The sequence below is a fragment of the Arthrobacter sp. PAMC25284 genome, assembly GCF_019443425.1.
Taxonomy (GTDB): Bacteria; Actinomycetota; Actinomycetes; order Actinomycetales; family Micrococcaceae; genus Arthrobacter; species Arthrobacter oryzae_A.
Map to the genome: position 1 here is coordinate 2,525,815 of NZ_CP080382.1, position 461,373 is coordinate 2,987,187.

The window sequence follows — 461,373 nt, forward strand, 5'->3', positions numbered from 1 at the left end:
GCGCAACGCCAAGCCCCCCGCGGACGCCAAGGTAACTGCGGACCCCCGCGGTCGGCGTGTCCAGGCTCAGCGACTCGCCATCGAGCAACGCAAACGGGGCGCCCATTGCCGGGCGGAGCCGGAGGGTGCCGCTGGCGTCGCGGATCTCCAGGGCCACCGTGGCGCCCGCGACGGCCACCACGTGGTCACCGTGCGCCCGGACGGCGAGGCCGCCCAGGAGGTTTTCGACGACGGCGGCACCGGGTGCGTTGCCGACCAGCCGGTTGGCCTGCCGGGCAGATTGCGTGTCCGCGGCCCCGGCGGCGGACACGCCGAGATCTCCGAAGCCGGGGCGGCCGAGATCCTGCACGAGAGCCTGCAGCCCGGGAGCCGTGACCACGAGTGCGGACCGAAGCGGGGAAGCCTGGGAAGCGGCATCCACAACGGCTGGCCGCTTACCCTTGGGGGCTACGCCAATTACCTCGCGGACGGCCCGGTAGCGGACGGTATCGCCAGGGCGCACCAGCGCGGGCGACTCGCGCTCAAGGTCCCACAGCACCGCCGCCGTGCGCCCGATCAGCTGCCAGCCGCCAGGCGACTGCCGCGGATACACGGCAGAGAACGCTCCGCCCAGAGCCACCGCCCCGGCCGGGACGGCGGTCCGCGGCGACGTCCTGCGCGGCACTTCAAGGCGCTTGTCCTCTCCCACGAGGTAGGTGAAGCCCGGGGCGAAGCCGCCGAATGCGGCCGTCCACACCTGATCGGTATGCGCCGCCACGACGCCGTCGGCTCCAAGGCCGGTGAGCTGACCCACCTCGGCGAGGTCCTCGCCGTCGTACACCACCTCAATGGTGACTTCCCGCCCGTCCGTACGGTGCAGTCCGTCCAGCTCCAACTGCCCGACGGCGGTGTGCCCGGCCACAGCCTGCGCCCGGCTGTTGAACTTCACCAGCAGCGTGGCGGCGGCGGCGACGGCGTCCAGTTGCCCGGGGAAAGGTTCGGCGACCAGGCGCTGGTGCAGGGCCAGCACGGACGCCAGATCCGTCAGCTCCACGAGCCAGGGCCCGGGGGCCGGCCCAGCGGATGCCGGTGATGCTCATGCAAAGCTCCGGACGGTGACGCCGGCAGCTTCGAGGCCGGCGCGGACGGCGGCCGCCATGGCCACGGCGCCCGGGGTGTCCCCGTGCACGCAGATGGAGTCGGCCCGGATGTTCAGCACGGAACCGTCCCTGGCCACGATCTTTCCTTCGCTGGCGAGCCGGACCATGTTTTTGGTGATGAGCGCGGTGTCGTGCAGGACGGCGCCGTCTTCGCGGCGGGAGACCAGGGTGCCGTCGGGGTTGTAGGCGCGGTCGGCGAAGGCTTCGGACAGTACCCGCAGCCCCCTCGCTTCGGCCTTGTTCCCTGCTACGGCGCCGGGCAGGAGCAGCAGCGGCAGTCCCGGGCTGAAGGCGTGCACGGCATCCACCACGGCCTGCGCATGGACCTCATGATGGACGATGGCGTTATAGAGCGCGCCATGCGGCTTGACGTACTTGATCTCGGATCCGGCGGCGCCGGCCAAGGCCTGGAGGGCGCCGAGCTGGTACAGGACGTCATCGGCCAGTTCCGTCGCGGAGCAGTCGATGAAGCGGCGGCCAAAGCCGGCCAGGTCCCGGTAACCGACATGCGCGCCGATGGTCACACCGGCCGCCACGGCGTCGCGGCAGGTCTGGGCGATGGTGCTGGGGTCCCCGGCGTGGAACCCGCAGGCCACGTTGGCGCTGGAGACGTGGCGGAAGACGGCCGCGTCGTCACCCATGGTCCAGCTGCCGAAGGATTCCCCGACGTCGCTGTTCAAATCGATGATGGGCATGTGATCTCCGCCTCAAGTTGCATGATTTCCATCATGCCCCACAATCACCGATTGTTCAACAATTTATTGCGTATCGTCCGTTCAGTCCTGGTGCAGCTGGACATAGTTACCGCAGCCGTCGTCCAGCACCGCCGTGGTCCCGCCGGGGCCTGCGGACGGCTCCGCCTGGAATATCACGCCCTTGCCCGTCAACCGCTTGTACTCGGCCTGGACATCGGTCACTCCGAAGACAATCGCCGGGATTCCGGCGTCATGGAGCGCATTCATGTAAGCGGCCCCGATCGGGTTGTCGGTAGGCTCCAGCAACAGCCCGACAGTCCCACCGCCTACCCCCGCGGGGTCCTTGACAATGAAGAGGTTCTGCTCGGGCATCGCCATGAGGGTATCGAAGCCCAACGCCCCGGTGTAGAACTCGTGGGCTGAGGCCGGGTCCTTGACATGGATGCTGCACATTTTCAGTCGCATGGGCCCTAGGCTACGGCGATCACCTCAGCGTGTCATCAGCGGCTTCTTCGACCTGCCCCCAGCCTCGGAGCAGCCGGGGGCCGGTTAATTTCAGACGGGTGCTTCAGTGGCCGGCTGTCAGGTGGGAGCCGGCTGCCGGCCCGCGTTCAGCAGGGCTGCGGCGGGCACGTCCTGCTGGCAGGCGGCAGCCCCGTCCGATTCGGTAGTTCGTCAGCGTGCTTACTATGCTGGGCTGACAACTCCGCAAAGAAACGAGCATCGTATGACTCCGGCCGCTGCCAGGCGTTCCCTTCCGTATCCGCTGGGCGTCACGCTGAGGGACGGTGGCGCGAACGTGGCCATTTACTCCCAGAGCGCCGACGCCGTGGAAATCTGCACCTTCGACGGCGACGGTGCAGAGACCCGCACTGTGTTGCCGGAGCGGACCGGACACGTGTTCCACGGCATGATCCCCGGAATCGAAGTCGGCACCCGGTACGGCATCCGCGTCGACGGCGCCTGGAATCCCGACGCCGGGTTGCGGCACAACGTCAACAAGCTGCTGTTGGACCCCCACGCCACCGCGATCGAGGGCGGCTATGACTGGAGCCAGGCTGTCTTTGCCCACGATATGAATAACCCGGCCGAGTTCGACGCCACGGACTCCGCCGCTTCGACGCCCCGCTGCGTGGTCACGGACCCGTCCTTTGATTGGGACGCGGGTGCCCCCGACGTCGCGCCGCGCACCCCGCTCGCCGAGACTGTGGTCTACGAAGTCCACGTCAAGGGCTTCACGCAGCAGCACCCGGACGTCCCCGAGGACATCCGCGGAAGTTACGCCGGCCTGGCGCACCCCGCAGCCATCAAGCACCTCACAGACCTTGGCGTGACCGCCGTCGAACTGCTGCCGGTGCACCAGTTCGTACAGGACAGCCACCTGGAGGAAAAGGGCCTGCGCAACTACTGGGGCTACAACAGCATCGGCTTCTTCGCCCCGCACGGCGACTACAGCTCGGCCGGCGACGGCGGCGGCCAGGTCGCGGAGTTCAAAGCCATGGTCAAGGCTCTCCACGCGGCCGGGCTGGAAGTCATCCTCGACGTCGTTTACAACCACACCGCCGAGGGCAACCACATGGGCCCGATGCTGTCCTTCAAGGGCATCGACAATGCCGCCTACTACCGCCTGGTGGAGGGGGAGGAGTCCGCGTACTTCGATACGACCGGAACGGGCAACAGCCTCAACGTGGGCCACCCGGCGGCACTGGGACTCATCATGGACTCACTGCGCTACTGGGTCACGGAAATGCACGTGGATGGCTTCCGCTTCGACCTGGCCACCACACTGACCCGACAGGACGGCAGCGCCGAGCTGCACAGCGCCTTCCTCACCCTGATCCAGCAGGACCCGGTCCTTGCCCCGGTCAAGATGATCGCCGAGCCCTGGGACACCGCCGGCTACCAGGTGGGCGGGTTCCCGGCCGACTGGTCCGAGTGGAACGGCAAGTTCCGCGACGACACCCGCGAGTTCTGGCATGGCGGCGAGAACGTGCTCGGCGACTTCGCCCAGCGCTTCCTCGGCAGCCCGGACGTGTACGAAGGCAGCCGCCGCGCACCGGTGTCCAGCGTCAACTTCATCACCGCGCACGACGGTTTCACCTTGGCAGACCTCACTGCCTACGACGAGAAGCACAACGAAGCGAACGGTGAGGACAACAACGACGGCGAAAGCGACAACCGCTCGGCCAACCACGGCATTGAGGGCCCCTCCGATGATCCCGCCGTGACCGAGCTCCGCGACCGCCAACGCCGGAACTTCCTGGCGACCCTGCTCCTGTCCACCGGCGTGCCCATGATTCTGGGCGGCGACGAAATGGGTCGAACCCAGGGCGGGAACAACAACGCGTACTGCCAGGACGACGAGATTTCCTGGTTTGACTGGAGCAAGGTCGATGCCGGACTCCTGGAGTTCACCACGGAGCTGATCACGCTCCGGCGCGAGAACCCGGCACTTCGCCCGGACTGGTTCCGCCACGCACCGGAGGCCGGCAGCGCCGACTCCGTCCGGGTGCTCCGCGCCGACGCCGAGGGCTTCAGCGAAGAGGACTGGACGGCAGACCACCGCGCCATCGCGTTCGTTCTGGAGCACGACGGCGCCGACGCCTTCGCCGTGCTGCTCAACGCCGCCGAAAACGGCGTCGAATTCACCGTCCCGGCAGCCCCGCAGCAGGAGTGGCAGCTTGTGCTCTCGACCGACCCGGGACAGCAGGCGGAGACGCCGGTAAGCACCCTGATCGTGCGTGACCGCTCAGTAACTGTCCTGCGCTCCCGCGCATAGCGGTCGTCCCGTGGCGCGGCCGCAAGGCTGCGCCACGGCACTGGCCTCAACACCGTTCCACACTGCCAGTGCACTTGTCTCTTCCGTTTCCACTGTCACGTCCTCCAGGTCCGTGTGTGCGGCTCGCCGGACATCAGATTCGGCCAGTAACGGGCCCGGCCCTGCAGCTTATTCCGTGCCGTTGTCCCGTGCTTCAAGGTGTTTGTCCATGGCTTCAACGGCCTGGTTCCACCGTGCTGTCAGTGCCTGCCTGTTCAGCGGTTCGAACATGCTGCCCAGTACCTTTTCAATTGCATCGTATGCGGCGTCCTTGGCCCGTTCCTGCGCCGCCAGGCTGTAGTAGTTCATGCCCTTTATTCGATGCCGCAACCTAAAAAGATGCCCGGTGGCTCTTCGCATTTAGGCATGGTTAGGGGTTTTCTGCCGGTAGGGTCAGTGGGCGCAGGCGGCGGATAGGCATCTGAGCCGCCCCTGGCGCCGGGGGCAGGCGGCACCATCGGCATGCCCCTCGGATCTGCGCAGGACCGCTGCAGAGACAGTCCCACTCGTCAGGTGTGGCACACGTTCCTACAAACGTGCGGCAGGATGGGCGTCATGACCATTGCCAAATCGGTGCTGCTGTTCATCCTGGCCGCTGTCGCGGAAATTGGAGGGGCCTGGATGGTGTGGCAGGCCGTCCGGGAGGGCCGGGCGTGGTGGTGGGCCGGTATCGGGGTCATTGCCCTGGGCCTGTACGGTTTCGTGGCGACGCTGCAGCCCGACGCGCACTTCGGTCGGATCCTGGCCGCGTATGGTGGCGTGTTCGTCGCGGGGTCCTTGGCTTGGGGCATGGCCTTCGATGGGTTCCGGCCCGACCGCTGGGACGTTATTGGGTCCCTGATCTGCGTTGTGGGGGTAGCCGTGATCATGTTCGCTCCGCGTGGGCCGGTTTCCTAATGCAACTACAGGTGGGCTACTGCATCCCCGTGTGTCAGGCTGGGACGCTACCCGGGGTTCGCAGCAAGTCCGTTTGATCGCGTGGGGCGAGATTTAGGAATCCAGTAACCATGCCCAGTCCAGTCCCCCCGCCGCGGCCCGGTCCCTCAGCTCGCGTGCTTTCTCGGGGAAGAGTGCCTTCGTCCGTCCGCGGTAGACTCCGCGTGCCGTGGCCAGGGTGACCCTTCGCGCTGGCGTTCACCGATCCGGGCCCGGAGTTCATCCAGGTTCCGGGCGAGCAGGTCACGCAATCAAGCCCCCAGGAGCAGATTTGGGCCTTCCTGGTGTTGTTCGCGGGCCGCGGATGGCTGTGTCGGCCCGCCCAGGCCGTGGCCGCCCGGCGGTGCAAGCGGCCCCGAGTCAGCAGCCGGCGGCGAAGCCGACGGGTACGGCTGCGGCCTGCCAGACACTGCCGTCCCGGGCGCTGTCGATCGTGAACAAGACGGAGCCGCGGCCGCCGTGTTTCGTGAACCCAATTTCACCGGAGAACGGGCCCAGCTCCGGACCGCCACTGGCGGTGACGAATCCTTCACCGACTGGCTCATCCCATCCCCGTCCGTGAACCGTAACCCGCACGGTCCCCTCGAACGCACGGGCTTGGCCGGCGACCTGCACAGGTGAATCGACGTTGGCGCCCGGCCCGGGGACGGTGACCTCGATGTCAGAGGTCGTGGCTCCCAGCACGTACCACTGCTGGTCGCTCATCTGGCGCACCAATACGGTGGTCACGGGTCCGTTTTCCTCGGCCCGCACCGCGAACTCGCCCGAGCGGCTGTCGCCCTGCATGAAGTCGCTGATCAGCGGATCGGTGAACCCGACCAGATCCACCGCGAATGACCCGGCGAGATCCCGTGGATCATCAAATCGCACGCTGCCTCCCGGCTTCGGGTAGACGATAGTGGCTGCTTCGGCGTCGGAGACACCGTCCTCTCCGGTCAGCAGGCGCGTGTAGCAGCGGAGAGCGGCGGCGCGGACCTCGACGATCCGGGCTTCGGTTACCTGTCCGCTGATGTCCAAAAGCGAGCCCCAGTCAATGCTGCACCGCGGGGCAGCGGTTGCGGCTGGGGGCCCCATAAGTCCCAGCCCCGCCAGCATGACTAAACCAATGAGGAACGCATGAAGCTCCTTCACGGCGAACCGCCTTCTTTCTCAAGAGAAGTGATATCAACCACGATAGAGAGCCGCGTCATGAGTGAGACCGCCGAATCGTGACGGATCGAGATCGTTATGGGCGCGGTCCAAAGGTAAAGATTCAGCAGGTACAAACACCACGGAGGGCAGAGCTGCCCAACGATGGTCTCCTTGACTGGCCGCATACGTCCGGTTGCGGTATGCCCTAACCGGAAGGTCAGGCATGCTCCCCCGCGCCTGTTGAGCACCTCTCGTGCGGAACTCGAGGTTTGATCGCCTGAGCCGATTTATCCTCCTGGGCCGCGTTAGGCATGCCTGCGGCTCACCGCCAGCCATCGGGGCAGACTTGCCACTGAAGTCGAGAGCCGGGTTCAGCTGGCATCGATCGGGAACCGGTTATGCCACACCGGGGAAGCATTGACTGCCGAAGCAGGATGGATTCCAATGGAATAGAGGAACCTTGCCGAATGGCAGGGTCCCCGGAGGTGTTGGTAATGACAACTCTTTTTGATCTTGGACCGCTGGGACCGTTGCAGGTACTGGCCTTATTCGCCGTGGTCGTGATCGCCGCCGCCGGGGCCGTGTATTTCGCCCGCAAGCACCACCGGGACCCGCAACTGCCCGATGCGGTCTTCTGGGACGGGTTCGCCGGGGTGGCCATTGTGGCCCCCGCGGTCTTAGTCCCTGCCCTCGCCTCCCCCGGCATCGGGCTGCTGCTCGGTGGCGCTGCGGTCGGCGCGGCGGCAGTCAGCTACCGATGGGCCCCCGCAAGTGTTCCGCTGGCAGGCTGGCCGCACGGCGGCCCTTGAGGTGGCCGTCCTAAACGATGCCGCCGCGGTGCGTCACCGGAGTGCCCTTGACCGCTGGCAGCGCTATGAGCTCGACCCCGGCTACTGCATCGATTACCCGGCCATGAGCGATCCCGCCGAACCCCACACTGCCGAGCTCATCCGCGCCATGAGGTCGGCGGAACTGCTGCGCGGCGGGGCAGCGGCCGGCTGCACCGACGCCGCCTACAGCGGGGCGGTTGACCGGCTGGAGCAGGCCCTGGCCGCAGCCGAACGCGCCGCCGGCGTCCGGGAGAGTGTCCAGGAGGGCGTCCGGGAGCTGGCGTCACTGGACACCGCAAAGGACTGATCGCGTCGACCGGCACCCGGCCGCCGTCAGACTCCCCGAGACGTTGGCGGCGTTGACCTGATAATCGCGAAAGAAAGGGCGCCCCGGCCTGCCGGGACGCCCTGCCTACTCAAATGACTGCGCCTACAGCTCCACGGTGGCGCTCTCGCCCGCGCTCATCCGGCTTCCGGTCGCTTTCGACTTGACCCACTGCAGGACCGTAGCCGCTGTTCCGCCCGGGCTGGTCCAGTATTCCGCCGAGTCAGAGTCCACCCTGAGCAGCACGACGCCGGGGGTGTCCGGACCGTCCGGGAACCATGCCTCCACTGCCTGGTTCCACATCGCGTTAATCTTTGCGCGGTCCGTCACAAGCTCCGCGGTTCCGGCGACCGAGACCCATTCGGTGCGTTTGCCGAAGGAGACGTTGACCACCGGGTTCGCGCGGACATGGGCCACCTGCGAGGTTTCTTCAGACGTGAAAAACCACAGGTCGCCGTCGTCCTCGACATCCTGGACCGCCAGCGGCCGGCTGACCAGGGAGCCATTTTCGTTGATGGTCGTGAACATTCCAATGTGTGAATCGTTGATGATGTCCGTTACTTTGCCGATGCTTTCGCTGTCCGACATACCTCACCTCGCTCCTGGTCCGACGGAGGAAGGTCCTCCTCCGCCCAGCCTATTCATAAGTATGCTTAGGTTCAATGTCGGTGGGAGTCGGCCCCCCATTGGCCGCGGCTCAGAGGCCGCGGCCGATGACCTCGCCCTTGAAGAATTCCGGCCGCAGCCGGGCCATGACCAGCATCAGAACAACGCCGAGCAGGATCACTCCAATGCCGAGGACGAACACCAGGCCGACGCCGCCGAGGGAAGAACCCGAGCCGTAGGCGGGATCCATCGAGTCCATGGAGGTTTTGACGAACATCACCAAAAGCATCACGCCGCCCAGCAGCGGTGCGAGGAACTTGAAGAAGAAGGCGTGCGCGGAGCCGAACGCCTGGGACCGGAAGAACCACACGCAGGACAGCGCGGTGATGCCGTAGTAGAAGCAGATCATCATGCCCAGGGCCGTAATGGTGTCCCACAGCGCGTTCTCGGACAACGAGCGGGTAACGACGTAGAAACCGGCGGCAGCGACGGCGGAGGCGATGGTTGCGTAACTGGGCGACTTGTAGGTCGGGCTGACCCGGCCGAACTTCAGCGGCAGCGCCCTGTAGTGGCCCATGGACAGCAGTGTCCGGGCCGGGGAGACGAAGGTGGACTGCAGCGAGGCCGCGGAACTGCTCAGGATCGCCAGGGACATCAGGATGGCGAACGGGCCCATCACGGGACCGGCCAGGACGGCAAAGATGCTGCCCTGGTTCTCCGGGTTCCCGGCGCCAAGTCCGGTGTCGCCGACTCCGGCGAAGGACAGGGTGGACAGGCTGACTGTCATGTAAATCAGGACGATGACGACCACGGTGACGGTAGCGGCCCCGGCCCGGTGTCTTCTCCGGGTTCCTGGTCTCCTCGTTCATGGTCAGGGTCACGTCCCAGCCCCAGTAAACGAAGATGGACAGCGACACGCCAGCGGCGAACGCGGAGAAAGATTCGACGGCGAACGGGTTGAACCAGTCCGGTGCAATGGAGGTCGCGTCGAATGCGGTTCCGTTGGCGACGTGGCTGAAGGCAGCGACGGCGAACCAGCCCAGGACGAGCAGCTGGAATCCAACCAGGACGTACTGGACACTCTTCGTGGTCTCCATGCCGCGGTACGAAATCCAGCACGCCAGCGCGATGAAGGCCAGCGTGGTGGCGATGTTCAGCGGCAGGATCGTGGTGAGGTCCGCCAGTTCCGGGTTGCCGAAGATCTGCGCCAGCATGAGGTAGAAGAAGTCCACGGCCACCGCGGCGAGGTTCGAGAGCACGATGATGGTGGCCGCGATCAGGCCCCAGCCGCCCATCCAGCCGACCCACGGGCCGAAGGCCCGTGAAGCCCAGGTAAAGGACGTCCCGGCGTCGGGCATCGCGTTGTTCAGTTCGCGGTAACCGAACGCCACCAGCAGCATCGGAATAAACCCGACCAGGAAGATCGCCGGCAGGTGGACCCCGACCTCGGAGACGGTGGGACCGAGGGCGGCCGTGAGGGTATAGGCCGGGGCAATACAGGACACGCCGATCACGACAGCGCCGATCAGCCCTACCGAGCCGGCCTTGAGACCCTTTTCGCTTAGGCCTTTGCGGTCTGGACTTGACGTCGCCACGGACGTCTCTGGTTTGATGCTCATTTGTGTGCCTCTCCGAAAGGATCATTCGACGTTGAATGGGTTGGGCTGAGCGGAGCATCGCTGCGCTCATCTACACGGGGAACCGCGATCATCGCGACGACGGTGCCTGGTTCCGCGGCCGTGCCCTAGCGGGCCTCGACTGGCACCGCCGGACGTTCGGCGACGGCGACGATTCGCGCTGCTGTCTTCCGGCCCATCCGCACAGCACCATCAACGTGCTGGTATCCCTCGGCGGCAAGATCGGAGCAGGCCCAGTGGATGGGCCCGACCGGCGTGAGCTGGTCTTTTCCATAGCGGTGCAGACCGCCAAGGTCGTAGCTGGCCGCATACGCGCCACGGGTCCATTCCTCAGAACCCCAATCGGATTCGTAGTACACCTCGGGCTCGAGGGCCTTGTCGCCCAAGAAGCCGGCAATGGATTCCAGGATGGCGCGGCGGCGGTCCTCGGCGCTGAGTTCAAACATCGCGTCGGCCTTTTCGTCCGAGATGAAGCCCACCAGGGTGCCGCGTGGATCTTCGTAGTTGGTGTTGTCATAGACCTCCTGGACCAAGGCGTCGGCGCCGAAGCCGGTGCCGGAGAGGCCTTCCTCGCGCCAAAACGGCGAGCTGTAGACGGCGTGGACCTTGATGACAAGGCCCAGCGACTGGTGCTGGTGCATCTGGAGCTGGCGGCGCGGCAGCGGCGGGTTGAAGGAGACCCGGGAGTACAGGTTCGGCGGCACGGCCATGATCACAAAGCGTGCGTTCACAGTGACACGGTCGGACACGGCAGTGACGCGGTAGCCGCCAGCGGCTTCCGCCCAGTTGATGGTGCGGACCGGGCTGTCGAGGACGACGTCGCCGCCGAGTTCTGCTGCCTGCAGCACGGACACCTGCTGCATCCCGCCGACGACCCGCTTGTCCAGGATGAAGTCCTCGTCGGTCAGGTGGGTAAAGGACCCGGCGGACGCGGCCATCAGCACGGCCTGCAGCGCAGAGAAGGCGTGAGCCGGCTTGGTCAGCATGCCGCCGGCAATGAAGAGGCCGATGTTGTTGCAGGCTTCCTCGTCGGTGGAATTCTGCCGCAGCCAGTGATGGAAGGAGATGGTGTCCAGCTCGCGGGATTTCGGGTGTGCCCACGGCTCGGTGGGGCCGATTTCCGCGGCGAGCGAGTCCAGCAGGGCCGTGAGTTTGTCCATCTCGGCCGCGGTGGTGGAGTTAACCGGAAAAGTGTCTCCGGTATAGAGCGTGCGCTTCCCGTCCCCGCCGATGTAGACGGACGCGCCTGCCCGGTAGCGGGAGTAGGTTTGCAGGCCGAACTCGTCCAGGAGGGCCAGCAGTTCGGACTGGTCCGGCGAAACCCACTGTCCTCCAATTTCCAGCATGGCTCCGCCAATGGTGTCCGTCCAAGTGCGGCCACCAACCCGGTCGCGGGCTTCCAGAACGGCAACACTCAGCCCGGCTTTCTTCAATTCCCGGGCTGCGGTAAGTCCGGCGGGTCCGGCTCCGACGATAACGACGTCGCGGTCAAGTTCCAGCATGGTGTCCTCTCTCCATGGCCGCCTGGGTGATGCCGACCACTAAATGAATGATATTCATTTCTGAGAAACTATAGCGGTTCTTCGCAAGCCAGGGAAGACCCGTCGGGCGCAGAAGCGTCCACCGGCGGATTCGGCAGTGGAATAATCCTTGGAACACCCGCCTGAAAGGCAACAAATGCCGTCACCCAGCAGCACACCCGCAGAATCCCGCTCCACCGATGCCACGCCGCGGCGCAGGGCGGGCAGGCCGCCCGCGGCTGTTCTGGACCAGGACCGCATTATCGCCGCTTCCTTGAAGGTTGTTGGGAGCAGCGGCTACGAGGGCTTCACCATGGCAGCCTTGGCCAGGTCCCTGAACGTGGCACCGTCCGCCCTCTACAACCACGTTTCCTCCAAGCGCGACGTCCTGGTCCTTGTTCAGGACCACCTGACCTCGTTCGTGCAAGTGGCGGCGTTTAACTCCGAACCGTGGGACCGCGCCGTCCGGGACTGGGCCCTGGAGCTACCGGGACGTCTTTTCCCGGCACACGCCGCTGATTCCTGTGATCGCGGTGCTCCCGGTAGCCGATGCTCCGAAGACGCTGGCCATGTATGAGGCCGTGAGCGCCGGTTTTAGCCGGGCAGGGTTCCCGCAGGAGCGCATCGTAGCGGCCATCGTGGCCCTGGAGTCGTTTATCTTTGGGTCCGCCTACGATGTCACGGCTCCGGCGGACATCTTTGACTCGGGCAGCATGGCGGCATCGACGCCGAACTTCACCGGAGCGGTAGCGCGCCTGTCGGACGACGGGTACGGAAATCCGGCAGATGTCGCCTTCAGCCTGGGCCTTGAGGCGCTCATCGCCGGGTTCGGAGCGCTGCTGGTCTGACCGGGCTCTGTTGGGCGGCCCCACCGGTCCGGAACGTTAAACGAAAGAGCCCCGGTCCTAATGACCGGGGCTCTTTACAGTGCGTGCGCGAGGGGGGATTTGAACCCCCACGCCCTTTCGGACACTGGCACCTGAAGCCAGCGCGTCTGCCGTTCCGCCACTCGCGCGCAACTTCTTTAACCGGCAGATTGTCCGTTTCCGGAATCATCAACCTCGTCAAAGCAGCGAGATCAAGCATAACGGACAATTGCGGAAAAACGCTAATCGGCCTCCATTGCCCTGCCTCCCGGTGATCTTCGGGGCTGCAGGAACCCCCGTTTTGGGGCCGGCTCCGCCGGCCCGCAACGGCTGCGCAGCGGGCTGGCGGCGGAGATACCACCGCACGTCAGGGACCGTTCACTGTCGTTTTTCTGCACGCGGCGGCGGTGCTCATTAGGGCCATTCCCAGTCACGCCCAGTAGTATCTGATGTAGGAGTGCCCTTGCACGGCGCGCTTCTGGACGAGCTGGAAATCGAGTTCCGGAACGAACGCTGCCCCCGGCAGCTCTCAGGAAAGGAGAAGGACCATGGGATTGCTGGACAAAGTCGAGCGCGGCATCGAGAAGGCCGTCCGTGGAGTCTTCTCCACCGGTTCCCGCGCCCAGGTTGAGCCCGTCGAGATCGCCAGCCGACTCCGCCGCGACGTGGACAATAAGGCCATCACCATCGCCGCGGGCCGCACGCTGGCCCCGAATGTCTTCGACGTTCTTCTCAGTGACGACGACTTCCAGCGGGCCCAGGAATGGGGTACGCCCCTCGCGGAAGAGTTGTGCGACGTTGTCATTAACCACGTTCGCAGCCAGGGATACACACTCCAGGGTCCGGTCCGGATCAGCTTCCGCCGGGACGGGGAACTTCGCGTAGGGAATTTTGAAATCACCTCCCGGACGGAGTCGTCGTCGGCACCCACGGAGCCGGCGCACCCCAAAGCCCACAGCAATGTTCCGGCCGCACCCACCCGCCAGCCGGTCCGGCTGCAGCCGGTGCTGGATATCGACGGGCAGCGCTATTCCCTTAACGCCGCTTCGATCGTCCTTGGTCGGTCGTCGGAGGCCGACATCCTTATTGACGACACCGGCGTTTCGCGCCGCCACCTGGAAATCAGGACGGGGCCGGGCCTCGCCCAGGCCATCGACCTGGGCTCAACGAACGGCAGCTATGTCAACGGCCAAAAGATTGTGGGCAGTTCGGACCTCACGGACGGATCGACCATCACAATGGGACGGAGCAAAATTATTTTTCGCCTAATGCCTGCCCAGACAGGCGGCCGCGCATGAGCGAACTAACGATCGCTGTCCTGCGTTTTGGCTTCCTGCTCCTCCTGTGGGTCCTGATTTTCAGCATTGTTTCCACCATGCGCCGCGATCTGATGATCGGACGCAAGGCGGCGTCCGGCGCCCCTACGGCCCGTCAGGTGCGCAAGAACCCTGCACTGGCCGAACCTTCCCCGGCCCCGGTGAAACAGCAGGCACACCAGCTGGTGGTGACCGAGGGACCGCTCCAGGGCACAACGATCACACTCGCCGCCAGTCCCATCCTGCTGGGCCGGGCACAGGAGGCGACTCTGGTACTTGAGGATGACTATGCCTCCGGCCGGCATGCCCGACTCTTTCCGCAAGGCAGCCGCTGGTTCATCGAAGATCTCGGCTCCACGAACGGCACATATCTGGCAGACCAGCAATTGACCCGGGCCCTGCCCGTCGATCTGGGTGTACCCGTGCGAATCGGCAAGACGGTCATCGAATTGAGGCCGTAGCCATGGCCGCTCCGGACTTCTCCGCAGAGCAGGCCTCGGCCTCCCGGCGGCCTCTGATCATGCGCTATGCCGCACGTTCCGACGTCGGACGTGTGCGCGCCAAGAATGACGACTCCGCCTACGTCGGTCGCCACCTTGCCGTCGTGGCGGACGGCATGGGTGGCCACGCCGGCGGCGATGTGGCCTCTGCTGCGACCATCCTGGACATGATCCATCTCGATCACGACCGCTACGAAGGCGATGCTGCCACGGTCCTCGCCGACGAGATCCAGACGGCGAATTCCCTGCTCTCCGAGCTGGTTCACATCAATCCCAAACTGGCCGGGATGGGCACCACCGTCACCGCCCTGTTGTTGGCCGAGGGCAAACTCCACATCGCCCATATCGGCGATTCCCGCGCCTATCGTCTGCGCAACGGAGAATTCGAGCAGGTCAGCGTGGACCATACCTTTGTCCAGCGGCTTATTGACGAAGGACGATTGCGTCCGGAAGAGGCGGAAACCCACCCGCACAAGAACGTTCTGATGCGCGTGCTCGGCGACGTGGACGCGAGCCCGGAACTGGACGTCGACACGCTCGATGTCCAGCCCGGTGAACGCTGGCTCCTGTGCTCCGACGGCCTGAACTACGTCGCCGGCCACGTCGTGGAGCGGATGGTGAGGGAGACGAAGGACCTCCGGGAGTGTGTTGAAATCCTCGTTGACCTCACCCTCGAAGCCGGCGCTCCCGACAACGTGACGATCGTAATGCTCGATATCGCCGAGCAAACGCCCGACGACGTGCGCACTGCGGCCGTCGACATCGTCCCCGCCCACGCCGCACCGGCCGCCCCCGCCGCACCGCAAACCACGGGGAGCACCTACTCCGCTCAGCCGGCGAGCAACGACGGGTCGCCGGCATCGGCGGTCACTGATCCGGCCGAAGACGCCGCCCGGACTCCGGTACCGGATGCCACCGCGGCCGGAGGCACTGAAGGTGACGAGCAGAAGTCCGCCAGCGCGGCCACTGATCCACATCTTGGCGAGCATCTCTCCGCCGCCGTTCTGCGCGAAGAGCTCTCAACGCGCCCGCACGAACTTGTCGGTGCAGCCGCCACCGCCGCGGAATCCGGATCCATTCCTGCCATCGCCGGTCGCACCGTGGCCCGCAGGGCCGCCACTGTCCTGACGCACAAGTCGGAGCAGGCCCGTGACGACGTCGAATACTACCGGCCGGCAGCCCGACCCCGGCGCTGGCTGACCGCGTCCGTGGCAGCCGCCCTGGTCGCGTTGCTGGGTCTTGGCCTGTGGCTCGGCTATGCCTGGACGCAGACCCGGTATTACATTGGCGAACAAGACCAGCGCGTCGCTATCTTCAACGGTGTTTCCCAGCGACTGGGTCCCATCCAGCTCTCCACCCTCGAAATGGTGACCGATATCCGGATGTCAGACCTGCCCGAATTTTCGCAGCAGCGCGTGCGCCAAACAGTTCCGGCCCGCGATCTCTATGACGCCCAGCGGATCGTGAAAAACCTCGAGGAGACCGGCACTACGGCCCCCGCCACGGCGTGTGTGACTTCCTCTCCTGCCGCCACGCCCACAGGATCACCGGCCAGCGCCGGCGCCACGGCCCCGCCCCAAGCGACGGCCGAGCCCGGAGCATCCGGCCCGGCACAGCCGACGGCCTCACCAGCCCCTTCCCCGACGTGTGAGGTGGCCAAGTGACAACTATTGAAACCGCACCCAAGCCCCGCCGGAATGTGGAGTTGGTGCTTCTGGTCCTGGCCCTCGCCGTCGGCATTGGCGCCAACGCCCTCGTCGGGGTTGACCGCCAGAAGGCCTTCGATACGGACTTCTGGTTCCAATCCAGCCTCCTGGCCGCCGCGGCGCTGGCCTTCCATGTGGTTCTCCGGATCCGCGCTAAATATGCCGATCCGGTAATACTTCCGATTGTGGTCGCGCTCAACGGCTTGGGGCTCGCCATGATCCACCGCCTTGACCGGGTCGGAGAAGACACGGGCAACAACCAGTTGCGGTGGACCGTCGTTGCCATGGCGGTGTCGATTGCAGTGATCTGGTTCCTCAAGGACCATCGCATGCTGCGCCGCTTCACTTACATTTCCCTGGCCGTCAGCGCGTTGCTGCTGGTGCTGCCGCTCGTTCCGGGCATCAGCGCCGGCGAAATCCTCGGTGCCAGCGTCTGGATCCGGGTCGGATCGATGACTTTCCAGCCGGGCGAAATCGCCAAGATTACGCTCGCGATATTTTTTGCCGGGTATTTGTCGTCGAACCGGGACCTGATTCTCCTGGCCGGACGCAAAATCGGCCCGCTCCAGTTCCCTCGGTTCAAAGATCTGGGCCCAATGATCACGGCATGGCTTGTGAGCATCGGCGTGCTGGTGTTCCAGCGTGACCTTGGCTCCTCCATCCTGTTCTTCGGCTTGTTCCTCGTGATGATCTACGTGGCTACGAGCCGAATCAGCTGGGTCATCATCGGCGTGGTGCTGATGGCCGGCGGTGGTTTTGTGGCGTCGAGGGTTTTCTCCCACGTCGCCCTCCGGATCGACGGCTGGGTCAATGCCTTCACCGAGGAGGTCTACGGCCGCGCCTACGGCGGCAGCCTCCAAATCGTGGAGGGCCTGTTCGGGATGGCGAACGGGGGGCTGGTTGGCACCGGCCTCGGCCAGGGCAGACCCAACCTGGTTCCTTTCGCCAACAGCGACATGATCATCGCCTCCTTCGGCGAGGAACTCGGCCTGATCGGGCTCTTCGCTATTGTGCTGATGTACCTACTGCTGTTCACCCGCGGATTCCGCGCCGCACTGGGCACCCGGGACGCCTTCGGCAAACTGCTGGCAACAGGGCTCTCGTTCGCCATCGCGCTGCAGTGCTTTGTTGTGATCGGCGGTGTCACCCGCCTCATTCCGCTCACTGGACTTACAACCCCCTTCCTCGCAGCCGGCGGGTCCTCCCTGCTGGCCAACTGGATCATCGTCGGGTTGCTGCTCATGATCTCCCACACGGCACGCGGTCCGGTAGACACCACCCCGCTGGCGCCCGGTGAAATACCCGACGCCAAAGAAGCCATCCCGGAACCGCCGTCGCGGTCCACAGCGGCCGCCGGTGCCGGCCGCACCAGTCCAGACGCTCACACCGAGGCGGTAAGTCAACTGTGAACCAGGCCATCCGCAACGCATGGATCGCCGCGATCGCCATGTTCGCGCTTATTTTCGGTGCCCTCAGCTTTGTCCAGGTCATAGGGGCGGACGAACTACAGGCCAACGCCTGGAACAAGCGCGCGATCCTCCAGAATTACTGCAACGACCGCGGCGCAATCATCGTCGGCGGCACGCCCGTCGCCCAGTCCGTGGCCGGCTCGGAAACATGCAAATTCCAGCGCAGCTACACCCAGCCCGAGTTGTATGCCGGCATCACCGGCTACTTCTCCAAGAATTACGGACTAACGGGCCCTGGAGCGGTCAATGGATGGCCAGCTCGCAGGCAGCTCCGACCAGCTTTTTCTGGATCGGATCGGCCAGCTCTTCCTTGGAAAGCAGCCCAAGGGAGCATCCGTCGAGCTCACCATAGACCCGGCGATCCAGAAGCTCGCCTACGACCTCATCCCGGATGGCCAGCGCGGGTCTATCGTGGTGACCAATCCCAAGACCGGTGCCATCCTGGCAATGGTATCCAAACCGTCCTATGACCCGAACCTGATCGCTACGCAGGATCCCGAGGCCGAGGCCGCTAATTTCACCGAACTCAACCAGGTTCCCGGCATCAACCTCAATCAGTCGGTGAGCGGTCCGACCGGAGCGCTGCTGGCGCCCGGATCTGTGTTCAAGCTCGTCGACACCGCGGCCGCCCTCAGCTCAGGCAAGTACAACAAGGACAGCCAACTGCCCAACCCGGCACAAATGGCCTTCCCCGGTATCCAGTACACGTTGCCCAACTACGCCGGCGGCAATTGCTACACGCGTGACACGGCCAGTTTCGCCTTCTCGCTGCAGCAGTCGTGCAATACGCCGTTCGCCAGTATTGCCCTCGATCTCGGCGAGTCCGCCATTGCCGAGCAGGCGGCGAAGTTCGGCTTCGGCGAGGAAATTGGCGACCAGCTGAAGCTCGACTACGCCAAGAGCGTTTTCCCGACGGATCTGGACCAGGCCGGACTTGCGCAGTCCGCCATTGGCCAGCGCGATGTCCGGGCCACACCGCTGCAGATCAATCTCATGACGGCCGCCATCGCCAACGGCGGTGTGCAGATGCAGCCGAACCTGATCAAGACTGTGCGGTCCCCGGATCTGCGGACGCTCAGCGAGCCCAACCCGAAACCTCTGCGGACTTCCACCACCCCGGAGATCGCCAGCCAGATCACCGAGTGGATGACGAGCGTCGTCAGCGACGGAATCGCGCGCGGCGCAGCCGTCAGCGGCGTCCAGGTGGCCGGCAAGACCGGTACCGCGGAACTGGGCACCGGCCTGAACAACTCATGGTTTACCGGGTTTGCCCCGGCGAATGACCCGCAAGTGGCCGTCACCGTCGTCATTCAAGGCGTGGACATCACCACCGGCGCACAGCTAACCAGTCCGAACGCGAAGAAGATTTTTGAGGCGGTGTTGAATAAGTGAGGCCTACATCGGGAATCACCCTCGGCGGCAGATTCCAGTTGACCACGCGTATTGCGATCGGCGGAATGGGCGAAGTCTGGAAAGCCAAAGACCTCGTCCTTGGCCGGATTGTCGCCATCAAGGTCCTCAAGGAGGAGTACACCGGCGATCCGGGATTCCTCCAGCGGTTCCGGGCCGAGGCGCGGCACACGGCGCTCCTTAACCACGTCGGCATCGCTAACGTCTTCGACTACGGCGAAGAGGAAGGTTCCGCCTACCTCGTAATGGAGCTGGTCCCGGGCCAGCCCTTGAGCAGCATCATCGAACACGAACAGGTGCTCTCCCCGGACCGCACCCTTTCGATGATTGCGCAGACTGCACGGGCCCTCGCCGTCGCCCATGCCCAGGGTCTCGTACACCGCGACGTGAAACCCGGAAACCTGCTCATCACCCCTGACGGACGGGTCAAGGTCACCGACTTCGGCATCGCACGTCTGGCGAACCAGGTGCCCCTGACCCAGACCGGGCAGGTGATGGGCACGGCCCAGTACCTGGCCCCGGAGCAGGCCACCGGCCAGATGGCTACGGGCGCCTCGGATATCTACGCCCTCGGCGTCATTGGCTACGAGTGCCTTACCGGACACCGGCCATTCTCCGGCGAATCGCAGATCGCCATTGCCTTGGCCCAGGTCAACGATGCACCGCCTCCGCTGCCGGAGACCCTGCCCAAGCCCGTGCGCGCGCTGCTGATGTCGATGCTGTCCAAGGATCCGAAGAACCGTCCGGCCGACGCACTTAAGCTCTCCGAGGCCGCCGAAGCCATCCGCAACGGCGACATCGGCGCGGCCCACGCCGCTGTTCCCGGAATGCTTCTTTTCGAGGCGACAACCGGCCCCATTACGGCACCGGTTGATCTCCCCACTGCCGCCACGAGCGTCATCGGATCCAGCCCGGCAGAGGACCGGTCGACGTCGGCGACTTCGGCGCTGCCGGTCGTCGGTGCTGCCGGCGCCGCTGCTGCAGCCGCCGGGGCTGCCGCCTCGCGCGGCCATGGCGCACGTGACGCGCTCACCCGCGCCGATGCCCTGGCCGCCCAGCGGGAGTGGACCCAGACGGAGGAGGACTATGACGAACCGGTGGACGAACCGGCACGCCGCCAGCGCAGTCCCTGGACCTGGCCGCTGGTCGCCCTCATCCTGCTCGTGTTGTTTGCCCTGATCGGGGTGGTCTTGACCCAGGCCGGGATGTTGTTCCCGGCGCAGGCACCGGCCAGCACCAGTGCCACCGTCACGAGTGCGAAGCCGGCCAGTACCAGTGCGTCGCCCGTATCCACGACCCCCAGCCCCACCGCCACTTCCGCGACACCAACCCAGTCCACACCGGCGGCCATCAATCTGTTCCCTGATGCTTACCTCGGCCGGCCTTACGATGAGGTCCGCAGCGAACTGGCCACCATGAAGCTGAAAGTCGACGGGGCCGAAGTCTTCAACAACGCCCCGGCGGGGACCGTCGTGGACATCAACCCGGCCGGCCAGGTCCAGCCAGGTGACACCATCACGGTGTCCTATTCCAAGGGCCCGGAGATGGTTGTTGTTCCGTCGATTCAGGCCGGTGCCAGCGAGGCAGCGACCCAGCAGGCCATCGAGACGGCGGGACTGCGCTGGGCGAAGGGCGACGACGTCGATCCTGCCAAGAAGACCCAGGAGCCGGGAACCTTCGTGAGTTCGGATCCCGCACAGGGAATCAAGGTTCCAGCCGGCTCCGTCGTGACCTATTATTTGGCTAAAGTCTTGGCGACGCCGACCACGAAGGCACCTTAGGGAAGCCGTGTCTACTTCACCCCGCACACCGTCACACAGGGAGGACCGCGGCCCCGAGGCAACGCAACGCGTCCTCAGCGGACGCTATGAGCTGGGTGAACTGATCGGCCGCGGCGGAATGGCCGATGTTTTCCGGGGTATCGACACCCGGCTCGGCCGTACTGTGGCCGTGAAGCTGCTGCGTCCGGATCTGGCCAGGGACCCTCAGTTCCAGGCCCGGTTCAAGCGGGAGGCCCAGGCCGTGGCTGCGCTCAACCACCCGTCAATTGTGGCCGTCTACGACACCGGGGACCATGCTGTTCCCGGGGACCATCACGACACTGTGCGCGTGCCCTACATCGTGATGGAATTTGTTTCGGGCAAGACCATCCGTGACCTTATCCGGGCCAATGAAGTCACGATCGATGAGGCGATCGACTTCATGCTCGGGGTTCTTTCGGCCCTCGAGTACAGCCATAAAGCCGGGATCGTCCACCGGGACATCAAGCCCGCAAATGTGATGTTCTGTCCCGGCTCGGGCACCGTCAAGGTGATGGACTTCGGGATTGCCCGTGCCATCGCGGACTCGGCCGCGACCATGACCCAGACGCAGGCGGTCGTGGGCACCGCGCAGTATCTTTCCCCGGAACAGGCCCCGCGGCGAAACGGTTGATGCCCGCAGCGACCTCTACTCGGCCGGCTGCCTGCTCTACGAAATGCTGGCCGGCCGGCCCCCGTTCATCGGGGACAGCCCGGTGTCGGTGGCCTACCAGCACGTGCGCGAAATCCCGGAGCCGGCCGCCAGCCTGAATCCCGACGTGTCTCCGGCGCTGGACAGTGTCCTGACGAAGGCTCTCCAAAAGAACCGGGCTGACCGTTTCCAGGATGCCGCGGCCTTCCGCCGCGCCCTGCGGGCCGCGCGCAGCGGCGTCGGAGTGACGCCGGCGCCGGCCAGTGAGGCTCCCACCAACCCGACCAACACTGTCCACCGGTTCGACGACGCCGTGACCGCTGCTTTCTCGCTCACTGGGACCCGGTTCCTGGATGAGGCGCCCGCAGAACCGGTCCGGCCGGCCGCGGATAACGCCGCTGTCCCGGATGAAAGGCACGCCGATACGGCCCGTGATTCGGACCTGTTCGGCCGGACGGACGGGGACAGTTCGCCGCGGGCACTGGCGGCCGAGCGCGAACACAGCCGGCTGCAGCGGTCCCGGCGTCGGACCTGGATCGCCACGCTCTTCGTCCTCGCCACCCTGGTACTCGCCGGTGGCGGGTTGTGGCTGTACAACATGATGAATCAGGAGCCGCCGCCCGTCGCCCAGGTCCTTGTCCCGCCGGTGTCGTCGCTGACGGAGTCCGAGGCACTCCAGAAGCTCTATAACGCCGGCTTCAGACCGCAGATCCAGCGGCAGCAGCACGCCACCATAGCCAAGGGCAACGCGATCGGGACCGCCCCGGCGTCGGGAAGTTCCCTCGATCCCAGTTCCGAGGTCACGCTCAACATCTCCGATGGACCGGCCGCCGTAGCCATTCCCGCTGATTTGCCCGGCCGGACGGAGGCGGCCGCGCGTGACGTCCTGCGCCAGAAGGGACTGGTCGGCGCACCGGCCACCAGAATGGCGAACAGCCCGGGAGTGCCGGCCGGCGCCGTGATCACGACCAGTCCCGAGCCCGGCCAGAGCGTGGCTGTTGGCAGCACGGTGGAACTCATCGTCTCCACCGGCAAGGTTGCCGTGCCGCAACTTATCGGGCTTTTGCAGGCCGACGCGGAGGCTGCGCTAACGGACGTGGGGTTGTCTATCAGCGTGACGGAAGTCTCGAACTCCCAGGTTCAGCCGGGCAAAGTAACCGGGCAAAGCGACGCTGCGGAAGCCGCCGTCGAACAGGGGAAGACCATTTCGGTCACCGTTGCCAAAGCACCGGAACCTGCCCCGATCCCTACGCCGTCGGCCACGAAGCCGGACTCCGACAACTAAGCGGCCTGCAGAGCGTCAGTGCTTAATGAGCGGGCTCAGGTGCGCTGCCCGGGCCGCGGCCCCTGCCATTCCCAGCGATTCCAGCCAGTTTCCCAGCATTTGGTATCCACCTTCGGTAAGCACGGATTCAGGGTGGAACTGAACGCCGCAGAGCGGAGCGGTCCGATGCTGCAAACCCATCACCACTCCGCTGCCGGTGGCAGCGGTGATTTCGAGGGTCTCCGGGATGCTCTCCCGCACGGCCGCCAGCGAGTGGTAGCGCGTGGCAGTGAGGGGGGATCGCAGCCCGGCGAAAACACTCGTGCCATTGTGCTCGACCAAGGATGTCTTCCCGTGCATGAGTTCGGCGGCGTGGGTCACGGTCCCGCCGTAGGCCTCGGCCAGCGCCTGGTGGCCCAGACACACCCCGAGCATGGGTTTGCCGTGGCTGCCGCACCACTTGATCAGTTCAATACAGACTCCGGCTTCGGCTGGAGTCCCCGGGCCCGGCGAGACGAGGACACCGTCGCGGGCCGTCGCCATCTCTATTGCCTCAGCCAGGGTGACGTCGTCGTTCCGGACCACCGTAGTTTCGGCGCCAAGCTCCTGGAGATAGCCGACCAGCGTGTAGACAAAGCTGTCGTAGTTGTCTACGACAAGGATCTTGGTTGTACTCATGGGTGCCTTGGTGAACCAATCGTTGAATCTGTGAACGGGGTAAGTTGCGCCATTCAGGAAAAAGGAACTGAACCATCAATACCAGTACGCCGCCTGCCAACACCAGCGACGTCACGATCCTGAATCAAACGGGAACCCGGCGGCTGCCGAAAGCGGTGGCGACTGATCTCCAGCTAGAATTGGCAGCGAACAAGAAATCCAAGAATTGACCAAGAGCGCTTTGCCCGCCTGCGTTGTACTTCCCGCAGGATATCAAGCCAGTTGCCGCTCTCGTTCCACAACGCCAAGGAGGACCAGTGCCCGAGTCGAAGCCGCGAAAGAAGACAGCTGCCGTGGCGCCGCAGTCACCTGCCGCGCAGGCCTACAAGCCCAACGCCGTATGGTTCAAACCGGTGATGTTCGGCCTGATGATCATCGGCCTGCTATGGATCATCACCTTCTACATCAGCGAAGGGGCCCTCCCGGTCCAGGCATGGTCTTCGTGGAATATCGTCGCAGGCTTTGGAATCGCCATTCTGGGCTTCCTCATGACCACCCGCTGGCGCTCCTGAAACACTGTTGCACTGCGGAAGAACCCTGCGGGGCCGGTACACGGACTGTGTGCCGGCCCTGCCGTTTAAGCAAGGACGGCACATGAGCCCGACACTGAACGGCCCCATTACCGGCGATGACGGTCTGGGCCGGCCCCCCTGGGCGGCGACCAACCCAATGCTCCGTGACTACTACGACCATGAGTGGGGTCTGCCCGTCCGGGACGAGCAGGGACTCTTCGAGCGGATCAGCCTTGAGGCATTTCAGGCCGGTCTGTCCTGGGCGACCATTCTTCGCAAGCGGCCGGCGTTCCGCACGGCCTTTCAAGGGTTTCAGCCGGATGCGGTGGCCGACTTCACCGAGGCCGACGTCGAACGCCTGCTACAGGACGCCGGCATCGTCAGGAACCGGCTCAAGATCCGGGCGACCATCACCAACGCCCGCGCAACGCTCGCCCTAAGGGACGACGGCGGGCTGGTCGACTTCGTGTGGGGCTTCCAGCCTGCCTCAACGCCGGAGCCGGTGTTGACGGACCAAATCCCGACAACGTCGCCGGAGTCCATTGCGTTGTCCAAGGCGCTCCGGAAGAAGGGCTTTGCCTTTGTCGGGCCGACGACGATGTTCGCGCTGATGGAAGCTGTCGGGATGGTGGATACGCATCTTCTGGACAGTCACCGGCGGGGCAGCTCCGGCATCTGGCCTCGCTGAGCCGGCACTGGAGACGGGTTGTTCACACTTGTGCACAACTTTTCATTAAGTTATCCACAATGGGGATAACTTAGCGTGGGTTTTTCCGCCCTGCCCCGTATCGCGGCGCGGTGTGGGGTTCCACCGCGAAATTCCGTCCCGGCCGGAATGCTGAATAACAGCGGTGTTAGTTATTAACAATGTGGATCGTCTGTGGAAAACCGGAAGACCTCCCCGACTGAAGGCCGGTTTTATGCGGCCCTGCACGGTCGGCAGGCCTGGAGCGGAGCGACACGGTGTGGAAAACGTCAAAGTTTTCCACTTAATAACAACCCGGTACCCACAAGTTATCCACAACTGGGGATAACTGGTTTTCCCGCACCGTGGGGCGGGGCTCTGTGTCCCGCCGATCCGGTACCGCGGGCAACGGGGCCCGGGGAGCGTCGCGTTATTAACACTGTGCATAACCTGTTGAGATCAGGATCGGCGGCGAGCCATGTGGACAGGCAGGTGTGGCCGGAGAATCAGTCACTGATGCCCGGAGCCTCGCTGCAACCGCTCCTGCTTCTGCTTCTTCTTCTGCTTCTGCTTCTGGCGAATGGAACCCGCCGCGATGCCGCTCATGAGTCGCTGCAGGTAACGACGCGGGCTTCCGAGCCATTGCCGCGGAATGCGGAGTCATGCTCCTTCTCCTTGGCAACGGAGGCTGCGCGTTCTCGGTTCGGGTGCCGGTGCCGGTCCTGGTGCCAGTGCCGGGGGCCTGACGTTGTACTGCCCGTCGAATCATCCGAAAGTTGTCCACTTAACCACAGGACAACCCACAGGAGTTATCCACAATTGTGGACAACATGAAATACCAGGCGCTGCAGCGTGGAGAATCTGCCCGTTGTGGCCTTCAGATCAAGCAGCGCATTCTGAACTACATGGATGTAAGTTACTAACACTGTGGATAAACACTGTGGACAACTCCCGCAGACGGGGTCGCGCGGCACGATCAGGGTGGTTGATGCCGGGCGGGACGCCGTCCGGGCGAAGCGCTGCTGGGGCGGCGGGGCGCCCCAAGCGGAGCGCTGGGGCGGGCGCGGCAGTAGACCCGGTCGTTGAACCGGGGAAGGGGACTGAAGACCGCGGTGGGTCAGCCGCGCTGGGGGCCCGGTTGACCGCACGCCCGGCCGTGGGCGCGGGTCAGTCACGCCGCGGCTATGCGCCGGCGCCGGCCATCCGCAGGACGGAGACGACAATTACCAGGGCCAGGACGACGACGATCCCGCCGGCCTGCAGCAATCCACGGCGGGACCCTTTGGGTGCATAGGCGACGGCAGCGGCGCACAGGGCGCCGGTCACGAGACCGCCGAGGTGAGCCTGCCACGCTATCTGCGGGACCATAAAGCCGATCACACCGTTGATGGCGACGAGGACGAGAAGTTGACGGATATCCCCGCCGCGGTGGCGCTGGACCACCAGCATGGCCCCGAACAAGCCAAAGATGGCTCCGGAAGCCCCCACCACGCCCACCGGGCCGCTGGCCGGGTAGACGGGGGTCAGCAGCAGGAATCCCGCTGAGCCGCCAATAGCGGACACCACATAGATGGCGAAAAAACGGATGCGGCCCAGCAAAGGTTCCAGGACCTGGCCGAAAATCCAGAGCGTGTACATGTTCAGGACGATATGTAGCAGGAATCCCTGGGAGTGCAGGAAGGCCGAGGTGAGCATCCGCCACGGTTCGATGTCCGTGAATGCGGGGGCGTAGGCCAGTTCCTGGTATATCCCGTCGTTGGGAACGAGCCATTGCAAAACGTAGACCAGCACGCACAACCCGATGATGGCGAGCGTAACGACGGGCCCTGCCGCCCGCGGCGGCGCCCCCGTAAACGGTTTTGGTCCGGGGAAGGGCCCGGCTTGCTTCGTTAACACAGTCAACACACTGGAATCCGACGGCGGCCGCCCGCTGGCAGTCAGGACACGCGGGACGCCCACACCGCTGGCAGCGCACGTATGCGGGGCGGTCCGGGTGCCTCGGGCACACCGGGATCTGCGCGGACGGCTCGGCCGCCGGAATTCCGTAGCTCATGCGCTGGGACTAGAGCTGTTCAACGTCAATGCTGTTGATGACGACGTCCTCGACCGGACGGTCCGCCATTCCGGTGCGGACGGCCTCGATGGAGTCAACGACTTTCTTGGAATCCTCGTCGGCCACTTCGCCGAAGATGCTGTGCTTGCCCTGCAGCCAGCCCGTGGGGATCGTGGTGATAAAGAACTGGGAGCCGTTGGTACCGCGTCCCATCTGGACACCGGCATTCGCCATAGCCAGTTTGTAGGGCTCGGCGAAGGTCAGTTCGGGGTGGATTTCGTCGTCGAACTTGTAGCCCGGTCCGCCGGTGCCACGACCCAGGGGATCGCCGGCCTGGACCATAAAGTCCTTGATGATGCGGTGGAAGATGGTGCCGTCGTACAGCGGCGTACCGGTTTTGTCCTCACCCGTTTCGGGGTGGGTCCAGGCCTGCTCGCCGGTGGCCAGGCCGACGAAGTTCTTGACGGTCTTTGGCGCGTGGTTGCCGAAGAGGTTAACGGCAATGTCGCCGAGGCTCGTGTGGATGGTTGCTTTTGCAGTTGCGATGGCAGTCATACGGCTATTCTTCCATGGCGGGCCTCGGCGTACAGGACCCCGCCGTCAGTTCCGCGCTGGGTGAAATTGCCCCGAATTGAGCCGGAATAATGGCCGGTGCGATCCGGGACACGTAGGCTAACAACAGAACCGTCACATTAATCGGGAGGTAGTTGTGAAGAAAACGGATCGTATTGCCCGGGACCTGGAGCAGTCAGTCAATACCGGAGTAGAGAATGCCAAGGACTGGGCTGCCCCCCGGGTTGAAGCAGCCGTGCATTGGGCTGTTCCGCGCCTGCAGCAGGGGCTGGACATCGCCGCCCCCAAAATCCACGGGGGGATCAAATCCGCTGCCCACAATCTCGCGGATGGCGTCGCCACTGTTACGCCGAGGCTTCAGGATGGGCTGGCACAGTTGGCGCCGAGGATTCACGACGCCGTCGAGGGCGCCACTCCCCGTCTCCATGAGGCCCTGGATCGGGCCACGCCCGCGATCAGCCAGGCGCGTGACCGTGTCGTCGTTGAGTATCTTCCCAAGCTGTCAGGCCAGATTGGCGTCGCTTCCGACGCGGTCTACCGGACTCTGGAAAGCGCTCCTGTCCGGGTTGATGCCGTTGCCCAGAAGTTTGTCGATTCCGGTTTCGTCCGCAACATTCAGGACCAGGCCCAGGATGCCGGGGTGCAACTCAAGTCGGTCGCCAACGGGGCAGGTAAAGCCGTGGGCATTGAAGTTGCCCGGCCCCGGAAGCGTAAGCACCGGGGCTTGCTGATCTTTGGCGTCGTCGCGGCCGCCGCAGCCGCCGGTGTGGCAGCCTGGAAGGCCTCTAAGCCCGTCGAGGATCCGTGGAAGACCCCGTCACCGGTGACGCCTGCCCCGGTACCGGCAGCCACTGTGAACGAGGCCCAGGACGCCCTCGCAGATGCTGCCGAGAAGGCTGGAGACGTGGCCGTTTCCGCTGCTGACGCTGCTGCGGATTCGTCAGCCAAGGTCTCAGACACGGTGGCAGACGCGGCAGACGACGCTGCCGAAACAGCCCAGGCGACCGCCGAGGATGCCGCCGAGGCTGCGTCCAAGGTGGCCACAGACGCGAAGACAGCGGTGCGCAACATCGCAGCCAACATGTCCAGCGACGCGGACAAAAACGGCAAATAGCGGCCGCTGACCGCCGCCCGTCCAAGGGCACATAGAGGGAGGGATTCCGCCACGAAGCGGGGCCCTCCCTCGGTGTTTAACGATGTGCCGGGTTTGCCGGGTGTTCCCGGAGAGTTATACGACCGTGCCCGGCCTGGCTGACACATCCCGGGGTTGAGAGACACCGCAGGTGCTAGATTTATGGGGATGTCTGCCAATAGATCCCCCGAGGATTCCGTGTCCCCCACCGCCTTACCGGCGGTATCTATTGTCATTCCGGCATACAACGAGGAAAGTGTCATCCGGCAATGCCTCATCGCCGCCGTCTACCAGTCCGTCCCGGCCGAAGAAATCATCGTGGTGGACAACCTGTCAACTGACCGGACCGCCGATATTGTGCTGCAGATGCAAACGGAGTATCCGGAAAGCCGCATCATTTTGCTCAGCCAGAGCCAGACGCAGGGTCTTATCCCCACCCGCAACTTCGGCCTGGACCACGCCACGGGCGATATCCTCGGCCGGATCGATGCGGACTCGGTGCTCGAGCCGGATTGGGTGGAGCAGGTCCAGGCCGCTTTCAAGGACGAGTCCGTGCATGCCGCCACCGGGCCGGTGGTGTACTACGACATGCCGATGCGGCGCTTTGGGCTCAAGGCAGACGACAAGATGCGCCAACTGATGCTCAAACTCGCGAAGCATCAATATCACTTCCTGTTCGGATCCAATATGGCCCTGCGCCGCTCAGCCTGGGAAATCATCCGGGATGAGTCGTGCCGGGATGAGCGCGATGAAATGCACGAGGACATCGATCTTTCCCTGCATTTGGCCGACCATGATCTGAGAATCCAGTACTGGCCGCAGATGGTATCCGGCATGTCGGCACGGCGCCTTGAGGATTCACCGCGGGACTACCGCTACTACGTGACCCGTTTTGACCGGACGTATAAGGCGCACAATGTGAAGAAGATGGCGCTGAAGGCCCCCATGGTCGTCTTCTTCTCGGTGTATTTCCCGGCGAAGCTCCTCCGGGCCATCCACACGGTCAACACCGCCCAGTCGGTGCGCCGCGGCGGACAGTAGGCGTCCCGCCTGACGAATCGACCGGCAGCATCACACCTCCGGCTGCTGTTGTCCCTCCTGCTGTTATCCCTCCTGCTGTTATCCCGGCCGGGGATCCGCGGCTCTGCCCTAGTCGGTGCCCAGTTCCGCGAGCCGGGCCGGGAGGCGCCGTGGTGACCGGGACCTGCGTTGGCCCAGCACAACGACGGCGAGCCCCACCAGGATCAACGCCAATCCCGCGTAGGTCCCGGCCGGCAGCTTTTCGGCCAGGAACCCCGCGGCCAGAAGAGCGGCACCGGGAATCTCCAGCAGGATGATCATTGACACCAACAGCGGACTCATTGTTGCCAGAAGGTGGTTAAAGGCGGTGTGTCCCACCAGTTGGGCACATACGGTGATGGCCAGGATACCGAGCCAGCCCGCGGTCTCGAAGCCTGCGAGCGGCTGGCCTGAGACCAGTGCCATCACGGCCACGATGGCCGCGCACATGCCGTAGCAGAGCGTTGTGTAGACACCGGTACCCATCGTCTGGCGGGCCTTTCCGCCTGCCAGCGTGTAGATCCCGGCCAAGGCCCCGCCGGCGACGGCCAGCAGGTCACCAAGAAGAGCTCCGGAAGAGGATCCGAGATCGAATCCTGTGATGGCTACGACTCCGCCGAAGGCGATGCCCAGGCCTACCATGACAGGCCAGCGGTGCCTGACTCCACGAAACATCTGGAAAACCGCAATCCAGCCTGACTGCAGACAGACCAGGGCCGTAGCGGCGGCCACCGAGGTCAACTGCAGGGCCGTAATGAAGCAGGCAAAGTGCAAGGCCAGGGCAACAGCGGCCGCCAGTGACCACCGGAACTCGCTGCCTGTGACCCGGGCGAACTCCCGGGGTTCCCGGACCACAACGGGGCCGGACATAACGGCGGCTCCGATTGCGGTGCGCCAGAAGGCTATTGCGAGGGCGCTGACGGAGGTGGCGCCCAGGGTGGCGGCGATCAGCGGTCCTGAAGAAGCCACGCCGAGCACACCCACAGCGGCAAGGAAGAAGTTCACGGTCCAACAATAGTCGGACCGTCGGAGACCCCGTTACGCAAAAAGTCCCGGAACGCGTTTCCGCGATCCGGGACTCTTCCTTATGGTGGAGGCACGGGGACTCGAACCCCGAACCCCCTGCTTGCAAAGCAGGTGCGCTACCAATTGCGCCATGCCCCCATAAGAAGCAACCCAGTAATCATACCCCAGTTGCGAAACGCTTCGTTCAGCGTCTGCTTGGGTTATCCGAGCTAGTCAATCGAATCGGTTGACTGGCTCCAGACTGTTTTCCGGGCCTCAGATTCCTGCACTTTCCTGTAGAGCAGGACGCCTGCGATCGTAGCTGCGAGAACAAGCAACTTCTTCACATGCACCCCGTTCCGGTCCGGATATCTCCGCACCTTCACATCATTTCCACAAGAAACCTGTACAGGTTCCGTGGGCGTACCAGGACTTGAACCTGGGACCTCTTCGTTATCAGCGAAGCGCTCTAACCGCCTGAGCTATACGCCCCGATGCCTCTTCGGGCCGAGACATGACTTTACAGCACATCCCGGCCCGATCTCAAATCGAGGCATTTTTCCGCGGAAATCCGGGAAAAAATGGCTTCTAATCGTCGGTAAGGGTAACGCCGATGCCGCCAACGAGTGTTGCCGCGATGTTGTACAGCACCGCGGAGAGCATGGACAGTGCAGTGAGCAAAACCACATTAATCACGGCGATGATCGTGGCGAACGATGCCACCTGGCCCAGCGATGCAACCTTCTTCAGCTCGAAGCCGCCACCTTCCGAACCTGCAAGGGTCCCGAGGAGGCTGTCGACCTGGTCGAATATCCCCGTCAGGTCCAACACAGTCCAGAGCACGATGGCGGCCACGACGGTCACAATGCCCAGAGCCACCGAGAGCAGGAATGCCATTTTCAGCACCGACCACGGTTCCACCTTGCTGACCAGCAAGCGTGCGCGGCGGACTTTGGCTTTGGGGGCCGGCTTGATGAGGCCCGCTGATCCCTGGCCGGGGCGCTGGCTCGGCGCGTCGGGGCGCGGGGCCTGCATGGTGGGGCGCTGGCCCGGCGCTGAGGGGCGCTGAGGGGCACTTACCCTGGGGGCGGAGGCGGGCTGCCGCACGCCGCCGGGAACGCCGCTGCTCGGCTTGGGATATGAGTCGGAATTACTCACTCGTTACCTCCGGTGTTTTCTTCGTCCAGCTCGGCATTGCCCGGTGACTCTTCTGACGCCGGGCCCGGAGCTGATGCTGCATCTGCGGACCCCATGTTGGATCCGGTATCTCCTGCCAACGTTACGTCATCCGCTGCCGTTGCCTGATCTTCGGGGCCACCGACGGAGCCGCCGTCGCCGTCGGTTTCCTCGGTCTCAAGGCCGCGTTCACTGTTGCGTGCGACGGCGATGATGCGGTCGTTCTTGTCTGGCTTGGCAAAAATCACGCCCATGGTGTCCCTGCCCTTGGCGGGGACACCGGTGACCGAGGAGCGGACCACCTTCCCGCCCTCCATAACCACCAGGACTTCGTCTTCTTCCTGGACGATGAGGGCACCGACGAGATGCCCCCGTTCCTCCTGATACTTGCCGACCTTGATGCCGAGGCCGCCGCGGCCCTGGAGCCGGTATTCCTCAACGGCAGTGCGCTTCGCAAAGCCTCCCTCGGTGACAATAAAGACGTACGAGCCGTCCGTGACGACGTCGGCCGCCAGCAGTTCGTCATCCTCGCGGAACTTCATGCCCGTGACGCCGGAGGTGGCGCGGCCCATGGGACGCAAGGCCTCGTCCGTGGCCGTGAAGCGGATGGACTGGCCCATCCGGGACACCAGCATGAGGTCGTCGGTTTCTGAAACCAGTTGGGCGGAGACAAGTTCGTCCCCGTCACGGAGGTTGATGGCAATCACACCGGCCGACCGGTTGGTGTCGTAGTCCTCCAGCCGGGTCTTCTTGACGAGTCCGCGCTTGGTCGCGAGCACGAGATAGGGGGCGTGCTGGTAATCGCGCAGATCCAGGACCTGGGCGATGTGCTCGTCCGGCTGGAAGGCCAGCAGGTTCGCGACATGCTGGCCTTTGGCGTCACGTCCCGCCTCGGCGAGTTCGTAGGGCCTTGGCCCGGTAAACGCGTCCCAGGTTCGTGAAGAACAGGAGCCAGTGGTGGGTCGTAGTGACAAAGAAATGCTCGACGACGTCGTCCCCGCGGAGCTGGGCGCCCTTGATTCCCTTGCCGCCGCGCTGTTGGGAGCGGTAGTTGTCGCTGCGGGTGCGCTTGACGTAACCGCCGCGGGTGATGGTGATGACCATTTCCTCTTCGGGGATAAGGTCTTCCATCGACATGTCGCCGTCGTAGCCCATCAGGACCTTGGTGCGCCGGTCATCGCCGTGCTTGGCAACGATTTCGGCCAGTTCGGTGCTGATGATCTCGCGCTGGCGCTCTTCGGAGGCCAGGATCGAGTTGTACTCGGTAATCAGGGCCTCAAGTTCGGAATGGCGGTCCTGGATTTTCTGGCGCTCCAGGGCAGCGAGCCGGCGCAGCTGCATGTCAAGGATCGCGCGGGACTGGAGTTCGTCGATGTCCAGGAGCCGCATCAGCCCTTCGCGGGCCGCCTCGGTGGTGTTGGAGGCGCGGATCAGGGCAATGACCTCATCCAGCATGTCCAGCGCCTTGAGGAGGGCCCGCAGGATGTGTGCTTCCTCTTCTGCCTTGCGCAGTCGGTAGCGGGTACGCCGGGCAATAACGTCCATCTGGTGGGTTACCCAGTGGCGGATGAAGGCATCAAGGCTCAAGGTCCGCGGAACGCCGTCGACGATCGCGAGCATGTTGGCTGCGAAGTTGTCCTGCAGCTGCGTGTGCTTGTAAAGGTTGTTCAGCACCACCTTGGCAACGGCGTCACGCTTGAGCACGATCACGAGCCGCTGGCCGGTGCGGCCGGATGTCTCGTCCCGGAGATCGGCGATGCCGGAGATCTTGCCGTCCTTGACCAGTTCGGCGATCTTAATGGCCAGATTGTCCGGGTTCGCCTGGTAGGGCAACTCCGTCACCACCAGGCAGGTGCGGCCCTGCAGTTCCTCGACGCTGACGACGGCCCCGCATGGTGATGGAGCCGCGGCCGGTCCGGTACGCATCCTCGATGCCCTTGTGGCCCAGGATTGTTGCACCGGTCGGGAAATCCGGTCCCTTGATTCGCAGGAGCAGCTCTTCGAGCAGTTCCTCACGTGTGGCGCCCGGGTTGGCCAGATACCACTGGACGCCGTCGGCAACCTCCCGGAGATTGTGCGGCGGGATGTTCGTGGCCATGCCCACGGCGATACCCGAGGAGCCGTTGACGAGCAGGTTCGGGAAGCGCGCCGGCAGGATGGTGGGTTCCTGGTTCTTGCCGTCGTAGTTGTCCTGGAAATCGACGGTTTCCTCGTCGATGTCGCGGACCATTTCCATAGCGAGCGGCGCCATCTTGGTTTCGGTGTACCGCGGTGCCGCTGCGCCGTCGTTTCCGGGAGAGCCGAAGTTACCCTGGCCGAGGGCCAGCGGGTAGCGCATGGTCCAGTCCTGGATCAGACGGACCAGTGCATCGTAGATCGCGGTGTCGCCGTGTGGGTGGTACTGGCCCATGACTTCGCCGACCACGCGGGCGCACTTGTTAAAGGATCGCTCCGGGCGGTAGCCGCCGTCGAACATTGCGTACAGGACACGGCGGTGAACCGGCTTGAGTCCGTCGCGGACATCGGGGAGGGCACGGCCGACGATGACCGCCATGGCGTAGTCCAGATAGGACCGCTGCATTTCGGTCTGCAGGTCCACCTGCTCGACCCGGTCCGTCAGGACATCACCTTCAAGAATTTCTGCGGCACCGGCGGAACCGGCGGGAACCTCGGGGATTTCGTCACTCATAGTCTATATTTTCCGTTTCGGGTATATATCTGTCCAAGAATTCTTAGGGGTGCAGTGACCCTTAGATATCGAGGAACCGGACGTCCTTGGCGTTTTGCTGAATGAAGTTCCGGCGGGATTCAACGTCCTCGCCCATCAGGACGGAGAATATCTGGTCGGCGGCAAGGGCATCGTCCATGGTGACCTGCAGCAGCGTCCGGTGGTCCGGATCCATGGTGGTGTCCCAGAGTTCGGTGTAGTCCATCTCGCCGAGACCCTTATAGCGCTGGATGCCGTTATCCTTCGGGATCCGGCGGCCGGAGGCCTGACCCGAGAGCAGCTTGGCGTCGCGTTCCCGGTCGCTGTAGACGTAGTCATGGGGCGCATTGGACCACTTAATCCGGTACAGCGGCGGCTGGGCGAGATACACATAGCCGTTCTCGATCAGCGGGCGCATGTAGCGGAACAGCAATGTCATCAGCAACGTGGTGATGTGCTGGCCATCGACGTCGGCATCGGCCATCAACACAATCTTGTGATAACGGAGCTTGGCCAGATCGAAGTCCTCGCCGATGCCCGTGCCGAAGGCGGTGATCATGGACTGGACCTCGTTGTTGCCCAGCGCCTTATCCAGCCGTGCGCGTTCGACGTTGAGGATCTTTCCGCGCAGCGGCAGGATCGCCTGGGTTTCCGGGTTGCGGCCGCGCTTGGCGGAGCCGCCTGCGGAGTCACCCTCCACAATGTAGACCTCGCACTTTGCCGGGTCTTTCGAGGAGCAGTCAGAGAGTTTACCCGGCATGCCGAAGGACTCCAGCGGACTCTTGCGGCGGGCGTTATCGCGGGCCCTTACGGGCGGCCATGCGTGCCTGGGCCGCGGAAATCGCCTTGCGGATCACGTCACGGGCCGGTCCTGGGTTCCTTTCCAGCCAGTCGCCGAGCCCGTCGGTGACCACCCGCTGGACGAATCCCTTGACCTCGGAGTTGCCGAGCTTCGTCTTGGTCTGGCCTTCAAACTGCGGCTCCGCGAGCTTGACGGAAATAACGGCAGTCAGCCCTTCGCGGATGTCGTCGCCGGTGAGGTTGTCGTCTTTTTCCTTGATGATGCTCTTCTCCCGCGCGTAGCGGTTGATGAGCGAGGTCATCGCGGCGCGGAAGCCTTCTTCGTGGGTGCCGCCCTCGTGGGTGTTGATTGTATTGGCGTAGGTGTGGACGCTCTCGGAATACGAGCTGGTCCACTGCATCGCCATTTCGAGGGCGATATGCCGGTCCGTGTCTTCGGTTTCGAAAGCAATGACGTCCTCATGGACCACTTCGACTTTCTTGCCCGAATTCAGGTGCTTGACGTAGTCGAGCAGGCCGTTGTCGTACTGGTATACAACAGTGTGGAACTCGGCGGGGACTTCACCCTCCGTGGGGACGGTGTCCAGATCCAGGTCGTCAACTTCGGAGGGCTCTTCGGCGGCGCGGCGTTCGTCCGTCAGCGTGATGCGCAGTCCCTTGTTCAGGAAGGCCATCTGCTGGAAGCGGGCGCGCAGTGTCTCGAAGTCGAATTCGGTGGATTCAAAAATGCCGGCGTCGGGGTAGAACGTCTGGGTGGTGCCGGTTTCGGTGGCTTCCTCCCCCTTGACCAGGCTGCCCTGCGGCTTACCGCCGTCGGCGAAGGACATCCGCCAGACGTGGCCCTGCCTGCGGACCTCGGTATCAACCCTGCTGGAGAGCGCGTTGACCACCGAGATACCCACGCCGTGCAGGCCGCCGGAAACGGCGTAGCCGCCACCACCGAACTTTCCGCCGGCATGCAGGATCGTCATGACAACTTCCACCGTGGGTTTATGCTCGCTCGGGTGCATGTCGACCGGGATGCCGCGGCCGTTGTCCACGACTTTGACACCGCCGTCGGCCTGCAGAACAATTTCGATGTGAGTGCAGTACCCGGCCAGGGCCTCATCCACCGAGTTGTCCACCACTTCGTAGACCAAGTGGTGCAAACCTCGCGGTCCGGTCGAGCCGATGTACATACCCGGACGTTTCCGGACGGCTTCCAGGCCCTCAAGGACCGTGATATCGCTGGCACCGTAGCCGGGCCGGGTGTCGGCCTCTTGCGCAGCATCCGCCGTCAAGGCTTCTTCCTCCACTGCGTCCGCTGCCAGGATTTCTGCATTGTCGTTAGCCACAGGCGCTCTGGACTCCTCTATGTTCGTTGATGGCCGGCCATCGCACCTTCCGGGAAAGGGGCTTTTGCCAACAGGCACGTCACTGACGGCACCGGTTTGTCCGCTGACTCGAATAACCGCCTGCCGCACGCAAAAATACGCCGGAAACGGACCCAGTCAACGTTTCACCGACGCCCAGTTATCTACCACAATTCTAGCGTGTCGGTGACCGTATTCCTGCATTCCCGGGCCGTAAGCGGGGCGGGAATATGCCGCTGGGAGGCCGTTGATTTGCCCTGCAAGGCTTCAGCGGCCCGGCCCTAGGGTGCCTATACGCCACCGGGCCGGTGGGGCGGTCTACACGCCGTCCGTGGATTTTTCAAGAGTTTTCGCGGCAGCGCGTCAGAACCCGGGTGTTTGCGCGGCCCGCAGACTACCCGTAAGTGTCGCGGGGACCACGCCCGTTGACGGTCCGGAGGCCCTTGCGCCAGCTCGGCGCCGCCGGTCCAAGTACCTGAATGCTGGTCACCACGCCGTCGCCGAGTTCAGTCCGGAATTTCTCCAACAGGCTGATGCTCAGCAGCCGCAGTTGGGTAGCCCAGGCGGTGGAATCGCAGCGCACATGCAGAGTCGTGTCGGTGAAACTTTCGGGCGTGCAGTGAGCGGAGATTTCCGGTCCCACCAGGGTGGACCACTCAGCCATGACCGAGCCGACGGCCACGGGCGACGTCCAGCCGCGTTCGGCGACGAGGCGCCCGACGACCTTTCCCAGACCCAAGGGATCTCGGCCCGTACCGTGGAACTGCACGAAGCCGCGGGTGCCGCCGGTGCTGCGGCCGGGTTTCGCGGTGGTGCCACCGGCACGAGGGGCCTTCCGCCGAATTTCCCCGCGGGCCGCGGCTGCATCGCGCATCCGGTTCAGGGCCGCCTGGGCGGCATCGATGTCATCAGGGTCGCGGCCCGGTTGAAGCCCGCCGTCCTTATCCCTGTTCATCGGACTTCCTGGTCATTGGAATGTCCTGCTCATCGATTCCTCCCGGGACCACTTTCACCCGCCGCCCGGCCAATTCAACCGGGATGTCATCCTCGACGGCGGCAGTCACCAACACCTGCTCGGCACCGGATACTATTGCCGCCAGTTTACGCCGCCGCTGCACATCCAGCTCGGCGAAAACGTCGTCGAGAATCAGGATGGGCGCGGATCCGCCGGTGCGGGCGTCGTCCAGCATGACGTAGTACGAGGCCAACCGAAGGGACAAACACATCGACCACGTCTCGCCATGCGAGGCATAGCCCTTCGCCGGCGCCTGACCCAGGACCAACTCGAGTTCGTCCCGGTGCGGACCCACCAGCGAGACGCCCCGTTCAAGTTCCCTGCGCCGCGATGCTGCGAAGGCCTGAACATAACGCATCGTGAGCTCGTCCACCGTCAGCATCCGGAGATCGTCAGGACCACCCGAGGCCGGGACTGCGCCCAGCGGCACCCCGCCGTCGTCGTCCAGGGCCTCCTGCAGGGTGGAACGGTAGATGGCCCCGGCTTCCTTGGAACCGTCGGTGAGCTTTGTGTAGGCATTCCTCAAATGCGGGCGCAGGAGCTCCACCACTTCGAGCCGGGCGTAGAGAAGTTCGGCCCCGGCCCGTGCCATGTGCTGGTCCCAGACATCCAGGGTCGCCTCGTGCCCGGACGTGAATTTGCCGCCACGCCCGGATTTCAGCAGCGCGTTGCGTTGTTTGAGGACACGGTCGTAGTCGCTCCGGGTCGCAGCGTGCCGCGGCACGAGGCTGACCAGAAGTTCGTCCAGGAAACGCCGCCGGCTGGACGGATCGCCCTTGACCAGGGCCAGGTCTTCGGGGGCGAAAAGCACCGTCTGGCAGATGCCCAGAATGTCGCGGGGCCGAACAGGATTGCTGCGGTTGATGCGGGCGCGGTTGGCCCGGCCGGCATTAATTTCGAGTTCCAGCACCGTGGATTGTTCACCGCGGACCAGCCTGGCCCGGATCATCGCGCGTGCGGTACCGAAACGCAGCAGCGGCGCATCGGTGCTGACCCGGTGGGAGCTCAGTGTGGCAAGGTAGCCGATGGCCTCCATCAGGTTCGTCTTGCCAACGCCGTTGGATCCCACCATGACGGTGACTCCGGGCTGCAGGCTCAAATCAACCTGGTTATAGCTGCGGAAATCGGTGAGGGAAAGCTGCTCTAGGTACACGCCGGTTTCAGGACTTCAGCGAGGAATTACTTGGCCGGCCGGGTCGCATGTCCGCCGAACTGATTCCGCAGCGCCGAAACCATCTTCATGGCCGGAGAATTGTCCTCACGGGACGAGAACCGGGCAAAAAGCGCCGCCGTAATGGCGGGCGCCGGTACGGCGTTCGCAATCGCCTCTTCGACGGTCCAGCGCCCTTCGCCCGAATCCTCCACATAATCGTCGATTGAGGCCAGCCCGGGGTCCTCGTCCAAGGCTTTAACCATCAGATCCAGGAGCCACGAGCGCACCACGGTGCCCTTCTGCCAGGCCCGGAATGTTCCCGGAAGATCGGTGATGATGTCCTTCGCAGCAAGCAGTTCGTAGCCCTCTGCGTAGGCCTGCATCAGACCGTATTCAATTCCGTTATGCACCATCTTGGCGTAGTGTCCGGCGCCGACCGCGCCGACGTGGACGAAGCTGTCCGCACGGTCACCTTCGGGGCGGAGGGCATCAAAGACGGGAAGGGCACGTTCGATGTCCCCGGCTTCGCCGCCCGCCATCAGGCCGTAGCCGTTCTTCAGTCCCCAGACACCGCCGGAAACACCGCAGTCCACGAACCGGATTCCCTTGTCCGCCAGCGCGGCGGCATGTTTTTGGTCTTCGGTGAACCTCGAGTTCCCGCCGTCAATGACAAGATCGCCGGCGTCGAGTTTGCTCCCGAGCTCGGTGATCACAGACTCCGTAATGTCGCCCGACGGGACCATCACCCAGATCAGCCGCGGAGTCGGAACGGCTGCAATAAGCTCGTCCATGCCCGCCACGTCGGTGACGTCCGGATTGCGGTCCAGACCGGTCACCTCGATCCCGGCGTTGCGCAGGCGTTCGCGCATGTTGAAGCCCATTTTTCCGAGGCCGATCAGTCCGATATGCACGGTAGGGGCTCTTTTCTGCGCTGGTGACGGGCATCGGGACGGGGAATCGGTGCAGTGCCCGATTCCTGGTTGCGTCGGCGGTGTCGCCAGTCCGGAAACCTGGCCAGCGCCGCCTGGGGCTAGTTGGGGAGCCTGACCGGCATGACCAAGTAGCGGTAGTCGCCCTGGTCTTCGCCCTCGGCGTCCTGCTGGGCTGTGATCATGGCCGGTTTAGGGGCGCTCGTGAAGGAGAACCTGACGTATTTGGATTCGATCACGCTGAGGCCTTCCACGAGATAGTGCGGGTTGAACGCAACCGTGATGTCTTCACCGCTCAGCAGGGCCTCGAGCTCTTCTGAGGCCTGGGCGTCCTCGCCCGTTCCTGCATCCAGATGCAGCTGGCCTTGGGTGAAGGCCAGCCGGACGGGGGTATTGCGTTCCGCCACGAGGGAGACGCGACGGACGGCCTCGACGAGTTCCTGGGTCTGTACGGTGGCATGGATGGGGGTCGAATCCGGAAAGAGCGAGCGGATTTTCGGATAGTCCCCGTCGACCAGGAGCGAAGTGGTGGTCCGGCCGCCACTTTCGAAACCAATAAGCCGGCTGTCGTCGTCGGCGAGGGCAAGATGAATATCCCCACTGCCGCCAAGGGTCTTCGCCACTTCGTTAAGGGTTTTTGCCTTGACCAGTGCACTTGTGGAAATACCGGGGGTTACTGGTTTCCACGGGACTTCACGCATGGCCAGCCGGTAGCGGTCGGTCGCGAGCAAGGTGATCAGATCGTCCTCGATCTCCATCCGGACGCCGGTGAGGATCGGCAGGGTGTCGTCCTTGCTGGCCGCGATAATCACCTGTGAGACGGCCTGGGCGAAAGAGTCGCCCGGAACCGTGCCGCTGATCGGCGGCAAAGCCGGCAGCGGCGGATATTCCGCCTCCGGCATGGTGGCCAGATGGAAGCTGCTGCGGCGGCAGGTGAGCGTGACTTTGTTGCCGTCGGTTTCAACATCGACGGGTGCAGAGGGCAGGCTTCGGCAGATATCGGCGAGCAGGCGGCCGGAGACCAGAATGGTCCCTTCGGTTGCGACGTCAGCAGCGATTTCGAGCCTGGCAGAGGTCTCATAGTCGAAGCTTGAGAGGCTCACGGTACCGGCTTCAGCCTTGAGGAGCAGGCCTGAAAGCACGGGAACTGGCGGCCGCGGAGACAACGACCGGGCGGTCCATGTCACGGCTTCTGCCAGGACGTCCCGGTCGACTCTGAACTTCACGGAAGGGTGCCGCCTTTCATTGCTGCTGTCACGCAAAAAGTACTTCGAACGATGCCGGAAGGCTGATGCTGCTGTCCGGTTCCGCCAAAAATGGGAAGTGCACGCCGGCCCAGTTTCCTGCAGTGCACACGCTGAACCACAGAGCGGCGAACTACAAGAAGTGCCCGGACGGACGCACTGCAGACAGCTTAGCCCCAAGAAGGGGGTTCTCTCATCCCCGGCTTGGATCTTTGTGGTTCCGATGGGCTTCGCGGCCGCCGGGCCCGAAGGGGTCCGGGGTCTGCGTGGGGGGTCGGATCGAAACTGTTGTTTGAGGGAATTTCATTTTCTTGGGATTAGTAGTGTTAATAACTGCTGTGGAAACTGTGGATAACCTTGTTTCGCGGCAGGATTCCGCGGTTAAGCCCTGTTCACGGATTGTGGGTGGAACGAGTTTTAAACAGGGTGTGGATGGGGACAACTTTTTCGGCCGATTCCGTGATCCACAGATGCCTTAAGGGTTTTAAGCCCATTAACGGCGGTTGTCCCCTTAAGTATCCACAGGGTTGTCCACAGGTGCCTGTTAATAAGGTAGAGGCGTCAGGCCGCGCCGGTCAGGAATTGCGCTGCTGCTGCTTGATCCGGTTGGTCAGTTCAGTCACTTGGTTGTAGATGACGCGTCGTTCGGCCATCAGTTCCCGGATCTTCCGATCGGCGTGGATGACGGTGGTGTGATCGCGCCCGCCGAGCTCCTGCCCGATCTTGGGCAACGACATGTCCGTCAGTTCCCGGCACAGGTACATCGCAATCTGCCGTGCGGTCACGAGGGTTCGTGTTCGCGACTTACTGCAGAGCTCTTCCATGCTGAGCTTGAAGTAGTCGGCCGTCTGGGTCAGGATCTGGCCGGAAGTGATTTCCTGGGCGCCGTCATCGGTGATGAGGTCCTTGAGGACCATTTCGGCCAGGGCAACATCCACAGGCTGCCGGTTCAGGCTGGCGAAGGCCGTCACCCGGATAAGGGCACCCTCAAGTTCGCGGATGTTGCTGGAAATCTTGGAAGCGATGTACTCAAGCGCGTCGTCCGGCGCGGAGAGACCTTCGCTGAGCGCCTTCTTCCGGAGGATAGCGATCCGGGTTTCAAGCTCGGGAGGCTGAATGTCCGTCAGCAGGCCCCCACTCGAAGCGCGACTTCATCCGGTCCTCGAATCCGGCGAGCAGCTTGGGCGGCTGGTCGGAGGTGATAACAACCTGTTTGTTGTTATTGTGCAGGGCGTTGAACGTGTGGAAGAACTCCTCGAGCGTCCGGTCTTTGCCCGCCAGGAACTGGATGTCATCGATCAGCAACACATCGACGTTGCGGTATGTGGTCTTGAAGCTGGTGCCTTCATCGTCACGGATGGAGTTGATGAAGTCGTTGGTGAATTCCTCGGAGTTCACATACCGGACCCGGATCCCGCTGTAGAGACGGCGGGCGTAGTGTCCGATCGCGTGGAGCAGGTGGGTTTTGCCCAACCCGGAGTCACCGTAGATGAACAGCGGGTTGTAGGCCTTTGCGGGCGCCTCGGCCACGGCCACTGCCGCTGCGTGGGCGAACCGGTTGGACGAGCCGATGACGAAGGTGTCGAAGACATACTTCGGGTTGAGGCGGCCGAATTCATGGGAAGTGCTCGGCAGCATTGGCTGCGGCTTGAGTTCCACCGTCGGATCGGCGGCGAGGGCAAGCTCGACGGCGGGTTCAGGTTCCGTGTGCAGTGGCACCAGATCCGTGTCGACGTCGATCGCGCAGCGGATCTCATCGGAGAAAACATTCCGTAGGGCGTCGTCGAGAGCTTCCTTGACCTGGGTCTGCAGGACTTCACGCGTGAGTTCGTTGGGGACCGCCACAAGCAGGGTCGAACCGATCAGGCCCTGGGCCTGGGCCAGGATGACGAAGCCGCGCTGCCGGGGTGAGACACGGTGGTCGTTCTCCAGCAGACTGACAACCCGCCGCCAGGAACTCCCGACAGTATTGGCTTGGTTGGCTTCGTCTACTGTCATGAATCAGTTCCTCAAACTTGCTTTGTGTGTATTACGAGCCTCCGGGCGGGCCGGACCGGGGGTCCTGGGCCCCGCACAATCCACAGGGTTATGCACAGTCCGTGGATAACGGGCTACTGAGCCACTGTAGGGGATGAATTCGCCAGAAGATAGCTGGGATCTTCCTGTGGATAATTACATCCGTGTGGTTCGCTTGCGGAGTCCGTGAAGGGATTCATCCACAGGCCGCAGGAGGAGTTAGCCACAGCTGGGGATAGCCTGCGGCGCGACCCCCAGTTTGACTCTGGAGGGCGGCAAGCCCTAACGTTGTGAAGTCCCATGTGTGCGCTTTACGCCTTGTCTGAATCTTTCCCGACGCCCTGCGTCTTGCGAGTTGGGGGAAGCGGCACATACAAAACTTAGCGTCGACCAGTTCTTCCCCTTGATCGGGTGGGCGCACCTTTGATCCACTGGAGTAACTAACGTGAGCAAGCGGACTTTTCAGCCGAATAACCGCCGTCGAGCCAAGAAGCACGGCTTCCGCCTTCGTATGCGTACCCGTGCCGGCCGTGCCATTCTGGCAGCCCGTCGTGGCAAGGGCCGCATCGAACTGTCGGCCTAAATAACTGACTCGTCGGTCCACATCCCTGTGCGAGTTTAACGGTGCTAGCCACCCGAAACCGTCTGCGGACATCAACCGATTTTTCAACAACCGTACGTTCCGGTGTCCGCAATGGACGCCGGAACGTAGTGTTATATACGGCAGCCCTCGCTGCCGATCAACCGAGCCGGATCGGATTCATCGTTTCCAAGAGTGTTGGGAACGCTGTGGTCAGGAACCTCGTTAAGAGGAGACTGAGGGAAGCCGGTGCTTTGTCGTTGCAGAAATACGGCAGTGGGTTCTCCATCGTAGTGCGGGCGCTGCCCGCCGCGGCGGGTGCCAGCTGGGAACAACTGCTCGCAGACTATGACGCCGCTTTGGAGACAACCATCAAACGGCTCGGTAACCGCGTTTTGGCTTCATCGCTTTCTAACGAGACAACACAGGAAGGGACCCCGCGTGCGTAAGTCAACTGCCGCCGTCGTCCCCCACTTGAAAGCGGGTGCAGCCTGGACCGCCACGGCGATTTGGAACCTGCCCCGCAATATTCTGATTGTGCTGCTCGTTGTATACCGCAAGCTGGTATCGCCGCTCTACGGACAGGTGTGCCGCTTTTTCCCCAGCTGCTCGGCCTATGCCCTTGAATCAGTCACCGTCCATGGTGCAATTAAAGGAAGCTGGCTTGCAGTCAGGCGCCTCGGGCGCTGCCATCCCTGGAACGCCGGCGGTGTGGACCATGTCCCCGCCGGGCACCGCGAGTGGCCTGAAGGCCACACCCCCACAATTGTTGTGCTGAACAATCCGGACCAGTACCTGAGTGCTCAGACTGATGGACAAGGCCGCAATGCGGCCTGACGAATAGGGATATCGTATGGACTTCTTTGAAACAATCATGTTTCCGTTCAAGTGGCTGGTCTCGATCATTATGGTCGGCTTCCACGAGGGGCCTGACTGCCATTGGATTGCCTGAAGCTTCCGGCTGGACATGGACGCTGTCCATCATCGGGCTGGTGCTGGTGATCCGTGCCGCCCTGATCCCTGTCTTCGTCAAGCAGATCAAGGCCCAGCGCGGCATGCAGCTGCTGCAGCCGGACCTGAAGAAGCTCCAGGACAAGTACAAGGGCAAGACCGACCAGCTCTCCCGCCAGGCCATGGCGCAGGAACAGATGGCCATGTACAAGAAGCACGGCACCAACCCGTTCTCGGCCTGCCTGCCCATGCTGATCCAGATGCCGTTCTTCTTTGCCCTGTTCCAGGTGCTCTCCGGGATCAGCACCAATGCCCGCGAAGGTGAAGGTGTGGGGGCGATGAGCCCCGAGCAGGTAGTTCAGTTTGATCAGTCCAGTATCTTTGGCGCCCCGCTGTCCGCGACTCTGCTTCACGGTACGCCTCCGGGCGGCAACGTAGTAGCCGTCTGGATCCTCTCGATCGTGATGATCCTGGCCATGACGGCCTCACAATTCATTACGCAGAAGCAGATCATGGCCAAGAACATGTCTGCAGAGGCCATGGCCAGCCCATTCATGCGGCAGCAGAAGATGATGCTCTACATCCTGCCGATCGTGTTTGGCATCGGCGGTATTAACTTCCCCATCGGCGTCCTGATCTACTGGACCACCACCAACCTTTGGACCATGGCGCAGCAGTTCTTCGTGATACGCCGGATGCCGACGCCGGGCTCCCCCGCCGCCAAGGCGCTGGCCGAGCGCCGTGCAGCCAAGGGTCTTGCGCCCGCGCCCCTGACCGGCGCGCAGAAGGCCGACGCCGAGGCCGCTGAAGCCGCCGCGGCGGCGGCAGCCGCAGCCAAGTCCCAGCGCGTTCAGCCGCAACGTAAGAACAGGAAGAAGAAGTAATGTCCGCCGAGAGCACCGAGCACACTATTTCTGTTGACACCGACCCGGAACGCGACGGTTCCCTCGACGGAGCCGTATCCGCCGGCCAGGATGTCGAGGAAACTGCGGCTTCGACCGACGACGCGGATGGCACAACCGGCAGGAATGTCTCGGTCGGACGCCTGGAAGAGGAAGGCGACGTAGCCGCCGATTACCTCGAGGAGTTGCTGGACATCGCGGACATCGATGGCGATATCGACATCGAGGTCCGTAACGGACGAACCTACATTTCGATCGTGACCGAAGAAGAAACCGCCGGACTTGAGAGCCTTGTCGGCCGAGATGGCGAGGTCCTGGAAGCCCTCCAGGAACTGACCCGGCTGGCCGTTCTGTCGGCGACGGAGAACCGCTCGCGTCTCGTGTTGGACATCAACGGCTATCGCGCCGAGCGTGCCGGCGATCTGCACAAGATCGCGGAAGACGCCGTCGCAGCTGTCAAGGAATCAGGCGCGACCGTGGCACTGGCTCCAATGAGCGCCTACGAACGCAAGATCGTTCACGATGCCGTGGCCGAGCTCGGATTCGTCAGCGAATCCGAAGGCGAAGGTGCCGACCGGCACATCGTTATTTCCGCGGACTGACCCATCGATGAGTTTGATGATTGATATAACGTCAGCCGAGCTGAAGGCAGCAGAGACCATTTTCGGCGACCGCCTGGATTTGGCGAAACGCTATGTGGAGCACCTGGCCACCTCGGGAACCGAACGAGGACTGATCGGTCCGCGCGAAATCCCGCGATTGTGGAGCCGGCATGTGCTCAACTGCGCAGTCATTGAGAACCAGATTGCCCACGGCAGCCACGTGGCGGATGTCGGCAGCGGCGCGGGACTGCCAGGCCTATGCCTGGCCATCGCCCGGTCGGATCTCGAACTGACGCTGATTGAACCCTTGGAACGCCGAGTGATCTGGCTCCAGGAAGTGGTCGATGATCTGGGCCTAACAAACGTCACGATCATGCGTACCCGCGCCGAACTTGCGGTAGGAATGGTGGACGCCGACGTCGTCACGGCCCGCGCCGTCTCCGCGATGACCAATCTGGCCGGCCTGACAATCCCGCTGCTGGCGGGCAAGGGTGAAGTTGTGGCTATCAAGGGCCGCAGCGCAGGCGAGGAAATCGCCAAGGCTGCCAAAGTGATCCGCAAACTGGGCGGTGTCAGCACCTCGGTGGTGCTGGTGGGTGAGGACCTCCTGGAGGAGCCCACTACCGTAGTCCGCATCGTAGTGAACAAGCCTCAAAAGACCGCCTGACAGCGGGCCCGGCGCCCCCGGAGTCTCCGGGGAAGAGGTTAGGCTAGTAACCGGCAGTAAGAGCCGAATGAGAGTGAGCGTAACATCGTGAGCAGTAGCGAAGCCTCCGCACAACGGATACCTCCGTTTGTGTCCCTGGGGTCAGCCCGGGCCTTCAGCGTGCCCGCAGCCGCTCATGACTTCTCCGGAAAGCAAACGGGTTCGGTTTCACGTGGTGCCACAATAGCGAGTGTTTCACGTGAAACGTCCGTTTCGCCGATCGGCAACGTCTTGGATTCCATCGACGATTCCAGTCCCATTGCCCGGGAGCTTGCCCACGAGAACCGGCGCCGCGAACGGTTACTCGGCCGTGAACTGCCCAAACCGGAGCACACCCGGATCTTTACCGTGTCCAACCAGAAGGGCGGGGTCGGCAAGACCACCACGACGGTGAACATTGCCGCCGCCCTGGCCGCCGCCGGGCTCAACGTCCTGGTCATTGACATTGATCCGCAGGGAAATGCATCCACCGCACTGGGGATCGAACACCATGCTGATGTCGACAGTATCTACGACGTTCTTATCAACGACCTTCCGCTGAAGGACGTTGTGGCCCCATGCCCCGATATTGCGAACCTGATCTGCGCGCCGGCCACGATTCATTTGGCCGGCGCGGAAATTGAACTGGTGAGCCTGGTCGCCCGGGAACAGCGACTGCGGCGGGCCATTGATGTCTATTCCAAGGAACGCGTGAAGAACGGCGAGGAACGCCTCGACTACATCTTCATTGACTGCCCGCCCAGCCTAGGGCTGCTGACAGTCAATGCGTTCTGCGCCGCCAACGAAGTTCTTATCCCGATTCAGTGTGAGTACTACGCACTCGAAGGCCTCAGTCAACTGTTGAATAACATCGAAATGATCCAGAAGCACCTGAATGCTGATCTGGTAGTCTCCACTATTCTTTTGACCATGTATGACGGTCGCACCAACCTTGCCGCCCAAGTAGCGGCGGAGGTGCGTCAGCATTTCCCGGAAAAGGTTCTTGGGGCTGTCGTGCCGCGTTCGGTGCGCATCTCGGAAGCGCCGAGTTACCAACAGACCGTAATGACCTACGATCCATCCTCCAGCGGCGCTCTCTCCTATTTGGAAGCCGCATCTGAAATCGCTGAACGTTAGACTCGTCCTTAAATTGCACTAGCCAGAGCCGGGTGATGCCGGGCTCTTCCACCGGAGGGATTTATCCATGAGCGATAAGCGACGCGGCCTCGGCCGTGGACTTGGCGCACTCATTCCAAGTTCCGCCGCGGCTAGCGCCTCCGGAACTGGGTCGGCACCTCCCCGGCCGGTGGATCTCTTTTTCCCCGAGGGCCCGCTCGAGAATCTCCGATTTAAAAGATACTGCCGAGACGCTGCTGTCTCCCGAGGAGGAGACTGCCGAAGGCCAGCGTAATGCGCTTCCGGCTTCAGGCACCTCGGAGTCCGCGTCGTCCCGGAAGGCTTCGGCGATTACGCCGCACGCCGACAACGATGTGGCACGTGAGGAGAACCGGGGAACCGACTCCGGATCCGGCGTCGAGCTCATTGCGGTTCCCGGTGTTCGTTTCGCCGAACTAGCAGTCACCGACATCCATCCCAACCGTAAGCAGCCACGTTCTGTCTTCGATGAGGACGACATGGCGGAGCTCGTTCACTCGGTCAGGGAAATTGGCGTCCTCCAGCCAATTGTGGTCCGTACATCAACGGAAAAGGGTGGCGAACCCTACGAACTGGTCATGGGTGAGCGTCGTTGGCGGGCCGTACAGGCGGCCGGCATGGACACCATCCCGGCGATCGTCCGTGACACCACTGATGATGACCTCCTGCGTGACGCATTGCTGGAAAACCTCCACCGCAGCCAGCTGAACCCGCTCGAAGAGGCAGCGGCATACCAGCAGCTTCTGGAGGATTTCGGCACAACTCACGAACAGCTTGCGGACCGGATTGGCCGCTCCCGGCCCCAGGTCTCCAACACCCTCCGGTTGCTGAAACTGCCTCCGCTGGTGCAACGCAGAGTGGCAGCCAGTGTAATTTCTGCCGGGCATGCGCGTGCGCTCCTGGCGCTTCCTGACGCCGCAGCAATGGAGCGGATGGCACAGAAGATTATCGCGGAGGGTATGTCCGTTCGCGCCACCGAAGAGGCCGTGACGTTGTACCAGGGTCCTGCGGCGCCGACGAAGAACAACATTCCCCGGCCAGGTGCACGGCACGAGCGCCTCGATTACCTGGCATCGTCGCTGTCCGACCGCCTGGACACCAATGTCAAGATCTCGCTCGGCGCGCGTAAGGGCCGGGTCAGCATCGAGTTCGCGAGCGTCGAGGATTTGAACCGGATTATGGATGTCCTGTCACCCGGAGCTTCGGGCTAGTTCGTTGTTTTTTGCGCCAAACGCAAAGAGGGGCCTGTTTCACGTGAAACAGGCCCTCTTTGCGTTTGGCGCAGTTGTCTCTGCGAAGCGGAGGACTACCAATGGAGTGCTGCGGCGGTGGCCATGGGACCTTGACGGTAATGATCCGGAGGACTCGCGCTTTGGCCCAAGGCTCTTCATTCGGCACGGCGGGGATGCCCTCAGTGTCGGTGAGCTCCTGGATGAGTTGGGAAAGAGTCTGGATGAGCTGGAGCTGAAGGGACGAAAAATGACCGCAACGACGAAGTCCTGGCCGGTGACGGATATATCCTTCCGGAGAGGGATTTCTTCAGCCGGTCCTCGTTCCGCCGTGCCAGCCGGGGCAAACCGTCCGACCCAGCTTGTTTCCGACCGCGCGCTGCAGTGGTGCCAGCCTCGAGAGGGCGAATTCCAGGTCCGGTTCGGCAGCGACGAGTACCGGGTCTTGCCAGCTGACCGGAGCCAGCTGCTGGAGACAGCGTTTCGAGGGAAGGGATCGTCAGTATCACATGTTTTGTCGGAACACGTCAGGTCCGGAGGCTCGTGTTTTCGACCGGGCAACGATCGTTATTCGGAAGGCTGCCCCGGGATCGAAGACCGGGGCACCTGGCGCACGGGGCTATCAGACATGGCTGCCGCTCTGGATGAACTCACCTTCCATGGACTACGGCACAGTGAGACACCGGCACTCTAGCGGCTACGTTGAATGCGTTTGAGTGAGCTTCACCGGCGCCGTGGCACTGTTCGAAGACACCCATCCGGGCGAGGCCACAGGCGTCCGTGTCCGGGCTGGCCTGGCAACCCTTTTGATGACAGAGGGCCTTGGCCAGAACAGGTGACGACATCCCTCGGGGACCGGTCCGAAATGCCAACTGCACAAACATTTACCAACCCCAGGTGACAACTGCGCCCCAACCCGAAAACCGTTGAATGACTCTCGCCAAAGTCGCTGAATAACATATTGACGGCTGGCACCCGACCCATAGGAAATTATCTGAGGGGGCAAGACCGTGACTCGCAACAGTGAGGGTTCGACACCGGCCGCTTTGATTCACTCGTTCAGTCTCGGAACCCTCGGTCATCGCGTGGTAAAGGGTCGGGCGACGGGCGATCTCCTGGTCGTGATCAGTGCTTTTGCAGCCGCTATTTGCTGGTGGATCGGGGTGACGGGACTCGTAGCTATCGGAGGTATGGCGGGCGGTACCGCTGGATTTGTTGTATTCCTGGCCATTCCCGTCCTTGTCACAGTCACGACGTATCGGGTGGTCCGCCGTCGCAGGAGCCCCACCTCCCCGTGATCGGGAGAGCACCGGGGCTGGACGAGGCGGATATCCCGGTGCGGTTTCCCTGCTGCAAGCCTCGCCCTGACGGTCTGGATCGTAGGGATCATCGCAACATGCGGGCATATTGGGAGGTGCATCAGCTTCGGAACGACTCGATAGCTGAAACCAAGCGCTGCGGGAGAGGCTGCGGAGCGGTCAGGGATCCGGTCATCAAACGGATTCGAAGTTTCTTGGCCATGACCTCAGCAGTACCCAATTCCGGACGCCAGTTCCCTCTTGAGCGAGAACCCAGCGCCCCGGAGGGCACGCGTGACACTCAAGGGCATGCGCTAAAGGTACTGCGTTCTGTCGTGGAATCAGGCGCTTGCGATCGCTGGCCACCACCCAGTCCGGCCTGGATCTACCGGCCGTGAGGCGTGCGTGGCTGTTGTGAGTGTCGGTCTGCACTGACCGCGGCCGTGACGTCGTCAGCCCTGAAGCGTCGCACCACTGCCGACGGAACTCGCACGTCAGTCAGCGTGGCCAGCGTACGGCCTGGGTGGCTCCCTAAGGCCCTCAGGCGGTCTGCGCCTGCCGGGAGCCCACTTAGGGCGGTTGGCGTGCCTATAGCCTCTCCTCCGTTCCACCCCTGGTTCCCGGGCCGGTGTCGGGCGCCTGCACTGGCACGCGCATCCGGATCATTATGCCCGGGATCGGACCGGTTCAGATTAACGTCGAGCGGTGCGCGCTGTGGCGTTCGAGTGGCTATGAGCAGATTAAGGCAGCATTGGTTGACGGGGCCGTGGTGTCGCTGAGCGCGAAGGGGGTCACAACGGGGGGAAATCGCGGCCCAACCAAACTGGTTCTTGGGGCCAGTGCGTGACTATCCTGATTCCCAAGTGCACCGTAAAAGGTCACCGCTGGGGTGTCAGAGTGGCATAGCCAGCCCCCTGGACCCACCGCCGGCAGGGAAATCCTTTCGCATCTTCAGGCGCCAGATAGGCGTTGGTGGTTCGGGAATGGGGTGTATCTTGTCGCGGACTTGCCGGCTCCCCCAGCGACGTGCTCGTCCTGGTCGGCAGACCGGCCAGGCAGCTGCCCCGCGTGCTGATGTGTCCATCCGTAGACCCATTGTTCGTTGGGACCGAAGTCCTATGAAGCTTCTATATCTCGTCAACCCCCAATTTCGCTGCCGGCGGCGGTGTTGAGGTCTCGGTAGAGGCGTCGGGCGAGGTAACGCTTGATGCAGCGGCGGATCTCGCGGTCTGTCTTGCCTTCTGCGCGGAGTTTGTCGGCGTAAGCGCGGGTTGGGGGGTGTCCCTATGTTTTTTGTCAAGCGCTCGGACGGGTTTTTCGAAAAATGATGTGACTGTTTTCGGGCAGGGATGAGCGGCTGGCGGCGCGTGTCCGCGAGCTGGTAGCCCTCTGTGTTTAGGCGGTTTTCGGGCTTGGCGCCTCGTAGAAGGTGCCGTCGCGGAGCATCGCGAAGAGGACGTCGCAGCGGCGTCGTGCCAGGGCGATCAGGGCCTGGTTGTGCCGTTTACCCTCTGCCCGTTTCCGGTCGTAGTACTCCCGGGAGACCGGGTCTTTCAAGGACGCGAACGCCGAGAGGAAGAACGCCCGTTTGAGGATCTTGTTGCCCTTCTTGGAGGAGTGGTCTCCGCGGATTGAGGTTCCGGAGCGCCACGTCACCGGTGCGAGCCCGGAGTAGGAGCCCAGGTGCCCGGCGGTCTTGAATTCCTTGCCGACAACCTCGGTAATGATCCGGGCTGCCGTCCTGACGCCGACCGCCGGTAGGGACGTCAGGAGCTGGTGAAGAGGGTGGGCCTCCACGAGTTTTTCAACCTGTGCCAGGACCTCTGCCCGGGAGGCGCGCAGCTGGGCAAGCTGCGCCGCCAGCTGGGGCAGCACGACGCCGGCGGCAGTGGTGCCGGCCACGACCACGGTCTGCTCGGACAGGGCGGTGAAGATCCCCGCGGCCCAGCCTTTACCGGCCCGCGGAGCGGACCTGGCCATGAACGCGGCGACCCGGCTCTGGCCGGCCCTGCGCAGCGCCTCAGGCGTGGGGTATTTTTGCAGCAGCTCGGCCATAACGGGGTGGTCCAGATGTGGGCCGATGGCCCGTTCCAGTGCGGGATGGATCTGGGTGAGGAGCCCGCGGATCCGGTTCGAGGCGGCCGTGGCCTGCTTGGCCAGGTCATCGTCGAAGCCGCAGAGCATCGACAGTTCGGCGGCCTGCTCGTCGGTGACGGCGATCGAGCGCAGGGTGTGCGGCATGGTCCGGGCGGCCTCGGCGATTATGTAGGCGTCTCGGGCGTCGGTCTTGGCCTCGCCCGGGTGCAGGTCCGCGATGCGGCGCATCGCCAGGCCCGGCAGGTAACCGACCAGAATGCCGGCAGCCTGGGCCACGGCGACCGGCAGGGCGCCGATGGTGGCGGGCTGGTCCACGACCAGCAGCAGGGTCCCGTGCTTTGCGAGGCTGTCGATGATCGCCCGCAGTTTCGCCTCGTCCTGGGGCAGGGCCTTGTCGAGCAGTTTCTTGCCGTTCCTGTCCAAGGCCACCGCGTGGTGGTTGGTTTTGCCGACGTCGACGCCAATGAAGACATCAACGGAATCGTGGTCCTTGATCACGCATACCTCCAGCATTCCGGTCCGATCTGACAGCTGGCATGTCCTGCGGCCCCAGAGCTCGGCATCCACGTTACGGCCGGCCTCCCGCGATAAAGTCTGCAGCTGGTCTGGTCCCCATCAGCGATCCCCTGGCGCCTATCGCACCCGGGTGACAACACCCCCCGGATCATGATCGACTGGGGGACTAAATCATGCCGGGGCCGACAGGCCAGCAACCCCGATTCTTGCTCGTTTAGGGGCTATAAGAAAGGTAACGGGTGGTGGACCATCCTGACCATGGCGATGACGTTCAGTGCGCGGTTGAGGCGTCTGTCACCGCCGAGGTTGAGCCGGTGCCGGGTGGTGTTACCGGAAGAGACCGGGATGGGGTTGACGCCGGCGAGGGCAGCTAACGCGGATCCCTCGTCCATCCGCGGGGTGCGCAGCTGCTCTTCGTCGAGGGGAAGTACGGCCGCGGCGATACGCCGGGCGTCGATTGGGTCGGACTTGCCGATCCCGCAGCGGCCGGCGCGGCCCATCCGGGCCGCTTCGACTGCCCGGTAGCCAGCCAGCCCCGACTGGCGGGCGAGCTGGGCCCCCGTAGCTGCCGATGCCCTTGACCCACAGGACGCCAAGGTCTCCGTTCGTGCGCCATGCGGCCCAGGTGATCGCGCGGGCCCTGCCTGCATGGTGTTGGTGAAGGCCTCGGTGCTGAGGTGTTCGCCGTTGGCTGCGAGCACGGCTGTGTTTCGTCAACTTTAAGTAGGCCATTTCAGCGCTAAGAATCAGGCCACCTCGGCACGTTTCCAGGCCATTTCAGCGTTTTGGTTATTTCATCAGGGCATTTTTGACCCGGTAGGACTCACCACGGAACTGCAGGAGCCGTCCGTGGTGCACCAGCCGGTCGATGACGGCCGCGGCCATGTTGTCGTCCCCGAACACCGTTCCCCAGCGGGAGAACTCGAGGTTGGTGGTGATGATGAGGCTGCGTTTCTCGTAGCCGTCCGCGATGACTTGGAACAGGAGCCTGGCCCCTTCGGTATCGATCGGGAGGTAGCCCAGTTCATCGATGGCCAGGAGCTGGTTTTTGGCCAGGGAGGCGAGCTCCTTGTCCAGCCGGTCCTCGTCCTTGGCGCGGCGCAGCATCATGACCAGGGCTGAGGTGGTGAAGAACCTGGCCGGGATGCCTTGTCGGCAGGCGGCTGCGACCAGGGCGGTGGCCATGTGGGTTTTGCCGGTGCCGACATCCCCGTAGAGGACCAGGTCCTGGGCCCGGTTGATGAACTCCAGGGATTCGAGGGGTTCGCGGCCGTAGTCCTCGGGGAACCTGACACTGGTGTAGTCGAATCCCGTGAGTGTTTTCAGGGCAGGGAGCCTCGCGGATTTCAGCAATCGTTGGCGGCGTGATTCCTGCCGGGATTCGTGTTCGGCCAGCAGGACCCCGTGGAGGTATTCGCGTTGTTTCGGGGTGCCTTTCTCGGCCCATTCGGTCAACACGCTGCCGGTCAGTGAGGCATGTTTGCCCGCTTCGAGGATGTCTTGGACGGTGATCGGGTTCATGCGACTTCTCCGGTGTTCGTGTTCAGGGTGGTGAAGGTGTCATAGACGCTTAAGTCCACGTTGGCGGCGGCCGGTTCGGTGCCGTGGGCTAACCGGCGGGCGAGCATTCCCAGGGCTGCCATGTCCGGTTGGTCCCCGCGCCGGATCAGCGTGTCGGCGGCGGCCATCGCGGCGTCGAAGCCGGCGGACCCGGTCGCGGCATCCACCGCGTTGAGCAGGCGGCGACGGTCCGTGGGTGCCGCGGCATCGATCCAGTCGCGGACCGGGTCGGTGACCAGGGCCCGTAACGGGGAATGGCTCCAGGCGCCGGGCTTGGTCACCAGCAGCGGGACCAGGGAGGCGGGGTCGAAGATCGTTGTCGCCTGCCGGCCGAACACCCGGTCAAAGGACCGGATCGGTTCGGAGTGCTCATCGAGGATTTGAACCACGTCGTGGCGGAGTCCCACGGTGAGCATCCGCCCATGGAAGGAGGACCCGGCGGCGTAGGTGTTCCCGTCAATGAGCAGGTTCCCGGTCTTGTCGGCCTTGCGCGATTCGTAGCGCACCGGGTCGAACCCGACCCCGGGCAACGCCAGGGATGAGGCAACGTCGTGGGTGAACAGCTCGCCCAGGGGCAGGCCCTTGCGGTAATGCGTGGTGGTGGCCAACGCGTCGCACCGGGCCATGAGCACCTCGTTCAAGGCCTGCAGGCTGGAGGCCACGGGTTCGGGAACCATGAGGTTACGGCGCAGGAACCCGACCGCGTTTTCCACGTTCCCTTTTTCATGCCCGGAGTACGGGTTGCAGTAGCGGGATTCGGAGCGGTAGTGAAGCTTGAACGCCCCGAACAGTTTCGTCTCCACGACCCTGGTGCCCACCCGGCGCCCGATGCCGGTGGCGTTATCAAAGACCAGGTGCCTCGGTGCGGCCCCGATGTGCTCGAACACCTTCCGCAGTCCGTGGCAGACGCATTCGGCGGTTTCGCCGCGGTATGCCTGGACGAAGCGCATGTTCGAGAACGGGAAGGTCACCACCAGGATGTGAAGGACCTGCCGGATCCCGGCGATGATCGCCTCGGCCTGCCCGAAGTCGACCTGCGCGGTCCCGGCCGGCCACACCAACTCGGTGAAACCTTCACCAGCGATCCTGTTGCGGGCCGTCCATTTCTTCACGGACCGCTGCACCGGGGAATACGTGCCGGTGAAACCATGCTCATCCACGAGCCGGTCAAAGACGCGTTTGGCCGTATGCCGTTGCTTGCGGTTCCGGCGCTGGTCCTCGGTGAGCCACGCTTCGATAATGTGCTCGAACCCGGTGAGCACCGAAGCCCCGTGCCGGGCCAGCGGCACCGGCGGTTCAGGGGAGTAGTTCTCCTGATCGGCGTATTTGGTCACCGAGGACCGGCTAACGCCGAGCCTGCGCGCGATCTCCCGGCCCGGGACTCCCTGGGAGTCCAGCCTTCTGATATTTTCTTGTACGGACATGGGTACCGTCATCTGCTTTCCAGCCCTTCCGGCGCATACGCTTCGCAATGGCAGCGCCGTAAGGAACCTATCTGGGGGTGGCGGGCCCATGTCCCTGACACTCTGGGAAGGGCGCCGGCCACCCGGTGATCTCTATCCAGGCAAGCCCCCGAAACCATGATTTCGGGAAAAACTGGCCTGATTCTTACCGCTCTTTTGGCCTGAAACGAGCCACCAACTTGGCTCAAATTCCTGGCTGAAACGGCCTACAGATAGTCGATCACACACAACGGCATAGGTGTGGGTCCTGGCGTGGGTGTCCACGCTGATGACGTATGGGTGGGTGTGGGCGACAATTGTGCTCATGCGATCGGGGTTCCTCTCCATCAAATGGGCAGTGTTTCCGGTCGCTGCGGACCGGTGCCGTGCCCGGGAGAGGTCACTTCGAGGCAGAACTGTGATGGGCCACGACCCCGGAGGGGGTCGGGCAGGCTTCTTATCGGGCCACCGAGGTGGGCCGGGCTGGCGCCGGCCGCCCGCCACGGTCGGACAGTTCATAGGCAAGGCACCCAAAGGGGCCAGTTTTGTCATGAGTCACAACCGCAGCGAGGCGACCAACACCAACCCTGCCAGCCGGTCCCTGACCAGCCACGTAAAGACTCACAGGTTTGTCAGTCACCATCTGTTTGGGGGCTCGGCTCCGAGCGCTACCGGCCGCATGCCGCTCGGGGCCTGCCCAATGTTTCACGTGAAACGACGTGCAATCCGGATGCCAAAGTTTTGGCCTAACTCTTCGCCAGTGATCTGCAGCCGGGCGGGATATCCGCGACCAGGGCTCGCGTTGACAATCGCGGCCATCCTCATCAGAGATGGGCATCGCTGTGGATCGATCGGGGGGCCGACTCTTGTTTCGTTCGACTTAACCACGCCACTCAGATGACCATTCTCGAAGTGGGATTCGGACGATCTGGAAGTCCTGGTATCGCTGCTTGTCGATGCGGGGAACCGTGCTGCAGACGTATCCGGACTGGAGACGGTCGCACCGGCTGCGTGGCCGGAACGGTAAACATGTAGTGGCAACAGTTGCTGAGGAGTGATTGTTATGGAGACTGCGTCTCCCCCAGCATTGGCCGCGGCAGGATCATTCGCCTTAGCTGTACTCCCTTGACGGGTGATGTAGCCGAGCGGGAAGACTGGTCGGGCTCGTTGCACGCAGGCCAATCGGACTTGTGGCAGTACACGTCCCCATCCGCGCTGGGATTGGCGTGGGCGAGCGTCAACAGTCTGCGGGCTGAAGTTAGTGCATCTGCGGAGCCCCTCTATGCCTTGTCGTCAGGGGCAGTGCTGCAGGCTGCCTGTGTCCGGTAGTGAATGATCTCAGCGGCCTCCGGAAATAGTGCAGTGGTGGATATCACTGTGGATATCTTTGTGGATAACTCTGTGGGTCATCTTCGATTTCGTCCTGCCTGGACGGTGCGCTTTTTGGTGCCGTATCGACATGGAAGGCCCCGGTGGGGGCGACGTTTCACGTGGAACATAAAGGATGTCCCTGCGCGAGAGTTTCGCTGTCCAGATATTCGATCACGTCCCTTTTGACAACAACATGGCTGAATCCTTGTGTTAACAGGGATTTTCGGCGGTCTGACGGACCAAGTTTGCGAGAGTGTCGTCGCAGGCAACAACTGCTAGCTGCCCCATGATGGCCGGGCTGACGGCTTGTCGTTCCCTTCGCGACTCCGATGATTTCATCACGCTTCACGGTTTTGTGGAGGAAGTCTGTCCGCGAAACCGCCTGTGGATAACGTTGTGAATAATGACCCAAAAAAGCGCCGCAGACATCTGTCGTAGGCCACTCTCGTCGGGCCCTCTGGAGCCGGGTAGTCATCGGTAAGCAGCGCTTTGTCGGGCCGTTGCGTGCATTTTCCAGCACGTCGTTGCAGTGTTCCGCCGCTGACGTGTTCTGGGTTTGTCGATCCAATCTTGGCTGCCGCTGCCGCTGCCGCTGCCGCTGCCGCTGCCGCTGCCGCTGCCGCTGCCGGCGGAGACGGTAGCGGGGGCTCCTGGCCATAATGTGGACGGGCGGCAATAGACCCAGCGACGACGAGGAGAGTGTCGGCATGTTTGCAGGGAACGGGCACGGGAACCAGGGCGAGAGGCAAGCCATGTTTCACGTGAAACCCTGGCAGTCGTGCTCTGGCTTTGTAATTGAAACGACGCAAGTTCCGGGCGGTTGGGACTGCGGCATAGCGGGCCGACGCAACCGTCCCTTCTTGGTTCGACTGTTTATTCCTGACGGTCACCAGCCTCTCAGTAGTGGCCACCTGCCCCGTAGCGGCCACACCTCAGTGTGGCGGCATCAACGCCCGCCCGACTCGCTTGAAGAGTCGTCGTTCCGCTGCAATTGACTGCCGCGGTTTAGGACGTGCGGCTCTGTCGGTTTGAACCTGTAAGGTGCGGCGGGCAACGGCAGGGGCGGACTGTCTCTTGGTTTGCATGGTGAAGGCGGCATTGGACGGATCGACCGCGGCTGGATCCAAGACACATTGGGCGCCGACTGGCCCTACTGCCACGATCAAAAAGGAAGTCATGTTTCACGTGAAACGCTCCCGGTCAGATCTACGACTTCTGCTGCTGCATCAAAATTTGCTCCAAAAATCCGCAATGCCGGATAGCGGTGCTATATCTGTGTCTTTGCGGAGTTCGCTTGTCCCTGGCTCGATCACCTCATGCTGGTCATCGGTGGCCACATTTCCCGCTGAACTCTGCCAAGCTCAGATCGCCAGTTCCGGGAGCCATGTTTCACGTGGAACGCTTTCCTTGGGTCTGACTTCTCCAGAGGTTGATCTGCCGAGTCAAGTTATTTGCCGTCTGTGGAGAATTAAGCGCGGCCTGAGTGCGTTCTGTCACCAAATTTAAGTTGCATCATCCAAAAAACGAAGCCACAGTTCGATTTATTGAGCGGCGTGGCGTTGCGTCGGGCAGGAAACTGCTGCGGGCGGAGGCTGCCTTCGCGACCATTAGACCATTGCGCGTCAACGGCTTACTTGTCCACCGGAAGCACAATATTCAAAGGGTCCGCTCGGAATCGGAACGCAGTGCGCTCAGTGGGGCGCGATGTTTCACGTGAAACCGCCGGGACCGTCCACGGCGTCGCCGTTCAATATACTGTTCTGGCGATGAATCCGGAATGCGTTGTGCTGGCAGTGTTGGCCTCTGGCCTTCGTTGTTCTCGGTATGGTACCCAGATCTCGGATGGGATCGGGCCTTCGGCCCCATAAGAACATAACGGAACGTTTCACGTGAAACATCCTTTATCAGCATGGCCTGCCGTGAACTGCCCCGGCAGCGTTATTGTCCTGGGGATCGAAGAACCGCTACCCCGAAATGATACACAGCGGGCAAACTGAGCGCCGCAGGGATCTGATCGGCCACTCCGGAGCCGTCAGGACGATTTTACAGGGATAAACAACCGTAAAAGTTTGGATATCACTATACGCGCGGAGTGGACTGGCGCGCCTGCACCCGGGGCAGCCCTCTGCATCCTCCCCTGCCACAGGAATTCCACCCCAGGTCCCACTGCAAGGGCCATCTACAACGAACGGTGGCCCCCGCTTCGAAGAAGCAGGGGCCACCGTTTCAAACCGGGGTCAGGCTGCGTTGGCGATCTCTAGGACCGGCCGCCGCTAGGACAGTACGTCGGCGAATTCCTTTTCGAAGTACTGCTTGGGCCTGGCGCCAATCACCGTGTTCTTGACCTCGCCGCCGAGGAACAGGTAGACGGCCGGGATGGAAGTGATGCCGTACTTGGCGGCGATCGCCGGGTTGTCATCGACGTTGACCTTGACGACGTTTACCTTGTCGCTGTACTCAACGGAGATTTCGTCGAGGATGGGGCCGAGTTTGCGGCAGGGGCCGCACCATTCGGCCCAGAAATCCACGATGACCGGCTTATCGGCAGCCAATACATCGGTGCTGAAGCTTGCGTCCGTTACGTCTTTTGCGTTGCTCATAATCCGCTCTCTCTCTTTCTTCGATGGGTTGGCTTGCGCCGATTAGGCGTGAATATCCGCAAGGTAGTGCTCGACGTCGAGTGCGGCCACGCACCCGGAACCCGAGGCGGTGATGGCCTGGCGGTAGGTCGGGTCGATGACGTCGCCAGCAGCAAAGACGCCCTTGACGCTGGTCTTGGACGTCCTGCCGTCCACGGCGATGGTTCCCTCCGGCGTAAGGTCCAGGATGCCCTTGACGAGCTCCGTACGGGGATCGTTGCCGATGGCTACGAACACGCCGGTGACGGCCAGGTCAGACTCGGTGCCGTCGAGCAGATTCTTCAGGCGCAGGCCGGTGACTTTCTCCTGGCCGAGGACATCTTCGACGCCGGTGTTCCACACAAAACTGATCTTTTCGTGGGCAAGTGCGCGGTCAGCCATGATTTTCGACGCCCTCAGGGTATCGCGGCGGTGCACGACGGTGACAGATTTGGCGAATTTGGTAAGGAACAGCGCCTCTTCCATGGCAGAATCGCCGCCACCAATCACGGCGATGTCCTGGTCCTTGAAGAAGAAACCATCGCAGGTTGCGCACCAGCTGACGCCGTGGCCGGAGAGCCGCTTTTCGTTCGGCAGGCCAAGTTCCCGGTAAGCGGATCCGGTGGAAAGGATGACGGCCCGCGCACGGAAGGTCTCCCCCGTGGCGATCGTGACCGTCTTGATATCGCGGGCGAGATCCAGTTCGGTGACATCCTCAAACTGAATTTCCGTGCCAAACCTGGCGGCCTGCTTTTCGAAGTTCTCCATCAAGTCCGGTCCCATGATGCCTTCCGGGAATCCCGGGTAATTCTCGACGTCGGTGGTGTTCATCAGTTCACCGCCGGCGGTTACCGATCCGGCCAGCATCAGCGGCTTCAGGTTGGCGCGCGCGGTATACACGGCAGCGGTGTAGCCGGCCGGACCGGAGCCGACGATGATGACATCACGTACGTCAGACGCGGTGTTTTCTGCGTTGCTCACTGGGCGGTGAACCTCTTCCTTTTTCGATGCGCCCGCCTCGATGGCCGGCCACATGGCACAACTAGCACTGGGGCTTGAATATTCCGGTCGGATACAGCGTCACGGCATGGCGCCACCATTCAGGGTACCGGTTAACCGGGCACGGCCCCCCGGGGAAGCGTGCTTGCGTTACAAGCCCGTCACTGCACTTTGATCTCGGCCAGACGAAGCCCGAAGCCGTAGCGGGTCTTGGGAGCTGCCAGCTTGGGCAGCGTTTTAATGGACACAATCACATACTGGGCAGTGACGGGTTCCTGGAGGGGGATCTTCAGTTCCGGCGACGTGAAGCTGTTGCTGCCGACCTGTTTGGCCCCGTCCAAGGACGGTTTGCTGTTGGTAAAGACGCTGATACTTCCACCGGAGGCACCGAGCTGGCTCAAGGTCACGGAGGAGACCTTGGACGTATCCTTGAGCTTCACGACGAGCGGAACCTCACTGGCAAGACCACCCCAGTTATCCGTAGCGAACTCCATGTCGGACCAGTAGCTGGCCCCGTTTCCGTCGAAGGTTTTCGACAGATCGCCGTCGTACGTGGCGGCGAAATCAAAATTTCCCAGCCGCGTGACTCCGTCGATAGCGGGCGGTCCCGCCGGTGCTGCGGTGGCGCTCGGTGATGCAGAGTCCTGAGTCGCTTCCGGTGTCGGCGTGTCAGCGGTGGAGGTCGGAACCGGATTGGACTGGGGGGTGCTCCGGAAGAGACTGCCCAGATTCGCGACGGCGAAAACGAGCCCGACCACCAGGACGGCGGCCAGCAAACCGCCGACGAGCCACCGCATGGACCGGGGCTCACGCGGGTCCTCGTCGGCCTCACCCTCATCGTCGCGGAACTCATCGTCCGCGGAAGACTGGGCGGTCCGGGCCGAGGCAGGGAAATTGACCGGGGCACGGTCCTCCGTGTCCAGCCCGCCGGGCACGGCCGCAGCTGAAGCGGTTGCCGGGACGTGTCCGGGCTGGGTCACCTGCTCACCCTCGCCGGTATCGACGTCGGCATAATCCTCAGCCGACCACAAAGAAACCTTGGGCTTCGCAGCCTCTGACACCGGCGCCGCTTCGGTGGACGGCGACTCAGGGCGTCGGGCCGTCCCGTTCTGGACCGGCTGGGGCGCCGTAGCGTGAGCGGTTGCATCCTGCGCTGCCGTGCCCGCACCCTGGGGTTCGATTCCCTGGGGTTTGGCGGCTCCGCCGGCCGGGCTGCCGGCTGGGGCCTTTTTCGCAGCCCCGTTAGCTGCAGCGCCCGAAGCAGCGGCCGCGGCTGCGGCCCCCGCGGCCCCCGCGGCGCCGGCGGTGGCTTCAGCGCGGGATGCGGGCGGCTTCGGCGGCACACCGGCCGGCCGGTCGGCACGGGCTGGGACCGGACGTGCGTCAGGTTTCGAGACAGGAGCCGGCCGGGGGGCTCCTGCCGGCCGGGCCTGCCCGTAGTCGATGTAGCCGGCTTCTACATCCTCGTCGTCGTAGAGGCCATCGTAAGTTTCGGGTTCGCTGGAGCGCGGCTGCCCGAAGATCTCGCTGCCGAGGGTGTCGGTGAAGAACGGCTCCACGTAGGGCGGGTTGGGCGGGACCACCAGATCCAGCAGATCGGCCGCCGACGTGTGGTTCGTGATCAGGTAGGTGGAAGTGTCGCTGACATGCAGGTCCAGGATCTGCACGCTGCCGGGCCGTTCACCCGTGGCGACTTCACGTGCACTGCGCGCCACTTGGTCTGCGTTGCCGGGACCGGCGACGAGGATGCTCACGGCACGGTTCAGTACCTGGTCCACACCGTCCAGCACCAGATCTTGGTCATGCGAGGTCAGTACGGCGGCAATGACCTTGTAGCGGCCGCCAAGTACTGATCCGACATCGATCGGGTGGGACACGGGCTCCTCCTAGACTGTCAGGAAATTGCCGGCCATGATCACTGCATGAGTGATCGCGCGTCCCCCGGAAAGCCGGTGAACCGCTGGTCTGCAACTCCCTTGTTAGCTTTCGATCCTAGCCGATTCAGTGTCTGCGCGGCGGGAGCGAGGCTGGCTGTGACCGCGCCTTCGTCACTTTTTCTTCTTTTTCCGGCCAAACGGAAAAGAAGGATTGTGGCCGGCCGGGCCCTGATAGGTTCTGCGGCCGGGTAGGGGAATCCCACTGCGCCCCGGACCGCCCTGGGCAGTCGAAGGAAGGTCTTCATCCGGCAGGTAGCCGCCTGGCGGTCCTGATGGGCGCCCGTAGAAGGAATCGCCGACGTCGGGACCTGCTCGGAAGGACGCTGAATCGAACTCCCCCGATATCCGCGGAATTAAGCCGGTATCTACAGATACGGTGGCCCGTTCCGGTGCCGTTCGGGCCACGGCGGCACCTGCGGTGGGCGTCTCCGCGGGGGCCGCGGCCGGGCCCCGCCCGAGCCTGCCCAGGAGCGGCTGCAGAAGATCCCGGAGTTCGGTCACGCGGAACAGCTTCAACAGGAGCAGATAAATGGCGAGCATCACGGGTCCGACGACGGCGATCGTCACCAGGGCGGCGATGCGGCTGCTCCAGGCGAATCCGTCCGCGGTGTAGCTGCCCAGCAGCCACAGGGCCAGGGCCCCTGCGAGGGCCGATCCCACAGCGGCATAGCCCATGCGGATGTAGGAGCTCATGACGCGCGGACCGTCCAGGTGTCCGAGGAGGCGCCGCAGGAAGATGGCGCTGACCAGTACCGAAAGGATGTTTCCGCCGGTGTACAGGATGGCGATGGCGAAAATGATCTGATCGAAGGGCAGGAACTGGATGGCGAAGGCGGACACCAGATTGACCAGGGCGAGGACCAGTTGGATAAAGAAGGGGGTTTTGGCGTCCTCGTTGGCGTAAAACACCCGGGACATCATGAAGTTGGCGCTCATGAACGGTGTGCTCAGCGCAAGGATCGTCAGCGTCTGGGCGAGCATGGCGCCGTCCTGCCGGTCTCCGCCGGAGAAGAACATACCCAGCGGCCCGGCGAGGGCAAAAAGCGCCAGTGCCCCGAAGACCGTGGCGACAGCCATGGTCCGCAAACCGTGGGACAGGGCGTTCCGGAGTTCGGCGTGGTTTCCGTCCTGCGAGGCCCGGGTCATCCGGTTGAACAGCACCGTGGCAAGCGAGAGCGCAATGATGGAGTGCGGCAGCAGATAGAGCTGGCTGGCGACTTCGAGTACCGCATTGCCCGGCAGCGTCTCCGCGGCCGGGTCACCGGAACGTTCCAGTCGGAGGCGCTCCGCGCCCGGGATGGTGGCGATGCGCATGACGTATAGGAACGCGAGCTGCCCGACGGCGGCGGTAGCCAGCGTCCAGACGCTCAGCCTGGCCGCCTGTCCCAGCCCGACACCGCGCCAGCCAAAGCGTGGCCGGAGACCGAGCCGGAGCCGGAATACCGGGATCAGCAGGATGGCGGTCTGGCTGATGACGCCGATGGTAGAGACTCCGGCCACCAGGAAAGTCTGGAAAGGTCCCCAGTTGTCCAGGGTGTGCGGGTTGGCAACATTCGCGCCCAGAATCGCGATGAACATGCCGAGCCCGGCGATTGCCACGATGTTGTTCAGGATCGGAGCCCACATGGCGGGTCCGAACGCGCCGTTGGCGTTCAGGACCTGGGTGAGCAGGGCATAGAGGCCGTAGAAGAAGATTTGCGGGAGGCACCAGAACGCAAAGGAGACTGCGAGCGATTTCTGCTGCGGCGAGTAGCCCTGGGTTGTGAGTTCGATGATCCACGGTGCCAACAGGGTCACCAGCAGGGTCAGCGTCAGCAGTACGAGTACGGCCAGCGTGAGGAGCCGGCTGATGTAGTCCGCTCCGCGGTCCGGGCCCTTGCTGGCTTTGATGATCTGCGGTACCAGGACGGCATTAAAAACACCGCCCGCCACCAGCAGGAAGATCAGGTTCGGCAGGTTGTTGGCGTTGATGAAGGTGTCGGTGACCGTTGACCCGAGGCCAAGCGCGGCACCGAGCATCCAGGTCTTGCCGAAGCCCAGAAAACGCGAGACCAGTGTTCCGGCCGCCATGATGGCGCTGGAGCGGGCTTCACCTGAGTGGACGGCCTTGGCTTCGGACGGGCCGGGGCCGGGGCTGGAACCAGGGCTGGCGGGAGTGGGATCGGCGGAAGACATCGTCTTCATAATCTCACCCAGGCACGGGTTCGTGCTTCACCCTCGCGCGAACGCGTCGGCGTGAGCGGCTCCCGGGGTCCCGTGGGCGGGTCCGGGAGCCCGTCAGCAGTCTTCGGGAAGGACTTCCCTCGCGAGGTCGGCAATGCGCCTCTCGTTCGGGAAGGAAAGCTTGCGGGCCAGTTCGCGGATGGGCACCCAGGCGACGTCGACGGCTTCCTGGTCCGGGTCATTTTCGATTGTGAGTTCGCCGCCGGTGGCCTGCAGGAGAAAGTGGTGGACCGTCTTGTGGACCCGGTGCCCGCTGACGGTGAACCAGTAGTCGATGCTTCCCAGCGGCGCCAGGATCTTGCCGTCGATGCCGGTTTCTTCGGCGATTTCACGGACGGCAGCTTCCTCATTGCTCTCCTGGCCCTCCGGATGGCCTTTCGGCAGGCACCATTCCAGGCGGCCACCGCGGTTGATGCGGGCAATGATCGCCACCCGGAGATCGGTGTCGGAGGTATCGACCACAACACCACCGGCGGAGACCTCTTCCACTGTCGGCAGGGAGGCGTGCCCCGTGTGCTGGGCGGGCGCGACGTTAGCACCGATTGCCGAGGGCAACGGTGCGTTCGTCCTCCTGCCGGGAGCGCTCGGTACGGGATGGGCCATGAAGTCCACTCTAACGACTCTTCCCGGGAGTTGATGACCTGAACATGGCCGGAAAGTGGACCGTCGGAAAAGTGGATTGCCGGTGCGGGCATCTCCGGTCTGCGTTCCACTCCGGTCGATCCCGGGATTCACGAGGCTTTCGGTGTGGTGCTGGCCGGGTTTTCTGACAAGCTTAAGAAACTATGGCGCACGCACATCACAAGATTGACACCCACACCGTTGATTTCCAGGTGGACCCGGTGGTTCTGGAGCTTGGTCGGCGGTTCGTCGACGCGGGCCACGAGCTGTCCCTGGTCGGCGGACCGGTGCGCGACCTCTTCCTGGGCCGGGCTTCCCCCGATTTGGACTTCACCACGGACGCCGCACCGGATCAGACGGTGAAATTGATTAAGAAGTGGGCGGACAACTACTGGGAGATCGGGCGCGCCTTCGGCACCATCGGAATGCGCAAAGCCGGCTTCCAGATCGAGATCACCACGTACCGCGCCGATGCCTATGACCCCGAATCGCGCAAACCGGTCGTGGCTTTTGGGAGTTCGCTGACGGATGATCTGCTCCGGCGGGACTTCACCATCAACGCCATGGCCCTGCGTCTGCCGACGCTGGAGCTGGTGGACCCGTTCGGCGGCGTCCGCGATCTCCATGACTCCGTCCTCGCAACGCCGGGACCGCCCGAAACATCCTTCTCCGACGATCCGCTGCGCATGATGCGCGCCGCCCGGTTCGCGGCCCAGCTGGGTGTCAGCCTGCGCGAGGATGTCCGCGAGGCGATGACCCGGATGGCTGAGCGGATCACGATCATCTCGGCCGAACGGGTGCGGGACGAACTGGTCAAGCTCATCTGCGCCGCCCACCCCCGGGTCGGCGTGGATTTGCTGGTGGACACCGGACTGGCGGAGTTTGTCCTGCCCGAGGTCTCCGCCCTCCGGCTGGAATCCGATGAGCATCACCGCCACAAGGACGTCTACCAGCATTCCCTGCAGGTGCTGGAGCAGGCCGCGGCCCTCGAGACCGGTGCTGACGGGTCCGTCCCCGGGCCGGACTTCGTGCTCCGGTTCGCGGCCCTCATGCACGACATCGGCAAACCGGCTACCCGCCGTTTCGAACCGGGCGGAGCCGTGAGTTTCCGGCACCACGACATGGTCGGCTCCAAGCTCACCTCGAAGCGGATGAAGACCCTGCGTTTCGACAACGACACGACCAAGGCGGTTGCCCGGCTCGTGGAGCTGCACATGCGCTTCTACGGCTACGGTGAAGCCGGCTGGAGCGACTCTGCCGTCCGCCGCTATGTCACCGACGCCGGCCCCCTCCTGGAACGGCTGCACCGGCTCACCCGGTCCGACGTGACCACCAGGAACCAGCGCAAGGCCGACCGCCTGTCCTTCGCCTACGACGATCTAGAGGCCCGGATCGCAGCAATCCGCGAGCAGGAATCCCTCGAGGCGGTGCGCCCGGACTTGGACGGCGGACAGATCATGGCACTGCTCGGGCTCACGCCGGGACCTGTGGTCGGCCGGGCCTACAAGTTCCTGTTGGAGGAGCGGATGGAGCACGGTCCGCTCGACCCGGCGGACGCCGAGTCCAAACTGCGCGCATGGTGGGCGGCGCAGCCCGAGGCGGCCACCCCCGCCGGCAGCCCGGCCCCGCCCGCAACCATTGCCCCCGCCGGATCCTCCGGCGTCGCCCTTTCCACCACCGAGGAGTCCTAAGTGATCACCCCCTTCAACGGTTCCCGTCCGCAACTGTGGATCCTGCGGCATGGCGAAACCGAATGGTCCAAGAGCGGGCAGTACACCGGGCTCACGGACATGCCGCTTACGGTTGAAGGTGAGCAGCAGGCCGTCGAGGCCCGGAAAGCGCTCGAAGCCGTCGACTTCGATCTCGTCCTGACCTCTCCCCTGCGGCGCGCACGGCGCACCGCGGAACTCGCGGGCTATCCTGACGCCGTCCAGGAACCGCTGGCGGTGGAATGGGACTATGGCGACTACGAAGGCATCAGCTCCGACCTGATCCGTAAGGACAACCCGGAATACCTGATCTGGACCCACGGTGTACCGAACGGCGAAGCACTCGACGACGTCGCCGCCCGCGCGGACAAGATTGTGGCCCGCGTGCTCGAATCCGGACTGGACAACGTCCTGATCGTCGCCCACGGACATTTCTCCCGGATTCTGACCGCCCGCTGGCTTGGACTGGACCCGCACGAGGGCCGGCACTTCGTGCTGGGGACGGCAAAGGTTTGCACCCTGGGGTGGGACAAGAAGACGCCGGCAATCGTCCGCTGGGGCCTCTAGGACGTCTTCCTCAGGCAACAGCCGCCTGGCACGTTGCCTCGGTACGTGGCCGGCACTTCGCCGGGCAGGCCAGAGGTGTCCGCCCGGTATGCTCAGGAGCATGCAGGAGACAAAGCCGGTGGAGCGCCGGGAACGGGCTCGACTTGTCATCCCGAGCCGCAGCGACCTGCTGCTGCGTAACTTCACGGAGCTGATCGGCGGTCCGATGGGCCGGCGCTCGGCCCCCGGAGTCATCGCGCCGGGCTTCTTTACCGTGGACCGGGTGCTGGTGCTGCTGACCGTCCTGGCGGCGCTGGCGGGAATCCTGGTCAAGAACCATTGCCGCGTCAACGGCTGGGACTCCCCCGGCCAGTTCTACGCCACGTGTTATTCGGACTTCCCGGAGCTGTTTCGCAACCGCGGACTGGGCTATGGCGCCTTCCCGTTCGTCACGCCGGGCAAGTTTTTTGAGTACCCGGTGCTGATGGGCTTCATTGCCGGGGCCACCGCCCTGCTGGTGCCCGGATCCGGGGTGGACGACTCCCGCATTCTGGCCTACTTCGACATCAATGCCACCCTGATCGCGGCGGTATGGATTGTCACGGTCCTGATCACGGCCCGGATGACGAGCCGGCGGCCCTGGGATGCGGCCATGGTGGCCCTCGCCCCCGGTATCGTCCTGGCCGGCGTGATCAACTGGGACATGTGGGCCGTGGGCCTGCTGGCCGTCGGCATGTACTTCTTTTCCCGCAACAAGCTCGTACTCGCCGGCATCTTTATCGGTCTCGGCACGGCTACGAAGCTTTACCCGCTCCTGATCCTCGGCGCCATCGTGCTGCTGGCCTTGCGGACAGGACGCATCCGGGGGTTCCTGGTGACGTCCGGCGCCGCAGTGGCTGCCTGGCTGGCGGTCAATGTTCCGGTGGCCATGCTGAACCCGGAAGGCTGGAAATACTTCTACCAGTTCACGGAGGACCGGCCGGCCGGCTACAGCTCGCCGTGGTTTGCCTACAACCTCGTGGCCGGGCGGGTGGGCTGGCAACCACTGCAGGCCGAAGCCATCAACGCCCTGGCACTGGACCTCTTTGTGCTCGCCTGCATTTTGATTGCGGTGCTCGCGCTCACGGCTCCCCGGCGCCCCCGCCTTGCGCAACTGGTGTTCCTGATCGTGGCAGCCTTTATCCTCACCAACAAGGTGTACTCGCCGCAGTTTGTCCTGTGGCTGATTCCCCTCGTCGCCCTCGCCCGGCCCCGCTGGCGGGATTTCCTGGTCTGGCAGGCCGTCGAGGGCCTGCACTGGGCCGCTATCTGGCTGTACCTGGGACAGGCCACCAGCGGCGGAGTGGCCCAGCACAACATTGACATGCCCTATTACGTCCTCGCCGTGGTCGGCCACATGGTCGCCACGGCGTACCTGATGGCCCGGGTGGTCTGGGATATCTGGGATCCCGGGTATGACGTTATCCGCCGCCACGGCATGGACGATCCCCACGGGGGCCCGTTCGACGGCGCCCCGGACCGATTGCGTCTGGATCTCCGGCAGCCGGCAGCTTCTGTCCTGCCCTGGCGCAAGGAACGCACCAATGCCTGACGTCGCCGTCGTCGGTGCCGGACCGAACGGACTTGCTGCCGCGGTGATCATGGCACGGGCAGGACTCAGCGTCCACGTCTACGAGGCGGCGCCGACACCAGGCGGCGGATTGCGAACTCTGGAACTGATCGAGCCCGGTCATGTTTACGATGTCTGCTCCGCGGTGCATCCTATGGTGCTGGCCTCGCCGTTCTTCCGGCAGTTCGAGTTGGCCCGTCGTATCCGGCTGGAGATTCCGGACATATCCTACGGTTCTCCGCTCGACGGCGGCCGTGCCGCGCTTGCCTATCGTTCGCTTGACCGGACCGCCGACGGACTGGGGCGCGACGGCGGAGCGTACCGGCGGCTGATGGCCCCCCTCGTGCGCCGGGTCGAAGGCATCACGGCGCTGACGCTCAACCAGTTGCTGAGGATCCCGGATGACCCCCTGGCCGCTGCCGTGTTCGGCTTCAGGACGCTGGAACAAGGCTCGCCGCTGTGGGGGCTGAGGTTCCGCGAAGAGCTCGCACCGGCCCTGCTCACGGGCGCTGCCGCGCATGCGGTATCGCCACTCCCGGCACTGGCGGCGGCCGGCGCCGGCCTGATGCTTGGCACGCTCGGGCATGTAGGCGGCTGGCCTATCCCCGTTGGCGGCTCTGCCGCGATTGCGGCGGCAATGGTTGCCGATATCCGCGCCCACGGCGGCGTGGTGGAAACCGGCACCCGCATCGGTTCGCTGGCGGAACTTCCGCCGGTCCGGGCGACGCTGCTCGACGTGGCCCCGCCCGGTCTGCTGCGGCTGGCGGCGGGACAGTTGCCATCGCGCTACCGGCGCACACTGGAGTCCTACCGCTTCGGGAACGCCGCCTGCAAGGTCGACTTCATTCTGTCCGGACCGGTGCCGTGGACGGCCCCGGAACTGGCCGACGCCGGCACCGTCCATGTCGGCGGGACGCGGGCCGAGACTGCCGAGGCTGAACATCTTGTGGCCACCGGCCGCCACCCCGAACGGCCCTATGTGCTGGTCTCGCAGCCGTCGCGCTTCGATGCCGGCCGCGCCCCGTCAGGACGGCATATCCTCTGGTCCTACTGCCACGTTCCGGCCGGATCCACCGTGGACATGGGCGAGGCAGTGATCGCGCAACTGGAACGGTTCGCCCCCGGTTTCCGGGACCTGGTGGTGAGTTTCAAGGTAACGACGGCGGCCGGGCTGGCGGAGTACAACGAGAACTATGTAGGCGGGGATTTCAGTGCCGGTCTGATGGATCTCCGCGGCATCCTGCAGCGGCCGGTACTCAGCCCCGTCCCCTGGCGCACGCCCGTGCCCGGCGTGTATCTGTGCTCCTCGTCCACTCCGCCCGGCCCCGGAGTTACAGGCATGCCGGGCCTGCACGCGGCAAAGAATGCCCTGAAAGACATATTCGGGCTGCCGCTCCCCGGCCTCGGCTGGCAGGCTTAAAAGCGGGATCCTGGCGGCCTCCGCCGGACGGCAGCAGGGGACCAAAACCGTACGACACCGACGTCGTCGGGGTGCGGTGCATAATGGCGCCATGGGGAAATCACAAAAACCTGCACTGGCACTCGTCTGTCTCTTGCTCGGCGTATCCCTGGTGGGATGCGACGACGGCCGTGCCGGCGCCGAGAACGCGGCGAAGCAACTTGCCTCTGCCATCGAGGCGCTGGACGTCGGATCCGTTGCCTTCGAGGGCAAGGACTCCGGAGCCGCCAATGAACAGCTCAAGGCTGTCTTCAAGGACCTGGAACCCGCCCGGCCATCGGTTGACGCCGGTGAGGTGAGACTGGAATCGGACCTCGCCACTGTCCCGCTCGACTACAGCTGGAAAATCGGCACCGGAGAGTGGAAGTACACGACCAGCGCCCAGTTGAAGAAAAGCGGGGACAAGTGGTTGACGGTGTGGAACCCCGCCACCTTGGCGCCCGGGCTGACCGAGGACGAGATCATTGGCGCCTCCACGCAGGCGCCGGCGCGGGCGGACATCCTCGGCGCAGGCGACGTTCCTCTGGTCACCTCACGGCTCGTCGTGAACGTGGGAATCGATAAGTCCCTGCTGAGCCCGGAGGACGTGGGGTCATCGGCCACGGCTCTTGCCCTCCTCGTCGGCGCCGACCCTGCGGCGTACGCCCAGCAGGTGCAGGCAGCCGGCGCTGAAGCCTTCATTACGGCCATCGTCCTGCGCCAGGACGGCCGGACCGTCACCGAGGGACAGATCGCGGCGATTCCTGGTGCCCGGGCCATCCCGGATTCAATGCCCCTCGCGCCGACCAGGACCTTCGCTCGCGCCCTGCTGGGCTCGGTCAGCGAAGCCAGCGCCGAACAGATCGAGGGATCCGGCGGCGCGTTGAAGCCCGGGGACAGCACCGGAACGGGCGGTCTGCAACAGCGCTACGACGCTCAACTGCGCGGCACCGACGGGGTTGAGGTCTTTGCCGAGACGCCGGGCCTGACGGTGGAAGAACGGGAAGCGCTGCCGAACGGTCCGCGCCGGCTCCTGTTTCAGGTGCCGGCCAGGGCGGGGACGCCGCTGAAGACGACCCTGGACCCGTCCCTGCAGTTACTGGCGGAGGGCGTTCTGGCCAAGATCGGACCCGCTTCGGCGATTGTGGCGCTCCGGCCCTCCACCGGGGCAGTGCTCGCTGCTGCATCCGGGCCCGGCAGCAACGGGTACGACACCGCATTGCTGGGCCAGTATGCCCCCGGTTCCATCTTTAAGATCGTGGATTCCCTGGCGATGATCCGCAATGGCATGACCCCTGATTCCATGGTGGACTGCCCGCCGACCCTTACCGTGGACGGCAGGACTTTCAAAAACGCGGAGGGTTACCCCGCATCCTCACTGGGGTCCGTGATCCTGCGCGATGCCTTCGCCCACTCTTGCAATACGGCCTTCATTAACGCCCGGGAAACAGTCGGCCAGCCCCAGTTGGAGTCCGCTGCCACCGCCCTGGGCATCGCGGTCCCGGCCCCCTCGCTGGGTGCTGCCGCCTTCCTCGGCTCCGTCCCGGGCACCGCCACTGGCACCGAACATGCAGCATCCATGATCGGCCAGGGCAAGGTACTGCTGTCCCCGCTGGCCGCTGCGGTTATGGCCGGCTCCGTCGCCAAGGGGGACGTCCTTTCGCCACAGCTGGTACTGAATCCGGATGCCGGTGTTGAAGCTCCGGCGCGCGGTTCGTCCGCGACGGCCTCCGTGCCAGCTGCGCCGCAAACCGCCACACCGTCGGGTTCTCCGACCGAAACAGGCGCCACGCCAACCTCGTCCGCGGACGCTCCGGCCACTGCCGCCGGGCCGCCCGTCACGGCGGCGGAAGCGGCAGCGCTGGCGGACATGATGCGTGCTGTCGTGACCTCAGGACATGCCGGCTTCCTGGCATCCGTCCCCGGCGCGCCGGTGGGCGCAAAGACCGGAACCGCGGAATTCGGCACGGACAATCCGCCCAAAACCCACGCCTGGATCGTGGCCGTTCACGGCGACCTGGCCGTCGCCGTGTTCGTGGAAGACGGCGGCTTTGGCGCCACCACCTCGGGTCCCCTGCTGGCAGAGTTCCTCACCGCGGCCGGCTGACGGCGGACCCTCCCGCACGTTTTGCAGGGCTGCGGCGGACCCTTCTGCGAGCTGAGGGAACTGCCGTCCTTCCCATGCGTCAGTAGGAAGAACACCTAGGCTGCGAAACCATCCGCAATGTCCAGAACCTCGTCCAGGATTGAGAGCCCGGCCCGGGCGTCCGCCACCAGGGTGTTGCAGGGCGGGACCACATGGATGCGGTTGAAGTTGGCGAACGGCAGGAGCCCTCGTGACTTGCAGGCCGCCACGAGCTGGTTCATTTCCGGGCTTGAGGTGCCATAGGCAGCCATCGGCTCGCGTGTCCCACGGTTCTTGACCAGCTCGATGGCCCAAAAGACCCCTGTTCCGCGCACCTCGCCGACAGAGGGGTGCCTGTCCGCGAAGCCGGAAAGCGCCGGGCCGATCACGGTTTCCCCGAGGAAGGCCGCGTGCTGCACGGTCTGTTCGTGCTCCATGGCTTTAATGGTGGCCACCGCGGCCGCGGTCGCCAGCGGGTGGCCCGAGTAGGTCAGGCCGCCCGGGTAGACACGCTGGCCGAATGTCGCCGCGATTTCGGGGCTGATGGCCACGCCACCGAGCGGAACGTAGCCTGAATTCACGCCTTTGGCGAACGTCAGCAGGTCCGGGACGACGTCGAAGTGCTCGACGGCGAACCACTTGCCCGTGCGGCCGAAGCCTGACATGACCTCGTCACAGATTAGGACGATGCCGTATCTGGTGCAGAGGTCCCTTACGCCCTGGAGATAGCCGGGCGGGGGCAGGTAGATGCCGGCTGTCCCCGGAATCGATTCGAGAATCAGCGCCGCGATGGTGGACGGACCCTCGAAACCGACCAGTTGCTCCAAGTGTTCGAGCGCCCGCTGACTTTCCTCCTCCTGCGTTGTGGAGTGGAACGCGGTGCGGTACAGGTACGGTGGAAAGAAGTGGATGGTCCCGGTGCTGGCATTGTCACTGGCCCAACGGCGCGGATCCCCGGTAAGGTTCACGGCCAGCTGGGTGCCGCCATGGTACGAGCGGTAAGCCGAGAGGACCTTATGGCGGCCGGTGTGGAGCCGGGCCATGCGGACCGCGTGTTCATTGGCATCCGCTCCGCCGTTGGTGAAGAAGATTTTGTCCAGTTCCCCCGGTGTCCGCTCCGCGATCAATCGGGCTGCCTCGGAGCGGGCGTCATTGACATAGCCCGGAGCGATGGTGCACAACTTTGCGGCCTGGGCTGCGATCGCGGACACGACGGCGGGGTGCTGGTGGCCGATGTTCGTGTTGACCAGCTGGGACGAGAAGTCCAGATACCTGTTCCCCTCCCCGTCCCATACATGGGAGCCCTCGGCCGCGATGATGACCATGGGGTCCAGGAGATCCTGGGCGGACCACGAGTGGAAGACATGCTTGCGGTCCAGTTCGTACGCCCGGCGGGCGCCTTCCGAATCGTGCTGGAGCGGCTGAATGCCGCTGTCAATAGTGGAGGTCACGTCGAGTCCCTTTCTGGTGGGGCGCCGGTTAGGCGTTCTGGGGGAAGCCGAGGTTGATGCCGCCGTGGCTGGGATCCAGCCAACGGGAGGTCACAGCCTTGCCCCTCGTGAAGAATCCGACGCCCTCCGTGCCGTGGGCGTGGGTGTCGCCGAACAGTGAATTCTTCCAGCCGCCGAAGGAGTAATAGGCCATGGGGACCGGCACAGGGACGTTGATGCCGACCATGCCTACTTCGACCTCGTTCTCGAAGCGGCGGGCCGCGCCGCCGTCGTTCGTGAAAATGGCGGTGCCGTTGCCGTAGGGGTTGGTGTTGATCAGCTCCAGCGCCTGCTCGTAGCTCTCAACCCGCACCACGGAGAGTACGGGTCCGAAAATCTCGTCCTGGTAGATGGACATGTCCGGAGTGACGTTGTCGAAGAGCGTCGGGCCGACGAAAAAGCCGTCACCTTCCGCGTCGGCGGCGACGTCGCGCCCGTCGACCACCAGCGTGGCACCGGAGACCTCCCCGGCGTCGACGTAGCCCGCGACCTTGTCGCGGTGAACGGCCGTTACAAGCGGGCCCATGTCGCAGCCGCGCAGGGCCGTCGCCGGTGCGGAGCGACCGTGTGCGCTCCGCGATTTTCGCCACGAGCTCATCCGCTATGCCGCCTACCGCGAGGAGCGCCGAGATGGCCATGCAACGCTCGCCCGCCGAGCCGAATCCGGCGTTGACCGCGGCGTCGGCCGCGAGGTCCAGGTCGGCGTCGGGCAAAACAATCATGTGGTTCTTGGCGCCGCCGAGGGCCTGCACGCGCTTCCCGTTGGCGGTTGCGGTCTGGTAGACGTATTTCGCGATCGGCGTGGATCCGACGAAGGAGACGGCCTTGATATCGGGGTGCGTGAGCAGGGCGTCGACGGCCACCTTGTCGCCGTGCAAAACATTGAAAACACCGTCCGGCAATCCGGCTTCCTTCCAGAGTTCGGCCATCCAGTTGGTGGCCGTTGGGTCCTTCTCGCTGGGCTTGATGACGACGGTGTTGCCGGCGGCGATGGCGAGTGGAAAGAACCACATGGGCACCATGGCCGGGAAATTGAATGGGCTGATGATCCCGACCGGCCCAAGAGCCTGCCGGATGGAGTGGACATCCACGTTGGTGGATGCGTTCTCCGTGTAGCTGCCCTTGAGCAGGTGCGGGATGCCGCAGGCGAACTCGACGACTTCCTGCCCCCGGGTCACTTCTCCGAGGGCGTCGTCCAAAACCTTGCCGTGCTCGGATGTGATGATGGCGGCGAGCTCGCCCTTGCGGGCATTGAGCAGTTCGCGAAAGGCGAAGAGCACCTGGGTGCGGCGGGCAATGGAGGTGTCCCGCCAGGCGGGGAACGCGGCCCTGGCCGCCGCGACTGCGGCCTCGCTCTCTTCCTGGCTGGCCAGGGAAACCTGGCCGGTGACCTTACCCGTCGCGGGGTTTGTCACGGGGGCCGTCCGGCTGCCGGCCGGAACGTAGCTGCCATTGATCCAGTGCTCGATGGTGTTCACGTAATTCTCCTCATGCGGGATGGGTTCTCTCTTGCGTCCAGTGTGTCCGGCACGGAGCCACACCATAAGAGCCAATATGTAAAGAAAAACGTGAAGGGCTTTACACTTTGTAAATGCAGCCCACTGTCCGATCCGTCCTTGGCCTTCCCGTGCTGCGGGAGGCCAACCCGCAGATCCTCGGTGGCGGGAAGGCCCTGGATAACCCCGTCCGCTGGGTCCATGTGAGCGAAGTACTCGACATTTCCGGGCTCCTGTCCGGCGGGGAGCTTGTTCTGACCACGGGGCTTGAGCTGGAAAAGGCACCCGGCCTCACGGCAACGTTTATCCGGTCGCTGGAGGAGGCGGGAGCCGCGGGCCTGGTCGTGGAAGTCATCGGCAACCGAATGCGGAGCATGGACGCCCTGCGCGCGGCCGCGCCCGGCGCGACGATGCCGGTGATCGTGGTGGAACGGCGGGTACGCTTCGTGCAGATTACGGAAATTGTGCACCGTTCGATCGTTGCCGAGCAGTTGGAACGCGTGGAACGTGCGCGGGATGTCCACGAAGCTTTCACAACGCTGAGCCTGGAAAGCGCGGGGACCCAGCAAGTCGTGGAGCAGGGCCTCAGCCATGATCGGTGCCCCGGTTGTCCTGGAGGACCTCTCGCACCTCGTCCTCGCATTTTCGGCCGGCCAACTCAATACCGCGGACCTGCTCGATGACTGGGAGCGGAGGTCGCGGACCACACCGTCAGCCTCGGAGACATCCCGGAGCGGCCCGGAAGCCTGGCTGCAAACGTCCGTAGGCGTGCACCGGCAGCTGTGGGGGCGGCTCGTGGTTCCCATGCCGCTCGACGACGACGAGGCGGCGGCCATGGTGCTGGAACGCGCGGCACAGACGCTGGCCATCAATCGGCTGGCCGAGCGGGACCGGCGGGAGCTGAGCCACCAGGCGCAGGCCGGGCTCCTTAATGCCCTCCGTCAGCCCCGCGGGCTGAGCGAGGGCGAAGCGCAGGCGCGTGCCGCCGCGCTGGGCCTCAGACGCTCGTCCTACTATGTGCCGGTGGTATTCCGGAGTGACGGAGCGTCCGCCGGGTCATCGCCCGACGACGCGGCGGCCGACGGTGATCCGCTCGCCGGCCAGCAGGAGGAGCGGGCACTGCTCGAGCAGCTCGCCCGGGCCCTCAAGTCCGGCTCGGGCACCGCACTGACAGCGAGTATCCGGTCAGGTTCGGTGGGTATGATCCTGGCGATTCCGGCGAAACAACTTGAGGATCCGATGCTCCAGCGCCTCGCCGATGCCCTTGCCAGTGCTAGGCCGCCGTCCGGTCCGTCCCTGGACGGAGGCCGTCCGCCCGGCCACCCGGAGGTGACGTGGAGCATCGGCGTCGGCCGCCTGCGCGGTTCCCTGCTGGAGGCGGCGGCGGGTATTGACGAGGCTGCCCACGTCGCCGAGACGGCCGCGACCCTGCCGGGTGGCCGCAAGCCGTTCTATCGGGCGACCGATGTTCGCCTGCGAGGGCTGCTGGCTCTGCTGCGCAAGGACCCCCGCGTGCAGCAGTTCGTCGAGTCCGAGCTGGAGGGCGTCCTGAACGCCGAAGCCCGGGGCGCGGAAGGGTACCTTGAGTTGCTCGGACAGTACCTTGAGTCCGGTGGCAACAAGGCCGCCATCGCCCGCAACGGCTACCTGAGCCGGCCGACGCTTTACGCCCGGCTGGCCCGGCTTGAGGCGCTCCTCGCCGTCGACCTGGACGACGCCGAATCCCGGACGTCGTTGCACGTGGCCCTCCTGCTGCACCGGCTGCGTACCCTGTGACCGTGCCGACCTACTCAGAATGCGCGCATTGAGGAATGGCGAAGCCTTTTATCTTGCCCCAGCTTCGGTACTTCGCGGTGATAGCCGAGCTCGAAAATATGACAGCCGCGGCCGAACGGCTGCTGATGACCCAGTCGACGCTCTCCACAGCGATGGCCCAGCTTGAAGCCAGCCTGACAACACAGCTGTTTGTGCGCCTGCGGGCGTCCAGATCGTGGGTCACCCGTTCGACGACGCGACGGTTTTCACGGTTGGCGCCGCTTGAAGCCATCCGGCCGTGGGCAGCACGCCGGCCGGATCTCCTGGTGATGAGCTAGCCGCCAGCCTCGTCTCCCACGGCCCGGCCGACCGGGCCGTGGGAGGATGGAAGCGTGGCTCATATTGACGTTTCCGGCATCGACTACTTCCTTTCCGACGGCACCCAGCTCCTCAACGGAGTGACCTTCAAGGTTCCGGACGGCACCAAAACGGCGCTGATCGGGCCGAACGGAACCGGGAAGACAACCCTGTTCCGCATCATCGCCGGCGACCTCGTCCCGGATGAAGGCGTGGTCGGGCGCTCCGGCAACATGGGCATCATGCGCCAGTTCGTCGGCCAGGTCAGGGACGAATCGACGGTCCGGGACCTGCTGGTGTCCGCCGCCCCGCCGGCGCTGGCCGCCGCGGCCCGCGCCGTGGACGAGGCCGAACTTGCCATGCTGGAGCACGACGACGAACCCACCCAGATGAACTACGCCCAGGCCATTGTGGACTGGGGCGATGCCGGCGGATACGACGTCGAAACCGTCTGGGACGAGATCTGCATGGCCGCGCTCGGCCTGCCGTTCGACCGCGCCCAGCACCGCCCGGCGTCGACCCTCTCCGGCGGCGAACAGAAGCGCCTGGTTTTGGAGGCGCTCTTCTCCGGCCCGGACGAGCTGCTCCTCCTGGACGAACCGGACAACTACCTCGACGTCCCGGGCAAGCGCTGGCTCGAAGCGAAACTCAACGAATCCAAGAAGACCGTCCTGTTCATCAGCCACGACCGGGAACTGCTGAACAACGCGGCGGGCCGGATCGTCACGCTCGAGCCCGGAATTAACGGCGCCGGCGCCTGGATCCATGGCGGCGGCTTCGGCTCCTACGTCGACGCCCGGGCCGACCGCAACGCCCGCTTTGAGGAACTCCGGAAGCGCTGGGATGAGGAGCATGTCAAGCTCAAGGAACTCGTCAATATGTACAAGAACAAGGCGGCGTTCCGCTCCGATATGGCCAACCGCTACCAGGCCGCGCAGACCCGGCTGGCGAAATTCCTCGAGGCTGGACCGCCCGAGGCCTTGCCGATAGAGCAGAACGTCCGGATGCGTCTCAAAGGCGGACGTACCGCCAAGCGGGCCGTCGTTGCCGAGAAGCTGGAACTCACCGGTCTGATGAAGCCGTTCTCCACCGAGGTCTGGTTCGGCGATCGCGTCGGCGTGCTGGGCTCCAACGGCTCCGGCAAGAGCCACTTCCTGCGCCTGCTTGCCACCGGCGGCACAGATCCCGAGCGGGAGCACCTGCCGGTGTCTGAGGTCGAGATCGCCGAGGTGCCGCACGAAGGCACCGTGAAGCTTGGCGCCCGGATCCGGCCCGGCTTTTTCGCCCAGACCCATATCCGCCCCGACCTGCTCGGCAAGACCCTGCTGGATATCCTGCACCGCGGCGACGAACACCGCTCCGGGTTGGGTCGCGAGGCGGCCGCCGGTGCCTTGGACGGCTACGGCCTGGCCGGGCAGTCGGAGCAGAAGTACGACTCCCTCTCCGGCGGCCAGCAGGCCCGCTTCCAGATCCTGCTGCTCCAGCTCTCGGGGGCCACCCTGCTGCTGCTCGATGAGCCCACCGACAACCTCGACCTGCACTCGGCCGAGGCTCTGGAACGGGCAATCGACCACTTTGAGGGAACCGTCCTCGCTGTCACCCATGACCGCTGGTTCGCCCGCACCTTCGACCGTTTCCTCGTCTTCGGCTCCGACGGGAAGGTCTACGAGTCTGCGGAACCCGTGTGGGATGAAAAACGGGTCGAACGCGCCCGCTAGAGCAACGACGCGGGGTCGGATAGCGCCCTTATTCCTTCGGTTTATAGGCGATATCTGACCCCGCGTTGTTTGGCCGGAGGCGGACGGAACTTGCGCAAATAATGATCAAATAATCAATGATAGGTATCATTTGATCATGAGGACTGATGAGCGACACCGCCTGATCGGCGACCTGCTGCGCGGCCGGGAGCGCGTGACCGTGGACGAACTGGCGGCCGCGTGCGGTGCCTCCGGTGCCACCATCCGACGCGACCTCGACGTTCTGGCCCGGCATGGCGTGCTGCGGAGGGTACACGGCGGGGCCAAGAGCCTGCTGTTCGGCGGCGAAAACCCGGAGTACGCGCAGAGGGAGCTGGAAGAGAATGCCGTCAAGAAACGGATTGCCGCCGGAGTTGCGGCGCTGCTCAAAGACCACAGCCACGTCTGGCTGGACAGCGGCTCCACAGCCACGGAAATCGCCCGCCAGCTGCAGCATCGCGAGATGACGATCATGCCCATGTCTCTGCGGGCGGTCAGTGTGCTGACCGCGGATTCCCAGGCCGGATGCCGCCCCGAGTTGTTGCTGCCAGGCGGAAGCCTGGTCCCCGGCGAGCAGTCCTTCCGCGGACCCATGACGGAAGCCAACATCCGCTCGCTGCGCTTCGATACCGCGGTGGTCACTCCCTGCGCGGTGACTCTTCAGGACGGACTGTTGGCCCACGACCTCGACGACGCCGCGGTGAAGCGCGCAGGACTTGAATCCGCGGGGCGGGTGATTGTTGCCTGCTCCGGCTCCAAATGGAACGCCAGTGCCGTGGCGCTCGTCGCGCCGCTCGATGCCGTCGACGCCGTTGTTACGGATTGGATGTTCAGCCCGGACGAACTTGCCCAACTTGACCGATACTCCGTGAAAGCAATGATCGTATGACACAAACCGCAACGCGGCCGCAGCTCAAGGCTGCGGCCGCCGCCACATTCCTGATCTTCGGTATCAACGGGCTCGTGTTCGCCAGTTGGGCCGCCCGCATCCCTGCGGTCACGGAGATCCTGCAGATCACCGCCGGACAGATGGGGACACTGCTGCTGTGCGTGGCGGTTGGTTCGCTGATCGCCCTGCCCACCGCCGGTCATGTGGTCGGCAGGATCGGGACGGCCAACACGGTTCGAGCCGCCGGGCTTCTGGTGGCCGCCGCCGGTGTGGGCATCGCGCTGTCACTCGCAGCCGGAGCCGTTTCGGGAACTGCAATCTCACTGTTCTTCTTCGGCATCGGCATCGGACTCTGGGATGTCTCCCAGAACATTGAAGGCGCCGACGTCGAACACAAACTCGGCCGCACAATTATGCCGCAGTTCCACGCCGCCTTTAGCGGCGGGGCCTTCGTCGGTGCCCTGATCGGCGCCGGGCTGTCCAACATCGGCATCGGGCTTCCGGCCCACCTGCTGGTGATCGCGGCCGTAGTTGCGGCCGCGGCCCTTGTAACACCGAAGTACTTCCTCGAACATGTGCCGGCCGCTCCACGGCCGGCCGGGGAAGCCAAGGAGCCACGGGCCGCCAGTGCCTGGCGGGATGGCCGCACCCTGCTGATAGGCGTCGTGGTGCTCGGCGCCACCCTTACCGAAGGCGCGGGAAACGACTGGATCGCCAAAGCAGCCGTGGACGGACTTGACGCCACACAGTCCACTGGCGCTCTGCTGTTTGCTGTCTTTGTCCTGGCCATGACTGCCGTGCGATTTTTCGGCGGCAGGGCGATCGATATCTACGGCCGGGTGGCATTGCTCCGGGCCAGCATGGCCGCAGCGGCCCTGGGGCTGGGACTCTTCGTCCTGGCCGGAAATATCTGGCTCGCCACAGCCGGTGCCGCGCTGTGGGGCGCCGGTGCGGCCCTCGCGTTCCCGATGGGCATGTCTGCCGCGGCAGACGATCCCAAGCACGCCGCCGCCCGGGTCTCGGTGGTTTCCACCGTGGGCTACATCGCTTTCCTCGCCGGCCCTCCGCTGTTGGGCTACCTCGGGGACCTAACCGGAATCCGGACCGCGCTGCTGGCGATCGGGGTTCCGATTCTGGGTGCACTCATGCTTGCCGGTGCCGCGAAGTCTTTGCGCGGCAAGTGAGCGGCCGCCGCGGGCCCGGGTGCTCTTGACCGGACTACGGCGCGCACGGTCCCGCGGCAGTAGGGTGGTCCAGTGCAGAGCATACTGAGGAAGGCGCGGGGGAGGGCGGACAGATTCGACCGGAAACTGGTCAGTGCCGTGTCAGCCTTCCCGGGCGGCGTACATGACGATTTTTTCCGGCAGCTCTCGGCCGCGGCCAACAAGGGAAAGCTGTGGTTCGGCATCGCCGCCGTGTTGGCCCTGTTTCCCGGCAGGACCCGGCGTGCCGCCCTGCACGGCCTGCTGGCGCAGGGCGTCGCGTCCAGCATCACCAACCTGGGCTTCAAGACACTGCTGCCGCGGGCCCGCCCCCACCCGGAACACCTCCCGGTGTTCCGGTTTGTCCATCCCCAGCCCACCAGTTCCTCCATGCCCTCGGGACACTCTGCCTCCGCCGCGGCATTCGCTGTCGGGGTGGGGCTGGTCCGCCCGGGGCTCGGCGCCGCGCTGGCCCCGGTTGCGGCGGGGGTGGCCTACTCCCGGGTCCATACCGGAGCCCACTGGCCCTCCGATGTGGCTTTCGGGTCGGCAATTGGCGCCGGAGCGGCCCTGCTGACGAGGAAATGGTGGCCTGTCCGTCCGCCCGTGCCCGACACCCGGCGCACCGCGGTTGTGGCGCCGCAACTGCCTGCCGGGCGGGGTCTGGGCATCGCCGTCAACACCCTGGGCGGCTCCTACGCGGCGGCGACCAAAACGGCCCTGGAAGAGATATTCCCGGAAGCGTATATAATTCTTCTCGCCGAAGACGCGGATGTGGCTGCGGAAATTGATGCCGTTGCGACCCGCCCTGGCATCGTCGCCCTCGGCGTCTGGGGCGGCGACGGGACGGTCGGCACTGCCGCGAACGCCGCCGTCGAGCATTCCCTCCCCCTGCTGGTATTGCCGGGAGGAACGCTCAACCATTTCGCCCGCGACACCGGGACGTCCACCATTGAGGCTGCAGCCGAGGCCGCCGCGTCGGGCACGGCGGCACGGTCCGACGTCGGCCGGGTGAGAGTGGAGCGCGGGCAGCCGGACAACCCTGAACGCCTCGAGCTGACCATGCTCAATACGGCAAGCATCGGACTCTATCCGGATCTGGTGCGCCGCCGGGAGCAGCTTCAGAAGAAGCTGGGGAAACCACTGGCAGGAGTGATCGCCATGTTCCGGACCTTCGCGGCGGGCTGCCCCACCACCCTGATCGTCGACGGCGTACGGCACCGGCTTTGGATCCTGTACATCGGCCGCGGCCGGTACTACCCCCGAGACCACGCGCCGCTGCTTCGGCCCGTGTTGGATGACGGTGTCCTTGACCTTCGGATGATCACGGCCGACGAAGCCCTTGCGCGCGTGCGACTGCTCTGGTCCGTCCTGACAGGAACGGTGGCAACGTCCGGCATCACGCACCTGAGCGAATCGAGCCGGATCCGGGTGGAATCCGGGGAATCATCCATGGTCCTGGCCGTCGATGGCGAGGTAATGGCCGGAGTTCGCACTGTCGACCTAACCGTCCGCCGCGATGCCCTGGTCTACTACTCCCCCGGGTCCTGACACGGCCGGACCACCCTGAACCGTCCCTGATTCATCCCTGAAACCGGCGGAAAACTGTAGGCGGTGTGGGTAGCGTGGGGTGTACGCCGTTTGCCGGTTCGCGGCGGACTGTTATTGCCCGCTCCCTACGCAAAGGAACGCTTCCATGATCGAAGCACGAAACCTGACGAAGGTCTACGGCGACAAGACCGCCGTCGCCGGCGTGAACTTCACCGTCGAGGCCGGGCGGATCACCGGCTTCCTGGGCCCCAACGGCGCAGGCAAATCCACCACCATGCGCATGATTATGGGACTTGACCGGCCAACGTCGGGCACCGCCACGGTTAATGGCGTCCCGTTTGACCGGCATGCCGCCCCGCTGCGTGAGATCGGCGCGCTGCTGGATGCCAAAGCCGTCCACACCGGCCGTTCCGCCTACAACCACCTGCTGGCGATGGCGGCCACGCACGGCATCCCCAGGAAGCGCGTGCACGATGTCATTGAAATGACCGGGCTGACCGAGGTGGCCAAGAAAAAGGTCAAGGGGTTCTCCCTCGGCATGGGCCAGCGGCTGGGCATCGCGGCCGCGCTGCTGGGCGACCCGCAGACCATTATTTTGGACGAACCCGTCAATGGCCTCGACCCGGAAGGCGTCGTCTGGGTCCGGACCCTGGCCAAGCACCTGGCATCGGAGGGCCGCACGGTGTTCCTCTCCAGCCACCTGATGAGCGAAATGGCCGTCACCGCGGACCACCTGATTGTGATTGGACGGGGACGGATCATCGCCGACGCCCCGATCCGGGACATCATTGCCGGCCAGGGCCTGAGCAGAACCCGCGTCCGCACCGACCAGCCGGATCAGCTTCAGCAATTGCTGGCCGGAACCGGCGTTACCGTGGCGCGGCAGGAAAACGAACTGCTGGAAGTCACGGGTCTGGATCCGCGGCAGATTGCGCGTGCTGCCCTGGACGGCCGGGTCATGATTTACGAACTCACCCCGCTCCAGGTCAGCCTCGAAGAGGCCTACATGGAACTGACCAAGGACGAAGTCGAATACCACTCACACATCACCGCGGGCGCAGCTCCCGTGCAGCCCGGAGGTAACTAGCCCATGAGCCATTCAGCCCTCGACACCACTGCTGCAGGCGGCGGCTCGCGCACTTCCAGTACCAGCAGCCCCGGGGTTCCCGACGTTGGAGCAGGCCCGTCCTTCCTGCGGGTGTTGAATTCCGAGTTCATCAAGTTCCGCACGCTGTTCTCCACGCTGATGCTGCTGGGAGCCACCATGCTGGTCCTGGTCGGTTTCGGTGCCCTTTCGGCCTGGGGAACCGGCACATTCTCCGAGGCCGCCGCGACAAATCCGCGGGCCGGGGCTGCTTTTGCCGACCAGGGGGCAGAGCTCGCCCTGGGCGCCCCAACCTCCGGCGTCCTCTTCGCGCAGCTGATCCTCGGCGCGCTGGGCGTGTTGTTAATGAGCTCAGAGTTCACGACCGGCATGGCCCGTTCCACCTTCGCCGCCGTACCGCGCCGGACGCCGGCCTTCGTCGCCAAACTGATCGTGGTCACGGTGACGGCCTTTGTACTCACCCTTGTGGGGGTATATATGGCGGGCCTGGTGGCTCTCCCAATCCTGGGTACCTACAACCTCCCGCTGGATCTGGCGAGCCCCCAGTCGATCAAACTGATGCTGGTCAACAGCCTGTACGTGGCGGCCGTCGCAGCGATCGGCATGGCCCTGGGCACGTTGATCCGCAACTCTGCCGGGGGCATCATGAGCCTGGTCGGGCTGTTCTTTGTGGCGCCGATTGCCTTCCAGCTGATTCCGGGAGACTTCTTCGTGGAGGCCCGGAAGTACCTGCCCGGCAATACGTTGGACCCGCTGACCGCAGTAGAACATGTCCCCGACACGCTGGAAGTGTGGCAGGCCGCCCTGGTTCTGGGCGCCTGGGTGGCGGTTCCGGTGCTGCTGGCCGGGATCCTGCTGAAGAAACGTGACGTCTAGCCCGGCCGGCCCGCGTCGGCCCTCTCGCCTCAGCCCACCGGCAACCACCGGACATGCCCTCCCCCGCGCCAGGGAATGGACATACTGCCGCTATGTCCATTCCTGGCGGATAGGGGAGGGCATGTCCCGTCCGGGACCGGCACCCCTCGGCCCCGCAGCGGCACACCAGGACGGAACGGACCGCATCCGGGGCAGCGCTAGACTCGGAGCCATGCCGACCCAGAGCACAGCCGCTGACCACATACGGGACCTCGGGGCGTATGTCACCGCGTCGCCGTCGAGTTTCCACGCCGCGCACGAGGCCGCCCGGCGGCTGGACTCGGCGGGCTTCACCGGACTGGATGAGTTGCAGCCGTGGCCTGTTGCCGGAACCCCGGGTGGGTCCGGTGCCGGAAAGTTCTACATCATCCGCGACGGTGCCCTGATCGCGTGGGTGGCACCGGCCGACGCTGGACCCACCACCGGATTCAACATCCTGGGAGCCCACACCGATTCGCCCTCATTCAAGCTCAAACCGAAGCCCACCACGGGCAAGCTCGGCTGGCTGCAGGCCGGCGTCGAAGTTTACGGCGGACCACTGCTGAACTCGTGGCTGGACCGCGAACTCCAGCTTGCCGGCCGTCTCGTGATGCTGGACGGCACCGAGCATCTCACCGCCACCGGCCCGCTGCTGCGCTTTCCCCAGCTCGCCATCCACCTGGACCGCTCCGTCAATGACGGGCTGACCCTGGACAAGCAGCAGCACATGAACCCGGTCTTCGGACTCGGGGATCCGGCCGATGCGGACCTGCTGGCGCTGCTCGCCGGGAAGGTTGCCGGAGCCAGCGTGGATCCCGCCCGGATCGGCGGGTACGACGTCGTCATCGCGGACACGCAGACGCCGGCCGTGTTCGGGGCCAAGGGCGAGTTCTTCGCCTCCGGCCGGCTCGACAACCTCTCGGCAACCCATGCCGGGCTCACGGCATTGATCGCGCACGCCGCATCGGCGCTTCCGGACGGCGCCCCGATCGCCGTACTGGCCGCCTTCGACCACGAGGAAATCGGTTCCGCGTCCCGTTCCGGCGCCAGCGGACCCATCCTTGAGGATGTGCTGGTGCGTATTTCCGACGGACTGGGCGCCTCGGCGAGCCAGCGGCGGCAGGCGTTTGCGGCCTCGTTCTGCGTCTCGGCCGACGCCGGCCATGCCGTCCACCCCAACTACCCGGAGCGCCACGATCCGGTCAACCGCCCGGTGCTCAACGGCGGCCCGCTGTTGAAGATCAACGCCAACCAGCGCTACGCGACCGACGCACATGGTGCCGCTCGCTGGGCACGGCTCTGCGGTGACGCGGGGATTCCGTATCAGGAGTTCGCCTCCAACAATGTGATGCCGTGCGGTTCGACGATCGGCCCGCTGACGGCCACCCGGCTGGGCATACGGACGGTCGACGTCGGCGTTCCCCTGCTCTCGATGCACTCGGCGCGTGAGCTGTGCGGCGTCGACGATCCGTACCGGCTGGCCGAGGTCACGGAGTTGTTCTTCCGCACGCCGGCATAGCCCGGCGCAGGCGGCAATCTGGACCACAACGTTCGCCGTGAAGGTCAGGATGAGGAACCCCCTGGCCTGATCATGGCCTGCCGGATGCACCGCCTGCCGGGTTTTCTACATGCCCGGCTGCGGGTGTTGATGCCTCGGCCCGGCTGCGCCTACCGTGGGGCATGGAATCGCCGAATCCAGCCCAGATGCCCTAAGATAGTGAAGTCTGTGCTGCGACCTGACACCGTTCCGGTGGAAGTCCAGCGCAAGACACCGCAAATGAACCTCCTGTTACGGAAATGCCGTAACCGCTTAGCCCAAAGGAGGTGGGTTCACATATGCGTCCTTACGAATTGATGGTAATCATCGACCCCGAGGTCGAAGAGCGCACCGTCGAGCCAACGCTTCAGAAGTTCCTGAGTGTCATCACCAACGATGGTGGAACCATCGAAAAGGTTGACATCTGGGGCCGCCGTCGCCTGGCATACGAAATCCAGAAGAAGACCGAAGGTATCTACGCCGTGGTGAACTTCACCGCCGAGCCGGCTACCTCCAAGGAACTTGACCGCCAGCTGAGTCTCAACGAGACCATCATGCGCACCAAGATCACCCGCCCCGAAGTACAGAAGGTTGTTGCTGAGTAATTTCAGCCCACGATTTTCCGCTTCACCCCCGCAGGAACGAACAAGGAGGCAGTAGATGGCAGGCGAAACCACTATTACGGTCATCGGTAATCTCACCAGTGACCCCGAACTGAGGTTCACACCGTCAGGTTCGGCCGTGGCAAACTTCACCATCGCTTCCACCCCGCGCACCTTTGATCGCCAGTCCAATGAGTGGAAGGACGGGGAAACCCTGTTCCTCCGCGCATCGGTTTGGCGTGAAGCAGCCGAAAACGTCGCCGAATCCCTGACAAAGGGTATGCGTGTGATTGTCAACGGCCGTTTGAAGAGCCGTTCCTACGAAACAAAAGAAGGCGAGAAGCGCACCGTTATCGAGCTCGAGGTCGATGAAATCGGCCCGAGCCTGCGCTACGCCAATGCCAAAGTCAACCGCACCCAGCGCTCCGGCGGTCAGGGTGGCCAGGGCGGCTTTGGTGGCGGCAACAGCGGCGGCGGCTCTGGTGGAAACCAGGGCGGCAACTCCGGTGGGACATGGGGCGGCAACCAGCCCGCAGCGCAGGAAGATCCTTGGGCCACGCCCGGGGTCAGCAATGCCGGCGGCTGGGGCAACGGCCCGGATTCCGAACCTCCCTTCTAAACAACATCTAGGGTCCGGCAACATCAGCCGCCGAGGCGCCGCGAGGCGCGCGGGGGCTCATGCCGCCGGACCACCACCATCCCGTGGATCAATATCCACGGGCTCCATCGAATAGGAGCTCCACGATGGCTAAGGCTGAACTCCGTAAGCCCAAACCAAAGTCCAACCCCTTGAAGGCCGCTGACATCACTGTCATCGACTACAAGGACGTAGCATTGCTGCGCAAGTTCATCTCCGACCGCGGAAAGATCCGCGCCCGTCGCGTCACTGGCGTCACGGTGCAGGAACAGCGCAAGATCGCCCAGGCAATCAAGAACGCCCGCGAAGTTGCTCTGCTGCCTTACTCCGGCGCTGGCCGCGGCTAAGGAAGGGATTAACTAACATGGCAAAGCTCATTCTGACCCACGAAGTAACCGGTCTCGGTGCTGCTGGCGATGTTGTCGAGGTCAAGGACGGTTACGCACGTAACTACCTGCTGCCCCGCAACTTCGCTCTGACCTGGTCCAAGGGCGGCGAGAAGCAGGTTCAGTCCATCAAGGCTGCCCGCGCTGCCCGCGAGCACGCTTCCCTGGAAGACGCTCAGAAGCAGGCCGCTGCACTCTCCGCCAAGCCGGTCAAGCTCGTTGTCAAGGCTGGCGAGACCGGACGTCTGTTCGGCACCGTCAAGCAGGGCGACGTGGCCGACGCTGTTGAGGCCGCTGGCCTTGGCCGCATCGACAAGCGCAAGGTTGAACTGCCAGCACACATCAAGTCGGTTGGCTCCTACCAGGCCAACGTTCGTCTGCACGACGACGTTGCCGCTGTGATCGAACTCGACGTAGTCGCAGGCAAGTAATCACTTCGACTACCGCCGTTTTGGCTAAGCAGTCCTGAACTGCTGAAAAGCCCCCGTCTTCGGTTCCTCCAGGAATTGAACACGGGGGCTTTTTCGTGCCCGGCCGCCCCACCGCGGGATCACTTTTGGTCCATAAAGGGCGCGGCAACGGGCCGGAAGTGGCACCGCGTTGCGGTCAGGACTGGTGCAGCACGGTGGTGATATGCCGGTAACCGGTTCGGATCAGTTCCCGGAGGACGGCTTCGTCCACGTCGGCGAGTTTATTCACATACAGGCAGCCGGCGCCGGTCTTGTGTTTGCCCAGGCGTTCGAGAAGTCCGGCGGCTTCCGGGCTGTACGTGGCGCCGTAGATCGACAGGCTGGCCTTCCGTGGTGAAAAGCCGACGGCGGCTGCATCCCCTTCGCGTCCGGTCTCGTATTTGTAGTGATACTGGCCGAAGCCCACAATCGTTGGTCCCCACATCCGGGGCTGCTCCCCGGTGATCTCCGCCATGAGGGCGAGGAGCCGGAGTCCGTCGGCGCGCCTGACGGGGTGCTCGACGGCGGCAAGGAAGTCCATAACGGAGGCATCGGTTGGGCGGGTTACATTCTCAGCCATTCCGCGATTGTGGCAGACAGAGCCGGCATTGTCAGCCGCGGAGGGGAATAAACACCGAAGGCTGCGACTTATCCCAGTAGATGCAAATGCATACAGTTACTTCGAATGGAGAACGCCGTGGAAGCGCGCCGCATAACTGTCCTTACCGCCGGGCTCGGCGTCCCGTCGTCGAGCCGCTTGCTGGCAGACCGATTGGCAGCCGCTGCCCAAAGCAGTCTCTCGGCCGCCGGGATCACCGCCACAGTCGAGGTGGTGGAGCTGCGCGAGCACGCCGTGGAAATTGCCAACAACTTCGTGACAGGCTTCGCCGCACCCCGCCTCGCGGAAATGATTGCCCGGGTCGAGGCCTCCGATGGCGTGATTGCCGTGAGCCCGGTGTTCAGTGCCTCGTACAGCGGACTGTTCAAATCGTTCATCGACATCCTGGCGCCCGGTTCACTGGAGGGCAAGGCCGTCCTTCTCGGTGCCACCGCCGGCACGGACCGGCACCAGATGGTGCTGGACTTCGCCATGCGGCCGCTCTTCACCTATCTCCGCGCGCGTATTGCGGCCACCGCGGTCTTCGCCGGACCACAGGACTGGGGGAACGGCGGCGACGGCGGTTCGCCGCTCTCCCGCCGGGTTGCCCGGGCCGCGGCGGAATTCGCCGGCCTGCTCCAGAGCACTGAACCCGGGCGGAAGCCTTCGCCGCCGGAGTCGCTGCCCTTTGAACAAATGCTGGCCGGTATCTCCGCGGGACACTGAACGGAGGCCCTCGCCAGCCGCAGCGTGCCGGAAAACAATGGGCGGGGACGTCAGTCGTCGAGGAGGGCGATGAACTCCCGGGCCCTGCTTCGTCGAGATGTCCGAATGGCGGGTGAGGGCCCTGACGGCGCCCTCGGTGTCGCCGCTTCTGGCCAGGGTGCGGATCCTGCCGTAGATCTCGTCGTTGAGCATGTTGCTGCTGACCTCACGGGTGACGTCGCCTTTGCTGGCAATGGCGCGGTAGCGGTACGGGAAGCGCTGCGGCTCGTCGTCGTCCTGGCCGTCTTCGCTGTCCAGCGGGGTCGCTGGCGGCTGGAACGGCTGCGGATGCGCCGCCAGGGCGCTGACGGCGTCACGGGACGCCCGCAGACCCTCCCCCGTGGCCTCGAGGTAGAGCTTGATGGCCGCCATTGCCTGTCCCTGCGCAATCAGGGCGTAGAGGAGGCGGTGCTGCTCCTGATCGAGTTTTGCAGCCGCCGAGCGTGCAAGCTCAGCGGGCTCCCTGCCCGGCTGCCCACCCGGCTGCCGGGCCGCGGATTCGGGCGGTACTGCCCCGGAGGGTGCTGTCCCGGACAGCGTTGATCCGGGTCCGCGATTGGCCTTACGGCCGGTCGACATGGCGCGAAATACCAGCAGGACGCCGGTTCCGACGAGCACCAGGATCACGAGGGGGATAAGCAGGGCTTCCATTTACTGCAGCCGATCTACATAGTTCTTTGCGGTGATGAGATCCGAGTGGGTGGCCTTGCGCAGCAGTCTGATCGCCTGGACCTTGTTGCCGCTTCGGGCAAGTGACTGCAGCTGAAGGGCAAATTGTGGATTCAACTGCCCGCCCGGCATGACCTGTGTGTCGTTGCCCGCGTGATCGGCAAACGAGGCGGATGCCGTCCGGGATCCCCGGTTCGCACGGGCATTGACCTCTTGCTGCGTCTGCTGTTGTTCGTTCTGGCTGGGGCGGGTTGCCGCGTCAATCCGCGCGCGGGCTGCTGTGGCGGCACGAACCTGTGCGGCGGCATGCTCTTCGGATTTCATGGCCAGTTCGAGTTGATAAAGTTCCGCGTCCGAGATGCCTGCGCCGCGCGGTTTCAGGGCCGTCGCGACGGCCCAGAGAACGGCTGCCAACACGAGGGCAGGGAAAATGACCAGCAATACGTCGCCCATAGCTAGAGCTTATGCCAGATCGCGGTTATCCACAGCATGTTGGGCCGGTCCGTACAGTGTGATCACAGACGGCGTCAATTCGGGGGCGCGAGTGAGGGTTGCGTCACGAAATGCGAAGATTTTCCGCTATTTGTGGGTGCGTTTCGGCCGGGTATCCCCAGCCTCCGGCCACAAGCTGTGGATGAAGGTTTTGCGAAAAACTTTCGTGTCCACAAGCGGTTCCTTGTATTTCCGCAGTTCAGGACCTGATTCCCGGGGGAACTATTTTTCTATCCACAGGTGTTCCCACAGGCTGTGCACAAGCAGCACGCGGTAGTGCACAGGTTATCCACAGGTGCGCGCCATGAGCGGGTTGGTCGTAGCCGGATGGGCGGATAACGTTGCTGGATATCAAGCTTTGGCTGCGAACGCTCCAGGACGCCGCCCGGATCGGAATCTCCCTCGGTCCGGCCGCGACTACGCAGACCGGCCCGGACTCACGCCCCAAACCCTGGCCAGAGGAAACGGTGTCGGTGCCAGCTGGTAGACAGGGATAAGAAACCGGCGCGCACACCGGATCAACGCCACCGGCCGGCACGGCACATGGCATACGCGCCCATGGCGGACATCTGGTCCGCCGCGGAAACACAATGAAGGACGGCAGTTTTGTCAGTTACGCATCTGGATTCCATCGAGGGCGCACGCGGGCCCCGAAGGCAGCCGCAAACCGCCACAGGACATCCCGGCCGAGCAGTCCGTGCTGGGTGGCATGATGCTCTCCAAGGACGCCATCGCCGACGTCGTGGAGATATTGCGGGGCCAGGACTTCTACCGTCCGGCCCACGAGACAATCTATGAAGCCATCATCGACCTCTATGGCCGCGGCGAACCGGCCGACGCCGTGACCGTATCGGATGAGCTGACCAAACGCGGTGAGATCAACAGGATCGGTGGCCCCGCGTACCTGCATGAGCTCATCCAGACTGTTCCCACCGCTGCCAATGCCGGCTACTACGCCGAGATCGTGGCCGAACGCGCGGTCCTCCGGCGACTGGTCAACGCCGGCACCAAGATTGTCCAGCTCGGCTACGGACAGGATGGCGAGGTCGAGGACCTGGTCAATCAGGCCCAGGCCGAGATCTATGCCGTGGCCGAACGCCGCACGGCGGAGGACTACGTGGTCCTCAAGGACGTCATGGAGTCCACCGTGGACGAGATCGAAGCGTCCGGCCACCGCGGCGAGGGAATGACCGGGGTCCCCACCGGATTCTACGAACTGGACGAACTGACCCACGGCCTGCACCCGGGACAGATGATCGTGATTGCGGCCCGCCCGGCCGTGGGTAAGTCCACCTTCGCGCTGGATTTTGCCCGCTCCGCGGCCATCAAGAATAACCTCGCCACCGTGATGTTCTCGCTCGAAATGGGCCGGAACGAGATCGCGATGCGCCTGCTGTCGGCCGAGGCTACCATCGGCCTGCAGGACCTCCGCAAGGGCACCATCAAGGACGAGCAATGGTCCAAGATCGCCACGACCATGGGCCGGATGAATGACGCCCCGCTGTTTATTGATGACAGCCCCAACATGTCGTTGATGGAAATCCGTGCCAAGTGCCGCCGGCTGAAGCAGCAGCACGACCTCAAGCTCGTGATCCTGGACTACCTGCAGCTCATGAGCTCCGGCAAAAAGGTCGAATCGCGCCAGCAGGAAGTCTCCGAGTTCTCCCGTGCCCTGAAGCTCCTGGCCAAGGAACTCCAGGTGCCCGTGATCGCCCTTTCGCAGCTGAACCGTGGCTCCGAGCAGCGCCAGGACAAGCGGCCCATGGTGTCCGACCTCCGCGAATCGGGCTCCATTGAGCAGGACGCGGACATGGTGATCCTGCTCCACCGCGAGGATGTTTACGACAAGGAATCCCCGCGGGCCGGTGAAGCGGATATCCTGATCGCCAAGCACCGTAACGGTCCTACCAAGGACATAGTGGTGGCCTTCCAGGGCCACTATTCACGGTTCGCGAATATGGCGGCCGACGCCGGGGGCGGCGGCGGCTTCTAGCCTGCCGCGTGCTCCGGACCGGCTTTCAGCAGGTGGTTGGGCAGCCGGTTCCCGGGTGCGCGGCCGCGGATTTCCAGGAGTTCCTGCGCGTGGGCGTGCAGCCGTTTGTCTTCTCCGGAAATCGGCACCCACTGCGGGATCGGGACCGAGTTCCCGTGCTCATCGCGTGCCACCATCACGGTCAGGCAATACGTGGTGAGGTTGAGCTCGCGCCCCTTGGGGTCGCCCGAGCGGACGTGGACAGCGATGTGCATGCCCTTGGTCCCGGTGTAAACCAGCCGGGCTTCGACCTCCACCACATGGCCGATCAACAACGGACGGTAGAACCGGACTCCGCCGGAAAACACGGCCACCGTGTCCCGCCCGCAGTACCGTGAGGCGCAGACGTAGGCGGCCTCGTCGATCCACTTCATCACAATGCCGCCGTGGACCTTTCCGCCCCAATTAACATCGGTCGGGGCAGCCATGAACCGCAGGACCACACGCTCTGCGGTGCCGGCGTCGGTGTACTCCTGGGAGCTCATGGCGGCGACAATGTCGTCGCGGACCTTGATCCGCGCCAGCGCATGGTCGCGCTCTTCGATTTCCGCGACGGTCACGGGCTCAAACTGCGCCACCGGTGCGGGTTTCCCGTCGTCGCCCACGGCCACGAAAATCACCATGCACTGGCTGCGCATGGTGGCCGGGCCGCCTTTGGGATCTCCCGAGGAGACCACGGTCCGGATGTGCATCGAGGATCGGCCGGTGTAAACGATGGTGGCTTCGACTTCGACCATGTCGCCGCTGTTGACGGGATCGGCAAAGTGGATGTTGCCCACGTAGGCCGTGACGCAATAGGACTTCGCCCAGCCGACGGCGGCCGCGTAGGCAGCCTTGTCCACCCATTCGAGCACGGTGCCGGCGTCGACGGAACCGCTGTGGCCGATGTCCATGGGTGCCGCCAGGAAGCGCAGGGTCACGGCGTTCGCCGCAGTTTCGTTCATGGTGTGAGTTTACTGACGGGCCAAGTGCCTGTCCGGCCGGGCGTCATAAACGGCGCCCTGTGGGACGGGAATTAGGCGAGGACCCGCAGCCGGGACGTGCTGCGGCCGAAAATCGCGCGGTCTGCGGACATGCGTCCCGCACCGACCAGTGCGACGGTCAGGGCGGCGGCGGCCAGAATCAGCACCAGCTCGAAGCCGCCGGCTTCGACGAAGATGCCGGACGGAGCATGCACCAGAAACAGTGCGCCGAGCATGTTCAGGGCAAGGAGGGCGGCGAACACGCGGGTGAGCACGCCGACGATCAGCGCGATACCGCCAACAAGTTCCAGCGTGGCGACGACCGGAGCCGCCACCTGAGCCGCCGGAACTCCCATCTGGGCGAAGGCGGCCTGGGTCCCGGCAATGGTGAATTCGTTGAATTTCTGCCAGCCATGGGCCGCGAAGAGAAAGCCGGTAATGACGCGGAGAATGATACGGGCCGAGGTGGTCAGGGCGGTCTGGTTCATGTGATGTGCCTTTCCGGGCAGGAGCGGGTGCCGCGCACGGCATCCTTGAAGTTGTAGATTCAACTATCTCCCCGCTTGGTTGAACAGTCAACTAAGTGACGCAGGGTGCCGCCCGGGACCACCACCCCAGCTAGGGTTGACCCGTGCCACCATCACGACCTGCCGCAGCCGGACTGTCAGTCCCAACCGGCCATCGCCGCGAAATCCTCCGCCTCGCCGTACCCGCCTTCGGGGCATTGGTCGCTGAACCCCTGTTCCTGCTCGCGGATTCGGCGATTGTCGGACACCTCGGCGTGGCGCAGCTCGCCGGCGTCGGACTCGCATCCGCGGTGCTCCACACGGCGGTGGGGCTGATGGTGTTCCTCGCCTACTCCACAACGCCCGCCGTCGCACGCGCCATCGGCGAGGGCAAGCTTCCGCGCGCACTCGCGGCCGGACGCGACGGCGTCTGGCTGGCTTTCCTGCTCGGACTCGTGCTGGCTGCCGCCGGGTTTTTGGCCGCCGAACCCCTCCTGGAACTGATGGGTGCCCGCGGTGACGTGCGGTCCTTTGCGGTGGACTATTTGCGCTGGTCCATGCCCGGGTTGGTCGCCATGCTGCTCATCTTTGCCGCGACAGGGGTGCTGCGGGGGATGCAGGACACCCGGACCCCGCTCGTCGTAGCCACGGCCGGATTCGCGCTGAACATCGTGCTGAACCTGGTCCTGGTCTACGGTCTTGACTGGTCCGTGACCGGTTCCGCCGTCGGCACCAGCATTGCCCAGTGGGCGATGGCCCTGGTGTACGTCGTGATGGTCCGGCGCAGCGCCCGGCATTATGGCGTGCCGCTACGGCCGGACTGGCACGGCATCCGGGCCATGACCAAGGTGGGCTCGTGGCTGATGCTGCGGACGCTCAGCCTGCGGATCGCGATCCTCGTGACGGTCGTCGTCGTGACTGCCCAAGGCTCCGTCAACCTGGCCGCCCATCAGCTGGCCATGACCATCTTCACGTTCCTGGCTTTCGCCCTGGATGCCCTCGCCATCGCGGCCCAGGCGCTGATCGGCAAGGAACTCGGAGCCGGACGTTCGGACGCTGCCCGTGCACTGACGCGCACCATGACGCGGTGGGGCCTCGGCTTCGGGGTCCTCACGGGAGCCCTGCTGGCCATGGCGGCGCCGTGGCTCGGGCCGCTTTTTACGTCCGACGCCGGCGTTACCTCAGCCCTCACGCTCGCCCTGCTCGTGCTCGCAGCCGGACAGCCACTCGCCGGGTACGTTTTTGTCCTCGACGGCGTCCTGATTGGCGCCGGCGACGCAAAATACCTGGCGGTGGCCGGCGTCATTAACCTGGCGGTCTACCTGCCGCTGTTGCTCGCCGTCCACCTGACCGGAGCCGACGGCGGTACGGGACTTCTGTGGGTGTGGGCCGCATTCTCGCTCGGCTACATGCTGGTTCGGGCACTCACGCTCGGCCTGCGGGCGCGCACGGACCGGTGGATGGTGCTCGGGGCCCGCGCGTGACCGGGGCGCACTAAACTGGTCAGGTGACTTTCCCCAAAACGCCCGATGCCACCACCGCCCGTCCTGCCTCGGCGGAACTCTGGAAGCCGGTCCTCTTCCGGGCCGCCGTAGCCTTGGCGTTTGGCGCCCTGACGGTGTTCTGGGCGTCGCCGTCGGACACGGGCATGGGACTGTCCGGCGGAATCTACCTGGCAGCCACCGGAGTGGTGCTGTTCTGGGGCATCAACAAGACCGGCCTCGTGGCGGGGACGCGGTCCGCCAAGGTCCTTTCCGCGGCAGGTTCCGTCCTGGTCGGCGCCGGCGCCGCCGTGATGCTGGTTCCCGGCGCCCTGGCATTCGGCACCGTGGCGGCCGCGGGGCTGGGTCTGGCGGGTGCCGCTGAACTGTATCTCGGTTTTGCCGGCCGCGGCCGGTCCGTCCTGGCACGCGACTGGATCGCCTCGGGCGTGATCGGACTCGGGACGGCGGCCGCACTGCCGTTCTTCATCGGTCTCGGCCCGCATGCCCTGCTCGGCGTCACCGGCGGCGGCGCCATCATCGCCGGGGTGCTGTGGATCCTGGCCGGCCTGACCCTGCGGCACGATGCGCGGGACGATTCCGCGAAGGCCGTAAACTAGTTCCGACAGGTTCTACCCTGCGTAGAACAATTGCGGCAACAAGTCAGCCCCGGCCCGCCGGGCGCCGGCTGCAGGAGGAAAGCATCTTGGCACAGCAGAAACCCGGAGAACCGCGCAGCCTGCGGACCTCGGTCAAAGGACCGCTTATGTTCTCCGCGTTCTGGGCAATCATCACCTTCTTCGGCGTGCTGATCTTCGCCTCGGGCGGCAGCGCTAAGGCGCCCCGGCTCGATTTGGCCCTGATCGGCGCCGGGATCGCCTTCATTGTGACCCTGGTGGTGGCCGCCATGCTCTCGATGAGCCACAAGGCCAACGAGGCCCACCTCGGCAAAGGCTCCGGCGTGAATCTGAGCTCCAAGCGGCCAGCCGCTGGCCACGGCTACCGTGCGGACGGTACGGACGGCGCCGGTGCGCCTGACGCGCCGCCCCGCGACAACGGCCACTGACGCCGCTGCGCGACAACGGCCACTGACGCCGCTGCGCGACAACGGCCACTGACGCCGCCGCTGCACCAGTTCCGGCCGGCGCCCTCAGGACGCGGCTTTGCGCGCCCGGTAAGCCGCGACGTGGGCGCGGTTCGCGCAGTTTCCCGTGTCGCAGTAGCGCTTGGAGCGGTTGCGGCTGAGGTCCAGCACTACGGCGTCGCAATCCTCGGCCGCACACACGAGCAGCCGGTCCCACTCCTTGCTGCGGATCACGTCCACCAGTGCCATGGCCGCCTCCGTGCTCATCCGGTCCGCCAGCGGAGCCTCCGGTGCGGTGGCGTGGAGATGCCAGTCCCAGTGGTCATGCCTGACCAGTTGGGGGAGTGCGCAGGCATCCCTGAGCAGCCGGTTCACGGTGTCTACGGCGGTGTCTTCATCCGCGAGCCACACCTCGGCCAGCCGGTCGCGGAGCCGGTGCACGCCGGCCAGTTCGGCTGCGTCGCGGGACCGCGACCCGGTGAAGCCTTCTGCCTCAAGGAACCGGTCGAGGTCGTCGAGCGCAGGGAGGTGCTCTTCGCCGTTGGTGCCGGTGTTGATGAGAGCGACCACCGACCGCAGGGCGGTTTCCGTGTCAGGGGCAAAAACCATCTTGACTCCTTACTAATTTGCGGCGTACTGTCAGGAGCATAACCCAACTTTACTCCTGACAGGAGGCAGCTGTGTCTGCCGCACGCAATCCCGCCGATGCCGCGATCACTGAAGCTCCCGGACGCCCGGCCTCCCGCCCCAACGGTTCCGGCGGCGCCGGCTCGGGGTTCATGGCCTCAGGCCTGGGTGTTGCCCTGTTCTCCTCGGCTGTGTTTGGCCTCTCCGGGTCGTTCGCGAAAGCCCTCATGGAGACTGGCTGGACGCCCGGCGCCGCGGTCACAGCGCGGCTCACCGGAGCTGCACTGATCCTCGTGGTCCCGGCCATCCCGGCCTTGCGCGGTCGCTGGCACCGGCTCAAGGACAACTGGATCACCATCGCGCTCTTCGGCTTCATTGGCATCGCGGCCTGCCAGCTGTTCTACTTCAACGCAGTGGCCCGGCTGTCGGTCGGCGTCGCGCTCCTTCTCGAGTACCTGGCACCGGTCCTGATCGTCCTGTGGCTGTGGGTTGCGAGCCGGAAACGGCCCCGGCCGCTGACCATCGCGGGCACCTTGCTCTCCCTTGGCGGCCTCGTCCTGGTCCTGGACCTTACCGGTGCGGTCAAAATCGATGTGATCGGCGTGATGTGGGGAGTCGCAGCGGCTGTGTGCCTCGCCATTTATTTCTTCATCACGGCCAAAGAGAACGATACGTTGCCGCCGATCGTGCTGGCCTCCGGCGGGCTCATGGTGGGCGCCGTCGTCATGTGGCTTGCGGCCGCGACCGGCCTGCTGCCCATGGCCTTCAGCACGGCAGACACGACGCTGGGGACATGGATCACGCCGTGGTGGGTCCCGCTGGCCGGACTCGTTGTCCTGGCGACCGTCCTCGCGTACGTCTCCGGAATTATGGCGGCCCGGGCGCTCGGATCCAAGGTGGCGTCCTTCGTCTCACTCACCGAGGTCCTCTTTGCAGTCATTTGGGCCTGGCTCTTGCTCGGCGAACTGCCCGGTCCCATCCAGTTGGTCGGTGGGATCCTGATCGTCGGCGGCGTCGTGCTGGTGCGCTTCGATGAACTCCGCAACGCGGCGGCGACGCCGGCCGCACTCGACCACGCGAACGACGTCGAACCGGTGCCCTGATTGTGCGGCACCGGCCCGGCGCGGCTACTTGCCGAAGCTGCGCAGCCTTAGTGAGTTGGCCACTACGAGGACCGAACTGGCGGCCATTGCGGCACCGGCGATCATCGGATTGAGCAGGCCCAGGGCCGCCACCGGAATGCCGACCGCGTTGTAGAAAAACGCCCAGAACAGATTCGTCTTGATGGTGCCCAGGGTCCGGCGGGACAGTTCGATGGCCTGGGCCACCTGCCCGAGGTCGTTTCCCATAACGGTCAGATCGGCGGCCTCGATGGCGACATCGGTGCCGGAGCCCATGGCGATCCCCAGGTCCGCCTGGGCCAGGGCCGCCGCGTCATTCACGCCGTCGCCGGCCATCGCCACTGTGGCGCCGCCTGCCTGGAGCTTGCGCACCGCCTCGACTTTGCCTGCGGGCAGCACACCGGCAAACACATCCCGGGGATCGATCCCGACGGCGGCGGCAACCTGCGCAGCAACGACGGCGTTGTCTCCGGTCAGCAGGATGGGCCGCAGCCCGAGCTGCCGGAACCTTGCGACCGCCGCTGCCGATCCCGGTTTGAGGGTGTCCCGAAGGCTGATGAGGCCCGAGGTTTCGCCGTCCACTGCGACCCAGATGACGGTGGCGCCGGACTCTTCTGCGGCCCGGAAGGCGTCCTGCTGTGCGCTGGCCGGAACAATGCCGTTTTCTTTCAGCCAGCCGGTGCGCCCGGCCGTAATCAGGCGCCCGGAGACTGTCCCCTGGACGCCGCCGCCCGGCGCCGAACGGAAGCCGGCGACGGCGGGGAGGCGTCCGGTTCCGCTCTCCAGGACTGCAGCCGGGCCGGCCGGGTCGGCTGCGGCGGCTGCGGCGGCCGCGATGGCGCGTGCGATGGGGTGCTCAGAGGCGGATTCGACGGCCCCGGCGAGGCGCAGAATGTCGGCGGGAGTGAAGGTGCCGAACGTTTCGGTCGCGTCGACGGCCAGGTGGCCGGTGGTGACGGTACCGGTCTTGTCGAGCAGGATAGTGTCCACGCCCCGGGTGTCCTCAAGGACCTCCGGTCCTTTGATCAGGATGCCCAGCTGGGCTCCGCGGCCCGTCCCGGTCAGCAGGCCCACGGGTGTGGCGAGTCCCAGTGCGCAAGGACACGCGATGACCAGAACGGCGACGGCGGCCGTGAAGGCAGCCCGCAGTTCGGCAGCGTCGACGGCGGGTCCGGCCACGATAAGCCACCCGGCGAACGTCACGGCGGCCACGCCAAACACGATGGGCACGAAGACGGCGCTGATGCGGTCCGCGAGCCGGGCAATGGGCGCCTTCCCGGTTTGCGCCTCGGCGACGAGGCGCGCCATTTGTGCCAGTGTGGTTTCAGTGCCCACACGGGTGGCTCGGACCAGGAGCCGGCCGGAGGTGTTTATGGTGGCCCCCGTGACGGGGCTGTCCGGGCCGACCTCCACGGGAACGGACTCGCCGGTGACCAGGGAGGCGTCCACGGCAGAGGTTCCTTCGATGACGACGCCGTCGGTGGCGATCTTCTCGCCGGGCCGGACCACGATCACATCACCCACCCCGAGCTGTTCCGCAGGAACATTGTGCTCGCTGCCGTCCCTGAGGACGGTCGCGTCTTTCGCTCCAAGGTTTAGGAGGGCCCTGAGTGCGTCTCCGGCCTTACGTTTGGCGTTGGCCTCAAGGTAGCGGCCCAGCAGCAGGAACGTGGTGACGACGGACGCGACCTCAAAGTAGAGCCCGCCGGCCTCCATCCCTTCGCCGTCCATTCCCTGGTGTGCGGTCAATGACGGATCCGCCAGGAGCTGCCAGGCCGAGAAGGCGTAGGCGGCGGTCACCCCGACGGACACAAGGGTGTCCATCGTGGAGGAAAAATGGCGCGCGTTGACGGCGGCGGCGCGGTGAAACGGCCACGCCGCCCAGCTCGCCACCGGGAGGGCGAGGGGCCCCGCGATCCAGCCCCAATTGGCGAACTGGAGTGCCGGGATCATCGAGATCAGGAAAACCGGCACGGTCAATACGGTGGCCACGATGAGCCGCGGCCGAAGTTCCGCCGCCACGCCACCGGCATTCTCCGGGCTTGCGGGGTGCTGTGGCCCGGCTTCGGGCAAATCCTCGTGGCCGGGAGACCGGACCGTTGCCGTGTACCCGGCGGCGGCTACGATGGCCATGATCTGCTCATCGGTGATACCCGGCGGAACTGCGACCCGGGCGGACTCCAAGGGCAGGTTGACGGAGGCTTCGACGCCCTCGAGTTTGCCGAGTTTTCGCTCGATGCGGCTGACGCAGGATGCGCAGGTCATGCCCTCGATGTCCAGCTCAATCGCCCGGCGGCCGGTCTGACTAAACACTTGCTCGCTGCTCGCGGTGCTACTCATGGAGATTCCTTTCGGTGGCATGCGGGCCGTGCCGGGCGTCGGTCTTAGGCTTCGTTGGCTACCACCAGATAGCCGGCTTCGGCGACCGCCTCGCCGATTTCTGCGGAGGACAGCTTGTCAGTGGACGTGATGGTCACCGTGGAGATGCCGCCGGCATTGAGGTCGACGTCGATCGTTTCAACGCCGGCCAACGACTCAAGTTCCTCGCTGACGGCAGAGACGCAATGGCCGCAGGTCATACCGGAAACGCTGACAACTGTGGAAACGGTACTCATCGTGAACTCCTTATCGTTGGGCCGGTGGGTGAACCGGCCACATCGTCATCAGTTGGCAGGTCCGCTAGCGCAGCAGGCGACCGATCGCGTCGGTGGCCTCTTTGACCTTGAGGTCGATGGCATCCGCGCGCAGAGCCGGATCTTGTTCCGAAGCGGCTCCGACCACGCAGTGCCCGATATGTTCCTCCACCAGGCCCAGGCTCACGGCGTGGAGGGCCTTGGTGACCGCCGCCACCTGGGTCAGGATGTCGATGCAGTATTTATCCTCATCGACCATCCGGGCAATGCCGCGCACCTGGCCTTCGATGCGCTTAAGCCGGCGCAGGTAGGCGTCCTTATTGCCGGCGTAGCCATGCTGTCGGTGTATGTCCGCGGCCGGTGAGACGGGAGAAACCTCGGGATCGTCCATAAACCAAACATATACCCCCTAGGGGTATATTTCAAGTCCGGGGAGAGGTGTCCTAAGAGAGACGGGGAATCCGGAAAGTGTCCGGACATTAAAGAGCTCCGGAGTGCGTTATTGGGGGATACGCACTCCGGAGCAACTTTGGGGTAGGCCTTCATGCCGCCTACGAATAAAAGTTTACCGGGGGGTTGAGGACGATTACCACCCCCGCGAATATCTACTTTCGCTTTAGTTTTCCGGACCCCTCAGCGGGTCCGCCGGGGCGGGAACGATGAGGATGGGACGGTCCTGGTGGTGGCTCAGCCACGCCGCGACGGAGCCGTTCAGGGCCGCGGCAAGACGGTGCCCGAGACCGCGCTCGGGGGTACCCACGATGATGATTTCGGCGCTTGAGTCCGCAGCCAGCCGGCCCAGGGCCCGGGCTGGATCTCCACCCAGGGTCCGCAATGTCCAGTCGATTCCCTGGTCGCCGCAGGCAGCCTGGATGGTGATCCGCAATTGCTGCGTGACGGCCTGAATCTCATCTTTGTCCGTGTCGGGGTGAAACGACAGCCGGTGCATGGAACGCGCCGGGTCCCAGTCCACCAAATAGCTGGCCTCGTCCACGTAGGCGCAAATAACCGGTGCGGCGAGACGCTTGGCCAGCGAGGCCGCGGTCTGGAGCACTTCGGGGTGCTGTCCCGGAAGCACCCCGACGAGCAATGGGTTTGGACCGCTGGTGCGCTCGGAAGACATACTCCATTGTTCCCCGGGAGGCGTCGGCCTGAACAGGGTCTTCCTGCACGACGATCCGGGGCATAACGTTGAAGCAGAAAGGAAGAGGTGACCGCCGTGGAGATTTTCATGTGGTGGCTGGATCTGGAACTGGCATCAAAGGAGTGGCTGCGGGAAAACCTGCGTGCCACCGAAGTTCCGCCGTTCGTGCTCAACCATATCGCCGCAGCCGGGGGGCCGGGGCCCGGCGCCGCAGCGGAAGTGCTGACTCCGGCCGACTGGGACTTCATCGAAACGCAGTCGGAATTTGTGGACTGAAACCCGGGCAGGCCCTGGACTGGCAGACACGTGAGCCCGCGCCGGAGCGCTGGCTGGCGCAACAAAAAGTCCTTGCGGCTGCCCGGCAGCGGTGATTTCATGGTGGGCATGGTGACCGCACATACTCACATTGTCGCGATTGGGACCAAAAAGGGGCTTTGGCTGGCCACGAGCCAGGACCGTAAAGACTGGACGCTGACCGGGCCGCATTTCCTGATGAGCGAGATCCCCAGCATCGGCATCGACACCCGAAGTGGGCGTACCCGCCTGCTGGTGGGAGTACGTTCGGAACACTGGGGGCCTACCGTTGTCCATTCGGACGACCTCGGGGCGACCTGGACCGAGCCTGAACAGGGCGCCATCCGCTTCCCGCAAAACACCGATGCCGCTTTGGAACGCATCTGGCAGATCCACCCGGACTCCGACTCCCGCCCCGACGTGGTGTGGGCCGGCTGCGAGCCGATATCGGTCTGGAAGTCGACCGACGGCGGGGAACACTTTGAGCTCAACCGGGGTCTCTGGGACCACCCGCACCGCAGCGAATGGGGTGCCGGGTATGGCGGAGCGGCTGCGCACTCCATCCTCGTTGATCACAGCGGGGAAAAGGTGCACGTCGCGATGAGCACCGGCGGCGTGTACTCCTCGCTCGACGGCGGAACCTCCTGGGTGCCCCGCAACGCCGGAATTTCCGCTTACTTCATGCCGGATCCGGACCCCGAGTTCGGCCAGTGCGTCCATAAGATCGCCGCGGACGCCGCCGTCGACGGCCGGTTGTACGCGCAAAACCACCACGGCGTTTACCGCAGCGACAACGACGCGGAGACGTGGACGTCAATCGCCGCCGGGCTGCCCGCCGACTTTGGTTTTGTGATGCTCACGCACCCGCGGAGGGCGGGCACCGCGTGGGTGATCCCATTGAAGGCAGACGGTGAAAGAATTCCGCCAGGCGGCCGGCTGGCCGTCCACCGGACCGACGACGCCGGCGAAACATGGACACAGCTGGACGCGGGGCTTCCGGACCGTGACTATAACTCGGTCCTGCGTGATGCCGCCTGCGTCGATTCGGTCGAACCCGCCGGCGTGTATTTCGGGACGCGCGGCGGCAGCGTTTTTGCCAGCGACGACGAGGGCGGGCACTTCTCGGAGATCGCCTCGCACCTTCCCGACGTGCTGTGCGTCCGCGCCGCCGCCTTCCCCGCTGCGGCGTCCGCTGTGAAGCCGTGACGGCACCTCATGCCCGCCCCCAATGACGTCATGAGGTCCCATGAAGGCAGCGCGGCTGCAAGTATCGTCAGCGTTGTGCTGCCCAGCGTCCTTCAACCGCTCGCTGGCGGGCAGTCCATCCTGACTGCGCCCGCACACGAGGCGGTGACGGTGGAATCAATGCTGGATTCGGTGACGGGAAGGTACCCCGCCCTCGCTCGGCGATTGCGGGACGAAACCGGAGCCGTGCGCCGTTATGTGAATATATACGTCAATGGGCAGGAGATCCGGCGTCTGCAGGGCCTGCAGACGGAGATTGCCCCTGGACGCGAAGTCCTGATCATCCAATCCGTCGCCGGCGGCTGACGGCTCAGGCGACGCGCCAAACCGAGCATTCATCGGCGTTGATGGCCTTGCGCATCCCGGACAGGCGGTCCAGGATCCAGACCACGCCGATTCCCGGGGCCGTTTCCTGCACGCTGCCACGGCGGATCACGACGTCGTCGTAGTTAGGTCCCACCCGCAGGCGGGCTTCAATTTCATCGCCGCGGTGGAGCTGATCCAGGGCTCGGATACGGGTTACATGGGCTTTGGATTCCTTCAACATGGCGGGGGCCCTCCTGGACGGGAGCGGTGCCTGCTCTTGCCGGTACTTCCAGTGTGCCGCGCCAATGTTGCCGCTGCGTTTCGTCCCGGTTAGCGTTGCGTAAGCGTTCCGGCGGGGGCGGTTGCCGCTTTGGCTAGACCAACTTCAGATTTTCCGGACGGTGGACGCGGAACCAGCGGTAGCCGTAGCGGTCCAGTTCGAACCGGACGTTGCCGTCGTCGTCGAAAGGAACGTCCTCGCCGCCCAAAAGATCCTCAAGATAGGCGCCCGCGAGACCCTGCTTCGCGGTTCCTGCCCCGGTCACAGACGCTGACACGGAGGTGCGTTCCGCTCCGAAATTGTGCGCCAGAACTACCGTCGAACCCGACCAGGTCGAGCGGTGCAGCAACACCTGCGCTGAGGGTTGTTTAAGGAGCTCAAAGTCACCCCAGCCGAGTTCGGGACTTTCACGGTAGCGCTGGATCAGGGTTGCCACGAAGTTCCACAGCGAGCCCGGCTCCCGCTTCGCCGACGCCACGTTGATGAACTCCGGCCCGAACGAACCGTCGACCGGCTGGGCCACCAGGTCCTTCGCCGGGGCCGTGGAGAAGCCCCCGTTCTCGGCACTGCTCCACTGCATCGGCGACCGTACCGCCGATCGGCCTTCCGCCCGGAGGTCCTCGCCCATTCCGATCTCCTCACCGTAGAAGAGAACCGGTGTCCCCGGCAGGGAGAACATCAGGGAGTAGACCATACGGATCCGGGCTGGGTCGCCGCTGAGCATGGTGGGCAGCCGGCGGCGCAGGCCGCGGCCGTACATCTGCATGTTCTCGTCCGGGCCGAAAGCGGCGAAGACCTCTTCGCGCTCGGTGTCACTGAGTTTATCCAAGGTCAGCTCATCGTGGTTGCGGACGAACATGGCCCATTGGTTGTCCGGGTGGATCTTTGGCCGGGATTTGAGGTTCGTGGCCAGTGGTCGGGCATCTTCACGCGCCAGGGACAAATACATCATCTGCATGGACAGGAAATCGAACTGCATGTTCAATTCGTTCCCTTCCGGTCCGCCGAAGTATTTCAACTGGTCCTTATACGGGAGATTGACCTCGCCCAGCAGCACCCCGCTGCCATTGCGGCGGTTAAGGAAGCTGCGGAGGGCGGCGAGATATTCGTGCGGGTCGATCCGTGCGGCCTTGTCTTCCGGTGCGCCGCGAAGCTCCAGGAAAAACGGTACGGCGTCCAGCCGGAAGCCGTCGATGCCCAGCTGCAGCCAGAATCCCATTGATTTCGCGATCTCGTCCCGGACCTTCGGGTTGGCCACGTTCAGGTCCGGCTGATGTTTGGCGAACATGTGCAGGTACCACTCCCCGGTGGGCTGGTCCCGGGTCCAGATCGACGACTCCTCGCCGGGAAATACAACCTCGTCGGAGGTGTCCGGAGGCGTGTCGTCCCGCCAGACGTAATAGTCCCGGTAGGGGTTGTCCAAGGATTTCCGCGACTCCACGAACCAAGGGTGCCGATCGGAAGTGTGGTTGACGACAAAGTCCGCGATGACGCGCATGCCGCGGTCTTTCGCGGTGCGGATGAACTCCACCACATCGCCCAGCGTGCCCAGCCGGCGGTCCACGCCGTACATATCGGTGACGTCGTAGCCATCGTCCCGGTCCGGCGTGGGATAAAACGGCATCAACCAGATGCAGGTCACGCCCAGGGCGGCAAGGTAGTCCACGCGCTGAATCAGACCGCTGAAGTCTCCGGTGCCGTCACCGTCGCCGTCGAAGAACGTTTCCGGATCGAGGCAGTAGATGACGGCGTTTTTCCACCATAGATCGGAAGTCTCGGCGATACTCATACGACCATCCCCTCCGGCAGCCCGGTGCTGCCCTGCCGCAGTTGCGGGAGGACCTGGCCGGAAAACGTCTCGATGAACGGGGCCTGCTTCTGCCCGACGAAGTGCAGATAGAGCTCCTCGAAGCCGAGATCAACGTAGTCAGCAAGCCACTGGGCGTGCCGGCCAGGATCCGCGGAAATGTTGACGCTCTGCCGCACCAGGTCTTCGCCGACGCCGGTGCTGACGCCGTCGAAATGGGCCGCCGTCGGAAGATCCCACGGGATCGGCGGAGGGAAAACGTTGGTGCGCCACTGGTCCATGGCAATGGCCAGGGCGTCCTGCTCCGTCGGGGCCCAGGACAAGGGCACCTGCAACACGGCTTTGCCCCGGCCGCCCGCGTCGCGGTACGCGGCCAGCATTTCTTTCAGCTTCGAAGCGGGCTGGTTAATGGTCACCAGTCCGTCCGCCCACGCTGCAGCGCGGCGTGCGGTCGCCACGCTGATGGCCGGAGCGATCAAAGGGGGCGTAATGGCGGGAGCGTCCCAGATCCTGGCCTGTTGAACGGTGATCAGACCGGCCCGGGTCACTTCCTTGCCGTCATGGAGTTCACGGATGATCTGCACGGACTCCTCGAGGCGTTGTTGCCTCGTCGCCTTGTCCGGCCATACCTCGCCGGTCACGTGCTCGTTCATGTACTCACCGCTTCCCGGCGCCAGCCAGAAACGGCCCGGGAACATGTCGGCCAGCGTGGCCGAGGCATGCGCGATGATGACGGGGTGGTAGCGCTGGCCGGGCGCTGTCACGACGCCGAAGCGCAGTTGTGTCGTGGCGAGGGCGGCACCCAGCCACGACCATGCGAAGCCGGAATGGCCCTGACGCTCCGACCACGGTTCAATGTGGTCCGAGCACATGGCCGCGTCGAACCCGGCCTGCTCTGCCAGCTGGACGTCCTTGAGGAGCTGGCCCGGACCGATCTGCTCGTGGGAGGCGTGAAACCCGAGGGTAGTCATCACCTATGTCTACCGTCGACCCGGACGCGTGTCGAGGAAAATCCCCGGCAGCGGCCTCAGCCCGCGCCGGGGGCGGTCGAGACCTTAATGACGACCCCTTCGACATCGTCAGTGATGGTAAGGCACAGGTCCTTGCCGACCAATGCCGCGTGGATGTCTTCGCTGTCTTCAGGTGCTAATTGTTCGGCCAGCCGCGTGACCGCCAGCGCCATGGCCCGGCCCCAATCATGGGGATCCATGCTGGATGCCTCGGCCTCGGCTGAGTAGTTTTCGGATTCGGTCATATAATCCCCGCTTTCGGCTTCTGGAGCGCGCACGGCGCGTGGCGCCCGGAAAGGTATCCGGACACCGGCCAGGAAAGGCCGGTATCTCCAGTACATAGGCATGGCCAGTCTAGTGAGCGGTTGGACGGAACGTCCATGCGTGCGGCCTAGTTGCTACCGTCTGTGGCTGACTGCCGCTAGGATTCAGCACGGACGACTTCCCGCCCCCACTGCCCGAAGGACGCTATGCCAGAGAACAGCGCCGCGCGATCCAAACGCGCCGCCATCGTCATCAACCCGATGAAGGCCCCCGAAGGGGACTTCAAGGCCGACGTACTCCAACTGTTTGAGGAGGCGGGGTGGGCGGAGCCCCTGTGGCTGGAGACGACAGTAGAGGACCCGGGCACAGGCCAGGCGCGTGAGGCACTCGAAGCCGGCGTCGACGTCGTCATCGCGGCCGGCGGCGACGGAACCGTCCGCTTCGCTGCGGATGTCCTTGCGGGCACCGGGACGCCGCTGGGGCTAATGCCGCTGGGCACCGGCAACCTGCTGGCACGCAACCTGGGGATCGACATCACCGACCCCCTGGCCGCCGGCCGAGGGGTGCTGACCGGTACGGCCAAAAAGGTCGACGTCATTTCCGCCGTCCTGGACCACGCAGAGGAGAGCCAACGGTTCCTTGTTATGGCCGGATTGGGCTTCGACGCCGCCATCATGGCGAACACCAATGAAGAACTCAAGGACAGGGTCGGCTGGCTTGCCTACGTTGACGCCGGGATCCGGAACCTGCCCGGCAGGCCCGTCAAGGCCACTGTCCGCATCGAAGGCCAGCCCGCAGTCCGGCGACGGATCCGCAGCGTAATGGTCGGAAACTGCGGCAAGATCATGGGCGGCGTCGAGATTTTTCCCGACGCCAAGATCGACGACGGCATTCTCGACGTCGTGGTCATGTCCCCCGCCGGCCGTTTCGGCTGGTTCACCGTCCTCGCCGGCGTGTTCAACCGAAACCGCAAGAACAGTTCGGTTGAGTTCTTTTCCGGGAAATCCGCGGAACTAGACCTGGAACAGGCGCAGGAATTCCAGCTCGACGGCGACACGCTCGGCAAGGCCAAGCATCTTAAGGTCACCGTGGAACCCGATGCCCTGACAATCTGGGTGACCGCCGCGGCCTGACGCAGGTCACCGGGAACGGATCAGCCAGGATCTGCCTGCGAGGCGGCGCGGTACGCCAGGATCTCGGCGATTTCCGCGAGCCGGTGTGCGCGCGCCGACTCGGCCGGAGTGAACGGCTCCCCGGGACGCGAGAACGTCAGTGGTCCATGCCAGGCCGTCGGAATCTTCAAGATGGTTCCGGCGGCCAGGTCTCCCGGACATCCGTCCATCGGAATCCGGGTTCCGGGGTCCCCCGAATCAGGTCCGTCGACAATCCGTGCCCGGAGCAGCTCGGCGACGGCCAAAGGCAGCTCCATCGGGTTGGCGGCAATCCTGGCTGCGAGGCTCAGGGCGCCGGTCTGGCCGTCAGCCATCGCCAGCGCCGTCGTCGGCCAGACATGCGGATCCGTGCCGCCGCCGGCCCGCAGGGCACGGAGAAGCTGGCCTTCGCTGAGCTTTCCCGGCGCCGCCAGCACAAACTCGTCCAGGACCCCTCCTGCTACCGGGTGGACATGGATCGTGAGGATATTCGTGTCCAGCTCAGCCAGGGCCAGTGTGAGCTTCTGAAGCGACCCGGGCCGGTCCTTTACCTTGGTCCGGGCCCGCCACAACGAAGGCGCCGCGACCAGTTTCCGCCGGTGGCGCAAGGCAGGGGCGTGCAGCCAGCTTCGCAGCATCCGCGCGGCCGACGGCTCCGCGACCCAGATCACTAGGATAGATGCGGTCAGGGTGAGGACCAGGACCTTGCCCACATAGGGGAGGTGGGTCTCCACCACCGCCGCGTGCACGAGCAGTTCGATCGGCAGCATCACAGCGATATTGGCCAGGGTCAGCCGGGTCTTGGAGGGTTCGGGCATCTGCCCGCAAGCGTCGCAACTCATCTCGGCAGCGGCAGCGGCAGGGGCCTGCACTGTGGGCATTATGTTCCCAGTGTGGCGGACCGCTGTTTCCGGGGCGTTGCCGAGGGTGACGGCTACGGAACAGCGCAGCCTGGTTTCAGGGCTAGCGGCGCCGCTCATCCAGCAGTTCACGCTGGTCCGCGGGATCGTCCGACCCTTCGTCCGAAGGCTCACCGGCGCCCCGCCGGGCACCGTCAGCGGGCCCGGCCTGCCGGGCCAGCAGATCACGGATCTCGGCCAGCAGCGCGGTGTCGGCCGGCAGCGGCTGTTCGTCCGGTTCTTCCGCCGCCAGGCGGTTCTTGACCATTCGATTTATCCGGTTCATTGGCGCCACGAAGAGGAAGTAAACGACGGCGGCCGTGATCAGGAAGGTGACGAAGGCGGTAATGACCGCGCCGATGTTGACGAAGGTCTTCGCGTTGCCTGGCCAGATGTAGAACCCCAGGCCATTGTTCTCGACGCCGCCGGCAGCCGCGATGACCGGGTTGACGATGTTCGCCGTGAAGGCGCCGACCAGCCCAGTGAAGGCGGTACCGACGACCACCGCAATCGATAATTCGATGACGTTGCCGCGCAGGATGAAATCCTTGAATCCTCTGAGCATGGGGGAACCTCCGGTGTGCCGTTGTTGTATTTCCGCTGGCTGATGCCAGGCCGGGCATCGGCGTCAATCAAACGTTAAACGCTACCATCTAGGTGCCGGCCGGATCCCGTTCGGTCGCATGATGCTGCGGCGGGCATGCCACCATCCCGGGCCCGGCAGGCGGGGATGCATAAGCATTTCCCATCGACAGGCGCATGCTCCGGGACTAGCCTTAAGCCGTCAAACTTGAATCGGCGGTGTGGACAAAGAGGTGTCCGAGATGGGAACAACAGAGAACGTTGACCTGGTCCGGAGGGGCTACGAGGCTTTCAACGCAGGGGATATGGCGACTCTCACCGAGATCTTCGCTGAGGACGCAGTCTGGCATGTTGCCGGCAACAACGTGCTGTCGGGGACCAAGCAGGGGCGGGACGCCGTGCTGGCCTACTTCGGCGAGCTGGGAGCCCGCTCGGCCGGGACCTTGAAAGTCGATATTCTGGACATCGTGGGCGGGGACAGACACACCGTGGGGATTCAGCACAACAGCGCCGAAAACAACGGGCGGAGCATGGACCTGGACGTCGCCATCGCCTTCGAAATCCGGGACGGCAGGATCACCGCGGGCCAGGAGTTCATTGAGGACACGGCTAAGAGCGATGAGTTCTGGGCCGCCTGAGTCCGGGGATCCGCGCGGCTAATCCTGCTGCAGAGTGTCGGTCAGGTGGTGCGTGGGAATCCGGTCCCGGTCATAGGTGATCTCGCTGTAGCCGTGGGGTTCCGGCGTTCCCGCCGGGCTGAGGTTCACGAAGACGATTTCCTCAATCGTGAGGATGCTCTGGCGCGTGATCATGTTCCGGACTTCGGCACGCATCGTCATGGACGTCCGGCCAAAGCGAGTCGCCCTAAGGCCCATCTCAATCAGGTCGCCTTGAACGGCGGAGCTGACAAAGTTGATCTCGGAGATGTACTTGGTCACGGCCCGGCCGTTTCCCAGCTGCAGGATCGCGTAGATCGCCGCTTCCTCGTCAATCCATTTCAGCAGGCTGCCGCCGAACAGTGTTCCGTTGGCATTGAGGTCCTCGGGGCGCACCCATTTACGGGTGCGGAAGGTGATGTCAGCCGATTCCATAGTGTGAGGCTAGCCGACGGCGCCGCAGCAGTCCGAGTATGACGGGAGCACGGCGTCAGGCCATCGCCGTGTGCGCGGCACTGTGCGAGTCGATGGGCTTGGAGTAACAGTACGAATGCTCCACACCGGCATAGGGGCCGAAGTTCGGCACGGGGCCGAAACCCGCGGCCTCGTAAAACTTCCTGCCGTCAGTCTGGGCAGAGCCTGCCTCGGCGGTGATTGTCCGGATGCCCAGGGCATAGGCCTGCGCTTCCAGGGCCGCCAGGACCGAACTCGCAACACCTGATCCCCGGGTATACGGCAGGACGTAAAGCCTCTTAATCTCGGCCGTGTGCTCGTTCAGGATCCGGAGCCCGCCGCATCCCACCGGCTGGCCAGACGCCTTGTCGTACGCGACCAGGAAGACCGCAACGTCGGCCTCCGACGGCGGCGGCCCGGGTTCGTGGTCGCTCGAGCCGAACCTGGCGTCGAGCTCGGCCTGCTGGGCGGCCCGAAGGTCCGCACCCACAGGGTTGGACCACGTGACCTGCCGGATATTGAGCCGGGGGTTGGTCTGCATGGCTGCCTCGATTCGCCGTAGGGTTATGCCACTTAAGGCTATGCAGCTCCGGTTTCGACCGTGTTACCTGTGCGTAAGCGTTCGAAGAACTCCGGGTTCGGCGGGGTCGGCTAGGCAGGGCCGCCGGTGGGGTCTTTCGCCGTCGGATCCGCCAGCGCCAGCCCGCCCACAGGGCTGTCATCCCAATGAATGAGCCGCCAGCCGGCATCGGGGTCGCCCTCGAGCGCGACGATGCCGGTATTGGCCAGCATGTGCCGGGCGGCGAAGCCGGGCTCGATATTGGCGGCCCTAAGACCCGTCCAGACCCGGATGGCGGCGCCGTGGCTGACAATGGCAACAGCGCCCGGATCACCGGATGCCGCAGCCGCCACCACGCTGGCAATTGAAGCGTCAAAGCGCGCAAAGAAGTCGTGGCCGTTGGGCCCCGCCGGCATCCTGCGGTCGAGGTCGCCGGCCGCCCAGGCAAACACAGTGCCGACGTAACGCATGTGGGACTCGCGGTCGGTGAGCTTCTCGAGCGACCCGGCCTCGATTTCGTGCAACCCTTCCAGAACCTCGACGGCGAGGCCCCCGCACGGTGGCCAGTGGCCTGGCCGTAATCTGGGTGCGGATCAGCGTGGAGGCATACAGCGAGCCGATCGGCTCATCCGCCAGCGACCGGGCCAGGGCGGCGGCCTGCCGCTCCCCGAGCTCGGTCAGCCCGGGGCCCGGATGGGCCGTATCCAGCTGACCGAGGACGTTCCCGGGCGTCTGGCCGTGGCGGATGAGCAGGAGCCTCATGCCAGGTGGTCCACCAGCTTGTCCGCGATGCCGATGTACGTGCCCGGGGTAAGCGTCAGCAGGCGGTCCCGGGCCTCGGCGGAGAGGCCCAGCTCCCCAACGAACTCCTGCATCCGGGCGGCGTTGACGCGCTGTCCGCGGGTCAGATCCTTCAGCCGCTCGTAGGGGTTTTCCATCCCGTCGACGCCGGCGATGGCCTCGGCGCGCATGACCATCTGGATCGCCTCGCCGAGGACTTCCCAGTTGGTGTCCAGATCGGCGGCCAGTACGTCCTCGGCGACCTTCAGGCGGTCCAGGCCCTTGGCCACGTTGGAGATGGCCAGCAGCGAGTGGCCGAAGGCGACACCGATGTTGCGCTGGGAGGAAGAATCAGTGAGGTCGCGCTGCCAGCGTGAGGTGACCAGGGTGGATCCCAGCACGTCCAGCAGGCCGGAGGAGATTTCCAGGTTGGCCTCGGCGTTTTCGAAGCGGATCGGGTTGACCTTGTGCGGCATGGTGGACGAACCGGTAGCGCCGGCGACCGGGATTTGCACGAAGTAGCCGATCGAGATGTAGCTCCAGATGTCCGTGCAGACGTTGTGCAGGATGCGGTTGAAGCGGGCGATGTCGGCGTAGAGCTCCGCCTGCCAGTCGTGGCTTTCGATCTGCGTGGTCAGCGGGTTCCAGGCCAGGCCCAGGCCCTCGACGAAGGTTTTCGCGACGAGTTCCCAGTCGGCGCCCGGAACGGAGGCGACGTGGGCGGCGTAGGTTCCGGTGGCGCCATTGATCTTGCCGAGGTATTCGGTGCGTGCGATCCGGTCCAGCTGGCGGTTGAGCCGGTGCGCCATCACGGCCAGTTCCTTGCCGAGCGTGGTAGGCGTGGCAGGCTGGCCGTGCGTGCGCGAGAGCATCGGCACGGCGCGGTTGTCTCCGGACATGGCGCTGATCTGCGCGACGAGGTCACGGGCGGCGGGCAGCCACACGTCCTCCACGGCGCCCTTGACGCCGAGGGCGTAGGAGAGGTTGTTGATGTCCTCCGAGGTGCAGCCAAAATGCACCATCGCAGTGAGGCCTTCGATGCCGATGCCGGGCAGGCGGCGGCCGATGTAGTACTCGACGGCCTTGACGTCGTGCACCGTCACGGCTTCAATGTCGGCCAGTTCCGTGACGGACTCGGCATCGAACTCGGTGACGACGGCGCGGAGCTGCTCCTGCTGGTCAGCTGTCAGCGGCCCGGCGCCGGGTAGGACGCTGTTGCTGGTCAGGTGGATGAGCCACTCAACTTCCACGGCAACCCGGTCGCGGTTCAAAGCAGCCTCGGACAGGTAGTCAACCAACGGCGCGACGGCGGGCTGGTAGCGGCCGTCCAGCGGGCCCAGCGCGATCTGGCGTGATGACGCGGCGAGGGCCAGGCGTCCGGAGGGCGTGCGGGTGGCGGCTGTAGCGGCAGATTCAGGCATGCCACGATTCTTTCACGAAGACCAGCCGGGCTCTAAGCGGGCCCGGACGTATGACAGCTGGCCGGTTGTCCACATAGCCGGCCGGGCAGCTTCGTCCCGCCCCGCTTGGACTCTAGCCTCCTTGTTATGACCATCGAATTGGCCGGTGCCGGCCTGGAATCCCTGACCGCCGATGCTGCCTCAGCCTGCTTGTCCAGGAGCGGCGAAGTGCAGGAACTGGCGTCCCGCGTTGCGGCCTGCGCTGAGAACGTGGACGCCGCGCTGGCGCAACTGGCCCGGCTGGAACTCCAGACCTGGCAGTCGCCCGCCGGGCGCGCCTACCGCACGGCCTTGTCGTTTCAGGCCGCCTCACTGCGCAGCAGCCGGAACGCGCTGCAGGACGCCGCCGCGGTGGTCCTGCGCCATGCGCGACATGTCGTGCTGTCGTCGGGTCGTCCGGGCTACTGATGTCGGAGTCGATGATTGCCGGGCCGGGACGCCCGTGGGGAGGGGATCCGGGCGGTGCCCCCCGGCCGTCCGCTCCGCCCGACGACGGTATGCTCCGGATCCGCGGCGGGGTGGGTGGACTGAGCTTTCAGTTCGAGGAATTGCTCGCCGGAGCCGCGGCCCTCGACGGCGTGGTCCGGCAGTTGGCAGCGGTCGAAGTAGAGGCCGAGGCACTGCGCCGCGCGCTTTTTCCTTTTCAGTTTGATTCCTACGCGAGTGGAAGCGACGCGATCACTGCTGTGGGGGAGGGCGGGCAGGCGGTTTTCCGCGTCCGGACCGAGCTTGAGCGACTCACCCGCGAGGTCAGGGCGAGCCACCGGGAATACGAGTTCACCGAAGCCGGCAACGCCCTGCTCTTTCGGATGGGACTGCCCGCCGTGCCGTCCGGAACGAATGGCATCGGTTGGGTGCCCTTGTTTGGGGCGTCGGCGGTTTCCGTGCGCGACGTGTTGGAGCGCGGAATCGCCGGCGCCCCGGTGCAGCTCGCCATGCTGCTGGGGATTCCTGCGCCGGTGGCCGGGGCTGTGGGGGCTCTCAACGGGCCCACCGACGTCCGCCGCATCGTTCGGGACGTGACGGCGACACCGGGTTTCGGCTATTTGCGACCCCGGCCGGTGGGTATCGCCGGGAGCGAGATGAAGGCCGGGAACGTGGATCTCACGCCCGCCGGACTGCTGCTGCGCGCCGGAGAGGTGGGACGGACGAACGGAGAGATCGAACTGCTCAGCGTGGGCACCGAGGACCAGCGGGCGTGGGTGGTCGTGATCCCCGGTACCCAGCCGGACGGCGCGCCTGAGGGTACCAACCCCTTTGATACCGGAGGCATCGTCGAAGGGCTGGGCTACGGCTCGGCGGAGACTTCGTCGGCCATCCGGCGTGCACTGCGGGAAGCCGGGGCGCAGACGGGCGACCCGGTAGCCGCCGTGGGTTACAGCCAGGGCGGCATCCACGCCATGAACCTGAGCCAGGACCCCGCGTTCACTGCCGACTTCGATCTCAAGTTCGTCCTCACCGCAGGTTCCCCGGTAGGTGCCATCGAGCCCACGGCAGGGGTCAGCAGCCTGCATCTTGAGCACGAGCATGACTGGGTACCGGGGGCGGACGGGCTGCCCAACGCCGACACCAGGGACAGGGTGACTGTGACGCTGACTAATCCGCTGGAGATGCCCCCGTGGCAGGACTTCGGCCTTGGCCCTGGGCACCAGCTGACGAACTATGCTGCCGGCGCCGCTGCTGTCGCTGCCAGCAGGGACCCGTCCCTCCAGGCATCCACCGCCGCTCTGGCAGCCGTGGTGGGTGCCGGGGGAGCCGCTACTGTGACCCGTTTCTCGCTCCGGCGCGAAGCGATGCCGCGTGCAGGTTCGACGCGCACGGCACCGGCAGCCCGGCGCAGTGCGCCTAGCGTGTCCGGGCGCCAGGCAGCCGGCTGACCACGAGGGAAATCACGGAAATAATGACGGAAGCCAGGACCGCGGTCCAGAAGAAGGAGTCGACGGTGAACTGCACCGGCGTGTAGCTGCTGAGCCACGCCGTCAGGGAGAGCATTGCGGCGTTAATGATGATCGTGAACAGTCCCAGGGTCAGGATCGTGAGCGGCAGCGAAAGGAGATTGACCAGGGGGCGCACAAAGGCGTTCACCACGCCGAAGATCAGCCCGATGAAGAGATACGCCAGAACGACCCCCAGGGTCTCCGTGCCCCGGGTGATCCCGCTGCCAACAACGGCCCCGGTGGTGGCCGCCGTCGAAATCTCCAGCCCCGGAAGGATCCAGCTTGCGATCCAGAGGGCCAGCCCATTGATGATGACCCGCACGGTGAAAGAGCGCATGGCTTTATGCTGTCATATCCTCCGGAGCCGGGACGGACCGGAGAAGTAGGCTAGGGTGCATGACTTCATCAGAGAACCCCGCCGGGGAAATCAGGCCGCGCCCGGTGGTGGACCGCCTCCCCCGGTATGCGGCCGGGAAACCACCGGCCCCCGTCGAAGGCCTCGTCAGTTACAAGCTGTCCTCCAACGAAAACCCATTGCCGCCGATCCCCGCAGTGCAGCAGGCGATTGCAGCCCAGACCGACTTCAACCGCTACCCGGATCCCCTCAGCAGCAGGCTGCGCACCGCCCTCGCGGGGTTCCTGGACGTTCCCGCGGACGACATCGTCACCGGTGCCGGCAGTCTCGGAGCCCTGAACCAGCTGCTGGTTACCTTTGCGGGCCAGAACGACGACGGCAAGGCAGACGAAGTAATCTACGCTTGGCGGTCCTTTGAGGCCTATCCCATCTGTGTTGGCCTCGCCGGGGCCGAAAGCGTCCGGATTCCGCTGACCAGCGACGGACGGCATGATCTGGATGCCATGGCAGCGGCAGTGTCGGCACGGACCAGACTGATCCTGCTGTGCACACCGAACAACCCCACCGGACCGGTCCTCACCACGGCCGAAACCGAACGCTTCATCAACGCCGTCCCGTCCGACGTCGTCGTCGTGATCGATGAGGCCTACCAGGAGTTCGTGCGTGACTCCGACGCCGTCGATGGGCTCGCGATGTACCGCAAATACCCCAACGTCGTGGTGCTGCGGACCTTCTCGAAGGCCCATGGACTCGCGGGCCTGCGGGTGGGCTACAGCGTCTCCGGCCCGGAACTGACCCAGCACCTGCGCGTCGCCGCCACCCCGTTTGCGGTGTCGCAAATTGCCGAAACCGCCGCCGTCACGTCCCTGGCACATTTCGACGAGGTTGTAGAAAGGGTACAAAGCCTGGTGAATGAACGTGACCGGGTCACGGCCGGGCTGCGTGAGCTGGGCTGGTTCGTTCCGGAGGCGCAGGGAAATTTCGTCTGGCTTGGCCTGGGCTCCGACAGCGCCGAGTTCGCGGCTCTGGCCGCTGAGCGCGCACTCTCCGTCCGGGCCTTCGGTGACGAGGGTATCCGGGTCAGCATCGGTGAAGCCGACGCCAACACCCGTTTTCTGGAATTGTGTGCAATCTACACAAAACTGCCGCGGCGATCCTAGTGCTTAACATGACGCCCTCGACCGGGCGGCTGCGGATAAAGTAAGGACCAGTAAGCCAAAATATATGCCGCCCCCAGATTGTATTACCGGGGCGGCATATATCCCAGCGATTGCAGCGCATTCGGATGCGGCAAGCAAGGAGACGGTATGGGCGCCACACATCTGCCCGCTACCGAGTTCGACGGAACCAGCACGGACGACCAGCGAGAGGCGGCCGCGGAAGCCCGCATGGGTGATCCCGGCACGCCCATGGTCCAGCTGCTCGGCCCTGATGGCACGCTCGGGACGGATCCGGTCTTCTCGGAATACGCCCAGCGGCTGGACGCGGAGAAACTGCGCGGATTCTACGCCGACATGGCAGCCATCCGGCGCTTCGACCAGGAAGCAACTGCCCTGCAACGGCAGGGTCAGCTGGCGCTCTGGGTGCCGCTGACCGGACAGGAAGCGGCCCAGATCGGCTCCGGCCGGGCCAGCCAGCCGCAGGACTACATTTTCCCCACGTACCGCGAACACGGCGTGGCGCTGACCCGCAACGTGGACCTGGCCGAGCTGCTGCGCCAGTTCCGCGGCGTGTCCAACGGCGGCTGGAATCCTAAGGAAACCAACTTCCACCTGTATACGCTCGTTCTTGCCGCGCAGACCCCGCACGCAGTCGGCTATGCGATGGGCATCCAGCGCGACCAGAAATTTGCGGCCGCCGCCGCGGACCAGAGCGCCGGCCAGGCGCCGGAACCGAAAGCAGCCGTTATGGTCTACTTCGGCGACGGGGCCAGCTCTGAAGGTGACGTCCATGAATCCATGGTGTTCGCCTCGTCCTATAACGCTCCGGTGGTGTTCTTCTGCCAGAACAACCACTGGGCTATTTCTGTGCCCACGTCGGTGCAGACCCGGATCCCGCTGTCCAACCGGGCCAAGGGTTACGGCTTCCCGGGCATCCGGGTGGACGGCAACGACGTGATCGCCGTCCACGCCGTCACCGAATGGGCGCTGGAACATGCCCGCGAGGGCAAGGGCCCGGTTCTGATCGAGGCCTTCACCTACCGCGTCGGAGCACACACCACGGCCGACGATCCCACGAAATACCGCGAATCTGCCGAAGAAGCCGCTTGGCGGGCCAAGGATCCGCTGGAGCGCCTGGCGAAATACCTCCGCGCAGAGGGACTCGCCGACGATGCGTTCTTCGCACAGGTTCAGACCGCCGGGGACGAACTCGCCGCGTACGTCCGCAAGACGACCTATGATCTCGAAACCCCTGACATCCGGACGGCCTTCGCCAACACTTACGTCGAAGCACACCCGCTGGTTGCCGAGGAACTCGCCTGGTTCGAGGAGTACAGCGCCGGATTCGCCGATCAGGCGACCGTCGACCAGGCAGAAACAGGGGCAGCCAACTGATGACCACCATGACTATTGCCAAGGCCATCAACGAAGGCCTGCGCGCAACCCTGACCAACAACCCGCGTTCCCTGCTGATGGGTGAGGATATCGGTCCGCTGGGCGGGGTCTACCGCGTCACAGACGGGCTGATCGACGAATTCGGCGCGGACCGCGTTGTGGACACTCCGCTGGCTGAATCGGGCATTATCGGCACCGCCATCGGGCTGTCCCTCGCCGGCTACCAGCCCGTCTGCGAGATTCAGTTCGACGGGTTCGTCTTCCCGGGTTTCAACCAGATCACCACGCAGCTGGCCAAAATGCATGCCCGCAGCAACGGCAACCTGACCGTTCCCGTCGTCATCCGGATTCCCTACGGTGGCGGCATCGGCTCGATCGAGCACCACTCGGAATCACCGGAGGCGCTGTTCGCTCATACGGCCGGGCTGCGCATCATTACGCCCTCCAACCCGCATGATGCCTACTGGATGATCCAGCAGGCCGTTGACTGCCAGGATCCCGTCATCGTCTTCGAACCCAAACGCCGTTACTGGCTCAAGGGGGACGTGGACACGGAATCGCCTGGCCTGTCCGCAGATCCGTTCAAGGCCCATGTGCTGCGCGAAGGCACCGACGCCACGGTTGTGGTCTACGGCCCGCTCGTGCCGGTTGCGCTGGCTGCGGCCAACGCCGCTGCCGAGGACGGGCACAGTGTTGAAGTGATCGACCTGCGCTCGATTTCCCCAATTGATTTCGACACCCTCACGGAGTCCGTCCGGAAGACCGGGCGCCTGATTGTTGCCCACGAGGCGCCCACCTTCGGCGGCATCGGCGGCGAGATCGCTGCCCGCATCAGCGAACGCGCCTTCCATTCGCTTGAGGCGCCCGTCATCCGCGTCGGGGGCTTCCATATGCCCTACCCGGTGGCCAAGGTCGAAGAAGACTACCTGCCCGACATCGACCGCATCCTTGAGGCCCTCGAACGTGCGCTTGCGTACTGACAACCGGCCCGCTGATCACGACGTTCGAAACCGAGGACACCATGACGCTTAACAAGTTTCCCCTCCCCGACGTCGGCGAAGGACTCACCGAGGCCGAGATCGTCTCCTGGAAGGTCAAAGCCGGCGACACCGTCGCCATCAACGACATCATCTGTGAAATCGAGACCGCCAAGTCGCTCGTCGAATTGCCCTCGCCGTTCGCCGGCACGGTCACGGAGTTGCTGGTTCCTGAGGGCGTGACGGTTGAGGTCGGGACGCCGATCATCAGCGTGACCGACGCGGCGGACGCCGGCCCGGCGGCGGCTCCCGGGGCGGCTGACCTTCCGCTGTACGGGAAGCTGGAGGTGCAAACTTCCGACGCCGGCGAGTTGGGCAGCGGCCCGCTCGTAGGCTCCGGGCCCAAGGCCGACGCCGTGAAGCGCCGCCAGCGGATTGCCGCCACGCCGGCGGCCGCAGCCGCGTCGAGCGTCACGCCTGCCGGACAACCGCCTGCCGGACCGCCGGCGGCCGTCGAGAGCCACGACATCTGGATCAGCTCGCCGGCCAGCGCCGCACGGGAGTCCCCGGCCGAAAACCAGGAGCGTCCCACCTTCGGCGGCGCCATCAGCGGACTCGTCAACAAGGTGCTGGCCAAACCGCCGGTGCGCAAGATCGCCCGCGACCTCGGCATCGACCTCGCAGACGTGATCCCCACGGGTGCCCGCGGCGAAGTCACCCGGGAGGACCTGGTGAGCTACCAGGCCCAGCGGGACGCCGAAGTCGACCAGGCGGACACGTTCTGGGGCAAGACCGGCCGCCCGCAGGAGCAGCGGATTGAAAGGATCCCGGTTAAGGGCGTCCGCAAAGCCACGGCCAAGGCCATGGTCGAGTCCGCTTTCGCCGCACCGCATGTGAGCATCTTCGTCGACGTCGACGCCAGCCGCACAATGGAGTTCGTCAAGCGGCTCAAGGTCTCGCGGGACTTCGACGGCATCAAGGTCTCGCCGCTGCTGATCCTTGCCAAGGCCGTTATTTGGGCTGCCGCCCGTAACCCGAGCGTCAATGCCACCTGGGTGGACAACCCGGACGGCAGTGACACCGCCGAGATCCACGTCAAGCACTTCATGAACCTGGGCATCGCCGCCGCCACACCGCGCGGCCTGATGGTCCCCAACATCAAGAATGCCCAGGACCTCTCGCTCAAGGAGCTGGCCCTGGCCCTCAACGACCTGGCCGTCACGGCCCGGGCAGGAAAGACGCAGCCGGCCCAAATGCAGGGCGGCACCCTGACGGTGACGAATATCGGTGCCCTCGGCATCGATACCGGCACCCCGATCATCAACCCGGGCGAGGTCGCAATCGTGGCCTTCGGCACGATTAAGCAAAAACCCTGGGTCCTCGACGGGGAGGTCATTCCCCGCTGGATCACGACGCTGGGCGGCTCCTTCGACCACCGCGTGGTGGACGGGGACCTGTCGGCCCGGTTCATGGCCGACGTCGCCGCGATCCTGGAGGAGCCCGCGCTCCTGCTGGACTGACAGGAGTCAATCCGGGCTGCCGGCGTCCTGTCCTGGCACGGACGCCGGCATCCGGGGATTCACTCAGGATCCGCCGGTGCTGTCCCGGCCGCCCGGCGGGAGGCTACAGTTGCACCAGCCCTGCCGGTCCGGCGGTCGCGGATCAAAGGAGATGTGCGTGTTCTCGAGCCCCTTCCCTGACGTCGATATTCCCGACGTCAGCATCTATGACTATCTTTTCAGGGGCCTTACCGGGGCAGAGTTGGACCGGACCGCCGTCGTGGACGGCGCCAGCGGCACGGCGACCACCTATCGGGAGCTGACCGCCCAAGTTGATGCTCTGGCCGGAGCCGTGGCGGCCCGTGGCCTGGGCGTCCACGGGGTTGCCGCGGTCCTGTGCCCGAACATCCCCGCCTTTCCGGTGGTCTTCCACGGCCTGTTACGAGCAGGCGCCACGATCACCACCATCAACTCGCTGTACACCGCGGATGAAATCGCGCATCAGCTCACCGACGCCGGAGCTGACTGGCTGTTCACCATCTCTGCGTTGCTGCCGGCCGCACGCGAGGCAGCCGAACGGACAGGTATCCCGGCCGAGCGGCTGGTGGTGCTGGATGGCGCCGACGGCCACCCGTCCTTGCAGGATTTCCTCGCTGCGGGAGCGCCGGCCCCGGAGGTGGCAATTGATGCTGCCACCCACATCGCGGTGATGCCGTATTCCTCCGGCACCACCGGCCGGCCTAAAGGCGTTTTGCTCAGCCACCGCAACCTGGTGGCAAACGTCGAGCAATCCCGCGGGTTATTGGACATTGGAGCCGAAGACCGTCTCCTGGCGCTCCTGCCGTTTTTCCACATTTACGGCATGACCGTGCTGTTGAATCTGGCCTTCCGGCAGCGGGCGCGGCTTGTCACCATGGCAAAATTCGAACTGCCGGAATTCCTGCGGATCGTCCAGGAACGCCGCTGCAGCTATCTCTTCATCGCCCCGCCGCTGGCCGTGGCCCTGTCCAAACATCCGATGGTCGATGAGTACGACCTCAGTTCCGTCCACACCACGCTCTCCGGCGCGGCGCCGCTGGACGGTGAGCTTGGGACGCTGCTGGCAGAACGCCTCGGCTGCCGGGTGCTGCAGGGCTACGGAATGACCGAGATGAGCCCGGTTTCGCATCTGATCCCGCGGAACGCCCCTGGCGTGCCCGTCAGCTCAGTCGGGTACACCGTGCCGAACATGGAGTGCAGGCTCGTGGATCCCGCCACGGGCGAGGACCTTGAAATTCCGGCGGTGGGCGAAAGCGCTGCCGGGCACCTGCTGTGCCGCGGGCCGAACGTGATGCTGGGCTACCTGAACCGCCCCGAAGAAACTGCCGATACCCTGGACTCGGACGGATACCTTCACACCGGCGATATTGCCACGGTGCGGGCCGACGGCGTCGTGACGATCGTGGACCGGCTCAAGGAACTCATCAAGTACAAGGGGTACCAGGTCGCCCCGGCTGAACTGGAGGCGCTGCTCCTGACCCATCCGGGCATCGCCGACGCCGCAGTGATCGGCACGAATGATGCCGACGGCCAGGAAGTGCCAAAGGCGTTTATCGTCCGGCAGGACGGACCTGTGGGCGAGGCGCTCGATGAGGGCGCCGTGACCGAGTTCGTGGCCGCCCGCGTTGCGCCGTTCAAAAAGGTCCATCACGTCGAATTTATCGATGCCGTGCCGAAGTCGGCCTCTGGCAAGATCCTGCGCCGGATCCTCAAAACCACCGACCGGACGTAGCGCCGGTGGCAAAATCCTGTGCCGGGTGCTCAAGATGGCCAGACGGCCGGAGAGCGCCCGGCACAGGATTTTGGCGCGCCGCCGGCTACTTGGCGGAGTCGGTCTTGGCGATGTAGACATCGCACGGGGCATTGTGGGCCACGCTGTTGGCAACGCTGCCCAGCACCCGGCCGATCCCCTGCATGCGCCGGTTGCCGACAACAATCATCAAAGCGTTGGTCCGCGCGGCTTCCGCGATCAGAGCCTCTGCCGGCTTTCCGCGGGCCGCGGAATAGGTGACAGGGGTTTCGGCCGTTCGCAGCGACGACGCGACGTTCTTTGCAATCTTCTCGGCATTCCCGGCATCGGAAACGATCCAGGTGTCGCTGCCGCTGCCAAAGACCTCGGTCCTGTCACTGTCGAATGCGCTGACTACGTGCAGAGTGGCCCCGAGGGAGGCCGCCATGCCCAATGCAGTGCGGGCCGCCTTCATTGCAGTCTCGCTGCCGTCGACGCCCACCACGATGATTCCGGTCATTATTTGCTCCTCAGGTTCTGCGAAAAATCTTCGGTCACACACCAGCGCTTGACTCAGGCTACAGCGCGGCGATGGCTTCCCGCAGGACCGGCGCGAGGCGCCGGACACCTTCGCGGATCGATTCCGGTGGCACGGCGCTGAACGCGAGCCGCAGCTTGTTTGACGGCTCGTCCGAAGGCGAAAAAGCGGCACCCGGGATAAAGATGACCCCCGCATCGATCGCGGTCCGGAGCAGCGGATAGCTGTCCACCCCTTCGGGCAGGGTGACCCAGATGAAGAAGCCGCCTTCCGGATTCGTCCAGCTCAGGCCCTCGGGCATAAATTCCGCCAAGGCGGCGAGCATCGCATCGCAACGTTCCTTGTACAGGCCCCGGTACGTGACGATCTGGTCGCGCCAGTCGTAATCGCGGAGGTAGGCGGACACCAGCATCTGGTTGAGCGTCGGAGGGCAGAGGGTCACTGCCTCAGCGGCCAGATAATAACGGCGCTGCAGGTGGGCCGGAACGAGGGCCCAACCGATCCGCAGTCCCGGGGCGAAGATCTTCGAGAAGGATCCCATGTAGATGACGTCGTCGGGGTTGCCGGCCCGCAGCGGCGTCAGCGGTTCCCCGTCAAAGCGGAGTAGCCCGTATGGGTTGTCCTCCAAAATTAGAATATTCGCTTCACGGCATATGTCGACCGTCCGCTGCCGGCGTTCCGCGGAGAGCGTGATGCCGGAGGGGTTGTTGAAGCTCGGGATCGTGTACAGGAACTTGATGGCCTTGCCTTCGGCCTGCAGCGTCGCGATCTTAGCCTCGAGCAACTCGGGAACGATGCCGTCCCCGTCCATGGGTACCGGCTCAACCTGCACCTGGTACGCCTCGAAGGTGTTGAGTGCACCAACATAGGTCGGGTCCTCGACGAGGATGACGTCGCCAGGATTGCAAAAGACCTTGGTGGCAACATCCTGCGCGGACTGCGAACCGGCGGTAATAACGACGTTGGCCGGGTCCGCATCGAGGATCCCCTCCGCGGCCATGACCTCGCAAATCTGGGTGCGCAGTTCCTCGGTGCCTTGTCCTCCGCCATACTGCAGGGCTGTCAGCCCCTCTTCGGCAATGATCGCCGCGGCCGTCTGTCCCAGCCGATCAAGCGGCAACGATTGGAGGTACGGACTTCCTCCGGCGAGCGAGACGAGCCCCGGGCGCAGTGAGATGTCAAAGACGTCCCGGACGGCTGACTGTTTGATATTCGCGGCGCGCTCCGAGAAGAGGGTCTCGTGGCGATGGGCGGCCGTGGCCGCGCGTTCAATTGCTTCCAGGGCCTCGGCCGGGAGGTGTCCGGCGGCCGTATCAAGTGTTTCGTGGGTCACATTTCCCAGCCTACAGCCAGTGTTGTCTTGAAGAAAACTTTTGTTGACTTTGACCTCCTGCGGGCCGCCGGATCCGCCGCCGGCCCGCAGGAAACTGCATAACGATCGGGCCCCCGACCCGTGGTGCGCGGCGTGAAACGTCCACAACTAAGTAGTGTGATAGTTTCCTCGGGAATGTGATCCGCAACATAGTCTGCACCAGGGCTTGGCCGGAAGGCATGCGGAGGGCCAGGAACCCGAATGGCCTAGAGCCCGGAGCAGCGGTGACCACCGCCTGCCAGGGGACGACGGAAGGACCGATGATTGTGAATAATGGAATCACCCCGGCGTACGGCCCGGCAGGTCCAGGCTGTCACGCGATGACGGGATCCGAACAGACAATGCCGATCCAGAACTAGTCCCAATGCTCCGCTACCTCACCAAACGTGCCCTCACCTACGTCGTGATGATTTTCCTCACCACGAGTGCCGGGTACCTGCTTGCCGTGACGACGTTGCAGCCCGCACTGCTCGAACAGGAGCGGATTCCGCGGCCCACCCCGGAGCAAGTGGTCAACTCCTTCCGGCTCAAGGGACTCGACCCCACCCTCAGCCCCGGGGAACGCTACGTTGACTGGCTGACGGCCGTTCTCACCCGTTGGGATTGGGGGCAGAGTCCCAACGGAGCCTTCATCAACGCCGAATTCGGCGACCGTGTACTGATCTCCACCCGCCTGTTCCTGGCATCCATCATCCTGACACTCATCATCGGCGTCGCCCTCGGTGTCTTCACCGCCGCCCGCCAGTACAAGGCCTCGGACCGGGTGATCACGTCCTACAGCTACCTTATGTACATCGTCCCGGCACCGATCGCCTACTTCCTGGTGCAGCTCGGCGCCATCAACATCAACGAGACCGTCGGTGAGCGGATCTTCTTCGTCACGGGCATCTCCACCCCCGGGTTGGAGGGCAACGGCTGGGTCCAATTCGTGGACATGCTGGCGCACTACGCGGTTCCGACGTTCGCCATCACCATCGTGGGCTGGGGCGCCTACCAGATTTCCCAGCGCCAGTACCTGCTGGACAACGTCAATGCCGACTTCGTCCGGACCGCCCGGGCCAAAGGACTGACCCGGAACCAGGCCATTACCCGGCACGCCCTGCGCGTATCCTTCATCCCGGTGGCGCAAAGTATCGCCTTCACGATCCCGGCCATTTTCGCCGGCGGCTTCTTCGCGGAAAAGATCTTCGCCTGGCATGGGGTGGGCTCCTGGTCGATTGATTCCATCGCCCTGCAGGACGTCAACGCCGCAACGGCGACGCTCGCCTACGGATCGGTGATCTTCGCCATCGGCGCGATCCTGGCCGACTTCGCCACCACACTCGTTGACCCGAGGGTAAGGGTTCAGTAGCCATGACCAACCTCAACGCCCTGGACCCGGCCGCCGTCGCCGAGGAAGCCGCCATCGAGCACGACGGCGTTGTCATCGCCAAGTCGCGGATCATCCTGCGCCGGTTCCTGCGCAACAAGACCGCCGTCGCCGGTCTGGTCATCTTCGTGGCCCTGACGCTCTTCTCCTTCGTCGGCGGCTACTTCACCAGCTGGGACAAGGAGACGATCGACCCCTTCAACATCGGCATGGGCCCCTCGGCGGAACACCTGCTGGGCACGTCGCAGGCGGGTATAGACCTGTATTCCCTGACGGTGGAGGGCACCCGGATCTCAATCCTGATCGGACTCGTGGTGGGCCTCGTGTCCGTCTTGATTGCCGCGGTCTACGGCTGCACCATGGCGTATTTCGGCGGCAAGGTGGACAAGGTGATGCTTTTCATCCTGGAAGCCCTCATCATGATGCCTGCCCTGCTGGTGGTTGCTGTCGCCACGAGCGGCGGCGGCAGCGGGCTGAAAAGCAATCTCCCCAGCTGGCTGCTGCTCATTATCGTTTTGTTGATCTTCAGCTGGATGGGCACAGCCCGCCTCATCCGTTCCCTGTCGATGTCCCTCATGCAGCGGGACTTCGTCAAGGCCGCCCAGTACATGGGGATCCCGCCGCGCCGCATCGTGTGGCGGCACCTCGTGCCCAACATTGGATCCCTCCTGGTCCTTGACGTCACCCGCGGCGTGACCGGTGCCATCCTCGCCGAAGTGGCCTTCTCCTTTATTGGCATCGGCATCAAGGTTCCTGATGTCAGCCTGGGCGTGCTGATCGGGCAGGCCACCTCGCAGGTCTCCACCTTCCCGTGGATGTTCTGGGTGCCGCTGACTGTGATGTTCCTGCTGACCGGGTCGCTCGCCATGATGAATGACGGCCTGCGGGACGCCTTCGACCCCCACTCGAGCTCCATTGGCAGCGCCGCCGGGCGCAAAGCAAAGAAATCCGCAAAGAAGAAGACCTCATGAGCAGCGACCTCACCGCCAGCACCGACGCCGTCCATCCCGTGGCAGAACGGCTCCACGTCGCCGGGCTGCACGCCCCCACGGACGCCGTACTGTCCGTCCGGGACCTGAACGTCCGCTTCAACACCGAAAACGGTGTGGTGCATGCCGTCCGCGGCATCGACTTCGATCTGCTGCCGGGGAAGACCCTCGGCATCGTGGGTGAATCCGGCTCCGGCAAGTCCGTCACGTCCATGGCCGTTATGGGCCTGCTCCCCACCACCGCGCAGGTCACGGGCTCGGTCCGGCTCCTGGGCCAGGAACTGCTGGGCCTGAGCGACAAAGCCATGTGCCGGCACCGCGGCAAAGAACTGGCCATGGTGTTTCAGGATCCGCTGTCCTCGCTGACGCCGGTCTACACCGTCGGCAGCCAGATCATCGAGGCGCTGACGGTCCACAATCCGGGTATGAGCACGCAGGCCAAGACGGCCCGCGCCGCGGAGCTCCTGGCCATGGTGGGGATTGCGAGCCCGCAGGCGCGGCTCAAGTCCTTCCCGCACGAATTCTCCGGCGGCATGCGGCAGCGGGTCATGATCGCCATCGCGATCGCCAACAACCCCAGGGTGCTCATAGCCGATGAGCCGACGACGGCGCTGGACGTCACCATTCAAGCCCAGGTGCTTGAGGTACTGCATAAAGCGCAGGAGGAGACCGGCGCCGCCGTCGTGATGATCACCCACGACCTCGGCGTGGTGGCCGGGATGGCTGACGACATTATGGTCATGTACGCTGGCAAACCCGTCGAGAACGGCACCGTGGATGACATCTACTACCGGCCGCGCATGCCGTACACCATGGGACTGCTCGGAGCCGTACCCCGGGTGGACGCGGCGGAAAAAACCTCCCTCGTGCCGATCGACGGCATCCCGCCGAACCTCGTCCACACGCCCACGGGTTGCTCGTTCGCCCCGCGCTGCCCGCTCGCCAGCGACGCCTGCCTGCACGGGGAGCCCGCACTGCGGCCGGTGCCGGGAAGCGACGGGCATAAAGCGGCCTGCATCAAAACAGATTCCCTCGGCGATGTGGATGTCCGCGAGGTCTTCGCCGCCCCGCCCGTGCCCGTGTCCCGGTTCGACGCGACCCCGCGGGACGAGCGCAAGACCGTGCTGGAGCTCCGGGACGTCAGGAAGCATTTCCCGCTCCTGAAAGGCTCCTTGATCAAGCGCCGGATCGGGACCGTCAAAGCCGTGGATGGACTGAGCTTCGACATCCGCGAAGGCGAGTGCTTCTCGATCGTCGGCGAATCCGGCTGCGGCAAGACCACCACACTGCTCGAAATCATGGAGTTCCACAAAGACCAGGATGGCGAGGTGGTGATCGGCGGGCTCAGCAACAAATCGGCCGTCGACTCCAATGCCAAGGCCGCCATGCGCCGGCAGTTGCAAATGGTCTTCCAGGACCCAACCGGAGCCCTGGACCCGCGGTTCACGGTGTACGAGGTCCTGGCCGAGCCGCTGGAAAACGCCGGCATGTCCAAGCCGGCGATCCGGACGCGAATCATGGAGCTGATGAAGCTCGTGGGTCTGCAGCCGGACCACGTGAACCGGTTCCCCAATCAGTTCTCCGGCGGACAACGCCAGCGCATCGGCATCGCCCGCGCCTTGGCGGTAAACCCCAAACTGGTAGTTCTCGATGAACCCGTGTCCGCCCTCGACGTCTCGGTCCAGGCCGGCGTCATCAACCTGCTGGACGAACTCCGGGCCGAACTGGGACTGAGCTACCTCATGGTTGCCCACGATCTGTCCGTCGTGCGCCACATCTCCAACCGGGTGGCCGTGATGTATCTGGGCAAGATTGTGGAGATCGGCGACGTCGACGCCATCTTCGACAATCCCCGCCATCCGTACACCAGGGCCTTGCTCTCCGCGATCCCGATCCCGGATCCCCGGCTGGAGCGCAGCCGCGAACGCATCATCCTCGACGGCGACCTGCCGTCGCCGCTGGACGCGCCGGCAGGCTGCAATTTCGCCTCCCGCTGCCCGGTGTTCGCCGCGCTTCCGGCTGACAGGCAGGAGAAGTGCCTCACGCTGGAGCCGCCGCTGGAGTCCGAAGCAAGCCTGGCTGCGGACCCCCCGGACCAGCAGTTCGCGTGTTTCTTTCCCGACGGACCGCTCGACGCGGATCTGCTCGTGGTCCACCAAACCGACTGACTTACCTGATATACAGAGCACCAGGTCTCGTACAAAACGAAGGGAACACCCATGAAGAATCTGACCAGGATCGGCGGCGTTACCGCCGCCGTGGCGGCACTGACGCTCACCGCGTGCGGCGGCGGCGGCGCGGCTTCCGGCCCCGAAGCCGGCAAAGGCCAGGATGCGGGAAGTGATCTCGCCCAGCTCGTCAGCATCAATGCCAAGGACGCCAAGGACCTTGAGCCCGGCGGCACCGTGACGCTTCCGCTGGGCAACATCGGACCGAACTTCAACGGGTTCTCCAACGACGGCAACAGCGCGGACAACACCGCCCTGCACCGCCCGATCGACGGCGCCGGCACCTGGGGCTGCTGGACCTACGACTTCGACGGTACGGCGAGCGTCAACAAGGACTTCTGCGAGGAGTTCACGAGCGACGTCAAGGACGGCAAGCAGACCATCACCATCAAGGTCAATGACAAGGCCTCGTATAACGATGGCACGCCGATCGATGTCAAGACCTTCGAAAACACCTGGAACATGCTCAAGGGTGAGAACCCGGACATCGACATCGTCAGCTCCGGCGCGTACGAGTTCGTCGATTCGGTCAAGGCTGGCGCCAACGACAAGGAAGTCGTCGTCACCACCAGTCAGCCGGTCTACCCGCTCGATGCCCTCTTCACGGGCCTCGTGCACCCCAAGGTCAACACCCCGGAGCTCTTCAACACCGGGTTCACCGGAGACATGCACCCGGAGTGGATGGCCGGCCCGTTCAAGCTGGACCAGTACGACTCCGCCGCCAAGACCGTTACCCTGGCCCCGAACGAAAAATGGTGGGGTACCAAGCCGGTCCTGGATAAGGTCATCTTCCGTCAGCTGGAAAGCAGCGCCGCGATCGCAGCGTTCAAGAACGGTGAAATTGACGGCGTCAGCGCCAACACGATCACCCCGTACAAGCAGCTGGACGGCACCAAGAACTCCGAGGTGCGCCGCGGCCAGCGGCTCTTCGCCGGCGGCCTGAACATCAACGCCCAGAAGGCTCCGCTGACCGACGTCGCCATCCGCAAGGCAATCTTCACCGCCGTCGACCGTGAGGCCCTGCGCAACGTCCGTTTCAACGGCCTGAACTGGGAAGAAACCAGCTCCGGATCGATGATGCTGCTGCCGTTCTCCAAGTACTACCAGGACAACTACCCCGTCACCGAGACCGGAGCGGACGCTGCCAAAAAGGTCCTCACCGACGCAGGCTACGCGCCGAACGCGGCCGGCTTTATGGAAAAGGACGGCGTTCCGGCGGCCTTCTCGATCACCAACTTCGGTGACGATCCCACCACCCTGGCCTTCACCCAGACGCTGCAGAAGCAGCTTCAGGCCGGCGGTATGGACGTTGGAATCGACCAGCGCGCCTCGGCCGACTTCGGCAAGGTCCTGGGCGGCCGCGACTTCTTCCTGAGCGTCTCCGGCTACACCGTCGGACCGGACGCCACCGAGGCCGTGAAGCAGTTCTATGACTCCACCACCAACGAGAACGAGCTCGGCGACGCGGAGCTCGACGCAGAAATCAAGAAGCTCACCACGATTTCCGACGACGCCGAACGCAACAAGGCGGCCATGGACGTCGAAAAGAAGCACATGGCTAAGTACTTCTCGATGGGCGTCGTGATGAACGGCCCGCAGATCTCCTTCGTCCGCACCGGTCTGGCCAACTACGGCCCGTCGCTGTTCAAGAGCCTGTCCCAGGTTCCGGACTGGACCACCCTCGGGTGGGAAAAGAAGTAACGCCTCCCGCCAAACGGCAGAAGGCCGGCTCCCCCGTACCGTGGGGGTGCCGGCCTTTGCCGTCCCCAGCGACGCGTCCCCACCTTTCGCGGGTTTCCCCCGGACCCTTCCCCACGTTTTGAAGTGTTGAGGGCGGTGCCCCCTCACATCCGGTGCGGAAGCGTTCAGGAAATAGCTGCAGGATGTGGGGAAGGATCGGTTCAAACCCTGCAGGATGTGGGGAAGGATCGGCTTTAGCCCTGCAGGATGTGGGGGAGGGTCGGTTTGCCAGGGTGGGTCCGGGGGTAGCGTAGGAGCCATGACTTCTGAATCCCGTGGTGCTATCCGGACCGCCGTCGCCGGTTTCGGCCTGTCCGGCAGCGTTTTTCATGCCCCGCTGCTGGCTGCGAACCCAGCGTATTCGTTCGATTTGGTTGCCACCTCTGATCCGACCCGAAAGTCCGCGGCCGCAACCCGGTATCCGGAGGCCCGGATCGTGGACACTCCGGCGGAGATCCTGGAGCGGGCCGATGAGGTGGACCTGCTGGTGTTGGGGACGCCGCCGGCTACCCACTATCCGCTCGCGAAGGCCGCGCTGGAAGCCGGTCTCGACGTCGTCGTGGACAAACCCTTCACGGTTCGCAGTGCCGAAGGCGAGGAGTTGATTGCTTTGGCTGCCCGGCTGGGACGCGTCCTGACGGTGTTCCAGAACCGGCGCTGGGACGGGGACTTCCGCACCGTGCAGTCCCTTCTCGCCTCCGCTGCACTGGGTACCGTGACACGGTTTGAATCGCGCTTCGAACGGTGGGCGCCAACAGTGGTCAAGGCCTGGAAAGCCAACGCGACCGTGCACGACGGCGGGGGCGTCCTCTTCGACCTGGGTACCCACCTGCTGGACCAGTCCCTCCAGCTTTTCGGCCCGGCCACGGTCACACACGCCGAACTGGACACGCGGCGGCCCGGGGCCAAAGTCGACGACGACGTGTTCCTGGCTTTGCGCCACGACTCAGGGGTGACCAGCCACCTCTGGATGAACATGCTCTGCGCCCAGCAGGGACCGCGCTACCGGTTGCTGGGCAGCGAGGGCGGATTCACCAAGCATGGCGTGGACCCGCAGGAGCCCTACATTGCCGCCGGGGGCAGCCCGCTGGACGCTGACTACGGTCTGGAGGACCCGGCCTGGGCAGGGCTTCTGGGCCGGGACGGCCATGGAGACCGGCTGCCCACCGAACGCGGCGCGTACCCGGAGTTCTACCGGATCCTCGCAGAGAAGATCAATGACGGTGGCGCCGGCTCGGGGCTGCCCGCCCCGGTGGACCCGGCGGGGCCGGTTGCTGTGCTGCGGCTGATCGAGCAGGCCAGGAAACTCGCGAATTAAACGGGCAACGGCAGCAATCCTCCGCGTGCTCGCTTGGCCGCACGCTTCCGGATAACTGCCGTTGCCCAAACCGCTGACGTCAGCCTGTCGACCAGCGGGTTTATCTTTGCTTAGGCCGGGACGAGCTCGTGCCAGTCCGCCACGAGCGGCAGGTCGTGCGCCTCGGAGACGGAGCGGTGGGCGACCTGGCCGGCAGCGATGTTGAGGCCGGCCGCGAGGGTGGCGTCGCGCTCGAAGGCCGCCTTGATACCCAGGTTGGCCAAGGCCACGGCGTAGCGCAGCGTGACGTTGGTCAGCGCGTAGGTCGAGGTGTTCGGGACCGCGCCGGGCATGTTGGCAACGCAGTAGAAGATCGTGTTGTGGACCCTGTACGTCGGCTCCTGGTGTGTGGTCGGGTGGGTGTCCTCGAAGCAGCCGCCCTGGTCCACCGCGATGTCCACCAGCACGGAACCGGGCTTCATCCGGGAGACGAGTTCGTTGGTGACCAGCTTCGGGGCCTTGGCGCCCGGAATCAGCACGGAACCGATCACAAGGTCGGCGTCGACCACGGACTTCTCGATCTCATAGGAGTTGGAGGCAACCGTCTTGAGCCGGCCCTGGTACTGCGCGTCGAGTTCGCGGAGGCGGTTGATGTTGATGTCCAGGATCGTGACGTCGGCGCCGAGGCCCAGGGCCATGGCAGCGGCGTTGGTTCCGGCGACCCCGGCGCCGAGCACCACGACCTTGGCCGGGCGGACGCCCGGGACGCCGCCGAGCAGAACGCCCTTGCCGCCGGCCGGGGCCATCAGGGAAGTCGCACCGACCTGGACGGACAACCGGCCGGCAACCTCGGACATCGGAGCCAGCAGCGGCAGAGTGCGGCCTTCCTGGACCGTCTCGTAGGCGATGGCGGTGACGCCGGCATTGATCAGTGCCCGGGTCAGTTCCGGCTCGGCAGCCAAGTGCAGGTAGGTGAAGAGGATCAGGCCCTTGCGGAAGCGGTGATATTCGGCCTTGATCGGTTCCTTGACCTTCATGACCATCTCGGCCCGGGCCCACACGTCGTCGGCGTCGGCCACAATCTCGGCACCGGCAATCGCGTATTCCTCGTCCGTGATCCCGGAGCCGAGGCCCGCGCCGCGTTCGACCAGCACGGTGTGCCCGTGAGTGCGGAATTCGTGGACTCCGGCGGCCGTAATGGCGACGCGGAATTCGTTGTTCTTGATCTCTTTGGGGATACCGATAATCATTTTTGACTCCAGTGGTGGCGGCCTCATGGGCCTGATCGGGCTGGCTTTTCTACTCTCCAGAATAGGTCCCGCTGTGACGGGGGCTACAGGATGCCTCGCTGGGCCCGCTCCCAAACTCTTGAGTTTCCGGGCTTTTTGTCAATTTAGGTTCGACATTTGTCGAGCCTGGAAGCGTCAAGTGTCGCCTGCTGTAGGTCTGCCCCGGGTTCGCGGGGCGGACGGCAGGGCAGAGTAGTCTGGCAACATGCACCAGCAGGACGTCGAACAGCTCGTGGAGCGCGTGGCACTCAGGCTCGGACGCGGCCTTTCACTCGAAGATCTCGACGGGCTTCTGCTCGCCTATAGCTCCAACCAGTCGCACGCGGACAGGGTGCGGGTGAATTTCCTGCTCAGCAAGCGGGTGCCGGCCGATGTCACTGCCTGGCAGTTGTCCCACGGGATCGGGACGGCGGTGCGTCCCGTCGTCGTCCCTGCCAACGACGAACTCGGGATGCTGGGGCGCGTCTGCGTGCCGCTGATGGTGCGGGGCTTCCGGGTGGGCTACCTGTGGGTTCAGCTCGACCTGGATGACCCCGGGGCGGCGCCGGTCCTCGCGGGACTGCCCGACGTCGCCAGCGAGCTGGAGCAGCTCTCGACCCTGCTGCTGGAGTCCAACACTGCGGAATCAGAGTTCCGCCGCCGCCGGGAGCAGGACTTTATGGCGGCCTGCGCCGGGGACATGAACGCGCTGGCTGCCGTGGCCGGCTGGAAGGAAATCCAGGGCCGCGGACCGTGGCTGCTCGTGACGGTCCTGGACGCCGACGGCTGGGCTGAAGGAGCAGACCCGTTAGCGGCCACCCTCATCCACCGCTCAGCCGCGCTCCAGGCGACCATCGGGGTGGATGCGGCCCTTTTCAGTGCCGGCACTGAAACCCACGCTGTTGTGCTCTTCCGCGAATCAACCGGCCGCGCCGACCATGCCCAGGTGCTGGTCCACTATCAGCTCGAACTGGCCAAACGCTCCGGCAGGCCGGTCCACCGGATCATTCTCGGCGCGAGCGAGGGTTTCGCCAAGCCCCGGGAGCTGGCCGAAGCCTACCGGCAGTCGCGCCAGGCCGCCCAGGGCCGCAGCGGTGGATCCACGCCTGGGCGAACTCGTCGATTGCCGCGCCACCGGCGTCTACCAGGTCCTGGCCTCGGCTGGCGGCGGTGCCGCGGCCTGGGCGGACTCGGGTTCCGTGTACTTCCGTGTCCTGGAGGACCACGATCGGAACAACGAGCTGCTCTCAGTGCTGGAACTGTTTTACGACAACGACGGTTCGGTCCAGGAAGTGGCAGCCCGGCTGCACCTGCACCGAAGCAGCATCTACAACCGGCTGGGGCGGATCCGCCAGTTGCTCGGCGTGGATCCGCTCAAGGGGACGGTGCGGCTTGAACTGCATGCTGCACTCAAGGCGCGCCGCTGGGCCGGGCGGCCGCGGATCTAGCCGGCGCGGCCTTCGCGTTTGGGCGACTCGGGGTCCAGGGAAAAATCCGGGTCCGTCGGGCTGGCCGCCTTGTCCGCCTTGGCCCGGGCCGCCTTTCGGCGCCGGCGGGCCAGTCGGCTGTCCGTCCACAGGGCCACGGCCACAAACGCCACGCAACTGGCCATAAACGTCGCCGTGTCGTTCAGCCCAAGCGTGGTCCCAAGGACACCGGCGAGAACCATGGCGGCAATGCCCGCCATGATGTGCCATCCCCTGAAATTACCCACAATTCAAGCCTAACGCCCGGCGCAGGCGCCTTTCCGTGCGCCACCGGGATCGTTGCTTGATCCTTATCACTGCTTCACGAAGGACCCGGAGCATCGTCATCCAGATGTGCCGCGGCGCTGCCCGCAGTATTGTTCTTCCTCTGCGTCGCCAGCCACGCCGTGATATCGGCGAGCCGGATCCGCCGGTGCGTTCCGCGGTATTCCACCGGGATCTCGCCCCGGTCGGTCAGGTTCCGCAGGTACGTGTGCGAGATACCGGCCAGCTCGGCTGCCTTGGAAGTGGTCAGCATTTCCTCGACGCTGCTGACCGTGACCGCTTCGCCCCGGCTGAAACGGCCCAGCAGATCGACGACGGCGTCCCTCGCCTGCGGCGGGAGCCGATGCACCGTGCCGTCGACGAAGACGGTGATGTCACTGCTGCCGCCGAGGGCATAGCGGAGCTTTTGCGCGTCGTCGGCGGGGAGGCCGGCCGTCACCCGGGGTGCTATGAGGGTCATGGGTGCATCCTAACGGAGAGCTGCCCCTGGGCCCGCGGTGAAGCGCACTGTCACAGGCCGAGTTCCTCGAGGACCGGAAGCTTTGCCCGCACGAGTGCGCGGGCTTCGGCGGCGCTGGGGGCGGAGAGCGCCAGCTTGGCCAGCTCCTGCGCTTCCTCAAGGGTCACGGTCTTCAGCACGGCGGCCACGGCCGCGATTGAACGGGCCGTCATGGACAGGGTGGTGACACCCAGGCCGGTGAGGACGACGGCGAGGGCCGGATCTGCGGCCGCCTCGCCGCAGACGCCCACCGGCTTGTTGTGACCTTCAGCTGCCGAGCCTTCAACGGTGAGGCCGACAAGACGGAGCACGGCCGGCTGCCAGGGGGAGTTCAGTGCCGCGAGGGGGCCGAGCTGGCGGTCTGCGGCCATGGCGTACTGGGTGAGGTCGTTGGTGCCGAGGCTGGCAAAACCGACTTCCCGCAGGATGGACTCAGCGGTCAGGGCGGCCGAGGGGACCTCGACCATCACGCCAGGAGTCTTGATCCCGGCCTCCGCGCACATCCCGGCGAAGCGGGCAGCCTCCTCCGCGGTGGAAATCATCGGTGCCATAACCCAGACGTCCGCCTCCGATGCCTGTTCGGCCTGGGCAATGGCCTGCAGTTGGCGCGCAAGCACGCCGGGCGTCGTGGTGTCCGTACGGTAACCGCGCACACCCAGGGCCGGGTTGGGCTCGGTGGCGTCGGTCAGGAAGGGCAGTGGTTTGTCAGCTCCGGCGTCGAGGGTGCGCAGTACCACTTTCTTCCCCGGAAAAGCGTCGAAAACTCCCTTGTACGCGGCGGCCTGTTCCTCCACCGTGGGCTCGGTCTCCCGCTCCAGGAAGCAGAACTCGGTCCGGAACAACCCGACGCCCTGGGCATTGAGCGCCGCGGCGGCAACGGCATCCTTGGCGCCGCCCACGTTGGAGAGGAGCGGAACGAGGTGGCCGTCCGCCGTCGCGCCGTTGCCATCGAATTCGGACAGCAGCGACGCGGTCGCGGCCCACTGGGCAGCGGCGGCGTGTTCGGACTCCCCGGGCCCAGCGATGATGCTGCCGGCGGCACCGTCGACGTAAACTTCGGTGCCATCGGCGAGTTCGTCGACGCCGGCCGCGGCCACCACGGCCGGCAGGCCCAGCGAGCGGGCGATGATGGCGGTGTGTGACTGCGGGCCGCCGCCGGCCGTGACAAGGGCGAGGATTTTTTCCGGGTCCAGGGTCGCGGTGTCCGCCGGGGCCAGGTCCTCGGCGACGAGGATGAACGGGGTGTCAGAGGCGGGGATGCCGGGGGCTGCAACGCCGCGCAGTGCCGCCACAATCCGGGCCCGCACATCCAGGACGTCCGTGGCGCGCTCGGCCATGTACCCGCCCAGATTGTGCAGCATTTCGGCGACGGATCCGCCGGCTTCCCAGATGGCACGCTGGCTGGACGTGCCGCGGCCGATCAGCTTGGCGGCCGCCTTCAGCAGCATGGTGTCGGTGGCCATGAGGGCCGTCGCCTCCAGCACGGCTTTTCCGTCGCCGCTGACCGTCTCGGACCGGGCCTTGAGCTCGTCGTGGACGGCTTTGGCGGCCACTTTCATCGCCGCGGTGGCCTCCTCGGCCGTAACGCCGTCAGGCAGGACCTCGCCGGCGGGAGGCTCGCTGATTGGTTTGGGCATCTGGCGAATGGTGCCGATGATCCGGCCGGGGCTGACGCCTACTCCTGGGAAATTCTGCACTGAAGGTCCTCATTTTCTGCCGGCTGCCGTGCCCATCGATACACGGGGCTGGGAGCAACTGCCTGGCGCTGGTAATGCTTCGATAATTTTGCGTTTCTAAAAAGTGTATGTGATCCACTTCATATAGCGCTGCTATAGGTGCTAGGCTAGCGGTTATGAGCGCGAATGGCGAGTTACCGGCAAAGACGCGGCTACTGCAGGCTGCTGCCGGATTACTCGCTGCATCGGCCGGCGGACCAATCTCCACCCGGCAGATAACACAGGCGGCGGGCGTCACGGCCCCGACCCTGTATCACCACTTCGGTGACAAAGAAGGGCTCTTTGACGCAGTCATTGCTGAAGGTTTCAGAGCCTATGTTGCGGGCGAACGTGATTTCGCCCCGTCCGGACGGCCTATGGAGGACATCCGGCGCATGTGGGACAACCATGTGCACTTCGGGCTCGCTAATCCCGAGCTCTACCTTGTTATGTTCGGCAACATCCGTCCTGAAAGCCGCCCCTCTGTCATCGCTGATGCCGAAGCGCTGATGGAAGAACTGCTGAACAAGGCCGCCGTTATTGGTCACTTGAATGTGCCACCGCGCGAAGCCGCCAGAAGCATTCTGGCCGCTACCGTGGGCGTCACGCTCATGCTGATATCCGAGCGGGCGGCCGAACGCAACCTTGAGTTGTCCGCGATGACGCGCGACGCCATGGTCCTGGCTGTCTCCACAGACAAGGCCAAGGCGTCGGGGGCAGAATCCTCCGGCGAGTCCTCCGTTGTAGTGGCCGCGATCGCCCTGAATGCGGCGCTCCAGTCCTCAGAATCGGACCAGCTCTCCAGCTCCGAACTTAAGCTCTTCCTCGAATGGCTCCACCGGATCTCCACCAGCACCAATAACTGATCCGCGCCACATACACCCATCCTGCGCTGGCGCAGGAGTGACGTTTAGGAAATCACATGGCAACAGATACAGTTGCAAAACCCCGCACGAGTGCACGCGTTCATGTGCAGAAATTCGGGACGTTCCTGTCCGGCATGATCATGCCCAACATCGGCGCGTTCATCGCCTGGGGCATCATCACAGCACTCTTTATTGAGAAGGGCTGGTTCCCGGTCGCGGCGCTGGGCGGCTTCGGCACCAACGACGCCGGAGATCCGAACGTCGGCCTCGTAGGCCCCATGATCATCTACTTGCTGCCCCTGTTGATCGGCTACACCGGCGGCAAGATGGTGTATGACGTCCGAGGTGGCGTTCTTGGTGCCATCGGCACCATGGGCGTGATTGTCGGAGCCGGCATCCCGATGTTCATCGGTGCCATGATCATGGGCCCGCTCGGCGGCTGGACCATGAAGAAGATCGACGCCATCTGGGACGGCAAGATCCGCCCCGGTTTCGAAATGCTGGTGAACAACTTCTCCGCCGGCATCTGGGGCTCACTGCTGGCAATGCTCGGCTTCTACGGCATCTCGCCGCTGGTCTCGGCTTTCAGCACGGGCGCCGGAAACGTGGTCCAGTTCCTCGTCAGCAACGGCCTCCTGCCGCTGACCAGCATCTTTATCGAACCGGCCAAGGTGCTCTTCCTGAACAACGCCATCAACCACGGCGTTCTCACCCCGCTGGGCGTCCAGCAGTCGCTGGAGCAGGGCAAGTCCATCCTGTTTCTCCTCGAGGCCAATCCCGGCCCGGGCCTGGGCATCCTGCTCGCCTACATGTTCTTCGGCCGTGGCATCGCCAAGGGTTCTGCCCCCGGTGCCGCCATCATCCACTTCTTCGGTGGCATCCACGAAATCTACTTCCCGTACGTACTGATGCGCCCGCTGCTGATCCTCGCGGCGATCGCGGGCGGTATGACTGGAGTCGCGACGCTGGCCGTCACCAACGCAGGCCTCGTGGCTCCGGCAGCTCCGGGATCCATCATTGCTGTACTCGCCCAGACCAGCCGGGACAGCTACCTCGGTGTCATCCTCTCCGTCCTGCTGGCAACAACCGTGTCCTTCCTGGTCGCGTCGGTGATCCTCAAGACGGGCAAGGTCTCGAGTGAGGACGAACTCCACGAGGCAACCGCCAAGATGGAAGGAATGAAGGGCAAGAAGAGCTCCGTTTCCTCCGCCCTGGTCGGCGGCGGCGGGGTGGCTGTTATGGCCGGCCCGATCCGCAACATTGTGTTTGCCTGCGACGCCGGCATGGGTTCCAGCGCCATGGGCGCAACGGTTCTGCGCAACAAGATCAAGGCGGCCGGATTCCCGGACGTCAAGGTCACCAACTCTGCGATCGCCAGCCTCACCGACACGTATGACGTTGTGATCACTCATCAGGATCTGACCGAAAGGGCCAAACCCCTGACGAGCCAGGCACTGCACTACTCGGTGGACAACTTCATGAGCAGCCCGCGCTACGACGAAGTGGTGGAGCTCGTCCAGCACAGCAACACCGCTGGTGCGCAAGAATCGGCTCCGGCCGCCGGCGCGGCGGCTGCGACTGAACCGGCAACCGGTGGCGCGCACGTGGCCCCGGCAGCTGACGCTGACGGCGGCCCCCGCCGGCATCCTCGTGGCCGAGAGCGTTGTCCTGAACGGCACCGCAACCACGCGGGACCAGGCGATCGATGAGGCCGGCCAGCTCCTGCTGGACCGCGGCGCCGTCGACTCCGGGTACCTGGACGCCATGCACGAGCGGGAGGAATCCGTGTCAACGTACATGGGCAGCTACCTCGCGATCCCGCACGGCACCAACGCGGCCAAGGACCACATCCTGAAGTCCGCAGTCTCCGTGATCCGTTACCCCCAGGGCATCGACTGGAACGGCAAGGAGGTCAAGTTCGTTGTTGGCGTCGCCGGCATCAACAACGAACACCTGCACATCCTGTCCTCCATCGCCAAGGTGTTCACCAGCAAGGAACAGGTCGCCCAGCTTGAGGCGGCAACCACCGTCGAGGAAGTCCTGGATCTCTTCGGAAAGGTGAATTCATAGTGAAGGCAGTCCACTTTGGGGCCGGAAACATCGGGCGTGGATTCGTGGGCCTGCTGCTGCACGAAGCTGGCTATGAGGTGGTGTTCGCCGACGTCGCGTCGGAGCTCATCGACCAGCTCGCCGCCGCGGACAGCTACCAGGTCCACGAGGTGGGCGAGCAGCCCGCCGTGCGCACGGTTGACAATTTCCGGGCCCTGAACTCCGGTAGCCAGGAGGCGGATGTCGTTGCGGAGATCGCGACGGCGGACATCGTCACCACCGCGGTCGGGCCGCACATCCTGAAGTTCGTGGCGCCCGTCATCGCCCGGGGCATCGCCGCCCGGGCGGCGGGTCTGCCGCCGCTGCAGGTGATGGCGTGTGAAAACGCCATCAACGCGACGGACCTCCTCAGGGCCGAAGTGGAGGGCCGTTGGGATACGGCCGTTGGTTCCCTTGCCGGGGCGGCCGTGTTTGCCAACACGGCAGTGGACCGGATTGTGCCCAACCAGGCGCCGGGACAGGGGCTCGACGTGACCGTGGAGACCTTCTATGAGTGGGTCATCGACCGCACTCCGTTCGCGGGCCATGCACCGGTTATCCCGGGCGCGACCTTCGTGGACGAGCTGGGGCCGTACATTGAGCGCAAGCTGTTCACGGTCAATACGGGGCACGCCTCGGCGGCCTACTTCGGTTTCGAGGCCGGGCTGGAGAAGATTTCCGATGCCATGGCCGATCAGGATGTCGCCGCCGATGTGCGCGCTGTCCTGGACGAAACCAAGGAACTGCTGGTCGCGAAGCATGGCTTCAACCGGGACGAGCAGGAAGCGTATGTGCAGAAGATCCTTGGCCGCTTCACGAATCCGCACCTGCCGGACACGGTGAACCGGGTGGGGCGCGCCCCGCTGCGCAAGCTGAGCCGGAACGAGCGGTTCATCGGCCCTGCCGCTGAGCTGGCTGAGCGGGGAATTGTCCCGGAGGCGCTGCTGGGCGCCATGGCCGCCGCGCTGCGCTTCAACGATCCGGCAGACGCAGAGGCCGTTGAGCTCGGCAAGATCCTGGCCGAATCCAGCGCGGAAGAGGCCACGGCGAAGATTACTGGCCTGGCGGCGGAACATCCGCTCTTCCCGGCCGTGCGGAGCCTGGTCCAGGAGCGGCAGACCGAATCCTGAGCTGACAACTGAACCACCACAAAGCCCGACGCCGGCAGTAACGGCGTCGGGTTTTTTGGTGCCTCCGCGACGGGATTGCCTCCATTGGCCGGGCCCGCCGGTGTGCCGTGCGACGCCGACGGCGTGTCCCGCCGTCGGCGTCGGAAGCCCTAGTGGGTCGGAACGGGCTCGGTGCCCGTCTGCTTTGCGGCTACCCTCGGGTCCGTGAGCTTCTTGTTCGGCAACGCGAAGCTGATCAGGAACGCGATGCCGGTGAGTACCGCCGCGGTGAGCATCACGGCGTCGATTGACTGGGCGAAACCCTCGATGATGGGGCGGGTCAGTACCGGGTTGGCCTGATGGAGCCAGCTGGTGTCGTTGAGGGAGTCATTGCTGGCACCATTGTTGAAGAACTCATACAGTTTGGCGTTCGCGGGATCGGAGGCCACCGCCGGGTCCTTGAGGACGCTGAGGTACTCGGCGCTGGACATGGCCGATTTTATGCCGTCGGCGATCTTGCTGGCCGCCAGGCTGAACAGCATGGAGATGAACACGGCCGTGCCCACCGCCCCGCCCATGGAACGGAAAAACGCGGCGGAGGATGTGCCGACGCCCATGTCCTTGGCCGGGACGGAGACCTGCATCGCCAAGGTCAGCGGCTGCATGCAAAAACCCAGGCCCATGCCGAAGAACACTGCGATGAGCCCTGGAACCCAGAGGGCGGTATCCGCGCCGAGCGAGAGGCCCATGGCGACGGCGGCGCCGGTCAGGAGGGCCGTTCCCATGATGGGGAAGATCCGGTACGTTCCCGACGCCGAGATGGTGCGCCCTGCGGTAATGGAGCCGGTGAGGATGCCCGCGGTGAAGGTGATCATCATCAGACCCGCTTCGGTGGGGGTGAGGCCCTTGACCAGCTGCAGGTACATCGGGAGCATCGCGATTGCGCCGAACATGCCGATGCCGATGATGAAGTTCAGGATTGAGGAGAGGCCGAACGTGATGTTCTGGAACAGGCGCAGCGGGATCAGCGCGTAATCCCCGGCTCGCTTTTCGGCCAGCAGGAACGCGATGATGCCTACGATGCCGAGACCGATGCAGGACAGGGTCGCCGGAGCGGTCCAGCCCCAGCTGCGGCCCTGCTCGGCGACGAGAAGCAGCGGCACGATTGCCAGAGTGATGGCCGCGGCACCCCAGTAGTCGATTTTCTGCTTCACGTGCTTCGCCGGCAGGTGAAGGTAGAGGAACACTACGGTCAGGGCGGCGAGGCCGATCGGCACGTTGATGAAAAAGACCCAGCGCCAGCCGTCGAAGCCGAGGATACTGGTGGAACCGGCGAAAGCGCCACCGATCACTGGGCCCAGGACAGAGGAGACGCCGAAGACGGACATGAAGTAGCCCTGGTACTTGGCCCGGTCCTTCAGTGCCACGATGTCGCCGATGATGGTCAGGGCGAGGGCCAGGAGGCCACCGGCGCCCATGCCCTGGATGCCGCGGGCGATGGCGAGCTCGGTCATCGAGTGGACCGAGCCTGCGTAGAGCGAACCGGCCAGGAAGATCAGGATCGCTGCCAGGTAGAGCGGGCGGCGGCCGAAGATGTCGCTGAGCTTGCCGTACAGCGGGGTGGTCACCGTGGAGGTGATGAGGTACGCCGTGGTGGCCCAGGCCTGCAGGGACAGCCCGTCAAGGTCGTTGGCAATGGTGTAGATCGAGGTGGAAACGATCGTCTGGTCCAGCGACGACAGGAACATGCCGAGCATAAGGCCCACCATGACAGTGATGGTCTGACGATGCGTCAAGACCTCTCCGGGGACTCGCGTGGCGGCGGTTTTGGACATGGCTGCTCCAGAAGGAAGAAGAGGGAAAAAAGCGAAGATAGTTGCTTTCAGTAACTATCTTAGTTGATCGTTTATTCCCGGCGCCAGATATTTCATTCGATTGCCGCCTGCCGGACGTCCCGGGCTTTCTCTAGCAGGGCTTCCACGACTTGCCGCCGGGAGCGTAGCATCGTGGCCCTGTGTATCCGGGGTAGGGGTTCGGCGCCGCAGGGGGCACGTAGGCAGGGGGCACGTAGGCGGGCGGCACGTACGCCGGCGGAACGTAAGGGGCAGGTACGGGCGGCAGGTTGCGGATACGTTCGGCCTCTGCGGCCGCGGCCGCTGCGGCAGTTGCCTGGCGGGCAGCTTCCTCGGCCTGGCGGGACGCCTCGGCTGCCGCTGCGTCCGCGAGTTCTTGTTTCTTCGCTGCTATGGCGTCCTGATGCCCCACACCTGACGAGGCTGCGGCGTCCAGCCGATCCACGAGCACAGCCAATTGCGCCGGTTTATAGGCTGCCCAGTGCGCCCGGTCCTTCGTTGTCGCCGCGGACTTGAGGGCACTGATCGTCGCCAGCGCAGCCACCAGGCCGGCGTGGCGCTGATCGAGGTCAGCGGCAGCATCGGACAGTGGCGCGGCCACGATCGCTTCGATGGCGTCCGCTGCCGAGCCTACCTGCTGCGCCGGAAGACACGGGATGTCGGCCGAGTTCAGGCCGGTGCCCGCGGTCCGGGACTCAGCAAAGGCTTCCTCCACCGGTGGATAGAACTTCTTGTTGGGCTCGATCAGCACCGGAACTCCGAGCCCGAGCCGGGCGACCTCTGCGTTGACGAGGGTTCCGTCCGGGCTGAAGACGCCAGCCAGGGTTCGGCCGTATTTGTCCAGTGGCTCGACGTCCAGCTCAAGCCTGACCTTCGAGCCGACAGGCAAGAGCCCTTCGAGGCCTTTCGTCGCTTCCGGGCCCAGGCACTCCACCGGCACCTGAGGATCCTTGGTTTCGGGTGAATCCACGTTAAGAAGGCGGATGGTTGTCGGTTCGCCATCGACGGCGGCTTCGAAGGTATCGCCGTCGATTACGCGAAGCACGGTGGCCAGGCCCGCATCCTTGTTCGTTGCACTCGGTCCACCGCCTGTTCCGTTGGCGGTACAGGCGGTGAGGGCGAAGGCGGCGACGATGACAAGGCTAATCGCCCGGGCGCGGGCAATGCGGGCTGGTGCGGGTGACAACAAGATGTATTCCCCCCAAGGAATGAATGAGTGCGGCGTGTTTGGTCCGGACGTTCACAGTAGACAGTACTGTGCCGCCGCAGCCCTGGAATTACTCCGCGGCCGGCCGGCCGCCTGACGTATAGTGGACTGGAATTGCCACCCGGAGTGCCGAGCAGGATTTCTCTTGGCCGCCCAGAAAAAACTACCCCCGGAACGCCGCTGATGAAAGAATTCCATTCAGACCTTCCACCGATGGCCCCCGCCCCCACCCTCCCCCGGCAGCGGCTGCGCTACCTGCGGATCCTCGAGGTTGCCGCGGGAGTCGCCCGCAAGGGGCTCGACTCAGTGGTGCTTTCTGAGGTGGCAGCCAAAGCGGATGTTCCGTTGGGTACCCTCTACCGGTATTTCCCGTCCGCACCCCAGCTCATGCTGGCCCTTTACCGCAAACAACTTGGGGACCTGCACGAAGGAAGTCTTTCCGCCGCGGGCAAGGCTCCGGCCCATGCGCTGACCGGCGTTGCCATGGAGATCTTCCATATGCGCCTCATGCAGCCGGCCGTAGAGCAGTGCCTGACCCGGGCCGTGTACATCAAGGATGCGGACACCACGAAGCTGCTCCGTGAGATTGATGCCGCGGCCGAGAAAGCCGTCACGGCGGCAAGCGGCGATGCCGCGGTGTCCCGCGTTGTGTTGCTGGCCGTCACCGGGCTGGTCCAGGCGGTCCGTTGCCGCCGGCTTTCCCTCTTCGAGGCGGAAGAGGACCTGAAGAGGGCCTGCTCATTACTGGCACGGACAGGCGGGACCGCGTAGCCGATCTGGGCCAGGGCGCCGGGCTTCCGGTCGCCGGTCCTAGACTGGGGTCATGAATTCCGAGACCGTCGTGACGGTGATTTGCGGCGTGGCCATTGTGGTGGGCGTGGCGGGGACCGTCATCCCCGTCCTCCCTGGCAGTATTCTGATCGGGCTGAGCCTGCTGGTCTGGGCGCTGTGGGGCGGTGCCGGAACAACCGGTTGGGTGGTGTTCGGGATTGGCCTGGTCTTCGTTCTCGCCGGAATGGCCGCCGGCGCGGTCCTGACCGGCCGAAAACTTAAGCAGCACAGCATCCCAGGCCGCTCCGTTCTGGCAGGGCTCGTCCTGGGGGTGGCCGGGATGTTTGTTCTCCCCGTCGTTGGACTGTTCGTGGGGTTTGCCGCAGGACTTCTGTTGAGCGAACTCTGGCGTACCCGCGCCGTGCGGAAGGCGCTGGCGTCCAGCTGGGCAGCGCTGAAAGCTACCGGGCTTGGCATAATCGCCGAATTCGGACTCGCCTGCCTCGCCGCCAGCACCTGGTTGATCGGACTGTGGGTGGCGGCGGCCACTTAGCCCGTCCGTCCCGGGCGTTCGGCCACTGTGCTCCATCAGCATCTAGCATGGATGGATGAGCGCCGGACCTCCATCCGTACCAAAACCCTCTGTCCCGTACCGCGACACCCGCGACCTGACGCCCTTCCGCAAGACCGTGGTGCGGACGCCGGTACGCGATGCCGCCGAAGGGGTGGGTGGACTGGTCTCGGAAATTCTGGGCGCGCGGATCCGCGGCACGCTCTTTGCGGAGGGCGGTCCGCCGAGGCTTGGGAAAGTGGCCGGGAGGACGCCGGGAAAGACTGCCAAAGCGGTGCATGCCGCCATCTTCGGCAGCACCGACCCGGACCGGCTGATCGCGCTGGCGCGGGCATCCCCGGGCTGGGCCGGCCTCTGCTACGTTATGGCCGGCCTGCTGGCCTACACGCACCAGGAGCACCTGCGCGCGTCCGTGCTGTTGCAGCGTGGCCTGTCTATCAGGAACGACGACGATGCCCACCGCTATGCCGCCGAGTACCTGTCCGGTGTTGTCACCCGGGTATGGGTGGCGGAGCGGATCGAGGTTCCCGTGCTGTTCGGAGACGAAGCCATATTTCTGGCGCTGGCTCACTCGTTGCGGGAGACCGGTCAGGCGGAGGCGGCCCTGACGACGCTGGCCGGACTGCCGCCGTCGTTGCCGATGGCTTTGTCGCGTTGTTCGATTGCAGCAGAGCTGGGGCGGGACGCCGAGGTGGTCGCCGACACCGAAGGCCTGCTCAACGGCGACGACCTCTCGGCGGCGCTTCTGCTCGTGCGGGTCCGTTCGCTGCGCCGGCTCGGGCGGCTCTATGCAGCGCGGGGGGCGCTGCAGGAAGTCCTGCGCCGCCGGAAAACTGATTTCTCGCTGCGCAGCGAAGCCCTGACAGAACGCACCCTGTTATTGCTGGACAGCGGACGGCAGACGCTGAACCCGAGGGACTGGCAGCACCGGAAACCGTCGCAACAGAAGACTGTCGAGAACATCCGTAAGGACGCGGAAATGCACGAGTTGTGGGACCGGGAATACGGACGGGCCGACGACGGCTGAGATCCCGGACCCGCCGTTCCCAGCTTCACCTGGCGAATACACGTAGCCGGTACCCTTGCGGGGTGCCGTGGGCGGGGGTAGAACCAAGGCATGAAGGATGCAGCGGTGCGCTGGATGCAGCACTACATCACGGCCTGGCGGTCTAATGATCCGGAAGATATCCGCTCCCTGTTCACGCCGGACGCCATGTATGCGACGAGCCCGAATGAGCCCGAACCGTGGCGCGGCCGGGAGCAGATCGTGGAGCACTGGCTGGCCGCGCGCGACGAGCCCGATGAGTGGACCTTCGAATGGAAGCTGCTGGGGGTGGACGGCGGAAGGGCCTTTGTGCAGGGTGTCACCCGCTACCGCGGCACAGGCCGAAGCTACGACAACCTGTGGGTCGTCCAGCTCACGGGCGACGGCAGGGCCTCATCATTCACCGAGTGGTTCATGCCCCGGAGTTAGCCCGCTGCCGGCCGGCGCCCGCCAGCGGTCACGGCTTCCCACCGTCGTACGTCAGCCGGCCGTCAAGGCCGCGATGTGTGAAACGGACGCGCCAAACGCAGGAATCAGTTGCTCCGAGAGGAGCACCGCGCCGAGCAGCAGCATGATGATGCCGCTGGCCAGCGTGACCCGGCGGGCGGCGCCGGGCCTGGAATGGAGCAGCTTCCGGGACAGCAGCGCCACGCAGCTGTAGATGACGGCCGCGAGCAGAACAAATGTCATACCCAGCAGCCCGGACTGGACCGGCACGGGAAGGGCAGCGTCGGCGCTGACGAACTGCGGCACCAGAGCCACGAAAAACAGCAGGCCCTTGGGATTAATCCCGCTGACACCCACGCCCTGCAGGAAGATCCGCGCTTGGCTCGCGGAAGCCGCGGCTGGCACTCCGCCCGTCCCCGCGCTGAAGCTGGCTCCACGCCAGGAGCGGACGGTGCTGAAGCCGAGCCACAGCAGGTAGACGGCGCCGGCCCGCGGTCAGCCAGCCCAGGACACCCGGTACGCCGGTAAGCAGTGCCGCCAGCCCGAGCACCATGAGTGCGGTGTGGATGACGTAGCCGCCGCACAGTCCGGCAACGGCGGGGGCGAAGCTGCATTGCCTCAGCCCGGCTGCGATCGAATAAGCCCAGTCGACACCCGGTGTGCAGGCCAGCGCGACGGCGACGACCAGGAAGGCGAGGTACAGCTGAGGGTTCACGGCGGGCTCCAGGGCTTCGGCGCCCCGAGTGGGCACAAAGAAGACTCTAGGCAAATAGGCCCCACAAGTGTTCCCTCATTTACTGCTGAAATGCTCAATGCCGGTAAGATTATTGCGTGATTGACCATATTGATAGAAGTATTTTGCGCCACCTGAAAACGGACGGACGAATGACTGCCACGGCGTTGGCCGCCAAGGTCGGGCTGACCGTTGCCCCCTGCCACCGCAGGCTGCGCGATTTGGAAGTTGCCGGGGTCATTCGGGGCTACCGGGCGGACATCGATCCCGCCGCCGTGGGCTTGGGCTTCGAGGCAATCGTCTTCGTCACGCTGCGGCAGGTGGACCGTTCCACTATGGAAATTTTTGAGAACCGGGTGGCGGACAATCCGAATATCGTGGAGGCCCAGCGGCTGTTCGGCTCGCCGGATTACCTGCTCAAAGTCATTGCCGAAGACCTTCCGGCCTACCAGCGCTTTTACGACAGCGAACTGACGTCGCTGCCGGGCGTCGAACGGCTGACATCGACGCTAGTGATGAAAAACCTGAAGTCCAACGCTGGCCCGCCGGTCTGAGGCGGGGGAGCCGGGGGCGCAGGCGCAGCGTCAGGCTCCCAGCAGCCCCGTGGTCCGGTAGCGGATGACCTCGCGCAGGAACATGCTGGTGGAGGTCCGCACGATCCCGGGGCACAGCCGGATTTCCTCGGACACGCGGTACAGATCGTCCGGGCTGCTGGCCACCACCCGGATCAGCAAATCCGTATCGCCCGCGGGGGCATGGCATTCGAGCACTTCCGGGATGTTCCGCAGGGCCTCGATGGCCTCGTTCAGGTGGCTTTGGTCCAGTTCTGCACTCACCGAGGCTGCCACGCCCCGGCCCAGGGCGGACGGCAGCACGCGGCTGCTGTTGGGGCGCAAGGCCCCCGACGCCGTCATTCGTTCCAGGCGCGACTGCACGGTACCGCGCGCAAGGCCCAGTTTCTGGGCCAGCACCATGATCGGCACCCGGGGGTCCTCGTCAAGCGCGACAAGGATCCTGCGGTCGGTCGCATCGAGTTGCTGCAATATGACCACTTCCTGTTCTTCATCACCGGTCGTATTGATCAGATTGACCACTGTAGCCGTAGTCCGTTGCACCAACTGTAGAAGTTCTGCTCAAATGATGACAACAAAGGAACGCAGGCTACCGCCGGATTCCATCAGGCTACAGGCAGACCGGAACACCACCCGGACCCTGGACCAGGCTCCCCGCAAGGAAGCTGCCGCAGATCGACACTTGTTCACACATCGTCTGTCCGCACACACGACAAGAGCCCCTGAGCCACCGACGCCGGATTTCCGAAGTCATCGGTAGCTGAGGGGCTCTTGTGCTGTCCGGACCGAACTTCCCGTCCGCACCAATCAGCGCGGGGTCAGATCCTGCCGGTCCCACGGGGCAACACGGGCAGGAAATGACCCCGCGTTGCTCTGGAACTGTTCCGCATAGGCTGGTGCCATGACTTCTGCCGGCCGTTTCGCCCCCAGCCCTTCCGGCGAACTGCATGTGGGCAACCTCAGGACGGCGATCCTGGCGTGGCTCTTCGCGCAGTCCACAGGACGCCGGTTCCTGATGCGGGTGGAAGACCTGGACCGGGGCCCGGGCCGGCGCCGAGGCCGGGCAGCTCCGCGATCTTGCGGCGGTCGGCGTGACCTGGGACGGCGGCGTCGTGCGCCAGACGGACCGGGAGCCGCTCTACAGGGAGGCGATCGAACGGCTGCGCGCCGCGGGACTGACCTACGAGTGCTTCTGCACCCGCCGCGAAATCCAGGACGCCCCGTCCGCGCCGCACGCTCCGCAGGGCGCTTACCCCGGCACGTGCCGGTCACTGACGGACGGTGAACGCGAGGCCAAACGCGCCGTCCGGCCGGCAGCAACCCGGCTCCGCTCAACGGTGGCCGAGGCAACGGTGCGCGACCTCCTGCACGGCAGCTTCACCGGCGTCGTGGATGACTTCGTGCTCCGCCGCAATGACGGCGTGAATGCCTACAACCTCGCCGTGGTGGTCGACGACGCGGCGCAGGGCGTTGACCAGGTGGTCCGCGGCGATGACCTGCTGCCCTCCACGCCCCGGCAGGCCTACCTCGCGTCACTGCTGGGGCTGCCCGCTCCGGAGTATGCGCATGTGCCGCTGGTAGTGAACCGCGACGGCGCGCGGCTGGCCAAGCGGGACGGCGCCGTCACGCTCGCGGACCTCGCGCTGGCCGGCGTTTCCGCGCCTGAGGTGCGGGACACGCTGCTGGCGTCACTCGGGCTGCCTGCCGGCCCGCTGGAGCACGCGGTGCCCTCCTTTGACCCCGCCCTGCTGCCGCGGGAACCCTGGGTGTGGCCGGGCATGGCCGGTGCCGGCGCGTAGGCTGGAGTCATGTCAGAACCCGCACTTCCCCAGCACCGTTTTACCGTCGAGACCGCCAAAGTCCTGGCCGAAGTGGCCCACAACCGCCAGAAGGATAAGCTCAAGCGCCCCTACCGCGAACACGTCCTCGCCGTCGGCGATGCCCTGGCGGATTTCGACGACGACATCCGGATCGCGGGATACCTGCATGACATTGCCGAAGATACGCCGATGACGCGTCAGGCGCTGCTGGATATGGGCGTCTCGGAGCGGGCCGCGGATATCATCGAACGCGTCACAAAGAGACTTCACGAGAACCCGGACGACTATCAGGCCGGCATCCGTTATATTGCCGAGGACCACGGCGCCACCCTGGTCAAGATCGCCGACAACGCCCACAATTCGCTGCCCGAACGGGTCAAGGCGCTGGCCGAGAAATGGCCGGACAAGCCCCCGGTGACGCGCTACGACGAGGCCCGCCCGGTCCTCTACGCGGCGGTTCCCGTAGAGGAAACGCGCATGATTCTGGCCCGCATCAACCCGTGGCTGCTCGAAGAACTCGACGACCTGCTGGACGAGGCGGACGACACCGACTACGAAAACCTCTCCTACGAGACCACGGAGTCTGACGAGGCCGCCGCGACCGCGGATGCGGCCGAGGATGTCGCGGGCGCCGGGGAAGCGGCCTCGGACACCCGGCAGTAGCAACGCGGGGTCGCCTCTTGCCGGTCCCGCCGCGCAACATGGGCCAGAGGTGGCCCCGCGTTCCAGTGGAAAGAGAAACTAGACACGGCCGAGCGCGTCGATGTCCTCCAGGAACTGCTGCTGGACCTCTTCGCTCACCGTCATGCGGGTGTCCCCGATGGCGTCGAGGTAATCCTGGGTCGCCGGACCCTTGCGGACGGCCTCGCGGACGGAAACGCTGCCGCCGGAGGCAAGTCCGCCGTCGTCGTACACCGCTTTTTCCAGAGCCCGCTGCGAGGCGCTCCGGGCTGCGTATTCGATGTCTGCCGGGGAGAAGCCCTCGGTGCGGTCCACGAGCTGCTCGACATCAACATCGTCCACCACCGTGGCCGGGATGAAGCGCTGCCACATGGCCTCGCGGGCCTGGCGGTCGGGCAGCCCGATGGGGATGACGTAATCGAACCGGCCGTGGCGCAGGAACGCCGAGTCAAGGGCGCGGATGAAGTTGGTGGCGCAGACCAGCAGCCGGCCGGGCTGGTCGCGGAAGGCCGGGATGATCTTCAGGAGTTCGTTGGTGACGCCCTGCAGCGGCGACGGCGGTTCGCCCGAGCGCTGGGCGGCGATTTCCTCCACCTCGTCGATAAAGACGACGGCGTGCTCGAGCTCGGCGATCTCCAGGAACGTCTCGCGCAGCGCCCCGGCCAGGCCCTGCGGATCGGCGGCGAGCCGGGAGGGGAAGACTTCCACGAAAGGCCATTCCAGCCGGGACGCGATGGCCTTGGCGAAGGTCGTCTTGCCGGTTCCGGGCGGGCCGAAGAGGACAACTGCGCGCGGCGGCACCACACCGTACTCGTCGGCGAGGTCCGCCTCCGCGAGCGGTAAGACGAGGCGGCGCTCCAGCAGCTCCTTCTCGCGGCGCATCCCGGCCACGTTTTCCCAAAGATTTCGGGCCAGGATACGGCCCCCGAGCAGGCTCAGGGGTTCGAGCTCCTGGCGCTGGACCGGGATTTTCCGCTCAAAGTAGCGCAGGTTCTTCTTCAGCAAGAACCCCCGGGTCACAAAAGCCTCCACCCGCGCCTCCGACTCCGGCATCAGCGCGGAAAGCTTGTTCAGCCCGTGCGGGGCCATCCGGTTCTCGACGGCGGCCAGCAGCGAGGCGCCGATCCCGCGGCCGCGGAATTCGGGCAGGGTGGCGAGGAAGACGATCCAGCCCTGGTCGTGAGCGGCACGTCCGACGGCGGCGCCGACCACCTGGTCGCCGAGGACGGCGACGACGGCATGGTCCTTCTCGCAGGACGCAAGGACCTCGGAGAGCGCGTAGACCGGCTCGACATTGGTGGCCTTGAGCGTTTCCCAAAGGTGCAGGATGCCGTCCAGATCGGCCGAGTGGAAATCCCTGATCCGCCAGTTGGTCATGAGGTTCTCTCCCAGGTGGTTCGTCATTGAGCCAGATTGAGCCAAGTTGAACTTGTCTCCTCGAGCATATGCGAACCGCCGGGGCCAGGAGTTGCGGGAACGTTGCGTTACGTCCCCGCAACCCTCGGGGTGCTAGTCCCGGTCGGCCGGGATGTTCCGCGTGGTCGGGCTGGCCGCGGGCGGGAAAGCCCCGGTGTAGCCGTCGCGGAGTGCCGCGATCTCCATCACGCGCTCCCGGCACAGGCGCCAGCCGAGCATCAGCGCCGGGATGACTACCACCAGGGAAGCGATGGTCCAGGTGCCGACGGGGGAGTCGAAGGCCATCAGGACCAGGACGGCCAGCAGGAACGCGAGCGTGACCCAGCCGGTGACCGGGGCGCCGGGCATCCGGAAGGCCGGGCGCAGCAGTTCACCGCGGGCGGCCAGCTGGGCCAGCCGCATCTGGCACAGGACGATCATGGCCCAGCTGCTGATGATGCCCACCGAGGCGATGTTCAGCACGATTTCGAACGCCTCGGCCGGAACCAGGGCGTTGAGGATCACGCCGAGTACGGCTACGGCGGCGGTCAGGGCGATGCCGCCGTAGGGGACGCCGGCCTTGTTCATCAGGCCGGCGAATTTCGGTGCGGAGCCGGCCAGCGACATCGAGCGCATGATGCGCCCGGTGGAGTAGAGACCCGCGTTGAGCGACGACAGTGCCGCGGTGAGGACGACGAGGTTCATGATGGCGTCCACGCCTTCGACCCCGATGGATCCGAAGAAGGTGACGAACGGGCTCTCACCGGCCTTGTAGGCGGTGTAGGGAAGCAGCAGGGAGAGCAGGATCAGTGAGCCGACGTAGAACACCGCGATGCGGACGATGACCGTGTTGATGGCCTTCGGCATGATCTTTTCCGGGTTTTCGGTTTCGCCCGCGGCGGTGCCGATGAGCTCGATCGAGGCGTAGGCGAAGACCACTCCCTGCATCACGACGACGGCGGGCAGCAGGCCGTTGGGGAACATGCCGCCATTGTCTGCGATCAGGGTGAAGCCGACCTCCTGGCCGTCCACCGGGGTGCCGAAGATGACAAAGTAGATGCCGACGACCAGGAACGTCACCAGGGCCACCACCTTGATGAGCGCGAACCAGAACTCCATCTCTCCGAACACCTTGACGGAGACCAGGTTCAGTCCGAGGACCAGGATCAGCGCACCCAGGGCCCAGGTCCACTGCGGCACCTCTGCGATCGGCGCCCAGTACTTCTTGAAGAAGTTCATGTAGAGCGCGACGGCGGTGATGTCCACGATCGCCGTCATCGCCCAGTTGAGCCAGTACAGCCAGCCGGTGACGAAGGCGGCCTTTTCTCCGAAGAATTCGCGGGCGTAGGAGACGAACGAACCGGAGGAGGGGCGGTGCATTACGAGTTCGCCGAGCGCGCGCAGGATCAGGAAAGCGAAGAAGCCGCAGACGGCGTAGCTGAGGATGAGTGCCGGGCCGGCGGCGGCAAGCCGTCCGCCGGCTCCCATGAAGAGCCCGGTGCCGATGGCGCCGCCAATGGCGATCATCTGGACCTGGCGGGGCTTGAGGCCCTTGTGGTAGCCCGCGTCTTCGACGTGGAGGGCGGCTTCGGAGGCCTTGGCATGCGCCGGAATGGTGTGGTCGCTGATGGCCAATGGCCGGCTGCCGGCCGGTTTTTGGGCAGCGGTTTGCTGGGAAGGTGTCATGGGATTCTGTAGGTTCCTGTTCGGAGGGTGCCGGTGTTTACTTGCTGAGGTTTGCCAGGCGTTGCGGGCTGAGGAGGTCCGTGAGCTGCTCGGCGGTGAGCAGCCCGTGTTCCAGAACGAGCTCGGCAACGCCCTTGCCGGTGGCCAGGGCTTCCTGGGCGATGGCCGTAGCTGTGGCGTAGCCAAGGTGCGGGTTGAGAGCCGTGACCAGTCCGATGGACTGTTCCACCGTGAGCCGGAGGTGTTCGGTGTTGGCCGTGATGCCCCGGACGCAGCGTGCCGTCAGGGTGCGGCAGGCTGCATCAAGGTGGGAGATGCTCTTGTGGAGGCTGTGGACGATGATCGGCTCGAAGGCGTTGAGCTGCAGCTGTCCGGCTTCGGCTGCCATGGTGATGGTGACGTCGTTGCCGACCACCTCGTAGGCGACCTGACTGACCACTTCCGGGATCACCGGGTTGATCTTGCCGGGCATGATGGATGAACCGGACTGGACGGCAGGGAGGTTGATCTCGCCGAACCCGGCACGCGGGCCGGAGGACAGCAAGCGGAGGTCGTTGCAGATCTTGGACAGCTTGACGGCCACGCGCTTGAGTACCCCGGAGAGGTGCACAAAGGCGCCGACATCCTGGGTGGCCTCGATCAGGTCGACTGCGGTCACCAGCGGCAGACCGGTGATCTCGGCCAGGTGCCGGCAGGCGGCCTCGGCGTAACCGGCGGGGGCGTTGAGGCCCGTGCCGATCGCGGTGGCGCCGAGGTTGATCTCGTGGATGAGCAGGTCGGCCTCGGCCAGTCGCAACCGGTCTTCGCCGATGGTCACGGCGTAGGTGCCGAATTCCTGGCCCAGGGTCATGGGGACGGCATCCTGCAGTTGGGTGCGTCCCATTTTCACGACGGTGCGGAACTCAGTGGCCTTGGCGGCGAAGGCCTCTTCAAGTTCGGTCAGGGCTGCCAGCAGTTCCCGGGCGGCGAAGATGGTGCCCAGTTTCACCGCGGTGGGGTACACGTCGTTGGTGGACTGGCTGAGGTTGACGTGATCGTTCGGGTGCAGCCGGGCGTAGTCACCCTTGGGGTGGCCCAGGATTTCCAGCGCCCGGTTGGCAATGACTTCGTTGGCGTTCATGTTCGAGGACGTGCCGGCGCCGCCCTGGATGACATCGACGACGAACTGCTCACTGAACTTGCCGTCCATGATGTCCGCGCAGGCACCCGCGATGGCATGGGCGCGCTCGTCGTTGAGGAGCCCGAGTTCGTGGTTGGTGCGCGCCGCGGCGAGTTTCACGGCGGCCAGCCCGCGGACCAGGTACATGTTCGAGGAAAGCGGCTGGCCGGTGATGGGGAAGTTTTCCACCGCGCGGAGGGTGTGGACGCCCCAGTACGCGTCGGCGGGGACGTCGCGGTCGCCCAGCAGGTCGTGCTCGGAGCGGAACGTGGCGGCAACGGGATCGGTCATGGCTGTCCTTGGAATGTTTCGGGGCGGAGGAGGAAGTCGGTGGCCTGCAGGAGGCCGACGGGACGGCCGCCGCCCAGGACGGCCTGGGTGGCGATGCCCGCCAGCGGTGCGGTGTCGACGTCGAGCGCCTTCAGCGCATGGACGGTGACAGGCATGCGGGCCCGGTCTCCGCCGTCGGAAATCTTCACGGCAAGTGCACGGCCGTCGGGAAACCCCACGAGCTGGACCCCTTCAAACCCGTCCTTGGCCAGGAGTCCCGGCGCCAGGCGCATGAGTGCGGTGACGTCGCGGCCTTCGCCGGCCACCATCTCGGGATGCTGGCGCATGGCGTGCGCGACGGCGGCTTCCGGGGTCCGGGCGGGGGAGTCTCCTTCAGCCATCCGGTCAGGCGCGCCGGCGGAAGCCAGGCGTCCAAAGGCGCGCGCCATGCCTCGCAAAGTCAGGGCGAACAGCGGGGTCCCGCAGCCATCGGTGCTGGCGCCGGCGGGTTTCTCGCCGGTGAGCTCCTGGACGGTGCCGGCCACGAGTTGCTGCAGCGGATGCCCGGTCTCCAGGTAGCCGCGCACTGGCCAGCCGTTGATGACGCACGTGGCGGCCATGGCGGCGTGCTTGCCCGAGCAGTTCTGGGCCAGTTGGGTGGGCTGCCCTCCGCCGCGGAGCCACTCTTCGCGCTCGGCAGTGCCATAGGGCAGATCGGTGCTGTTCTCAAGGTCTGCCGAGGTGAGCCCGTGTAGGTCCAGGATCCGGGCGGCGCCGGAGCGGTGCATGGCAGCGCCGGAGTGGCTGGCCGCCGTGAGTGCCAGGAGGTCGGTCGGGAGGTCCAGCCCGGCCCGGACCATGGCCACGGCCTGGAGTGGCTTGAGCGAGGACCGCGGGTAGAACGGAGCCAGCGGATCGCCGGCGGAGAAGAGGGTCCGGGTGCCGGCTGCGTCGCCGGCGACGGCGATCAGGGAGCCGTAGTGGATGCTTTCGACCAGTCCGTCGCGCGTCTGGGCGGCGAGCTGGACGTGCTTTGGAAGGCCGGTGTCGCCCGGGACGGGGACGCTGGCGGGGGCGGGGAACGGCATGGAGTCCTTGGGGTGTGGGGCTGCGGGAGGTGGAACTGTGAACAGAGGGGGGCTTACGCGCCGAGGATCGAGTCGAGAGCGGCTCCCACTGCCTTCAGGTGCGCGCCCATGGCGTCGCGGGCCGCCGGCGCATCGCCGGATTCGATGGCCTGCAGGATGTTCTGGTGTTCCCGATCCGAGGCGTGCTGGCGGGCGGCGACCATATTGAGGGTTTCCGACTGATGGGTCAGGGCGTCCCGGATGTCCGTCACGATGTTTGCAAACACCTTATTGCCGCTGGCGCGGGCGATGGCGGCGTGGAAGCTGGAGTCCAGGCCGACCCAGGCTTCGGGATCGTCCTCGGCGGTCATGGCAACGATGATGTCGCGCAAATGTTCCAGTTGCTCCGCGCTGCGGCGTTCCGCGGCGAGCCCGGCCGCCGGAACTTCGATGTGGGGCCGGGCTTCGTTAAGATCCCGGGCGGAGTAGTGGCCCAGGGCGAGGTCCTTGGCTATCTGGTTGGCAATCACAAAGGTGCCCTTGCCGGTCCGCGTGATGGTCAGCCCGAGGGCGGTACAGGACCGCAGCGCCTCCCGGACTACCGACCGGCTCACCCCGTAACGCTGGGCGAGCGTGGCTTCGGAGCTCAATTTCGCCCCCACGTCCACGGTTCCGGTCTCGATCTCGGAGCGGATGGCATTAAAGACAGCCTCGGCGGCGCTGAGCCGTGGAAGCGGGTCGCCGGCCGCGCTGGTGGACTCGTTTGCAGGCTGCCCTGCTGTCCGGCTGTCTGACAGGTTCACTTGAGAAATATGGCACGGCTCACAAGGGGATGTCAATTTGCGCCTTGGACCCCCAGTGCGACCAGGCTCTTTTGCAGCGTATCGGCTGAATGGTGCAGGGACGTGAGCTCCCCGTCATCCATCGGGGTGTCCAGCACCGCACTGACGCCGCCGTGGCCCACGATGCTGGGCAGCGACAACGCCACCCCGGAAATGCCGTACTGGCCATTGAGCACGGTGGAGACCGGAAGCACCGAGTTCTCGGCCCGAAGCAGGGCTTCCACGATGCGTGTCCCGGCGAGTCCGATCGCGTAGTTGGTGGCACCTTTGCCGGCGATGACCTTGTACGCGGCCATCGTGACTTCCCGGCCGGCCTGGGCGAGGTATTCGGGCGTGAAGACCTCCTCGCCGCCGCTCTTCCAGTGCCGGATGGGCACCGGTCCGATCGTGGCGCCGGACCAGATGGGGAACTCCGTGTCGCCGTGCTCCCCGATCATGCTCGCGTGCACACTTGTCAGCGCAACTCCGGCACGGCCTGCCAGCAGCCAGCGCAGCCGTGAGGTGTCCAGGACGGTGCCCGAGGAGAAGACGCGGTGCGCCGGCAGCCCGGAAATCTTCTGCGCCGCGACGGTCAGGACATCGCACGGGTTGGTGACCAGGACATAGACGGCGTCCGGAGCGTGTTGCAGCAGTTGCGGCATGAGGGTCTCGAGGATCCGGGCGTTGGTGCCGGCGAGGTCCAGGCGCGTCTGTCCCGGCGCCTGCTTGGCACCTGCCGTGATGACTACGACGTCGGCTCCGTCCACTGCGGTGATGTCCCCGCCGCCGGTGACGGTCGCGGACGCGGCTGCGAACTGCGTTCCGTGGGCCAGGTCCAGGACTTCGGCGTCCGCCTTCGTGGCGTTCACATCGTAAATGGCGACGTGACTGGCCGAGCCGCGGATCAGGGCCGCGTAGGCGAGCGAAGTGCCGACACTGCCTGCGCCGACGATTGCTAGTTTCGTGCCCGGATTCGCTGACATTGCGCTCCTGTGTGCGCCGCTGCTGGCGTGCTGCTAGTGATCGGTTGAATCATCGCGGGGCGGAATGGACGTCCCCGCCGTGTCGCCGCCGTCGATCACGAATTCCGCGCCTGTGACGAAGGACGACTCGTCCCCGGCCAAATACACCGCGAGGTCAGCCACCTCCCGGGGCTGGCCGATCCGGTGGACCGGCATCTCTGCGAAGTCGAAGGCCATGCCGGCCGTCATGGGGGTTTCGATGACGCCAGGGTGGATCGAATTGACGCGGATGCCCATGTCGCCGAGGTCCAGGGCGGCCGATTTGGTCAGACCGCGGACGCCAAACTTCGACGCCGTGTACCCGGCGATCTGGGCATAGCCGCGGAGCCCGGCAATGGAGGAGACATTGATGATGGATGCTGCGCCTGCGCGCGCCAGGGCCGGCACGGCGGCCTTAATTCCGTTGAAGACGCCGGTGAGGTTGACCTCGATGATCCGGGTCCATTCGTCGTGCGGGTATTCGTCGATCCGGCCGAAGGTCACGATCCCGGCGTTGTTGACCAGGATGCTGAGTCCGCCGAAAGAGTCTACTGCTTCCTGCACCGCCGCGTCCCAGTCCGTCGGCGTCGTCACGTCCAGGTGCACGTAGCGGGCTGCGTCTCCGAGGGCCGGCGGCGAGTTGCCCGCCGTCCTCGTCAAGGATGTCACCGATGACGACCCGTGCGCCCTCCTCTGTCATCCGTGCTGCCATGGCGGCCCCAATGCCCCGGGCCCCGCCGCTGATAAGTGCCACTTTCCCGTCCAGCCGTCCCATGCCTTTGTCCTTTCCGGATTGCTGTTCCGGCTGTGATCAGGGGTGGATTGCCACATACAGCCGGGGGTTCACTCCCAGCATTCCCGCGAATAGCCCCCGTGTGCAGGGCCGATGGACTCTAAGTCGAGCCATTTAGATAGCGGCACGAACGTGCCGCAGGAGCCCCTTTCGGCCGGCGTGCCGCGTCGCTAGACTCAAACCAGCAAGCAAAACGGCACGTCCGTGCCGCTTCGGATCGTCTCGGGAGGAACCTGTGACCGACGCATTTTCGGAACGGCTGGCCGGCGAGGTGCGCGCCCGGCGTCGGAGCCTCGGTCTCGCCCAACGGGACCTCGCCGGGCTCGCCGGACTATCCGAACGCTTCGTCCGGTCCGTGGAGCAGGGCAAGCCGAGCGTCCAGCTCGACTCCGTGCTGGCGCTCCTGGGCACGCTGGGGCTGGAGCTGCAGCTCATAACCCGGCCCAGCGCCGCGGCGCAGACCGGCGCGCAGCCGGCGGCGCAGACCGGCGCGCAGCCGGCCGCGCAGACCGGCGCGCAGCCGGACGCGCACCCCCGGACGCCACGGGAGGACCGGCCGTGACACATCGCATCGCGGACGTCTACAAGGCCGGTCTGTTGGCGGCCCGGCTGGAACGCTCCGGCGGCGGCACGAAGTTCAGCTACCTGCCCGCCTATCTTGCGGCGGGCGGCCCCGCCGTCGCCAGTTCCCTGCCGCTGTCCGCGGAGCCGGTGTTCTCCGGGGCCGGGGCTGCGCCGCCGTATTTCACCGGGCTGCTGCCGGAAGGGCGGCGGCTTAACGCCCTGCGCCGGTCGGTGAAGACCAGCGTGGACGATGAACTGTCCCTGCTGATCGCGGCTGGCGCCAACCCGGTGGGAGATGTGCAGATCGTGGGCCGCGGCGAACCGCTGGACCCGGACGAGCACGCGGTGGAGCTCGATCCAAAGTCACCCGCGGACTTCGACGCGCTCTTGGGGGATTCGGGGCTGATCGACCCGGTGGCGTTGGCCGGGGTGCAGGACAAGCTGTCCGCCGGGATGATTTCACTGCCGGTGGCGCGGGCGGACCGGCGCTACATCCTCAAACTCAACGCGCCCGAATTTCCGCATGTGGTGGAGAACGAGTTCGTCATGTACCGGCACGCGGCCCGGCTGCGCATCCCGCTGAGCCGGGTGCACCTGATTCGCGACGTCGCGGCCCGCCCGGGGCTCCTGGTGGAACGCTTCGATCGCATTCCCGCTGCGGATCATGAGTCAGGAGGTGCGCCGGACGCGGTGCGGCGGCTCGCCGTCGAAGACGGGGCCCAGGTGCTGGGGCTGTACCCGGCGGATAAATACAACGTCGGGTACGGGCAGGTCTGCCAGGCCCTCGCGGCCCACTGTGCGGCGCCGCTGCCGGCACTGCGGAACCTGGCCGTCCAGGCCACGTTCGCCTGGTTGAGCGGCAATGGGGACCTGCATGCCAAGAACGTATCCATGGTCCAGCAGCCCTCCGGGGAATGGTTTGTTGCCCCGGTGTACGACATCCCGTCCACCGTGGTCTACGCGGACAAGACGCTTGCCCTCACCCTGGGCGGCAAGCGGACCGGGATCTCGCGGAAGCACTTCCTGGGTTGGGCCGCCGGGCTGGGGCTGAGCCGGCGCGCTGCGGTGCAGGTGCTGGAGCTCGGGCTAAAGGCAACGGGGCCGCTGCTGGCGGATCTTGAGGCGGGCACGGCCTTCCGAGGCACGGCGCCGGGAGCCGACGACGGCGGAGCCGCACCATTTTCGGCCATGGTCACCCGCGACTGGATCAAGGAACTCAAACACCGGCGCCGGCTGCTGGAGGCCTAAGGCGCACAGCAGCATCGGTGGGCGCGGGGTTAGAGGTGCTGGATGCCGGCCCGCTGCATAGCGTCTTTGTAGACCTCAACGTTTTTGTTCAGGAGCTCTTCCTGCTTGGCGGCCGAGACGGCAAAGGCGCGGCCGCCAAGGGCCGTTGCCTTGTAGATCTTCACGCCATGGTTCTTCAGCGACGAGTGGTACGTCTTCTCGAACAGCGTCAGGAACGCGTTGGCGTCGGCGCCGTGGGCGATCACGGCCGACACACGCTTGTTGATCTTCAGGAACTGGCGGAAGGGGCGCAGCCCGTCCGTTTTCTCCTGGACGTTCAGTGCCGTGGGGAGGTCCGGGTCGCGGATCCACGGGTAGGCGTTCCAAGGCATTACGTAGCGCGGGTCAAGCTCCGCGGCCTCGTAGATGGAGGTCGCGCGGCGGCCTTGCTCGTCGTCGTTCAAGTGCGAAACGAAACCCGACTCAGTCCCCTTGCCGGGGCTGATGTGGAGGCTGATGATTCTGCACTCGTCCTCGTCATGGATGGGATCGATGTAGGGGACGACGGACCCCGGCTTCTTCTCCATGAGTTCGTCGCAAAGCTGCGTCACGGCCACGATGTTCGGTTCCTGCAGCAGGGCCTTTTTTTCGTCCCAGTCAATCGTCACGATTTCTCCCTCAGCACTTAGCGTCCAGAATCAGGCGTCTTGTTCTACTCTACGCGGTCGGCCGGGGCCGTGTTCCAGGACGGCCTCAAAAGGCCTCGCCGATGTCACCCCGGCAATCGCGCAGGTCCAGCGGCGGGTCCTGGTGCCGCCGGCGGTGGTCCTGACTGGCGACCGGTTTGCCACGGCTCACCGGATGCGGCAGACCGCGCGCATACTCATCACGTTGACAGGCGCAAAACTCCGAAATTCCGTGATTTGCCTAGCCACTCGACCGGGCTGGACGTAAAATTGAAACGCCTGCAGGTAACCATCTGAACTAGCCGGGTCGTTCGGGACAGTTAATGTCCGAGCCAGCTCCATAGCGAGATCGCGAAGGTGCCTGCAGGCTTCTGCGGCGCCACAGGTTTTGGGTTTTCCCGCCAGGCCGGCGCCAACTAGGTTCCCGCCTCCACCATGAATTCCGTGTGCCCGGAGCGGATGCCGTTGATTTGCAGTTCCAGGGCCAGCGCTCCCGGGTTGGCTTTTTTGACCAGGGTGCGCAGGCCGTGCCGCAACACCCAGGCCGTATTGGCGTCCGGTTCCGCCAGCCAGCCGGCCGCTGTCTCCAGCACGGCATCGGGCGCGTGGCGGGCAAGGTCGTTAAGATGGTTCGCGACTGAGCGCCGGACGTACTCGTGCGGGTCCCGATACAGGGCGTCGAGGAGAGGGATCGTTGCGGCCGGGCGGGCCCTGAGGGCCGGAACGCGGACAGCCCAGGGCAGGTAGGGGCGGGTCCCCTCACTGGCCAGCCGGCGGACATGCTCATCGGGATGGGCCGTCCACGTCCGAACGACGGCGAGGGCCCCGGTCCAGGTCGGCGGCCAGCAGCCGGCGGATGGCGAATCCGCCAGTCATCCGCGGCGGAAGGTGCGTGCCGCCGTCCTGTAGCCCGCGCGCGCGGCAGCCAGATCGGCGAGCAGTGCCTCGCTTACATGGTCTGTGCGCCCGCGCAGGCTGAGGTTATCCAGTGCTGCACGGGTGGCGGCCACCTGCGGCCAAACAATGTCCGGTGCGGCGCCTGCCAGCCCCCGGACCAGCGAGTCGACGGCGGCCCGGTCTATCAGTTCGTTCATGGCACCCACGGATTCAGGCTACCGGGACTTCTCCTAACCGGCCGTTCCGGAGGTCTCAGTGCTTTGCTGCCCGCCGCGCGTGCCTGTGCCGGTGCTGCCCTGGCGGGTCGCGACTCGATGCAGCCCGCTCCGGAACGACTCCGCTCCGGGAGACATCCGTGCTGAGATGATCCCCTGCTCAACGAGGGAATCAGCCCATTGCAGGACCAGGCCGTGGTGGAAGACGAATTCCTCCAGCGCTGTGGCCTGCGGCAGTGCAAGGCGGGCCGGTCCCGGCCCCGGCGGAAGCTGCCGGACCGCGGCCAGCAGCGATTCCAGCGTCCGGCGGATGGTTTCCGGGCCGCGGGTTTGTTCGGGAAGAAGTCCCAGGGCCTTGGCTGCGGCTATTTCGGCGCGGAGCGTGTCCAGGTATGCCGCCCAGGACCGCGCGTCATCGGGATTCACGTCCATCGACCCGTGGACATCGCGGCGCCGCGCCTCGTCGTAGATCATGAAGCGGCCGCGTCCGGAGTGCTTGGCCGCGTACATGGCCGTGTCAGCCTGGGACGCCAGGTCCTCCGGACGGTCCAGCCCGGTGCCGTGGGCCAGGCCCAGACTGGCGCTGAGGCTCAGTTCCGAGCCGTTCAAGCGGAACGGGGCCACGAGCGCATCCAGGATCCGCCGGGCCACGTCAGCCGCCGCCATGTGGTCCGCGCCGGGCAGCAGCAGGGTGAATTCGTCGCCCCCCGTGCGGGCCGCGGTATCACCGGGCCGCAGGCAGCCGCGCAACCGGCGTGCGCTTTCGACCAGCAGCGCATCGCCGGCTGCGTGTCCGAATGAATCGTTGACAGGTTTGAAACCGTCGAGGTCCACGGAAACGACGAGGATGGATTCCCCGGTGGCGCGGCAGGCCTCGGATGCCTGCCGCATCCGGTCGGCGAGCAGGGTCCGGTTGGCCAGCCCCGTCAGCGGGTCGTGCAGCGCCTGCCTTTCCAGGCGTCCCAGCCGGACCCGCTCGGCAACCCTGGACTGTGAAAGGACAGACATCGGAATCAAACTCGTGACGCACATCAAGGCAAACAATGATCCAAGGACCAGCGGATCGGTATGGGCCGACACCGGGACGGCGCCGGGACCGGAGGCATCCGAGAGCACGGTGCCGGGGATGCCGGAACGACCAACGACGATCAGGGACGCTACTGCCAGCGGGGCCCAGTCCTCATAGAGGGCAACGATGGGAACAAGGATAAACAACAAGAACTGCGACTCCACGGCGCCGGACAGTTGCACGGCGATGGCCGCGGCGACCATCAGGGCTGCGGAGTTTAAGGTTGCCCGCAGCCGCCGACCCACCGGGGCGAGCCAGCCCATGGCAGCCAGGACCACGGGTATGCCGCCGCAGAGGAGCGCGGACACCAGCGGGGCGCCGGAGAGTCCGGTGCCGACGGCGACGCTGAGGGACGCGGCGAGTGCCGTGGCCCCGACGCCCCGGTGCCGAATCGTCCAGTCAGTGTCCGGCAGGTGGCCTCCGCCCGGGACTGCACGGCGGGCCATGCCTAACCACTGTGCCATCACGGTCATGCCCCCCTCGTTGCAGACCGCATCCGGACATATCCCCCTAATTCATGGTTGGCTCACTGTATCTGCACCCGCGGGTCAGGTGCTGCGCGACTCGCACGTGGTAGGCCAAACCGATCAACGCCCCTATACCTGGGGGCGGTCCCGGGACCGCACGCAGCCCCGGCTGCCCGCGCCACCTTCTACTACCGGGCCGTGAGGATCTCCGTAGACTGGGTACCGCCCGCACCCTAGCCCGAGGAATCCATGACGATCACCAAACAAACCCTTAAATCCGAGGGTTTCGCGGGCTTCCGGAACATCGCCGCGCTGGACATCAACCGGATCCCGCAAAAGCCCGGGATCTTCGCGGTGCTCCGGCCCGAGGGATTCCAGCCGCAATTCCTGGCCAAAAGCACGGCGGGCATCTTCAAGAAGAAGGACCCCTCGCTGCCGGCCGTCGCCCTGGCCGCCGAGTGGGTGGACGACGCCGACGTCCTGTACGTCGGCAAGGCCGGTCCGGGCAGCAAGGGGAACCGCGGACTCCGCCGGCAGATCCAGGAGTTCGTCGACTTCGGCAAAGGCAAGCCGCCGGGTCACTGGGACGGCCGGCTGATCTGGCAGCTCGCCGCCGCCGGGTCCCTCATCATTGCCTGGCGGGAGCTCCCGACGGAACAATTGAACGCAGCCGAAGCCCGCTACCACGCCGATTTTCACGCCGGCCATGGCGGCCTGCCGTTCGCCAACCTCGTGCAGGCACGGGTCAAAGGACGCTAAGACCTGAGCCGGCGGACTGAGCCGTTGTGGACCTGAAAGAACCAGTCCGCTACTCCGGGCCCCGGAGCCGTTCCATCTCGCGCCGGTCCTTCTTGGTGGGACGCCCGGCGCCGCGGTCGCGTTGCGGCAGGCCAAGTGCCGGTGCCGCTGGGCGTGGCGGCGTGTGGTCGGTGAAGCAGTGCGATGCGGCCTCGGCGCCGACGCGTTTGACGATGAGCCTGCGGACCTCGAGGATCCTCTCATAGCCCGGCTGCCGGACCCGGATGGTGTCGCCGGGCACTACAGTCTGCGACGCCTTTGCCGGATTCCCATTGAGCCGCACATGGCCCGCGCGGCAGGCTGCGGTGGCGGCCGAGCGCGTTTTGTAGGCCCGGATTGCCCAGAGCCAGGCGTCGATGCGGGCAGTGGCCGGAGAGGAAGGGATGCTTGTCATGGCTGCGACCGAGTATAACCGGCGGACGCCCCAGCGACGGCGTACGTGAACCGCCCCGCCACCAGCGTCGCGGCCACCGGCATCGCGGCAAAAACCGACTCGGACGCCGACAGCGGATCGGCATCGAGCACGGCGATGTCGGCCCGGTCCCCAACCCGGATCCGGCCCCGTCCACGGGTTGAGGCCGTCAGGGCTTCTTGCCGGGTCAAGGCCTGCTCGGGGTGCCAGGGCGCACGACCGTCCTGGCGGGCCCGGGTGGTGGCCGCCGCCATTGCCGTCCAGGGATCCAGCGCCGCCACCGGCGCGTCGGAACCCAGTGCGAGGGTGGCCCCGGCAGCCAGCAGCGACCGCAAGGGGAAGGCCCGGTCCGTGCGCCCGGCCCAGTTGGAATCCGCGGCGTCGCGGTCATCGAGGGCGTGGGCCGGTTGGACACTGGCGGTCAGGCCCAGCGCGCTGAAGCGGGCGAAATCATCGTGCCGGACAAACTGGGCATGCTCAATGCGCCCGGGGATGCCGACGGCGGCGAACGCGTTCAGCGCCACCTCATTGGCGCCGTCGCCGATCGCGTGGACCGCCGGTCGGAAGCCTGCGTCCCGGGCCCTGACCAGGAGTGCGGTCAGTTCGGCCTCACCCACGGTGAGCAGGCCGTGACCGCCGTGCGGGTACGGATCGACGCAGTAGGCAGTCCGGGTGTTCAGCGAACCGTCAATCAGCACTTTCAGCGGGCCGACCGTCAGCAACCCGTGCGTGCCGGCCACGCCCTGGCCGGTCCGCAGTCCCTCAGCCACGGCGCGGTCAAGATCCTGCGGGTACACCGCGGCCTCCACCCGCAAGGCATCGAAGCCCGCAGTCATCCGGCGCAGCCACACGTCCCGGTTCCAGGTCATCTCAAAGTCCACGGCACCCACGACGCCGCGAGCGGCGGCAGCCCGGCCGGCCTCCCGCACCCACCCATCGACGACGTCGTCCGGCAGCCTGCCAAGCTCGCGGGTCAGCGCAAAAGCGGGATCTTCACGGAGCAGGCCCGACTCGTCCACGCTCACCCCGTACCTTTCCGCCGCCGCTCCGTTGAGCCAGACGCAGTGCAGATCATGGCTGATCAGTACCGCCGGCCGTCCGGCGGTGACGGCGTCGAGCAGTGCACGGCTGGGAGCGTCGGACCAGACTGCATCCCGGAACCCGACGCCCACCAGGGTCAGGCCGCACCCGGCCGCGTCAGTGCCGGCGTCAGCTCCGGCGACGGCAGAACGGACGACGTCGGCAGCCCCGCGTGCGGACATGGCGGCGGAGAGATCGACCCGGTTGGCGGCGAGGGCCCACTGGGTGAAGTGGACATGCTCATCCCACAGACCGGGAATGACGTAGCGCCCGCCGAAGTCCACCACCTGAACCCCGGCCGGAGGTGCTCCGGCGGGCATCACGGCCGAAACAACTCCGGCGCTGATCTGCACATCCGACAGCGAGTCGTCCCCCGGCTGCCGGACCGAAGCCAGGATGAGGTCGGGCAGGATCGCGGGACAGTGGGCTTTACGCATAGGCATCAGGCTATGGGCCGGAACGCCGCTGTACAACGCAGTCCCCCGCCAGATAAGGGCCTTTCGTCCCTTACCCCGGCATGGCAGATCCGGGAAGCTGGTTTTGGGGCGGTTCCCGTACAGATATTGGGGGAGGAACCGCTTGGAGGATACGCACGACGGGTCTCGTTCAGTTTCGAACCGGCAGCGGCATATTTGCCGTTGCCGGATTCAGCATGAACCGACAGGAGACCACGCACTATGGGCAGTTGCAGCGCACGACCTGCCTTCGCCGGAGTTCCGGCGAAGGCCCGGGAGGTCTGAGCGTCCCATGCACCACCATATTGGGGACCCGCGGTTAAGCGTCATCATCCGTATCGATGCCGAGGCGGGGTCGACGCGGATAGAGGTGCACGGCGTGGTCACCGCGGCCAACGTCAGAGCCCTCTATGTGGTCGCACGGCGGGTGGCGCACAAGTTACCGGACCATGAAATTGTGATCGACCTCGCCCACTCGCGCGTTTCGGAGCCGGCAATCGACGAACTCCGCGAACGTGCCCGGCTCTCATTGATTTATTCCGGGATCGACGCTTCCGAGACGCCATGCCGTCTGCGCCTCGTGGACCCCCTGGTGGTCCTCAAGGCCAGGGCGCACGTCTGACGCCCCGCGTCTGCGGCACTGACCCCGCGCCGCGGAATCGAAGGCGCTCCCGATAATAAGGAGCACGTGATCAGCGGCCGGGACGGCACCCGCCAAGCGGAAGGACTGCCATGAAGCCGGGCCGGATTGCCATGCTGGTACTGGGTACGCTGAGCGCCATAGCCGGACTCGGACTGCTGGCTGGTGCGGGAATCAGCGGATGGGCCAACTACCAGCAGCGCGAGGGCCGGTTTTACACGTCGACGGTGGAATATCTGTCCCACAACTCCCATGCCCTGACCTCGCCGGGTCTCGACCTTGCCTCCGGACAAAACGTGCCCGATGCCGCCCCGGCGGATCTTCCGGCCAGTATCATGTTGCGCGGGAAAGCCACCGACCCCGCGGGGGAAATCTTCCTCGGAATCGCGCCGCGCTCCGAGGTGGACGCGTACCTGGCCGGCGTCGAACATGCCGAGATCGCCGGCGTGAAGTTTGAGCCGTTCCTCGTGCAGTACCGTGAGTTCGCCGGTACCACGGCTCCGGCGCGGCCCGCAGACCAGGGTTTCTGGACGGCGTCCGCCTCGGGGCCAGGTCAGCAGGAACTCACATGGAACCTGAAGTCCGGGGATTGGGCCGTAGTTATCATGAATGCCGAGGCCGGCCGCCCTGTAGCTGTCGAGCTGCAGGCCGGGGCGCGGTCCGACCTGCTCTGGCCAATCTTCCTGGGGCTTCTCATCGGCGGCCTGATCCTGCTGGTGGTGGGAGTCCCGCTCGTCATCGCGGGCGCTGCCGGACTGGGCCGCGGCGGACCGCCGTCGTACCCGCCGTCGCCGTCGTATCCTCTGCCGCCCGGCGCAACGCAGCCGTATGCTGCGCCCGGCGCCGTTCCTTCCTACACCGCACCGGACCGTCCGCCGGTCCCCGGCGGACGGTCCTACCCTGCGCGGCTCAGCGGCTACCTGGACCCGAACCTGTCACGCTGGTTGTGGCTGGTGAAGTGGTTCCTGGCCATCCCGCACTACGTTGTCCTGGTTTTCCTGTGGTTCGCGTTCATCGTGACCACCATCGCTGCCTGGTTTGCGATCCTGTTCACCGGCCGCTACCCGCGCGCCCTGTTCAACTTCAACGTGGGGGTGATCCGCTGGAGCTGGCGGGTGGCCTTCTACGCGTACGGGGTGCTCGGCACGGACCGCTATCCGCCCTTCACCCTGGCACGCACGGACTACCCCGCGGACTTCGACGTCGACTACCCGGACAGGCTCTCCCGCGGCCTGGTGCTGGTGAAGTCCTGGCTGCTGGCCATCCCGCATCTGCTGATCATCGCGGTCGTGGCCGGCAGTGTGCGGGCCTGGGCGGTCCGCGACGGCAACTGGGTGCAGGAGGGAGCCGGCGTGTCCCTCCTGGGGCTGCTGGTCTTCATCGCGGGTGTCATTCTGCTTTTCACCGGCCGGTACCGGAGGGGTCTCTTCGATCTCCTGCTGGGTTTAAACCGCTGGATCTACCGCGTGCTTGCCTACGCCGCCCTGATGCGCGACGAGTATCCTCCGTTCCATCTGGACCAGGGTCCGGCCGATCCTGGCGACCCACAACCGGCGGATGACGGTGGTCATCCGCCGGGCGTCGTCGAAGCCACCCCTCCACGGGGCTAGTGGCTGCCGCCTCTTGCCACTGGCCGACGGCGGGAACATAGTGGAGGAAATTTACCACCCTGGCAGGAGGCGGACGACGTGCTGGATAACGGGAGGCCGGAAAGCGGGCTACTGCACGGCAAGACTGCGCTGATCTACGGAGGCGGCGGCTCGATAGGCGGGGCCGTGGCGCGGGCCTTCGCTGCCGAGGGTGCTGTGGTCCACCTTGCGGGACGGACTGAGGCCAGTCTGGAGAAAGTGGCACGGGACATCGAGGAGACCGGCGGCCGGGCCGAAATCGCTGTCGTTGACGCCCTCAACGAGGAGGAGGTTGATGCGTTCGTGGGTCGGGTGGCAAAAAAGAGCCGCAGGATCGACATCTCCTTCAACGTCATCTCCTTCGGTGATGTCCAGCAACCCTTGATGGAAATCGACGTGGACGATTTCACCCAGCCCATTCACCTGGCCACGCGGACACACTTCCTCACCACCCGCGCGGCAGCCACTCACATGATCAAGCAGGGCGCCGGCGTCGTGCTCATGTTCGGCGGGTCCGGACCGCAAACACTTTCCGGCCTCGGCGGATTCAAAGTAGCGCTGGACGCGATGGAGGGACTGCGCCGGCAATGGGCGCTTGAGCTGGGCAAAAACGGCGTCAGGGTGGTCACCATGGTCAGCGGAGGAATCATCGAGACCATCCCCTGGCAGGTTGAGGGACGCGAGGAGATCGTGCGGGAGATCGCGGCGACCGCGCACCTGAACCGCACCGCCACCCTGGAGGACGTCGGAAATGTCGCCTCGTTCATCGCCTCGGACAAGGCCGCAGCAATCACAGACGCCACCATCAACGTCTCCAGCGGTGCGATCGTGGACTACTGATTCCGGGAACATCTGGATCCGTGGACCCGCGGTGACTATTCGACAGTGACCCGGATCCGCTGCACCACGTTGTTGCCCATGCCCTGGTAGTTCCAGACCGTGGCCAGCGGCTGCACAGCTCCGCTGGCGTCTGCGGCACGGCAGGTCAGCTCGTGCTCACCCGGATCGGCCACCCAGGGCATCGACCAGGCGCACCAGGCGAACGGTCCGGCCGGGTGCTCCAGGTGCGCGGGCGCCCATTTTCCGTCGATCCCGACGTCGACTCGCGCAACCGCGGCCCGCCCGGACCAGGCCCGGCCGGTCAGCATCACGGGCCCTGCCGCCAGCACCCGGCGCCGGGTAAAGAAGTCCGGGACACCGGGTGGGAGCATCAGCGAACGGACCTTGATCCGGGTAACCGGTGCGCCGGCGTCGTCCGCATTCTGCTGGTAGCGGTAGGCAACCGCTTGCTGGTATCCCTCAAAGGGCTTTGTCACCACCTTGATGGCGGACAGCCACTTAACGCTGGCCATGCCGTACCAGCCTGGGACCACCAGCCGAAGCGGATAACCGTGCTGCGGCGGCAGGTCGGCGCCGTTCATCCGGTAGGCCAGCACAATGTCCCGGCGCAGCGCCTCGGCGACCGGCAAGCTGCGGGCGTACTGCTGGCGGACGCCTCCCTGGAGGCCCTCATCCGCACCGGTGAAGACCACTTCAACGGCGTTCTCGTTCACGCCGGCCTGCTCCAGGAGGTACGCCAGCGGGACGCCGGCCCAAGTGGCTGTGCCGACGGCCTCCAGCACCCAGGGTTGGCTGACGGGCCGCGGGCGCAGCAGGGACCGGCCGTTGCCGGCGCACTCAAGGGTCACCGGGACGCTGATGCTCGGGGCCCGGCGGAGCGCACGCAGGTTCAGCTCCAGTGAGCGCTGCACGGCACCGCTGACCCGCAAGTGCCAGTGGTCGGCATCGATAAACGGAATGTCGAAGTGGTTTAGCAGATAGTGCAGCCCGGGCGGTGTGGTGTCCTGCCGCAGGCCCTCCAGCGGCATCGAATGGTTCCGCGCAGCGAGCTGCAGTTCCTCGACCGTCAGTGGCCCGTCGCTCGGCTCGCCGGGATGGGCGCTGACCCCGGGCAACCGGCGGTGCAGGACTCCAGGGGTGTGTCTGGACATTTGTTTTGGCATGGAACTGATGTTTCTGTGCTGGTTTTCTGCTTCGGGCCGGTCCCGTCGTGGCCGGGGTAGCCTCTCTCACCGGTCTACGCCCGGTGCGGAACGCCGTCAATACCGGGCCCTTAAACCGGACCCCACGATCGCGTGGCTTAACCGGCGGCAGCATGGAAAGGTCCGCGCGTTCGTCCGCCGAATCAATAATTTGCGGAAACTGCTAAAAGGCTGTCCCCCGTGATTTAGTGACGCGGACCGAAAATTCCCGTTCGCTGGTGATATTTCCACGGCATTGGAGTGTTTAGCGGGCTGGCGCGGAGCGGTTTAGCGGGCGGTGATTGGCAGTGTGTCCGGAAAAAACTCGACGCGGTGCCGTGGGATGTCCGCTGCCGGGAATTGGGCTTTTCCGGGACCCTTGCAGGGCGCCGGGCGACGCCGTAAATCGAGCCGCGAGGCCGGGCTGGCATAAAAAATATTAATGTGTATGGTATGGGGTAGATGTGAATTCCAGAAAGGTGGTGATCTCGTTGTCAGGAAAGTCGCCTAGAAGTTTCAATGCCAAAAAAGCCGGAAAATCGATTCTCGAAAAAAGAATCGAAAAAAGGGCCAAAAGCGAAAATAGCGAAATTAATTTTGTGAAACCCCGTAAAAACCAGCGGTAAGACTGCGGGCAGTCGAATGCGAAACTCCTAGCCGCAAACGGCTGCCCGCCCTCGCCGAGGGTGCTTCGGCTGACGGTTCTTCGCTCCACCCTGCCGAGCCTGCCGGACCGGTGGACACCCTGTCCCGACCTACGCCTCGCGGGCGGCGGGCGATCTGGTCTGGGACGGGTCCCGTTCGGCCAGTGCGCCGATCACGGCGTCGATTTTGTTCATGATGGGCTGCTCCAGCTTGACGCCGGCGGCTGCGACATTGCCCGCGATCTGCTCGGGCCGGGATGCCCCCATAATGGCCGAGGCCACGTTTTTGTTCTGCAGCACCCACGCGATGCTCAGCTGGGGCAGGGTCAGGCCGGCCTCCTCGGCCACCGGTTTGAGCTGCTGAACGCCGGTCAGCACCTCAGGGGACATCCAGCGTTCGATCATCTTCGAGCCGCCCTTGTCGTCGGTGGCGCGGCTACCCTCGGGAGCCGGTTTTGCGGGATGATATTTGCCGCTCAGGACGCCCTGCGCCATCGGGGACCAGACGATCTGCGAGAGGCCCAGTTCCTCCGATGTCGGAACAACTTCTGCTTCGATGACTCGCCACAGCATCGAATACTGCGGCTGGTTCGAGATCAGCTGGAAGCCCAACTCCCTGGCCAGGGTGTGGCCGTCGCGGATCTGGTTGGCCGTCCACTCGCTGACTCCGATGTAAAGGGCCTTGCCCCGCCGGACGACGTCGGCGAATGCCTGCATCGTTTCTTCCAGCGGGGTTTCGTAGTCATACCGATGGGCCTGGTACAGGTCCACGTAGTCCGTCTGGAGCCGGACCAGGGAAGCGTCGATGGACTCCATGATGTGTTTGCGGGACAGGCCCACATCGTTGTGTCCCTTGGGTCCCGTGGGGCCGAATACTTTGGTGAAGATTTCCAGGGACTGCCGGCGTTCGCCCTTGAGGGCCGCGCCGAGGACGGTCTCTGCGGCAGTGTTGGCATACACATCAGCCGTGTCAAAGCTGCTGATGCCGGCATCGAGCGCGGCCCGGACGCATTGGGTGGCAACGTCGTTCTCGACCTGTGAGCCGTGTGTCAGCCAGTTGCCGAAGGTGATTTCCGAGATCTTGAAGCCGCTGTTCCCCAGGTATCTGAATTCCATGGGTTCACGCTAGCGGATTTGACCGGTCCGGGTAGGGTCTCAGCCGGCTCATCTGCCCTGTGCCTGTGCCTTGTTCTTTGTCTGCGACCTGAATGTCACTTGGGGTTTGCCCTCTGTCTGCGGTGTCCGCCCGGGCACGCAGGGACGTGATCCGGTATCCAGCACCGACGCCGCGGTGGGCATTGGGGACTCCCCGAAGGCCGCCGGAGCGGCGGCGGGCCTGCCGTTCCGGTCGGTGGCTGACGCCACAAGCGGTGACACTTCCTTGAGATCCCGGACCGGAGCCGCCGGGCTGGGGAGGTCGCGGACAGAGACGCTGACGGCGGGCGCGGTACGCTTGGCGGCTTTCGCCGCGGCCCGGTCATCGGCCAGGGCGACGGCGGCGGTCCAGTCCTGCGACAGTGCGGGATGCTTCCTGTCCGGGCGGGCCACCACGGCGGGCTTGGCCGGCCGGGGAGGCTGTTCCTCGCGCCACTCGGGGCTGTATCCGAAGAGCCCGACGATGGCCATCAGGACCATCGCCACGAGCCGGCCGATGCCGGCGAACACCAGCGTGGCGACAAAAACTAAAAAGAGACCGAGGAACATCACGAAGGCAACAGCCACGGTCCCGAAAAAAGTCAGGTGCAGAACCACTAACGTCGGATCTCCCACTTCACCTCTCCTCTCCAGCCTGCAGCGGGTCTCCGGCCGCACCCGCGCCGGGCAGGAGCCCCCTCTAACCATACGGACTTTTCGGCGCGGACAAGGGCCGGACCGGTGGCCCCGGGCAAGTTGTGTCAAAGCCGTTATGCCCGGCCGGCGTTCGGCGCCCTGCGTCTATAGTCGAAAGCAGCCGCGCCGTCGCCGTCCGCCCGGCCCGACGGAAGGAAACCTGTGACGAACCCCATTCCATCCGCTCATGGGCCGGGCCGCCGGCTGGACCCCGCAATGTTCGAGGGGAACTGTCCGTGCCTCTCCGGCGAGCAATACACAGGGTGTTGCGGCCGGTTCCACCGGGGCGCCGCGGAGGCGCCGACCGCCGAACAGCTGATGCGATCCCGGTACGCCGCGTTCGTGCTGCTGGACGCCGGCTATCTGATGCGGACCTGGCACCCGGACACGCGGCCGTCCGGCCTGGACTTTGATCCGGCGTTGCAGTGGCGCCGTCTCGACATCCTGTCCACGACCCGCGGCGGGCCGCTGGACAGGGAGGGGGTTGTCGAGTTTGCGGCGCATTTCCGCCACGACGGCGAACGCGGCGTCCAGCATGAAACGAGCCGGTTCGTGCGCGAGGACCGCCGCTGGTACTACGTGGACGGTATAAGCCCGGAGTAGGACCGGGAAGCCGGGATGCCGCACCTCTGCAGCCGCCCGGGTGCCGGTCAGCGGTACTTCCGGTGCAGGTTCTCCTTGACCGATGCCCGCGGGGCTGCGTCGGCGATCCACGGACCGGTCCCTTCGGACTGGTCCAGCACGCCTGCTTCCAGCCACTCGTAGTCGCCGGCCAGGACCTTCCGCGAGAGAACGCGGTCGGCGTCGTCGGTGTTCCGCCACAGCTGGTCGAAATACTCATCAACGCGGACGCGGGCTTGTTCGCAGTAAGCCTCGGCGAGCTCATAGGCAGAGGCAGCATGTTCCGGGGTGGTCCGCAGCAGCATCTCGGCCCTGGAGCAGCACGCGGCCATGGCAAACAGCTCCGCCCCGATGTCCACGATCCGGCCCAGGAACGCTTGCTTGTGTTCGAGCTGCGCCTGCCAGCGCCCCATGCCGTAGAAAGTCTGCCGGGCCAGCCGCCGCGAGGAACGCTCGACGAAGCGCAACTGCTTCGCGAGCCGGCCGAAGTCGCCGTAGGATCTGGGGTCCAGGCCCGCGCCGGCGACAAGCCTGGGCAGCCATTTCGCATAGAACCCGGAGGCGCCGACGGCGGCCCGCGCCTTGTCCTGCAGGCTCGCCTCCGCGGAGGCGAGGTCACCGGCCGCGGCCAGGTGCGCATCCACCGCCTCGCGCGCGATCAGCAGCTTCATGATTTCCGAGGACCCTTCGAAGATCCGGTTGATCCGGAGATCGCGGAGCTGCTGTTCGGCGGGGACCGCGCGTTCGCCGCGGGCTTCCAATGAATCCGCCGTTTCAAAGCCGCGTCCGCCGCGGATCTGCACCAGCTCATCGGCAATCCGGCAGCTGATTTCCGTGGCCCACAGCTTGGCTAGGGCCGCCTCGATCCGGATGTCTTTCTGTCCGGCGTCGGCCATTTCGGCGGTGAGCTCGAACACTGCGTCCAGGGCGAAGGTGCTGGCGGCGATGAACGCGATTTTCTTGCCGACGGCTTCGTGCTGGCCGACGGGGCGTCCCCACTGCGTGCGGGCATTGGACCATTCGCGCGCGATTTTCAGGCTCCACCGTCCGGAGGCGACGCACAGGGCGGGGAGCGCGAGCCGGCCGGTGTTGAGGGTGGTGAGGGCGATCTTCAATCCCTGGCCCTCGCGGCCGAGCCGGTTGGCGGCCGGGACCCTGACCTGGTGGAATCGGGTGAGCCCGTTCTCGATGCCGCGCAGGCCCATAAAGGCATTGCGGTTTTCGACCGTGATCCCGGGGGAGTCCATTTCGACGACGAAGGCGCTGATGCCGCCCTTGTGCGCGGTGCCGGCAGCATCGGTGCAGGGGGGGACGAGTGCCATCACAACGACGAGTTCGGCGATTACGCCGTTGGTCGTCCAGAGCTTCACACCGTCCAGGACATATGATTCCCCGTCGCTGGCGGGGACTGCGGTGCTGCCCATCCGGGCGGGGTCGCTGCCGACGTCGGGTTCGGTCAGCAGGAACGCCGTGATGGCTCCGGCGGCGCAGCGGGGCAGATATTCCTTTTTCTGGGCGGGGGTCCCGAACACCTTCACGGGCTCCGGGACGCCGATGGACTGGTGTGCGGACAGCAGCGCGCCAAGGCTCGGGTGGACGGAGCCGAGCAGGCCCAGCGCCCGGCCATAGTACACAAGGGAGAGGCCCAGGCCGCCGTAGTCACGGGGGATCTTCATGCCGAAGACGCCCAGCTCCGCCAGGGCCTTGAGGTAGTCGTCCGGAATCCGGGCATCGCGTTCAATGGTGCGCCCTGACATGCTGCCGCAAAGGACGGTGAGCTTGGCCATAAACGCTTCGCCGCGCTCGACGTCGTCAGCCGGAGCCTCCGGCCACGGATGGATCAGTGCCAGGTCGAAGTTGCCGAGATACAGCCCTTTGGCGAAACTGGGCCGGTCCCAGCTGGTGTCCCGGGCGGCCTCGGCGACGGCCCGCGCGTCGGCGGCAGTTGCGTTGTGGCCGATGTGCTCCGTGGCGGCGGGACCGGCGGTGGCAGGGTCTTCAATGGCGGAGCTCATCGGGCATCTCCTCAGGCCGGGGCGCCCGGCACGGGCCGTGGATCCGCCGGGGGTGGGGGACCCTTCAGCTGTCCCGCAATACTACCCGCGGGTAGGTGCCGGTACTAGGGGCCTGCTGCCCTGGAAATTCAGCGCTGAAGTCGCCGGTGAGGTCGACGTTCGCTGCGTGGTGGACCAGGCGGTCCCAGCCGCGGTTGATGCTATGGACCAGTGCCGGCAGAATCCCCGCCGCGGAAAGCCATACGAGCCGTCCGGCGCCCGCCAGGAGCAACGCTGCGAAGGCTGCCGCTGCCATCAGGAACGCGATCACCATGCCAAACACGAGGGTCCCCAGGAACACCATGGTCCCTGTTTCCACTGCGCTCAAGTCGAACTGCATACGTCCCCCGCATCATTGCCCCGGATCAGTAGCCCGAGCGTAGATGGCAGGAGACACGCACAACCAGCGTCCTGGGCCCCGGGCCGGTTCTTGTTGCGGGATCGGAACCCTACCCGCGCGTAGGTAACGGGGCGGTCGCGGAAACTTCAACGCGGGGTCACTTCACGCCCATAAAAGCCGGCCGGATCTGACCCCGCGTTGCGCCTAGTCGTCGTCGTATTCGGGGGCGCCCTGATACAGGACCTGGAAGTCGGGTCCCAGCAGCACCTCCACTTGGGTGCCGTTGTCCAGCCGCACTTCTACTTCGTAGGCGGCGCCGCCGTTTTCGCGTTCGATCTCGCTCACGCGACCCTGCCCGACCTGTGCCAGTGCGACGTTCGCCGCCCTGTCCTGGTCAGCGGCGCTCAGCGGCGGTGCCCCGAAATCGTCATCGTCGTCGTCCCACCCGATACTTGCGGGCATGGCCACGATGGGGCTGACGTTCGGGCCCGGGGCATTCCTCGATAACTGGTTTGCTGCCGCCGCCGCCACCGCTGCGCCGCCGAGCAACACCGCAGCCGCCGCCGCGCCCGCCAATAATGCTGTTTTCCTACCCATGGCACACTCCTCTCCAGTGATGTACACAGTGTGCTCTTGAACCCGGAACCATTCAACGACGAATGCAAACCGGGCGCTGCGTTAACCTTGTAGCTGGCAGTTTTCTTCATATCCGCTGCCCACCAACACCCCCAAACCCGCCGAAGGAGAGTGCATGTCCCGTTCCGCTGTGTCCCCGGCCGACGCCATCAGCGCCCGGCTCCGGGATTTGGAGCTCCTCACCAAAGGCCCGGCCTGGGCGTTGACCCGGTCGGCACCCTGGGTAATTGCCGTACTGCAGGCTTCCTTTACCCGGACGCGCGCCCAATTGCCGCTGGAAGAATTCCACGCCGACGTCGACGCCTTCCTCGAACAGCTCCGCAGGGAGGACCCGGCCCTGGGCGGTTCGGCCAACGGAAAGTCCTTCGGCGACGAGTGGACGCGCAAGAACTTCCTGACCCGGCGCAACCAGTCGGGGCAGATTGTCTACGAAGTCACCGAACCCGCCGCCCGCGTCCTCGCCTTCCTGGACAGTCTCTCCAGCGAACGGTCCACGCTGAACGGTTCCCGCCTCGGCACACTGCTCGGCGACGTCGAAAAACTCGCCAATGAGACGAACCCGGACCAGAGTGCGCGGCTCGAATCCCTTGAAGAGGAGATCGGCGAACGGCGCCAGCTGATCACGGACATCAGCTCAGGCGACTACGACGGCCTGCTCGACGACGACGAGGCCGTGGAAGCCGCCGGCAACATCCTGGACCTGGCAGCCAGCCTGCCCGCGGACTACAAGAAGATGCGTGACCGGATCGAGGAGCTTGTCGGGGAGCTCCGCAACCAGATCATCGAGGAATCCCTCAGCAAGGGTGCCACCATGGCCCAGGTGCTGGAGGCAGACAAGCGGCTCCGGCAAAGTCCCGAGGGCCGGACTTTCCGGTCTTTCACGGCGTTCCTTGAGGACCCGCAGCAGCAGCTCAGGTTCCGGTCCGCGATCGGCGAAGTGCTCAGCCGTCAGTTCGCCGACGACCTTCGCTCCGATGAACGCGAAACGCTGAAGAACCTCGTGGCCGAGCTGCGCACCCAGCACAGCCAGATCCAGCGGATCTACGGCAGACTCAGCGAGAGCCTTAACACCTACGTCCAGAGCGACGATTTCCGCCAGTCGGTCCGGTTGCGGAAAGTGCTGCGCGAGGCCGAGCAGGCCATCCGGTCCCTGCCGTACGAGCGGGAACGCCCCGGCCTGGTCCGCGGTCCCGTCCTGTTCAACGCCGGCTTTGAATCACTGGCCATGGTGAAGCTGTTCGACCCGGACGAGTTTGCGGCGCCGCCCAAGCTGGCGGACCCCATCGCCTTCTCCGACTCGGACCGGGGCCCGTTCGCCCCGGACCGGCAAGGCGAAGCCCGAGGCGATCCGGGCCGCGCTCGCCGGCGCCTTTTCGCTCACCGACGCCTGGGAACAGCTGCCGGCCGGGGAACGCCACATCAACTCCATCCGGGCACTGCTCGCCGAGGCACTCCACGGCGGCGCCGGCTTCGACCGCGATGCCTGGGGTCCGGTCGACTTCGACCAAATCGACGGCTCGACCCGCACCGCGTACCTGCCCGTCGTCACGCTCAAGAAGGACTGAAGATGACCGATCTTTCCCCCGACGCGCAGGTTGCGCCCGCCCCGGGCGCCGCAGCCGAAGCAGCCCGACCGGCGGAACCGGACGCCCGGCCCCAGCCCGAACACGTCCGCCCCGACCCGTTCACGATCACGCCGCGGGACACGTTCGTTGATGGCGCCGCGCTCTTCCCCGGGGACACCGGTGTGCTGCCGATGAAGGTCCGCCAGGCTCTCGTGAAGCTCCTGAAAGGCCCGTACATCGATGGCGGCCGCGACGAGAAGCTCTGGACCACGCTGCTGGACAACCAGCTGATTCTCCGCAGCCGCCTCTCCGAACTGTTCCTGACGCTGCAGCTGGACCACGACCGCAAGGTTGCCGTCCTGCGTCCGGTGGATCCCGAAGCGGTCGGCGCCGGCACCCGCGCCAGCATCCTGCGCCAGCAGCGCGCCCTGAGCCGGGTCGAAACGATCGTCCTGCTCCGCCTGCGCCTGCTGCTGGACCGCCACGTCACGGCCCAGACCGACCCCACCATTACCCGTGAGGAAATCGCCGAACTGGTGGCCCACTACCAGCCGGCCGGCCAGCAGGACGCCCTCCGGGACGCCGACGTTGTCAACCGCGCCATCACCAAGCTGCTGGCCAGGCAGCTCCTCCTCGCCACGGGCCTGGATGACGTCTACACCATCTCCAACGCCCTCCCGCTGGCCCTCCCGTTCGAAAACATCGGCGACATCCCGGCCCAGATCGAGGCCCTGGTCACGGCCAGCACGGACCCGGCCGGGACCGAACCGCTGATCGAGCTCGACGCCGGCTCGCCGGCCCCAGCGGACGACGACACTGAGGAAGCGGAGGCAGCCAAGTGAGCATCGCAACCATGCTGCCGATGGGCGAGCTCGCGAACCCGGGACAGATGCGTCTGGCCCTCGTCCAGGTGGTCAACTGGGGCACGTTCCACGGCGCCCACACGATGCACGTGGACCGCAGCGGAACCCTGCTGACCGGCAACTCCGGGGTCGGCAAGTCCACGCTGTTCGACGCGATGTTGCGGGTCTTCGACGCGCGGCCGCGCTCCAACGAAGCCGCCGCGCAGCGCGCCGGCGGCGCCGTGGAAGACCGGCGGACCACGTTTACGTACATGCGCGGCAAGGTGGGGGACAAAGCCGTCGGCGAAGGCTCCGCGAGTGCGTTCCAGCGCCCGGGTGCAACCTGGTCCGCCGTCGCCCTGACATTCGACAATGCCGCCGGCACCAAAGTGACCATTTCGGCCCTCTTCGACCTGCCCAAAAACGGCACCGAATCCAGCGTCGGCCGCTTCTACCTGATCGACAACAGGCCGCTGGACCTCGCCGCGCTGGAGGGTATCGCCGAGAAACGGTTCGGCAAGGCGGCACTGGACGCGATCTTCCCCGACGCTCAGGTTTTCGACGTCCACAAGGCCTTCGCCGAACGGTTCCGCCGGCTGCTGGGCATCAACTCGGACCAGGCCCTGCCGCTGCTGCGCGTGATCCAGGCCGGCAAGGGCCTCGGCGGCAGCGTCAACACCTTCTTCCGCGACCAGGTCCTGGACGCCCCGGCGACCCTGGCAGCCGCAGACGACGTGGTCGAGGAATTCAGCAACCTGATGTCCATCCGGCAGCGCCTCGAGGACGTCCGGCAGCAGCGCGACCAGCTGGCGCCCGTGCCCGGGCTGAATAAGGAGTACGCGCAGTCCCTGCTCGACTCGAACCGGCTGCGTGAGCTCGGCGGAGAGGAATTCGAGGCGTACAGGCAGCAGCTGGCCGTCACCGTGCACGGCAAAACCCTGGAACGCTACCGCGGACTTGCCCAGGTGAAGGCCAGGGAACTCGCAGCCGAACGCGGCGTCCGCGACGGCCTCGCCAAGGACCTGCGCGGGCTCGAAGCGGACTACAACAACCAGGGCGGCAACGCGATCTCCGCGATCGAGCAGTCACTCGAGAACGCCCGGGTGGGGCTCAAGCTTCGCCAGCAGGTGGAGGAAGCAACCCGCACGTCGCTGGCCGACGCCGGCCTGGAACTGGACTGGACGGCGGCCGGCTGGGCCCAGGCACACGAGCTTGCCGCCACACGGTCCGCCGAACTGCAGGACGGTTCCGAGGCGCTGAAGGAACTGCGCTTCGAGGCATTTGACGGCCACGCGACCAAGAAACGCGAACTGGCCGCGGCCCAGCAGGAACTCCTCTCGCTCAGGACGCGCAAGTCTTTGTTGCCGCCGTCGAGCATCGAAAACCGGGCTGCAATCGCCGCGGCCACCGGCATTGCCGAGGAGCGCATGCCCTTTGGCGGTGAGCTGATCGACCTCGCCGAAGGCCAGGAACGGTGGCGGCCCGCCGCCGAGCGTGCCCTGCGGAGCCTGGCCACGACGCTGCTGGTCCCGGGCGAACACTTCGCGGCAGTCACCCGCTACCTCAATGACCACTCCGTCCGCGGCTCGCTCCGCGCCGTGGATGTGTCCAAACCGCTGCCCGGCGGCGCACTCGCGGTGGAGGACGCGGCCGACGGCGATCTGCTGACCAAGCTGAGTTTCCTGACCGACGAGGGCCACCCCTCGTCCGCCGTTGCCGAGGCCAGCGCCTGGATCCGGGAACGGATCGCCCTCGATTTCGCCTACCCGTGCGTTGAGAACCCCGACGAACTGGCCGGCCTCGACAAGGGCCTGAGCCTGGGCGGCGTGGTCAAGCGCAACCGGCACACCGTGGAGAAGGATGACCGCTTCACCGGCCGGAAGGATTACGTGCTCGGATTCGACAACGCCGCCAAGCTTGACCTCGTCGCGGCCCAGGTCGCCGATTTTGAGCAGGAACTCGCCCGGGCCGCCGAACTCGCGCAGAACCGCGAGGAAACCCACCAGGGCATGACCCGCCAGCTTGAGGCGTTGCGCCGCGTCGCGGACGACCACCGACCCTGGGAACAGGTATCTGCCGCAGTCGCGGCGGATGAACTGGCCAGGATTGAACAACGGCTCAAAGACGCCCTCGCAGCGCAGGCGGACCTGGAACCCCTGCGGGCCAATATCGAAGGTGTCCGGCATAAGCACCAGTCCAGCACCGAAGCGGCGGCCGTGCTGCAAAGCGAGTACAGGGCCCTGGACGGACAACTCAGCGCCGCCAATGCGTTGCTGGAAGGAGCCCGCGCCCGCCTGGAGCAGACGCCGCCGTCGGACGCCACCGTCACCGCGCTGGAACCGTACTTCACTGGCTTCGACGGGGTGCAGGAGATGCATGAACTCGATAACCTCGCCAACGCCGTCCGGACCCGGCTCCTCGCCGAGCTGCATGCGGCCGAATCGCGCGGGCAGACGACGTCGGAGCGGCTGACCCGCATTTTCGAGGGCTTCGTCCGCGAATGGGGTACCGCAATTTCCGCCGACCACGGCACCTCGATCGGCGCCGCCGGTGAGTTCGAAGCCCGCTATCACGCGATTGTGAGCGACGGGCTTCCCGCCCAGGAGGCGGAATTCCGGCAGTTCTTCAACCAGCGCACACACGAGTCCTTCAGTACCCTGCTGCACTTGCTCGATGAGGAACGACGCACCATCACCAGCCGCATCCTCCCGCTCAACGGCATCCTGTCCGAGGTGAATTTCCACGAGGGGAGCTTCCTCGAACTGGATATCAAGCAGACCCTGCCCGCCACGGCCAAACAGTTCAAGGACGCCATCCAGAACGCCCTGAAAGTCCGGCACACGCGGCCGGGCAAGGCAGTGGTTCCGGCGACCGGGGCGGAAACGGACGACGATGTCGAGCTCACCGCCCGCTACAAATCGCTGGAAACGCTCGTGAAGCGGCTGGGTTCGCAGACCCCGGAGGACAGGCGCTGGCGCGCCGAGGTCCTCGATGTCCGCGGGCACCTGTTTATCCAGTGCAAGGAGCACCGTGAAGCGCCGGCGTCGAAGAAGGGCGCCCGAAAGACGGATGTCTTTATGCACGCGGACACCGGATCCATGTCCGGCGGCGAGCGGCAGCGCTTCACCGCCTTCATCATGGCCGCGGCGCTGAGCTACCAGCTGGGCATCGCCGAGCAGGGTTTCACCACATACGGCACCGTGATGATGGATGAGGCGTTTGTGCTGGCTTCGGAGGAGTTCGCCGGTGCCGGTATCAAGGCCCTGCATGAGTTCGGCTTCCAGCTGCTCCTGGCCGCTCCGGAAAACGTGATCGATCTGTCCCGCCACCTCGGCTCCGTCACGGAGATCCTGCGGGACAAACGCACCAACCGTTCCGGTGTCCTCACCTCGCCCGTCATCGGTCCGCGTCCCGGTTCCGAGGGGATATGGCGGTCCGAGGCCAACCCGGTGGACATCGTCCTCCGCTGACCCCGCGTTGCCGCCGGATTTTCCGTGTGTTAACCCCGCCGTTCCCCGCCCGCCGGATGACGCGGCTAGCGTGGGCGCGTGACTGGAAACTTTCTTAGTGCGGGCCAGGGCGGCCGGCGGCTGTTTGTTGCTCTCGGAGATTCCTTCACCGAAGGGGTCGGGGACCGCGACCCGCGGCTGCCCAACGGGGTAAGGGGCTGGGCAGACCGTGTCGCGGAAAGGCTGGCCAAGGCGGAGCCGGGCTGGGAATACGCCAACCTCGCCATCCGCAGCAAGAGGCTGCGGCACATCGTCGCCGAACAGCTGCAACCGGCCGTGGCCATGGAACCGTCGCTCGTTAGCCTGTACGCAGGCGGGAACGACATCCTGGACGCCGGCACCGATATCGACGCCCTGATGAGGGACTACGAGGTGCTCGTGGCCAAGCTGTCCGAGTCCGGGGCAACCCTGGTGCTCTTCACAGGCTTCGACGTCAAAGTGTCTGCGGTGCTGGAACCCCTTAAACGCCGCAATGCGATTTACAATCAACGCGTGCGTGAGATAGCGGCCCGGTATGAGGCCGTGCTGGTCGATTATTGGTGCTTTGACGCACTCCACGATCCGCGGATGTGGGATTCGGACCGTTTGCACATGTCCAAGGCCGGCCACAAGTATCTTGCTGGGCAAGTCCTGAACCAGCTCGGCGTGTCGCATTCGCTCAAGCCCGCGAACTGGCCCGAACCCGTCAAGACGGGCCTCCGGGGCAGGGCACGCCAACAATGGCGGTGGCTGCAGGACTGGGTGCTGCCCCTATGTGGCCGCAAGCTCCGCGGCGTCACTCTGGGGGATGACTTGGCTCCGCGCTGGCCCGCTCCCGTTGTGGTCCCGCGGAAGGGCGGACTCAAGAAACTGGCCGCCGGAGTGCGTGCGGGCTGACTGCAGCGCCCCGGCCGACGCACACGGGCCCCGGGCACGGGCCCGGCAGGAGAATCAGCTGTCCAGCAGGTTTTCGAAGCCCTCCGCGACCCGGCTGGCGTGGAATTCCATGACCTCAAATTCGGCCACGCCGTTGACGTAGAACGGGTCCTCCTCCAGCGAGGCATCCAGGGCGGCCCGGTCCGCGTTCGAAAGCAACAGGGCGCCCGTGCGGGGTATCTTGCGTCCGGCGACCAAAAAGACGCCGGCGTCGAAGGCCTCCTGCAGCCAGGCGACGTGTGCCGGCAGGTGGAAGTCAACGATCTCTTCGGGAACCTTATAGGTCAGGGAGACTACGTACATACGCGTAGCCTACCCGCAGCCGGCGGCAGACACCCGCGCTCAGCCGCAAATGCCAAACCTCCAGGTTGAACTGTCAAGCTTCGAGTCTCCTAGAATGTAGCCATGACCGAACCGCGCTGGCTCAATGCCGACGAACGCCGGGCCTGGCTGGCCCTGCTGAGCATCAACACCCTGTTGCCGGCTGCACTGGACACCCAGCTGCAAGCTGCGGGCAGGCTGTCGCTGTTCGACTACAGCGTGCTGGCGATGCTGTCCGAGGCCGAGGCACGGTTCCTGCCCATGAGTGAACTCGCCGCGCGCACCAGCGCCTCCCTGTCCCGGCTGTCCCATGTGGTCACCAAGCTGCAGAACCGCGGTTGGGTGGAACGCCGCCCCCACCCTGGCGACGCCCGCGTCACCACCGCACACCTGACGGACGAGGGCCTTGCCACCATCGTGGCGCTCGCCCCCGAGCACGTGGAGGCGGTCCGCTCGCTGTTCCTGGACGCCCTGGATGAGGCTGAAGTTGCCGATCTGGCGCGGATCGGCGGGAAGATCGTGGCTCGGCTGGACGCGTGCCACTGGATTCTGCGCGACGGGCAGTAAACGGTCCACGGCCCGTAAGGCACCCATGCACCGGTCGCCTAGTGTTGGTCCCATGGAATCGCCCATCGACAGTTACCTGCGCCGGATCCACAACGAGATCGCCAGGCTCAAGGACGGCGCGCCCTACAGCACGATTCCGGCGATGGCCCAGGTGGATCCGGACAGCTTCGGCATCGCGCTCGCCACCGTCGACGGCCAGGTCTACGAAATCGGCGATTCCCGCGAGGAATTCACCATCCAGTCCATATCGAAACCGTTCACCTATGGGCTCGCCCTCGAAGATCTCGGCTGCGAGGCGGTCGATGCAAAGGTGGATGTCGAACCCTCGGGTGATTCTTTCAACGAGATCTCCCTCGCTGAGGGGACCGGCCGACCGGCCAACGCCATGATTAATGCCGGAGCCCTCACCGCGACTTCGCTGATCAAAGGCTCCGGCGGACAATCAAGCTTCAAACGGATCCTTGGCACCTTCTCCGCGTTCGCCGGCCGGCAGCTGTCCGTCAACGAGAAAGTCTTCGAGTCCGAACTCAAGCACGGCCACCGCAATACAGCTCTGGCTTACCTGCTGCGGTCTTTCGACATCATCGAAGATGACCCTGCGCCTGTTCTGGAAGACTATTTCCGGCAGTGCTCGGTGCTGGTGAACTGCTTCGACCTCTCCATCATGGCGGCAACGCTGGCCAACAGCGGCCGCAACCCCCTGACCGGCAAGCAGGTCCTTGGTATCGGGTCCGTCGAGCGGGTGCTTTCGGTGATGATGACCTCGGGCATGTATGACGACGCCGGGGCCTGGATCAGCAGCGTCGGAATGCCGGGCAAGAGCGGTGTGGCCGGCGGCATCCTCGCCGTCCTGCCCGGGCAGGTGGGGCTCGCGGTCTACTCGCCGCCCCTCGACGACCACGGCACCAGTGTCCGCGGCCTCGCGACGGCCCAACGGATCTCGCGGGACATGGAACTGCACTTCGTCCGGGCCGCCCGCGCCGGACGCTCCGCCATCCTGACCGCCTACGACGTGACCGAAACGCCGTCGGGGATCCGCCGCAGCGTCGAGTCCGCGGACGTGCTGCGGGAAAACGGGCATCGGGCCCGGGTGATCGAGCTCAACGGCGACCTTCTCTTCGCTGGCGCTGAATCCGTGGCGCGGGAGCTGAGCGGCCTGCCCGATTCGGTGGAAGTGGCGGTCCTGGACCTGCGCAGGACGGAACAGCTAAGTGACGTGGCGTTGCGGCTGCTGACCGCGCTTCGGACGGCCCTGGCCGAGGCGGGATGCGAACTGGTGCTGGTGGAGGCGGACGGCTCAATCTCGGCGTCGCTCGCTGAGGACGGCGGGCCGGTGCCGTCCTTCTCGGCCCGCAGCGAAGCCGTTGAGTATTGCGAAAACCGTCTCCTGCAGCACTACGGCGGACAGGAGGTGCCGGACCACGTGCCCGTGACGGCGTCCCCCGCGCTCGCGCCGCTGGGCGAGGCTGACGCGCTGGCCCTGCAGTCCCGCATGACGGCCAGGACGTACGACGACGGCGAGGTCATCCGCCGCGTTGGGCTGCGGTTCGGCGGGGTCTACTTCATCACGTCCGGGAAAGTCAGCAGCAGCTCGCCCGGTCCAACGTCCGAACGGGTCAAGCTCAATACGCTCAGCGCGGGAATGACCTTCGGGGAGATGGCCCTCGGCAGCAGCATGCGGCAGGAGACGACGGTCCGGGCAGTAGGTCCGGTGGAGGTGATGCTGCTCGGCGAGGACGCCATCGCGGATCTTGAAGCCACGGAACCACGCCTTGCCCTGGCCCTGTGGAAAGCGCTCACCCGGGACGCCTACACCAGGGTGGAACAGTATCTGCGTGAATCCGCGGTCCGCATCCGCGAATAATCTTGCAAGCGGGGCATGTCCGGGACCCCCGCTCCCGCGCTCCGCTCCCGCACCCCGCTCCCGCACCCCGGCCCTGGGTCCCGGACATGCCCCGCGGCTGCGCCCGGCGCTTGGTTGCCCGCGGCAACTGCTGGCACACTGGGACCTATGGAATTCACGTCCCGCTATGTCGCACTGGGAGACTCCTTCACGGAAGGGGTCGGCGATGATGATCCTGCCCGCCCCAACGGAGTCCGCGGCTGGGCGGACCGCGTTGCCGAGCAGCTCGGCGCGGCCAACCCGTCCTTTGGCTACGCCAACCTCGCGATCCGTGGACGTAAACTCCGCCAGATCATGGCCGAACAGGTCGACGCCGCCATCGCCCTGAACCCCACGCTGGTGACCATCTATGCCGGCGCCAACGACATCATGCGGCCTAAGGTGGATATCGACAACCTGTTGGTGGACTACGACTCCGGCATCCGTAAGCTCAAGGCCACCGGCGCCACCGTGATGATGTTCACCGGCTTCGACGCCCGTGGATCCAAGGTCTTCAGCACCATGCGGGGCCGCACCGCGATCTACAACGAACTGGTCCGCGGCATTGCGGGGGACCACGGGGTGCTGCTGGTGGACTACTGGCGCTTCAGTGAGTACTACGACTGGGGCATGTGGGCTACGGACCGGATGCATATGTCCGCCGCGGGTCACGCGAACATGGCCAAGCGGGTACTCACTGTCCTGGAACACGACCACTCAATCGACATCCCGCCCATGACACCAGTCCCGGAGTTGAGCCGGACTGAGGCGATCCGTGCCAACGCCCGCTGGGTGCGCGAATTCGCGGGGCCCTGGGTTGTCCGGCGCGTCACGGGCAGGTCCTCCGGCGATGGCCTCCTGCCGCGCTACAGCGGGCTCACCCACCTCTGACGGAGTCGGCCCTACCGCCGGCCTTGACATCTGATGTGATGTCCCCCACTATGGATGTGAGAGCGCTCCCACACCATTCATTCCAGACGCAAACCGCGTTCGGAAGGGCGCAAAAAGGCCAAAGTTTGAGTGTGGGAGCGCTCCCATGCATCCGCCATGACGAAGGAGTCCCCCACGTGAAAAACCCCCGTAAGCTAGCCGCCCTCTCCGCCGCGGCAGCCTGCCTGGCCCTGACCCTCAGCGGCTGCGGAGCCGAGGCTCCGAAGGGATCCGGCGCCGCCGGTGAAACCGGCAAAGAACCCGTAACCCTGTCCATCGCGACGTTCAACGAATTCGGTTACGAGGACCTGCTCAAGGAATACGAAAACCTCAACCCCAACGTCACGATCCAGCACAAGAAGGCCGCCACCACCAACGAGGCGCGCGACAACCTCACCACGCGCCTGGCCGCCGGGTCCGGCCTATCCGACATCGAAGGCATCGAAGTGGACTGGCTGGCCGAACTCAAGGAGTTTCCGGAGCAATTCGCTGACCTGAAGGACCCCGCCGTCGAAGGCCGCTGGCTCGACTGGAAGACCGAAGCAGCCACCACTATGGACGGCAAGCTCATCGGCTACGGCACCGACTCCGGCCCCGAGGCGGTCTGCTACAACTCAGAACTGCTCAAAGCCGCCGGGCTGCCCGCGGACCGCGAGTCCGTCGCCAAGATGGTCGGCAGCACCTGGGACAGCTACTTCGACGCCGGCAGGAAGTTCGTCGCCGCCGGAACGGGCGCGGCCTGGTTCGACTCCGCCGGAGCCATCTACCAGGGCATGAGCAACCAGCTCGAGAAGGCCTACGAGAAAGAAGACGGCACCGTCATCGCCACGGAAAACCCCGCCGTGAAAGACGTCTACAACCAGGTCCTGGAAGCCTCCACCCAGGACAACCTCTCAGCCCACCTGACCCAGTGGAGCAGCGACTGGCAGGCCGGCTTCCAGTCCCAAAAGTTTGCCACCACGCTCTGCCCGGGCTGGATGCTCGGTGTCATTGAAGGCAATGCTGCCGGCGTTACGGGCTGGGACGTCGCCAACGTCTTCCCCGGCGGCGGCGGGAACTGGGGCGGTTCGTACCTGACCGTTCCTGAGCAGGGCAAGCACCAGGCAGAGGCCAAGAAGCTCGCCGCCTGGCTGACCGCACCGGAGCAGCAGGTCAAGGCCTTCACCGCAAAGGGCACCTTCCCGAGCCAGGTCGAGGCCCTGACCAGCGAGACCCTGCTCAGCCAGACCAACGCGTTCTTCAACGACGCACCCACGGGTGAAATCTTCGCCGAGCGCGCCAAGGCCGTGGGCGCCACCCCGTTCAAGGGATCGAAGTTCTTCCCCATCAATGACGCCATGCAGCAGGCCCTCACCCGCGTGGACGTGGACAAGTCTGACGACGCCGCTTCCTCCTGGGAGAAGTTCGTCACCGCAGTGAAGTCCCTGTAAGTCATGGCTGTAACGGACCGGGTCAGGCCACAAAGCCCAAATACTGACGAATCAAGCACTGACAAATCAAGCACTGACAGCAAGAAGATCCGGCGGATTGCGCTGTCTCAGCAGCTCTCGCGGTGGGACGTGAAGTTCTCGCCCTACCTTTACATCTCGCCGTTCTTTCTGCTGTTTGCCATCACTGGGCTGTTTCCGCTGCTCTACACGGGTTGGGTGTCCTTGCACAACTGGAACCTGATCGGTGGCCAGGGCAAGTTCATCGGAGTGGAAAACTTCGGCTTTGTGCTTTCGCAGCCGTACTTTTGGAACGCCGTCGGAAACACGCTGAGCATCTTCCTGCTCTCCTCCGTGCCACAGGTGGTGCTGGCCCTGCTGATTGCAGCGGTACTGGACGCCAACCTGCGCGCCAAGACCTTCTGGCGGATGGGCGTCCTGGTGCCGTTCGTCGTCGCTCCCGTGGCGGTGGGCTTGATTTTCAACAACATGTTTGCGGACCAGTTTGGTCTCGTCAATAACATGTTGGCCTTCGTCGGCATTGACCCGGTCCGGTGGCATTCCGACCAGCTGGCCAGCCACCTGGCGATTGCCACGATGGTGAACTTCCGCTGGACCGGCTACAACGCCCTCATTTTTCTCGCCGCGATGCAGGCCATCCCGCGGGATGTCTTCGAAGCGGCCACCATTGACGGCGCCGGCCGGCTCCGCCAGTTCCTCTCAGTGACGGTGCCGATGCTCCGTCCCACGGTGATCTTCGTGGCGATTACGTCCACGATCGGCGGCCTGCAGATCTTCGACGAGCCGCGAGTCTTCGACCAGTCCGGACTCGGCGGCGCCGACCGGCAGTGGCAGACGCTTACCATGTACATCTGGGAGCTCGGCTGGGGCCAGCGGAACTTCGGCAGGGCTTCCGCAGTGGCCTGGCTGTTGTTCCTGATGATTGTGCTGATCGCACTCGCCAACTTCCTTATCACCCGGCGCATTGCCAGCCAGGGAGGCCGCAAATGAGCTCCATCCCCATGATCCGACAGAGCGCCGGAAAGGGCGCAGCCCGTGCCGCCGCACGCCAGCCGGACCGGCCGGGTGGCCGGCCGCTTAAGAAGCGCGGCGGCATGGACGGCGGCATGCGCCGCCCCGGTGTGCTGACCTACGGCATCCTTGGTTCGGTCCTGCTCGGCGCGGTCTTCCCGCTCTATTGGTCCTTCCTCGTGGGCAGCCACGACAGCACCGCGCTGAGCCGGGGCATCCCGCTCCTGCCGGGTGGAAACTTCCTGGCCAACGCCGCGAAGGTCTTCGACAGCGTTCCGTTCTGGAAGGCGATGGGCAACAGTCTCATCGTCTCCACGGTCACCTCCGCCTCCGTCGTGATCTTTTCCACCCTCGCCGGGTTCGCGTTCGCGAAGCTGCGCTTCCGCGGGAGCAAATGGCTGTTGGTCTTCGTCATCGCCACGATGGCGGTGCCCACCCAGCTCGGCGTGGTCCCGCTGTTTATCCTGATGGCCAAGCTGGGCTGGACCGGCTCGTTGTGGGCCGTCATCATCCCCGGCGTTGTGACCGCCTTCGGCGTGTTCTGGATGACGCAGTACCTGCGCGATGCACTGCCCGATGAACTGATTGAAGCAGTGCGGATGGACGGCGCGTCCATGATCCAGGCCTTCTGGTACATCGGCTTCCCCGCGGCCCGGCCGGCAGCGTCGATGCTGGGGCTGTTCACCTTCGTCGCCACCTGGACCAACTTCTTCTGGCCGTTTATCGTCCTGGATCCCTCGAATCCCACATTGCCGGTAGCGCTGCAGCTGCTTCAGGCTGCACACTTTGTGGACTACTCGGTGGTCCTGGCCGGCGCGGTCCTGGCCACCATCCCGCTGCTGCTGCTTTTCATCGTGGCCGGCCGTCAACTCGTTTCAGGAATTATGCAAGGAGCAGTCAAAGGATGAGTACCACCCCGCTAGCCTTTCCCGAAGGATTCCTTTGGGGCGCAGCCACGGCCGCCTACCAGATCGAAGGCGCAGCCCACACCGGCGGCAGGAAGGATTCCATTTGGGACACCTTCGCCCGGGTTCCGGGCGCCGTGGCCGATGCGCACAACGGCGATGTGGCCTGCGACCACTACCACCGGTCGAGCCAGGACGTCGCCCTGATGAAGTCGATGAACCTCAAGGCCTACCGGTTCTCGACCTCGTGGGCCCGCTGCATGCCCGACGGCAGGACCCCGAACCCGGAAGGGATCGCTTTCTACTCCCAGCTGGTCGATGAACTGCTGGCCGCCGGCATCACGCCTTGGCTGACGCTCTACCACTGGGACCTGCCACAGGCGTTGGAGGACGAGGGAGGTTGGGCCAACCGCGAGACAGCCGAACTGTTCGCCGCCTACGCCGCTGTGATGCACGAGGCCCTCGGCGACCGGGTCCGGATCTGGACCACCCTGAATGAGCCCTGGTGCGCGGCATTCCTCGGCTACGCCGCCGGGATCCACGCCCCCGGCCGGCAGGAACCCGCAGCCGCCCTCGCGGCCGCGCACCACCTCCTGCTGGGACACGGACTCGCCGTCGCCGAACTGCGCCGCCGCGACCCGGAAGCAACCCTGGGCATCACCCTGAACCTCACCGTGCCGGACCCTGCGGACCTGGAATCCGAAGGCGACCGCGACGCCGCCCGCCGGATCGACGGCCAGTTCAACCGGATCTTCCTCGATCCGCTGTTCCGCGGCGCCTACCCGGCGGACCTGCTCGCGGACGTTGCCGGCTTGGGCCTCGACACGGTGGTTCACGACGGCGACCTGGCCGCGATCGCCGCGCCCCTGGACCTGCTGGGCGTGAACTACTATCACGGAGAGTCGCTGACCAAGGCCCCCGCGGCCGCTGAAGAAACGGCACAGCCGGAGACCGTGACGACGACGGCGCAGGCCGCCCACGATTCGGCCGGCCGGCCGGAGGCCTCACCGTTTGTCGCCGCCGACGGCGCACGGTCGCTGCCGCGCGGGTTGCCGGTGACCGGCATGGGCTGGGAAGTCCAGCCCGAGGGACTGCGCCGGCTGCTGAACCGGCTGCAGGACGAGTACACCGGCCCGGCCGGCATCCCGATCTACATCACGGAAAACGGAGCGGCCTACCCGGACGTCGCGGACGCCGACGGGTTTGTGGACGACCAGGACCGGCTCGGCTTCTTCGATGCGCACCTGCGCGCCGTCCGGGACGCGATCGACGACGGTGCCGACGTCCGCGGTTACCTCGCGTGGTCGCTGCTGGATAACTTCGAGTGGTCCTTCGGCTACCACCAGCGCTTTGGCCTGGTCCGGGTGAACTACGAGACCCAGGAACGCATCCCGAAGGCGAGCGGGCTGTGGTACGCCAAGGTAGCGGCGTCGAACGCCGTTCCCGGGCGAACAGCGGAACCTGCGGCCGGAGCAACCGGGGATGTCGTATTCTCGGTGTAATGAGCGAAAAGATCCACCGGTCCGTGCCTGTGCGGCCCAGCCCAACCCTTGAAGACCTCGCGACGGCGGCTGGAGTGTCACGCTCCACCGCCTCGCGGGCCATCAATGGTGGTTCCCGGGTGAGCCCGGAGGCCCAGGCGGCCGTCGATGCCGCCGTCGTGTCCTTGGGCTATACCCCAAACCGGGCAGCCCGCAGTCTCGTCACCCGGCGTACCTCCTCGATCGCGCTCGTGATCAACGAACCCGATGCCCGCGTCATGATGGACCCGTTTTTCGCAGCCGTCATTACCGGGGTGACCGAGGCATTGCGCGAGACTGAGATGCAGCTTGTCCTGCTGATGTCCCGGGCCGGCGGTGACGCCTCCCGGACAGTCCGCTATCTGCGCGGCGGGCACGTCGACGGGGCGATAGTAGTCTCCCACCACAAAGCGGACGGCTGGACCGAGGACCTGGCGGCCTCGGGGCTGCCGACGGTGTTCATCGGCCGGCCCTGGGACACCGGCCTCGGCATCCACTACGTGGACGTGGACAGCTTTGAGGGCGGCCGGCTTGCCGCGCTGCACCTTGCCGCAACAGGGCGGACCCGGCTCGGAACAGTGACCGGACCACTGGACATGACGGCCGCCGTCGACCGGCTCGCGGGCTGGAATACCGGCCTCCGGGAAGCCGGACTGCCGCCAGGACCAGTGGCTGAAGGCGACTTCACCACACCGGGCGGCGCCGAGGCAGCCGCGCTTTTGCTCGCCGAGGACGAAGGACTGGACGGCATCTTCGCTGCCTCCGACATCATGGCACGGGGCGTGATCATGGCCCTGCAGGCCAGCGGACGCTCGGTCCCGGAGGACGTCGGCGTCGTCGGCTTCGACAACCATCTGACGGCTCCCGGCGAACTGCCGCTGACCACCATCAACCAGCCGATGGTGGAAACGGCCACGAAAGCGGGACGGCTCCTCCTTGCTGATATCGAGGACACACGCTCCAATCGGGATCCGGTGATCTTCCCCGCACGGCTCGTTATGCGCGCCAGCACCGCGGTCTAACGCCTGGGTGGCGTTTGCCCTTTCCGCTCACGGGTGACCGGACTAGCGGAGCCGGGCCCGGAAACCGGGTGTCGCAAGCACTTCACCGTCGCTGCGGACGGCGAGGACATCGATATCCCACCCCTCGGCTGCAAGGTCCAGCATCGGCGACCCGCCGGCTACGATCGCCGTCGCCAGCACATCGGCCGTGACAATGTCCGCCGCCGCGACCGACACCTGGACGGACCGCAAACGTAGTCGTCGGCGTCAGCAACAGCCGGCACGTAGCTGGCCAGCCGGTGACCGGCACGGACGGCGCTCTCCGGAAGCCAGGTCCGGGCGCCCGGAGGGCGGGAGCCGGTCAGGTGGAAAAGAGTTGCACCGCGCTGCCGGCAGAGCTCCAGGATTTCCTCGCCCAGGTAGAGCTCGGAGTCGCTGTGACCGCGGAGGATGACGGTGGCATTGCCTGGCTGGAACGGCGTGCTTTCAAGCAGGGCCCGGACCGGGGTAATGCCAATTCCTGCGCCGATCATGACCACACGGCCGCGGCTGCGCGCGACCGTGCTGAACAGTCCGTCCGGACGCCCCGCCGTCGGCCAGCCACAACGCCACGGCACCGGCCAGGGACACCCAGAACAGGACCGCCAAGAGGTCGGTCCTTAGCATCCGGCGTCGATGTTGGCCATTGAAGAGATTCACGGCGCCGCGGGGCGGGCGGAAACCCTGGGGTGGGGCCGCGGAAAGCTGTGGATTCATGGTTCCAGAATCCGCCGTTCCTCTATTATTTTGCTGTGAACCGGCTGCGGCTTTGGTGTGACCTTCCGCCTGTCGATGGTTCGCCGCCAGGGCGACCCCTTATACACCGTTCCCGGCTTGATTCGCCTTTAATTCGTGGATCTCGTAGACTTGGGAGGCGCTAAGTGCGCGGAGCGTGCGCAATTGCTCCGGTGGCCTGGATTTTTGTCCGGGGAAGCCGGTAGTTAGGGGCTCAAGTTGCGCGATTCCACGCTCACTCCCATCACATCGGGTCGTTCTTAGCGCATGGTTCTGCAGCAAATTTGCGGGGTCATTACATTCAATTCATAGGAGAGTCGTCATGGCAGCACACTGCCAGGTGACCGGAGCCGAGCCGGGCTTTGGACACAGCATTTCGCACTCGCACCGTCGCAACAAGCGTCGGTTCGACCCGAATATTCAGAAGAAGCGCTACTGGGTTCCGTCCCTGCGCCGTAACGTCACGCTGCAGGTCTCTGCGCGTGGCATCAAGACCATCGACGTGCGTGGCATCGACGTAGTCGTAGCCGCCATCCTGGCACGAGGAGTGAAGCTCTAGTGGCAAAGGACAAGGACGTACGTCCGATCATCAAGCTCAAGTCGACCGCGGGCACGGGTTACACCTACGTGACGCGCAAGAACCGTCGTAACGACCCGGACCGCATGGTTCTGAAGAAGTACGATCCCAAAATCCGTCAGCACGTCGAATTCCGAGAGGAGCGCTAAACACATGGCTAAGAAGTCAATGATCGCTAAGAACGAACAGCGTAAAGTCATCGTTGAGCGTTACGCTGCAAAGCGCCTCGAGCTGAAGAAGGCTCTGGTTGACCCCAACTCCACAGATGAAGCACGCGAAGCCGCACGCCTCGGCCTGCAGAAGCTGCCCCGCAACGCCTCGCCGGTACGCCTGCGCAACCGCGACATCATCGATGGCCGCCCGCGCGGTACCTTCCAGAAGTTCGGTATCTCCCGTGTTCGCTTCCGCGACATGGCTCACCGCGGTGAGCTCCCGGGCATCACGAAGTCTTCCTGGTAATTCAGTACCCCTGAAACCAGCGGCTTAGGAAGGGCCGGCAACCAATGGTTGCCGGCCCTTCCTGCGTTTAAGTCGGATGCGGATAAGCCGGATGTGGTTAGGCGGGATGCGGTAGCCACCAGGACCGATGCAGTTGCAGAACTGAGGTGGCACACCCGGGGAAGCGCGCCGTCGGATCAAGGCGGACGGTGACGCACCACACAGCCAGTAAATTAGCGCCATTTCCCCGAAATGGCGAGCCCCAACGCGCTGCAGGCCCGCCGTTCCGGGGTTTTTGGGGTGGTGGGGGTGTGTGGGGGGTGGATTTGCGTTGGGGGGTGTGGGTGGGTAGAGTTGTTCGAGTCGCCGGGTCGGGGGCCTGCTGGAAAGCTGGTCACGGACGGTTGGCCACCCCCCTTTTTTTGATGAATGGCCTGGAATATGGTGCGCTTTGTGGCGTGCCGGTGTCCGGGTGGGGATCCTCCTGGTGTGGTGGTGGATTGGTGTGATGCCGGTTTGCTTAGTGTGCCGGGTTCGGGTAAGTTTGTCAGGTTGCTCCGGAGCGATCCACGGTTGAGGTTGTGGTGGTGCCGGGTGTGTCTGTTGTTTGAGAACTCAATAGTGTGCCAAGTTTGTTGATACCAATTTATTGTATTGAATTGGTTGAATGTGCTGGATCCGCCACCCCGTGGTGTGGTCTGGTGTTTTTGGCTGGTTTCAAATTTTGTGCAGCCGGCGTTCCCGTTTTCCCGGGGGCGTGTGGTTGTGTCTGTTTTTGTTTTACTTCAACGGAGAGTTTGATCCTGGCTCAGGATGAACGCTGGCGGCGTGCTTAACACATGCAAGTCGAACGATGATCTCCAGCTTGCTGGGGGGATTAGTGGCGAACGGGTGAGTAACACGTGAGTAACCTGCCCTTAACTCTGGGATAAGCCTGGGAAACTGGGTCTAATACCGGATATGACTCCTCATCGCATGGTGGGGGGTGGAAAGCTTTATTGTGGTTTTGGATGGACTCGCGGCCTATCAGCTTGTTGGTGAGGTAATGGCTCACCAAGGCGACGACGGGTAGCCGGCCTGAGAGGGTGACCGGCCACACTGGGACTGAGACACGGCCCAGACTCCTACGGGAGGCAGCAGTGGGGAATATTGCACAATGGGCGCAAGCCTGATGCAGCGACGCCGCGTGAGGGATGACGGCCTTCGGGTTGTAAACCTCTTTCAGTAGGGAAGAAGCGAAAGTGACGGTACCTGCAGAAGAAGCGCCGGCTAACTACGTGCCAGCAGCCGCGGTAATACGTAGGGCGCAAGCGTTATCCGGAATTATTGGGCGTAAAGAGCTCGTAGGCGGTTTGTCGCGTCTGCCGTGAAAGTCCGGGGCTCAACTCCGGATCTGCGGTGGGTACGGGCAGACTAGAGTGATGTAGGGGAGACTGGAATTCCTGGTGTAGCGGTGAAATGCGCAGATATCAGGAGGAACACCGATGGCGAAGGCAGGTCTCTGGGCATTAACTGACGCTGAGGAGCGAAAGCATGGGGAGCGAACAGGATTAGATACCCTGGTAGTCCATGCCGTAAACGTTGGGCACTAGGTGTGGGGGACATTCCACGTTTTCCGCGCCGTAGCTAACGCATTAAGTGCCCCGCCTGGGGAGTACGGCCGCAAGGCTAAAACTCAAAGGAATTGACGGGGGCCCGCACAAGCGGCGGAGCATGCGGATTAATTCGATGCAACGCGAAGAACCTTACCAAGGCTTGACATGGACCGGACCGGGCTGGAAACAGTCCTTCCCCTTTGGGGCCGGTTCACAGGTGGTGCATGGTTGTCGTCAGCTCGTGTCGTGAGATGTTGGGTTAAGTCCCGCAACGAGCGCAACCCTCGTTCCATGTTGCCAGCGCGTAATGGCGGGGACTCATGGGAGACTGCCGGGGTCAACTCGGAGGAAGGTGGGGACGACGTCAAATCATCATGCCCCTTATGTCTTGGGCTTCACGCATGCTACAATGGCCGGTACAAAGGGTTGCGATACTGTGAGGTGGAGCTAATCCCAAAAAGCCGGTCTCAGTTCGGATTGGGGTCTGCAACTCGACCCCATGAAGTCGGAGTCGCTAGTAATCGCAGATCAGCAACGCTGCGGTGAATACGTTCCCGGGCCTTGTACACACCGCCCGTCAAGTCACGAAAGTTGGTAACACCCGAAGCCGGTGGCCTAACCCCTTGTGGGAGGGAGCTGTCGAAGGTGGGACTGGCGATTGGGACTAAGTCGTAACAAGGTAGCCGTACCGGAAGGTGCGGCTGGATCACCTCCTTTCTAAGGAGCACCTACAATCACCGTGCCTCATGTATGTGGGTGTGGCGGGGTTGTCAGGAGTATATGCCCGTTGCGCAGACGCTAGTTCTGCGGCGGGTGCTCACGGGTGGAATATCAACAAGTAGCGGCCGCGTGTTTGTCTGCGGCACCCAGTACGGCGGGTCTCTTCCTTTGGGGAGGGTCCGGCCTGGAACGGTGCGGCTCATGGATGGGTGGTTTCGTGTTTGGCACACTGTTGGGTCCTGAGACAACAGGACCGGATGTTGTGGCGGGTGTGTTCTTTTCCTTCGGGGGAGGGGCGGGCCGGCTGCGGGGTCCGGGACTTGTGTTTCTGGTTTCCTGGCTGCACCGATGATGCACGTTTGTGTGTGTGGGGTGTGTGGTACGGGGTTGTTGTTTGAGAACTACATAGTGGACGCGAGCATCTTTTATAAGAAGCAATTTCCAAGAATATGAACCTGGATCTGTCCCGGGCGCCTTTCGGGGTGTTTGGGGTGGTTTTCGTGGTTCTCTCGAAAATAGCGTTTTATTGATCTTTTGTGGTCAAGTTTTTAAGAGCACACGGTGGATGCCTTGGCATTAGGAGCCGAAGAAGGACGTAGGAATCTGCGATAAGCCTGGGGGAGTCGATAACCGGACTGTGATCCCAGGGTGTCCGAATGGGGAAACCCCGCCAGGGACGCGAGTGATCTGGTGACCCGCATCTGAACACATAGGGTGCGTGGAGGGAACGCGGGGAAGTGAAACATCTCAGTACCCGCAGGAAGAGAAAACAATAGTGATTCCGTCAGTAGTGGCGAGCGAACGCGGATCAGGCTAAACCGTTCCATGTGTGATAGCCGGCGGGCGTTGCATGGTCGGGGTTGTGGGACTTTCCGTTCCAGCTCTGCCGGGCTGGGAAGGTGAGAGTGTGGACATAGGTGAACGGTCTTGAAAGGCCGGCCGTAGAGGGTGTGAGCCCCGTAACCGAAATGTTGTGCACCGCCTGGAGAGTATCCCAAGTAGCACGGGGCCCGAGAAATCCCGTGTGAATCTGTCAGGACCACCTGATAAGCCTAAATACTCCCTAATGACCGATAGCGGACCAGTACCGTGAGGGAAAGGTGAAAAGTACCCCGGGAGGGGAGTGAAACAGTACCTGAAACCGTGTGCTTACAATCCGTCGGAGCAGTCTTAGTTACTGTGACGGCGTGCCTTTTGAAGAATGAGCCTGCGAGTTAGTGTTACGTCGCGAGGTTAACCCGTGTGGGGAAGCCGTAGCGAAAGCGAGTCTGAATAGGGCGTTGCAGTGGCGTGATCTAGACCCGAAGCGAAGTGATCTACCCATGGCCAGGTTGAAGCGACGGTAAGACGTCGTGGAGGACCGAACCCACTTCAGTTGAAAATGGAGGGGATGAGCTGTGGGTAGGGGTGAAAGGCCAATCAAACTTCGTGATAGCTGGTTCTCCCCGAAATGCATTTAGGTGCAGCGTTGCGTGTTTCTTACCGGAGGTAGAGCTACTGGATGGCTAATGGGCCCCTACAAGGTTACTGACGTCAGCCAAACTCCGAATGCCGGTAAGTGAGAGCGCAGCAGTGAGACTGTGGGGGATAAGCTTCATAGTCGAGAGGGAAACAGCCCAGACCACCAACTAAGGCCCCTAAGCGTGTGCTAAGTGGGAAAGGATGTGGAGTTGCGAAGACAACCAGGAGGTTGGCTTAGAAGCAGCCATCCTTAAAAGAGTGCGTAATAGCTCACTGGTCAAGTGATTCCGCGCCGACAATGTAGCGGGGCTCAAGTACACCGCCGAAGTTGTGGATTTCAGATAATAGCCAAGCCGCTCCCTTGTGGGGTTGGTTCAGGCGTCTGGAGTGGTAGGGGAGCGTCGTGTGGGCAGTGAAGTCGCGGTGTAAACCAGCGGTGGAGCCTACACGAGTGAGAATGCAGGCATGAGTAGCGAAAGACGGGTGAGAAACCCGTCCGCCGAATGATCAAGGGTTCCAGGGTCAAGCTAATCTGCCCTGGGTAAGTCGGGACCTAAGGCGAGGCCGACAGGCGTAGTCGATGGACAACGGGTTGATATTCCCGTACCGGCGAAAAACCGCCCATGCTGAACAGGGGATACTAACCGCCCGAAACCTGCCCGATCGCCCTTGTGGTGTGAGGGTTTTGGCCGAGCGCGGGACCTGATCCTGGGAGGCAAGCGTATTAACAGGTGTGACGCAGGAAGGTAGCCGAGCCGGGCGATGGTTGTCCCGGTCTAAGGATGTAGGGCGAACGGTAGGCAAATCCGCCGTTCATGATGCCTGAGATCTGATGGGACTCCCGTAAGGGGGGATTCGGTGATCCTATGCTGCCAAGAAAAGCATCGACGCGAGGTTTTAGCCGCCCGTACCCCAAACCGACACAGGTGATCAGGTAGAGAATACTAAGGCGATCGAGAGAATTATGGTTAAGGAACTCGGCAAAATGCCCCCGTAACTTCGGGAGAAGGGGGGGCCCCCATCGTGATGGACACTAGCTGTCCGGAGCGTGCAGGGGCCGCAGAGACCAGGGGGAAGCGACTGTTTACTAAAAACACAGGTCCGTGCGAAGTCGCAAGACGATGTATACGGACTGACTCCTGCCCGGTGCTGGAAGGTTAAGAGGACCGGTTAGCCGCAAGGCGAAGCTGAGAATTTAAGCCCCAGTAAACGGCGGTGGTAACTATAACCATCCTAAGGTAGCGAAATTCCTTGTCGGGTAAGTTCCGACCTGCACGAATGGAGTAACGACTTCCCCGCTGTCTCAACCATAAACTCGGCGAAATTGCAGTACGAGTAAAGATGCTCGTTACGCGCAGCAGGACGGAAAGACCCCGAGACCTTTACTATAGTTTGGTATTGGTGTTCGGAGTGGCTTGTGTAGGATAGGTGGGAGACGTTGAAACCCGGACGCCAGTTCGGGTGGAGTCATCGTTGAAATACCACTCTGGTCACTTTGGACATCTAACTTCGGCCCGTAATCCGGGTCAGGGACAGTGCCTGATGGGTAGTTTAACTGGGGCGGTTGCCTCCTAAAAAGTAACGGAGGCGCCCAAAGGTTCCCTCAGCCTGGTTGGCAATCAGGTGTCGAGTGTAAGTGCACAAGGGAGCTTGACTGTGAGAGAGACATCTCAAGCAGGGACGAAAGTCGGGACTAGTGATCCGGCGGTACATTGTGGAATGGCCGTCGCTCAACGGATAAAAGGTACCTCGGGGATAACAGGCTGATCTTGCCCAAGAGTCCATATCGACGGCATGGTTTGGCACCTCGATGTCGGCTCGTCGCATCCTGGGGCTGGAGTAGGTCCCAAGGGTTGGGCTGTTCGCCCATTAAAGCGGTACGCGAGCTGGGTTTAGAACGTCGTGAGACAGTTCGGTCCCTATCCGCTGCGCGCGCAGGAAATTTGAGAAGGGCTGTCCTTAGTACGAGAGGACCGGGACGGACGAACCTCTGGTGTGTCAGTTGTACTGCCAAGTGCACCGCTGATTAGCTACGTTCGGATGGGATAACCGCTGAAAGCATCTAAGCGGGAAGCTCGCTTCGAGATGAGATTTCCATACACCTTGTGTGTGAGAGGCCCCCAGCCAGACCACTGGGTTGATAGGCCGGATGTGGAAGCGAGGACTAACGACTCGTGAAGCTGACCGGTACTAATAGGCCGATAACTTACACCACACACTCCTCCCCGTGAACGGATTCAAAAGACGTTCACACCACGGGAAGAGTAAAGAAACAAGATACGCTTGCGTCCACTATGTGGTTCCCAACCAACAAACCCGCCACGGGTTTCGTTGCCGGAACCAACAACAAAATAACAACACTACCCCCGCCCCAGGGCGGGAAAACATGTTGTAACCACACACTACCCACCCCCACCGCCACACACACGGCACGGGGGACGGGTGAAAAGGTTACGGCGGTCACAGCGTGGGGGAAACGCCCGGTCCCATCCCGAACCCGGAAGCTAAGACCCACAGCGCCGATGGTACTGCACCCGGGAGGGTGTGGGAGAGTAGGACGCCGCCGGACAACCATTAACAGGTCGAGAGCCTCCAACCACCACGTTGGAGGCTCTCCCTGTTTAACCCCCCAACCGCAGAAGCAACGGACACGACCAGAACGCGCAGCACCCACCCGCAGATCCCCGCACTCTGGCGTCTGCGTCACCCTCTAGACTTGCCAACTATGACGTCCCCTTCCGCGCCCAGGCCGAGTAAGCCGGCCACCATCCTGGACGTCGCGGCGGCAGCCGGAGTATCCAGGCAAACCGTGACGCGCGCCATGAACTCGATGCCGGGAATCAAGCCGGCGACGAGGGAGCGGATCCTGGGGCTGGCCAAGGACCTCGGCTATACACCCAGCCGGTTCGCCAAAGGCCTGGTCCAAGGTGCACGGACTTCCGTGGGGCTCGCAATTCCGGACCTGACAAACCCTTATTTCCCGGCGTTTGCTTCCAGTGTTGTTGAACTGGCCACCCAGCGGGGCTGGTATGTGGTTATGGACGACTACGGGCACGGCCGCGGCAGCGGGCTGGAGGCCGTTCGGAATCTCTCTCCCCACGTCGACGCTGTCATTGGCTACCTTGGCGGCGATGCCGGGCCCGCGCAGGCTCTCCTTGGCCGGCGACCCCTGATTGTGCTCGATCAGCCCGCGGGCACAGCCGCCGGCTGCATCTCCTTCGACTACGCACATGCGGCGAAACTTGCCCTGGATCATCTGGCGTCAGCGGGACGCCGCCAGATTGCTTACCTGGACGTCCGTCAGGCCGGTGAGGTGCCAACCGTACGCGGTGCTGCGTTTGCGGGATTGTTCGGCTCGGCCGGAACGGAGCTTACGTGCTTCAGCGCGGACGAATCGGCAGAGGCCGCCCGCCGGGCGGTGCGAAATCTCTTGGCCCGGAATCCGCAGACAGACGGCATCGTGGTATTCAATGACCTTATGGCCGCCGGCGCACTCAAGGCCCTCACGGACATGGGACGCAGTGCACCCGCAGACTGCGCGGTCATCGGGATGGACGGAATTCCTCTGGGCGAGCTCCTGACGCCCGAACTGACCACCCTTGCCTTGGACCTGCGCGACGTGGGCAGGGCCGCCGTCGATCTCCTGGAACAGCTGATGGGCGGGCTCGTCCCCGACGGGGTTCCGGCCCCCGAGCTGGTGCTCAGGCATCGGCTGGTACTGCGCCAATCCGCCTGAGCCTGCTTTCCGTCCCCGGCGAACTTGGTCCCCTTGAGCGCGCGGACCAGAACAGGTAGGAGCTTCGGGCAGTCTTCGCGGACACCCGGGCCTATCCACCACGCCGGAGCTGCCGTAAGATGGCTACAAATTCGTGAACGTTCACGATTTGCCGCGCAGGCAGCCGATTGCTCCGCAGGCGCCACGTCACGGAACCGCTCCGACTGAGGAACTCCATGCCCCACACACCACTGCCCGCAATGCCCCCGGCCGATCTTGGCGGCCCCCTGACGACGGACGAATCGCCTGCCGGCCGGGAGCTGGGCCTCGCCTCAGAGCAGGTAGCGGCCCTTGAATCGCCGCTGCCGTCCCAGGGCTCCCTGCCGCCCCGCTCCTACCTCACGAGTGATGCACCGTCGCTGCCGCTGGATGGGATTTGGAAGTTCCGCCTGCACGAAGGCACGCGCGCCGCTCTCACCGACGACTGGCAGCTGGGTCAGGACCTTCATGGCTTCGCCGAACTGCACGTGCCCTCGAACTGGTCGATGCACGGACACGGCCGCCCCGCCTACACCAATGTTCAGTACCCCTTCGCCCTGGAGCCGCCGCACGTACCTGACGCAAACCCCGTGGCGGACCACGTCCTGGAGTTCCAAGCCGGCCCGGAGTTCCAGACGTTTGCACTGCTGCGGTTCGACGGCATCGACTCCGCCGGAACTGTCTGGCTCAACGGAACCCGGCTGGGCACAACCCGAGGCAGCCGGCTGGCCCACGAGTTTGACGTGTCAGGCATCCTCGTTGAAGGCGCCAACGTTCTGGCGGTTCAGGTCGCGCAGTTTTCGGCCGCCAGCTACCTCGAGGACCAGGACATGTGGTGGCTGCCCGGCATCTTCCGCAGCGTTTCACTGCAGGCGCGCCCCGCCGACGGCATCGAGGACATCTTCGTCCACGCCGGATTCGACCACGTCACCGGCGAGGGCGTCCTTCGCGTGGGGGCAAGCCGGTCCGGCGAGCCGATTGACGCCGTCGTACGCATTCCCGAGCTTGGTGTGGAACTGCCGGCAGGGGGCGAGCACCGGCTCGCCGGTATCGACCCGTGGTCCGCCGAGGAGCCGCGCCTCTACAGTGCGACCGTCAGCGCCCCCGGGGAAACCGTCTCGGTCGAACTGGGGTTTCGGACCATCACCATCGAAGACGCGCAGTTCAAGATCAACGGCCGTCGGATCCTGCTGCGCGGCGTCAATCGCCACGAGCACGATCCCAAGCTCGGCCGCGTTGTGGTCCCGGAGCGGATGGAAGCCGAAATGCTGCTGATGAAGCAGCACAACATCAACGCCATCCGGACCTCGCACTACCCGCCGCACCCCGGCTTCCCCGCCCTGGCGGACCGGCTGGGTTTCTACGTCGTACTGGAATGCGACTTCGAGACGCACGGATTCTTCAATTCCGGCTGGACGCAAAACCCGAGCGATGATCCGCAGTGGCGCGAGGCATTGGTGGACCGGATGCGCCGGACCGTGGAACGGGATAAGAACCATGCCTCCGTGATCATGTGGTCGCTCGGAAACGAGGCAGGCACCGGTCAGAACCTCGCGGCGATGTCCACCTGGGCCAAGGACCGCGATCCCTCACGCCCCATCCATTACGAGGGTGACTGGTCCTGCCCCGACGTCGATGTGTACTCGCGGATGTACGCCGGCCACGCTGAAGTGGAACTCATCGGCCAGGGCAAGGAAGCGCCGCTGGAGAATGCCGCACTGGATGCGCGCCGCCGTGCGATGCCTTTTATGCAGTGTGAATACGTGCACGCCATGGGTAACGGCCCGGGCGGAATGAGCGAATACCAGGAGCTGTTCGAACGCTACCCGCGGCTGATGGGCGGCTTCGTCTGGGAATGGGTGGAGCATGGCATCACCGGGACCGGCACCGACGGTGCAGGAAACGACCTCTTCCTTTACGGCGGCGACTTCGGCGAGGAGGTCCATGACGGCAACTTCGTCACCGACGGCCTGGTCGACGCAAACCGCAAACCCAGGCCGGGGCTGCTGGACTTCAAGAAGGTCATCGAACCCCTGACCATCAAGGTCGCGGAGGACTGGTCGGGAGTGTCGCTGCGTAACGGCTTCGACTTCGCGGATACCTCCAACCTGCGCTTCCGTTACCGGCTGGAGTCCGACGGCGCCGTGCTGGCACGCGGCGACCTCGCCGCTCCAGCGCTTCCGGCGGGAGAGTCAACGCAAGTACCGCTGCCCGTTGATCTCGTGGAAAAGGCCGGACACTCGACGGCGGTACTCACCGTAAGAGCCGAGCTCGACGAAGATACCTTGTGGGCTCCGGCCGGCCACGAACTGGCATGGGGGCAGGCTGCGCTGAACCTGCCGGTGGCTCCCGGCGTCCCCGCCACCGCCATCGTGACCGAGAGCCCGGAAACCCTCACTCTCGGTCCGGCAGTCTTCGACCGTGTCACCGGCACACTGCTCCGGTTGGGTGGAGTGCCCGTCCACGGCGTCCGGCTCGCACTGTGGCGGCCGCCGACGGACAATGATCTCGGCGCCGAATGGAGCGACCCGGAATGGCAGCCCGTCGCGCGCTCCGATGCGCAGCGCTGGCATGACGCGGGGCTGAACCGGATGCATTACCGCCTGATCGGGATAACCGCTGCACCGGCGGCCGACGGTGGCGAAGAACTTGTGGTGCGGACTCGCATGGGTGCCGCCGACAAGCAGTTCGGAGTTTTCGTCGACTATGCCTGGTCCAGTGACGGACACAGCCTTAGTCTGCGCACCGCTGTCAGGCCGGATGGCGATTGGACCGACGCGTCCGGCCCCCCTGCCGTGGGCGCGTCTGGGATTGGAGGTCGTGCTCGGAGCCGAGACGCAGTCGGCGGAATGGTTTGGCCAGGGACCGCACCACAGCTACCCGGACACCGGGCAGGGGACCAAGCTGGGCTGGTATCAATTGCCGCTCGCGGAAATGGACGTCGACTACGTCCGGCCGCAGGAAGCGGGGGCCCGGCGGGGGACCCGCACTGCCGCATTGGAGCTCGACGCCGGCCGGCTCGCCATCAGCGGGGAACCGTTTGCTCTGACGGTTCGCCCGTACAGCGAAGCCGTGCTTGCCGCCGCGACGCACCGTCCGGACCTTATCCCGGACGGCCGGACCTATCTCTACCTGGACCACGCACAAAACGGAGTTGGCACGGCGGCCTGCGGCCCGGGCGTCCTCGACGCTTACCGCCTGATACCGCGGAAAGCCGAGTTCTCCCTGACGTTCCGGGTGGAGCCGGTCAACGCCGACACCTCGGGTGTGTGAGGTAGTGCACAGCTAGTTTTTCCGGGTCGGAACGCCCCTCGGAACGGTGGGGTCGCCGCTCCGAGGGGCGTTTTTACTTGATCTTCCGGGGTTTTTGGGGTGGTGGGGGTGTGTGGGGGGTGGATTTGCGTTGGGGGGTGTGGGTGGGTAGAGTTGTTCGAGTCGCCGGGTCGGGGGCCTGCTGGAAAGCTGGTCACGGACGGTTGGCCACCCCCCTTTTTTTGATGAATGGCCTGGAATATGGTGCGCTTTGTGGCGTGCCGGTGTCCGGGTGGGGATCCTCCTGGTGTGGTGGTGGATTGGTGTGATGCCGGTTTGCTTAGTGTGCCGGGTTCGGGTAAGTTTGTCAGGTTGCTCCGGAGCGATCCACGGTTGAGGTTGTGGTGGTGCCGGGTGTGTCTGTTGTTTGAGAACTCAATAGTGTGCCAAGTTTGTTGATACCAATTTATTGTATTGAATTGGTTGAATGTGCTGGATCCGCCACCCCGTGGTGTGGTCTGGTGTTTTTGGCTGGTTTCAAATTTTGTGCAGCCGGCGTTCCCGTTTTCCCGGGGGCGTGTGGTTGTGTCTGTTTTTGTTTTACTTCAACGGAGAGTTTGATCCTGGCTCAGGATGAACGCTGGCGGCGTGCTTAACACATGCAAGTCGAACGATGATCTCCAGCTTGCTGGGGGGATTAGTGGCGAACGGGTGAGTAACACGTGAGTAACCTGCCCTTAACTCTGGGATAAGCCTGGGAAACTGGGTCTAATACCGGATATGACTCCTCATCGCATGGTGGGGGGTGGAAAGCTTTATTGTGGTTTTGGATGGACTCGCGGCCTATCAGCTTGTTGGTGAGGTAATGGCTCACCAAGGCGACGACGGGTAGCCGGCCTGAGAGGGTGACCGGCCACACTGGGACTGAGACACGGCCCAGACTCCTACGGGAGGCAGCAGTGGGGAATATTGCACAATGGGCGCAAGCCTGATGCAGCGACGCCGCGTGAGGGATGACGGCCTTCGGGTTGTAAACCTCTTTCAGTAGGGAAGAAGCGAAAGTGACGGTACCTGCAGAAGAAGCGCCGGCTAACTACGTGCCAGCAGCCGCGGTAATACGTAGGGCGCAAGCGTTATCCGGAATTATTGGGCGTAAAGAGCTCGTAGGCGGTTTGTCGCGTCTGCCGTGAAAGTCCGGGGCTCAACTCCGGATCTGCGGTGGGTACGGGCAGACTAGAGTGATGTAGGGGAGACTGGAATTCCTGGTGTAGCGGTGAAATGCGCAGATATCAGGAGGAACACCGATGGCGAAGGCAGGTCTCTGGGCATTAACTGACGCTGAGGAGCGAAAGCATGGGGAGCGAACAGGATTAGATACCCTGGTAGTCCATGCCGTAAACGTTGGGCACTAGGTGTGGGGGACATTCCACGTTTTCCGCGCCGTAGCTAACGCATTAAGTGCCCCGCCTGGGGAGTACGGCCGCAAGGCTAAAACTCAAAGGAATTGACGGGGGGCCCGCACAAGCGGCGGAGCATGCGGATTAATTCGATGCAACGCGAAGAACCTTACCAAGGCTTGACATGGACCGGACCGGGCTGGAAACAGTCCTTCCCCTTTGGGGCCGGTTCACAGGTGGTGCATGGTTGTCGTCAGCTCGTGTCGTGAGATGTTGGGTTAAGTCCCGCAACGAGCGCAACCCTCGTTCCATGTTGCCAGCGCGTAATGGCGGGGACTCATGGGAGACTGCCGGGGTCAACTCGGAGGAAGGTGGGGACGACGTCAAATCATCATGCCCCTTATGTCTTGGGCTTCACGCATGCTACAATGGCCGGTACAAAGGGTTGCGATACTGTGAGGTGGAGCTAATCCCAAAAAGCCGGTCTCAGTTCGGATTGGGGTCTGCAACTCGACCCCATGAAGTCGGAGTCGCTAGTAATCGCAGATCAGCAACGCTGCGGTGAATACGTTCCCGGGCCTTGTACACACCGCCCGTCAAGTCACGAAAGTTGGTAACACCCGAAGCCGGTGGCCTAACCCCTTGTGGGAGGGAGCTGTCGAAGGTGGGACTGGCGATTGGGACTAAGTCGTAACAAGGTAGCCGTACCGGAAGGTGCGGCTGGATCACCTCCTTTCTAAGGAGCACCTACAATCACCGTGCCTCATGTATGTGGGTGTGGCGGGGTTGTCAGGAGTATATGCCCGTTGCGCAGACGCTAGTTCTGCGGCGGGTGCTCACGGGTGGAATATCAACAAGTAGCGGCCGCGTGTTTGTCTGCGGCACCCAGTACGGCGGGTCTCTTCCTTTGGGGAGGGTCCGGCCTGGAACGGTGCGGCTCATGGATGGGTGGTTTCGTGTTTGGCACACTGTTGGGTCCTGAGACAACAGGACCGGATGTTGTGGCGGGTGTGTTCTTTTCCTTCGGGGGAGGGGCGGGCCGGCTGCGGGGTCCGGGACTTGTGTTTCTGGTTTCCTGGCTGCACCGATGATGCACGTTTGTGTGTGTGGGGTGTGTGGTACGGGGTTGTTGTTTGAGAACTACATAGTGGACGCGAGCATCTTTTATAAGAAGCAATTTCCAAGAATATGAACCTGGATCTGTCCCGGGCGCCTTTCGGGGTGTTTGGGGTGGTTTTCGTGGTTCTCTCGAAAATAGCGTTTTATTGATCTTTTGTGGTCAAGTTTTTAAGAGCACACGGTGGATGCCTTGGCATTAGGAGCCGAAGAAGGACGTAGGAATCTGCGATAAGCCTGGGGGAGTCGATAACCGGACTGTGATCCCAGGGTGTCCGAATGGGGAAACCCCGCCAGACGCGCGAGTGATCTGGTGACCCGCATCTGAACACATAGGGTGCGTGGAGGGAACGCGGGGAAGTGAAACATCTCAGTACCCGCAGGAAGAGAAAACAATAGTGATTCCGTCAGTAGTGGCGAGCGAACGCGGATCAGGCTAAACCGTTCCATGTGTGATAGCCGGCGGGCGTTGCATGGTCGGGGTTGTGGGACTTTCCGTTCCAGCTCTGCCGGGCTGGGAAGGTGAGAGTGTGGACATAGGTGAACGGTCTTGAAAGGCCGGCCGTAGAGGGTGTGAGCCCCGTAACCGAAATGTTGTGCACCGCCTGGAGAGTATCCCAAGTAGCACGGGGCCCGAGAAATCCCGTGTGAATCTGTCAGGACCACCTGATAAGCCTAAATACTCCCTAATGACCGATAGCGGACCAGTACCGTGAGGGAAAGGTGAAAAGTACCCCGGGAGGGGAGTGAAACAGTACCTGAAACCGTGTGCTTACAATCCGTCGGAGCAGTCTTAGTTACTGTGACGGCGTGCCTTTTGAAGAATGAGCCTGCGAGTTAGTGTTACGTCGCGAGGTTAACCCGTGTGGGGAAGCCGTAGCGAAAGCGAGTCTGAATAGGGCGTTGCAGTGGCGTGATCTAGACCCGAAGCGAAGTGATCTACCCATGGCCAGGTTGAAGCGACGGTAAGACGTCGTGGAGGACCGAACCCACTTCAGTTGAAAATGGAGGGGATGAGCTGTGGGTAGGGGTGAAAGGCCAATCAAACTTCGTGATAGCTGGTTCTCCCCGAAATGCATTTAGGTGCAGCGTTGCGTGTTTCTTACCGGAGGTAGAGCTACTGGATGGCTAATGGGCCCCTACAAGGTTACTGACGTCAGCCAAACTCCGAATGCCGGTAAGTGAGAGCGCAGCAGTGAGACTGTGGGGGATAAGCTTCATAGTCGAGAGGGAAACAGCCCAGACCACCAACTAAGGCCCCTAAGCGTGTGCTAAGTGGGAAAGGATGTGGAGTTGCGAAGACAACCAGGAGGTTGGCTTAGAAGCAGCCATCCTTAAAAGAGTGCGTAATAGCTCACTGGTCAAGTGATTCCGCGCCGACAATGTAGCGGGGCTCAAGTACACCGCCGAAGTTGTGGATTTCAGATAATAGCCAAGCCGCTCCCTTGTGGGGTTGGTTCAGGCGTCTGGAGTGGTAGGGGAGCGTCGTGTGGGCAGTGAAGTCGCGGTGTAAACCAGCGGTGGAGCCTACACGAGTGAGAATGCAGGCATGAGTAGCGAAAGACGGGTGAGAAACCCGTCCGCCGAATGATCAAGGGTTCCAGGGTCAAGCTAATCTGCCCTGGGTAAGTCGGGACCTAAGGCGAGGCCGACAGGCGTAGTCGATGGACAACGGGTTGATATTCCCGTACCGGCGAAAAACCGCCCATGCTGAACAGGGGATACTAACCGCCCGAAACCTGCCCGATCGCCCTTGTGGTGTGAGGGTTTTGGTGGAGCGCGGGACCTGATCCTGGGAGGCAAGCGTATTAACAGGTGTGACGCAGGAAGGTAGCCGAGCCGGGCGATGGTTGTCCCGGTCTAAGGATGTAGGGCGAACGGTAGGCAAATCCGCCGTTCATGATGCCTGAGATCTGATGGGACTCCCGTAAGGGGGGATTCGGTGATCCTATGCTGCCAAGAAAAGCATCGACGCGAGGTTTTAGCCGCCCGTACCCCAAACCGACACAGGTGATCAGGTAGAGAATACTAAGGCGATCGAGAGAATTATGGTTAAGGAACTCGGCAAAATGCCCCCGTAACTTCGGGAGAAGGGGGGCCCCCATCGTGATGGACACTAGCTGTCCGGAGCGTGCAGGGGCCGCAGAGACCAGGGGGAAGCGACTGTTTACTAAAAACACAGGTCCGTGCGAAGTCGCAAGACGATGTATACGGACTGACTCCTGCCCGGTGCTGGAAGGTTAAGAGGACCGGTTAGCCGCAAGGCGAAGCTGAGAATTTAAGCCCCAGTAAACGGCGGTGGTAACTATAACCATCCTAAGGTAGCGAAATTCCTTGTCGGGTAAGTTCCGACCTGCACGAATGGAGTAACGACTTCCCCGCTGTCTCAACCATAAACTCGGCGAAATTGCAGTACGAGTAAAGATGCTCGTTACGCGCAGCAGGACGGAAAGACCCCGAGACCTTTACTATAGTTTGGTATTGGTGTTCGGAGTGGCTTGTGTAGGATAGGTGGGAGACGTTGAAACCCGGACGCCAGTTCGGGTGGAGTCATCGTTGAAATACCACTCTGGTCACTTTGGACATCTAACTTCGGCCCGTAATCCGGGTCAGGGACAGTGCCTGATGGGTAGTTTAACTGGGGCGGTTGCCTCCTAAAAAGTAACGGAGGCGCCCAAAGGTTCCCTCAGCCTGGTTGGCAATCAGGTGTCGAGTGTAAGTGCACAAGGGAGCTTGACTGTGAGAGAGACATCTCAAGCAGGGACGAAAGTCGGGACTAGTGATCCGGCGGTACATTGTGGAATGGCCGTCGCTCAACGGATAAAAGGTACCTCGGGGATAACAGGCTGATCTTGCCCAAGAGTCCATATCGACGGCATGGTTTGGCACCTCGATGTCGGCTCGTCGCATCCTGGGGCTGGAGTAGGTCCCAAGGGTTGGGCTGTTCGCCCATTAAAGCGGTACGCGAGCTGGGTTTAGAACGTCGTGAGACAGTTCGGTCCCTATCCGCTGCGCGCGCAGGAAATTTGAGAAGGGCTGTCCTTAGTACGAGAGGACCGGGACGGACGAACCTCTGGTGTGTCAGTTGTACTGCCAAGTGCACCGCTGATTAGCTACGTTCGGATGGGATAACCGCTGAAAGCATCTAAGCGGGAAGCTCGCTTCGAGATGAGATTTCCATACACCTTGTGTGTGAGAGGCCCCCAGCCAGACCACTGGGTTGATAGGCCGGATGTGGAAGCGAGGACTAACGACTCGTGAAGCTGACCGGTACTAATAGGCCGATAACTTACACCACACACTCCTCCCCGTGAACGGATTCAAAAGACGTTCACACCACGGGAAGAGTAAAGAAACAAGATACGCTTGCGTCCACTATGTGGTTCCCAACCAACAAACCCGCCACGGGTTTCGTTGCCTGGTGAACCAACAACAAAATAACAACACCACACCACCCCCACACACACAACGGGGGCGGACGTGGACAGGTTGTAACCACAACTTTCCCCACCCCGGCCATGCCAGGATGCGGGACATAAGGTTACGGCGGTCACAGCGTGGGGGAAACGCCCGGTCCCATCCCGAACCCGGAAGCTAAGACCCACAGCGCCGATGGTACTGCACCCGGGAGGGTGTGGGAGAGTAGGACGCCGCCGGACAACCATTAACAGGTCGAGAGCCTCCAACCACCACGTTGGAGGCTCTCCCTGTTTAACCCCCCAACCACAGAAGCAACGGACACGACCAGAACGCGCAGCACCCACCCGCAGTACGCCACCTCAGGCATTGCCGGAGCCTCCCCCCTGAACCCCCTTGAGGCGCAGGACGTGCGGAAGGGCTGCCCCGCACGCGGCAGAAGCTGCGGAAGCATCGCCACCCAGCTTGCAGCAGGTGAGGGAGGGCCGAGCCAAACGCTGCGGAACGTGAGGGAGCGTCCGCTGTCGGCGAAATTTGACCTTCAAAGCCGCGATTTCCCGTGATATTGGCCAAAAAAGGCTGAAAACACGCGGAATTTCCCGCCTCGCGGGCAGCAAGCTGGTAAGTTTTCGAACAGTGGTTTGCGCGCATGCCGTGTGTAGACTCCAGAAATCATGACCGTCCAGGAGGACATAAATGGCTAAGAACCGTAGTGAACTTGTTGCTGAGGTAGCCGGCAAGGCTGGCACCAGCCAGGCAGCAGTCAACTCCGTGCTCGACGCGTTGTTCGAGGTTTTCGAGACCTCCGTCGCCGCGGGCGAAAAGATCACCATCCCGGGCTGGCTCGCCGTCGAGCGTACCGACCGTGCAGCCCGCACCGGCCGCAACCCGCAGACCGGTGAGACCATCCAGATCGCCGCTGGCCACAGCGTCAAGCTGACCGCCGGCTCCAAGCTGAAGGCTGCAGTCTCCACGAAGAAGTAATTTACTTCGCAGACTTGAATGGAGCGCCGACCCTGGGGTCGGCGCTCCATTCGCTTTAAGTGCCGCGTTGCGTCCAGCCGATCCTGTGCACCGCAGGACGGCGCGCCCCGGTCCCGCGCAACGATTCGCCGCGCGGACGGGCGTAGCGGACAATGGTGGTGTGCCTCCTGCCGTGAACTCACAGCCCACCGCCCCTGCCCCCCGGAGGGCAGCCCGCGGTGCCGTCGGCCCGGGCGGAATTTCGGGACCGTGGCAAATCGCCGGCCTGGCCGCACTGTTCATCGGCCTGGCCGCCGCACTCATCTTCTCCGGGGCCGTAGCCGCCCGGGAGGTCTCCGACCCCGGCGCACTTGTCCGCTGGGGTCTTCCGGTCAGCAAGGCGCTTCACAACGTCTCCCTCGCCACAGTAATCGGCGGTCTCATTTTTGCCGTAGGAATCCTTCCCAGGAGCACGCACGGCTCGAGGTCCAGGGACCGGGACGCACCGGAGCATCCTGCGTTCACCCGGGCATTGACCATCGCCGCCGCGGCCGGTGCCGCATGGACTCTCTCCGCCATCGCCGTGCTGGTGCTCGGCTACGCCGATATCGCAGGGCAGGGCGTTTCCGGGGATGAGCAGTTCACCCGGTCCCTGCTGTACTACATGACGGGCCTTGAAGCGGGCCGGGCCTGGCTGGCCGTCGTCGTCATCGCCGCCGTGGTCACTACTGCTCTCTTCGGCGTCCGCTCCCTCGGCGCCCTCGCCGGCACCCTGCTCCTGGCGATGTCCGGGCTGGTGCCTGCTGCGCTGATCGGGCACTCGTCGAGTTCGAGCGACCACGAAGGGGCCATCAACTCGCTCGGCCTCCACCTCGTGGGAGTCTCGGCCTGGGTCGGCGGCATCATCATGCTGGCTCTGCTCTCCGGCATTCTCAGCGGTGCCCGCACCGGCGCAGGGCTGGCCGGCGCGAACCGCGTCGGGACCTCCGCCCCGGACATTACGGAGCCGACGCTTCGCCGCTTCTCCACCCTCGCAGGTTTTGCCTTCGCTCTGGTCTTCGCCTCCGGCGTTATCAACGCGAGCATCCGCATCACCAGCTGGGCAGACCTGTTCGGTTCGGTCTATGGCCAGCTGCTCCTGGCTAAGACCGCGGCGACCCTCGTGCTGGGGTGTATCGGCCTGATGCACCGCCAATGGATTATCCCGCAACTCGGCCACAGGGGCATGGGCAAGTCTGCCCGCCGGGTGCTCTGGCAGCTGGTGCTCGCGGAAGTGTTGATCATGGGCGTGACGTCGGGAATCGCCGTCGGACTGGGCCGCTCCGCCCCGCCGCAACCCGCCACCTTGGCCCCCGCCGCAACCCCCGCCTTCATTCTTTCGGGTTATGACCTTCCGCCCGAGCTCACACCGGAGCGCTGGCTTACGGAATGGCGGTTCGACTGGCTGTGGATCGCCGTCGCCGCCTTTGGCCTCGTGGCCTACGTCGCGGGCGTTCTGAAGCTGCGCCAGCGCGGCGACTCCTGGTCCTGGTTCCGGTTGGCCAACTGGGTGATCGGTTTGCTGGCCCTGATCTACATCACCTCAGGCGCACCCTCGGTCTATGGCCGGATCCTCTTCTCCGTACACATGATCGACCACATGGCGCTGACCATGGTGGCACCGATCTTCCTGGTCCTGGGGGCACCGGTCACGCTCGCGCTCCGGGCGCTGGCACCCCGCCGGGACAGCTCCCGTGGCCCCCGCGAATGGCTGCTCGTCTTTGTACATTCGAAGTTCTCGCAGCTCGTGACGCATCCGCTGTTCGCGGCCGCCAACTTCGCCGGTTCAATTGTGCTGTTCTACTACTCGGATGCCTTCGGCTTCGCCATGCGGGAGCACGTGGGCCACGAATTGATGAACCTGCACTTCGCACTGACCGGTTACATCTTTGTACTGACCATGATTGGAACCGATCCTCTGCCGCGGCGTGCGCCCTTCCCCATGCGGCTTCTCCTGCTGCTGGCCACAATGGGCTTCCATGCGTTCTTCGGCGTCGCCATTATGGGCGGCACGGGACTGCTGGCCGCCGACTACTTCGGCAATCTGGGCCGGACCTGGGGGGTTTCGGCCCTGCTGGACCAGCAAATGGGCGGCGCCGTGGCCTGGGGCATCGGCGAGGTGCCCACCTTGCTCGTGGCGATCGGTGTCGCCATCCAGTGGTCCCGCTCGGACGAACGCGAGTCCAAGCGCACCGACCGGGCGGCGGACCGGAATAACGACGCCGACCTCACTGCTTACAACGATATGTTTGCCAAGCTGGCCGAACGTGACGCCAAGTTGGCCGAACGCGACGCCAAGTTGGCGGAACGAAACTCACATCTGGAAGGACGCTGATGACTGAAACCGTGCGCACCCACCTACGGGTCCGGGCCTCCGAACTCGTCGGCCGGGGCTGGCTGAACACCGGCGGCAAAACCCTGGACCTGGAATCGCTGCGCGGCAAGATCGTGCTGCTGGACTTCTGGACGTTCTGCTGCATTAACTGCCTGCATGTCCTGGACGAACTCCGTCCGCTTGAGCAGCAGTATGCCGACGTCCTGGTGACTGTCGGCGTGCACTCGCCCAAGTTCGAGCACGAAGCTGACCCCGTCGCGCTGGCCGCGGCCGTGGAGCGTTACGAGATCCGCCATCCCGTCCTGGACGACCCGGAACTCGATACCTGGAAGGCCTATACGGCCCGCGCGTGGCCGACCCTCGTCGTCATCGATCCCGAGGGTTACATCGTGGCCCACCTGTCCGGTGAAGGGCACGCTGATGGCCTGGCCGTGCTTATCCCGGAACTGATCGCCGAACACGAGGCCAAGGGCACCCTGCACCGCGGCGATGGCCCCTACGTGGCACCGGAACCGACGTCGGGGACGCTGCGCTTCCCGGGCAAGGCCCTCTACCTCCCCGCCGGCCGGGGCGCCTCCGGAACGGACGCCGACGCCGGCACCTGGCTCGTCACAGACACCGGACATCACCGCCTGGTGGAGCTGGCCACCGACTTCGAGACGGTCCTGGGCACCTTCGGGTCAGGGGAGAAAGGTTATGCGGACGGCCCCGCCGATTCCGCCCGGCTCAACGAACCACAGGGCCTGGTCCTGCTTCCCGAAGATGTCGCCGCGAAAGCCGGGTACGACATCGTGATCGCCGACACCGTCAACCACCGGCTCCGCGGCCTCTCCCTGGCCGACCGAAGTCTCCGCACACTCGCCGGGAACGGCGTCCAGCGGCTGCTTGAAACCGGGCCGGCCCGCGTCGACGAGGAAGGCGCCGCCTTCGGGACGGCGCTGGAATCCGATCCGCTCACCGTCTCACTGAGTTCGCCCTGGGACGTGGTCTGGTCGGCCAGGCTCAATGCCGTGGTCGTGGCGATGGCGGGCGTGCACCAGATTTTCAGTTTCGATCCCATCACCGGGGCCGTGGCGATCATTGCCGGCAACGGCCTCGAAGGACTCCTGGACGGCCCTGCCTCCGAAGCCTGGTTCGCCCAGCCATCCGGTCTCGCCGAGGACGCGGACGGCAACATCTGGGTCGCCGACTCGGAAACCTCCGCGCTGCGTAAACTCGTGATCGACGCGGACGGCAGTATCGCCGTCGAATCCGCCGTCGGCAAGGGGCTCTTCGACTTCGGCTTCCGGGACGGTTCCGCCGCCGACGCCCGGCTGCAGCACCCGCTGGGCGTCACGGTCCTGCCCGACGGCTCGATCGCGATCGCGGACACGTACAACGGTGCGGTGCGCCGCTACGATCCGGCGACCGGCACGGTGTCCACACTCGCCCGGGGCCTGTCGGAGCCCTCCGACGTGATTGTGGACCACACCCGGGTGGCCGGGGCTGAGCCGCTGCTGGTGGTCGTTGAAGCCAACAAGCACCAGTTGGTCTACGTGCCCATCCCCAAGGAAGCGCAGCAGGTCGATGAGGGTGCGGCCCAGACCCAGCGGCCCAAGAGCCCGGTCGCCCCCGGGCTGCTGGAGCTGTCCGTGCGGTTCACGGCGCCGACCGGCCAGAAGCTTGATGACCGCTGGGGCGACCCCACCCAGCTCAAGATCTCCTCCACGCCCCCGGAGCTGCTGCTCTCCGGCGGCGGGACCTCCGTCGGCCTGCTCCGCACGCTGGAGCTCTCCGCGGACGTCCCCGAAGGAGTCCTGCACATTACCGCCCGGGCCGCAGCCTGTGACGGTCCCGAAGACGCCGACGGGGAAATCCCGGACCACGCGGCCTGCCACCTGTACCAGCAGGACTGGGGTATCCCGGTGCTGCTGGACGCCGACGGGGACACCGAACTCGTACTCGACCTGCGCGGGATGGACTAGGCGCGGCCGGGACAGGCCGGACCGGCATGTCCCGGACCAAAGGCTGCCACTGCTGACCGTGCCGTCAGCGGTGGCAGCCTTTTTCGTTTCCGTGGTCCCGGAAATTGGCTTCGGCGGACCCTGGCGGCCCGTCTGCCCAGCCGCGGCCCTGAAGCACCAGCGCCGGCAACGGGCTCAGAAGTTCAGAAGCGGGGTGACCTTGACGGTGTCGCCCGCGATGTCCAGGCGTGTGGTGAAACTGAATTCATGGACTTCATTGAGATCCGTAACGATTCCACTGAACAAGTCCACCTGCCGGGCCTGGATGCGGGCCTTTCCGTTCAGTGGAGCCACGACCCAGCGGCCGCCGAAGGGCTCGATGCTGACCGCCGGGTATTCGCTAATGCTCCAGTCAATGGTCCCGTCGACCACACGGTTGTAGGTGGCGTGATAAAACGGGCAGTCGGGCTGGAGCCGTTGTTGCTTATCTGCCTCATCCGCGCAGGAGTCCAGGAACTCCTGGACCTTGCCGCTTACGGCGTCCTTCAGCCCGTCCGTGGCGTAGGTCAGGAGGTTGAGCGCTGGCGGGGGAGTGTCCCGGCCGGACAATGTGGTCCGGGTGGGTGCGGCCGCAAAGTATTGTCCGTTCAGAGAGGCCTCGTATTCGCCGGGGTAGAAAACAGCAAAGGAGTTGCGGCCGCTGGGCATGTTCACCGGGACTCCGTTCAGCGAGGCCTCGTTGGAGTTCACGACGGTCACGTCCAGGACGGGGAGCGAGGCCGGGACGAATGACCACTTGCTGAAGAAGAGCCACCGGGTCCCGGTGCGTTCGAGCAAAAATTCGGTGTGCAGTTCGCTGCCGTTGATGGAGTAATCCATCGGAACCATAACCTGGTTCCCGCTGCGGTTCTCCGCATCGCCGAACCTGGCGTCCGTGATGTTTGAGGCAGCTGTCTGCAATGCGGTCCCGTCCAGCATTGACGCACTGCCCTGCGGCACCGAAGCGTTCAGCAGTCCGAGAGCCTTGGCCCCCTCGCCCTTCTGCAATGCCGCAACGTACTCGCGGACGGGCTGCTGCGGGCCGGCGACGGAAGTATTGACCAGATAAATTGAAAAGATGGCCGCGGCCACGGCAAGCATCAGGCCCAGCAGCCATATGGCCGCCAGCCTGATTAACCCCTGACTCATTTGCACTTACCTTACGTTACCTGCACGCTGCACAAAGCCGGGTGTTGCGGTGACGCTGGCACCATTGGGTGTGACCGCCCGGGCGGCCATCTCAAGGCCGCGGAGATGCGGTTAGCGGCGCCGGCGGCGCCGCGACGACGTACCGAAGACCCCGCGGAGCAACTCCCGGCCCAACTGGGTTCCGAGCGAACGCGCCATGCTTTTGAGTCCTCCGCCGAAGACTCCGCCAAGCACACCGTCGACGTCGCCCGCGGCGTTGGAGTCCGGCCGGGGCTGCCGGGGTGCGGGTGCTGCGCGGCCGGTTGACGGCGCGGGTGCCGGTGATGGCGCCGGGGCAGAACGGCGGCTGGGGCGGCCCAGGATCTCTTCCTCGATCCGCCGTGCCTCGGCATCCACGCTGCCAGGATCGACGACGTCACGGCTGCCGGCGTCATGACTGGCGGAGCGGCCACTGTCCCGGACCGTTCCGCTGTTTCCGGCGCCGCCGTCACCGGCCGCAGGGCCTTTGCCGAGCTTTTCAAACGCCGAGACGTTGTCCACCGCCGTGCCGTAGGCAGGGAGCAGGCCGGAAGCGGCCACGATGCTGGCGATCAAGGCATCCTCGCTGGGGCCCATGGCGGACTCCGGGGCGCGCATCCGGGTCAGGGCGACTGGCGTTGGCGCCCCGCGTTCATTCATCACAGTGATGACCGCTTCACCGATCCCGGCCGTGGTGAGCGTTTCCGCAAGGTCGTAGTCGCTGATCGGAAACGTGGAGACCGTGGCTTTGAGTGCCTTGGCGTCGTCCGGCGTGAAGGCGCGCAGGGCATGCTGGATCCGGTTGGCGAGCTGCCCCAGCACGTCGCCCGGGACATCCTTAGGGGTCTGGGTTACGAAGAAAATGCCGACGCCCTTGGACCGGATCAGCCGGACCGTCGTGGTGATGGCATCGAGGAAAGCCCTGGACGCGTCCTTGAACAGCAGGTGGGGCCTCGTCCAGGAAGAACACGAGTTTGGGTTTGTCCAGGTCGCCGACCTCCGGCAGGTCCTCGAAGAGATCCGCCAGCAGCCACATCAGGAACGTAGAGAACAGCAGGGGTTTGGTCTGCAGCGTCGGCAGTTCCAGGCAGCTGACGATGCCATGCCCGTCCGCGGTAGTGCGCAGCAGTTCGGCGGTGTTGAACTCCGGCTCGCCGAAGAATTTCTCCATGCCCTGCGCCTCAAGGGTGATGAGTTCGCGAAGGATGACTCCGGCGGTGGCCTTCGAGAGACCGCCCAGCTCCTCGAGTTTCTCTTTTCCCTCGTCGGAGGTAAGGAACTGGATGACCGCGCGCAGATCCTTAAGGTCGATAAGTTCCAGGTTGTTCTTGTCGGCGAAGTGGAAGATCAGCTGCAGACTGGATTCCTGGGTGTCGTTGAGCTCCATGATCCGGGAAAGCAGGATGGGCCCGAACGAGGTGATGGTGGCGCGGACCGGAATTCCGTGGCCGTCCCCGCCGAGGGCCAGGAATTCCACCGGGAACACCCTGCCGGACCACGGCTGGCCGATGCTCGCGGTCCGGGCCAGTAGCTTTTCGCTTCCCGTGGCGGCCGTGGCGAGCCCGGACAGGTCGCCCTTGATGTCGGCCAGAAAGACCGGGACCCCGGCGGCGGACAGCTGTTCGGCCATCATGTGCAGCGTGACGGTCTTGCCGGTCCCGGTGGCCCCCGCGACGAGACCGTGCCGGTTCATCATCGCCAGGGGGAGCCGGACCTTGGCATCCTTGTGCAGCTCGCCGTCGACGATCGCTGCGCCGAGTTCAATCGTGGGTCCGTCCAGGGTGTAGCCCTGCTGGATGGTGGCGACTTTGTCGGCAGTTGATTTGATGGCCATGCGGCCAGCATAGCCGGGTCCGGGAGCTCCGGACCCGGCTGCGGCAGCTCTTATTCGGCGAGGGCCTTGATGACTTCCTTGGCCACGTCCTCGCTGGACTGCGGGTTCTGGCCGCTGATCAGGTTCCCATCGCGGACCACATTGGAGCCCCAGGCGGCGCCGTTTTCGACGACGGCGCCGTTGTCCTTCAGGACCTCCTCGACGAACCACGGCGTGTTGGGCCCGGTACCGCCGTTGAGTTCTTCCTCGTCCGTGAAGACAGTCAGCCGGCGGCCCGCAAAAGCGTAGCTGCCGTCGCTGGCCTTGGCGCTCAGCAGGCCGGCGGGGCCGTGGCAGAACGGTGCAATGACCTTGCCGGCCTTGTCGGCGGCTACCAGCACGCGGCCGAGGTCCGCGTCCTGGAACAGGTCGGCCATGGGGCCGTGGCCACCGGGCATCACAACGGCATCGTAAGAGCCGGGATCGACGTCGGCCAGCACCAGTGGTGCGGACAGCTCGGCGTCGATGGCGTCAATGTAATTCCGGAAACCGTCCGCCCGCTCCTGGCCGCCAGCCGATTCGGCGGCGAGGCTGACCTGATCGACGGTGGGCTTGACGCCGGAGGGGGTGGCGATGTGAACGGTGTGGCCGGCGTTGACCAGCATCTGATGCGAGACGACCAGTTCCTCCGCCCAATAGCCGGTGGGGTGTTCGCTGCCGTCGCGCATGGTGAGGGAATCGGCGCCGGATACGACCATCAGAATATTAGCCATGGTGTTGCTCCTGTTCTGCCGGTGCCCGGGAGGACCGGCGAAGAGTGGATAGCGGGAGGCCGGATTGCAGCATCCGTGCAGTTGCGTCCAGCCGGATATGGCTGTTCGCGGATGCGGTGGGTTCTTGTGGCTCCCAGAGGCGGCAACTCCTTCGCGGCCGGGACTATTCCGCCCGGTGCCGCCTCCATGTATTCCGTTCGGGCCATGCCGAGGTTACCGGGGCTCCCTGCCGGGCGGAGATTGCCGCCCTAGACTGGGGGCATGCTCTCATCCATGGCACGGCTTGCACTCACGGTGACCACTGCCCTCGGCCTCGTCTTGGCGGGCGTCGGCCCGGTCTCTGCCGCACCGGAACGGTCCGCTGATGTGGTCGGCGTTGACGTGTCCTGGCCGCAGTGCGGCCAGGACCTGCCCCGGCAGTTGTCATTCGCCGTGGTCGGCGTCAACAACGGTCTCGCCAACACCACGAACCCCTGCCTGGCGGATCAACTTGCATGGGCGGGCACAGCAACGAAGAACGCGCCCAGTTCGGTGCAGCCGCGGGTGGCCCTCTACGTCAACACCGCCAATCCCGGGCTTCAGGGTTCATGGTGGCCCAAATCGAATACGTACAAGGGCAAACGGGTGAGCAACCCGTACGGCAACTGCGCGTTGCGCACGTTCAAGGCCTGCTCCTACATGTACGGCTACGCGAAGGCCTACGACGACGCCAAACTCCGCGGAGTCACGAATCCGGCGTCGTACTTGTGGTGGCTGGATGTGGAGACGGAAAACAGCTGGCAGCGAAACAAAGCAGCCAACGTTGCCGTCCTCGAGGGGATGGCTGTGTACTTCAAGAGCATTGGCGCCCCCGTGGGGATCTATTCGACCGGGTACCAGTGGAACCAGATCGCGGGCACCGTCAAATCCACAAGCCCGCTGGCCGGGCTGCCCAGCTGGCTGGCAGGCGCCCGGTCACGCTCGGACGCTGAGGCGAAGTGCTCCCTTCCCGCGCTCACCCCCCGCAGCCGGGTCTCGATGGTGCAGTACATTTCCAAGGGACTCGACTACAACGTCTCCTGCAGCTGAGGTCCCGTTTGCGGTGCGGTGCATGGCGCTAAGCGCAGTGACGTGCGGCCTGACCCGGTGCGGCCTGCATCCTCGGGCGGGGCGGAAGAAATAACCCGGGACCGGCCGTGGTTGTCGTTGATGTGCCCCGTGCCCGAACCCCTGCGGGGTCGTCACGGGCGCTGACATCCCCGCAATGAAAGGCCGGTTTTCCGTGACTGTTCCGCTTTCCATCCTTGACCTGGCTACCATCGCCAGAGGCCAGACGGCGGCGGAAAGCTTCGCCGGCAGCGTCGCCATGGCACAGCTTGCCGAGGAACTGGGCTACCGGAGGATCTGGTACGCGGAGCACCACAATATGTCCGCGATCGCCTCCTCCGCAACCAGCGTCCTGATTGCCCACGTTGCCGCGCACACCGCCAGCATCCGTCTCGGTGCCGGGGGCGTCATGTTGCCCAATCACTCCCCGCTGACCATCGCCGAACAGTTCGGCACCCTGGAAACACTGCACCCGGGCCGGATCGACCTGGGCCTGGGCCGGGCCCCCGGCAGCGACCAGAACACGATGCGCGCCCTCCGCCGTGACCCTGCCTCTTCGGACAGCTTCCCGCAGGACGTGCTGGAACTTCAGGGCTACCTGACTGGCCCCACCCGCATCGCCGGCGTGGAAGCCGTCCCCGGCAAGGGCACGGACGTGCCGCTGTACATCCTGGGATCGTCGTTGTTCGGAGCCAAACTGGCCGCCCAGCTGGGCCTGCCCTACGCCTTCGCCTCGCACTTCGCGCCGAACGCCCTGGAGGACGCCGTCGCTGCCTACCGGCGCGATTTCAGGCCCTCGGCACAGCTTGATGCGCCGCATGTGATCGCCGGCGTCAACGTCATCGCCGCGGATTCCGCGGCCGAGGCGCAGTCCATGTTCCAGGCGACCAAGCGGGCGCGCGTGTCGCTTTTCTTCGGCAACGGCAGGGTGTTCAGCGATGACGAGGCGGACATGATTCTGGACTCGCCACAGGGCCAACATTTGTCCCAGATGATGACGTACTCGGCCGTCGGCACACCGGACGCCGTGCGGGAGTATCTGGACGGTTTTTCTGCGCACGCCGACGCCGACGAACTGATCGTCGCGCACCAGAGCACGGGCACGGAGGGCAGGCTTCGTTCCGTGCAGCTCTTGGCCGAGGCCGCCGGGCTCGTCCGGGTATAGAACGGCCCGGTCAGCGGGCCGGATGGAGGCCCGCCAGGGCCTCCCGCAGCCGTGCGGCGGACGTTTCCGGCGGGATGTCCGCAATGAAGGCACCCATCGCAGCTTCCGACCCGGCCAGGAACTTCAGCTTCGATTCCTCGCGGCGCGGTGAGGTCAGCTGGAGCATCAGCCGGATATCGTCCCGGTGGGTGTGCACCGGCGCCTGGTGCCAGGCTGAGATGTAGGGCGTCGGCGTTGTGTACAGGGCATCCACGCCCCGCAGGATTTCGCCGTACAGCCGGGAAAACTCGTCGCGTTCCCCGGCGGTGGTGGCCGCGAGGTCAGGCACATGCCGGTGCGGGAGGATATGGATTTCCAGCGGCCAGCGGGCCGCAAAGGGCACGAATGCGGTCCAATGCTCGCCCGCCAGGACCACCCGCCCGGATCTCTGCTCGGAGGCCAGGATGTCCTCGAAGAGCGTCGGTCCGTAGCTCTCCACCGAGCGGATCAGCTGCGCTGTCCGCGGCGTGATGAACGGGTAGGCGTAGATCTGCCCGTGCGGGTGGTGCAGGGTGACCCCGATGGCCTCGCCGCGGTTTTCGAACGGGAATACCTGCTGGACCCCGGGCAGGGCGGATAGCGCAGCCGTCCGGTCCGCCCAGGCCTCCACGACGGTCCGCATCCGGGACTCTGACATTCCGCCGAGCGAGCCGGTGTGTTCGGGCGAAAAGCACACGACCTCGCAACGGCCCACGGACATCCGGCTGCGTCCCAGACCGATCGCGTCCAGGTCTTCCAGCCCGGCAGGGGCGTCCGGTCCCGTCAGCTCCGGTCCGAAAGACGGTGACTTGTTTTCAAAGACGGCCACGTCGTACTGGCTGGGGACCTCGGAGAGATTGTCCGCCGTCGCCGGGGCCAGCGGATCCAGGTGCGCCGGCGGCAACATCACGCGGTTCTGCCGGGCCGACGCCACCGTAATCCATTCGCCGGTCAGGACGTCCTGGCGCATCGACGCCGTCGGCGGGCGCACTGCCGGTTCGCGCAGGTCGGGGCCCCGCTCCGGGGAAAGGGCCGTGTCGGCGTCATCGAAGTAAATGATGTCGCGCCCGTCGGAGAGCGTGAACTCCCGCTTGGTGATGCCGGCCATGCTAGCCGCGCTTTCCGGCTGCTTCAGGACTTGCAGTGCCAGGTGGCGTAACCGCGCGGACGCTCAGGAGAACCCCGTGTTCCGGGTTCAGGACCGGCATCGGCAGCCCGGCTTCGGCCAGGAACCGGCCGCTGGCTTCGATGCCGGAGGACACCCACGCCGGGGGCGCAACCTGCGTAAAGGTATGGCCCTGGCCGGCGGCCGGGTACACCAGTTCCACGCGGTAGTTCGTCTCGGGTGTCAGGCCGGGCAGGGCCACCTGTCCGGGAACCTCGGAGAACGAAGTTGCCACGGACACGAGCGCGAACAGCGCCTCGCTGCCGTCGGGGGAGACGACGCCGTGCAGCAGCAGGGACGGATCGGGCTCGTCCGCCCGGACCATCCGGCCGCTGTGCAGCAGGCCGCGCCGGTCCTTGTAGAGTGCGATCGCCGCGGCCAGTTCCTTGCGCTCGCCGTCGTTGAGCTGGCGAAGATCCCACTCCATGCCGAAGTGGCCGAAGAGTGCGGTGATGGCGCGGAAGGACAGTTCGTGGGTGCGGGCCGTGGTGTGCGAGGTGGTGGGGCCGATGTGCGAGCCGACGAGTTCAGGCGGCACCACCATTCCGGTCCACCGCTGGATCGTCTGGCGTTCCAGCGCATCGTTGCAGTCTGAACCCCAGACCCGGTCTGTGCGTTCAAGGATGCCGAGATCCACACGGGCCCCGCCGGAGGAGCAGCTCTCGATCTCGACGCCGGGATGGGCCTTGCGCAGTTCATCCAGCAAGCGGTACACGGCCAGTGTCTGGGCGTGGACCGACGCGGCGCCGTCATGGCCCATTTCGGTCAGGTCCCGGTTCTGGTCCCATTTCAGGTAGCTGATCCGGTTGGTGCTAAGGAGATCGTCCAGCCGGTCATAGATGTACTGCCAGGCGTCGGGGTTGACCAGGTCGAGGACCTGCTGGTTCCGCCAGCGTTCCGGCAGCCGGCCCGTCGAATCGTCCGGCCGTGCCGGGCCCGAGATCCAGTCCGGGTGGGCGCGGGCCAGGTCGGAATCCTCGTTGATCATTTCGGGTTCCACCCACAGTCCGAATTCCATGCCGTGCGCGGTGACCGCGTCAATCAGGGGGGCCAGGCCGTCCGGCCAGAGGCCCTCGTCCACGTACCAGTCGCCGAGGCCGGCCTGGTCGTTGCGGCGGTGCCGGAACCAGCCGTCGTCGAGGACGTAGCGTTCGACGCCGAGCGCGGCGGCGGACTCGGCCAGCTCCAGCAGGATCGGCAGCCGGTGGTCGAAGTAGACCGCTTCCCAGACGTTCAGCACAACGGGCCGGGGCTTGCCCGACCGCACGCCGGGGTGGTGCGGGCGGGCCCGGAACCAGGCATAGAACGCCGCGCTGATGCCGTCCAGGCCGGCATCCGAGAAGGCGGCGAAGAGCCACGGCGTTTCGTACGTGCCGCCCGGTTCAAGCGTGACTTCGGCCGGGCCGAGCAGTTCGGAGGCTCCGAGAACAGTCCGGCCGTCACCGATCGTGTCCACGAAGCTCTCGTGGTTTCCGCTCCAGCCCAGGTGCACGGCCCAGACCTGGCCGTGCCGGTTGCCGAAGTTGGCGGTCCCCGCGGCCAGCAGCAGCGAGGCGTCGTGACCGGTGCGCCCGTGCCGGCCGGAGCGTACCCAGGTGCCTTGCCGCAGCGGGAGCCGCTGCGGGTGGGATTCCCGGCACCAGCGGCCGGTAAGGTCCAGGATTTCCGTGGCGGGCCGTCCCACCGGCAGGGTCAGGGCCAGCTCTTCGAGCGAGTAGTTGCCGTAGCCGTCGTTGGTCAGGGTGTGGCGGAGCTGCACCAGCCCGCCGTCGTTGATGCGGAGCTCGGTCCGGACCGTGATTCCGGCGTCGTCGTCGGCCTGCGTGATAACGGCGGCACTTGCTGTCCCGCCTTCTTCAACCGTCGCCGACACGGCGCGAAGGCGGGCCGAGAAGGCCTGGCCGTCACGGTGGCCGCGGAGGCCCGGGCGTCCGCGCCAGCCGGACGACCCCTGTGGGATCAGGCCCAGTGTCACGGGAATATCCAGGGACGACGGCGCCACGGGTGACCCCAGGAGGGACAGGTCCGGGAGGTCTGGGCCCAAATCGGCACCGAAGTGCAGCACAGCCGGCTCCCCGGTGCTGAAATCGATCAGCAGCGCCGCCCCCGAGCGCCGCAGGTAGAGCGGCTCAAGGGCGGTGGTGCCGGCAGGAAGGGTGGCTTGCAGGGCGTTCAAAGCAGCTCCAGGCATGGTTGTCAGGCGGTGTTCGCCCGGTTCGGCAGGGGTGCGGGGATTAAAAGTGTGGGTGCAGGGTATTGCGGGTCAGCCGGCGGCGCTGACGGTGGCGAGGCGCAGCCGTCCGACGCGTTCGCCGAGGATGCGCCGTGCTTCGCCGGGGAGACGGTCGTCGCTGATGAGCTCGTCGGCGTCCTCCAGGCCCGCGAAGCTGCTGATGCCCAGGGTGCCCCATTTGGTGTGATCGGCCAGGACCACGACGCGGCGGGCCGCGGCAACGAAGGCCCGGTTGGTTTCGGCTTCCAACACGTTCGGTGTGGTGAAGCCGGCCTCGGCGTCCACGCCGTGGACGCCGAGGAAGAGCACATCGAGGTGAAGCTGGTGCAGGGCGGCGGTGGCGAGCGGCCCGACCAGCGCGTCGGACGGGGTGCGCTCGCCGCCGATAATGATCACCGTGGACTGCGAGCCGCCCTGCTGGAATACGTCGGCGATCCGGACCGAATTGGTGACGACGGTGATCCGCGGCCCGGTGGCGAGGATCTGGGCCAAAGCCCAGGTGGTGGTGCCGGCGCTGAGGCCCACCGCCATGCCCTCACGAACCTGGGCGGCGGCCTCCCCCGCGATTGCCATTTTTTCGGCCTGCAGTTCGGTCGCTTTGAGCTCAAAGCCGGGCTCGTGGGTGCCGACTCCGCCGGGCAGTTTCGCGCCGCCGTGGATTTTCTCCAGGGTGCCCGCCGCGTCCAGCGCCTCGATGTCCCGCCGGACCGTCATGAGCGAGACTCCCAGCAGTTTGGCCAGGTCGGCGACACGGACAATCCGTTCACGCTGGACCTCGGCAACAATGGCGGAATGGCGGGCTGCGGCGAGCATCTTCGGTCCTTACTGGCTGTACTGACGGGGGGACATTGCAGGCGTTCCAGATCGCATCCTGGTGTGCTCCGTCGCAATGGGGGTGTTGCTGTCCACGATTATCCTTTGCTGGAGCCCAGGGTCAGGCCGGCCACGAAGTGCTTCTGGAGCAGCAGATAGATCACAAGTGCGGGGATGGCCGTGATCATGGCGCCGGCTGCGATCAGGTTGTAGTCGGAGAGGAACTGGCCCTGGAGGTTGTTGACCGCCGTGGTGAGCGGCAGGCGGTCTCCGCTCTGCAGGAACAGCAGGGGCCAGAAGAAGTCGTTGTACACGAAGATGACTTCGAGGGTTCCCATGGCGGCCAGGGCGGGCCGGCACAAGGGAAGGATGATTTCCCAGTACTGGCGCCAGATGCCGGCGCCGTCGACGAGGGCGGCCTCGGTCAGTTCGTGGGAGAGGGCCTTCATGTAGTTGGAGAGCACGAAGGTGACGAAGCCGATCTGGAAGGCGGTGTCCACGGCGATGACGCCGATGTAGGTGTTCAGCAGGCTCCCGGAGTCGCTGACGCTGTAGGGAAGTTCGGTGAGTTTGAACATCTGGAACAGCGGCGCGGCGAGGACCTGTGGCGGCAGCAGGTTGCCTGCTGTGAACATGATCAGGAGGGTGATGTTGAACTTCCAGTTGACCCTGCTGACCGCGAACGCCATCATCGAGGCGAAGAACAGGATCAGGATGACAGACGGGATAGTGATCAGGGCGGAGTTCCAGGCGTACTGCGCGAACCCGCCCTGGGTCCAGGCCCGGATGAAGTTGTCGAAGTTGAAGGCGCCTTCGAGGCTGAAGTAGCCGTACTTGTCAGTGTCCGCCTTGGGACGGAGCGAGGTGAAGATGGTCCAGAGCAGCGGGACGAGCCAGATGGCGGCGAGCACGGTCAGGAAGATGTGGATGCCGTAGTGGCGCTTCGCGGGCTTCTTATTCTTGCGGGGGTGCCCGGCGATGCCGGTTCCTGCGGGCGTGGTTGATTCCGTGCCGGCGGTGACGGCATGGGCCGGGTTTGTGATGCTCATGCCTCTTTGTCCTTTCCGAAGGCGCGGGACAGGTAGAAAGTGATGGGGACCAGAGAGATGACCAGGAGGATGACGGCCAGGGCAGACCCGACGCCGATCACCTGGCCCTCGCCGACGAGGTTCTGGATCACCAGGGCGCTGATGAGTTCCAGGCCGTTGGTGCCGCGGTTGATGACGTAGACGATGTCGAAGGCGCGGAGCGACTCGATCAGTGTGATGACGATGATGATGATGTTGACCGGGCGCATGGCCGGGAAGATGATCCGGAAGAAGGTCTGGACGGCGTTGGCGCCGTCGATCTGTGCTGCTTCCCGGAGCGTGGGGTCGACACCCTTGAGTCCGGCCAAGTAGAGGATCATGACGTAGCCCGCGTGGCGCCACGTCGCCGCGATCAGGGCGGCCCAGATGTTGACGGATGAGTCGCCGAACCAGTCAACGGCCTCGGGTGTGCCGGCGGTGCCGAGGAGGAAGTTCAGGAGCCCGCTGTCCCGGTTGTAGAAAAGCTGCCAGATGACGCCGACCAGGGCCAGCGAGAGCATCACCGGAGTGAAGAAAATGCTCTGGTAGATCTTGCTGCCGCGGATGTTCTGGTCCAGCAGGATCGCCAGGAGCAGGCCCAGCGGCGTGGCGATGAGGGCGAGGAAGACCAGCCAGAGCACGTTGTTCTGGACTGCCGGCCAGAACGGGGGATAGTTCTGCGCTACGAACTCGTAGTTGTCCGTTCCCGCAGGTTGGATGTCTTTCAGGCTCAGGCCGTTCCAACGGGTGAAGGACAGGGCTGCGGAGAGGAGCGTCGGGATCCAGACCAGCGTCAGCTGGATCAGGGTGGGCAGGCCCACCATGAAGGCCAGGACCCACTTGTCGCGGCGCGACAGCCGCTTGACCCGCCCCGCCGGGGCGGCGGCAGGCCGCTGCGCCCGGGCGGGGCTCTTATCGGTTGATGTAGTCACAAAACTATTCCTTGTTTGGTGTGTTCTGGCTCATTGTGGCCGGGCGGGTGCTCGGTTGCCGTTACTGGGCGGCGTAAAGCGATGCAGCCTGGGCTTCCAGGTTCTTGACGTCGACGGTGCCGTCCTTGATGAAGGTCTGCAGTGCCGGGATCATCACGTTGTTTGCCATGGCGGGCAGGGCATCGCGGTCGAAGAACTGGCTGATGCTCTTGGCATTGGCGATGACGTCGGCCATCTTTTTGGTCAGCGGCGAGTAGCTGGACGTGTCAGCGCCCTTGGCGGCCGCGATGTTGGCGGTGTCGACCGACTGGTAGACGTCCTGGCCTTCAGGCGTGCCGACGTAGGCCATGAAGTCACGGGCAGACTGGTTCTCGCCGCCCTTCTTGGTCAGCAGCAGGCCGTCAATCGGGGCCTCGACGGCGTCGCGGCCTTCCATCGCGATTTCCGGGAACGGGAAGAAATCGATGTCGTCGGCGATGGCCTGGTCCGTGTACTGCTGGGTCAGGAAGGAGCCGAGCAGGTACATGCCGGACTTCTTGTCGCCGATGTTCTTGGCGGAGTCCTGCCAGGTCATGCCCAGGGCGTTCGGGTTCTGGTAGGGCAGCATGGCCTTCCAGGTATCGAAGACGTCGCTGACCTTCTTCTGGTCCCAGGATTCTTTGTGCGCGGTGAGGTCCATGTGGAACTGGTAGCCGTTGAGGCGCATGTTGATGTAGTCGAACGTGCCCATGGCGGGCCAGCCGTCCTTGTCCGCGAATTCGATCGGGATGAGCCCGTCGCCCTGCATCTTCTTGGACAGGGTGAGCAGCTCGTCAAACGTCGTGGGGACTTCGTAGCCCTTCTCGGCCCAGAGGCTCTTGCGGTAGAAGAAGCCCCAAGGGTAGTTGTAGTTCGGGATGAAGTACATCTTGCCGTCGAGGCCGGTGGAGGCCTTTTTCATTGCCTCGGAGTAGTTGCCGCCGACCTTTTCCCAGACGTCGTCGATCGGGGCGAGCAGACCCTTGTCCGCGTAGTACTGCATGCGGTAACCGGAGAACCAGGTGAACGTGTCATCCGGGCTGCCCTGCAGATAGGTGTTGATCTTGTTCTGGAAGTCGTTGTGGGGGACCACGTTGGTGCGGACCTCGACGCCGGCCTTCTTCGTGAACGCGTCCGTAACGGCCTTGTAAGCGGCCTGGGGGACGGCGTCGGACGAGCCGGAACCGAACGTTACGGCCTGGCTGCCGCCTGCAGCGCCGCCTCCGCCGCCGGTGCAGGCCGCGAGGGCGGGGATGCCGGCCATGGCTACGGCGCCCACGCCGATGGTCTTCAGCAGGGTCCGTCGGTTCAGTCCGCTGCGGGTGGATGCAGTGCGCAGGGCGTCTTCGGGAACGGTCATGATTTCTCCTTTGAAAAACAACGGCGTGTGAAGCACTTCACATGATTAACTATCATAATCGCACAATTTAGAACGTCAAGTGGCAAAAAGGAACATTTGTGCAATCGGCATGTGGTGTGGACGTCCGGTGCGCCACTCGTCCCTCTGCGGAGAGGCCGGGCCCGCCACGTGCCGGAACGAGTAGTCCCTACCGTTGACGTAGGCAGGACCGACTCCTAGCGTTAACCACTCCGGGTGCCGACGCGGCCCAACGCTAGGTGGCAGCACCCTCCAGGACGGACCCAGGCCAGGATCCAGGTGACGGTATGAAGATCAAGCCCACGACCATTGCGACCCTCGTGACGCTCGTGCTGCTGACCGGGGTCCTGGAGGGGGCAGCCTCGCCGTCGTCCGCGCCGGCCGGAGTATCAGGGGGCACGTCGCAAAAAGTTTCCAGTGCTACGACCTACTACGTCAGTGACGCGGGCAATGACGATAACGCCGGGACGTCCGAGAAGTCGCCCTGGAAATCACTGTCGCGGCTCAACGTCGCCGTCCTGTCGCCCGGCGACCGGGTCAGCCTTCGCAGGGGTGACACCTGGAATGGCGGCCTGCTGGTCGGCCAGAGCGGAGCGGAGGGCGCCCCCATTACGGTGACGGGCTACGGGACCGGCGAGCCCCCGACCATCGTCGGGGGATACTCGGGGGATTGCGTGAGAATCCAAGGCAGCCACGTCATTGTGGATGGCCTGCGCGCCGCGGGGTGCGGCTATGCGGGATTCAGCGTCGACGGCGACAGAAACGTCGTTACGAACTCCGTGGCGGAAGACAATGCGGCGGGCATCAAGGTGGGCGGCGGCTCCGACTTCGGCCGGTACACCAACAACCGCCTCGCCAATAACAACGTGATGAACGTCAACACCAAGGGAAGCGGCTGCGGTGCGGCCGGAGGCACTGGATGCAATGACGATTCGGGCGCCTTTGGCGTCCTGATCAACGGCAACGACAATGAATTCTCCGGCAACATCATCACCGGCTCCACGGCGCCGTCCCACGATTTCATCCAGGATGGCAGCGCTTTTGAGATCTTCAACGGCAGCCGCAACAACATTCATCACAACAGGGCGCTGGACAACAACGTGTTCTCCGAGATCGGCCGTTCTGCCGGAAAGGCCGATGGAAACACGTTCAGCTACAACCTGGTCCGGGCCACATGCGGTGCAGGCTGCGCGAAGACCACGGGATTGATCGTCCGCGGACCAAACAGCTCTTTCGGCCCGACCTACGGCACAGTTTTCGAGCACAACACCGTGTTGCTCGACGGGCCGGACTCGAAGGCCGTGGTCTGTTATGGGTCATGTCCTGCATCAACCGTGATCCGCGGAAACATCCTGGTCGCCGTCCGCAACTCCCTCTGGATGGATGGCTCCGGCTGGACCGAGCGGCAGAACGTCCTTAACGGGCCCAGTAATGTCGCTTTGGACGGCTCCTCGACCAAGGCGCCGGCGGGCTTTGTTGATGCACCGTCCGATCTCCGTCTGACCGCGACCAGCCCCGCGATCGACCTGGCCGGCGCAAGCCCCTTTGGTGCGGATTTGGAAGGACGGCCGGCCGTGCAGAACGGCGGGTGCGCACGAAATCAAATCCCCGACGCCGGAGCCTACGAGTACTCCCCGCCCGGCTGCTGATTCCCCCGCGCCCGGGTGCTCGGGCCGCCCGCCAGGACGGGGCCAGCCCCGCCCATACCGCCCCGGTTATGTGCCCGCGGACCCCCGATAGTAAGCATGTTACAAAGCCGCAACAGCAGGGATACCCGCGCGAAACCGTGGCCGGAGCATACTGGAAGTAGTCCAACAAGGACGATTCTCATGCAGCATTGGGGACAATCCGAAGGACTCCGCGCATGCCTACCCCCTTTAACCAATCACTGGCTGATTCGGCCCTCCTGACAAAATCGCTCCCGCTGAATTTGCTTCGCGCTTTTGTGCAGACCAATGCGGCCGACGACGGACTGACGCCGCACCTGCTGGCCGAACTGAAGGTCCTGGCCCGCACACCGGGGCTGCTTGTGGCGTGCAACTATGGCGGCACCCTGTGCGAAGCGGAGGGCATTTCCACCGAAACGCTGCCGCTGGGCAGCGCCGCAATCGCCCTTCGGGCGCTCGCCGCCCTGCCCAATACGCACGCGGCCGTCATCTCCGGCCGATCCCTGCGCGACCTCGCCGCGGTCTCCCGGCTGCCGGCGGAAGTGCACCTCGTGGGATCACACGGCGCCGAATTCGACATGGGCTTCGCCCACGGGATCTCGCTCGCCACCGAATCTGTCCTCCAGCAGGCCGGTCAGGCGCTGTCCGAAACCGTGGGGGCCTACCGCGGTATCAGCATCGAGCGGAAGCCCGTGGCTGTGTCCGTGCACACGAGGTCCGCGGGGCCGGACGTGGTGGCTCTCGCCACCGAAAACGCCTCGCATATCGCCCGGGCTCACGGCCTGCATTTCATCGTGGACGGGTCCGTCCTGGACCTCTCCATCGTTGAACCGTCCAAGGCCACCGCCATGGAACACCTGCGGTCCATGCTTGGTGCCAGCGCGGCCCTCTACGCGGGGGACGCGTTCAGCGACGAACTGGCGATGGCCACGCTCCGGGGACCGGATATGGCACTGCACGTCGGCGACGGGGACACCCGGGCAGCCCACCGACTCCGGGATCCCGAGTCCTTCGCCCGGGTCCTGGCGATCCTGTTCGAACTGCGGCGGGCCTGGCTTTTCGGCGAGGACGCCGTGGGCCTGGAACGGCACTCCATGATCGGCAACGGCTCTTCGACGGCGCTCATTACACCGGACGCCAGGATCTGCTGGATGAGCCACCCGCTGCCGGATTCAGGCTCGCTCTTCGCCCATCTCCTCGGCGGCGATGCAGCCGGGCACTTTTCCGTAGCGCCGGTGAAACCCTCCGAGGTCCTGGGCCAGCGCTACGTCGACAGCACCATGATTGTCGAGACCCGCTGGGCGGATGTCACCGTGACGGACTACCTGGAACCGGCCCCGGAGGGCATCACGAGCCTGGTCAGAGTGCTCTCCGGCACTGGCACGGCCAGAATCGTGTTTGCACCGCGGCCCGACTACGCCAACGCACCGTTCAGCATGGAAGCGCGCGGGGCCGAACTTCACGTCGTCGGCACGGCGGATCCAATCGTCCTGCTCGCGCCCGGTGTCGGTTTTGATGTGACGTCGGACGGCCGCCACGCCACGGCAACCGCGGTCATCGAACTGGGCGCAGGCCCCGTTGTGCTGAACCTGCGCTGTGGTGACACCGCACCTGAGCCCGCCGCTCCCGGCGGCGAAACAGGCCGGCGGTCCGCCGTCGCGCATCACTCCCGCCGCTGGGTGCAGGATCTGACGTTGCCCCGGGTGAAGCCGTCCCTGGTCCGCCGCTCCGCCCTCGTGCTGCGGGCCCTGGTCCACGAACCCACCGGCGCCGTGCTGGCCGCGCCCACCACTTCGCTGCCGGAGGGAATTGGCGGTACCCGGAACTGGGACTACCGGTACTGCTGGCTCCGGGATGGATCCATGACAGTCAATGCGCTGGTGGATCTCGGCTCCACGGTAGAGGCGGAGGGGTTCCTGGCCTGGCTTGGCAGGATCGTGGCGCAGGCCCGGGGACCGGAATGGCTGCATCCGCTGTATTCGGTGACGGGGGCGCCACTCTCCACCGAAGCCGTCATAGACTCCCTGCCCGGCTACGCGGGATCACGCCCGGTCCGGATCGGCAATGCAGCGGACCATCAGGTACAACTGGATGTTTTTGGGCCGATCGCCGAGCTCATCGATGCCCTGAGCGCGCGTCAGAATTGCCTGTCCGACGCCCACTGGGACCTGCTGGTCCAGATGGCATCGGCAGTCCTGGCCCGCTGGCACGAGCCGGACCACGGGATTTGGGAGGCCCGGCGCGCTCCCCGGCACCACGTCTATACCAAGGTGATGTGCTGGGTGACGCTGGACCGTGCCCTGCGCACGGCGGCCCGGCACGGCAGGGAACCGCTGCCCGCCTGGGCGCCCGCCGCGGCAGCCATCCGCGAGGAAGTCCTCCACGAGGGCTGGGACAACGGCGCCTCTTCCTACACCGTGGCCTATGACAGTCCGGACCTGGACGCCGCCGTACTGCACATTGGGCTTTCAGGCCTGCTGGACGTCAGTGACCAGCGGTTCCTGGATACGGTTACAGCCGTGGAGCGTGAATTGCGCGTCGGCCCCACCGTTTTCCGGTACCGGTACGACGACGGACTGCCGGGTCTCGAGGGCGGCTTCCACATCTGCACCACCTGGCTGATCGAGGCCTATGTGGCGGTCGGCCGCATCGAGGAGGCCTGGGACCTGTTTGACCAGCTGGTGAATCTCTTCGGACCGACCGGGCTGCTGCCGGAGGAATACGATCCCGGCACGGAAACCCACCTCGGCAACCACCCCCAGGCGTACTCCCACCTGGGCTTTATCCGCTGCGCGCGGTTGCTGGATCAACACCAGAAAGCGTAGCTCCACGCGGTGCCGTGGTGGCGGAACACCTGGTTATTCGCAGGCAATTCCGTCGGCGTCGCCGTCCAGACTGCTGCTGTATCCCGGTTGTCCCGCGCGGACCGGCGCGGCGCCGGCCGCGCGGGCTGCGGCACAGTTCGCATAGGCCGCGACGGCCGGCGCCGGAACCGGCGACGCCAAAGGCGCCGGGGCCTCGGCGCAGTCAGCGAGCACCCGGGCCATGGCGTCATGCTCGGCTGCGGTGACCCAGAGCCCGTAGCTGGACTTGACCGAGATCTGGCGGACGACATACTCGCAGCGGTAGGACTTGTTGGGCGGCAGCCACGTCGCGGCGTCGCTGTCGCTCTTGGCGGTATTGGCCGGGCCGTCCACGGCCAGCAGGTTCAGTGGATCGTTGGCGAAGGCGAGGCGTCGTTCCGCGCTGAGCTGTTGCGCACCTTTCTGCCAGGCGTCGCTGAGGGCCACGACGTGGTCAATCTGCACCGCGGTGCTCGTGTCCGCACCGCGCAGGAAGTTGATGGGCCGGTCCGTATAGGGATCGTTAAGGACACCGGAAATCACCACGCACTCTCTGGTGCCGGGCTTCAGCGCGATGGCGGCAAGGTCCCTGCGAAGCATGTCGTTGCGGGTGTCGCAGCCATTGCGATCGACATCTGCCCAGGCCGGACCGAACTCATCCCGTGAATAGCCTGTCTTCGGCGCCCGGCCCTTGACGGGCAGTCCGGCCAGCGCCTTGAGCCCCTGGCCGGCGTCGGCTGCCTGCCGCACCGGCGCAGCGGTGCTGGCGCCGGACACGGCTGCTTCCGGGCCGCCGGCCGGGGCAGCCGGGGCGATCCCGGCGCTGGCGCACGAGGTGGCGGCGAACAGCAGCACCCCAACCACCGCGCGGGCAATCCAATCGGCTGCCCCGATCTTTGTGGTGCTGCGGCCAGTCTGCAATATATTCCTCAATGTGCATATAAAATCGTCGTTCCGACCAACCAGCTTACGGGCCGCGCGAGACCAGGGCCGGGGGCCACGCCGCCCGGACATTCAAACGCTCCCGCACATTCCGCGGGTCCAGGCGGCACGCTCCCGCACATCCTGCGGGTCCAGGCGGCACGCTCCCGCACATCCTGCGGGAGAATTTTTTTGGGGGGGGGTGTCCCTATGCTTTTGGTCAAGCGCTTGGGCAGGATTTTTCGAAAAATGATGTGACCGTTTTCGGGCAGGGATAAGCGGCTGGCGGCGCGTGTCCGCGAGCTGGTAGCCCTCCGTGTTTAGGCGGTTTTCGGGCTTGGCGCCTCGTAGAAGGTGCCGTCGCGGAGCATCGCGAAGAGGACGTCGCAGCGGCGTCGTGCCAGGGCGATCAGGGCCTGGTTGTGCCGTTTACCCTCTGCCCGTTTCCGGTCGTAGTACTCCCGGGAGACCGGGTCTTTCAAGGACGCGAACGCCGAGAGGAAGAACGCCCGTTTGAGGATCTTGTTGCCCTTCCTGGAGGAGTGGTCTCCGCGGATTGAGGTTCCGGAGCGCCACGTCACCGGCGCGAGCCCGGAGTAGGAGCCCAGGTGCCCGGCGGTCTTGAATTCCTTGCCGACAACCTCGGTAATGACCCGGGCTGCCGTCCTGACGCCGACCGCCGGTAGGGACGTCAGGAGCTGGTGAAGAGGGTGGGCCTCCACGAGTTTTTCAACCTGTGCCAGGACCTCTGCCCGGGAGGCGCGCAGCTGGGCAAGCTGCGCCGCCAGCTGGGGCAGCACGACGCCGGCGGCACTGGTGCCGGCCACGACCACGGTCTGCTCGGACAGGGCGGTGAAGATCCCCGCGGCCCAGCCTTTACCGGCCCGCGGAGCGGACCTGGCCATGAACGCGGCAACCCGGCTCTGGCCGGCCCTGCGCAGCGCCTCAGGCGTGGGGTATTTTTGCAGCAGCTCGGCCATAACGGGGTGGTCCAGATGCGGGCCGATGGCCCGTTCCAGTGCGGGATGGATCTGGGTGAGGAGCCCGCGGATCCGGTTCGAGGCGGCCGTGGCCTGCTTGGCCAGGTCATCGTCGAAGCCGCAGAGCATCGACAGTTCGGCGGCCTGCTCGTCGGTGACGGCGATCGAGCGCAGGGTGTGCGGCATGGTCCGGGCGGCGTCAGCAATGATGTAGGCGTCTCGGGCATCAGTCTTGGCCTCGCCCGGGTGCAGGTCCGCGATGCGGCGCATCGCCAGGCCCGGCAGGTAACCGACCAGAATGCCGGCACCTTGCGCCACGGCGACCGGCAGGGCGCCGATGGTGGCGGGCTGGTCCACGACCAGCAGCAAAGTCCCGTGCTTTGCGAGGCTGTCGATGATCGCCCGCAGTTTCGCCTCATCCTGGGGCAGGGCCTTGTCGAGCAGTTTCTTGCCGTTCCTGTCCAAGGCCACCGCGTGGTGGTTGGTTTTGCCGACGTCGACGCCAATGAAGACATCAACGGAATCGTGGTCCTTAATCACGCATACCTCCAGCATTCCGGTCCGATCTGACAGCTGGCATGTCCTGCGGCCCCAGAGCTCGGCATCCACGTTACGGCCGGCCTCCCGCGATAAAGTCTGCAGCTGGTCTGGTCCCCATCAGCGATCCCCTGGCGCCTATCGCACCCCGGTGACAACACCCCCCGGATCATGATCGACTGGGGGACTAAATCATGCCGGGGCCGACAGGCCAGCAACCCCGATTCTTGCTCGTTCAGGGGCTATAAGAAAGGTAACGGGTGCCGCCGTGGTTCCGGCGCGGAGCGTATGAGCAGGAAGCGGACAGCGCCGAAGGAAAGTACCGCCGTGGTGAGGGCAGCATCTGCTCTCACCAGCGGTGCGGCGAAAACGGCCGCTGGTCCGGCGTTGCTGGGCGTCCCGAAAAGCAGGGCGGTGCCGGGGCCGAAGAACGCCAGGGAACTGAGGACGGAGCGGGCGTTGTGGCCCGGGATGTTCCGCCGTCCCACGAACATTCCGACAAGGTCGATGAACCAGGCCACGAAGAAGCCGGCAAGGACGCCTGGCTCGCCAGCCTCCATGAGTGCGTCCGCGTCGCGGCGGACGGGGAGGGGGGCGGGGAGGGGGGCGGAAGTCACGACCCCGGACCAATCAGCTTTCTTCAGGCGGCATCCGTAGTGCGGGCTGCCGGCCGGGTATCAGCTCAGGGTGGCGTTATTGAGGGCGTGCGGCGCGCGCATGAGCCCCGGAGTGATGCCGTCTGCGGGGTCATTGCCGATTTGGACAATCTTGTTGTCCTTGTCGACGTGGACCACTCGGGGCAGGTACGCCTGCGCCTCGTCCGTCGTCATTTCGGCGTAGGTGATCAGGATGACGATGTCATTTTCCTGCATCAGATGGGCGGCGGCGCCGTTAATCCCGATCACGCCTGAACCGCGTTCGCCGGCGATGGTGTAAGTCTCCAGCCGGGCGCCGTTGGTGACGTCAACGATTGCCACGAGTTCCCCGGGCAGGATGTCGGCGGCCTCCAGTAGATCCAGGTCTATAGTGACGGAACCGACATAGTGGAGGTCCGCGTGCGTAACCGTGGCGCGGTGGATTTTGGACTTGAACATTGTGCGTTTCATATCCAGACCAGTCTAGCGCGGGCCGGCTTCCGGCGCTGTGGCGGGCGGCACGGCACCGCTGTCAGCCAGACCGTGCCGACGTCGGTGAGGCGGGGCCGATGGAGTCCGCCGTCGCCGCGAGAATTTCACGGGTTACGACGATGGCAGGGCGTTTGGCGCTTGATCGCCGCGCCGACGTAAATACAGTGCGTCGCGGCTTGGCGGGCAGATCAAGGAGTTGTGCGGTGGTCCCGCGGCCGGTCCACACGAGGTCCGGCATCAGGGCCACGGCATTGCCGGATTCGATCAGTCGGATCTGCGCCTGAAGATCGGCTGTCTCAAAGCGCACGTCAGGTTCGAAACCGGCGCTCCGGCAGGCCTGTTCGGCCCAGTGCCGCGACGCCGCGCCACGGGGCTCCATGACCCAGGGAAGTCCTGCCGTGTCCGCCAGTGTCGTCACGGGGGTGCGCCGCGGCGATGCAGGAGGAACGGCCAGCCGGATCGCGTCGCTGGTCAACGCGATGCGGTCCAGTTCCGCATAGCGCGGGGCGGCGTGGCCGGGATACTGCTCCGCGATCACGAGGTCGAAGTCCCTCGCCCATGTCTCGTGGAGGGCGGTTTCCGGTTCCCGCTGGGTCATCTCAACCCTGACCTCCGGGTGCCTGGCGGACATCCGGGTCAGTGCGCCAGGCATGAGCGCCAGCGCGGCGGACTGGAACACTGCGATCCGGACCGTGCCCGTAACTGTGGTCAGGGAGGCCGCCAGGTCCGCCTCGGCCTGCTCCATAGTTTCCAGAAGCTGCGCAGTGTGGGCCACGAGGACCTCGGCCTGGGGCGTCAGCTGCACCCGGCGGCCGCTCTTTCGGAGCAGTTCGACCCCGACTTCCTTCTCCAGCAGCGCCAACTGCTGTGAGACGGACGAGGGGCTGTACTGGAGCGCTTCGGCGACCTCTGCAAGTGTGCCCCGGATCTTGAGTTCCCGCAGGAGGCGTAATCGCCGGACGTCGAGCATGTGAAACCCCTTGCGATTACTAATGAATGATGATCGAAAGAACCAATTTATCCAACGCAATCCTACTTGCCCGCTGCAGGCGCGGGGCTCGGCCCCGCGCTGTGCAGCGTCGCTCGGCCGGGTCGCCAATCATTGTGGAAATCACCCGATGCATCATTTTTTCTAACTTGTACCGCTCAGAAAACATCGCTTTATCTTATGGGACCTGGATCGCATACTGATTCTAAGAGTTCCATTTTTAAGAAACAGGTGTCAGCCATGAGCAATATGTCAACGAAGTCCGGCGTAGTCGACTCCTCGGAGGTCCTTCAAGCCACCGCACTGGCAGCGGAGGCGACCGCGCTGGTGCGCCACTGGCTGACCGAGGCCGCGAAAGTTCCCGTCGATGCCTCGGCCTCGCAGCTTGCCGGGGTGTTGAAGGATCCGAACGGACTCGACTTCACTGTCGGGTTCGTCGACGGTGTTGTCCGCCCCGAAGACCTGCAGGTCGCGGCCCGGAACCTCGCGGCGCTGGCACCTAAGGTCCCGGAGTTCCTGCCCTGGTACATGCGCAGCGCGGTCCGGCTCGGGGGTGCGATGGCACCGGTGTTGCCTCAAGTGGTGATCCCGATTGCGCGCCGCGTGCTCCGGGAAATGGTGGGACACCTGATTGTCGACGCGACCGACGCCAAACTCGGCCCGGCCATCGCGAAGATCCGCAAGGATGGCATCAACCTTAACGTCAACCTGCTCGGCGAAGCCGTCCTCGGAGAGCAGGAGGCATCCCGCCGGCTTGAGGGCACCCACACCCTGCTGGCGCGCCCCGACGTCGACTACGTCTCAATCAAGGTTTCCTCCACGGTCGCCCCGCACTCACCGTGGGCGTTCGACGAGGCCGTTGAGCACGTCGTGGCGAAGCTCACCCCGCTGTTCACCCGTGCCGCATCCTTCCCCAAGGCCAAGTTCATCAACCTGGACATGGAGGAATACAAGGACCTGGACATGACCATTGCGGTCTTCACCCGGATCCTGGATAAGCCCGAGTTCAAGAACCTTGAAGCCGGCATTGTGCTTCAGGCTTACCTCCCGGACGCCCTGTCCGCGATGATCCGGCTGCAGGACTGGGCCGCGGCCCGCCGGGCCGACGGCGGGTCCGCGATCAAGGTCCGCGTTGTCAAGGGCGCGAACCTGCCGATGGAGCAGGTCGAGGCCTCGGTGCATGACTGGCCGCTCGCTACCTGGGGCACCAAGCAGGACTCGGACACCAGCTATAAGTGCGTCATCAACTACTCGCTGCACCCGGAGCGGATCCGCAACGTCCGGATCGGCGTCGCCGGCCACAACTTGTTTGACATCGCGTTCGCCTGGCTGCTGGCCGGCAAGCGCGGCGTTCAGTCCGGGATTGAATTCGAGATGCTCCTGGGCATGGCGCAGGGCCAGGCTGAGGCAGTTAAGAAGGACGTCGGTTCGCTGCTGCTCTACACGCCAGTGGTCCACCCGGCAGAGTTCGACGTTGCGATCGCTTACCTGATCCGCCGCCTTGAGGAAGGCGCCAGCCAGGACAACTTTATGTCGGCCGTATTCGAACTCAGCGAGAACGAATCCCTGTTCGAGCGTGAAAAGCAACGCTTCCTGGCCTCCCTCGAAAAGCTCGACGGCTCCGTCCCGGCCCCGAACCGCGTGCAGGATCGCAGTCGCACCGCGGAGCCAATGCCTCGGGACTCGTTTGTGAACACTCCGGACACGGACCCGTCGCTGCCCGCCAACCGGGCATGGGGACGCGCCATCCTGAAACGCGTCCAGGGCTCAACCCTGGGCAACGCCGCGGTCGAAGCAGCCACCATCAACGACGAGACCACGCTGAACGCGGTGATCGAGACCGCGGTCGAAAAGGGCAAGGCCTGGGGCGCGATGACCGGTGCCGAGCGTGCCGTCATCCTGCACCGTGCCGGCGACGTGCTGGAGGCCCGCCGCGCGGATCTGCTCGAAGTCATGGCGAGCGAAACCGGCAAGACGCTGGACCAGGGCGACCCGGAAATCAGCGAAGCCGTTGACTTCGCGCACTACTACGCCGAAGCTGCCCGCAAACTCGACGACGTCGACGGTGCCACGTTCACCCCGGCGAAACTGACAGTGGTGACCCCGCCGTGGAACTTCCCGGTCGCGATTCCGGCCGGTTCCGCTCTCGCGGCACTCGCCGCAGGCTCCGCCGTCGTCATCAAACCCGCAAAGCAGGCCCGCCGCAGCGGCGCCGTGATGGTCGAGGCGCTCTGGGAGGCCGGTGTTCCGAAGGATGTGCTCACCATGGTGCAGCTGGGCGAGCGTGAGCTCGGAACGCAGCTGATCTCCCACCCGGCCGTGGACCGGGTCATCCTCACAGGCGGGTATGAAACCGCTGAACTGTTCCGGTCCTTCCGGCAGGACCTTCCCCTGCTCGCCGAAACCAGCGGCAAGAACGCCATCATCGTGACCCCCAGCGCGGACCTGGACCTCGCCGCGAAGGACGTCGCGTACTCCGCATTCGGCCACGCAGGGCAGAAATGCTCCGCCGCTTCCCTGGTGATCCTCGTCGGATCCGTCGCGAAATCCAGGCGTTTCCACCACCAGCTCCTCGACGCCGTCACGTCCCTGAAGGTCGGCTACCCCGGAGACCCGAGCAGCCAGATGGGGCCGATCATCGAGCCCGCCAACGGTAAGCTCCTCGACGCCCTCACCACCCTGGGCGACGGCGAAACCTGGGCCGTTGAACCGAAAAAGCTCGATGGCACCGGCCGGTTGTGGAGCCCGGGCGTTCGCTACGGCGTCAGGCGCGGCTCCTACTTCCACCTCACCGAGTTCTTTGGCCCCGTCCTGGGTGTGATGACCGCGGACACGCTGGAAGAAGCCATTGCGATGCAGAACCAGATCGACTACGGCCTGACCGCCGGCCTGCATTCCCTCGACACGGCCGAACTCGGCACGTGGCTCGAGACCATCCAGGCCGGCAACCTTTACGTCAACCGCGGCATCACCGGCGCCATCGTCCAGCGCCAGCCCTTCGGCGGCTGGAAGAAGTCGGCCGTCGGCGCCGGCACCAAGGCCGGCGGGCCGAACTACCTGGTCGGACTCGGCGAATGGACCAGCAAGCCCAGCAGCGCCACCGCGGCCCCGAAACACTCCGGTGTCCGCCGGATCGCCGAAGCTGTCCGGGGAGTCCTCGCCGAGGATGACTACGCGGCCCTGCAGCGGGCATTGGCTTCGGACGCAGTGGCGTGGGCCGAGGAATTTGGCACCGCCAAGGATGTCACCGGACTCAGCGCGGAACGCAACGTTTTCCGCTACCGTCCCCTGCCCGTCACCATCCGCCTCTCCGAGGGTGCACCGCTCGCGGGCCTGGCCCGGACCGTCGCCGCCGGCGTTCTGGCCGGGTCGGCCCTGACCATCTCCACTGCCGCCGAACTCCCAACCCCGCTCGGGAACCTCCTCTCCGGCCTGGGCATCACCGTTACGGTGGAGCCCGACGCCGCCTGGCTGGCATCCGCCCGCCGGCTGGCTGGCGCCGGCAAGCTCTCGGGTGCGCGGATCCGGCTCATTGGCGGAGACGTCACCGCCCTCGCCAAAGCCACCGGCGGACGCCCGGATGTTGCCTTCTACGCCCACCCTCTCACGGAGGCCGGCCGCGTCGAACTGCTGCCGTTCCTGCACGAGCAGGCCATCAGCATCACCGCGCACCGTTTCGGTACCCCCAACCACCTCTCCGAAGGAGTGGTCTAGATACCCCACGGTGCTAAGCCGTCAAGCGGCGCGGAGTTCGACGTTTTGGGTAGTGGTGTGCCAGGCGGTGTCCTCGTTGTAGGTGGTGTGGTGGCGGAGGCAGCCGTGGAGGATCCCGACGAGCCGGTTGGCCAGGGCCCGGAGGGTCTGGTGGTGGGTGGCGCCGCGTGAGCGGCGGGCGTCGTAGTAGGCGCGTGCGCCGGGCGAGACGCTGAGTGCGGTGAAGGCCTGCAGGTCCAGGGCATCGGCCAGGCGCCGGTTTCGGGCATGCCGGGCCAGCACGCTGCGCTTGGTGCCGGAGGCCCGGGTGACCGGGCTGGTCCCTGCGTAGTTCCTCCGTGATCTGGCGTCGGCGTAGCGGTCCGCCGCGTCCCCGAATTCGCCCAGCACCCGGGCGCCGAGCACCGGCCCCAGACCCGGCTGGCTGAGGTAGATCTCAGCGTCCGGGTGCCGGCCAAAAGATTCCTTCACCTGCCCCTGCAGGACGCCGATCTGGGCGTTCAGTTCGCGGATGACGGCAACCAGGGCCGCTGTGGTGGCCGTGTAGGCGGCCTCGATCCCCGGGCGGGCGGGCAACTGGGGCGCGTGCAGTGCCTCGACGATCTCGCCGGCTCGGGCGGCCAGGTAGCGTTGCCGTCCGGCGTGCCGCAACAGCGCCTGGACCCTGGCCGGGGTGAGGCGGGCCCCGGCCTTGGGGCCAGGCGCGGCGCCGAGCACGGCCATCGCGTCCCGTCCGTGCAGGTCCTGCCCGAACGCGGACAGCGCGGCCGGGTAGTACTCGCGCAGGTTCGAACGCAGCACGTTCGCCTGCCGCTGCCTGGCCCAGATCAGCGACTGGTGAGCCCTCGCCAGGACCTTGACCTCCTCCGCGACGTCGCTGTCGGCGGCGATCGCCCGGTGCAACTCCCGGTCAACAGCCACGATCCGGGCCAGCACCAGCGCATCACCCTTATCCGATTTCGCCCCGGCCGCCCCGGTGCGCTGCCGGTAGCGGGCCGACTGCGCCGGATTGATCGCGTAAACCGTGTAGCCGGACGCCAGCAGTCCCTGGACCCAGGGCCCGCGGTCGGTCTCAATCCCGATCAGCACTTCGGCCGGTGCCGCGTTCTCGGGCAGGTACCCTCCGAGCAGGTCATGGAGGGCCTCGAGCCCGGATACGCCCTCAGTGAGCCTGCGGCGCGTCAGTACCCGGCCCCCCCTCATCCATGACCGCGATGTCGTGGTGGTCCTCCGCCCAGTCGTCGCCGATGAACAGCATTGTCCCGATCCCTTCCGTTGTGGGCTTATCCCGGGCACGACGGGGAGGAAGGAACTGGCTGCGGTCTAATGGATCAGTGCTCCACGGCACGACACCCCACCAGCGCTACAGGCCCACCTCACCAACCGGCAGGGGCACGATCTAGACCTAGGCCTCGACACGGGGCCAGGGGCGTCAAGTGCTCACCCACCAGCGGCTCGGATACCCAGCATGCCCCCGAAAGGACCTACGGGTACACCCCCATTAGGGGCTTCCGCCCGGATCCAACGCCTGGGTCCCTAAACAGCGGTCGCCGCCGCCCGCACATCGAGTGCAGGCGACGGCGATCGCTCGTCTTCGGGGTGGACTCAGCCGAAATACCAGCCGGGCGGCACCCATGATGCGGGAACGGCGTGCGCTGAATAGTCGTCGCAGCCGGAGCAGAAGTACGTGACTTCGCCCAGTTTGCTGACTGAACCGTCCCTGCGGTGTGCCGCAGGGACGAAGGACTCTAAATAGACAAAGTCGTCGGTGCCGCAATGCTCGCAGTACGGGCTTCCGACGTAATCAGCATTGCCCAAGGTGACGTGGTGGATCATCGTACGTCCCCGGGCCGGGTGCTTGGGGGCAGTGCCGCGCGGAACCGGTGGCGTCACCGGATGTGCGGTCTTAAGAGCATGGACGGGGCGGGTGAGTGGAACATGCGGTCGATCTGTGGCTGGCAACATTGACGGCCTATCCCGAGCGCCCCCGCACTCAACCACATGGATTTAGCAGGGACGTAGCTCGTAATCGAATCGTACTTTTGGGCCTCTGCTTGACCTCTTCGTTATGTCAGGATAAAGGAAGGACACGTTCCGATCAATGGCCGCGTAAGTACCTCTTCTGCGTAAGTACGCTTTTCCGCGTAAGTACAGAGACTCCGTAAGTACCCGGGCTGCCGGCGCGCAGGTAGAGGGTGCCCTGGCGCGGCCCCGTCAGCCCGGTCCCGCGGGCGGATCCGCGGGACCGGTACCGTCTGGCGCGGGGACTACTTGCGCGGCGTGCCGGTGAGCGGGGAGTGCGGGTACTCCGGCTCCCGCTGCTGGAATTGCAGTACGTCCGGGTTGAGGATCACCCCGTCGCGGATCTCGATCGCGCGCCGGATGGTCTCGTTGCCGGCCCAGGCTTCGGGACCGCTGATGACGGTTTCCAGGAACGGCAGCAGCGCTTCGCTGATTTCCCAACTGGCGGAATTCCAGAGGTAGGACGGGCTGTGGTCCACCGCGTAGTAGTCGATATGGTCGCCCACCTTGAACATTGGCTCGGCAAACGTCGTGGACTTGGCCCAGCTGAAGCCCATGCCCTCGTCGCAGGAGACGTCCACGATGAGGCTGCCAGGCCGGAACGCGGCCAGGTCTTCCTCGCTGAGGTAAGTCAACGGTGCGTTGGGGTCCTGGAGGGTGCAGTTGACCACAATGTCGCTTTCGGCGAGGAACGGTGCCAGTGGCACGCGTCCGCGTTCAGTGATGACCTCGCTCAGGAACGGGGCTTTGTCGTCGTGGTCGAACTGGGCAATCCGCACCGAATGAATTGGCGAGCCCACCGCGGCAACACCACGGTTGGTCAACACCTGGACGTCATGGACGCCGTGGGCGTTGAGCGCCGTGACGGCGCCGCGGGCCGTGGCGCCGAAGCCAATGACGACGGCGCTCAGCCGGCGGCCGTAATCCCCGGTGGAACCGGTGAGGGCCAGGGAATGCAGCACTGAGCAGTAACCGGCGAGTTCGTTGTTCTTGTGGAACACGTGCAGGCCGAAGCCGCCGTCGCTGGCCCAGTGGTTCATTGCCTCAAAGGCAATCAGAGTCAGCTTTTTGTCAATCGCTATCTGGGTGATGTTCCGGTCCTGGACGCAGTGCGGCCAGCCCCAGAGGATCTGCCCGTCGCGGAGCTCAACGAGGTCCTCCGGCTGCGGTTTGGGCAGCAGAACGACGTCGGCCTCGGCCAGCAGCTGCGCCCGCGGAACCACGCGCCCCACGAGTGGAGCGAGATGTTCGTCGGAGACACCGAAACGTTCGCCATACCCCTCCTCCACGATCAGGAGGCGCCGGAGTTCCGGTGCAATCCGGTCCAGGTGCTGGGGGTGGATGGGGAGCCGTTGCTCGTCCGGTTTCCGCGTAGTCGCCAGGACGCCCAGGGTGAGGTGGTTCGGTGCGCCGGTCACTTCTTCTTGGGGCTCGCCGGCTTCGACGCGGTGGCCTTGTCCATGGAGCTGGGCGGGGCTGCAGCGGTCCGCTTATCGGCGCGCTTTTCCTTGAGGGATTTGCCGGATTTCTTGGATGCTGCTTGACGGGGGGATTTGTCAGCCATGATCGCTCCTGTAGCGGAACCGAAGGGGTTCCTGACTTCGAACGATACAGGTATGCACCTAATGGTTTCCGGTGGAGTGCCGGGCCGGTGGTGCGCGTGATTGGAGCGGCTGACGGGAATCGAACCCGCGTATCAAGCTTGGGAAGCTAGCGCTCTACCATTGAGCTACAGCCGCAGAAGGACCTGTCCGGAAACACGTTCAGCGACCCGGCCTGTCCAACGACTTCATACACTACCGCAGTCTTGCGGCGCCTTCGAACAACCGCGTCGGTTCCGTCCGGCACGAGACGGAGGACCTGCCCTTCGTCCGCCCACGCATACAGCGATGCTGCCCGGCTCCCTGGAAGAAGCTGGAGCCGGCCCGACAATTACCGCCACGCCACCACACCAGGGGGTTCGCCCTGCGTGGGCTTCGGGACTGGGCCGCTGCGTAACAGGTAGTCATGTCTCAGCTACACGTAATTTGGTCGAGTAGTTATCCAATTGAGACGAATTTCTGCGGGTGGTGGACGAAATCTAGAGGGGTAGCGCCCACTCGTGTATAAGGAGCCGGCATCCAATGTACTAGGGGACACGACAGCTCACCGACTCAATAGAAGGTCTCGCTATGTATGAGGAGCAGTTGCTGGCGGTCGACTCCGCGTTGGTTTCAACGGGTGGCGGCTACCGGCCGAACGCGCAATCCCACGGACGCCTGGCAGCGCCAGGTTCGGGGTGCCGAAAGACGCCACCCCGGGCCAGCAGCAGGAGTCGACGATGAGTAACCTCAGGCAGCAACCGGCATTCAGCGCCGGCAGCCATGCGCCGGCCCCTGAGCTGGCGTGGCCGCGACCGCATACGAAGCCCAAGCACTCCGTATGGGACGATTCCTCCCGGGCCAAAAGGGCAGGGTCGCGTGGCTCCAGTGCCATCCGGTGGACGGACTATGCGAACCGTCTGCGCCTTACCGACGCCGCTGTCATCGCAATTTCGATCGCGTGCGCCTACATGGTGCGGTTCGGCAGTGACGCTCGGGGAATGGGCGGCCAGCAGTTCGAGGCGCGCTACCTTTGGGTCTCAGGCCTGATGCTTGCAGCTTGGATCGTGGCCCTGGAGGTGTACCGGACGCGCGACGGCCGGACCTTCGGGATTGGATCGGACGAATACAAACGTGTGGCACAGGCAACGCTCAAACTTTTCGGCGCGCTGGCGATAGCGATGGTTTTCCTGGGCTTCGACGTCGTCCGCGGCTATTTCGCCGTGGCGCTGCCGATGGGACTGCTCCTCCTGTGCGCAAACCGCTGGTTATGGCGGAAATGGTTGAACCGGCAGCGCAGGAACGGCGCGTACCTTTCCAAAGTGATCGTGATCGGAAACCCTTCGGACGTCGAGTACGTCGTGAACCAGATCTCGGGAAATCCCTGCGTCGGCTACCAGATTTCCGGTGTCGCGTTGTCGACGCTGAACGAGTCCATGGAGCTGCAGCCTCCGTGGTACCGAATCCCGGTGCTGTCGACGCTGGCAGACGTATCCCGGATGGTGGCTGTGACCGGGGCCGACGCCGTCATCGTCGCAGGCGAGGTGCCTGGCGGCAGCAAGTACATCCGCGAGCTGGGATGGCGGCTGGAAGAGACCGGCACGGAGCTCGTCCTGGCTTCCGCTCTCACCAACGTCGCCGGTCCCAGAATCCATTGGCGGCAAGTCGAGGGGCTGCCCCTCGTCCATGTGGAGCTTCCCCAGTACGCCGGCGGCAAGCATGTCCTGAAACGCGTTGTCGACATCGTGGCCTCGGCGCTGGCGCTCCTGGTCCTGTCGCCGCTGATGTTGTCACTCGCAGTCATCGTCAAACGCGACAGCGCAGGGCCGGTTATTTTCCGGCAGGAACGGGTAGGCCGAAACGGCGTCCCCTTTAACATGCTGAAGTTCCGTTCAATGGGACAGAACGCTGAAAACGATCTCGAAGCCCTGCTCGGACAAAACGAAGGTTCCGGCCCGCTCTTCAAGATCCGCAACGACCCGAGGGTGACCAACTGCGGACGCTGGATGCGCAAGTTTTCACTCGACGAACTGCCCCAATTCTGGAATGTCCTCGTGGGCGAAATGAGCCTGGTCGGGGCCGCGGCCGCCGCTGCAGCAGGAGGTCCAGGAGTATGAGCACTTCACCAACCGCCGGCTGCTGATCAAGCCTGGAATAACCGGGTTGTGGCAGATCAACGGACGATCCACTCTTCCGTGGGAGGAGAGCATCCGGCTCGATCTCTACTACGTCGAAAATTGGTCCCTCACCGGCGACCTGATGATCTTGTGGCGGACCTTCCGGGCCATGCGCAGCCCGGTTGGGGCGTTCTAGGAGATGCGATTAAACAGCCTCCGGCCGGGGTAATGTTGGGGCGCTCCGCGTAACCCCGCCGGGCTGTACGGTAGTTTGGATCTGTGCTGATCTCTGACCGCGACATTCGTACCGAAATCGACGCCCGCCGGATCGTGCTGGAGCCGTTCGACCCGGCGATGGTCCAGCCGTCGTCGGTTGACGTCCGCATTGACAAGTTCTTTAGGTTGTTTGACAACCACAAGTACGCCCACATCGATCCGGCCGAGGACCAGCCCGAACTGACCCGGCTGGTGGAAGTGGATTCGGGCGAACCGTTCATCCTGCACCCGGGCGAGTTTGTGCTCGGCTCCACCTATGAGACGGTCACGCTGCCCGATGACATCGCCGCACGGCTGGAAGGCAAGTCCTCGCTGGGCAGGCTTGGTCTGCTCACGCATTCCACGGCGGGCTTCATCGACCCGGGATTCTCCGGCCACGTCACCTTGGAACTATCAAACATGGCGACCTTGCCGATCAAACTTTGGCCGGGCATGAAAATCGGCCAGTTGTGCTTCTTCCGGCTCTCGTCAGCGGCGGAATTCCCCTACGGCTCCGGCGAGTACGGCAACCGGTATCAAGGCCAGCGCGGCCCGACCGCCAGCCGCAGCCATCTCAACTTCCACCGGACAGACATCTAGCGGCTACCGGACGGGCTAGGCCGGCCCGGCGGCCGGTACCACGGGCGGCTTCACCCGACCGCGCAGCATCCCCACGACTGGTTCGACGAAGCGGGCCGCCAGCGGACCCATGATCGCCATAATGAGCACATAGGCGGTCGCCAGCGCCGCCAGCTCCTGGCTCACGGCGCCCGAAGCCACCGCCAGGCCTGCGATAACAATCGAGAACTCGCCGCGGGCAATCAGTGTCGCCCCGGCACGGAATCGCCCCGGAACCCCAATCCCTACCTGCCACGCAGCCCAGACACCCGTCGCCATCTTGGTGGCCGCCGTCAGGACCGCCAGCACGAGGGCCCAGCCCAGGACCGGCGGGATGGCGGCGGCATCCGTATTGAGGCCGAAAACCACAAAGAAGATCGCCGCGAACAGGTCGCGCAACGGCTCCAGGATGCGGGTGGCGCTGTGGGCCGTCGCGCCGGAAATTGCTATGCCGAGCATAAACGCACCGACAGCCGCCGATACCTGGAGGGCCGAAGCGAGCCCGGCGACGAGCAGAGCCGCTCCGAGCAGATTGAGCAGAAACACCTCGGAATTCTCGCTGTGTACCACCTTGGAAACCCGGTGGCCGTGCCGCAGCGCCACGAGCAGCACAACAGTCACCACGCCGAGTGAGATGCCCACGGTCTGCATCCCAAAGACCAGGCTGACGCCCGCCAGCGTGGCCGTCAGGATCGGCAGATAGATGGCCATGGCAAGGTCTTCGAAAACCAGGATGGAGAGGATCACCGGGGTCTCCCGGTTGCCGATCCTGCCGAGGTCAGTGATCACCTTGGCAGCGATTCCGGACGAAGAAATGTACGTTACGCCCCCCATGACCATGGCGCCCACCGGACCCCAGCCAAGGAAAAAGGCAAGGCCGGCACCCGGGACGAAATTGAGCACAAGATCCAGGATGCCGGCCCCGCCACGACCGGCGCAGACCCGTCACGAGCTCCGCGGCTGAATATTCCAGACCGAGCATAAGCAGCAGCAGGATCACACCGATTTCGCCGGATATGTGAGTGAACTCCTGCATGCCGTCCATTTTGATGACACCGGAGGAGCCGAAAAACAGCCCGCCCACAAGGTAAAGCGGGATGGGGGACATCCTGATGCGCCCGGCAAGCCTGGCCAGCAAACCGAGACAGAACACGACGGCGCCCAGTTCGACCAGAGCCAGTGCCAGCGGATCCATTCCGCTAGCCGTTGCGCAGGATGCCGGCTGCGGTGTCCAGGCCTTCCTGCGTTCCCACGGCAACGAGGAGATCGCCGCAGCGCAGGACGACGTCGGGTCCCGGTGAGGCGAGAACTTCGCCTTCGCGCATGATCGCGACGATCGATGCGCCGCTGCGGGAGCGGATGCAGGCTTTGCCCATCGGCTGGTCAGTGTATGGCGCTTCCGCCCCGATCGAGAACTGGCGGGTGACGATGCCCGGGACCTCCCGGTGGGCCTCTGCGAGCTGGGCGGCCAGGCGCTGGCCGCCCAGCAGGTTGCCCAGGGTGTTGGCCTCCTCCGTGGTCAGCGGAATGGACGCCTGGCAGGTATCGGGATCATCCCAAGTCGAGACGATCAGTTCCGTCTGGCCCTCGCGGTACTCCACGATGCCGATCCGGCGCCCGGAGGCGGTCATAAAATCTTTGCGCCGGCCCAGGCCGGGGAGATCTGTCTCGTCCACGTTCATAGCTTCAGCCTAGTCCGCGGAGCCTTGTTTCGGAGGTGGGCAGGCCGCGGGAAGGGACGCGAACCCGGTTTTGCCCGGCGGCTTAACCGGCAACAGCACGAGCAACCCGGCCAGCAGCACCACCAAAATGCCCAGGATGCCCCAGCGCTGGGCCTCGCCGGGAGCCACGAGAGGAGTCGCGATAGTGATACACAGAGTGAACAGCGCCGGGGCCAGGAAGCTCGCAGCACGGCCGGTGGTCGCGTAGAGGCCAAACAACTCGCCCGCCTCACCGCCCGGGGCGAGCCGGGCCAGGTAGGCGCGGGACGAGGATTGCGCCGGCCCCACAAACAGGGACAGGAACAGGCCGAACACCCAGAACGTGGTGGACCCGCTCCAGTCGAACCCGAAGACAACATAGTTGGCGTTGCCGAGGACCAGAATGGCAGTGCCGGCGGCCAGCAGTCCCACCAGCGAACCCACAATCACGGCTTTCGGCCCGATCCGGTCGTCCAGGAAACCGCCGCCCACGGCCCCGGCAGCAGCCACAATGTTGCCGAAGATCGCGAAGAAGATGACATCCCTCAGGTCGAAACCAAACGTTCCGGCCGCAATGACGCCGCCGAACGTGAAGACCGCGGCCAGCCCGTCACGGAAGACCGCACTGGCGAGCAGGAAGAATATGGTGTGCGGGCTGGTCTGGTAGATCGCCTTGATCCGGCGCACTAGCAGGCCGTAGGAAGCGCGGACCCCGGGCCGGGGACCCCGCACCGGCCGGGGAAGTTCCGGCACCGCCAGGAGCACAGGCAGGGCAAAGACCAAAAACCATATCGCGGAGAACACGGCAACGAGCCGTATATTCAGGCCGTCCTGCGTGGAAGCGCCGAACCAGTCGAAGGCGGGCTGGACGAACAGCTGCAGCACCGCCACGAGCGCGGCGATACCGCCAAGATAGCCCATGCCCCAGCCGAATCCGCTGACTTTGCCGATGTTTTTCGGCGTGGAAATCTGGGCCAGCATGGCGTTGTAGTTCACTCCCGCGAATTCAAAGAACACATTGCCGAGCGCAATAAGCGTCACGCCCAGGAGCAGGAATTCCGGCCGGGGAAAAACAAAGAAGCAAAGGCCGGTCAGGAGCGCAGTGGCGGCAGTGTTGACGCCGAGCCATAACTTCCGGCGCCCGCCGGAGTCCGAACGCTGCCCGGTGACCGGCGCCAGCACGGCGATCACCGCGCCCGCGAGGGCCAGTGCGCCGCCCAGGACAGCCGAGGTCTGATCTTTGCCGCCAAACGCCCCGGATGTCAGGTAGACCGTGAAAACGAAAGTGGTCATAACGGCGTTGAACGACGCCGACCCCCAGTCCCAGACGGCCCAGGCCAGCACCTGCCCTTTGCGGGAGACGTGGTTCCCGGATTCGAGTTCCGAGGAGGGCCGTATGGACCCGGGAGCGGCGGAGTTCATAGCGTGAATAGTAGCTTCCGTGCGCAAAGCACCTGCGGCGCTGCCAAAAGAATTTGTGCACGCTTGGTAAACTGTGGGCACCGAACCCAGCGAAATCCCCGCCTGCCCGCCTTTTGACAATCAAATTCCTGACGTTGCGGAGATACCAGTGATCACAGTCCTCGCCCTGCACTTCGTCCTGGCCGCTGTGGCACCGCCGCTGTTCCGGAGATTCGGCCGCAGCGCGTTCTATGCCCTGGCCGCCGTTCCCGCCGGCTCGTTCGCCTGGCTAATCCTGCAACATGGCGCCATCTACTCCCGGACCGACGCAGAACCCGACCCGGGTGCCGACACGGCCGGCACGGGCGGAGCCATCGCGCAGGTACTGCCGTGGATTCCGGACCTCAAGCTCGAATTGGCATTCCGAATGGATGCACTGTCCTGGGTCATGTCGCTGCTGGTGCTCGGTGTGGGCGCGCTGGTCTTGGTCTACTGCGCCCGGTACTTCAAGGCAGGCGATGAGAACCTGGGCGGTTTCGGCGCCCAGCTTCTCGCCTTCGCCGGGGCGATGTTCGGGCTGGTGACTGCCGATGACCTGCTCCTGATGTTCGTCTTCTGGGAATTGACCACCGTGCTGTCCTACCTGCTGATCGGCTATGCCCGGACCAGATTGTCCGCCCGCCGCTCGGCGCTGCAGGCCCTCATGGTGACCACTGCCGGCGGTCTGGCCATGTTTATTGGGCTGGTCATTCTCGGTACTGCAGCAGGCACCTACCGGATCCAGGCCATCATGGAGCTGGCCCCGGCACTGGTCACGGGACCGGCCGGGGCCGCCGTGGGGGCCGCCGTCGTGCTCATCCTGATCGGTGCGGTCACCAAGTCCGCGCTGGTCCCGTTTCATTTCTGGCTCCCCGGCGCCATGGCGGCACCCACCCCCGTGAGCGCGTACCTGCACGCCGCGGCGATGGTGAAAGCAGGCATTTACCTCGTGGCGCGCCTCGCGCCCGGGTTCAACGAGACGGCTTACTGGCTTCCGGTCGTCCTCGGCCTGGGGCTGGCCACGATGCTGGTGGGCGGCTACCGGGCTCTCCGCCAGACCGATATCAAGCTCATCCTGGCCTACGGCACAGTGAGCCAGCTCGGCTTCCTGACCATGGTGGTGGGACTCGGCACACCCGAGGCGGCCCTCGCCGGACTCGCCCTCCTTCTGGCCCACGGGCTGTTCAAAGCCACCCTCTTCCTGGTTGTGGGCATCATCGACCATCAGGCCGGAACACGTGACATCCGCCAACTTTCAGGAGTTTTTGGTTCCGCCCGTGCCCTGGCCGTCGTGGCGGCCATCGGCGCCGCCTCGATGGCCGGGCTTCCACCACTTGCCGGTTTTGTTGCGAAGGAGTCGGTCTTTGAAGCGTTCGTCGACTACGGCGCCGGTTCGGCGGCCGGGCAGCTGCTCCTGGCCGGACTGGTCATCGGCTCCATCCTGACCTTCGCTTACAGCGCCCGCTTTATGTGGGGCGCCTTCAGTGTGAAGACGGGCGTGGCACCGACACCTTTCAAGCCGATCCCGCCGGCTTTCCTCGCCGCACCCGCGGTGCTGAGCGCCCTGACGGTTCTTTATGGGCTGTGGCCCGCCCCGGTCGACGGCTGGATCCAGCCCTACGCTGCGCTCGTTGCCGCTGGCGGGGCGGTCGACGGCGGTGCCGGCTACCTGGCGCTGTGGCATGGATTCACCCCTGCATTGGGGCTGACCGCCGTCACCTTCGCCCTGGGCCTCGCCATGTACTTCGGCCGGCCGGCTGTGTCCCGTCTGCAGGACCGGGTGCCCGGCTGGATCGACGGTGACCGCGCCTATCAGTTGACCATTGGTGCGCTCGACGACATCGCGGTCTGGGTGACCGGCCGGACCCAGCGCGGTTCGTTGTTCTTCTACCTTTCCGTCATCCTGACGGTCGCCTTCGTGCTGCCGCTGACCGCACTTCTGCTCGCCCGCAAGCCGCTGCCGGACGGCCTCTACCTGATCGACCCCAACTCACCGCTGCAGCTCGTGGCCGGTACCGGGATCGTCATCGGAGCGCTCGCCGCCGTACGCGCCAACAAACGGTTCCTCGCCGTGCTGATGGTGGCCGTCACCGGTTACGGGATCGCGCTGATGTTCGCGCTGCAGGGCGCCCCCGACCTCGCCCTGACCCAGGTGCTCGTCGAGAGCATCATCCTCGTGGCGTTTGTCCTTGCCATGCGGAGCCTCCCCGCCGAACTGAGGGACCGCACCGGCGGGAAGTACCGTCTGGTCAGGGTCGTCATCGGCCTCTCATTCGGCGTCACCATGATCTTTGTGGCGATTTACGCTCTGGGCGCCCGCGTGGCGCTGCCGGTCTCGTTGGAGTTCCCGCGGCTGGCCTACGAGGGCGGCGGGGGACTGAACGTCGTTAACGTCATCCTCGTGGATATCCGCGCCTGGGACACCTTCGGCGAGATCGCGGTGCTGGCCCTGGCCGCCACCGGCGTCGCGAGCCTGATCTTCGTCCGGGGCCGCGGCGACAATATCCAGACCTCCTCGACGGTCGCCGAAGGCACCGTGGGGAGACTGCACCGTGCCCGCGGCAGCACACGCGACGCCGCCGCCCTGGCCACGAACCGCCGGTTCGCTGCTGCCACCCGGGATGCCTGGCTTGTGGCCGGGCGTACCCTGGCCCCGGAGCGCCGCTCCATCATTTTTGAGGTTGTCACCCGGCTCATCTTCCACTCCATGATCGTTTTTTCCCTGTACCTGCTCCTCGCCGGCCACAACCTGCCCGGCGGAGGCTTTGCCGGCGGGCTCACCGCCGGCCTCGCCCTGACCATCCGGTACCTTGCCGGCGGCCGGTTCGAATTGCGGGAAGCCACGCCCGTCAGCGCGGGCGCCCTGCTCGGGATCGGCCTCGCCACGGCCGCGGCCGCGGGCCTGGCCCCGCTGCTGCTGGGCGGACAGGTGTTCCAAAGCGCGATCATCGAGTTGTGGCTGCCCGTGTTCGGGGACATCAAGTTCGTCACGTCGACTATCTTCGACATCGGAGTGTACGTCGTCGTCGTCGGACTGGTCCTGGATGTGCTGCGCAGCCTCGGCGCGGAAATTGACGAGCATTTCGAAGAAGGCCCCCCGGAATCACCCGATGCGGAATCGGGCGGGCCGGAGCCCGGCGAAGTCCCGGCCGCAACCACTGCCAGGGGGCACCAATGAGCGTCAATCTGACCCTGCTGCTGGTCATGGGAGCCTTGTACGCCTGCGGCATCTACCTGATCCTGGAACGCAGCCTCACCCGCGTCGTGCTGGGCCTGATGCTGCTGGCCAACGCCACGAACCTGTTGATCCTTGCCACCGGCGGCTTCGCAGGACGTGCGCCGATCTTCAGCCAGGACACCGACCCCAATGACTACAGCGACCCCCTGCCGCAGGCGCTGATCCTGACGTCGATCGTGATCTCATTCGCTGTCACCGCCTTTTTGCTGGGCATCATCTACCGCACCTGGGCCCTGGCCCGGCGGGACGACATCCAGGATGACGCTGAGGACCGCCGTGTGGCGGCGACGCCCAGCTTCGACGCCGAGGATGACGCCGAGATCCCCGCCGAGACGTCGGAATTCCCGCTGACCATAACAGGCTCCGACGCCACCAGGGCCGCGAACCTTGCGGCAGAAGAACAACCAGGCTCCCTCCGGGCGGCCCCGAAACCGGAAGGCGGCAGGCCGTGAACATCGCCAGCTTCGCCCCGCTGGCCGTCCTCCTTCCGGTCCTCGGTGCGGCATTGACTTTCCTGCTGATCCGGCAGGCCCGCAACCAGCGGATCGTCAGCATCGCCGTGCTGTCCGTGACCCTGCTGCTTGAGTGCTGGCTGCTCGCGACCGTGTGGGAGGGCGGGGCGGCGGCCGTGAACATCGGCGGCTGGCTTCCGCCCTGGGGCATCGTGCTGGTCGTGGACCAGTTCTCGTCGCTGATGCTCGTAGTCTCCTCCACGGTGAGTCTCGCCGTGCTCGTCTACGCGACAGGGCAGGGCATGGCGGACGGCGACGAGGACGCCCCGGTCTCGATCTTCCACCCCACCTATCTGATCCTGGTGGCCGGCGTGTCCAACGCCTTCCTGTCCGGTGACCTGTTCAACCTCTATGTCGGATTCGAGATCCTGCTGACCGCCAGCTACGTCCTGATGACTTTGGGCGGGACCGGCCCCCGGATCCGCGCCGGGGTGACCTACGTGGTGGTCTCGGTGGTTTCCTCGGTGCTCTTCCTGATCGCTATCGCCATGATTTACGGCGCCACCGGAACCATCAATATGGCGGATCTTGCGCTCAAGCTCGCGGACGTGGACCCGGGCACCCGGGACCTGCTGCACGTAATGCTGCTCGTGGCGTTCGGGATCAAGGCCGCGGTGTTCCCGCTGTCCTTCTGGCTCCCGGACTCCTATCCGACGGCGCCGGCCCCTGTCACCGCGGTGTTCGCCGGGCTGCTGACCAAAGTGGGCGTCTACGCGATGGTACGGACGGAGACGCTCCTGTTCCCCGGGGATGCGCTCAACGCCCCGTTGATGGTCGCAGCACTGCTGACCATGGTGGTCGGCATCCTCGGCGCACTGGCCCAGAGCGACATCAAGAGGCTTCTGTCCTTCACCCTGGTCAGCCACATCGGCTACATGGTCTTCGGACTCGCCCTGTCCACCGTGGCCGGGCTGGGCGCCGCCGTCTTCTACGTGGCCCACCACATCACCATCCAGACCAGTCTGTTCCTGGTGACCGGCCTGATTGAACGCCGCGGCGGCAGTTCCTCGGTGGACCGGCTGGCAGGGCTGGCGAAACTCTCCCCGCTGCTGGGCGTACTGTTCTTCCTCCCCGCCATGAACCTGGCCGGGATCCCGCCGTTCTCCGGCTTCCTCGGCAAACTCGGCCTCGTGCAGGCCGGCGTGCAGCTCGGCACACCATTGGCCTACGCGCTGGTGACCGGGGGAGTGCTGACCAGCCTGCTGACCCTGCTCGCCGTCGCCCGGGTCTGGAACAGGGCCTTCTGGCGCCAGCCCGCGGACGCCGAACACCCCGACCCGGTACTGCTCGCCGCTCCCGCGGATTCAGCCACGGGAGACCGGGCAGGAAAAACCAATGTCACGCTGCTGCCGCGAACGATGGTGGGGTCCACCCTCGGCCTCGTGATCGCCGGCGTCGCACTCACGGTATTCGCCGGGCCGCTGTTCCAGCTCGCAGACCACTCCGCGCAGGAGATGCTGGACCGGTCCGCCTATATCCAGTCGGTACTCGGCGAGGAAACCCCGGTCCCCGCGGCTCCGCAATCCGGGCAGGCCCAGCCGCAGAACAGCCCGCAGCCGGGGGCCGGGACATGAGCAGGCAGCGGATCTCACTCCGCCAGGAAGTGCCCCTGCTCGTCTGGCTCGTCTTCGTCTGGGGCGCGCTGTGGCAGGACTTCAGCGCGGGTAACCTGCTCTTCGGTGCCTTGATCTCGGTGGTGGTCGCCCGGCTGCTTTACCTTCCCCCGGTGGAGCTGGGCGGCCGGTTCAATGTGCTGCGCGCCATCGCGTTCGCCGTCATCTTCCTGGGCAAAGTGGTGGCGGCGAGCATCCAGCTTCTGGTGCTGGCCGTGGTGACCGGGCCGCGGGTGATCAGCGCCATCGTCGCGGTCCCCCTGCGCAGCCACTCCGATCTGCTGGTCACGGCCACGGGGCACGTCATCTCGCTGATCCCGGGCTCGCTGGTGGTGGAGGTGGACCGGTCCACCTCCACGCTCTACATCCACGGAATCAACGTCCGTACTGCCCGGGACGTGGCCCGGCTCCGCAAGGAGGTCCGCGACACCGAGGCCGGGCTGATCCGCATCATGGGGTCGCGCGAGGAATTGTCCGCCCTAAAACAGGAGGGGGGCGCGTGATGCAGCTCGTCCTGACCGTGACCGCCATCGTTTTGTCCCTGGCCGCCGTCGGAGCGATTATCCGGATCGCGGTCGGCCCCTCGCTGCTGGATCGGGTGCTCGCGGCCGACGTGCTGCTGGCCATTTTTGCGGCCGCGCTGTGCATCGACATGGCCGTGAACCGCCGCCTCAACAACATCATGCTGGTTGTGGCGATCTCCATCATCGGCTTTGTCGGATCCGTGACCGTGGCCCGGTTCGTCGCGGACCGAAGGGAGACTCCCCGTGACTCCTGAGGATTTCCCCGTCGAGGCAGTGATCGACGCCGTCTCCGCCGTCTTTATGGTGGCCGGCGCCCTGCTGTCGCTCGCGGCGGCCATCGGGCTGCTGCGTTTCCCGGATCTTATGAGCCGGATGCACGCCGCCACCAAACCCCAGGTGCTGGGTCTGTTCCTGCTGCTCTTCGCCCTGGGGCTGCAGATGCGGACCTGGTGGGTGTGGCCCGTCCTGCTGGTGGCCTGGATCTTTCAGCTGCTCACCGTGCCTGTGTCCGCCCACATGGTGGGCAGGGCAGGCTACCGGACCAAGCACCTGCACCCGGAGCTGTTGAGCACGGACGAGCTCGAAGCCGTGGTCCAGCAGGCGGCCGCCCAGCCTGATCCGAACGCCGACGACGGCGGGCCTGCCGGATCCGGCGCACCGCACGGCAGGTAAGCCGACGGCAGTCCGTCCGGCCGCTGGCGCTTAGACGATGTCCTGGGTTTTAGCGAAGCGGGTGATGGCCCGCTGGGTGCCACGGTTCGCGAGGACCTGGATGATGGCGCTGACCGACGCCGAGATGAGAGCAAATGTCAGTGCGTGGCGCAGGGTGGTGGGAACGTCGTCGTCGTCGCCTTTGGGCGGTTTGGACCCGGTGATCTTTTCCCAAGTGGTGTCGACCAACTTGGTGCCGACGAAACCGGCGAGCAGGCTGATGCCGGTGCCGAGCAGTTTGATGAAGAGGTTCATACCGGGACTCCTAGGGGGCGGGAACTGGACTTGACCAGCCTAACGTTTTCGCCGGGCCCGTCCATACCGGCCGTCCGGCTCCGGCTGCGCCGCCGGGACCGGGCAGAATACGTCTTTCGGCCGCCGAATGTTACTGCAGGCCGTGAAAGCGCGGCGCTTCAGGTGTAAGCTGGGCCACGCCCACAAGGGTGATTTTTAATACGACAGGGGAGCGCCGCCGGCGACACCACTGGAGAAATCCAGAGGCATCACAGGCGGGCGCTGAGAGTGCGGACAGCCGCAGACCCTCGAACCTGATCCGGTTAGTACCGGCGCAAGGGAGTCGAGTTCTCAGAGTGCCCGGTGCGGCGGCGGAAGCTGTCGGACCGGGCACCCTCCCCTCCTGTTCCTCAGGAGGACGGCATGACATCTGTAGTAACCAAGAAGACCAGCTATAACTGGCGCGTTGTGGACATCGTGGTGGCCGCGTTGATCGCGGTCGCCGGCGGCGTGATCTTCTGGGCCTGGTCCCAGGGCGCCAACGTGATTTCCGCGCCCATTAATGCACTCTATCCGCCGCTCACCGGCCTCTACGCCGGCGGCTGGATGATCCCGGCCGTGCTGGGCATGCTCATCATCCGAAAGCCCGGAGCCGCTTTGTTCTGCGAAACCGTGGCCGCGACAGGTGAGTTGTTCATGGGCTCGCAATACGGGGTCGCGGTGCTCACCTCGGGCCTGCTGCAGGGCCTCGGCGCGGAGCTGGTGTTCGCGCTGGTCCTGTACAAGAAGTTCAGCGTCCCGGCTCTCTACCGGAAGTTCAACCTGCCGGTGGCGTTGCTGGCCGGTGCCGGCGCGGGCCTGTTCTGCGGACTCAATGACTCGTTTACGCCGTGGGGCTGGAACATCGCCTATGCCGCACCGGACAAGCTTGTCTACATCATCTGCACCACCATCTCCGGAGCCCTCATCGCCGGCGGGCTGTCCTGGCTCGCGACCCGGGGCCTGGCCAGGACCGGTGTCCTGGGCTCGTTTGCCTCCCGCAAGGCCGCCACGGAGCCCGTCTTTTCCTGATCACGGGACAGCCCTCATGACATCGATTCAGGCAGTCCGCCCCGCGGCCGTCACGGCACGGGGTTGGGGCTGGCGGCATGCCGGGCGAGCCCGGCCCGCCGTGAATGCGCTGGACCTGGACATCCGGCCTGGCGAACGGGTCCTCCTGCTGGGCCCATCCGGCGCTGGCAAATCCACCCTGCTCCATGCCCTCGCGGGCGTGCTCGGCGATAGTTCCGCCGGTGAGCCAGGTGAATCCGGTGATACCGGGGATTCCGACGAGACCGGCAGCCTCCTGATCGACGGGGCCCCGCCCCGGGACCGGCGTGGCCGTGCCGGCCTGGTCCAGCAGGACCCGGAGACCCAGGTCGTGCTGTCCCGGGTCGGTGACGACGTAGCTTTCGGCGCCGAAAACCTATCGGTGCCTCCCGCGGAAATCTGGGCGCGCGTGCACGAATCACTCGACGACGTCGGGCTCGGCGCACTGTCCCAGGACCATCCCACGTCGGCCCTCTCGGGCGGACAGAAGCAGCGGCTGGCGCTGGCCGGCATCCTGGCCATGCGCCCCGGGCTGCTGCTGCTGGATGAGCCCACCGCCAACCTGGACCCCGCCGGTGTGCTCGAAGTCCGCGACGCGGTAGGCCGCTGCCTGGAAAAGACCGGGGCCACCCTGGTGGTCGTGGAGCACCGCGTTGCGGTCTGGAAAGATCTCGTGGACCGGATCGTGGTGCTGCAGCCGGGCTCCGCCACGGAGCCGGCAGTGCTGATCGACGGCACGCCGGACGCGGTGCTTGATCAGGCGCGGGACATGCTCATGGCTGCGGGCGTCTGGGTGCCTGGCCATGTGCCCGCCACCCGGGCCCGCACCACAGCCCGGCGGGGTGATGCTGCCGCACACGGTGCGGGACGGGGCGCCGGGCCCTCTGCCGCAGGCGGCGTGCTGCTCGCCGCGGAACAGCTGGCGGTTTCGCGCGCGCAGCCGCGACGGGCCGGGCTCCGGGACGGCTTCCGCCGGATTGCCCCGCAGCCCGTGCAGGCCGGGATCACCACCGGGGTCCGCGCCGGCGAAGCCCTGACCATCACCGGCCCGAACGGCGCCGGGAAATCGACCTTCGCGCTGACACTGGCAGGCTTGCTCCGCCCCGTCGCCGGAACCGTGAGCGCCAGCGATGCCCTGAGCGCCGGCGTCGGAAGTGACCCCTACCAGTGGAAGGCCCAACAGCTGATTGCACGGATCGGGACGGTGTTCCAGGAACCCGAGCACCAGTTCGTCACCGGCCGGGTGATCGATGAACTGATGTTCGGCCCCCGCCACCTCGGCTACGGAGAGGACCGGGTGGAGGAGCTTTTGGAGCGGCTGCGGCTGACCGACCTCGTGGATGCCAACCCCTACACGCTCTCCGGCGGGGAGAAGCGGCGGCTGTCGGTGGCCACCGTCCTCGCCGCCCACCCACAGGTGCTGGTCCTTGACGAGCCCACCTTCGGCCAGGACGCAAACACGTGGGCCGAGCTCGCTTCCTTCCTGTCCGAGCTGCTCGATGCCGGAACCGCGATCGTCTCCGTGACCCATGACCAGGAATTTACGGCAGCCCTGGGCGGTACGGAACTCAGCCTCGGCGCTCCGGGCCGCGCCGGGCGCGGCAGCCGGGAGCACGGCGGGGGCCACCATGACCTCCGGGGCCGCGAACTGCCCGGGGCGGCCCCGTCATGAGGGATGCCCTGGCCCTTCGCGGCAACCGGTCCGTGCTGACCCGGGCCAACCCGCTGGCTAAGTTCACGGCCGTCGTCCTCATTACCTTCGTGCTGGCGTTGTCCATCGATTGGGTCTCGGCCTCGGTGGCACTGGCGTTCGAACTGCTCCTGTTTCCCCTCGCCGGCCTGACCCTGGTCCTGCTGTGGCAGCGCGGATGGCCACTGATCCTGGCCGCGGCACTGGGCGGATGGAGCACCGCCATCCTGGCGCCGGACACCGGGTCCATCCTGGTCGACACCGGGATCTGGTCCATCAGTGAGGGCTCCTTGCAGCTGGGGTTGGGGTTCGCGCTGCGCGGGCTCGCAATTGCCCTCCCCGCCGTGCTGCTGATGAGCTGCACGGACCCCACCGATCTGGCTGATGCGCTCGCCCAGAAGGCAAAGCTGCCGCACCGCTTTGTGCTGGGAACCCTGGCCGCGATGCGGCTGGTGGGGCTGATGGCCGAAGAATGGCAGACCATCGGGATGGCCCGGCGGGGCCCGCGGCGTGGGCTCGCGCGGCAACCCCTACCAGCGGATCCGGGCCACCCTGGGGCAGAGTTTTGGACTGCTGGTTCAGGCGATCAGGCGCGCTTCCCGGCTCGCTGTCACTATGGAAGCCCGCGGTTTCGGCGGGGCCGAGCGGACGTGGGCACGCCCTTCGACGTTCAGCGGCCTCGACGCGTGGGTCCTGCTGGGCGGCCTGGGAATCGCCGCCGCCGCAGTTGGCGCCGCCCTCGGAGCCGGTACATGGAACATGGTCTTCCTCGCGCAGCAGTAGCGGCCGCTGGCCAGGTTATCGCATGATGTGGGTATGAGGGGGCGAATCTGCGGACCGGGCCGCACTTCCTGCCTCGGGTAACTCATCTGTGATATTTTCGTGGAATGACTCAAGAGACTGCAGAACACGTTGGCATCCTGCTCCGCGACGCCCGGGGAGAGAAAGGCTGGACCCAAGGGCAGCTCGCCGCCGAGCTCGGGACGAGCCAGAGTGCCATCGCCCGGATGGAGCAAGGCAAACAGAACCTCAGCCTCAAGATGATCCAGCGGCTGGAAGCCATCGTCGGCCGCAGCATTGTCAAAGTGGGCCGGCCGCAGATGACCCACCTCAGGGTGGAGGGCGGCCGTACCCTGTCCGGCGCCGTCGACGTCAATAGCAGCAAAAACGCCGGCGTCGCGCTGCTGTGCGCCAGCCTCATCAACCGCGGCACCACTACCCTGCGCCGCCTGGCCCGGATCGAAGAGGTCAACCGGATCGTCGAGGTCCTGACCAGCATCGGGGTCGAGTGCACGTGGCTCAACGTGAACGACCTCCGGATCCGCCGGCCCGCAAAACTGAACCTCGACGCCATGGATGTCGAGGCCGCCCGGCGGACCCGCAGCGTCATCATGCTGCTGGGGCCACTGCTGGATGAATCCGCGGGGTACCGGCTCCCCTACGCGGGCGGCTGCGACCTCGGCACCCGAACGGTCGAGCCACACATGCAGGCGCTGCGCCAGTTTGGTCTCAGCGTTGAGGCCACGGCCGGCTTCTACGCGGTACAGGCTCCTCCGGCGGACGGTAAGGACCGGTCCTTCGTGCTCAGCGAACGCGGCGACACCGTCACCGAAAACGCCATCATGGCTGCCGCGCACCGCAGCGGCACCACCATCATCCGCAACGCCAGCCCCAACTACATGGTGCAGGACCTCTGTTTCTACCTGCAGATGCTCGGCGTGAAGATCGACGGCGTAGGCACCACGACGCTGCGGATCGTCGGCAACCCCGCCGCCGACGTCGACGTCGAATACTTCCCCTCAGAAGACCCGATTGAGGCGATGAGCCTGATCACAGCCGGGATCGTGACGAACTCCGAGGTCACCGTCCGCCGTGTCCCGATCGAGTTCATGGAAATCGAGCTCGCGACACTGGAACAGATGGGCCAGCAGCTCGAGGTCTCCGGCGAGTACTTTGCCCGGAACGGCCGGACCCGGCTGGTGGACGTCACCACCCGGCCCTCGGAGCTGCGCGCCCCGGAAGACAAAATCCACCCCATGCCGTTCCCCGGGCTGAACATCGACAACCTGCCGTTCTTTGCGGTCATCGCGGCCAATGCAGAGGGCCAGACCATGATCCACGACTGGGTCTACGAGAACCGTGCCATCTACCTGACAGAACTGAACAAGCTGGGCGCCCGTGTGCAGCTGCTCGACCCGCACCGCATCTACGTCAACGGACCCACCAGGTGGCGGGCCGCCGAAGTGGGCTGCCCGCCCGCGCTCCGCCCGGCGGCCTGCCTGCTGCTGGCCATGCTCGCCGCGCGGGGGGTCTCGGAACTGCGCAATATCTATGTGATCGAGCGCGGCTATGAGGATCTGGCCGAGCGGCTCAACACCATCGGCGCGAAAATCGAGTACTTCCAGGACTAGCCTTCCTCTGAAAGACCAACGCGGGGGCACTGTTCGCCCATCCGGGGCCGCCGGACGGGCGAAAAGTGGCTCCGCGTTGGTCCGCGCCATCTGTTGCATACACGTCCGCACGGGCAAAATAGGATCATGCGCACTTTCGGCGTTGAGGAAGAACTCCTGATTGTCGACGAGGCGACTGGTTCCCCGCTGGCTCTTGCTGCGGCCCTGATGGCACAGCTGAGCCCCGACGGCGCCGCCTGCCCGGACGAACCCGGCTTCAGCTATGAGCTCAAGCTCGAACAAATCGAAACCCAGACGGCGCCGTGCCGGGATTACGCCGGGCTGCTCCGGGCAATCCGGCTGGACCGGGACCTCGCGGACCGCGCCGCCCGGACCCACGGGGCCCGGGTTGCCGCCCTGGCAACGTCGCCGCACGCGCCGGTGACCCATATGACGCCCAAACCGCGCTACACCGCCATGGAAAACCGCTTCGGGCTCACCGTGCGGGACCAGCTGACCTGCGGCCTGCACGTGCACACCCTCGTGGAGTCCCCGCACGAGGGAGTGGCCGTGATGGACCGGATCCGCGACAAGCTGGCCGTCCTGGTGGCACTCAGCGCGAACTCGCCCTACTGGAACGGCACGGAGACCGGGTTCGACAGCTACCGCACACAGGTCTGGAACCGTTGGCCCGGCGCCGGACCGTCGATGATTTTCGGAAGTCTGTCTGTCTATCGCCGGGTTGTGAACCGGCTGCTGGAGACCGGAGTGCTGTTCGACGAGGGGATGGTCTACTTTGACGCCCGTCTGTGCCGGCACCATCCCACCGTTGAGGTCAGGGTGGCGGATGTGTGTCTGCTTGCCGAAGACGCGGCGCTGATTGCCGTGCTGGTCCGCGCGCTCGTGGAATCGGCCAGCCGGGACTGGCGCGACGGCGTTGAACCGGCCCCGGTCCCCACTGTGCTGTTGCGGATGGCTGCCTGGCAGGCCAGTAACTTCGGCGTGCGCACGGAGTTGCTGGATTTCGGCAGCTTCAGGCCCGCACCTGCCCGCGACGTAGTGGATGCGCTGGTGGACTACCTTGCCCCGGTGCTCCAGGAACAGGGCGAACTCGGGCTGGTGGACGCGGGCATCCGGCGGATCATGGAGCGCGGCACCGGGTCGCAACAGCAACGCCGCCTGTTCGCCGAGGCCGGGCTGCCCGGCGTCGTGGACCACGCGGTCAGGGCGACGTCGTTGTCCCCTGACGAAGTGCCATTCGCCGGATAGCTCCCGGGGACGGCCCGCGGACGACGGCCGGGGCCGGGGCGGTTAGACCTGCTTCAGGGCCTGACCCAGGTCACGCATCAGGTCTTCGACGTCTTCCAGACCCACGGACAGCCGCACCACTCCGTCGCTCAGCCCGATTGCGGCGCGTCCCTCCGGACCCATGGCCCGGTGCGTTGTGGTGGCCGGGTGCGTAATCAGGGATTTCGAATCGCCCAGGTTGTTGGAGATGTCGATGATCCGCAGCCCGTCCAGCAACGCGAAGGCGGCTTCCTTCGCGGACCGCCCGGGCGTCGGGGCGAGCTCCAGCGTCAACACGGTCCCGCCGGCCTTCATCTGCCGCGCCGCCAGCTCGTGCTGCGGGTGGGATGCCAGCAACGGGTACTTGACCCAGCCCACCGCCGGTTGCCCTTCAAGCCAGGCGGCGAGACGCAGTGCCGAGGCCGAGGCGTGGTTCACCCGCAGCGCCATGGTCTCCAGCCCCTTGGTCAGCACCCAGGCGTTGAAAGCGGACAACGCCGGGCCGGTATGCCGCATCAGCTGCTTGACCGGGCCGTCGATGAACTCCTTCGTTCCCAGGATGGCGCCGCCCAGAACACGGCCTTGACCGTCAATGTGCTTGGTGCCGGAGTAGACAACCACGTCCGCGCCCAAATCACCGCAGCGCTGCAGCAGCGGTGTGGCGAAGACGTTGTCCACCACCACGGTGGCGCCGGCGGCATGCGCGAGGGCGCTCACCGCGGCAATGTCGACGATTTCCTGCATGGGGTTTGATGGGGACTCGAAGAACACGGCCGTCGTCGGCTCCGACAGCGCCACCCGCCACTGCTCCAGATCCGGTCCGTCCACGAAGACAGTCTCGACGCCCCAGCGAGGCAGAACCTCACTGAGGATCACGAAGCAGGAACCGAAGAGGGAGCGTGCGGCGACCACCCGGTCGCCGGCTGCCAGCAGGGCGCCGAGGGCGGTGAAGACCGCGGACATGCCGGATGCCGTCGCGAAGCATGCCTCTGTTCCCTCGATCAGCCGGAGTCGCTCCTGGAAGGTCGCCACCGACGGGTTGCCGTAGCGCGAGTAGACAAACCGCTCGTCTTCGCCGGTGAAGGCCCGTTCGGCGGCTGCGGCGGATTCGTAGACGAACCCGGAATTGAGGAACACCGGCTCAGTGGTCTCCTGGAAGCCGCTGCGGTCAAGACCGCCGCGTACGGCCTGGGTCTCCGGTCCCCACCCTGCGGCGTCGGGATTGAAACCCACTTAGTTTTCTCCGAGATTGGTGGGCAGGCCGCGGTTCTTCCAGCCGTTGACGGTCCGCTCGCCGAGGTGGTCGGGTTCGCCTTCGAAGCCTTCCAGGACGTTGTACGCGGTGAACCCGGCTTCAGTGGCGGCAATGGCGGCGGCAATGGAGCGGGCGCCGGAGCGGCACAGGAAGATGAGTTCCACCGCGTCGTCCTCCGGCGCCTGCAACTTCAACTGCTCGATAAACCGCGGGTTGGCGTAGCCGCCGGCAAGATTCCACTGGATGAACAGTGGATCGTTCTCGGTGGCCTTGGTGTCCGGTATACCAATGTGGGCCCATTCGCCTTCTGTGCGCACGTCGACCAGAACGGCGCCGGCCTCCAGCTTGGCCCAGGCTTCCGGCGGGGTGAGGTCTCCTGCGTAGCTCACGCGTGCCCCTCAAATGCTTCCTCGTAGTCGGCAGCGTCGCTGTCGAGGTCCTCGACGGCGTTCGCGACGGCTGCGTCCGCGGACGCAATCGCCGTGGGCAGGATGACGGCCTGCGCCACGATCACGGTGCTGCCGTTAAACGTGACGGCGGGGTTGCCGTGAAGCACGTACCCTTCGGCCAGGGCGGCCGAGACGCGCTCGCAGAAGGAACGGTCATCGGGGCCGGTGAACAGCCGGTAGGCCAGTTTTTCCTCGGGGGAGGCCTGCGGGGCCGCCTGGACGGATGCGTCGGGCATTAGGGATCTCCTTCATTCACGCTTGCAGCTCGAGTGGTCGATATGCCGAGTATTCACCTGAGGCACCCCGCCGCGAAAGGGAGGGTTGCCGACCGGCCAGTCAGGGCTTGGCACCGGTTCTCATTACTCCCAACGAACGTAACACTTACGACGTCGGCCCGCACTGCCGCCGTCGTCATTTTCTGTCACGGATGCCGGGAACCGGGCCCGGCGCAACCGGGAGTTCCAAGTAGTGGCCACTCGTGTTATCCGGGACGGCGGCCACTTTACTGGAAGGACAAAGCCAGCAACATCGCCGCTCAAGTCTCAGAACTTGGGTCTCAGAACTTAGGTCTCATATAACTGTGAATCGCTGCCGCCGGGGGGACCGGCGTCAGCGGCCCGCAACGGAAGGGGAAGCCGTGCGTCCACACATCCTGGTTACCGGACTTGGCAGCGCCGCCGGGCGGAGCATCGCAACCCAGCTTTCGGCCCGGGGACTCCCGGTTCTCGGCGCCGACTCCTGCCAGGTGCCGGGTATCGCGGGTACCGAGGCGGTGGTGCTTCCGCCGGCATCGGATCCGGACTGGGTCCCGGCTCTGCGCCGGCTCGTTGATGCCAGGAACCTCAATGTGGTTATCCCGACGCGCACCGAGGAGTTGCCGCACCTGGCGGCCGCCCGTGCCGCGTTCAGCGACGGCGTCCGGCTGATCGTGTCCGATCCCGGCCCGGTGGCCCTCGCCAACGATCGCCTCCTGACCGCTTGGACGCTGCAGGCAGAGGGGATCGCGGTCCCGCGGTTCGGTGTGCCCAGCGACTTCGCGGCCGCACCGGCGTCCCTCGCAGCGATGGGCGGTTCCGTCGTCGTGAGGCCGAGGGTCCCCCGCGGCGAGAACGGCGCCGTAGTCCTGCCCGGGGCCGGGCCGGTGGACTGGGCGCAGCAGCCGGAGGGCCGGATCGTCCAGGAGTTCATCCCGGGGGCAGGATATGTCGCACTGGTCTTCGGGACCCGGACGCAGAACGCGATGGCGCCCCACGTGGTAGTCGTGGATCAGCCTGTCCGGGCCGGCCTGGGCGCCGGGACCGACACCGGTGCTGCGTCCGCTGTGGGCCGGAGGGTCGCGACCGGCGCCGCCGCGGATGTGGCCCCGCTGGCCATGGCCGCCGTCCATGCCGTCGGGCTGACGGGGCCGGTCGAGGTTGACATCCGCCGCAGGGCCGATGGCACCCCGGTGGTCCTGGGCCTGCGGGCACGGTTTGGTGCCAGCAGCGCCGCAGCCCCCGAACTCCTCGACGCGGTCCTGGCGGCGTTCCTGCTTCCGTCCTTCAACCCGGCCTCGTTCCGGCGGCGCCCGTCAGCGTACGCAGGAGCCGTGCGCTCAGCCTGAGGTGGCACTTTCCGGCACGCCGGCTGGATCCCCGCCTATCCGATCGTCGCGTAGAGGGCGTTGAGCTCCGCCGTGAGCTGTGCCCGCCGTTCCCGGGTCCCGATTTCATGGCCGTCGATGTGGTTCACCGGGGCCAGGAGCCGGATGCTGGAGATCAGCCACACGGCATCGGCGTCGAGCAGATCCTGCGGCTCCAGCGGCCCGTACCCCAGCTCCCAGCCGGCGGCCTTCGCTGCCGTGAAGAGGGCGCCCTGGGAGGTACCGGGCAGGATGCCGCTGTCCTGTTGCGGCGTGATCAGCCGACGGACCGTCCGGACCCCGCCGGCGCCGTCGTCCGAGGTTTCCAAATGCGCCAGCAGCACGGTCGACGTCGGCCCTTCAAGGACCCGTCCGTCCGCTGAGGTGAAGATGACGTCGTCGGCACCCTGCCGGTGCGCGTACCGCAGGGCGGCCATGTTCACGGCATAGGACAGTGTTTTGGCCCCGAGCAGCAGCCAGGGGGCGCGTTCGCCGACCTCGCTGTCATAGCCGCGCTCCAGCAGGATCACGTCGAGTCCGGTCTCGCGCTGGCGGCGGCCGGCCGGGGACGGCCGGGATGCCTGGACCCAGCAGATGGGGCCGTCGCCGCCCTCGACGCCGCGGGTGGCAATCAGTTTGATAACTGCCTCATCGGCGGGCGTGTCTGCACTATCGCCCGCATGGCCGTCGGGATCGAGGGCGTCCGGGACGGGCGCTGGCCGGCCCCGGTACTCGCTGAGGGCCGTGCCAATCGCGCGCCGCCACACGTCTTCGACGGGGATGTCCAGTTCCAGGAGGCGGGCCGATCCTGCCAGCCGGTCCAGATGGGCCTGAAGCTTCCGGGGCTGGCCGCCGACGGCCAGCAGCGACTCGAAAACACCGTCGCCACGGGTGGCCCCCTGGTCTGTGGCCATCAGTTGCGGTTTTGACGCGTCAGCCAGGCGGCCGTCCTCGAATGCGGGATCCAGGAAGACCAGAACCGTGACAGGAGCGGAAACGCCAGCAGCAGAAGTCATGGCATCAGCTTAGTGCGCGGCGTCCCGGGATAGGATTTGGTCGTTGCCCGATCCGGAACAGTTCCGCGGGCCTGTAGCTGGAGGGGTTCGCCTGTGTTGTGGCCGATACCGTTGGCGGGAACTCTCCCGCCCTGGCTGATCGTGGTCCTGACCCTGATCGACCTCGCCATCCGGGTGCTGGCGCTGGGAATCATCCCCGGTAACCGCCGGCCCACCACGGCGATGGCGTGGCTGCTGGTCATCTTCTTCGTTCCCTCCGTGGGCCTGACGCTGTTCCTGCTCTTCGGCAACTTCCGCCTTTCCCGCCGCCGCCGGGCGCAGCAGCAGGCCATCAACACGCGCGTCCGGGCCGGCACCTCCGAGCTGGCAAGTATGGAAAGTGACTATAGCGGCCCGGAATGGGTCGCGTCAGCGGCCGAATTGAACAAGACCCTGGGCTCGCTGCCGATGGTGGACGGCAACAGCGTCGAGCTGCTGCCGGGCTACCCGGACTCCATCAAGGCGATGGCCGCCGCGGTCCGGGAGGCCAAGACCTTCGTTAACGCCGAGTTCTACATCATGAGCGCCGATCATGTCACCGATGATCTGCTGACCGCGCTGGAGGAGGCGGCGGAGCGGGGCGTCGAGGTGCGGCTCCTCTTCGATCACCTGGGCACGCTGCGGATCCAGGGCTACCGGAAGTTGATCCGGCGGCTCAAGGCGAGCAAGATCCGCTGGCGGCCCATGCTGCCGCTGAGCCCGGTGCACGGGCAATGGCGGCGCCCGGACTTGCGCAACCACCGCAAGATCATGGTCATTGATGGCGAGATGGCCTTTACCGGATCGCAGAACCTCATAGAGCCGTCCTACAACAATTCCAAGCACCGCAAACTGGGCCGGGAATGGGTGGAACTCATGGCGTGCCTGCGCGGACCGATCGTGACGACCCTCAACGTGGTTTTTGCCACCGACTGGCTCAGCGAAACTGATGAATCGCTGGAGGAGCAGTTGCGGCACCGGCCCGAACCGTCTCCCGGGCACGTCACGGCGCAGGCAGTCCCCAGCGGGCCTGGCTTCATCACCGAGAACAACCTGCGGCTGTTCAACACGCTGATTTACTCGGCGCAGCACAGGATCTCCATCTGCAGCCCGTACTTCGTCCCGGACGATTCCCTGCTCTACGCAGTGACCACCGCGGCGCAGCGCGGCGTCGACGTTGAGCTCTTCGTTTCGGAGAAAGGCGATCAGTTCCTGGTCCACCACGCGCAGCAGTCCTTCTACAAGGCCCTGCTGGAGGCCGGAGTAAGGATCTACCTGTACCGGGCCCCGTTTGTGCTCCATGCCAAGCACTTCACGATTGATGACGAGGTCGCGGTCCTGGGTTCGAGCAACATGGACATGCGGTCCTTCTCGCTGAACCTTGAAGTCTCCGTGATGCTGCTCGGTTCGGACATTGTGCAGCGGGTCCGCGCGGTGGAGGACACCTACCGCGACATCTCGAAGGAGCTGTTGCTGGAGGACTGGCTCAAACGTCCGATGCGGGCCAAGTACGTCGATAACGTTGCACGGCTGACTGCGACGCTGCAGTAGGCGTGCTGTCGGCCCGTGGCGGGCAGGGGCCGGTCTCAGCCGGCCGGGAACTCCGCGTTGAGCGTCGAGAGTACCCCGAACGCCTTGGTCCGGATTTCGTCGTATTCCTCCTGCGGTGAGGAATCCGCTGTGATGGCGCCTCCAACGCCAAGGCTGAGTTCGGCGGTCCCGTCGCCGGCCGCGCCGGGGCTGATCACGAGGGTTCTGATCGCGACGGCGAGGTCGCTCGCGCCGGTGAGCGAGAAGTAGCCGATGGCGCCGGAATAGACGCCCCGCGGTGCGGCTTCGAGCCGGTCCAGAACTGCCATGGTGCTGACTTTGGGTGCGCCCGTCATGGACCCGGCCGGGAAACAGGCGGCCACGGCTTCGGCGGGCGGCACCCCCGGTTCGAGCCGGGCGTCGATGGTGCTGACCATCTGGTGCACGGTGGCGTAACTTTCGATCGCGCACAGCCGGCTGACCGAGACTGACCCCGGCACGGCGAAACGGCTGAGATCGTTGCGGAGCAGGTCCACGATCATGATGTTTTCCGCCCGGTCCTTGGCGGACCGCCCGAGATCATGGCGCAGCGCCTCGTCCTTGCCTAGGTCAGCGTCCCGACGGCGGGTTCCCTTGATCGGTTCGGCCCGCATCGTGCCGTCGGCCGCGATCTTGAGGAAGCGTTCAGGAGAGGTGCTGGCGACGGTGAGATCCCCGAAACGCAGGTAGCTTGCGAACGGGGCCGGGTTCCTCCGGCGCAGCGCAAGATAGGTCTGCCACGGGTCCAGCGCATCCGGTCCGCCGGGTGCCAGCGCCACCGACGCCGTCAGTGCGGTGGTCAGGCAGACTTCGTAGGTATTCCCCTCGAAGATTTCACGCTGGGACTCGGCGATCTTGGCCTTGTAGCCGGACTCGGTATCCCGCGCCCGGAAGGTCAGCCCGGCCCCGCCGGGAATAAGGAACTCCGGGGCCGCCGGTGCCGCGGCTGCCGAGTGCACGGCCGCGCGGGCTGCCTCGAGCCAGGCCTCCGCATCGGGAGCGTCGAGCGTCAGCAGCCAGACTGTGCCTTCGACGTGGTCCAGGACCACGGCGCGGCCAGCGAAGAGCAGGCAGGCGTCCGGGGTGGGCGCCGTGACATCGCTGCCGCCGGTCTCACGCTTGAGCTCGTAGCCGAGGTAGCCGAGCCAGCCCAGGGTGAATTCGCACGGATAGTCCTCGGGACTGCGGAGGTCGCGGCGGCCCCAGGCGCTGTCCAGCCAGCGGAAGAATCCTCCCTCAGTTGTCACCGTGGAAGTGCCGACGCTCACGAAGGTTCTGCCGGAGCTGTGCCGGACTGACTGTCCGAAGGGTCCGCCGTCATCAGCGAGGATACTGAAGCGGCTGCGTTCCGCCGCCGCAGGGGCGAGCCCTTCCGGGGGCAGCGAGGAGTCGAGCCACACCGCATTGGGGGAGCGCCCGTACAGCGTCTTGAAGACTCTGGCGGTGTCCGGTGCCGCGGTCAGCCGTTCGGACCGGAGCCGGAGTCCGCGCCGGGTGGCCAGGTCGGGCAGGAGGATGGGGGCCAGTGCGGGCAGGTACTGCAGTGATTGCAGGACGTCGGACGGGGACGCGCCGTCGGCGAGGTTGACCACCTGCACGTCGGCGTGAGCCGGGACGTCGTCGGCCTCCAGCCATTCTGCTTCCTGGCCGGCCCATTGCTCCCAAAACGGCGCGTATGTGTCGCCGTCGCGGGCCAGCGCCCGCCGGCGGCGGTCGGCGTCGGGCGAATCCGCCCAGATCACGGCATCCAGAAACGGCCGTGCCGACGCGGAGCCGGCGCCGACGCCTTCCACGATCACTATTTCAGAAGGCGGGGTGGTGCGGGTTTCGCCGTCGTAATGCTTGTCCCAGTCCCAGCTGACCCACTCCGCCGTTTCGCCGCGGTGCAGCGGAGTGAGGACGGTGGAGACGTAGCGTTCGACGCCGGCCGACAGCCCGTTCCAGCCGGGATAGATGTCCTCCAGATGGAAGAGTGAGACCTTGTGGTGCTCGCGGAGGCGTGCGGCCAGTTCAATGGCCAGAGTGGTTTTCCCGGAGCCTGACCTCCCGTCGATGGCGATGATGACGGGTGCTGGGTTCATGAAGTAGAGCGTACCTGCTGCCCTGCGTTGTCCTGCTGCTGGTCCGGTCGTTCCAGCTCCGCCCGGACGTGCGCCACGATTCCCGGGACCGAGGCGCGGATGAGGTCCCACGTGTTGTCAAAGTCCGTGTGGCCGCCGAACCACGGGTCCTCGATGCCCTGGTCCAGCGGGTCCTTGCCGGCGACGGCGGGATCAAAGCTTCGCAGCATGCGGATCCTGGCCATGGATTGCGGGTCTGGCGCCGCCTGCCGGAGCCAGCCATAGTGGTCCACGTCGAGGGCCAGAATCAGCTCACGGCCGGCGAACCATTCAGGACGCCATTCGCGGGCGACGTGGGACCGGGAGGCGATGCCGTGGGTCAGGAGCTTGCGCGCGGCCCGCGGATCAATCGGACGGCCGGCTTCATAGGATGTTGTGCCGGCTGAATCCACGACAGCTCCGGTGAGACGTTCGGCGGCCAAAGCCTCCGCCAGCATCAGCTCGGCCATCGGCGACCGGCAGATATTTCCGGTGCAGACGGTGATGATCCGAAACTGTCTCGACGTTGAACTCATGTGCTTAAGCATGAATCATGCCGGTCCTCGTGGCCAGCGCCCCCGGAAAAGGGTATCCGTGATCCACGCCCCCGGTATGGCTGCCTTCGCCTGCAACAGTGGCTGTGATAGCTCCCACGTCCTGTCAGCACTCGCCGGGGACGGGCGGCGGGCCGGGGCGCCCGTCCGTCAGTGAATCAGCGCCAGCAGGACACCGACGCCGACGAACAGCACCCCAAACGTCCGGTTCAGGATCAGTTGCCCGCGGGCGTCGTGGGTGAAGCGCCGGAAGGACTTGGCCGCCGCGGCAAAGAAGAACCACATCACCAGGATGTCGATCGCGATCACTGTGACGGCGAGGATCATGTACTGCCCCAGCAGCGGCTGCTCGGGACGAATGAACTGGGGCGTGAAGGCCAGGAAAAAGACGATCGCCTTCGGATTGAGCAGGTTGACCCACAGGCCGCGGCGGAACATGGAGAACGCCGGTTCGTTGCGCAGCGTGGCGGCCGTCTCCTGGTCCAGGTCCGGTTTCTGCAGGAACTGCCGGATGCCCAGATAGACCAGGTATGCGGCCCCGGCATAACGGATGACGTTGAAGGCCACAGGAGAGCTCGCGACGAGGACACCGACACCCAGCGCGACGACCACGATGTGTACCACCAGCGCGGCCTGCTGGCCAAGGATGCCCCAGATGGAACGGCGGAATCCCGAGTTCAACGAATTGCTCATGGTGTTGATGGCGCCTGCGCCGGGAGTGAAGCTGATCAGGGCGCCGGCGCCGGCCAGGGCCAGCCAAAGGGAGGGTTGCACCAGATGAGTCTACTGTCCGGGCCGTGGTTGGTTGGCTGGGAGTCAGTTGCCGCGGGGCGGCGGCGACGCCGCACACACGGTGCCGCGCACACGGTGCCGGTCTGCATGGTCAAGCCGCACATTCCGTTTGCCCCAAGTGGCCGTTTTCGGGTGCCGGTTCCGGCCATCTCCGTCAAATCCCGAGCGGCGGCGGATTTTAGCCCCGGGCGAGCACTTCGCCGTTGGGGATGAGGAACCAGCCGTCGTCCGTGGATCCCCACCGGTGCCAGCCCGCCGAAATCCGGGCCAGGTCCGCCGCGTTGGCGAATCCGTATTCAAGCGCCTGATCCGCGAAAGCAGAGTGCAGTACCCGCTCACCCCACACCCGCGCCTGCCAGCGGCGCTGCTGGCCCGTGGCGTAGAGCCAGTTACTGCTTGATGGTGCGACATCCGTGAAGCCGGCGGCCTGCGCCCAGGACACCAGGCGCCGGCCGGCGTCGGGCTCGGCCCCGTTACGGCGCGCGATCCGCTGGTAAAGCTCCATCCATTCGTCCAGTTCCGGGAGGGCCGGGTACCAGCTCATTCCATGAAAGTCGGCGTCGCGCACGGCCACGACCCCGCCTGCCCTCGCCACCCGGCGCATCTGGCGCAAAGCGGCCACCGGGTCGGTCAAATGCTGCAGGACCTGGTGTGCGTGGACGACGTCGAACGAGTCATCCTCGAAGTCGAGACTGTAGATGTTGCCGGCCGCGAACCCGACGTTTTGCATGCCACGCTCGACCGCGAGGGCGGCTGCCTGGGCGACCACCTCGGGGGATCGGTCCAGCCCGGTAACCCGGCCCGGGGCGACGAGTCCGGCGAAATCGCACGTGATACTGCCCGGACCGCAGCCGACGTCGAGCACGGTGGCCCCCGGGGTGAGGTAGGGGACAACGAACGCGGCGGAGTTCTCCGCCGTCCGGGAGGCGTGGGCCCGGACCACCGACTCGTGATGGCCATGGCTGTAGACGTCGTCAGGCTGCTCCTCGCTCATAGGGGAACGTTACTCCTTCGCGCCGGCAAAATGCCGTGTCCTGCCGCGGACTTTATTCAGGCGGTGCCCGGCGCCGATTCGCCGCGCGGGTACTCATCGGGTCCTCTTCCGGCGGCTTCCTGCCCGGCCGCCAGGGTCGCGTCGATCATGGACGTCATGAACCGGGTGACGATCTCCAGTTCCCCGGGTGAGTACGCGCCCATCGCGGCGCCCATATGGCGGGCAAGCGGGAGGAACATGGCTCCGCCGTCCTGGTAGGCCTTGGCTGTCATCCGCAGCTGGACCTGGCGCCGGTCCGGCCCCTGGCGTTCGCGGAGCACATGGCCTGAGGCGTGCAGCCTGTCGATCAGCGCGGTCGTGGCAGGGGAGCTGAGGTTGAGTTCTTTCCGGAGCACGCCTGGCGTGACTATTTCGCCCCGGGCGGTATGGCGCATGATGACGGCGAGGGCATTCATGTCAGTCCGGTGCATATCATTCCGGCCGCCGGCGGCGTCCACGTAGCGGTTCGCTTCCAGGGTGAACTCCTGCAGGATCCGGACCAGTGGCGGCGGCCCTCCGGTCTCCGGTTGTCCCGGTGTCTCTGACATGGCGAGCCTCCTTTCGACGGTAATTGTTGCTGCGGCTCCAAAAGTGCGCCCTTGCGGATTTTACTTCAGCCGGCTGGAACTGACGTGCGCGCCATCGTCTCCCGATATATGCCTGAAGTCTTATTCGCCAGATTCCCTCAGGGGTTTATCTCCATATTGGAGATAGTCTACTATGAAGATGATTTTACTCTTCCGATGACGATCCAAGAAGGACCCATGACTACGAAACCTCCTACCGCGACGCGGGTCCCGTTCTGGTTGCGCTGGCTGGTGCCGGTGCTGCTGGTTGTGACATGGCTGGCTATCGCCGGCATCGGTGGCCCCACCTTCGGACGTCTGAGCGAAGTCTCCACTAACGACCAGGCCTCCTTCCTGCCGGCAAGCGCCGAAGCCACGGCAGCCCAGGAGTGGCAGGCCAAGTTCCGAGAGTCCACGGAAATCCCCGCCGTCATTGTGATCGAGAACGGTGACGCCTTCACGCCGGCGCAGTTCGGGCAGGCGGCCGCGATCAAGGGCAAGCTGGAGTCCCTGGAGGGCGTCAGCACCGTCATCGGCCCCCATTCCTTCGGAGGATTCGAAGGCCGTTCAGTTCGTGGTGCCGATCGAATCCTCGGAGGCAGTGCGGGACATTGTCAAAGAACTCCGGGATGAAGTGAAGGCCTCCGCCCCGGACGGGATGCAGACCTTCGTCACCGGTCCCGCCGGGCTGACCGCAGACCTCGCCAGCGCCTTTGGCGGGATCGACGGCATCCTGTTGCTCGTGGCGCTCAGCGCCGTCTTCGTGATTCTCCTGATCGTCTACAAGTCGCTGCTGCTGCCCGTCACCGTCCTGCTGACCTCAGTCTTTGCGCTTACCGCTGCCATTCTTCTGGTGTTTGGCATGGCCAAAATGGGATGGATCCAGCTCAACGGCCAAAGCCAGGGCATCCTGTCGATTCTGGTGATCGGCGCCGCCACGGATTACGCCCTGCTCTACGTGGCCAGATTCCGTGAGGCGCTCACGCATACGACCAACCGCACCTCAGCCGTCCTGACGGCGTGGAAGGCTTCCTTCGAGCCAATCCTCGCCTCCGGCGCCACCGTGATCATTGCGCTGCTGTGCCTGTTGTTCTCCGATCTCAACTCCAATAAGGCACTCGGTCCCGTCGCTGCCGCCGGCATCCTGTGCGCACTCTTCGCCGCCCTGACCCTGCTGCCGGCCCTGATGGCACTCTTTGGCCGAGCGGCATTCTGGCCGTTCCGGCCGAAAGTCCTTCCGGAAACCGAACGGGAACCGCGGCTCTCCACGGGCCTGGAGGGGCAGCGGGGCATCTGGCGTGCCACAGGGTCGCTGGTCTCCCGCCGGCCTCGGACGGTCTGGGTGGCCTCGGTGCTCCTGCTGCTCGTGGCGTCCACCGGCATCCTGCAGCTCAAGGCCAACGGCGTGCCACAGACCGACGTCATCCTTACGGCCTCCAACGCCGTCGACGGCCAGGATGCCCTGGCCCGGCACTTCGACGCCGGATCCGGCAGCCCTGCCGTCATCGTCGCGGATGAAGCCAAAGCGGCCGCGGTGCTGGAGAAGGTCAAGGCGACCGGCGGCGTCGGGGATGCCTACCTGCTGGCGGCCGGCAGCGTTCCCATCACCGGCGCGCCGGGCGCTCCCGCCGCACCGGCGGTCCGCGACGGCAAGGTGCTGATCAACGCGACGCTGAGCTCCGCGGCCGACTCTTCCGCAGCCGAGGACACCGTCGTAGCACTCCGCGGCGCGGTGAAAACGGTCGACGCCGGGGCGCTGGTCGGCGGCGTGACCGCCACCGCACTGGATACCAACACCTCAGCCCAGCGGGACCTCGTCACGATCATTCCCATTGTCCTGGCGGTTATCCTGGTCATCCTGATGCTGCTGCTGCGGTCCGTGCTGGCCCCGGTGCTGCTGATGGCCTCGGTCGTGCTGTCCTATGGCGCAGCCATGGGCGTCGTCGCCGTCGTCTTCAACAACTTCCTCGGTTTTCCCGGGGCTGATGCAACCGTGCCCCTCTTCGGATTTGTGTTCCTGGTGGCGCTCGGCGTGGACTACAACATCTTCCTGATGAGCCGCGTCCGCGAGGAATCCCTCAAACACGGCACCCGGCCCGGCATTCTTCGCGGTCTCGGTGTCACCGGCGGGGTTATCACCTCCGCAGGCGTGGTCCTGGCGGCGACCTTCGCGGCCCTCGGCATCATTCCGATCATGTTCCTCGTCCAGTTGGCCTTCATCGTCGCCTTCGGCGTGCTGCTGGATACCGTGCTGGTCCGCTCGCTGTTGGTCCCGGCCCTTTCCTACGACATCGGGGAGCGCATCTGGTGGCCGAGTCAGCTCGGAAAGCACTCGAAGGGCGCGCACGCACCCGGACGGGAGCCCGCCGCGACCGACTCCGAAACGGAGAACGCCGGCGTCGGGTAAGCGCTGGGCCCGAAGTGCGCCCGGCGTCGCCCGGGGCCCTATTCCTATCCGGTGGTGCTCGATAGACTGCCCCTGCGTCCGCCCGGGCGCACCCAGTGCTTTCAGGAGGGGGTCCGTTCATGACGGAAAACAGTAGGTCTGAGAACAGCGAGGCCGGCGCGGCGGAAGGGATGCGGCGCGAGGGTGCTCCGCTTCCGGTGGAAGAAACCGCGAATGCCGAGGGCCAGTACGTCGAGGGCGACTACGGCGACGCCGGCGTGGAAGGAGAGAACCTGCCCACGGAGGTCGAGGGCGAATATCCGGCCGGGGACTACGGCGACGCCGGCGCTTCCACGCCCACCACTGTGGCTGCCGAGGAAGGCGAGTATGCGGCTGGAAACTACGGCAGTGCAGGCGCCGTCGGCGAGGCGGCCGCCGATGCCGAGGAAGGCGAATACCCCGAAGGCAACTACGGCGCAGCCGGCAAGTCCGGTAAGCAGTAGACCGCAGCAGTCCGGGAGGAGGAGGTCGGCTTATGCCGGTCTCCTCTTACGTTTAAGGAAATCCGGGGCGGCCACGGCAATCGCGGCGCCACCTCCCAGCCACATCCCGCGGATCGATTTTCGGATGGCCGCCGGTAGCAGGGACGAACTACGCCCGGGCCGCCCGCCGGGTTCGCGCAGGGCGAAACAGGGGCTCCGCGGGCGGGGATGGACCGGAAATCCGCGGGCTGACTGCCGTCCCTCGGCCCGCCGGGAGCAAAGTTGAGTGAAGTTGACTCAACCTTGAATTGACACGGAATCGCCTCTGAGTAAAGTTGAGTGCAGATCGCTCAATAACGGTCGGGCCCGCTGGGTCCGCAGTTCGCCGGGCCCCTCGGCCCGGCAAGATTCCCAGAAAGTAAGGACGCAACACATGTCACGTGCAGTAGGTATTGACCTCGGAACCACTAACTCCGTCGTCTCCGTTCTCGAAGGCGGCGAGCCCACCGTCATTGCCAACGCCGAGGGTGGCCGCACCACTCCGTCGGTAGTTGCCTTCTCCAAGTCCGGCGAAGTCCTCGTCGGCGAAATCGCCAAGCGCCAGGCCGTCAACAACATTGACCGCACGATCGCCTCCGTCAAGCGCCACATGGGCACCGACTGGAGCGTCGCCGTCGATGACAAGAAGTACACCGCCCAGGAAATCTCCGCGCGCATCCTGATGAAGCTCAAGAACGACGCCGAGTCCTACCTCGGCGAAAAGGTCACCGACGCCGTGATCACCGTTCCCGCGTACTTCAACGACGCCGAGCGCCAGGCCACCAAGGAAGCCGGCGAAATCGCGGGCCTCAAGGTCCTGCGCATCGTCAACGAGCCCACCGCGGCCGCCCTCGCCTACGGACTGGACAAGGGCAAGGAAGACGAGCTCATCCTGGTCTTCGACCTCGGCGGCGGAACCTTCGACGTTTCCCTCCTCGAAGTGGGCAAGGACGAAGACGACTTCTCCACCATTCAGGTCCGCTCCACCGCCGGTGACAACCGCCTCGGCGGCGACGACTGGGACCAGCGCGTCGTGGATTACCTGCTGAACCAGCTCAAGGTCAAGGGCATCGACCTGTCCAAGGACAAGATCGCGCTGCAGCGCCTGCGCGAAGCAGCCGAGCAGGCCAAGAAGGAACTCTCCTCCTCCTCCAGCACCAACGTCTCCCTCCAGTACCTCTCCGTCACCCCCGACGGCCCGGTCCACCTGGACGAGCAGCTCACCCGCGCCAAGTTCCAGGACCTCACCAAGGACCTGCTGGACCGCACCAAGAAGCCGTTCCACGACGTCATCAAGGAAGCCGGCATCAAGCTCTCCGAGATTGACCACATCGTGCTCGTCGGCGGCTCCACCCGCATGCCGGCCGTCTACGACCTCGTCAAGGAGCTCGCCGGCGGCAAGGAACCGAACAAGGGCGTCAACCCGGATGAGGTCGTGGCCGTCGGCGCCGCACTGCAGGCCGGTGTCCTCAAGGGTGAGCGCAAGGATGTCCTCCTCATCGATGTCACCCCGCTCTCGCTGGGCATCGAGACCAAGGGCGGCATCATGACGCACCTGATCGAACGCAACACGGCCATCCCGACCAAGCGGAGCGAAACCTTCACCACGGCGGATGATAACCAGCCTTCCGTCGCCATCCAGGTCTTCCAGGGCGAGCGCGAGTTCACCCGGGACAACAAGCCACTGGGCACGTTTGAGCTGACCGGCATCGCACCGGCCCCGCGCGGCGTCCCGCAGGTCGAGGTCACCTTCGACATCGACGCCAACGGCATCGTGCATGTCTCCGCAAAGGACAAGGGCACCGGCAAGGAACAGTCCATGACCATCACGGGCGGCACCGCGCTCTCCAAGGACGACATTGACCGTATGGTCCGTGACGCCGAGGAGCACGCAGCCGAGGACAAGGCCCGCCGCGAAGCAACCGACACACGCAACACCGCCGAGCAGCTCGCCTACTCCGTGGACAAGCTGATCGCCGACAACGACGACAAGCTGCCCGAAGAGGTCAAGACCGAGGTCAAGGCCGACGTCGACGCCCTCAAGGCCGCACTCGAAGGCACCGACGACGCCGCCGTGAAGACCGCGTTTGAGAAGCTGCAGGCTTCCCAGACCAAGCTCGGCGAAGCCATCTACGCGCAGGCCGGTTCCCCGGACGGCGCTACCGGCGAAGCCGGCGCAGAGGGTGCCCCCACAGCAGACGCCGACGAGGACATCGTCGACGCCGAAATCGTTGACGAAGACGAGAAGAAGTAATCATGGCCCGCCACGGTCAGAACGAAGAGCCCGGTTCCGATGCGAACCGCGACGGTGAACCGCAGAAGCCGGTCATCCGGGACAACCGCAAGGTTGACCCGGAGACCGGTGAGGCCCGGCACCCCGAGCCCGAACAGCATGCCGAGTCCGGGGACGCGCTGTCCCAGGCCGAGGACATCCTGAACAGTGTTGAGGTGCCGGCCGAGGAATCCGTGGCGCAGGGAGTGGACGCTGCCGAGGCGGAGGAGCTGAAGAATGATCTTCGCCGCCTGCAGGCCGAGTACGTCAACTACCGCAAGCGCGTCGAGCGCGACCGTGCAGTGGCGGGGGAGATGGCCGTCATCGGCGTCCTGAACTCGCTGCTGCCGGTGCTCGACGATGTCGACGCGGCGCGCCAGCACGGCGATCTGGCCGACGGCCCATTCGCCGCGATCGCGGCCAAGCTCGAGACCGCGCTCAAGACGTACGGACTGGTCCGCATCGATGAGACCGGTGTGGAGTTCGATCCCACGATCCACGAAGCGCTCATCCAGCAGCCCGGCACGGACGTCGAGATCGACACCGTCAGCCAGGTCCTGCGGTCGGGCTACAAATCCGGGGACCGCGTGCTCCGGGCCGCCCAGGTGATTGTGGCAGTACCGGCGTAACCTCGCCACCGGCGCTACGCCGGATATGGGGCGGTGCCCGCTTCGCGGTGCCCTCCACACCGCCGCCCCATATCCGGCCTCCGCGCCAGCGTGCTGCTCGCCTAAAGTGAGTGGACAAACAGCGCGAAGCAGATGATGGGCCCCGGGAGTGGCATCGGGCCTGCCGGAGCGTGGTGGCGTGGTCCGTCAGGACCACGCCACCACGCGAAGGGGCGGGGGCCCATCATCTGCGAAGCGCACTCTGCACGACTTTTGAAAGGAAACGCCATTGGCTAGCCAGGATTGGGTGGGCAAGGACTTTTACAAGATCCTTGGTGTCGCCAAGGACGCTTCCGACGCCGATATTAAGAAGGCCTACCGTAAGCTCGCGCGGCAGCACCACCCGGATACAAATTCCGGGAATGCTGAGTCGGAGAAAAAGTTCAAAGACATCTCCGAGGCGTATTCTGTGCTCTCGGATCCGGATGAGCGCCAGCAGTACGACGCCATCCGTGCCATGGGCGGCGGCGCCCGCTTCGCCCCGGGCGGTGCCGGCGGCGGCGCCGGGGCAGCGGGCTTCGAGGATCTCTTCGGCGGGCTGTTCACCGGCGGCGGTGGCGGAGGACGCCAACCCGGCGGCTACGGGGCGCCTGGCGGTATTCCGCCGGAGTTCGCCGACCTGTTCGGCGGCGGGTACGGCGGCGGCCAGCCCTTCCAGCGCGGGCCGCAAAAGGGCGCGGACCGGACAGCGTCCACCACGATTTCCTTCGCTGGCTCCATCCGCGGAACCACGATCGGGCTGCGGGAACCGGACGGCGAGGTCATCGACGTCCGGATCCCGGCCGGAATCAAGGACGGCCAGAAGGTCCGGGTCCGCGGCAAGGGCCAGTACGGCCCCGCAGGCAACGGGGACCTCATGGTCGCCGTCTCCGTCAAACCGCACCCGTTCTACGTCCGCGACGGCGAGAACCTCCGGATTCATGTGCCCGTCTCTTTTGCCGAGGCGGCACTGGGCGGAGATATTGAGGTTCCGACCATTGACGGCGACAAAGTCAAGGTCCGGGTCCCGGCCGGCACACCGTCCGGACGGACGCTGCGCGTCAAGGACCGGGGCGTCAAGCACGCCTCAAGTACGGGCGACCTGCTGGTTACTATCGACGTCGCCGTCCCCCGACGGCTGAGCAAGGAAGCAGAGGAAGCCGTGAAGGCCTTCGCCGCGGCCACTGCCGGGGAAGATATCCGCGCCGATCTTGCAGCCAAGGCCCGGCTTTAGGGAAGGCCCTGTTATGGCCTTCGATGTTGACCAGCCGATCTTCGTCATCTCCGTTGCTGCGGACCTGGCGGACATGCACCCACAGACTCTGCGTCAGTACGACCGGCTGGGCCTCGTCTCGCCCAGCCGTGCCCCGGGCAAGTCCCGACGGTACTCGCAGCGGGATGTGATGATGCTGCGCGAGGTCCAGCGGCTCTCCCAGGAGGGCGTCTCGCTCGAGGGCATCAAGCGGATTCTGCAGCTGGAAAACCAGGTGGCCGCCCTGCAACGGCGGGTCGGTGAACTGACCGAGGAGCTGACCCGGCGCCGTGAACCGCTGGATGCGCGGATTTTCGCCGCCGGAACGGCCGGCGACGTGGTTAGTCTGGCCCGCGGCAAACGCCCCCGTGCCCGGACTCAGGCCGTTGTGGTGTGGCGGCCGCGGAACCCGGAGTGAATCGGCGCCGGGGAACAGGCCCGCGAAGCCGCCCGGAGATTGCAGACGGCCGGTCCGGGGCCGGTCCAGCGCGCGGCCCCGGCCGGCGTCGATCAGACACCACGGGGCCATTGGCAGGTGTCCATCCAGACCTCAAAGCACATGGACTTTCGTGATGTGGAATACTGTTTCCACAAGAATGAACGCTGATTCGTATTTGAGGATAATTTTATGGACGCAAGGCTTGAGGCTATCCGGGACACCGTACTGGCGCGGAACCCGGGAGAAGCGGAGTTTCACCAGGCAGTGACGGAAGTCTTTGAGAGCCTGGGCCCCGTTCACGACCGGCACCCGGAATTTCTCCATGGCGCTGTGCTGGAACGGCTTTGCGAACCGGAACGCCAGATCATCTTCCGGGTTCCATGGACGGATGACGCCGGCCGGGTGCAGATTAATCGTGGCTTCAGGGTGGAGTTCAATTCGGCGCTCGGGCCCTACAAGGGCGGGCTGCGGTTCCATCCTTCTGTCTACCTGGGCATCGTGAAGTTCCTCGGGTTTGAGCAGATTTTCAAGAACGCGCTGACGGGCATGCCCATCGGCGGCGGCAAGGGCGGCTCGGACTTCGACCCGCGCGGGCGCAGCGACGCCGAGGTGATGCGGTTCTGCCAGTCCTTTATGACCGAGTTGTACCGTCACATTGGGGAATACACGGATGTTCCGGCCGGTGACATTGGTGTGGGCGGCCGTGAGATCGGATTCCTGTTCGGCCAGTACAAGCGCATCACCAACCGCTACGAATCCGGTGTCCTGACCGGCAAGGGAGTGTCCTGGGGCGGCTCCCTGGTCCGGCCCGAAGCCACCGGGTTTGGCACCGTGATTTTCACCGATGAGATGCTCAAAGCCCGCGGCAAATCCTTTGACGGGCAGCGGGTGGTGGTTTCGGGATCCGGGAACGTGGCCATCAACGCGATTGCCAAGGCGCATGCGCTCGGCGCGACGGTGGTCGCCTGCTCGGATTCCAGCGGTTACATCGTTGATGAAGCCGGGATTGATGTTCCGCTCCTGCGTGAGATCAAGGAAGTGGAGCGCGGCCGGCTGAAGGACTACTTCCTGCGCCGTCCGGGCGCGCATTATGTTGAGAACGGGTCCATCTGGGACGTGGACGCCACGGTTGCGCTGCCGTGCGCCACCCAGAACGAGTTGGACGGCGCGGCCGCCTCCCGTCTGGTGGGCAGTGGCCTCGTGGCAGTGGGAGAGGGGGCCAACATGCCCTGCACCCGCGACGCCGTGGCAATCTTCCAGCAGGCCGGAGTGCTCTTCGGACCGGGCAAGGCGGCCAATGCCGGTGGTGTGGCCACGTCGGCGCTGGAAATGCAGCAAAATGCCAGCCGCGACTCCTGGTCCTTCGAACACACCGAACGCAGGCTGACTGAGATCATGGTCGGCATCCATGATCTCTGTGCCACGACCGCGGAGGAATACGGCGACCCGGGCAATTACGTCCTCGGCGCCAACATTGGTGGCTTCGTGAAGGTGGCCGACGCCATGCTGGCGCAGGGCCTGATCTGACCCTTCCCGGCGGCGTGGTCAGTCGTTGAACAACCCGGCCAGGTCCTCGGCCGTGAGCGCGCCGCCGGACAGCGCATCGCCTTCCATGACGTCGGCGAACAGCTGGGACTTTTTGGCCTTCAGCGCCATCACCTTCTCCTCGATGGTGTCCTTGGCGACCAGGCGGTAAACCATGACATTCCTGGCCTGGCCGATCCGGTGCGTCCGGTCCACGGCCTGCGCCTCTGACGCCGGGTTCCACCACGGGTCCAGCAGGAACACGTAGTCCGCCTCCGTCAGGTTCAGGCCGAATCCACCGGCCTTGAGGCTGATCAGGAACACCGGGGCGGCGCCGTTCTTGAACTCATTGACGACGTCGGACCGGTTGCGGGTGCTGCCGTCGAGATAACAGAACTCGATGCCCTCCGCGATAAGGCGTTCCCGGACCTTGCCCAGGAACCCGGTGAACTGGCTGAAAATGAGGGCCCGGTGGCCTTCGGCCACGAGGTCTTCCAGCTGTTCGAACAACACATCGAGCTTGCTGGAGCGTACCCCGGACAGGGACGGATCGATCAGGGTCGGATCCAGGCTGAGCTGCCGCAGCAGGGTCAGCGACTGGAAGATCGTGAACCGGTTCTTGTTTACGTCGTCGATCAGGCCCAGGATCTTCTGCCGTTCCCGCTGGAGGTGCGTCTGGTACACCTTCTGGTGCCGCGGGTTCAGCACCACCTCGAGGATTTGCTCCTGCTTGGGCGGCAGATCCTTAATGACCTGTTCTTTCGTGCGGCGCATCATCAGCGGACGGACCCGGCGCCGGAGTTTGTCCAGCTGGGCTTTGTCGCCGTTCTTCTCCACCGGTTTCTGGTAGTACTCGGCGAACCGCTTGGGGCTGGAGAAAAGCCCCGGCGCGACGATCGAGGTCAGCGCCCAGAACTCCATCAGGTTGTTTTCCAACGGGGTGCCGGTGATGGCCAACTTGAACGCGGCCGGGAGCTTACGGGCACACTGATAGGCCTTGGACTGGTGGTTCTTGACGAACTGGGCCTCGTCCAGGAGCAGCCCGGCCCAGGCATGCGACGCATAGGCATCGTAGTCGATCCGGAACAGCGCATAGGAGGTGATGATGATGTCCGCGCCGTCCATCGTGGTCTTCGCGTCCGTGCCGCTCTTCGCGAATGTCTCCCCGATGGCGCGCACCGTCAGCCCGGGCGCGAACCGCGCGGCCTCCGCGGCCCAGTTGCCGACCACGGAGGTGGGCGCCACCACCAGGAACGGTGCAGCACCCGCGGCGGGGTCCGGGACGGCCTCCTTGGCCGCGCACACCAGTGCCAGCGCCTGGACGGTCTTGCCGAGGCCCATGTCATCGGCCAGCACACCGCCCAGTCCGTGGCGGTAGAGGAAACTCAGCCAGTTGAACCCCTCCGCCTGGTACGGCCGCAGTTCAGCATTCAGCGTCGCCGGCAGCGGCAGGCCCTTCACGCCGCCCTCCAGCAGCCCGCCGACAGCCTCGCGCCATGCGGCGGCCTGCTCGTCCACAATCCCGAGCTGGGCGAGTTCGTCCCAGAGCCCGGCCTGGAAACGGCTGATCTGCAGGGGCGCATCCTTGTTGTCCTGCAGCGAACGGGCCTCGTCAATCAGCGCCCGGAGCTGGTGCAGTTCGGGCAGATCGAGGGAGAAGTGCGCCCCGCTGGGCAGCAGCATCCGGGTCTGCCCGGCGGCGAGGGCGGAAAACAGTGCGGCGAAGGACACCGGCTGGCCTTCCAGCGTGATCACGATGCCCAGGTCAAACCAGTCGCGGCTATCCGTGGCGGTGGTGGAAATCGCTACAACCGGGGCTTCTTCGGCCTCGCGGTAGTCCGCGATATCGCCTGCGGTGTCGACCTTCACACCGGGAAGTTCGCGCAGCCGGGGGAGGACCTCCTCCGTGAAGGCCAGCGTGTCCAGGCCGGTGAGCTCGGTGGATGCCGCGAGCCGGGGTGTTCCCCAGCCGCCGGCGGCGGATTCGCCCAGGGACGCAACGATGTGCCACGGCTGGCCGACAGCTTCGAGGATGCGGGCCTCGGCAGGGTCGTCCCGGTAGCCGTGATCACCCGGATGGCGCCACAGCGGCTGCGCCGTGACGTGGTTGCCCGAGGTGTAATGCCATTCCCAGTGCAGCCGGACCCGGTGGTCCGCACCGTAGCTGGCGAGCAGGGACAGAATCGGGACGGCCAGTGCCGGCAGCTGGACGGACTCGTCGGATGCCGTGACGCGGGCGGTCTGCTTCAGCTTGGGATAGAACCCGGTCAGGAAGCGGCTTTCGTCACGGGCCGGGATGTGCAGGGTGGTCCCTTCCGTGACGAAGGTCAGGAGCTCCTCGCTGAGCCCGCCTTCGAGCGGGGCCAGCGTGATAACCGGGTCTCCGGCGGCGGTGCCGGGCAGGGTGGCGCCGGGCGAGGTCAGGAATATCCCGTGGGCCGGACGGCCGATGGTGCCGACGGAGGCAGGATCCACGACGACCCCCTCCACGGTGATGCTCGGAGCGAGTTCCAAGCCGCCGTCGTTGCCCCCGCCGGAGGCAGGATCGGCCGCGTCCGCCCGCGCAGCGCCCGTTCCGGCCGCATCCCCGGGCCCGGATCCGGCTTCGGGGTCCGTGGCGTCCCGGGAGCCCGCCGGGGCGCCGGAACGCGTGAGATTCAGTCCGACGGCGGCGGGATCAGCTACGAACCGGACCGGTTCTGCCCCGCGGCTGTGCACGAGGGCGACGCCGATTTTCTGCGCCACGGCAAGCAGGCTCCACAGGTTTTTCCCGGCATAGGTGTTCAGCCCCAGCCACAGCCCTGTCCCGGCGTGCTGGCGATTCGCCAGGGCAGTGTGGGCGGCGAGGAACTCCTGCATCCATTCGATGTGGGCCTCATTGCATTCACGCCGGTAGTTCAGGTAGCTGAGGGTGTTCCAGGAGACGTCCCCGCGGATCCACTTGCCCTTGGCCCCCATGATCACGGGCCGTGCCTTGAGCTGGCGTACGCTGCGCAGCGGATCACGGCGGCCGGTGTAGGAGAAGTGCGGTGCGGGTTCCTCGATCTCGAATTGCAGGGCCAGCGGGACGCCGTTGGTAGAGGCGATGATTCCGGGCTGTGAGATCAGGGGGCTGAGCGCCCGCTCCCAGTCGGGCAGGGCCGGAGTGGCGGGTGGACGGGACTGCCGCGCCGCGCTCGCGGGAGCCAGCAGCTGGACCCGGATCGCCGGATTGTCCTCGGCGGCGAACAGCAGGGCGGCCACGTGCTTGCAGTCTTTGCGGACCGGGCAGCTGCAGACTCCCACGGTGCAGCTCCAGCCGCCCGTCTTCCGGACCAGCTTCGCCGTTGTGGAGTAGGGCACGGGCGCCCCGCCCCGGACTTTGCCGAGCAGCAGGCCGGTGGCGGCGTCGAAGGATATGCCCGAAACGCGGCTTCCCATGGCGTACGCCAGTCCGGCCGCCAGGGAGCGGTCGTTGATTGCGGGAGTCTGTATTGCCAGTGCCGCACTCTCGTCCTCATAGGAAGGCATGCGTGCGCTACTTTCGGCAGGTGGTCATCTGATCCATCTTAGCCAGCCTGCCGGGCTCCTCGGACGACGAACGCCGGCTAGACGTTCCCTTCCAGTGCAGCGGAGAGGAAGTTCAGCAGTCCGGCGTCCACTTCGTCCGTGGAAGTGATCCGGATCCTGCGGTCAAAGGAATCGCCGGCGCGGACCTTGACTGCCTCGAGCCGGCCGCCGGCGGGGACATTGATGCGCAGGGCCACGTCCACGGTGGTGTTGTTGGCGCGGGTCACTTGGGCGAACTTACGCTTCGGGCTGTGCAGCGAGACGTAGCCCTTGCGCATTTGGATCGCCACGCCCTCAGTTGCCGCGGCCCAGGCGAGGATCGCGTCGGTGATCGGCCGCAGCTGCGGGTGTTTCGCGTACTGCCCGTCGTAGAGCTCGTCGGCGTCGCGCAGCATGAATTCCGGGTAGCCGAACATCTCCCAGGACACGGCGTATTGTGCGTAGCCGGTGATGCCGTGCTCATTCCGCATCCAGTCCCTGAGCTCGGCGTTATTTCTTAGCCCGGCTGCGCGGCCTTTTTCCGCCCACCACCGAAAGTCGTGGCCGGACTTGCGGAGCAGCAGCGCCTGGTTGCTGTCCACCATGGTCTGCCAGGTCTTCGCGGCAGTTTTCAGATCGATCTCCGGATTCATGAACTGATACTAGCGCCGGCCCTGCCCGGGGGCAGGGCCGGGCCGCGTCAGGATCCGGCCGGTGCGGTAATCATGTCGCCGGAGGGTGCCGCGAGGTACCAGACGCTGTTCACGCCCTGGCCGAGGATGTCTCCGGCGGCCTTGTCCTTGGCGAAGTAGTACAGCGGCATCCCGTTCAGGGTCAGCTGCTTCTTGCCGTCGGGGGTGTCAATGGTCCCGACGACGCCGGTGACTCCGTCCAGTTCGGGCGAATCCGAATCGGTGATGACCGGAGGCCACGCCGCCAGGCACCCGTCGGTGCAGGCGCTGGTTCCGGAGTCCTTCGTGTCCTTGGTGAAGTAATAGACGCTCATGCCGTTGTCATCCACCACGATTTGCCCGGCCGCGGAGTCAGCCACCATCAGCTTGGTGACCGCCGACATCGCCGCCGGAGCCGACGTTGCGGCCGTGCTGCCCGTGGTTTCCGCCGCTGACGGCGACGCGGCCGCGGGAGTGGTGGCAGGCGCCGTCGTTGCCGCCGGTGTGGTGCTGCCGCCGGCGCAGCCGGACAGCAGTGCGGCGAGGGCGACCGCGGACAGGCCAATGCTGAGGTTTTTCATCATTTGTTGCTCCTTGACTCAGGCCAGTCCGACTCGGAGGCTGGCGTTAAGCGGTACGACGTGCAGGCGGGAAGATTGGTTCAAACCGAAACCGTGAACCAATCCAGGCCTCGGCGCGTCATAGGGGTCAGAAGGATGAAACCAGGACGAAAACCGGAGGGTGGAGCATGCCGCTGGACGAAGACGTAGTGGCGTCGATTTATCGTGACCACGGAACTGCCCTCAAGCGTTTTATCGTGAGCGCCACGCGGGATCCGCAGGCCGCGGAAGACATCGTGCAGGAAACCGTAATGCGCGTCTGGCAGCAGGCGCCAGAGATTACCGGCAGCCTGCGCAGTTACTTGTTCAGGACGGCCCGCAACATCATGATCGACAATTACCGCAAGGCCCAGCGCAGACCGCAGGAGGCGGCGGAACGCGACGTCGCCGACCCGGTGAATACCGGACGCGTCGATGAGCTGCTGAACAAGGTTCTGATGGAGGAAGCGCTGCTTCGGCTGAGCGTCGAACACCGGAAGGTCCTTGTGGCCCTTCACTACCAGCGATACACCGTCCAGGAGGCATCCGTACAGTTGAATATCCCGAGCGGCACCGTGAAGTCCCGTGCGTTCTACGCCGTCAGGGCGCTCCGGACCATCCTCGACGAGATGGGGGTGCAGCGATGAACGAAACCAACCCCCACCAAATGCTTGGTGTCTACCTGCTTGGTGGTCTGGAGCCCGACGACGCCGCAACGTTTGAGCGCCATCTCGCAGTCTGTGCCGACTGCCGTCGCGAACTGGACGATCTGGCCGTCCTCCCCGCGCTCCTCGACGCGGTGCCTGCGGCCGATGCCGTGGCCCTCACCGTCGCCGTGCCCGGTCGCGGACCAGGGTCCGCCGCAGTGCCGGTTGAAGTACCGCGGCGGCTGCTCGACGAACTTGCCGTCCGCCGCCGTCACGCAAGGCACCGGTGGGTGGCCGCCCTGGGCGGCGCGGCCGCCGCTGCCCTGGCACTCGGTGTCCTGGCGGGGCCCGTTGCTGATCCAGCCGGCCAAACCCGACGCCAGTTACTCCGTTCAGTCCGGCGGGGGGCTGCAACTCAGAGTCGGGCTGGTCCACAAGACCTGGGGAACCGAGCTGGCCGTTGAGGGTGCGAGCCTCCCGGTCGAGGGAACGATGTCCCTGTGGGTAAAGGACCGCGACGGCGGTGAAGACCGCGCCTGCGCGTGGACCGCCACCCCCAGCGGCAAAGTCAGGATCACCGGAGCAACGCCCGTGCAGTTGGCCAGCATCGCCAGCATCGAGATGCGCAACAGCGAGCAGCAAACCTTGGCCTTGATCTCGGTGCCGCAGGGGTAGCGGGCGGGAGGTTCCGGGCAACCAGCAAGTTGCGGGCTTGACCGCCGGGGCACGGTTACGGTCTACATCTTGGCGAGCTTGGACCGGACTGCCATGAAGATGCCGTAGCAGATCAGGCCGGCGCCCACGGCTGCCAGCATGTAGGGGCCGAACGGCTGCTCGCGCAGGGCCTTCAGCCCGCCGTCGAGTCCGGTGGACTCTTCCGGGCGTGCCTGCACCGTGGCCATGATGATCAGAAGTCCCGCCAAAAACAGGGCGACGCCCTTGGCGGTATAGCCAACCACACCAGTCGCCGTGACTGCGGTGCGGGCATGGCCGTGGGACGGCATCCTGAGGTATTTCAGGAAGGACCGCCGGAAACCCCGGATAGCGTAGATGACCCCGGCGACGGCGACTCCGATGCCGATAACAAGAAGCACGACGAAGCCGCCCGGAGCACTCATGACTTGAACTGTCATGTCACTGGTGGACCGGCTGTTGTCAGAACGTGTACCGAGGGCAAAAGAACCCAGCGTGACGGACAAACCTGCGTACACCAGTGCCTGCAGGGCTGCCCTGACCTTCTTGGTGATCTTCTTGTCGCGTGGCAGGTGCTCAAAATCGAAGACCGCGTCGCTGGTCTGCCATACCGCCAGCGCCACACACGCGGCGAAAGAACCCCAGAGCAGCAGCGGGCCGGCCGGCTGGCTGGCGAGCTGCTGGACAGCGCCGCTGACGTCCGCCTGGCCTTCCCCGCCCACGGCGAGCCGGACGGCGATCAGGCCGATGAAGAAGTGCAGAATGCCCGAAACGGCAAACCCGGCCCGCGCCACGACTTCAAGCGCCCGGGAGTTGGTGACGTCCTCGGCGACGTCCGCAGCTTGGTTCAGTTTCTTTTTGATGATCGTTCCCTTGCGCAGTCCGGCCCCGGGCCTGGGGCGGCCCGGGGAGATCCCCTCAGTCATCCAGACATCGTGCCATGTGAAACCCCGGGGGGAACAGTGGCCGAGGGCGATCGGCGTGGGGGCAGCCGGACCCCCGGCCGCCCGGTGCCGCTAGAGACGCCTGTAGCAGAGGTCGAAGATGTGCCGGCCGGCCTCGTGGGCCTTGTTTTCGAAGCTGGTCAGGATACGCCCGTCGAACCGGGGCGCCCAACCGCCGGTAGCGTCGAGGCCCTCGTTGGGCCCCGTGTGCCCGGTGCTTACGGGGGCCCGGCCTTCCTTGACCGGCGCACCACCGACCAGGGATTCGACGCCGGATTCCCAGACCCGGGTGAGGGGGCTCTCGTCGCCGCTGCGCTCGCCGTCGTGCAGGTTCTCAAAGTCGGCCGAGCCGGCCAGCACGTCGCGGACGTGGACGGCGTAGTTGGACCAGTCCGTTGCGATCCGCCAGATGCCGCCGGGCGTGAGTGCGCGTGCGGCGAGTTCCGCGAAGGCCGGCTGGATGAGACGGCGCTTATGATGACGGGACTTATGCCACGGGTCCGGGAAGAAGATCCACAGTTCGGCGACGGACCCGGCGGGAAGCATGGTGGCCAGGACCTCCGGGGCGTTCGCCTCCACGACACGGACGTTGCTGAGCCCGCGGCTGTTGATCTTGATCAGCGTATTGGCCAGGCCTGGGGTGTAGACCTCCACCGCCAGGAAATCCTTGTCCGGGTTCTGCTCCGCAGCGTGGCAGACGGCATCGCCGAGGCCGGAGCCGATTTCCACGATCAGCGGGGCCTTCCGGCCGAATTCGGCTTCGGCGTCGAACTCAAAGTCGGGGTGCACGGACGTATTGGCGATGTGGCGCGGCACCTCGACCGCCCACCGGTCCGAGTGCTCCTCCCACGCGGCCTGGCGCCGTCCCTGCAGCCGGGTTCCGCGGCGCACGAAGCTGACAGGCCGGCCGCCGTAGGTGCCGAAAGAGGCCTGGCTGCCCGGCGTCACCGGGCGTGCCGGCTGCGGATTCTGCGGGGATTCTGGGGATTCACTCATCCTTTCCAGAATAGAGGACATCCGGGCGGCCCCGGGTGCCGGCGGACGGAGCCGGCACCCGGGAGGAGTGGGCCGGCCGCTGGCGCCCCGGCCCGTGACACAGCCGCTTGACACGGGCCACCGCCGGTGGCCTGCCACAATGGGCTCGTGAGTGCACCGCAGAGCATCCCGGACCCCGCTGCCCGGGAGTCCGTCGTCCGGAATCCCGCCGCCAGCAGCCGGAGCGGCAGCCCCGGCGTCGACGCTGTCCGCGGCACGCTGGTGGACGCAGAGATCGAAGATATCCCCGCCGCGGGTCCCACCCGGGTGGGGAGCCGCCGGGCGCTTGTTTACCTTGGCGTCTGCCTCGTCCTGATCGGGCTCAACCTGCGCACGGTTTTTTCAAGTTTCGCCGCAGTGTTGCCTGAAGTGACGGCCGACGCCGGGCTGCCGGGCTGGGCGCTCGTGGTCCTGACCACGGTGCCGGTGACGCTGCTCGGACTGTTTGCCCCGCTCGCGCCGTTCCTTGCCCGGCGGTTCGGTGCCGAACGGGTGTTGCTCGGGGCCATGGCCATGCTGACGGCCGGGCTGCTGTTGCGTCCCGTGGAGGTCCCCGGCGCGGGGCATCTTCCTGCGCTGCTCGCTGGCACCGCGGCCTGCGGAGCCGCGATCTCGCTCTGCAACGTACTGCTGCCGGGACTGGTGAAGCGCGACTTCCCCCACCGGCTGGGTCTTATGGGCGGTCTGTACACAACGGCGATCGTCGCATCCGCGGCCCTGGGTGCAGGCCTGACCTACCCGCTGTTCAGGGTAAGCGGGGAGTGGGCGGCGGCGCTGTGGTTTTGGGCGCTTCCGGCGGGCGTCGTTTTCTTGCTGTTCCTGCCAGTGGCTGTCCGGCAGCGGCATGGCCGGCAGGGACACGCACACGGAGGCGTGACGGTGTGGCGTTCCGCTGTGGCATGGAACGTGACTGCTTTTATGGCCTTCCAGGCGATGATGTCGTTCAGCGTTTTTGCCTGGCTGTCGCCGATCCTGCGCGAACGCGGCATGGACGGCAACGCGGCCGGGCTGGTCGTCTCGACGTCGATCCTGGTGCAGATGCTCGGCTCCTTGTTCGCGCCGGCCCTGGCCACCCGGTTCGGCGATCAGCGCATCATCAACACGGTCGTGGCGCTCCTGACCGGAGGGGGTTTCGCCCTGAGCGTTTTCGGACCGCTGGAGCTGATCTGGCTCTGGACCGGGGTGCTGGGCCTTGGCCAGGGCAGCCTGACCGCGGTGGCGTTGACCATGATCATGGTCCGTACCCGGGACGCATCCTGCACCGCGGCTACCGGCTGGTGACCCTGGGTTCGTGCGCCCTGGTCTTCATGGCCGCGTTTGAGTCGCTTGCGGTGACGACGATCATGCCGCTGGTCAGCCGCGAGCTGGACGGGGCCGGCCTCTACGCCCTAGCCTTTGCCGGACCGTTTGCCACCGGTGTTATGGGGATGGTCGCCGCGGGCAACTGGTCCGACCGCCGGGGTCCTGCCGCACCGCTCATGACGTCCGTGGCGGTGTTCGCGCTGGGCCTGCTGATCGCGGGAACAGCTGGGAACATGTCCGTTCTGGTTGCCGGCCGCCTGGTGCAGGGACTCGGCGGCGGGGCTCTGACGGTCGCGTTATACGTCGTGGTGGCCCGGGTCTATCCGGCGCTGCTCCACCCGAAGATCTTCGCCGCCTTTGCGGCCGCCTGGGTCATTCCGTCTCTGGTCGGTCCGCTGGCTGCCGGCATCGTTGCGCAGTGGATCGGCTGGCAGTGGGTCTTTCTGGGCGTGGTGGGTCTCGTGGTCCCGGCGCTGCTGATGGTTGTCCCGGCACTGCGTGGCCTTAACGGTGGGCCCGGGAGCACCCCGCCGGAGCAAGCTGCGGAACCGGGCGCTGAGTCAGCCGCGGAGCCTGGTGCGGATCCGGAACGGCGACCCGAAGCGGAGCCTGGTGCGGATCCGGACGCAGGCGAGGGGCACGGCCGTACAGGCAGAGCCGTCACTGCGGCGGACCCTCGACCATTGACTGCCTGGCGCCCGGCCTGGGACTACCGCCGGTTGGGGTGGGCGACGCTCGCGGCGCTCGCCGTGCTCGGCCTGAATCTGTCCGCGGAGATTCCGGCGGTCGGCACTGCACTGTCGGTAGCCGCCGTCGTTGTCGCGCTCGTGGCCGTCCGCCCACTGGTGCCGGCCGGAACCCTGCGTGCCCGCCCCGGGTTGCCGAGTGTGATCCTCATCCGCGGCCTTGCGGCGGCGGCCTTTTTTGGGGCTGAGGTGTATGTGCCGTATCTGCTCGTTGAACGCTATGCGTTCTCGGCCACTCTGGCGGGGCTTGCGTTGACCGGCGGGTCCCTCGCCTGGGCTGCCGCCTCCGCGATTCAAGGCAGGCTTGGTCCGCGGCTGGGGCACCGGCGGGCCATCCGAATCGGCGCGGCGCTCGTTTTAGGTGCCATTATCGTTGTCCTGACGGCCACCATCTTCGTGTGGCCGGCAGTCGTCGCGATCGCCGGCTGGGTCTTCGCCGGCGGTGGGATGGGTCTGCTGTATCCACGGCTGAGCGTCCTGACCCTGGCGTTGTCGACGCGGGCCACCGAAGGGTTCAACAGTTCAGCGATGTCGATCGCCGACTCTCTCGGCGCGGCGCTGGTGTTGGCGGTTTCCGGTGTCGTCTTTGCCGCGCTGGCGGCCAACGGGGCCGCGTTTTCCGGGGTCTTCGCCCTCGCCGCGGTTATCGCCGCTGCGGCGGTAGTGGTGGCTCCCAGGATTACCCCGGCGAAGTAGGGCGCGGGAAGTTCAGTCCATCTCCATGTCCGTGTCAATTGCCGGGTCGCCGGCTGCCGGCACCGCAACCATGACCTGCTCCGGGCCGCCCCCAAGCCTCAGCCCATACGTCCCAGCCGGTCGTCCGTCTCCGGGCCGGCCAGGTCCGATGTGGTGGATAACGGTATAGCGTCCCGGATCATCGCTTCGCATACAGGGTCCTTTCCTGGGCCGCTTCCACAGGTGCTTCGGAGCGGAATGCGGACCGGATGGGCCGGAACCTGAACGGACCAGGGGAAAGGTTGACAACCCAATGCCGGTCGCACGGCGTTCCGCGTCCGGGCGCCGTCATATAAGACCATCACCTGCCCTGGTGGCGTTTGGGCGCGGTTTAGATACCCCACGGTGCTAAGCCGTCAAGCGGCGCGGAGTTCGACGTTTTGGGTAGTGGTGTGCCAGGCGGTGTCCTCGTTGTAGGTGGTGTGGTGGCGGAGGCAGCCGTGGAGGATCCCGACGAGCCGGTTGGCCAGGGCCCGGAGGGTCTGGTGGTGGGTGGCGCCGCGTGAGCGGCGGGCGTCATAGTAGGCGCGTGCGCCGGGCGAGACGCTGAGTGCGGTGAAGGCCTGCAGGTCCAGGGCATCGGCCAGGCGCCGGTTTCGGGCATGCCGGGCCAGCACGCTGCGCTTGGTGCCGGAGGCCCGGGTGACCGGGCTGGTCCCTGCGTAGTTCCTCCGTGATCTGGCGTCGGCGTAGCGGTCCGCCGCGTCCCCGAATTCGCCCAGCACCCGGGCGCCGAGCACCGGCCCCAGACCCGGCTGGCTGAGGTAGATCTCAGCGTCCGGGTGCCGGCCAAAAGATTCCTCCACCTGCCCCTGCAGGACGCCGATCTGGGCGTTCAGTTCGCGGATGACGGCAACCAGGGCCGCCGTGGTGGCCGTGTAGGCGGCCTCGATCCCCGGGCGGGCGGGCAACTGGGGCGCGTGCAGTGCCTCGACGATCTCGCCGGCTCGGGCGGCCAGGTAGCGTTGCCGTCCGGCGTGCCGCAACAGCGCCTGGACCCTGGCCGGGGTGAGGCGGGCCCCGGCCTTGGGGCCAGGCGCGGCGCCGAGCACGGCCATCGCGTCCCGTCCGTGCAGGTCCTGCCCGAACGCGGACAGCGCGGCCGGGTAGTACTCGCGCAGGTTCGAACGCAGCACGTTCGCCTGCCGCTGCCTGGCCCAGATCAGCGACTGGTGAGCCCTCGCCAGGACCTTGACCTCCTCCGCGACGTCGCTGTCGGCGGCGATCGCCCGGTGCAACTCCCGGTCAACAGCCACGATCCGGGCCAGCACCAGCGCATCACCCTTATCCGATTTCGCCCCGGCCGCCCCGGTGCGCTGCCGGTAGCGGGCCGACTGCGCCGGATTGATCGCGTAAACCGTGTAGCCGGACGCCAGCAGTCCCTGGACCCAGGGCCCGCGGTCGGTCTCAATCCCGATCAGCACTTCGGCCGGTGCCGCGTTCTCGGGCAGGTACCCTCCGAGCAGGTCATGGAGGGCCTCGAGCCCGGATACGCCCTCAGTGAGCCTGCGGCGCGTCAGTACCCGGCCCCCCTCATCCATGACCGCGATGTCGTGGTGGTCCTCCGCCCAGTCGTCGCCGATGAACAGCATTGTCCCGATCCCTTCCGTTGTGGGCTTATCCCGGGCACGACGGGGAGGAAGGAACTGGCTGCGGTCTAATGGATCAGTGCTCCACGGCACGACACCCCACCAGCGCTACAGGCCCACCTCACCAACCGGCAGGGGCACGATCTAGACCTAGGCCTCGACACGGGGCCAGGGGCGTCAAGTGCTCACCCACCAGCGGCTCGGATACCCAGCATGCCCCCGAAAGGACCTACGGGTACACCCCCATTAGGGGGCGTAGGCTTTTAGCGCAACACCACGGCAACGATCAGGAACTGGGGGTCCACCATTGCATGGACTACGTCAAAAAATCGCTGCCGGTATTGGGCGACGGCAAGCACTGACCGTGATTCGCGCAGCAGTGCTCGCCGGAGCTACGGGGGCAGCATGGGTATCGAAGGACCAGCCCGGCACAACCAGCCGGTCAGCGGCGCCCGTCAGCGGATTTCGTTTCCGGGGCGCTGACATCTCCTTCACTTTGCAGGAGGAGGCCATCGGCACGGCCGTCCGGGACGCCGCCGGCGTACGCCCGATCGAACGGCTGCTCGCCCGACGCGGTGCCAACACCGTCCGACTGCGCGTGTGGGTCGACCCGCTTCCCGGAACCAGCGGGCTCGCCGAGACGCTCGTAATGGCGCGAAGGGCGCACGATGCCGGCCTCGGCATCATCCTGAGCCTGCACTACTCGGACACCTGGGCCGATGGGAAATCGCAACCGATCCCGAAAGCATGGCGGGGGCTTGATGACGCCGCCCTGCTCAGGACCGTAGAAAATTACACCCGCAAGGTCGTAGGTGCCCTGGTCAAGCAGGGCACCCCGGCCCACGTTGTCCAGATCGGCAACGAGATCAGCAGGGGGATGCTCTGGCCCGCCGGGCAGGTGTATCGGTCCGATGGCGAGCACTGGTCGTTGTTCGCGAAGCTGCTGAAGGCCGGCGTCAAAGGTGCCAAGACCGCCAGTCCTGACCATCCGCCCTTGATCATGATCCATACTGAAACTGGTGGCGACAAGGATGCCAGCAAGTACTTCTTCGACCGCCTTGTTGCTCGGCGGGTCCCATTCGACATCATCGGACTCACGTACTACCCGTTCTGGAACGGTCCGCTGACCAACCTCGAAACCACGCTCCATCAGCTTGTCGCCCGCTATGGCCGGGACGTGATGGTGGCGGAGACCGCCTATCCGTGGACCCTCGCCCAAGCCGGCGAACAACAGAACGTAGTCCGACGCGCCGAGGATCTGCCGGAGGCTGGTCTGTATCCGCCCACTCCTGCAGGCCAGGCCGCGTACTTCGAGAGATTGCGCCGGGTGCTCCAGCAAGTGCCGGGCGGTCGGTGCGCCGGATTTTTGGTGTGGGAACCCGGGTGGACCCCCGGTGTTCGCGCAACCCCGGAGATGGGCAACGCGCACGCCAACCTTGGCCTCTTTGACTGGACCGGTCAGGGGCACCCCGCGCTGAAGGTGTTCCGGGCATAGCCAAAACGGTGGCGGACCAGGGCGGTTCAGTCGGTAGCCCTGCCCGTAGGCCTGAAGGCCTCCAGCGCGGGTAGCCCTTGTCCGCGCCAGTCGAACAGCGTCAGGTTGCTGTGGGTATTTCCGGCATGTTCGCTGGCGCGGACGCCGGGCAGCCAGCCTGGCTCCCAAATGAAGTACCCGGCACCGCGCTCGTCCGGCACTTCACGGAGCACTTGATTGAGCGCGGCGAAGAATTTCGCTTGGCCCTCAGGTGTGGGTGGGTACGTCGCCGCCTCGGGCAGTGCTGAGGCACTCGAGACAACGCTGGAGGCTTCTTTACCGCTCGCCAGCGTCCACGGATACGCCGTCTCGGCGATGATGACGTCTTTGTCATACCTGTAGGCGAGGGCACGCACATTGCGCTCCAGATCGGCCAAAGGCCCATTCCAGAACGGGTAATAGGTCAGGCCGATGACATCGAAATTGACGTCGTGTCGCCGGAGCTGATCGTAAAAGTACACCGAGGCATCGTGGTCGCCCCCCGTGTCGCTGTGGATCATGATGCGGGGCGGCTGTGTCGGATTTCCGGCGAGGGCACCCCTGGCGCCGGCCTTGAGGAGTTCGCTGAAGCCGGCCCAGTCCTCTCCGCCCACGGCATGGATCTGACCGTAGGGCCAGAGAATCCCGAGGGTGACCTCGTTTCCGATCTGGACAATAGCCGGCGGTGTCCCCTGCCGGCTAAATGCGGACACTGTTTCGCGGGTGTAGGTCTCAACCGTCAAGACCAGGGCCTCATGGCTCAGCCCCCGCCAGATTGCGGGAGTACGCTGGGTGCTCCTGTCCGCCCAGGAATCAGAATAATGAAGATTGAGGAGTAGCTTCTGCCCGGCCGCGGCGGCCCCTGCGTGCCAGCGTGAGCGCAGACTCCAGATCGCTGGTGCCGGGCAGCGGGTTCACCCACAACCGGACGCGGACAAAATTCGCCCCGTGGTTCGCCAAAATCTTTTCCACCGGCGCCACCTTGCCGGAGTCACTAACGTGTTGGTTGTTGGCTTCCTCCTGCAATGTGAACGAGATATCGGCGCCGCGAATTCGCAGGATCGGCGAAGCCTCGGGGGGGCTCACTGACACGCTGGCCAGCACCAGCGCCAGCGTCCCAAGGACGACCACAAACAGGAGAAGCGGCCGGTTCATCCCCAGGGGATCGTGGGATGAACCGTGGTCCTGCTCTCCGCCGTCCATTATCGGGCTCCTGGCCATCCATCGGTCATGCGCTGGTTATGGCCTGCCAAATTGGACCCGATGCCGCGACTGACGTGGCGAGAAACAGCACCAGGAACACACCGGCGATTGTCAAGGGTGCCCTCCGTTCCTTCACGGCGTGGCCCCAAGCCAGGCCTGAGTCTCGGAGGGACCGGAAGTCCTGCGTCACGACGACGGCGATCAACATCCCGAAGAACAGTGCTCCCTGGAGTGCAAAAAACATCATCCCCTGGTTCGGACTACTTCCGACTCGAAGCAGGAACGACCAGCAAGCGGCAAGCGAGACAAGCACGAGGAGGAAATAGGGCGCCAGCTGCGCCAGACCGAACTTCGGAACCCCGGTACCGGACATTCCTTTGACCGTGATCATGTACGGTTTTTTTACTCTGAGGATTACCTGGATAAATGCGCTGAGAACCGTAACCCACCGCGAGATGTGCAGCACGACACCCCGCCAGGTCAGGCCGGGACCCTTGGGAAGTTGCCACTGTCGGCTCCAAAGCCACACCCCTGTCGCGGTGAATGCGGCCGGGAGGCTGTGTGCGAAGAAGTCGACGAAACCCGCCCGTGAGATGGGACTGTCTGCCGCGAGCGAGATCAGCGGAGCGACGAACAACAGGAGCGTCGTCAGCGACCATGCCGCGTACCAGGTCTGGACGAACAGGAACTGCAGGGCTTGCCGGGGCGAATACTTCCGGATCAGCCGGGGGGTGAAACTAAAGAGGACCTGGATCATTGAATATGCCCACGCAAACTGTTGAGCGCAGTAGGTGCTGAACGTCTCGGGACCGTCGCCGGTGGCAATGACCTCCGGAAGGAACACGCCTTCGTAGCCCTCGGCGGCAAGGACCACAGTATCGAGGTGGTCCTCGGCGCGCGTCGGCTGAAATCCGCCGATGCCCCGGATCGCCGCCATGTCGTAGGTGCAGTGGCTGCCGATGATGAACGGAGTCCGGCAGAATCCGAAGAATCCGGTTTGAAGGGGGCCCTGAAGCACCAGTTCCTGTTCCAGGGACCCTCTCGCTGTCCAGTGCTCGTGGTTGCCGTAGACGCTGGGCGCCTGCACCCAGGCAACCCGCCGGTTCCGGAAGTACCCCAGAACGCGGTCCAAGTAGTCAGGCACCGGAATATGATCGATGTCCAACTGCGTGAAATGTGTGTACTGGTCGCCGTATCTGTCGAGCCAGGCGTTCACATTGCCGGCTTTAGTCTTGGTCTGGAAGGGCGGCACAGTCCGGTTCCAGGCCGCGACACCGCTGGGGCCCCCACACTTGATCGTCGTGACGGCAGAAGTAGGAGATCCCGAGTTCGCGGGCCATCTGCTCGATGGCGGGCGAGGGTTCCTTGTCGACGAGGATCCAGCTGTCGTGCGGGTAGCGGATGTTACTCATGGCCTCCAGTTGCCGCCGGACGATGCTGAGAGACTCGGAACCCGGAACGGTCAGGGTAATAACGGCAACCTTGCCAACTGTGCCCGGCGGGACATCGTGAATGCTGACCGGAACAGGCTTTCGCATGTAGCCGAGGTAGAAGAGGTAAATGGACGGAAGTACCGTCAACCCGTAGAAGAGGGAAACGGATACCAGGGTATAGAGGACGGGACTTCCTATGTGCCGGGGCTGGAGCCACCAGAGCCAGAAGAACCCGCTCACAAAGACCCAGAGGATAACCAAAGCGACGTATTGAAACTGCTGTGCGCGGGTGAATACCCGGGTCGTTTCAGTGGATGTCAGGAAATCCTGCGCGGGGCTGCCCCGGCGGCCGATCAGATCGCTGGTCATCGCGAGCCTCCTCTCATGTCGACAAGGCCTTTATAGCCAAGCGGATTTTTTTGCTGGAAGCGCCAGGCGTCCTCGCACATCGTCGTCAGGTCCCGGCGGGCGGACCATCCGAGTTCGGCCCGGGCCCGATCCGGTGAGGCCACAAGTTCGGACACATCACCAGGCCTCCGCCCGACCAACCGGTAGGCGAGATCTTGCCCGCTCACTGCAGCGAATGCCCGAACAAGCTCCAACACAGACGTGCCGATGCCCGTGCCGAGGTTGTAGCGGCGGAATCCCGGCACCGGGCCGGATTCGAGAGCGAGCCGGTGTCCTTCGACGACATCCATGACGTGGATGTAGTCGCGGACCGCCGTTCCGTCCGGCGTGGGGTAGTCGGAGCCGAAAATCTTGAGTTCTTCGAGCCGGCCGGCTGCCAGTTGGGACAGATACGGCAGGACGTTGCCCGGAACCCCCTTGGGATCCTCGCCGAGTTCCCCGCTTTCATGGGCCCCCGCGGGGTTGAAATAGCGCAGCGCCGTGACCGACCAGTCAGAATGGCGGGCGCACAGATCCGTGAGGATCTGCTCGGCCATCCATTTGCTCCGGGCATACGGGTTGGTCGGGCGCGCCGGCGAATCCTCTGTGATGGGGAGCGCTGTGGCGTTGCCATAGATGGAGCAGGAAGAGGAGAAGACCAGATGCCGTACGCCTGCGGTGCCCATGGCATTTAGCAGGCTGAGTAACCCGGTGAGATTGTTGCTGTAGTACTCGACTGGCCGGTCCATGGAGTCCCCGACCGCTTTGTATGCGGCGAAATGGATGACGACGTCGATGCTATGGCGATTGAATACGTCGTCCAGCAGTGTCTGGTCGGAGATGTCGAACCGGTAGAACGTGACGTCGTGGCCACTTATTCGCCGGACGCTTTCAATGGCGGCGGATGAGCTGTTGACCAGGTTGTCCACCACAACGACGTCATAGCCGTTCAGCAGCAGGTCCAGGCTGCAGTGGCTTCCGATAAAGCCCGCGCCGCCCGTAACTAGGGCAGTTTGTTGTCTCATAATGTTCGATTCCCCCTGGTTTCAGCGTCTAGCGGGCGGGCCGGCCCATGGCGCGGACGGTCCAGCCGGCGGCGCGCCAACGGTCGATGTCCAGTGTGTTCCGGGCATCGAGGATGTTCGGCGCGGATACAAGATCGGAAACCAGCGCGAGATCAAGTTGCCGGTATTCCTGCCATTCCGTGAGGTGGACGGTGAGCTGGGCACCCTCGAAAGCCTTGTCTACCTCGGTGGTGTAATTCAGGCCGGGATACGCTGCCCGGGCATTTTCAATGGCTTCAGGATCGTGGACTCGCACATCGGCACCCAGGTTTTGGAGCGCGTGGGCGACGTTGAGAGCCGGGGAGTCTCGAACGTCGTCGCTATTTGGCTTGAAGGCTGCTCCGAGCACGGCGATTCTTTTGTTCTCCACGGACCCGCCCAGCATCGTCGTGGCGAGGTTGACGGCGCTCTGCCGGCGATTGACGTTGATGGAGTCCACGTTGCGGAGGAACGCGAGTGACTCTTCAACGCCAAGTTCCTCGGCTCGGGCGAGGAACGCCCGAATGTCCTTGGGGAGGCACCCGCCGCCAAAACCAAGGCCAGGGGAAAGAAAGCGGTTCCCGATGCGGGCATCGTGGCCGAGCGCCGCAGCCAGCGGGATGATATCCGCCCCAACTGCTTCACAGATTTCCGAAATGGCGTTGATGAATGAGATCTTGGTGGCGAGGAAGGCGTTGGCTGAGACCTTAACCAGCTCGGCGGTGGCGACGTCCGTCGAGACATATGGCGTTCCGGCATCGAGGATGCGTGCGTAGACCTCTCGAAGAGTGGCGTCGGCGGCCGCGGACCCCACGCCGACCACCAGCCGATCCGGATGCAGGGTGTCATTGACGGCGAAGCCTTCGCGGAGGAACTCGGGGTTCCATGCGACTTCCACCTGGGTTGCATCGGGAGCCAAATCGGCCACCATAGCCGACAACCTGGCCGCTGTCCCCACGGGAACCGTCGATTTTCCGACGATCAGGCACGGCCGGTTGAGGTTGGGTGCCAGGCCCCCGCACGACGGCGTCGACGTAAGTCATGTCGGCGGCGGTCGAACCCGGACGTTGCGGGGTGCCCACGCAGATGAAGTGAACATCGCCGAATTCCGCCGCTTCCTGCAATGAAGTGGAAAACCTCAGCCGGCCGGACGCTATGTTGTCGCGAAGAAGGTCCGGGAACCCCGGCTCGAAGAACGGAGCGTGGCCGTTGGCCAACCGTTCAATTTTGGTCGCGTCGACATCGACTCCCAGGACATCATGCCCCAATTCGGCCATACCCGCGGCGTGTACCGCTCCGAGATAGCCCGTTCCAATGACGGTTATACGCATGCTTGCCTCCTAAGTGACGGCAGCCCGAAAGTGCCCGGGTCGCCTGGAATAACGGAGTGACCGGTCAGGCCAGCCTGGCCATGGCGGGAGTGCCGTGCCGGGACGTGTGCGGGCGGACGCCCTCAAACTGTGCGCCGGCGATACTGACGGCTGCTGCAGAAACTTCTCCACGGTGCGAACGGAAATAGTTGACCGTGTGGTGGAGGCCTTCCTCTGTGGAGATTCGAGGACGCCAGCCGAGGAGATTCTCGGCCAGAGTGATGTCTGGGCGCCGTCGGGTCGGGTCGTCCATCGGAAGCGGGTGGAATTCGATTGTGGAGCGGGAATCGGTCAACGTCAGAACCAGCTCAGCCAATTCATGCATCGTTCGCTCCACCGGGTTGCCCAGATTGATCGGTCCGGTTTCGTTGCTGTCGATCATGGCAACGATTCCCCGCACCAGGTCATCGACATAGCAGAAACTCCGCGTCTGCACGCCGCTTCCGTAGATGGTCAGAGGATCACCGTTCAGCGCCTGCGAAATGAAGGTGGAGACCACCCGGCCGTCTTCAGCCCGCATTCGAGGTCCGAAGGTATTGAATATCCGGACGATGCCAACGTTTACTCCCAAACTGCGGGCGTAGGCCATGGAAATGGCCTCTGCAAAGCGTTTGGCTTCGTCGTAGACGCTGCGCGGGCCTATTGAGCTGACGTTTCCCCAGTAACTCTCGACCTGTGGATGGACCGTCGGGTCGCCGTAGATTTCGCTGGTGGAGGCCAGTACGAAGCGGGCGCCCTTTTCCGCGGCGAGTTTCAAAGCATTCTCAGTGCCGCGGCTGCCGACGGCGAGCGTCTCTAATGGCATCCGGTGGTAGTCAGGCGGCGACGCAGGGCTGGCCAAATGTGCGACCACGTCGACGGGTCCTCGGACGCGCAGCGCGGCGCTGACGTTGGCCCGCATGAACGTGAAGTTTGGGTGCTTTGCGAACGGCGCAATATTGTTGATGCGCCCTGTGGACAGGTCGTCCGCGCAGATCACTGAATCCCCGCGGTCTAACAAGGTTTCGCAAAGATGGGAGCCCAGGAAGCCGGCTCCACCCGTAATTAATGCACGCATAGTTCCCCTCAGAATGCCGACTGTGAATATCGTCATGAATCTCATGTGCAATCCGCCCGCGGGCAATTGCAGAATGTCGGAAGATAGCTGGACCGAAACGTGGAAAGGAATCGGTTGGTCCTGCGTCATGCCCCAACGAACGCGACCGTTTGTCTACGGCAAACCTAGATTCGCCCCTGAAGTTGCGCACGGGTAGCGAACACCTGTCTTATTCGCAGGCGGCGCGGGCAATACCGGGCGCGGCTACTTGGGAGTCCGCCCGCGCAGTGGCCAACACAGGCCGGTCCGAGGTCGGGGGGCCAACGCGCGATAGATGCGGCTGTGTGTGCCTGTTAGCGCGCGGCCGGCCGCGCGGCCCGAAGCACAGCGTCAGTCAGGAGGGCCGCTTCGCCGGCGGGGCCGGTCGCGCTGCGCTGCCGGCCCGCGGCGACGTCAATCCGCCAGTCGGGTGCCTTGATTCCGAGTTCGCTGATCAGGTCTTCGGCGGTGAAGTACATCTCCGGATCCGCGTGGGCTCCCCATGGCGGCAGCCCAACAGGGTGGTGGCCAACGATTAGCAGAGTGCCGCCCGTACGCACGGCAGCGGCGGCGAGCCGGAGGGTCTGCTGCCAGGGCGTCAGGGTCGAGTGCAGGAACTGTGCGGTGACGAGGTCGAATTGCCGGTCCTGCACCCAACTGGCCAGGTCCTGCTGTATCCATTCGACGTCTTCTGAAATACCGGCGGCCTCCGCATGGGCGGCGGCCCGGCCGAGGGCGACGGCGGACACATCCAGGCCCGTTACGGCCCAGCCGCGGCCCGCCAGCCAGATGGCGTCCGCCCCTTCCCCGCACCCCAGGTCCAACGCCGCCCCCGGGGCCCGGTCTGAGGCCTCGGCGGTCAGTTGCGGGTTGGGCTGTCCGCTCCAAATTTTCGGCCTGCTCAGGTACTTCTCATCCCACAGCCCGGCCGCGGTGACGTCGTCCCCCCGGTGACCGCCGGTGTCGTCGCTGCCCCGGTGCGAATCGTGCTGGTGCTCTGTCATTGCTGCCTCCAGGCTTTCAGCACATCATTGCAGTCTCCGGTCGGGGCCGCTACGCCGCAGACATGTAGAAATCACCGGACGGAAATACTGCCGAAACGTCCGTGCTGAATGCTTGGGACAAGCCGCTGGTGCGAAGGAAAGGTACTGATCATGGATGCAGGCGAAGCGCAGCGGGTCACCGTCTCTTCGGAACTCTCGGTGGGGGAAGAGATTGAAGCCTGGCATCGCGGGCGGCTCTTCCATCGTGGCACCGTCTCCCGGACTGTTCCGTCAACGGATCTGTTCTGGATCACGGAGGCAACAACCGGCATGCGTCGGCTGATCGATCTCGAAGCGCTGGTTATCCTGCGCGTGCCGGCGGGCGGCGGGCCGCACACCGGTGCGGCCAGCGCGAAGGCCGGGACGGCGAAGGCTGCGACGGCCGGGGCTACGGGCCGGCCGGCCTCGCGTGCTCCGCTGTTTCAGGAGCCGGGCTTCGCGGCCCATTGAGTTCCTGGCCGGCATGGGTCGCGGCGCATCGGCGTCCTGATGATAGGCTGGGTGAACTTGATGTGCAGTGATGCCCACTATGGTCGTAACCGACCGGTACCGGTTCAGCCGGCGCCCCTGCTGGATTCCTTCGGGAGTCTGTCTGCGGGAAGTGGGTTTTTTCATGTGAGAGGCACATCCTGCGTCGATGAACGCGTTCTATTTGGTCCCGGCCGCCGCTGCCGAAAGGTTTGTGGCAGCCCGGTTGACCACCTGACTTTTCTTCGGCGAACCCCTGGGCCAACCGGCACCGGGGCCGATATCCGCATGGATACCGCCTGAAAGACATTTGAAACATATGACTACATTTGCTGCCCTCGGCACGCCCAAGGCACTCGCCGACACACTGACCGCCCAGGGAATCGAAACTCCGTTCCCCATCCAGGTCAAGACCCTCCCCGACACGCTGGCGGGACGCGACGTCCTTGGCCGCGGCCGCACCGGTTCCGGTAAGACCATTGCCTTCGCCATCCCGCTCGTCGCCCGTCTTGCCGAGCGCGAAGCCAAGCACTTCCGCAAGCCCGGCCGTCCGATGGGCCTGGTCCTCGCGCCGACCCGCGAACTGGCCACCCAGATCAACGCGACCATCGAGCCGATGGCCAAGGCCATGGGCCTGAACACCACCGTGATCTACGGCGGCATCTCCCAGGCGCGTCAGGAAAAGGCCCTGCGCGCCGGCGTCGACATCGTCATCGCCTGCCCGGGCCGCCTGGAGGACCTGATCCGCCAGCGCATCCTGACCCTAGAGGGCGTCGAGATCACAGTCCTGGACGAGGCCGACCACATGGCCGACCTTGGCTTCCTCCCCGTGGTCAAGAAGCTCATGGACATGACCCCCAGCCAGGGCCAGCGACTGCTGTTCTCCGCCACCCTGGACAATGGCGTGGACAAGATCGTCCAGCGTTACCTGTCCAACCCGCTGACCCACGCTGTGGATGAATCACAGGCAGCAGTCACCACCATGGAGCACCACGTACTCGTCGTCAACGACCAGACCGTGAAGAAGCAGCTGATCGTCGAACTTGCCTCGGGCGCCGGCCGCCGGGTGCTTTTCCTGCGCACCAAGCACCACGCCCGCAAGCTGGCCAAGACCCTGACGGACGCCGGCATCCCCGCCGTCGACCTTCACGGCAACCTCTCGCAGAACGCTCGTGACCGCAACCTGGCCGAGTTCTCCTCCGGCGAGGTCCGCGTTCTGGTCGCCACCGACGTCGCCGCCCGCGGCGTCCACGTTGACGACGTCGAACTGGTCATCCATGTGGATCCGCCCACTGAGCACAAGGCCTACCTGCACCGCTCGGGGCCGCACCGCCCGCGCCGGTTCCGACGGCACCGTGGTCACGCTGACCCTGCCGGAGCAGCAGTCCGACGTCAAGAAGCTCATGAAGGCTGCCGGCGTCGAGGTCAACTTCGAACGCGTCACCGCCAACTCGCCGCTGGTTGCCGAACTGGTCGGCGAAATGGCCGACAAGATCGATCCGCGCACCCGCGCCGCGCTGCTGGCCGCCAAGTCCAACCAGGGTGGCGGCAGCTCCACCGGCGCCAACGCCGAGCGTAAGCGCGCCCGTCGCACCACCCAGGCTGCACCCACCGCGGGTGGCCGTGGCGGCCGTGGCGGACGCGGCCGCGTCGGAGCTGAGGCTCCCCGCACCGATCTTCCCCGCGCCGAACGCCGCGCCGTGGCCTATGAAGGCCAGGCTGCTGCGCGCAACGCCGCAGAGCGTGTCTCCGAGAGGAACGAGGACCGGATGGATGCCGAGCGCGCCGAACGCCGCAGCGTCCGCGCCCGCTCAACCGCGTATGGCACCCACCGGAACGATGTTCCGGCTGCGGGTGGCCGCGCTTCGGCTGGCCGCGGTTCCGACGGCCGAGCAGCTGAGGGACGCAGCGATGCACGGGGCGCCTCGGCTCCCCGGAGCGGTGGCCAGCGTTCCGGCGCTCCCCGCACGGGCGCGTCGACTGGGGGCCAGCGCGGCGGGCGTCCGGCCACAGGCCAGCGCGCCGCGGCCGGTGCCAAGTCCGGCGGCAACTCGGCGGTCTGGTCCTCCAACACTGGAGGCACGTCCGGCGGATCCTACGCAGGCGGCGGCAACGGCCGCTCCGGCGAAGGCCGTCCGGCCCGCAGCGGCCCCCGCCGCGCGTCCGCTCCGGCGTCGAACGAACGCCGCAGCCGCTAATCCAGCGGATTCCGCTCCGGATTAAGTTTCCCGCCAGGGAACCGGACGGGCGCTACGCAAATGTGCGCGCCCGTCCCGTTCCGTAGCGCCCGCCGGAGAAAGCAGCGTCAGTGGCTGCCCGCGGCGAGAACCTACCAGCCCCGGGTCCGCCACTCCGCCAGGTGCGGCCGCTCGGCCCCGAGGGTCGTCGGATTGCCGTGCCCCGGGTGCACCACGGTGTCATCCGGGTAGGCATCGAACAGCCGCTCGCTGACATCTGTGATCAATTGATCGAAGCGCGCGGGATCTTGCCCGGTGTTGCCCACGCCGCCGGGGAACAGCGAGTCACCGGAAAAGATGTGGGCGGGCCCGTCCGGGTCCTGGTAAACGAAGGCGACCGATCCGGGGGTGTGGCCGCGCAGGTGGACCGCCGTTACGGCGAAGCCGTCGAACTTCCCGACGTCGCCGTGGCTGAGCAGCATATCGACGGGTACCGGAAGCTCCGGCGCATCATCGGTTCCCGCCGCCGTGCGGGTGCCGGTCGATGCCACCAGGGCGGGGAGTGCACGGACGTGGTCCCAGTGCTGGTGCGTGGTCGCGATCAGCGCCAGCTTCGGCGCCGCGGGGGTGTCTGCGGCGGATTCCTCGAGCATCCCTTCGATGGCGGGGAGGTCATCGGCGGCGTCGATCAGAAGTTGCGCGCCCGACGCCCTGGCGGTCAGCAGATACACGTTGTTGTCCATCTCGCTGACCGAAATGCGGCGGATAGTGATATCACGCAAGGCGTGGATAAGTGAGTCCATGGGCACCAGTCTACGGAGTGTTCACTCACGCCCCTCGGACACCCAGCGGGGATCCGCCGAGCGGGACCCGACGACGGTGTCCGCGGCGGCGTCGAGCCTTTCCAATTGGGACGCCGTGATCGTCAGCGCGAGGGCGCCGAGGTTTTCGTCAATCCGGTGCGCCTTGCGGGTGCCCGGGATAGGAACGACGGGCAGCCCCAACTGCCGGCCCTTCGCCAGCAGCCAGCCGAGTGCCACCTGGGCCGCGGTGGCAGGCTGTCCAGAGACGGAAAGCTCAGTCGCGACGGAGCGCACGGCATCGACGACGCCGGCGTTGGCCATCGCGGCGTTCTGGCCGAAGCGGGGAATATTGCGGCGGAAATCATTGCTGCCCAACAGCGAGGCATCTACGGTTCCGGTAAGGAACCCACGGCCCAGCGGCGAATAGGGGACAAAGCCGACCCCGAGCCCAGCCGCCGCGGGGACCACGTTGCGCTCCACGTCGCGGCTCCAGATGGACCATTCGCTCTGGACAGCTGCGATCGGGTGGACGCCGCAGGCTGCGTGCAGTTCCTCGGCCGTCACCTCTGACAGGCCCAGGTGCTGCACCTTGCCTTGGCGCACAAGCTCCGCCATGACCTCCACGGTTTCCACAATCGGAACGCGGAGGTCACGGCGGTGCAGGTAGTACAGGTCAATGGTGTCCGTGCCGAGGCGGCGCAGGCTGCGGTCCACGGCCTGAACCACGTAGCCGGCATCGCCCCGGATGTCACGGTAGCCTTCCGCGGGCGTGCCCACCAGGCCGAACTTGGTCGCCAACTGCACCTCACCCCGCCGCTCTTTCAGCAGCCTGGCAATCAGCTCCTCGTTACTGCCCCCGCCGTAGATGTCCGCCGTATCAATGAAGCTGATGCCGGCATCCACCGCGTGGTGCAGCGTCCGGAGCGCCTCGGCCGGGTCCACGTCACCGTAGACCGGGGTCAGTGCCATGCCGCCGAAGCCGAGGGGACTGACCCTCAGGCCGTCACCGAGCCGGACCGATGTTGTTGGGCTCATAGCGGACTCTCCGTCGTCTGGTGTCTTGCGTTTCCCAGACTGTACCGCCGCCGGGTTTCCCCGGCATCGATCGCGGGCAGCCCGCGGGGCCCGGCGGTTCAGTGCGACGTAACGGTGACCGTCCTCAAACGTGGGGGGTTTTGGGGGCCGGGAGCACTTTCAGCCCGACTGCGCAGCCCACAATCCCCGCGATGAAGAGTAGTTTGAGCGGGCTCGCGGATTCGACGCCCGTCGCCATCGCCCATCCGACCGTCAGGGCTGCGCCGATCCCCACCCAGATGGCATACGCGGTGCCGAGCGGGATTGTTTTCACGGCAAGGCCCAGCCCCACCATGCTGAGGATGGCGGCCATTGCGAACACGAGTGTCGGGAGCGGGCGGCTGAAGCCCTCGGACAGGCCCAGGGCTGTGGCCCAGACTGCCTCGAGGACGGCGGAACCGAGCAGCAACAACCAGGCGGTTGCTGCTGCCATGGCCACGGTCGGCTTTGAGACCATAGTCATGCGACCACCTTCAGCCCTGCCACGCAGGCGGCGATTCCGCCGAGGAGGAGAATCCGCGCCAGGGTCGCGCGTTCAACCCGGGTGACCATGGCGTAGGCGGAGGTCAGGACGACGCCGACGCCGACCCAGACGGCATACGCGGTACCCGTGGGAATGGACTGCATGGCTGTCGCGAGGCCTCCCATGCTGGCGAGCACGGAGGCGAGGAAAACACCGGCCGCGATAAGGCGGCGTCGGCCCGTGGTCTGCGCTGTGCGGTGCAGGGCTGCTGCCCACACAGCTTCCAGCGCGCCGGAAAGGATGAGGATGACCCATGGCATGACTGCTCCTTGGCCAGTCTTGTCGCGTGCCGGGTACTGAACCGTCGTCCGGAGGCCTCCAAATGGGGCCTTGTCGCCTACTGTATCAACCTGTATCAACCGGCGGCGCGCCTGGCCAGTCACCGGATCAGGCCAACGGGCCGGCAATACGGTCGATGGATACCACGGCCAGAAAGCCACGGCCCAGAACATCCGGCGTCGCGCTGTCCGAGCCGACAACGGCGTCATAGCGGCCCAGCTCAGTGCGGGTTTCCTGGGCGGGAGAGCCGGCTCCGGGCGCTGCTTCTTCCGTGCCGGCTGTTGCCTGACCCTGCAGCAGGATGCCGAGTTGTCCCTCGAACACCGGATGGGCGCGCTTCTTCGACAGCTCGATGATGGACGTGTACCCCTTGAAGGCGCCGGTCCGGGTGATGACGTTGAGGTCGCGGATGTCACCGGTGGGCAGCTTCCCGGTCGAATCCGCGTCGCCGGAGAACCTGAAGGGCCGGTATTTCTCCAGCGGGTGCTCGGCGCCGTCGACGCTGAGCAGGAGCAGTTCCCCCTCGATAACGGTCAGCACCCGGTCCATGCCCGGAAACACGGAGAAGCCACCGGCCTTGGAGACATCGGCAATGCTGATCCGCCAGTCCCAGCCGCCGTCCGGCCCGCCGTCTGCGGGATGGCGGCGCAGCTCCCGGGTCACCCCGCCGCCATTGCGCCACGGCTGGGCTTTCAACTCGGCATACCGGATAATTTCCATGGCCCCAGCCTAGCCGCCTGAAGCGGGCCGGGCGTCGGCTCCATCCGGCCCGTCCACCGGCCCACAGCCGGCGTGCGGCACATGACGCCACCGAGTTCCCCGGCACGTCTGGGTTGCGTTGGTTTTGCTAACGTCAGAGGACTAAACGCTGCAAGAAGGAGCCGGAATGTTCGTTAAAGTGTGCGGCCTCAGTACACCCGAGTCGGTCCGGGCGGCGGTTGAATCCGGTGCCGACGCCATCGGTTTCGTCCTGACCCGCAGCCCCCGTGAAGTATCGCCCGACCAGGTCCGGGATCTTCTTACGGGCATCCCGGCCGGCGTCGCGGCGGTGGGAGTCTTCCGGGACGAGGCTGCGGCGGCTGCCGTCGACATCGCACGGGCGGCGGGCCTCGGCTGGGTCCAGCTCCATGGGGACCGGACGCCGGGGGACATCCGGGCTGTGCAGGACGCCGGCATGAAAGTCATCCGCGCCATCACCATGTCCGCCGGATCCGAGGAATTCGGGAACCTGGGAGAGGACCTGTTGCTGATCGACGCCGCCGTTCCCGGCTCCGGGGAGGCCTGGGACTACGCGTCGGTGCAGGCCAAGGGCCTTGAGAGCAGGCACTGGCTTCTGGCCGGGGGACTGGACCCGGACAACGTCGCCCGGGCCGCCGGGGAGGCCGGCGCGTGGGGAGTGGATGTCTCGTCCGGCGTCGAATCATCCCGCGGGGTCAAGGACCTCGCACGGATCCGCTCCTTTGTGAGCGCGGCCAGGTTGTCCGGCTAGCGGTCGCGCCGGGCAGCCGCGGCCGCCAAACCGGAGCATTGATGAAGGAGGCGGCGACAGGTTTTCCTGTCGCCGCCTCCTTGTAAGCCCGGGCCGCCCTCGGTCGGCTCAGGCTTTGTCACCGTAGCCGTAGCACCGTCGGGACGCTCCTCCCGCCCCGTGCCCGCTACGTCCTGCGGTTAGCTCGTTAGACGTTTGATAACGACGTCGTCGATGTACTGGTCACCTTTCTGGCGGTTGTGTTCGGCTCCGAGCTGGACCTTGGTGATATTCGTTCCGGCCATCTTGACGGAGTAGCTGGAATATTTTTGGGCGCCGTCGAACCAGACCTGGATGACCGATGAATTACCGCGGGTCGAAACACGCATGGAGACGTGATGCCAGGCGTTGAGTGAAATATTTCCCGAGACAAGCTTGGTATAGACGAAACCTCCGGTCGGCGCGGTGACCCGCAACCAGAGTTGTCCGTTGCTGTTGTACCGGTATACGTCCGCGATCCGGGTGGAGCCGGAGAAAAAACGGAAGTAGGGGACGTCGTTACCGGCGACACCGGCCACTGCGATGTTAAACCAGCCGTCGGCGTAGGCGGTCTTGGTAGTCGAAGGGAGGGCCGGCGACGACAGGTTCGCGAGCGATCCGGTATCGTCCGTGACATGGAGTTTTGCCGAACAGGATGTGCTCTTGGACGAGGCGCTGGAAATCGTCGCGGTCCCGGTCCCCGACACCTTGGGCGTGAAGGGACTCAGGCTGTTTGATTCAAAGTTGGTGGCTACGGCCACCGTGCCGGGGAAGGAATTCTTGGGGGCTGCCGTTCCCGTTTTACAGGTAGCTGCCGAACCCGCCTGAGCGGAACCAAAAACCAGGGTGCCGGCCACGAGCAGGCCGAGCGTCCCCGCAGTGCTGAGTGCTTTGAGTTTGCGCATTGATGTGTTCTCCGTGATTGTTGCGACATCCTGATGTGATCCTGCCCGGCGATGACCATTCTGGCGGTTCCGCCTGCGCCAGGTGGACGACCGGTGGGATGCCGGTTCGCGTAAACCCGTCGCGGTCGAGATCACGATTGCCTGGCGGTGTGGCTTTGCCTGGCTGAAACGGACACAACACTTCGCGGTCTGCGAGTGCCGTGGCGGTGGCGGTCCCCACCGGAAGGACGACTATTTTGCGCGTACCAATGCGCGTTTGGGCCACTGGCCGGATCTTTTGAGCTCGAACGCGAGCAGGCCGAGCGTGGCGATGGACAGCAGGGTCACCGCGACCGGCGGGGCCCAGAGCCCCGTATAGATCATCGCCGTCGCGACGAGCGTTGACATTGCAAGGCTGAACGCGATGGCGATGGCGATGCTGAGCGGCAGTGCCCCGGTGGCCTGCATGGAACGCGGCGGGTCCAGGCGGAGCAGGAGGACGAGTGCCGTTCCCGGGCCGGCCAGCATCAGGAGCCCGATCACTGCCAGGCGGAGGCCGCCGGGGCCGACGAATGACAGTGGTACGGCGGCGACGGCGACAGCGGCCGTCGCATAGGTCACGTAGCTGCGTTCATTTGCCATTACCTGCTCCTTCGATTCTGAATATCACGCCGCCGGCGTTCTCATAGATTTTTGTCCAACCACGGCTGCTTCCGCACTCCGCCATAAAACGATTCAGGTCCCCGACCGCCACGGATCCTCGAAGCTCGGCGGCCTCGAGCTGGCTTTCGGTGACGATCAAATAAGCGCCCGACTTTGCGGCAATTTGATTCGCGGCATCACACGTGAGCGACGCGGGGGTGTCGCTGGGCTCCGCCAGCACGAGCGACCGGTAGTCATAGTCGGCGTAGTTCTGGAATTTCCACGGAGTGTTTCGCACCGCCTCGATAAGAACCGAACCCGTAGGCGCCGTCGCGTACAGCTCGTTGACCACCTCTATCTCGTCGGCGTTGAAGCTTTCCATGCCGTCGTTGCCGTACCGCGAGACGATGGTGGCCGTCGCGAGGACGGAGCCCATCAGCAGCAAGCCCAGGGCCCGCCGGATCTCCAGTCCCATGGACCTGTCCGAGACCAGCGGCAGCACGGCAAGGCAGGCCGCAAACGGCAGGCTGAAGAGGTACAGGCGGAGTAGCAGTTCACCGCCGTAGGGCTGGGCCGGGATCAGGAGCAGCGGGGCAAGCGCTCCGGCGGCAGCGGCGAGCCAGGGAGCCTTCCGGCGATGACCCGCGAATGCTCCCAGTGCGGCGAGACCCCAGACCAGGGCCACCTCGGCCATCCGCGTGTAGACGACGAAGAGGTGGGCATCGCTGCCGGCGACCCGGGAATTCAAAACCCCGAAAGTGTGTGCGCCGATGTCACCGAACGAACCGAAGAGCTGCCCAATATGCCCTTGGAGGTATGTTGACGCCGGGAACAACAGCCACGCCACCGGCAGCAGCAACGCGAGCAACGGAAGGGTGCGTGAGCGCAGCCGGCCCGTCAGCAGCATGGCGGCCATGATCGGGATGAGGGCGAACGGCGTTAACTGGTGGGATGCGGTCATGGCGAGGAGGATTACCGCACAGATCACCGTCAGGATATTGGTGTCCCGCGGTGAGAGCTCGATAAGCCCTCGTCGGGGAACGGCTACGTCCAAATTGCCAACAATGTTGGCTACCTTGACGGTGAAGCGGTTGCTCCCCGTTGGCCATGCCCAGCCGCTGAACGCACTGAGCAGACAGGCGAGCAGAGCGACCATGAGCAGAAACCCATATGCCTGCGGTGACAGGTAGTCCTGCCCGATCCAGCTGCTGAGATAAAAGAACCACACGGCCGCCCAGGCTTGCCGGGAATTGGCCGTCAGCCGCTGGGCCAGTGCCAGGAGCGGCGCGAGCAGGAGCAGATTGAATCCGAGGGGCGCCCAGGTGGCAATTCCGGAGAGATTGTCGACCCCGGAAGCGCCGGAGAGCATCCCCAAGCTGCTGAAAAAGCCGGGCCAATTGAAGTATGCGTCTACCCCCGGATCGAGTTGGCCCGACCTGGCCATGGCATCGGCAATACCCAGATGCCGGAAGCTTGCCTCCAGGCGGGGCAGCCCGTGGATGATCGGGTCGGCGCCATGGACGATGACCACAGTCACGAGGACCTGCCACGTCAGCAGTGCCGGGATAAAACGGCGGAGAGTAAGGGTACCTACAAACCCGACAAGACTGAGTGCAAGTGCTACGAAGTACACCGGGGGCAGAATTCGGATCAGCCCGGCACCGTCCACCTGCAGCGGATTAACCAGCGTCATGCCCCAGACGCCCAGGCACAGCGCCGCAGCACCCATGCCCGCGAGTGCATTAATGTGCCAGGCGGGAGTGAGACCCAGGTTGCGGTCCGTCGGGGGCTTGGCCCCGCTGTGCCGTGCGTGTCCCGGCGCCGCATGGACGCCGTGCACAGGAATGGTTGGTGTTGTATCGCGAGTCATTGTTTCTCGATTCACGTCGGCCGTGGCCGGGCTGCCGCAGGTGAGTCACCGGTGGCGGCGGCTGGGCTGGTCCGGGTCAGTACAAAGAGGCGCCAGGTGGCTATTGCGGCGGCGACAGCTTGGGCAGCCGCCCAAAGTACGGACACCCCGGTGAGTCCGAACTGCTGTGCTACGGTCGCCGCCGGGGCGATGACGATAACGGCAGCCAGCATGGCGACGACCGTGGATTCGATGAGACGGCCCCGGGCGCGACACAGCCCGAAATAGACTTGGGTGAAACAACTAAGGAGCAGCGCGGGGACCAGCACCGGCAGGAGCACCGCCGCGGAGGCGTATTCGGTCCCGAGAAAACGCAGCAGGAGCGGACCTGCCAGCAGAAGAATCCCCCCGGCGATCAGGGTCAGCAGGAGACTGACGCGCAGGGCCGAGGCAACCAGGCCCGGCCTGAGCCGTGTTCCGGCCATCGCCGTTTGAAGCGTGAATCCGGCCGACTGCGGCACAAAGAAGACGGCCGAGGCCATCATCCAGACGATGTACCAGGCTGCTGTCGACGTTGCGCCCAACGTGGCGGCCACAATCAGCGGAAGAAGGTAGCCCGGCGCCCGGTCGGCCAGCATAAGAACGTGGTTCGGAAGGCCCGGCCGCAGCAGCTTCAGGGGTTTTCCCCTTCGCAGACCCTGCCGCCAATCCGGGGCCACGCCAGCCCGCCGGAGCTGACGCATCCCCGTCAGCACGCTGGCCAAGGCACCGACGGCGACTGCGCCGACGATCACCGACAAGTCGTGGAATCCCGCGGCCAGCGCGGCGGCCAGGAACGCCAGTTGCACCAGACTCTGGGCGATGCTCCGCACCAGGGTGCGGTCGGCGCGCTCCTGGGCGACGCCGACATGGTCCAGCTGATAGGCGCTGGCGGCCAGCAGCGCCGTCGCGAAGAACAGCAGGGTCACGAGCGGGTCGTCCCAGGCCTGCCCGACGCCCGACCCGGTCGAGAACGTGACGACGGCAAGTATTCCTGCCGCAAAGAGGGTGAAGGCTGCCACCATGAACAGGCTGGTAGCGATCAGCCGCCTGCCGCTGTCTTCTTCTGCGGGAAGCAGCGTCAGCGTGGCGGTCCCAATTCCCATCATTCCCAGCTGAACGGTCAGCAGGGCAGCCGACACCACCGCCGACCCAAGTCCGATCTGCTCCGGAGGCATGACCAGCGCCGCGAGCGCCCAGAACAGGAAACCGGTCACCATGGGGGCCACCCGCGCGGCGGTCAGCCAGGCCGCGTTGCCGCCGAGGGAGAGCGGGCGGTTTCCGGGCCGTACGATCTCGCCGAGCATGGAACGGTAGTTGTAGACGAGGAACCCGGCCCAGTAGGGCAGGAAACGCGGGGCCCGGACGAGGGACATGCCTGCGCCGCGGACTGAGGCGAGCAAGGGGAGCGCGACCAGCCAGCCCGCGCGGGCCGGGTGCTTGCGGATGGTCCGGGCCATGCCGGCACCGTCCTGGACCCATTGGTCTTTGGCGTCATCGAAGGTGTCGCCGAATCGGTGCCGCACCAGCGTGGAGTCCGAGACGCCTATCCGGTATCCGGCTTCCTCCAGCCGGATCCTGAGCTCGATATCTTCGCCGGACCGGAAGTTGTCATCAAAGCCCACCGAGAGCAGGACATCGCGGCGCATGAGCGTCGCACAGACCCCGAACCAGGTGCGGACTCGGCTGTGGTTGTGATGCCAGGCGAGGGCCTCACCCCAGTATCCCGGTCCATCTGATTCGCTGGCCAGGCCAAACTGCAGTCCGTCGTAGCCGCCCGTCTCGAATTCCTCCAGGAGTCGTTCCAGGCTTCCGGGCGGGAGCACGACGTCGGCGTCGATCAGGGCGATCACGTCGCTTTGCGCGGTCCGGGCTCCCAGCATCCGGGCGGCCGGGAGCCCGTTGCCCTCGTCGGAGATGACGACGGCACCCAACGACCTGGCGATCTTGACGGTGTCGTCGGTTGAGCAGCCATCGATCACAATCATCTCGTGCGGGTGCTGGCTGCCGATTGATTCCAGACATTCGCCCAACCAGGCAGCGGCATTGCGCGCTGGAACGACAACCGACACCTTCAAGTCACGCACGCTGCTTCACCTCACCCGTCGAGCTTGGAGCGGACCAGGTTGGCGACGAAGTCGGAGGCCTGGTCGGCAGTCCAGGTGGCGGGCAGCCGCAGCAACCAGCACGGTACGTCTTCCAGGGCCCGCCGGACTACGGCGGCTTTCTCCCCAAAGTGCTGTTCCAGCGGGACGAGGCTGGTGGCCCCGAGCGCTTCGACCAGCCGCCGTGACACCATCGGGAGCTCGGAATGGAAGTTGCCGACGATCCGTGAGGTCATCCACTCGAGGCTTCGTCCCTCAAGCCGGGCCTCCGTCCCGTCATAGCGCTCCAGGAACATGGCGAGCTGGACCGGCGCCGCAGATGAAATCCGGCTCTGTCCGAAGACCTGCGCCGGATGCACCATCCGGTGTTCCGGCGACCAGCGCCGGGTGAACGCAGCGGTTTTCGGGTACCGGACGATGACGGGATGGACGGCGGTGGCGAGCTGGGCGACCGGGGTTGTGAGCCAGCCCGGTGCCAGGGGTTTGCGCGTCCCCCGAAACAGGTCCGGGTAGATGGCCCGGTGATGCGGTTTGATGAACATTGGTTTCGCGTAGCCCATCAGCATGCCGCCCGCGCCCATAAAGGCCCAGTCGTCAGCCATGAACCGCACATCAGGCATGGCAACCAGCTTCGCCACAGTGCTGGTCTTACCGACCCCGCCCCAGGCCGGCAGAAGGACGCCGGAACCGCGGAAGTCGACGACGGCGGCGTGGATCATTGCTGTCTCCTCGCCGACGCAGAGGCGGTCCAGCAGGGGAATCACCGAGGTCAACAGTTCGCCTGTGCCCTCAATCCGGTAGCCCTCCGCCGTCTCAAGGATCTGCACCCGGTCCGCCGGGATATACAGCGAGTCTCCCGTGAACCGGTAGGCGTCCTCCGCACGTGATTGAGCGGAGACAGGGGAGACGGTCCCGCCGATCGTTATTCGCTTGGCGGCGCGGGAAGCTCCCAGAAAGGGGGCCAGCATGTCACGAAGTTGCGACTCGCCCGGAGTGTCGGGTTCGACGTCAATGCCAACGATGCCATGGACGTCGAAACTGGCACCGATTGAAGCGCCGGTCGGCTGTTTCACGTCACGTTCAGACTGGCTCATTGCCGATCCTTCCTAGGGTTGGGGGCCGCCGCCGGGTCAATGGAATCGCCGGTTGGTTTCACTGGACGTCTCGCCATGCCTCGGTCTCTGGTACCTCACGGGGCGTGAGCGGCGCGGTGGCCGGAGGCATCCGGCGTCCGCGCACGTAGCCGGCCGCGGTGGCGGCCAGGACTGCGACGATAACGGCCGCCCGGCTGAATCCCTCCGGCTTCCGTTCCTGGACTCCGGCCCGGATCCCGGCAAACACCGCCCGGGGGAGGACCTGCCGCACGTAGCGCCGTTCGGGGCCAAGAGCCCGCTTGTGTCCGACAATTCTGCTCACCTGTGCCTTGGAAATACCTTCGGACCATGAGCGCGAGAGCATGTAGCGCAGGGTCCCCCGTTGTTCCGGGACGTGGTGGCGCACCAGGGCGGCAGGTTCGTAGACGATGCGGGTGCCCGGGGCTCCAAGTACCGCGCGGATGCACAGCTCCGTCTCTTCACAGCCGAGGGGCAGGGCGTCCTGGCGGCCCAACGCAGTGTTGAAGCCGCCCACCCGTTCGAGGACGTTGGCGCGGAAGGACATGTTCGCGCCGATGACGTTGCGCACTTCGGTGGCGACTTTGGGCATGCCGCGATAAGTGCAGCCGACGATCCAGTCCAGTTCGCCGGCAAAGTGGCCCGGGCGTACGGACTCCCACAGCGGTTCGACGCGGCCGCCGACTGCCAAAACGTCGTTGTCGTCGTACAGCCTCACAAGTCGTTCGAGCCAATCCGGCGCCGCCTCTGCGTCGTCGTCGAGGAACGCCACGATCTCTGCGTTGGCCACGCGGACGCCGGTATTGCGCGCACCGGAGAGCCCTTTAGGGCCGGAGTTCTCTACGATTACCGCGTCGGAGACGGTAAAAATGAGGCGCTTGTACAGCTCGACGTTGTAGTCCACGACGATGATGGTCTGCTTGGGCGTGAGCGTTTGCGCACGCACCGACTCGAGGGCGCCCATCAGGACGTCCCACCGATCCTCGGAGTACGAGCAGATCACCACTGATGCTGCGGGCTCCGGTTCCGGATCCGACATGCTAATCACCCACCCGCACGCCCAGGACGCTCCTGGGATCGGTCGGTACATGGGGGAAGCTCTCGTTGGGATACCTGTATTTCACGCGTCGGAGCGCTTCCGCACGTCCGCCGGCGGTCGGTGCCTCCCAGCTCACCCGCTCCCGGGCGAGGGTCCGAAGCACCCGCCACCCGTCGCGGAAGGTGTGCAGGTTCGATTGTCCGGAGATTCGGCACAGTTCGTGGCTGGGTACCTCCGCGATTCGAAGCCCCGCCCGCGCGGCCCGGACGATCAGCTCTGTTTCGATTTCAAAGCCGTCGGACTTCAACTCAAGAATGTCCACACATTCCCGCCGCAATGCGATGTATCCGTAGCACAGGTCGGAGTAGTTGCTGTGGAGCACGGCGTTGGCCAGGCCGGTCAGCGCTCTGTTGCCGTTGCTGCGCAGCCAGGTCAGATCGTCCGAGCCGCCGCCGGTCACGTAGCGGGAGCCCTTGACGAAGTCATAGTCGTGCTGGAGTGGCGTGACCAGCCAGCCGATCTCCTGCGGGTCCATGCTCCCGTCGCCATCGAGCATAACGATGATGTCGCCGGTTGCCGCCGCGAAGCCGGCGCGGATGGCGTTGCCCTTGCCGGGGCGGGTCTCGGCCACCACTACGACGTCGAGACGGAGCGCGCGTGCGACGTCCACGGTGGCGTCCAGGGACCGGCCGTCGACAATCACCACTTCATCCACGTAGGACGGCATGCGACGGAGTACCCAGGGCAGGTTCATGGCTTCATTCAGCGTTGGGATAACCACGCTGACTGTCGGATTGGCAGCTGGGGGCGCGACCTGGGGGCGCGCATTGGGTTTGAGATTCGGTATGGACACTGGCCTCACCACTCGATGACGTAGTCTTCTCGCCCCCGACTGCAGCGGCTCCCTGACCCCTCAAGTCCGGGAGTAGACCCGTTGCTGCCACTTCAGTCATAGGCAACTTAGTGAATTACCCCAGGGCCATATTTTCTGCCTGTCACCTTGCGTAAACCTTGGATTACTTGAATCCTCAATCGCGGGTTGGTGCTCTTGGAGGTCCTGTGGATGAGCCACCGTCTCCCGTGGCGGCAAAAACAGTTGATCGGCCCGAAGCGTCCGTGCGAGACTGACCGCATGCAGACCCCAAAACCCGGGAAGACTGCCCGATTCCGAGTCCGGTTCCTCCCCCCAACCCGTCACATGCTCGCGTCGGTACTCGTTCTGGCGCTCGCCGGCTGCGGGACGGCTCCCGCTGCCAGCGAGGGTGGGCGGCCGCCGTTCACCTCCGCTTCCGCAGCGCCCGGCCCGGCGCCCGTCGCGTCCCCCGACCCGAGCCCGGTGCGGACCACCGCTGTGACCGCAAGCGGGGACCTGCCCGGCTGGAAACACGTCTTTGAGGAGGATTTTTCGGCGGGCGATGTCCCGGTGGGCGCTTTTCCCGGACCGCTTTACCAGGAAAAGTGGAGCGCCGGCTATAAGGACGGCACTCCGGACACGGCGGCACAGATCGGCGCCACCAGTTCGGGTTACTACCCCTCGAAGGTACTGAGCGTCCGCGACGGGGCCTTGGACTGGTTCCTGCATTCGGAAAACGGCGTGTTTATGGGGGCCGCCCCGACACCCAAGATCCCGAACTCGAGCAGTAATCCGCCGCGAGACAACAGTTTGCTCTACGGGCGGTATTCCGTGCGCTTCCGGGCTGATTCGCTGGCAGGATTCAAGACAGCCTGGCTTCTGTGGCCGGACAGCGGCGTGTGGCCGCGGGACGGCGAAATCGATTTCCCCGAAGGCGACTTGGCGAAGATCATTTACGGTGCGGCGCATTACGAGAAGGACGGCGCCGATGCCTTCGAAAAGTTTGATTCAGACCAGGCTTTTACTTCCTGGCATGTGGCCACGATGGAGTGGGGCCCCGGACCGGGTTGAGTTCTACCTGGACGGAAAGTCCCTCGGCGCCAGCAGGGCGGCTCCGCCGACGGTGCCGATGCACTTCATTTTGCAGACCGAGTCGTGCCTGCCCGTGCCGAACTGCCCGCTTCCTGAAACCCAGGGTCACGTTTCTCTGGACTGGATCAGCATCTGGGTTCCGGCTTGAGCGGCCGCAGCCGGCCTGCCTGGGCCGCCGGACTTACTTGCCGGATTTACTTTCGCTGAAGCATAAAGGAATCGGTGAAGTTGTAGCCCTCGGCCGGAACGAACCGCGCGGCCAGTTCGCTTGGTGTTGCGGTTACATCCAGGGTCCCGAACGCGGGGTTCTGGTTTTTACCCGCCGTTGCAGCAAAGTAGTCGACTTCCGGATCGTCGTTGTGGATGTTGTAGAAACCCACGCCGCCGACGCCGACCGTGACGAAAACCGTCCCTGCCCCCTGCTCCAAGGTGTCGTCGACGTCAGCCAGGCATCCCTGTGAGAAGGCAGCAGGTTCAAGCCGGGGGCACTGTGCCCCGACGCCCAGCTGATATGTGCGTTGATAGACGTGGTCATGTCCGGACAGCACCAGATCCACTTTTTTATCGATGAGCATGTTCGTGAACTCGCGGCCGGCCAGGCAGTCATAATTGCCGATACTCAGGCACGGCACATGCATACCCACGACGGTCCACGGAATCCTCAGCGCTTTTGCCTCGTCGATGGCGGACTCGGTCCAGCGCCATCGATCGCTGCCCGGAGAGTAATCCAGCGGCCCGTCCGGGAACTTGATGCCCGGGGAGACCATGATGAAGCGCACTACGGGGTTCTCCTCGGGGACGTCCACGCGCCACTGTTTGCCGTAGTCGCCTTCGAGGCCGGGCAGCTTGTTGGGCAGGCAACGGGCGAACTTTTCAATTTGTCCGTCCCGGCCGTCGCTCTCGTGGTTGCCGGTGAGGAGCTGGTAAGGCAGTTCTGTGCCCAGTTTCCCCGTGACCATGTCACAGAATTCCTGCTCCTTACCGGCCTTGTAGCTCAGGTCCCCCAGTGCCAGGTTCAGCTGGGGTTTGAGGCCGGCGATGACGTCCAGCACCTTCCGGGCGCCGTTCCCGAGGCTGATGTCGCCCTGGGCTGTGAAGTGGACGGAGGCATCGGGGACCGGTGTGGATGTGGCCGACGGCGTCGAGGGCGTCGGTGATGGCTCCGGACCCGGCTGGCAGGCGGTCAGCACCAGGCCCAGGCACGCCACGATGGTCCCGAATCCCAGCCCCAGTCCCGGCCTGCGGCGCATTCGCTTGGCTCCGGCCATGTCTTCCTCACCTCGGTAGGTCGTGCAGATGAAATCTCTCACCGGCCCGCGTTTACTCGCCAGACTAATCCGGGGCTCTGGCGAAGGCCAGAGCCCCGGGGCTAGTCTGGCCTGATCCGCGGGGTGTCCCGGGCCGGACGCGCCGTGCGCGGGGAACTTCCCCGCTGGGCCGGACCGTCGCGGAAAAGAGGAGAATGAGGCCATGAAGACACTCCTGAATATCATCTGGCTCCTGTTTGGCGGGCTGTGGCTGGCGCTCGGATATTTTGCGGCCGGCATCATTTGCTGCCTGCTCGTGATCACCATTCCGTGGGGGCTTGCCTCTTTCCGCATTGCCGCCTACGCGCTCTGGCCGTTCGGGCGCACCGTCGTCGACCGGTCGGGCAGCACTGGTTTGTTCGTTTTGCTGGGAAACGTCATTTGGTTGCTTGTGGCGGGGATTTGGATCGCGGTGGGGCACGTGGTCACCGCCGCTGCCATGGCCGTCACGATTATCGGGATTCCGCTGGCTATCGCGAACCTCAAACTCATCCCCGTCTCGTTGATGCCGCTCGGTAAACAGATCGTCCCGAGCAACACATCGTTCGTGACCGGCTATCAGAAGGGACCGCGGTAGCCGGTGGCCGGAATCCCGGCACGGCCGCTGCCGGTCGAATCAATCGGAAAAGTACCGAAGCAAAGGAAGCCGAGGGAGAGAAAGATGACTGCACAGGCGCCGGTGAGCGGGGAGCTCATCCTGGTGATCGTCCGTGAGTTGGCAGCCCCGATCGATGCCGTGTGGGGTGCACTGACGGATCCGGACCAGGCACCGGACTGGTGGGGTCCGCACGGCTTCCATGTACCCCGGGACAGCTTCGATACGGACCTGGAAGTCGGCGGGCTCTACCGGGCCTGCATGATCAGGGAGGGCACCGGGGAGAAGTTGTGGTGGAGCGGTGTTCATACCGACGTCGAGCCGCCGACTCTCTTCGCTTTCACCCATGCCTGGGACAGGCCCGATGGGACACGCGGTGTTGAAACCGAGGTGACGTTCGAGCTTGAGGAGATCGACGGCGGCACCCGGATGACCTTCAGCCAGGGGCCGTTCGGGTCCGCGGAGGAGCAGGACTCCCACGCGGCGGGCTGGCAGGAATCGTTCGAGCGGCTGGCGGACCACTTGTCGACGGCTGCCTGAAAATTATCTAGCCGAGTTCCCCTTGGAGGTTCCGGCGTGCCGCCGCCAGCCAGAGCTCTTGCGCCCTGGCCGTGTGGAACAGCGGTTCGAGTTGCAGGAGCCGGCGGACGACGGCGGCGCGTCCAGCGGCAAAGTCGGCGTAGCCGATGTGCGCAAAGTCTTCCCGGACGGCGGCCAGATACCGGCCGTACGCGTCGGCTTCCCCGCCGAGAACGGAGAGATCGGCGTCGCTGATCAGCGCGCCGGCCTCGTCGCCCGGCTCGGGGCGGTGATCCGCGGTCAGCCTCACCAGGCGCGCGACGTCGGCGATCTCGTCGGCAGGAAGTCCGGTGTGCTGCAGCCGTTCCTCTGCCAGCCGGGCCGATTCCTCTTCATCCTGGCCCGCGATGCCGCGGTAGACGGCGTCGTGGAACCAGGCGGCAAGCAGCACCGCCCGCGGCGGCTTGGCAGGTTCCGCCAGCAGGTCCAGTGCCTCAAGGACGGCGAGCAGGTGGGTGCGGCCGTGGTACTTCCGGTGCTCTTCGCCCCAGCGGTCCAGGAGGTCAAGGAAGAGTGCCTCATGGCCCGGGAGCGCCTCGTTCCAGCGGTTCAACAGCGGCACCTTCAGGGCTTTGCCGCGTCGGCGCGCAGGGATCCGCAGGCCGCTGGCGATCAGCGTGCGGACCAGGGCCCGGCCCTCCACGGGGATGGCCCCGGCGGCGACGAGTGCCTCGTACCGGGCCTCGGCGACGTCGTAGTGATCGCCGTCGAACGCCCGATCCGGGATGCCTGCAGTCCCCGCGAAGGCGTGCAACTCCGCGAGCGAGGTGTCCGAGATCAGGTGCGAAAAATGGGTGCCGTGGGCGGGCCAGAGCGGCGGATCGATGTAGATCATGATCCCCATTCTGACCCCCCGCGACGCTTCCGCAGCTTTCGCGGTTCCGCCCGGGACGCTTCCGCAGGAGAAATGCTGGGACCGGTGGAAAGCTGGGGGAGGGCCGGCGCCTAGGCTGACTGGAGATGGACAGGCCGAATGTTTTGGTTGCCGCGGAACACGTTGAGTGGGTCGAATTCGGCTTTAACCCGGGCCAACCGGGCATAATTCTCATCGCCAAAGGCAGCCCGGATCCGGGCATCACCTTCGTCGCCGACGAAGTTCAGCCACACCCCACCCGTTGTGTAGGGCGCGATGTGATGACGGAACTTCTTGACCCATTCCCTCGCTTTCTGGCCCCCTTCACGGGTTTCTTCGAGTCCGAAGGGGTGCGTCACCCAGTTCGCATCCCTGTTCCGCAGCGGCGTTGTTGTGCTGCCGCCCGCCACGGCGCCGCCCCACCGGGCAACCAGGTTTTGTGAATGCGGGCCGGGGAGCTGCCGGGCCGAGTCCACGATGACCTCAAGCGCCTCATCGCTCAGCTCCGCATGATAATCGGCACTCCAGTAGTTGTAAAGATCGGGCGGATCATCGATCATGCATTGGAAGTCGGCGTACGCCATTTCGCCCACCAGGTCCACGGTGGGCCCGAGTTCCCGGAACGGTTCAGCGTGCTCGACGCCCTCCGCCGGGTCTCCCGCGTAGAGGTAGACGACGCCCGCTGCCATTTTCCCCACCATGTTCGCAGGCACGAAGGGTTCGGACGGCGCCGTGAGGTACGCCAATGCCGTGCCGACGGCATCGGGCGAGGCCAGTGCGATGTCCCGGTAACTGCGGGCGATTTCGCTGGCGGCTTCGCCAGGCCACAGCATCAGGCCGGCCTGGACCACAGGCCCCAGCCCGTGCAGCTGGAACGTGAAGCTCGTGGCCACACCGAAGTTGCCGCCGCCGCCATGCAGCGCCCAGAACAGCTCCGGGTTTTCCTGCCCGCTGGCAGTAATCCGCTCGCCTGAGGCCGTCACCAGCTCCACCGACAGCAGGTTGTCGCACGCGAAACCATAGGAGCGCTCGAGCCAGCCCGAGCCTCCACCGAGGGTGAACCCCGCGACCCCGGTGGTGGAGGCCCGTCCTCCGGTGGTGGCGAGACTGTGCTCCTGGGTGGCACGGTCAAACTCGCCCCACGTGACACCCGCACCGGCCGTCACGGTGCGGTTGGCCGGGTCCACCGAGATCGTTTTCATCGGACGGACATCGACCACCAGACCGCCGTCGTTGGTGGACATGCCGGCCACCGAGTGTCCGCCGGCCCGGACGGCCACGGCGAGTTGGTGGTCCCGGGCATGCTGCAGGGCCTCGGCGACGTCGGCCGGGGTGCCGCATTGGGCGATCACGGCCGGCCGGCGGTCGATCATCGCGTTGAAAAGTTTCCGTGTTTCGTCGTACTCCGGATGCCCCGGCTTAACCCATTTCATGGCGGTTGCTCCTAGGCGACCGCGGCTCCACCCCAACAGAAACAGCGTAGGACCTGTACTTTCCGGGAACCAGAGACAATTCTTACGGATTCAGAAGGAGTTGCTTTTGCGGATGTATATGGCCTCAGGGCTCGCTTTTGAGGACCTATGATCGGGGTATGCCTAATATTCGCATATCCGAAGCGGCACGATTCCTCGGCGTCAGTGACGACACCGTGCGGCGCTGGACCGAGAACGGATCCCTCACGCCGCTCAAGGACGACTCCGGCCGGCTGGCGGTCGACGGGCTGGAACTCGCGGGGCTTGCCCGCGAGCAGGCCCAGCTCCCGGATGATCCGGCCAGGGCCGACAGCTCGGCACGGAACCGTTTCGTCGGCCTGGTCACGGCCATCACCGCGGACACCGTAATGGCGCAGGTCGAACTGCAATGCGGGCCCTTCCGGGTGGTGTCGCTGATGAGCAGCGAGGCAGTCCGCGACCTCGGGCTCGAGCTCGGCGCGGTGGCCACCGCCGTCGTCAAGGCCACCACCGTGATTATCGAGACGCCGAAGGGCAGAAACGTTTAATGAAACCGGCCCGAATGGCCCGCATCCGCACCATCGCTGTCCTGTTCGCCGCGGCAACGCTTGCCGCCGGACTCGCCGGCTGCGCCGCCAGTGTCCCGGACTCCCCCGGCCGATCCGCGGGCAACGGAAGCAGCGCGCTCTCCGGAACCGTGACGGTGTTCGCGGCGGCGTCGCTGAAAGAATCCTTTACCCGGCTCGCGGACCGGTTCGAGGCAGCCCATCCGGGGACCGCGGTGGTGCTGAGCTTCGCGGGCTCCTCAGACCTCGTCACGCAGATCACTCAAGGCGCGCCGGCGGACGTCTTCGCCGCGGCCGACGCCCGGAACATGGCCAAACTCGCCGACGCCGGGCTGCTCGACGGTCCGGCCAGGAACTTCGCCACAAACACGCTGGAGATCGCCGTACCACCTGCCAACCCGGCGTCGATCAGTTCCTTCGCCGATCTCGCCAGGCCCGGAGTCAGGGTGGTGATCTGCGCACCCCAGGTGCCGTGCGGCGCCGCCGCCGAAACCGCGGCACGGGCCACCGGGACCGCGCTGCGGCCGGTCAGCGAGGAATCCTCCGTCACGGACGTGCTCGGCAAGGTCATCTCGGGCGAGGCCGACGCCGGACTGGTTTACGCCACGGACGTCCTGGCTGCCGGCGCGAAGGTCACAGGCATCCCCTTCGCCGAATCGGCCCGCGCCGTCAACACCTACCCGATCGCCGCCGTCGGGCCCGGCCGAAACAAGCAGCTCGCGGCCGCCTTCATCGACCTGGTGACTGGCGACGCCGGCCGGAAAGTCTTCACCGACGCCGGATTCGGCACGCCGTGAGGGCCGCATGACGCACCCCGGCTTCAACGGCGTGCCGCGCTGGATCTATCTGATTGCCGGCGTCGGCGCCCTGTTCGTCCTGCTGCCGCTCGCTGCGATCATCGCCAAGGTCAGCTGGCCGCACTTCCTTCCCCTGATCACCTCGGAACCGGCGCTGACGGCCTTGGGGTTGAGCCTGCGGACGGCGGCTGCCAGCACCGTGCTGTGCGTCCTGCTGGGCGTGCCGCTCGCTTTGATTTTGGCCCGGGGACGCTTCCGCGGGCAAGGCCTGTTGCGCTCCCTCGTCCTGCTGCCACTGGTGCTGCCGCCCGTGGTGGGCGGCATCGCGCTGCTGTACACCTTCGGCCGGCAGGGCCTGCTTGGACGGTCGCTGGAAATCGCGGGGATCCAGATCGCGTTTTCGACCACGGCCGTGGTGCTCGCGCAGACGTTCGTGGCCATGCCGTTCCTCGTGGTGAGCCTGGAGGGGGCACTGCGTTCCGCCGGCAGCCGGTACGAGGCCGTCGCCGCGACGCTCGGCGCGCGGCCGACCACGGTGCTGCGCCGGGTGACGCTTCCGCTCGTTTTACCGGGGCTGGCCTCCGGCGCGGTCCTGTCCTTCGCCCGAAGCCTCGGCGAGTTCGGTGCCACCCTCACGTTCGCCGGCAGTCTTGAGGGCGTGACCCGGACCCTGCCGCTGGAGATCTATCTGCAGCGCGAGACCGACGCCGACGCCGCCGTCGCGCTGTCACTGCTGCTGGTGGCCGTCGCGGTGGCCGTCGTCGGGGTTTCCTACCGGCGCCCCGCCACGGGCGGCATCGCCCGGGCAGAGCGGGGGTCCGCATGACGGTCCGGATCGCGGCCTCGGTCACGGCCCGCGGGTTTGACGTTGAACTGAGCCTGGCCCCGGGGGAGACGATCGCCGTGCTCGGCCCCAACGGTGCCGGCAAGTCAACACTGCTGTCGGTAATCGCCGGGCTGGTCCGACCGGACGCGGGCCGGGCTGAGGTGGACGGCAGGGTGCTCTTTGAGCTCGGCCACGGCGCGGAAACCTGGACGGCGCCGCACCGTCGCGGGACCGCGCTGCTGGCGCAGGAGGCGCTACTCTTTCCGCACTTAAGCGCCCTCGACAACGTCGCTTTCGGCCCGCGCAGCGCGGGGGCGACGAAGGACGCAGCTCGAGAGACCGCCGGGCGCTGGCTCGATGAGGTCGACGCCGGCGACCTTGCCTCACGGCGCCCGCACCAGCTCTCCGGCGGTCAGGCGCAGCGAGTGGCGGTAGCGCGGGCGCTGGCTGCGGGCCCGGAGGTGCTGTTGCTGGACGAGCCCATGGCGGCACTGGATATCCATGCGGCGCCGCTGCTTCGCCGGCTGCTCAAGAGGGTCCTGGCCGGCCGCCGGGCAATCATTGTCACCCATGATGTCCTGGACGCGTACATGCTTGCGGATCGGGTAATTGTGCTGGAGGACGGAAAAATCACCGAGCAGGGACCTGTCCGGGACGTCCTGCGGCGCCCGCGCAGCCGCTTTGCCGCCGGACTGGCCGGGGTGAACCTGGTTGCGGGAACCACCACCGCCACGGGAATCCGGTCCGCGGAGGGGCTGGATATCGCCGGTCAGCATGACCTCGCGCCGGTGCCCGGGCTGGCGGGCGTGGCCGCGTTCCCGCCGTCGGCGGTGTCCGTCTTCCTCGATGCGGCGCACGGCAGCCCGCGGAACTCGTTCCGGGTGAGAATCACCGACCTCGAACCGCACGGCGACCAGATCCGGGTGCGGGCCGGAGATCTCGCTGCGGATGTCACCCCGGCAGCCTCGGCGGATCTGGGGCTGGCGCCCGGCCTTGAAGTCTTTTTCGTGGTCAAGGCGGCCGCCGTGGCGATCTACCCGGCGTAGCCCGGGCCCGGTTGCCGCGGACCCGGGGCGGGCGCCGCGCACGATCCCTGGTGTCCCCGACTACAGTGCGGGGACACCAGGCGGGCGCCGCTACTCGGGTTGCTGCTGGCGGGGTTTGCGGACCGGATGATGGCTGACAATGGAGACGCGGTTGAAGGCGTTCATGGTGATGGCGAGCCAGCTGACGGCCGAGAATTCCTCATCCGTGAGGTGCTTGCGTGCCTGGGCGCCTTCGTGTTCGCGGGTGCCGGCGTCGGAGATGTTGGTGATGGCCTCGGCGAGCGTCAGCGCCGCGCGCTCCTTCTCCGTAAAGAGCTCCGTGTCGCGCCAGGCGGTGAGCACCGCGAGGCGTTGGGCGGACTCGCCGTTCTTCACGGCGTCGCCGACGTGAAGGTCCAGGCAAAAGGCGCAGCCGTTGAGCTGGGATATCCGGACATTCAGCAGCTCAATCAGCGTCCCGTCCAGGCCCGCATCCTCGGCCGCTTCCTTTGCCTTGAGCCCGAGGCCGTTCAAGGCCCGCCACGCTGCGGGGTGCGCCTTGTCCAAAAATACGCTGCGGTGCTGGGGCGCGTGGGCCGCTGTCTCATTCATGCCTCACAGAATACCCACGGGCCGCGCGTGAGAGCGGAACGGCATATGACAATGTTGTCATAGTTGTGACAGAATCTATTTACGCGTGATGCCCTGGCACTGCGGCCGACTCCTTGGGGGACTCGCCCATGAGGGCCAGGGCGGACCACGCTGCCACGCGCTCATTCGTGCGCTCCACCCCGGGGGACATGTCCATCCCTAAGCCTGGCAACTGGGCATGGGGGCACTATGTCCAGCGGCCCGGGCGCACGGAGGGCATGTCCCGTGGGAGGGCGGGGATTGTCGGGCACGCCGGCCCTAGACAGTCGTTTCGCTGTGGGCAAACATGGAGCCAAAGAGACCGGCTGCAAAGTTGAGCGGTCTAGACTCAACTTTGAAGCAGCAATATTCCGGAAGGAGCTCTCTTTGGACGCCAAATTCACCACCAAGAGCCAGGAGGCGCTCTCGGCAGCGGCAATGAACGCCTCGACGGCGGGAAATCCGCAGCTCGAGCCCGCGCACCTCCTCAAGGCACTCATGGACCAGCGCGAGGGCGTCGCCGTCGCGCTTCTTCGCGCTACCGGCACCGATCCGGAGGTTGTCAGCGTCCAGGCGAGCACCGCCATTAAAGCCCTTCCTTCGACGTCCGGCAGCTCGGTCCAGCAGGCCCAGCTGTCGCGGACCGCGATGCAGGCCATCAGGAATGCCCAGAACGAGGCCGAAAAGCTCGGCGACACCTTCGTCTCCACCGAGCACCTTCTCCTGGGGCTCTCGGCCGGCGCGGACGGCGTCGGCCGGCTCATCCGCGATGCCGGCGCCTCCCATGAGGCCCTGCTCGCCGCGCTGCCCGGGGTCCGCGGGGGACGCACGGTCGATACCGCGGACCCGGAAAACACGTTCGAGGCGCTGGAGAAGTTCGGCACCGACCTCACGGCCATCGCCCGTGCCGGCAAACTGGATCCAGTGATCGGACGCGACGCCGAGATCCGTCGGATCATCCAGGTCCTGAGCCGCCGCACCAAGAACAATCCGGTCATTATCGGCGAGCCCGGCGTCGGCAAGACCGCCGTCGTCGAAGGTCTTGCCCAGCGGATCGTCGCCGGCGACGTGCCCGAAAGCCTGCGCGGCAAGACCTTGATCGCGCTGGACCTCGCGTCCATGGTGGCCGGGGCAAAGTACCGCGGCGAGTTCGAGGAACGGCTCAAAGCTGTGCTGGAGGAGATCAAGAATTCCGACGGGCAGATCGTCACCTTTATCGACGAGATCCATACCGTGGTGGGGGCCGGCGCCACCGGTGACAGCTCGATGGATGCCGGCAACATGCTCAAGCCCATGCTCGCACGCGGCGAACTCCGCCTCATCGGCGCCACCACGCTGGACGAATACCGCGAGAACATCGAAAAGGACCCGGCCCTGGAGCGGCGCTTCCAGCAGGTGTTCGTGGGCGAGCCCAGCGTCGATGACACCATCGGCATCCTGCGCGGCCTCAAGGAACGCTACGAGGCCCACCACAAGGTCGCGATCGCCGACTCCGCCCTCGTCGCCGCAGCCACCCTCTCCAGCCGCTACATCTCCGGACGGCAGCTTCCGGACAAGGCAATCGACCTCGTCGACGAAGCCGCCTCCCGGCTGCGGATGGAAATTGATTCCGCCCCGGAGGAGATCGACCAGCTGCGCCGCTCCGTGGATCGTCTGACCATGGAGGAGCTGGCCCTCGCCAACGAGAAGGACGCCGAGTCGGTGGAACGTCTGTCCGCGCTGCGGGCAGACATGGCGGACAAAAAGGAACAGCTGGCCGCCCTCAACGCCCGGTGGGAGGCCGAGAAAGCCGGACTGAACCGGGTCGGCGACCTCAAAGCGAAGCTGGACGAGCTGCGCTCCGCGGCGGACAAACATCAGCGTGAAGGCGACCTCGAAGCGGCCTCGCGGATCCTGTACGGAGAACTGCCCGCCCTGGAACGGGACATGAAGGCAGCCGCGGAGGCGGAGAACGCCCGGGTGGCAGGCGGTGCACCCCAACAGGCGCCGATGGTGGCCGACGAGGTCACCGCAGAGGATATCGCCGAGGTCATTTCGGCCTGGACGGGGATTCCTGCCGGGCGAATGCTGCAGGGCGAGAGCCAGAAGCTGCTGGACATGGAACACGTGCTGGGGGAGCGCCTGATCGGCCAGCAGAAGGCCGTCACCGCGGTGTCCGACGCCGTCCGCCGTGCCCGCGCCGGCATCAGCGATCCGAACCGGCCCACCGGTTCGTTCCTGTTCCTGGGGCCCACGGGCGTCGGCAAGACCGAGCTTGCCAAGTCCCTCGCGGACTTCCTGTTCGACGACGAACGAGCCATGGTGCGGATCGACATGTCCGAATACTCGGAGAAGCATGCGGTAGCGCGGCTTGTCGGGGCGCCTCCGGGCTACGTGGGATACGAGGAAGGCGGCCAGCTGACCGAAGCCGTCCGCCGTCGGCCATACTCCGTGCTGCTGCTGGACGAGGTGGAAAAGGCCCACCCGGAAGTCTTCGACATCCTCCTGCAGGTGCTCGACGACGGGCGCCTCACCGACGGTCAGGGCCGCACCGTGGACTTCCGCAACGTGATCCTGGTGTTGACCTCGAACCTGGGCAGCCAGTTCCTGGTGGACCAGAGTCTGTCTGCCGCTGCCAAGCGCGAGGCGGTGATGGCCGCTGTGCACGCCGCTTTCAAGCCGGAGTTCCTAAACCGGCTCGACGAGGTGGTGCTCTTCGACCCGCTGACTGTCACGGAACTGGCCCGGATCGTGGAGCTGCAGGTCCAGGAACTGGGCGAACGCCTCAAGGGCCGCCGCCTCAACCTGGAAGTCACGGAGGGCGCCCGGTCCTGGCTGGCCGTGACCGGCTTTGACCCGGCCTACGGCGCAAGGCCCTTGCGACGGCTGGTGCAGCGCGAGATCGGCGACCGGCTGGCCAAGGCCATCCTCGCGGGCGAGATCACTGACGGGGACACTGTGCTCGTGGACACCACCACCGACCTCGATGAGCTCACCCTCGGTGGGGCCGAGGCAACGGACCGGCCCGACGGCGGACCCGCGGCAGGCGGCGGACTCTCGGTCCAGCGGAAGGACTAGCGGAAGGATTAGCCGCCACGCTTTAGCCGCGCCCGCGGCGGGCCGGGCCGGGCCGGGCGCGGGTCGATCCGTATCCCGGGCCGCCGGCCACCCCGGCCCGCGGCGTGCACCGCTTCAGGGGAGGAGTGAGTCCACGATGACATTGCCGCTTTCGGCAATGACGTAGCAGTCCACGCGCCGGTCACCCTTATCCCAGCTGGTGGAGCTTGGGTAGGCCAGCTTGTAGCCCAGCGGGTAATCAGCGGTTTTGGCCGCCAGGTCTGTTGCTTTGCAGGCGTCCAGGGCTTTTTGCTTCAGCGGCTCGCGCCCAGGGTATTCAGCCGGCTCGGGATAGCTCTCGATTGCCACCAGTTGCGCCGAATGCTCGGTTCCGCAGTCGACCACCGTCGACTGCAGGGCCTCGGGATCGAAGTCCTTGAAGCAGTCGCCGAGCTGGAAGTCCAGGGCACTGACGCCTTCCAGCGGCAGCGCCCCGCGGCTGGCCTCGGCCGAGGGCGTCCCTCCGGTCTGGGCCCCGGATGCTGACGGCGCGCTTTCGGCCGCCGCGGGCTTCGTGCCGCCGGGTGTGGCGGTGCCCCACCAGATGGCGGCCACAAGCGCGATCAGTATTAGGATGGCGGCGCCGACCCGCCGTCGGCCCTGCCGCCGGACCCAGCGGCGCGCGCGGGCGGCATGTCCGGCCAGCGCCGGGGCGTACCGGGACATCAGTGCCCCTTCGCCAGCCGACCGGGCATGCGGAAGCCCTGTTTCCGGCTCGCCGACGCGAGGTGCGCCTGGCAGTCCGGCGTCGTGCCGTGCGTTCTCGTCGGTCACTGAGTTCTCCACCACTTCCGTGCGTTTCTGCCGTGGCCAAAGTCACGGCGGGGCGCCTCTTTTGGCGAGGCCACTACGGAACTCTACCGAAGATCCCGGCCCACTTGCATGCCAGGCCGCCTCTCGGGCCGGCGCGCGGATGCGCCACGTGTGCCGCGCGTGTGGGACCGGGGCGCAACCGGGGCGGAAAGCATGTAATCTAGGTGTTACGACAAATTGACCAAACATTCCGGGGCCTCACCATTTTTCAGTGGTGACCACCTCCGGTCCAAGTACAAAAAGGGGGTCACGCCATGGGGCGCGGCCGTCAAAAGGCAAAAGCTACCAAGCAGGCTCGGGACATCAAGTATTACTCCCCGAACACTGACTATTCGGCCCTTCAGCGCGAGCTCACGGGCCCGGGCGGTCGTGCCGCAAGGCACTTCGCGGATGATCCGGTTGAACCGGACTATTCGGCCTATGTGGATAAGTACGCGGACGATGTGGATGACGACGACGACGAGGTAGATTCCCGTCGCATAGGTTAGTCGCACCTTCTTTCCGGCAGGCCGCACCCCAAGGGTGCGGCCTGCCGTTGTTTTACGGCGCCTGTCATGACCGTTTCGACGTGCCGGTGCCCCTTCGACGTTCCGGCGCGACGTGTGCGCAGGGATACATCGAATTGACGAAGTATTGTCGGCGCCGATGGTGCAGACTAGGTTAATTCTGCCGGGATAATCCGGCGCGACGCTATTCCGTCCGGAAGGATTGCCATGACGGCACACGCGGGGTCCGATGCGGCCGACGCCTACTGGACAGACTTCAGGACCACGGACGTCGAGGCTGCAAAGAGCTTCTATGCCGCTGTTTTCGGCTGGCGGTTTGAGGAATACGTTGCCCGGCACGGCAGCACTTACTTCCTGGCCTGTCTGGCGGACGGACTCGTAACGATTTTCGCCCCGTATATCAGCGGGCAGGACCCCGTGGATATGAACGGGCGGTGGAACGTCTATTTCGCGACGGGGGACGTCCGGGAATTTGTCGACGGGTTGGCGCACTCCGGTGGTGTTCTCGAATCCGAACCGGCGGTCCTTGACGACGCCGGGGAGATGGTCTTCTTTTCACCGCCCGGAGGCGGAAACACCGGAGCCTGGCACCCATGGCGCCGCTTCCGCTCCGCCCGCAGCGAGGACCCGGGCGCCGTGGCCTGGATTGAGCTCCTCACCCCGGAACCCCAAGCCGCCGTCGCATTCTTTCAGCAGCAGTTCGGGCACGAGGTGACAGAGTATCCGCAGGACGACGGCGGCACGTACTCGACGCTGCTGGCCAACGGCACGGAGGTGGCAGGGATCGCGGCCGTTCCGGCGGGCTCCGAGGGCATCCTGGATCCGGGGTGGCAGGTGTACTTCGGCGTATCCAGCGTCGCCGAGTCGGTAGCAGCGGCGGTGGCCGCGGGCGCCGTCGTCCTCCTCGAACCGGACGGAACGGAGGAGGGCGGAACGATTGCCACGCTCCGGGATCCGCAGGGCGCCGTGTTCAACCTGTTGGAGCTTTAACCGCAACGGGCGCCCCGCACCCGCCGCTTCGCAGGAAACGGCGGTTGCGGGGCGCCCGATGGGCGTTTAGGCGTAGCTGTTGACCAGGCGGACGGCACCGCCGTCGACACCCTTGGCACCCTGTACGTAGTCCGGGCCGGTCTTCAGGATCGCATCCGAGTTCTGCTCCACGGTGCCCATGATCCAGGACGGCAGGCCGCGGTCATTGAGGCGGGCCACCGCGTCATCGGCGACCTCGGCCGAGACGATGGCAACCATGCCCACGCCCAGGTTCAGGGTGCGCTCCAGGTCCGCCAGCGGGACGTTGCCAAGCTCGGAGACCAGCTTGAAGATGGCCGGCAGTTCCCAGGTGGCGCGATCCACGGTGGCCAGCAGGCCCTGCGGCAGTACACGGGCCAGGTTGGCCGCGAGCCCGCCGCCGGTAACGTGGCTGAAGCCGTGGACGCCGTGGGCCGAGTTCACCGGGAAGGTGCGGGCCAGGTCCAGGCAGTCCGCCGCGTAGACGCGGGTCGGTTCGAGGAGTTCCTCGCCGAGCGTGCGTCCGAGTTCGCTGACCTGACGGTCCAGGGCCCAGCCGGCGTGGTTAATCACTCGGCGGACGAGCGAGTAGCCGTTGGAGTGCAGGCCGGAGGAGGCCATGCCGATCACGACGTCGCCGGCGCGGACACGGTCCGGCCCGAGCAGGTCGGCGGCTTCGACAACGCCGGTGGCGGCACCCGCGACGTCGTACTCGTGCTCGCCCAGCAGGCCCGGGTGCTCGGCGGTTTCGCCGCCCACCAGGGCGGTGCCGGCCACGGAGCAGGCGGCCGCGATGCCGCGGACGATGTCCGCGATGCGTTCCGGAACGACCTTGCCGCAGGCAATGTAATCGGTCATGAAGAGCGGCTCGGCGCCGACCACAACGATGTCGTCCACGACCATGCCCACGAGGTCGTAACCGATCGTGTCGTGGATATCCATGGCCTGCGCGATGGCGACCTTGGTGCCGACGCCGTCGGTGGAGGTGGCCAGCAGCGGGCGCTTGTAGGTGAGCAGCTTCGAGACGTCGTAGAGGCCTGCAAAGCCGCCGACGCCGCCAATCACCGACGAGTTGTGGGTCGCCTTGACGGCGCCTTTCATCAGTTCAACGGCACGGTCGCCGGCTTCGACGTCCACGCCGGCGGAAGCGTAGGTGATGCCCGCGGAGTTCTGGGCGGCATTCATGTCAGCGGCCGGGGAGGCGGAAGTCATACGGGCTCTTTCTTGTCGGCAGCGAACGAAGCAGCATCCGTCTCTGAGGGGACGCCGTGAACAATGGGTGGGATTCGGTCAGCCTCAGTGAGGAGACCTTCGAATTCGGCATCCGGGCCCGGGTCGCAGCCGGTGGCGCCGGGCTTCCCGGCGGGGTCCTCCTCCAGGGAGGTGCCGGGCCCGGCGTCGGAGGCAGCCGGTACCGGCATGGAGGCCGCGGCAGGCAGCTTGCCGGCATCCGAGCGCTCCAGGAGGTTCTTGCCGAGCTTGTCGGCGCCCGGTAGTTCGATCGGGTACTTGCCGGTGAAGCACGCGGTGCAGAGGCGCTCACGTGGCTGGCGGGTGGCCTCGATCATGCCGTCTTCGGAAATGTAGGCCAGCGAGTCGGCGCCAATCGCCTGGGAGATTTCGTCAATGGTGGCGCCATTGGCGATCAGTTCCGCGCGCGAAGCGAAGTCGATGCCGTAGAAGCACGGCCACTGCACGGGCGGGGAGGAGATCTTCACGTGCACGGACGCGGCGCCGGCTTCCCGGAGCATCCGGACGATGGCACGCTGGGTGTTGCCGCGGACGATCGAGTCATCCACCACCACAATGCGCTTGCCGCGGATTACGGACTCAAGGGCGTTGAGCTTGAGGCGGATGCCGAGCTGGCGCAGGGTCTGCGAGGGCTGGATGAAGGTACGTCCCACGTAGGCGTTCTTGACGAAACCGTGCGCGAACGGGATGCCGGACTCCTCGGCGTAACCGACAGCAGCGGGAGTGCCGGATTCCGGGACCGGGATGACAAGGTCAGCTTCCTGGGTGTTTTCGCGGGCGAGCTGGCGGCCCATCTCCACGCGGGACTCGTAGACCGAGCGGCCCGCAATGGCGGCGTCCGGGCGGGCGAGATAGACATATTCGAACACGCAGCCGGCCGGTGTTGCCTCGGCAAACCGCTGGGACCGGACGCCTTCCTCGTCAATCGCAATGAATTCGCCGGGTTCGATCTCACGGATGAAGCTCGCGCCGACGGTGGCCAGGGCGGACTGTTCCGAGGCGACCACCCAGCCGCGCTCCAGCCGGCCGAGGCATAGCGGACGGATGCCGTAGGTGTCGCGGGCGGCGTAGAGGGTGCCTTCGTCCATGAAGACGAAGCAGAAGCCGCCCTTGATTTTGGGCAGCAGTTCCATTGCGGTCTGCTCGAGTGACTTGCCTTCTTCGCCCTCAAGCAGCGCCGTGACGAGGGCCGTGTCCGAGGTATTGCCCTGCTTCATCTCGCCGCTGAGTTGGCCGTCGTTGCGGTCCATAATCATGGCCTTGAGCTCGGCCGTGTTGGTGAGATTGCCGTTATGGGCCAGGGCCACGGTGCCCGTGGCGGTCGCGCCAAGGGTGGGCTGGGCGTTGGCCCAGTGGCTGGCGCCGGTCGTGGAGTAGCGGCAGTGGCCGACGGCCAGGTGCCCGGTCAGGGTGTTCAGCGTGGTCTCGTCGAAGACCTGGGATACGAGGCCCATGTCCTTATAGACGTTGATCCGCTTGCCGTCGCTGGTGGCTATACCAGCCGACTCCTGACCGCGGTGCTGCAATGCATACAGCCCGTAATAGGTGAGTTTTGCTACTTCTTCGCCGGGAGCCCAGACCCCAAAGACGCCGCAAGCGTCCTGGGGGCTTTTTTCGCCGGGGAGAAGATCATGAGAAAGAGTTCCATCGCCGCGTGCCACTGGTCGATTATCTCACGTCGTGCGCCTCGACTCGCCCGGCGGCCGGTTTATGACCTGTCGCCCGCGTCGGGAAGGTCCCCGGCGTCGTCCTCCGGGACGGACTCGACGACGGCGTGACTGGACCGGCGCACGCTGAGCCGGTCCAGAACGAGTGCTGCGGCACCGCCGACGACGACGCCGCCGGCAACGCCCATCACCATAAAGAAGCCGAAAACGGAGCCGCGGTCGTAAGTGGCGTCGCCCGGGAGTCCGAAGGCGATGATGGCTGCCACGGCGATGCCCAGCAGTCCGCCCAGGATCAGGAACGGCACGTAGCGCGGCGCCCGGCGCACAGTGACCCCGCGCCGCTCGGGCGACCCGGCCGGCTCTCCAGCGCGGTCGCGGGCCGGTTCCTTGCCGGCGCCCCCGCCCGGGGCGTCGTCGCCGGAGGGTCCGTGGGATTCTAGGGAAGACATGGGTTAAGCCTACTGCCCGGCCCGGCCCCGCGGCCCAGCCCCGCGGCCCGGCGGCCCAGCCCCGCGGCCCCGCGGCCCGGCGGCCCGGCCCCGCGGCCCAGCCCCGCGGCCCGCGCGAGCCTGCAGCGCGCGGGACCATTGATCGGGACCTGTTCCAGGAGCACACTGGGCGTGGGGGAGGGCGATGAACGCTAGAGGAACCGCCATGTCAGCCGCATCCGACCGCATCCCGGAGCAACAGCGAAAAATCTGGGATCAGTTCTCTGCCGGCTGGCGGAAATGGGACGCAGAGGTTCTGGGCTGGCACGGGCCCGTCGGGGACGCCATGATCGAGGACGCGCGGCTCCGCCCAGACGCCCGGATCATCGACATCGCTTCCGGCACCGGGGAACCGGGGCTCACTGCGGCCGCGATGGTGCCATCTGGCCATGTGATCCTGATGGACATTTCCACGGGGATGCTGCGGGTCGCGGCGGAAAAGGCCGAGTCACGTGGGCTGGACAACGTCCGGACCGTGGTCTGCGATGTGACTGAACTGCCCTTCGGCGACAAGTCCTTCGACACCGTGTTTTGCCGGTTCGGATTTATGTTCTTCCCTGAGATGTCCGCGGCCCTGGCGGAACTGGTGCGCGTAGCGAAGCCCGGTGGCAGGATCGTCGCGTCTGTCTGGGCCCGGGCTGCGGAAAATCCGTGGGCGAGCCTCATTCTGGGCACGATCGCACGCCACTCCGAGCTTCCCTTCCCGCCCGCCGACGCCCCCGGCCCCTTCCGCTGCGCGGCGCACGGTTACATGAGCCGGTTCTTCACCGGCGCCGGGCTCGTGGATGTCAGCGAACGAAAGATCAGCTCGGACATGGTGCAGCCCTCCCCGGAAACCTACTGGGAGTTCATGACCGACATCGCTGCTCCGGTGGTGCTGGGCCTGTCCAAAGCGGACCCGGCCGCGCGGGAAATGATCCGCTCCGAGGTCTTCCAGATGCTCAGCCGATACGAGCACGACGGCGCCATCAGGCTGCGTTCGACGGCCGCCATAACGGCCGGGACCGTCGCGTAGCTAGGCGGCCGGTTCCGGGGCGGCACCGCTGACCGCCCGGACGCTGTTATTTCGTTTGTCGTGGGTGAGTTCCACCATTCCCAGTGCCTCCAGCAGCGGCGGCAGGTACATGCCGAACCTGCCGCGGTAACCCTGGCGCAGCCCGTACCAGCCGCCCACCGGATTGGACGGGTCGCGGCCCCACGCCTCGACGGTCCCCTCGGCTGCGGGCTTGTTTTCATCCGCGGCGCCGAGCGGTACCCAGCCGGACTGATCCGCCAGCCAGGCCTGCAGGTCCTCGACGGCCCGGAGGTGATACTTCAGCGTGGTTGATCCCACCTGGCAGACCAGGGCGGGCGGATCGGACTCTTCGTCCCGGTACATCGAATATTTCGAGGTGCCCGGTGCGGTGGTGAGAGTCCAGGGATCCTTCTTGGTGCCGTCTGCCACGATGTATCCGCCTTAGGTCCGGCCGGGAGGCCCGGCGTTGTGGGGCCGAGCCTACCCAGTGCCGCGGCAGCTTGGCGAGGGTTCAGACGCCCAAATCCTGCCTTAGCGCCGCAACGTGGCCCTGGGCTTTCACCTGGTACTGCGCCAGCACCACGTTGCCGTCCGGGTCCACGACGACCGTGGAACGGACGATTCCTTCCGTGATTTCGCCGTCGACCAGTTTCTCGCCCCACGCGCCATAGGCCAGGGCCACGGCGTGGTCCTCGTCGGCGAGGAGCGGGAAGGTCAGGTCAAAGTCGCCGCTGAAGCCGGCCAGGGCTTCCATCCCGTCGGGGGAGACGCCCAGGACCTCGTAGCCGGAGCCCTGCAGGGAGGCGAGGTTGTCGCGGAAATCGCAGGCTTCGGTGGTGCAGCCCGGCGTCGCGGCCTGCGGATAAAAGTACACAATGACGTTCCGGCCGCGGTAGTCCGCCAGCGACACCGGGCTGCCGTCGGCCTTGGGCAGGGTGAACTCCGGGGCAGCTGTGCCGGGCTGGAGCTTGACCGTGAGGTTGGTAGTCATGGGGATCCTTCGAGGGTGGGAACGTTGCAATCCGTGCTGCACAACGCCGCGGCCGGGTGCTGTATTCCGCCGGGGGCCTTCGGCCCGCGCGGCAGACCGGCTGACAGCTTCTTCATAGCTGCCGCATAGCCGGCGCCGCTAGCTTGGGCGCTATGGACCACTTCATTCCGCCCCACCCGCGGCACGATCCCCGGGGAGGGCCGTCCGGGCGGCGGCAGCGCGAGCCGGGAACCCGGTTTCGCGCGCCTATCATCACCGCCTGTGCCGCGGTATGCGCGGCGGTACTGGCCGTGGTGCTGGCCGCCGGACTCCAAGCCGCACCAGAGGCCGGCGCGGCATCGGCGGGCCTGTCAGCGGAGAGCCTGTCAGCGGCCGGATCCTCAGACTTCACTGGGCAGGCGGCGGGGGACAGCCTCGACCCGGACCTGGCCGCGGAGATCAACGGGATCATCGACGCCAACAGCCAGTACCAGATCGGCGTGGCGCTGATGGACCTGTCCGGCGGAGCGGTTCAGCAGTACGGCGTCGAGGCGGAGTTCGTGGCCGCCAGCACCGCAAAAGTCCTGGCCGCCGAGGCGTACTTCCATCTGGTCGAAATAGGCCGCGCGTCGCTGGACGACACCCTGGGAGCCTACAGTGCGGGATTCCAGCTGCAGGCGATGATCCAGGCGAGCAACAACGACTCCTGGTCCCTGGTCATGTCCGCCGTCGGCCTCCAGGAACTCAGCGACTATGCCGCGTCGATCGGGGTGGACTATCAGCCCGAAACCAACACGCTGACCCCGGCGGCGATGGCCCGGATCCTGGCCGGGCTGTATTCCGGCGCGCTGCTCAATTCGGACCACACCGCGCAGCTGCTGTCCTATCTGCAGGACACCAACTACGAGACACTCATCCCGGCTGCGGTCCCCGCCGGCGTCGAAGTCTTTCACAAGTACGGGCTGCTCGGCGGAAACCTGCACGACGCCGCCGTCCTCACCCATGACGGCAGGGCGTACGCGCTGGTGATCTACACCAAGGGTGAGGACCTGAGTGACCTGCCGGAGCGGACCGCAGTCTTCCATGCCGTGGCCGGGGCAGTGGCGGATGCGCAGTTCTAGCCGCGCGGGTGGGCTCCGGACGTTGCGGAGGACGGGCCGCGCGTGCCGCATGGATCCTATCCGGCCAGGAACCGCAGCAGGATGTCGTTGACCTCGGCACCGTGGGTCCAGAGCATGCCGTGCGGGGCGCCCTCGATCTCCACGTATTCGGCGTGGGGCAGGGCCTTGGTGAACTCACGGCCGGTGACGTCGATCGGCAGGATGTTGTCAGCAGTGCCGTGGACGATCAGGGCAGGGACGTCAATCTTGGCAATGTCGGGGCGGAAGTCGGTCAGCCAGGGCAGCTGGGCTGCGGCGGACGCGGTGGGGCCGCCCCGCGTCGCCAGGTTCCACCCGGCCCGCATGACTTCCTCGCTCAGCCTTGGGGTGCCAAGGAATGTCCCGCTGTTATAGAAGTTCTTGAAGAAGTCCGTGAAGAAGGCGTAGCGGTCGGCGGTGACGGCCTCGGTGAGGCCGTCGAATACTGACTGCGGGACGCCGCCGGGGTTATCGTCGGTCTGCAGGAGGAAGGGCTCCAGTGAACCCAGGAACACGGCCTTCGCGATCCGGGAGGATCCGTAGCGTCCCAGATAGCGGCCCACCTCACCCGTGCCCATCGAAAATCCTGCCAGCACGGCGTTGTTGAGGTCGAGGGTGGTGAGCAGGGTGTGGAGGTCGGCCGTGAACGTGTCGTAGTCATAGCCCTCTGTGGGCTTGCTGGACTGGCCGAAACCGCGGCGGTCGTAGGTGATGACGCGGTAGCCCGCGCCGAGGAGAGCGGCAGTCTGTTTTTCCCAAGACGAGCCGTCCAGCGGGTAGCCGTGGATCAGGACTACCGGCTGCCCGGTCCCGTGATCTTCGTAGTAGAGCTCGATGTCGGTGCTGTTTTCGGTGCCAACCTTGATGTAAGCCATTCCAGCGGTCCTTCCGGTTTGTCTGGGTACGGTTCCGTTCTGTGTTCTGTGTTCTGTGTTCTGTGTGCAGCCGCGCCGGTGTCGATTCCCGGCGGCCACTCCTAAGACTGAACGCCTGTGGGGGGATGGGTGTTCCCTCGGCCTCCAGCCTGATACCCCCTGGGGTATAGTGGATTCGACAAGCTATCGAAGGAGACCTGAATGTGCCAGGCAGTTGCATGCAAGAAGTGTGGAAAAACAACATGGGCGGGCTGTGGGCAGCACGTTGACCAGGTCCTGCGCGGCGTCCCGAAATCGAACCGCTGCGCCGGCCATGAGCGGGAAACCAGCAGCGGGACCGGCTTCTTTGCCAGGCTCTTCGGCCGCAAGTAGGGGCAGGTGACCGGCGCGCGCCCGGCTGCGGTCTGCGCGCCGGCCTGCCGTTTGGGCTATTGTCCTTGAAATGGCAACCCAGGATTTTGAGGCAGAGTCACCGCGCGGGGCCCCGGCAGCGAGAACCGTTGGACGTTCCTTACCAACCACGCCCACGTCCTGCTCACCATCGCCCGCGATCCGCAGATCCGGATGCGTGACGTCGCCGCCCGGGTGGGAGTGACGGAGCGTGCCGCGCAAAAGATCGTTGCCGACCTCGTGGAAGCCGGCTATATCACCAGGCTCCGGGCCGGCCGGCGCAACAGCTACACCGTCGCCACCGGGCGCCCCCTGCGCCATCCCCTGGATTCCGGCCACGAGCTGGACGAGCTTCTCGCGGTTCTCGTGCCGGAATCCACGGCACGCGCCGAGGGCTAGAACTTCCCCGGAACTGCTCTAGAACTTCTCCGGGCGCAGGACCTCGACGTCGCTCAGGAACAGGATCATGGCGTAGTCCGCGTAATAGTGCTCCTGCAGGTAAGCGGCGATGGCGCCTGCCGTCTCTTCGTCGCACACCACCTCGAGGCGGATGTTGCTGTTCGCCTCCCAACCCGCGCTGCGGACGCCCCGGTGGCCTTTTCCGCGCGCGTCCGTGATGGTGTAGCCGTGGGCGTTCATTCGTTCGATGTCCTTGACGAGGGTGCTCTCAAGTACGGCTTCGGTGACGACGGTCAGCAGCTTGCGTGTGTGGCTTTGCATGGGTCTTATCCTCTCGCGAAAGTGTGGGCCCACACCGCGAGGGCGTGGTAGATCGGGATGCCCAGCAGGACGTTGAACGGGAAAGTAATTCCCAGCGATGCTGCCAAGGACAGCGTGGGGTTGGCTTCCGGCACCGAGATGCGCATGGCTGCCGGCACCGCGATGTAGGAAGCGCTCGCGGCCAGCGTCGCCAGCACGGCTGTGCCGCCGATGGACAGGCCAAGGGCCCAGCCCAGTCCGGTCCCGACGAGAGCCGAGAAGAGCGGCATGCCAATTCCGAAGGCGATCAGGAAGAGGCCGTACTGGCGCAGGCTGCCCACCTGTGTTGCCGTAATCAGGCCCATCTCCAGCAGGAAGAGGGCCAGGATCCCCTTGAAGAGATCGAAGAACAGGGGCTCGATCGAGGTCAACCCCTCGGGCCCCGCGATCCAGCCGATCAGCAGACCGCCGAGGAGCAGCACTATCCCTTTGCCGAGGAACACTTCATGGGCGATCGACTTCCACCGGGTCTGGCGCGAGAGTCCGCGGGCCAGAACGATTCCCACAATGATGGCAGGCACCTCCAGGAGTACCAGCAGGAGCGGCATGTGCGCCTCGAACTCAATTTGACGGCTGCCGAGGTAGGCGATCACGACGGCAAAGGTGCCGACGCTGACCGAACCGTAGTGGGCCGCGATGGACGCCGCATCGGCCCGCTTGAAGCGGCCGAGGAATCGCAGCACGGGGAAGGCGGCCAGGGTGAGGAAGAAGCCCAGCGCCACCACGGCCAGCATCTGGGGCAGGAGGTCCATAAACGGCTGTTTGGCGAGTTCAATGCCGCCCTTGAGGCCGATCGAGAGCAGCAGCACGATACTGACGAGCTCGTAAACCGCCGCAGGAAGTCGCAGCTCCGACCGCAGCAGGCCGGCGGTGGCGCCAAGCAGGAAGAAGAGAATGATGGGATCGATCACGTAGGTGCTCTCTTGGTCGTGGGATTGCAGCCTGGGGCTGGCGCAAAGGTGCCCGTGATCAATTAATGCACGCTTTGTGATTCACGATCAAGAATTCGTGTATTACATTACGTAATAACTTTCGCTGAGCGTCCGCACGCGCACGAGGTAGTCCCCGGCGTCGGGCCCCCACGGCGGGCGGAAGGCGTAGAGGCAGGCCAGCCGGACACGGGTGGCTGCCGCGTAGGCGGCGAACCGCTCCGGGCTGACGCGCAGCTGTTCGGCCACGGCCAGGATGTGGCCATGGGCGATCCGGTACCGGCGCACTGTCAGCCGGTGTTGGAGGCGGCGCAGCTCCAGATGGACGTCGAGGTTGGCCAGGTCCAGGGCCGGCTCGGCGATGCAGCTGCCGTCAAAGTCCACCAGTCCGGGCGCGCCGGGCCCGCCGGAGGACAGCAATTGCTTGTCATGCAGATCCCCGTGCGCCCAGGCCGGCGGATCCGGACGGGAGGAGACCAGCAGGCCGACGGCATGATCCCTCTGTGCGAGAAGTGCTGCCCGGGCCTGGGACGCCTCCGGAATACCGTCGCTGTGGGTCAGCCAGTGGCCGGTCCAGCGTCGGAGTGTGTCGACCTCGGCTCCGGCCGGGTGCTCCGGCAGGGCAACCGCTGTTGTGCGCAACGCCCGGCCGGGTGCCGCCCGCGCTGCCGTGACCCAGGCCCGCGACCACGCACCCCACATCGCCGCGTAGCCGGCCTCGGTCACCGTCGTATGATCCTGCCCCAGCTCCAGGTAAGACCGGCCGGGAATGCTGCTGAAGACCACCACATCGGACCACGAGGCCAGGAGGCGCGGGGTGTCGAAGAAGCCGCCGGCCAGCACGTCGGCGGCGCTGGCATGGCTTTCGGCGACCCGAAGGCCGTAGCCGGGTCGGAGCACCTTGATGTACCGGTCTCCAGCGTGGACGACGGCGCGTTTATGCGCCCGGTGCACCACGACCTCGCCTCCGGCCGCCGCCGCTGCGAGCGAGGGGAGCCGGGGATCGGCGAGCGGAACGAGACTGAACATGCCGTGCCGCACGTGACCCGCGCGGACGCCCGCTGCCGCGCGTCCGCGCTTCGCGGCGGGGGCGTCCGGCGGTGTTTCAAAGCCGGGTGATGCAGGGGCCGGGCGCGGAACGACCTCCACGCTGTATTCGCCGGCGGACTTCTCCGGCCACGCCCTGCGGACCTGCCAGAGTGCCCCAGCCGCGTCGGTGAGCTGCAGCGGAATGTCCGGGTGCCAGCTCATCGGACGAGCTCGGCGGCCCGGTCAAGATGCCGCCCGATGGCTTCGGCCCAGTCCGCGGCACGATCCCGGAACGGGTCGACGCTGTTGCAGAAGAGCCGCCAGGCTGCCCAGACCGTGACCGCGGCGGGGTCGAACCGGCCCCCGGCATCGCTGTAGCCCTCGAGGAGGTCATCAGTGACCGGGCCGGGCCCGGGATCTGCCTGCCACCGGCGGATTTCCTCGACGGCGGCGAAGGACCCGAGGTCGGATTCCGCGGCTCCGTAGCGGGCGCGGTCGAAGTCAATCAGGCGGACGTCGGCGCCGCTGACCAGCACCTGGTCTGGGGAGAAGTCGCCGTGGATCAGGACGGGCGCCACGCCGGCCGTGACGTCCTCCAGCCGGCGGCGGAGCCGGGCGGCCACCCGGGCGGCGGGCGCTTCAAGGTCCGGGACCAGCGCCGCGACCATACCCAGGGTGGCTGCCAGCTGGTCCGGGGCTTCCCCGCGCGGAGCCCCGCGCACAGCGCCGGGCCCAGCGCCTGCGCCGGATTCCGGCCCGGTGATGCCGTGGAGGGCGGCGAGGGCATTGCCGGCGTGCCGGGCGCTCAGCGGGGTGCCGCCGCCCGCCAGGTCCCCGTTGCCCCAGGCCGGGCTGGCGCGGGTGCCCCGGCGGGAACAGTGGGCGTCGCCGAGCCAGGGCAGCACGGGCACCCTCTGGGCCTGCAATCGCTCGTGCAGCCACCTCTCGGCGGACTCATTGATCGGCTGCGCGGCGGTCTTGATGACGATCGCGGCCCCCGGGGCCGGCTCCAGCAGCACGAGACGGCGCTCCGGGTTATAGCGGAGGACCTGGGCGGTCCCGTCGAGGAGTTCCCCGGGCCGCGGCACTGCGCCGAGCCGTCCCAGGCCGCGCTGGGCGAGCCAGCGCAGGTTCTTGCGCAATGCCCAGTCGTCCGCGGCACTGCCGACGGCGATGAACGCGTCCCGGTTCAGCGGCTCGGGATGGAGGAACCGGATCCCGCCGCCGTTTTGGGCCGAGTCGGCAGCCCGGCCGGCCAGTTTGGCGCCGGGGTCGGCGGCTCTCGTGACGGCCCAGCCGTGGTCCTCGCTGCCGTCGCGGGTGCGGACGAAGGCAACGAGCACGGATGTGTGGGGCTTGTACCGGACCCGGGTGATGCGGACGTCCTCGCCCATGAGCTCGGAGAGCCGGCCGTCGTCGAGCACGGCAGCGAGGCACGGCAGGTCCGGGTCGCGGCCGGCCAGGGAGAGGTCCGCGTCCTGCGAGCGGGTCTGCAAGGCGCTCACGTCCGCGCCCCGACACTGCCCGGCATGTCATCAGGGATATCTTCGGGGATGTCCGCGGCCCGGGGTCCGGGCGCTTCGCCCAGCCATTTGAAGAAGCGGCTCTCCGGATCCCGCAACAGCTCCAGCGGCTTGCCCTCCTCGAGGATGCGGCCGTCCTCCAGCCAGATCACCCGGTCGCACAGCCGCGCGGCGAAGGCATCATGGGTGATCGTGATGGAGGTCCGCCCGCGGGTGAGGACGTCCAGGGCATCCAGGATCGATTCGCGGGACGCCGGGTCCAGCCCGGCGGTCGCCTCGTCAAGGATGATGATCGGTGCCTGCCGCAGGATGGCGCGGGCGATCGCGAGCCGTTGGCGCTGACCGCCCGAGAGGTCCTTCGCGGCGTCCCCCAGGACGGTGTCGTAGCCCTCGGGCAGGTTCCGGATGAACGCGTCCGCCTGCGCCAGCACGGCCGCTTCCTCAATGTCCTCATCCGGTGCATCGAGCCGCCCGAACCGGATGTTGTCCCGGACCGTGGTGCCGAACAGGACGGAGTCCTGAAGCAGGATGGACACATGGGACCGCACCGATGCTGTCTGCAGGTCCCTCAAATCCTCGCCGCCCACCCGGACCGTGCCGGAGGTGGGGTCGATCATGCGCAGGACGAGGCTGGCCAGGGTCGACTTCCCGGCGCCGGAGGGCCCCAGGATGGCCAGGTGTTCGCCGGCCCGGATCTTGAGGTTGATCCCGTGCAGGACGGTGGTTCCCTCGCCGTGGCCGGCATAGACGTTGTCGAACTCGATGTCCGGGTTGCGGCTGGCGAGCGGGCGCGCATCGGGCGCCTCCGGGAGGTCCGTCTGGGCCTCCAGCAGATCCGCCACGCGCTCGCCGGAAGCGGTGGCGCGGGCGATCCTGCTGGTTTGCTTCGCCAGGTCCTTCAGGGGCTTCATCCCGGTCTTGAGGTAGGTCAGGAAAATGATTAGGTCACCCGGGGTGATCGAATGGTCCAAAATACGCATGCCGCCGCCGGCCAGGACCACGGCGATGGCGACGCCGATCAGCACGTCGGTCCGGCGCTCCAGGCTGGCTGCCAGCCGTAGCGCCACGACGCCGGTTCCCAGCGTCGCGCTGTTCGTGCTGCGGAAGTTGGAGCTGATGGTGTCCTCGAGGCCGTAGGCCTGGACCTCCCGCATGGCCCCGAGGGTCTGGGCTGCCGTGGTGGCCAGTGCGCCTTCACCGGTGCGGGACATACGGGCGGCTTTCCTGATGGGGCCGGAGCTTCGCCGCGACAGGAAAGCGAACACGCTGGTGGTCACGATCACCACGAGGGCCAGCAGCGGATCGAGCCAGAAGAGGATGCCGGTCATCGCAACCAGGGTGACGGAATTGCCCAGCAACGGCATGCCGGCGGTGGTCGCGGCTTCCTGCAGGCGCGAGACATCGCCGACCAGCCGCTGAACCGTGTCCCCGGTCGAGGCGCGGGTGTGGTGCCGCATGGACAGGCCCTGGACATGGCGGAAGGTGCGGGCCCGGAGGTCAGCGGCGACCCGGGAGCCGACGAGGGCGAACGAGATTGCGGTGTAGTAGGTGGCAACGGCGCGCAGGAGGCTGATGACCACGATCGCCCCTCCGCACAACAGCATGGTCCCCAACCCGGCCTCGAGCTTGGGCCCGGGGCGATGCAGGTCGGCGCCGAGCGCCCGGGACGCTGCATCGATAACGAGTTTCACTGGCCATGGTTCCAGCAGCCGGAAAAAGACGTCGAAGGCCAGGGCCGTGAAGCCGCTGGTGATCAGGAACCGGTGCCCGCGCAGGTGGGGGCGGACGCAGCGCAGCGTCCGGCGGAGGCCCGACGGGGGTGTGGCCGCCTTGCGGCGCGGCCGCCGTCCAAACCGGCGGGTCCTTGCCGCTTTCATTGCATCACCACCCGGCGGGCGGGCGGCAGTGCCGCCGTGATTTTGGTGAGCACGCCGGTCCAGCTGAACCGCTCCACGGCATCACTCCGGGCCTGGGCCCCCAGCCGTTCCCGCAGTTCGGGATCTGCCCCGAGCCGGGTGAGGGCGGCGGCCAAGGGCACCGGCTCCCCGGGCGGCACCAGGATCCCGGTGCGGCCGTCGTCGAGGATCGTCGGGATCTGGCCCACCGCACTCGCGATGATCGGCATGGCGGCCGCCATGTACTCGTAGACCTTCAGCGGCGAAAAGTAGTCGTCCCGGCCGGGGGTGTCCGGCGGGTAGGGGGCGGCCGCGGCGTCGCAGCCGGTCAGGAGGCCCGGGACGGCCGCCGGCGGAACGGCGCCGGTGAAGACAGTCTCCACACCAAGCGACGCGGCGAGTGCCTTGAGTTCGGCCCGGCCGGGTCCGTCGCCAATAATCAGCACGGTCCAGCGGCGGTCCGGTGCGTCCGTCTGCCGGTTGGCCAGGGCCACCGCCTGCAGGAGCGCAGGGAGCCCGTGCCATGGCTTCAGGGTGCCGACAAACGCCACCGTCAGGTGGCGGGGGTCCCGCCGGCCGGGCCGTCGGGCGGTGACCCGGCCGGCGTTGACCCCGTTCGGTACCAGTACCGTGCGGGCGGCCGGCACCCGGCCCCGCACCCAGCGGACCACAGGTTCCGAAACGCAGGCGACGACGTCGGCCGTGCCGGCGTTGATCCGGAGGACCGTTTCGGCTTTCTTGACGTCGAGCAGTTCCCGGTACCGGAGTTGCTCTTCGATGAGCGGGGCGTTGACTTCGAGGACCGAGGGGACGTTGAGGATCCGGGCGACGACCGACAGTGCCGGGCTGAACAGCGAATACCGCTCGTAGACCAGCCCGCACCCGTGCCGCAGGACCTCGTCCGCGAGGGCCAGTGCCGCGTCCTGGACGGCGCGCTCCCTGGCCTCGCCGCCGGGGGCGGTGGTGACGGGCGGGACCTCGACGACGGCGAGGTCGGCCAGGTCGGCGGGCCGGTCCGGGCCGAGCCGGGAACAGTAGACCGTGACGGCGGCGCCGGACTGGCGCCAGGCCCGGACGATCTCCTGGACATGGACCGAGGAACCCTTCGTTCCGAAAACTGGGACTCCCGGGTCCGCGCAGAGGTAGGCGACGCGCATCACGCGACCTGCCGTTCCGGGCGGCACAGGGACCGCAGGACCGCGGCCTGGCGGTGGACGTCGAACTCGTCCTCGATCAGGGTCCGGGCGTTGCGTGCCAGGGTGGCTCGGTCGGTGCGGGGGGAGCCGAGCTGCAGGATGGCCCGGGCGAGTGCGTGCGGGTTCCCCGGCCGGACGAGGACACCCGTCCGGCCGTTCCGGATCACTTCCGGGATTCCCGTGACGGTTGTGCTGATGCAGGGCACGCCGGTGGCCATCGCCTCCAGCAGGACGGTCGGCATGCCGTCCGCGTTGCCGTCGGCGCCGACGACGCAGGGGGCGACGAAGATGTCGGAGGAACTGAGCAGATCGTGGATCTGGTCCTGGGTTTGCGCGCCGATCAGGCTGACGTGGCCGCCGAGGCCGAGCCGCGCAATGTCGGATTCGAATTCCCCGGCCAGTGTGCCTGTCCCGGCGATGCGGAGGTCGAAGCTGAATCCCTGCCCCAGCAGTTCGGCCGCGGCCGGGAGCAGATGCTGGAAGCCCTTTTTCTCGACAAGACGGCCAACGGCGGAAATGCGCACCGTGCTGCCGGGGGACTTCGGCTCGCGGTACGGGAAGCGGGCCAGTTCCAGGCCGTTCCGGACCAGATGGAGCCGGGAGGTGGACGCCGGGAAACGCCGGCGCAGGTAGTTCAGGTTGAAGCTGCTGATCGTGATGGCGTGGTGGGCTTGTTCGAGCTTGGTCCGCAGGTCCTCGTCGACGACGGGTTCACGGAAGATGTCCACGGCGTGAGCGGTGAACGAGTAGGGAATGCCGGTGATGGCCGAGGCCAGCCGGGCCACGCTGGTTGCGACGGAGGCGAAATGGACGTGCATGTGCCGGATATTGCGGCCCTGCAGGGCAACGGCGAGGTTGATGGCCTGGGCGGCGTCATCGGCGGTCGCGGCCGCGAGATCGGCGAAATTCCTGGCCACCGCCCCGGTGAGACCGGCCGCCTCGGCCATCCTGAGGCTCTCCCACAGATCAATGGTTTTGGTCGGACGCTCAATGTACGTCACCGGCGCCTGGACCCGGGCCAGTTCGTGATGGAAGCGTGGATCGTTGGGCGGGCGGAGCGAGAAAATTTCGATCCGGTCCCCGGCGGCCTCGCGGGCCAGGATCTCCGAAACGATGAACGTTTCGGAGAAGCGCGGGTACATCTTCAGGACGTAGGCTGTCCCTGTTTCAGACGGCGACACGGCCGGCCTCCTCCATCGCTGGTGCCGATGAGGCACTTTCGGCGGCACCCACGAGCGGTTGCAGCAGCTCGGCCGCCAGTTGGGGGACCCGGATCAGCCCGTTCAGCATGGCCCGGCGGCGGTCCACTGTGGTGCCGAGCCGTGCGGCCAGCCAGCCGGCCAGGATGTCGGGGGTCAAGGTGCTGATTTCCTGCTGTTCGAGGTAGCCGGCTTTGACCATGGACGCGGCCCGGATGCGCTGCTCCGCACGGGCTTGTGTCCGCGGGACGAGCAGGGCCGGAACGTCGGTGCTCATGATCTCGCACACTGTGTTGTAGCCGGCCATCGAGACCACGGCGGCGGCGTGGCGGATGTGGAAGACGACGTCGTCCACGGCGGCGACAACCTTGACGCCGGGCCGTGCCCGGCGGCGCAGGTCATCGAGTTGTTCGGCGGGCATCTGCGGTCCCGCGACAATCAGGTGGCCCAGCCCCGGGGGCACCGGGGCGGCGGCCGCCATACTGGCCAGGGCATACCCGTCGGAGCCCCCGCCGACCGTTGTCATGAAATAGGGTCCGGGCATGCAACTCGTTCCGGAGATCGAGGGCCGGCCTGCGGCCAGGTATCCGGTGTACCGGATCAGCTTTCGCAGCGAGAACGGAATTTCCCCGGCCGCCATCGGGTCGTGGATGCTCGGGTCCCCGTACACCCAGATCGCGTCGAAGAGGTCCTTGACGACCCGCGGACCGCCGCAGCGCGCCCATTCGGCGAAGGCGGTCTCCGGATCGTCCAGGACTTCGCGGAGGCCCAGCACGATCCGGACTTGCCCGCCGAGGCGGGTCCGCCGCAGGGCCGTTTCAAGCTCGTGGTGGATCCCGGTGGCGTGGCGGTCCACGATCACCAGGTGCGGGTGGAATCCGGCCAGGGTCGCCTGGAGCAGAGTGGCGCGCAAGGACACGAGTTCGCGCATCGGCACGTCAACGTTCCGGGGCTGGTAGCCGCCGGGGCCTTTGGAGACACCCGGGATCAGGACCCAGTCCCACCCTGCCGGCGCCTGGAACGCGGGCGCCTGCGCGGTCCCCGTGATGAGAATGCCGGTCACCGGGCGGCCGGTGAGGACCGGAAGCTGGTTGTTCAGGGCGTGGGCCAACGCAAGGTTGCGGCGGACGTGGCCAAGGCCTACCGAGTCATGTGAGTAAAGCACGATCCGCATGGCCTCCACGACGTTCCTCCCCCACGGCCCGGCGGCTGCACGGCGTTGTGCCGGTCGGCGGTGTCCCTGATGTCACTTCCAGTCTGGGACCGCGGGGTGAGGGAAGGATGAGCGGAAGATGAAGGATTCCTCATGAGGAATCAGATCCGGATCCCCGCGTCCTGCAGCGGGATCCGGATCAGGAAGGACGAGCCGTGTCCATATTCGGACTCCACGGCCGCCGTGCCGCCATGGGCCTGGGCGATGGCGGTGACGATGGCCAGGCCGAGTCCGGCGCCTTCCTGTCCGCGGCCCGGGTGGGCCCGGCCGAATCGTTCGAAGATCCGCTGCTGGTCCTCGACGGCGATTCCGGTGCCGTCATCGCGGACCCACAGCAGGAGCGTATCCGCCGCGGCCAGCGGGGCGCCGTCCGGCGCCGTCGGGCCTTCCACACTGCAGCCCAACCCGATGGTCGAGCCGGGCCCGGTGTACTTGACGGCGTTTGCGGCGAGTTGGACAAGCGCCTGGGTGAGCCGCTGGGGGTCAGCTTCCACGAGGTAGTCGGCAGTTTCGTCGAGGTGCCAGTTCCGGTGCGCGAGGACATGGACCTTCTCCATGACCTGGTGCAGGAGCGCGCTGGTCCGGATCGGCTCTTTCCGGAGGAAATCGGGATGGCCGGAATTGGCCAGCAGGAGCAGATCGTCGACCAGACGCTGCATCCGGTCCACCTCGTCCAGGAGCACGTCGCGGGTGGCGATCACATCCGCCGGGTCATCGACTGCCACCAGTTCGAGGTGTCCGCGAAGAATGGTGATTGGCGTCCGGAGTTCGTGGCCGGCGTCGTCCAGGAACTGCTGTTGTTGCTGGGCGCCTTCATCGAGCCGCTCCAGCATCGTGTTAAAAGTCTTTGCGAGCAGCGTGACGTCGTCCGCCCCGTCGCGTACTTCCACCCGCTGGGTGAGGTCCTCGTGGCTGACCACGCGGGTGGCCTCGCGCAAGCGCCGCAACGGATCCAGCAGCCGTCCTGCGATCACGCTCCCGATGGCCGCAGCCGCGAGCAGCGTCCCGAGCGCGACCAGCACGTAGGTCCGGACCGAGGCGAGGTTGTGTTCCCATTGGTCCCCGGCGTCCCGGCCGACGAGCAGATACGTTGAGGGCGGCCCGGCCGGACTGATCAGCGGGACCACCACGACCCTGAGCGGACGTCCCGCCAGATCGAACTCGCCGAACGCGGGGCCGTCCGGGTCCCTGAGCCCGGCGGCGGCGGGGAACAGCGCCTCCATCATGAGTTTGGAGTGCGGGCTGCCTTCCACGGTCCAGGCCACGCCTCCGTTCACGATGCCGGCCATAACTTCATTGCTGCGGGGCTCGATGTCTTCGGCGACCTCGTGGAGTCGCCTGCTCTCGGAGTCTTTGCTGTTGGTGCCGTTGACGGTCACAATACGCACCAGCGAGGTGGCCTTGTCCAGGATGGCCTGGTCAATTTTGGCTTCGGTGTCCTCGAACTGGATGGTGAAGGCGATCAGACCGGAACCCGCCAGGCCGGCGAGCATCATGCCCACCATGGCGGCCACCACCCGGAAACGCACGGAATGGATCTTTGCGGACCAGCCGGTAGCGTCCTGCTCTGCGGGCCGGGGCGTGATGTCCAGCGGCTCGGGTGTGATGCGGCCTACGCCGGGCCGGTCTTCGATGGACGTCACGGCATCCCCTGTCCGTAGGTCTCTAGCCGAGGCGGTAGCCTGCGCCCCTGGCGGTCACGATATGGTCCGGGCCGATCTTCTGCCGCAACTGGCGCACATAGACGTCGACGACGTTGGAGGTGCCATCGAAGTCATAGCCCCAGACGTGGCTGAGGAGTTGCTGCCGGCTCAGGATCTGTCCCGGATGGTGCAGGAACATCTCGACCAGTGCGAACTCCCGGGCCGAGAGTTCCACTTCTTTCGCGCCGATGCTGACGGTGCGGGTGTGCAGGTTCAGCTCAAGCGCCCCGTACCGGATGGTGTTCCCTGCTGCCGGATCCCCGCCGTCGGCCGGGCGCAGCCGGAGCCGGATCCGCGCCAGCAGTTCCTCGAAGCGGAACGGCTTGACCATGTAGTCGTCGGCGCCGTTGTCCAGCGCTGTCACGGTGTCGGCCGGGGCCGCACGCGCCGTCAGGAAGATGACGGGAATTGTGGCCTGGTTGTGGCGGAGCGCGCTCAGCACGGTGAACCCGTCGAGGCGGGGGAGGCCGACGTCCAGCAGCAGGAGATCGAAGTCGCCGCTGGAAGCGTAGTCCAGGGCCGTGACTCCGTCCCCGACCACGGTAGGGGCATAGCCAGCTGCCCGTAGCCCCTTCTCAATGAATCGGGAGATGCGGTCTTCATCTTCGGCAATCAAAATGCGGATCACAGTGGACTCTGTTGGACGGCTGACTCAGGGCGGAGGCCCCCAGCAGGCCTTGGTGGACCCGGTCTTCGGGCAAAAACGAACGACTGGTGCGGTCTTCTTATCCTGCCCCTGGTTCGGCGCCCGCGCCACCCCTGTCTGCGGGCGTTTCTCAGCTGAATCTCAGCAAGCGATCCCGCCGGGCTATCCCGTCCGCGGGTCGTAGACCACACCCGCGTCCTGGTGCTGGACCGCCCAGCTGAACCACATCTCGAAGTAGAACGGGATCGTGGTGTTGTCCGGTCCGGTGATCTCCAGGTTGCTGTCTGCCTTGGTCAGCGTGACGGTCTTGCCTCCGACGTCGGTGGTGTAGCTCCGGCCGTTCTCCAGGGCCAGCCAGGGCGCGGCCGCCGGGGTGCCGTCCACGGTGAAGGCGACGAAGATGTCCTTGGCGAAGTACCGGGGATCGTTGAAGCTGGGACGGAAGATGAACCGGTCGTCCTGGTCGTAGCCGCCGTAGGGGTTGGAGGCGTAGTCGCGCCGGTGGCCGGTATTTTCGCTGAGGATTGTCGCCGAGGGGTGCTGGGGCCTTGATCTCGCCAACGCTCAGCAGCTGGAATTTGTGCAGCGCGAGTTGCTGGCCGAAGTGGGTGCCGGCGAGGGCTTTGCCCGTGCTTTGCTGCCACAGGGTCTCGGTGCTGCGGTCAAACATCACCAGGTTGCTCTCCAGCAGGGCCCCGCTGACCCCGAAGGTGGTGGCTTCGCCGCCGGGCAGGACGCCTTCGTAGACGATGGCGCTGCCGCACAGCGGGCAGAACGTCACGGCGACGGGTTCGCCGTCGATGGTGTCGTTGACGATTTCGTGCCAGACCAGGATGTTGTAGGGGTAGGCCTTGATCTCCGTGCTGCCTTCGAGCAGCAGCGCCTGGACACTGTCCGGCCGGGTGAACTCGGAGACAGGCACAAATGCGGGGTTGTCCAGGGCCGGGATGCCGTCCTTGGCCGGTCCGCCGCTCAGGACGTTGGCGATGGCGGGATCGGCGCGGCTGAAGTCCGTGGTGGGGAAGGACTGGCGAAGGAAGTTCGGCACGTTGGCGACGTCGGTGCCGCCGCCGTCGGTGCTGCCGGTGCTGCCGGTGCCCTGCTGGCCTTGGGCCGAGTCGATGAAGCCACGTTCCAACGCCACGGTGCCCAGGAAGCCGCGATCGATCAGCCAGGTTTCAATCGTGCGGATCTGGCCGGAGGCGATCAGCAGGCCCACGAGGACCAGGAAGACGCCGAGGCCGCGGCGGAACCTGCCGTTGGGGTTTGTCGCCCAGCCGAGGCGTTTGGTCACTTTGCGCCCGCCCAGGGCCACGAGCAGCAGGACGGCGGCCAGGCCCACCGTGTACGCGGCGAGGTTGCTCAGGCCGACGGTGAAGTTGGCCGGGAGGACGGCGGCGAGGATCAGCCCGTAGGTGGGGCTGCAGCTGGTGAAAGCCGGGCCGAGGGAGAAACCCAGCAGCACGTTGCGGGAGGTCCCGGTGCGGGTCGCCGTGCCGGCGGACAGCCGGCCCGAGGCTTCGTGGAGTTTGAGCCCTTCCGCGAGCCGGTCCCAGATCCGCGGGAAGGCGAGCGAGGCGCCGATGAAGGCCACCAGGGCCCCGGAGATGATCAGCCAGACATTGCTGGGAACGCCCAGCAGCACGGTGGTGGCCTTGATCAGCAGGGTGAAGAGCACCACCGAGACGGCCAGGCTGGCGATGATGATGTACGGCGCCCGCCGGTTCTCCTCGGCGGCCGACCCGGCGAGGACCACGGGCAGCAGCGGCAGGACACAGGGGGAGAGGACGGTGAGGATACCGGCGAGGAACGCGAGGGGTAGGAGCTCCATGGCGTGCCGCCCGGGCTAGCGGATTTCCTTGACGAGGGCGTTCAGGTCCCGGCTCAGGTTCCACTTGGCGATCTGGGAGCCGTCCGGCCGGACCTGCACGAGGGTGTGCTGGAGGGTCACGCCATATTTCTGCTTGAGCGCGGTCTCGGAGTCGTAGTCCACTTTCAGGATCTTGACGCCGGCGGGGATGTTGGCGGCGTTGGCCTCAATGTCGGAGGCGAGCAGTTTGCAGGTGGAGCACCATGTGGCGTGGAAGAACAGGACTACTTTGTCCGTCTCCGACGCCGAGGACACAGCTTCGGGGGTATACGGGGTGTAGGTACCGGCCTGGGCTGTGCCCGCGGGCTGCCCGGCCCCCGCCGCGGCGGAGGCCGGAGCGCTGGGCTCTGCGGCTGCGGTGGACGTTCCGGGCGCGGTCCCGGCCGTTGTCCCGGCAGGGGCGGCGCAGGATGAGGCACCCAGGGCGACGAGGATCCCCGCAATTGCGACGGCCAGGACTGGTCTCTTCACGGGATGCACCTTTCCGCGACGGCGGATGGGTCCGGCGTCTTCTGCTATCACCGTAGCAAGGCCCCTGCCCGGCGTTCTGTGTCCCGGCACACAGAACGCCGGCCGGCTTGTTCTGCCGGCGGCTCGATTAGGCTGGCACCCATGAACCGGAAGATCACTGTCAGCCTGCCGGATGCGTCGCTGCGCGAGTTCCTCCAGCCGCACCCGGACGTCACCGTTCTCGAATGGGACTTCGCCGGTGAGCCGCCGCAGTCCCGGATCGACATTGCGGTGCCTCCCTACATGGGCGGTCCGCAGCCCCTGCGGAGTCTGGAGGCTGTGGAAACGGCGCTGGTGCAGAGCCAGTCGATTGGTTACGACGGGGCCGTGGACTTCCTCCCGGCCGGCCGGGTCCTCGCCAACGCCGCCGGGGTCCATGAAACCTCGACGGCGGAACTGGCTCTTGCCTTGATCCTCGCCAGCCAGCGCGAATTCCCCCGCGTGCTGCAGAACCAGCAGGAGGGCCGGTGGGATGCCCGGCCCACCGCCAGCCTGGCCGACCGCCGCGTCCTGATCGTCGGCTACGGCGGCGTGGGCAAGGCGATCGAGGACCGGCTGCTGCCCTTCGAAGCCAGTGTGACCCGGGTGGCGAGCCGGGAACGGACGGACGGGCGGGGCCACATCCACGGCATTGCCGGGCTGCACGCGCTGCTGCCGGAGCACGACATCGTGGTGGTGGGGGTTCCGCTGAGCGATGCCACCCGGCACCTGATTGATGACGCCTTCCTCGCGGCCATGCCGGACGGTGCCCTGATCGTGAACGTTTCCCGGGGGCCGGTGGCGGACACGGATGCCCTGGTCCGGCACACCGCCTCCGGACGGATCCGTGCCGCCCTTGACGTCACCGATCCCGAGCCCCTGCCGGAGGATCACCCGCTGTGGCGGACCCCCGGCGTGATCATCAGCCCGCACGTGGGCGGGGCCAGTTCGGCGATGCGGCCGCGGATGGGACGGCTGCTCCAGCGGCAGATTGAGCTCATGCTGGCGGGGGAGCCGCCGGTGAATGTGGTGCTGAACGGCTGAGGCGCCGAAGTCAGAGCCCGAACAATGCCCCGGTGATTTCCTGGGTGAGCTGGTGGATGAGGTCGATGCGGGCGTCGCTGTCGGCGTCGTCGGGACCCCAGGTGTAGATCACGACGGCGTAGGTGTGGCCGCCTGCTTCGAGCAGGGCGGCGTCGTGGACGTAGCCTTCGACCACCCCGTACTTGTGGTGGACCGTGATGCCAGGGTCGAGGGCGGCCGGAATGAGGTCCTCGTCGTTGGTTTGCTGCATGTAGCCCAGCAGCTCCGCGGTGTGTCCGGCGTCGAGCAGCTTGCCCGTGGCGAGCCGCTGCAGCAGGAGCGCCATGTCCTGAGGGGTCAGGAGGTTCTCTTCCGGGTCGTAGTCGATGCCGAGGGAGGTGGCGTAGGCGGTCAGTTCGGGGTAGCCGATGTCCCGCATGAGCAGCAGCCAGGAATCGTCGCTGCTGGTGTTGACCATGGCCTGGATCTGGAAGGCGGCGTCGAAGGAACCCAACGGGGCGTCCAGGGACTTCTCTCCGGTTTCCACCAGGTGGTAGTAAGCGGCCGCCGTGAGGATTTTCGCGGTGCTGGCCGCGGCGTAGGCGGCGTCGTCGCCATAGGTCTGCGGTGTTCCGCCGGCGGTGTCCGTGATAGCGACGCCAATCCGGTGGTCGGGGTTCTCTGCCACGATCTTCTGGATCCCGGCGGCAGGGTCGACGGCGGTGTGCGGTGCGGCCCCGGGTGCAGAGTCGGCCACCGGGCCGGCGGCCTGCTTCGATTGGCCGTGCGGCATACCCGCCAGGAAGCCCGACGCCGGAACCGGCCCCGTGCGGACCGCGGCAAAGGTGAGGACGGCGGCCAGGACCAGTAAGGTGGCGGCCAGGGCCACGAAAGTGTTGCGCCGGCCGGTGCTGGGTCGGTCGTTGCTGGCCGGTGGTGCGGGCCGGTACGGTCCTCGGTAATTCATGCGGCGGGAACTTTCGCTTCAGGCGGGGGTTTCCTTGAACGTTAGCCGCCGCAGCGGCGTTTCCACGGAAGATGACGGGGTGTTCCGGGCCCGGCTGGATTTCCCCGCCTGGATTCCCCGCCAACGATTGCCCACAGCAACCGGTCGTAAACTGGCTCTCGAACCACTGTGTGTGGGTGGACCCCTGGGCGGGAGGCCGGATGCTCTGGAAACTGCTGGTCGAATACCTGCGGCCGCACCGCGGGCTGCTGCTCGCCGTCGTCGTCTTCCAGCTGGCGCAGTCCATCGCATCCCTGTACCTGCCCACCCTGAACGCGGACATCATCGATGAGGGCGTCGCGAAAGGGGACACCGGGTACATCCTGCGGGTCGGGACCCTGATGCTGGTCATCACCGTGGTCCAGATAGCCTGCGCCGTCACGGCCGTGTACTTCGGTGCGAAGGCCGCCATGGGGGTGGGCCGGGACCTGCGCGGCGCCATCTTCACCCGGGTGGGGGCGTTCTCCGAACAGGAGGTCACCCGCTTCGGCGCGCCGTCCCTGATCACCCGCTCCACGAACGACGTCCAGCAGGTCCAGCAGCTCGTGCTGATGGGCGCCACCCTCATGGTCGCCGCGCCCATGCTGAGCATCGGCGGGGTGATCATGGCGGTGCGCCAGGACGTGCAGCTGTCCTGGCTGATCGCCGTGAGCGTGCCGGCGCTGCTGGCCGCCGTCGGGCTCATCATCACCCGGATGGTGCCGCTGTTCCGGCTCATGCAGGCCCGGATCGACACCGTCAACCGGGTCCTGCGCGAACAGCTCACCGGCATCCGGGTGGTGCGGGCCTTCGTCCGGGAGGACGTCGAGACCGCCCGGTTCGGGAAGGCCAACGCGGACGTCACGGACACGGCCCTGCGCGCCGGCCGGCTCATGGCGCTCGCGTTCCCCACGGTGATGCTGGTCCTGAACGTCTCCTCCGTGGCCGTGATCTGGTTCGGCTCCTTCCGGATCCAGGACGGCTCCATGCAAGTGGGCACGCTGATCGCGTTCCTGAGCTACCTCATGCAGATCCTGATGTCCGTCATGATGGCCACGTTTATGGCGATCATGATCCCGCGCGCGGCCGTCTCCGCGGACCGGATCGGGGCGGTGCTGGGCACCGAGTCCAGCGTCCGGCCGCCGCTGAACCCTGTCGGGTTCGGTGCCGGCCGGACCGGGCGCGGGGAACTGGAACTGCGCGGCGTCGGCTTCGCCTACCCGGGGGCCGACCAGCCCGTCCTGGCCGGGATCAGCTTCACCGCCCGGGCCGGGCAGACGACGGCGATCATCGGGGCCACCGGCTCCGGCAAAACCACCCTGGTGAACCTCATGCCGCGGCTTTTCGACGCCACGGACGGTGCCGTCCTGATCGACGGCGTGGACGTGCGCGAGCTGGACCCGGACCTGCTCTGGGGACACATCGGCCTGGTCCCGCAAAAGCCCTACCTGTTCTCCGGGACGGTCCGCAGCAACCTGCTCTACGGCAAACCCGACGCCACCGAGGACGAGCTGTGGCGGGCGCTGTCCATCGCGCAGGCGGAGGGCTTTGTCCGCGAGATGGAGGGCGGCCTGGACGCGTCGGTCTCCCAAGGCGGCACCAACGTTTCCGGCGGGCAGCGGCAGCGGATCGCGATCGCCCGGGCGCTCGTGAAACGGCCCGAGCTGTACATTTTTGACGACTCGTTCTCCTCGCTGGACACCGCCACGGATGCCAGGCTCCGGCAGGCGCTCCGGAGGCACACCGCCGGGGCCACCCTGGTCATAATCGCCCAGCGCGTCTCCAGCATCACCGACGCGGATCAGATCCTGGTGCTCGACGGCGGCCGGCTCGAGGGGCGCGGCACGCATGCGGAGCTGCTGGAGACTTCGGAGACGTACCAGGAGATCGTGAACTCGCAGCTGGCGGCGGAGGAGACGGTATGAGCCGCACCGAGAAGGCCACGACGCCGGCCGCCTCCTCGTCCGCTGGTGGCGCTGGGGGCGCTGGTGGGGGCAACGGGTCTGGCGGCAACGGCGAGCGGATTCCGCGGCCGGCCGGCGGACCCGGGCGCGGCGGCCCGTTCGCGGGAATGAATATTCCCGCGGAAAAGGCGATGCGCTTCGGCCCCTCCGCCAAGCGGTTGCTGGGGGAGCTGCACCCCGAGCGGCTGTGGCTGACGCTGGTAGTGGCGCTCGCCGTCGTGAGCGTGACGTTCTCGGTGATCGGACCCCGGCTCCTCGGCGAGGGCACCAACCTGATTTTCGCCGGTGTTGTGTCCCGGGACCTGCCCGCCGGGGTTAGTAAGGCCGAGCTGCTCGCGCAGTTGCGCGCGTCGGGGGAGAACCAGCGGGCGGACATGCTCAGCGCGATGACGCTGACGCCGGGCACCGGGATCGACTTCACGGCGCTGTCCACTGTGCTGCTGTGGGCGCTCGCGCTGTATGTGCTGGCGTCGGCGTTTATGTGGATGCAGGCATACATCCTGAACGGAATCGTGCAGCGCACCGTGTACCGGCTGCGGGAGCGGATCGAGGCGAAGATCAACCGTCTGCCGCTGCGCTACTTCGACTCGGTGCAGCGCGGGGAACTGCTCAGCCGGGTCACGAACGACGTGGACAACGTCTCGCAAAGCCTGCAGCAGTCCATCAGCCAGGCGGTGACCTCGCTGTTGACGGTGCTGGGGGTGCTGGTGATGATGTTCCTGCTCTCGCCCACGCTGGCACTGATCGCGCTCGTGACGATTCCCCTGACCCTCGTGACCACCGCGCTGATCGCGAAGCGTTCGCAGAAGCTGTTCGTGGCGCAGTGGAAGCACACCGGCGAGCTCAACGGCCAGATCGAGGAGACCTACACCGGGCACGCACTCGTGAAGGTCTTCGGCCGGCAGCGCGAGGTGGAGGAAACATTCCGGCAGAAGAATACGGAGCTGTACCAGGCGAGCTTCGGCGCGCAGTTCGTGTCCGGGCTGATCATGCCGGCCATGACATTCATCGGGAACCTCGTCTATGTGGGCATCGCCGTGGTGGGCGGCCTGCAGGTCGCTATCGGGGCGATGCAGCTCGGCGATGTTCAGGCGTTCATCCAGTACTCGCGGCAGTTCACCCAGCCGCTGGCCCAGCTGGGGTCCATGGCGAACCTGCTGCAGTCCGGCGTAGCCTCGGCCGAGCGGGTGTTCGACCTGCTGGACACCGAGGAGCAGCTGAGCGACCCGGACTTGGCGTTGACGCCGGAGGTGACCCGCGGGCGGCTGGAGTTCGAGGACGTCTCGTTCTCCTACTCGCCGGACAAGCCGCTGATCTCATCGTTGAACCTGGTGGCCGAACCGGGGCAGACGGTGGCGATCGTCGGCCCCACGGGGGCGGGGAAGACGACACTGGTGAACCTGATGATGCGCTTCTACGAGCTGGATGGAGGCCGGATCACGCTCGACGGCGTGGACGTCACTGTGATGGCCCGGCACGAACTGCGCTCGCGGATGGGCATGGTCCTCCAGGACACGTGGCTGTTCGGCGGGACCATCCGGGACAACATCGCCTACGGCCGGCCCTCTGCTACCGAGGCCGAGATTCTGGAGGCGGCGAAGGCGACCTTCGTGGACCGGTTCGTGCACTCCCTGCCGGACGGCTATGACACCGTGCTCGACGACGAGGGGTCCAACGTGTCCGCGGGGGAGAAACAGCTGCTGACCATCGCCCGGGCGTTCCTGTCCCGGCCGTCGGTGCTGATTCTGGACGAGGCGACTTCTTCCGTGGATACCCGGACCGAGGTGCTGGTGCAGAAGGCGATGAGCGCGCTGCGGTCTGACCGTACTTCTTTTGTCATTGCGCACCGCCTGTCCACCATCCGCGACGCCGACCTCATCCTGGTGATGGAAGCCGGCCAGATCGTGGAGCAGGGGACGCATACGGGGCTTCTGTCGGCGGGCGGGGCGTATGCGGCGCTGTACGAGGCGCAGTTCGCGGCTCCCGTGGCGGAGGTTTAAGGGCGCTGGATGGCCAGGCGGGACCATCACGTATCTGGATGGAATTTTTCACGCCGAAGAGAGCCCGGAATGGGTTGCGGCCGGGGACCGTCCAGGGAAGTCGACGGCCGTACAGAGTGCCTCACTGCGGCCGGGTCGCCTTGTGGGGGACGTTGCTGGTCAAGGAACTCTCAGCGGCCCCGACATAGTCCCGCCGCCGCCGCTTGTATGCTGGCCGCGAGTTCAGCTTCCGGTGCGCAACCGGTCGCGTGCGCATTCCACAACGGCGGACAAGTCGATCCCGTAGACCGCCCCTTCGCCGGAACCGTACTCCTCGAGTCGGGAGGCCCCGCGTTCGACGAGCCGGAGCGCACCGATGCTGTTCCCCCGGGCGGCGTGTGTGAGCCCGACGCAGATCTGGGCGAGACCCTGCCAAAGGTTGCGTTCTTCGGCCGGCCCGGCTTTCCAGCGGGCCTCGAGGACCTCATGGGCGGCGAAGGGCCGGCCTGCTTCGACCAGGCTCCGGGCCGAGGTAAGCGTCTGCGCCGGCGGCAGCGGCTCTTCCGAGACGGGCTCGACGCCGGCGTTTCCGTACGGCAGCGGCTCTTCCGAGACGGGCTCGACGCCGGCGTTTCCGTACGGCAGCGGCTCTTCCGAGACGGGCTCGACGCCGGCGTTTCCGTACGGCAGCGGCCGTCCAAGGGCGTCACGCGGCCGGGCCTGCCGAGGGCGACTGGAAGCATCACGATCTCTGTCACCGGTCACTGCCGCTTCCACCCCGGGCGTACCTGGACCTTGCCAACATTCATGTGCCCCATGGTATGACCGCACCGGACCGAAAGTAGCTCCCGCCCGCCCGACACGGACGAAACCTTTGACCAATCGATAAGACTCGAGATGACGCGGTCCCAACTTGTTGTGTGTGCTTCGGGCGCCCAGTTTCCGTACTTTTGCCCGACGTCCGCGGATGTCGCGGGCCGTGACACCCGGCACGGACGCAGTCCGCCCGCACGCGGGGTGCACTGGGCAGGAGGAAGGGCCGCGGCCGCCTTGGCGATCGCCTGCTCGCGTGATTCCGGGAGTTGGAGTCCCGGGCGCGGTTCGGGCTGGCCGGCGGCTCGGTCAGGAAGGTGTTGGACAGGCCTATGCATGGAACAGGTCTGCGGGATCAAGGGTGGGGCGTCCCAGCAGGTAGCCTTGGGCGGCGGTGATCCCGAGCTCGCGGGCGGTTTTCAAATCCGGGGTGGTTTCAACGCCTTCGGCGACGGTTGCGGCGCCGAGGTCCTCGGCGAGGGCGGTGAAGGCCCGAACGGCGCTGCGGCGCGAGCGGTTTAAGGCCATGCCGTTGATGAGAGACCGGTCGATCTTGATAATGTCTGGACGCAGTTCCACGATGTGGTGGAGGGAAGCGTAGCCGGCTCCGGCATCGTCGATAGCCAGGCGCAGTCCTTGTTCGCGCAGGGGCGCCAGGCTGCGCCTGAGCGTCTCGTAGCTCTCCACGGCAGCGGTTTCCGTGACCTCAAGGACGATTCTTCCCAGGTCCAGATCGGGCCGGTCGACGGCCCGGCTCGACAGCTCGAGGGCGGCGGCTGGGCTCAGGTTCACGGCGAGATACTGGTCGGTGGCCAATCGGGGAAGGACCGTGATCGCGCAACGCACGGCGAGTGCTTCGAGGTCGACACCCAGCCCGGCGGCATGGGCGGTCTGGAAGATGACGTCGGGGGGACCGGCCGAGAACCGTGATAACGCCTCAAGTCCAAGCCGCCGGCCGTCGTGCAGGTTCACTATCGGCTGGTAAGCGATCGCGATTGACTGTGTGGTCAGGATCCCCGCAATGAGTGAGCGCTCCTGGTTCAACCGGTGTTGGCTGTCCAGCTCCTCGACCAGCACTTCGGCCAACAGCGCCATAAAGCCCACATCCCGTGAACTCAACGACTCGGCGTTGTGACCCAAACAGCAGAATGTGCCGTAAAGGCTTCCATCCGAGAGGCGCAGGGGAACACCGATATAGCTGCCGATACGCCGGTCGATGGTCGTGGCCAGATCCCGTACCACCGGTTCCGCCGCGCTGTCCGGTACGGCATTGGGAATATGCCCCTCAACCATTTTCTGGCAGTAGGTGGTCGGCAACTCAGGTCCGTCGCCAAGGGTGATTCCGAAGGATTCCGCGTCGCCGTCCGCTGCCCGGTAGATCTGTTTGTCCGAAGTGAATTGAGAGAGGAACGAGACTTCCATCTGCAAATGGGTCCTGGCCAGTTCCAGCACCCGCTCGATTTTCAGGGTCACCAGCCCGGCCAGAGCACCGCTTGATGGCGTGACAACTTCGGTGTTCATGTGTGGCCCCCCGACCATCGGCGGATGCCTCGGCATGAGATCCGTTGCGGCAACCATAGTTCATGCCGGATGGCAGCATAAACGCATTACGAATTATCGGTAATTTGCCGGACTCATCGGATTCCTCTTCTAGCGGACGTAACTTAGGCTGTCGGAATGCTGCCGTTCCAACCCGGCGAGAATCCGTAGGGAACGAGGTCGGTGCCGCCGCCGAGGTAGCCGGTTTCATCCGTCCTCTAAACCGGACCGACGGCCGTGCCGGGCTTTCTTCTGACGGACGCCGGCATGCGGACAATTGTCGAAGTGACGCCGGGGCAATTTCAGACCTCGTGCCGCGGCCAGGACGACGTCCGGTCTGCGGTGCATCCGATCCTCAGTGTGTTCCGTGAGCGTTCCGGACGACGGGCCCCTGACCCTGGCGACGGCTCTTTGGCCGGTTCTGTCGGCCCCGGCAACCACGGGGCTCGAGCATTTCCGCGTATAACCCCCGACACTGTGGGCAGCGTTGGTGTTCTGTCCCCTTCCAGGGTGCTGGTTCCTCTTCTTATTGGATTGGACCGGCCCGAAGTCATGTCTGACGTGCGGATCCGGCGGCAAGGCGTCCGAGGATGGGCCGTGCTAGGGGGCCGTGGATGAAATGCAGGAGTGTCCGGGGTATGAGGTTGGACGGGCGGGTCGTGCTTGTATGAACGTCGGTGGTGGAAATTCCATAGGGGACTTTGCTGCGTTGGTGCGGAGAGGCAGGTGCGGTGGCCGGGCGGCTGGGGGAGTGTCCTATTTGATCGAGCAGGTCTTCCATGGAGTCCAAGTGGGAGGAAAAGATGAAGACCCAAGGTTGGGTGTGCGCGTGGACGACCACTTCCGGAAGTGTCGGTTCGTCCGACATGCCCCAGGCCTGGGACAGTGCATCGGCGGCGAGGGTTCGTGCCAGACCCGCAGTGCGGAGCTCGTCCACTTTTCGTTGGAGCCTGGCTGGTATCGCGGGATTTCCTTGTTCCGGCATCTGGGTTGCGCGTTCGTTTAGGATTCCGAGCAGTTCTGTCAGGTGCCGACGCTCGGTCCATAGCGCGGCGGAGAGATCATTCGCCTCCGGGTCTGCGCGCCTGCGTGGCGGTAATCCGGAGCGGCGGTCATGGGGTACTTCCGGAACGCCGCGGGCGCGGATTTTGCATTCGGTCATTGGATGGTTTCCTTTTCCTTCCGGCTGGCTGAGAGGTCCGGATCTTGAGTGGCAAACCGGCCCGGAGGTGCCGGGGCAGTGGGGCCGGTCAAAGTTTTTCTGCTTTCCCGGCGTGCCCGTCGCCGGTCGTTTGGATGGTGAGCCATTGGAGAAGTTCGGCTGAGGAAGCGAGATGATCGCCGAGGGCGGTGTGTTGTTGCCGGTGCCAGTGTTCTGCTTTGCTGGCTCCGATGTGGTTCAAAAGCTCTGTCATGGGGCAGGCGCCGGCTGGTCCGGTGTGCGGGGCGCCGAGCCGGGCGAACTGCCAGTGGTAGGCAAGTGCTCCGGAGAGTGTACGCATAAGCCCAGAGCGGTTTGGCGGGGTGAAATCCGTAATCCAGGGCGGTACATCGGCGGCCGGTAGAGGCCGAGTCAGGTGGTAGCCCTGGCCATAGGGGATTCCGAGGACGGTTGCGGCTTCGGTGATTCCGTCGTCTTCGAGGCCTTCGGCGATGACGTCCCAGCCCATGTTTTGACCCATCTGGGCCATCGTGGCCAGGAATGTCATGGTGGGGATGGGGGATGTACGGAGTTGGCTCAGGATTCTGTGGTCAATCTTGACGGTGCTGAATGCTAGAGCGGTCAGTCGTCGAAGGCTGCTGTGGCCGGCGCCCAGATCATCCATGGCCAGGCCGACGCCCAGTGCCAATATTGCGGTGAATGCCTGGCTCTGGGTTGCGTCGTCATCGATATGGTCTTCCAGGACCTCGAGTATGAGGCGGTGCGGGGCAATGTTGTGTCGTTCCAGGGTGGACGTGATCCAGTGTGCGCAGTCAGGGTGGAGAAGGGTCGAGGGCGAGACATTGACGCTGACCCTGAGATGGCGCCCGTCGAGGTCCCAGACACCAAGCTGGCCTAACGCCAGATCCAGTCCGGCCTTGAAGAGCTGGTCAAAGTCCTGGGGGGTGAGCATCGGCAGGAAGTCGCCCGGCGACAAGATGGTGCCGTCTTCAAGCCTGAGTCGGGCCAACGCTTCCAGGAACCGGAGATCCCCGGTGCGCAGATCGATCACGGGTTGAAACAAGAGATGCAGTCCTCCGTTGAAGAGCCTCCGGTGGTAGATATGCGAGTCGTATACGGATCTAACTTTTTCCTCTGCGTTTCGGTCTGGTTCGGCTGTGCCCGGCTGCAGCGTTCTGCCGTCGGGTGCAGTCGGTGGCGTGGTGTCCAAGTGCCACCAAGGATCGCGGACGTCGTTGCCGGACTTGAGGTGGTGCAGGGCAGCATCAGCGCGCCGGAAGACGGCATTTCCGGGTTCCTGACCGGGTGGCAACAACGTGATGCCCAGGCTCATTTTTAGCGTGACGCTGATGCCGGGACCGGGACCGGGGCTGAAGGCGGTGTCCACTGCTTCGTGAAGGCGGGCGAGAATGGGCTGAAGTTGTTCGCGGGCGTGGCGCAGGTCCAGACCTTCGATTACTACGACGAACTCGTCTCCGCCCCGGTGTGCAAGAAAGTCTGTTGCGCGCAGCTTCCCCCGAAGACGACGGGAGAACTCGGTCAGGATGGCATCGCCTGCCTCGTGGCCGAAAGTGTCATTGATGGTTTTGAAGTCGTCAAGGTCGATGACGCCGATCGCTGAATGTTCTGTGCCGGTGACGATGCGCCGGGCAAGTCCGGAAAGATGACGATCCAGTCCGGTGCGGTTGGAAAGCCCGGTGAGGGAATCGTGAAGGGCTAGAAACTGGAGGCGTTCGTGAACCTTCCTCTGGGCCGTGACGTCGCGCTGGACACTGACAAAATTCGTTATCCTGCCGGTGTCGTCCCGTAAGGGAGAGACCGTGAGTGCGTTCCAGAACGGGGTGCCGTCTTTACGGTAGTTCAGAACCTCGCCCCGGAAGCTCCCACCGCGGAGAAGGCTGCTCCGCAGTGCGGCCAGAACGATCGAATCGGTTTCCGGGCCTTGGAGGAGCCGGCAGTTCCGTCCCGACACTTCCTCCACGCTGTATCCGGTGACTGCGGTGAACGCAGCGTTTGCATACAGGATGCGCTGATTTGCATCGGTGATGAGCGATCCCTCGGAGATAGCGTCCAGGGCACGACCGAACAGGCGCTGAGGCTCCGGCCCGGACATACCCGTGGGACGGCCCTGCCGCATCCGCCCGGCCTTCCTCCCGCCCGGAGTCACGGCGTACCTCAAACCGGCCCTTCGTCTCTAAGCGTGGTTGGGTCCGGCTAGGTTTTCGGGTTGGGGCTATTCCGGCGTGGCATCGGGAGAGATGCGTCAGGGCCTCTTTGAATTGGTAGCGACCAAGCTTCCAATTTCAAATGAGACCCCGACTTGTCCCACTCTACTTCCTGCTCCGGCGGGTCGTGGTGTGAACGTGCCGACGCCCTTTTGGGTGTCCCGGGCGTGCACATCACCTCCGTCACCAAGGCCGCCGTCGGCCTGATCGTCCACGTCGAAACCGATCAAACCATCAATGGTTGCCCCGATTGTGGTGTCGTCGCAGTGGGCCACGGCCGGCGGCAGATCCGTCTGCATGACATCCCGTGTTTCGGCCGACCTGCCCGGCTGATCTGGGCCAAACGGGTGTGGCGTTGCCCCGACGAACACTGCCCCAAGAAGGTCTTCAGCGAAGAACATCCGCTGGCCGGGAAGCGGGCGATCCTGACCAACCGGGCCGTGCGCTGGGCCGTCGATGCGCTGGAGAAATACGACGCCTCCGTCTCGGCCCTCGCCCACCAGCTCGGCGTCTCCTGGCGGGCGCTCTGGAAGGGCATCGAGGCCGAAGCAACCCGCCGGATTGGAAGGCCCGAACGGCTCGCGGGCATTGACGCCCTCGGCGTGGACGAGCACGTCTGGACACACACCGGGTTCCCCGGCACCGGCATGGTCACCGGCATCATCGACCACACCCGCGACGCCCACGGCAACGTCCACGCACGGCTTCTGGACCTGGTGCCTGGCCGGTCCGGAAAGGCCTACGGGGACTGGCTCAAAGAACAAGGCTCTACCTTCACCAACGGCATCAAAGTCGCCACGTTGGACCCGTTCCGCGGCTACGCCAACGCTATCCGCGACGAACTCCCCGAAGCCATCACCGTGGTCGACGCGTTCCACATCGTGAAGTTAGGAACAGGCATGGTTGACGACGTACGCCGCCGGGTCCAGCAGGACACTCTCGGTCACCGGGGACGGAAGGACGACCCGCTTTATGGCATCCGCAGAACCCTGCAGCAAGGCATAGAGTCCCTCACCGAGAAACAAGTCGCCAGGCTCGAAAAAAAGCTCGAGGCCGGCGACCCGAACAGCGAGGTGACCATCGCCTGGCACTCCTATCAAAAGCTCCGGGCCGTCTACCACGCCCGCCCCGAGAAGGGACGGGCGCTCATCACCGAGATCCTCGCGAGCTTCCCTACCTGCCCGATCCCGGAGATCGCCAGGCTCGGGCGGAGCCTGCGGGCATGGAAGACAGCGATCTTGGCGTACTTCGATACCGGCGGAGCCTCGAACGGCCCCACCGAAGCCGTGAACGGAGTCATCGAAACCACACGCAGAATCGCCCGAGGCTTCCGCAACTTCAAAAACTACAGAATCAGAAACCTACTCGCCGCCGGAGGACACCGCCCCTACCGAAAGAAAACACCCAACCACGCTTAGAGACGAAGGGCCCTCAAACCTTGCCGCCAGAAAAACCCGACTCCGCACTCAATGGACCCATTTTAACCTCCAGTCTAGAAACAAACCTCGGAAATACCAAAAATTTACTGTGATGTGACAAGCGATTACTCAAAGTCAAATAATCAATTTGCTTATGAAAATCAGCTTGTGGTCAGGCTGCTTATTAGTGCAAGCCTGTGTTCAAATATTCGACGCGCAGGGTTTCCTCGCAGAAGGTACTCGATCTTTACGCTCACACTGGGGTGACCAACAAATAAGCCGTGAATCCAAGGGGGTGGGATGCCAAAGTAAAGGGGGGAGGGGGCTCCGCTGGGAGGGGATAGTAAGCGGAGCCCCCATGCTTTCGACAGGGGACACTCTCGAAAGCATATAAATAAAATAGCTCTCAATCTCAACGCGACCAAAAATGTGAAAGGTGATTTTAGTCATACGCAAACAGCTGCCGGAGGGCAATGTTTACAGGAGAACTATAAGTATTCACAAGCCAGTCACTTGCGGTAATGCGCCTAATTGCTTTGTAAAGTTATTCAGGATTGACGGATGAGACGACGCAGCGATATTCGATGCATTGCTGATATTTTGAGAAGCAAGGGCGGCGAGTTCGGTTCAGCTCTTATGTCCCGCTGGGCCCGCTTGCGACGGGGACGGCTTGGTCGGAGGTTATCGGTTCCTTCGACGGGTACGTCGTCGTCACCGCGGAATACAACCACTCCGTGCCCGTGCCCGTGCCCGTGCCCGTGCCCGTGCCCGTGCCCGCGGACGATGGCTGAAGGGATGCAGACCGCGCCCGGGCGTGTCCGCTAGGGAGACTTGTTACCGCACGGACCAGTCCGGTAACGAGGCCCGCGACGACGGTCACCGGCTCGGCTGCTCCCAGGTCTCGCCAAACGGAACCGTGTCACTGAGTTCGAATGTGTACCGGGCAGGATCATGCCGGGTGACCCTAATGCCGGCAGACCCACGGGTCAGTGCTGCTTGCCGGAGCACGGCCTCCGCCTCGTTAAGCAGATCGTAAAGTTCTTCGGCCCTGTCGATGTGGACTTCCAAAGACTCGATCGTCTGACTACTCATGGTGAACACTTTCTTGTGACATGGACCGCTAAATTGCAACCACTCTGACATGAACAAGCGTTCAAGTCAATTGTTTTTCAAGGCTTCTAAGGGGATCTCGTGATGCGCGCCGTGGGACGTCTTTGCCCCTGCAGCAACAGCAGGTGCTGGATGGCTGTTGCTGCAGGGGCAAGTCGTGGTGCCTGTAGTTGGTGCATAACCGCCTGGTGGGGGCAGCAACGGACCAGGGCCGCTTAGAGGTCCCTTAGTGAGGACATCGAGCCGTGAGCGGTGAAGAAGCCCATGCCGTAGTCGGGGGTCTCGAAGGTGATTTCTGCTTCCTTGGGGAAGAACAGGACGTCGCGCTCTACGCGCCTCAGCAGTTGCCACTGGGAGGAGCGAGCTATGCCACTGCCGTCGTAGCACACGGACACACAGCGCACCGTCTACGCCCCCACCCGTAACCTGTTTAGATGCCTCGTTTCGCGCTTGATATCGACACCGTTCCCCGTCCCGTCCGCGCCCAAGCACTCCTGGACGCAGTGAACAACAGGGTGGTCATTGCCGACGGCGCGATGGGCACCATGCTGCAGAGCCGGGACCTCTCGCTGGAAGAAGACTTCCTGGGGCTGGAAGGCTGTAACGAGATCCTCAACGCCACGCGGCCGGATGTCCTCGCCGACATCCATGACGCCTACTTCGCGGTGGGCATCGATGCGGTGGAAACGAACACCTTTGGTGCGAACTGGTCAAACCTCTCCGACTACGGCATTGACCACCGGATTGAAGAGCTTGCCCGGAAGGGCGCAGCGATCGCCCGCGAGCGCGCGGAAGCGGCGGAAAAAACAGACGGACGGATGCGGTGGGTCCTGGGTTCGATGGGGCCGGGCACCAAGCTCCCCAGCCTCGGACACACCAGCTACGACTACCTCAAGCAGACCTTTGCCCTGCAGGCCGAGGGCCTCATCGACGGGGGAGCGGATGCCTTCCTCATCGAGACCAGCCAGGACCTCCTGCAGACCAAAGCCGCGGTCAACGGCTGCAAGCAGGCCATCGTGTCCCGCGGCGTCCGGCTCCCGATCTTCGTCGAGGTGACGGTCGAAACCACCGGCACCATGCTGATGGGCTCCGAAATCGGCGCCGCACTCACCGCGCTCGAGCCTCTCGGCGTCGACGCCATCGGCCTGAACTGTGCCACCGGGCCGGATGAGATGAGCGAACACCTCCGCCACCTCTCCAAGCAGTCCTCCGTGGCGATCGCCTGCATGCCCAACGCCGGCCTTCCCGTCCTCGGTCCCAACGGTGCGCACTATCCGCTCTCGCCCACCGAACTCGCCACCGCCCACGAGCAGTTCGTGCGGGAATTCGGCCTGGGCCTGGTGGGCGGCTGCTGCGGTACGACGCCGGAGCACCTGGCCGCCGTCGTCGAACGTCTTGCGCCCTTCCGCACCAGCCAGACGAGTGCCAGCAGCAACGGCAGCGCCCGCGTCCCCACCGAGCGCGAAGCCGGCATCGCGTCCCTCTACCACCACGTGAATTTCGACCAGGAGTCCGCGTACCTCGCCATCGGCGAGCGCACCAACGCGAACGGCTCGAAGGCGTTCCGCCAGGCGATGCTCGACGAGCGCTGGGACGACTGCGTCGACATCGCCCGCGAGCAGGTCCGCGTCGGCGCGCACCTGCTGGACGTGTGCATCGACTATGTGGGACGCGACGGCGTGGCGGACATCAAGGAGGTCGTCTCGCGTTTCGCGTCGGCCTCCACCCTCCCGCTCGTCATCGACTCCACCGAACCGCCCGTGCTGCAGGCCGGGCTCGAACTCATCGGCGGCCGCCCGGTGGTCAACTCCGTCAACTATGAGGACGGCGACGGCCCGGAGAGCCGCTTCGCGCGCATCATGCCGCTCGTGAAGGAACACGGCACCGCCGTGATCGCCCTGACCATCGACGAAGAAGGCCAGGCCCGCACCACCGAGGGCAAGGTCGCCATCGCCTCGCGCCTGGTCGATTCCCTCGTGGGCGAGTGGGGGATGCGGGTGGAGGACATCATCGTCGACGCCCTGACCTTCCCCGTTGCCACCGGCCAGGAAGAGACCCGCCGGGACGGCATCGAAACCATCGAGGCCATCCGCCAGATCACCGCGAAGTACCCCGGGATCAACACCACCCTCGGCGTCTCCAACGTGTCCTTCGGCCTGAACCCGGCGGCACGGATCGCCTTGAACTCGGTGTTCCTGCACGAGGCTGTGCAGGCGGGCCTGACCAGCGGCATCATCGACGCCGCCAAGATCGTGCCGCTCGCCTCCCTGCCGGAGGAACAGCGCAAAGTGGCGCTGGACCTGGTCTGGGACAAACGCGAATACGACGCCGACGGCAACGTCACGTACGACCCCCTGGCGAGCATGCTGGACCTCTTCGCCGGCGTCGACACCGCGGCGCTGAAGGACCAGCGCGCTGCGGAACTCGCGGCGCTGCCCACCGGCGAGCGCCTGCAGCGGCGCATCATCGACGGCGAAGGCAAGGGCCTCGAAGATGACCTGGACCTAGCCCGCAGCGAGGGCATGACCGCGCTCGGCATCATCAACGACCAGCTGCTCGAGGGCATGAAGGTGGTAGGCGAGCGCTTCGGCGCCGGCGAGATGCAGCTGCCCTTCGTGCTGCAATCCGCCGAGGTGATGAAAAATGCGGTCGCGCTGCTCGAGCCCCACATGGAGAAGTCCGATTCCTCGGGCAAGGGCACCATGGTGATCGCCACCGTGCGCGGCGACGTGCATGACATCGGCAAGAACCTGGTGGACATCATCCTCACCAACAACGGCTACAAAGTCATCAACATTGGCATCAAACAGGGGATCGCCGAGATCATCGCCGCCGCGGAGGAGCACAACGCCGATGTGATCGGCATGTCCGGCCTGCTGGTGAAGTCCACCGTGGTGATGAAGGAGAACCTCGCGGAATTGCAGTCCCGCGGCCTCGCGAAGAAGTGGCCGATCGTCCTCGGCGGTGCAGCCCTGACCCGCGCCTACGTGGAGCAGGACCTGGCGGAACAGTTCGATGGCGTGGTCAGGTACGCCAAGGACGCCTTTGAGGGCCTTTCGCTCATGGAACCGCTGGTGAAGGTGGCCCGCGGCGCCGACCCGGACGACGTCGGCCTTCCGCCGCTGAAGAAGCGGATCCACAAAGGCGGCCCGAAGTTCACGGTGACCGAACCGGAGGCCATGCCCGGCCGGTCCGACGTCGCCGCCGACAATGCCGTGCCTGCGCCGCCGTTCTGGGGCACCCGCATTGTGCGCGGCGTGGCACTCCACGACTACGCGGCCATGCTCGACGAGCGCGCCACGTTCATGGGGCAGTGGGGGCTCAAGCCCGGCCGCGGCGAGGACGGCGCCTCCTACGAGGAACTGGTGGAACGCGAGGGCCGGCCGCGCCTGCGGTACTGGCTGGACCGGATCCTCGGCGAGGGGATGCTGGATGCGTCCGTCGCCTACGGCTACTTCCCGGTGGTCACCGAGGGGGAACAGGTGGTGGTGCTCCACCACGGCGAGGACCCCGACGGCGTCCTCGGCACCGCGGGTCTGCTCGCCCCCGACGGCGGCTCGGGCGGCCCGCTCGGCACCGAGCGGCTGCGCTTCGACTTCCCGCGCCAGCGCCGCGACCGGCACCTGTGCCTGGCCGACTTTGTGCGGTCGCGCGAATCGGGCCAGGTGGACGTCCTGCCGGTGCAGCTGGTCACCGCCGGCGCGAAGATTGAAGAGTTCACGTCCAAAATGTTTGCTGCCAACCAATACCGCGACTACTACGAGCTCAACGGCCTGGTCATGCAGCTCACCGAGGCGCTCGCAGAATTCTGGCATGCACGCATCCGCACGGAGCTGGGTTTCGCCGCGGAGGAGCCCAAGGACAAGGCGGGGCTGTTCAAGCTCGACTACCGCGGTGCCCGGTTCTCGCTGGGCTACCCGGCCTGCCCGGACATGGAGGACCGCCGCAAGGTGGTGGAGCTGCTGAAGCCCGAGCGGATGGGTGTGGTCCTGAGCGATGAGCTGATGCTGCACCCCGAGCAGTCCACCGACGCGTTCGTGTTCCACCACCCGGAGGCGAAGTACTTCAAGGTGTGAATTGGGGTCTGAAACGACCTTTTGTGCCTGTACTGACGGGGGAGCCCGGAACCACTCTCAAAATCTGTGACTTCGGCGGTGAATGGCGGGGTTCTCACAGCGCTATTTGGCGCATGGCGCAGCCCGCAAGGGGATCCTTAAACGCAAACCAAGAATTCAAAGCATGCGGCCCAGGGCGAAGTGCACGGCTCGGTTCGAAGGGCCGAGCTATAGCATTAGGCGGATGAAGGTTGCTAAGGTCCACAGACACTCAGAGCGGAAACTGCAATGACCGGTGACCGGGATCGGGATGCTTCAAGGCGCCCGCGGCAGGCCCGGCCACGTGACGCTCTTGGACGGCCGTTGCCGTACGGAAGCGCCGGCGTGGAGCCGGTCTCCGAGGAGCCGCTGCCGCCGGCGGAGACGTTAGTCTCGGCCCGGAGCCTGGTTGAAGCGGGCCGGCCCTTTGCCGCACATGAGGTACTTGAGGCCCGATGGAAAGCTGGGCCGGCCCAAGAACGCAACCTTTGGCAAGGTCTCGCCCAGATCTGCGTCGGGCTCACCCACGCCGCCCGGGGGAACAGCGTTGGCGCGCTCCGGATCTTCGAGCGCGGTGCGGCCCGACTCGAGGAGTACGGTTCAGGCGAGGGGCCGACCTACGGGCTCGATTTGTCCGCCCTTGTGAGTTGCGCGCGTGGCCGGATGGGCACCGGCCGCTGAGCTCGCGGCCAGCACTCTCGCGGCAGGCGGCGGGGGGCACTATCTCCGGGAGACTGCTGAGTTTGCTTGACCATTAACTTCATAGAAAACCACCCAGACATCGAGGTTCGCGAGTAGCGCCTTGAGGTCCCGCCGATAGGTCATGGGCCGCGTGCAGCCTGGGTATCCCAGTAGTGTCCTCAGACCCCGAGGTGAAGCCGGTCCCCGGCCGGGGCGGGTTGGGCCTGCCCGCCCTGCCCGCCGGGTCCAGAAACCGTGCTGGAGACCGGCTTCACCCGCCGGAGCGCGGCGAGGATGGCCCGCCCCACCACGGCGATTCCGATGATTGTGGTGACGGCACGCAGGGTGTCCCATCCCGCCGTCGACGTCAATAGGGTGTACAGCAGGAAGCTGCTGAGGTTGGTGCCCAGCGGCGCGCCCGGCACGTAAGAGATGCCGGTGCCGGCGCCCACCGCGAACGGCCAGAACCACAGGTTGGTCAGCAGCCCGAACAGGTAGGACGCCAGAATGCCGTAGCCGGCCAGCATCCACAGTTCGGCCCGTCCCCGGACCCGGCGGGGGAGCAGGCCCTGCCCCGGCGCCCACCCACGCGCAGGCGAAGATCTGGAACGGCGTCCAGGGCCCGATGCCACCCCACAGGACGCTGGAGACGGCGATGGTGGTGGCGCCGAGAAGCATCCCGAACCGGGCGCCGAAGGCCCTGCCGGCCAGAATCAGCAGGATAAAGACCGCTTCCACGCCCCCGACGCCGGTGCCCGCCACGCGCACTGCGGAACCGACGGCGGCCAGGACCCCGAGCAGCGCCACCGTATGCGCCGAGCGGACCGAGCCGTCCATGGACACGGCGATCGCGACGGCGGCAAGCGGTGCGATGGCCAGCGCCGCGTACGGTAGGGCCGCGGCAGCGTCCTGCGGGAGGGCGGCGGCCAGCAAAGGCCAGCAAAACGCGGCGAGGGCCAGCAGATTGGCTGCCGCGAGGACAGCGAGCTCGACGCCGCGCGGCATCCGGAGGCGGCGCTGCTTAGTCGCGCCCTGTGAGTTTGTTTCGATGGCCCGTGGTTTTGGTCCGGCCACTGACTGCCGGAACGGCAGGGGAGACGGAAGCAGAGGTGCCGGTTCTTCGACCGGCGCGACAGCGGGCGCTACGCCGTCACGCATCGGCAGGATCCGGGCGCCGAGGCTGTGGGCAAAGTCGAGGCCGTGGGTGGCAAACAGGACCGCGGCGCCGTCGTCCGCTGCCGCTCGCAACGCCGCCGAGACTGCCGTGCGCGCCGCAGGATCGAGGCCGCGGGTGGGCTCATCGATCAGGAGGACCTGGGGGTTGTCCATGGTCTGCAGCGCGATGGCCAGGATCCTGCGCTCGCCGGCGGAGAGGTCCCGGGGATGCTCGCGTCCTAGGGGCATCGTGGCGTCGCCTCGCAGGCGGGCCAGGTGGGAAGCCGCAAAGCCGGGCGCGGGGTGTTTGCCATTCTTTCGGTGTGCAAGGCGCCGCTCGGCCGCGCGGAGTTCCCCTTCGACGGTATCCCGCGTGAAGAGGTCGTCGGAGGCGTCCGGCACGAGGGCGACCCTTCCGCGGTCGACCGTCTGCAAGCTGCCGCTGCCCTCGCCTCGGGTTCCTTCGCCGAGGGCGAGCGCCACCAGGAGGGAGGACTTCCCGGCCCCGTTCGGACCCACCAGGGCCACTACTTCGCCGTGGTGCAGGGTCAGGGATGCGTTCTGCACCAGAGGCGTTCCTTCGCGGTGCACCGCAAGCCCGGACACCGTCAACACGGGCGTGCGCTCGAGCGCAGGTGCCGGCGTCGAACACGCAGAAGCGCGGGCGGCGGTGTTGGACGAAAGCGCGGAAGCAGCAGGACCGGGTGCGGCCCCCGGGACCAGGGCGCCGTCGTCGATGGTCCACCAGGAGTCGGCAACCGGGACGAGCGCTGCAGCCCGGTGTTCCGCCACGATGACGCAGACACCTGCCTCGCGGGCGAGGGCGTTGAGGACGGCGATGACGCGTCCGCGTGCTGCGGTGTCCAGGTCGGCGAGGGGCTCGTCCACCAGGAGCAGCGCCGGTTGGTCCACCACGGACGCGGCGATGGCCACCAGGGTTGCCTCACCGGCCGAGAGGGAGCTGACATTCCGGTCCAGCAACGCCGAGACGCCGACCCGCTCCGCGACCTCTGTCACTCGGGCCTTGGCGGTCCCGGACGCCACCCCGCGCAGCTCGAGGGCGAGGGCGATCTCGTCCCGGACCCGGGTGCTGGCGAACGCCGCGCGAGGATTCTGCAGGACGACGCCGATCAGCCGGGCGGTATCGCGCGGCGGCGTCGCGGCGCGGTCAGCCCCCGCCACGGTCACGGTGCCGGAGAGGTGGCCGCCGTCGACGTGGGAGAGCAGCCCGGCGATGCCGCGCAGGATGGTGGACTTGCCGGAGCCCGTGGGCCCGGTGATGACCGTGATTGATCCGCTGGACGGCGTGAATTCTTGGACGCGTAGCGTTGTGTCCCCGATCCGGAACTGCGCGTCCCGGAGGAGGACCGGCGCTGCGTCAACGCCGCGGGGTTGGTGTGCTGCCCGGCTTCCGAAGCCGCGAAGCTCCAACGCGGCGGCAACCCGTCCGGCGTGTTCGAGGGTGCGTTCCAGCACGGGAACGAGGGCGCGGGGACCGAAGCGTTCGCCCCGCAATCGGAACGCCAGGCGGACGGAGGCCACGGCGTCGGCAAGTGCCGGGAGCGCCGCCCAGGCCACCACGAGCGTCCGGGCGATGCCCTGCAGGGGGCCGCCGCGGGCCAGTCGGATGAATCCGCGGGAGACGTCCACCCAGGCATTCAGCACGCCGAAAGCGAGAATCATCCCGGCAATCGGCAGGGCGGACTGGATCGCAGCCCACAGGCCCGGCGCCGTGACCGGGCCGAGGAAGACCACATGGGCGAACGGGGGCGGCAGCGGCACCGGCTGCAGGTTGAGTAGGACGGGTCCGCCGGTGCCCGCCCCGTTGAACAGGATGCGGTAGATGACCCGCGCCGCGATAAACACGACGGCGAGAGCCGCCGCTGCGCGTAACGGCGCGGGCCGGAAGGTCATGGGGCCGGGGTGGCCGGTGCGCCGTCGACCGTGAAGAGCAGTTCCAGGCTCTCGCCCGGGCCCACCTGCAAGGTGGACAGGCCCTCCTGGGCGTAGGCCCAGTCACCGGAGGCCGGCTTCACCCAGAGGGACCAGTAAGCGAATGCGGCAGGCATCTTGCCGCATTCTTCCCGGTACGTGCCGCCCTGGTGGGTAATGTCCAGGTCCGCGGCGGGCACACCGTTCACACGGCACACCAGCTCGGTGGGATAGTCCACGGTGCCTTCGGTCTTCACATTGGCGGTTTCCAGCACCTTGGCCGCGGACGTCGTCGACTCCACGGGCACGCAAACGGACGCGTCAGCGGCAGCCTGCTTCAGGGCGCCCGAATCGATGATGACCTGCACCCCGGTGCACGGCTCGGATGCGGTGGTTGAGGAGGCGGTTCCGGAGGAGGCTGCGGCGCTGGACGCCGGGGCGGAGGTAGCGGCGGGCTGGGTGGCCGCCGGAGCGGAACAGGCGGCGAGGGCAAACAGGAGGCCTGCGGCGGCGAGGGAGCTCGCGGCGGCGGTGCGGATCGTAGTCAAAGTCACCTGTCCAGAGTAGGGCGTGGCCTCTCCGGACACGGAGGCCGTCACGTTGTGTGACGCCAGATCTCCCACGAAGCCCGACGTCGTATTGGGCGCCCTACCGGCCGGCCGCCAGGGCGTCCCGAATCTCGCGGCGCAGAACCTTCCCGATGAGGGATCGGGGCAGTTCCTCGAGCACAACGACGCGGCGCGGCACCTTGTAGGCGGCCAGCTGCCGCCGTGCGAAGGCCAGCAGCGCATCCGCATCAATGGTCTCCCCTGGAGCCGGGACGACGGCGGCGACGACGTCTTCGCCCCCGCCGGGCCGGGGCAGCCCGACCACCGAGACCTCCGCGAGCCCGGGGAAGCCGGCCAGGACGTCCTCCACCTCGGTGGGTGAGACGTTGAACCCTCCGGTGATGATGAGCTCCTTGATCCGGTCCCGGATCGTGACGAAGTGGTCCGCGTCGACGGAGACGATGTCGCCGGTGCGGAACCAGCCGCCTTCGAGGAGCACGTCCTCGGTTTCCTCCGGCCGGTTCCAGTAGCCGCCGAACACCTGGGGGCCGCGGAGGAGCAGTTCGCCTTCTTCGCCAGGGGCGCGGTCGATGGCGACATCTTTCGGGTCCACCACGCGGACGTCGGTGAGGGGGAACGGCACGCCCACGGTGCCCGTTTTACGGCTGGCACCGAACGGATTCCCCAGCGCGATGGGGGACGTTTCCGTCAGTCCGTAGCCTTCGATCAGGTACCCGCCGGTTGCCGCTTCCCAGGTCTCGACGGTCGATGCCGGAAGATTCATGGCCCCGGAAATGGCGAACCGGATGCTGCCGAGCCCCACACCACGTTCCGCCGCCGCACCGGCGATCCGGTCGTAAATCGGCGGGACTGCGGGGAGGAAGGTCGCCGGCGACTTCCGGTAAGCCTTCAGCACCAGGTCGACGTCGAACTTCGGGAACAGGACCAGCTTCGCCCCGATGCTCAAGGCAAAGGTCATGCAGAGGGTCAGCCCGTAGGCGTGAAACATGGGCAGGACCGCGTAGACGGTCTCGGCGCCATCCCGGAGGCCGGGAACCCAGGGCCCGGCTCTGGGCCGCGTTGGCCCGCAGGTTCGCATGCGTCAGCATCGCCCCCTTGGGCAGACCCGTTGTGCCGCTCGTGTATTGGAGGGCAGCGAGGTCCTGGGACGCGGGGCGGGGGTGCCTCTTGGGCAACGTTCCGGCACGCAGGAGCTCCGGCCAGCGCCGGACCGTGATGTGCCCCGGCCGCCCGGACCGGGTGTCGTGCAGGGTGTCGCGCTTCCCGGCGGCCAGGGCCGCGCGGGCTTTCCGTGCGGCGGGGAGGGGGAGCCGGAGTGCCAGCTGCTGGAGCCGGGGCATCGCCGGGATCAGCTCCACCGAGACGATCGTCCGGAGTCCGACGTCGTCCGGCAGCTGGCTCACGCGCTGGACCGCCTTGTCCCAGACGATCGCCACGGAGGCGCCGTGGTCTTCGAACTGGTGGCGCAGCTCCCGGTCCGTGTACAGCGGATTGTGTTCCACAACAATGGCCCCGAGGCGCATCACTGCGTGGAACGCGACGACGTGCTGCGGGCAGTTCGGCAGGACCAGGGCCACCCGGTCTCCGGCCCGGACACCGAGTTCCTTGAGGCCGGCCGCGGCCCGGCTGATCTGCGCGCCCAGTTCGCGGTAGCTCGTCTGCGCTCCGAAGAACTCGAGTGCCGTCTTGGATCCGAAGCGCTTGACCGAGGCGTCCATCAGGTCCACCAGCGAGCCTCCGGGGAGCTTCAGGTCCGCGGGGACACCCGGCCCGTAATGCTGTGTCCACGGGCGGTCAGGGCTGACTGCGCGCCGATCGAGTTTCTTCTTCATCGTTTGTCCTTGCCACTGCAATGCCGGATGCGGTCCCTGAGGATAAGCCTTCCGGAAAATCCTACCTGCGGGTAAGTATTCATTGACGACACCTACCGGATGACCTGGCCGGCGCCCGATTACTTCATAGCCCTAAGCCTGAGCCTGCTTCTGGCCCTCGGAGCCGTCACCGCGACATTCAGTCTCGTCCGGGGCAATACCGCCATGACGGCTACTCGCTTCGAATAATTGCGCCCCGGTCGGAAAACCATCGGTTTCCACGTACGGGACGGTCAAAAGGAACCCTACAAGCGCCCGTCCAGTGTGAGGGGACGGGTGGCTTTTCTTGTTGGCAGGGCCGCGGGTCCAGGCGACGGCCAAAAAACTGGCTCAAAGAATGAATCGTTTGGCTTTCAGGTTGAGATTGCAGCGATATGGCGAGAAGGGTGTGATTGCCGTGGATATGGTGACTGGCATGGAACCAGTTCTGAATTTTGCGCGGCGTTGGGCCGCCCCCGTGGCGGCCGGCGTCTTTTTCACCCTGTGGTGTGTGGCCGAGGCCGGCAGAATGGGAGGGTCTTGGTTGTCATGGTCGGGGACGTGGTCGCTGGCTCTGATGACCTTGGCGATCGCCACTGCCACCTGGAAACCGCTGGTCTCCCTCGGGTTCACGGTTGCGCTCCTTGCCGGACAGCTGAGTCATGCTCTGCCGCCGATGGAATCCAATCACTGGGCCATCTACCTCGGTTCCTTTGTGGCCTTGGGCTTCATCTTGTGGACTGCCCCGCGGCGGATACGATTCATCGCCTCGGGCGCCAACGTGGTGTTCGTGGGCCTGATGACCGTCCTCATGCTGTCGTGGAGATACGGCAATGGCATCGGCTGGTTCCTGCCAATGAACTACGGTGACAGACCAATGTTCATGATGTACGGCTGGCAGTTATTCGCACTCCTCCTGCTAATCGCCGGCGCCTGTGCCGCCGTCGGACTTCTGCTGGCGCTTTTTCAGGAACGGGGCAGTCTGTTCCGGGCCAGGGAACTGGCGCAGAGCAGCCTCAAGGAAACCGAAATCGACCTGATTGTCGAGCAGGAACGGACACGCATCGCCCGGGATCTGCACGACGTCCTGGCCCATTCCCTCGCGGTCATCGCCGCCCAGGCGGACGGAACCCGGTACCTGAGCAAGGACCAGCCCAAGGCCGTCCTCAATGCTCTGGACACGATCGCCCGGTCAGCCCGCAGCGCCCTCGTGGATGCCCAACGCGTGATCGAGGGAGTCCGTGATGACGGCATGGTGACGCCCCAGCCTCAGCTGAAGGACATCCCTGCTCTCATCGAAGGTATGCAGCGCGGCAGTTTGAAGATCCACCCCAGCGAGTCCGGGACTCCCGTGGAGCTTTCCACCGGACAGGAGGTGGCGGTCTTCCGGATCGTTCAGGAGTGCCTGACCAACGCCCTTAAGCATGGCGGGCGCGGCACGGATGTGCGGCTCCACTTTGACTGGAGCGGGCCGGGCCTGACTCTGCACGTGGCCTCGGCCGTCGCCCCGGCCGGCAAAGAAGACGCTGCAATTCCGGCCACACCCCGGGTCGGGCGGGGACTGCCCGGCATGCGCGAACGCGCCCACCTGGCCGGCGGCTGGCTGACGGCCGGACCGGACGGCGAACACTTCCGGGTAACAGTCTTCATTCCCTACGGAACCCGGGAAGCGAGAGCCGCTGACGATACTGCCGGCATCGAAGCCGGAGGTCCTGCAGGGGATATTGCCGGCGCGGAAGTCCAGCCGGCACTGGCCGCAGCAGGTTTCGAGCTGGCAGGGGCCACACGGGATGCGGGCGACCGTGGCTGATGCCGGGGCGCGCATCACCGTGGCCTTGGTGGATGACCAGCCCTTGTTCCGGGCGGGCATTCGCATGCTGATAGAAAGCCAGGCGGACTTGGAACTTTCGGGGGAGGCCGGCGACGGGAAAGACGCGGTGACCCTGGCCATCGAACGGCGCCCGGACGTCATGCTGATGGACCTGCGGATGCCGGTCATGGATGGTGTCGAAGCCACCCGGCGGATCGTGCAGCAGGCCGCGGCGGCCGGAACCGACAAGCCAAAGATCATCGCGTTGACCACGTTCAACAGGGATCAGGCCGTGGTCCAGGCCGTGCAGGCCGGGGCGAGCGGGTATCTGCTCAAGAGTGCGGAACCGGAATTCCTGCTGGCGGCGATCCGGACCGTCCACTCCGGCTACTCCGTCATCGCCCCAGGGTCCATCCATTCTCTCTTCGAGCATGCTGCCCGCAACGTTCCCGCTACCGGTCCGGACTTGTCCGTACTTAACGTCCTGTCCGTGCGGGAGCGTGACGTCTTTCTGCTCGCGGCTAAAGGCCTCAGCAATGGCGAAATGGCGCAGAGCCTGTTCGTCTCCGAAGCCACCATCAAAACTCACCTGCGCAGCGTCTTGGACAAGCTGGAACTCCGCACCCGGCTCCAGCTGGTCGCATTCGCCCACGAACGCCGACTCTTGGGCACCTGAACAGGCAACAGCCGGCGCCTATACGAGCGGCCACGGGTACCGCATGCCGGTGAGGTCAACCGGAAGCGTCCCGCCTTGCAGCATGCGCCGCACCCGCCGCCGCAGGGCGGCGACTTCGTCGTCGTCGAGCATCTCGGCCAGCTCGGAAGGCAGTGCGTCGGCGAGCGGTGCGATGTCTGCCAGCAGGGCTTCGGGGATGGGCTCGCCGGCGAAGTCCCAGATCACCGTGCGCAGCTTGAACACCGCGGAAAAGCACAGCCCGTGGTCGATGCCCCAGATGCGGCCGTCGTCGCCGCGCAGCACATGCCCGCTCTTGCGGTCGGTGTTGTTGGCGATGTAGTCGAATAAGGCCATCCGGGCCATGTCCGGGTGCGTGGAAGGGTCCTCAGACGTCAGGGTGAAGTAGTGCTCGCGGAAGTCGCAGTCTACAAACCACTGCAGCGATCCGACCCCCAGCGGGGCGTCCTCGCGGATTACCGTGGGCGGCACCATGCCCCACCCCAGAGCCTGGCTGAGTAGGTACGCGGCACGTTCGCGCCGGTGCAGCCCGGGCTCAAAGTCGGACAGCGGCCGTTCCCCGGCCACCGGCTTGTACACCGCCTGCGCAGTGTCCGCCCCGTGGTTGAGCTGAACCAGGAACGTCTCGTTGCTGCTCCGCAGGATACGCCCCACCAGTTCCACACTGCCATCGGTGAGCAGCGCCAGCTCCCGCCCACATCCGGCAGGTTCCAGCGTCACTGCGGCCTCAGCCGGCTGAGCGGTTCCGAATGGGAATTGACCATCAGCACCGAGGCCGCCTGGCCGTCGACAAACTGCACCGCGGACACCGAGCCAGGGCTGATCGTGATGCGCTGGAACAGGTCCAGGGGTGTGCCCAGCGCGTGGGCCACCGCCGCCTTGATGGGGTCGGCGTGGGAGAAGCAGACGACGACGCCGCCCGGGTGGGCCGCGCACAGCGCCGACAGCGACCCAACGATCCGGTCATGCATCTCGGTGAAGCTCTCACCGTTGGGGAACTGGAAGGTCGACGGGCTGTGCTGCACGGTCTGCCACTCGGGCAGGACGTTCAGGTCCGCGATCGCCGACCCGGTCCAGTCGCCGAAGTCGCACTCCAGCAGCCCGGGCTCCCGGTGCACCTCCAGCCCGGTGCCGGCCGCCGTCGGCTCCGCCGTCTCGCGGGCACGCTCCAGCGGCGAGGAATAGAGCGCGCTGACCGGAAGTCCCGCCAGCCGTTCCGCCACCCGTGCGGCCTGGGCCCGGCCGCGCTCGGACAGGTGCAGTCCCGGGGCGCGGCCCGGCAGCACCATGCCGGTGGTGGGCGTCTCGCCGTGGCGCACCAGCAGCAGGAGCGTGCCCTGCTGTGTCAGAGAGGGCCCTGGTGCCGATGGTTCCGGCTGGGTTGCTGCAGTCATCAGGACCTAAGCGTAGCGGGAGGGGCCCCGCCCGAGCTTGCGCGGGAAGGGGGAGCCGCAGAGCGGTATCGCCCGCCGCCTACCCCGTACCGGCTTTCCCTGGCCTGCCACCCGGCTGGGGCCCTGTTCCGCCGGGTGCCGGGGTGCTTCACTGTTGAGGTACGACGGCGGCCACGCCGCCTTTCGCCGCCAATGGAGGGGCTCGAATGCGCAAGATCATCCTGATGATGTCGGTGTCGTTGGACGGATTCTTCGAGGGGCCCGGCCGGGACATCAGCTGGCATCTGGTGGACGACGAGCTCCACCGCCACTTCAACGAGCAGTGCCGGGCGATGGGCGCCTTTATGGACGGGCGCGTCACCCATGAGCTGATGGCCGATTTCTGGCCCACGGCCGACCAGGACCCGGACAACCCGGCACCCATGGTCGAGTTCGCCGGGATCTGGCGCGACATGCCCAAGTTCGTGTTTTCCCGGACCCTCACGGAGGTGGGCTGGAACGCCACGGTGCTTGACGACGTCGTGCCCGAACACATTGCGGAACTGAAGGCGCAGCCCGGCGGTGACATCGGCCTCGGCGGCGCCAACCTGGCCGCAAGCTTCATGCGGTACGGCCTGATCGACGAATACCGGATCTACGTCCATCCCGTGGTCCTGGGGCAGGGCCGGCCGCTGTTCGAGGCTCCTGATGTCCGGATGAACCTCAGGCTCCAGGGGACACAGACGTTCGGCAACGGCGTGGTGCTGCTCCGCTACTCGAGCGAGGTTGCCTAAGAGGCCCTTGGGGAGCGGGTCGCGGGGACAACTGACCATCCTGCTGCACGAATCTGGAAAACCGCCCCCTTCCGGCCCGGAACAGGTCTACCTTGGAGGAGTGACTGAACGCCCTGAGATCTTTACTGTTGGTGAACTGCGCGCCTCCGGCCACGTCCACAAGGACCTGCGCCGGGAAATCCGGGACAACCTCCTCGACGCCCTGTCGGAGGGCCGTGATCCGTGGCCCGGCATCTTCGGCTTCGGCCGGACCGTGCTGCCGCAGCTCGAGCGGGCCCTGATCGCCGGGCATGACATCGTCCTCCTCGGCGAACGCGGGCAGGGCAAGACCCGGCTCCTGCGCACCCTGGCCGGGCTGCTGGACGAGTGGTCGCCGGTAATCGAGGACTCGGAACTCAACGAACACCCGTACGAGCCCCTCACCGCGCACTCCCGCGCCCTGGCGCTCACCGAGGGGGACCGGCTGCGCGTGGCCTGGCGCCACCGCTCGGAACGCTATGTGGAAAAACTCGCGACGCCGGACACCTCCGTCGCGGACCTGATCGGCGACGTCGACCCCATGCGGGTGGCCGAGGGCCGCCGCCTGGGCGACCCGGAAACCATCCACTACGGCCTGATCCCGCGCTCCAACCGCGGGATCGTGGCCATCAACGAACTCCCGGACCTCGCCGAGCGCATCCAGGTCTCCATGCTCAACGTCATGGAAGAACGCGACATCCAGATCCGCGGCTACGTGCTCCGGCTCCCGCTGGACGTCCTGGTGGTGGCCTCCGCCAACCCGGAGGACTACACCAACCGCGGCCGGATCATCACGCCCCTGAAGGACCGCTTCGGCGCCGAAATCCGCACGCACTACCCGATCGAGCTCGACGACGAAGTGTCCGTCATCGCCCAGGAGGGGCACCTGGTGGCCAGCGTCCCGCCCGTTATCCTGGAAATCCTGGCCCGCTACACCCGGGCGCTGCGCCAGTCCCCGGCCATCAACCAGAGCTCCGGCGTGTCCGCTCGGTTCGCCATCGCGGGCGCCGAAACCGTCGCCGCGGCAGCGCTGCGCCGGGCCAGTGTGCGCGGCGAGGACGACGCCGTGGCCCGGATTGTGGACCTGGACGCCGCGGTGGAAGTCCTCACCGGAAAGATCGAGTTCGAATCCGGCGAGGAAGGCCGCGAACAGGACATCCTGGATCACCTCCTGCGCACCGCCACCATGGAGGCCGTGCGGGCGCACTTCCAGGGCCTGGACCTGGGCCCGCTGGTGACCGCGCTGGACGGGCATTCCACGGTGACCACCGGGGAGCTGGTCACCGCGAAGGAGTTCCTGGCGAACCTGCCGTCCCTCAACGGGTCCGGCCTCTACGAGGAAATCGGCGAACGCCTGGGGGCGGAGAACGACGGCGAGCGCGCCGCCGCCGTCGAACTGGCACTCGAAGGGCTATACCTCAGCCGGCGGATCTCCAAGGAGTCCGACGACGAGGCCACCATCTACGGTTAGACAGTTCCAACAGCAGAGGACAGGAAGCGGCATGGGCCTTCACAACCGGTCGCGGTACGGCCGCTACGCCGGCGGACCGGACCCGCTGGCGCCGCCGGTGGACCTGGCGGAGGCGCTGGACGCTGTCGCCGAGGACGTGATGGCCGGCTACTCACCCCGGCGTGCGCTCCAGGAATTCCTGCGCCGCGGCGGCCAAAGCCAGGAAGGACTGGACGAGCTCGCCGGCCGGATCCAGCAGCGCCGCAAGGAACTCCTGGGCCGGCACAACCTGGACGGCACCCTCAACGAGGTCAAGAAGCTGCTGGACGCCGCGGTGCTGGAGGAACGCAAACAGCTGGCCCGCGACGCCATGATGGACAACACGGACCGAGCGTTCCGCGAAATGCAGCTGCAGAACCTGCCCAGGTCCACCGCAGCGGCCGTCAACGAACTGGCCGCCTACGACTGGCAGTCCAGCACCGCCCGGGAAAGCTACGAACGGATCAAGGACCTGCTGGGCCGCGAAGTCCTGGACCAGCGGTTCGCCGGGATGAAGCAGGCGCTGGAAAGCGCCACGGAGGAGGACCGGGCGGCCGTCAGCGAGATGCTGCGCGACCTCAACGCGCTCCTGGACAAACACCGGCGCGGCGTGGACACGGAGGAGGACTTCCAGGAGTTCATGGCCCGCCACGGCCGGCACTTCCCGGAAAACCCGCAGTCCGTTGAGGAGCTGGTGGACGCGCTGGCCAAGCGTGCCGCCGCAGCCCAGCGGCTCCTGCAGTCCATGTCCCCGGAACAGCGCGAGGAGCTCATGCGGCTCTCCGCGCAGGCATTCGGCTCACCGGACCTTATGGCACAGCTGGGCCAACTCGACGAGACCCTCCAGGCCCTGCGCCCCGGCGAGGACTGGACCGGCTCCGAACGCTTCGAAGGCCAGGAGGGGATGGGACTGGGCGACGGCACCGGCGTCCTCCAGGACCTCGCCGAACTGGACGAGCTCGCCGAGCAGCTCGGCCAGGATTACGACGGCTCGCACCTGGATGATGTGGACCTGGACGCCCTGTCCCGCCAGCTCGGAGAGGACGCCGCCGTCACCGCGCGCACCCTCGCGGAGATTGAAAAGGCCATGCACGACGGCGGCTACCTCAAGCGCGGGGACGACGGGAACCTGCAGCTCTCGCCCCAGGCCATGCGGCGCCTGGGCAGGTCACTGCTGCGCGACGCCGCCAAGCAATTCTCCGGCCGGCAGGGCCGCCGGGACACCCGGGTTGCCGGGGCGGCGGGGGAGCCCACCGGTTCCAGCCGTCCGTGGGAGTTCGGTGACGCCGCACCGTGGGACGTCACCCGGACCATCACCAACGCGATCCGGCGGACCATTGCCGACGGCGGGGACCCGGGCAACGGCGTCCGCCTGGCCGTGGACGACATCGAGGTGACGGAGACGGAAGCGCGCACGCAGGCCGCCGTCGTGCTGCTGGTGGATGTCTCCTTCTCCATGGCGGCCGAGGGGCGCTGGGTGCCGATGAAGCGCACCGCGCTGGCCCTGCACCACCTGGTCTCCACCAGGTTCCGCGGCGACCGGCTGCAGCTGATTACGTTCGGCCGGTACGCACAGTCCATGGACATTGGCGAGCTCACAGCCCTGCCGGCCGTTCGGGAGCAAGGCACCAACCTGCACCACGGCCTGCTGCTGGCCAGCCGGTTCTTCCGCCGGCACCCGTCCATGCAGCCGGTCCTCCTGGTGGTGACCGACGGCGAACCCACCGCGCACCTGCTGCCCGACGGCGAGTCGGTGTTCTCCTGGCCGCCGCACCCGCAGACCATCCGCCGGACCGTCGAGGAACTGGACCGGGTGGGTCGGGCGGGCACGCAGGCCACGTTCTTCCGGCTCGGCGACGATCCGGGCCTGGAACGCTTCGTCCAGCGGATGGCCCGCCGGATCGACGGGCGCGTGGTGGCGCCGAAAACCGACGAACTCGGCGCCGCCGTCGTGGGTGAATACCTCCGCGCGCACTTCCGCGGCCGACCGTACGGCGATTCGGACTGGGCGCAGTAGACGGCCCGGAGGATCATCGCGCAGCTCTGGTTCGCAGGGAAGGCGGATTCGTCCGGCGGACATGCCACCAGCCACCGTGGACGTGAGCGCCGCCGTCGTCCCTTCCCTACTCCGGGACCAGCGGTTCGATCTCGCCGGGGGTGGTTGATGTTCGACGCCGGTGCCCGCCGGCGTTTCATTGCCGTCTTTGTCCGTCCGCAGACCGGAACATCTGGACGCGGACGCAGGGCTGGGAGGATGCAATCTCGGGCGCTTAAATTGTCGGTGCCTCCTGAGATGCTGTGGGTATGGAAGGCGAAGCAGTTGTGGAGACGTTGGAGGCCATGGCGGCCTCCGCCGTTGCGCTGTCTGTTCATGTCGGTGGCGGTATATATCCCGGCCGCGGGACCCGGGGCGAAGGGGCGACCGCAGGAAAGACCGTGGGTGAGGCGGGTGCTGACCCGCTTCGGGATCAGGCGGATGCGTGCCTGGATGGTCTGGCTGAAGTGGGCCGGATGGAGGCCCGGCTCGCCGCGCTGAAGGTGTATTTCGCCGCCGGCTACGCCGCCGCGGCCGTGGCCATGACGGCGCCGGCGGCGTCCCCGCAGGAACGCACCGCGCGGCAGATGGCCGTGACGGCCGAGGTTGCCTGCGTCCTGACGGTGAGCGAGCGGTCGGCTGCGGCACTCATGGCGGAGGCCGCCACGCTGACTGCCGGGTTGCCGCTGACCCTGTCGGCGCTGCGGGCCGGGACCCTTTCGTGGCAGCACGCACGGGTCATGTGCGATGAGACATCCGGGCTGGAGCCCGCCGCGGCCGCGGCCCTGGAGGCTCATTTCCTGGACGCGGAGGCTCCCTTTGCTGCGCGCGGCTGCCCGGCCGGGGAGCTGGTGCCGGCCAGGTTTCGGGCCAAGGCGCGCAGTTGGCGTGAACGGCACCACCCGGTGAGCATGGAGGCCCGGCACCGCAAGGGCGTGGCGGAGCGGCGGCTGGACTATGCCCCGGACCGGGACGGCATGGCCTGGATTTCGGCCTACCTGCCGGCGGACACTGCGGCAGGAGTCTGGGCCCGTGCCACGGAGGCGGCCCGTGCCCTGCAGGGCCCGTCCGAATCCCGGACCTTGACCCAGTTGCGGGTCGACGTCGCCGCCACCTGGCTGCTGGCCGGAGTGGCGGAGGGAACCCCATCGCCCGCGCCGCAGGTCCTGGTCACCGTTCCGGTATTGACGCTGACGGGCGCCGGGGACGAACCGGCCCTCTTGGATGGGTACGGTCCCATTCCGGCGAGCATGGCCCGCCGGCTGGTTGGCGATGGTGCCGGATCGTTCCTGCGGGTGCTGACCGATCCGCTCAGCGGAGCGCCGCTGGAAATCGGACGCACCAGCTACCGGGTTCCGAAGGCGATGCGCCAATGGCTCCGGCTCCGGGATGGTCGGTGTCCCTTTCCCGGCTGCAGCAACCATTCCCTGGACAACGAGGCCGATCATCTCCTGGCATGGTCGGACGGAGGCGGCACCGGCATCGCCAACCTTGGCCAGCCCTGCCGGAAGCACCACCGTCTCAAACACACCACACCTTGGCGGCCTGTTGGGGCAACCAAGGACCAGCCACCCGGCTGGATCTCACCCTCGGGACGCTCCTACCCCAGCGAACAACAGGACTGGGAACCAGCGCAGTGGCCGGATCATCCGGGAGAGGACCGGGAGTGGGAACCAGCACAGTGGCCGGACCACTCCGGAGAGGACCATGACTGGGAACCAGCACAATGGTCGGACGGACTTGCCGGAAGAATCGGTGACACCGAGTCACCCCTACCGGTTGATCCCCTTCCTGACGGGGCACAATTCATCGCGGCCTAGGATGGCCCTTGTGCGGCCGGAACTACTTTGATCTGCCCTAGCGTGCCCAGAAACCCCTCCGCACTGACAAGCGACGGGCAACGCTGAGCGGGCCTTATCCCTGCGGAAGATTATTCCCGGGCAAGGTCCTGGACGGAGCGGGACAGCAGGCAGAACTCGTTGCCTTCGGGATCGCCCAGCACCACCCAACTGACGTCCGGGCGCTGGCCGACGTCCTTGCGCCGCGCGCCAAGGGCGAGCAGGCGCTCGAGCTCCTCGCTGGTGGTTACGCCGTCGGCCCGGAGGTCAAAATGCAGCCGGTTCTTGACGGTCTTGCCCTCGGGCACCGCGATCACATCGATGGCGGGCGAAGTTCCGTCCGGCGGCCCCGATGCTAATGATGCCGTCATCCTCCTCGACAACCTGCCAGCCGAGTACGGCGCACCAGAAGTCCGCGACCACCCGGGGGTTGATCGCGTCTATGGCAATAACAGAGAGTCGGCTAGTCATGGCCCCACGATAACCGGGGAAACGCAGCAGCGGGGTGGATGGCAGTACCGGCGTCGGGCGCCAGTTCGACGATTCGATGCAGGCTCGACGCGCGGCAGCGTCGTGTGCGCGGGGAACCGTCGAATCGGCACACCAGGCGGCGGTGCAGAGGCTTCCTGGGTTGCGCCGCAGAGGACCCCACCGGCCTGCCAGATCGTAGCTGTGCCCGACCACGGCCAATGGACGGAAGCCTAGCGGCTGCTCACCTGACCAAACAGCTTCGCGATCGGCGCGAGCACGATCGGGCGCGCGGCGTACCACCCGGCCGCCGTGATGGCGATGGCGGCAGCGAAGAGCCAGAAGCCTGCCCAGTTCACTGCGTCGGTGCCACCGAACATGTGATTCAGGTTGCGCAGCGCACCGGTTGAGAACACCAGGAACACGTGGACGAGGATGAACAGCACGAAAAACAGCATTGTGGGGAAGTGAACCGCGCGCGCAGCCTCCACCGGGTAGATCCTGTTCAGGGTCTTCGCGTCCTTCGGCCAGAATTCACTCATGCGCACACCCGTGATCGCCGCGAGCGGGGCCGCGATGAACACCACAATGAAGTACATGAGCTGCTGGAGGCTGTTGTAGTTCACCCAGCCGCTCTCGACGGGCCAGTCGAGGGTCATGTACTGCAGGAGCGCGGAGAGCGCATTCGGGAACGCCTCCCAGCTGCTCGGTACGATTCGCATCCAGCGGCCGGAGGCAATCAGCAGCACCACGAAGATGAGGCCGTTGGCCAGCCATAAAATGTCGAGCGCCTGGTGCAGCCACAGGTTGATGCTGATCTTCTTGCCCCCGCGCTTCGGCGTCCAGAACGCCGGCGGCTTCTCCTGGGTGCGCACCTGGTAGCCGGAGCGAATGATGAGCACGATCAGGAAGAAGTTCAGGAAGTGTGTCCACTGCGCCCACCAGGGAAAGCCGGGCTCAACCGCCTCGGGCAGGTCATACGCGCCCGGGTACCTCTCGAGAAACTCCGGCACGCCCGGCAACGTTGTCACGCCGCGCGCGGCCAGCACCAGGATCCCTGCGGCGGCGATCGCGCTGACCGCGAGAAGCACTGCGAACTTGGTCCACTGACCCAGGGTGCGTGAACCGTAGAGCTTGGCCTGCGCTTTCGGCTCCACAGGCTTTTCGGCGGCGGGCTTTGCGGCGGCAGCAGCCGGAGCCACGGGTGCCTGAGCGGCGGTTGCGGGTGCCGACGGTTCCGCCGCGGCAACGGTCTCGACCACGCGGTCAGCAGGGGCGGGGGCTGGGGTAGATGTGAAAGCAGCAGCAGCAGCAGCAGTGGCCGGTGCGGCGGGTCCGGGGGTCGCGTGCACTGCGGGGGCGGCGGCCGACGGCGCCAATCCAGCAGGCGGCCACGGTTCGCCACCAGGGACTCGGGGGAGCCCGCGGCGGAGCGGGGTGGTTCCAGGCGTCAGCGAAGCAGGCGCGGTGGCGGGAGCATTAACGGACGGCGTGGCTGCCGGCACTGAGGGCGCAGGAACAGCAGCGACCGGGGTCGGTGTGAAAGTTGCGGCCGGCACAGGTGTGGCGTCTGCGGCGTCAGCCCTCGACGGGGCCGCGGCTGGCGCCGGAGCACCCCCGGACAGGGTCGCGGAAACCGGAGCCTGGCCCGGCGGCGGCCAAGGGTCACCGCCCGGGATCCGCGGCAGCCCGCGGCGGAGCTGCCGCTCACCCGCGGACCCCGCGGCGCCGCCGGTGACGGCGGTGGCCGGAGCGGACGCCGTCGTCGAACCCGTGGCCGTTTCCGCCGTCGCTGCCGTTTCCGCTTCCGCGCCCGCCCTCACATGTGCCGGCGCCTGGCCGGCTGGAGGCCAGGGCTCGCCGCCCGGCACGCGCGGCAGGCCCCGCCGGATTGACCGCGACTGAGCTGCCATCACTACTTCTTCCGAGCCTCAAGTGCGCTAATCAGCTGGGGTACAACCTTGAAAAGGTCTCCAACCACGCCGAAGTCGGCGATCTCGAAGATGGGCGCGTCGCCGTCCTTGTTGATGGCGACGATCGTCTTGGCGGTCTGCATGCCGGCCCGGTGCTGAATCGCGCCGGAAATGCCGAGCGCGATATATAACTGCGAGGACACTGAAACCCCGGTCTGGCCCACCTGCTGCGACTGCGGGACATAGCCGGCATCCACCGCGGCACGCGAAGCACCAATGGCCGCCCCGAGCGTATCGGCGAGCTGCTCGACGAGGGCGAACTGCTCCTCAGAACCAAGGCCGCGACCACCCGCCACAACCTTTGCGGCCCCACGCAGTTCCGGCCGCGACGTGGCGGCAACGGCCTCATCAAACGAGTCGATCCGCGCCGCCGGCTTTCCGGATGGCGTCACTGCCAGAGTCTCAGACGCTTCCGGCTGAGCCGTGGCACGCGCCTCGATGGAGCCTTGGCGCACCGTAATCACCGGCGCCCCGAATGTGGACGTTGACGTCAGATTGTAGGCGCCGTAGACGGAGTGGTGGGCCACGACGCCCTCGTCATCACGCGACACCCCGATCGCATCGACGGAAACCGCTGCACGCGAACGGGCTGCGTAACGGCCGGCAAGGTCGCGCCCGTTCAGGGAATGCGAAATGAGGATTGCGTCCGGCTGCACCTTCTCCGCGGCGGCGGCAAGTGCGTCCACACCTGGCACGCCGAGCGCGGACGGCTCCGGGGCCTCGGCGATCAGGACGCGCGCGGCACCGAGGGCCGCGGCCTCCGCGGCGGCGTCGCCCCCGGCGTCGGGCGCGGCAAGGATCAGGGCAACTGGCGTGCCAACTGCGGCGGCAGCGCCGAAGAGTCCGGCCGCGGCCTTCTCGAGTTCACCGGAAGCCCGGGCCTCCACGACGACGAGGATTGCGTCACGAGGGAATTCAGTCATGTCGTAACTCCTTACGCCAGTCGGTTTTCGATCAGGAAGTCAGCGAGTTTTTCGCCGGCATCTCCCTCGTCAACGATCTTGACGCCCGCCGAACGCGGGGGCTTTTCCGCAATGGTCAGCATGATCGAACGCGCCATTTCGGGGTCGTCGGCCGTGATCCCGAGGTCTGCGAGGGTAAGCGTCTCAAGCGGCTTCTTCTTCGCGGCCATGATGCCCTTGAAGTTGGGGAAGCGTGCGCCGGGAAGCGCCTCGGTAACGGAAATCACCGCGGGCAGGGTTGCTGACACCTTCTGCACGCCCGAGTCCACCGGCCTGGTGCCTGACACGGCGCCGTCGTTGATCTCCACTGAGCTGAGGCCGGTGACGTGCGGCACGTCAAGCAATTCCGCAAGCATCGCGGGAATCATGCCGCCGGATCCATCGGTGGAGACGTTGCCGGTGATCACCAGGTCAAAGCCAACGCGGCGGATGGCTGCTGCCAGGGTTTCAGCGGTAAGTCCAAGATCTGCACCCCGGAGCGCCTCGTCAGAGATGTGGGTGGCGCTGCCGGCTCCCATCGCAAGGCCCTTGCGTATTGTCGCCGTCGCACCCTCGGGAGCCAGAGAGAGAACTGCGACGTCGGTGCCCTGGTTCGCGTCCGCGTACTTCAGGGCCAGCTCCAAGGCCCGCTCGCCGATCTCGTCGATGACTGTCTCGCTGGCCTCCCGGTCGGCGAGGCCTGTCTCGAGGTTCAGTTTTCGGTCACCGTAGGTGTCGGGGACTTCTTTCACGAGGACGATAATCTTCATTGATGGTTCTTCCTGTGGCGGGCCTGTCCCTAGGCGAGACAAGTCGGATCTCGACTGAGTCTACGAAAGCCTGGCCCTACTTGCCGGACCGGGCCCGTGTCGTGCCGTGAAGCTCCCGGTCTGGCTCGCGGACGTCGGCGGGATTTCCCGCCGCTGTTCCTCAACTTCGCCGTGGTGCCCCGCCAGACCCTCGACGGCGAGAGCGCGAGTAACATCGGAAAGATCTGTCCCCCTGAAGAGTGGAGCATTCCATGCAGCTCGGCGCTTTTTCAATCAGTCTCACCGTCAAGGACATCGCGGCTTCTGTTGCCTTCTACGAGAAACTCGGCTTCAGCAGGTTCGTCGGCGACATCACCGAGAACTGGGTGGTCCTGAAGAACGGTGAGACTGTCATCGGTCTCTTCCAGGGGATGTTCGAGAAGAACTTGCTCACGTTCAACCCGGGCTGGAATCAGAACGCGGAGGCGGTAGACACGTACACCGACGTGCGCGACCTCCAGCGGGAACTCAAAGCCAAGGGCGTGGAGTTCGTTTCTGAGGCGGACGAGGAAACTACGGGCCCGGCGAGCTTCATGGTCCTGGATCCGGATGGCAACCCGGTGCTCGTCGACCAGCACGTCTAACCAGCGCGTCTTATCAGCGCGCCAGCGCGTTCTTCTTCCGGGCGCTGATCGCCGAGACCTGCCCGCAGTTTGAGCAGGTGATGCGGTAGGACCTGGACATGGTGAACACGGGTATGAAGAACAGCGTGAATTTCGAGGCGCGTTCTTCGAGGTGATGATGGACCACGAGCCCGCAGGACTGGCATGTGGCCGTCCGTCCGCGCAGGGGACGCAGGACGGTTTTGAGGCCAAAAAGAAGAAGCATGTTAGTACCTTCCAAACGGAACAGAACCTGCCCGGCACCCGCGGAGAGGGCATCCCCGAACTGATCGAGGATGCTGGACTTAATACTAACCATGCTTAGTATATTTGGTGTCACACAATGCCAGCTGGGGTCACAGGAACCCAACCGGGCTCACCCGTCACCATCCGAGCCCCCACGGCTGAGAACATCAGAGGAGAACCATGAAGGCCCCGGAAGCGCGCGGACCCGTCAGCGACGGGCTGCTTAGGATCCTTGCCGGCCAACCGGACTCCGACCTGGCAGCACAGGGGAACTTGCTCGAGCTGGTCTCCGCGCAGCTGCACCTCGTCGACGACATCATTGACGACGAGGACATCCAATTGGCCCTGTTCTGTCTCTACGAGCTGCACTACGGCGGCCTGGAGGGGGTGGATGACCGGTGGGAGTGGAACCCCGATCTGATCCGGATCCGCCAAGTGCTGGAGGCACCCTTCGAAGCCGCACTACGCTCCGCGGCGGGCCAATACGCCACGCACATCGACCTCACCCCAGTGGAACCCCTGCGCAGCGATGACGTCGCGGCCATCCTGTTCGAACTCGCCGCTCAAGACTCCGGGACCGGGCCCAGTGTGGCCCGCCACGTCGCGAAGCGTGCAACCCGGGAGCAGCTCCGCGAATTCCTGATCCACAAGTCGATTTACCAGCTCAAGGAAGCCGACCCGCACACGTGGGCAATTCCGCGCCTGACGGGGCGGGCCAAGGCCGCGCTGGTGGAGATCCAGGCTGACGAGTACGGGGGCGGTGACCCGGACCGGATGCACAGTGCCCTGTTTGCCCGGACCATGCGGGGACTGGACCTGGACGACCAGTACGGCGGCTACGTCGACTCCGTGCCGGCGCTCTCCCTGGCCTCAGTGAACGTAATGTCCCTGTTCGGTCTGAACCGCAGGCTCCGCGGGGCCATCGCCGGGCATCTGGCAATCTATGAAATGACGTCCTCCCGGCCCAACCAGCTCTACGGCCAGGGGTTCCGGCGCCACGGACTGGACGCAGAGGTCACCAGGTACTTCGACGAGCACGTGGAAGCCGACGCCGTCCACGAGCAAATCGCAGGACGTGACCTCGCTGGCGGCCTGGTCGAAGCAGAACCGGACCTGCTCGAGGACGTGATCTTCGGCGCCACGGCGGTCCTTGCGGTTGACGCGCGGTTGTCTTCCTTGATCATGGACGCCTGGGATAACGGCAGGTCCTCGCTGCGGGCTGCCGCAACAGTCACGGCCTGACAAACCGGCCCCAACCTAAGCCAGAACGGAAGCACGCATGACACAGGAAGCCCAGAAATCCTCCAGCGAGACTTCGATCGTCGTCTGCCCCGATGGCCCCATCCTGGTGCGCGGCGACTTCAACATCGTTACCCCGTCCGGGGAACCAGTGCCGCGGCAACGACAGACTATCGCCCTCTGCCGGTGCGGCGCCTCCGCGATCAAACCCTATTGCGACGGCACCCACAAACTGATCAATTTCCGAACCGGGCTGCCGACCGGTCCGGGGGATTCAGATCACTGATGGGCAGGCGGCCGTCGGAGCCCTTCGACCGTGCTGGCTGCCCGGACGCGTGACCCCAACGCAAGCGGACGACGGCGGGACGTCCCGCCGTCGTCCCTCACCGTCAGCGTCTAGCTGACCTTCTCCATGCTGTGACCGCAGCAGCACGTCGGGTTCTTGTCCCCGCCGTGGCCTTCCGCGGCCCCTTTCGTCACGGTGATCTCGCAGCCGCAGGATTCGTCCGGACAGCGGTAGACCTCACCTTGCTGGAGTGCCATCTGACACCACCTCCCTCTCGATACCCCGACGCTAAATCCTTGGCCCGGGATGCTGTCAACCCCCGGCCGGTTCCTGGCGGGGGACCGGGACCGGTGTGCAGACCGTGACCCATGGCTGTACGTGCGGCCAGGTTGGGGCGGAGACGGGCTTGGATCCCGCGAGTATCGTGCAAGGCTTGAGGCATGGATCTGGAGGTATCGCCCGCGCTCACAATTCCGGCGTCGGAACTCGCCTGGCGGTTCTCGCGGTCGTCCGGGCCGGGCGGTCAGCACGTCAACACCACGGACAGCCGTGCCGAGCTCTCCTGGAACATCGCCGGCTCCTTGGTGCTGTCGGATGGCCAGCGGCAGCGGCTCCTCACGCGTCTGGGACCGCGGCTCATCGCCGGGGTGATCACCGTGACTTCCTCCGAGCAGCGCTCCCAGCTTCGCAACCGCGAGATCGCCTTGGCCAAGCTCGCCGAAATCGTGGCCGAGGGGCTTGCCCCCGCGGCTGCTCCCCGCCGGGCGACAAAACCCACCCGGGGTTCGAACCGCCGTCGCCTTGCCGCGAAAGTGCAACGGTCAGCGACGAAACAGCAGCGACGACGGCCGCCCGCCGAGTAGGACCGGCGTCGGGAGCCTTTCCCGCCGGCGCCCGTGCGACGGTGGCAGGTTCAGCTGAGCGCGTGACCAGCCCCAAACTTCCTCGCCGCCGGAACAGCCGATCGGAAACGGGGACTTCCGCGCCAGGCCGCCCCGGGGCGGACATCAGAATCACTGGCGTGGAATAAGCTACCGGTATGGGATTAATAATCGCACTACTGATCATTTGGCTTGTTCTTTCGATCCTTGGCTTCGTCGTCAAGGGCCTGCTTTGGTTGGCAGTAATCGGCCTGGTGCTGTTCCTCGCCACGGCTGGTTGGGGCCTGGGTGAAGCGGAAGGCCAGGGCCTGACGTTTAATGCGATGTGCTTGGCGGCGGCCGGTCCCACAGGGGACCGGCCGCCGCTTTTGTGTGCCCTGACTTTGCGCTTCGATCGAACCCGACGGCAGCCGTGAGGGTTGCCGGCGCAATGCGCGGGCGACTGGACGCTCCGGCGTCACTGCGCCGGCATCAGTTTCCGGCTGGGGCCGGCGCCTCTGCTTCGGTCAGGACGGCATGGATGGTGTCCTTGTGGGCGAGTATCCGGAAGTGGCCGCCGGTGTCCAGCTGGACGTTCCGCGCTCCGGGAAGCACACTGCCCTCCGGGATGTGCGGATCGAAGAGTCCATAGACGGAGGTGATGCGTTCGTTGACGCTTTGTTCGCGGGCCAGCTGCACGGTGACGGCGTTGCGCGGCGACAAGGCCCGCAGGCTCGGCAACACCATGTAGTGCGCGTACCGTGAGCCCGAGAACGGGGCGCACACGGCCACCATCCGGCTGATACGCCGTTCCGGATCGAGCGACATCATCGCGTACTTGCCGATCAGCCCGCCCTTGCTGTGCGCCACGATCATCACGTCCCTGAGATCCTTGTCGCGGAGGTGGCCGGCAATGAGGGCTGCCGCGTTCGGGACCTTAAGCCTGTTGCGTTGAAGCACGGTCACGACGTGCACGGGATGCCCGGCCGCGTGCAGCTCCCGGATCAGCGGCAGCATAAAGCGCCAGTCCTCGTAAATGCCGGGGATCACGACGACGGGCCGGCCGGTGCCGCCGAGGAACTCGTCGGGACTGACCCGGGATGCCGCGCTGCGCAACTGCCGGCCGATGGCATACGCATAATCCCGGGCCCACCAGTCGGCAATCTGGAACACGGTGCTCACGTGCTGAACCCTTCGGGCGCTTCACGTCGGGCAGCCGCAATGCCGGCGAACGCGAGGATGGATTCGGCCACCTCAGCGGCGCGGGTGTGCTGGACTACGTGCCCGGTTCCTTCGATTTCGCGGAACTGCGCGGTGGTTGCCCGGGCGGTGAGCCGGCGGCACCAGTCCGCCGGTGCCACGGGGTCGTTCGAGCCGCGCACCACGAGGACAGGTGCCGTGACGCCGCCGATCTTCTCCTCGATGCGGTAGTCCATCATGACCCGCAGGTTTTTGAGGTACCAGCCCGGTCCGCAACGGAGATAGTCGGTGAAGACAAGCGCGTTGGAGGACGGGCTCTCGAAAAACATGAAGTCGCGGCTGAGCGCCAGCGACTGCTGCGCTACCGTGTCCCGCTGGTCGTTGATCACAGGACCCATCAGCACTACGTGGGGTATCCGAAGCGGCTGCTGCAGCGCGGCTTCGACCGCGAACTGTGTGCCCATCGAATGCCCCGCGACCACGAACTCCAGAACGCCAAGCTGCTCCAGGGCGCCGAGGATGTAAGTTGCCTGATCGGCCACAGTGAGCGTTTGCCGCGGCCTGGGGGTGGCGCCGAAGCCGGGCAAATCGATCGAATAGGTGTCGACAAATCCAGCCAGCAGCCCGTGGAGCCGGCGAAGGTAGCGGTGCGAGGCGCCGATCCCGTGGATGAGTACGACGGCGGGCCCCTGCCGCGGCGGCACCGGCTGGCCGTCGGGATGTAAAGACATGGCCCACGTGGCCTGCGACTTCAACCTCGATGCGCACGGGCCTGCTCATGGTCAATCTCGTTTCTGTTCAGCACCAAGGGTCAGCGTCTAGTAAGCATACTGACAAACCCTGCTGACGGACCCTGCTGACGGACCCTGCGTGGCCCGGGCCGCTCGCACCGCTCGCCCCGCGGGGACGCCCCGGGCGCCATTCGATGGTTCCCTGCCGGTTCGATGCGCGGCCCCTGTGTGTCAGGCTGTTGTGTGACAGGTTCTCTGTCGGCTCGGCCTGATCACGGGGGCGGGGAAAGGTCCGTCATGGATTTTGTTGTCCCTGTCCGTCGCTCCGGGAGGAGCCACTTCACTCTCGAGCAAAAGCACGCGATTCTGGATGAGTACGAGAAGTGCCTGGAGCGTGGGTCCCGGATCGCGTTCTGCCGGGCTGTGGGTATCGGCGATAACACCGTCCGGCTCTGGGTCCAGCAACGCGAGGCCGGGGAGCTGAGGTCCAGCATCAAGCAAGGGAACGAGGACCAGCGGTTGAACGCAGGCGACAAACAGCAGCTTAAGCGGGTGTTGAAGGAGAACGAGATCCTCAAGGCCAAGCTGGCCCGGGCCGAGGCGGCGGTGGACATTCTGGGAAAAGCTTCCGCGCTCTTGGACGCCATGGCCAAGAGCGCGGCGGCGACCGATCCGGTGCTGGAAGAACCGGAGCCGGGCCGGCCGGAGTGGTTGGTGCCAAAGTCTGGAAAGACATCGCCCTGACCTTCGCCGGCAATCTGATCACGGCGGGCTGGTCAGCGGTGAAGACCTGCGCCCTGCTGGGCCTCCACCGCACCACCTGGTACCGGCATCTGAGTCCTCCTGTCCCGGCAGGGGTCACCGTGCCGCGCCGTGACCGGGCTTACCCGAACCGGATCACCACGGCCGAGGCTGAGGAGTTCATGGAGCTGCTCAACTCCGAGGACTACGGGAATCTCTCGGTCACCCAGGCCTATTATCGGATGCTCGACGCCGGGTACTGCTCCTTCTCGATTGCGGCAGCCCACCGGATCGTCGCCGCGCACGGGCAGAACGGGGACCGCCGCGCACTACGCGGCGGCACGGGCCCGGGACGGGTCAAGCCGGTCCTGGTCGCGACGGCCCCGAACCAGCTCTGGAGCTGGGACATCACCATGCTCCACGGCTCCGGCAAACACACGTACAAGCTCTACACAATCATCGACGTCTACTCCCGCAAGGTCGTTGGGCACCGGGTCGAACACGGAGAAACAGCGGCCCTGGCGGCCGCTCTCATCAGGGACGCGGTCGCGGGAAACCGGCAGCGCCCCGCGGTGCTGCATGCCGATAACGGGGGCCCGATGCGCGCCGGCACGACCTTGGACCTCGCCCGGTCTCTGGGCATCGAACTCTCCTACTCCCGCCCGCGGGTTTCCAACGACAACCCCTACTCGGAATCCCTGTTCAAGACGGTCAAATATGACCTCGACTTCCCCCCACGGTTCCAGGATCTCCAGCACGCCCGGGCCCACATGGCCGCGTTCCTGGCGGACTACAACGCCAACCACCGCCACAGCGGCCTGAACTACTACACGCCGGACACCGTCCACCACGGGCTCGTCGAACAGGCCCGCAGGCAACGGCAGGCAACACTGGACGCCTGCCACGCACGCAACCCCCACAGGTACCGCCGCAAACCGACAGCGCCCGGCGCCCCCGGCCACGCCGGCATCAACTACAAAGAAACCAACCAGCTGTCACAAACAGCTTGATAGATACCGCGGCAACGTCGTGTGTGCAGGGAGACATCAAATCGGCGCGGGGGCCCTGCGTTGCGGGGGGGGCCTGGGCGCAGGGGCGCGGGCGCGAGGGGCGCAAGTGTGCTGAGCTGCTGGACTCTAATTGAGTGGCGTCGGGGTTGGCGGGACAACACGCGCACTGCGGGCCAGGTGCAGGGTCCATGCTGCGCCGAGGAACGCAATCGTGCCGCCGACCCCGAAGGCCCACGGAATTCCTGCCGCGCCGGCGACCAGCCCCAGCGCCGCCGGGCCGAACCCCAGGCCCAGGTCCATAAAGGCGCTGGCCGTCCCGGCGGCCGCACCCCGTTCCGACGGGCGGGCGGTCGCAAAGATCGCGGCAAAGAATGCCGGCGTCGAGAAGGAGACCCCGACGGCGCTGAGCACCACGCCTGCCAGGAAGCCCAGTGGGCTGGGGGCAACTGCCATTAGCCCCAGACCCAGTCCAATGGCTACCAACGATCCCGTGGCCAGTGGCAACGCGGGCAGCCGGTCCGGTACCTTCGCGAAGACGATACGACACAGCACGACCACCGCTCCGTAGAGGAACAGTGCCAGGCTGGTGTTGCTGAGTTGGATCTGCTCGGAGTACAGGGACGCGAATGCGAGGACGCCGCTCACCGCCGCCAGGGACGCGAAAAAACCCAAGGAGAGGGGAAGGGCCGGCCGGTGGATGAGCGCAGCCGGGCCTTCTGTACTGGGGGTTCGTGCCTTCTCCGGCAGGAATGCCGAGATGGTGGCGGCCAGGACTGTGAGGACGGCGGCACCATTCCAGGCCTTGGCAAAGGCGCCGACGCCGATCAGCGTCTCGGCGAGAACCGGCCCCACCGCGATGCCGAGGTATAGCCCCAGCGAGATGTAGCTGAGTGCTTCGCCCATCCGGCCGGGAGGGGCAATATCGGCGAGCATGGCGAAGCCCGCCACGAAGAACGCGGCCTCGGCCACCCCCTGCAGCAGGCGCAGAACGATGATCAGCGCGAGCGAGTCCACCATCGGCATCAGCAACATACCCAACCCGCTGGTCAGTGCGCCGAATATCAGCAGGGGCCGGCGACCGAGAGTTTCGGCGAGCCTGCCTGCATAGGGACGGCAGATCAACGCAGCGACGCCGAAGGATCCGAAGGCCAGGCCCGCGCCGGATTCGTCGGAACCGATCGGGCCGGTGACGTAGAGCGGGAGCGTGTAGATGGCGACCCCGAACGCCGTGAAATAGGCGAGCTCGGCGATGCTCAGCCCGACGAACGCCGGGGTGAGCAGCCGTTCGGTGGGCGGTGCCATTCCCTCACGCTAGAGGACCGGTTGATCGTTGGATATACCGGGACCGTGCGGATCTCCGGCACCGTGGCCATGCCAGTCGGTGTCGACAAGATTGCCGGCAGCTGGAAGGTCGAAATGGCCGATCCTGCGACAGGGTGCGCCATCGGGGCGGCCTGCACGGTGCTTCCCGGCGCGGTCAGCCAGCTGTGCCGCGGCGCGTGCTGGGCCCACCACCGCCATTCGTCCCATCCGGCGTCGCGATGATGTGGCAGATGTCGGCGTCGGTGCAGTCGGCGGGATTGAGATCGTGGCTGGTGTCGATGAGCTGCTCCAGTTCGGCAGCCAGTTCGGCGAGCTCGCGTTGGCGGGCACGGACGTCGGCGAGTTTCCCCTCAAGGAGGCCCGAGACATGCGAGCAGGGCGCGTCGCCGGCGTCACGGACACCGAGGATGCCCGCGATATCGGCCAGCGTGAGGCCCGCCGATTGGGCGGCACGGATGAAACGCAAACGGCCGACGGCGGCGTCGTCGTAGCGACGGTAGCCGTTGGCTGCACGCTGAGGCGCAGGCAGGAGGCCCTGGCGTTCGTAGAACCGGATGGTTTGGCTGTCTATGCCGGTGATCGTTTGGACTTCGCCGATGAGCATGTCCTCATTTTAGCCCTTGACCTTATACTGCGCTGCAAGGTCTATGGTCGGCAGTATGGACATTACGCTGCAGTACTTTGACGGCTGCCCCAACTGGAAAATTGCCTACGAGCGCCTCCTGATCCTCGCTGCGGAACGGCCAGGCATCGTTCTCACCCGGCAGGAGGTCGAGACGGACGAGGACGCGGAGCGGCTGGGATTCCATGGCTCGCCCAGCATCCTGATCAACGGCACCGATGTGTTCGCCGAGGCCTCCGCGCCGGTCGGGCTGGCATGCCGCAGATACCTTACTCCCGACGGAGCGGACGGAGCTCCGAGCCTTGAGCAGCTGCGGGCAGCCGTACAGGCCGTCTGAGCCATCGGCCATGGACCGGCCGTACCTAGGCCCGCGCGGACTTGCCGGGTATTTCAAAGAAAGGATTTTCAGTGAGTGAAAGCTACGACCTTTTGGTGATTGGTGCCGGGATGGCTGGGAGCGCAGCGGCGTCGAAATGCGCCGCGGCAGGGTGGCGGGTTGCGATCGTCGACGCGCTGCCATACGGCGGCACCTGTGCGTTGCGGGGGTGCGACCCCAAGAAAATCCTGCGGCGCGGGGCAGAGATCATCGATGACGCCCGGCTGATGCGTGGGAAGGGGATCGATGCCGGCGACCTGTCGATAAACTGGAGCGAGCTGATGAAGCACAAGCACGGCTTCACGGATCCCGTTCCGCAGAACATGGAAGACGGTTTGCGGGACCAGGGAGTGCAGACACTGCACGGGACGGCCAGCTTCACGGGACCTAATCAGGTGCTGGTCTCGGGAACAACGTATGAAGCCGCCAAGGTCCTGATAGCCACCGGCGCCACGCCCCGGCCGTTGGACTTCCCGGGCGAGGAACACCTGATCGACAGCACCGATTTCCTGGATCTTGAGAGCCTTCCGCCCCGCATTGTGTTTGTCGGGGGCGGGTTTGTCTCGTTTGAGTTCGCTCATATTGCCGCCCGTGCCGGGAGTTCCCCGGTGATTGTCGACCGGGGTGCGCGCCCGCTCAAGTCATTCGACGCCGACCTCGTAGAGTTGTTGGTTGAGCGCGGGTCGGGCGCCGGAGTCCAGGTGCAGAGCCGCACGAGCATCACCCGCGTCGAAAAGGCCGGTGCCGTTTACCGCATCCACCTGGACAGGGGCGGCACGCCGGCTGTCCTGGATGCCGACCTTGTTGTGCACGGTGCCGGCCGGGTGCCGGACTTGGCGCGTCTGGACCTCGAGAAGGCCCGGGTGGCCTACGGAAAACGCGGCGTTGCCGTGGCGGATCATCTGCAGAGCACGACCAACCCCGACGTCTACGCCGCGGGGGATTCAGCCGACACCCCGGGGATGCCACTGACGCCGGTGGCGGTCTTCGAAGCGAAAGTGGCCGCGTCCAACATGCTGAAATCCGGTTCCACTGCTCCCGACTACGCCGCCATTCCCACGGCAGTGTTCACGATTCCGGAACTCGTCCGGATCGGCATGCTCGAACATGAGGCCCGGGACGCCGGTCTGGACGTGGATGTCCGATACAACGACACCAGCGGCTGGTATTCGAACTACAGGATCGGCGAAACTGCGGGAGCCACGAAGATTCTGGTCGACAAGGCAACTAACCGTATCGTCGGCGCCCATCTCTTCGGATCCGGTTACGCCGAACTCGCCAACACCATCAGCGTGGCCATGAAGCACGGGCTGACAACCCGCCAACTGAAATCAGCCACCGCAGCCTACCCGTCCACCGGATCAGATTTGGGCTCGATGATCTGAGCCGGGCGCGGAGTCACTCACTACGGCAGGTCATCGAGCAGCCGTTGCACATGCTCCGGCTGCTCGATGGCCGCAAAGTGGCCGCAGCGGGGAATGGTCACCAGCCGGGCATGCGGGACCACCTCCGCCAAGCGGGTCAGGTCTGACGGCGGCGTGAAAACATCGCTGTCCCCGCGGATCGCCAGCACCGGGCAGCGGATGTCGAGCCACTGGCGGAAATCGTAGTCTGCTGCGGCCCGGGCGGCCGCGTCGAAGCTGGCGGGCCGGGCGTCATCGCTGAGCCCGCGGATTACCTGCAGGGAAACGGCGGCAGGAGCAGCGAAGAACGGGGACGTCAGCAGTGCCATCGCGGGGGTGGCACCGAAGGCGCGGATGAGCGCCGATCCTGCCGGGCCGAGGGCTGCCATGGTGCGCATTATCAGGAGCATCCCGACAAATGCCGGGAAGCTGGACAGTCTGCGCAGTGGCTTCCGCGCCGCGTCTGACACGCCGAAGGTGGTGGCCGAAATGGCGGCGACGCCGGCGGCCCGCTCCGGCCATACCGCGGCCATATGCAAGGCCAGGAAGCCACCCATCGAGTGGCCCACCAGCTTCCACTGCCGGTAGCCGAGCGCGTCCAGCACTTCGATGACGGCGCGGCCCGTCGCTTCGATGCTGAAATCCTCCAGCTCCGCGCCCGCCGTGGATTCGCCCCAACCCGGCAGGTCGATCAGCACCTTGTCATGGACCGGCAAGCCGGCCAGCAGCGGCTCAAACGTGGTCCAGGATCCCGCAGCGCCGTGAAGGTAGACCTCCGGTACGCCCGGTGAAGGGTCCCCGCCGCTGGTACCCGGCTGGATCCGTACTGTGACCGGACCCAATTCCGTCGAAACAATCTGCCGTCGCAACGCCGCCGCTCCCGCTCCCGCTCCCGCATGGACGGTTTCCTGCTGAACACTCATGGTCACCCTTTGCTCCTGGTCTCTGAAACCTATTCGGAGCGGAAGAAGCACCAGACTGGAGTGAGCAGCACCGGGTGCAGGCAGGGGAATCCGGGACGACGTCGAACGCCGTCGGCTGGGACTGCATCAGGGGCTGTACTAATGCCGTTGGGTGGACGGACGCCTGGCGGCGCCTCAGAGGATCTCTGGAAGGTCTGCGGTAGCCCGTCGGGACAAGAGCTCGGCCCCGCCTTCGCGGATCACGAGGTTTTCTTCGTGCACCATGCTGCGTCCCGGTCCAAGCCACAATCCAGGCTCGAGTGTGAGGACCATCCCCGGTACCAGTATCGTGTGGTCCTCCGCGGTGTGGGACGGCCATTCGGTCAACTGCATGCCCAGACCGTGCCCCAAACGCCCCACGTTGCCGCAGTCATACTGGTCGTCCGTTATGACGGCTTGCATCGCCCGGAAAAGGTCGGCACTGGTCGCCCCGGGGCGCGCCACGTCAAATGCTGCCTCGGTGGCGCGGAACAAGGTGTCATAGCCGCGCCGGGCATCGTCATCGGCGCGACCGATGGCGTAGTTCCGGTCAAAGTCACAGAAGTACCCGTCGTACACGGCTCCGGTGTCAAGCATCAGAACGTCCCCGCTGCAGAGGGGACGGTTGTCCGGTGGGGAAATGACATTGTCGTATCCGCCGGGGTCCGAGGCGCCGACGAGGTAAGGGACATCATCGGCGCCCAGGTTCAGCAGCTCGATTTTGAAGGCACGGAATGCTTCTGAAAGCGGTTGGCCGGCCGACACGATCTCTGGCACTCGGTCGAAGGCGTCCGAGGCGATCCGGCAAATGTGCGCGATCTTCGCAATTTCGGTTTCGGACTTGATCATCCGCAGATTCCTGATCACATCGGTGGCGTCGACGAACTCGATACCGGGCACGAGGGACTTGAGCTGACCGTAGTCCTTCAGCGGCATGCGCAGGGTGGTTTCCGGGCCCATAGGAACGCCGACCCGAATTCTGGAACCAGGGATGTTGCCCAGGGTATCCGCAAGCAAGGACACACCTTCGTCCTCAGGCTGGGGTGATGCCCAGGTGCGGACGTCCTTGATCCATGTCGTCGCCAGCAGCGGGGCTCCAATTTCAGGGATGACTGCAATCGGCGCCCCCTCCCGAGGAACTACCAGGAACCATGGCCGAGTCGGGCTCTGCCAGAACTGGGTGAGGAAACCGGTGAAGTAGCGGAATTCGGGCTCAGTGGTCAGGAACAGGGCATCCAGTCCTGCCCCAGCCATGAGATGTTGCGCCCGGAGCAGCCGGGACTCAAATTCGTCGTCGTCGAAACCGCGACGGAGCGGCCGGTCCTCGGGTTCCTTTCAGCCCGGTCTGGGATGCGTTGGTTGTGCGGTCGGTCGGTTGGTTGGTGAAATTCACGACGCGTGACTCCTTGGGACTGGCGCTGGTGCCCAGGTTGTTGGGGGAGCTGAAAATTCAAGCCACCGGACGGTAGGCCGACCGTCGGTTTTCGGCATCCATGCGGTTCATGTCGACGTACTTGAGTTTGGGGAAGCCGACCGAGGCCGGGTCGCCAGGGGCTTCTTCGCCGCGGAGTGTGGCCTGCGCGGTTTCCCGCATGCATAGGATGCTGATGAAACCGATCACACCGGCAATTGCCATGTACCAGCCGGGAATCAGTTGGTTACCTGTGGTTTCGATCAGCTGGTTGGCCACCGTCTGGGATGGCCCGGCGAAGAACGCCGTGGAAAAGTTGTAGCCGATTGCGAACCCGCTGTAGCGCACGGCGGTGGGAAAGAGGGCCGGGAGAGTGGAGGATACCGCTGCGGTCAGGATCACCAGCAGCAGGCCCAGCACGGCCAGGCCGAGGAATTGGAGCAATTGGTTCGGCAGTCCCAGCATCATTACGGCCGGAACGGAGAGAGTCGCGTAGCCCGTAGCGGCGAACAGGAGCAGCGGCTTGCGGCCGACCCGGTCCGACAAGGCGCCCACGGGTGGGATGGCGAGCAGCATCAGCGCCATCATCCCGACCAGCATCCAGTTGCCCTGGGTGGTGTCGTGTCCGAGCTGGCTGCTGAGGTAGGTGGGCATGTAGCCCAGAACCATGTAGAAGGCCACGTTGAGCAGGACCACAAATCCGGACAGGACCAGGATCTGCTTCCAATGGTGCTTTAGTACCTGGCGTACGGGCGCCTTAGAGCTTTCATTGTGTGCCGACGCCTCCGAGAAGACCGGGGGCCTCGTCGAGCCGGGTCCGGATCCATAGCGCAATTATGCCCAAGGGGATGGTGACCAGGAACGGGAGCCGCCACCAGCCATCAAGCATTCCTTGTTCGCCGACGATGCTCACGAGGCCGGTGCATAGAATTCCCGCGAGAATGAATCCGACGGTGGTTCCAAACTCCAGGAATGAGCCAAAGAAACCGCGACGGCGGTCCGGAGCCTGACGCCAGCGTCATCAGAATCACGGTGAGAACCATGACCTTCTGTCGGCCCACTTTGTCCCCCAACGGACCCAATATGATTCCGCCCAGCGGCCGGACGAGGAAGGATAATGCCAGGGTGGCCAGCGTCAGCGTAACGCCCACACCGCCGTCGCCCTCCTTTGAACCAAAGAAGTTTGTTGCCATGTAGATGGTGAGGTAGCCATAAACAGCGTAGTCGTACCATTCAACGGCGTTCCCCAGCGCGGATCCAGTGATGGAGCGTCGGAGAGTTTGTTTGGCCTCCAGGGTCTCGGGTTCTGACCCTGGAGCCATAAGTACCGGTTTTTTGCTAACTAGCGGCTGCATACTGGTCACAGGCTTAGTCCTTCGAAGTGATGGCGTTCAGGAAAACATCCCGAACTTGGTGCGCCTTGTCTGGAGCGGAAATCCTCTGGAGCTGGGCCAGGGGACGCTCCTAAATATCGTTGCTGCCGCTTCCTGGTGGAGAGTGGCGACGATCACGTCTGGACTCCATATTGACGGTTATCTGCTGAAAGTAAAAGCGGATTTTCGTGGCTAGTAAGGTCCATAAAAACAGGACGTTTCAAGAAGTGGCGAACGAGATGCTATTTGAAGCAAAAGTAAAAATAACCAAGCGCAAACCATCGCTTTTTCTTTAGGTCCCAGTGTCGGAACATGGTGACATGACTTCCACAGACACCGCCTACTGGTACGCCAATCCTGCCGCCCGGAGTTGGCGAACCGCAGCCCCGGACTCCGCGGAGTCCTTCCACCGGACGCTTGCCGGTTATGCTCCCACCCCGCTGACCGAACTTCCGAGTCTTGCTGCCGAGCTCGGCGTGGGCCGCGTATTTCTCAAGGACGAGTCCAACAGGCTGGGCCTGCCCGCTTTCAAAATCCTTGGGGCATCGTGGGCCGTTTGCAGGGCCCTGTGCCAGCGCTACAACCTGGACCCCGATGGCATGACTGTCCCCCGGCTCAAGGACTTTATTCGCTCCAACGTGGGGGTCACAGATATGCCGGTGCTGGTCACTGCCACCGATGGCAACCATGGCCGGGCAATATCCCGGATGGCAGCCCTGTTGGGCCTGTCCGCACGGATCTACGTCCCCGCGGGACTAAGCTCGTCCGCCATTAATGGCATCAGGAGCGAAGGGGCAGACCTGGTTGAAACCGATAACATCTACGACGACGTCGTCACCCTAGCGGCGGAATCCACCCACGGCGAAGCCCGCGACGTACTGATCCAGGACACCGCGTGGGAGGGATACATGGAGGTCCCACAATGGATCGTTGATGGGTACGGCACGTTGTTCGGCGAGATTGACGACGCACTCCGGGAGCTGCACGTGGCCGGTCCGGATCTGGTCGCCTGCCCCGTTGGTGTTGGTTCCCTCGCCCAGGCGCTGGTGGAGCACTACCGAACCCCCGGAAATGCCGCCCCGGTCCTCCTGAGTGCCGAGCCGGATACCGCCGCCTGCATAGCCCAGTCCTTGCAGGCGGGAAAACCGGTAGTGGTGGATACCTCCTTTCCGTCCATCATGTCCGGGCTCAATTGCGGCACGCCCTCCGAACTGGGCTGGCCGGCGCTCCTGGCTGGGGTCGATGCCGCCGTCAGCGTCTCCGAGGCGGATTGTCGCCAAGCAGTCCTGGATCTGCAGAGCTTGGGTCAGGATGTGGGCCCTTGCGGTGCGGCTTCCCTGGCCGGCGTCCGGGCCGCCCTCTCCAGCCCGGAACGGCGACAGCAGATGGGCCTCAACGAAACCTCCGTGATCGTCCTGGTCAGCACCGAAGGCCTCGCGGCCAACCCGCTCCGATGAAAGACCTGTTCCCCATGAAAACCAGCGAACACGCAATGCCAAAAGCCACGCACGGCGTACTGGAGGATCCGGTAGCGCTCCTTCAGGACCTCGTCCGGATCAATTCCGTCAACCCGGACCTGGTTCCCGGGGCAGCTGGAGAAGCAGCCCTTGCTGATTTCACTGCCGACTGGCTTCAGAGGCGGGGCTTCACCGTGACCCGCCTCGAAGCCGTGCCTGGGCGTCCCTCCATCGTGGCCGTCGCTGCCGGCACGGGCGGTGGCAAGAGCTTGATGTTCAACGGCCACCTCGATACCGTCACGCTCGCCGGCTATGACGGGGACCCTCTTGAGCCCCGTCTGGAGGACGACCGCATGTATGGCCGCGGGACGTTCGATATGAAGGCCGGCATCGCCGCGATGATGACCGCCGCCGCTGCCGCCGCATCACGGCCGCATGCGGGTGACATCATCGTGGCCCTCGTCGCGGACGAGGAATTCGCCAGCGCCGGCACCGAGGAGGTTCTTCGGCACTTCACGGCCGACGCCGCCATCGTCTCAGAACCCACGCACGAGGACATCGTGATCGCCCACCGAGGCTTCGTGTGGTTCGACGTCACCATCAACGGCACTGCCGCGCACGGCTCCCGCCCCGATCTGGGCATCGACGCCATCGCCAAGACCGGGAGATTCCTCACCGGCCTCGACGAGCTCAGCCGCTCGCTGCTCACCGGGCCCGGCCACGCGGTGCTGGGAACGGGAAGCATCCACGCGTCGCTCATTCGCGGCGGCGAAGAGCTCTCGAGTTATCCCGCGGCCTGCACTGTCTCGCTCGAACGACGCACGGTGCCCGGGGAAAGCGCAGCAACGGTGGAGGCCGAACTGCGGGAAATCCTCGACGCGATCGCCGCCTCCGACCCCGACTTCAGCTATACGCTGGCCGCGGGTCTGGAACGCCACGCGTTCGAGGTCCCCGCCGACGCCCCGATCGTCCGTGCTGTCATGGCCGCTGCGGGGGCGGTCATGGGGCAGGCCGCCGCCGTCCGTGGCGAAGCGTTCTGGACCGATGCTTCCCTCATGCTCGAAGCCGGGATACCCGGGCTGCTGTTCGGAGTTGACGGCGCTGGCGCCCACGCTGCCACCGAATGGGTCGACCTCGGCTCGCTGAAGCGGGTCAGTCACATCCTTGCCGCCACGGCCACCGATTTCTGCCACTAACCCCACTTTTTAAAGGATTATCATGACTGACCAGACCATCTCACTGTCCCACCAGGCACTCCGGGGACGACTCGCTGAACTCGGGTTGGAACTCCCTGAAGTCCCCGGCGCCGTCGCCGCCTACGTACCCGCCGTCCGGACCGGAAACACCGTCTACACCTCCGGGCAGCTTCCCCTCCGGGAGGGCGTTATGGCTGCTGCGGGCAAGGTGGGATCCGACGTCTCCGCCGAGACGGCGGCCGACCTGGCCAGGACCTGTGTTCTGAACGCGCTGGCCGCCGCGGGCGCCCTCGGCGACCTGGACCACGCAAGAATCCTCAAAGTCACCGGTTTCGTCGCCTCGGCCGCCGGATTCAATGGCCAGCCGGCGGTGGTCAACGGTGCCAGCGAGCTGCTGAACGAGCTGTTCGGTACCCGCGGGGAGCACGCGCGCTCGGCAGTGGGAGTGGCCGAACTGCCCCTGGATGCCCCCGTCGAGGTGGAGATTATCGTAGAGTTTTCCTGACCGGCGCATCACGCACCGAATCGATGCGGCAGAGGGGACAGATGTGCTGAACGTCGTCCGGCTCAGGGTCTTGCGGGAGCTGCACCACCGCAAGACCCTCTCTGCCGTCGCCGCGGCCTTGTCCTACAGCACGTCAGCGGTGTCGCAGCAGGTCCGGCTGCTGGAAAAGGAAATCGGCGTCCCTCTGGTTGAGCCGTCCGGGCGCCGTCTGCAGCTGACCCCCCAGGGCCTGATCCTGGTGGCGCACGCCGAGCAGATCCTCGAACTGCTCGAACGGGCAGAAGCCGACGTTTCCCGGTCGATGTCCCAGCCCCGAGGCGTCGTCAAGGTCGCAGCCTTCCAGTCCGCGGCGTTGACGATAGTTCCCGACGCCCTGACCGAGCTGCGCCGCCTGCACCCGCAACTGAGCGTGGAGTTCGAACAAGGGGAACCCGAGGTCACGCTGCCCTCGCTGGCCTCGTCCGAATACGATCTTGTTATCGCCGAGGCATTTCCCGGACTTCCCCTGCCGTCATTGCCCGGGATCGCTGTCACCACGATCATGGACGATCCATTATGGCTCGTTATGGACGCGGCCATCACCGAAGGCCTGGACCCGGGCCAGGACCTGATAGCGCAGCTCGCGGACGCCCGCTGGGCGGTCGAATCCGCAGACTCGGCTTCCCGGACCTGGCTAACCAACCAGTGCCGGAAGGCCGGCTTCGAACCACACGTCATCTGTGCCTCCGAAGATGTCGCCGTGCATCTGAGGTTTGTCGAAACAGGATTGGCCGTCGCAGTCCTTCCCGGGCTCGCCCTCGTTGGTGCCTCGCCAAACCTTCGCCGCTACCCCACGGCCTCGGGTATGCAAAGCCGTCAAATTCTTCTCGCAACCAGGGAAGCCTCCAGCACCCGCCCCGCCATAGCAGCCGTTTCCGCCGCCCTTCAGCGCGCAGCAGCAGCTTACGGGTGACAACGCGGAAACTGGCTGCGGGAGCATGATCGGGGGTTAGGTCGAGATTGGAACCGGCTGACCCTTCCTGCGGGGCGCGGCGCCATCTTCCGATCCGCCATGGTCCGCGCGGTCATTCGTCAAGGACGGCCACAGCGTCGATTTCCACTTTCATGCCGGGTCCGAGTCCGGCGGAGACGGTGGTCCGCACGGGGAATGGGGCTTCAAAGAACTGGGCGTAGGCCTCGTTCATGCCGGCGAATTCCGAGTCGTCACTGAGGTAAACACGGACCGAGACGAGGTCCTTCAAGGTTCCGCCACCGGCTTCCAGCACGTTTTTCAGGTTGGTGAAGGCCTGTTTTGTCTGGGCCCCGACATCTTCGCCCACAAGTTCACGGGCGGCTGTGAATCCGCCCTGGCCTGCGAGGTACATAAAGGGACCGACGCGTACCGCCTGGGAATAGGGGCCGACGGGCACAGGAGCGAGAGGGGTTTTGATTTCTTTTTTCATTTGTGAACCTTCTGCACGGAAAATTTGGGCCGCCTCTTGACGGGTAGGATGTGAAGTATGACACTTGGACTGTCAGACAGTCTGATACTAGGAGGAAAATTATGGGCATGCAAAAGAAATCCGTGGGTCGCACCGGCCTCACCGCCGTCATCGGAGGGCTGGCGCTGGCGCTCACCGGCTGCGGCGGTGCCTCATCAGGGGCGCCGGCGGCGTCACCGTCCGTGGCCACCGACGCCAGACTCGCGGCCCTCGTGCCGGATGACATTCGGCAGGCAGGAAAAATGCGGGTCGCCACCGACCCTACGTATGCTCCGTTTGAATCAATGGATACGGACGGGAAGACCATTGTGGGGCTGGACCCCGACCTGGCTACCGCGGTCGGTGACCTGCTGGGCCTGAAGGTCGAATTTGTCCCGACATCCTTCGACGCGCTGATTCCGTCGCTGGCTGCCAACAAGGTCGATCTGGCGATGTCATCCATTGGGGACACCAAGGAACGCGAGAAGACCGTGGACTTCGCCACCTACTACTGGAACGGCACCCTGTTGCTGGTCGGCAAGGGCAACCCGAAGGCCCTCGCCGCAGACCAGACCTGCGGGGCCCGCATCGGCGTCATCCGCGGTTCACTGCAGCAGACGACGTTCCTCCCCGGCCAGGAGAGCGCCTGCACGTCGGCCAGTAAGCCGGCACCCACCGCGGAGGTCTACCAGAACGCACCCCAGGCGGAGCTGGCCCTGCAGAGCGACCGCATCGACGGGGTCATGCTCGACGCGCCTCCACTGGTAGACGTGTCAAAGAAGAACCCGGAAAAGTTCGAAGCCGTTGGTCCGCTGCTGAAAAACCCGAACCCCGGCGGCGTTGCCCTGCCCAAGGACAGCAAGCTGACGGCGGCTGTCAACGCCGCGATCAATGAGTTGATCCGGAACGGCACGTACGGTTCATTGCTGAGCAAGTGGAATCTGGACGCCATCAAGATCGATAAATCCGAAATCAACGGTGCCCGGTCGTGAAGGCCCACACTGAACCGCTCTTGCCTGGGCAGGCAGAACCGGTCTCGGTGCGGCAGCACGAACCCGAACGGGTTATCAAGCTTAAACGGCCAGGGCGCTGGGCCTCGTATGTCCTGATCCTCATATTTGCTGCGCTGGCCATCCAGTCCGTGGCGACCAACCCCAACTTCGGTTGGCCCGTCGTCGGCGAGTATTTCATGTCACCGCGGGTGCTGGACGGTTTGCTGAATACCCTGCAGTTGACGGTCATTGCCATGGTCCTGGGCGTCGTGCTTGGCGTCGTTCTTGCCGTTATGCGACTGAGCTCCAATCCGGCTCTCCAAGGCGCCGCGGGCCTGTACATCTGGTTCTTCCGCGGGACGCCCATCTTCGTCCAGCTGCTTTTCTGGGGCTATATTTCCGCGCTCTACCCGCTGCTCAGCCTGGGAGTACCGGGCGGGCCCACGTTGTTCGCCATGGACACCAACTCGCTGATCACCCCGGTGATTGCGGCGATTCTGGGCCTCGGGCTGAACGAGGCAGCCTACATGGCGGAAATCGTCCGTGCCGGCATCGTCTCCGTCGGTAAAGGACAGACGGAGGCCGCCCATGCCCTTGGCATGTCGAACATGCGGGCGTTGCGGCGCATCGTTCTTCCGCAGGCGATGAGCGTAATTGTGCCGCCGACAGCGAACAATGCGATCTCGATGCTTAAAACAACATCCCTCGTCAGTGTGCTGTCCTTCCCGGAACTGCTCTATGCCACCCAATTGATTTACGCCGAGAACTTCCAAACCATCCCGCTGCTGATCACGGCCTCCATCTGGTATCTCATCGTCACCTCGGTGATGACCGTCGGCCAGTACTACACCGAACGCCACTACGGCAGAAGCACTCGGGACCAAAGCAAGGGGATGCTTCGACGCATCCTGGAGCTGCAAAAACGACGCGGCACCAATGACGCGGCCGCCGGCAGGAGAATCTGATGACCCACACACCCGAAATGATGGTCACCGCCACCAACGTCTGGAAGTCTTTCGGCCACAACGAAGTCCTGAAAGGCATCAACCTGGAAGTCCGGCGAGGCGAAGTGATGACGCTTCTGGGCCCGTCCGGATCAGGCAAATCAACCTTTCTGCGCCTCATCAATCACCTGGACACGGTAACGGCAGGCCGGATCGCAGTCGACGGCGACCTCGTCGGATACCGCGAACACTCCGGCGCCCTTCACGAACTGCGCCCCAAAGACATTGCCCGGATGCGCTCGGAGGTGGGCATGGTGTTCCAGCAGTTCAACCTCTTCCCCCACATGACCGTTCTGCAGAACATCATGGAAGCGCCGATCGGGGTCAAAAAAGAACCCAAAGCACGCGTCCAGGAACGCGCCGAACGGCTCCTCGCACGGGTTGGTCTCTCCGACAAGCGCAACGCCTACCCAGGATCCCTCTCCGGCGGCCAACAACAGCGGATCGCGATTGCCCGAGCCCTGGCCATGGAACCCAAACTCATGCTCTTCGACGAACCGACCTCGGCCCTCGACCCGGAACTGGTCGGTGAAGTCCTGGACGTCATGAAAGACCTGGCATCGACGGGCATGACGATGATCGTCGTGACCCACGAGATGGGTTTCGCCCGGGAAGTCGCCGACACCGTGGTCTTCATGGACGGCGGAGTCGTCGTTGAAGCAGGCACGCCGGGCGATGTGCTGGGCAACCCCCGAGAAGAACGCACCCAGGCGTTCCTGAGCAAAGTCCTCTGACCCCACTACTTTTAAGGAACCAACAATGAAAATAGCCGTCATCGGTGCCGGAATGATCGGCGTTTCGATCGCCGCTGAAGCGGCCGCCCGCGGCGCCCAGGTCACGCTGATCGACCAGGGGGCGCCCGGCGCAGGCACCTCCGCGGTTTCCTATGCGTGGGTCAATTCCAACAACAAGGAGCCGGAGAGCTACTACGAACTGAACCTTGCCGGGCTGGAGGCACACCACCGGCTCGCCGCCTCCGGTGCCGACTGGCTGCGTCCCACCGGCCATATCGAGTTCGCCACCGACCCGGAGCACGAAGTGGAGCTCCAGAGCCGTCTGGAACGCCTCGGCGAACTCGGGTACCCGGCCGATAAAATCACCCCGTCCTACGCCCGGGAACTCGTCCCTGACCTGCTCATACCCGACAGCGCCGGGGTGGTCGCATACTTTCCCCGGGAAGCCCACTGCTATCCCAGCCTGTACATCCGCCATCAGCTCCGGCGTGCCCGGGAATCAGGTGTAAAAATCCTGTCCGGTGTGGCGGTGGAGAACTTCCGTGAAGCACCCGGTGGCGTGCGGCTGGGCCTCAGCGACGGATCCACCATCCTCGCCGACCGGGTCGTCAGCGCTGCCGGCCGCTGGACCAACACGGTCACTGCAACCGCCGGATTTGGGCCGGTAATGACGGAGTACCAGGAGCCCGGTGACGTTACTGTGGGCTACCTCGCCGTCACAAACCCCCTGTCCACCTCGATAGACCGCCTTCTCACCACACCCTCCCTGAACATCCGGCCCGACGGCGGCGGGCGTCTCCTGCTCCAGGCCCTGGACCTTGACGGGACGGCAGCGCCCGGAGCCGACTTGCGCCCGGACTCATCCCTGGCCGACGAATTCCTCAGCAGGCTCCGCAAAGTGCTGGGAAATACCGATAACGCATCCGTCACCGAGCTGCGGGTCGGAGTACGCGCCATGCCGGCCGACGGCCGCAGCATCATCGGCCCGGTCGCGTCCGCATCCTGGCTCTACCTGGTCGCCACCCACAGCGGTGTCACCCTGGCGCCATTCCTCGGAGCGAGCGTAACCGCAGAAATCATGGGAGAGACCGAACCCCTATTTGCGGATTTCAGGCCGGATCGTCTCCTCGACAATGCCCCCGCCGCTCGACTGGCGGCCCCCCGGAAGCCCGGACAGCAGTAGACACGATAGCCGCGGATCCCAAGCACTCACCTAGGATCGTGAATCAGGACATGGCGGCGCCAGCCCGTTATAGAAAAGCACCGCCACAACACTAGGAGTCCACCCATGAACAAGATCCAACGCATGACGACGGCAGAGCTCAGCACCGACGCACTCCGGGAGCAGATTCTCAGCCGGCAGATACTGCCTGGATCAAGAATCACCGAAGACGCCATGGCGCGCGAACTGGGCATTTCGCGCGCCACGGTCCGTCAGGCATTGAATTCTCTGGTCCTGGAAGGGCTCCTCGTCCGCAATCCCGCCACTCGGGTTCTGGAAGTCCTGAGCCTCGATGCCTCTGACGTCGCCGAAATTTATCAGGCCCGCCGGGTCCTGGAACTTGCCGGTGTGGAAGCGTCCGCCGAAGCCCCCGATGATGCGTTGTTGAGCCTCAAACAGGCTGTGGCACAGATGCATGAAGCGGTCGAAAACGGCGACGTCCCCGGGTTCGTAGAGGCCGATGCACAATGCCATGCCCGGACGGTGGGCTTCCTTAACTCCCACATCCTTTCAGAGGCCCATGCCTCGCTGATGGGCCGGCTCCGCCTGGCAATGACGCATCTGGAAGCCGACGGCGGCGCCACCTCAGAAGGGCTCGCACAGCATCAGGAGTTCAGCGACCTGATCCTGGCCCGCGACATTCGAGGGGCAAAAGAACATCTCGCCCGGCGCCTGAATATTGCCGAACAACAAATGCTCGACAGCCTCATCGCACCGCGGCGGACAGCGAAGTAAACGCTGCGCCGCATCGAGAATGGCGCACGTCCGCGTCGCCGGAATCGCCTTGTTTGACCATCTCTGCCCCCCATCTCTTCCCCGAACGCCAACGGTCCGGGCTGACGCGGTAAACTGGTCGGTCACGCTCACAGTCCTGACGGGCCTCGCGGGGGTGACGGATCCGGGAATGCCATGTACATTTTAAAGCGTCGCGATTCTTCGCGGCGGTCATCGGGATTGTAACTTTCGGCAAAACCTGAGACGGAAGCCCTTGTACGGAGTTGTACACGGGTTGCTACGTCTTCCAGCGTCCGAGGAATAATCCCCATGACCATTTCTATTTTGTTGGACCGCCTGCGCGGCGGCCTTATCGTCTCCTGCCAAGCCTTGCCCGGTGAGCCACTGTTCACCGAAGAGGGCGGCATTATGCCGCTCATGGCCAAAGCTGCTGCCCAGGCCGGTGCAGCCGGGATCCGCTGCAACTCCACGCGAGATGTCCGCCAGATCAAGGCAGCCGTCGATTTGCCGGTGATAGGACTCATCAAAAAGCGCTACGAGCCTTTTGAGCCCTACATCACCGCAACCATGGCTGAGGTGGACGCGCTCGTCGAAGCGGGCGCGGATGTAGTTGCCGTCGATTGCACGCTCCGGGAACGCGTCGACGGACTTAGTCCTGCAGCGTTCATCGAACAAATCCGCGCTGCCCACCCGAACCTGGCAATCATGGCCGACATCGCCACCCTCGAAGAAGGCCTGGCCGCCGCAGCCTCCGGCGTCGACTTCGTCGGAACCACGCTGAGCGGTTACACGCCCCAGTCCGAAGGCGCCCCGGGTCCCAACTTCACCCTGGTGGAGGAATTGTCGGTCAAAACAACCGTTCCTGTCATCGCTGAGGGCCAGGTCGGCACCCCCGAGCAGGCCCGTCAGATGCTCGATCTTGGCGCCTTCTGCGTCGTCGTTGGCGGCGCGATCACCCGGCCCGCCGAAATCGCCACGAAATTCGTCACAGCACTCGCTTAGGCAATCAGCACTCCCTTCTAACCCGACGACGCCGTCGGGTCCGAACTGAAAGCAGTCACCATGTTCAAGCAACTCCAAAAAATCGGCAAGGCCTTTATGCTGCCGATTGCTATTCTTCCAGCCGCCGGCCTCCTCCTGGGGATCGGCGGTGCCCTGTCCAACCCGAACACGGTCCAGGCCTACCCGGCGTTGGACGACACCGTCCTTCAGGGAATCTTCGGCGTGATGTCCGCCGCCGGCGCCACGATTTTCAGCAACCTGGCGCTCCTGCTCTCGATCGGATTGTGCATCGGCCTGGCGAAACGCGATAAGGGCACTGCTGCCCTGGCGGGAATCGTCGGCTACCTCGTTATGACCGCCACCATCACAGCGATGCTGGACATCTTCAGCCCCGACAGCCAGCCCATCGACACCGGCGTCGTCGGCGCCCTAGTGATCGGCGCGGCCGCGGTCTGGCTGCATAACCGCTACCGCAACATCGAATTGCCGGCTTTCCTCGGATTCTTCGGGGGATCCCGCTTCGTGCCCATCGTCGCGGCCTTCGCCGGAATCATCGTCGGCGTGTTCTTCTTCCTTGCGTGGCCGCCCATCCAGCAGGCTATGGTTTCTGCCGGTACCGCCATCGCCGGCATGGGCCCCATTGGGACCTTCTTCTATGGCTTCCTTTTGCGGCTGAGCGGCGCCGTCGGCCTGCACCACATGATCTACCCGATGTTCTGGTTCACACCCCTGGGCGGGACTGAGCTGGTCAACGGCACCTCCATTGCAGGCGCCCAGAAGATCTTTTTCGCCCAGCTGGCCGACCCGAGCCATGCCGGCCTGTTCACCGAGGGCACCCGCTATTTCGCCGGCCGCTTCGCCACCATGATGTTTGGCCTGCCCGCCGCCTGCCTCGCGATGTGGCACTGCGTCCCCAAGGGCCGCCGCGCGAAGTACACCGGCCTGTTCGCCTCTGTGGCGCTGACGTCCTTCGTCACCGGCATCACCGAACCCATCGAATTCATGTTCCTGTTCGTCGCCCCCCTGCTGTATGTCTTCCATGCCTTCCTGGACGGCGCCTCCTTCTTCGTGGCCGACCTCCTCAACATCCGCATCGGCAACACCTTCTCCGGCGGAGCCATCGACTACCTTCTCTTCGGCGTTCTGCAAGGCAATGAACGGACCAACTGGCTGCTCGTGCTGCCCGTCGGCGCCATCTGGTTCGCCCTGTACTACTTCTCCTTCAGGTTCGCCATCAAACGCTTCAAGATCGGCACACCCGGACACCTCGACGACACCATCGCCAGCGACGCCGACGCGGCGCCTGTCGACGGCGCCCTCGTGCCTGCCATGGCAGGTGCTCCCGCTGCCGCCGGAACAATCCAGGAGACCGCCGCGCGCGTCGTGGAAGCCCTCGGCGGGGCAGCCAACCTTGACGACGTCGACGCCTGCATCACCCGACTGCGGGTGTCCGTGAAAGACCCGGCCAAAGTCGACAAAGCAGCCCTGCGGAAGCTCGGCGCCACCGACGTCTTCGAAGTCCAGGGCGGCGTCCAGGCCGTCTACGGCGGGAAAGCCATCTTGTACAAAAACGCGATCAACGAGAGCCTTGGCCTCGACGACTGAAGGAGCACCTCAATGCTGAACCCATTCAAGAAAAAGGGCGATCCCGTCTTCAGCCCGGTCTCCGGGAGAATCATTCCCCTCGACGAAGTCCCGGATCCTGTCTTCGCCGGACGGTCGGTCGGCGACGGATTTGCCGTCGCACCAACGGACGGTTCCTTCCGCAGCCCGGCTGACGGCGAACTCGTCCTGGTGGCGAAAACACTGCACGCCTTTGCCATCCGGACAGACGCCGGAGCCGAGCTCCTCGTCCACATCGGGATCGACACCGTCAAACTCAAGGGCGAAGGATTCACCGGGCACCGGCAAGCCGGTGAACGGGTCTCCCGCGGAGACCTAATCATCAGCTGCGACCTGGCGGAACTTGCTGCGAAGGTACCGTCCATGGCCACCCCGGTTATCCTGACGAACGGGAGCAAATTCGGCATGACTGACCCGGATTTGCAGGCCGCCGATACGCCCGTCATCACAGTCCGCCGGAAGTGAAAGGCACCAGACCATGGAAGTGATCATCTGCGAAACACCCGAGGAAGTCGGCCGGCTCGCGGCGGCGAAAGTCAGCCGCGTGGTCCGGGACCGGGGCCCCGAGGCGGTGCTGGGCCTGTCGACGGGTTCGTCGCCCCTGGCGGCCTACGCTGATTTGGCCCGGAGGATCGAGGCTGGGGAACTCGACCTGAGCCGCGCCAGGGGATTCGCGCTGGACGAGTATGTCGGCTTGCCGCCGGGGCATCCCGAGAGCTACGCGGAGGTGATCCGTGCAACAGTGACGGATCCGTTGCGGATGGATCCCCTGCGGGTCAGTTGCCCGGACGGCTTCGCCACGGACACCGACGCCGCGGCCCCGTCACTACGAGGAAGCCATTAAGGCCGCCGGCGGGATCGACATCCAGATCCTGGGCGTCGGGGAAAACGGGCACATCGGCTTCAACGAGCCAAGTTCATCGTTGTCATCGCGCACCCGGGTCAAAACCCTTACGCGCACGACCCGGGAGGCCAACAGCCGTTTCTTTGAGACTTTGGACGACGTTCCCCGGCACTGCCTGACGCAAGGCCTCGGCACCATCATGGACGCCCGCGAGGTCGTTCTCATGGCCCAGGGCAGCCATAAGGCTTCGGCAATCGCGGGACTTATCGAGGGGCCGCTCTCGGCCCGCTGCCCCGGGTCGGTTCTTCAGTTGCATCCTGCGGCCACGGTGATCATCGATCGCGCTGCTGCCGCTGAGCTTGAGGGCCAGGAATACTACGAAGAGACGTACAGGAACAAACCGGCCTGGCAGCGATTCGAGGATCCGGCCCCATGGAAGTGACCCAGCAAGCGAGCATCAAGCGGGTCTACAACAACAACGTTGTACTCGCCATCGAGGCAGACGCCACGGAAGTTGTCTTGCTGGGCAAGGGGATCGGTTTCCAGCGCCGCCCGGGCGAAAGCGTCGACACGTCCATGGCCGATCAGCGCTTCGTGGCCGACGGGTCCTACCGGGCGACCCAGGTCGCCGGCCTCCTCAGCGACGCACCGCTGGACCAGATCGCACTGGCCCAGACCATCACTCAACTCGGTCATGCGACCCTCGGACTCGAGCCGCGACAGTCCTTGATGATCCCCGTCCTGGACCACCTCACCTTCGCGGTACGTCGGGCCCAGGAAGGAACACACATCGACTTCCCGCTCCGCTGGGAAGTGGCCCAGCTCTACCCGGCAGAAGCCGCACTGGGACGCCAGGTCGTGACACTGGTGTCCGACACGCTCGGGGTCCGGCTGCAGGAGGATGAGTGGGTGGCATTCGCGCTGCACTTCGTCAACCAGCAGTGGACCAAAGGAGACTTTTCCAAGACCGTCGTGATGACCGAGACGATCAGCCGGGTCTTCCTGCGTCTGGCTGAGCGGTGGGGCCAGCCGATCGATGAAGACGCAACCAGTGCCGCACGCTTCGTGACGCATCTGCGCTTCGTCTTTGCCCGGGCTGCCAGCGACGAACAACTGCACAGTTCCCACCTGGACGTCCTCGCCTCGGTCCGGCAGGTGTATCCGGAAGCCGCCGACGCCGCGACGGACATTGCCCGCCTGATTGGCGAGGCGATTCACCGGATCATCTCTACCGACGAAATCTCCTACCTTGCCCTGCACACGGGCCGCCTCTATGCCGAAATGAAGGGTCCACAGTGAACAGCAAAACCGTAACCGTCGGCTTAGCCGCAGGGCTTCACGCCCGCCCCGCCGCGCTCATCGCCCAGGCGGCGGCGGCCTACGAAGACGAGATCACCCTGACCCTCGCGGGCAAAGACCCGGCGGACGCCAATTCATCCCTGATGATCATGATGCTGGGCGCAGGGCACGGCACCCCGATCACGATTGCCTCCGACAACCACCCTGCCGTTGAAGCCATCTCAGCCATGATCGGCAGCGATCTGGACGCAGGATAGGTCTCCGGCTCCACACCACCGCACCCCGAACTTGGAAGGACCCATGACCAGCACGGACCTCCGCCATCCGGCACCCGGAACCACCTACGTCCTACACGGAACCATGCTGTCTGACGGAACCCAAACGGAAGACTCAGTTGTAGCAGTGCTGGACGGGCTGATCGCCTATGCCGGACCGCGGGCGGGCTTCGACCGCGCCAGGTACCCGGCAGCCGAAACGCTCAAGTTGCAGCCGGGAAGCCTGATCCTGCCCGGGCTGATCGACCTGCACTGCCACGGCGCAGCAGGCGGGGGCTTCCCCGATGGTGACGGGGAGGCGTCCCGGCAGGCGGTGGGGTTCCTGCACCGCAGCGGCACCACAACACTGCTGGCCAGTATGGTCACCGCGTCGTGCGAGGAGCTCACGCACGGAATCGGCGTGTTGAACGACTTATGGTCCGAAGGGCTCATCGCGGGTATCCATCTGGAAGGCCCGTTCCTGTCCCACGCCCGCTGCGGGGCGCAGAACCCGGACTGGCTCCGGGATCCCGATCCCGAACTGGCCCGCCGGCTGATTGCTGCGGCTGGCGGCTCCCTGAAGACCATGACGTATGCACCCGAACTTTCCGGGGCAGGCGAACTCGTCAGGATCCTGGCCGAGCATGGCGTCACGCCCTCCCTGGGCCATACCGACGCAGATGCCCAGACGACTTCAGCGTCGCTAACAGAGGCAGCCGAACTCCTGGTTGCGTCAACGGCACGCGGTCGCCATCCCGAATATGCCCGGCCAACCATCACACACCTGTTCAACGGTATGCCGCCACTTCATCACCGCAGCCCCGGCCCCGTCGCGGCCTGCCTGCGGCTGGCGGCGGCAGGGGAGATCGTCGTCGAGCTCATCGGCGATGGCGTCCACCTCGATCCTGAAACCGTCCGGATGGTGTTCGATCTGGCCGGAGCCGACAATATTGCCCTCGTGACAGATTCCATGGCCGCCACCGGACTGCCCGACGGCGACTACGACCTCGGTCCCTCGGCCGTGGTGGTCCGGGAAGGCGTGGCACGGCTGCACAGTAACAATGCCCTTGCCGGAGGGACGTCAACACTGCTGGAGGTCGTCCGCAGGACAGTCGCGGCCGGCGTGAGCCCGGCCAACGCTGTCAAAGCGGCAACACTGGTCCCGGCCCGGGTCCTCGGTGCGGAATCCGTGATCGGAAGCCTGCGGGCCGGCATGCGGGCCGATATTGTTGTCACCGATGCGGACTTCGGCCTGCTGGCCGTGCTCCGGGCCGGCCGTCGCATCTAGATATCGAGGACCAGCCTGTCGCCCAGGCAGCGCGAAACACAAATCATCATGGTCTCGTTTCCCGCCCGCTCCTCGGCGCTGAGGATTTCATCCCTGTGGTCCGGAACTCCGCCCAAAACGACCGTTTCGCAGGTGCCGCAGGTGCCTTTCCGGCAGGAGTTCAAGGCAGGAACGTTGACGCGCTGCAGGGCGTCCAGGATGGTCTCCTGGGCCCCAATCGTGATTTTGGTGCCGTCGGCGGTTTCCACGATGAACGGGGTATCGCTGCCGGCCGGCGGGCTGACCTGCCCGGAACTGTTTGCCTGCCCGGAACCGCTCGTCTGTTCGGAACCAAAGGATTCAAACATCAGGCGCGGAATCGCACCGGCCGCATGTGCCGAGCGGAGCTCGGTGAGCAAGCGCTGCGGACCGCAGGCGTAGACCGTGGTGTCCGGACCCAGCCGGGCCAGGCGCAGGTACTCGCTGAGGTCCATGCTTCCGGAATTTTCCTTCGCCTGAACCTGAACCTTGTCCCGCTCAGGGTCAAGGGCGGAGACCTCGTCCAGGAATGCCATGGAGCGCAGGCTTGATCCCAGATACAAAAGACGCCACGGCTCGCCGCCGGCGTGCGCTGCCCGAATCATTGGCAGCAGCGGTGTGATCCCGATGCCGCCTGCAACAAAGACTTTCTCACCGGGACCCGGTGTGCCGCGGAAGTTGTTTTTCGGGCCGCGTACGTCCAGGACGTCGCCTGCCTTCAGCTCCTCGTGGACGTAGCGGGACCCGCCCCTGCCGGGTTGTTCCCGCAGCACCGCGATGCGCCAAACGTGGTGATCCGAGGGGTCCGAACACAACGAATATTGACGCAGGACGCCGTTGCCGAACAGGACATCGACGTGGGCGCCCGGCTCCCAGGCCGGGAGCGTCCCGCCGTCGGGATCGCCCAGAATCACGGAGGCGACGCCGTCGGCTTCCCGCCGGATCCCACTGACAGCGAGGCGGCGGAATCCGTCTTCCGGGGCTGCACTCAACACGGCAGCCTCAGCGGCCTGGAGCGTCATCATCGCCTCCGATGGCTGCGTTCACTGCGGTGACGACGGCGCCGCTGTGGACCAATTCGCCGGCCTTGCGCAGGCGGGGGTACAGGACCACGTCCTGTTTGAGATGGTCGATGGGCCGGCCGTCGGCGGAGGCTGTGGAGCGCAGGAGTGCCAGCGCGGCCAGGCTCGCGGGACCGGGTGTGGCCTCCGCCGTGGCAGGCATCCGCATCCGCAGTTCAAGGGCCTGCGCAGCCATGAGCAGTTCAACGGCTACGACGGATTCGATGTTGGAGACAATCTGGCGCGCGTGCCGGCCGGCGTTGTTTGCCATGGAGACGTGGTCCTCCTGATTGGCGCACGTGGGGATGGAGTCCACGCTGTCCGGGTGGGCGAGCGTCTTGCAGTCGGAAACCAGCGCCGCAGCGAGATACTGCGGCAACATGTAGCCGCAGTCCATGCCTATCTGATCGCTGGCCACGAGCATGTCCGGCAGTCCGCGGTTCAGTGTGCCGTCGTCGAGCCGGAACAGCCGGCGTTCGGTGATGTTGCCGATCTCCGTGACCACGATCGAAATGAAGTCAGCAGCGAAAGCGACATATTCGGCGTGGAAGTTGCCGCCGGAAACGGCTTTGAGGGTGCGCGTGGACGGCAGCGACGGGAAGATCAGCGGGTTGTCCGTGGCGGCGTTTATTTCGTTGGTCAGGATGTTCGCGACAAATTCCAGGGTGTCCTTGACTGGGCCGAAGACCTGCGGAATGCAGCGCAGGGAATAGGCGTCCTGCGGCGGCTGGCGCACGGGATCGGTGCCGGCGTCGCCGTCCACGAGTCCGCTGCCTGCGAGGAGTTCACGGAGCCGGGCGGCCACCTCGATCTGGCCGCGCTGGCCGCGGGCCTGGTGGAGTTCGTCGATGAAGGCGTCGCCGAAGCCCATGAGGGCCTCGATGGTCATGGCCGCGGTGATCTGCGCCGTTTCCAGCAGGTTCTGCGCGTCGTAGAGTGCGAGGGCAGCCTGGGCGCAGGAGAACGAGGTGCCGTTCAGGAGGGCGAGGCCATCCTTGGCCCCCAGCGGAAGCCGCTCGATTCCGGCGTGGGCCATCGCGGCGATCCCGGAGACCACGGCGCCGTCCACGAAGGCTTCGCCGGAGTCCAGTTCCTCGTCCTCGCCAGTGTGCGAGCGTGACATCACGATGGCCACGTGGGCCAGCGGGATGAGATCGCCCGAGGCGCCCAGGGAACCGTATTCCGGGATGGCGGGATACACGCCGCGGTTGAGCATCTGCGCCAGGGTCTCCACGAGATCTGCCCGGATACCGGAGTGACCCTGCGTGAGGCTGACGATGCGGATGAACATGGTTGCCCGGACCACTTCCTCGTCAACGTACCGGCCCACGCCGGCCGCGTTCGAGAGCACCAGGCGGCGGGACAGCTCGGCGGCGTCGGACGGTTCATCGAAGGCTTTGCGTCCGGCGAGGGAGCCGAACCCGGTGTTGATGCTGTAAATGGGGGCGGTCTTTTCGCCGGCTTTCATAGCCTCCATAACGCCGTCCAGCCACTCCTGGCTTGGCTTCATCCGGGCCAGGACTTGTTCATCCACAACCACGGGGCGCCGGTGGCGTGCCACCTGGATCAGATCATCCAGGGTTGCGCGGTGCATCCCAATGACCACCGGTGCTGTATCAAGCAGAGTTTCGAGCGTCATCGCTTACCTCTCGGGTTGTTCTGCGGCTTGCGAGGGAACCCAGCGATGCCGCCAGGTTTTCCGCTGCCTCATTCATTGAATTAAGGGTCGAGTTCAGCCAGGCGCGGGAGCCGCAGCGGCTCTCCGGTCCGGCCACGTTCAGGGCGCAGACAGCTTCCCCGTCGAGCATGACCGGCACGGCGACGGAGACGGCTCCCGGATCCAGCTCGCCGCGCGAGACCACCCATCCGTTGGCACGGATCTGCGCGAGGCTGAGCTGTATTTGTTCCGCGGACGGTGAGTTGTCTGTGTAGCGCGGAAGGCTGCCGCCGAGCACTTGGCGCACGACGTCGGCCGGAGCCCAGGCGAGGAGGGTCCGGGGGCCGGCTCCCGCGGTCAGCGGCAGGAGTTCATTGACGGCAAACGTGTACTTAATGGCTTTGTCCGGTTCCGCACGGCGCAGGCACATGGCCTGAGTTCCAACCCTGATGACCAGGACTGCGGTCTCGCCCACGGCGTCGACGATGCCTTTTAGCACGGCTGTGCCAACTTCCGCGAGGTGACTTTGCGTCAGGTGCCGGCCGGACAATGCCAGCAGCGCGTGCCCCGGCCGGTAAATTCCGGAGTCTTCCTGGACGAAGCCGTGGGCCTTGAGCTGATGGAAGTAACGGTAGGTGGTGCTGACCGGGATGCCGAGCTCCAAGGCCACACTCTCCACGGTGGTGTCGCCGGCTTCAGCGATGGCGGAGAGGATCATGAGGCCGCGCTCGAAGGATGTGTGGGTCGCCATGTCACTGCCTCCTTGATGGGCTTCGATGAGCTGGCCAGTGTCGCCGGTCACGGAATGATCGTGCCGGACGTCCGGTGGATGACCAACAATCATTCTCACAGAGTGAGAACAGGACTTATCCTATGGTCCCTCCTGCCGGTACTTTAGGGCCACTATCCGGCTGCAGCGCAGCGAAACGACCGACGCTATCGAGGCCTGCCATGTCAGTAAGCACCCCACCGCAAACCGTTCCCGTGTTGTCGGACGATCCGTACACGGACGAAAACCTCATCAACCCGTATCCCCTGTTCGAGCGGATGAGGGCCGCCGGCCCTGCGGTTTGGCTGGAGAAATACGGTGTCTTGGCCTTTGCCGGCTTCGCTGAGTGCAAGGAGATTCTTGAGGACTACAGCACCTTCATCTCCGGTGCAGGCGTCGGCCCCAAAAACCTCCATCACGAACCGGGGTGGCGCGCACGGGGCATCCTGGAATCGGACCCGCCGGTTCATGGCGCCATGCGGGCCGCTATGGCCGGGGTTATTTCCCCGAGAGGAGTCCGGTCCCTGCGGGCACAGTTTGAGGTCTTCGCTGACGAGCTCGTTGACCAGATCATCGGCCGTGGATCCTTTGACGGCGTCAAGGACCTTGCTGAGCTGTTTCCCATCCGCGTCTTTGGAGACGCGGTCGGCATCCCCCGCGAAGGCCGTGAGGCCAATCTGCTGCCCCACGGCGCCATGAATTTCAGCTCCTTCGGACCGGATGACCAACGCTCCCGCGAGTTCTTCGTCAAGGGAGAGCCGACCCATCAATGGGTTATGGACAATTGCGCCCGCGAGAACCTGTCCCTGGACGGTATGGGAGCCGAGATCTGGGCGTACGCGGACCGCGGCGAAATAAGCGCCGAGCAAGCCGCACTACTGGTCCGGGCCATGCTGTCCGCCGGCCTGGACACCACCGTCTTCTCCATCGGCAACACGCTTCAGGCCCTGGCTGCCCATCCTGAGCAGTGGGCCCGGCTCCATGCCAATCCACGGCTGGTCAAGTTCGCCATCGACGAGGCCCTCCGCTATGAGTCGCCGTTCCAGTCCTTTTTCCGGACCGTCGCGACCGACACCGTGTTTCGCGGCATCCCATTGCCGGCCGAATCGAAAATCCTGCTGTTTATGGGTTCGGCCAACCGGGACACCGGGCAGTGGGGGCCGACTGCCGATGAGTTCCTGATCGACCGGAACGCCGGCGGCCATCTTGCTTTCGGGATGGGCATTCACCAGTGTGTGGGGCAGCCTATTTCCCGCCTTGAGATGGACGTCCTGTTCACAGCGATGGCGAGGCGCATCAGCACCATAGAACTAACGGGGGACCCCGTGCCGTACCTGCACAACACCCTCCGCGGCTGGAACTCCATTCCCCTGAAAATCACGGCGTCGTAGATCGACCGGATGCCCAAGCACCTCACATCCAGTGCTCGGGCGTCCCGATTCGCCCGCTCAAGGATCGCCTTGGACAAGGCCGCCGTCCTAAAGCATTTTCCGGCCACGTCGGAATCGACCACGGCGTGTCCGCCAACCGTTTGTACGCCGTCCCCGACTCCAAACGATCGGCGCTTGGCCGGAGCCGCGTCTCGCTCACCGCCCGGCCCTGGCAATGTGCTGAATGCTGGACCGGCCCTGGAACCCAAGCCCGATAGTGGGACTTATAGGTAGCTCTTGACGCTGGCGCGTAGTGCCTCAGTGTGCTCGTAGATCTCCTCCAAAGAGTTGATGGGCACGCGGGTTTCTTCTTTATTGTCGTCAAACACTCCCAAGTACTTCTGGGTCCGGTTGAAGTGCAGGCGGGCAATCGGCTTGCGGTTGTTGTCGTCGAGCAAGACCGCAAAGTATGACTTGGCATCTCTTTGGGCCACGCGTGGGGGCTTCACCTCGCTGCACACGATGGCCCTGACGATCTGATAGCCCTCGATTTCCTCCAAAGTCGTTACTATGCCGTCTGCGTTTGCGAGATCCGCGTCGACGATGGGCTCGCTGGTGATTGCTGCTGCAGCTTCCACGTCGTAGTTTTGCGGGAAGCTCGGCGCTCCCAGCGCCTTTTTGAGGCGCTCATTGACCTGATCATTCAGGAACTGTTTCGATGCTTTGGCGACGAGTGCGGTGAACTGTTCACGGACCTTCTGGGTGTATGCGCCTGAATAGACACGTCCGGTCAGGAACTTGACCCACTCATCCTCGGGTTCTTTGAATTGAGCCGCCAGAGTCCGCTTCAGTTCCCCGATGTACTTCAATTCACCGGCCGCACTGATGATCGAGTCCAAGTCGAATACGTCTTTCGACAGCTTCTGAAGCTCTGGGATGAGCGACTCGTCAATGTCATTCAGGTCGAGTACAAGGAAGGGCTTCGCGTCCATCCTGTTGGGCGCATCCAAGTCGGTGAAAAATTGGTACACCTCGCCGTTGGTCAAAATCGCTATTCTGGCGTTGGTCACCGAGAAATACCGGAAGAGCTGCGAAGCATGTTCGATCTTGACAGGTTCGGTCGACTTCTTGCATTCCATAAGAATTTGAATCACGCCGTCCTTGACGATGGCGTAGTCGACCTTCTCACCCTTCTTGAGGCCTACATCCGCCACGAATTCTGGAACGACCTCCAAGGGGTTGAAGACGTCGTACCCAAGAATGGTCGAAATAAAAGGCATAACAAATGCATTTTTGGTTGCCTCTTCGGTTTCGATCGCACCCCGCTGCTGGCGCACTTTAGCCGCGAGTGCCGCGAGTTTTTCTGCAAATTCCATTCGTTCCCCCTGAAAATTGATCGTGCAAACAACCATAGCCTTGTCCAATGACAACGAGAGTAGAGCGGTGAAGTGTTTCCCTGAGAGCGTTGGTGCAGTCCACGTATCCGAATGCTTGGATCAGCGCGCGCTCGAAACACGGCCAGAACGCGCCGGCGCCCTTGGACGCAACAGCACCGAGGGGCGGCCTTCAGTACGCCGTGGTCCAAACGAACCTCGTCATCGTTGCGGGTGGCCGGCGCTGGGATCCTTCTCCGATCCCCGCAAGTCGCGCCGGAAGATACCTTCGCGAAATGATGTCCCCATGGAGAGCACTGACGTACAGCCCTGGGTCAAGAACTATCAGCCGGGCGTCCCAGCCGAGATCGACCTGCCCACGGAATCGCTCGTGGACATGCTGGAACGGTCCGTGGCCGAGGCACGGGACGCGCCCGCCCTGGAGTTCTTTGGCCGACGCACCAGCTACGCCGGCCTTGGCGAGCAGGTGGACCGCGCGGCCGAAGGCCTGCGGAAACTCGGAGTCCGGGCCGGGGACCGGGTGGCCCTGATCCTGCCGAACTGCCCGCAGCACGTCGTCGCCTTCTACGCGGTGCTGCGTCTGGGCGCCGTCGTCGTCGAACACAACCCGCTGTACACCTCCCGCGAACTCCGGCACCAGTTCGAGGACCACCAGGCCCGCGTCGTGATCGCCTGGGACAAGGCGGCCGCCGCCGTGAAGGACTTCCCCGCCGACGTCGAGATCGACCACGTCGTCTCCGTCAACCTCCTTGAGGCGTTCCCCGCCGTCAAGCGCCTGGCCCTGCAGTTGCCGGTGAAGAAACTGCGTGCCACCCGCGATTCCTTGACCGCCCGCGCGCCCGGCACCATGACGTGGAAGGAACTCCTGGGCCCGGCCCGGATCGACCCCGCCCACCCGCGCCCGCAGGTTACCGACCTCGCCGCGATCCAGTACACCTCCGGCACCACCGGGAGGCCCAAGGGTGCCATGCTCACCCACTTCAACCTCTACGCCAATGCCCTCCAGGGCGAGGCATGGATGGCCGGGGCCGAGTACCGCAAAGAAATTTTCTACGCGATCCTGCCGATGTTCCACGCTTTCGGATTGACCCTCTACCTCACCTACGGCATCCGCAAACAAGGCCTGCTGGTGCTGTTCCCCAAGTTCGAGCCGGACCTGATCCTGGCCGCGATGAAGAAATCCCCGGCTACCGTCTACTGCGCGGTCCCGCCGATCTACGAACGCACCGCTATCGCCGCCCGGGAGAAGGGCATCTCGCTCCGCTCCGCCAAGTACTGCATTTCGGGGGCCATGAACCTGCCACCGTATGTGGTGGAGCTGTGGGAATCAGTCTCCGGCGGCCTGCTCGTGGAGGGCTACGGCATGACCGAGTCCTCCCCGGTGGCGTTGGGTAACCCGTTCCACCCCACCCGGCGCAGCGGGACCATCGGCGTGCCGTTCCCCTCCACCCTCATGAAGGTGGTGAAACTGGACGACCCGGACACAGAGGTGTCCCAGGGCGAACCGGGGGAGCTGCTCATCAAAGGTCCGCAGGTATTCCAGGGCTACTGGAACAACCCTGAGGAAACCGCGAGAACCCTCACCGGGGACGGCTGGCTGCGCACCGGCGACGTCGTCACGGTCGACGCCGACGGCTTCACCACCGTGGTGGACCGGGCCAAGGAACTCATCGTCACCGGCGGCTTCAACGTCTCACCCACGGAGGTCGAGGCCGTGCTGCGCCTGCACCCGGACGTCCGCGGCGCCGCCGTGATCGGCAAACCGCTCGAGCGCGGCGGGGAACTCGTGGCCGCGGCCGTCGAACTTGAACCCGGCACCGCCCTGGACGAGGAGGCCCTGCGGAACTACTGCCGGGAACACCTTGCCGGGTACAAAGTCCCGAAGCGGATCGTGCCAATCCAGGACATGCCGCGCTCCATGCTCGGCAAGATCCTCCGCAAGCAGGTCCGCGAGCAGATCCTGCCGGAGCTATGAACGAAAGCGGCGGCCCGGGGGAGTGCCGCCGCGCAGGCCGATCCCGTAGGCGATGGCCGGTTCAAGCAGCCGTTCGATCTGACACTTCGTGTTTCCATCCGCCCCGGCGACGGGAAAGGCACGCACTTGTTCGCCGTCGCCGGTCAGCGGGCCCTCAGGATCCGGCAGGGACGCGCTGTGTTCGAAGCTCAGCAGCAGGCCCCCGGCGCGGGGAAACAGGGCACAGAGGAAAAAACGACGGTACTAGTGCCCCGTCGCCGCCGGAATCCTGAGCGGCACCGAATCATCCTCCGTTGCGGGCGGCCCTCATTCGCCCGGGTACACGATGCCCAGCTGGCGGCGGATTTCATCCGCCACGTCCATGGTGGTGATTGATTCCGACAGCGGGCGTTCCGGGACCCCGCGGTCGCCGGCGTGGATGCTCCGGGCCACGGCCGCAGCCTGGAAGTGCAGGCCGTCCACATGCGCGCCCGTCGGCTCGTCATAGCGCAGGACTGTTCCGTCGGGATAATTGACTGCGAAGCCGCCGGGACGGTTGAACATCCCGTCGAAATTCAATGTCGCCTTCCGGCCCACGAGGCTGGCAGCGGTGGGGGTGAAGTTGTGCAGTTGGGTGTTGACGATGGCCTGCGCGCCGCCGGCAAAAGACATGATGGCGGAGATCTGGCCGTTGACTCCGGTGGTATGGTCCGTTCCGATTGCCTTCACCTGGCTGGGTTCGCCGAGCATCGAGGTGATGAGTGCGAGCGGGTATGTGCCCAGATCCAGCAGCGGGCCTCCCGCCAGCGCCGGGTCAAAGATGCGGTTGCTCGGATCATAGAATTCACCGTATTCGGTAATAACAGTCGTCAGTTCGCCCAACGTGCCCGATTCGAGGACCTGGCGGGCCACGTCGAACTTGGGCAGGAAGAAACTCCACAGAGCCTCGGTCGCCATCAGCCCGGCTGCCGCTGCCCGGTCCCGGATATCGCGGGCCTCGGCGGCGTTCAGGGCGATCGGCTTCTCAATGAGGACATGTTTTCCGGCGGCCAGCGCCAGGACGGCGGCGGCGTGGTGGAAGTTGTGCGGCGTCGCCACGTAAACGACGTCGACGTCGTCCGCGGCTGCCAGTTCCTCGTAGCTTCCGTAGGCTGAAGCGATGCCGTGCTGTGCGGCGAAGGCCTCCGAACGCTCAAGCGACCGGGACCCCACCGCCGCGACGACCTGCCGGGTGTGGGCCTGCAGGGCTTTGGTGAAGAGATCGGCAATCCAGCCGGGGCCCATAATTCCCCAGCGAAGGACTGGAGCATCCATGGGATCGGGGACCCGGGAAGCGGGCATTGCCTGAAGCATCATGAGTAGTCCACCCCGGTAAAAGCGTTCCGGCTGTCGGCGGACGCGGTAATGAGGGCCTTCGCAACCTGGGCTGCCCGAAGTCCGTCGCGGGCGGTGGCCAGCGGTGATGCTGTCTTGTCCTGCAGGGAACGGATCCAGGCCTGGAGTTGAATCCGGTACGCGTCAGCGAAGCGCGGGCGCCAGTCTTCCGGGTAGGCCGTCGACTGCCGGAGGGACTCATTGGTGCTCAGCAGGGCAGGTTCCGCGAGGCTGGCGGTGCCGCGCTCGGACACTACCTCACACCGGGTGCTGTAGCCGTACTGGGCGTTGAGGAACAGTTCCAGTGTGGTCAGGACGCCATCAGCCGTTCGCAGCAGCATCAACGCAGGGTCCTGAAATCCTTCAGGGGCGCTCGCGGACCGCCGGCCGGCATGCCAGGCCACTTCCACGATGGGTGATCCCAACAGCCACGGGATGATGTCCAGTTCATGAATCGCCGAATTGGTGATCGCCGTCGTGGTGGTGGTGTTGGGGCCCGAGGCGACATTCCGGCTCACGCAGTGCACCATAAGCGGCGTCCCGGCGTCGCCGGACCCGGTATGACGGAGCAGTGCCTGATACCCGGGGTCGAAGCGCCGCATGAATCCCAAAGACAGCAGCGACCTGCCGGTGGCAGCCACTATTTCCTCGTCGGCGGCCACGATCTGGCGGCATTCATCCACCGTCGGAGCCAGGGGTTTCTCGCAGAGCACAGGTTTCGAGGCCTGCAGACACGCCAGGATGAGTTCGGCGTGGGTGGAATCGTGGGAGGCAATGACCACCGCATCCACCTCCGGGGAGTTGATCAGCGCGGAGGGGTCCGTTGTGGAACAGGCCTCAACCTGCTGTGCCGCGTCGGCTGCCCGGGCACCGTCAAGGTCTGCCACAAAGCTGACCTCTGCGCCGCTGATGGCTGTTGCCAGGTTCGTGATGTGATCCATGCCCATGATTCCAGCGCCTATAACGCCAACCCGAACGGTCATTCCTTAAATCCAATCTCTTGTCCGGCCCGTCACGGGCCGTGTTGTCGAAGCGGGCCGTGCCGCCAGCGCCGTCGCGGCGTCCCGGGGGCTACCGGCCGGGGTCAGTGACGGCTCGTGGTCCGTAGCTCGCCCTCGACGTCGTGGAGGGTGTCTTCGTGGCCGCCCATTTGTTCGAGTTCGTGGGCGAGTTCGGCGAGTTCGGCGCCGCCGGCCATTTGGGCGGTGAGTTCGTCGATGGTGATGTCTTTTTTGTCGTAGTAGCCGATGGATTTGCCGCGTTTGAGGAGCAGGAAGCGGTCGCCGACGGGGAAGGCGTGGTGGGGGTTGTGGGTGATGAAGATCACGCCCAGGCCCCGGTCGCGGGCCTGGAGGATGTAGCGGAGGACGACGCCGGACTGCTTCACGCCCAGGGCCGCGGTGGGTTCGTCGAGGATGAGGACTTTCGCGCCGAAGTACACGGCGCGGGCGATCGCGACGCATTGGCGTTCGCCGCCGGAGAGCTGGCCGATGGGTTGTTCAACATCGCGCAGGTCGATGCCCATTTCGGCGAGTTCGTGTTTGGTGATGTCCTTCATTTTCTGGACGTCCATGCTCTTGAACGGCCCGAACCCGGACGTCAGTTCCGAGCCGAGGAAGAAGTTCCGCCAGACCGGCATGAGCGGGACCACGGCGAGGTCCTGGTAGACGGTCGCGATCCCGGCGTCCAGGGCCTCCCGGGGGGAGGTGAACGTCCGGTCCTGGCCCATGATGGTCAGGGTCCCTTCGGTGTGCTGGTGGAGGCCGGCGATGATTTTGATCAGGGTGGATTTGCCGGCGCCGTTGTCTCCCAGGACGCAGGTGACGCGGCCGTTGTCCACGGCCATGGTCACGTCCGTCAGGGCCACGATGTTCCCGTAGTGCTTCCCGACGCCTTCAAGGGAGAGCAGGTGCACGGGGGTGTCGGATAGCGGGTCGGTTTCGCCGGCCAGGAGCGTGTCCTGGTTGATTTCTTTGGCATTCATGGTCTCGGGGCTCCCTTACTTCAGTTCCGCGCGGCGTTTGACGATGAGGTTCACGATGGTGGCCAGCAGCAGCATCAGGCCCAGGAAGAACTTGAACCAGTCCGGGTTCCATTGGGCGTAGACGATGCCTTTGTTGGCCATGCCGAAGATGAACGCCCCGATCGCGCCGCCGATCGCGGAGCCGTAGCCGCCGGTCAGGAGGCAGCCGCCGATGACCGCGGCGATGATGTAGAGGAATTCGTTGCCGATTCCTTCCCCGGACTGGACGGAGTCGAACGCGAAGAGGTTGTGCATGCCCAGGATCCAGCCGCAGAACCCGACGCCCATGAAGAGCCCGATTTTGGTTTTGTCGACCGGGACGCCGACGGCGCGGGCGGCGTTCGCGTCCCCGCCGACGGCGAAGATCCAGTTCCCGACCCGGGTCCGGAGCAGGATCCAGGACGCGACCGCGACCAGGGCTATCCAGATGAACACGGTGATTTTTACGTCCACGTCCCCGATCGGGACGGAGGAGGCGAAGACCGCCTTGGCGGAGGCGAAGCCGTCCATGGTCGAGATCGACGGGGAGGAGACCGAGCCGCCGATCAGCCGGGTCAGGCCCAGGTTCAGGCCGGTCAGCATCAAGAACGAGGCCAGCGTCACGATGAAGGACGGGAGCTTGGTTTTGATCAGGATCAGGCCGTTGATCAGCCCGATCGCCAGGGACGCGGCCAGAGCCAGGGCCACCCCGACCCAGACGTTGGTGGTGAAGTACCAGCTGAACAGCGACGCTGTCAGGGCCGAGCTGATCACCGCGACGCCGGTGGAGAGATCGAATTCCCCGCCGATCATCAACAGCGAAACCCCGACGGCCATGATCCCGATCGTGGAGCTGCCGTAGAGCACGGTCGCGAACGCATTGGGCTGGATAAACGTCTGGGAGACCGAGGCGAAGAACACGAACAGCACGATCGCCCCGACGAGGGCGCCGACTTCCGGGCGGCCAAGGAGCTTCTGTAACGGGTTTCGTTTGCCGACACGCTCATCAGCGACCGCGGAAGGAATCTTCGGCGGCGGGGACTTGGAAAGGGTCTGGGTCATGGTGCTTCTCCTACATCGGGACCGGTTCCGGGGCCCTCACGGGCCCCGGAACCGGTCGCAAAGGAATCCTTAGCGGATGCCTTCGGCGGCGAACTTCAGGACATCAGCGGCGTTCGACTGGTCAATGATGGCCGGACCGGTCAACACCGGCTGGCCGCCGCCGATCGTGAACCCGCCGCGCACGTTCTGCCAGATCGCATCAATCGCCCCGTAACCCTGCAGCCACGGCTGCTGATCGACGGTGAAGAGGACCTTGTTATCAACAATGGCCTGGTTCAATTCACCGTTCAGGTCAAAGGAAACCACCTTGATCGTGTCTTTCATGTTCAACGACTCCACAGCCTTGACCATCGTCAGGGTAAACGGCGCCCCCAGACCGATGACCGCGTCAACCCCGGCCGTGCTCTGCAGCTTCGCGGTCACGGTGGAGGACACCTGGGTCATGTCCGTCCCGGTGACATACAGGATCTCAGAGCCGGGGACCTTGGACTTCACACCGGCGCAGCGGGCCTCCAGCGAAACGTTTCCCTGCTCATGGATGACACAAATCGGATGCGCCACCCCGTCAGCGGCCAGCCGGGTACCGACCGCCGCGCCCGCCACATTCTCATCCGAGCCGAAGTGCGTAAACGCCCCCAACTGGGCCGAGACCGATTCGCCCGCGTTCAAAGTCACCACCGGAATCCCGGCGTCCGTGGCCTTCTTCAAGGCATCCTTCAGCGCATCCGGCTTCGCCAGAGTCACCGCGATCCCGTCGACCTTCTGATTGATGGCCTGCTCAATCAACTGCGCCTGGCGCCCGCCCTCCGGATCCGAGGTATAAAGCAACTCCACATTGTCCTTCGCCGCAGCCTCCTCCGCCCCCCGCCGGACAATATCCCAGAACGTATCCCCCGGCCCCGCATGGGTAACCATCGCCACCTTGATCTTCGGCGTGGACACAGCCTGGCCCGCCGCACCGCCGCCGCCCGCCTCCGGGGCCTTGCCGCCAGTACTCGAACAGGCACCCAAAGCCAGCATCGGAACCACCGAGGCCACCAGGGCCGCCTTACGCCACGAAATTTTCTTCATCGTAAATTTCTCCTTGAATTGTGGAAAGCAGCCGGGCTTGGGCCGAAAATCGGCGGTTCGAGCTCCCCTCACAGCGGAAGGGACCCTGCGCCGTCGGCCCTCAGGCCGGGTTTACCGGTGAAAGCCCTGGAACGGACAAGCAAAGCGGTAGCGTGAATAACTGCTGAACTGCTGACTGTTTGTACCGTTCCAAATCGAGATGAGCGTACATTGATTGCAGTGCACCGTCAATGGTTGACGGGCTGGACCTGAAGGGGTTACGAATGGCGGGCAAGCGGCCGGGACGAGCGACAATCGTGGACGTGGCATTACAAGCGGGCGTCTCCAAATCGCTCGTCTCCTTGGTCCTGAACGACTCACCGCTAGTCCGTCCGGATAAGCGCGAGGCCGTTCTTACGGCCATCGAAGCCCTCGATTACCGGCCCAATACGGCGGCGCGGGCACTGGTCCAGGTCCGCACGCGTGCTGTCGGCGTCATTCTTGATGACCTTCGGAACCCCTGGTTCCTCGAATCACTGCGCGGCGTCAACGAGGTCCTGGCCGAAAACGGTCTTCACATGCTGCTGGGGGAGCAGCGCCTGGGGAAAGCCGGCGGGCAGTCGATTGTCAGTACGTTCCTGGACCGGAACGTGGACGGGCTGATCCTGGCCGGCAGCATGCCCCAGACCGCCGATCTGGAAGATGCCGCCCGGAAGGTGCCCACCGTGGTCCTGAGCAGCAGGAACTTCTCACTTCCGGGAGTCGACGTGGTTGCCAACGACGATGAGGCCGGTGGGCGGATGGCGGTCGAACACCTGATAGCCCTCGGCCACCGCAGGATCGCCCATGTGGCGGGCGACAGTGGTCGCGTGGCCAGGCTCAGGGAAGAGGGCTACCGGTCCACCATGCGCGCCCACGGCCTCCGGCCCGCCGTCACGCGCAGCGGCAATACGGAGGAGCAGGGTCATGCCTCGGGGATGCGGCTCCTCCGGCAGGCGGACCGGCCCACGGCAGTCTTCGCCGTCAATGATCTTGCAGCCGTCGGCGTGCTGGACGCGGCGTTTGAGCTGGGCCTCTCGATTCCAGGCCAGCTGTCCGTCGTCGGCTATGACAACAGCTTTCTGGCCGGGATCGGCCATATCAACCTGACGTCCGTGGATGCTGCCGGGTTCGGGACGGGTGTCGCTGCCGGGGAGGCGCTGGTCCGCCGTATCGCCTCCCCGGAGGCGCCCGGCACCGAAACGCTGCTGGCCCCTGAACTTGTGGTTCGACGCAGCAGCGCCGCGCCGGAGGACCCCGAGCCTGCCGGCGCATCAGCGCGCTGACCCGAACGGACGCAACAGGCCGGCGGGTCAGGGTGTTCGCGCGCCCGACCATGGGCCAGCCGCCGAGAATCCGGCATTTACGGTAAATGCTTGCGCCGCGCAGATCTGTATGTCATCGTTGTCGCATTACTTGGAACGATCCAAACACAATGAGGTGGAACAGATTGAGTGATTTTCTCGCACGCGTCGCATCGGCGCCGATTTCCTGGGGGATCTGCGAGGTGCCGGGCTGGGGCGCCATGCTGCCTACTCGCCGCGTCCTGCAGGAAATGTCGGATCTCGGATTCACCGCCACGGAACTTGGCGCACCGGGCTTTCTTCCGCAGGAGCCGGACGCGGTCAAGGCCCTGCTGGCCGAATACGGAATGACACTGACCGGCGGATTCACGCCGATCGAACCGCACGAGCCCTCCCGGCGGGATGCCACCTTGGCCTACGCCCGCACTACGGCGCGGTTGCTGGCGGACTCGGGCGCCAAGCTGTTCATCACGGCCGCGATCATGGACCCGGACTGGTCCGTGCCGCGCACCCTGAACGCCGGCGAGCACCGTCACTTGGTGGAGACGCTTGCCCTGGTGGATGAGATTTGTGCCGAACACGGCCTCGTGCAGGTCCTGCACCCGCATGTTCAGACGCTCGTTGAAACCGCGGACGACGTGAACCGGATCCTTGACACGTGCGACGTCAACTGGTGCCTGGATACGGGACACCTGGCCATCGGCGGCATTGACCCGGTCCAGTTCGCCAAGGACGCCGTCGAGCGCGTGGGACATGTCCACCTCAAGGACGTCCGGCTGGACATGGTCCCGGCCGTGCTGAAGCGCGAAGTCCCGCTGAAGGCAGCCACCCAGGCTGGCCTGTTCACCCGGTTGGGACAGGGCGACGTCGATATTGCCGGCGTCATCCAGGCGCTGGAAGCGGCGAACTACCGCGGCTCATATGTCATCGAGCAGGACACCGCGATCGCCGGGGGTGTTCCGGCCGAGGGGCAGGGCCCGGGCCAAGAGGTGCGTTCTTCGCTGACCTACCTCCAGGACGTTGTCGCCCCCACGCTCGGGCAGCGGGTCATCGCATGAGCATCCCGGAGGTCATCTGCGTCGGACGCATCAGCGTTGACCTGTACGGGGTCGAAATGAACGTCGGCTTTGACGGGCAGCAGTCATTCACCAAGTCCGTGGGCGGGAGCCCGACCAACGTGGCCGTCGCCGCGGCCAGGCTGGGGCGGCGGGCAGCCATCGTCACGAAAGTCGGCGGCGACGGATTCGGCACCTTTGTCCGGAACCGGCTGTCGGAATGGGGTGTCACCGTCGATTACGTGGGAATCGACCCGCAGGGCCTGACGCCCCTGGCCCTGACGGCCCTCGCCCCGGCCGAAACACCGCAGGTGGCGTTTTACCGCGGCAACCCGGCGCCGGACACTACCTTGGTCGCTGCCGACCTGGATCCGGAAACTGTGCGGAACTGCGGGGTTCTGTGGATCAGCCACGGCGCACTGGCGCAGGGGACAACGGCGTCGGCAGCTTTGACCTGGCTGGAGCAGCGCGGCCGGGCCGGTCACACCATCCTGGATCTGGACTACCGCCCCGCTCTCTGGCCCGATCTGGAGACTTCCCGGCGGATGAGCCTGAAGGCCATCGATCTGTCCACCGTGGTGATCGGCAACCTGGACGAGTGCGAGATGGCACTCGGCACCAGAGACCCTGAGACGGCGGCCGCCGCGCTCCTGAACGCCGGCGTCGAACTTGCCGTGATCAAGCTCGGCGGCGACGGCGTGTACCTGGCGGCGGGCAGCGAGCGGTGGAACATCGCCCCGATTCCGGTCGCCGTGGTGTCCGGACTCGGTGCCGGCGATGCCTTCGGCGGCGCACTGTCGCACGGGCTGCTCAGCGGATGGACCCCGGAGAGGATCGGGCATTTCGCCAACGCCGCCGGCGCCCTGGTTGCCAGCCGGCTGGCATGCGCCGAAGCCATGCCGACCCTCGAGGAGCTCGAATCAATGTTCATGACCAAGGAGAAGTAACCGTGCTGACGCACCTCGACGAAACCAGCTACAGGGCCCTCATCGAGGCCCGAATCTTCGAACCGAAATCATTGCAGACCGCTCTGATTAACCGGTCCCGGCGCAGCCTCGCCGGGAAAGACGGCCGGCTCCTGATCCTGGCCGCGGACCACACGGCACGCGGAAAGCTCGCGGCCAGCGGTGACCCGCTCGCCATCGCCGACCGCTACACGATGCTGGACCGGATCGTACGGGCCCTGGCCAATCCCGACGTCGACGGTGTCCTCGCCAGCGCGGATATCCTCGAGGAACTGGCCTGGCTCGGCGTGCTCGAAGGCCGGCTGGCCATCGGCACCATGAACCGCGGCGGAGTCATCGGCACACAGTGGGAGCTCGATGACCGCATGTCAGCCTACGACGCCGACCACGTCGCCGCGTACGGCCTCGACGGCGGAAAGATGCTGCTCCGGATCGAAGACACCGACCCGGGGGTGGCCCGCACGATTGAGACCGTCGCCGCCGCCATCACCCAACTGGCTGACCGCGGCATCATGAGCCTGCTCGAGCCGCTGCCGTACCTCCTCAACGACGCCGGCCTCGCCGTCCTCGACCCGTCGGACGAACGGCTCATCAAGGTCGTCGCCATTGCCTCCGGCCTGGGCTCGTCCTCGGCACACACCTGGCTCAAGCTCCCCACAACGGACCGGATGGCGGAAGTCGCGGGCGCGACGTCGATGCCCGTTCTGATGCTCGGCGGGGACCCCGGTAAAGACACTGCACAAACATTCGCACGATGGGAGAACGCCATGAAAGAACCAAACGTCAGGGGACTGGTGGCCGGAAGGGCCCTGCTCTACCCGCACGCCGGGACCGTTGAGACAGCAGTCCGGCAGGCGTCGGACCTCGTCCACGGGACGAACCGATGAGCTGGCACTGGCCCGCAGTTGCCGGCAACGATGCGACCGTCACCCCGGAAGAAGCAGGCTGGGCCTACAGCGGCCTGGACGTCAGGACGCTGCAGGAAGGCGTGACCCTGGAGTTCGACCTGACCCAGGACGAAGCCGTTATTGTGCCGCTGTCCGCCCGCAACATCGACATCACCGTCGACGGCGAGCCCTATCGGCTGGAAGGACGCGACGGCGTATTCGCCGCGGTCTCCGACTGGCTGTACGCTCCGGTCGGATCGAAACTGACCATCAGTGGAGCCTCCGGCGAGGTCGCCGTCTGTACTGCGCGTGCGACAGAGCGCTTCCCGGTGGCCTATGTGCGCGCCGAAGACGTCGCCGTCGAAGTCCGCGGCGCCGGCCGGGCGACCCGGCAGGTTGTCAACATCGCAACCCCGGGGTCCTTCGAGGCCGCCCACCGCATCAACGTGTGCGAGGTGATTACGCCCGGCGGCAACTGGTCCTCCTGGCCGCCTCACCGACATGACGGACTGGACGGCTGCAAGGTCAACAACGAGGAGATTTACTACTTCCGGATTGGCCGCGGCGACTCCCCGCACGGCGCGCCGGAAGGGCAGGGGCTGTTCCACGTCTATTCCGTCGATGGTTCTGTCGACGAGACCGTGACGCTCCACGACGGGGACGTCTACCTTGTTCCGCACGGCTACCACGGCCCGTCCGTCGCCCCGCCGGAATACCCGATGTACTTCCTGAACGTCCTTGCCGGGCCGAACGAAGACCGGACCATGGCATTTTGCGATGACTCCACGCACCATTGGATCCGCGAAGCGTGGGAGAGCCAGGAACCCGACCCCCGCCTGCCCCTGACCTCAGCACACGGAAGAGTGATCAACGCATGACTAATCGACGAAGCATTGGAATCGCGGTACTTGGGCTGGGATGGATGGGACAGGCGCACAGCCGGTCCGCACTCCGGATTCCTTCGCTCTTCCCGAACCGCTCCTTTGAGCCACGGCTCGTTGTCTGCGCTGACACGGCGCCGGCCCTGCGGGAACGCGCCGTCAACGACTTCGGCTTTGAACGTGCCGTGGAGGACTGGAACGAGGCAATTAACGATCCCGACGTCGACGCCGTCTGGGTGACCGCCCCCAACATGCTGCACCTGCCCATGATCGAAGCCGCCTGCGCGGCAGGAAAGGCCGTCTTCAGCGAAAAACCGATCGGCGGCAAGCCTGAACAGGCTGTGCAGGCCTTCCGGGCCGCTGAGGCCGCCGGTGTGCGCACCGGCGTCGGGTACAACTATGTGTGGAGCCCCCTCGTGCTCCACGCCCGGGACCTGATTGCTTCCGGTGAGCTGGGCGAGATCACCCACTACCGGGGCCGGTTCCTGACGATGTACGGCAGCGACGAACTGGGACTGCTGACCTGGCGGTTCAAACTCGCCGAGGCCGGGTACGGCGTCACGAGCGATATCCTCAGCCACTCGGTGTCGATGGCACAGTTCCTGGTGGGCGGCATCGAGGAAGTTGTGGGGATGCAGAACACCACCATCACCCGGCGCCCGCTGCCGTCCGGAACCGCGAGCCACTACGGCCGCGGTTCGGCGGAGGACCCGACGGGCGAGGTCGAGAATGAGGACTTTGCCTCGATGCTGTGCCGCTTCTCCAACGGCGCTACCGGCACTTTTGAGAGCAGCCGGACGATCGTGGGTCCTGAGTCCGAGAACGCCTTTGAGGTCTACGGCACCAAGGGTTCGCTGAAGTGGAACCACGAGCGCATCAACGAGCTGGAAGTTTACAAGCTCGGCGCCGGCGATGACACCGGATACACCACGGTGCGGGGCGGGGACAGGTTCCCGTTCCACGGCGCGTTCGTTCCCGGGCAGGCCAACTCCATCGGCTTCGAGGACCTCGTGGCGATCGAGGACTTCAACTTCATGGAGAGCCTCGCTACGGGGGCGCCCTTCTCGCCGAGCTTCCGGGAAGCAGTCGACGTCGTCAGCGTCCAGCAGGCGCTTATCGACTCATGGAAATCACGCTCATGGCAGACCGTCATGGACCTGGCCGAGAACGAAGGAGCATCCTGATGGGCGGCGATACCGTACGCATCACAACGTCGGAGGCAATCGTCCGGTACCTGATCGCGCAGCGGACCGTCGTGGACGGGCAAGAAGTCCCGCTGTTCCCCGGTGTGCTGGCGATCTTCGGTCACGGCAACGTCACCAGCCTCGGCCACGCGCTGGAAACCCACCGCGACGAGATCCCGGTGTGGCGGGGCCAGAACGAACAAGGCATGGGCCTGGCGGCGGCGGGATTCGCGAAAGCCATGCGCCGCCGGCAGGTCATGGTGTGCTCCTCCTCGATCGGACCCGGTGCCACCAACTTCATCACTGCAGCCGGAGTCGCCATGGCCAACCGGCTGCCGGTGCTCTTCATCTCCGGCGACACCTTCAACACCAGGCTCCAGGACCCGGTCATCCAGCAGGTGGAGCACTTCGGAGCGCCATCGACCACGGTCAACGACGGATTCCGGCCGGTCGTGCGCTATTGGGACCGGATCACCCACCCGGCGCAGCTGCTGTCCACGCTGCCGCAGATGGTGGGCACGCTCCTGGACCCTGCGGACTGCGGACCGGTCTTCCTTGGCCTGCCCCAGGACGTCGCGGCTGAAGCCTACGACTACCCGGTGGAGTTCTTTACCACCCATGTGCACAGGATCTCCCGCCCGAGGCCCGATTTCGGCCAGATCGAGCTGGCTGCCGAGGCCATCCGGAACGCCAAACGGCCCGTGATCATCTCCGGCGGAGGAGTCCACTATTCCCTCGCGGAAGCCGAGCTCGGGGAAGTCGCCGATGCCCTGGGCATTCCGGTGGTGGAGACGGTGGCCGGCAAATCGGCGTTGCTGCCGGACCATCCCTGTTATGCAGGCCCGGTCGGCGTGGCCGGTACCGCAGCCACCAATGCCGTGGTCCGCGATGCGGATCTCATCATCGCGGTGGGGACCAGGCTCGAGGACTTCACCACCGGTTCCTGGACGGCGTTCGCCTCGGATGCCAGGATCGTTGCGCTTAACGCCGCGAGGTTCGACGCGCTGAAACACCGTGCGCTGCCGGTCATTGGCGACGCCCGTGAATCGCTGCTCAGTCTCCAGAAAGCCCTGCAGGGGTGGACTGCGGCGAGCGACTGGACGGCGCGGGCTTCCGAAGCACGCGCCGGGGTGGAGGCATTTGTTGCCGGCCGCACCGCGCCGGACGGCCACTGGCCGCCAAGCTACGCCCAACTCATCTCCGAAGTGCACGGAAGCGCCACCGCCGAGGACTACATCCTCACCGCCGCGGGCGGCTTGCCGGGCGAAGTGAACGTCAACTGGGCGAGCAAGGGCATCGCCTCGGTGGACACCGAGTACGGATTCTCCTGCATGGGCTACGAAATCGCAGGAGCCTGGGGCGCGGCATTTGCCCGTACCTCCGGGCAGGTTTACTCGATGGTCGGCGACGGCTCGTTCCTGATGCTGAACTCGGACATCTACTCGTCCGTTCTCTCCGGCAAAAAGTTCATCCTGGTGGTCTGCGACAACGAGGGTTACGCCGTGATCGAACGCCTGCAGGTGGGCCAGGGCGGCGCGTCCTACAACAACATGCTCAGCGATGCGCGCGGCCCCGGGTCATCCGTCCGGGTGGACTTCCATGCCCACGCCCAGGCCCTGGGGGCACTGACGTTCACGGTCGAAGACATGGACGAGTTCCGTGACGCCCTGACGGCGGCACGGGCGGCCGACCGGACCACGGTGATCGTCACCAAGGTCCGGGCCAGCGACTGGACCCTCGGCGGGGCCTTCTGGGAGGTCGGCGTACCGACCACCAGCGACCGTCCCGAGGTCACCGCCGCCCGGGCAGCCATGGATGAAGGCCTGGTCAACCAGCGCCGCGGCGTCTGACGGGTTCAGGAAACGAAAGGGTTCAGGCCGGGCATTTGCCCGGCCTGAACCCTTTCCGCGTTGCCCGCCGGACACCTGTTGCGGTGCTGACGTAGCGGTTGGCCGGACGGGCGGCCGGCCAATCTTAAATAAGCCCTTGACTCCGATTCGCAGCCAAACTATTCTACAACCAAATGGTTGTAGATCGGATGGGTGACGCTGCGTTGGACCGCCTGTTTCAGGCGTTCGCTGATGCCACCCGCCGCGACATCGTCGCCCGAGTCACGGACCGGGAATACTCGGTCTCGGGATTGGCGGCGCTATACGCCATGAGCTTCGCCGCAGTGCAGAAGCACGTTGCGGTGCTGGAACGCGCTTCCCTCATCACCAAGGAGAAACGCGGCAGGGAGCAGATCGTGCGGGCCCACCATGAGGGACTGGGCCGGGCCCCGGCAACTGCTGGACGAGTACGAGGTGATCTGGCGGCATCGGGCCGCCCGGATTGCCGACATTCTGGCTGAAGACTAGGAAGGATGTAACGATGGCGGTTGTAAGCACAGTCAATGATCTGGAGGCCCTGACGCTGACACTGGTCGCTGAGTTCGACGCCGGTGTTGAACGTGTCTGGCAGGCCTGGGAGGACCCTCGGCAGCTGGAACGCTGGTGGGGTCCGCCCACCTGGCCGGCGACGTTTGAACGGCACGAGTTCGTACCCGGCGGGGGAGCGAGCTATTACATGACAGGGCCGGAGGGACAGAAGAGCCACGGCTGGTGGCGGTTCACCAAAATTGAGGCACCGCACCACCTTGAATTCGACGACGGGTTCGCGGACGAAAACGGGGCCCCGGACTCGGCGATGGGCATGACGCACGGTGCCGTCACCCTTGAGACGGTCGGCGACCGCACCCGCATGACGATGGTCTCCACGTTCGAAACCCAGGAGCAACTCGTGCAACTGCTGGAGATGGGTATGGACGAGGGGCTCAAGGGCGCGGTAGGCCAGATTGACTTGATTATTGCCAAGTCCGTCAACGCCTGACGGTCTTGGCGGGGCCGGCGCGTCCCGGACTCATCCCGGGCTTTCGGGCCTGTTGCGCTAACTACCAGCCGAGGACGGGCAGGAAGTTCAGCCGAACAGGACCGCAGCTTCGTCGTAGCGCTTCTGCGGAACGGTCTTCAGCCGGCCCAGGGCCTCCTGGAAGCCAACGTGTTCGATATCCGTCCCCTTGAGGGCCACCATGGTGCCCCAGAAGCCTTCCACCACTGAGTCGATGGCCGCCATGCCCAGGCGGGTGGCCAGGGTTCGGTCGAAGGCTGAAGGCACACCGCCGCGCTGGATGTGGCCCAGAATGGTGGCACGGGTTTCGATGCCGGTGCGGGCTTCCAACTCCGGGGCCAGCCGGTCCGCGATCCCACCGAGCCGGGGCCGGCCAAAGGTATCCAGCCCGCGCTCGGAGTGCGGGGATTCCATGTGCTCCGGAACAAACCCTTCGGCAACCACTACCAGCGGTGCGCGCCCGCGGGCGTAGGCTTCCTTCACCCACTGGGCGGTCTGTTCGATGCTGACCTTCTGCTCCGGGATCAGAATGGCGTGCGCGCCCGCTGCCATGCCCGCGTGCAGGGCGATCCAGCCCACGTGGCGGCCCATCACCTCGACGATCATGCACCGGTGGTGCGATTCGCCGGTAGTGCGCAGCCGGTCAATCGCTTCCGTGGCGATCTGCACGGCGGTGTCGAAACCGAAGGTGTAGTCCGTGGCGTCAAGGTCGTTGTCCACAGTCTTCGGGACACCCACAATCTTCAACCCGGCGTCGGTCAGGCGCTTGGCCGCAGCCAAGGTTCCCTCACCGCCGATGGCGATGATCGCGTCGATGCCCAACCGGTTCATGTGCGCCTTGATGACCTCGGGTCCACCGCCGTTTTCAAAGGGGTTGGTGCGCGAGGTGCCCAGGATGGTGCCGCCCTGCTTGGCGATACCACGGACCATGGTGCGGGGAATATCGATGATGTCGCCCTCAACCACACCGCGCCAGCCGTCAAGGAAACCCACGAATTCGTGACCGTGGATGGCAATGCCCTTCAATACCGCTCCGCGGATAACAGCGTTCAATCCGGGGCAGTCGCCACCGCTGGTGAGAATTCCAATTTTCATGTTCGGCTCAAATCAATAGGAGAGGGTGTACTGGCAGAGCGCCACGCTGAGTGGAACGTCTTCTGCCTCTTCATTCGTTGATTCGTTGCACCCTGTTAGATAAGTGGTGGACGATGGACGCTAGACCGAGCCCAGGGCGACAAGCACCGACATGGCCTCCTCGACGACATTCATCGCGGGGAAGGACGGCCGGTTCACGCCCGCCATCTCCTCCATGACGCGGACCACCTGGCAGCTGTAGCCGAACTCGTTGTCGTACCAGACGTAGAGGATCAGGTTCTTGTCATTGGAAATGGTCGCGAGGCCGTCAACGATGCCGGTACGGCGGGAGCCGACGAAGTCTGTCGAAACCACCTCGGGCGAATCTATGTAGTCGATCTGCTTTCGCAGGTCCGAGTGCAGCGACATTTCGCGCAGGAAGTTGTTAACCTCATCCTTGGTGGTGCCGTTTTCCAGGCTCAGGTTCAGGATGGCGAGGGAAACGTCGGGGGTGGGGACGCGGATGGAGCTTCCGGTCAGTTTGCCCAGCAGTTCGGGCAAGGCCTTCGTGACAGCTTTGGCGGCACCGGTTTCGGTGATGACCATGTTCAGGGCGGCGGAGCGGCCGCGGCGGTCACCCTTGTGGAAGTTGTCGATCAGGTTCTGGTCGTTGGTGAAGGAATGAACAGTCTCCACGTGGCCGTGGACCACGCCGTACTTGTCGTTGATGGCCTTCAGGACCGGGGTGATGGCGTTGGTGGTGCAGGACGCCGCGGTGACGATCTTGTCCGACTTGAGGATGCTGTCATGGTTGATACCGTGGACGATATTTTTCAGGTCGCCATTGCCCGGTGCGGTCAGCAGTACCCGTGCAACACCCTTGCTTTGCAGGTGCTGGGACAGGCCGTCGGCATCGCGCCAGCGGCCAGTGTTGTCAACAACGAGTGCGTCGTGGATACCGTAGGCGGTGTAGTCGATGGTGGCGGGGTTGTCCGAGTAGATGACCTGGATCTGGACGCCGTTTGCCGTGATGATGTTGGCGGCCTCGTTGATCCGGATGGTGCCTTCGAACGGGCCGTGGACGGAGTCGCGCCGGAGCAGGCTGGCGCGCTTGGTCAGGTCGTTGTCCGAGCCGCGGCGGACCACGATCGCACGCAGCCGCAGGCCGTGGCCGCCGCCGGCCTTTTCGATCAGGAGGCGGGCCAGGAGCCGGCCGATGCGGCCGAAACCGTAAAGTACGACGTCGGTACTCGTCTGGTGGCCCCCGCCGCGCTTGCCGACGACGTCGGCGAGTTCAGCGCGAAGGAATTCCTCAAGCGTGGCGCCGCCGCCCTCTGCCTTGAACTTCTCGTTCAGGCGGGCAACATCGATCGCGGCCGGGCCGAGCTCCAGCTGCGCCAAGGTCTGCAGGAGCGGGGCAGTCTCCTCCAGGAGCAATTCGTCCTTACTGATCCGCCGCGCAAAGCGGTGTGCCTTGAGGATATTCATGGTGGACTTGTTGATCAGGCTGCGCCCATGGATGCTGGTCACCACGTTGTTTTCGCGGTAAAGCCGGCCGATCACCGGAATCATGGCCTCGGCGAGAGCCTCCCGGCCCATCCACGTATTAAAACTAGAATCTGAGGTTAGCATCGGGCTGCCTTTCCAAAAAGGGTCGAGTCTGTTTGAGCTTCAGCCCCTGAGATACTCCAGGGGGCTGCGACGGAGGTGGCGTCCCGTGCTCTTGCAAGAGCATGGGACGCCACCGTCAATCGGAGGGTTAGCTGATGGCTGCGCGGAGTTCCTTGGCTGCCAGAGCCGGGTCGGCTGCGCCGTAGATGGCGCCGCCGGCGACGGCGACATCGGCGCCGGCCTGCTGGACGGCTTTGATGGTGGCGAGCTTCACGCCGCCGGCGACGGAGAACGGAACGCGGGCCTCTTCACCGGCGCGGAGCAGCCCGTTCAGGTCAAAACCGGGCTGGGCCTGCTCGTCCAGGCCAGCGTGCATCTCAACGAACTTCGCACCCAGGGCGCGGGCTTCCTTGGCGCGGGAGACCTTGTCCGCCACACCGATAAGGTCAACGACGATGCCCTTGTTGTGCGCCTGGGCTGCCTTGACCGCACCGGCGATAGTGGAATCGTCAGCGGTGCCGAGCACGGTGACCAGGTCAGCGCCGGCCTTGAAAGCGATGTCGGCTTCAAGCTCGCCGGCATCCATGGTCTTCATATCAGCGAAGACAATCTTGCCCGGGTGTGCTGCCTTGACGGCGGTGACGGCGGAGAGACCGGCGGCCTTGATCAGGGGGGTGCCGAGCTCAATGATGTCAACGTACTCGGCGACCTTGGCGGCCAGTTCGAGAGCGTCTTCGACCGTGAGGACGTCCATGGCTACTTGGAGTTTCATGATGTTGCTTCTTTCTGTAGGAACTGCAGCTGGTGTGAAAAGTCGAGGCCTCGGCTATTCGAGGTTGGCAGGAGCCGTGATCGGTCTTCTGGGCGGCGATTCGGTCGCGACGGTCAAAGTCACTACTCCTCCTCCCGGGGGCCTAGCATCCATCGTCCTATCATTTGCGGGTGGGGGTAACGCTGATTCGGGATGGCTTAAACAACCCCTTTGGGTAGGTCCTTGAGTCAGTAACTGTGGCATGACTGACGGGAGAGGCGGCCTGCTCAGGAGACGTATACGCGACGGCGGAAGAACTGCTCCCACATCGATGGAACTCGTCTCATACCTGCCATTCGATGCCGCGACGGAACAGTCGTCGGTTTGCGTTTTCATTTGTTCGGCTAAACGGCGTCGTCGGCCTTCTCCTGCTCGGACGAAGAATCGAGCCATTTGGCGAGCGATCAGTTCGCAGCGCTGCTCGGCAGAAGCCGGGGCTCACGTACCTTGTGATGAAAGACGGAGTCAGCGATCTCAGCGGTGCGCAGCAGGACGACGATCGGACGAATCCTAACCAGGAGCTGCCACAACGCGGCCACAACCTGCCACAGGATCCATGGGTGGCCAATACAGCCAGGACGTGCCGGCCGGCATTACCCGGGGATGCGTGCCAGCGTCCGCATGTGTGCTTCCAACACGGCAGGATCAGCCGGGAGACAACTCAGACCTGAAGACCCAGTGTGGTACGAAAGCATGCCAGATGCCAACGGACGGCATAATGCCCCTCATCCCCAGGCCAACCACCCGACTGGTTGGAACCGGGGCCTCCCGCGTTGCGAAACGGAAGGCCCCGGAGTGCGCTGCGAGCTCAATCGGTCTCAGGTCCGGTGCAGTAGAAGCACTCCCCGGCCTCGAGGCTTGAGTCGCAAATCTTTTCTATGAGGGTGGATCCCCCGGCGTTGGTTCGGGCCACACTCAGGGTTGGGGTTTTCATGACGGCCACTTTCTTCCCTGGGGGCGAACCAGTCGCCAGCTTAAATTCCGTGTTTGTCGAACGCAGCATCATAAGGTGGACACCTGCTATGACATGGTGGCAAACATCACGGCCATAGCGGCAGCGCCAACGGCTTCGAGCCCGTGTTCGGCGCGGACGGAGAGTCTTGGAGCGGCTGCGCCGCCGAGAGTGGTTTGCGTAGCCCGGGAACGCAGCAGAAGGATCATAAAGATCGCCGCCGCAGCTCCAAATAATACTGTCAGCAGGATCGCGAGGCCGGGTAAGCGGTCAAATGTTGCTGCAGCCGTGACTTGGTCTGCCGCTGCCATCGTATGGTGGGCGTGCGCCATCGACATTCCGCCTGCCGGAACGATTTCTTGGCCGGCGGTAGCCATTTGACCCATCATTACGAGCATGAGAGCAGCGCCGGCCATGGTGAGGCTGTGGTAAACGCATTTTAGACGGCTCTGGTTACCGGCGCAGAGTCTCTTGAATTCCGGCCGGGCGACCGCCTGAATGACAAACCACAGCGTGGCGCCGGCGAGGACTGCGATCTGAGCCAGCAGGGTCGAGGGCGCGAGGTTCCACACCATCGCCGCCATCAGGACATTCATGAGGGCATGGAGGCTTTTGTTAATCCGGTCCGTGAGCTGGTGAGACCTTGTCGCCTGCAGGAAGTGATAACTTCCGCTCAGGAGCAGGACGACCGTGAGCGTCCAGGTAATGCCGGGGTTGTCGAACACACGGATCACGCTCTCACTTCTGGCTTTGGGTTGGATATGGGTGCGGTCCCCGATGCTGCTGACGGCAGCATCGGGGACCGCCTGGTTAGGGCTGGTTGTTTTTCAGCCCTATTGTCATTGTCCGGTCAGGGTTACTTGTCGGTTCCGGTGCAGCACTGTGTGGTGTTGGTGGTGGGTGTGGTGTCGTTGCTGGGGAGGTTGAGGGTGGGGTTTTGGTTGAAGAAGCCGTGGGGTTCGAGCATGAAGCCGATGTTCTGGCGGGGCATGACGGGCCAGTCTTCGAGGCGGACGACGTGGTGCATGCCGAAGGTGTACCAGACGACGAGGTCTTCATCGACGATGTTCCGGTCTGCTTGGGTCCAGATGTGCAGGCCGTCATCGGCGCCGGTGGACTGGTTCGGGAATTCCCCGGCTGCGAAGCGTTCGGTGCGGTCGTAGGCGGTGACCCAGAGGTTTTTCCGGGCGAATGGTGCGCGCTGGCTGACGAAGGATTCGTCGCCGGCGGCGAGGGTGATGGCGTTGGTGGGGATGAGGCGGTAGGCGACGGGTTCGTCCACGATGTTCTTGCTGTCGTGGTTGACGACTTTCCAGAAGCGGTGTTTGGAGCTGTCTGCCTTGCGGATGGCTGCTTGTTCGGTTTCGAGGAGCCGGTCCACTGCCTTGAAGGCGGTGTGGGTGGGGTTGTCTTCGGGGATTTCCATGTCGACTTCGTAGACGGAGTTCTTCGGGCCGTCGAGTTCGAAGTCCATCCGGACGTTGAACATGTGCTGGTGGATGGGTCCGTAGAGTCCGTCGTTGTTCAGTGCCTGGCCGTACGGGGTTTTCTCGCCGGGGTGCTGGGCTGCGGTGGAGAGGATGCCGGTGGCCTTGACGAGGAACTCGATGCTGCCGTCCAGGAACAGGTGCCAGTAGAAGGCGTATTCGTAGTTCGCGACGGTGGCGATGAAGGAGATCACGAGTTTGCGGCTGCGTCGGGTTTCGGCGGTGCCTTCGCGGAAATCGAAGTGCTTCCAGAGGATGGAATCGTCTTCTTCGTGCATGCAGATCGCGTTTTCGATCGTCCACGGGTTGCCGTGGCTGTCCACGCTGTGGCCGTCGAAGTACTTGATCTCGCCGAGGCAGTCGCAGCCGAGTGTGAGGGAGTTGGCCATGTTGCCGATGTTGTATTCGCCGGAGTCGAAGGCGTTCTTTTTGGCCTGGACGGGGGCCGGGTCACCGTAGGGGACGACCATTTCGGACAGGGAGGCGCGGTTGATGACCGGACGCTCCACGCCCTGGTCGCGGAACTTCAGCTGGTGCAGGACCAGGCCTTCGCGGGGGGTGAAACCGACCCGGAAGGACCAGTCGGCCCACTGGACGTGGTTTCCGGTGACCTGGAAGGAAGCACCTTCGGGCTGGGTGATGGAGATGGGTTTGAGGTCGGTGCGGGCCGGGCCGACGTACTCGGGCAGGTAGTTACCGGAGGCGCTGGGGACCGGGATGGACTCGTTGTCCTCGACCTTGACGACCTTGCCGGAGCTGAGGTCGTAGAAGACGACGAAGTTCTCGATCGGGTGGGCATAGGGGCTGTCGGTAGGGTTCTCGCGGACGA

The 461,373-nt window shown here is 65.4% G+C and carries 380 protein-coding genes, 4 tRNA genes, 6 rRNA genes, 37 pseudogenes and 3 riboswitches (2 of these 430 cut by a window edge); of the genes and pseudogenes, 209 read left to right on the forward strand and 218 right to left on the reverse strand.

Annotated features, from left to right (window positions below; translation table 11 throughout):
• From KY499_RS11710 to KY499_RS11720, 3 genes are all read right to left on the reverse strand, one after another.
• Positions 1–1,033, reverse strand: the 5' portion of a protein-coding gene (locus KY499_RS11710) for a 5-oxoprolinase/urea amidolyase family protein (RefSeq protein ID WP_308813039.1). Its footprint begins 611 nt before the window's first position; the window shows 1,033 of its 1,644 coding nt (coding positions 1–1,033); the start codon lies at positions 1,031–1,033; the stop codon falls past the left edge of the window.
• Positions 1,034–1,075: 42 nt separating this feature from the next.
• Entirely contained in the window at positions 1,076–1,834 is a 759-nt protein-coding gene (locus KY499_RS11715) for a LamB/YcsF family protein (RefSeq protein WP_123255850.1), read from the reverse strand.
• An 81-nt stretch (positions 1,835–1,915) separates the two neighbouring features.
• On the reverse strand, positions 1,916–2,299 hold the full coding sequence (locus KY499_RS11720; protein ID WP_123255849.1) for a VOC family protein: 384 nt from the start codon (positions 2,297–2,299) through the stop codon (positions 1,916–1,918).
• A gap of 262 nt (positions 2,300–2,561) precedes the next feature.
• On the opposite strand from KY499_RS11720, the gene glgX reads away from it, so the two are divergent.
• Entirely contained in the window at positions 2,562–4,613 is a 2,052-nt protein-coding gene (glgX, locus tag KY499_RS11725) for a glycogen debranching protein GlgX (protein WP_219885453.1), read from the forward strand.
• Positions 4,614–4,781: 168 nt separating this feature from the next.
• Here glgX and KY499_RS11730 read toward each other — a convergent pair whose 3' ends face one another.
• Entirely contained in the window at positions 4,782–4,961 is a 180-nt protein-coding gene (locus tag KY499_RS11730) for a hypothetical protein (protein ID WP_219885454.1), read from the reverse strand.
• 246 nt (positions 4,962–5,207) lie between these two features.
• Between KY499_RS11730 and KY499_RS11735 the strand changes: the two genes are divergently transcribed.
• Complete coding sequence (locus KY499_RS11735; RefSeq protein WP_123255847.1) at positions 5,208–5,549, forward strand: YnfA family protein; 342 nt, start codon at positions 5,208–5,210, stop codon at positions 5,547–5,549.
• A 399-nt stretch (positions 5,550–5,948) separates the two neighbouring features.
• Here the strand turns inward: KY499_RS11735 and KY499_RS11740 are convergent, their stop codons facing one another.
• Entirely contained in the window at positions 5,949–6,719 is a 771-nt protein-coding gene (locus KY499_RS11740; RefSeq protein WP_219885455.1) for a Gmad2 immunoglobulin-like domain-containing protein, read from the reverse strand.
• Positions 6,720–7,213: 494 nt separating this feature from the next.
• Between KY499_RS11740 and KY499_RS11745 the strand changes: the two genes are divergently transcribed.
• Entirely contained in the window at positions 7,214–7,528 is a 315-nt protein-coding gene (locus KY499_RS11745; RefSeq protein WP_219885456.1) for a hypothetical protein, read from the forward strand.
• On the forward strand, positions 7,491–7,856 hold the full coding sequence (locus tag KY499_RS11750; RefSeq protein ID WP_219885457.1) for a hypothetical protein: 366 nt from the start codon (positions 7,491–7,493) through the stop codon (positions 7,854–7,856). Before KY499_RS11745 ends, KY499_RS11750 begins: the two co-directional genes overlap by 38 nt.
• Positions 7,857–7,979: 123 nt before the next feature.
• Here KY499_RS11750 and KY499_RS11755 read toward each other — a convergent pair whose 3' ends face one another.
• The 3 genes and pseudogenes from KY499_RS11755 to KY499_RS11765 form a co-directional block, all read right to left on the reverse strand.
• On the reverse strand, positions 7,980–8,462 hold the full coding sequence (locus KY499_RS11755) for a pyridoxamine 5'-phosphate oxidase family protein (RefSeq protein WP_219885458.1): 483 nt from the start codon (positions 8,460–8,462) through the stop codon (positions 7,980–7,982).
• 109 nt (positions 8,463–8,571) lie between these two features.
• Positions 8,572–10,099, reverse strand: a pseudogene (locus KY499_RS11760) (APC family permease).
• Positions 10,100–10,224: 125 nt separating this feature from the next.
• The gene (locus KY499_RS11765) at positions 10,225–11,619 is read right to left on the reverse strand and encodes an NAD(P)/FAD-dependent oxidoreductase (RefSeq protein WP_123255842.1); all 1,395 of its coding nucleotides are present in this window, start codon (positions 11,617–11,619) and stop codon (positions 10,225–10,227) included.
• 175 nt (positions 11,620–11,794) lie between these two features.
• On the opposite strand from KY499_RS11765, the pseudogene KY499_RS11770 reads away from it, so the two are divergent.
• Positions 11,795–12,485: pseudogene (locus KY499_RS11770) on the forward strand (TetR/AcrR family transcriptional regulator).
• An 84-nt stretch (positions 12,486–12,569) separates the two neighbouring features.
• Here KY499_RS11770 and KY499_RS11775 read toward each other — a convergent pair.
• Positions 12,570–12,652 (reverse strand) — tRNA-Leu (locus KY499_RS11775).
• 399 nt (positions 12,653–13,051) lie between these two features.
• On the opposite strand from KY499_RS11775, the gene KY499_RS11780 reads away from it, so the two are divergent.
• From KY499_RS11780 to pknB, 7 genes and pseudogenes are all read left to right on the forward strand, one after another.
• Positions 13,052–13,801 carry a DUF3662 and FHA domain-containing protein gene (locus KY499_RS11780; protein ID WP_123255840.1) on the forward strand — a complete coding sequence of 250 codons (750 nt, stop codon included), beginning with the start codon at positions 13,052–13,054 and terminating at the stop codon, positions 13,799–13,801.
• Positions 13,798–14,280, forward strand: coding sequence for an FHA domain-containing protein (locus tag KY499_RS11785; protein WP_219885459.1), 483 nt, complete (start codon positions 13,798–13,800; stop codon positions 14,278–14,280). The genes KY499_RS11780 and KY499_RS11785 overlap by 4 nt, the downstream gene beginning before the upstream one ends.
• Before the next feature lie 2 nt (positions 14,281–14,282).
• A complete protein-coding gene (locus KY499_RS11790; protein ID WP_123255838.1) occupies positions 14,283–15,983 on the forward strand; it encodes a PP2C family serine/threonine-protein phosphatase in 1,701 nt (566 codons plus the stop codon).
• A complete protein-coding gene (locus KY499_RS11795) occupies positions 15,980–17,434 on the forward strand; it encodes an FtsW/RodA/SpoVE family cell cycle protein (protein WP_123255837.1) in 1,455 nt (484 codons plus the stop codon). The genes KY499_RS11790 and KY499_RS11795 overlap by 4 nt, the downstream gene beginning before the upstream one ends.
• Positions 17,431–18,886 (forward strand): annotated as a pseudogene (locus tag KY499_RS11800) (peptidoglycan D,D-transpeptidase FtsI family protein). Before KY499_RS11795 ends, KY499_RS11800 begins: the two are co-directional and overlap by 4 nt.
• The gene (locus tag KY499_RS11805) at positions 18,883–20,685 is read left to right on the forward strand and encodes a protein kinase (protein WP_219885460.1); all 1,803 of its coding nucleotides are present in this window, start codon (positions 18,883–18,885) and stop codon (positions 20,683–20,685) included. The pseudogene KY499_RS11800 and the gene KY499_RS11805 overlap by 4 nt, the downstream one beginning before the upstream one ends.
• Positions 20,686–20,692: 7 nt before the next feature.
• Positions 20,693–22,640: pseudogene (pknB, locus tag KY499_RS11810) on the forward strand (Stk1 family PASTA domain-containing Ser/Thr kinase).
• 15 nt (positions 22,641–22,655) lie between these two features.
• Here pknB and KY499_RS11815 read toward each other — a convergent pair.
• Complete coding sequence (locus tag KY499_RS11815; protein WP_123255833.1) at positions 22,656–23,297, reverse strand: aminodeoxychorismate/anthranilate synthase component II; 642 nt, start codon at positions 23,295–23,297, stop codon at positions 22,656–22,658.
• 296 nt (positions 23,298–23,593) lie between these two features.
• Here KY499_RS11815 and KY499_RS11820 point away from each other — a divergent pair, with 296 nt between their 5' ends.
• Positions 23,594–23,848, forward strand: coding sequence for a cell division protein CrgA (locus tag KY499_RS11820; protein ID WP_123255832.1), 255 nt, complete (start codon positions 23,594–23,596; stop codon positions 23,846–23,848).
• Positions 23,849–23,930: 82 nt separating this feature from the next.
• Entirely contained in the window at positions 23,931–24,536 is a 606-nt protein-coding gene (locus tag KY499_RS11825) for a DNA-3-methyladenine glycosylase I (RefSeq protein WP_123255831.1), read from the forward strand.
• Positions 24,537–25,715: 1,179 nt separating this feature from the next.
• Here KY499_RS11825 and KY499_RS11830 read toward each other — a convergent pair.
• Positions 25,716–26,586, reverse strand: a pseudogene (locus tag KY499_RS11830) (rhomboid family intramembrane serine protease).
• A 9-nt stretch (positions 26,587–26,595) separates the two neighbouring features.
• Positions 26,596–27,141 carry a peptidylprolyl isomerase gene (locus KY499_RS11835; RefSeq protein WP_123255829.1) on the reverse strand — a complete coding sequence of 182 codons (546 nt, stop codon included), beginning with the start codon at positions 27,139–27,141 and terminating at the stop codon, positions 26,596–26,598.
• Between the two features lie 154 nt (positions 27,142–27,295).
• Between KY499_RS11835 and KY499_RS11840 the strand changes: the two genes are divergently transcribed.
• On the forward strand, positions 27,296–28,273 hold the full coding sequence (locus KY499_RS11840) for a hypothetical protein (protein ID WP_123255828.1): 978 nt from the start codon (positions 27,296–27,298) through the stop codon (positions 28,271–28,273).
• A gap of 186 nt (positions 28,274–28,459) precedes the next feature.
• Positions 28,460–29,332: a glycosyltransferase family 2 protein gene (locus KY499_RS11845; RefSeq protein WP_123255860.1), complete on the forward strand. Its 873-nt coding sequence runs from the start codon at positions 28,460–28,462 to the stop codon at positions 29,330–29,332.
• Positions 29,333–29,440: 108 nt separating this feature from the next.
• Here the strand turns inward: KY499_RS11845 and KY499_RS11850 are convergent, their stop codons facing one another.
• The 12 genes and pseudogenes from KY499_RS11850 to dnaA form a co-directional block, all read right to left on the reverse strand.
• Positions 29,441–30,355 (reverse strand): DMT family transporter, encoded by a 915-nt coding sequence (locus KY499_RS11850; protein ID WP_219885461.1) that lies wholly within the window; start codon positions 30,353–30,355, stop codon positions 29,441–29,443.
• Positions 30,356–30,438: 83 nt separating this feature from the next.
• Positions 30,439–30,514 (reverse strand) — tRNA-Ala (locus tag KY499_RS11855).
• 71 nt (positions 30,515–30,585) lie between these two features.
• Positions 30,586–30,741 carry a DLW-39 family protein gene (locus tag KY499_RS11860; protein WP_308813040.1) on the reverse strand — a complete coding sequence of 52 codons (156 nt, stop codon included), beginning with the start codon at positions 30,739–30,741 and terminating at the stop codon, positions 30,586–30,588.
• 32 nt (positions 30,742–30,773) lie between these two features.
• Positions 30,774–30,847 (reverse strand) — tRNA-Ile (locus KY499_RS11865).
• A 96-nt stretch (positions 30,848–30,943) separates the two neighbouring features.
• Positions 30,944–31,513 carry a DUF3566 domain-containing protein gene (locus KY499_RS11870; protein ID WP_123255826.1) on the reverse strand — a complete coding sequence of 190 codons (570 nt, stop codon included), beginning with the start codon at positions 31,511–31,513 and terminating at the stop codon, positions 30,944–30,946.
• Positions 31,510–34,220: pseudogene (gyrA, locus tag KY499_RS11875) on the reverse strand (DNA gyrase subunit A). The gene KY499_RS11870 and the pseudogene gyrA overlap by 4 nt, the downstream one beginning before the upstream one ends.
• 61 nt (positions 34,221–34,281) lie before the next feature.
• Positions 34,282–36,373, reverse strand: a pseudogene (gene gyrB / locus KY499_RS11880) (DNA topoisomerase (ATP-hydrolyzing) subunit B).
• Positions 36,374–36,785: 412 nt separating this feature from the next.
• The gene (locus tag KY499_RS11885; protein ID WP_219885463.1) at positions 36,786–37,346 is read right to left on the reverse strand and encodes a DUF721 domain-containing protein; all 561 of its coding nucleotides are present in this window, start codon (positions 37,344–37,346) and stop codon (positions 36,786–36,788) included.
• The gene (recF, locus tag KY499_RS11890) at positions 37,333–38,559 is read right to left on the reverse strand and encodes a DNA replication/repair protein RecF (RefSeq protein WP_219885464.1); all 1,227 of its coding nucleotides are present in this window, start codon (positions 38,557–38,559) and stop codon (positions 37,333–37,335) included. Before recF ends, KY499_RS11885 begins: the two co-directional genes overlap by 14 nt.
• 26 nt (positions 38,560–38,585) lie before the next feature.
• Entirely contained in the window at positions 38,586–39,470 is an 885-nt protein-coding gene (gene gnd, locus KY499_RS11895; protein ID WP_219885465.1) for a phosphogluconate dehydrogenase (NAD(+)-dependent, decarboxylating), read from the reverse strand.
• A 119-nt stretch (positions 39,471–39,589) separates the two neighbouring features.
• On the reverse strand, positions 39,590–40,714 hold the full coding sequence (gene dnaN / locus KY499_RS11900) for a DNA polymerase III subunit beta (RefSeq protein WP_123255820.1): 1,125 nt from the start codon (positions 40,712–40,714) through the stop codon (positions 39,590–39,592).
• A gap of 593 nt (positions 40,715–41,307) precedes the next feature.
• Positions 41,308–42,730 (reverse strand): annotated as a pseudogene (gene dnaA, locus KY499_RS11905) (chromosomal replication initiator protein DnaA).
• 463 nt (positions 42,731–43,193) lie between these two features.
• Here dnaA and rpmH point away from each other — a divergent pair.
• The 8 genes and pseudogenes from rpmH to KY499_RS11945 all read left to right on the forward strand — a co-directional run bounded on the left by rpmH (position 43,194) and on the right by KY499_RS11945 (position 48,834).
• The gene (gene rpmH / locus KY499_RS11910; protein ID WP_062008104.1) at positions 43,194–43,331 is read left to right on the forward strand and encodes a 50S ribosomal protein L34; all 138 of its coding nucleotides are present in this window, start codon (positions 43,194–43,196) and stop codon (positions 43,329–43,331) included.
• Between the two features lie 41 nt (positions 43,332–43,372).
• Positions 43,373–43,777, forward strand: coding sequence for a ribonuclease P protein component (gene rnpA, locus KY499_RS11915; RefSeq protein ID WP_123255818.1), 405 nt, complete (start codon positions 43,373–43,375; stop codon positions 43,775–43,777).
• On the forward strand, positions 43,770–44,165 hold the full coding sequence (gene yidD, locus KY499_RS11920; protein ID WP_375141088.1) for a membrane protein insertion efficiency factor YidD: 396 nt from the start codon (positions 43,770–43,772) through the stop codon (positions 44,163–44,165). Before rnpA ends, yidD begins: the two co-directional genes overlap by 8 nt.
• A gap of 16 nt (positions 44,166–44,181) precedes the next feature.
• Positions 44,182–45,163 (forward strand): annotated as a pseudogene (yidC, locus tag KY499_RS11925) (membrane protein insertase YidC).
• Complete coding sequence (locus tag KY499_RS11930) at positions 45,163–45,783, forward strand: R3H domain-containing nucleic acid-binding protein (protein ID WP_123255815.1); 621 nt, start codon at positions 45,163–45,165, stop codon at positions 45,781–45,783. Before yidC ends, KY499_RS11930 begins: the two are co-directional and overlap by 1 nt.
• Before the next feature lie 16 nt (positions 45,784–45,799).
• Positions 45,800–46,450 (forward strand): 16S rRNA (guanine(527)-N(7))-methyltransferase RsmG, encoded by a 651-nt coding sequence (gene rsmG / locus KY499_RS11935; RefSeq protein WP_219885466.1) that lies wholly within the window; start codon positions 45,800–45,802, stop codon positions 46,448–46,450.
• An 87-nt stretch (positions 46,451–46,537) separates the two neighbouring features.
• On the forward strand, positions 46,538–47,605 hold the full coding sequence (locus tag KY499_RS11940) for a ParA family protein (RefSeq protein WP_308813041.1): 1,068 nt from the start codon (positions 46,538–46,540) through the stop codon (positions 47,603–47,605).
• Positions 47,606–47,672: 67 nt separating this feature from the next.
• A pseudogene (locus KY499_RS11945) lies at positions 47,673–48,834 on the forward strand (ParB/RepB/Spo0J family partition protein).
• Between the two features lie 2,453 nt (positions 48,835–51,287).
• Here the strand turns inward: KY499_RS11945 and KY499_RS18260 are convergent.
• The 10 genes and pseudogenes from KY499_RS18260 to KY499_RS11990 form a co-directional block, all read right to left on the reverse strand.
• A pseudogene (locus tag KY499_RS18260) lies at positions 51,288–51,428 on the reverse strand (IS110 family transposase); the annotation flags it as partial.
• 117 nt (positions 51,429–51,545) lie between these two features.
• Positions 51,546–52,760 carry an IS110 family transposase gene (locus KY499_RS11950; RefSeq protein ID WP_219885467.1) on the reverse strand — a complete coding sequence of 405 codons (1,215 nt, stop codon included), beginning with the start codon at positions 52,758–52,760 and terminating at the stop codon, positions 51,546–51,548.
• Positions 52,761–52,999: 239 nt separating this feature from the next.
• Positions 53,000–53,134 (reverse strand): annotated as a pseudogene (locus KY499_RS18795) (transposase); the annotation flags it as partial.
• 418 nt (positions 53,135–53,552) lie between these two features.
• Positions 53,553–54,284, reverse strand: a complete 732-nt coding sequence (istB, locus tag KY499_RS11960; protein ID WP_219885469.1) for an IS21-like element helper ATPase IstB — start codon at positions 54,282–54,284, stop codon at positions 53,553–53,555.
• On the reverse strand, positions 54,281–55,747 hold the full coding sequence (gene istA / locus KY499_RS11965; protein WP_219885470.1) for an IS21 family transposase: 1,467 nt from the start codon (positions 55,745–55,747) through the stop codon (positions 54,281–54,283). Before istA ends, istB begins: the two co-directional genes overlap by 4 nt.
• A 3,662-nt stretch (positions 55,748–59,409) precedes the next feature.
• Positions 59,410–59,736, reverse strand: a complete 327-nt coding sequence (gene trxA, locus KY499_RS11970) for a thioredoxin (RefSeq protein WP_219885471.1) — start codon at positions 59,734–59,736, stop codon at positions 59,410–59,412.
• A gap of 42 nt (positions 59,737–59,778) precedes the next feature.
• Entirely contained in the window at positions 59,779–60,735 is a 957-nt protein-coding gene (gene trxB, locus KY499_RS11975) for a thioredoxin-disulfide reductase (protein ID WP_123256186.1), read from the reverse strand.
• 179 nt (positions 60,736–60,914) lie between these two features.
• Positions 60,915–62,630, reverse strand: a complete 1,716-nt coding sequence (locus KY499_RS11980) for an ABC transporter substrate-binding protein (protein ID WP_219885472.1) — start codon at positions 62,628–62,630, stop codon at positions 60,915–60,917.
• A gap of 171 nt (positions 62,631–62,801) precedes the next feature.
• Positions 62,802–64,865 (reverse strand): murein biosynthesis integral membrane protein MurJ, encoded by a 2,064-nt coding sequence (gene murJ, locus KY499_RS11985; RefSeq protein ID WP_258190739.1) that lies wholly within the window; start codon positions 64,863–64,865, stop codon positions 62,802–62,804.
• A 102-nt stretch (positions 64,866–64,967) separates the two neighbouring features.
• Entirely contained in the window at positions 64,968–65,516 is a 549-nt protein-coding gene (locus KY499_RS11990; RefSeq protein WP_375141089.1) for an NUDIX hydrolase, read from the reverse strand.
• 182 nt (positions 65,517–65,698) lie between these two features.
• On the opposite strand from KY499_RS11990, the gene KY499_RS11995 reads away from it, so the two are divergent.
• From KY499_RS11995 to KY499_RS12015, 5 genes are all read left to right on the forward strand, one after another.
• Positions 65,699–67,225 (forward strand): CCA tRNA nucleotidyltransferase, encoded by a 1,527-nt coding sequence (locus KY499_RS11995; RefSeq protein WP_219885473.1) that lies wholly within the window; start codon positions 65,699–65,701, stop codon positions 67,223–67,225.
• Positions 67,226–67,810 (forward strand): histidine phosphatase family protein, encoded by a 585-nt coding sequence (locus KY499_RS12000; protein WP_219885474.1) that lies wholly within the window; start codon positions 67,226–67,228, stop codon positions 67,808–67,810. It abuts the gene before it with no gap.
• A gap of 100 nt (positions 67,811–67,910) precedes the next feature.
• Positions 67,911–69,380 carry a glycosyltransferase family 87 protein gene (locus KY499_RS12005; protein WP_219885475.1) on the forward strand — a complete coding sequence of 490 codons (1,470 nt, stop codon included), beginning with the start codon at positions 67,911–67,913 and terminating at the stop codon, positions 69,378–69,380.
• The gene (locus KY499_RS12010) at positions 69,373–70,818 is read left to right on the forward strand and encodes an NAD(P)/FAD-dependent oxidoreductase (protein ID WP_219885476.1); all 1,446 of its coding nucleotides are present in this window, start codon (positions 69,373–69,375) and stop codon (positions 70,816–70,818) included. The genes KY499_RS12005 and KY499_RS12010 overlap by 8 nt, the downstream gene beginning before the upstream one ends.
• Before the next feature lie 91 nt (positions 70,819–70,909).
• A complete protein-coding gene (locus tag KY499_RS12015) occupies positions 70,910–72,943 on the forward strand; it encodes a penicillin-binding transpeptidase domain-containing protein (RefSeq protein WP_219885477.1) in 2,034 nt (677 codons plus the stop codon).
• Positions 72,944–73,038: 95 nt separating this feature from the next.
• Here the strand turns inward: KY499_RS12015 and KY499_RS12020 are convergent, their stop codons facing one another.
• The 3 genes from KY499_RS12020 to KY499_RS18275 are packed head-to-tail and all read right to left on the reverse strand — an operon-like array spanning position 73,039 to position 75,929.
• Positions 73,039–74,412: an aspartate aminotransferase family protein gene (locus KY499_RS12020; RefSeq protein ID WP_219885478.1), complete on the reverse strand. Its 1,374-nt coding sequence runs from the start codon at positions 74,410–74,412 to the stop codon at positions 73,039–73,041.
• 28 nt (positions 74,413–74,440) lie between these two features.
• On the reverse strand, positions 74,441–74,896 hold the full coding sequence (locus tag KY499_RS18270) for an aldehyde dehydrogenase family protein (protein ID WP_375141090.1): 456 nt from the start codon (positions 74,894–74,896) through the stop codon (positions 74,441–74,443).
• On the reverse strand, positions 74,856–75,929 hold the full coding sequence (locus KY499_RS18275) for an aldehyde dehydrogenase family protein (protein ID WP_375141091.1): 1,074 nt from the start codon (positions 75,927–75,929) through the stop codon (positions 74,856–74,858). The genes KY499_RS18270 and KY499_RS18275 overlap by 41 nt, the downstream gene beginning before the upstream one ends.
• A 113-nt stretch (positions 75,930–76,042) precedes the next feature.
• Here KY499_RS18275 and KY499_RS18280 point away from each other — a divergent pair, with 113 nt between their 5' ends.
• The 14 genes from KY499_RS18280 (at position 76,043) to rplI (ending at position 89,029) form a co-directional block, all read left to right on the forward strand.
• The gene (locus tag KY499_RS18280; RefSeq protein WP_258190741.1) at positions 76,043–76,630 is read left to right on the forward strand and encodes a PucR family transcriptional regulator ligand-binding domain-containing protein; all 588 of its coding nucleotides are present in this window, start codon (positions 76,043–76,045) and stop codon (positions 76,628–76,630) included.
• Positions 76,539–77,723 carry a CdaR family transcriptional regulator gene (locus KY499_RS12030; protein ID WP_258190742.1) on the forward strand — a complete coding sequence of 395 codons (1,185 nt, stop codon included), beginning with the start codon at positions 76,539–76,541 and terminating at the stop codon, positions 77,721–77,723. The genes KY499_RS18280 and KY499_RS12030 overlap by 92 nt, the downstream gene beginning before the upstream one ends.
• 53 nt (positions 77,724–77,776) lie before the next feature.
• The gene (locus KY499_RS12035) at positions 77,777–78,040 is read left to right on the forward strand and encodes a LysR family transcriptional regulator (RefSeq protein ID WP_258190743.1); all 264 of its coding nucleotides are present in this window, start codon (positions 77,777–77,779) and stop codon (positions 78,038–78,040) included.
• A 54-nt stretch (positions 78,041–78,094) separates the two neighbouring features.
• Positions 78,095–79,777, forward strand: a complete 1,683-nt coding sequence (locus KY499_RS12040) for an ABC-F family ATP-binding cassette domain-containing protein (protein WP_219885480.1) — start codon at positions 78,095–78,097, stop codon at positions 79,775–79,777.
• Between the two features lie 136 nt (positions 79,778–79,913).
• The gene (locus KY499_RS12045) at positions 79,914–80,684 is read left to right on the forward strand and encodes a DeoR/GlpR family DNA-binding transcription regulator (protein ID WP_219885481.1); all 771 of its coding nucleotides are present in this window, start codon (positions 79,914–79,916) and stop codon (positions 80,682–80,684) included.
• Entirely contained in the window at positions 80,681–81,868 is a 1,188-nt protein-coding gene (locus KY499_RS12050) for an MFS transporter (RefSeq protein ID WP_219885482.1), read from the forward strand. Before KY499_RS12045 ends, KY499_RS12050 begins: the two co-directional genes overlap by 4 nt.
• A 72-nt stretch (positions 81,869–81,940) precedes the next feature.
• On the forward strand, positions 81,941–83,437 hold the full coding sequence (locus KY499_RS12055) for a bifunctional phosphatase PAP2/diacylglycerol kinase family protein (RefSeq protein ID WP_123256166.1): 1,497 nt from the start codon (positions 81,941–81,943) through the stop codon (positions 83,435–83,437).
• Positions 83,438–83,582: 145 nt separating this feature from the next.
• Complete coding sequence (locus KY499_RS12060) at positions 83,583–84,524, forward strand: ABC transporter ATP-binding protein (RefSeq protein WP_219885483.1); 942 nt, start codon at positions 83,583–83,585, stop codon at positions 84,522–84,524.
• 3 nt (positions 84,525–84,527) lie between these two features.
• Entirely contained in the window at positions 84,528–85,418 is an 891-nt protein-coding gene (locus KY499_RS12065) for an ABC transporter permease (RefSeq protein ID WP_258190744.1), read from the forward strand.
• Positions 85,419–85,629: 211 nt separating this feature from the next.
• Positions 85,630–86,955, forward strand: a complete 1,326-nt coding sequence (locus KY499_RS12070) for a M18 family aminopeptidase (RefSeq protein WP_123253897.1) — start codon at positions 85,630–85,632, stop codon at positions 86,953–86,955.
• Positions 86,956–87,272: 317 nt separating this feature from the next.
• Entirely contained in the window at positions 87,273–87,578 is a 306-nt protein-coding gene (gene rpsF, locus KY499_RS12075) for a 30S ribosomal protein S6 (protein ID WP_123253896.1), read from the forward strand.
• 55 nt (positions 87,579–87,633) lie between these two features.
• Positions 87,634–88,194 carry a single-stranded DNA-binding protein gene (locus KY499_RS12080; RefSeq protein ID WP_219885484.1) on the forward strand — a complete coding sequence of 187 codons (561 nt, stop codon included), beginning with the start codon at positions 87,634–87,636 and terminating at the stop codon, positions 88,192–88,194.
• Between the two features lie 125 nt (positions 88,195–88,319).
• Positions 88,320–88,559, forward strand: coding sequence for a 30S ribosomal protein S18 (gene rpsR / locus KY499_RS12085; RefSeq protein ID WP_003800144.1), 240 nt, complete (start codon positions 88,320–88,322; stop codon positions 88,557–88,559).
• 17 nt (positions 88,560–88,576) lie between these two features.
• Positions 88,577–89,029, forward strand: coding sequence for a 50S ribosomal protein L9 (gene rplI / locus KY499_RS12090; RefSeq protein WP_123253894.1), 453 nt, complete (start codon positions 88,577–88,579; stop codon positions 89,027–89,029).
• 175 nt (positions 89,030–89,204) lie between these two features.
• Here the strand turns inward: rplI and KY499_RS12095 are convergent, their stop codons facing one another.
• Positions 89,205–89,627, reverse strand: coding sequence for a DUF1801 domain-containing protein (locus KY499_RS12095; protein ID WP_123253893.1), 423 nt, complete (start codon positions 89,625–89,627; stop codon positions 89,205–89,207).
• Positions 89,628–89,744: 117 nt separating this feature from the next.
• On the opposite strand from KY499_RS12095, the gene KY499_RS12100 reads away from it, so the two are divergent.
• Positions 89,745–90,371 carry a CE1759 family FMN reductase gene (locus tag KY499_RS12100; RefSeq protein WP_219886994.1) on the forward strand — a complete coding sequence of 209 codons (627 nt, stop codon included), beginning with the start codon at positions 89,745–89,747 and terminating at the stop codon, positions 90,369–90,371.
• Positions 90,372–90,421: 50 nt separating this feature from the next.
• On the opposite strand, the pseudogene KY499_RS18285 reads toward KY499_RS12100, so the two are convergent.
• A pseudogene (locus KY499_RS18285) lies at positions 90,422–91,061 on the reverse strand (hypothetical protein).
• Positions 91,062–91,532: a hypothetical protein gene (locus KY499_RS12110; RefSeq protein ID WP_123253891.1), complete on the reverse strand. Its 471-nt coding sequence runs from the start codon at positions 91,530–91,532 to the stop codon at positions 91,062–91,064. It abuts the pseudogene before it with no gap.
• 645 nt (positions 91,533–92,177) lie between these two features.
• Here KY499_RS12110 and dnaB point away from each other — a divergent pair.
• Positions 92,178–93,564, forward strand: a pseudogene (gene dnaB / locus KY499_RS12115) (replicative DNA helicase).
• Here dnaB and KY499_RS12120 read toward each other — a convergent pair.
• Together KY499_RS12120 and KY499_RS12125 are read right to left on the reverse strand one after the other, a co-directional pair.
• On the reverse strand, positions 93,561–94,547 hold the full coding sequence (locus KY499_RS12120) for an acyl-CoA thioesterase (protein ID WP_219885486.1): 987 nt from the start codon (positions 94,545–94,547) through the stop codon (positions 93,561–93,563). The pseudogene dnaB and the gene KY499_RS12120 overlap by 4 nt on opposite strands.
• A 71-nt stretch (positions 94,548–94,618) precedes the next feature.
• Complete coding sequence (locus tag KY499_RS12125) at positions 94,619–95,053, reverse strand: DoxX family protein (protein WP_123253888.1); 435 nt, start codon at positions 95,051–95,053, stop codon at positions 94,619–94,621.
• Positions 95,054–95,196: 143 nt separating this feature from the next.
• On the opposite strand from KY499_RS12125, the gene KY499_RS12130 reads away from it, so the two are divergent.
• The 3 genes from KY499_RS12130 (at position 95,197) to KY499_RS12140 (ending at position 97,618) form a co-directional block, all read left to right on the forward strand.
• Positions 95,197–96,555 carry an MATE family efflux transporter gene (locus KY499_RS12130; RefSeq protein ID WP_258190745.1) on the forward strand — a complete coding sequence of 453 codons (1,359 nt, stop codon included), beginning with the start codon at positions 95,197–95,199 and terminating at the stop codon, positions 96,553–96,555.
• 23 nt (positions 96,556–96,578) lie between these two features.
• The gene (locus tag KY499_RS12135; protein WP_123253887.1) at positions 96,579–97,172 is read left to right on the forward strand and encodes a hypothetical protein; all 594 of its coding nucleotides are present in this window, start codon (positions 96,579–96,581) and stop codon (positions 97,170–97,172) included.
• 86 nt (positions 97,173–97,258) lie between these two features.
• Complete coding sequence (locus KY499_RS12140; RefSeq protein WP_123253886.1) at positions 97,259–97,618, forward strand: hypothetical protein; 360 nt, start codon at positions 97,259–97,261, stop codon at positions 97,616–97,618.
• A gap of 84 nt (positions 97,619–97,702) precedes the next feature.
• Here the strand turns inward: KY499_RS12140 and KY499_RS12145 are convergent, their stop codons facing one another.
• Positions 97,703–98,245, reverse strand: coding sequence for a CGNR zinc finger domain-containing protein (locus KY499_RS12145; protein ID WP_123253885.1), 543 nt, complete (start codon positions 98,243–98,245; stop codon positions 97,703–97,705).
• A 170-nt stretch (positions 98,246–98,415) separates the two neighbouring features.
• On the opposite strand from KY499_RS12145, the gene KY499_RS12150 reads away from it, so the two are divergent.
• Complete coding sequence (locus KY499_RS12150; protein WP_219886996.1) at positions 98,416–99,366, forward strand: DMT family transporter; 951 nt, start codon at positions 98,416–98,418, stop codon at positions 99,364–99,366.
• Between the two features lie 24 nt (positions 99,367–99,390).
• Here the strand turns inward: KY499_RS12150 and KY499_RS12155 are convergent, their stop codons facing one another.
• The 4 genes from KY499_RS12155 to KY499_RS12170 all read right to left on the reverse strand — a co-directional run bounded on the left by KY499_RS12155 (position 99,391) and on the right by KY499_RS12170 (position 103,140).
• On the reverse strand, positions 99,391–101,724 hold the full coding sequence (locus tag KY499_RS12155) for a cation-translocating P-type ATPase (RefSeq protein ID WP_219885487.1): 2,334 nt from the start codon (positions 101,722–101,724) through the stop codon (positions 99,391–99,393).
• A gap of 44 nt (positions 101,725–101,768) precedes the next feature.
• The gene (locus tag KY499_RS12160) at positions 101,769–101,999 is read right to left on the reverse strand and encodes a heavy-metal-associated domain-containing protein (protein WP_123253883.1); all 231 of its coding nucleotides are present in this window, start codon (positions 101,997–101,999) and stop codon (positions 101,769–101,771) included.
• 64 nt (positions 102,000–102,063) lie between these two features.
• Positions 102,064–102,408, reverse strand: coding sequence for a metal-sensitive transcriptional regulator (locus tag KY499_RS12165; RefSeq protein WP_219885488.1), 345 nt, complete (start codon positions 102,406–102,408; stop codon positions 102,064–102,066).
• Positions 102,409–102,633: 225 nt separating this feature from the next.
• Complete coding sequence (locus KY499_RS12170; protein WP_123253881.1) at positions 102,634–103,140, reverse strand: universal stress protein; 507 nt, start codon at positions 103,138–103,140, stop codon at positions 102,634–102,636.
• Positions 103,141–103,236: 96 nt separating this feature from the next.
• On the opposite strand from KY499_RS12170, the gene KY499_RS12175 reads away from it, so the two are divergent.
• The 3 genes from KY499_RS12175 (at position 103,237) to KY499_RS12185 (ending at position 105,006) form a co-directional block, all read left to right on the forward strand.
• Positions 103,237–103,437, forward strand: coding sequence for a hypothetical protein (locus tag KY499_RS12175; protein WP_123253907.1), 201 nt, complete (start codon positions 103,237–103,239; stop codon positions 103,435–103,437).
• Between the two features lie 99 nt (positions 103,438–103,536).
• Positions 103,537–104,661 carry a glycoside hydrolase gene (locus tag KY499_RS12180; protein ID WP_219886997.1) on the forward strand — a complete coding sequence of 375 codons (1,125 nt, stop codon included), beginning with the start codon at positions 103,537–103,539 and terminating at the stop codon, positions 104,659–104,661.
• Positions 104,662–104,691: 30 nt separating this feature from the next.
• Entirely contained in the window at positions 104,692–105,006 is a 315-nt protein-coding gene (locus KY499_RS12185) for a MoaD/ThiS family protein (protein ID WP_123253905.1), read from the forward strand.
• Positions 105,007–105,010: 4 nt separating this feature from the next.
• Here KY499_RS12185 and KY499_RS12190 read toward each other — a convergent pair whose 3' ends face one another.
• The 4 genes from KY499_RS12190 to KY499_RS12205 form a co-directional block, all read right to left on the reverse strand.
• A complete protein-coding gene (locus KY499_RS12190; RefSeq protein ID WP_123253880.1) occupies positions 105,011–105,247 on the reverse strand; it encodes a hypothetical protein in 237 nt (78 codons plus the stop codon).
• A 133-nt stretch (positions 105,248–105,380) separates the two neighbouring features.
• Positions 105,381–107,075, reverse strand: coding sequence for an alpha-amylase family protein (locus tag KY499_RS12195; protein WP_219885489.1), 1,695 nt, complete (start codon positions 107,073–107,075; stop codon positions 105,381–105,383).
• Entirely contained in the window at positions 107,072–108,064 is a 993-nt protein-coding gene (locus KY499_RS12200) for a TIGR03885 family FMN-dependent LLM class oxidoreductase (RefSeq protein ID WP_219885490.1), read from the reverse strand. Before KY499_RS12200 ends, KY499_RS12195 begins: the two co-directional genes overlap by 4 nt.
• Positions 108,065–108,120: 56 nt before the next feature.
• Positions 108,121–108,348, reverse strand: coding sequence for a hypothetical protein (locus KY499_RS12205; RefSeq protein ID WP_219885491.1), 228 nt, complete (start codon positions 108,346–108,348; stop codon positions 108,121–108,123).
• 225 nt (positions 108,349–108,573) lie between these two features.
• Between KY499_RS12205 and KY499_RS12210 the strand changes: the two genes are divergently transcribed.
• The gene (locus KY499_RS12210) at positions 108,574–109,500 is read left to right on the forward strand and encodes a diacylglycerol kinase family protein (protein ID WP_219885492.1); all 927 of its coding nucleotides are present in this window, start codon (positions 108,574–108,576) and stop codon (positions 109,498–109,500) included.
• Between the two features lie 20 nt (positions 109,501–109,520).
• Here KY499_RS12210 and KY499_RS12215 read toward each other — a convergent pair whose 3' ends face one another.
• Together KY499_RS12215 and mscL are read right to left on the reverse strand one after the other, a co-directional pair.
• The gene (locus KY499_RS12215) at positions 109,521–110,399 is read right to left on the reverse strand and encodes an amino acid-binding protein (RefSeq protein ID WP_219885493.1); all 879 of its coding nucleotides are present in this window, start codon (positions 110,397–110,399) and stop codon (positions 109,521–109,523) included.
• 82 nt (positions 110,400–110,481) lie between these two features.
• Entirely contained in the window at positions 110,482–110,982 is a 501-nt protein-coding gene (gene mscL / locus KY499_RS12220) for a large conductance mechanosensitive channel protein MscL (protein WP_219885494.1), read from the reverse strand.
• A gap of 259 nt (positions 110,983–111,241) precedes the next feature.
• Between mscL and KY499_RS12225 the strand changes: the two genes are divergently transcribed.
• Positions 111,242–111,637, forward strand: coding sequence for a nuclear transport factor 2 family protein (locus tag KY499_RS12225; RefSeq protein ID WP_123253904.1), 396 nt, complete (start codon positions 111,242–111,244; stop codon positions 111,635–111,637).
• Between the two features lie 18 nt (positions 111,638–111,655).
• Here the strand turns inward: KY499_RS12225 and KY499_RS12230 are convergent, their stop codons facing one another.
• The 4 genes and pseudogenes from KY499_RS12230 to purB all read right to left on the reverse strand — a co-directional run bounded on the left by KY499_RS12230 (position 111,656) and on the right by purB (position 114,868).
• A complete protein-coding gene (locus KY499_RS12230; protein ID WP_123253873.1) occupies positions 111,656–112,090 on the reverse strand; it encodes an acyl-CoA thioesterase in 435 nt (144 codons plus the stop codon).
• A 55-nt stretch (positions 112,091–112,145) separates the two neighbouring features.
• The gene (locus KY499_RS12235; RefSeq protein WP_219885495.1) at positions 112,146–112,649 is read right to left on the reverse strand and encodes a GNAT family N-acetyltransferase; all 504 of its coding nucleotides are present in this window, start codon (positions 112,647–112,649) and stop codon (positions 112,146–112,148) included.
• A gap of 110 nt (positions 112,650–112,759) precedes the next feature.
• Positions 112,760–113,429 (reverse strand): annotated as a pseudogene (locus KY499_RS12240) (histidine phosphatase family protein).
• The gene (gene purB / locus KY499_RS12245) at positions 113,426–114,868 is read right to left on the reverse strand and encodes an adenylosuccinate lyase (protein WP_219885496.1); all 1,443 of its coding nucleotides are present in this window, start codon (positions 114,866–114,868) and stop codon (positions 113,426–113,428) included. Before purB ends, KY499_RS12240 begins: the two are co-directional and overlap by 4 nt.
• Positions 114,869–114,994: 126 nt before the next feature.
• Between purB and KY499_RS12250 the strand changes: the two genes are divergently transcribed.
• Positions 114,995–115,315, forward strand: coding sequence for a hypothetical protein (locus KY499_RS12250; RefSeq protein ID WP_219885497.1), 321 nt, complete (start codon positions 114,995–114,997; stop codon positions 115,313–115,315).
• Positions 115,315–116,784: a hypothetical protein gene (locus tag KY499_RS12255; protein ID WP_219885498.1), complete on the forward strand. Its 1,470-nt coding sequence runs from the start codon at positions 115,315–115,317 to the stop codon at positions 116,782–116,784. The genes KY499_RS12250 and KY499_RS12255 overlap by 1 nt, the downstream gene beginning before the upstream one ends.
• Here the strand turns inward: KY499_RS12255 and KY499_RS12260 are convergent.
• Complete coding sequence (locus tag KY499_RS12260; RefSeq protein ID WP_123253867.1) at positions 116,753–117,181, reverse strand: phage holin family protein; 429 nt, start codon at positions 117,179–117,181, stop codon at positions 116,753–116,755. The genes KY499_RS12255 and KY499_RS12260 overlap by 32 nt on opposite strands.
• A 59-nt stretch (positions 117,182–117,240) precedes the next feature.
• Here KY499_RS12260 and KY499_RS12265 point away from each other — a divergent pair, with 59 nt between their 5' ends.
• The 5 genes from KY499_RS12265 to KY499_RS12285 all read left to right on the forward strand — a co-directional run bounded on the left by KY499_RS12265 (position 117,241) and on the right by KY499_RS12285 (position 124,001).
• Positions 117,241–118,359, forward strand: a complete 1,119-nt coding sequence (locus KY499_RS12265; protein WP_219885499.1) for a histidinol-phosphate transaminase — start codon at positions 117,241–117,243, stop codon at positions 118,357–118,359.
• Positions 118,360–118,506: 147 nt separating this feature from the next.
• Positions 118,507–119,754 carry a pyruvate dehydrogenase (acetyl-transferring) E1 component subunit alpha gene (pdhA, locus tag KY499_RS12270; RefSeq protein WP_219885500.1) on the forward strand — a complete coding sequence of 416 codons (1,248 nt, stop codon included), beginning with the start codon at positions 118,507–118,509 and terminating at the stop codon, positions 119,752–119,754.
• A complete protein-coding gene (locus KY499_RS12275; RefSeq protein ID WP_123253864.1) occupies positions 119,754–120,734 on the forward strand; it encodes an alpha-ketoacid dehydrogenase subunit beta in 981 nt (326 codons plus the stop codon). The genes pdhA and KY499_RS12275 overlap by 1 nt, the downstream gene beginning before the upstream one ends.
• A 41-nt stretch (positions 120,735–120,775) precedes the next feature.
• Positions 120,776–122,251 carry a dihydrolipoamide acetyltransferase family protein gene (locus tag KY499_RS12280; RefSeq protein ID WP_219885501.1) on the forward strand — a complete coding sequence of 492 codons (1,476 nt, stop codon included), beginning with the start codon at positions 120,776–120,778 and terminating at the stop codon, positions 122,249–122,251.
• A gap of 157 nt (positions 122,252–122,408) precedes the next feature.
• A complete protein-coding gene (locus tag KY499_RS12285; protein ID WP_219885502.1) occupies positions 122,409–124,001 on the forward strand; it encodes an AMP-binding protein in 1,593 nt (530 codons plus the stop codon).
• Positions 124,002–124,086: 85 nt separating this feature from the next.
• On the opposite strand, the gene KY499_RS12290 is transcribed toward KY499_RS12285, so the two are convergent.
• A complete protein-coding gene (locus KY499_RS12290) occupies positions 124,087–124,518 on the reverse strand; it encodes a universal stress protein (RefSeq protein ID WP_123253861.1) in 432 nt (143 codons plus the stop codon).
• Between the two features lie 58 nt (positions 124,519–124,576).
• Positions 124,577–125,869: a PLP-dependent aminotransferase family protein gene (locus tag KY499_RS12295; protein ID WP_123253860.1), complete on the reverse strand. Its 1,293-nt coding sequence runs from the start codon at positions 125,867–125,869 to the stop codon at positions 124,577–124,579.
• 403 nt (positions 125,870–126,272) lie between these two features.
• Between KY499_RS12295 and KY499_RS12300 the strand changes: the two genes are divergently transcribed.
• The 5 genes from KY499_RS12300 to KY499_RS12320 all read left to right on the forward strand — a co-directional run bounded on the left by KY499_RS12300 (position 126,273) and on the right by KY499_RS12320 (position 133,552).
• The gene (locus KY499_RS12300) at positions 126,273–127,259 is read left to right on the forward strand and encodes an ABC transporter permease (RefSeq protein ID WP_123253859.1); all 987 of its coding nucleotides are present in this window, start codon (positions 126,273–126,275) and stop codon (positions 127,257–127,259) included.
• Positions 127,260–127,261: 2 nt separating this feature from the next.
• Positions 127,262–128,248, forward strand: a complete 987-nt coding sequence (locus tag KY499_RS12305) for an ABC transporter permease (RefSeq protein WP_123253858.1) — start codon at positions 127,262–127,264, stop codon at positions 128,246–128,248.
• On the forward strand, positions 128,245–130,434 hold the full coding sequence (locus KY499_RS12310; RefSeq protein WP_219885503.1) for an ABC transporter ATP-binding protein: 2,190 nt from the start codon (positions 128,245–128,247) through the stop codon (positions 130,432–130,434). Before KY499_RS12305 ends, KY499_RS12310 begins: the two co-directional genes overlap by 4 nt.
• Positions 130,435–130,485: 51 nt before the next feature.
• Positions 130,486–132,195, forward strand: a complete 1,710-nt coding sequence (locus KY499_RS12315) for an ABC transporter family substrate-binding protein (protein WP_123253856.1) — start codon at positions 130,486–130,488, stop codon at positions 132,193–132,195.
• Between the two features lie 298 nt (positions 132,196–132,493).
• Positions 132,494–133,552: a Gfo/Idh/MocA family oxidoreductase gene (locus KY499_RS12320; RefSeq protein ID WP_123253855.1), complete on the forward strand. Its 1,059-nt coding sequence runs from the start codon at positions 132,494–132,496 to the stop codon at positions 133,550–133,552.
• Between the two features lie 110 nt (positions 133,553–133,662).
• On the opposite strand, the gene ald is transcribed toward KY499_RS12320, so the two are convergent.
• Positions 133,663–134,781 carry an alanine dehydrogenase gene (ald, locus tag KY499_RS12325; protein WP_123253854.1) on the reverse strand — a complete coding sequence of 373 codons (1,119 nt, stop codon included), beginning with the start codon at positions 134,779–134,781 and terminating at the stop codon, positions 133,663–133,665.
• Between the two features lie 244 nt (positions 134,782–135,025).
• On the opposite strand from ald, the pseudogene KY499_RS12330 reads away from it, so the two are divergent.
• A pseudogene (locus KY499_RS12330) lies at positions 135,026–136,247 on the forward strand (PucR family transcriptional regulator).
• On the opposite strand, the gene KY499_RS12335 reads toward KY499_RS12330, so the two are convergent.
• The 3 genes from KY499_RS12335 to ptsP form a co-directional block, all read right to left on the reverse strand.
• The gene (locus tag KY499_RS12335) at positions 136,244–136,513 is read right to left on the reverse strand and encodes a hypothetical protein (protein WP_183164384.1); all 270 of its coding nucleotides are present in this window, start codon (positions 136,511–136,513) and stop codon (positions 136,244–136,246) included. The pseudogene KY499_RS12330 and the gene KY499_RS12335 sit on opposite strands and share 4 nt — an antisense overlap.
• A gap of 74 nt (positions 136,514–136,587) precedes the next feature.
• Complete coding sequence (locus KY499_RS12340) at positions 136,588–137,010, reverse strand: helix-turn-helix domain-containing protein (RefSeq protein WP_123253852.1); 423 nt, start codon at positions 137,008–137,010, stop codon at positions 136,588–136,590.
• A gap of 50 nt (positions 137,011–137,060) precedes the next feature.
• A complete protein-coding gene (gene ptsP / locus KY499_RS12345; protein ID WP_123253851.1) occupies positions 137,061–138,746 on the reverse strand; it encodes a phosphoenolpyruvate--protein phosphotransferase in 1,686 nt (561 codons plus the stop codon).
• Positions 138,747–138,901: 155 nt separating this feature from the next.
• Between ptsP and KY499_RS12350 the strand changes: the two genes are divergently transcribed.
• The 3 genes and pseudogenes from KY499_RS12350 to KY499_RS12360 all read left to right on the forward strand — a co-directional run bounded on the left by KY499_RS12350 (position 138,902) and on the right by KY499_RS12360 (position 142,848).
• Positions 138,902–139,630: a TetR/AcrR family transcriptional regulator gene (locus KY499_RS12350; RefSeq protein ID WP_123253850.1), complete on the forward strand. Its 729-nt coding sequence runs from the start codon at positions 138,902–138,904 to the stop codon at positions 139,628–139,630.
• A 56-nt stretch (positions 139,631–139,686) separates the two neighbouring features.
• Positions 139,687–141,700 (forward strand): annotated as a pseudogene (locus KY499_RS12355) (PTS mannitol transporter subunit IICBA).
• Positions 141,700–142,848, forward strand: coding sequence for a mannitol-1-phosphate 5-dehydrogenase (locus KY499_RS12360; protein ID WP_123253848.1), 1,149 nt, complete (start codon positions 141,700–141,702; stop codon positions 142,846–142,848). The pseudogene KY499_RS12355 and the gene KY499_RS12360 overlap by 1 nt, the downstream one beginning before the upstream one ends.
• A 149-nt stretch (positions 142,849–142,997) precedes the next feature.
• On the opposite strand, the gene KY499_RS12365 is transcribed toward KY499_RS12360, so the two are convergent.
• Both KY499_RS12365 and KY499_RS12370 read right to left on the reverse strand, forming a co-directional pair.
• Positions 142,998–144,662: an MDR family MFS transporter gene (locus tag KY499_RS12365; protein ID WP_123253847.1), complete on the reverse strand. Its 1,665-nt coding sequence runs from the start codon at positions 144,660–144,662 to the stop codon at positions 142,998–143,000.
• Between the two features lie 130 nt (positions 144,663–144,792).
• Complete coding sequence (locus tag KY499_RS12370) at positions 144,793–145,869, reverse strand: thermonuclease family protein (RefSeq protein ID WP_219885504.1); 1,077 nt, start codon at positions 145,867–145,869, stop codon at positions 144,793–144,795.
• 231 nt (positions 145,870–146,100) lie between these two features.
• Here KY499_RS12370 and KY499_RS12375 point away from each other — a divergent pair, with 231 nt between their 5' ends.
• The 4 genes from KY499_RS12375 (at position 146,101) to KY499_RS12390 (ending at position 148,703) form a co-directional block, all read left to right on the forward strand.
• Positions 146,101–146,658 (forward strand): TetR/AcrR family transcriptional regulator, encoded by a 558-nt coding sequence (locus KY499_RS12375; protein ID WP_258190758.1) that lies wholly within the window; start codon positions 146,101–146,103, stop codon positions 146,656–146,658.
• Positions 146,659–146,710: 52 nt separating this feature from the next.
• A complete protein-coding gene (locus tag KY499_RS12380) occupies positions 146,711–147,211 on the forward strand; it encodes a DUF456 domain-containing protein (protein ID WP_219885505.1) in 501 nt (166 codons plus the stop codon).
• A 55-nt stretch (positions 147,212–147,266) separates the two neighbouring features.
• The gene (locus tag KY499_RS12385) at positions 147,267–148,256 is read left to right on the forward strand and encodes a hypothetical protein (RefSeq protein ID WP_123253843.1); all 990 of its coding nucleotides are present in this window, start codon (positions 147,267–147,269) and stop codon (positions 148,254–148,256) included.
• Between the two features lie 90 nt (positions 148,257–148,346).
• Positions 148,347–148,703, forward strand: a complete 357-nt coding sequence (locus KY499_RS12390) for a nuclear transport factor 2 family protein (protein ID WP_258190759.1) — start codon at positions 148,347–148,349, stop codon at positions 148,701–148,703.
• A 51-nt stretch (positions 148,704–148,754) separates the two neighbouring features.
• Here KY499_RS12390 and KY499_RS12395 read toward each other — a convergent pair.
• Positions 148,755–149,436 (reverse strand): annotated as a pseudogene (locus KY499_RS12395) (LysE family translocator).
• Between the two features lie 116 nt (positions 149,437–149,552).
• Here KY499_RS12395 and KY499_RS12400 point away from each other — a divergent pair.
• The gene (locus KY499_RS12400; RefSeq protein ID WP_123253841.1) at positions 149,553–150,008 is read left to right on the forward strand and encodes an Lrp/AsnC family transcriptional regulator; all 456 of its coding nucleotides are present in this window, start codon (positions 149,553–149,555) and stop codon (positions 150,006–150,008) included.
• A gap of 30 nt (positions 150,009–150,038) precedes the next feature.
• Here the strand turns inward: KY499_RS12400 and KY499_RS12405 are convergent, their stop codons facing one another.
• A complete protein-coding gene (locus tag KY499_RS12405) occupies positions 150,039–150,497 on the reverse strand; it encodes an Lrp/AsnC family transcriptional regulator (RefSeq protein WP_219886998.1) in 459 nt (152 codons plus the stop codon).
• Positions 150,498–150,927: 430 nt separating this feature from the next.
• Here KY499_RS12405 and gluQRS point away from each other — a divergent pair.
• Positions 150,928–151,825: pseudogene (gene gluQRS / locus KY499_RS12410) on the forward strand (tRNA glutamyl-Q(34) synthetase GluQRS).
• 9 nt (positions 151,826–151,834) lie between these two features.
• Entirely contained in the window at positions 151,835–152,509 is a 675-nt protein-coding gene (locus KY499_RS12415) for an HD domain-containing protein (protein WP_123253839.1), read from the forward strand.
• Between the two features lie 78 nt (positions 152,510–152,587).
• Here KY499_RS12415 and KY499_RS12420 read toward each other — a convergent pair whose 3' ends face one another.
• From KY499_RS12420 to KY499_RS18800, 8 genes and pseudogenes are all read right to left on the reverse strand, one after another.
• Positions 152,588–153,904 carry an ATP-binding protein gene (locus KY499_RS12420; RefSeq protein WP_123253901.1) on the reverse strand — a complete coding sequence of 439 codons (1,317 nt, stop codon included), beginning with the start codon at positions 153,902–153,904 and terminating at the stop codon, positions 152,588–152,590.
• A gap of 132 nt (positions 153,905–154,036) precedes the next feature.
• Positions 154,037–155,608 (reverse strand): amino acid permease, encoded by a 1,572-nt coding sequence (locus tag KY499_RS12425; protein ID WP_219885506.1) that lies wholly within the window; start codon positions 155,606–155,608, stop codon positions 154,037–154,039.
• Positions 155,609–155,645: 37 nt separating this feature from the next.
• Positions 155,646–157,058: an aspartate ammonia-lyase gene (locus tag KY499_RS12430; RefSeq protein WP_123253838.1), complete on the reverse strand. Its 1,413-nt coding sequence runs from the start codon at positions 157,056–157,058 to the stop codon at positions 155,646–155,648.
• Complete coding sequence (locus KY499_RS12435) at positions 157,055–158,125, reverse strand: asparaginase (protein ID WP_123253837.1); 1,071 nt, start codon at positions 158,123–158,125, stop codon at positions 157,055–157,057. The genes KY499_RS12430 and KY499_RS12435 overlap by 4 nt, the downstream gene beginning before the upstream one ends.
• 53 nt (positions 158,126–158,178) lie before the next feature.
• Positions 158,179–158,907, reverse strand: coding sequence for a FadR/GntR family transcriptional regulator (locus KY499_RS12440; protein ID WP_219885507.1), 729 nt, complete (start codon positions 158,905–158,907; stop codon positions 158,179–158,181).
• Between the two features lie 32 nt (positions 158,908–158,939).
• Positions 158,940–159,908, reverse strand: a complete 969-nt coding sequence (locus KY499_RS12445) for an L-lactate dehydrogenase (RefSeq protein WP_219885508.1) — start codon at positions 159,906–159,908, stop codon at positions 158,940–158,942.
• Positions 159,909–159,941: 33 nt separating this feature from the next.
• Positions 159,942–160,586: an SDR family oxidoreductase gene (locus tag KY499_RS12450; RefSeq protein WP_375141092.1), complete on the reverse strand. Its 645-nt coding sequence runs from the start codon at positions 160,584–160,586 to the stop codon at positions 159,942–159,944.
• A gap of 31 nt (positions 160,587–160,617) precedes the next feature.
• Positions 160,618–160,701, reverse strand: a pseudogene (locus KY499_RS18800) (oxidoreductase); the annotation flags it as partial.
• 253 nt (positions 160,702–160,954) lie between these two features.
• Here KY499_RS18800 and KY499_RS12455 point away from each other — a divergent pair.
• Positions 160,955–161,281, forward strand: a complete 327-nt coding sequence (locus KY499_RS12455) for a helix-turn-helix transcriptional regulator (RefSeq protein WP_219885509.1) — start codon at positions 160,955–160,957, stop codon at positions 161,279–161,281.
• Entirely contained in the window at positions 161,278–162,531 is a 1,254-nt protein-coding gene (locus tag KY499_RS12460) for a type II toxin-antitoxin system HipA family toxin (RefSeq protein ID WP_123253832.1), read from the forward strand. Before KY499_RS12455 ends, KY499_RS12460 begins: the two co-directional genes overlap by 4 nt.
• Positions 162,532–162,560: 29 nt before the next feature.
• On the opposite strand, the gene KY499_RS12465 is transcribed toward KY499_RS12460, so the two are convergent.
• The 5 genes and pseudogenes from KY499_RS12465 to KY499_RS12480 all read right to left on the reverse strand — a co-directional run bounded on the left by KY499_RS12465 (position 162,561) and on the right by KY499_RS12480 (position 165,823).
• Positions 162,561–163,178, reverse strand: a complete 618-nt coding sequence (locus KY499_RS12465; protein ID WP_123253831.1) for a uracil-DNA glycosylase — start codon at positions 163,176–163,178, stop codon at positions 162,561–162,563.
• Between the two features lie 434 nt (positions 163,179–163,612).
• Entirely contained in the window at positions 163,613–163,789 is a 177-nt protein-coding gene (locus tag KY499_RS12470; protein ID WP_219885510.1) for a hypothetical protein, read from the reverse strand.
• 51 nt (positions 163,790–163,840) lie between these two features.
• A pseudogene (locus KY499_RS18805) lies at positions 163,841–164,068 on the reverse strand (hypothetical protein); the annotation flags it as partial.
• Complete coding sequence (locus tag KY499_RS12475) at positions 164,069–164,299, reverse strand: hypothetical protein (RefSeq protein ID WP_148045146.1); 231 nt, start codon at positions 164,297–164,299, stop codon at positions 164,069–164,071.
• A gap of 24 nt (positions 164,300–164,323) precedes the next feature.
• Complete coding sequence (locus KY499_RS12480) at positions 164,324–165,823, reverse strand: GGDEF domain-containing protein (RefSeq protein WP_219885511.1); 1,500 nt, start codon at positions 165,821–165,823, stop codon at positions 164,324–164,326.
• 270 nt (positions 165,824–166,093) lie between these two features.
• Here KY499_RS12480 and KY499_RS12485 point away from each other — a divergent pair, with 270 nt between their 5' ends.
• On the forward strand, positions 166,094–166,603 hold the full coding sequence (locus KY499_RS12485; protein ID WP_219885512.1) for a hypothetical protein: 510 nt from the start codon (positions 166,094–166,096) through the stop codon (positions 166,601–166,603).
• A 49-nt stretch (positions 166,604–166,652) separates the two neighbouring features.
• On the opposite strand, the gene KY499_RS12490 is transcribed toward KY499_RS12485, so the two are convergent.
• On the reverse strand, positions 166,653–167,036 hold the full coding sequence (locus tag KY499_RS12490) for an RNA-binding S4 domain-containing protein (protein ID WP_123253826.1): 384 nt from the start codon (positions 167,034–167,036) through the stop codon (positions 166,653–166,655).
• Complete coding sequence (locus tag KY499_RS12495; RefSeq protein ID WP_219885513.1) at positions 167,033–168,571, reverse strand: amidohydrolase; 1,539 nt, start codon at positions 168,569–168,571, stop codon at positions 167,033–167,035. The genes KY499_RS12490 and KY499_RS12495 overlap by 4 nt, the downstream gene beginning before the upstream one ends.
• A 310-nt stretch (positions 168,572–168,881) precedes the next feature.
• Here KY499_RS12495 and KY499_RS12500 point away from each other — a divergent pair, with 310 nt between their 5' ends.
• The 3 genes from KY499_RS12500 (at position 168,882) to KY499_RS12510 (ending at position 171,697) form a co-directional block, all read left to right on the forward strand.
• Positions 168,882–169,211, forward strand: a complete 330-nt coding sequence (locus KY499_RS12500) for a hypothetical protein (protein ID WP_123253824.1) — start codon at positions 168,882–168,884, stop codon at positions 169,209–169,211.
• Between the two features lie 110 nt (positions 169,212–169,321).
• Positions 169,322–170,839 carry a DUF4389 domain-containing protein gene (locus tag KY499_RS12505; protein ID WP_219885514.1) on the forward strand — a complete coding sequence of 506 codons (1,518 nt, stop codon included), beginning with the start codon at positions 169,322–169,324 and terminating at the stop codon, positions 170,837–170,839.
• Positions 170,840–170,917: 78 nt separating this feature from the next.
• Complete coding sequence (locus tag KY499_RS12510) at positions 170,918–171,697, forward strand: SDR family NAD(P)-dependent oxidoreductase (RefSeq protein ID WP_123253822.1); 780 nt, start codon at positions 170,918–170,920, stop codon at positions 171,695–171,697.
• A 35-nt stretch (positions 171,698–171,732) separates the two neighbouring features.
• Here KY499_RS12510 and KY499_RS12515 read toward each other — a convergent pair whose 3' ends face one another.
• The 3 genes from KY499_RS12515 to KY499_RS12525 form a co-directional block, all read right to left on the reverse strand.
• Complete coding sequence (locus KY499_RS12515) at positions 171,733–172,860, reverse strand: sulfite oxidase (RefSeq protein ID WP_375141093.1); 1,128 nt, start codon at positions 172,858–172,860, stop codon at positions 171,733–171,735.
• Between the two features lie 773 nt (positions 172,861–173,633).
• A complete protein-coding gene (locus KY499_RS12520; protein ID WP_219885515.1) occupies positions 173,634–174,638 on the reverse strand; it encodes an aldo/keto reductase family protein in 1,005 nt (334 codons plus the stop codon).
• Between the two features lie 48 nt (positions 174,639–174,686).
• Positions 174,687–175,292 (reverse strand): hypothetical protein, encoded by a 606-nt coding sequence (locus tag KY499_RS12525; protein ID WP_219885516.1) that lies wholly within the window; start codon positions 175,290–175,292, stop codon positions 174,687–174,689.
• Positions 175,293–175,568: 276 nt separating this feature from the next.
• Between KY499_RS12525 and KY499_RS12530 the strand changes: the two genes are divergently transcribed.
• Complete coding sequence (locus KY499_RS12530) at positions 175,569–175,955, forward strand: YchJ family protein (RefSeq protein WP_219887000.1); 387 nt, start codon at positions 175,569–175,571, stop codon at positions 175,953–175,955.
• A 47-nt stretch (positions 175,956–176,002) separates the two neighbouring features.
• On the opposite strand, the gene KY499_RS12535 is transcribed toward KY499_RS12530, so the two are convergent.
• The 3 genes from KY499_RS12535 to KY499_RS12545 all read right to left on the reverse strand — a co-directional run bounded on the left by KY499_RS12535 (position 176,003) and on the right by KY499_RS12545 (position 178,964).
• On the reverse strand, positions 176,003–177,988 hold the full coding sequence (locus KY499_RS12535; RefSeq protein ID WP_219885517.1) for an acyl-CoA dehydrogenase family protein: 1,986 nt from the start codon (positions 177,986–177,988) through the stop codon (positions 176,003–176,005).
• Positions 177,989–178,052: 64 nt separating this feature from the next.
• Complete coding sequence (locus KY499_RS12540; protein WP_123253816.1) at positions 178,053–178,367, reverse strand: hypothetical protein; 315 nt, start codon at positions 178,365–178,367, stop codon at positions 178,053–178,055.
• 204 nt (positions 178,368–178,571) lie between these two features.
• The gene (locus tag KY499_RS12545; protein ID WP_219885518.1) at positions 178,572–178,964 is read right to left on the reverse strand and encodes a PepSY domain-containing protein; all 393 of its coding nucleotides are present in this window, start codon (positions 178,962–178,964) and stop codon (positions 178,572–178,574) included.
• A gap of 154 nt (positions 178,965–179,118) precedes the next feature.
• Between KY499_RS12545 and KY499_RS12550 the strand changes: the two are divergent.
• The 4 genes and pseudogenes from KY499_RS12550 to KY499_RS12565 all read left to right on the forward strand — a co-directional run bounded on the left by KY499_RS12550 (position 179,119) and on the right by KY499_RS12565 (position 185,795).
• Positions 179,119–180,568: pseudogene (locus KY499_RS12550) on the forward strand (DUF3375 family protein).
• A 2-nt stretch (positions 180,569–180,570) separates the two neighbouring features.
• Complete coding sequence (locus KY499_RS12555) at positions 180,571–181,410, forward strand: DUF4194 domain-containing protein (RefSeq protein ID WP_375141094.1); 840 nt, start codon at positions 180,571–180,573, stop codon at positions 181,408–181,410.
• On the forward strand, positions 181,407–184,880 hold the full coding sequence (locus KY499_RS12560) for an ATP-binding protein (RefSeq protein ID WP_219885519.1): 3,474 nt from the start codon (positions 181,407–181,409) through the stop codon (positions 184,878–184,880). Before KY499_RS12555 ends, KY499_RS12560 begins: the two co-directional genes overlap by 4 nt.
• 78 nt (positions 184,881–184,958) lie before the next feature.
• Positions 184,959–185,795 carry an SGNH/GDSL hydrolase family protein gene (locus tag KY499_RS12565; protein ID WP_258190760.1) on the forward strand — a complete coding sequence of 279 codons (837 nt, stop codon included), beginning with the start codon at positions 184,959–184,961 and terminating at the stop codon, positions 185,793–185,795.
• Between the two features lie 54 nt (positions 185,796–185,849).
• On the opposite strand, the gene KY499_RS12570 is transcribed toward KY499_RS12565, so the two are convergent.
• Positions 185,850–186,137 (reverse strand): YciI family protein, encoded by a 288-nt coding sequence (locus KY499_RS12570; RefSeq protein WP_123253812.1) that lies wholly within the window; start codon positions 186,135–186,137, stop codon positions 185,850–185,852.
• 102 nt (positions 186,138–186,239) lie between these two features.
• Here KY499_RS12570 and KY499_RS12575 point away from each other — a divergent pair, with 102 nt between their 5' ends.
• The 8 genes from KY499_RS12575 to KY499_RS12610 all read left to right on the forward strand — a co-directional run bounded on the left by KY499_RS12575 (position 186,240) and on the right by KY499_RS12610 (position 195,440).
• Positions 186,240–186,722, forward strand: a complete 483-nt coding sequence (locus KY499_RS12575) for a MarR family winged helix-turn-helix transcriptional regulator (RefSeq protein WP_123253811.1) — start codon at positions 186,240–186,242, stop codon at positions 186,720–186,722.
• A 52-nt stretch (positions 186,723–186,774) separates the two neighbouring features.
• Positions 186,775–188,586, forward strand: a complete 1,812-nt coding sequence (gene glsA / locus KY499_RS12580; protein WP_123253810.1) for a glutaminase A — start codon at positions 186,775–186,777, stop codon at positions 188,584–188,586.
• Between the two features lie 147 nt (positions 188,587–188,733).
• Positions 188,734–189,495 carry an SGNH/GDSL hydrolase family protein gene (locus tag KY499_RS12585; RefSeq protein ID WP_219885520.1) on the forward strand — a complete coding sequence of 254 codons (762 nt, stop codon included), beginning with the start codon at positions 188,734–188,736 and terminating at the stop codon, positions 189,493–189,495.
• Positions 189,496–189,671: 176 nt separating this feature from the next.
• A complete protein-coding gene (locus KY499_RS12590) occupies positions 189,672–190,964 on the forward strand; it encodes an extracellular solute-binding protein (RefSeq protein ID WP_123253808.1) in 1,293 nt (430 codons plus the stop codon).
• 3 nt (positions 190,965–190,967) lie between these two features.
• The gene (locus KY499_RS12595; RefSeq protein ID WP_123253807.1) at positions 190,968–191,972 is read left to right on the forward strand and encodes a carbohydrate ABC transporter permease; all 1,005 of its coding nucleotides are present in this window, start codon (positions 190,968–190,970) and stop codon (positions 191,970–191,972) included.
• The gene (locus KY499_RS12600; RefSeq protein ID WP_219885521.1) at positions 191,969–192,901 is read left to right on the forward strand and encodes a carbohydrate ABC transporter permease; all 933 of its coding nucleotides are present in this window, start codon (positions 191,969–191,971) and stop codon (positions 192,899–192,901) included. The genes KY499_RS12595 and KY499_RS12600 overlap by 4 nt, the downstream gene beginning before the upstream one ends.
• Positions 192,898–194,400 (forward strand): glycoside hydrolase family 1 protein, encoded by a 1,503-nt coding sequence (locus KY499_RS12605; RefSeq protein ID WP_123253805.1) that lies wholly within the window; start codon positions 192,898–192,900, stop codon positions 194,398–194,400. The genes KY499_RS12600 and KY499_RS12605 overlap by 4 nt, the downstream gene beginning before the upstream one ends.
• Positions 194,400–195,440 carry a LacI family DNA-binding transcriptional regulator gene (locus KY499_RS12610; RefSeq protein ID WP_123253804.1) on the forward strand — a complete coding sequence of 347 codons (1,041 nt, stop codon included), beginning with the start codon at positions 194,400–194,402 and terminating at the stop codon, positions 195,438–195,440. The genes KY499_RS12605 and KY499_RS12610 overlap by 1 nt, the downstream gene beginning before the upstream one ends.
• 42 nt (positions 195,441–195,482) lie before the next feature.
• Here the strand turns inward: KY499_RS12610 and KY499_RS12615 are convergent.
• Both KY499_RS12615 and KY499_RS12620 read right to left on the reverse strand, forming a co-directional pair.
• Positions 195,483–195,662 (reverse strand): annotated as a pseudogene (locus KY499_RS12615) (FAD:protein FMN transferase); the annotation flags it as partial.
• Positions 195,599–195,952 carry a hypothetical protein gene (locus tag KY499_RS12620; RefSeq protein ID WP_308813043.1) on the reverse strand — a complete coding sequence of 118 codons (354 nt, stop codon included), beginning with the start codon at positions 195,950–195,952 and terminating at the stop codon, positions 195,599–195,601. The gene KY499_RS12620 and the pseudogene KY499_RS12615, both read right to left, overlap by 64 nt.
• A 563-nt stretch (positions 195,953–196,515) precedes the next feature.
• Here KY499_RS12620 and rpmB point away from each other — a divergent pair.
• The 15 genes and pseudogenes from rpmB (at position 196,516) to KY499_RS12690 (ending at position 219,221) form a co-directional block, all read left to right on the forward strand.
• Positions 196,516–196,752, forward strand: coding sequence for a 50S ribosomal protein L28 (gene rpmB / locus KY499_RS12625; protein WP_011693744.1), 237 nt, complete (start codon positions 196,516–196,518; stop codon positions 196,750–196,752).
• Positions 196,752–196,919 (forward strand): 50S ribosomal protein L33, encoded by a 168-nt coding sequence (gene rpmG / locus KY499_RS12630; protein WP_013602737.1) that lies wholly within the window; start codon positions 196,752–196,754, stop codon positions 196,917–196,919. Before rpmB ends, rpmG begins: the two co-directional genes overlap by 1 nt.
• A gap of 4 nt (positions 196,920–196,923) precedes the next feature.
• The gene (rpsN, locus tag KY499_RS12635) at positions 196,924–197,229 is read left to right on the forward strand and encodes a 30S ribosomal protein S14 (protein ID WP_043485315.1); all 306 of its coding nucleotides are present in this window, start codon (positions 196,924–196,926) and stop codon (positions 197,227–197,229) included.
• Positions 197,230–197,993: 764 nt separating this feature from the next.
• Positions 197,994–199,520: ribosomal RNA gene (locus KY499_RS12640) — 16S ribosomal RNA — on the forward strand.
• Between the two features lie 541 nt (positions 199,521–200,061).
• Positions 200,062–203,199, forward strand: a 23S ribosomal RNA gene (locus tag KY499_RS12645).
• A gap of 237 nt (positions 203,200–203,436) precedes the next feature.
• Positions 203,437–203,553 (forward strand): 5S ribosomal RNA (rrf, locus tag KY499_RS12650).
• Together the 16S, 23S and 5S rRNA genes form the textbook arrangement of a ribosomal RNA operon.
• A gap of 156 nt (positions 203,554–203,709) precedes the next feature.
• Positions 203,710–204,720 (forward strand): LacI family DNA-binding transcriptional regulator, encoded by a 1,011-nt coding sequence (locus KY499_RS12655; protein ID WP_219885522.1) that lies wholly within the window; start codon positions 203,710–203,712, stop codon positions 204,718–204,720.
• 239 nt (positions 204,721–204,959) lie between these two features.
• Positions 204,960–207,011: pseudogene (locus KY499_RS12660) on the forward strand (glycoside hydrolase family 2 TIM barrel-domain containing protein); the annotation flags it as partial.
• Between the two features lie 487 nt (positions 207,012–207,498).
• Positions 207,499–208,011: a hypothetical protein gene (locus KY499_RS18295; protein ID WP_258191098.1), complete on the forward strand. Its 513-nt coding sequence runs from the start codon at positions 207,499–207,501 to the stop codon at positions 208,009–208,011.
• Positions 208,012–208,595: 584 nt separating this feature from the next.
• Positions 208,596–210,123, forward strand: a 16S ribosomal RNA gene (locus KY499_RS12665).
• 541 nt (positions 210,124–210,664) lie between these two features.
• A 23S ribosomal RNA gene (locus KY499_RS12670) occupies positions 210,665–213,801 on the forward strand.
• A 244-nt stretch (positions 213,802–214,045) separates the two neighbouring features.
• Positions 214,046–214,162: ribosomal RNA gene (gene rrf, locus KY499_RS12675) — 5S ribosomal RNA — on the forward strand.
• Between the two features lie 454 nt (positions 214,163–214,616).
• Positions 214,617–214,904 carry an HU family DNA-binding protein gene (locus KY499_RS12680; RefSeq protein WP_123256536.1) on the forward strand — a complete coding sequence of 96 codons (288 nt, stop codon included), beginning with the start codon at positions 214,617–214,619 and terminating at the stop codon, positions 214,902–214,904.
• A 172-nt stretch (positions 214,905–215,076) separates the two neighbouring features.
• Positions 215,077–217,257 (forward strand): cytochrome c oxidase assembly protein, encoded by a 2,181-nt coding sequence (locus KY499_RS12685; RefSeq protein WP_375141095.1) that lies wholly within the window; start codon positions 215,077–215,079, stop codon positions 217,255–217,257.
• The gene (locus tag KY499_RS12690) at positions 217,257–219,221 is read left to right on the forward strand and encodes an NHL domain-containing thioredoxin family protein (protein ID WP_123256534.1); all 1,965 of its coding nucleotides are present in this window, start codon (positions 217,257–217,259) and stop codon (positions 219,219–219,221) included. Before KY499_RS12685 ends, KY499_RS12690 begins: the two co-directional genes overlap by 1 nt.
• Before the next feature lie 174 nt (positions 219,222–219,395).
• Here KY499_RS12690 and KY499_RS12695 read toward each other — a convergent pair whose 3' ends face one another.
• From KY499_RS12695 to KY499_RS12705, 3 genes and pseudogenes are all read right to left on the reverse strand, one after another.
• The gene (locus KY499_RS12695; protein ID WP_183164588.1) at positions 219,396–220,388 is read right to left on the reverse strand and encodes a hypothetical protein; all 993 of its coding nucleotides are present in this window, start codon (positions 220,386–220,388) and stop codon (positions 219,396–219,398) included.
• A gap of 111 nt (positions 220,389–220,499) precedes the next feature.
• Positions 220,500–222,240, reverse strand: a pseudogene (locus KY499_RS12700) (helicase HerA-like domain-containing protein).
• A 50-nt stretch (positions 222,241–222,290) separates the two neighbouring features.
• Positions 222,291–222,992, reverse strand: coding sequence for a type 1 glutamine amidotransferase domain-containing protein (locus tag KY499_RS12705; RefSeq protein ID WP_123256532.1), 702 nt, complete (start codon positions 222,990–222,992; stop codon positions 222,291–222,293).
• Positions 222,993–223,253: 261 nt separating this feature from the next.
• Here KY499_RS12705 and KY499_RS12710 point away from each other — a divergent pair, with 261 nt between their 5' ends.
• Entirely contained in the window at positions 223,254–224,060 is an 807-nt protein-coding gene (locus KY499_RS12710) for a hypothetical protein (protein WP_123256531.1), read from the forward strand.
• Between the two features lie 193 nt (positions 224,061–224,253).
• Complete coding sequence (locus KY499_RS12715; RefSeq protein ID WP_123256537.1) at positions 224,254–225,243, forward strand: LLM class flavin-dependent oxidoreductase; 990 nt, start codon at positions 224,254–224,256, stop codon at positions 225,241–225,243.
• 10 nt (positions 225,244–225,253) lie between these two features.
• Here KY499_RS12715 and galT read toward each other — a convergent pair whose 3' ends face one another.
• From galT to KY499_RS12745, 6 genes are all read right to left on the reverse strand, one after another.
• Positions 225,254–226,369: a galactose-1-phosphate uridylyltransferase gene (galT, locus tag KY499_RS12720; RefSeq protein ID WP_123256530.1), complete on the reverse strand. Its 1,116-nt coding sequence runs from the start codon at positions 226,367–226,369 to the stop codon at positions 225,254–225,256.
• A gap of 1 nt (position 226,370) precedes the next feature.
• On the reverse strand, positions 226,371–228,617 hold the full coding sequence (locus KY499_RS12725; RefSeq protein WP_219885524.1) for an alpha-galactosidase: 2,247 nt from the start codon (positions 228,615–228,617) through the stop codon (positions 226,371–226,373).
• A gap of 72 nt (positions 228,618–228,689) precedes the next feature.
• Positions 228,690–229,472, reverse strand: coding sequence for a DeoR/GlpR family DNA-binding transcription regulator (locus KY499_RS12730; protein ID WP_123256528.1), 783 nt, complete (start codon positions 229,470–229,472; stop codon positions 228,690–228,692).
• Between the two features lie 98 nt (positions 229,473–229,570).
• The gene (locus KY499_RS12735) at positions 229,571–230,521 is read right to left on the reverse strand and encodes a carbohydrate ABC transporter permease (RefSeq protein ID WP_219885525.1); all 951 of its coding nucleotides are present in this window, start codon (positions 230,519–230,521) and stop codon (positions 229,571–229,573) included.
• Positions 230,518–231,471 carry a carbohydrate ABC transporter permease gene (locus KY499_RS12740; RefSeq protein ID WP_123256526.1) on the reverse strand — a complete coding sequence of 318 codons (954 nt, stop codon included), beginning with the start codon at positions 231,469–231,471 and terminating at the stop codon, positions 230,518–230,520. Before KY499_RS12740 ends, KY499_RS12735 begins: the two co-directional genes overlap by 4 nt.
• A gap of 61 nt (positions 231,472–231,532) precedes the next feature.
• Positions 231,533–232,849: an ABC transporter substrate-binding protein gene (locus KY499_RS12745; protein WP_123256525.1), complete on the reverse strand. Its 1,317-nt coding sequence runs from the start codon at positions 232,847–232,849 to the stop codon at positions 231,533–231,535.
• 305 nt (positions 232,850–233,154) lie between these two features.
• Between KY499_RS12745 and KY499_RS12750 the strand changes: the two genes are divergently transcribed.
• Together KY499_RS12750 and KY499_RS12755 are read left to right on the forward strand one after the other, a co-directional pair.
• Positions 233,155–234,516 (forward strand): hypothetical protein, encoded by a 1,362-nt coding sequence (locus KY499_RS12750; protein WP_123256524.1) that lies wholly within the window; start codon positions 233,155–233,157, stop codon positions 234,514–234,516.
• Between the two features lie 215 nt (positions 234,517–234,731).
• The gene (locus tag KY499_RS12755; RefSeq protein WP_219885526.1) at positions 234,732–237,359 is read left to right on the forward strand and encodes a trehalase-like domain-containing protein; all 2,628 of its coding nucleotides are present in this window, start codon (positions 234,732–234,734) and stop codon (positions 237,357–237,359) included.
• A gap of 33 nt (positions 237,360–237,392) precedes the next feature.
• On the opposite strand, the gene KY499_RS12760 is transcribed toward KY499_RS12755, so the two are convergent.
• From KY499_RS12760 to KY499_RS12780, 5 genes are all read right to left on the reverse strand, one after another.
• Positions 237,393–238,298: a DUF1524 domain-containing protein gene (locus KY499_RS12760; protein ID WP_258190762.1), complete on the reverse strand. Its 906-nt coding sequence runs from the start codon at positions 238,296–238,298 to the stop codon at positions 237,393–237,395.
• Between the two features lie 320 nt (positions 238,299–238,618).
• Complete coding sequence (locus KY499_RS12765; RefSeq protein ID WP_219885527.1) at positions 238,619–239,833, reverse strand: IS110 family transposase; 1,215 nt, start codon at positions 239,831–239,833, stop codon at positions 238,619–238,621.
• A gap of 224 nt (positions 239,834–240,057) precedes the next feature.
• Entirely contained in the window at positions 240,058–240,432 is a 375-nt protein-coding gene (locus KY499_RS12770; protein ID WP_219885528.1) for a hypothetical protein, read from the reverse strand.
• A gap of 60 nt (positions 240,433–240,492) precedes the next feature.
• Positions 240,493–240,921: an aspartate 1-decarboxylase gene (panD, locus tag KY499_RS12775; RefSeq protein ID WP_183164381.1), complete on the reverse strand. Its 429-nt coding sequence runs from the start codon at positions 240,919–240,921 to the stop codon at positions 240,493–240,495.
• Positions 240,922–240,982: 61 nt separating this feature from the next.
• The gene (locus KY499_RS12780; RefSeq protein ID WP_123253800.1) at positions 240,983–241,912 is read right to left on the reverse strand and encodes a LysR substrate-binding domain-containing protein; all 930 of its coding nucleotides are present in this window, start codon (positions 241,910–241,912) and stop codon (positions 240,983–240,985) included.
• Positions 241,913–242,170: 258 nt separating this feature from the next.
• On the opposite strand from KY499_RS12780, the gene KY499_RS12785 reads away from it, so the two are divergent.
• Positions 242,171–245,644 (forward strand): bifunctional proline dehydrogenase/L-glutamate gamma-semialdehyde dehydrogenase, encoded by a 3,474-nt coding sequence (locus tag KY499_RS12785; RefSeq protein WP_123253801.1) that lies wholly within the window; start codon positions 242,171–242,173, stop codon positions 245,642–245,644.
• A 21-nt stretch (positions 245,645–245,665) separates the two neighbouring features.
• On the opposite strand, the pseudogene KY499_RS12790 reads toward KY499_RS12785, so the two are convergent.
• The 5 genes and pseudogenes from KY499_RS12790 to KY499_RS12810 form a co-directional block, all read right to left on the reverse strand.
• A pseudogene (locus KY499_RS12790) lies at positions 245,666–246,902 on the reverse strand (IS110 family transposase).
• 347 nt (positions 246,903–247,249) lie between these two features.
• Positions 247,250–247,480, reverse strand: a complete 231-nt coding sequence (locus tag KY499_RS18300) for a hypothetical protein (protein ID WP_258190763.1) — start codon at positions 247,478–247,480, stop codon at positions 247,250–247,252.
• Between the two features lie 431 nt (positions 247,481–247,911).
• Entirely contained in the window at positions 247,912–249,084 is a 1,173-nt protein-coding gene (locus KY499_RS12800; protein WP_219885529.1) for a N(5)-(carboxyethyl)ornithine synthase, read from the reverse strand.
• Positions 249,081–249,230 (reverse strand): hypothetical protein, encoded by a 150-nt coding sequence (locus KY499_RS12805; protein WP_183164548.1) that lies wholly within the window; start codon positions 249,228–249,230, stop codon positions 249,081–249,083. Before KY499_RS12805 ends, KY499_RS12800 begins: the two co-directional genes overlap by 4 nt.
• Before the next feature lie 101 nt (positions 249,231–249,331).
• Positions 249,332–249,405: transfer RNA gene (locus tag KY499_RS12810), tRNA-Gly, on the reverse strand.
• 581 nt (positions 249,406–249,986) lie between these two features.
• On the opposite strand from KY499_RS12810, the gene KY499_RS12815 reads away from it, so the two are divergent.
• The 3 genes from KY499_RS12815 to dcd all read left to right on the forward strand — a co-directional run bounded on the left by KY499_RS12815 (position 249,987) and on the right by dcd (position 252,218).
• Positions 249,987–251,363 (forward strand): sugar transferase, encoded by a 1,377-nt coding sequence (locus KY499_RS12815; RefSeq protein WP_258190764.1) that lies wholly within the window; start codon positions 249,987–249,989, stop codon positions 251,361–251,363.
• A 19-nt stretch (positions 251,364–251,382) separates the two neighbouring features.
• Positions 251,383–251,559 (forward strand): sugar transferase, encoded by a 177-nt coding sequence (locus tag KY499_RS18305; RefSeq protein WP_258191100.1) that lies wholly within the window; start codon positions 251,383–251,385, stop codon positions 251,557–251,559.
• Positions 251,560–251,642: 83 nt separating this feature from the next.
• A complete protein-coding gene (dcd, locus tag KY499_RS12820) occupies positions 251,643–252,218 on the forward strand; it encodes a dCTP deaminase (protein ID WP_123255299.1) in 576 nt (191 codons plus the stop codon).
• A gap of 15 nt (positions 252,219–252,233) precedes the next feature.
• Here dcd and KY499_RS12825 read toward each other — a convergent pair.
• The 3 genes and pseudogenes from KY499_RS12825 to KY499_RS12835 all read right to left on the reverse strand — a co-directional run bounded on the left by KY499_RS12825 (position 252,234) and on the right by KY499_RS12835 (position 255,358).
• Positions 252,234–253,431: pseudogene (locus KY499_RS12825) on the reverse strand (cation:proton antiporter).
• A 4-nt stretch (positions 253,432–253,435) separates the two neighbouring features.
• Positions 253,436–253,918 carry a cation:proton antiporter regulatory subunit gene (locus KY499_RS12830; RefSeq protein WP_123255086.1) on the reverse strand — a complete coding sequence of 161 codons (483 nt, stop codon included), beginning with the start codon at positions 253,916–253,918 and terminating at the stop codon, positions 253,436–253,438.
• A gap of 9 nt (positions 253,919–253,927) precedes the next feature.
• Positions 253,928–255,358, reverse strand: a complete 1,431-nt coding sequence (locus KY499_RS12835; RefSeq protein ID WP_123255085.1) for an MFS transporter — start codon at positions 255,356–255,358, stop codon at positions 253,928–253,930.
• 148 nt (positions 255,359–255,506) lie between these two features.
• Here KY499_RS12835 and KY499_RS12840 point away from each other — a divergent pair, with 148 nt between their 5' ends.
• Genes KY499_RS12840 through mnhG form a run of 6 tightly spaced genes read left to right on the forward strand, consistent with a single transcriptional unit; the run spans position 255,507 to position 261,935 of the window.
• Entirely contained in the window at positions 255,507–258,554 is a 3,048-nt protein-coding gene (locus tag KY499_RS12840) for a Na+/H+ antiporter subunit A (protein ID WP_123255095.1), read from the forward strand.
• The gene (locus KY499_RS12845; protein ID WP_123255084.1) at positions 258,551–259,066 is read left to right on the forward strand and encodes a Na(+)/H(+) antiporter subunit C; all 516 of its coding nucleotides are present in this window, start codon (positions 258,551–258,553) and stop codon (positions 259,064–259,066) included. Before KY499_RS12840 ends, KY499_RS12845 begins: the two co-directional genes overlap by 4 nt.
• Positions 259,063–260,700 carry a Na+/H+ antiporter subunit D gene (locus KY499_RS12850; protein ID WP_123255083.1) on the forward strand — a complete coding sequence of 546 codons (1,638 nt, stop codon included), beginning with the start codon at positions 259,063–259,065 and terminating at the stop codon, positions 260,698–260,700. The genes KY499_RS12845 and KY499_RS12850 overlap by 4 nt, the downstream gene beginning before the upstream one ends.
• Complete coding sequence (locus KY499_RS12855) at positions 260,697–261,242, forward strand: Na+/H+ antiporter subunit E (protein WP_123255082.1); 546 nt, start codon at positions 260,697–260,699, stop codon at positions 261,240–261,242. The genes KY499_RS12850 and KY499_RS12855 overlap by 4 nt, the downstream gene beginning before the upstream one ends.
• Complete coding sequence (locus tag KY499_RS12860) at positions 261,239–261,517, forward strand: monovalent cation/H+ antiporter complex subunit F (RefSeq protein WP_123255081.1); 279 nt, start codon at positions 261,239–261,241, stop codon at positions 261,515–261,517. Before KY499_RS12855 ends, KY499_RS12860 begins: the two co-directional genes overlap by 4 nt.
• Positions 261,507–261,935, forward strand: a complete 429-nt coding sequence (gene mnhG, locus KY499_RS12865) for a monovalent cation/H(+) antiporter subunit G (RefSeq protein ID WP_123255080.1) — start codon at positions 261,507–261,509, stop codon at positions 261,933–261,935. Before KY499_RS12860 ends, mnhG begins: the two co-directional genes overlap by 11 nt.
• A gap of 30 nt (positions 261,936–261,965) precedes the next feature.
• Here mnhG and KY499_RS12870 read toward each other — a convergent pair whose 3' ends face one another.
• On the reverse strand, positions 261,966–262,229 hold the full coding sequence (locus KY499_RS12870) for a DUF4235 domain-containing protein (RefSeq protein WP_123255079.1): 264 nt from the start codon (positions 262,227–262,229) through the stop codon (positions 261,966–261,968).
• A 195-nt stretch (positions 262,230–262,424) separates the two neighbouring features.
• Positions 262,425–262,567, forward strand: a riboswitch (TPP riboswitch).
• A 64-nt stretch (positions 262,568–262,631) separates the two neighbouring features.
• On the opposite strand from KY499_RS12870, the gene KY499_RS12875 reads away from it, so the two are divergent.
• From KY499_RS12875 to KY499_RS12895, 5 genes and pseudogenes are all read left to right on the forward strand, one after another.
• Positions 262,632–263,279: an ECF transporter S component gene (locus KY499_RS12875; RefSeq protein WP_123255078.1), complete on the forward strand. Its 648-nt coding sequence runs from the start codon at positions 262,632–262,634 to the stop codon at positions 263,277–263,279.
• 16 nt (positions 263,280–263,295) lie between these two features.
• On the forward strand, positions 263,296–264,969 hold the full coding sequence (locus tag KY499_RS12880) for an ABC transporter ATP-binding protein (RefSeq protein WP_219885530.1): 1,674 nt from the start codon (positions 263,296–263,298) through the stop codon (positions 264,967–264,969).
• Positions 264,966–265,770: pseudogene (locus KY499_RS12885) on the forward strand (energy-coupling factor transporter transmembrane component T family protein). Before KY499_RS12880 ends, KY499_RS12885 begins: the two are co-directional and overlap by 4 nt.
• 104 nt (positions 265,771–265,874) lie before the next feature.
• Positions 265,875–267,398 (forward strand): UDP-N-acetylglucosamine 1-carboxyvinyltransferase, encoded by a 1,524-nt coding sequence (locus KY499_RS12890; protein WP_219885531.1) that lies wholly within the window; start codon positions 265,875–265,877, stop codon positions 267,396–267,398.
• A gap of 126 nt (positions 267,399–267,524) precedes the next feature.
• Entirely contained in the window at positions 267,525–268,646 is a 1,122-nt protein-coding gene (locus tag KY499_RS12895; RefSeq protein WP_219885532.1) for a glutamate--cysteine ligase, read from the forward strand.
• Between the two features lie 42 nt (positions 268,647–268,688).
• On the opposite strand, the gene KY499_RS12900 is transcribed toward KY499_RS12895, so the two are convergent.
• From KY499_RS12900 to KY499_RS12910, 3 genes are read right to left on the reverse strand one after another with little or no spacing between them, the layout of a single operon-like run.
• Positions 268,689–269,897, reverse strand: a complete 1,209-nt coding sequence (locus KY499_RS12900; RefSeq protein WP_219885533.1) for an O-succinylhomoserine sulfhydrylase — start codon at positions 269,895–269,897, stop codon at positions 268,689–268,691.
• A complete protein-coding gene (locus KY499_RS12905; RefSeq protein WP_219885534.1) occupies positions 269,898–270,308 on the reverse strand; it encodes a rhodanese-like domain-containing protein in 411 nt (136 codons plus the stop codon).
• A complete protein-coding gene (locus tag KY499_RS12910; protein ID WP_123255071.1) occupies positions 270,305–270,604 on the reverse strand; it encodes a DUF1737 domain-containing protein in 300 nt (99 codons plus the stop codon). The genes KY499_RS12905 and KY499_RS12910 overlap by 4 nt, the downstream gene beginning before the upstream one ends.
• 13 nt (positions 270,605–270,617) lie before the next feature.
• A riboswitch (SAM riboswitch) is annotated at positions 270,618–270,732 on the reverse strand.
• A gap of 273 nt (positions 270,733–271,005) precedes the next feature.
• Between KY499_RS12910 and KY499_RS12915 the strand changes: the two genes are divergently transcribed.
• Positions 271,006–271,971: a hypothetical protein gene (locus tag KY499_RS12915; RefSeq protein ID WP_183164475.1), complete on the forward strand. Its 966-nt coding sequence runs from the start codon at positions 271,006–271,008 to the stop codon at positions 271,969–271,971.
• A gap of 35 nt (positions 271,972–272,006) precedes the next feature.
• Here KY499_RS12915 and KY499_RS12920 read toward each other — a convergent pair whose 3' ends face one another.
• Entirely contained in the window at positions 272,007–273,005 is a 999-nt protein-coding gene (locus KY499_RS12920; protein WP_219885535.1) for an aminodeoxychorismate lyase, read from the reverse strand.
• A 93-nt stretch (positions 273,006–273,098) separates the two neighbouring features.
• Between KY499_RS12920 and cls the strand changes: the two genes are divergently transcribed.
• Positions 273,099–274,574 carry a cardiolipin synthase gene (gene cls, locus KY499_RS12925; RefSeq protein ID WP_375141096.1) on the forward strand — a complete coding sequence of 492 codons (1,476 nt, stop codon included), beginning with the start codon at positions 273,099–273,101 and terminating at the stop codon, positions 274,572–274,574.
• Between the two features lie 35 nt (positions 274,575–274,609).
• Here the strand turns inward: cls and pabB are convergent, their stop codons facing one another.
• From pabB to KY499_RS12950, 5 genes are all read right to left on the reverse strand, one after another.
• Complete coding sequence (gene pabB / locus KY499_RS12930) at positions 274,610–276,673, reverse strand: aminodeoxychorismate synthase component I (protein WP_123255069.1); 2,064 nt, start codon at positions 276,671–276,673, stop codon at positions 274,610–274,612.
• On the reverse strand, positions 276,670–277,227 hold the full coding sequence (locus KY499_RS12935) for a low molecular weight protein-tyrosine-phosphatase (RefSeq protein WP_123255068.1): 558 nt from the start codon (positions 277,225–277,227) through the stop codon (positions 276,670–276,672). Before KY499_RS12935 ends, pabB begins: the two co-directional genes overlap by 4 nt.
• A 168-nt stretch (positions 277,228–277,395) precedes the next feature.
• Complete coding sequence (locus KY499_RS12940; protein ID WP_123255067.1) at positions 277,396–278,019, reverse strand: LysE family transporter; 624 nt, start codon at positions 278,017–278,019, stop codon at positions 277,396–277,398.
• A gap of 196 nt (positions 278,020–278,215) precedes the next feature.
• Positions 278,216–279,031 (reverse strand): methyltransferase domain-containing protein, encoded by an 816-nt coding sequence (locus tag KY499_RS12945; protein WP_219885536.1) that lies wholly within the window; start codon positions 279,029–279,031, stop codon positions 278,216–278,218.
• 56 nt (positions 279,032–279,087) lie between these two features.
• Positions 279,088–279,618 carry a MarR family winged helix-turn-helix transcriptional regulator gene (locus KY499_RS12950; protein WP_219885537.1) on the reverse strand — a complete coding sequence of 177 codons (531 nt, stop codon included), beginning with the start codon at positions 279,616–279,618 and terminating at the stop codon, positions 279,088–279,090.
• Positions 279,619–279,834: 216 nt separating this feature from the next.
• On the opposite strand from KY499_RS12950, the pseudogene KY499_RS12955 reads away from it, so the two are divergent.
• The 7 genes and pseudogenes from KY499_RS12955 (at position 279,835) to gdhA (ending at position 288,680) form a co-directional block, all read left to right on the forward strand.
• A pseudogene (locus tag KY499_RS12955) lies at positions 279,835–282,043 on the forward strand (MMPL family transporter).
• A gap of 119 nt (positions 282,044–282,162) precedes the next feature.
• Positions 282,163–282,525 (forward strand): hypothetical protein, encoded by a 363-nt coding sequence (locus KY499_RS12960; RefSeq protein ID WP_219885538.1) that lies wholly within the window; start codon positions 282,163–282,165, stop codon positions 282,523–282,525.
• A gap of 412 nt (positions 282,526–282,937) precedes the next feature.
• Entirely contained in the window at positions 282,938–284,797 is a 1,860-nt protein-coding gene (gene dnaK, locus KY499_RS12965; protein WP_123255062.1) for a molecular chaperone DnaK, read from the forward strand.
• A 2-nt stretch (positions 284,798–284,799) separates the two neighbouring features.
• Positions 284,800–285,444, forward strand: coding sequence for a nucleotide exchange factor GrpE (locus KY499_RS12970; RefSeq protein ID WP_123255061.1), 645 nt, complete (start codon positions 284,800–284,802; stop codon positions 285,442–285,444).
• A 268-nt stretch (positions 285,445–285,712) separates the two neighbouring features.
• Positions 285,713–286,696, forward strand: a complete 984-nt coding sequence (locus KY499_RS12975) for a DnaJ C-terminal domain-containing protein (protein ID WP_183164474.1) — start codon at positions 285,713–285,715, stop codon at positions 286,694–286,696.
• 13 nt (positions 286,697–286,709) lie between these two features.
• On the forward strand, positions 286,710–287,132 hold the full coding sequence (locus tag KY499_RS12980; protein ID WP_123255059.1) for a heat shock protein transcriptional repressor HspR: 423 nt from the start codon (positions 286,710–286,712) through the stop codon (positions 287,130–287,132).
• A gap of 210 nt (positions 287,133–287,342) precedes the next feature.
• Complete coding sequence (gdhA, locus tag KY499_RS12985; protein ID WP_123255058.1) at positions 287,343–288,680, forward strand: NADP-specific glutamate dehydrogenase; 1,338 nt, start codon at positions 287,343–287,345, stop codon at positions 288,678–288,680.
• An 18-nt stretch (positions 288,681–288,698) separates the two neighbouring features.
• Here gdhA and KY499_RS12990 read toward each other — a convergent pair whose 3' ends face one another.
• The 3 genes from KY499_RS12990 to KY499_RS13000 form a co-directional block, all read right to left on the reverse strand.
• A complete protein-coding gene (locus KY499_RS12990) occupies positions 288,699–292,187 on the reverse strand; it encodes a DEAD/DEAH box helicase (RefSeq protein ID WP_123255057.1) in 3,489 nt (1,162 codons plus the stop codon).
• Positions 292,188–292,264: 77 nt separating this feature from the next.
• Entirely contained in the window at positions 292,265–292,858 is a 594-nt protein-coding gene (locus KY499_RS12995; protein WP_258190765.1) for a DUF5655 domain-containing protein, read from the reverse strand.
• Between the two features lie 47 nt (positions 292,859–292,905).
• Positions 292,906–293,460: a hypothetical protein gene (locus tag KY499_RS13000; protein WP_219885539.1), complete on the reverse strand. Its 555-nt coding sequence runs from the start codon at positions 293,458–293,460 to the stop codon at positions 292,906–292,908.
• A gap of 164 nt (positions 293,461–293,624) precedes the next feature.
• Between KY499_RS13000 and KY499_RS13005 the strand changes: the two genes are divergently transcribed.
• Both KY499_RS13005 and KY499_RS18810 read left to right on the forward strand, forming a co-directional pair.
• Positions 293,625–294,122, forward strand: coding sequence for a sigma-70 family RNA polymerase sigma factor (locus KY499_RS13005; protein WP_219885540.1), 498 nt, complete (start codon positions 293,625–293,627; stop codon positions 294,120–294,122).
• Positions 294,119–294,797: pseudogene (locus KY499_RS18810) on the forward strand (anti-sigma factor family protein). Before KY499_RS13005 ends, KY499_RS18810 begins: the two are co-directional and overlap by 4 nt.
• A gap of 62 nt (positions 294,798–294,859) precedes the next feature.
• On the opposite strand, the gene KY499_RS13015 reads toward KY499_RS18810, so the two are convergent.
• Positions 294,860–295,666, reverse strand: coding sequence for a DUF1206 domain-containing protein (locus KY499_RS13015; RefSeq protein ID WP_375141149.1), 807 nt, complete (start codon positions 295,664–295,666; stop codon positions 294,860–294,862).
• 165 nt (positions 295,667–295,831) lie between these two features.
• Positions 295,832–296,755, reverse strand: coding sequence for a tRNA (guanosine(46)-N7)-methyltransferase TrmB (gene trmB / locus KY499_RS13020; RefSeq protein WP_123255052.1), 924 nt, complete (start codon positions 296,753–296,755; stop codon positions 295,832–295,834).
• Positions 296,756–297,013: 258 nt separating this feature from the next.
• Here trmB and KY499_RS13025 point away from each other — a divergent pair, with 258 nt between their 5' ends.
• Entirely contained in the window at positions 297,014–298,075 is a 1,062-nt protein-coding gene (locus KY499_RS13025) for an MFS transporter (protein WP_258191102.1), read from the forward strand.
• A 26-nt stretch (positions 298,076–298,101) separates the two neighbouring features.
• Positions 298,102–299,538, forward strand: a complete 1,437-nt coding sequence (locus tag KY499_RS13030; RefSeq protein ID WP_219887005.1) for an MFS transporter — start codon at positions 298,102–298,104, stop codon at positions 299,536–299,538.
• A gap of 12 nt (positions 299,539–299,550) precedes the next feature.
• On the opposite strand, the gene KY499_RS13035 is transcribed toward KY499_RS13030, so the two are convergent.
• Both KY499_RS13035 and KY499_RS13040 read right to left on the reverse strand, forming a co-directional pair.
• On the reverse strand, positions 299,551–299,730 hold the full coding sequence (locus KY499_RS13035; protein ID WP_123255049.1) for a hypothetical protein: 180 nt from the start codon (positions 299,728–299,730) through the stop codon (positions 299,551–299,553).
• 203 nt (positions 299,731–299,933) lie between these two features.
• On the reverse strand, positions 299,934–301,169 hold the full coding sequence (locus tag KY499_RS13040; RefSeq protein WP_219885541.1) for an IS110 family transposase: 1,236 nt from the start codon (positions 301,167–301,169) through the stop codon (positions 299,934–299,936).
• A gap of 361 nt (positions 301,170–301,530) precedes the next feature.
• Between KY499_RS13040 and KY499_RS13045 the strand changes: the two genes are divergently transcribed.
• Positions 301,531–302,661, forward strand: a complete 1,131-nt coding sequence (locus KY499_RS13045; protein ID WP_219885542.1) for a glycosyl hydrolase 53 family protein — start codon at positions 301,531–301,533, stop codon at positions 302,659–302,661.
• 26 nt (positions 302,662–302,687) lie between these two features.
• Here KY499_RS13045 and KY499_RS13050 read toward each other — a convergent pair whose 3' ends face one another.
• The 8 genes and pseudogenes from KY499_RS13050 to KY499_RS13085 form a co-directional block, all read right to left on the reverse strand.
• Positions 302,688–303,572, reverse strand: coding sequence for a glycosyl hydrolase 53 family protein (locus KY499_RS13050; protein ID WP_219887006.1), 885 nt, complete (start codon positions 303,570–303,572; stop codon positions 302,688–302,690).
• Complete coding sequence (locus tag KY499_RS13055) at positions 303,493–303,882, reverse strand: glycosyl hydrolase 53 family protein (RefSeq protein WP_219885543.1); 390 nt, start codon at positions 303,880–303,882, stop codon at positions 303,493–303,495. The genes KY499_RS13050 and KY499_RS13055 overlap by 80 nt, the downstream gene beginning before the upstream one ends.
• A gap of 25 nt (positions 303,883–303,907) precedes the next feature.
• Positions 303,908–305,134: a glycosyltransferase family 2 protein gene (locus tag KY499_RS13060; protein WP_219885544.1), complete on the reverse strand. Its 1,227-nt coding sequence runs from the start codon at positions 305,132–305,134 to the stop codon at positions 303,908–303,910.
• Positions 305,109–305,684: a hypothetical protein gene (locus KY499_RS13065; protein WP_219885545.1), complete on the reverse strand. Its 576-nt coding sequence runs from the start codon at positions 305,682–305,684 to the stop codon at positions 305,109–305,111. The genes KY499_RS13060 and KY499_RS13065 overlap by 26 nt, the downstream gene beginning before the upstream one ends.
• Complete coding sequence (gene galE / locus KY499_RS13070; protein WP_219885546.1) at positions 305,681–306,727, reverse strand: UDP-glucose 4-epimerase GalE; 1,047 nt, start codon at positions 306,725–306,727, stop codon at positions 305,681–305,683. Before galE ends, KY499_RS13065 begins: the two co-directional genes overlap by 4 nt.
• Positions 306,728–306,755: 28 nt before the next feature.
• A pseudogene (locus tag KY499_RS13075) lies at positions 306,756–308,076 on the reverse strand (UDP-glucose dehydrogenase family protein).
• Positions 308,077–308,140: 64 nt separating this feature from the next.
• A complete protein-coding gene (locus KY499_RS13080) occupies positions 308,141–309,301 on the reverse strand; it encodes an SDR family oxidoreductase (RefSeq protein WP_308813044.1) in 1,161 nt (386 codons plus the stop codon).
• A gap of 203 nt (positions 309,302–309,504) precedes the next feature.
• Positions 309,505–310,194, reverse strand: a complete 690-nt coding sequence (locus tag KY499_RS13085) for a bifunctional 2-polyprenyl-6-hydroxyphenol methylase/3-demethylubiquinol 3-O-methyltransferase UbiG (RefSeq protein WP_219885547.1) — start codon at positions 310,192–310,194, stop codon at positions 309,505–309,507.
• A gap of 150 nt (positions 310,195–310,344) precedes the next feature.
• Between KY499_RS13085 and KY499_RS13090 the strand changes: the two genes are divergently transcribed.
• Together KY499_RS13090 and KY499_RS13095 are read left to right on the forward strand one after the other, a co-directional pair.
• Positions 310,345–310,683, forward strand: coding sequence for a hypothetical protein (locus KY499_RS13090; protein WP_219885548.1), 339 nt, complete (start codon positions 310,345–310,347; stop codon positions 310,681–310,683).
• Positions 310,684–311,020: 337 nt separating this feature from the next.
• Positions 311,021–312,899: pseudogene (locus KY499_RS13095) on the forward strand (DEAD/DEAH box helicase).
• 131 nt (positions 312,900–313,030) lie between these two features.
• Here the strand turns inward: KY499_RS13095 and KY499_RS13100 are convergent.
• The 5 genes from KY499_RS13100 to KY499_RS13120 all read right to left on the reverse strand — a co-directional run bounded on the left by KY499_RS13100 (position 313,031) and on the right by KY499_RS13120 (position 316,277).
• Entirely contained in the window at positions 313,031–313,681 is a 651-nt protein-coding gene (locus KY499_RS13100; RefSeq protein WP_219885549.1) for an MBL fold metallo-hydrolase, read from the reverse strand.
• A gap of 21 nt (positions 313,682–313,702) precedes the next feature.
• Positions 313,703–314,716, reverse strand: a complete 1,014-nt coding sequence (locus KY499_RS13105; protein ID WP_123255044.1) for an aldo/keto reductase — start codon at positions 314,714–314,716, stop codon at positions 313,703–313,705.
• A gap of 124 nt (positions 314,717–314,840) precedes the next feature.
• A complete protein-coding gene (locus KY499_RS13110; RefSeq protein ID WP_375141097.1) occupies positions 314,841–315,218 on the reverse strand; it encodes a DMT family transporter in 378 nt (125 codons plus the stop codon).
• Positions 315,215–315,538: a multidrug efflux SMR transporter gene (locus KY499_RS13115; protein WP_123255043.1), complete on the reverse strand. Its 324-nt coding sequence runs from the start codon at positions 315,536–315,538 to the stop codon at positions 315,215–315,217. The genes KY499_RS13110 and KY499_RS13115 overlap by 4 nt, the downstream gene beginning before the upstream one ends.
• Positions 315,539–315,546: 8 nt before the next feature.
• A riboswitch (guanidine-III (ykkC-III) riboswitch) is annotated at positions 315,547–315,612 on the reverse strand.
• Between the two features lie 53 nt (positions 315,613–315,665).
• Positions 315,666–316,277: a HutD family protein gene (locus KY499_RS13120; RefSeq protein ID WP_219885550.1), complete on the reverse strand. Its 612-nt coding sequence runs from the start codon at positions 316,275–316,277 to the stop codon at positions 315,666–315,668.
• 166 nt (positions 316,278–316,443) lie between these two features.
• On the opposite strand from KY499_RS13120, the gene KY499_RS13125 reads away from it, so the two are divergent.
• Positions 316,444–317,046: a phosphoribosylanthranilate isomerase gene (locus KY499_RS13125; RefSeq protein ID WP_123255041.1), complete on the forward strand. Its 603-nt coding sequence runs from the start codon at positions 316,444–316,446 to the stop codon at positions 317,044–317,046.
• 179 nt (positions 317,047–317,225) lie between these two features.
• Here KY499_RS13125 and KY499_RS13130 read toward each other — a convergent pair whose 3' ends face one another.
• The 7 genes from KY499_RS13130 to KY499_RS13160 form a co-directional block, all read right to left on the reverse strand.
• Complete coding sequence (locus tag KY499_RS13130; RefSeq protein ID WP_219885551.1) at positions 317,226–317,969, reverse strand: hypothetical protein; 744 nt, start codon at positions 317,967–317,969, stop codon at positions 317,226–317,228.
• Between the two features lie 231 nt (positions 317,970–318,200).
• Entirely contained in the window at positions 318,201–318,590 is a 390-nt protein-coding gene (locus tag KY499_RS13135) for a hypothetical protein (RefSeq protein WP_123253776.1), read from the reverse strand.
• Positions 318,580–320,460: a hypothetical protein gene (locus KY499_RS13140; RefSeq protein WP_219885552.1), complete on the reverse strand. Its 1,881-nt coding sequence runs from the start codon at positions 320,458–320,460 to the stop codon at positions 318,580–318,582. The genes KY499_RS13135 and KY499_RS13140 overlap by 11 nt, the downstream gene beginning before the upstream one ends.
• A gap of 11 nt (positions 320,461–320,471) precedes the next feature.
• Positions 320,472–322,565 carry a glycosyltransferase gene (locus KY499_RS13145; protein WP_219885553.1) on the reverse strand — a complete coding sequence of 698 codons (2,094 nt, stop codon included), beginning with the start codon at positions 322,563–322,565 and terminating at the stop codon, positions 320,472–320,474.
• A gap of 11 nt (positions 322,566–322,576) precedes the next feature.
• Positions 322,577–323,677: a hypothetical protein gene (locus tag KY499_RS13150; RefSeq protein ID WP_123253773.1), complete on the reverse strand. Its 1,101-nt coding sequence runs from the start codon at positions 323,675–323,677 to the stop codon at positions 322,577–322,579.
• A gap of 58 nt (positions 323,678–323,735) precedes the next feature.
• Positions 323,736–324,734 carry a glycosyltransferase family 2 protein gene (locus KY499_RS13155; protein ID WP_219885554.1) on the reverse strand — a complete coding sequence of 333 codons (999 nt, stop codon included), beginning with the start codon at positions 324,732–324,734 and terminating at the stop codon, positions 323,736–323,738.
• Between the two features lies 1 nt (position 324,735).
• Entirely contained in the window at positions 324,736–325,515 is a 780-nt protein-coding gene (locus KY499_RS13160; RefSeq protein WP_258190766.1) for a glycosyltransferase family 2 protein, read from the reverse strand.
• 351 nt (positions 325,516–325,866) lie between these two features.
• On the opposite strand from KY499_RS13160, the gene KY499_RS13165 reads away from it, so the two are divergent.
• Positions 325,867–326,658 carry a family 16 glycosylhydrolase gene (locus KY499_RS13165; protein WP_258190767.1) on the forward strand — a complete coding sequence of 264 codons (792 nt, stop codon included), beginning with the start codon at positions 325,867–325,869 and terminating at the stop codon, positions 326,656–326,658.
• A 215-nt stretch (positions 326,659–326,873) separates the two neighbouring features.
• Here KY499_RS13165 and KY499_RS13170 read toward each other — a convergent pair whose 3' ends face one another.
• The gene (locus tag KY499_RS13170) at positions 326,874–327,989 is read right to left on the reverse strand and encodes a metallophosphoesterase (RefSeq protein ID WP_258190768.1); all 1,116 of its coding nucleotides are present in this window, start codon (positions 327,987–327,989) and stop codon (positions 326,874–326,876) included.
• Between the two features lie 160 nt (positions 327,990–328,149).
• On the opposite strand from KY499_RS13170, the gene KY499_RS13175 reads away from it, so the two are divergent.
• Positions 328,150–328,563: a YccF domain-containing protein gene (locus KY499_RS13175; protein ID WP_123253770.1), complete on the forward strand. Its 414-nt coding sequence runs from the start codon at positions 328,150–328,152 to the stop codon at positions 328,561–328,563.
• An 84-nt stretch (positions 328,564–328,647) separates the two neighbouring features.
• On the forward strand, positions 328,648–329,121 hold the full coding sequence (locus KY499_RS13180) for an SRPBCC domain-containing protein (RefSeq protein WP_123253769.1): 474 nt from the start codon (positions 328,648–328,650) through the stop codon (positions 329,119–329,121).
• A 7-nt stretch (positions 329,122–329,128) separates the two neighbouring features.
• Here KY499_RS13180 and KY499_RS13185 read toward each other — a convergent pair whose 3' ends face one another.
• Positions 329,129–329,998: a DUF4031 domain-containing protein gene (locus KY499_RS13185; RefSeq protein WP_219887010.1), complete on the reverse strand. Its 870-nt coding sequence runs from the start codon at positions 329,996–329,998 to the stop codon at positions 329,129–329,131.
• A gap of 107 nt (positions 329,999–330,105) precedes the next feature.
• Positions 330,106–331,446: an FAD-binding oxidoreductase gene (locus tag KY499_RS13190; protein ID WP_219885555.1), complete on the reverse strand. Its 1,341-nt coding sequence runs from the start codon at positions 331,444–331,446 to the stop codon at positions 330,106–330,108.
• A gap of 158 nt (positions 331,447–331,604) precedes the next feature.
• Between KY499_RS13190 and KY499_RS13195 the strand changes: the two genes are divergently transcribed.
• The 4 genes from KY499_RS13195 to KY499_RS13210 are packed head-to-tail and all read left to right on the forward strand — an operon-like array spanning position 331,605 to position 334,699.
• On the forward strand, positions 331,605–332,012 hold the full coding sequence (locus KY499_RS13195; protein ID WP_219885556.1) for a molybdopterin-binding protein: 408 nt from the start codon (positions 331,605–331,607) through the stop codon (positions 332,010–332,012).
• The gene (gene modA / locus KY499_RS13200; RefSeq protein ID WP_258190769.1) at positions 332,012–332,827 is read left to right on the forward strand and encodes a molybdate ABC transporter substrate-binding protein; all 816 of its coding nucleotides are present in this window, start codon (positions 332,012–332,014) and stop codon (positions 332,825–332,827) included. Before KY499_RS13195 ends, modA begins: the two co-directional genes overlap by 1 nt.
• A 7-nt stretch (positions 332,828–332,834) precedes the next feature.
• Positions 332,835–333,653, forward strand: coding sequence for an ABC transporter permease (locus KY499_RS13205; protein WP_219885557.1), 819 nt, complete (start codon positions 332,835–332,837; stop codon positions 333,651–333,653).
• Positions 333,650–334,699, forward strand: coding sequence for a sulfate/molybdate ABC transporter ATP-binding protein (locus tag KY499_RS13210; RefSeq protein ID WP_123253765.1), 1,050 nt, complete (start codon positions 333,650–333,652; stop codon positions 334,697–334,699). The genes KY499_RS13205 and KY499_RS13210 overlap by 4 nt, the downstream gene beginning before the upstream one ends.
• Positions 334,700–334,789: 90 nt before the next feature.
• Here KY499_RS13210 and KY499_RS13215 read toward each other — a convergent pair whose 3' ends face one another.
• Positions 334,790–335,290 (reverse strand): carboxymuconolactone decarboxylase family protein, encoded by a 501-nt coding sequence (locus KY499_RS13215; RefSeq protein ID WP_123253764.1) that lies wholly within the window; start codon positions 335,288–335,290, stop codon positions 334,790–334,792.
• 405 nt (positions 335,291–335,695) lie between these two features.
• On the opposite strand from KY499_RS13215, the gene clpB reads away from it, so the two are divergent.
• Positions 335,696–338,365 carry an ATP-dependent chaperone ClpB gene (clpB, locus tag KY499_RS13220; protein ID WP_219885558.1) on the forward strand — a complete coding sequence of 890 codons (2,670 nt, stop codon included), beginning with the start codon at positions 335,696–335,698 and terminating at the stop codon, positions 338,363–338,365.
• A gap of 114 nt (positions 338,366–338,479) precedes the next feature.
• Here clpB and KY499_RS13225 read toward each other — a convergent pair whose 3' ends face one another.
• Positions 338,480–339,178 (reverse strand): septum formation family protein, encoded by a 699-nt coding sequence (locus tag KY499_RS13225; RefSeq protein ID WP_258190770.1) that lies wholly within the window; start codon positions 339,176–339,178, stop codon positions 338,480–338,482.
• Between the two features lie 293 nt (positions 339,179–339,471).
• Here KY499_RS13225 and KY499_RS13230 point away from each other — a divergent pair, with 293 nt between their 5' ends.
• Positions 339,472–339,705, forward strand: a complete 234-nt coding sequence (locus tag KY499_RS13230; protein WP_123253762.1) for a DUF3073 domain-containing protein — start codon at positions 339,472–339,474, stop codon at positions 339,703–339,705.
• A gap of 225 nt (positions 339,706–339,930) precedes the next feature.
• Positions 339,931–340,713, forward strand: a complete 783-nt coding sequence (locus KY499_RS13235) for a VOC family protein (protein ID WP_219885559.1) — start codon at positions 339,931–339,933, stop codon at positions 340,711–340,713.
• A gap of 66 nt (positions 340,714–340,779) precedes the next feature.
• Here KY499_RS13235 and purM read toward each other — a convergent pair whose 3' ends face one another.
• Genes purM through KY499_RS13250 form a run of 3 tightly spaced genes read right to left on the reverse strand, consistent with a single transcriptional unit; the run spans position 340,780 to position 344,098 of the window.
• The gene (gene purM, locus KY499_RS13240) at positions 340,780–341,943 is read right to left on the reverse strand and encodes a phosphoribosylformylglycinamidine cyclo-ligase (RefSeq protein ID WP_219885560.1); all 1,164 of its coding nucleotides are present in this window, start codon (positions 341,941–341,943) and stop codon (positions 340,780–340,782) included.
• On the reverse strand, positions 341,940–343,643 hold the full coding sequence (gene purF, locus KY499_RS13245) for an amidophosphoribosyltransferase (protein WP_219885561.1): 1,704 nt from the start codon (positions 343,641–343,643) through the stop codon (positions 341,940–341,942). Before purF ends, purM begins: the two co-directional genes overlap by 4 nt.
• Positions 343,644–343,690: 47 nt before the next feature.
• Positions 343,691–344,098, reverse strand: coding sequence for a hypothetical protein (locus KY499_RS13250; protein ID WP_258190771.1), 408 nt, complete (start codon positions 344,096–344,098; stop codon positions 343,691–343,693).
• A gap of 205 nt (positions 344,099–344,303) precedes the next feature.
• Here KY499_RS13250 and KY499_RS13255 point away from each other — a divergent pair, with 205 nt between their 5' ends.
• Positions 344,304–345,152, forward strand: coding sequence for a class I SAM-dependent methyltransferase (locus KY499_RS13255; RefSeq protein WP_219885562.1), 849 nt, complete (start codon positions 344,304–344,306; stop codon positions 345,150–345,152).
• On the opposite strand, the gene KY499_RS13260 is transcribed toward KY499_RS13255, so the two are convergent.
• Complete coding sequence (locus tag KY499_RS13260; protein WP_123253757.1) at positions 345,153–345,581, reverse strand: DUF6855 family protein; 429 nt, start codon at positions 345,579–345,581, stop codon at positions 345,153–345,155.
• A gap of 82 nt (positions 345,582–345,663) precedes the next feature.
• Positions 345,664–346,143 carry a thioredoxin-dependent thiol peroxidase gene (bcp, locus tag KY499_RS13265; RefSeq protein ID WP_219885563.1) on the reverse strand — a complete coding sequence of 160 codons (480 nt, stop codon included), beginning with the start codon at positions 346,141–346,143 and terminating at the stop codon, positions 345,664–345,666.
• Positions 346,144–346,295: 152 nt separating this feature from the next.
• On the opposite strand from bcp, the gene KY499_RS13270 reads away from it, so the two are divergent.
• Positions 346,296–347,243: a serine hydrolase gene (locus tag KY499_RS13270; RefSeq protein WP_219885564.1), complete on the forward strand. Its 948-nt coding sequence runs from the start codon at positions 346,296–346,298 to the stop codon at positions 347,241–347,243.
• Positions 347,244–347,299: 56 nt separating this feature from the next.
• Here KY499_RS13270 and KY499_RS13275 read toward each other — a convergent pair whose 3' ends face one another.
• The gene (locus KY499_RS13275; protein WP_123253754.1) at positions 347,300–348,136 is read right to left on the reverse strand and encodes an alpha/beta fold hydrolase; all 837 of its coding nucleotides are present in this window, start codon (positions 348,134–348,136) and stop codon (positions 347,300–347,302) included.
• A gap of 564 nt (positions 348,137–348,700) precedes the next feature.
• On the opposite strand from KY499_RS13275, the gene KY499_RS13280 reads away from it, so the two are divergent.
• Positions 348,701–348,925 carry an AsnC family transcriptional regulator gene (locus KY499_RS13280; RefSeq protein WP_258190772.1) on the forward strand — a complete coding sequence of 75 codons (225 nt, stop codon included), beginning with the start codon at positions 348,701–348,703 and terminating at the stop codon, positions 348,923–348,925.
• Positions 348,926–348,943: 18 nt separating this feature from the next.
• Here the strand turns inward: KY499_RS13280 and KY499_RS13285 are convergent, their stop codons facing one another.
• The 13 genes and pseudogenes from KY499_RS13285 to KY499_RS13340 all read right to left on the reverse strand — a co-directional run bounded on the left by KY499_RS13285 (position 348,944) and on the right by KY499_RS13340 (position 362,959).
• Complete coding sequence (locus KY499_RS13285; protein ID WP_123253752.1) at positions 348,944–349,246, reverse strand: P-II family nitrogen regulator; 303 nt, start codon at positions 349,244–349,246, stop codon at positions 348,944–348,946.
• A gap of 5 nt (positions 349,247–349,251) precedes the next feature.
• Positions 349,252–350,196 (reverse strand): sodium-dependent bicarbonate transport family permease, encoded by a 945-nt coding sequence (locus KY499_RS13290; RefSeq protein WP_123253751.1) that lies wholly within the window; start codon positions 350,194–350,196, stop codon positions 349,252–349,254.
• A gap of 102 nt (positions 350,197–350,298) precedes the next feature.
• Complete coding sequence (locus KY499_RS13295) at positions 350,299–351,465, reverse strand: phosphotransferase (protein WP_219885565.1); 1,167 nt, start codon at positions 351,463–351,465, stop codon at positions 350,299–350,301.
• Positions 351,462–352,748, reverse strand: coding sequence for a phosphotransferase family protein (locus KY499_RS13300; protein WP_123253749.1), 1,287 nt, complete (start codon positions 352,746–352,748; stop codon positions 351,462–351,464). Before KY499_RS13300 ends, KY499_RS13295 begins: the two co-directional genes overlap by 4 nt.
• The gene (locus KY499_RS13305; RefSeq protein ID WP_123253748.1) at positions 352,745–354,643 is read right to left on the reverse strand and encodes an ABC transporter ATP-binding protein; all 1,899 of its coding nucleotides are present in this window, start codon (positions 354,641–354,643) and stop codon (positions 352,745–352,747) included. The genes KY499_RS13300 and KY499_RS13305 overlap by 4 nt, the downstream gene beginning before the upstream one ends.
• Positions 354,640–355,818 (reverse strand): glycosyltransferase family 4 protein, encoded by a 1,179-nt coding sequence (locus KY499_RS13310; protein ID WP_219885566.1) that lies wholly within the window; start codon positions 355,816–355,818, stop codon positions 354,640–354,642. The genes KY499_RS13305 and KY499_RS13310 overlap by 4 nt, the downstream gene beginning before the upstream one ends.
• Complete coding sequence (locus KY499_RS13315; RefSeq protein ID WP_219885567.1) at positions 355,818–357,038, reverse strand: glycosyltransferase family 4 protein; 1,221 nt, start codon at positions 357,036–357,038, stop codon at positions 355,818–355,820. The genes KY499_RS13310 and KY499_RS13315 overlap by 1 nt, the downstream gene beginning before the upstream one ends.
• Positions 357,025–358,230, reverse strand: coding sequence for a glycosyltransferase family protein (locus KY499_RS13320; protein ID WP_123253778.1), 1,206 nt, complete (start codon positions 358,228–358,230; stop codon positions 357,025–357,027). The genes KY499_RS13315 and KY499_RS13320 overlap by 14 nt, the downstream gene beginning before the upstream one ends.
• A 140-nt stretch (positions 358,231–358,370) precedes the next feature.
• Complete coding sequence (locus KY499_RS13325; protein ID WP_123253745.1) at positions 358,371–359,912, reverse strand: cell wall metabolism sensor histidine kinase WalK; 1,542 nt, start codon at positions 359,910–359,912, stop codon at positions 358,371–358,373.
• 22 nt (positions 359,913–359,934) lie between these two features.
• Positions 359,935–360,600, reverse strand: a complete 666-nt coding sequence (locus KY499_RS13330) for a response regulator transcription factor (RefSeq protein WP_123253744.1) — start codon at positions 360,598–360,600, stop codon at positions 359,935–359,937.
• A gap of 180 nt (positions 360,601–360,780) precedes the next feature.
• Positions 360,781–361,179: a DUF3179 domain-containing (seleno)protein gene (locus KY499_RS18815; RefSeq protein WP_375141150.1), complete on the reverse strand. Its 399-nt coding sequence runs from the start codon at positions 361,177–361,179 to the stop codon at positions 360,781–360,783.
• Positions 361,180–361,210: 31 nt separating this feature from the next.
• Positions 361,211–362,449, reverse strand: a pseudogene (locus KY499_RS18310) (DUF3179 domain-containing (seleno)protein); the annotation flags it as partial.
• A gap of 15 nt (positions 362,450–362,464) precedes the next feature.
• Positions 362,465–362,959 carry a thioredoxin domain-containing protein gene (locus KY499_RS13340; protein WP_123253743.1) on the reverse strand — a complete coding sequence of 165 codons (495 nt, stop codon included), beginning with the start codon at positions 362,957–362,959 and terminating at the stop codon, positions 362,465–362,467.
• 141 nt (positions 362,960–363,100) lie between these two features.
• Between KY499_RS13340 and KY499_RS13345 the strand changes: the two genes are divergently transcribed.
• Entirely contained in the window at positions 363,101–364,021 is a 921-nt protein-coding gene (locus KY499_RS13345) for a 2-hydroxyacid dehydrogenase (RefSeq protein WP_219885568.1), read from the forward strand.
• Between the two features lie 10 nt (positions 364,022–364,031).
• On the opposite strand, the gene KY499_RS13350 is transcribed toward KY499_RS13345, so the two are convergent.
• A complete protein-coding gene (locus KY499_RS13350) occupies positions 364,032–364,967 on the reverse strand; it encodes a serine hydrolase (protein ID WP_123253741.1) in 936 nt (311 codons plus the stop codon).
• A gap of 200 nt (positions 364,968–365,167) precedes the next feature.
• Between KY499_RS13350 and KY499_RS13355 the strand changes: the two genes are divergently transcribed.
• The gene (locus KY499_RS13355) at positions 365,168–366,910 is read left to right on the forward strand and encodes an ABC transporter ATP-binding protein (RefSeq protein ID WP_219887014.1); all 1,743 of its coding nucleotides are present in this window, start codon (positions 365,168–365,170) and stop codon (positions 366,908–366,910) included.
• On the forward strand, positions 366,907–368,949 hold the full coding sequence (locus KY499_RS13360) for an ABC transporter ATP-binding protein (protein ID WP_308813045.1): 2,043 nt from the start codon (positions 366,907–366,909) through the stop codon (positions 368,947–368,949). Before KY499_RS13355 ends, KY499_RS13360 begins: the two co-directional genes overlap by 4 nt.
• Positions 368,950–369,171: 222 nt before the next feature.
• Here KY499_RS13360 and KY499_RS13365 read toward each other — a convergent pair whose 3' ends face one another.
• The 4 genes from KY499_RS13365 to KY499_RS13380 form a co-directional block, all read right to left on the reverse strand.
• Positions 369,172–369,693 carry a DUF309 domain-containing protein gene (locus KY499_RS13365; protein ID WP_258190774.1) on the reverse strand — a complete coding sequence of 174 codons (522 nt, stop codon included), beginning with the start codon at positions 369,691–369,693 and terminating at the stop codon, positions 369,172–369,174.
• Between the two features lie 378 nt (positions 369,694–370,071).
• A complete protein-coding gene (locus KY499_RS13370) occupies positions 370,072–371,262 on the reverse strand; it encodes an EAL domain-containing protein (RefSeq protein WP_219885569.1) in 1,191 nt (396 codons plus the stop codon).
• A gap of 568 nt (positions 371,263–371,830) precedes the next feature.
• The gene (locus KY499_RS13375) at positions 371,831–372,442 is read right to left on the reverse strand and encodes a hypothetical protein (RefSeq protein ID WP_219885570.1); all 612 of its coding nucleotides are present in this window, start codon (positions 372,440–372,442) and stop codon (positions 371,831–371,833) included.
• An 88-nt stretch (positions 372,443–372,530) separates the two neighbouring features.
• The gene (locus tag KY499_RS13380; protein WP_219885571.1) at positions 372,531–374,579 is read right to left on the reverse strand and encodes a bifunctional diguanylate cyclase/phosphodiesterase; all 2,049 of its coding nucleotides are present in this window, start codon (positions 374,577–374,579) and stop codon (positions 372,531–372,533) included.
• A gap of 183 nt (positions 374,580–374,762) precedes the next feature.
• Between KY499_RS13380 and KY499_RS13385 the strand changes: the two genes are divergently transcribed.
• Positions 374,763–376,085 (forward strand): ISL3 family transposase, encoded by a 1,323-nt coding sequence (locus KY499_RS13385; RefSeq protein WP_258190775.1) that lies wholly within the window; start codon positions 374,763–374,765, stop codon positions 376,083–376,085.
• 876 nt (positions 376,086–376,961) lie between these two features.
• Here KY499_RS13385 and KY499_RS13390 read toward each other — a convergent pair.
• Together KY499_RS13390 and KY499_RS13395 are read right to left on the reverse strand one after the other, a co-directional pair.
• Entirely contained in the window at positions 376,962–377,177 is a 216-nt protein-coding gene (locus KY499_RS13390) for a hypothetical protein (RefSeq protein ID WP_219885572.1), read from the reverse strand.
• A gap of 233 nt (positions 377,178–377,410) precedes the next feature.
• On the reverse strand, positions 377,411–377,590 hold the full coding sequence (locus KY499_RS13395; RefSeq protein ID WP_219885573.1) for a hypothetical protein: 180 nt from the start codon (positions 377,588–377,590) through the stop codon (positions 377,411–377,413).
• 39 nt (positions 377,591–377,629) lie between these two features.
• Here KY499_RS13395 and metH point away from each other — a divergent pair, with 39 nt between their 5' ends.
• Together metH and KY499_RS13405 are read left to right on the forward strand one after the other, a co-directional pair.
• Positions 377,630–381,271 (forward strand): methionine synthase, encoded by a 3,642-nt coding sequence (gene metH, locus KY499_RS13400; RefSeq protein ID WP_219885574.1) that lies wholly within the window; start codon positions 377,630–377,632, stop codon positions 381,269–381,271.
• A gap of 342 nt (positions 381,272–381,613) precedes the next feature.
• The gene (locus tag KY499_RS13405; protein ID WP_258190776.1) at positions 381,614–381,970 is read left to right on the forward strand and encodes a DUF309 domain-containing protein; all 357 of its coding nucleotides are present in this window, start codon (positions 381,614–381,616) and stop codon (positions 381,968–381,970) included.
• Between the two features lie 39 nt (positions 381,971–382,009).
• Here the strand turns inward: KY499_RS13405 and KY499_RS13410 are convergent, their stop codons facing one another.
• The 3 genes and pseudogenes from KY499_RS13410 to KY499_RS13420 all read right to left on the reverse strand — a co-directional run bounded on the left by KY499_RS13410 (position 382,010) and on the right by KY499_RS13420 (position 387,458).
• Complete coding sequence (locus KY499_RS13410; RefSeq protein ID WP_308813046.1) at positions 382,010–385,039, reverse strand: ATP-binding cassette domain-containing protein; 3,030 nt, start codon at positions 385,037–385,039, stop codon at positions 382,010–382,012.
• The gene (locus tag KY499_RS13415; protein ID WP_219885576.1) at positions 385,036–385,611 is read right to left on the reverse strand and encodes a hypothetical protein; all 576 of its coding nucleotides are present in this window, start codon (positions 385,609–385,611) and stop codon (positions 385,036–385,038) included. Before KY499_RS13415 ends, KY499_RS13410 begins: the two co-directional genes overlap by 4 nt.
• Before the next feature lie 94 nt (positions 385,612–385,705).
• Positions 385,706–387,458, reverse strand: a pseudogene (locus tag KY499_RS13420) (long-chain-fatty-acid--CoA ligase).
• A 595-nt stretch (positions 387,459–388,053) separates the two neighbouring features.
• On the opposite strand from KY499_RS13420, the gene KY499_RS13425 reads away from it, so the two are divergent.
• Positions 388,054–389,286, forward strand: a complete 1,233-nt coding sequence (locus KY499_RS13425; RefSeq protein WP_258190777.1) for a sensor histidine kinase — start codon at positions 388,054–388,056, stop codon at positions 389,284–389,286.
• Positions 389,267–389,962: a response regulator transcription factor gene (locus KY499_RS13430; protein ID WP_219885578.1), complete on the forward strand. Its 696-nt coding sequence runs from the start codon at positions 389,267–389,269 to the stop codon at positions 389,960–389,962. The genes KY499_RS13425 and KY499_RS13430 overlap by 20 nt, the downstream gene beginning before the upstream one ends.
• 18 nt (positions 389,963–389,980) lie before the next feature.
• Here the strand turns inward: KY499_RS13430 and KY499_RS13435 are convergent, their stop codons facing one another.
• Together KY499_RS13435 and KY499_RS13440 are read right to left on the reverse strand one after the other, a co-directional pair.
• The gene (locus KY499_RS13435) at positions 389,981–390,700 is read right to left on the reverse strand and encodes an SCO1664 family protein (protein ID WP_258190778.1); all 720 of its coding nucleotides are present in this window, start codon (positions 390,698–390,700) and stop codon (positions 389,981–389,983) included.
• On the reverse strand, positions 390,697–391,374 hold the full coding sequence (locus KY499_RS13440) for a histidine phosphatase family protein (RefSeq protein WP_219885579.1): 678 nt from the start codon (positions 391,372–391,374) through the stop codon (positions 390,697–390,699). Before KY499_RS13440 ends, KY499_RS13435 begins: the two co-directional genes overlap by 4 nt.
• 206 nt (positions 391,375–391,580) lie before the next feature.
• On the opposite strand from KY499_RS13440, the gene KY499_RS13445 reads away from it, so the two are divergent.
• From KY499_RS13445 to KY499_RS13460, 4 genes are all read left to right on the forward strand, one after another.
• A complete protein-coding gene (locus KY499_RS13445) occupies positions 391,581–392,147 on the forward strand; it encodes a dihydrofolate reductase family protein (protein ID WP_219885580.1) in 567 nt (188 codons plus the stop codon).
• Positions 392,148–392,247: 100 nt separating this feature from the next.
• Positions 392,248–393,636: a sigma 54-interacting transcriptional regulator gene (locus tag KY499_RS13450; protein WP_219885581.1), complete on the forward strand. Its 1,389-nt coding sequence runs from the start codon at positions 392,248–392,250 to the stop codon at positions 393,634–393,636.
• A gap of 31 nt (positions 393,637–393,667) precedes the next feature.
• Positions 393,668–395,671 (forward strand): VWA domain-containing protein, encoded by a 2,004-nt coding sequence (locus tag KY499_RS13455; RefSeq protein WP_219885582.1) that lies wholly within the window; start codon positions 393,668–393,670, stop codon positions 395,669–395,671.
• A gap of 287 nt (positions 395,672–395,958) precedes the next feature.
• The gene (locus KY499_RS13460; protein WP_219885583.1) at positions 395,959–397,509 is read left to right on the forward strand and encodes an HNH endonuclease signature motif containing protein; all 1,551 of its coding nucleotides are present in this window, start codon (positions 395,959–395,961) and stop codon (positions 397,507–397,509) included.
• 110 nt (positions 397,510–397,619) lie between these two features.
• Here KY499_RS13460 and KY499_RS13465 read toward each other — a convergent pair whose 3' ends face one another.
• The gene (locus KY499_RS13465; RefSeq protein WP_258190779.1) at positions 397,620–397,898 is read right to left on the reverse strand and encodes a VOC family protein; all 279 of its coding nucleotides are present in this window, start codon (positions 397,896–397,898) and stop codon (positions 397,620–397,622) included.
• A 330-nt stretch (positions 397,899–398,228) separates the two neighbouring features.
• On the reverse strand, positions 398,229–399,257 hold the full coding sequence (locus tag KY499_RS18605) for a cytochrome b/b6 domain-containing protein (protein ID WP_308813047.1): 1,029 nt from the start codon (positions 399,255–399,257) through the stop codon (positions 398,229–398,231).
• 229 nt (positions 399,258–399,486) lie between these two features.
• Here KY499_RS18605 and KY499_RS18610 point away from each other — a divergent pair, with 229 nt between their 5' ends.
• On the forward strand, positions 399,487–399,900 hold the full coding sequence (locus KY499_RS18610; protein ID WP_308813048.1) for a hypothetical protein: 414 nt from the start codon (positions 399,487–399,489) through the stop codon (positions 399,898–399,900).
• Between the two features lie 10 nt (positions 399,901–399,910).
• Here KY499_RS18610 and KY499_RS13475 read toward each other — a convergent pair whose 3' ends face one another.
• Both KY499_RS13475 and KY499_RS13480 read right to left on the reverse strand, forming a co-directional pair.
• Positions 399,911–400,891, reverse strand: a complete 981-nt coding sequence (locus KY499_RS13475) for an electron transfer flavoprotein subunit alpha/FixB family protein (protein ID WP_219885585.1) — start codon at positions 400,889–400,891, stop codon at positions 399,911–399,913.
• Between the two features lie 11 nt (positions 400,892–400,902).
• Positions 400,903–401,679, reverse strand: a complete 777-nt coding sequence (locus KY499_RS13480) for an electron transfer flavoprotein subunit beta/FixA family protein (RefSeq protein WP_123256446.1) — start codon at positions 401,677–401,679, stop codon at positions 400,903–400,905.
• A gap of 251 nt (positions 401,680–401,930) precedes the next feature.
• Here KY499_RS13480 and KY499_RS13485 point away from each other — a divergent pair, with 251 nt between their 5' ends.
• Positions 401,931–402,302 (forward strand): VOC family protein, encoded by a 372-nt coding sequence (locus KY499_RS13485; RefSeq protein WP_123256447.1) that lies wholly within the window; start codon positions 401,931–401,933, stop codon positions 402,300–402,302.
• A gap of 13 nt (positions 402,303–402,315) precedes the next feature.
• Here KY499_RS13485 and KY499_RS13490 read toward each other — a convergent pair whose 3' ends face one another.
• Positions 402,316–402,639 (reverse strand): zinc ribbon domain-containing protein, encoded by a 324-nt coding sequence (locus KY499_RS13490; RefSeq protein ID WP_258190780.1) that lies wholly within the window; start codon positions 402,637–402,639, stop codon positions 402,316–402,318.
• Between the two features lie 107 nt (positions 402,640–402,746).
• On the opposite strand from KY499_RS13490, the gene KY499_RS13495 reads away from it, so the two are divergent.
• Both KY499_RS13495 and KY499_RS13500 read left to right on the forward strand, forming a co-directional pair.
• Positions 402,747–403,808, forward strand: coding sequence for an iron-containing redox enzyme family protein (locus tag KY499_RS13495; RefSeq protein WP_219885586.1), 1,062 nt, complete (start codon positions 402,747–402,749; stop codon positions 403,806–403,808).
• 37 nt (positions 403,809–403,845) lie between these two features.
• A complete protein-coding gene (locus tag KY499_RS13500; RefSeq protein ID WP_219885587.1) occupies positions 403,846–404,091 on the forward strand; it encodes a CDGSH iron-sulfur domain-containing protein in 246 nt (81 codons plus the stop codon).
• A 110-nt stretch (positions 404,092–404,201) separates the two neighbouring features.
• Here KY499_RS13500 and KY499_RS13505 read toward each other — a convergent pair whose 3' ends face one another.
• The gene (locus KY499_RS13505) at positions 404,202–404,348 is read right to left on the reverse strand and encodes a hypothetical protein (RefSeq protein ID WP_183164584.1); all 147 of its coding nucleotides are present in this window, start codon (positions 404,346–404,348) and stop codon (positions 404,202–404,204) included.
• Between the two features lie 183 nt (positions 404,349–404,531).
• Here KY499_RS13505 and arfB point away from each other — a divergent pair, with 183 nt between their 5' ends.
• Both arfB and KY499_RS13515 read left to right on the forward strand, forming a co-directional pair.
• Positions 404,532–404,954: an alternative ribosome rescue aminoacyl-tRNA hydrolase ArfB gene (arfB, locus tag KY499_RS13510; protein ID WP_123256450.1), complete on the forward strand. Its 423-nt coding sequence runs from the start codon at positions 404,532–404,534 to the stop codon at positions 404,952–404,954.
• Between the two features lie 176 nt (positions 404,955–405,130).
• A pseudogene (locus KY499_RS13515) lies at positions 405,131–405,284 on the forward strand (LPXTG cell wall anchor domain-containing protein).
• A gap of 159 nt (positions 405,285–405,443) precedes the next feature.
• Here the strand turns inward: KY499_RS13515 and KY499_RS13520 are convergent.
• Together KY499_RS13520 and KY499_RS13525 are read right to left on the reverse strand one after the other, a co-directional pair.
• Positions 405,444–406,133, reverse strand: a complete 690-nt coding sequence (locus KY499_RS13520; RefSeq protein ID WP_219885588.1) for a triacylglycerol lipase — start codon at positions 406,131–406,133, stop codon at positions 405,444–405,446.
• A complete protein-coding gene (locus KY499_RS13525) occupies positions 406,130–406,882 on the reverse strand; it encodes an alpha/beta fold hydrolase (protein WP_219885589.1) in 753 nt (250 codons plus the stop codon). The genes KY499_RS13520 and KY499_RS13525 overlap by 4 nt, the downstream gene beginning before the upstream one ends.
• A gap of 297 nt (positions 406,883–407,179) precedes the next feature.
• On the opposite strand from KY499_RS13525, the gene KY499_RS13530 reads away from it, so the two are divergent.
• Positions 407,180–407,626, forward strand: a complete 447-nt coding sequence (locus KY499_RS13530; protein ID WP_123253734.1) for a transposase — start codon at positions 407,180–407,182, stop codon at positions 407,624–407,626.
• Positions 407,590–408,633, forward strand: coding sequence for an IS3 family transposase (locus tag KY499_RS13535; protein WP_123253733.1), 1,044 nt, complete (start codon positions 407,590–407,592; stop codon positions 408,631–408,633). The genes KY499_RS13530 and KY499_RS13535 overlap by 37 nt, the downstream gene beginning before the upstream one ends.
• A gap of 126 nt (positions 408,634–408,759) precedes the next feature.
• Here the strand turns inward: KY499_RS13535 and KY499_RS13540 are convergent, their stop codons facing one another.
• Together KY499_RS13540 and KY499_RS13545 are read right to left on the reverse strand one after the other, a co-directional pair.
• Entirely contained in the window at positions 408,760–409,935 is a 1,176-nt protein-coding gene (locus KY499_RS13540; protein ID WP_219885590.1) for an MFS transporter, read from the reverse strand.
• A 175-nt stretch (positions 409,936–410,110) separates the two neighbouring features.
• A complete protein-coding gene (locus KY499_RS13545) occupies positions 410,111–410,560 on the reverse strand; it encodes a heavy metal-responsive transcriptional regulator (RefSeq protein WP_219885591.1) in 450 nt (149 codons plus the stop codon).
• Positions 410,561–410,615: 55 nt separating this feature from the next.
• Here KY499_RS13545 and KY499_RS13550 point away from each other — a divergent pair, with 55 nt between their 5' ends.
• Both KY499_RS13550 and KY499_RS13555 read left to right on the forward strand, forming a co-directional pair.
• Positions 410,616–410,915 (forward strand): thioredoxin family protein, encoded by a 300-nt coding sequence (locus tag KY499_RS13550; protein ID WP_123256567.1) that lies wholly within the window; start codon positions 410,616–410,618, stop codon positions 410,913–410,915.
• Between the two features lie 71 nt (positions 410,916–410,986).
• Complete coding sequence (locus KY499_RS13555) at positions 410,987–412,339, forward strand: NAD(P)/FAD-dependent oxidoreductase (protein ID WP_219885592.1); 1,353 nt, start codon at positions 410,987–410,989, stop codon at positions 412,337–412,339.
• Between the two features lie 20 nt (positions 412,340–412,359).
• Here KY499_RS13555 and KY499_RS13560 read toward each other — a convergent pair whose 3' ends face one another.
• From KY499_RS13560 to KY499_RS18325, 5 genes are all read right to left on the reverse strand, one after another.
• Positions 412,360–413,280, reverse strand: a complete 921-nt coding sequence (locus KY499_RS13560) for an alpha/beta fold hydrolase (RefSeq protein ID WP_219887020.1) — start codon at positions 413,278–413,280, stop codon at positions 412,360–412,362.
• A gap of 174 nt (positions 413,281–413,454) precedes the next feature.
• Positions 413,455–414,552 carry a Xaa-Pro peptidase family protein gene (locus KY499_RS13565; RefSeq protein WP_219885593.1) on the reverse strand — a complete coding sequence of 366 codons (1,098 nt, stop codon included), beginning with the start codon at positions 414,550–414,552 and terminating at the stop codon, positions 413,455–413,457.
• Between the two features lie 196 nt (positions 414,553–414,748).
• The gene (locus tag KY499_RS18315; protein ID WP_258190781.1) at positions 414,749–415,543 is read right to left on the reverse strand and encodes an MFS transporter; all 795 of its coding nucleotides are present in this window, start codon (positions 415,541–415,543) and stop codon (positions 414,749–414,751) included.
• The gene (locus KY499_RS18320; RefSeq protein WP_258191104.1) at positions 415,476–415,679 is read right to left on the reverse strand and encodes a hypothetical protein; all 204 of its coding nucleotides are present in this window, start codon (positions 415,677–415,679) and stop codon (positions 415,476–415,478) included. Before KY499_RS18320 ends, KY499_RS18315 begins: the two co-directional genes overlap by 68 nt.
• Complete coding sequence (locus KY499_RS18325; protein WP_308813107.1) at positions 415,591–416,064, reverse strand: MFS transporter; 474 nt, start codon at positions 416,062–416,064, stop codon at positions 415,591–415,593. The genes KY499_RS18320 and KY499_RS18325 overlap by 89 nt, the downstream gene beginning before the upstream one ends.
• 338 nt (positions 416,065–416,402) lie before the next feature.
• Here KY499_RS18325 and KY499_RS13575 point away from each other — a divergent pair, with 338 nt between their 5' ends.
• The 4 genes from KY499_RS13575 to KY499_RS13590 are packed head-to-tail and all read left to right on the forward strand — an operon-like array spanning position 416,403 to position 420,192.
• A complete protein-coding gene (locus KY499_RS13575) occupies positions 416,403–417,539 on the forward strand; it encodes a diaminopropionate ammonia-lyase (protein WP_219885594.1) in 1,137 nt (378 codons plus the stop codon).
• Positions 417,536–418,735 (forward strand): ArgE/DapE family deacylase, encoded by a 1,200-nt coding sequence (locus tag KY499_RS13580; protein ID WP_258190782.1) that lies wholly within the window; start codon positions 417,536–417,538, stop codon positions 418,733–418,735. Before KY499_RS13575 ends, KY499_RS13580 begins: the two co-directional genes overlap by 4 nt.
• Before the next feature lie 22 nt (positions 418,736–418,757).
• Entirely contained in the window at positions 418,758–419,240 is a 483-nt protein-coding gene (locus KY499_RS13585) for a RidA family protein (RefSeq protein WP_123256547.1), read from the forward strand.
• 43 nt (positions 419,241–419,283) lie between these two features.
• Entirely contained in the window at positions 419,284–420,192 is a 909-nt protein-coding gene (locus tag KY499_RS13590) for a LysR substrate-binding domain-containing protein (protein ID WP_219885595.1), read from the forward strand.
• Positions 420,193–420,304: 112 nt separating this feature from the next.
• Here KY499_RS13590 and KY499_RS13595 read toward each other — a convergent pair whose 3' ends face one another.
• Positions 420,305–420,682: a RidA family protein gene (locus tag KY499_RS13595; protein ID WP_123256549.1), complete on the reverse strand. Its 378-nt coding sequence runs from the start codon at positions 420,680–420,682 to the stop codon at positions 420,305–420,307.
• Between the two features lie 107 nt (positions 420,683–420,789).
• Here KY499_RS13595 and KY499_RS13600 point away from each other — a divergent pair, with 107 nt between their 5' ends.
• The 12 genes and pseudogenes from KY499_RS13600 to nagA all read left to right on the forward strand — a co-directional run bounded on the left by KY499_RS13600 (position 420,790) and on the right by nagA (position 431,697).
• Positions 420,790–421,692, forward strand: coding sequence for an ABC transporter substrate-binding protein (locus KY499_RS13600; RefSeq protein WP_219885596.1), 903 nt, complete (start codon positions 420,790–420,792; stop codon positions 421,690–421,692).
• Positions 421,689–422,657 carry an amino acid ABC transporter permease gene (locus tag KY499_RS13605; RefSeq protein WP_258190783.1) on the forward strand — a complete coding sequence of 323 codons (969 nt, stop codon included), beginning with the start codon at positions 421,689–421,691 and terminating at the stop codon, positions 422,655–422,657. Before KY499_RS13600 ends, KY499_RS13605 begins: the two co-directional genes overlap by 4 nt.
• A complete protein-coding gene (locus KY499_RS13610) occupies positions 422,657–423,430 on the forward strand; it encodes an amino acid ABC transporter ATP-binding protein (RefSeq protein ID WP_123256551.1) in 774 nt (257 codons plus the stop codon). Before KY499_RS13605 ends, KY499_RS13610 begins: the two co-directional genes overlap by 1 nt.
• Before the next feature lie 25 nt (positions 423,431–423,455).
• The gene (locus tag KY499_RS13615) at positions 423,456–424,613 is read left to right on the forward strand and encodes an FAD-binding oxidoreductase (RefSeq protein ID WP_219885597.1); all 1,158 of its coding nucleotides are present in this window, start codon (positions 423,456–423,458) and stop codon (positions 424,611–424,613) included.
• A gap of 105 nt (positions 424,614–424,718) precedes the next feature.
• Entirely contained in the window at positions 424,719–425,387 is a 669-nt protein-coding gene (locus KY499_RS13620; RefSeq protein ID WP_123256553.1) for a GntR family transcriptional regulator, read from the forward strand.
• Positions 425,388–425,696: 309 nt separating this feature from the next.
• The gene (locus KY499_RS13625; protein WP_123256554.1) at positions 425,697–426,389 is read left to right on the forward strand and encodes an N-acetylmannosamine-6-phosphate 2-epimerase; all 693 of its coding nucleotides are present in this window, start codon (positions 425,697–425,699) and stop codon (positions 426,387–426,389) included.
• A gap of 60 nt (positions 426,390–426,449) precedes the next feature.
• Positions 426,450–427,994, forward strand: coding sequence for a PTS transporter subunit EIIC (locus KY499_RS13630; RefSeq protein WP_219885598.1), 1,545 nt, complete (start codon positions 426,450–426,452; stop codon positions 427,992–427,994).
• Positions 427,995–428,006: 12 nt separating this feature from the next.
• Complete coding sequence (locus KY499_RS13635) at positions 428,007–428,477, forward strand: PTS glucose transporter subunit IIA (protein WP_123256556.1); 471 nt, start codon at positions 428,007–428,009, stop codon at positions 428,475–428,477.
• 13 nt (positions 428,478–428,490) lie between these two features.
• Positions 428,491–429,298, forward strand: a pseudogene (nagB, locus tag KY499_RS13640) (glucosamine-6-phosphate deaminase).
• Positions 429,289–430,155 carry a PRD domain-containing protein gene (locus KY499_RS13645; protein ID WP_219885599.1) on the forward strand — a complete coding sequence of 289 codons (867 nt, stop codon included), beginning with the start codon at positions 429,289–429,291 and terminating at the stop codon, positions 430,153–430,155. The pseudogene nagB and the gene KY499_RS13645 overlap by 10 nt, the downstream one beginning before the upstream one ends.
• A complete protein-coding gene (locus KY499_RS13650; protein ID WP_219885600.1) occupies positions 430,152–430,412 on the forward strand; it encodes an HPr family phosphocarrier protein in 261 nt (86 codons plus the stop codon). Before KY499_RS13645 ends, KY499_RS13650 begins: the two co-directional genes overlap by 4 nt.
• Before the next feature lie 43 nt (positions 430,413–430,455).
• Complete coding sequence (gene nagA, locus KY499_RS13655; protein WP_219885601.1) at positions 430,456–431,697, forward strand: N-acetylglucosamine-6-phosphate deacetylase; 1,242 nt, start codon at positions 430,456–430,458, stop codon at positions 431,695–431,697.
• On the opposite strand, the gene KY499_RS13660 is transcribed toward nagA, so the two are convergent.
• From KY499_RS13660 to KY499_RS13670, 3 genes are read right to left on the reverse strand one after another with little or no spacing between them, the layout of a single operon-like run.
• Positions 431,694–432,737 (reverse strand): PDR/VanB family oxidoreductase, encoded by a 1,044-nt coding sequence (locus KY499_RS13660; protein WP_219885602.1) that lies wholly within the window; start codon positions 432,735–432,737, stop codon positions 431,694–431,696. The two genes, nagA and KY499_RS13660, sit on opposite strands and share 4 nt — an antisense overlap.
• Positions 432,718–434,415, reverse strand: coding sequence for a histidine ammonia-lyase (gene hutH / locus KY499_RS13665; RefSeq protein ID WP_219885603.1), 1,698 nt, complete (start codon positions 434,413–434,415; stop codon positions 432,718–432,720). Before hutH ends, KY499_RS13660 begins: the two co-directional genes overlap by 20 nt.
• Positions 434,393–435,235: an IclR family transcriptional regulator gene (locus KY499_RS13670; RefSeq protein WP_258190784.1), complete on the reverse strand. Its 843-nt coding sequence runs from the start codon at positions 435,233–435,235 to the stop codon at positions 434,393–434,395. The genes hutH and KY499_RS13670 overlap by 23 nt, the downstream gene beginning before the upstream one ends.
• A 182-nt stretch (positions 435,236–435,417) precedes the next feature.
• Here KY499_RS13670 and KY499_RS13675 point away from each other — a divergent pair, with 182 nt between their 5' ends.
• The gene (locus KY499_RS13675) at positions 435,418–436,593 is read left to right on the forward strand and encodes a cytochrome P450 (protein WP_308813049.1); all 1,176 of its coding nucleotides are present in this window, start codon (positions 435,418–435,420) and stop codon (positions 436,591–436,593) included.
• Positions 436,594–436,856: 263 nt separating this feature from the next.
• On the opposite strand, the gene KY499_RS13680 is transcribed toward KY499_RS13675, so the two are convergent.
• Positions 436,857–437,948 carry a type I restriction endonuclease gene (locus KY499_RS13680; protein WP_219885605.1) on the reverse strand — a complete coding sequence of 364 codons (1,092 nt, stop codon included), beginning with the start codon at positions 437,946–437,948 and terminating at the stop codon, positions 436,857–436,859.
• 304 nt (positions 437,949–438,252) lie between these two features.
• Between KY499_RS13680 and KY499_RS13685 the strand changes: the two genes are divergently transcribed.
• Positions 438,253–439,941: a long-chain-fatty-acid--CoA ligase gene (locus tag KY499_RS13685; protein ID WP_219885606.1), complete on the forward strand. Its 1,689-nt coding sequence runs from the start codon at positions 438,253–438,255 to the stop codon at positions 439,939–439,941.
• Positions 439,942–440,247: 306 nt separating this feature from the next.
• Here KY499_RS13685 and KY499_RS13690 read toward each other — a convergent pair whose 3' ends face one another.
• The 5 genes from KY499_RS13690 to KY499_RS13710 all read right to left on the reverse strand — a co-directional run bounded on the left by KY499_RS13690 (position 440,248) and on the right by KY499_RS13710 (position 445,429).
• Complete coding sequence (locus KY499_RS13690) at positions 440,248–441,276, reverse strand: Gfo/Idh/MocA family protein (RefSeq protein WP_219885607.1); 1,029 nt, start codon at positions 441,274–441,276, stop codon at positions 440,248–440,250.
• Positions 441,273–442,277, reverse strand: a complete 1,005-nt coding sequence (locus tag KY499_RS13695; RefSeq protein WP_123256566.1) for a Gfo/Idh/MocA family oxidoreductase — start codon at positions 442,275–442,277, stop codon at positions 441,273–441,275. The genes KY499_RS13690 and KY499_RS13695 overlap by 4 nt, the downstream gene beginning before the upstream one ends.
• A gap of 101 nt (positions 442,278–442,378) precedes the next feature.
• The gene (locus KY499_RS13700) at positions 442,379–443,278 is read right to left on the reverse strand and encodes an ATP-binding cassette domain-containing protein (RefSeq protein ID WP_123254026.1); all 900 of its coding nucleotides are present in this window, start codon (positions 443,276–443,278) and stop codon (positions 442,379–442,381) included.
• A gap of 15 nt (positions 443,279–443,293) precedes the next feature.
• Entirely contained in the window at positions 443,294–444,358 is a 1,065-nt protein-coding gene (locus KY499_RS13705; RefSeq protein WP_219885608.1) for an ABC transporter permease, read from the reverse strand.
• A 69-nt stretch (positions 444,359–444,427) separates the two neighbouring features.
• Entirely contained in the window at positions 444,428–445,429 is a 1,002-nt protein-coding gene (locus tag KY499_RS13710; protein ID WP_219885609.1) for a substrate-binding domain-containing protein, read from the reverse strand.
• Between the two features lie 302 nt (positions 445,430–445,731).
• Between KY499_RS13710 and KY499_RS13715 the strand changes: the two genes are divergently transcribed.
• The 9 genes and pseudogenes from KY499_RS13715 (at position 445,732) to KY499_RS13755 (ending at position 454,591) form a co-directional block, all read left to right on the forward strand.
• Positions 445,732–446,733, forward strand: a complete 1,002-nt coding sequence (locus tag KY499_RS13715; RefSeq protein ID WP_219885610.1) for a LacI family DNA-binding transcriptional regulator — start codon at positions 445,732–445,734, stop codon at positions 446,731–446,733.
• Positions 446,734–446,897: 164 nt separating this feature from the next.
• Entirely contained in the window at positions 446,898–447,809 is a 912-nt protein-coding gene (locus KY499_RS13720) for a TIM barrel protein (RefSeq protein WP_183164519.1), read from the forward strand.
• On the forward strand, positions 447,806–448,753 hold the full coding sequence (gene iolC / locus KY499_RS13725; protein WP_123255499.1) for a 5-dehydro-2-deoxygluconokinase: 948 nt from the start codon (positions 447,806–447,808) through the stop codon (positions 448,751–448,753). The genes KY499_RS13720 and iolC overlap by 4 nt, the downstream gene beginning before the upstream one ends.
• Before the next feature lie 2 nt (positions 448,754–448,755).
• Positions 448,756–449,658, forward strand: coding sequence for a deoxyribose-phosphate aldolase (locus KY499_RS13730; RefSeq protein WP_258190785.1), 903 nt, complete (start codon positions 448,756–448,758; stop codon positions 449,656–449,658).
• Positions 449,655–450,536 carry a 5-deoxy-glucuronate isomerase gene (iolB, locus tag KY499_RS13735; RefSeq protein WP_219885611.1) on the forward strand — a complete coding sequence of 294 codons (882 nt, stop codon included), beginning with the start codon at positions 449,655–449,657 and terminating at the stop codon, positions 450,534–450,536. Before KY499_RS13730 ends, iolB begins: the two co-directional genes overlap by 4 nt.
• Complete coding sequence (locus KY499_RS13740; RefSeq protein WP_219885612.1) at positions 450,533–451,723, forward strand: Gfo/Idh/MocA family protein; 1,191 nt, start codon at positions 450,533–450,535, stop codon at positions 451,721–451,723. The genes iolB and KY499_RS13740 overlap by 4 nt, the downstream gene beginning before the upstream one ends.
• A complete protein-coding gene (iolD, locus tag KY499_RS13745; RefSeq protein WP_219885613.1) occupies positions 451,723–453,573 on the forward strand; it encodes a 3D-(3,5/4)-trihydroxycyclohexane-1,2-dione acylhydrolase (decyclizing) in 1,851 nt (616 codons plus the stop codon). The genes KY499_RS13740 and iolD overlap by 1 nt, the downstream gene beginning before the upstream one ends.
• Before the next feature lie 173 nt (positions 453,574–453,746).
• Positions 453,747–454,080 (forward strand): annotated as a pseudogene (locus KY499_RS13750) (ArsR/SmtB family transcription factor).
• A gap of 13 nt (positions 454,081–454,093) precedes the next feature.
• Positions 454,094–454,591, forward strand: coding sequence for an SRPBCC domain-containing protein (locus KY499_RS13755; protein ID WP_219885614.1), 498 nt, complete (start codon positions 454,094–454,096; stop codon positions 454,589–454,591).
• 87 nt (positions 454,592–454,678) lie between these two features.
• Here KY499_RS13755 and KY499_RS13760 read toward each other — a convergent pair whose 3' ends face one another.
• The 6 genes from KY499_RS13760 to KY499_RS13780 form a co-directional block, all read right to left on the reverse strand.
• Positions 454,679–455,704: an ATP-dependent 6-phosphofructokinase gene (locus KY499_RS13760; protein WP_123256574.1), complete on the reverse strand. Its 1,026-nt coding sequence runs from the start codon at positions 455,702–455,704 to the stop codon at positions 454,679–454,681.
• Between the two features lie 120 nt (positions 455,705–455,824).
• The gene (locus KY499_RS13765) at positions 455,825–457,282 is read right to left on the reverse strand and encodes a glyceraldehyde-3-phosphate dehydrogenase (protein WP_258190786.1); all 1,458 of its coding nucleotides are present in this window, start codon (positions 457,280–457,282) and stop codon (positions 455,825–455,827) included.
• 160 nt (positions 457,283–457,442) lie between these two features.
• Positions 457,443–458,066, reverse strand: coding sequence for a 3-hexulose-6-phosphate synthase (hxlA, locus tag KY499_RS13770; RefSeq protein ID WP_219885616.1), 624 nt, complete (start codon positions 458,064–458,066; stop codon positions 457,443–457,445).
• 847 nt (positions 458,067–458,913) lie between these two features.
• On the reverse strand, positions 458,914–459,039 hold the full coding sequence (locus tag KY499_RS18330) for a hypothetical protein (RefSeq protein WP_258190787.1): 126 nt from the start codon (positions 459,037–459,039) through the stop codon (positions 458,914–458,916).
• 86 nt (positions 459,040–459,125) lie between these two features.
• Positions 459,126–459,782 carry a DUF5134 domain-containing protein gene (locus tag KY499_RS13775; protein WP_219885617.1) on the reverse strand — a complete coding sequence of 219 codons (657 nt, stop codon included), beginning with the start codon at positions 459,780–459,782 and terminating at the stop codon, positions 459,126–459,128.
• 131 nt (positions 459,783–459,913) lie between these two features.
• On the reverse strand, positions 459,914–461,373 hold the 3' portion of the coding sequence (locus KY499_RS13780) for a primary-amine oxidase (protein ID WP_219885618.1). It continues 484 nt past the right edge of the window; the window shows 1,460 of its 1,944 coding nt (coding positions 485–1,944); the start codon falls outside the window, past its right edge; its stop codon occupies positions 459,914–459,916.

What these genes read in the sequence shown, in the direction of transcription:
- KY499_RS13475 (WP_219885585.1), bottom strand. Translation starts at nt 400,891, where the DNA reads ATGACTGAATTCCCTCGTGACGCAATCCTCGTCGTCGTGGAGGCCCGG.
- KY499_RS12500 (WP_123253824.1), top strand. Translation starts at nt 168,882, where the DNA reads ATGCACCACCATATTGGGGACCCGCGGTTAAGCGTCATCATCCGTATC.
- KY499_RS13270 (WP_219885564.1), top strand. Translation starts at nt 346,296, where the DNA reads ATGGACCACTTCATTCCGCCCCACCCGCGGCACGATCCCCGGGGAGGG.
- KY499_RS12255 (WP_219885498.1), top strand. Translation starts at nt 115,315, where the DNA reads ATGTCGGAGTCGATGATTGCCGGGCCGGGACGCCCGTGGGGAGGGGAT.
- KY499_RS13615 (WP_219885597.1), top strand. Translation starts at nt 423,456, where the DNA reads ATGAAAATAGCCGTCATCGGTGCCGGAATGATCGGCGTTTCGATCGCC.
- KY499_RS13680 (WP_219885605.1), bottom strand. Translation starts at nt 437,948, where the DNA reads ATGGAATTTGCAGAAAAACTCGCGGCACTCGCGGCTAAAGTGCGCCAG.
- KY499_RS18330 (WP_258190787.1), bottom strand. Translation starts at nt 459,039, where the DNA reads ATGAAAACCCCAACCCTGAGTGTGGCCCGAACCAACGCCGGGGGATCC.
- rplI (WP_123253894.1), top strand. Translation starts at nt 88,577, where the DNA reads ATGGCAAAGCTCATTCTGACCCACGAAGTAACCGGTCTCGGTGCTGCT.
- murJ (WP_258190739.1), bottom strand. Translation starts at nt 64,865, where the DNA reads ATGTCTTCCGCCGATCCCACTCCCGCCAGCCCTGGTTCCAGCCCCGGC.
- KY499_RS13180 (WP_123253769.1), top strand. Translation starts at nt 328,648, where the DNA reads ATGACTGCACAGGCGCCGGTGAGCGGGGAGCTCATCCTGGTGATCGTC.
- KY499_RS18300 (WP_258190763.1), bottom strand. Translation starts at nt 247,480, where the DNA reads ATGATCCACCACGTCACCTTGGGCAATGCTGATTACGTCGGAAGCCCG.
- KY499_RS12190 (WP_123253880.1), bottom strand. Translation starts at nt 105,247, where the DNA reads ATGTTGAAGGAATCCAAAGCCCATGTAACCCGTATCCGAGCCCTGGAT.
- KY499_RS13375 (WP_219885570.1), bottom strand. Translation starts at nt 372,442, where the DNA reads ATGACCGAATGCAAAATCCGCGCCCGCGGCGTTCCGGAAGTACCCCAT.
- KY499_RS13505 (WP_183164584.1), bottom strand. Translation starts at nt 404,348, where the DNA reads ATGGCACTCCAGCAAGGTGAGGTCTACCGCTGTCCGGACGAATCCTGC.
- KY499_RS12835 (WP_123255085.1), bottom strand. Translation starts at nt 255,358, where the DNA reads ATGAACTCCGCCGCTCCCGGGTCCATACGGCCCTCCTCGGAACTCGAA.
- KY499_RS13135 (WP_123253776.1), bottom strand. Translation starts at nt 318,590, where the DNA reads ATGGCAAATGAACGCAGCTACGTGACCTATGCGACGGCCGCTGTCGCC.
- KY499_RS12920 (WP_219885535.1), bottom strand. Translation starts at nt 273,005, where the DNA reads ATGACTTCTGCTGCTGGCGTTTCCGCTCCTGTCACGGTTCTGGTCTTC.
- KY499_RS13480 (WP_123256446.1), bottom strand. Translation starts at nt 401,679, where the DNA reads ATGAAGATTATCGTCCTCGTGAAAGAAGTCCCCGACACCTACGGTGAC.
- KY499_RS13645 (WP_219885599.1), top strand. Translation starts at nt 429,289, where the DNA reads ATGGAAGTGACCCAGCAAGCGAGCATCAAGCGGGTCTACAACAACAAC.
- KY499_RS12005 (WP_219885475.1), top strand. Translation starts at nt 67,911, where the DNA reads ATGCAGGAGACAAAGCCGGTGGAGCGCCGGGAACGGGCTCGACTTGTC.
- KY499_RS12120 (WP_219885486.1), bottom strand. Translation starts at nt 94,547, where the DNA reads ATGAACGAAACTGCGGCGAACGCCGTGACCCTGCGCTTCCTGGCGGCA.
- KY499_RS12815 (WP_258190764.1), top strand. Translation starts at nt 249,987, where the DNA reads ATGAGTAACCTCAGGCAGCAACCGGCATTCAGCGCCGGCAGCCATGCG.
- KY499_RS11930 (WP_123255815.1), top strand. Translation starts at nt 45,163, where the DNA reads ATGTCCGCCGAGAGCACCGAGCACACTATTTCTGTTGACACCGACCCG.
- rsmG (WP_219885466.1), top strand. Translation starts at nt 45,800, where the DNA reads ATGATTGATATAACGTCAGCCGAGCTGAAGGCAGCAGAGACCATTTTC.
- KY499_RS12235 (WP_219885495.1), bottom strand. Translation starts at nt 112,649, where the DNA reads ATGCAGACCAACCCCCGGCTCAATATCCGGCAGGTCACGTGGTCCAAC.
- KY499_RS13215 (WP_123253764.1), bottom strand. Translation starts at nt 335,290, where the DNA reads ATGAATGAGACAGCGGCCCACGCGCCCCAGCACCGCAGCGTATTTTTG.
- KY499_RS12435 (WP_123253837.1), bottom strand. Translation starts at nt 158,125, where the DNA reads ATGCCGTTCCCCGCCCCCGCCAGCGTCCCCGTCCCGGGCGACACCGGC.
- iolD (WP_219885613.1), top strand. Translation starts at nt 451,723, where the DNA reads ATGGGCGGCGATACCGTACGCATCACAACGTCGGAGGCAATCGTCCGG.
- nagA (WP_219885601.1), top strand. Translation starts at nt 430,456, where the DNA reads ATGACCAGCACGGACCTCCGCCATCCGGCACCCGGAACCACCTACGTC.
- KY499_RS12420 (WP_123253901.1), bottom strand. Translation starts at nt 153,904, where the DNA reads ATGACCAACTGGCGGATCAGGGATTTCCACTCGGCCGATCTGGACGGC.
- KY499_RS13320 (WP_123253778.1), bottom strand. Translation starts at nt 358,230, where the DNA reads ATGCGGATCGTGCTTTACTCACATGACTCGGTAGGCCTTGGCCACGTC.
- KY499_RS13765 (WP_258190786.1), bottom strand. Translation starts at nt 457,282, where the DNA reads ATGGGCCGGGAGGCTCTCGCCGAGGCCATGATTCCGGTGATCGGCCGG.
- KY499_RS13350 (WP_123253741.1), bottom strand. Translation starts at nt 364,967, where the DNA reads ATGAATTACCGAGGACCGTACCGGCCCGCACCACCGGCCAGCAACGAC.
- KY499_RS12145 (WP_123253885.1), bottom strand. Translation starts at nt 98,245, where the DNA reads ATGGTTTTTGCCCCTGACACGGAAACCGCCCTGCGGTCGGTGGTCGCT.
- glsA (WP_123253810.1), top strand. Translation starts at nt 186,775, where the DNA reads ATGGAATCGCCCATCGACAGTTACCTGCGCCGGATCCACAACGAGATC.
- KY499_RS12595 (WP_123253807.1), top strand. Translation starts at nt 190,968, where the DNA reads ATGGCTGTAACGGACCGGGTCAGGCCACAAAGCCCAAATACTGACGAA.
- KY499_RS11950 (WP_219885467.1), bottom strand. Translation starts at nt 52,760, where the DNA reads ATGCTGGAGGTATGCGTGATCAAGGACCACGATTCCGTTGATGTCTTC.
- KY499_RS12910 (WP_123255071.1), bottom strand. Translation starts at nt 270,604, where the DNA reads ATGCCCGACGCATCCGTCCAGGCGGCCCCGCAGGCCTCCCCCGAGGAA.
- rpsF (WP_123253896.1), top strand. Translation starts at nt 87,273, where the DNA reads ATGCGTCCTTACGAATTGATGGTAATCATCGACCCCGAGGTCGAAGAG.
- KY499_RS11765 (WP_123255842.1), bottom strand. Translation starts at nt 11,619, where the DNA reads ATGCTGGAACTTGACCGCGACGTCGTTATCGTCGGAGCCGGACCCGCC.
- KY499_RS12160 (WP_123253883.1), bottom strand. Translation starts at nt 101,999, where the DNA reads ATGAGTACCGTTTCCACAGTTGTCAGCGTTTCCGGTATGACCTGCGGC.
- KY499_RS13635 (WP_123256556.1), top strand. Translation starts at nt 428,007, where the DNA reads ATGCTGAACCCATTCAAGAAAAAGGGCGATCCCGTCTTCAGCCCGGTC.
- hxlA (WP_219885616.1), bottom strand. Translation starts at nt 458,066, where the DNA reads ATGAAACTCCAAGTAGCCATGGACGTCCTCACGGTCGAAGACGCTCTC.
- KY499_RS12705 (WP_123256532.1), bottom strand. Translation starts at nt 222,992, where the DNA reads ATGGCTAATATTCTGATGGTCGTATCCGGCGCCGATTCCCTCACCATG.
- KY499_RS13625 (WP_123256554.1), top strand. Translation starts at nt 425,697, where the DNA reads ATGACCATTTCTATTTTGTTGGACCGCCTGCGCGGCGGCCTTATCGTC.
- KY499_RS13630 (WP_219885598.1), top strand. Translation starts at nt 426,450, where the DNA reads ATGTTCAAGCAACTCCAAAAAATCGGCAAGGCCTTTATGCTGCCGATT.
- KY499_RS11780 (WP_123255840.1), top strand. Translation starts at nt 13,052, where the DNA reads ATGGGATTGCTGGACAAAGTCGAGCGCGGCATCGAGAAGGCCGTCCGT.
- KY499_RS13285 (WP_123253752.1), bottom strand. Translation starts at nt 349,246, where the DNA reads ATGCAAAGCCACACACGCAAGCTGCTGACCGTCGTCACCGAAGCCGTA.
- KY499_RS13755 (WP_219885614.1), top strand. Translation starts at nt 454,094, where the DNA reads ATGGCGGTTGTAAGCACAGTCAATGATCTGGAGGCCCTGACGCTGACA.
- KY499_RS12430 (WP_123253838.1), bottom strand. Translation starts at nt 157,058, where the DNA reads ATGACCGATCCCGTTGCCGCCACGTTCCGCTCCGAGCACGACCTGCTG.
- KY499_RS13360 (WP_308813045.1), top strand. Translation starts at nt 366,907, where the DNA reads ATGAGCCGCACCGAGAAGGCCACGACGCCGGCCGCCTCCTCGTCCGCT.
- bcp (WP_219885563.1), bottom strand. Translation starts at nt 346,143, where the DNA reads ATGACTACCAACCTCACGGTCAAGCTCCAGCCCGGCACAGCTGCCCCG.
- KY499_RS13440 (WP_219885579.1), bottom strand. Translation starts at nt 391,374, where the DNA reads ATGACTGCAGCAACCCAGCCGGAACCATCGGCACCAGGGCCCTCTCTG.
- KY499_RS12575 (WP_123253811.1), top strand. Translation starts at nt 186,240, where the DNA reads ATGACCGAACCGCGCTGGCTCAATGCCGACGAACGCCGGGCCTGGCTG.
- KY499_RS12995 (WP_258190765.1), bottom strand. Translation starts at nt 292,858, where the DNA reads ATGAATCCGGAGATCGATCTGAAAACTGCCGCGAAGACCTGGCAGACC.
- KY499_RS12300 (WP_123253859.1), top strand. Translation starts at nt 126,273, where the DNA reads ATGCTCCGCTACCTCACCAAACGTGCCCTCACCTACGTCGTGATGATT.
- KY499_RS13150 (WP_123253773.1), bottom strand. Translation starts at nt 323,677, where the DNA reads ATGAGCCAGTCTGAACGTGACGTGAAACAGCCGACCGGCGCTTCAATC.
- KY499_RS13080 (WP_308813044.1), bottom strand. Translation starts at nt 309,301, where the DNA reads ATGACGCAGGACCAACCGATTCCTTTCCACGTTTCGGTCCAGCTATCT.
- metH (WP_219885574.1), top strand. Translation starts at nt 377,630, where the DNA reads ATGCCTCGTTTCGCGCTTGATATCGACACCGTTCCCCGTCCCGTCCGC.
- arfB (WP_123256450.1), top strand. Translation starts at nt 404,532, where the DNA reads ATGGATCTGGAGGTATCGCCCGCGCTCACAATTCCGGCGTCGGAACTC.
- KY499_RS12165 (WP_219885488.1), bottom strand. Translation starts at nt 102,408, where the DNA reads ATGGACGATCCCGAGGTTTCTCCCGTCTCACCGGCCGCGGACATACAC.
- galT (WP_123256530.1), bottom strand. Translation starts at nt 226,369, where the DNA reads ATGGCCGGCATCACCAAGCGGGAGTTCACGCTCTCCGACGGGCGCGAC.
- mscL (WP_219885494.1), bottom strand. Translation starts at nt 110,982, where the DNA reads ATGCTCAGAGGATTCAAGGATTTCATCCTGCGCGGCAACGTCATCGAA.
- KY499_RS13235 (WP_219885559.1), top strand. Translation starts at nt 339,931, where the DNA reads ATGACGGCACACGCGGGGTCCGATGCGGCCGACGCCTACTGGACAGAC.
- KY499_RS13210 (WP_123253765.1), top strand. Translation starts at nt 333,650, where the DNA reads ATGACGGTCCGGATCGCGGCCTCGGTCACGGCCCGCGGGTTTGACGTT.
- KY499_RS12785 (WP_123253801.1), top strand. Translation starts at nt 242,171, where the DNA reads ATGAGCAATATGTCAACGAAGTCCGGCGTAGTCGACTCCTCGGAGGTC.
- KY499_RS13565 (WP_219885593.1), bottom strand. Translation starts at nt 414,552, where the DNA reads ATGGCTGGGGCAGGACTGGATGCCCTGTTCCTGACCACTGAGCCCGAA.
- trxA (WP_219885471.1), bottom strand. Translation starts at nt 59,736, where the DNA reads ATGAGCAACGCAAAAGACGTAACGGACGCAAGCTTCAGCACCGATGTA.
- KY499_RS11845 (WP_123255860.1), top strand. Translation starts at nt 28,460, where the DNA reads ATGTCTGCCAATAGATCCCCCGAGGATTCCGTGTCCCCCACCGCCTTA.
- KY499_RS12170 (WP_123253881.1), bottom strand. Translation starts at nt 103,140, where the DNA reads ATGTCTTCCGAGCGCACCAGCGGTCCAAACCCATTGCTCGTCGGGGTG.
- KY499_RS13190 (WP_219885555.1), bottom strand. Translation starts at nt 331,446, where the DNA reads ATGAAATGGGTTAAGCCGGGGCATCCGGAGTACGACGAAACACGGAAA.
- KY499_RS12110 (WP_123253891.1), bottom strand. Translation starts at nt 91,532, where the DNA reads ATGGGCGACGTATTGCTGGTCATTTTCCCTGCCCTCGTGTTGGCAGCC.
- KY499_RS13005 (WP_219885540.1), top strand. Translation starts at nt 293,625, where the DNA reads ATGCCGCTGGACGAAGACGTAGTGGCGTCGATTTATCGTGACCACGGA.
- KY499_RS13055 (WP_219885543.1), bottom strand. Translation starts at nt 303,882, where the DNA reads ATGGACGGCGGAGAGCAGGACCACGGTTCATCCCACGATCCCCTGGGG.
- KY499_RS12710 (WP_123256531.1), top strand. Translation starts at nt 223,254, where the DNA reads ATGCTCTCATCCATGGCACGGCTTGCACTCACGGTGACCACTGCCCTC.
- KY499_RS13740 (WP_219885612.1), top strand. Translation starts at nt 450,533, where the DNA reads ATGACTAATCGACGAAGCATTGGAATCGCGGTACTTGGGCTGGGATGG.
- KY499_RS12735 (WP_219885525.1), bottom strand. Translation starts at nt 230,521, where the DNA reads ATGAGCATCACAAACCCGGCCCATGCCGTCACCGCCGGCACGGAATCA.
- KY499_RS12445 (WP_219885508.1), bottom strand. Translation starts at nt 159,908, where the DNA reads ATGTCAGCGAATCCGGGCACGAAACTAGCAATCGTCGGCGCAGGCAGT.
- KY499_RS12620 (WP_308813043.1), bottom strand. Translation starts at nt 195,952, where the DNA reads ATGATCGGCGCAGGAATTGGCATTACCCCGGTCCGGGCCCTGCTTGAA.
- KY499_RS13085 (WP_219885547.1), bottom strand. Translation starts at nt 310,194, where the DNA reads ATGACAGAGCACCAGCACGATTCGCACCGGGGCAGCGACGACACCGGC.
- KY499_RS13250 (WP_258190771.1), bottom strand. Translation starts at nt 344,098, where the DNA reads ATGTCTTCCCTAGAATCCCACGGACCCTCCGGCGACGACGCCCCGGGC.
- KY499_RS12830 (WP_123255086.1), bottom strand. Translation starts at nt 253,918, where the DNA reads ATGAACGTGGACGAGACAGATCTCCCCGGCCTGGGCCGGCGCAAAGAT.
- KY499_RS12385 (WP_123253843.1), top strand. Translation starts at nt 147,267, where the DNA reads ATGAGCGCCGGACCTCCATCCGTACCAAAACCCTCTGTCCCGTACCGC.
- KY499_RS12275 (WP_123253864.1), top strand. Translation starts at nt 119,754, where the DNA reads ATGACCACCATGACTATTGCCAAGGCCATCAACGAAGGCCTGCGCGCA.
- KY499_RS13455 (WP_219885582.1), top strand. Translation starts at nt 393,668, where the DNA reads ATGGGCCTTCACAACCGGTCGCGGTACGGCCGCTACGCCGGCGGACCG.
- KY499_RS11995 (WP_219885473.1), top strand. Translation starts at nt 65,699, where the DNA reads ATGGCGCACGCACATCACAAGATTGACACCCACACCGTTGATTTCCAG.
- KY499_RS12095 (WP_123253893.1), bottom strand. Translation starts at nt 89,627, where the DNA reads ATGGCTGAGAATGTAACCCGCCCAACCGATGCCTCCGTTATGGACTTC.
- KY499_RS13310 (WP_219885566.1), bottom strand. Translation starts at nt 355,818, where the DNA reads ATGCGCGTCGCCTACCTCTGCGCGGACCCGGGAGTCCCAGTTTTCGGA.
- KY499_RS12490 (WP_123253826.1), bottom strand. Translation starts at nt 167,036, where the DNA reads ATGACAAGCATCCCTTCCTCTCCGGCCACTGCCCGCATCGACGCCTGG.
- KY499_RS12845 (WP_123255084.1), top strand. Translation starts at nt 258,551, where the DNA reads ATGAGCGTCAATCTGACCCTGCTGCTGGTCATGGGAGCCTTGTACGCC.
- KY499_RS12210 (WP_219885492.1), top strand. Translation starts at nt 108,574, where the DNA reads ATGCCAGAGAACAGCGCCGCGCGATCCAAACGCGCCGCCATCGTCATC.
- glgX (WP_219885453.1), top strand. Translation starts at nt 2,562, where the DNA reads ATGACTCCGGCCGCTGCCAGGCGTTCCCTTCCGTATCCGCTGGGCGTC.
- KY499_RS12875 (WP_123255078.1), top strand. Translation starts at nt 262,632, where the DNA reads ATGACATCTGTAGTAACCAAGAAGACCAGCTATAACTGGCGCGTTGTG.
- iolC (WP_123255499.1), top strand. Translation starts at nt 447,806, where the DNA reads ATGAGCATCCCGGAGGTCATCTGCGTCGGACGCATCAGCGTTGACCTG.
- KY499_RS13040 (WP_219885541.1), bottom strand. Translation starts at nt 301,169, where the DNA reads ATGCTGTTCATCGGCGACGACTGGGCGGAGGACCACCACGACATCGCG.
- KY499_RS13760 (WP_123256574.1), bottom strand. Translation starts at nt 455,704, where the DNA reads ATGAAAATTGGAATTCTCACCAGCGGTGGCGACTGCCCCGGATTGAAC.
- pabB (WP_123255069.1), bottom strand. Translation starts at nt 276,673, where the DNA reads ATGAACCCAGCACCCGTCATCATCGCCATCGACGGGAGGTCAGGCTCC.
- KY499_RS13275 (WP_123253754.1), bottom strand. Translation starts at nt 348,136, where the DNA reads ATGGCTTACATCAAGGTTGGCACCGAAAACAGCACCGACATCGAGCTC.
- KY499_RS13445 (WP_219885580.1), top strand. Translation starts at nt 391,581, where the DNA reads ATGCGCAAGATCATCCTGATGATGTCGGTGTCGTTGGACGGATTCTTC.
- KY499_RS12695 (WP_183164588.1), bottom strand. Translation starts at nt 220,388, where the DNA reads ATGAGTCAGGGGTTAATCAGGCTGGCGGCCATATGGCTGCTGGGCCTG.
- KY499_RS13700 (WP_123254026.1), bottom strand. Translation starts at nt 443,278, where the DNA reads ATGAATGCCAAAGAAATCAACCAGGACACGCTCCTGGCCGGCGAAACC.
- KY499_RS13115 (WP_123255043.1), bottom strand. Translation starts at nt 315,538, where the DNA reads ATGCCATGGGTCATCCTCATCCTTTCCGGCGCGCTGGAAGCTGTGTGG.
- KY499_RS12485 (WP_219885512.1), top strand. Translation starts at nt 166,094, where the DNA reads ATGACGATCACCAAACAAACCCTTAAATCCGAGGGTTTCGCGGGCTTC.
- KY499_RS12600 (WP_219885521.1), top strand. Translation starts at nt 191,969, where the DNA reads ATGAGCTCCATCCCCATGATCCGACAGAGCGCCGGAAAGGGCGCAGCC.
- KY499_RS12010 (WP_219885476.1), top strand. Translation starts at nt 69,373, where the DNA reads ATGCCTGACGTCGCCGTCGTCGGTGCCGGACCGAACGGACTTGCTGCC.
- KY499_RS13230 (WP_123253762.1), top strand. Translation starts at nt 339,472, where the DNA reads ATGGGGCGCGGCCGTCAAAAGGCAAAAGCTACCAAGCAGGCTCGGGAC.
- KY499_RS12225 (WP_123253904.1), top strand. Translation starts at nt 111,242, where the DNA reads ATGGGAACAACAGAGAACGTTGACCTGGTCCGGAGGGGCTACGAGGCT.
- KY499_RS13280 (WP_258190772.1), top strand. Translation starts at nt 348,701, where the DNA reads ATGCGTGACGTCGCCGCCCGGGTGGGAGTGACGGAGCGTGCCGCGCAA.
- KY499_RS13485 (WP_123256447.1), top strand. Translation starts at nt 401,931, where the DNA reads ATGCAGCTCGGCGCTTTTTCAATCAGTCTCACCGTCAAGGACATCGCG.
- KY499_RS12855 (WP_123255082.1), top strand. Translation starts at nt 260,697, where the DNA reads ATGAGCAGGCAGCGGATCTCACTCCGCCAGGAAGTGCCCCTGCTCGTC.
- KY499_RS13540 (WP_219885590.1), bottom strand. Translation starts at nt 409,935, where the DNA reads ATGGCACCGCCCACCGAACGGCTGCTCACCCCGGCGTTCGTCGGGCTG.
- KY499_RS12895 (WP_219885532.1), top strand. Translation starts at nt 267,525, where the DNA reads ATGCGCACTTTCGGCGTTGAGGAAGAACTCCTGATTGTCGACGAGGCG.
- trmB (WP_123255052.1), bottom strand. Translation starts at nt 296,755, where the DNA reads ATGAGTGAATCCCCAGAATCCCCGCAGAATCCGCAGCCGGCACGCCCG.
- panD (WP_183164381.1), bottom strand. Translation starts at nt 240,921, where the DNA reads ATGAAACGCACAATGTTCAAGTCCAAAATCCACCGCGCCACGGTTACG.
- KY499_RS12350 (WP_123253850.1), top strand. Translation starts at nt 138,902, where the DNA reads ATGAGCGCGAATGGCGAGTTACCGGCAAAGACGCGGCTACTGCAGGCT.
- KY499_RS13130 (WP_219885551.1), bottom strand. Translation starts at nt 317,969, where the DNA reads ATGCGCAAACTCAAAGCACTCAGCACTGCGGGGACGCTCGGCCTGCTC.
- KY499_RS13345 (WP_219885568.1), top strand. Translation starts at nt 363,101, where the DNA reads ATGAACCGGAAGATCACTGTCAGCCTGCCGGATGCGTCGCTGCGCGAG.
- galE (WP_219885546.1), bottom strand. Translation starts at nt 306,727, where the DNA reads ATGAGACAACAAACTGCCCTAGTTACGGGCGGCGCGGGCTTTATCGGA.
- KY499_RS13305 (WP_123253748.1), bottom strand. Translation starts at nt 354,643, where the DNA reads ATGAAAGCGGCAAGGACCCGCCGGTTTGGACGGCGGCCGCGCCGCAAG.
- KY499_RS13550 (WP_123256567.1), top strand. Translation starts at nt 410,616, where the DNA reads ATGGACATTACGCTGCAGTACTTTGACGGCTGCCCCAACTGGAAAATT.
- KY499_RS12950 (WP_219885537.1), bottom strand. Translation starts at nt 279,618, where the DNA reads ATGTCAGAGACACCGGGACAACCGGAGACCGGAGGGCCGCCGCCACTG.
- KY499_RS13110 (WP_375141097.1), bottom strand. Translation starts at nt 315,218, where the DNA reads ATGACTATGGTCTCAAAGCCGACCGTGGCCATGGCAGCAGCAACCGCC.
- KY499_RS12935 (WP_123255068.1), bottom strand. Translation starts at nt 277,227, where the DNA reads ATGAGTTCAACGTCGAGACAGTTTCGGATCATCACCGTCTGCACCGGA.
- KY499_RS13620 (WP_123256553.1), top strand. Translation starts at nt 424,719, where the DNA reads ATGAACAAGATCCAACGCATGACGACGGCAGAGCTCAGCACCGACGCA.
- KY499_RS11835 (WP_123255829.1), bottom strand. Translation starts at nt 27,141, where the DNA reads ATGACTGCCATCGCAACTGCAAAAGCAACCATCCACACGAGCCTCGGC.
- KY499_RS12305 (WP_123253858.1), top strand. Translation starts at nt 127,262, where the DNA reads ATGACCAACCTCAACGCCCTGGACCCGGCCGCCGTCGCCGAGGAAGCC.
- KY499_RS12265 (WP_219885499.1), top strand. Translation starts at nt 117,241, where the DNA reads ATGACTTCATCAGAGAACCCCGCCGGGGAAATCAGGCCGCGCCCGGTG.
- KY499_RS13575 (WP_219885594.1), top strand. Translation starts at nt 416,403, where the DNA reads ATGACTTCCACAGACACCGCCTACTGGTACGCCAATCCTGCCGCCCGG.
- KY499_RS13500 (WP_219885587.1), top strand. Translation starts at nt 403,846, where the DNA reads ATGACACAGGAAGCCCAGAAATCCTCCAGCGAGACTTCGATCGTCGTC.
- KY499_RS12250 (WP_219885497.1), top strand. Translation starts at nt 114,995, where the DNA reads ATGACCATCGAATTGGCCGGTGCCGGCCTGGAATCCCTGACCGCCGAT.
- KY499_RS13370 (WP_219885569.1), bottom strand. Translation starts at nt 371,262, where the DNA reads ATGAACACCGAAGTTGTCACGCCATCAAGCGGTGCTCTGGCCGGGCTG.
- KY499_RS13255 (WP_219885562.1), top strand. Translation starts at nt 344,304, where the DNA reads ATGTCAGCCGCATCCGACCGCATCCCGGAGCAACAGCGAAAAATCTGG.
- KY499_RS11720 (WP_123255849.1), bottom strand. Translation starts at nt 2,299, where the DNA reads ATGCGACTGAAAATGTGCAGCATCCATGTCAAGGACCCGGCCTCAGCC.
- KY499_RS11730 (WP_219885454.1), bottom strand. Translation starts at nt 4,961, where the DNA reads ATGAACTACTACAGCCTGGCGGCGCAGGAACGGGCCAAGGACGCCGCA.
- KY499_RS11755 (WP_219885458.1), bottom strand. Translation starts at nt 8,462, where the DNA reads ATGTCGGACAGCGAAAGCATCGGCAAAGTAACGGACATCATCAACGAT.
- KY499_RS11990 (WP_375141089.1), bottom strand. Translation starts at nt 65,516, where the DNA reads ATGGCCCATCCCGTACCGAGCGCTCCCGGCAGGAGGACGAACGCACCG.
- hutH (WP_219885603.1), bottom strand. Translation starts at nt 434,415, where the DNA reads ATGACGCTCGAAACTCTGCTTGATACAGCACCGGTGGTCATTGGGATG.
- KY499_RS12780 (WP_123253800.1), bottom strand. Translation starts at nt 241,912, where the DNA reads ATGCTCGACGTCCGGCGATTACGCCTCCTGCGGGAACTCAAGATCCGG.
- KY499_RS12045 (WP_219885481.1), top strand. Translation starts at nt 79,914, where the DNA reads ATGAGGACTGATGAGCGACACCGCCTGATCGGCGACCTGCTGCGCGGC.
- rpsN (WP_043485315.1), top strand. Translation starts at nt 196,924, where the DNA reads ATGGCTAAGAAGTCAATGATCGCTAAGAACGAACAGCGTAAAGTCATC.
- KY499_RS12425 (WP_219885506.1), bottom strand. Translation starts at nt 155,608, where the DNA reads ATGACACCTTCCCAGCAAACCGCTGCCCAAAAACCGGCCGGCAGCCGG.
- KY499_RS12680 (WP_123256536.1), top strand. Translation starts at nt 214,617, where the DNA reads ATGGCTAAGAACCGTAGTGAACTTGTTGCTGAGGTAGCCGGCAAGGCT.
- KY499_RS13600 (WP_219885596.1), top strand. Translation starts at nt 420,790, where the DNA reads ATGCAAAAGAAATCCGTGGGTCGCACCGGCCTCACCGCCGTCATCGGA.
- KY499_RS13165 (WP_258190767.1), top strand. Translation starts at nt 325,867, where the DNA reads ATGCAGACCCCAAAACCCGGGAAGACTGCCCGATTCCGAGTCCGGTTC.
- KY499_RS12320 (WP_123253855.1), top strand. Translation starts at nt 132,494, where the DNA reads ATGACTTCTGAATCCCGTGGTGCTATCCGGACCGCCGTCGCCGGTTTC.
- KY499_RS12315 (WP_123253856.1), top strand. Translation starts at nt 130,486, where the DNA reads ATGAAGAATCTGACCAGGATCGGCGGCGTTACCGCCGCCGTGGCGGCA.
- KY499_RS13390 (WP_219885572.1), bottom strand. Translation starts at nt 377,177, where the DNA reads ATGAGTAGTCAGACGATCGAGTCTTTGGAAGTCCACATCGACAGGGCC.
- KY499_RS12755 (WP_219885526.1), top strand. Translation starts at nt 234,732, where the DNA reads ATGCCTACCCCCTTTAACCAATCACTGGCTGATTCGGCCCTCCTGACA.
- KY499_RS13030 (WP_219887005.1), top strand. Translation starts at nt 298,102, where the DNA reads ATGGCCGCGTTTGAGTCGCTTGCGGTGACGACGATCATGCCGCTGGTC.
- KY499_RS13495 (WP_219885586.1), top strand. Translation starts at nt 402,747, where the DNA reads ATGAAGGCCCCGGAAGCGCGCGGACCCGTCAGCGACGGGCTGCTTAGG.
- KY499_RS13595 (WP_123256549.1), bottom strand. Translation starts at nt 420,682, where the DNA reads ATGAAAAAAGAAATCAAAACCCCTCTCGCTCCTGTGCCCGTCGGCCCC.
- KY499_RS13610 (WP_123256551.1), top strand. Translation starts at nt 422,657, where the DNA reads ATGACCCACACACCCGAAATGATGGTCACCGCCACCAACGTCTGGAAG.
- KY499_RS13125 (WP_123255041.1), top strand. Translation starts at nt 316,444, where the DNA reads ATGTTCGTTAAAGTGTGCGGCCTCAGTACACCCGAGTCGGTCCGGGCG.
- KY499_RS12870 (WP_123255079.1), bottom strand. Translation starts at nt 262,229, where the DNA reads ATGAACCTCTTCATCAAACTGCTCGGCACCGGCATCAGCCTGCTCGCC.
- KY499_RS13705 (WP_219885608.1), bottom strand. Translation starts at nt 444,358, where the DNA reads ATGACCCAGACCCTTTCCAAGTCCCCGCCGCCGAAGATTCCTTCCGCG.
- KY499_RS11885 (WP_219885463.1), bottom strand. Translation starts at nt 37,346, where the DNA reads ATGAACAGGGATAAGGACGGCGGGCTTCAACCGGGCCGCGACCCTGAT.
- KY499_RS12155 (WP_219885487.1), bottom strand. Translation starts at nt 101,724, where the DNA reads ATGAGTAGCACCGCGAGCAGCGAGCAAGTGTTTAGTCAGACCGGCCGC.
- KY499_RS12515 (WP_375141093.1), bottom strand. Translation starts at nt 172,860, where the DNA reads ATGCCAAAACAAATGTCCAGACACACCCCTGGAGTCCTGCACCGCCGG.
- KY499_RS13410 (WP_308813046.1), bottom strand. Translation starts at nt 385,039, where the DNA reads ATGACCTTCCGGCCCGCGCCGTTACGCGCAGCGGCGGCTCTCGCCGTC.
- KY499_RS12215 (WP_219885493.1), bottom strand. Translation starts at nt 110,399, where the DNA reads ATGCCCACAGTGCAGGCCCCTGCCGCTGCCGCTGCCGAGATGAGTTGC.
- KY499_RS12015 (WP_219885477.1), top strand. Translation starts at nt 70,910, where the DNA reads ATGGGGAAATCACAAAAACCTGCACTGGCACTCGTCTGTCTCTTGCTC.
- KY499_RS13205 (WP_219885557.1), top strand. Translation starts at nt 332,835, where the DNA reads ATGACGCACCCCGGCTTCAACGGCGTGCCGCGCTGGATCTATCTGATT.
- istB (WP_219885469.1), bottom strand. Translation starts at nt 54,284, where the DNA reads ATGAACCCGATCACCGTCCAAGACATCCTCGAAGCGGGCAAACATGCC.
- KY499_RS12655 (WP_219885522.1), top strand. Translation starts at nt 203,710, where the DNA reads ATGACGTCCCCTTCCGCGCCCAGGCCGAGTAAGCCGGCCACCATCCTG.
- KY499_RS12060 (WP_219885483.1), top strand. Translation starts at nt 83,583, where the DNA reads ATGATCGAAGCACGAAACCTGACGAAGGTCTACGGCGACAAGACCGCC.
- KY499_RS12945 (WP_219885536.1), bottom strand. Translation starts at nt 279,031, where the DNA reads ATGAGCGAGGAGCAGCCTGACGACGTCTACAGCCATGGCCATCACGAG.
- KY499_RS12050 (WP_219885482.1), top strand. Translation starts at nt 80,681, where the DNA reads ATGACACAAACCGCAACGCGGCCGCAGCTCAAGGCTGCGGCCGCCGCC.
- ald (WP_123253854.1), bottom strand. Translation starts at nt 134,781, where the DNA reads ATGATTATCGGTATCCCCAAAGAGATCAAGAACAACGAATTCCGCGTC.
- KY499_RS12970 (WP_123255061.1), top strand. Translation starts at nt 284,800, where the DNA reads ATGGCCCGCCACGGTCAGAACGAAGAGCCCGGTTCCGATGCGAACCGC.
- KY499_RS12260 (WP_123253867.1), bottom strand. Translation starts at nt 117,181, where the DNA reads ATGCGCTCTTTCACCGTGCGGGTCATCATCAATGGGCTGGCCCTCTGG.
- KY499_RS12365 (WP_123253847.1), bottom strand. Translation starts at nt 144,662, where the DNA reads ATGTCCAAAACCGCCGCCACGCGAGTCCCCGGAGAGGTCTTGACGCAT.
- KY499_RS12125 (WP_123253888.1), bottom strand. Translation starts at nt 95,053, where the DNA reads ATGAACCAGACCGCCCTGACCACCTCGGCCCGTATCATTCTCCGCGTC.
- KY499_RS13380 (WP_219885571.1), bottom strand. Translation starts at nt 374,579, where the DNA reads ATGCGGCAGGGCCGTCCCACGGGTATGTCCGGGCCGGAGCCTCAGCGC.
- gdhA (WP_123255058.1), top strand. Translation starts at nt 287,343, where the DNA reads ATGGACGCAAGGCTTGAGGCTATCCGGGACACCGTACTGGCGCGGAAC.
- KY499_RS11825 (WP_123255831.1), top strand. Translation starts at nt 23,931, where the DNA reads ATGAGCCCGACACTGAACGGCCCCATTACCGGCGATGACGGTCTGGGC.
- KY499_RS12195 (WP_219885489.1), bottom strand. Translation starts at nt 107,075, where the DNA reads ATGAGTATCGCCGAGACTTCCGATCTATGGTGGAAAAACGCCGTCATC.
- KY499_RS11790 (WP_123255838.1), top strand. Translation starts at nt 14,283, where the DNA reads ATGGCCGCTCCGGACTTCTCCGCAGAGCAGGCCTCGGCCTCCCGGCGG.
- KY499_RS12505 (WP_219885514.1), top strand. Translation starts at nt 169,322, where the DNA reads ATGAAGCCGGGCCGGATTGCCATGCTGGTACTGGGTACGCTGAGCGCC.
- KY499_RS13140 (WP_219885552.1), bottom strand. Translation starts at nt 320,460, where the DNA reads ATGACTCGCGATACAACACCAACCATTCCTGTGCACGGCGTCCATGCG.
- purM (WP_219885560.1), bottom strand. Translation starts at nt 341,943, where the DNA reads ATGACTTCCGCCTCCCCGGCCGCTGACATGAATGCCGCCCAGAACTCC.
- KY499_RS13585 (WP_123256547.1), top strand. Translation starts at nt 418,758, where the DNA reads ATGACTGACCAGACCATCTCACTGTCCCACCAGGCACTCCGGGGACGA.
- KY499_RS12185 (WP_123253905.1), top strand. Translation starts at nt 104,692, where the DNA reads ATGAGGTCCCATGAAGGCAGCGCGGCTGCAAGTATCGTCAGCGTTGTG.
- KY499_RS12805 (WP_183164548.1), bottom strand. Translation starts at nt 249,230, where the DNA reads ATGGCTGACAAATCCCCCCGTCAAGCAGCATCCAAGAAATCCGGCAAA.
- KY499_RS13195 (WP_219885556.1), top strand. Translation starts at nt 331,605, where the DNA reads ATGCCTAATATTCGCATATCCGAAGCGGCACGATTCCTCGGCGTCAGT.
- KY499_RS12380 (WP_219885505.1), top strand. Translation starts at nt 146,711, where the DNA reads ATGAATTCCGAGACCGTCGTGACGGTGATTTGCGGCGTGGCCATTGTG.
- KY499_RS13530 (WP_123253734.1), top strand. Translation starts at nt 407,180, where the DNA reads ATGGATTTTGTTGTCCCTGTCCGTCGCTCCGGGAGGAGCCACTTCACT.
- KY499_RS12180 (WP_219886997.1), top strand. Translation starts at nt 103,537, where the DNA reads ATGGTGGGCATGGTGACCGCACATACTCACATTGTCGCGATTGGGACC.
- KY499_RS12310 (WP_219885503.1), top strand. Translation starts at nt 128,245, where the DNA reads ATGAGCAGCGACCTCACCGCCAGCACCGACGCCGTCCATCCCGTGGCA.
- KY499_RS13425 (WP_258190777.1), top strand. Translation starts at nt 388,054, where the DNA reads ATGACCTTGGCGATCGCCACTGCCACCTGGAAACCGCTGGTCTCCCTC.
- KY499_RS13690 (WP_219885607.1), bottom strand. Translation starts at nt 441,276, where the DNA reads ATGATGCTTCAGGCAATGCCCGCTTCCCGGGTCCCCGATCCCATGGAT.
- KY499_RS11735 (WP_123255847.1), top strand. Translation starts at nt 5,208, where the DNA reads ATGACCATTGCCAAATCGGTGCTGCTGTTCATCCTGGCCGCTGTCGCG.
- KY499_RS18325 (WP_308813107.1), bottom strand. Translation starts at nt 416,064, where the DNA reads ATGCAGCCGCTAGTTAGCAAAAAACCGGTACTTATGGCTCCAGGGTCA.
- KY499_RS12080 (WP_219885484.1), top strand. Translation starts at nt 87,634, where the DNA reads ATGGCAGGCGAAACCACTATTACGGTCATCGGTAATCTCACCAGTGAC.
- KY499_RS12205 (WP_219885491.1), bottom strand. Translation starts at nt 108,348, where the DNA reads ATGACCGAATCCGAAAACTACTCAGCCGAGGCCGAGGCATCCAGCATG.
- KY499_RS13355 (WP_219887014.1), top strand. Translation starts at nt 365,168, where the DNA reads ATGCTCTGGAAACTGCTGGTCGAATACCTGCGGCCGCACCGCGGGCTG.
- KY499_RS11815 (WP_123255833.1), bottom strand. Translation starts at nt 23,297, where the DNA reads ATGAGTACAACCAAGATCCTTGTCGTAGACAACTACGACAGCTTTGTC.
- KY499_RS12570 (WP_123253812.1), bottom strand. Translation starts at nt 186,137, where the DNA reads ATGTACGTAGTCTCCCTGACCTATAAGGTTCCCGAAGAGATCGTTGAC.
- istA (WP_219885470.1), bottom strand. Translation starts at nt 55,747, where the DNA reads ATGTCCGTACAAGAAAATATCAGAAGGCTGGACTCCCAGGGAGTCCCG.
- rpsR (WP_003800144.1), top strand. Translation starts at nt 88,320, where the DNA reads ATGGCTAAGGCTGAACTCCGTAAGCCCAAACCAAAGTCCAACCCCTTG.
- rpmB (WP_011693744.1), top strand. Translation starts at nt 196,516, where the DNA reads ATGGCAGCACACTGCCAGGTGACCGGAGCCGAGCCGGGCTTTGGACAC.
- KY499_RS12725 (WP_219885524.1), bottom strand. Translation starts at nt 228,617, where the DNA reads ATGCCTGGAGCTGCTTTGAACGCCCTGCAAGCCACCCTTCCTGCCGGC.
- purB (WP_219885496.1), bottom strand. Translation starts at nt 114,868, where the DNA reads ATGCCTGAATCTGCCGCTACAGCCGCCACCCGCACGCCCTCCGGACGC.
- KY499_RS13000 (WP_219885539.1), bottom strand. Translation starts at nt 293,460, where the DNA reads ATGATGAAAAACCTCAGCATTGGCCTGTCCGCGGTCGCCCTCGCCGCA.
- KY499_RS13295 (WP_219885565.1), bottom strand. Translation starts at nt 351,465, where the DNA reads ATGAGCTGGCACCCGGACATTCCGCTGCAGCTCACCGACGCGGCTGGG.
- KY499_RS12530 (WP_219887000.1), top strand. Translation starts at nt 175,569, where the DNA reads ATGTTCGAGGGGAACTGTCCGTGCCTCTCCGGCGAGCAATACACAGGG.
- KY499_RS13695 (WP_123256566.1), bottom strand. Translation starts at nt 442,277, where the DNA reads ATGACCGTTCGGGTTGGCGTTATAGGCGCTGGAATCATGGGCATGGAT.
- KY499_RS12390 (WP_258190759.1), top strand. Translation starts at nt 148,347, where the DNA reads ATGAAGGATGCAGCGGTGCGCTGGATGCAGCACTACATCACGGCCTGG.
- modA (WP_258190769.1), top strand. Translation starts at nt 332,012, where the DNA reads ATGAAACCGGCCCGAATGGCCCGCATCCGCACCATCGCTGTCCTGTTC.
- KY499_RS13560 (WP_219887020.1), bottom strand. Translation starts at nt 413,280, where the DNA reads ATGAGTGTTCAGCAGGAAACCGTCCATGCGGGAGCGGGAGCGGGAGCG.
- KY499_RS11715 (WP_123255850.1), bottom strand. Translation starts at nt 1,834, where the DNA reads ATGCCCATCATCGATTTGAACAGCGACGTCGGGGAATCCTTCGGCAGC.
- KY499_RS12375 (WP_258190758.1), top strand. Translation starts at nt 146,101, where the DNA reads ATGGCCCCCGCCCCCACCCTCCCCCGGCAGCGGCTGCGCTACCTGCGG.
- KY499_RS12545 (WP_219885518.1), bottom strand. Translation starts at nt 178,964, where the DNA reads ATGGGTAGGAAAACAGCATTATTGGCGGGCGCGGCGGCGGCTGCGGTG.
- KY499_RS12540 (WP_123253816.1), bottom strand. Translation starts at nt 178,367, where the DNA reads ATGCAGTTCGACTTGAGCGCAGTGGAAACAGGGACCATGGTGTTCCTG.
- KY499_RS12030 (WP_258190742.1), top strand. Translation starts at nt 76,539, where the DNA reads ATGATCGGTGCCCCGGTTGTCCTGGAGGACCTCTCGCACCTCGTCCTC.
- KY499_RS12520 (WP_219885515.1), bottom strand. Translation starts at nt 174,638, where the DNA reads ATGGAATTCAGATACCTGGGGAACAGCGGCTTCAAGATCTCGGAAATC.
- KY499_RS13460 (WP_219885583.1), top strand. Translation starts at nt 395,959, where the DNA reads ATGGAAGGCGAAGCAGTTGTGGAGACGTTGGAGGCCATGGCGGCCTCC.
- KY499_RS13155 (WP_219885554.1), bottom strand. Translation starts at nt 324,734, where the DNA reads ATGTCGGATCCGGAACCGGAGCCCGCAGCATCAGTGGTGATCTGCTCG.
- KY499_RS13090 (WP_219885548.1), top strand. Translation starts at nt 310,345, where the DNA reads ATGGATGCAGGCGAAGCGCAGCGGGTCACCGTCTCTTCGGAACTCTCG.
- KY499_RS18295 (WP_258191098.1), top strand. Translation starts at nt 207,499, where the DNA reads ATGGCGATTGGACCGACGCGTCCGGCCCCCCTGCCGTGGGCGCGTCTG.
- KY499_RS13100 (WP_219885549.1), bottom strand. Translation starts at nt 313,681, where the DNA reads ATGGACTCACTTATCCACGCCTTGCGTGATATCACTATCCGCCGCATT.
- KY499_RS12065 (WP_258190744.1), top strand. Translation starts at nt 84,528, where the DNA reads ATGAGCCATTCAGCCCTCGACACCACTGCTGCAGGCGGCGGCTCGCGC.
- KY499_RS12750 (WP_123256524.1), top strand. Translation starts at nt 233,155, where the DNA reads ATGAAGATCAAGCCCACGACCATTGCGACCCTCGTGACGCTCGTGCTG.
- KY499_RS12200 (WP_219885490.1), bottom strand. Translation starts at nt 108,064, where the DNA reads ATGACTACCCTCGGGTTTCACGCCTCCCACGAGCAGATCGGTCCGGGC.
- KY499_RS12745 (WP_123256525.1), bottom strand. Translation starts at nt 232,849, where the DNA reads ATGACCGTTCCCGAAGACGCCCTGCGCACTGCATCCACCCGCAGCGGA.
- KY499_RS12555 (WP_375141094.1), top strand. Translation starts at nt 180,571, where the DNA reads ATGACCGATCTTTCCCCCGACGCGCAGGTTGCGCCCGCCCCGGGCGCC.
- KY499_RS12290 (WP_123253861.1), bottom strand. Translation starts at nt 124,518, where the DNA reads ATGACCGGAATCATCGTGGTGGGCGTCGACGGCAGCGAGACTGCAATG.
- KY499_RS12890 (WP_219885531.1), top strand. Translation starts at nt 265,875, where the DNA reads ATGACTCAAGAGACTGCAGAACACGTTGGCATCCTGCTCCGCGACGCC.
- KY499_RS12610 (WP_123253804.1), top strand. Translation starts at nt 194,400, where the DNA reads ATGAGCGAAAAGATCCACCGGTCCGTGCCTGTGCGGCCCAGCCCAACC.
- KY499_RS12415 (WP_123253839.1), top strand. Translation starts at nt 151,835, where the DNA reads ATGTCAGAACCCGCACTTCCCCAGCACCGTTTTACCGTCGAGACCGCC.
- KY499_RS12495 (WP_219885513.1), bottom strand. Translation starts at nt 168,571, where the DNA reads ATGCGTAAAGCCCACTGTCCCGCGATCCTGCCCGACCTCATCCTGGCT.
- KY499_RS12535 (WP_219885517.1), bottom strand. Translation starts at nt 177,988, where the DNA reads ATGAGCTCCGCCATTGAAGACCCTGCCACCGCCGGTCCCGCCGCCACG.
- KY499_RS11745 (WP_219885456.1), top strand. Translation starts at nt 7,214, where the DNA reads ATGACAACTCTTTTTGATCTTGGACCGCTGGGACCGTTGCAGGTACTG.
- KY499_RS13105 (WP_123255044.1), bottom strand. Translation starts at nt 314,716, where the DNA reads ATGAGCCCAACAACATCGGTCCGGCTCGGTGACGGCCTGAGGGTCAGT.
- KY499_RS13065 (WP_219885545.1), bottom strand. Translation starts at nt 305,684, where the DNA reads ATGACCAGCGATCTGATCGGCCGCCGGGGCAGCCCCGCGCAGGATTTC.
- KY499_RS12340 (WP_123253852.1), bottom strand. Translation starts at nt 137,010, where the DNA reads ATGACCCTCATAGCACCCCGGGTGACGGCCGGCCTCCCCGCCGACGAC.
- KY499_RS12585 (WP_219885520.1), top strand. Translation starts at nt 188,734, where the DNA reads ATGGAATTCACGTCCCGCTATGTCGCACTGGGAGACTCCTTCACGGAA.
- pdhA (WP_219885500.1), top strand. Translation starts at nt 118,507, where the DNA reads ATGGGCGCCACACATCTGCCCGCTACCGAGTTCGACGGAACCAGCACG.
- KY499_RS13120 (WP_219885550.1), bottom strand. Translation starts at nt 316,277, where the DNA reads ATGGAAATTATCCGGTATGCCGAGTTGAAAGCCCAGCCGTGGCGCAAT.
- KY499_RS13490 (WP_258190780.1), bottom strand. Translation starts at nt 402,639, where the DNA reads ATGGTTAGTATTAAGTCCAGCATCCTCGATCAGTTCGGGGATGCCCTC.
- KY499_RS12605 (WP_123253805.1), top strand. Translation starts at nt 192,898, where the DNA reads ATGAGTACCACCCCGCTAGCCTTTCCCGAAGGATTCCTTTGGGGCGCA.
- KY499_RS12980 (WP_123255059.1), top strand. Translation starts at nt 286,710, where the DNA reads ATGGCCTTCGATGTTGACCAGCCGATCTTCGTCATCTCCGTTGCTGCG.
- KY499_RS11785 (WP_219885459.1), top strand. Translation starts at nt 13,798, where the DNA reads ATGAGCGAACTAACGATCGCTGTCCTGCGTTTTGGCTTCCTGCTCCTC.
- KY499_RS12070 (WP_123253897.1), top strand. Translation starts at nt 85,630, where the DNA reads ATGCCGACCCAGAGCACAGCCGCTGACCACATACGGGACCTCGGGGCG.
- KY499_RS12690 (WP_123256534.1), top strand. Translation starts at nt 217,257, where the DNA reads ATGACTGAAACCGTGCGCACCCACCTACGGGTCCGGGCCTCCGAACTC.
- KY499_RS12990 (WP_123255057.1), bottom strand. Translation starts at nt 292,187, where the DNA reads ATGCCTTCCTATGAGGACGAGAGTGCGGCACTGGCAATACAGACTCCC.
- KY499_RS13685 (WP_219885606.1), top strand. Translation starts at nt 438,253, where the DNA reads ATGGAGAGCACTGACGTACAGCCCTGGGTCAAGAACTATCAGCCGGGC.
- KY499_RS13035 (WP_123255049.1), bottom strand. Translation starts at nt 299,730, where the DNA reads ATGCGAAGCGATGATCCGGGACGCTATACCGTTATCCACCACATCGGA.
- KY499_RS13710 (WP_219885609.1), bottom strand. Translation starts at nt 445,429, where the DNA reads ATGAAGAAAATTTCGTGGCGTAAGGCGGCCCTGGTGGCCTCGGTGGTT.
- KY499_RS12480 (WP_219885511.1), bottom strand. Translation starts at nt 165,823, where the DNA reads ATGGCCCGCCGTGCAGTCCCGGGCGGAGGCCACCTGCCGGACACTGAC.
- KY499_RS13430 (WP_219885578.1), top strand. Translation starts at nt 389,267, where the DNA reads ATGCGGGCGACCGTGGCTGATGCCGGGGCGCGCATCACCGTGGCCTTG.
- iolB (WP_219885611.1), top strand. Translation starts at nt 449,655, where the DNA reads ATGAGCTGGCACTGGCCCGCAGTTGCCGGCAACGATGCGACCGTCACC.
- KY499_RS13545 (WP_219885591.1), bottom strand. Translation starts at nt 410,560, where the DNA reads ATGCTCATCGGCGAAGTCCAAACGATCACCGGCATAGACAGCCAAACC.
- dnaK (WP_123255062.1), top strand. Translation starts at nt 282,938, where the DNA reads ATGTCACGTGCAGTAGGTATTGACCTCGGAACCACTAACTCCGTCGTC.
- KY499_RS12765 (WP_219885527.1), bottom strand. Translation starts at nt 239,833, where the DNA reads ATGCTGGAGGTATGCGTGATTAAGGACCACGATTCCGTTGATGTCTTC.
- KY499_RS13660 (WP_219885602.1), bottom strand. Translation starts at nt 432,737, where the DNA reads ATGACGCTCCAGGCCGCTGAGGCTGCCGTGTTGAGTGCAGCCCCGGAA.
- KY499_RS13465 (WP_258190779.1), bottom strand. Translation starts at nt 397,898, where the DNA reads ATGACGGCATCATTAGCATCGGGGCCGCCGGACGGAACTTCGCCCGCC.
- KY499_RS13175 (WP_123253770.1), top strand. Translation starts at nt 328,150, where the DNA reads ATGAAGACACTCCTGAATATCATCTGGCTCCTGTTTGGCGGGCTGTGG.
- KY499_RS18280 (WP_258190741.1), top strand. Translation starts at nt 76,043, where the DNA reads ATGCAGCCCACTGTCCGATCCGTCCTTGGCCTTCCCGTGCTGCGGGAG.
- KY499_RS12280 (WP_219885501.1), top strand. Translation starts at nt 120,776, where the DNA reads ATGACGCTTAACAAGTTTCCCCTCCCCGACGTCGGCGAAGGACTCACC.
- KY499_RS13580 (WP_258190782.1), top strand. Translation starts at nt 417,536, where the DNA reads ATGAAAGACCTGTTCCCCATGAAAACCAGCGAACACGCAATGCCAAAA.
- KY499_RS12960 (WP_219885538.1), top strand. Translation starts at nt 282,163, where the DNA reads ATGACGGAAAACAGTAGGTCTGAGAACAGCGAGGCCGGCGCGGCGGAA.
- KY499_RS12880 (WP_219885530.1), top strand. Translation starts at nt 263,296, where the DNA reads ATGACATCGATTCAGGCAGTCCGCCCCGCGGCCGTCACGGCACGGGGT.
- KY499_RS12230 (WP_123253873.1), bottom strand. Translation starts at nt 112,090, where the DNA reads ATGGAATCGGCTGACATCACCTTCCGCACCCGTAAATGGGTGCGCCCC.
- KY499_RS13525 (WP_219885589.1), bottom strand. Translation starts at nt 406,882, where the DNA reads ATGTCTTTACATCCCGACGGCCAGCCGGTGCCGCCGCGGCAGGGGCCC.
- KY499_RS12730 (WP_123256528.1), bottom strand. Translation starts at nt 229,472, where the DNA reads ATGCTCGCCGCAGCCCGCCATTCCGCCATTGTTGCCGAGGTCCAGCGT.
- KY499_RS12150 (WP_219886996.1), top strand. Translation starts at nt 98,416, where the DNA reads ATGGCCTCAGGCCTGGGTGTTGCCCTGTTCTCCTCGGCTGTGTTTGGC.